Source organism: Bradyrhizobium sp. ma5, assembly GCF_042258955.1.
Lineage (GTDB): Bacteria > Pseudomonadota > Alphaproteobacteria > Rhizobiales > Xanthobacteraceae > Bradyrhizobium.
In genome coordinates this window covers 1,127,844-1,577,797 of record NZ_CP170156.1, presented here as the reverse complement: position 1 = coordinate 1,577,797, position 449,954 = coordinate 1,127,844, and the positions used below count along the sequence as shown (strand labels likewise).

Here is a 449,954-nt window from a genome sequence, read left to right as displayed (position 1 = left end):
CCGGCGCGGAAGGCGCGAGCCATTGCAGTTGCTCGGCGGTCGTTTCTATCTGCGCCCATCGCGTGCGTGTGGGTAACGCATCCTGCAGCGCCTTCGACCCGTCCCAGGCGTTGATCTGCAAGGCCTCCTGTCGTTCGATTCGATCGGTCATGCTGCGTCTATCACCCCAAAAGCGTTGGGCCGGAATTCCAAGGGGACCGCGGGGGCGGCATCGAGCAACATCAGGATATTTTGGCGGATCTCGGCCGGCGTCGTCGGCGGCAGCGTGCGCAATGCCTCGGCGACAGTGTCAACGCGCTGTTTCATTAAGGGATCGATCGGCTGCACCAGCTTGACCACCAGCGGCGCGCCGCGCTCGTAGAGCAACGGTAGCGTCCAGCGACCAAACGCGTCGGGCGGCGCGACCATGTACTTGTTGTGCACGCGACGCCGCGCCTCGATGACCGCCGAGGCGCAGTCGAGCAAAACGAGTGAATTCGGAGTGGCGCGTCCGAGTGCGGCCCACATTACTGCAAACAGTTTCTCATAGAAGGCCGCGGAAAAGGTCGAGGCGTCTGTGTCGGAAATGGGCTCGGCCATGCCGATGGTGACCGGGGAGCCACGCTTGGTGAGGATGCGGGCCATCGAATGCAGCCGCTCCACCACCTTGCCGCCCGAACAGCAGTTCAGGACGGTCAGCCAGGTTGTCTTCGTCAGCATCAGGATCTGGTTGAGGCGCTCCAGCGACACTACGACCGATCCCGACTTCGCGGCGATGTCGGTGTCGTTGATGTTCGCGAACTCTAGGTTCTGGACTCCCACGGTCACGAAGCCGTGGCAAAAGAAATGCAGGATCTCGACCGGCTTCTCCACTAAGAGCCGGTCCATCGCTTGGACATCGCCCGGGATCGGCGCCACCTTGATCCCGGCGGGCCATCCGGCGGCGGGCGGCTCTAGCAGTTCCTGGTCGCCCAGATAGATTGTGCACTCGACTTCGAGGCCCGCCGCGCGGGCCGCCGCAACCTGGGCAGAGATGCTGGCGTACTCGTTCGCGGCGGAGATGCCGGCCGGCGACAGGAACGCGGCCATGCGAATCAGGCCCGCAAATGTCCGTGCGTCCGAAGCATTGTCATTCATCGAGGCAAGCCGGCTGACCGCGCATTGATGCGCGAGAAACTGGCGAGGCGCCAAGGCGCATAGGGTTTCCCAGCGATATCGCTCGCCCGGTATGCTGATGAAGAACTTCAGCAGCGCATTCGCCGGCGCGCCGAATATCTGGGTCAGCTCGGCGTTGATCGCGGGATGATTGGCAAGCTCGGAGTGGATCTTCGTTCCATAGGCCTCAACATTCGCGACGGTGTCCAGCGGTGGCAGCGGATCGAGCGTGAGCGGCTGCCACGTCAGCGCATCTGGATATTCGAAATCCTGGTTGTCTACCCGGCAGCGGAACAGGCGCGCGGCGAGGCCGCCACCTGTCCATTCAGTGATTTCGACAAGCGCGTCGCGCATCAATATCTCCGGCCTGCGACCGTCATTGCGACCGCTTCAGATAGTCTCCGACGATGTTCTGGATATCGGAAAGCGTTTTCTGCACAGTCTGACTCTGCGCGGCCGCCTCGACCTGGTCGAGCGCGGCGGTAGGCTTGCTGAACAGGACGTCGGTCGATACGCGTCGAAGCTGATCGAGCGAAGCGCTTTCGACATAGCGCTGCGCTGCGGAAGCCCAATCTGGCGCCTGTTTGAGATCGAGCCCGATAGCTGGAATGTAGACGCCTGCCTTCGCCCGCGCCCGGTCCACCCAAGACGCCTGCCTCGCGAGCTCTGGAGATTCCGCGGGCAGCACGCTCGAGGCGATTGCGGGATGGAAACCGGCATGAGCGGCGACGCTCTCCGGCTGACAGTACAAAAAGCCATTAGCGAGCTTTGGCGGATGCGCCGGCTCCGGCGAAAACAGAAAGCGAAAGGTTTCGCGCAGGTCGTGCGCGCAGTCCGGCCTCGCGAGATGGAACAATACCGAGCCGGGCCTGCTCTGCGCCAGAGTGTCGGCGACGAAAGCCATAGCCCCGTCATCGATGTCGCCCGCCGGCGGTGAAAACATCGCGGTCCAGGCGCCCACCCTCGCTAGGGCCGCCCCGACGTCGGCGATTTCGATGGCCGCCAGCGTCTGCGCCTCGGTATCGTGCGGCGAGCGGCTGAGCAGTAGCACCGCTGAACTCTCCGTCGCTCTCGTCCTGCACACGAAGTGTACCGCGTCGAGACTTCGTCCTTCGAGCGCCGCGCAGATCCAGTCGAACCAGGGCGAGACAAAGTTGGACCGTTCGGCTGCGGCTCGGGTGCTCTCGTTTGCAGTGTGGACATTGACGCGCTTGTCGAGCTTGACGCTCGGATTTGCCAGCACCTTGGCACAGGGGGCGCTGGCAAAGACGTGGATCCGGGTCTGGACCCGCGGCGAGCCGGCGAGCAGCTCGGAGACAATGAGTTTGAGCTGGTCTACAGCGCTGTCCGGCGCGATCGACGGCGGCGGGTCGAACAGGATCGCTGCTTCCAGAACGTCTGTGTTCTCGCGCGGGCGCGCCAGGAAATCAGGAAGCCTGAACACAGGACGAACAAGCAGCTCGCTCAGCACCCGCTCCCAAGGCAAGATTCCCAGGAAGCCATAGGGGCGCACTAGATCGAGCCAGAGCGGCAGCTGCACGGCCGGGTCCATTAGCGAGACACCTGCTTTCAGTCCTTCCTGAAGCTGAAGTGGTAGGCTCAGCACGCTCATATCGTGCGCCTGATCTGGACTTAGGTGCTCGGAAACCCCGATTTCGTTGAGTGCGAGCCGCCAGGTTCGCCTGCCCTGCTCACTGATTTTACCGTAGCCGGCGAGGTCGAACATGACGTTCGCCTTGTCCTCCCCGAACGTCAGCATCGTACGCAGGACGATCAGGTCGGGATTGCTCTTCGCGAACGGATTGGGAATCGCTCTCAGGAAATCCGATAGGGTGGTCTGCAAAGGCATCGTCATGTCTCACGGCAAGGCCATCAAGGCACGGAGCGTCCAGGCGGTGAACTCGGTGGCGACGCCACCATGTGAGCCGATCCTATTAGGGACGGAGCCGTCGAGCCCAATGAGGCGCGCGCCCGCCAGATCAAGCGCCTCGCCGGGGCCGGGAATCGTATTGACAAGACGCTGGTCCGCGCCGCGAGGCCCGTAACCACCCAAAGCCGCATAGGCGTTCGGCGGATTGCCGGCCGCGGTCTCTCCGGCCGCGATCTGCAGCTCGCCGAGGTCCTCGCGGCGCAAGAGCGCCAGATGATAGATTTCGTGCAGCGGGATGTCGTGGTTGCTGTAGGTGGTGACGATCGGGTTGACGACTCGATCCAGCACGCTGCGATAGCCGCCTGGCCCTTCCCGGCCCGGCACGGTGGCCGCGAAGCTCAAATACGACACCGCCGGCTGCAGTAGCAGCAGTGAGCGTGCCGGGCTGCCGTTCGCCGGCTGCGCAGCGAGCGCCGACAACATTACCTTAGCTCCGAAGGAATGACCGACCATGTGGAGAGGGCCATGCGTCGACTGCTTGATGTCTTGCAGCAGCGCCGCCACGCCGTTGGATCCGACCGTGCCGGCGCGGTCCTTCATGATGTAGAGCGATGCCAGACGGACGGCCCAGCGCGGGTCCAGATAGCTGAGGATGCCGGCAGCTCCGAGGCCGGGTCTGGCCGCCCCGTCCGCCGTACCGAAATCGTCGAGATTGTCTCTGTTCGGTGCCCCGCCGCGCGCGGCCTGCATCGCGTTCATTGCCGCGACAATTTTGTCCTCGGACGCTGTTGCCTCGTCGGGGCCGACGCTGTCCGCCTTGACCGCCGGCACTAACATGCTGGCCAACTCCTTGGCCTCTGCTTGCGTCAACCGGGCCGCATCGATGAGCTGATAGAAGCGGTTCCAGTCGGTTGATGACGGTAGGATGTCGAGTAGCTCCTCAGCGACGCGTTCCGTCTCCGGATCCTGTCCGCGCGGTCCGGCCGCAGCCATCTGCGGCCCGCTGTCGGACGGCAGCCATATGCTCGGCCAGGTGACGCCGACGAAAATTGGCGCCGGCCCCGGCGGAAGGGGATTGGTCTGCAGCACTTCCTGCAAGCGGCTCAAAAAAGTTCGGTACAGGTCGACGGCGTCAGCGAAATCGTTGTTCCAGCCGTGGGAGAAGAACAGAACCGGAGAAGTCGGCGTCGCAGCCAGTGCCGCGAGCAACGCTGCTCGGGTGCCAGGCGAAGTGCATACGCCGTTCTTGTCGAAGCGCACCAGCCAGGTTTCAAGGTCGATGCCGTCGAGCGGATAGGGACCTGCCGGGCGAACTTCTGGCATGGGATTCCCCCAATGATTTTGACGAAAGGCGCGTAACTTAAAATTGAACCTTAGAACGAAAACACCTGCTTGTCGAGCATGAGACTGCGTAGCCACCGATCTCTACCTATTGCGCCCCGAAGTGCATTGGCATCCGGTATCGCCTTCAGATAGGCTTTCGTTCGAAAGCTGGAGATATCCATGGTCGATCTGGGCGGTCCCAATTTCGACAGCACATCGCGAGCCATCTTGCGCGAGGCGCGAATTTCGGGCGTGCGCCTGACCGATCTCGCCGCGCGTTTACTCTCGGAGACGGCCCGATGCCTCAAGTACAAAAATTCCCATGCCGACGAACTATCTTCCACATCGTACGTACTAACGGCTTTCATTTACGACCAAAACACCCAGGAGAGGTCCGAGGAGCTGGAGGACCTCAGATACGTCCTAGAATCAGCCGGACTTGAAAAGTCGGACTTGGAGCAAATGTCTGACGACTTCTTTTCCGAACCACCGGCAGTGCCTGCAGTTAACATTGAGGAGTACAATCTCAAGGCCGCGATCGGAGCAACGTTGGGGCCCGGGTTGAGGCAAGCGTTGCGAACTTGGAAGGTCGAAGAGCCGTTATCTGTGCCAGCGCTGGTGCAATCGCTCCTTGAGGACCAAGGCAGCGGGATTTCGGAGAGGGTCAAGAAAATTCTTGATATGCGGCGTGCCTCGATCGCATCCGAGGAGGCGGCAGCGCCTGTCGTGCTGGGCGCACGGCCCACCATCACGTCCAGGTCGAATGCGGATCCGACCTCGCAGCGTCGGCACGTTAGAATCGTCCGCGAGGCAACGCTCGACGAACTAGGCCTCAATGCAATCGACTACGCGAAGGCGCTTGCGACTATCCTTCGCGTTTCGGAAGGCGAATTCAGTTTTGCGCTTTTCGGCGCTTGGGGAAGCGGCAAGACCACACTGCTGAGATTGCTGAAGCCGCTATTGGAGAGCCCGGCGGAGTACCGGAACAACGTGAAAGTACCCAAGGCGGAAACCTACCCGGATCTTCGGTACAGGGTCGTCGTTCACAACGCCTGGAAATATCGAGCTCCGCCCGAATCTTGGGTCTACCTGTACAAGAGCCTAGCGACCGCCGTCACGACTTCCGCCGGTCCTCTGGAGCGCTGGGCGCTGGCTCTGCGAGTTGCTACCGATCGGAATGGGTCCATCGCGGTCCTGGCTTCGCTGGTCCTGCTCGCGCTTTCTCTTATTCCGATCCAGGCAAAGCTGCAATTGCTCTCGCTTTTGGCTTCTGCCGTCGGGCTTTCCACCCTCATCTATGCAGCTTCAATCTGGATGGGGGCAAGCAACAAAGTCAGGCAACTATTCCATCGCAATCTCAACCTTGTCGGGCGCGACGAAAATCTTGGAATGCTTGCCCTGATCGGTGACGACGTTCGTTTTCTCATGAAGGGTTGGACGAAGGACCGAGGTCCGTCGTGGTCTTGGCGCGATCCGATCATACCCGTCGCGTGCATCGCGGCCATCTCAATCATTTGGGCGATAGTTCTCTTGCAACGGTCCTCGTTCGACCTTGCAACATTCGCGCGTTGGATCGGCGTGTCCTGGAAAGAGGCTGCTTCGGGTCCATCGGTCGTCGATGCGACGCACTGGCTGATCCTGGTAATTTGGACGGGCCTCGCGCTGCTTCTGGTGATCTTGCCGAAATTCGCTCGAGAACGCAGGCCGGACAAAGTACTCCTCGTTGTAGATGATTTGGACCGATGTTCACCGACCGAAATGCTGAGTGTCATCGAGAATGTTCGTCTCCTTTTGGATGACGATGAAATCAACAGAAGATTGCAGGTGCTTATGCTGGTAGACGAACATGTTCTCAACCACGCTATTGCACTTCGCTACGAGACGATGATCGAAGATCGTGCTAAGAGATTGAATGACGCCGCGAAAAGTGAGGCGATGAACGGCATCGTTCAGGAGCAGATCGAGAAGTTGTTCGCATGCCATCTTCGAATGTCGCGTCTTTCCGACGATGACGTGGTGGAGCTCGTCACGAAACTAGCCGGGCACGAGAACGAGAAGCTCAAGAAGGAAGAGGCGGTGGCATTGGAAAGGCAGCGAAGGGACGCGGAGGGCGATCTGCACAAAGCAGCGGAATTAGTGGCGTCCCTGCAGGAGCAGTACGAGGAGGTCGCCGCCGGAAAACCGCTTCGCCGCGTAGATGAAGAAGGTCCTTCCCGCCACCAGTGGCCGGCAGCGGATAGAATGCGGATGGGCGACCATACGCCCAAGGGAATCGAAGAGAAGCGGCAGGCGAATGTTCAAAACGAACGCATCGATGCAGCAAATCGCGCAACCGCCTCCATGACCAGGGAGGAACGACTTGCAGGTCGGAAAGATGTCGTCGAAGCTCTCGATGGCGCCCGGTCTAACGAAGCGGCGCGCCGACAAGCCCTCGAAGCCCTCCCGCCGATTCCAACCCAGCTTTTTCCTAAACCCACGGAAACTCCCTTCGAGACTGGCGACGTGAGATTCTCGGACGACGAAATCGAAAAGCTTCGTGTCTTCATGCCGCATTATTTCCGAACCGCAAGGCGGCGTCCCAGCCCCCGATCGATTAAGGCGCTCCTGTTCAAATTGCAGCTTGCTCGTTTGCTCATGCAGCTGCGCTATCCGGATCTTGAGAACGAAGAGGCGAGGATGGAGGAGCTGCTGAAGGCATTCCAGAAGGAGGCAACCAACCCTCCGAAGGAGAATGAAAGCCTCCACACGCTGATCGTCCGGCAAGTTCTCTGAGCCAGCCCCTCTGGTCACTCACTGCCCTCGAGCCTGAAGGGCCGAGGCCGGTTTTATGCTCGATGCGTCGAAAACCTCGCTTGCCGAGCCACCCGGGAAAGTCGAACTGGGTCGCGTGTTGGCCGTCCAGATGGATTCGGACCTCCCGGACCGGCTCCGTCCGTAGCAGATGCATGGCTTAGGCCAACATGACAGCGCCTCCGTAGAAGTGCCGGTGCGGCTCGTCCCCCGGCGCTCCCGCCGTCGGCGGGCGTTCTACGAGAACTTATTGATCTAAGATCAAGGCTTTTCCCAGCGGGTCTTGGCGGCTTTTTGGGCGATTTCTTTCCGTCTTCGGGCGGATAATCCCGCCGCCCTGGCCTTGCCGCCCATGCGACCCAGCGCCACCGCGGCGGCGTTCTTGCCGTCCTCCGTGGTGATATCCTCGATCTCGCCGGTGGCGATCTTGGCGATCATGATGGCGTTGCCGATGGCATCGGCGGGGCGCTTCTCGCCCTTAGGTCCTCGTGGCACTAGCTCTCCAAGCAGTACTTACAGCAGCCCACGTCTTCGAACCGGTAGTGGCGTGCCATGAAGTCTTCCGCCTCATTCCGGCTGTTGAACGGCCCGTCCCAACCGGTCGCTCCAGAGCCGTTTTTGTCCTGATTTTCCTGCCCCTGACCGTCCCGGCAGTGTTTGCAACTGTGATAGTGGACGCGTGCCCGTTTCATCGGCGTTGCATGAAAAACATAAAAGGTCATCGGCGCGGGGTTCCATTGCCTTCGATTTGCCGTGCTTATCGGTAAGCAGAGCGGAATATGTAAGGGAGCGCGAGGACCATGGCAAACGATAAGCCTACGAGTCTGAGGATGGGCTTTGGTTACACCCAAGCCCGCGCTGCTGGCGCGCCGTTCGTGGCTCCTCTGACCACAAATCAAATGAACTGGCACCTAAAGGAAAAAGCCGCAGAGAAGGAATTGCGCGAACTTAGCGATAGCTTCCCGGATATTGGTCTTTCTTTGAAGATCATTATCAAGACCTTCGCGGCAAAGCATTCCGTGCAGGACATACTATACGCGGCAAAATGCGTTGTTGCCGATCAGTCTAGCACTGGGTTTGTGGTTACTGGGGCTGATGGGAAAGTCTACGTATCCAATACGGTACATTCTATTTTTATGGATTCTTTAGTTATCGAGCATGAAGGGCGCCCCTTCACCCTGTACCGGCTCTACATCGCAGATATCGCGGTGAAGCCAGCCTAGCAACTACAAGCGTGAGCAAAACGGGATCGAGCCCCCGGCACATCAAAGCGCCGGAGAATTTCCTGATGGAAGGTATCTACGAAGGGTACCAGCAGAACAATCGCCCCAAGTCCCAGAAGAGAGTCGCAATCTGACGCTCAACCCATGGCCGGCGGATTGCCCGGACTGACCGGTGGCCTAACTAGCTGCCGGTCCCCTTCACCCCATCATCATCGATCAGTCAGCCGGCCCTCACAAGCCGCGAATGTCACCGGCTGGATCGAAACCACAGAGCACGTGATGACATCCCGCCGACGAACCGAATTCGCCGCCTTCGTTCTCGACCTTCTGGATTTCATCGAGGAGAAAATTCAGGAGGCCTTGGACGACGAGACGTCAAGGGCCGCCGCAGTCGGCGAGGCCGCCGGCGCGGTACCTGTACTGCGCGATCGACTCCGCGAGAACGACGTCGTGAGTACCAACTTTATCCTCGTGCTCGGCAACATCATCGAGCAGCGCTGGGCGCCGGAGTGGTGGGACGGCTTCGCCAAGATGGACCGGCAGGAATTCGAAACCGCCGCCCGGGATCTGGTCGGGCCGCAGGGTCGGTTGGCCATCTTGCGTGGGCTGGTGCCGCAGGAAGAAGTCTAGGCGGCTTCTCGCCGAGAGAGGGCGACTCGGATATGCGTCGCAGCAGCGACCTCTCGGACAACTTGAACAAGTTTACCGGCAAGATCGAGCGCGCGGCGTTCATCAGCAACGGACCCGGAGGTTTGCAGCATGTAGCGATCGGTGGAGCAAGCGGCGGTCCCGGATCATCTGGTGGTCTTGGCGGGGGCAGCTACGTCGGCGGCGTCCCCAACCTGGTGAAGAGCACGCCCGGCGCGGCGCTGCCCGACTTCGGAGTCGGCCGCAGCGGCAGCATCATGCGGACCAGTCGTGAACGTGTTGGCGCTTTCACGGGCGCGGATAAGGTCCCGTCGATCGGCGGCTCTCTCGATACGGCCACGGGTCAGGGTCTCAGCGGCAACAGATACCTCGCCGCTCGACGTGCGAGGTTCCAGAGGGAGATAGACAGCGATCCGACCCTCAGGATGCATCTCGCGGCGATACAAGCCACCGAGGGCGCCAGCGGAGGCGGTACTATCGAGAGCCTGATGAACCGCGCCGACATGGAGGGCAAGACGCTCCGCCAGATGATCGGCATGGATGCCAACGGCGTTCCACATCTCGGCACCAAGGGTTATCTGAAGGGCAAACCAGATAGCTTCTAGGGCCCATCCGGCGGGGTGAAATCTACGGAGCGATCCGCAGGCTGCAGAGCAACCCGAAGGAGTCCTCCAAGTACGATGCCTACACCAACCGCGCTCTTGCGGGCAGCCACGTCATCGGTGGCTACACCGACCAGGGCTTGCCTACCGATCCCAACGGGTCTAGCCGAACCGGCATCCCCGGTTTCAAGATCAGTCCGAAGGACGGAAACGAGTTCACGGATTGGGTTGGTCCCGGCGGTAGACGCAAGTCGATCGACTACCGCCATTTCATTGAGCAGGGCATCGGCGGCAGCAGCGCCGCGCCGATTGCAAACGTCCCGGCGCCAACAGAGATGATCCAGAGCGTTCCTTCTCCGACGGCTGTCAATCCTGGAGCAGGTGCGGGGGACGTGCGCTCAGTCCCGGGGAACGTGGCAATTCACATCAACGGCAGCAGTCACGATCCCGAAGCATTGGCAACGCTAGTGCAGCGCCGGATTGACGAGTCGATGAACTGGCGCACTCACGACACCGCGAGTGAGTACGCCTGATCGCTGTCGGATAGATCATCACTGCTGGGACGGATGTACTCCTGGCAGTGATGGTCACATTTGCTGCAATGCAAACCGGTCGGCGAAACTGCAAATGGACTTGCAAACGCGGCTTCATCACAATGTTGCCGATCACTTCACACGCAAGGAGGATTTTACATGAGCCAACCCCGTCGCGGCTACAGCATCACGAACGAGAATGGCCGGCATGTCGCCCGGTCAACCGATGGCGACGACCTCGCAATCCATTCAGTCTACCTGCCCCGCGTGCTGGACGCTGTGGACGCATTCTGGAAGGTGCTTAACAATATCCGATCGCTCAGAGACCTCGATCAATCGACCATCGATAGCATGCCCGCGCCGCGCTGGCTGAGGGACTGGATTATCCATCCGACCAGCCACGTCGATCTTGATGCCGCCTATGCTCAGGGTGCTTGCTAATGCACCTCACTGAGGAATCTGGACGCTCCTGCCGGCGCTCGAAAAGCTGGGAGGAGACGATGCTGGAGCCGTCACCTTCGCTCGTGCCGCTGCTGACAATCTCCGGCATCTAGTTGCAACCGGTGTGTTCGGTGCCCTGACCGGTCCGGCGCTTGCGCTGATGCAGTCAATTGCGGCCGATCAGACAATGCGGCCAGCCCACCGCCCTTCTGGGATAGCCGCCCGAATTGCTGCACGGGTAGCGAGGGGTTCGCCCTGGAATAACAGACTAGTCACCGCCGCGGCCGGCGCGGGCCGTTTTCCGCTCCACGCGGATCGGCGATCATGACAAACGCCTCGCGATCGAGTAGTGTGGGAGCAATTATTCGCATCCGCTTCAGACGCCCGTCTGGGGCGGTTTCCTTTATCAGTTTCCGGTTGGTGAGCAGGGGCAATGGTTCAAAATCGATGGGGCGCCGTACGAGAGATCTGCATCGTCGCGCTTGTGCTGGCTGGCGCGGCAACTTTGCCGGATCTCGCTCAGGCCGGTGAAATGGCAAACGACTCGCAGCAAAAGTGCCTTGAGCTGACACGGATAGCTGCTGACTCGTTGCGCCTCACACCTGCAGACGAAGAGTTCTGCGAGCGATTTGGACGAGTTGTCGAGAGCTACAACACTGAAAGAGGCATCCCGAAGGACGACTCTCCATCGCGGCCGTCTAAAATGTCTCACACCGAAATCGTCGCACTGATCACCAGGTTTATCAGCCAGAATCCCAAGTATGTGAACGAACCGCTCGCCGCCAAGACGATGTATGCCATTTCGGCGTTGGCCAGCGGGCAAATGAGGTAACGGCGGCGGTTGCCGCTATGGGGGATGGGGGGACCATGAAGCGACACAGGACGACGATTGGCACGCTGATCGACCACGACAAAGCGTGCGCATACGATCGCATCAAGATGCTCTACGTGAACCGCTGGCTCGAACGACGCCCTTGCCTGAAGTGGGCCATCGAGACCTGGATCGACAAGCCCTGGCGCCGGTAGCGAGGGCTTCGCCCTGAAGATCACCGGGACCGCCCGGGTCAGAACCGGGCATGGCCGGCGGGCGCTACGCGCGGATCAACACCATTCTCCAGTTGCGCGCCGTCCGCCGGAATGGCATCCAGATTTGCTTTCGGAGGGGGGACGAGATGCTCAGGGATTCTCTCAAGTGGGGGCTCGCGGGGGGCGTCGTTTTGTACATCATGACGACCATTCTCGCCTTCACAGGGTGGCGATACAGAATACCATCTGACGACAACCTCCTGTTCCTGATGAGGACGGGCAGCCTGGCGTCCAGCATGGCTATTGCTATCTGGCTGGTTCTCACGGGCAAAAGGTCTTCAACCGGATGACCATCAAGCGCGCCGAGCGCTCCGTGCGCTAATGACCCGGTGGCCGCCGGAACGGGATCACTTCGCCGTCTGCTGCCCTGATCACCGCCCGCGCCAGCGCCATCAGGTCGAAGCCGAGATCTGCGATCTGGTCGGCGACGCCCTGGCGGTCCATCTCGTGGACGATCGCCTCAGCAACCTTCATCAGTCGTGCCATCTCCGCCGTCGTGTCGCCCATCGTGCCGTGTCCTCGGTGAGACCGAGATCATATCCACGGCGGGCGTGGGTAGCGAGCGCTCCACGCTGATCTTCCAATCCCCATCTGCGCCAGTCCGCCTCGGGGATCGAGACCTGCAGCTCGTTGCCGGCGAAGTCGAGCACGTGTCAAACAGGTCGATCCGGCGCAGCCCCTTCGCCTCGCGCTCGGCCATGATCCGCTGGCCGGGAATCTGACCAAGGACAGGGTTGAGCCGCAACATGGTGCGGAGTTCACTCAAGCGTCTGGCTGATGCCGGCTATTTCTTGGTGATCGAACCTTCTCCGGCGGAGTTACGGGGAGCACGCGCGTCGATATTGGCCGCAATTCGAGGGATAGCGGCAATTACGCGAGCCATGGCGATCACCGTCACGTCGCCATGGTCTTCGCCGGCCGTTCGCGGCACGTGACCTTGGATGGCGTCAACGACACGGTGATCGAGCCCTAGGTTTCGGGCGATCGTCTTGAGGCGATGCCGCCAGCCATGGTTAGGCTGGACACGATCATCTGTCACCACACCTCTGACGAACGCCACGACACGTTCGTAAGCGCCCTTTGCGAACAGCGGGCCATCGCCAGAGGTCTCAACGAACATTAAGAACCCCATATCAATCAGGTGCTGATGCACGGGGACCAGCCGGAACAGTCCTGACTTGATGCTGCCCGCAGCCGGGTTGAAATCGAAAATATGGCGTCCAGACTCCCTGCGAACATCTTCCTTTCGAAGCTGCAACGCCTCGCCAATCCTACAACCGGAGTAGGCGGCGATGATCGGACCCCATTTCTTGGCCGCAGCGGTCCGTGCGTCCTCTTTCGGCTTCCGGGCGTATGCGAGGCAGGCTTCAAATATCGCCTTGGCCTCGTCTTCCGTGAAGCCTTTTGATCGCGTGCGGATTTTCTTCTCCGCCTTGATCTTGATGACGTCGGCCGGATTCCTTGCCAGCTTCTTGTTGTCAACAGCCCAGCCGAACACTGATCGAATGCCTGGGAGATCACCATCCCGCAAGGATTTGACGGTCACTACCTTGAGTCGAGCATTCTTGAACGCGAGCATGTCCTGGTCGGTTACGCGGCCGGCGTCGACTTGACCAAGATGCTTGATCAGCCTATCCACAGCCCCCGGTAGGTATCATGAGTCTTTCGTGAACGGCCGGTGGCCTTGGCTTCCTGCCACCAGAGGTCAAACAGCCCGCTGATCGTATGCTTCGGTTTAGCTTTTGTTACGCTCTCGATAGCTGGAAAGCGAAGCGCCTTCATATCGGGCGTGTAGTGTCCCTCTGCATTGCGGCGGAGCTGCCAGCCAGCATCTAGCGCAGCGGTGCCAACAAGATGGAGGAACCGGCGACGGTCACCCTGAGCAAGATGGATGCGCTGTCGGATCAGTACCCAATCGGCGATCAACCCAAACCGGTCCTCCAGGCTATCGAACTGTCCGGGCGGTAGGGCATTCACAGCCGCGGTCAGATCGCCCTCACCAAACACCTCCATCGCGGTCGCCGCCTCATTCGGCATGAGCACAGCGGGCGGCGGGGACTGTATGCGGCCTTCAAGTGCCGCGCGATGCAGCGCCTTGTGATAGCTCCACGGTCCAGGCTCACCGGGACTGTCGGAATGGATTTCGTCGTAAATCCGGTACGCCTCGCCAGATAGCGCGACCAGCGCCTTGTGAAAGAGACGGGCTCAGCTTCTGTCAGTTCGAACAGCCGCCGAAGATGATCCAATGCGTTTGCCTGCCGCGCCTCCGCAAGGAGCCGATCATCCGTTTCGAGGCTGAAAGAAATATCGTTTCCGATCTTCACCACCTTGATGAAGGGCCGCTCGGTGCCAAGGCTGAGCAGCACGCGCTTGCCGCGTAGCTGCGCGATGACTTTGGCAGGGACGCGAACGTGGAACTGGGGAATGCTGGATCGAGTGCGGGTGGACATTGAGAAGTTCAAGGAAACCATGGTTCTGTGTGGCACTCTTGTGTGCCACTCAGGACCGAATTTCCAATAAAATCAATGCATCCAATAGGATAGGTGGTGCTGCCAGACAGGATTGAACTGTGACCGAGAGCACGTTCCTTACTGAATATATTGAGGTTTTCGCCTCGCCAATGGTGCGTGAGTGGCGAGAGCAGATGTCTACGGATGAAATCCGCTTAGATTGCTACGCCGAGGCCGCAGTGAATTCCCGCCAGCCCTTCTCTCGCAGTCGGCAGGCGTCGCACTCTGTGCATCCGTATCCCCAAGGTTGCCGCCTCCCTCTCACGCCTTCGTAGCAACTATGCGTCTCTTCCCTGATGAGTTCTAGTAAGGCGCTGCCGCCAAGGGCACTGGACAGCCTCCAGACCCCGGCCTTGTCTAGCTCCATCAAGGGGCATTGTATTGACCATGAAAAGCCTGTCGCTTCGTTCAGCGCTGCTTCTATGGCGTTCATAGCCTTACGCCGACAATCGGGATAACCCGAGTATTCGGTCTCGCTGACGCCACAAGCGAGCGTCTCAATGCCCCTCCGAAACGCCACACTTGCGCTCAAAGACATCATTATGAGGTTTCGCCCGGGAATATATTTTTTCCGAAGGAGCATCTCACTTCGGGAAACGTCAAACGACGCGATATTCCCTGCGATCTGACCGGCAAGGTCAAGTGCAACCACATGGTCTGGCCCGAGCCGAGTGGCTATCTCGGGGAATTCATCAGCTAAGCGAGCTCGAAAAATAGCTCGCTGCTTCATCTCTACAGCGTGCTTTTGGCCATAATCAAAGCCGATCGTTTCGACCCTCTCATAGTTCTCGAGAGCCCATGCGAGAACCGTCGCGGAATCCTGGCCGCCCGAAAAAAGGACCAGTGCCGCTGAGTTGCTCAATGCTGCTCCCATTGTCGACGTCGAATCCAATCACACGCAGAATCGATATCCCTAAATATCTTACGGAGTGCGCAATCGATCATAGGGTTATCGCCGACAGGAAGCAGAGACCGAACGTCCGTTTTTAGGCCAAGGCAAATCTTACCGCGACTGTAAGCGTAACCCAGCTCGAAGCACGCTCCTTCATCGATCACCCGTCCGTCCATGACGATCATGAGGATATCACATCTATCGATGGCGCGAATGTCCGCAGAAAAAATCGAGCTTTTAGCCTCTTCCACAGACATTCCGCTCGCGACGAGATCGACAAGTAGGGAGCCATCTTCCTGGGGCAGATAAACGTCCGCAAACCCCATCAAGCTATCGCGCAGCAGAGCATTCCACTGGCGCTCTTGAGGAGAAAACAGCGGACCAGCGAGATAGATATTAGGTCGATTAGAAATCAAAGCGCCCCATCCCCGTCAATAATCTCCCCGAGGCGTTCTGCAAACAGAAACTCTTTGTAGTCGTCGTCCAGTAGGATTTTTCTGGCAATCGCCTTGGCGACCTCGCTAGTCGTGAGGTGGCTTGTATCGAGTACCCGATCATCTTGAATTCGGTAGATTTGCCTATCCCCTTCAATTCTTTGCGACGCATTATACAAATCAGATAAATCAAAAACTGACCCGCCGTAAGCCGGATAGTGGCGGGCTATTGTCGGCCGCCGGTGCCTTGGTCGGTTTGTGGAGCCATCATTTCGATCTCAATTCGGAAGGTTACGAAGACCATTAGTGATGGGGGGACCGGCGAAGCCGCGCGCGTCTCTGATGGCGTCGAGGAATTCATCAGTCAGAGTAGGCACCATCATGGAAGCGAAGGAATAGATCCAGCTTGTCGCGATCGTGCAAGCTGGAGACATGATGCAGGAAGGCAATGTTGGCATCGTGCGAAGTGGAAATGAGATCGCGAAGCAGCTCCGAATTCTTCAGGCTGGTGCCGCTCAAGTCCGCTCGGTCCGCAGCCACCTCGTCCCGTGGTGTCTCGGTGAAGTAGCTATGCATCTTGCCCAGCACTCCCACGACGACGTCTGCGAGCTGGATGCCGGGCTCGGTTTTGGAGTCCGCAAAGCGAAAATGCGTGACCGGCGCGCCGCCGCTGGTGAGGGGTGTCTTCAGAAAGTGGTCCTGAATGGTTTGCTCCATATCCAGGATATGAGTGGCATGTTTGAATATGGCAATGCGGCCCATGTAAAAGGTGCTGAAATCGTCAATCAGCATGTTGGGCGGATAGCCTTCAATGAATTCGAGACCATCGAGCCCTCGCCCCATCTGAAGCACACCCTTCAGCATTGTCCTATTGCAATCCGGCAGCACAGCGCTGTTGTGCTCCAATAAGGCAATGAGTTCATTCAGGAACGGCCTACGGCTTTCTAGGGCCAAGCCAGGATAGCCGTAGCGATGGAATAAGCCGATCGTGGCCGGAAGATCACTTCTCAGCACCTCGGCTAGGTCGCTCTTCAGCGCCGCATGGAACCCGAACAGCTCGGGATTTTCGAGCAAAATCGAATCAACAATGTCGACGATCGACCAATAGAGCGGGTCGAGATCATGATAGTGGATCATCAGGCCGTTTTCGGTGATCCAGCGCAAGAACGTGGTCAGCTTGGTAGATCGCAACAGGTCCAGAAAGTCGCCTTTTGCGACATGCTCAAGTTTAATTTCGCTGGCCGTCTTCTGAACGCGCATGACGGCCCGCAGCGGCCCGATGTCTATCGGGCGCGGCGCACCTTCATGCACCACGCCGCCCAAGACGAAGACCTTTAACTCGGCGACGTTCAGGGCCTGAGCGGCGATATGCAGCTTGCGGATATTGTTGGTTTCATCGTGATAGAATGTATAGCTCTTGTCGGCCTTGGTGAGCCCCTACATTCGTATTTAAGAGTCTCTAAACTCATCGATATCAACCAAAAAGCATCCTCCCTGAGCGTCAGCCACTTCCGAATATATAGAACGACCGGACTTGGGCGAGCGCTCTCGCTACGGACGGCCAAAGGGAGCGAGGAGCGTTCAGTCGACTAGCCAGCAGTCCATATTGGCGGCGGCATCAAACTTCCTCAACAGGCGGTCAAGAAGCGACTGTTGTCGCGTCGGTAAATCTGGACCTTTCCTCCAACCAGCGAGTGGCTTTCCATAAGGGCTCCCCCTGTAAAAACCTCGGATGGCGTTCGACACCTCGGTCAGCGATCCGGGTTCGACCGCAACCTGTTTGGTGAATGCCGACCACTGATCCTTCTTGCCGGCATCCTCCGTGAAGGCGGTCGTCAGGCCGTCAGGACGCTTAGTTGGAATCTCGGTCTTGCGGCGCTCGAACGTCGCCTTGATAGCTCGAGCTAGCGCGTCGCCTTCGAACTTGTAGGAGCGGATCAACAGCCAAACGTCGTAGAAGTCCTTCAGGCGACTATTTGCGAGACCAAGCGAGACCATTGCCTGGAATTTCTCCGCCACAACGGTTTCACGGGCGTAGGAGCGGAGCTTGGGGGGTGGAAAATCCAACAGCACCGGCAGATCGATTTCCTGAACGCCGGGCTCGACGGCGTCGCCGAACACGACATCGATCACTGCGCGTAAGCGAGCACGGTCGTGTCATCAAAATGAGCGCCCGAGGAAATCCGCCTTCAAAGTGGTGTTGCCCCCTTAAATCGCGCGTCCATTAGTTCGACATGTTGGTGTCAAGGAGCGCCAGAAGTGAGCGCACCACTACTAGTCGCCGACGTCCGATCGTTGTCGTGACGATACGCCCACTTCCTATCAACTCGTAAAGTTTCGTGCGTCCCAAGCCGGTCACTTCGCATGCATCGTCAATCGTGCAGGTGAGCCGCTGGGCGAATGGCATCGTGCTCGGTTCTGTGGCATTCGGAGCGGATAGACTGACGTGTGACTGTTGTCCGCCAGTTTTCTCTCGTCGATTGTATCTCACGTGGCCCACCTATGCGCAGCTCGACAGGACCAGAGTTGTTTGCACGACGAGCAACGTCAATGCGAACATCCGAGGGCGCTCGCGTACGACAGCGCACGTCAGCGGCGGTTTGAATATTTTCGGACACCAAAGGCGACGAGGAAATTTTTCGCGAAAGCGCCAGCCACAATGAGGCATCGCGCCGAGGCTAGCCTGCGAAAGTCGTCAGTGAATTCGTCAAGCGTTCGCCGCTGTTCACCGGTGTCTTATTCAACCATTATTCAACGAACGCGGCTGATGGCTACCTAAGTGCCTGAGTTTGCTGGCGCTCCCTAGGGGAATCGAACCCCTGTTTCAGCCTTGAGAGGGTAAAGTTGATCCGCTTGATGATTCATCGTGAGGAGAGTCCTGCGTTGGAGACCTTACCCGGCTCGTCTGCATGAGCACGCGTTACTGCACCAGTTTCGCACCGGAAACGACCCAGCCGAAGCGCAACGAACGCGATCAGATTCAAACAAAAAGTCCACAAAATCAACGAAGCCAGTCGCCATCCCGCCGCTCATAACGGTCTGGCTGCAGGCTTGTGCCTCCGATGGCGCAGCATGTTGGTGACGCAATCGCGGGCAGAATAGGACTCTCGCACCAGATATCATCTTCTGAGAGTCTGTCCGTATTGTTCCTTATCATATCCAATTCTACGATCGGCGCTTAAGCGCCCTGCCGTCTCTGACCAGTGCGCGTCATCTTGCCGAGATGAAGCGCGCGAGGACCAGAGAAGTACACAGTCGTGGACCACAGTCCGCGACCTCAGCGCAAATCGATCCTGCTCTGATTAAGTTTGTTGAAGCACTTGCAATCGCCGACGCTAGACGCGATCATCTTTTCGATAGCGAGCGTCTGATGAAGAATTATCTCGATGCCGCCGGCGACAAGCGCATCAGCAGTGGTATTCGAGATGAAACCCGCAGCGATCTATGCTCGGTTCTCGACCGAGCTTCAAAACGAAAAATCGACTGAAGATCAGAATGCCCTGTGCCGAGCCTATGCGGCTCGTCATCAGCTCGATGTCGTTGCTACCTTTGAAGACAAAGCGCGTTCTGGAGCCTCGGTATTCGGTCGCGATGGTTTGATGCAGCTTATGGATGCTGCGCGCCAACAACGTTTCACCGTTGTCATTGTCGAAGCGTTGGATCGGCTTTCACGTGACATGGAGGATCTAGCCGGCATCCACAAAAGGTTGTCTTTCCAGGGGATCGAGATCCAAGCCGTCCACGATGGCACTGCGGACTCAATCTTGATTGGGATCCGCGGCCTCGTCGGACAGATGCAGCGCGAGGACGGCGCGAAGAAGGTCCGCCGCGGCATGGCCGGCGTGATACGCGACGGTCGACATGCGGGAGGGCGTGCTTACGGATATCGAGCGGTGCCCGGCAAACCCGGCCAGCTCGAAATCGTCCAAGACGAAGCTGCGATCGTTCGACGGATTTTTGCGGCATATGCCGCGGGACGGCCCCCGCGAGAGATCGCGCATGATCTCAATCGGGAAAACATCCATCCACCGCGGGGGCGGCGATGGAATGCGTCGACGATCAACGGCAACGCCAAGCGCGGGACGGGGCTCATCTTCAATGAGCTCTATGCTGGCCGTATTGTTTGGAACAAGGTCCGGATGGTGAAGGATCCCGATACAGGCAAACGATTGTCTCGCCCAAACCCTCGTGAGGAGTGGCAGAGCATTGATGTGCCCCAACTGCGGATCGTCGAACAATCCGTTTGGGAGCAGGCGCACGCTTTGAAGACTGAGAAGGGGCATTTGGCCAGCCACATGAAGCGACGGGCGCCGCATCTCCTGTCGGGTCTTCTTCGGTGCGGTTGTTGTGGATCTGGCCTGTCAGTTCACGACCGCGACAAGACTGGAAAGACCAGGATTCGTTGCTCAGCTGTGCGCGAGAGTGGCAATTGCTCGAATCGCAGGATCATCTACCTGCGCGACATCGAAAGACTTGTGCTCGGCGGGATGGTCGAGGAGTTGAAGGACCCACGGCTAATCGAGACTTACGTCCGCAACTACAACAGTGAGCGAGAGCGGCTAGCGGGGAACGCGTCCGCTGAACGCATGCGGCTAGAGGCGAAACGTGACCGGATCGAAGGCGAGCGTCAGCGTAATATTGATCTCGTGATCAGGTACGTGATTTCCGAGGAGGACGCCAAGCAACGGATCGCAGAGCTGAAAGAGGAGCGGTTGCGCGTCGAGGCGGAACTGGCTGCCCTCGAGGAGGCGCCTATCCCCATCTCACTGCATCCAGCAACGCTGGACCGCTACATCGAGACCGTAATTGCGCTGGCCGACACAATAGCAAGCCACGCAAGCGCGGAGGACGACCGTGGTCCGTTGGTCGCCGACTTCAGGACGCTGGTGCACAGCGTCATCGTTCACCCGAAAGGCCCTTGGCAAGGCTTCGAGGTCGAGGTGAAGGGAAAGCTACCCGCACTGGTCGGCGGAGGGGTCTTTCCGGAGGCCCACTACAATAGTGGGGGATACATGGTAGCGGGAGAGGGACTCGAACCCCCGACCCCAGGATTATGATTCCCGTGCTCTAACCAGCTGAGCTACCCCGCCACAGGCTCGCGATCGGCGGCATGGAGCCGCGGGTGCGAACGCGCGGCATATAAAGAGTGGCATGCTCGCCTGTCAAGCAAACCCGGACAGGACCGCAACTTATTGCACACAGGGGCTATTTTGGCCTCACCGAGGGGTCGCCACCGGGGCTGCCGGGCGGAGGAATCACCGGCGTGTTGCCGCCTTGCGGGGTCGGCGCACGCATTTCGGGGTCGACGCCGGCCGGCGGACACAGCACGCCGTCGGATCTGGCGAGCTTGTCGCCCAAAGCTTGCCCGGTGGTGGTTCCTTCCGGAACCGCGACGCCCGGACGCGAAGGCTGCTGCGGTGCGCAATTGGCTGCGGCGCGAGACGGCGCCGGCGGCGCGGTCTGTGCCGGCGGCGTGGCTGATGTCGGGGGCGCCTGCGCCGCGGCAACGACGGGCGCCATGATCAGGGCACAGGACAAAGCGAGCGTTCGATTGATCCTCATGACGAGAAAACCGCGACGACGCGCCGATGTTCCCGGCAAAATCGCAGCAAGCCCTACGATTTGCGGAAACGGATCAGCGAGAAATGCCCCATCGGCGGCATCGGCCGGCGTTCCGCGAGACTGACGCCGCCATGCTTGGCGGCCCAATTGGTCAGCCGCTCCCACGGAAATTCCGGACGCCAGCCGAGCCGCCGCGCCAGCGGCGCGAAGGCGAGCTCGAAGACGCGGCGCGGGCCGCTCTCGGCGCCGATGTGATTGACCAGGATCAGCTCGCCGCCGGGCTTCAGCACGCGGATGAAATCGTCGAGCGTGGCTTCGGGATCCGGGACCGCGGTGATGACATATTGCGCGACCACCGCGTCAAAAAATGAATCCGGGAATGCGAGGTTCTTGGCGTCCATCACTGCCAGCGTCTCGACATTGCTGAGGCCCAGCGCATGCACGCGCCTGAGCGCCCGCCGCAACATCGGCTCGGAAATATCGACGCCGCAGAGTTTCGTGGTGCGCGCATAGTCCGACAACGACAATCCGGTGCCGACACCGACGTCGAGCACGCGTCCGCCGATCCGGTCGGCTTCCGCGATCGTCGACTGACGGCCCTGATCGAACACCTTGCCGAACACCAGATCGTAGATCGGTGCCCAGCGGCCATACGCCTTTTCGACCCCCTCGCGGTCGATGTCCCCAGCCATTCCCCTGCCCCGATGTTTCTTCTGTCTAGCCGCGAACCGCTTCCGCGAGCGGCGCCATCGCATCCTGCGTCGCGGCCCGCACGACGCGGCTCGCGCTCGCACTTCTGATGAAGCCGCCGCCAAGCACACGCGCCTGCCCGGAGGCTGCATCATAGAACACGCAGGCCTGGCCGGGCGATACGCCCTCCTCGCCGGCGACGAGCTCGACCTCATAGCCGCCATCGACGGCGCGCAACCATGCCGGCTGCGGCGCGCGCGTCGAACGCACGCGGACATAGATCTCGATACCCTCGCCGATCACGCGGTCCAGCGCGCCGTCGCCGATCCAGTTGACGTCGCGCAGCGCGATGCGATCCACCCGCAGCGCCTCGCGAGGCCCGACCACGACCCGGCGCGTCGCCGCATCGAGCTTGACCACATAGAGCGGATGGCTTGATGCGATGCCGAGGCCCTTGCGCTGGCCGACGGTGAAATGAACGATGCCCTGGTGCTGGCCGATGACATTGCCGGCGAGATCGACGATGTCGCCCGGCGCGATCGCATTCGGCTTCAGCCGACCGATGATGTCGGTGTAGCGGCCGGTCGGCACGAAGCAGATGTCCTGGCTGTCCTGCTTGTCGGCAACCTCGAGGTCGAAGCGCCGCGCCAGCTCGCGGGTCTGCGGCTTGGTCATGTCGCCGAGCGGGAAGCGCAGGAAGTCGAGTTGCTCGCGCGTGGTCGCGAACAGGAAATAGCTCTGGTCGCGATCGGCATCCGCCGCGCAAATGAGCGAGCGCGATCCGTCGGCAAGCCGGCGCGAGGCGACATAATGACCGGTGGCGAGCGCCTGCGCGCCGAGCTCGCGCGCGGTCGAGAGCAGATCGCGGAACTTGACCGAGCGGTTGCACTCGATGCACGGCACCGGCGTCTCGCCGAGCGCGTAGCTGTCGGCGAAATTGTCGATCACGGATTGCTTGAAGCGGCTTTCGTAGTCGAGCACGTAATGCGGGATACCGATCCGCTCCGCGACATTGCGCGCATCGTGGATGTCGCGGCCGGCGCAACAGGCGCCCTTGCGATGGGTCGCGGCGCCATGGTCGTAGAGCTGCAGCGTGATCCCGACCACGTCATAGCCCTGCGACTTCAACAGCGCAGCCGTCACCGACGAATCGACGCCGCCGGACATGGCAACGACGATCCGTGTGTCTTCAGGGCGGCCTTCAATATCCAGACTGTTGAGCATCTCTAAGCGGTCATTGGTCACTGTCGTGGCGCGCTTATGCGCTCCGCGACGAAATTGGAAAAAGCCTTTGTCCAGAGAGCCTTAGAACGCGTCCAAGGCCGGTTCGGTCGGTTCGGGACGCGTCGGAGGCCACCTTTAATATAGGCCGTATTCCGGCGAGGCAATCCGGCGGAATCCGTGGCTTGCCGTGCGCGGACGGCAAATCTTGCCGCCGGGCAAAAAGGAGGCCTGTCGGGAACCTGTCCCGGACCGCGATAGCCGCAGCTAACCGACTGAAACAGCTTAGTATTTTATCCACCCGATGGTTGGCCCGCTCCTTGCTGACAAAAGGCCGGAAGTCTCATTTGCGAGGGTTGGCAGTGGTCAGCGTTACGTCGGAAGCATTGGCAAGCCGGTCTTTTCAGGGCCCGACGACACGGTCGGCGCGGCCCGATCCCGCTTCGCAGGCGGGGAACGACGGCTTTGCCGCGCTGGTCGACAGCAATTCCGCGTCCACGAGCGACGACACCAGGTACGACACCCAACCGGCGCCTGCGCGCCGGTCGGACGATTCGACCTCGACGACCGATGCACGCTCCCGCGACACCAGCACGGCCCCCGACCGCACGTCGCGGGATTCGGGCAGCTCGCGCGATGACAGCAAGGTCGACAGCGACGCGCCGCCGAAGACCAAGTCGAAATCGAAATCGGACGACTCGAAGTCGAGCACCGATGCGCAATCCACCGGCGACAAGGCCACGGCGCAAGCCGTGCCGCAACCGGATCCAGCCAATGCGGCAGCGGCCAACGCCGTGGTTGCCGTTCCCGTCGCCGCTGCAGCGGCGACCGACCCGACGGCGACGGCGACCGCGCCATCCGGCCAACCGGCGGCACCACTGGCGATCGCAGCGGCGGCCATCGCGGCAAGCGCGGCGATCGCCGGCACTGGTGCCGCTGCCGGTACCGGTGCGCCGGCCGGCGCCGACACCGCAACGGCGGCGACCACCACGGCGAACGCCGACAAGGTCGCCAAGGCGGCCGGCGTCAAGACCGAGGGACAGGCCATCACGACGGATGCGGCAACGGTTTCGGGCGCAGCGACGGCGACCGGCGATGCGACGCTCGTCGCTGCCGGAACGCCTGCCACGAAGACGACGACGCAGGCCAAGGCGCAGGTGGCCGCAAAGGATGCGACCGCGACGACGCCAACCGGCCAGGACGGCGCGGCCCAAGGCAGCAACGCCACCGCACAGGCCACTCCGACCAACATCGTACCCGCAGCCACGCAGCCGACGGCTGTATCCGGCAAGGCGAAGGCCACCGCAGACGGCGCAGCCGATGCCATCAAGGCCGATGCAAGCGGCGACGGCAACGCCGCGCCGACGCCGACGGCCGGCGGCCATGCGGCTGCGCAGGCCCAGCTCACCACGCCCGATGCCAGCGCGCAGGCGGCGAATGCACTCCAGCCGCAACTGCCGACCGGCCAGACGACGCCGTCGGCAACCGCGCAATTGACCGTGACCAACGCCGCGCAGACCGCCGCCGTGCCACTGAACGGGCTTGCGATGCAGATCGCTGCCTCCGCCAAGAGCGGCAAGAGCCGCTTCGAGATCCGGCTCGACCCCGCCGAGCTCGGCCGCATCGATGTCCGCATCGATGTCGATCGCAACGGCCAGGTGACCTCGCATCTCACCGTCGAACGGCCGGAAACGCTGTCGATGCTGCGCCAGGACGCCAACCAGCTACAGCGCGCACTCGACAATGCCGGCTTGTCGACCGGCAATGGCGGATTGCAGTTCAGCCTGCGCGATCAGTCGCAGTCGGGCCAGAACAACAACGGCCAGTCCAATCCGAATGCCCAGCGTTTGATCGTCGCCGAAGAGGACAACGCTCCCGCCGCAGCGGCAGGCCGCTCCTACGGCCGCGCAACCGGCGCCCTCGGCGGCGTCGATATCAGAGTGTAAGGAGTTCACCATGGCAGTCGATGCAACCATGCCGACGCCCGTCGTCTCAGCACCGGGCACCGGCAACGGAACGAGTTCTGGAAGCAGCAGCACCAGCACCAGCGGTGCGTCGACGACGACGGCGGGCATCGCAGACAATTTCCAGACCTTCCTGACGCTACTCACGACCCAGTTGAAGAACCAGAACCCGCTCGACCCGCTCGACACCAACCAGTTCACCCAGCAGCTCGTGCAGTTCGCCGGCGTCGAGCAGCAGCTGAAATCCAACGATCAGCTCAAGCAGCTGATCGCGATCGAGAAGAGCGCCCAATCGACCCAGGCGCTGGTCTATGTCGGCAACACGGTGGCCGTCGACGGCAGCAAGACGCAGTTCAACAAATCCGCGACCTGGAATCTGGTATCCCCGCAAGCCACCAGCGCCACCATCACGATCACGAGCTCGACCGGCCAGACCGCCTATTCCGGCAATTTCAACCTGAAGCAGGGCAACGCCAGCTTCGTCTGGGATGGCAAGGGCACGGACGGCACGCAATGGCCGGCCGGCACCTACACGCTGACCGCCACCGGCAAGGATTCCACCGGCAAGGACCTCGCGATCTCGACCGAGATTCAGGGCGTGGTCGACTCCGTCGACCTCACCGCCTCCCCGCCGCTGCTCTCGATCGGCGGCCAGACCTACACCACCGACAAGATCAAGCGCGTGGTGCGCGGCGCGACGAGCTCAAGCTAACTCAGGGCTTCGCGGCATCCTGCCGATCCGGCGTTCAGCTTCGCGGGAATCGCGCAGACGCTTCTGCGCGTCACGAGCAGCCGCTTACACCTGTCCTCCCCGCGAAAGCAGGGACCATCCTCTGCGGCTCGTGTCGTTGGCGGGACTCGGCATATCAGCAACGCGCAACATCGACCTTCGGTGGTTACGGGTCCCTGCTCCCGTGCGCAATTGCGCACTAGACAGGGACGACACCGAATTTGCAGACCGGCCTGCCAGTCATACAGCCGCGTTCTCGCGAGGGGGCTTGCCCGTCGGGCAATCAGTGCCGGGACCGATGCTTACCAAGCGACATTAGCAGACATAAACAGCAATAAATCGCTGCGCGTCAGCTTCCTGTAAGCAAGCGGGCATTATCTTCAAGTTCGGCGCTTGAACGCCGATTCCGCCCTGAAACTCCGCAACTGCCAAGCTTCGCGCTTTGACCGCCGGCAAGAGTTAGCCAGTGACCCCGACACGCCCGACCCCGCCAGACCCCGCCCAGACCACGCCACGGCATGCGGTGACACCCCACCCGAAGCTTGCCGAGACAATGACCGAGAATGCGCGCCTCAGGACCATCGCCATCACGGTCATGCTCGAGATCGCAGTGCTTCGGGAACGGCTGCCGCCGACTGCCGGCGAGTAACAACGCGGCCCGAGAGGAGTGACAAGCGAGGCTGTCTCGCCCAACTCACGCCCCCCGAACGTCCGTCATGGCTGACAGGTCTGGCCTGTGCCGGCCACGCAACCGGCGCGGCCCGCTCCATGCGCATGCCGCATCAATAGATCCGGACGTGATTGGCCTCGAACGTCACCGGAAAGTTGTTGCGATTCTGCAAGGTCAGGATGAGCACGACGCCGACACCGCCGCGGTGATCCCAGTACACGGCCCGGTCGGTTTCGTGCAGGGGCTCCATCGAGGTCTGGTTCTTCTCGAAGTGCGGCGCGATCGATACGTCGAAAAACTCGTTCGACGCTTTCGAATCCTTGCCCCACCAGAACGTGAACGGCTGGCTCGAATTGGCGGCGATGGTATAGGTGCCTTGCTTATGGTCGATATTGGCCATGATGTCGGGGTCCTTCGTTTTGCATTCGTCGCTCCGATGCGACGCCCCGACAATGATACGTGACGCGCGCACACGCCGTGATCTAGCTCACTCTGCTTTGCAACCGACGCAACCGCGCCAGCGGCGTCCGTGGGCGCCAGCAAAGGATGGCTTGCAAAGAGCGTCCTGGCTGAGCGACACTTCCGGTTCCAGATATTGCCGACCTCAATATTCGCGCGCAATGAGTTGGTCGAATGAAGCGAGTTCCGAGCGATCGACGCCCCATCCATCACTCGCCGGTGTTCTGGATCGGCATCGCCTTGTGCCTGGCAGCGATCGCGATCTACCTTTGGTCCGACGACCTGTCCTGGCGGCCCACACCGCGCCCGCGGTGAAGAACCGACCGTCGATGGCCCTACGATCTCTTCAAGAGGTCCCTTTAATGGGCATTGCACACGTGCCGATCACGTTAGCACGGCTCAGCTGGCCACCTTTCGGGCAAGCCGAACGCCGCGCGGAGAATCGCCGAAACGAATTCGGAACGAGCGATTGAAATGCGAAACATCCGAGAAACCAACCTCCAGCGCGATATCGGAAATCCGCTGACTGCCGCCGTGAGACCCGGTTAGCAATTCGAGCGCGCGCTGGAGACGCAATTCATTCAGGCGCTCGGTGAACGACGCTCCCGATGACGCCATCAGGCGCTGTAGATAGCGGGGCGAGATGCCCTGACAACGGGCGACCGTTTGAACGCTGAGCCCAGGCTCCTGAAAGTGTAGGGTGATGTAGTCGAGGGCTGCATTGTGCCGCGCAGCCATGACGGCGCTCGCGCTGCTCTCGCCCAGGGCAGGGCACTCGTCGATCGCGAGTGCGACGAGATCGTGGATGTGGGTCACGATCGTATGGCGAAGTTTTGGGGCGGTCAGTGCTCTCGCCTTGAGAACCGACTTCAGATAGGCCGCGAATAGCCGGAATGCTTCCTTTCGGCGCCCGATCGGCTGCATGACCAGGCTCTCGACACCCGATACGCGCTGCTCAAGCTCCGCGCGCGGCACCGCCAGACCAAGTTGCAATCCATCAACATAGGTGACGCTGGCCGCTTCAGAATGCAGGATTGCGATCGCATCACCCGCGCGAAGCTCGACGTCATGGCCGCGCTGCGACAGCCGACTTCTGCCGGGGGAGCAGAAGATGACGCCGATGGAATCATCGCCATCGGCGAGGCTCGCTCGCGAGCGCTCAAAGCGCATCGACGTGCCCTTTAGCGCGAGTATGCGCAGACCCTGAATCGTCCGTAGCGACGCATCGGCCTGGATCGGAGTGTTCGACAGCGGCTCGATGTCGGCGTGCACGACGCATCGCCCAAAGTGCTCGCGCCATAGAGGGAGACGAATACGCTCCGGAAGGTCGCGCGTCGAAAATCGATACGATGCAAAATCGGCTGCGTCCGTAGGCATGGGGACCTCCAGCCTTCACAGAGCATCAGGATGAAATGCTGCGGCACACCATTTTCATGTCTGCATTTTGCAATTCACGCACCGGCGTTCTCTCGATCCGTGCGCGCAAGTCCAAGAAGCCATGCTATCGATCTGCTAGTCTGATTTGCCTGTGATCGATGCTGATGTGAACTGGTTCACGTACCGGTCAGAATATTACGTTTATACTGATCGCGAAAGTCGCGGCCTTTATTTCTCCCTTAGGAGGAGACGGTCGCGATGGCTCTATCTGTAATTGCCGCCATCGGATTCATTGGACATCCCTGGCGACGCGCAAGCGTAGAGCAGTTGATGCCCCTGTTCGCAATTGATCCGGTTTACGGAGCCGCGGGCAGGTCATTTTTGAAAGATTGCTGATACCGATCTTATTTCGCTGCTTTAGCCAAATCGCTAAGCAGAATTTGTCGGACATAAAGTGCCTGCGGCACTGCTGGCTTTTGGCCGCCGGTTGAAATGGTCGAAATCTGTCACGTGGGAAGTCAACCTCAGTGATCAGGAAGGCGTTCGATCATGTCCACCATATTCGACATGCTTTATCACGAGTACTGTCGTGCCCGCCTCGCCGAAATGCGAAAGCAGCTTTCGATACCGCTCGTCGGCGAAGTCCTGCAGGCGCCGCCGGAAGACGGCGATCGTTCCGGGCCCCGTGACTGCGGCTGGCGGGCAAAAGCGCCGCCAACCCTCGGGTAGCTGGAGCGTACAATCCCATGGCTTGGCCGGAGGCTGATCCGGCACGCGCATGCCCTGGAGCATCAAAAGCGTCCCGTGGACCTGTGCCCGACGGAGAGCCGTGCGCGCGCCAGACAGATCGACAAATGCATGATCGAACCCACACCTCGAAGCGATTGATCGGCGAAACTCCGCCGGAATTCAGATCGACGGATCGCGACCCGCGCATCGACGTCTGCCGCGGGATCGCGTTATGGTGGATATTTCTCGACCACATTCCAAACAACGTCGGAAGCTGGCTGACGCTGCGCAACTACGGCTTCTGCGATGCGGCCGAGATTTTCATGTTCATCTCGGGCGTGACTTGCGCGCTGGCCTACGGCAGAGCCCGTCAACGTGACGGCTGGAGGGGCATGATCGGCCGTTCGCTGCGACGGGGATGGAACATCTACGTCGCGTTCCTCCTGCTTGTGCTTGCTTGCGCCGTGCTCGTCTACGTCGCAGGCGGCGATCTTGCCGACGAGAGCAATACAACGGTTCTGTTCGAGCGCCCGGGCGCGACGCTCGCTCACGCCGCAATCCTGCAATTCCGCCCTGTCAATACCGATGTCTTGCCGGTCTTTGTGATCTGTCACGTCTTGTTCGCACCGTTGTTGTGGCTGCTGCTGCGCGCACCAAACGTGACGCTTGGCGTTTCGCTGCTGCTTTATGCGCTGGCGCATGTCTTCGGCTGGCGTGTTCCTGCCTGGCCTGACGGCTTCTGGTTCTTCAATCCGCTGGCATGGCAGTTTCTGGTCGTGTTGGGCGCATGGTACGTCGTCGAGGGGAAGACGATCCGGGAATGGATGACGTCGCGCCCTGCGCTGATCCTTTCCGCTCTCTTTCTGGTGATGAGCCTCGTCCTCGCGCTCGGCCAGGACCTCAAGGTGCTGCCGCAGGCCGTGACGGATCTGCTCTTTCCATTGGACAAATCGAATCTGAGCCCATTGCGGCTACTGCATTTCCTGGCTCTTGCGATCGTGACGTCATGGCTCGTTCCCGCCGGTTGGCGAGGACTATCGACGCCGATCCTGCGCAGCGCGCGGTGCTGTGGCGAGAATTCGCTGCCGATCTATTGTCTTGGCGTTCTGCTGGCGCTCGTTAGCCAGCTTGATCCGCTCGACATTTCGAACCGGCTTTCGATGCAGATCGCGGTCAGTCTCGGAGGCGTCTTGATGATGATCGCCGCCGCGGCGCTCCTGAACGCGCTCAGCACCAAGCGCAAGCCTGCGGTGCGCGCGGTCGATCGGGACATTTCCGCCGCCGTTGCAAATCCCAAAGTTGAGGATCGCGCACGCAGGACCGTTCTCGATCCGCAGCTGAGAGCCGTCGCTGCTCCGTCGACGTATCGCCCTTGATCAAAATTTGAATCGCGCCGGATATCGGCCATTTGCCACGTTCGACAGGGCAGTGCCCCCCGGAGACTCGTCGTCTGGCGGCTCCGGATCGAGCGGACAAGAGCGCACGCAAAGCGATCCCGGGAACGTCTCCACCTTCCCGGGGAGTTTCGTTATCGATGCGGGGAGGAGCCGCCCCTCACTCCGATCGTCCCGCGGCGTCGAGGATCAGCCGTGCAATCGGATCGGGCTGCGAGATCAGCGCGAGATGGCTGGCCTTCACCTCGATCGTGGTGGCACCCATCCGCTTGGCCATGAAGCGTTCGAGATCCGGATTGATGGTGCGGTCCTCGGTCGAGACGGCGTAGTAGCTCGGCTTGCTGCGCCAGGCCGCGTGGCTGGTTCTGCCGGCCAGCAGTTGCTTGTGGAACGGCTGCTGCACGGCATAGAGCACCTTTGCTTTCGCTTCCGGGATGTCACCGGCGAAGTCGCGCAGGAACGCGGCTTCGCTCAGCCGGCCCTCATCGCCATCGAACACGATGCCGGCGCTCGCGGGCGGCGTCGGATAGGTTTTGGCCAGCGCGGTGTAGTCCTCATCCGCATCGGGTGCGCGCGCGGCGATATAGACCAGCGCCGAAACATTCGGATGCATGCCGGCCTCGGTGACGATCATGCCTGAGAACGAATGGCCGACCAGAAGGGTCGGGCCATCCTGACGATCGAGCACCCGCTGCGCCGAGGCGACCGCTTCCGGCAGCGTGGTGAGCGGATTTTGCACGGACGTCACATTGAGCCCTGCGGCCTGCAGGCGCGGAATGATTTCCGACCAGCACGAACCGTCCGCGAACAGGCCGTGCACCAGCACGACGTTGCGCGCCTTCACCGGCGGCGTGGTTGCGGCGATGCCGCGCGAGGACACCAGCGAAGCTGCCGCGCCGGCAAGCAAGGCAGTCGAGAAGATGCGTCTGTTCATCATCATGATAAAGGCTCGGATCGAGTGATTGAGGAAACGCGCACCTGCGGTGAGCGGACAATCTCTTCTACGCACACAAAGGCGATTGGTTACGCGCGACGTCGCTGGGGAGATCAAGGATAGTTGAACAGGTGGGAAGCTTGACCAATGTTCACCTCGCGTGAGGTCGACGACACAGCGGGAAAACGCCCGACCGAAGGTCGGCTTCTGTTCCCAGCGGGGCTGGATCAGCCGCAGATGCGGCTTGCCAGGCGGCCAGATGGGAGGGGTTAAGACCGGTATCACACCGCTCCCAAGCGCCCAATCCGCCACCCTGTTCCCGGCCGTTCCAACGAGAATCGTATTGAAGCCTTGGGCTTAGGCAAATTTTAAACCGGTGGGCGTAGGTTACCTATCGCGAGTTCAGTGGTTGAGAGTTTGTGAGTACGCCATGACAGAACCCCATCGCCCGAGGGTGAAATACGTCATCGGGCCTGACGGCAGCCCGTTAACGATTGCGGACCTGCCGGCCCCCGGTACCAAGCGGTGGGTCATCCGCCGCAAGGCCGAAGTCGTCGCTGCGGTCCGCGGCGGCCTGCTCTCCCTTGAGGAGGCCTGCAGCCGCTACACGTTGACCGTCGATGAATTCCTTTCCTGGCAGTTCTCGATCGACCAGCATGGTCTGGCCGGACTGCGGACTACACGTATCCAGCAGTACCGGCAGTAAGTTTCGCCAAAATAGTGGTATTTAACGAAAACCGGCCTCGCTTTGCGAAGCCGGTTTTTTTCATGTCCGCGTTTTTGCCGCGGTTCTTAACCTTCGTTAACCATATGGAAACCATACCCTAGGCAATATTTGCCCAGTCGGACCCGCTTGGGCCGAATCCCTGGGGGCCGTTGGTGCAAAGTCTGGTTGCTTTCTTCAGAGGTCTAGGTGCGGCCCGCCTCGCGGCTATGGTTGCGGTCACCGCGGCCCTGATCGGTTTCTTCGCCTTCGTCATCATGCGCGTCACCACGCCCCAGATGACCACCCTGTTCACCGACCTGTCGACCGAGGATTCCTCGGCCATTATCAAGGAGCTGGAGCGCCAGGCGATCCCGTTCGAGCTGCGCAGCGACGGCGCCGCGATCATGGTGCCGAAGGACAAGGTGACGCGGCTCCGGATGAAGCTCGCCGAGGGCGGCATGCCCAAGGGCGGCGGCGTCGGCTACGAGATCTTCGACAAGTCGGATGCGCTCGGCACCACGAGCTTCGTCCAGAACATCAATCATCTGCGCGCGCTGGAGGGTGAGCTGGCCCGCACCATCCGCGCCATCGACCGCGTCCAGGCCGCGCGCGTCCACCTCGTGCTGCCGGAAAAGCCGCTGTTCTCGCGCGAGACGCCGGAACCATCAGCCTCGATCGTGCTCAGGGTGCGCGGCGCGCTGGAGCCGCAGCAGATCCGCGCGATCCGCCATGTTGTCGCCTCCGCCGTCAACGGGCTGAAGCCGCAGCGGGTCTCGATCGTCGACGAGGCCGGCCAGCTGCTCGCCGACGGCGCCCAATCCGATGCCGATGCCGCGGTCGGCGACGAGCGCCGCGCCGCCTTCGAGAAGCGGATGCGCAAGCAGGTCGAGGACATCGTCTCCTCGGTGGTCGGCGCCGGGCGCGCCCGCGTCCAGCTCTCCGCCGACTTCGACTACAACAAAATCACCCAGACCTCGGACAAGTTCGACCCCGAAGGTCGCGTGCTGCGCTCGACCCAGACCCGCGAGGAATCGAGCGCCACCGCCGACAATTCCGGCCAGGTCACCGTCAACAACGAACTGCCGGGTAACCAGAACCAGGACAACGCGGTCCGCGCCCGCGACCAGAGCAAGAAGAGCGAGGAAACCAACAATTACGAGATTTCCCGCACCACCAAGACCGAGGTGACCGAGGCCGGCCGCGTCAATCGCATCTCGGTCGCGGTGCTGGTCGACGGCGCCTACGCCAAGAACGAAAAAGGCGAGATGGTCTACCAGGACCGCTCCAAGGAGCAGCTCGACCGCATCGCCGCCCTGGTCCGTTCCGCGATCGGGTTCGACCAGAAGCGCGGCGACCAGGTCGAGGTCGTCAACCTGCGCTTCGCCGAGCCGCCGACCGCGCAGCCAATCGCCGAGCCGACCGGCCTGCTCGGCATGCTGCAGTTCACCAAGGATGACGTGATGTATGTCATCGAGCTCGGCGTCATGATGATGCTCGGCCTCGTCGTGCTGTTCATGGTGGTGCGCCCGCTGGTCAAGCGCATCGTGGCGGCCGACGTGATCCCGGCGCTGGCCGGCGGTGCGGGCCTGCCCGCGCTGGCCGAAGCCCATGCCGAGAGCGCCGGTGCATCCAGCCAGGCGCTGATCCCGAGCGGCAGCGGCGCGGCGCAGTTGATCGACGTCGCCCAGATCCAGGGCCAGGTCCACGCCCAGGCCGTGCACCGGGTCGGCGAACTCGCCGAACGCAATCCGAACGAGACCGTCTCCATCGTGCGTCAATGGCTGAGCGAGCCGGTGGAGAACTGACATGGCCGCCGTACCCCAGACCACCAACGCCAACGACATCGCCACCGTCCTCTCGACGCTGGCGAGCCGGCAGAGCGGCCGCGCCAAGGGCAAGCCGCTGCCCGGTCCGAAGCGCGCCGCGATCCTGATGCTCGCGCTCGGCGAGCAATATGGCGGCAAGATCTGGTCGATGCTCGACGACGAGGAGGTCCGCGAGCTGTCGGTCCACATGTCGACGCTCGGCACCGTCGAGGCCGACGTGGTCGAGGACCTGATGCTGGAATTCGTCTCGCGGATGTCGGCCTCCGGCGCGCTGATGGGCAATTTCGACGCCACCGAACGGCTGCTGCAGCAATATCTGCCGGCCGAGCGCGTCACCGGCATCATGGACGAGATCCGCGGCCCCGCCGGGCGCAACATGTGGGAGAAGCTCTCCAACGTGCAGGAAGAGGTGCTCGCCAACTACCTCAAGAACGAATACCCGCAGACCATCGCCGTGGTGCTGTCGAAACTGAAGCCGGAGCACGCCGCGCGCGTGCTGGCGATCCTGCCCGAGGACATCGCGCTCGACGTGGTCGGTCGCATGCTGCGGATGGAGGCGGTGCAGAAGGAAGTGATCGAGCGCGTCGAGCAGACGCTGCGCACCGAGTTCATGTCGAACCTGTCGCAGACCCGCCGCCGCGACGCCCATGAGGTGATGGCCGAGATCTTCAACAATTTCGACCGCCAGACGGAGACCCGCTTCATCACCTCGCTGGAAGAGGAAAACCGCGAATCCGCCGAGCGCATCAAGGCGCTGATGTTTACCTTCGACGACCTGATCAAGCTCGATTCCGCCTCGGCCCAGACGCTGATGCGCAACATCGACAAGGACAAGCTCGGCGTCGCGCTGAAGAGCGCCAACGAGGAGGTGCGCAGCTTCTTCCTCGGCAACATGTCCTCGCGCGCCGGCAAAATGCTGATGGACGACATGGCCGCGATGGGCCCGGTGCGCCTGCGCGACGTCGACGAGGCCCAGGCGCTCTTGGTCAATCTCGCCAAGGACCTCGCCGCCCGCGGCGAGATCACCCTGACCAAGAACCGCGCCGACGACGAGCTGGTGTACTGATGGCCGCACCCGCGAAATTCCTGTTCGACACCGACTTCTCGGCACCGGACCGTTCGCACGAGCGCGCCCCGACCCCGGCCGAGGTCGCGCAGAAGGTCGCCGACGCCGAGGCGCGGGCCTATCGCGCCGGCTACGAGGCCGCGCTGCGCGAGGCCAAGGTCGAGAGCGACCGCCGCGCGGCGCAAGCGCTGGAAGAGATCGGGACCGCGATCAAGGGCATCGCCGCCCGTTTTGGCGGCATCGAGACCCGGATGGAGACCGAGGCCGTCGACGTCGCGGTCGCGGTCGCCCGCAAGCTCTGCTCCGAACTGGTTGCACGCGAGCCGCTCGGCGAGATCACCGCGCTGGTCTCCGACTGCTTCTCGCATCTGGTGGCGACGCCGCATCTCGTGGTCCGTATCAATGACGCGCTCTACGAGGCGGCGCACGACAATATCGAGCGGATGGCCGCACATTCCGGCTTCCAGGGCCGGCTGGTGATCCTGGCCGAGCCCACGATTGCGACCGGCGACTGCCGGATCGAATGGGCCGACGGCGGCGTGGTGCTGGAACGCGCCGCGATCGAAGGCAAGATCAACGAACTCGTCGGGCGCTATCTGGCGTCCCGCGGCCAGACCGGCTGAAGGATTGAGGGCTGAACCATGAGCGACACCGACACCCACGTCCCGCTTCCCGATCTCAACGCCGCCGACGCGCCCGGGATCGACGACATCGGCTACAACGAGGACGAAAATGCCGCGCGCATCGCCGCCGATCTCGAGGCCGTGTTCGACGTGCCGGTGCAGGTCTCGGCGGTGCTCGGCCGCTCCAAGATGGACGTCGGCGACCTGCTGAAGCTCGGACCGGGCACCGTGCTCGAACTCGATCGCCGCGTCGGCGAGGCGATCGACATCTACGTCAACAATCGCCTGGTGGCGCGTGGTGAAGTGGTGCTGGTGGAAGACAAGCTCGGCGTGACCATGACCGAAATCATCAAGGCAGAACGCTCGTAACAATTTGACGGTAGCGCGCGGAACCTGCGCGACCAGACGAACAGGAGATCATCATGCGGCTTCTCATCGTTGGCACCCTGAAGGGCCAGCTCACGACCGCGACCAAGATCGCGATGGACAACGGCGCCTCGGTGACCCACGCCGAGGCCGCCGAGCAGGCGATGAACGTGCTGCGCAGCGGCAAGGGCGCCGACCTCCTGCTGGTCGATGTCGGCCTCGACATCCGCGACCTCGTGATGCGGCTCGAGGCCGAACACATCCACGTGCCGATCGTCGCCTGCGGCATCTCCAACGATGCCCGCGCCGCGGTCGCCGCGATCCACGCCGGCGCCAAGGAATACATCCCGCTGCCGCCCGACCCCGAGCTGATCGCAGCGGTGCTCGCCGCGGTCGCCAACGACGCACGCGATCTGATCTATCGCGACGAGGCGATGGGCCGGGTGATCAAGCTCGCGCAGCAGATCGCGGGCTCCGACGCTTCCGTGATGATCACCGGCGAGTCCGGCACCGGCAAGGAAGTGCTGGCGCGCTATGTCCATTCCCGCTCGGCCCGCGCCAAGCGGCCGTTCATCTCGATCAACTGCGCGGCGATCCCGGAGCACCTCCTGGAATCCGAACTGTTCGGCCATGAGAAAGGCGCCTTCACCGGCGCAGTGGCGCGCCGCATCGGCAAGTTCGAGGAAGCGACCGGCGGCACGCTGCTGCTCGATGAAATCTCAGAGATGGATGTCCGCCTGCAGTCCAAGCTGCTGCGCGCGATCCAGGAGCGCGTGATCGACCGCGTCGGCGGCACCAAGCCGGTCCCCGTCGACATCCGCATCATCGCGACCTCGAACCGCAATCTGTCGGAGGCGGTGCGCGAAGGCTCTTTCCGCGAGGACCTGCTGTTCCGCCTCAACGTCGTCAACCTGAAGATCCCGCCGCTGCGCGATCGTCCGGCCGACATCCTCGAGCTGGCGCAGCATTTCGCCAAGAAATATGCCGAAGCCAACGGCGTGGCGGTCCGTCCGATCTCTGCCGACGCCCGCCGCGTCCTGACCGCGAACCGCTGGCAGGGCAACGTCCGCGAGCTCGAGAACACCATCCATCGCTCGGTCCTGATGGCGCAGGGCGACGAGATCGGTGCGGACGCGATCCTGACCCCCGACGGCGACCGCCTCGACCTCGCCAAGACCGCGCCCGCGGTCGCGCACGCCACGCTGGCCGCGGAGCAGGTCACCCGCGCGCTGGTCGGCCGCACCGTTGCCGACGTCGAACGCGATTTGATCCTGGAAACGCTGAAGCACTGCCTCGGCAACCGCACCCATGCCGCCAACATCCTCGGCATCTCGATCCGCACGCTGCGCAACAAGCTGAACGAATATGCCGACGGCGGCATTCCGATCACCCCGGCCGGCAATGGCGCGCCCGATTATCAGCGCATGGCAAGCGCCGGCTGAGAAAGAGGAGCGGCGGACCAAACCCGCCGCGACTGCCGCGCCTCACGAATAGTTGGGCGCATCGGGCTTGCGAAAGATCCGGATCGGATCGCCGGGTGTGATGTCGCGGCCGGTGAAGGTCACATACGCATAGAGCGCGAGATAAGCGACGGCGATTGCGCCGACGAGATAGAACAGCCAGGCTCCCACGCGCTTCATCGAACCGTCACGTCTGCGAAACATCCGCGGCTTTTAGTGCGCTTGCCGCCAAAGCGCCACGGCCAACATGCCGCGCCAGCCCCCTTGCCGTTCCCCTTGCCATTGATCCCTTGAGTCTTGCGGGCAGTTCCCGCATTCAATCCCCTATTGTGCTTTTGCATTTCAACAACTGGAGAGTGATATGGCCCTCTACGTGCAGACCAGCGGCACCCTGTCCACCAACTCCGCTTCCTTTACACCGATCAAAGGCCTCGCGATAACGCTCCCCGAGGGTGTCGGCGTTACCGCCATCATCATCCTGAACGTCCCGTTCCCGTACGCCACGGGCAACGATACGCCCGGCGGGAGCTTCGGGATCACCGTCAACGGTGTGATTCCGGGGTCGTCGCGGGCTTCACCTACAACGAGCCGGTCCCGCAAGCCAGCGGCCGTGTCCCGACGACACTGGTGGCCGGCATCCCGCTCAGCAATGCCCCTCAAACCATTCAGGCCGTCTGGTCCAGCGTCCGCGGCAGCAACGTGATCATTGACACGCCCGCGACCTTGACCGCGATCATGAGCTAGAGCTGCGGTTCTGATTGAATCAGAACCGAAGCTCTAGATTCTTGTTTTGACGCGTTTTCTTCACGCGAACCGGTATCCACTTCGCTCGAAAGCGCTCTAACGCACGCCCCGGGCATGGACGTGACGTGACGGCAGGCTGACCTCGGCCAGCCTGGCGGCGTCTTCGTCGCGGTCGATCGCGACATATTCGCCGTGCCAATACGCCAGCGCGGCGGTGCGCTCCGATGCGATCACATCGAGCACGCGACCGATGACGATCGCGTGCGAATGCCGCTCGATGACCTCCTCGACCTCACAGTCGATCGCAGCCAGCGCTCCGACCAGCAACGGCACGCCCGAGGCGCGCGTCGTCCATTCGGCACCCGTGAACCGGTCGGCGCCCTTCAGGCCGCCCTTTCCGGTAAAGCGCTCGGCGATGTCGAGCTGATCCGCGGTCAGGATGTTGACGCCGAACACGCCATGGCGCGCGATCAGCGGCCATGACGAGGCGGCGCGGTTGATGCTGACGATCAGCGACGGCGGCTCGACCGACAGCGACGACACCGAGGTCACCGTCATTCCCGAGATTTCCTTGCCCCGGCCGGCCGTGATGACGCTGACGCCGCCGGTGAGATGGCGCATCGCGCCACGGAATTCATCGGCCGCCACCGCGGGCTCGATCGAAACATTGCGGACGATGGAATTCATGGCGACCTCACAGACCGGACGTGTCTTCGCTGCCCTCGAGCAGGTGCTTCAGGATCTCGCCTTCCAGCGCGGCGAGTTCGGCCGAACCGCGCCGGCGCGGCCGCGGCAGGTCGATCGTGACATCCTCGGCGATCCGGCCGTCCTCGATGACCAGCACGCGGTCGGCGAGCGCGACCGCCTCGGCAACATCGTGCGTCACCAGGATTGCGGTAAAGCCCTGGTCGCGCCAGACGCGCTCCAGCAATTGCTGCATCGAAATGCGGGTCAGCGCATCGAGCGCACCGAGCGGCTCGTCGAACGCCAGCACGCGCGGCTGGCTGACCAGCGCCCGCGCCAGGGCCACGCGCTGCTTCTGGCCGCCTGACAGCACCGCCGGCCATTGGTCGCGCTTGTCGCCGAGACCGACCTCGACCAGCGCGCGCTCGGCGCGCGCCTGTGCATCCGCCGACGAGCGCTCGCGCCCCAGACCGACCTCGACATTGGACAGCACCCGCGCCCAGGGCAGCAGGCGCGGCTCCTGGAACATGACGCGGACGTCCTGCGCCCGGGGTTGTTCACCGAAGGCGATGCTTCCCGCCGTCGGCGCATCAAGGCCGGCGACCAGGCGCAGCAGCGTGCTCTTGCCGCAGCCGCTGCGGCCGACGATCGCGACGAACTGGCCGGCCGGGATGTGCAGGTCGATGCCGCGCAGCACCTCATTGTCGCCGAACGCCTTGCGCAAGCCGCGGATGGTCAGCGACAGGCCGCGGGCCGCCCCTTCCGCCACGCGCCGCAAATGCCGCGCCTTCACGACGATGTCGGCGTGGTCGACCGGTTCGGCGTCGACCGGCTCGAAACGAAGCGCTTCTTGCATTCTCATTCTCACTTCTTCTGGAAGGCGGGGTGCCACGACAGGGTCAGCCGCTCCAGCGCCCGCGAGGCGCTGTCGGCGAGCTTGCCGAGCAAGGCGTAGATCAGGATCGAGAGCACGACGACGTCGATCAGCATGAACTCGCGCGCTTGCATCGCCATGTAGCCGAGGCCCGACGAGGCCGCGATGGTCTCGGCGACGATCAGCGTCAGCCACATGATGCCGAGCGCAAAGCGCAGCCCGACGAAGATCGAGGGCAGCGCGCCCGGGAAGATCACCCGGCGGAACAGTTCGCCGTCGGTCATGCCGTAGATGCGGCCCATCTCGATCAGCTGCGGATCGACGGTGCGGATGCCGTGCAGCGTGTTGAGATAGATCGGGAAGAACACACCGAGCGCGACCAGGAACAGCTTTGCCGACTCGTCGATGCCGAACCACAGGATGACGAGCGGGATCAGCGCCAGATGCGGGATGTTGCGCACCATCTGCAGCGTGGTGTCGGTGAGCTTCGCCGAGAGTTGCGACAGCCCATTGGCGAGCCCGAACGCGAAGCCGATGCCGCCACCGATCACAAAGCCGATCGAGGCGCGCCAGAAGCTGACCCAGATGTTGCGGACCAGTTCGCCGGACAGCAATAGCTTCCACCCGGCCAGCGCGACATCTGTCGGCGCCGGCAGCACCCGCGAGGGTACGAAGCCAGTGACGCAGGCAAGCTGCCAGACCAGCACGATCGCAAGCGGCACGATCCACGGGATCAGGCCGTCGACCTTCGGTAGCTTGGGCGCGCCGAGGCGCGGGAGACTGTCGATGAGACTCATGATTGCGATGCCTGCTTCTGCGGACGGTAGTCGTTGCCGATGGTCTCGCCGAACGGCCCGGTGTTGACGCGGATCGGCGTCACGTTGCCGGGCTGCGCCAGCGACAGCAGCGGGAACACCAGCTCGGCGAACCGATAGGCTTCCTCAAGATGCGGATAGCCCGACATGATGAAGGTATCGACGCCGACGTCCTGATACTCCTTGATCCGCGCGGCGACGGTCTGGGGATCGCCGACCAGTGCGGTGCCGGCCCCGCCGCGCACCAGGCCGACGCCGGCCCAGAGGTTCGGGCTGATCTCGAGCTTGTCGCGCCGTCCGCCATGCAGCTGCGCCATGCGCTGCTGGCCGACCGAATCCATCCGCGCGAAGATCTTCTGCGCGGCAACGATGGTGTCGTCGGTGACATACTGGATCAATTCGTCGGCGGCGCACCACGCCTCCGCGTTGGTCTCGCGCACGATCACATGCAGGCGGATACCGAACGACAGCTTGCGGCCGCGTTGCGCGGCAACGGCCTTCACCTTGGCGATCTTCTCGGCAACCTGCGCCGGCGGCTCACCCCAGGTCAGATATTTGTCGACGGTGTCGACCGCAACGTCGATGCCGGCATCCGACGAGCCGCCGAAATACAGCGGCGGGCGCGGCGACTGCACCGGATTGAACAACAGGCGGCCGTCCTCGATCCGGATATGCTTGCCTTCGACATTGACCGTCTTGCCAGCCAGCAGATCGCTATAGACGTTGAGGAACTCGCGCGTCACCGCGTAGCGTTCGTCGTGGTCGAGGAAGATGCCGTCGCCCTTGTTCTCGATCGGATCGCCGCCGGTGACGACGTTGATCAAGAGACGACCGTTCGACAGCCGGTCCAAGGTCGCGGTCATGCGGGCGGCAACGCTCGGCGATTGCAGGCCGGGCCTGACCGCCACCAGATAACGCAGGCGCTCGGTCCAGGGCGCGACGGCTGAGGCCACCACCCAGGAGTCTTCGCAGCTCCGCCCGGTCGGCAGCAGCACGCCGTAATAGCCGAGCTGGTCGGCGGCCTGCGCGATCTGGCGCAGATAGTTGAAATTCACCTCGCGGCCGCCGATCGCCGTGCCGAGATAGCGGCTGTCGCCGTGGGTCGGCAGGAACCAGAGGATGTTGGCGTTGGTTGGGGTGCTCACGTGCCCGGTCTCCATGCGACGTCGGAAATCTTGATTTGTTTGGGGATCAGGCCGAGCGCGAAGAACGTGTCGGCGACCTGTTGCTGATCCGCGATCACGGTATCGGTGACCGGCTTGATGCCGTAGGCCTGCCGCTTCAGCGCGACCTCGACCACCGGCACCGACAGGCCGATGCTCGGCGCGAGCTGTTCGGCGACGGCGTGGATATCGCCCTTGGCCCAGTCGTCGACTTCACTGAGCTGCGCCAGCACGAGCTCGACGATCTTCGGATCGGTCTGCAGGAACTTCTTCGAGGCGAAGTAGAACTGATAGTTGGCGACGACGCCGGTGCCGTCGGCGACGGTGCGTGCGCCGGTCGCAGCCTCCGCCGCGGCCTGGAACGGATCCCAGATCACCCAGGCATCGACCGCGCCGCGCTCGAACGCCGCGCGGGCATCGGCCGGCACCAGGAACACCGGCTCGATCTCGGAATATTTGACGTCGGCTTTCTCCAGCGCCTTCACCAGCAGATAGTGGACATTGGAGCCCTTGTTCAGCGCGACCTTCTTGCCCCTGAGATCGGCGACCGACTTGATCGGGCTGTCCTTCGGCACCAGGATCGCCTCGCCTTTCGGCGCCGGCGGCTCATAGGCGACATACTGGATCGGCGCGCCGGCGGCCTGCGCGAAGATCGGCGGCGCTTCGCCGGTGTTGCCGAAATCGATCGCGCCGACATTGAGCGCTTCGAGCAGCGGCGGCCCCGACGGAAACTCGGTCCACACCACCTTGGCGCCGACAGATTTCAGCTTCTCCTCGAGCGAGCCCTTGCTCTTCAGCAGCACCAGTTTGCCGTACTTCTGATAGCCGATGCGGACGACCTTCTCCTGGCCGTAGGAGGCGCCGACGGTCGCCGCGACGATGCTGACCGACAGCACCGCGCGGGCAACCCAGCGTCGAAACAAACGCGTCATGGGAATATCCTCTGCATTGAATTGACCAAGCGCGCGCCGATCAGGTCTGGGTATTGCGCCAGACGATGTCGCGGATCGCGATCTGCTTCGGGATCAGGCCGAGCTTGAAGAAGCGGTCGGCGACGCCCTGCTGGGTCGCAATGATGTCGTCGGTCACGGGGCCGACCGAGAATCCGGCCCGCCTCGCCGCGATGGTCTGGATATCGAGCGGGACGCCGGTGACGGCGGCCAGCGATTTCGCGACCTCGTCAGGGTGCGCCTGCGCCCATGCCGCGGTCGATGTCGTGACATCGACGATCTGCTGCAGCAGGGCGCCGTGCCTGTTCGCGAAGTCGCGGTTGGCGATGTAGAACGAGTTGGTCTTGGTGATGTCGCGCGTTTTGACCAGAATGCGGCCGTTCTGCTTGGTCTCGGCGATCGCGAAATACGGATCCCAGATCGCCCAGGCATCGATGCCGCCATTGGCAAAGGCCGGGCCTGCGTCCGGCGGCGTCAGATAGACCGGCGTGATGTCCTCATAGGTCAGCCCGGCCTTCTCCAGCGTCTGGATCACGACGTTGTGCGCGCTGGATCCCTTGGTGAAGCCGACACGCTTGCCTTTGAGGTCGGCGATGGCCGTGATTGCCGAATTCTGCGGCACCAGGATGCCGGAGCCATTGATGATGGGTTGCGCGGCGGCATAGACGATGGCCGCACCCGCGGCCTGCGCGAAGATCGGCGGCGAGTCGCCGACCGCGCCGTAATCGACGCTGCCGACATTCATCGCCTCCATCATCGGCGGACCCGATGAGAACTCGACCCATTTCACGCTCACGCCCTGCGGCTTGAAATGATTTTCCAAGGCCTCACGCTGGCGCGTGATAACGAGCACGCCGTTCTTCTGGTAGCCGATACGAATTTCCTTCGCGTCCGTCTGGGCCTGCGCGTTTCGTGACAGCGCGGCAGTGGCGGCTGCGACGAACGACAGCTGGAGGAACTCACGACGCTTCATTCCAAAACTCTCCTGACGATCAAGCGCGTTTCTCAACACGCGATCATGCGATGCCAGGATGATGGGGCGCGCGAATGAAGCTGTCGAGCGCCGCAAAAAAATAGCGATGCCTGCACTTCGGTGCAGGCATCGCGCGTGCCGTTTCGTTCAAGGCGCAGGTCGCGCGTAGCGAATTATTTTCTTCACGCGATCGCGAGGTCGCTGCACATCAATTCATCAGCCTGCGGCTGCGGTCTTCGGGGCGACATTGACCGCGAGTTTACCATAGCGGTCCGAGAACGCCTGGGTGTCGATCTCCTCGAGCTGGATCGAGCCGTCAAGCACGCCCTTCTTCCAGGCATCGTGCTCGGGATCGTGCTGGAACTCGGGCATCACCTCTTTCCCGAAGAGCTCCAGCGACTCGCAGATGTGCTCATGGGTGTTCTTGCCGGCTTGGTTGAGCAGGATCACCTGGTCGATATGCGAGGCGCGGAAGCGCCGCAGCTTCTTGCGCAAGGTTTCCGGCGAGCCGATCAGGCCGCCGCGCAATGCGGCCTCCTGCGCCTCCGGATTCTCGCGCTTCCACTTGTTGTACTCGTCCCACATGTTGACGGTGCCGGGCGCCGGGCGCTGCCGGTTCTGCGCCTGGCCGTAATAGCGCAGCGCGAACTGGAAGAAGGTCGCGCCGTCGGCTCGCTTGCGCGCCTCTTCATCGGTCTCGGCGCACATGAAGAACGAGACCAGCGCCATGTTGGGATTGATCTCGTAATCGGCGAGCTTCTTCAGCCGCTTGGTGATCGCGTTGTAATAGGCGTGCACCCAGGCATGCGCCGCCTCGGCGCTGACGAACTGAAAGCCGAGCGCGCCAAATCCGTTCTGCCCGGCGCGTTCGATCGTCGGCAGTTGCGAGCAGGCCATCCAGAGCGGCGGATGCGGCTTCTGCACCGGCTTCGGTACGACATTGCGCAGCGGGATGTCGAAATACTTGCCGTGATGTTCGGTGCCGACCTTGGTGAACATCGGGAAGATCGCTTGCACCGCCTCCTCGAACACCTCGCGCTTGGTCTCCATATCGCGGCCGAACGGCGTCAGCTCGGTGATCGATGCGCTCTCGCCCATCCCGAACTCGCAGCGGCCGTTGGACAGCAGATCGAGCACCGCGACCCGCTCGGCGACGCGCGCGGGATGATTGGTAGTGAGCTGGAAGATGCCGTGGCCGAGCCGGATGTTTTTGGTGCGCTGGCTCGCGGCGGCAAGGAAGGATTCCGGCGCCGGCGAGTGCGAATACTCCTCGAGGAAATGATGCTCGACGACCCAGGCGTAGTCGTAGGCGAGCCGGTCGGCGGTCTCCAATTGTGTCAGCGCGTTCTGGTAGAGCCTAAGCTCGTCGCCGTCGTTCCAGGGGCGCGGCAGTTGCAGCTCGTAAAAGATGCCGAATTTCATGGCGTCACTCCCAAGGTCGCATCCCCGACCGCTTGTTGTTTTCGGCCAGTCTAGTGGCGGGGCAGACCGAGTCCAGCCTCGGGCGCGAAACCCCAATTCCGCGCGGCGGGAGACGGCTTGCTTGGGACGCATGAATGTTTAGCTTGTGCGGGTGTGAGTCGCGGCGCTATCGGTCGCGCGCTCATTCTTCCGAAAGCAACATGACCACCTTTACGCCGCACCAGGACTCCGCGCTGAAAGCCGTTGCCGACTGGCTGAAAGCCAAGCCGGGCAAGAACGGGACGCCGCCGGTGTTCCGCCTGTTCGGCTATGCCGGAACCGGCAAGACCACGCTCGCCCAGCACATCGCCGAAGGCGTCGACGGCGAGGTGAAATTCGCGGCCTTCACCGGCAAGGCGGCGCTGGTGATGCGCAACAAGGGCTGCGACAGCGCCTCCACGATCCATTCCCTGATCTACCGCGCCCGCGAGTCCGGCGTCGAGCAGCCGAGTTTCGAGCTGTGGGACGACGCGCCGGCATCAAAAGCCAAGCTGATCGTGATCGACGAATGTTCGATGGTCGACGCCGAGCTCGGCCGCGATCTGATGTCGTTCGACTGCCCGCTGCTGGTGCTCGGCGATCCCGCGCAATTGCCGCCGATCCAGGGCGGCGGCTTCTTCACCGACGCCGAGCCGGACGCGATGCTGACCGAGGTGCACCGCCAGGCGCAGGACGATCCGATCGTGCGGATGTCGATGGATATCCGCGAGGGCCGCGAGCTCGAGATCGGCCGCCATGGCGAGAGCGAGGTGGTGTCGCGCAAGGAGCTCGATCCGGACCGCGTGATGCGCGCCGACCAGGTGCTGGTCGGCCGCAACAACACCCGCCGCGCCTACAACATGCGGATGCGGCAGCGGCTGAACATCGAAGATCCTCTCCCCGTCGCCGGCGACAAGCTGGTCTGCCTGCGCAACAACCGCAAGAAGGCGCTGTTCAACGGCGGCCTGTGGCGGGTCAAGGCGCGCGCGCAGTCGAAGTCCAAGATCATCACCATGCGCGTGATGCCGGACGAGGATTTCGGTCACAAGGTCACCAAGGTGTCGGTGCGCGGCGAATGCTTCGACGGCGGCATCGAGGGCATTCCGTGGGAGCAGCGCAAGCCCTATGACGAGTTCGACTACGGATACATACTGACCGTCCACAAGTCGCAGGGTTCGCAATGGGACGACGTCGTGCTGTTCGACGAGAGCTTTGCGTTCCAGGACTCGCGCGCGAGGTGGCTGTATACGGGCATCACGCGGGCCGCGAAGCGGCTCAGCATCGTGGTGTAGAGGTCCCGCGCGCTCCATAGACCCGTCATCCCCGCGCAAAGGCTTCGCCTTTGTCGCTGGAGGTGCGAGCCGAGCCTCGAAGGATGCACGGCCAACAGTCGGGCCGTGCATCCTTCGAGACGCCGCTCCGCGGCTCCTCAGGATGACGGGCGCAAGGCACCTACCCCCTTGAATGACCGGCATTTCCCTCACGAAACCGTGTGTCCGGCGCCGTAACAAAACGCCCCCTCGCCCGTATTTTGAAGTGTCGGAGCAGCCCGGCCCGATTGCCAATGCCGGCTCCCGCTCTAGACTGGCCCCCAATTGCGATCCCACGAGGAACCCATGCCCAGCTCCCTCAGCCGCCTCTCGCTTTGCGCCGCCGCGATCGGCGCGCTGGCTGTTGCCGCTTTTGCCGTTGCGCCCTCGCTTGCCGCCGAGGACGCCGTGGTCATTCCGCCGCCGGCCGCGAGCGCGCCGGAAACCGGCGTCAAGACCGCGGTGCTCGCCGGCGGCTGCTTCTGGGGTGTGCAGGGCGTGTTCCAGCACACCGCCGGCGTCGTCAGCGCGGTGTCCGGCTACTCCGGCGGCAGCAAGGCCAATGCCGATTACGAGAAGGTCTCGACCGGCAGCACCGGCCACGCCGAGTCCGTCGAAATCAAGTACGACCCGCAGAAGATCTCCTACGGCAAGATCCTGCAGATCTTCTTCTCGGTCGTGCATGACCCGACCCAGCTGAACCGACAGGGCCCCGACTCCGGCACGCAGTATCGCTCGGCGATCTTCACGACCAGCGACGAGCAGAAGAAGGTGGCGGATGCCTATATCGCCCAGCTCAACGCGGCCAAGGTCTACAAGAAGCCGATCGTCACCAAGGTCGGCGCGCTGGAGGCGTTCTATCCGGCGGAGGGCTACCACCAGGACTATCTGACGCTGCACCCGAGCCAGCCCTATATTGCGTATAACGACATCCCGAAGGTCGAGAACCTGAAGAAGATCTTCGCGGAGAACTACATCGAGAAGCCGACGCTGGTGAGCGGCACCAAGGCCACCAACTGAGGCGACGCTTCCCGTCATTGCGAGCGAAGCGAAGCAATCCATGTCGCGGCAAGCGGAAAGATGGATTGCTTCGTCGCTTTGCTCCTCGCAATGACGATCAAACCAAGGAGGTTGAATGTCCGATACCAAAATCGACGGCAAGGTCCGCAAGAGCGAGGCCGAGTGGCGCAAGGAATTGACGCCGATGCAGTACGCCGTGCTGCGGGAAAAGGCGACCGAGCGGCCGTTCACCGGCGAATATGAGCATGATCCCCGCAAGGGCACTTATGTCTGCGCCGGCTGCGGCCAGACACTGTTCGAATCCGACCAGAAGTTCGATTCCGGCTGCGGCTGGCCGAGCTTCTCCAAGCCCGCGGCCGAGAGCCATGTCGACGAGGAGCACGATGTGAGCCACGGCATGGTCCGCACCGAGGTGCTGTGCTCGAAATGCGACGGCCATCTCGGCCATGTCTTCAACGACGGCCCCGGCCCCACCGGCCTGCGCTACTGCATCAACTCGGCAGCGCTGAAGCTGGACGAGAAGAAGTAACGGCGGCCAACTCCGCTCGTCATGCGCGGGCTCGACCCGCGCATCCATCGGAAGAGAGAGCGCTTCTCCGTGATGGATTGCTGGGTCGAGCCCGGCAATGACGACGGCGGGTCTGGCAAATATCTGACCTCATATCGAACAATTTCTCCGCCCCGCGCGACCAAGAACCGGTCGCGCGGGGTTTTGTTTTGCCCGGCCGTCCGTCCGCGCGCGTAAACACAAGGAAATTTTGATGTCACGGATTCCAGCAAAGCTTTTGTTTGGTCTCGGTCTTGCCAGTCTCATCATCGGCAGCGCCGTGAGCCTGCCGGCGTTCGCCGCCGACAAGATCTCGCTGTTCAAGGTCATCACTTCCAAGGACGAAATCGTCATCGGCCTGACGGACGCCGACCTCGCCCAGGTCGAAGGCCAGAATGCCGGCGGCATCGCCAAGATGCTGGTCGCCAAGGGCTCGATGAGCGTCTGGCAATACGCGGTGCACAAATCCGCTTCCGGCGAACTCGAACAGGCGCCGCTGCACAAGATCGGCCTGATCGCCAGCGACTCGCTGCGGGTCGAGCCTATCCGACCCCCCTGAAGGTGCTCCCGATCGACGAGAGCAAGAAATAGCCGCCCCGGCGCCCGACAACATCCTCGTGATCGGCCGGCAGCCTTAACGACTCGCGCCCCGGAATGTGCTTTGCTCCGAATTCGCGGGGCCGTCGGCGTCTCGCCGAGCGGCTGCCGCCTCTTCTGAGGAGGGCGCCATGTCGCTCGGACTGATCCTCATCATCCTCCTGCTGGTTATCCTGCTGGGCGGCTATAGCGGCCGTATCCGCGGCTATGGCTATGGTCTCGGCCACTCCGGAATGGGACTTTTCGGGGTGATTTTGATCGTGGTCGCGATCTTGGCCTGGCTCGACAAGATTTAATGGCCATAAGCCATTGAAAAAAATGGAGTTAATTTGATTGACCGCGTGCTATGCGCGGATTCAGGATGTGCCCTGCCGGGGGCGCTTCTGGGGTCGCATTTTTGTCAAAGAGGCCTATATTAGGGATCGAAATGACATGTACGGCGCGCCGCCGATTATAGGCCGCCGTCCCCCAAAATCCCTTTCGCCGCTCTATGCCAAGAACACAAGAGGTCGTCGACCATGCGTCCCCTGCGTCCGTTCAACTATAACACGTCCGCCGAACTGTTCCCTGCCGCGATCCGCAAGAAGAAGCGCGCCGGCTTCGCCTACCGCCGTTTCGGCACTGCTGCCGAGGCCGTGCAGTTCGCGATGGAGCAGCTGCCGGCGGATTCGCTGAACGGCGCCTATCTCCAGGTCGAGGAAGCCCGTTTCGACCAGAACGGCATCCGTTCGCTGTATGAGAGCGAAGGCTTCCCGCTGCCGCGCCGTCCGCGCGCTGAGCCGGTCCAGACCGACGCCGACGCCGCATAACCATTCTGCTCGTCTCACAACGAAAAGCCCTCGGACCGATCCGGGGGCTTTTGTTTTGGGAAGCTACGTTAAAGCCTCGGCTGCTTGTCGAGCCAGCGCCGCAGCATCCGCACATTGCGCATATTGGCGCGGAACATAACGTCGAAGGCATCGCCCGCCACCGGCACCATGCCGACCACGCCGTCGACGGCGACATTGGCGAGCATCCGCGCGGTGATGTGCCAGGGCGCGCCCAACAGACGGGCCTCGCGCACCAGCCAAAGCGAGATCGCGGTGGTGATGAGATCGCCGATCACCGGGATCAGGCCAATCAACCCGTCGATGCCGTAGCGGACATTGGTGCCCGGCACGACGAAGGCGACGTCGAGCAGCTTTGCGATCATCTCCAGCCGCGCGAGCCGCTCCTCGCGCGTCAGATTGCCGAACGGGTTGGCGGTGGAGTTGCGGAAGTCGAAGCTGAAGCGTTCCGGAAAGGCTCCCTGAAAACCTTGGAACTGCGGATGCAGCGGGCCATCGCCGAGCTCGCGCCCGTCCTGATCAATGACCTTGCCGCGCGCCTGCGCCCCGCCGAAAGGCGGCCGCGATCGCGTGGCGTGGGGGGAGAAAATGTCGTCTTCGGGCATGGCCATCACATGGTAACGCAGGCAGGTGGTTCAAGTTGCGTCACATTACCACTGTGTCACATTCAAGGCCGTTACATTCAAGGCTGCCACGCGCAAGGCCGCATCACGTGCCGCGCGCCGCCGACGGCGTCAGGCCGAAGCGGCGGCGGAAGCAACCGTTGAAGTAGGACAGATCGTTGAACCCGCAATCGAACGCGATGTCGCTGATCCGCCGCTCGCTGTCATGGACCAGCAATTCGGCAGCCTTGGTCAGCCGCAATTCGGTCAGCCGCATGGTGAAGCTCGCGCCCGCCTCATAGAGCAGCTCGTTGACATAGCGCTCCGACAGGCCGGTCGCGGCGGCGAGCTTGTGCGCGGAGAAATCCGGCTCGGTGAATCGCTTGGCGAGGATCATCAGCAGCGACTTCAGCCGGACCGCGCGAAGTCCGCGGCGTTGCGCTGCGGCTGCAAGATCGCCGCGGGCGCCGAGGCCGAGGGCTGCGAGATCCAACAGATGCGCCGCGATGGCGAAGCCGGCCTCATCGACGGCATCGGGCGATTGCAGTAGCAGGTCGCTATAGTCCATCGCCAGCGACAGCGCGCCGCCCGGCGCGAGCTCGCGGCCGACCAGGTCATCGACCCCGGCGACCATCGATCGCAACGTCGCCATCGGCAGGTGGACGTTGGTGAAGCGCTTGTGGTGGGCGCCGTCGGCGGTGAAGAACGGCTCGTCGAGCTTGAGCAGCACCATCGCGCCCGGCCGCATCTGGAATTCGCGCCCGCGATGGGTGACGGTCGAGGCGCGGTCGCCGGTGTTGCGCGCCAGGCAATAACGGTCGTCATTGGTCGCCAGCACCTGGCGCCGCTCGCGCCGCACGGTGGTGAAGCTGCCGTTGCAACGGCCGAGCAGAGTGGTGCCGATATGGATCGAGTTCATCGTCGCGCGAAACGGCACCGCCGGTGACGGGTCGAGCTCGCCGGTGTTGGAGAAATGCTCGAACAATTCGGCGAAGAACATGTAGCGCTGCCGCTCGTCGAGACCCGGCGGCAGCATGTCGGTCGACAGCCTTTTCTTGATGACGGACATCGGAAGGACGGGACCAAGGTGCAGGCCTGCAATCTGGCTACCACGAGATGAACGGCAGATGAAGTAACCGGCCCTGTGCACAGCGCCGGACAGTCCAAGTCCGGAATCCTCCGGCGCCTCCCAGTCCAAGACGCGCGCGCCTTCGGGGGCTTACCGATGGCGCCGGCTCGCAGCCGGGAAAGACCACTCAAAAGTGAGCCACCGCACACAAGCGGGCCAGCCAGAGGAGACCATGAGATGAAGACTTCCGCGATCCGCAATGTGTTGCTCGGGGTTGCGATCACCACCGGCGTGGGGATCGGCTACGCGATCGGCGCCCAGCCGCACGTGGACGAAAGCCTTGCGATGCTGCAATCGGCGCGCGCCGAGCTCACCAGGGCGACGCCGAACAAAGGCGGCCACCGTGAGCGTGCGCTCGGCCTGATCGATCAGGCGATGGGCGAGGTGCGTGCCGGCATCGCGTTTGCGGGCGGCGGCTAGCGCACGAATTGGAGAAGCGCAGCGAATTTTTGAAGAGATCAACGAATGACTTTTGACATCAGCAGAGGACGACACTCATGACCAGATTGATTGCGGCCGCCTTCCTTCTCGCCTCGCTCGGCAGCGCCGGCGCCATGCCGCTCGCGCCGGTGACGACCAACCCGAATTCCGATGTCATCGCGGTCGCTGGCGGCTGTGGCGGCGGCTGGCATCGCGGTCCCTATGGCGGCTGCCGCCGCAACTACGCGCGGCCGTGGATGCATGCCTGTCCGCGCGGCTGGTATCTCGGCCCGGGCGGCCGCTGCCGCGCCAACGGCACCTGAGCATTTCAGCATCCAGGCTTTTGCATCACGCCGGCGGCGGACGGAAACGTCCGCCGCCTTTGCTTTCGATCCACTTCGCTCGACAACGCTCTAGAAGACGCCCTTGTTCATGGTTCTGAGCCGCTGGGCCAGCGTCCTCATCACCCTCAGCGCAAAATGCGGCGTCTGGCTGACGAGGAAGAGAAACTGCTTTTCCGAGACCGGGACGAGCTCGACATCGGTGAGCGCCGTGGCGGTCGCACTCCTCGGCTCGTTGTCGATCAATGCCATTTCGCCAAAGATCGTGTCGGCCGGCAGGTCCGTTATGGTCTTGTTGCCGACCTGAATGCGCACATAGCCGCTCTTGATCACGAACAGCTCGTTGGCCTGCTCGCCCTCGCGAAAGATAATGCCGCCGGCCCGGACCAGGCGCGTTTCGATATCGTTGCCTGTCAGAAGGCTGAAGCTTGCATCTGCCACTCGAAATTCCTTTCCCCGAACCCGGATGCAGATAGCATGCATCCGGTTGTCTTGCTGCTCCGGCTAAAATAGATGCGCGAAAACGAAGTAGAGAATGCCAGAGATCAGCATCGCTACCGGCAGAGTCAGAACCCAGGCCATCGCGATGTTGCGGATTGTCGACCATTGCAGGCCGGACCCGTTTGCGGTCATGGTCCCTGCGATGCCGGACGACAGCACATGCGTCGTCGACACCGGCAAGCCGTATCCGTCTGCCGCGGCGATGGTCGCCGCTGCTGTGATCTCGGCGCAGGCACCCTGCGCATAGGTCAGATGGGTCTTGCCGATCTTCTCACCCACCGTCACGACGATTCGCTTCCAGCCAACCATCGTGCCGAGCCCGAGCGCGATGGCCACCGCGATCTTCACCCAGGACGGAATGAATTTGGTCGCGGCATCCAGCGAACCCTTGTAGCGATTGAGCGTCGCGACATCGGCATCGCTCAGTCCGCTGTCGCTGCTCTTCATGAGCGAGCGCAACGCCTCAGACACCAGATACATGTCGTTACGCGTGTTGCCGACGGTCTCGGCCGGGAATTTTGCCAGCGAACCGTACTGCACGACCTGGTCGCTGATTTCGCCGACGAGAACGGCGAGTGACGGATAGGTATCGTCGGTGAGTTGCCGAAGCGCGATGTAGTTCGTCACCGCCGGACGCGGATTGCCCGTCACCTTGCGATCGGCGCCCCTGCTCTCGATCACCTTGCTCGCCGCCGCCGAATTCGCGGTGAATGCCGCGATCTGGCTCGCAGGCATCGCGCGGTTGAGGGCGTAAGCGGTTGGGACTACGCCGATCAGGATGAGCATGATGAGGCCCATGCCTTTCTGACCGTCGTTCGATCCGTGAAAGAAGCTGACCAGGGTGCAGGTCAGGATCAGGATGCCGCGAATCCACCATGGCGGCGGCTGATCGCCTTTCGGCTCGCCGAACAGCGCCGGCGTTGCGCGCAGCAGTGCGGTTTTCAGCCCGTAGAGCAGGATGGCAGCGAGCGCAAATCCGAACAGCGGTGACAGCAGCAGCGCCTTGCCGGTGTTGACGGCCTGCGACCAATCTACGCCGGAGGTCCCCTCCCGTCCGTGCATCAGGGCGTTCGCGATCCCCACGCCCATGATCGATCCGATCAAGGTGTGCGAACTCGAGGCGGGCAACCCAAAATACCAGGTACCCACGTTCCAGATGATGGCGGCGATCAGCAGCGCAAACACCATGGCGAAACCGGCGCTGCTGCCGACCTGAAGGATCAATTCGACCGGCAACAACGAGACGATGCCGAAGGCGACGGCGCCACTGGAGAGCAGGACGCCGATCAGGTTGAAGAGGCCCGACCAGACCACGGCAATGTGGGCCGGCATCGAGCGCGTGTAGATCACGGTCGCGACGGCGTTCGCCGTGTCGTGAAAGCCGTTGACGAATTCGAAGCCGAGCGAGATCAGCAGCGCCACGAACAGCAGCAGGAACGCCGCGTAAGAGGTCTTGCCCGCGCCCGTCGCACCAACGTCCGCGTAGATGCTGTAGGCCACGAACAGCAGCGCGGCGCCGATCACGCCGAGATAGATGATGCCGGTAAGAGGATGAAAACCCTTCTCGAGATCGGGGCCGCGGCGCCGCGCGGGCTCAATCGAACCAGGTAACGCTACATCGCTCATATGATCGCCCTCACGGCCGCGGGAGGACAAAAGCGGCCATGTGACATTGGGACTACGCTTACATGACGTCCGTGTGACAGTTCCATGAAAGACGCTGCGCGCCACTTGCGGCGGGCGCCTAATATATTGACAAGATTACTCTAATCGCGCGAGCGGCTGGTCGCCGTGCGTTAGACACGACTTCCTGTCCGGCTACGATGCGCGCATTGCGCCGACCGGTTAGAAATCGCCGATCGCGTCAAAGCCGATAACTTCTGCTTTCCAAAAAGCAATGAGCACACGCGCTAATGCTGGGATGCCGGCGTCGCCGGCACGTGCTGCTCTTCGGCATATTTGTGCGCCAGCCAGGACGTGATCACGCCCGGGATGAAGCCGACCAGCCCGTACAGGATGAACTGCACGGCGCCGCTTTCGGAGCCGTGCGAGGCGTAGGTCAGCGCCGCGCCGACGAACGCCACGAGACCCACGATCAGCATCCGCACTGTCGGCGTGATCCGCCGCATGTGCATCAGGATGTCGTCGATCGCGCCGAACATCAGCGACGGCACGATGCCGAACAGATAATTGTATTGCAGCGACTTCACGAACACGACGAGCAGCTTCGCCACTTCGCCGCCATTGGTCTCGGTCCAGTAGCCGGACTGATAGGTGGTCATGAGCAGCAGCAGGAAGCCGCCGATGAACGGCCCGATGGCTGCGAAGATCAGATAGCGTTTCATGGCGTGCCCCTGCCCGACATCAGGGCGAGTGTAACGCAGTCACGCGACGGTTCTAGGGAAAATCGAAAGCGCCCCGCAATGTTCCGGGATCATCGCGTCGATGCGCTGCAACAGCCAGACTTCGCTTCGCTGCGATACGGAATCGCCCGGACGCAGCCGGGCGATGAGATCGTGCGAACCGAGGTGAGCGCTGAAGCCTTTACTCACCCCACGCCGCGAAGGCGTCGTTGAAGGCGCGCTCGCCGGGGGCGCCCTTTTCGATCGCGATGATGGCGCGGCGCTGGTTGGTGTAGACCAGCGGCACGTCGAACCAGGAGCGCTCCTTCAAGAGCTGCAGATTGCGCGAACGGTCAGCGTCGACATTGGAGAGGCCGACCAGGAAGAAGCCGTCGGTGACCTTGACCGCGAGCCCGGCCAGCGGCGTGCCGCGGGCCTGCTCGTTGGACTTCATCAGGATGCCCGGCACGTTGCCGACGCCGCCATTGGCGAAGTCCTGCGGCAGGATGAAGGTCAATTCCGCGGTATGGCTTGCCGGCAGCGATGAATCGGTGTTGCGGCGGAACGACATCGTCATCTTGAACTTGCGATCGGGGATGTCGATGTCGGCGCGCACGGCGATGTCGGGCTTCTGGTTGCCCGATCCCTTGACCTGCTCGGTGCGCCAGACCACCGAACCGACATATTGCTTGCCCTTCGGATCCGACGGGTCCTCGTCATAGAGCACCACGCGCTGCGCCACCGGCGCGACCGGCTCGCCCGACGACGACGGCTGGCCGACGCGGTCGGTGATCTTCTTGCTCGAAGGCGTCGCCGCGGCATCCTTCGGCGCCTCGACGGGGGCGGAGGTTTTGAACAGGCTGCTGACATAGGTCAGGGCCGGCTTGCCCCAGACCAGGCCGGCGCCGGCCAGGATCAGCAGGACGCCGATCACGAACACGGTCTTGAACGGGAACCTCGAACCGACACGCGGCGGCTTCGGCTCGCGCTCGGCATTGCTGACCCGCGCGCGTGGCGGCGGCGCCTGGGGCGGCTGCGGGGTGTAGCGCTCCGCCTCCTCGATCGCCTCGTCGTAGGAATACGGCGCCTCGGGATCGCCGCCGCGGTTTTCGAGGCTCGGCTCGAGCCGGTCGAATTCCGGCGAGGGCGACGGCACGTTGGCGTAGGTCTTGCGCGCGTTGCGGCTGGCTTGCGCTGCGGCCCGCCCGAGGTCGTCGGCGTCGGCGGTGATGTCGCGGAAGCCGCGCACGCCCGGGGCCGCCGGCGGCGTCGGGGGCGGCGCGCCTTCGGGGCCACGGCGCGGCGGCGTCGGCCGGCCCTGCGGCGCCTGGGTGTCCGCGCCGGCAGCAGCCTGCGGGTTCTGCGGCCGCGGCGAGGCCGGCGGCGCATCGGGACGCAAATTGCGCGGCGGTCGGGGATCGGCCGACGACCGCGGGCGCGCAGCATTGTCGGCGGGATTGGCCTCGGGCGGCCTTGAATTTGCCTCCGGCGGCCTTGGATTGGCGCGGCGCTGCGGGTCGCTGCTGCGGACAGCCCCGCCGCCCGGGCGCGAGGCCTCGCGGGCGCGCTGCGCGGCCTCGGACTCGACCTTGCGCACCGCCTCTTCGAGCGACAGCCGCTCGCGGGTGATCTCGGATTCGGAGAGCGGCGGCTGCACGCCGCGGAGTTGCTGAATCAACGCCGTCCGCGCCCGCGCATACAGCGCACGGCGGGCTTCGCCGGGGGCGGTCGGGTCCAATCCGGCGATGGCACGGGCGATCAGCGGGTAGTAGTCAGCCATTTCCACACAATTGGTGGGATATAGGTAATATCCCGTTAAGCCTCGAACGGATTCTGTACCAGAATAGTATCTTCACGTTCCGGGCTGGTGGAAAGCAGGGTGACCGGGCACCCCACCAGCTCCTCGACCCGGCGGACATACTTGATGGCCTGGGCCGGCAAGTCCGCCCAGGACCGCGCGTTGGCGGTCGGCTGCTTCCAGCCCTCGATGATCTCATAGATCGGCTCGATGCGGGCCTGTGCGCCCTCGCCCGCCGGCAGATGGTCGATCTCCTTGCCGTCGAGCTTGTAGCCGATGCAGACCTTGATGCTGTCGAATCCGTCGAGAATGTCGAGCTTGGTCAGCGCCAACCCGGCAATTCCGCAGGTCCGGACGGTCTGCCGCACCAGCATCGCGTCGAACCAGCCGACCCGGCGCTTGCGCCCGGTGTTGACGCCGAATTCCTTGCCGCGGCGGCCGATTTCCTCGCCGATCTCGTCGTTCAGCTCGGTCGGGAACGGACCCTGGCCGACCCGGGTGGTGTAGGCCTTGCAGATGCCCAGCACATAGCCGACCGCGCCCGGACCCATGCCGGTGCCGGTCGCGGCCTGCGCCGCCACCGTGTTGGACGACGTCACATAGGGATAGGTGCCGTGGTCGACGTCGAGCAGCGCGCCCTGCGCGCCCTCGAACAGGATGCGCTTGCCCTCGCGGCGCTTGAGGTCGAGCAGCCGCCACACCGTCTCGGCATAGGGCAGCAGCTTCGGCGCCAGCGCGGTCAGCTCGGTCAGGATGCGCTTGCCGTCGATCTCCTCCAGATTGTTGCCGCGGCGCAGCGCATTGTGGTGCGCCAGCAGGCGTTCGATCTTGTGCGGCAGGGTATCGAGATCGGCGAGATCCATCAGGCGGATGGCGCGGCGGCCGACCTTGTCCTCATAGGCCGGGCCGATGCCGCGGCGGGTGGTGCCGATCGAGGTGACGGCGTTGGAGGATTCGCGCAGCGAGTCGAGTTCGCGATGCAGCGGCAGGATCAGCGTGACGTTCTCGGCGATCCGCAGATTGTCCGGTCCGACCGCAACGCCCTGCCCCTTCAGTTTGGCGACCTCGTCGAGGAAAGCCTGCGGGTCGAATACCACGCCGTTGCCGATCACCGCGAGCTTGTTCGGGCGCAGCACGCCGGAGGGCAGCAGCGCCAGCTTGTAGGTCTCGCCATTGATCACGAGCGTATGGCCGGCATTGTGGCCGCCCTGGAAGCGCACGACGATGTCGGCCTGTTCCGACAGCCAGTCGACGATCTTGCCCTTCCCTTCGTCACCCCATTGGGCGCCGACGACGACAACATTGGCCATTGCGAAGATGTTCCCTTCAGGTGTTTCAGAGACCATGATCGCGGCGAAAACGCGTCCGCCCACAGCGACCATGCATGATATGCCCAGCCCAAATCGCGGCGCCCGGCCGCGCACACGCAAGGCGCCTACCGGATAAAGGAAGCGGGTCGGCTGCGCAAGCAAGAAGGGGGTCGTTTGCGCCTTTTAGACGAGCTACAACCCTTTGATATCCCCCAAAATTCCATGCCGTGCCCGGCCGCGGCGGGCTGACGGGAATTTAATGTTGGGGTGGGCTTGGGCTGGCCTCGGGCTGTCCTTACGGCCGATTGATCGCCGGGCCCATTGCGGCGATCATTCGGCCGTATCAACCGGCCCGGATCATGCCCAATTCGACCCAAGCGACGATGGCGCTGCGCAAGCTAGGCATTGCCTTCAAGCTCCACACCTATGTGTACGATTCCAGCGCCGAGAGCATCGGGCTGCAGGCGGCGGAGGCGCTCGGCGTCGACCCGAACCGCATGCTCAAGACGCTGATGGCGGAGGTCGACGGCAAGCCGGTCTGCGCCGTGGTGCCGTCCGACTGCGAGGTCAGCATGAAGAAGCTTGCCGCAGCCCTCGGCGGCAAGTCGGCGAAGATGATGCGCCCGACCGATGCCGAGCGGCTGACCGGCTACCACGTCGGCGGCATCAGCCCGTTCGGCCAGAAAAAGAAAGTGCCGACCGCGATCGACGAGACCGCGCTCACCCATGTCACCGTATTCGTCAATGGCGGCCAGCGCGGCCTGCAGATCGAGATCGATCCGAACGACGCCGCGCTCGCCGCCGGCGCCACGATGAAGGCGCTGGTGGCGACGCAGGACTAGAGCTTCGGTTCTGATAGAATCAGAACCGAAGCTCCAGACTCTGGTTTTGACGCGTTTGCGCGATCAATGCGAGGGCTTGTCCCGGTTGAACTCCGCGCCGACGTAGTCGGACAGGCCGGACAATTCCTCCGCCGAAATATCGTTGACGTTGAGCCTGAGCTGCATGATCGCGAGGTCGAGCAGATGGGCGGCGAAGGTCGCGCCGGAGGCCGTCACGATGCTGCGCTGCTCGATCAAGACAGCGATGACGTCGCGCAGACTGCGCATTTGCACTTGATCCATGGCCCTCTGCCCGATGCCGGCCGTCGTGATGTGTGTTGTCATTGGGATACCGATTGTAATGAGCTGATGGACGCAGCGTTGGCGGATGAAATGTAGGGCAGCCGCTCGGTTTCCTCGCCGAGATGCAGGATGCGCGATGGCAGCTCGCGGACTTCGATGCCGATCGTCATCGGCGGCGGAATCAGCGTCACCGAGGCTTTCGGCCAGGGCGCCGGATTCGGGCTGACGGCGGTGAAGCGATAGGCGGCTGCGATCTCGAGCGCGAGCAATTGCAATTCGAGCATCGCAACCCCCATCCCGGCGCAGGCGCGCGGGCCGGCGCCGAACGGGATGTAGGCGTCGGTGTTGTAGCGCCGCGTCATCAGGAAGCGGTCGGGATCGGGGAATTGCCTGGGATCGCGCTGCAATTGCCAGGGGCAGATCAGCAGCGAGGTGCCGACCTTGAGCTCGCGCCCGCCGATCGTCACCGGCTGCATCACCTCGCGCGAGAACCACCAGGCGCTCGGATAGAGCCGGCAGACCTCCTTGACCAACGTCGCGCTCAGATTGGCGCGCTTCACGGCGTCAAGCCGCAGTTCGCCGTCGTCGCCAAGGCACTCCGCCGCCTCGTCGGCAATGTCGTCCATCAGGGCAGGATCGGCGGCCATCTGGTAGAACATCCACGCCGCAGTCGAACCCGTGGTGTGATGGCCGGCCAGCAGCAGTGTCAGGATCTCGTCCTCAAGATCGCGATCGCTGAGGCCGAGCGCCTCGAGATCCCGCAGCGCGCTGCTTGAACCCGCCTTGCTGCGCAGGCGTTGCACCACCGTCGACATGGCAAGCTTCGCGCAGACCCGATTCTGCCGGCGCCGGTACCAAGCCACCGGACCGAATGGCAAGGCGCGGAACATCTCCTCGGCCAGATCGTCCTCGATCACGCCGACGGCCTGAACCAGCGCTTCCTCGTCGCCGGACGACATCAGCTGGGAGCCGAAGATCGCGACGCAGATGGTCCGCAACGCCAGCATCGCGGTGACATGGTGCGGATCGAACGATCCGAGCCGCGCCAGACTGGCGCCGACCGCGCGGATCTCGGCGCACATATGCGGAAGGAATTTCTCGACGCTGCCCTTGGCCATGTGCTTCTGCAGCACCGCGCGGCGCCGCTTGTGCTCCTCGCCGCTCAACATCAGCGAGCTGCGGCCGAGCACCGGCGTCAGCTTCTTGATCAGCTTGCCCTTTCCGATGTCGGTCTCCGGCGCCTTGAGGATCGGGCGCAGCAGATCGGGATCGTTCACCAGAAAGACCGGCGCAGGACCGAGCCGCAGGGGCACGAGGCCTCGCTCGGCCTCGTTGCCGCGCGTCAGCAGCAGACGCAGCGGATCACGCTGGAATGCTCGAACGTCCGAGAACATGTGAGGCATCGTGAATCTCCAATTGCCGTCCAAGGTCGAGGAATTTGGTCAGGCCGGGATTGTCGGCGAGACCAAGCGGGATTTCTCCGGCGAGCGCCGTCAGCGGGCGGCCCATGCGATCGTTGCCGATCACCTGCGGCGGGCCGTAGCGGCGGGTGCGGATCTCCATGCGGGTGAGGAAACGCTCGTAGGAAAGGTCGGCGAGCGCCACGAGCGCCGCCGCCCCGCGCAGCTCGGCGAAGCGGAACATCAGCGCGTAGTTGACGCGTGCCGTCCGCGACCTCGCGACACCAGGCAGCACGCCGAAACGGCTGATCTCCCAGGCGTCGCGGCGGCTCGGAAAGCGGCGCACCGCAAGCTGCGGGAACACCGCCTTGGTCAGATACGGATAGTCGGTGCGGATCGCCCGGAAGCCGCCGACCAGATCGACACCCGAGAACAACAGGCAGTGCTCGGTGTACCAGCAGTCGAACTGATCGCGTTCGACGTCGCCGGTCGTGTTCAGAAGCCAGCCGCAATGGTCGACGAACAGCCGCTTGCGCAGCCGCAACATCGCCCCGACATGCGCCGGATCAAGCTCTTCCCGGGTGATGAGGGCATGATATCCGTCCAATGAATGCGGCATTATCCTTTCCTCCAAATGCGGAACATCTGGAACGAAAGGGGTTAACTGTGGTACCCCCGGAAACCGGGGGTTTTAGTCAATGGGCCTGGTAGACGCGATTGCAACCATCGAGGCGTCGGATACCATCGACGAGCTCAGCTCGTCATTGCACCGTGTCATCCAGAACTACGGCTTCTCGGGCTTCGCCTTTGTCGATGCCGGTCGGCCCGACCTTGATCTGCCCTATCACATCGGCACCTTTCCCGACGCCTGGAAGCGGGCGTATGTGCAGAACGAGTTCGTCCATGCCGATCCGGCGCTGGCGCGGTCGCGACGCACCAACACGCCGTTCAGCTGGAGCAGCCTGAAGCTGCCGGAGCGAAGCGGACACAAGCGGGCACCCGAGGCCAAGACGATGGATGCCGCGCGCGAGTTCGGATTCAAGGACGGCTTCGTGGTGCCGTTCCATTATCGCGACCGGCTCGGCGCCGTGCATTCGAGCTCGACGGTGTTCTTCTGGGAAGACCAGCCGCGCGACTTCGACAAGCTGTTCATCTGCCACCGCCATGAACTGCATCTGTTGATGATCTACTGGGTGCAGCGGGCGATGGACATCGTCAACCGCGACCAGCGCAACGCGCCGACCATCCTGAAGCCCGCCGACGCCGCCGAGACCATCAAGCTCACGGCACGGGAGAAGGAAGTGATCGCCTGGGCGGCGCGCGGCAAGACCGTGGCCGACACCGCGCAAATTCTCGGCATTTCGCCGGAGACGGTCGAAGGCTTCATCAAGCATGCGCTGCGCAAGCTCGAGGCCTCCAACAAGACGCACGGGGTGGCGAAGAGCATCGCGCTCGGGATCATCGACCTGTGAGCGACAACGCCGCGAACTGTGGCGAGGTCACACATCCGGGTTGGATTTGCCTCAACGATCGCCCTCAGATTGCATTCGCGTACGATCTTGATATTAAGGCTGCATAATTAACTGCGGCCCGATGACAGGGATCTCAGGCCATGGGTGCGTATTGCAGTGCCCGCCCGGCACGACTGCCTGGCTATCGTGAAAACACGGATCGTCCTGCAGGTCGCCGGGACCGATTGTCGATCCGGATTATCCGTAGAAGTCCCGTCGCGACGAACCGCTGTTCGATTTGCTACCAATCATCGTCGCGGACATGTTGTCGACGGACGTAGCTGGAGATCGCCCAGGCGCACCATGAGCACATCGCAGGACGACCAGATCGATCAACTGGTGCAGGCGCGCTGGCGCGCAATCGGCCTGTCGCAGGCAGATCTCGCCGAGATCCTGTGCGCGGGCGCCTCCCTGCAAAAGAACGGCGTGGACGGCACCGTCAAGATCGATACCGGTCGCCTCGCGACCGTCGCCGAGATGCTCGGGGTCGCCGCCGATATCCTCAATCGCCGGCCCGCCACCCCGGCGCAGACACACGGCGGCCAGGCGTCGGAATCGCTGCAATCCCTGCTCGAGCTGCGCATGCTGCGGGTGTTCCGCGACGTCAAGGACCCCGACACCAAGCGGATCCTGATCGAGCTCGCCGAGCAGATCGTCAAGCGCCAGACCACGCCGCCGGAGACCGGCTAGAGCCTTGTCGCGGATCGGCGTGCGCTGCCGCTGCGGAGCGACCCGGCAAAGCGCCACCGCGCTTTCCGTAAGGGGCCTTCGCGCATGGTCGCGATGCGTCCATCCCCATTGATAGAACGGCGGAATCCGTGTCTGTGACGGACGCCGGGGCGATCCGTACCGGCCCGGCGACGGGCGGGCGGGCCGCGGCGTCGTGAACCCGGGCCTTCCGCATGTCTGCCACCGATTCCACCACAACGCCTGCGTCCGGCTCCTGGATCGCCAACCAGCCGTATCTATTGCTGTGCATCACCGCGATGTGCTGGGCTGGCAATGCGATCGTCGGCCGGCTCGCCGCCGGCCATATTCCGCCGGTGACGCTGTCGTTCCTGCGCTGGTTCGTGGCGTTCCTGATCATCCTGCCGTTTGCCTGGAAACACCTCGCCAGCGACTGGCCCGCGATCCGCAAGAATCTCGGCATCATGCTGCTGCTGTCGATGACCGGCATCAGCGCCTTCAACACGCTGCAATACTGGGCGCTCGAGCACACCCAGGCGCTCAACACGCTGCTGCTGCAATCCTCCGTGCCGCTGATGGTCGCGCTGTGGTCGCTGATCCTGCTCGGCGCGCGGCTCACGCTGGCGCAGCTCTGCGGCGTCTTGCTGTCGCTCGCCGGCGTGCTGGTGATCCTGCTGCACGGCGATCTCACGACGCTGTCGAAGATCGAGTTCAACAAGGGCGACCTGATCTTCATTGCCGCGCTGGTGATCTTCGCGCTGTACTCGGTGCTGACCCTGAAGCGGCCCAGGATCCACGGGCTGTCAGTCGCGGCCTTCACCTTCGGCTGCGGCGCGCTGTTCCTGGTCCCGTTCCTGATCTGGGAACTCGGCGCGCGTCCGGTGATGCAGCTCACGACCGGCAATCTGCTCTCGCTGTTCTATGTCGCGGTGTTCCCCTCGACGGTGGCCTATCTGTGCTTCAACCGCGGTGTGCAGCTGATCGGCGCTAACCGCGCCGCGCCGTTCTTCCACATGGTTCCGGTGTTCGGGACCATCATGTCGATCGTGTTCATCGGCGAGCATCCGCAGGCCTTCCATTTCATCGGCTTCGCGCTGGTGTTGGCCGGGGTGTTCGCGGCGTCGCGGCGGCAGTCGGCCTGATCTCGCCCGCCGGAGGCGCGGTGACTAGCGGCGGCAAATCCGCTATCTCTTGAGGTCTGCTTCGCGGACAGGTCCCAAACGCATGGCGCGCGCCAGCAATCTCGTGATCGGCACCCTGACGCTCGCCCTGATCGCCGGCTCGCTCGGCGGCTGGCTGGGCTATCAGCGCTATGCCGGCATCAAGCGGATGGTGCCGTTCCGCGTCGTGTTCGAGGGCTCGGCCTCCGGCCTGCGCCGCGGCGCCAGCGTCAACTTCGCCGGCGTGCGGATCGGCGAGGTGGTCTCGATCAGGCTCGACCGTCACCGCGTGGTGGCGATGACGCGGATCGAGGGCAACGCCCCGATCAAGAAGGACACCCAGGCCGGTCTCGAATTCCAGGGCCTGACCGGGATCGCCGCGATCTCCTTCACCGGCGGCACCGACGAAGCCCCGCCGCCGCCGCTCGGCGCCGACGGCATTCCCGAGCTGACCGCCGACCCCGAAGGCACCATGGGCATCCAGGAGAAGCTGCGGGTCGCGCTGCGCAATGTCGATCGCGTCATCACCGAGAACCAGGCCGACATCAAGGACTCGCTGCTCGGGCTCGAGAACTTCACCAACTCGCTGTCGGGCAATGGCGAATTGATCGCGGGCTTCATCGATGCCGCCGACGACGGCATCAGCACTGTCGACGCCAAGCTGACCTCGGCCGACAAGTTCCTGAAGAGCTTCGGCAGCGACAAATATGGCGGCGAGCTGCTGCCGACCGTGATCTCGCTGCGCGAGTTGATCCAGAGTTTCGACAAGAAATCCGGCGCCATGATCGCCGAGACCCGCAAGACGCTCAGCGACGTCAGCCAGTCCGTCAACCAGTTCAACGAGAAGATTGTCGGGCGCGGCGGCAGGCGCTAGCCTCGCGCTCCAACCAAGAACCAAGAACGACGGAAACGCCCAACGTGCACGACCGGACCGCAGCGCTCTCCCCGCCTCCCGCAACCGTCAACCGCGCGGCAAGCGCCGTGCCCCGGCATTTGCGGCGCTATCTCACGCTCGACGATTTCGAGCCGCAAGCGCGGCGGCTGTTGCCGAAATTCCTCTACGGCTACATCTCCGGCGGCGCCGAGACCGACGCGGCGCGGTCAGACAATCGCCGGGCATTCGACGAATACGGTTTCGTGCCGCGCGTGCTGAAGGACGTCTCCGGCCGCGACCAGACCACGACGCTGTTCGGCAAGAGCTACGCCTCGCCGTTCGGGATTCCGCCGATGGGCTCATCCGCGCTGTGCGCCTATCGCGGCGACATCGTGCTGGCGCGCGCCGCGGCTGCGGCCAATGTCCCGATGATCCTCTCGGCCTCCTCGCTGATTACGCTGGAGGACGTCCGCGCCGCCAATCAGCAGGCCTGGTACCAGGCCTATCTCGCCGGGCTTCCCGAGCGCATCGAACCGCTGGTCGATCGCGTCGCGGCGGCCGGCTACGACACCTTCGTCGTTACCGCCGACGTGCCGGTGCCGCCCAACCGCGAGAACAACATCCGCAACGGCTTCCAGGTGCCGCTCGAGATCACGCCCCGGGTGTTCTGGGACACCATCACCCATCCGGACTGGCTGCTGAACACCTGGGCGCGCACCGTGTTCAATCACGGCATGCCGCATTTCGAGAACATGGACGCCAAGCGGGGGCCGCCGGTGTTGTCCAAGAACTTGATGCGCAACATCGGCAGCCGCGATCAGCTCGCCTGGAAACATGTCGAGCTGATCCGCAAGCGCTGGCCCGGCAAGCTCGTGGTCAAGGGTCTGATCTCGCCGGAGGACGCGCGGCTGGCGCGCGAGCACGGCTGCGACGGCGTGATGGTTTCCAACCATGGCGGCCGCCAGCTCGACTACACCGTCTCCGCGCTGCGCACACTGCCGGAGATCGCGGCGCAGAAGGGCGATATGACCGTGATGGTGGACGGCGGCATCCGCCGCGGCACCGACGTGATCAAGGCGCTCGCGCTCGGTGCCGATTTCGTCTGGATCGGCCGTCCGTTCCTCTATGGCGCCGTGGTCGCGGGCGAAGCTGGCGTAGCGCGCGCGATCTCGCTGCTGCACGCCGAGATCGACCGCGACCTCGCGCTGCTCGGCATCCGCAGCATCAAAGAGATCACCCCGGACCTGGTGCGGAAATACTGAGCTCAGGCGTAGCGCGCCGCGCCCATGCAGAGCGCGGTGATCGCGAGCAGCCCGGCTGCGATGCGCTGGGCGACCGCCAACTGCGAGCGTGCAGCTGACGTATCGGTCGCGCCATTACGCAGTTGCCTGACCGCACCGCCGCCGACGATGATCTGCACGGCAACGGCTGCCAGCGCTGCGATCGCGCCACCCGCCAGGATCTGCTCCGACAATGCGAACGAACCTTCATGGACCAGGCGCCACAGCGTGGTGCCGGTGACGATCGCAACCGTCGCCGCGCCGATTTGCGGGACCAGCAGCTTTTCGCCTCCGAGGCCGCCGGTGCGCGCCAAAGTGAAGCTGGAGCCGGCCCAAAACACCGATGACAGGACGTGAAGGGACAGGGCTATGATGAGGACGGTCTGCATGATCTCGCTCCAAAGGGCATTGAGAATTAGATATACATAATGTATAGTCAATCCGACGAAAGCAAGGCCAACCGATGCCGCCGCGCAGCTATGTGAGCCCCGCGCGCAGCGCCGCCGCCGCCGAGACCCGCGAGCGCGTGATCGAGGCCGCCTCGCGCACGCTGCGCGAAGGCGAGAGCATTGCGCGCTTCTCGCTGGATACGGTGGCGAAGGCCGCCGGCGTGACGCGGCTGACCGTCTACAACCAGTTCGGCTCGCGGCGCGGGCTGCTGGAAGCCGTGTTCGACGAGATCGCGCGTCATGGCGGGCTGCATCAGCTCGCCGACGCCATGGCGATGGCCGATCCGCGCGCCGCGCTCGACCGCATGGTCGAGATCTTCTGCGGCTTCTGGAGCCGCGATTCCGCGGTCGGCCGCCTGCACGACGCGATGGCGACCGATCCCGAATTCGCCGAGGCCCTGCGCGAGCGCAACGAGCGCCGCCGCCGCGGCGTCACCGCATTGATCGACCGCATCGCGGGCAAGGGCGCATCGCCGCAGGCCCGCAAGGATGCCGTCGACCTGATCTTCGCACTGACGAGCTATCCGACCTTCGCCTCGCTGAGCGCGGGACGATCAAGGGATGAGGTCTGCCGCGTGGTCCAGGCGGCCTGCCGCTCAGCCCTCGCGCCGCTAATCAACCCGTCATCCTGAGGAGCCGCGAAGCGGCGTCTCGAAGGATGAATCGGCCACAGTCGGGCCGTCGACCCTTCGAGGGCCGCTGAAGAAGCGGCCACCTCAGGGTGACGGTGATAGACTTGAAGGCGAGGCCTCGGGAAAAGTTCGCGCTCCCCCTCACCCAACCCTGAACTTGCTGTAGGCCTCGCGCGTCGCGACGATGACGTGCTCCTCGCAGCCGTTGCGGCGATGCGGGTCGCAGCGGGTCTCGTAGTCGGTCGAGCTCATCATGTCGAGGAAATCAGCGACGCTCGGGTAATAGACCAGCGCGAGGTAATCCCAGCGCTGGCCGGCCGGCTCGCCCAGCGCGACCGTCTCGGCGCTGCCGGTCCAGAGCAGCGTGCCGCCGCGCGCCTTGATCATGGGGACGGTGAGCGCGCTGTAGCGCAGATAGGCATCCCAGCCCGAGCCGTCGCCGTCGAGCGACCGCTGGCGAAACCGCATCAGATTGACCATCACGACCGGAGCCTCTTGATCCAGCTCGCTCAAGCCTTTGACGTTCAGAAGATCGACGCCCATCCACCAGCTCCCGTCCCGCGCCGGGTCGGTCCGGCCGCAACGATTATGTCACATCGCGGGACTACCCTGAAATGCTGGCAGGCCGTAAGCTCACCGCCCGATCTCGGAGGTCAATGCCGTGATGACCCTTCCCGAACTTGCGGCCGACGCGCTCGGCAAATTCCTCGGCGAATACATGCAGCGCCGCTTCGGCTCTTCGCAGACCCAGCTGGTGGAGATGGTGCCCTCGATCGCACGGATCGCGATCGAATGCATCGGCAACAGCGACGCGCTCTATCACAATGTCGAGCACACCATGCTGGTGACCCTGGCCGGCCACGCCATCCTGCGCGGCCGCGCGCTGCACTCACACATGAGCGCCGAGGATTATGCGCATGTCATCGTCGCCTGCCTCACCCATGACATCGGCTATGTGCGCGGGCTGTTCGATGCCGACGACCACAACGGCTATCTGGTCGCTGCCGACGGCCGCAAGGTGATCCTGCCGCGCGGCTCGTCGGATGCGGCGCTGATGTCCTATCACGTCGACCGCTCGAAGATCTTCGTGATGGAGCGGCTCAAGGGCGTCGCGCTCCTCGACAAGGAGCGCATCGCGCGCGCCATCGAGGGCACCCGCTTTCCGCAGAGCGCGCCTGACGGCAATGAGGAGTTCGGCGAGGAAGCCATTCTGCTGCGGGCCGCCGACCTGATCGGCCAACTCGGCGATCCCCACTACATCCGCAAGGCCAACGCGCTGTACCTCGAATTCGAGGAGGCCGGGCTGAACCGCCAGCTCGGTTACGATTCGCCGGCCGATCTCGTCGACCTCTATCCGCGCTTCTACTGGGACAGCGTCGCGCCGCACGTGCAGAAGGCGATCCGCCACCTCAACATCACCTCCAGCGGACGGCAATGGATCGCCAATCTCTACGGCAACGTATTTCGCGCCGAGCGCGACATCTCGCTGTCGGGACCGCAGAAATAGGTTGAAGGCCGCGCAGGGCCGCAAGCAAGAAACTATCCCCGTCACCCTGAGAGGATGTGAGGCTATATCCTCGTCCACCGCTGTCATCGCCCGGCTTGACCGGGCGATCCAGTACGCCGCGACGTCTCGGCTCGAGCACCGCGGTCTCTGGGATACTGGATCACCCGCATGCGCGGGTGATGACACTGAGTAAGCTGGGCAATCACCCCGTCACCCTGAGGAGCGCGGTGCGTGACGTCGAGTTCGGCCACGCATGGCTCCAATCCGCTCTTTCGTCTTGTGGCGGCGGCGGATTCGGGCACAACATCCGCCAGATAATGACCGCCTTGCCCGCCCCTGCCACAACTCCGCGATATCAGCCGCTGCATTGGCTCAACAACCAGCCCTATCTGCTGCTCAGCCTGACGTCGTTGTTCTGGGCTGCCAATATCGTGCTGGCGCGGCATGTCGGCAGCCATGTGCCGCCGGTCACACTGACCACGATCCGCTGGTTCGGCGTGTTCCTGATCCTGCTGCCGTTCGCCTGGCCGCATTTGAAGGAGGACTGGCCGAAGCTGCGCAGGGCGCTGCCGCTGATGCTGCTGTTGTCCGCGGTCGGTTTCGCGTTCAACAACGCGATCTCCTACTGGGCGATGCAATATACCGAGGCGTTGAACGCGCTGCTGATCCAGTCGGCGGGGCCGCTGTTCGTGGCGCTGTGGTCGCTGATCCTGTTCGGCGTGCGGCTGACGCCGGCGCAGCTTGCCGGCATCGCGATCTCGCTGGCGGGCGTGCTGACCATCATCCTGCGCGGCGACTTCTCGGCACTCGCCAGCATCAGCTTCAACCGCGGTGACATCATGTTCGGCGCCTCGCTGGTGTCGTTCGGGCTGTATTCGGCGCTGATCCCGCGGCGGCCGAAAATCCATCAGCTCTCGCTGATCTCCTTCACCACCTGCTGCGGAGCGCTGATGCTGTTGCCGGTGGCTATCTGGGAATTCGCCAACGGTGTGACGCTGAAGCTCGACGTTCTGACTTTCGCAACGCTGGGCTACACGCTGATCTTCCCGTCCACGCTCGCCTATCTGTTCTTCAACCGCGGTGTCGCGCTGATCGGCCCGAACCGCGCCGCGCCGTTCTTCCATCTGGTGCCGGTGTTCGGCTCGGCGATGGCGATCCTGCTGCTCGGCGAGACGCTCGCGCCGTTTCATCTGATCGGCTACGCGCTGGTGCTCGCCGGCGTTATCATCGCCTCACGGCAGGGCTCGGCCAAAGGCTCGGCGAAGCCTGGCTGACGCTGAGGATATCGCTAGCCCACCTTGCGCAAGCCGGCGGATTTGCGGGGCGCATGCGGCTTTGCCGCCAGCGCGTCCGTGATGAATTCGATAAACCGCCTCACCTTGGCCGGCACGTGGTTACGCGAGGCGTAATAGACGTAGAGCGGAAAGCGCTCATCGGGCCAGTCCGGAAACAGCTCGACCAGCGCGCCGCTCCTTAAGTGATCGTCGAGGCCGAGATCGATCACCTGCGCAATGCCGAAGCCGGCCAGGCAGGCACCGAGCTTGGTTCCTGAATCGGTCACGGTGAGCCGCCCGTTGACCGCGACCGGCACGACCTCGCCGCCGCGCCAAAACTCCCAATCGAAGGGACGCCCGGTCGCCGCGTCGATTGCCTGGATGCACTGATGGTTGCGGCTCGCCAGCTCGCGCGGATCAAGCGGCCGGCCGTGTCGTTCGAGATAGATCGGCGAGGCCACGGTGAGCACGCGCGGCGCGAGGACGCGGCGCGCAATCAGCGCCGACGGCACGGGGTCGCCGAAACGGACCGCCAGGTCAAAACCGTCGCTGACCAGATCCGCGATCCGGTCGCGGGTCTCGATACGCAGCTCCATGCCGGGATTCTGTTGCAGGAACTCGCTCAGTTTCGGTGACAGCACCATGCGGGAGAACAGCGGATCGACATTGACCCGCAGCCGGCCGCGCACCGCATCGCGCGATTTCGCTGTCTCCGCCGCCGCCTCGCCGATCCCGGCCAGATGCCCGGCAACCCGCTCGCAGAGTGCACGTCCTTCCTCGGTGAGCTCGACGGCGCGGCTGGTGCGGTGAACCAGCCTGGCATCGAGGCGCGCCTCGAGCTTGGCGATTGCCTTGCTGACGCCGGATTGCGTCATGCCGAGCCGTTCGGCGGCCCGGCCGAAACTGCGCGCATCCGCCACCGCCGCGAGGACCACCAGGCCGCCAACCAGTCGACCGTCAACTTCGTCCATGCCGATGCCTCTCAGTCATCCAAGAGATGACCGCCCAGTCGTAGCACTCCGTCACCATATCGGCCACTGTCGGCGCAGATCACCGGTTCGATCCGGTGAGGCCACCCCACATCAGCCGCTACGGAGATTTGCAATGAGCGACATCCAGGCCATCGCATCCGCGATCGATGGATATTTCGACCTGATGTATGACGTCGACGACAGCCGGTTCCGCGACGTCTTCTCCGATGCCTGCATCGTGCACGGCATCCGGGACGGCAAGCACACGGTGCGGTCGGCCGCTGAATTCCGCGACTTCATCCGCAGCCGTCCCTCGCCGGCGTCGATGAAGTCGCCGCGCGAGGAGGCCATCATCAGCATCGACCAGACCGCGTCTGATCTCGTCATCGCCAAGGTGCGCGTCAGGGCCGGCCAAACCGGCTTCATCGACCATCTCGTGTTTCATCGGATCGACGGCAGGTGGCTCATCACCACCAAGGCGTTTCACGTCGCGCAGGTCTTCCCGGCGGGATCATAGCGTCCCCACGACCAGCTTTTCGGAATATTAGAAATGTGACACTGATTTGCCCGACGTGTCAAGTTGGCCGGTCGCACGCCGGCCGTCACCGGCTACTTTGCATGGGGTTGTTTTCGATATTTTTGGCGGCGCGCCCCTGCGAAGCCTGTCAATTCCGTCACAGTCGTGGAATGCGCAGGGTGAGTTGCGCTTCGCTAGCTAACCCACCCTACGCGATCCGTTACGCCGCACGTACCTTCTGCAGGAACTCGTCGACCGCGTTACGCAGCATGCCCGATTGTGTGTCGAGCTCGCGGGCATTCGACAGCACGTCGCCCGCCGCGGTGCCGGTGGCGGCGGCCGCGGTGGTCACGCCGCCGATGTGGGCGGAGATCTCGCTCGAGCCGGCTGCGACCTGCTGAATGTTGCGCGCGATTTCGCGTGTCGCATCGCCTTGCTGGTCGATCGCGGTCGAGATCGAGGCCGTGATCTCGCTCATCTGCGCGATGGTCGCGGTGATGCCGCCGATCGAGGTCACCGCTTCGCCGGTCGAAGCCTGCATCGCGGCGACCTGCGCCGAGATCTCCTCGGTCGCCTTCGCGGTCTGGTTGGCCAGCGCCTTCACCTCAGAGGCGACCACCGCGAAGCCGCGGCCGGATTCGCCGGCGCGCGCCGCCTCGATGGTGGCGTTGAGCGCGAGCAGATTGGTTTGCGCGGCGATCGAGTGGATCAGCTTGACCACCTCGCCGATCTTCTCGGCGCCAGTGGAGAGCGCCTGCACGGTCGCATTGGTGCGCTCGGCATCGGCCACCGCCTGGCTTGCGACCTCGCTGGAACGCGCCACCTGCCGCGAGATTTCCGCAACCGAGCTCGAGAGCTCCTCGGCCGCCGCGGCGACGGTGCCGACATTGTTGGAGGCAGAATCGGAGGCAGCACCCACGGTTGCAGCCCGCGCGCTGGCGTCGCTGGCGGTTGCGGTCATTGACTGCGCCGTGGTCTGCATGCCGGCGGCGGCGGAGGCCACCGTGCGGACGATGCCGTTCACGCTGCGCTCGAAATCACTGGCAAGGCCCTGCATCGCGCTGCGCCGTTCGGCGGTGGCGCGCGCCTGCGTCTCGGCCTCGGCCTGCTCGAGGCCGCGGATACGGATCGCATTGTCCTTGAAGATCTGCACGGTCGCCGCCATGCCGCCGACCTCGTCGCCGCGGCCGACGCCGGGGATGTCGCCGTCGAGCTTGCCGTCGGCGATGTCGCGCATGCGGGAGCCCAACAGGTTGAGCGGCCGGGAGATGCTGCGCCCGATCAGCCAGGCGACCGAACTCGAGATGATTCCGATGCCGAGGATCGCGAGCCCGAGCAACCAGGCAATGGGACGCATCTTGGCGTCGATATCGTCGAGATAGGCGCCGGTGCCGAGATACATGTCGAAACCGGGCACTGCGACCGCGTAACCAAGCTTTCGGATCGGTGTCTTCTGACCCGGCTTCACATATTCATAGAACAGCAGAATGTCGCCCTTGGCCTTCACGCCGTCCATCAGCTCCTGCGAGAGCTTGCGGCCATTGGTCACGACGTCCATCCGATTGGTGCCAACCTGCTTCGGATCGGGTGCCAGCACCGTGATGCCGTTGTAGTCCGTGCCGAACAAATAGCCCGAGCCATTATCGTAGGTCATCGCGTTGCCGCGCTTACCCAACTCGGCCAGCGCCGCTTCCTTGGTCATCTTTCCGGCGTCGACTTCCTTCTTCAGGCTCGCTGCCATGTTCTTCGCCATCTCGACCATGGCCTTGGCCTGGTCGATGCGAGCATTTGTCATCTCACGCTGCATCAGCTGACCGGCGAGGATGCCGGCCGTGCACAGACCGAGGAGGGTCACCCCCACCAGAATGCCGAGCTTGGGGGTGATCTTCAGATTTGACAGCTTCACGGGGATCTCCAGACGAGGCGGGCAACGCGACGCGATTGGCGGATTGATTCCGCTCACCGTAATGTGAGACCCTTTACCTGATGGTTACGGAGGTTCCCCGTAGAAGCCCGGAGAATCGGGCCGCGGACCAACCGGCAATTGTGGAGAGACCGGCGCCGCTCGCGTAGAAGTAGGGACAGCGGTGATCCAGGCCGCGCTCCGGGAATCAAGAACATCAAGAAGCAGACCAGCAAGAAGCAAGAACAGAAGACCTCAATCGGGAGCAGACAATGTCGAAATTCAGGGTGGTGACGCCGAAGGGCGCGAGCTTCACGGTCGCCGGCGGCGGCTACGATTATGAGCGGGAGGCGCTCGATCCGATCGGCGCCGAAATCGTCGAGGCACCGGCCAACGAGGCCGAATTCATCGCCGCCGCCCGCACCGCGGACGCGATCTACGCCAAGGGCATGCCGATCACCAAGGCGGTGATCGATGCGCTCGAGAACTGCAAGGTGATCACGCTCGGCAGCGTCGGCGTCGATTCGGTCGACGTCAAGGCCGCGACCGCCCGCGGCATCCCGGTCACCAACATCCCCGACACCTTCATCGAGGAAGTTGCCGACCACGCCATGATGCTGCTGCTCGCAGGCTTCCGCCGCCTGATCGAGCAGGACAAGATGGTGCGCTCAGGCCGCTGGGCCGAGGGCCGCCCGGCGCTCTTGAAGATTCCGCGGCTGATGGGCCAGACGCTCGGCTTCATCTCGTTCGGCCGCGTCGCCCGCGCGGTGGCCAAGCGCGCCGCTCCGTTCGGCCTCAGAATGGTGGCCTACGATCCCTTCATCCAGGAAACGCTGATGTACGACCACGGCGTGATTCCCTCGACGCTGTCGGAGGTGCTGTCGCAATCGGATTTCGTCTCGATGCACGCGCCGGCGCGGCCCGAAGTGCATCACATGCTGACCGAGAAGCATTTTCGTCAGATGAAAAAGTCGGCCATCTTCATCAACACCGGCCGCGGCGCCACCGTCGATGAGGAATCGCTGATCAAGGCATTGCAGGAGGGCTGGATCGCCCACGCCGCGCTCGACGTGCTGGAGAAGGAGCCGCCGTCCCACAACAATCCGATGCTCGGGATGGACAATGTTACCTTGACCGCTCATGTCGCCTCGGCATCGGCACGTTTTGACGAGGCGCGCAAGCGTCGGGTGGGCTACGAATTGTCACTAGTGCTGCAAGGCATGTGGCCGGTAAGCTGCGTCAACCCGTCGGTGCTGCAAGACACCGCGCTGCGCCGCTGGCAACCCGTCAGCATGGATCGCGGTCCGAACAGCTGAGGCGGGCGACGCGCTTCGCGCGAAGGTTCGTTTCACCGACGATACGAGCCCTTCGCACGATGGACGTCGTGACAACCTTCACCGGCGGCCAACGCCGGGAAGGAACAATAGAGGCAGGGAGTGCAAACGACATGAAGTACGAGGTCACGCGTCGCGACGCGCTGGCGCTGGGAGCTTCCGCGGCGGCACTGGCAATCACCGGCGCTTCGGCGCAGGAAGCGTCGAAGGTGAAGGCTGCCGACGTGGCGGCGCCGTCGCTGCCGATCGAAAAGGGCGCGACCTTGCGCATGCTGCGGCCGGTGCGCTTCGTGCAGGCCGACGAAGACGTGTTCCGCGCCAATGCCAAGAAGTTCACCGACAAGACCGGCGTCGAGGTCAAGGTCGACTTCGTCGGCTGGGAAGACATCAATCAGCAGACCGCGGTGACCTCGAACTCCGGGGCCGGCCCCGACATCATCATCGGCTTCGGCGACGCGCCGCACATCTATATCGACAAGCTGATCGAACTGACCGACGTCGCCGATTATCTCGACAAACGCTACGGCGGATGGCTGACGCTGGCGCGCCGCTACGGCATGCGCTCGAAGTCGAAGAGCTGGATCGGCCTGCCGTTCGGCGCCTCGGGCGGCCCGCTGGTCTACCGCAAGTCGCTGGTCAACGCAGCCGGCTTCGACAAGGTGCCGGAAGACCACGCCGGCATTCTCGAACTCTGCAAGAAGCTGAAGGCGGCCGGCAAGCCGGCGGGCTTCGCGCTCGGCAACGCCGTCGGCGACGGCAACGGCTTCGCCAACTGGCTGTTGTGGTCGCACAACGCAGCGCTGCTCGATGAGGAAGGCAATATCATCGTCAACAGCAAGGAGACCATCGCGGCGCTGAAATATTTGAAGGAGCTCTATCCGACCTTCATCGCCGGCACGCCGTCCTGGAACGACGTCTCCAACAACCGCGCCTACTCGTCGCAGGAAATCGGCCTGACCGCCAACGGCGTCTCGCTGTACTTCTCGCTGAAGAACGATCCCGCGACCAAGGCGGTCGCCGACGACACCGAGCATCAGCTCCTGCCCAGGGGATTGGCATCGACTTCGCCGATGTCGGGCCTGACTCTGAATGCGATGGCGTTCAAGCACAGCCCGTATCCCAATGCAGCCAAGGCGTTCCTGCAATTCATGCTGGAGAAGGAGCAGTACGAGCCGTGGCTCAACGCCAACTCCGGCTACTGGTCGCAGCCGCTTGCGGCCTACGCGGACGCTGCGGTGTGGTCGGGCGATCCCAAGGTCGCGATCTTCAAGGACACGATGAAGAGCCCCTATTACAACGGCTACAAGGGGCCGATCTCGACCGCGACCGGCGCCGTCACCGCCGACTATGTGCTGGTGCAGATGTGCGCCTCGGTGGCGACCGACGCGGCAACGCCGGAAGCCGCGGCCGCGGAAGCCGAGCAGCGCGCCAAGCGGTACTTCCGGCGGCAGGGCCGGTAACGGCGGTCATTGAACCGTGGATCTGGACCAACCGTCATTGCGAGCGAAGCGAAGCAATCCATGGTAACACGAGGGAACGGATTGCTTCGTCGCTTCGCTCCTCGCAATGACGGCAGCTGACGAGCATTCAATGTCTGTAACAACACTCCCTTCACGGGCACGAGTGCTGCGCCAGCCGGGCCGGCTCGTGCGGCTGTTCGACTACAAGCCGTTCCTGATCGTGATGTGCCTGGCGCCCGCGATCGGCCTGCTGCTGGTGTTCCTCACCTATCCGCTCGGCCTCGGCATCTGGCTCGCCTTCACCGACACCACGATCGGCCAGCGCGGCATCTATATCGGGCTCGAGAATTTCCAGTATCTGCTCAAGGATCCCTTGTGGTGGAACGCGGTGTTCTACTCGATCTTCTATACCGCGGTCGCAACCTTCGGAAAGTTCGCGCTCGGCTTCTGGCTGGCGCTACTGCTCAACAACCATTTCCCGTTCAAGAGCCTGATCCGCGCCATCGTGCTGCTGCCGTGGATCGTGCCGACGGTGCTCTCCGCACTGGCGTTCTGGTGGATCTACGATCCGCAGTTCTCGATCATCTCCTATCTGCTGGTCGACGTGCTGCACCTGCGCGACAGCAATGTCGACTTCCTCGGCTCGCCCTGGCCGGCGCGGTTCTCGCTGATCGCGGCCAACATCTGGCGCGGCATCCCGTTCGTCGCGATCTCGCTACTGGCCGGGCTGCAGACCATCTCGCCCTCGCTCTATGAGGCGGCGATGCTCGATGGCGCCACCTCCTGGCAGCGCTTCCGCTACATCACCTTCCCGATGATGATGCCGATCCTGGCTATCGTGATGACGTTCTCGATCATCTTCACCTTCACCGATTTCCAGCTGGTCTACGCCATCACCCGCGGCGGCCCGGTCAACTCGACCCATCTGCTCGCGACGCTGGCGTTCCAGCGCGGCATCGCCGGCGGCGAGCTCGGCGAAGGTGCTGCGATTGCGGTCTCGATGATCCCGTTCCTGGTGTTCGCGACGTTGTTCAGCTACTTCGGCCTCGCGCGGCGCAAATGGCAGCAGGGAGAAGCCAATGACTGACGTCGCAGCCTCCAACGTCGCGCGCGCCGCACCGGACACGATGTCGTGGGACTCCGGCGCCCGGCGCGTGGTGATGATCTATCTGCCGCTCGCCTGCTTCATCCTGATCCTGCTGTTCCCGTTCTACTGGATGGCGATCACCTCGTTCAAACCGAACGCGGAGCTCCTGAACTACAAGCAGCACAATCCGTTCTGGATCACCTCGCCGACGCTGGCGCATGTCAAGCACCTGTTGTTTGACACCTCGTATCCGCGCTGGCTGAAGACCACCATGCTGGTCGCGATCGGCTCGACCTTCCTGTCGCTGTTTGCCTCGACGCTTGCCGCCTACGCGATCGAGCGGCTGCGCTTCCGCGGCAGCCCCTATGTCGGGCTCGGCATCTACCTCGCCTATCTGGTGCCGCCGTCGATCCTGTTCATTCCGCTCGCCACGGTGATCGTGCAGTTCGGCCTGTTCGATTCACCGCTGGCGCTGATCCTGGTCTATCCGACCTTCCTGGTTCCGTTCTGCACCTGGCTCCTGATCGGCTATTTCAAGTCGATCCCCTACGAGCTCGAGGAATGCGCGCTGGTCGACGGCGCGACGCGGTTGCAGATCCTGTGGCGGATCACGTTGCCGCTTGCGGTGCCGGGCCTGATCTCGGCCGGCATCTTCTCCTTCACGCTGTCGTGGAACGAGTTCATCTACGCGCTCGCCTTCATCCAGAGCGGCGCCAACAAGACCGTGCCGGTCGCGATCCTGACCGAGCTCATCACCGGCGACGTCTACCAGTGGGGCGCGCTGATGGCCGGCTCCCTGCTCGGCTCGCTACCGGTCGCGCTGTTCTACTCACTGTTCGTCGACTACTACGTGTCGTCGCTGACGGGCGCGGTGAAGGAGTAGCGGGGGCATCGGTCGAAGCGAACTCAGTCTGTCACCGTCATCCTGAGGTGCGAGCGGAGCAAGCCTCGAAGGATGAACGGCCACCAGCCGGGCCGTGCATCCTTCGAGACGCGCTGCGCGCTCCTCAGCATGACGGGATAGCGAGATCGCCCGTCAAGAGTATCGGACGCTACCTTGGCACGAACGCAACCGGCACACTGAAGCCCATCGAGCCCTGCGTGACCTCGGATGGAAACGCCGGAAACGGCTGGGCCTGGCGCACCATCGCCAGCGCCCGCGCGTCGAAGGTCGGATTGCCGGAGGAGCCGCCGAGATGGCTCGACAGCACCTGCCCGCCGCGGCCGAGCGTGAACACCAGGCGGACCACGCCGCGCTGGCCGTTGCCCCCGGCCGGATAGGAGTGGAAGCGCAGCAAATGCGCGCGAACGCGTGCGTTGTAGGCCGCGATCGCCGACGCGGCTGCGCCGGCGCTGATCGCGGATGCCGCGGGCGCCTGACGCTCGGCGCGGCTCGGCGCGCTGGTGCGCGGTGCCGGCGTCGCCTCGGACGGCTTCTTTGCCTCCCGGCGGACCACCTTGGGCTTGATGGGTTCGGGCTTCCGCTCCGGAACGACCTCCGTGGGTTCGGGCTTCGGCGGCGTAACCTGCTGCTTCTGCTCCGGCGGCGCTGCCACATCGGGCTTCTCCTGCAGCGGCGTCGGGGCGATCTCCTCCTTCACCGCCTGCGCGGCGGCAGGCACCGGCGGCGAGGCGTCAGCCTCCTGCATCGCCGGGCCCGGCGGCAGCTCGGTCTCCGAGATCGCCGGCGAGGACGTGATCGGCGTCAGGTCGACCAGCACCGCAGGCACGGCAACGCCCGGCGGTGGCGCCGAGACCCAGGTGATGCCGAGCGCAATCAGCGCCGCATGCGCGGCAAGGATCGCGGCCGCCGACAGGCCCCACCTCAGCCTGAGATCGTCGCCCGTACTATGGAGCACGTACGCATTCATGAAATCAGCTGCGCCCGTCGAGGCCGACCAGCGCGATCTTGAGATAGCCCGCGTTGCGCAACAGGTTCATCACCTCCATCAGGTCGCCATAGCTGACCGCCTTGTCGGCACGCAGGAAGATGCGCTCGTCCTTCTTGCCCTGCGTGGCGCCATCGAGTGTCGCGGTCAGCGCGTCGCGCGCGATCACGTCCTCGCCGACCGCGACCGAAAGGTCGGGCTTCACCGTGACGAATACCGGCTTGTCCGGCCGCGGCTGCGGCTCGGCGGTCGAGGCCGGCAGATCGACGCCGAGGTCGACGGTCGCAAGCGGCGCCGCCACCATGAAGATGATCAGCAGCACCAGCATCACGTCGATGAACGGCGTGACGTTGATTTCATGCGCCTCGACCAGGTCGTCGTCGCCGCGACGTCGGCCGCCGAATGCACCGCCCGAGCCGAGCTTCGCACCCATCGCCTACTCCGCAGCGCGCGCCAGCCGGAACAGGCTGCGATCGCCCTCGCGGCTGACGACCAGCATCACCATGACGGAGGCGTCGCCGAGCAGCGCGCGGTAGGCTGCGATCGAACGCGTCAGGTGATTGTAGATCACGACCGCCGGGATCGCCGCGACGAGGCCCAGCGCGGTCGCCAGCAGCGCCTCGGCAATGCCGGGCGCGACCACGGCGAGATTGGTGGTGTGGGCCTCGGAGATGCCGATGAAGGCATTCATGATACCCCACACCGTGCCGAACAGGCCGACGAAGGGCGCGGTGGCGCCGATGGTGGCGAGCACGCCGGTGCCGCGCGCGATCTGCCGCGACATCGCCGCCTCCACCCGCTCCAGCCGCAGCGCGATGCGCTCCTTGAAGCCGTCGTCGAACATGCCGCCGGAAAGCGCCGCCTCGCGCGAGGCCGACTGCACGATCTGCGCCACGGCATCGCTGCCGTCGCGGCTGGCCTGCTCGACCTCGGCGAGCTGCGTGTCGCGCTCCAGCAGCCCGATCCGCTGCCGCGCAAGCGTCGTCTTGCGGCGGATCTCGACGGTCTTGGCGAGCCAGACCGTCCAGGTGACGAGCGAGGCGAAGGCGAGCCCAATCATCACCGCCTTCACGACGATGTCGGCGCTCTCGAACATGCCCCAGGGCGAGAGATTGTGCGGCAGCAGCGCAGCGTCGGCTGCCGCAAGGCCCGCGCCCGGCAGCATGCCGAACATGGCGCCCGCCAACATCCCGATGCGTCGCCCAAGCCTGCGATGCGACATGGTCGCCTCCCGTCCTTCGTCGGTCTCAGCCTGCTTTCGGTGCGATGCGGTCCGCCAGCGCGTGGAAGCGCGCCAACTGATCGCCGCGCAGCGCGCGCGTCTCGTCGCGGCCGACGAACACCTTGAACATGATGCCGCCGTCGAGATTGATGAAGGCGATGAAGGCCGACACCTTGCCCATGAATGGTCGCTCAACGAACGCGATCGCCGCACAACGCTCGTGCCTGAGGTGGCCGTGCAAGCCCTTCGGCTGCATCAGGTTGAAATAGCCGCGGCCCACCTCGCCTTTCGGAATGGCGCCGGTGAACTCGAAAATCGCGTCATCGGTGTGCACGATCAGCGTCACCTCGCCCCATTCCGCGATGTCCTGCATCGCGGCGGCGAACTCGCCCGCCCCGATCCGCACCATGCCGTCGGGCAACGCCTCGAGCACCGCACGCGGCGTCATCTTGCGTTCGCGCGCGACGTCCTCGATCACAGCGCCGGGATTGTCGGCCATGTAGGCCTTCAACCCGGCAAGCTCCGCGTTCTGCACGGCCGCCTCCGTCACGCCGGGCTCTTGGCGCGCTCGGTGATCAGCACCTCAAAACCTTCGAACCTGGGATGGCCGAGATAGAGGCTGCCGCCGGTCTCGTTGCCGGCGCGGGAATGGGCGCGGCGGAACGCATCGGACTTGGTCCAGTCCTCGAACGCCGCCTTGCTGGCCCACACGGTGTGGGTCGCATAGAGCGTGTGGTCCTCGGCCTCGGGACCCTTCACGAGGTGAAACTCGATGAATCCCGGCAGATCGCCGAGATAGGATTCGCGGGTCTTCCAGACGGTCTCGAACGCCTGTTCCTTGCCCTTGATCACCTGAAACCGGTTCATTGCGATGAACATGAAAGCCTTCTCCTGTTTGACGGCGGATGCCCGCGGGCGATCCTGCCGGTTGATCTCGTTGATATCATGAACGCGCCAAAGCCGCGCTGGGGGCACCAGCGCGGCCGGAGCAACCTGGATGGAATGATCGGCTCGTCGCGTTACGCTCCACCTAGGTGAATCTTCAGCCCGGCCTTGTACACGGTGCCTGGACCGGGGCTCGAGAACAGCACGTCGTTCTGCGTCGTGCCGTCGCTCGAGGAGCCCGGGATCGCATAGGGCCGGTAGTACTGGTTCAAGAGATTGTCGACCGACGCCGTGAAGGTGATGTCCTTGGTGGCGTTCCAGGTCAGATAGAGGTTGACCAGCTCGTAGCCGGTCGAGGGCAGATAGCCCGCCGGCAAATCGTTGTTGGCGCCGAACGAGGACCATTGCGCGGCAATGATCAGCGTGCGATCGAGCAGGCGGACGCCGCCCGTCGTCGTCACCTTGCGCGGCGTGATGGTGGCGAGCCCGACATTGGTCGCGGTGTTCCGGCCGCGCATCAGATGGCCGGCGACGCCGACGAACCAGTCGCCCGCGTCATACATCGTCTCGAGCTCAAAGCCCTCGATACGGGCATGGGCTATGTTCTGGTACTGGTAGAACTGGCTGAAGCGTCCGAACGGCGTCGTGGTCGGCGTCGACGCGACGAGGTCGATATAGCCGTCGACGTCGTTGTGGAACACGTTGATCTTGCCGCGGAATGAATCATTCGCGGTGAAGATGCCGTCATACTTCAGATTGATGCCGGCTTCCTTGTTCTTACCGACCTCGGGCCGCAGCGCCGCATTCGGCAGAAAGCAGAACAGGCCGCTGGTGCCGTCGGGGCAGTTGAACAGGGCCGGCCCGCCGCCGGTGGCATGGCCGCCCGAGATCAGGGTCTCGGTGATCGACGGTGCGCGATAGCCTTCGGCATAGCTCACATAGGGCGTGAAGCCGGCCACCGGCGTGACGCCGACCGTGATTTTCGGCGAGAGCCGGTCGCCGCTGGTCCTGGTGCTGAGCGAGGTGAGCTCGTAGTGATCGTAGCGAACGGCGCTGACGAGCTCGAGCCAGGTCGAATAGTTCTGCTTCAGCTGCACGAAGCCGCCGGACACCGTGCGCTGGCCGCCGGGTGTCGTGATGTTGGAATTGCCGCGCGAGTCGAAGGTCTCGACATCATCGCGGAACGCGTCGAAGCCGTAGGTCACGGCGTTGCGCCAGTCGCCGAAATTGAAGCGCGAGGTGTTGTTGACGTCGAGGCCGACGGTGTCGAGCGAATAGCCGCGCTTGTCGCCGACGCAGCCGGAGATGTTGTTGCCGGGATTGGCGAGCGTACAGACGCCGCCGCCTGACGTGATGCGGTTGTTGTAGGTCTTGACCTGGTCGTTGTCGGTGCGGTTGCCATAGACCGAGATGTTCCAGTCGAACAGCTTGTCGTCGGGCTTGGAATATCGCCAGCTCAGCGTACCCGTGTAGTTCCTCGCATCGGAGGCATAGACCGAGGAACCCGCGATCGCGGCCAGCGGCGCCGCAGTCGTGGTCGGGCCGCGGTTCGGCTGACCGATATTATACTGGTAGTCCTGGAAGACGCCGCCGATCTTGAACTCGTGGCCTTCGGCCGGGCGGATTGTCACCTTCATCAGGCCGGCCGCGATATCGTTGCCGGTGTTGCCGATCTCGGTGCCCGCGCCGTCCTTGTAGTTGCTCTGGGTGCGGTAGACCGCGCCGCCGAACACATCGACGTTCGGATCGGCACGCACGCCGCCGAACACAGAGCCCATGCCGCGGTCCTTGTTGCTGCCGTAGGACCCCGACATGTCGACGCCCCAGCGTTCGCCGGGACGCACCACGTCGTCGATATCCTTGGTGCGGAACGAGACCACGCCGCCGATCGCGCCGGAGCCGTAGATATTCGCGGTCGGGCCGCGCACCACGTCGACGCCGCCGATCAATTCGGGATCGAGGAAGAAGGAGCCGTTGGCGTTGTGGCCGGTACGCTGATAGTTCTGCCGCGCGCCGTCGACCACGACCGCGACGCGGCCGAAGTCCTGCAGGCCGCGGATGTTGACGACGGTCGCCGGATCGTCGCCACGTTCCTGAAACGAGACACCGGGCACGTTATAGAAGATGTCGGACACCCGGTTCGGCTGCAGGCCCTGAATCTTCTCCAGCGTGACGGAACTGACCGGCGCCAGCGCGTCGATCGCGCGCTCTTCGGTCTTGGATGCGACGGCCGTGATGGTGTCGAGCGATTGCACCGGCACCGCGCCGATCTGCGCGCGCGCATTCATCGCAGATGACGCCGCCGCCTGCGGGTTGGCCGCAGGCTTCGGCTTGCGCTGGGCCTGCTTCGGCCGCTCGGTCGCGGGACGCGCAGCCGACGCATCGGCGGTTTGCGCCAAACCGCTTGCCGGCAGCGCTGCCGAAAATGAAAACACCGACGCACCCAACATCAAGGCGCGCGAAATCCTAGCCCCGTCAGCCATTCTAGCCCCAGCCCGATCATCGCTTTTCTGGTTTGGCTGGCGTGCGCTCCACCGAGAGGCTTGCTGGCTACGTTGCGATGCAAGCCACAGGCTCGCATCGTGTGATGATTGGTTACGAGCCGGCAACAAAACGGTCAAGAATGCGGCGGCGCTGTTTACATCGATTGTAAAGTGCGGCCGTTGGAATGCGCCTTCGCCCGCTTATACAAGCAAGCATCATTTGAAGATTTCGAAGGCGCAGCACCACGAGCATGTCGGCAACTTCCGGAGACAAGATCGGCGCGGCGGGAAAGCAGGCCGTATCAGCGCCTGACGCGGCCAAAACGCTCGTCATGCACGGGAATCGCCTCGACAGCCGCGACCTGTTCTCGGCCGAGCGCGAGATCATCATCGTGCATGGCGAAGAGCATTACCGCTTGCGGCTGACCTCGCAGAACAAGCTGATCCTGACCAAATGACCGCCCCGATGACAATTTGTCGCACGCTCGCTTTGCTCGCGCTCTCCTGTCTGCTGCCGATCGGCGCAGCCTCGGCCGAGGGCATCAGCGTGCACGACGCGCGCGACCGCGACGTCGTGATCGACGATCCCACGCGGATCGTCTCGATCGGCGGTGCGATCACCGAGATCCTCTATGCGCTCGGCTTCGAGGACCGCATCGCCGGCGTCGATGCGACCAGTCTCTACCCGCCGTCTGCGCTGCGCGAGAAGCCCGACGTCGGCTACATGCGCCAGCTGTCGCCGGAGGGCGTGCTCGGCCTGCATCCGTCGCTGGTGCTCGCGGTGCAGGGCTCCGGGCCGAAGGAGACCATGGACGTGCTGGAGGCGGCGAAGGTGCCGCTGGTGCTGGTGCCCGAGGCGTTCTCGGAAGCCGGGCTGGTCGAGAAGATCAAACTTGTGGGCCATGCCATGGGCGCCGATCCGCGCGCCGCTTGCCTCGCCAGCGCGGTGGAGAGCGATCTCGCACAACTGCGCACGCTGCGCGCCAAAGTGACGAAACCGGTGCGCGTGATGTTCGTAATGTCGCTCCTGAACGGCCGGGCGTTGGCCGCGGGCCACAAGACCGCCGCGGACGAGATCATCCAGCTCGCCGGCGGCGTCAACGCGATCGACGGTTACGACGGCTACAAGCCGGTCAACGACGAGGCCATCGTGGCCGCCAAACCCGATGTCGTGCTGTCGATCGATCGCGGCAAGGACTCGCTGACGTCGGAGGCCGTGTTCACCCATCCGGCTTTCGCACTGACTCCGGTTGCGGCCAACAAGGCCTTCATCGCGATGGAGGGGCTTTATCTGCTCGGCTTCGGACCCCGCACCGCGGCCGCGGCACGCGACCTCTCGGTCAGGCTCTATCCGGCGCTGGCGCCGGAGGCCGCAACCTTCAAGCCGGCGGCGCTGACCGCGAACTGCCGACAATGAGCGTGCTGGCCGAACGCTCCGCGCGTGCGAAACAACGGCGCGCCGGCATGTCGCTACGGCCGGCGGCGACACTCACCCTGCTCTGCCTGCTTGCGGCGCTCGCGGGGGCCGCCCTGGTCGCCCTGACGGTCGGGGCCGCGGGTATCCCAGTGGCACGGCTTCCCGCCGCGCTCGGGCTATGGGCCGACGGCGCGGCCAACCCGCTGCTCGCGCGCGACCAGCTCGTGGTGTGGTCGATCCGGATCCCGCGGATCGCAGCGGCTGCGATGGTGGGCGCTCTGCTCGCCGTCTCCGGTGCCATCATGCAGGGCCTGTTCCGCAACCCCCTCGCCGATCCCGCGCTGGTCGGCGTCTCCTCCGGCGGCGCGTTTGCCGCCACAGTGGCGATCGTGTTCACCGACGGCCATCTCGGCGAGAGCCTGCGCTTCCTGCAGCATCAGCTGCTGCCCATCGCGGCCTTCGCCGGGTCGCTGATCACGACCATCGTGCTCTATGGCATTGCGAGCCGTGGCGGCCGGACCTCGATCGCGATCTTCCTGCTCGCCGGGCTTGCGATTGCCGCGATCGCCAATGCCGGCATCGGGCTCCTGGTCTTCGTCGCCGACGACCGCCAGCTGCGCGACATCACCTTCTGGATGCTGGGTTCGCTGAGCGGCGCGACCTGGACCAAGCTCACGGCGCTTGCCCCCGTGCTGGCCGCGGCTCTGATCGCCTGCCTCTCGATCGCGCGCGGGCTCGACGTGCTGGTGCTTGGCGAAGCCGAGGCGTTCCACAGCGGCGTCGACGTCGAACGGCTGAAGCGCATTTCGATCGTCCTAGTGTCAGCGATGACCGGGGTCGCGGTTTCGGTCTGCGGTGTGGTCGGCTTCGTCGGCATCGTGGTGCCGCATCTGCTGCGGCTTGTGATCGGACCCGGGCATCGCCGGCTGCTGCCGGCTTCCGCATTGCTCGGCGCCATCCTGCTGGTCGGCGCCGACACCGTGGCACGCACCATCGTGGCTCCCGCCGAGATGCCGATCGGCATCCTGACCGCGGCGATCGGGGCGCCGTTCTTCCTCGCCATGCTGCTGCGCCAGCGTTCCCTGGTGTCACTGTGAGTGTGCTACTGGAGGCGCAGTCGGTATCGATGACGGTCGGCTGTGCCACGCTGGTCGATGCGGTCTCGCTGCAGATCGGCGCCGGCGAGATAATCGCGATCGTCGGTCCCAACGGCGCCGGCAAATCTACGTTGCTCCGGATGCTGTCGGGCGATCTCCGTCCGTCGCGCGGAACGATCCGGCTCCGCCAGCGCGATCTCAACGCCTACGGTCCGCGCGCGCTGGCGCAGCACCGCGCGATGCTGTCGCAACACGTCAACGTCAGCTTCCCGTTCACGGTCGAGGAAATCGTCAGCATGGGCGCCGGCGAAAGCCCGCGCGCGGTGACGCGTGCACTGGTGACTGCCGCGCTGGACGAGGTTGGGCTCGCGCATTTCCGTTTCAGGCAATTGCCGACACTATCTGGCGGCGAGCAGCAACGCGCGCATTTCGCCCGCGTGCTGGTACAGCTCGCCTGCGGCGAGGCGCTGCACGGGCCGGGGCTGTTGCTGCTCGACGAGCCGACCTCGAGCCTCGATCTGCGGCATCAGATCGACCTGGTCGAGACCGCCCGGCGGCGCGCCGCGCGCGGCACCGCCGTGATCGCGATCCTGCATGATCTCAACCTCGCGATGCGGTTCGCCGACCGCATCCTGCTGCTGCATCGCGGCCGGCTTGCCGTCGACGGCGACCGCGCCGCGGCGATGCAGGTCGACACGCTGAGGCAGATCTTCGAGATCGACGCCACGATCGACTACACCGGAGGTGGCGTGCCGTTCCTGCTACCGCAGACGATGCGGCCGGCGGCCAAGGCGACGTAACGCCGCAAGGCTTATCCCGTCGCAACACCGCGGATTCACAAAACTGTCAGCCGGCTGTAACAGGCGGCTCGGAGAACACCGCATCGTTTGTCCTTTGGGAGATCAACCATGCGCCTGTCACTGCTCTGTTCCGTCGCCTCGATCCTGCTCGCCACATCGGCGTTCGCGCAGAGCGAGGGCGAATTCCCGGCGACGCTGGCAGGGCACGCCGTGATGCCGGCGGAGAGCTTCATCGACGCCCCCACTGACGCACCGGCCGATCTGAAGACATCGGGCAAATACACCACCGGCAAGCGCGTCGACGCCATCGGCACCGTGATGGGCAAATCCTACGAGCGGCCGACCGGCGTGTCGCTGCCGTTCAAGGGCCAGCCGCTGCAGGGCCATTCCGGCATCAAGGCGATGCCCGACGGCTCGTTCTGGGTGATCACCGACAACGGCATGGGTGCCCGCTACAACTCGGCGGACTCGATGCTGTACCTGAACCGCCACAAGATGGATTGGGCCGGCGGCAAGATCGAACGCCAGGAGACCGTGTTCCTGCACGACCCCGACAAGAAGGTGCCGTTCCGCATCGTGCATGAGGACACCGCCAAGCGCTACCTCACCGGCGCCGACTTCGACACCGAAGGCTTCCAGATCATCAACGACATTTTCTGGATCGGCGACGAGTTCGGGCCGTATATCCTCAAGGCCGACAAGACCGGCAAGATCCTCGCGGTGTTCGAGACGGTCGCCGACGGCAAGCCGGTGCGCTCGCCGGATCACTGGGCCGTGCAGTCGCCTGGCGCGCCCGGCGCCACCTACACCAACGTCAATCTGCGCCGCTCCAAGGGCTATGAGGGCTTTGCGTCCTCCAAGGACGACAAGTTCCTCTACGGCCTGCTCGAAGGGCCGCTGTGGGATGCCGACAAGAAGGACTGGGAGAAGGTCGACGGCAAGGAAGCCTCGCGCATCCTCGAATTCGACGTCGCGGCGGAGAAGTTCACCGGGCGCTACTGGCAATATGTGTTCGAGCAGAACGGCAACGCGATCGGCGACTTCAACATGATCGATCCGACCCAGGGCCTCGTGATCGAGCGCGACAATGGCGAAGGCACCGCCGACAAGGCCTGCCCGCAAGGCACCCGCGGCGAGAACTGCTTCCCTGACCTCGCCAAGTTCAAGCGCGTCTACAAGATCGAGCTGTCGGACGCCAATGTCGGCAATCGCCTATATCGACCTGATGAAGATCCGCGATCCGAACAAGAAGGCCCGCAAGCCGCTCAACGACGGCGTCTACACCTTCCCGTTCTTCACCATCGAGAACGTCGATCGGGTCGACGAGACCCACATCATCGTCGGCAACGACAACAACCTGCCGTTCTCCTCGAGCCGCGATCCGAACAAGGCCGATGACGACGAGTTCGTGCTGCTCGAAGTCGGTGACTTCCTGAAAGCGAAGTGAGCGGTTGCGCTTGCTGTCAACAACAGCGTCGTCGCCCGGCTTGACCGGGCGACGCAGTATTCCAGAGGCGTTCGAGTTCAACGGACAAGCCGCGGCGTACTGGATGCCCCGCTCAAGGCGGGGCATGACAGCGAATTTGCGGAGGCCAGCCCATTCCAAAGGTTGTTCTGCAATTGCCCTTCTACCGAAGCGGTCAATGATGATAGCCTCGGCGGATACGTGAATCGCCTGGGGCAAATCATGCGAGAAAAATCCAGCCTGACCTACATCGAGGCGTTGATCGCCGCGGGCTTCGTTGCGTATTTGAGCTGGGACCAGAGCTGGGGCCTTCCGCCTGGACTGGCCGCATTGCTTCTCGGCGCGATCGTCTACTTTGCCTACCTGTGCTTGATGCGACGCTTGGTGAGGTTCCATCAAAACAGCTATGAGGTCGTGGCGACGATCCTGGCCGCTGTGTGGGGCGTCCTGGCTTACCTGGTCATGGGCGCGCTGCAGGCGGGGTTCGCCAACCAAATACCCGCCATGTTGCTGATGCATCTGTGGCCCTGGATCGCGGCGCTGGCCGCTTTCATCGGAGCACTCACCAGCAAAGTGCGCTTCATGGACGATGTTCGCGAATATGTCGTCGGCCGCCGCGCGCGCTGGGACAATCAGCAATGGCTGGAGGAGGACGCGCGCTTCTAGCCCGCATTCGCAAAAGCCATCATTCCTTCCTGGTCCGGTAATCCCCGAACGTGGTGTCGCGCTGGTCGAGCTGGGCTTTGACGCTGGCGCCGTCGCGGCGGAAGCCGGCCATGTAGGCCTTGCTCGCCTCGGTGGTGAAGGCCAGCGCCTGGATCTCGGTGCCGGCGCGCATCGCGGCGCGGGCGCCCATGATCTCCATCGCGCGATGCACTGAGCGCTTGTTGAGCTGCTGCAGCTCGACCGGCACCTTTGCCGCGCGCTCGGCGAAATCCAGCGTCTTCGCCTCCAGCTCGGCGAGCGGGAACGAGCGGGTCGCATAGCCCCACTCGGCGGCCTCGCGGCCGGACATCGCGTCGCCCGTCAGCATCAATTCCATGGCGCGGCGCATGCCGACCAGCCAGGGGTGATACTGCATATCGGGCGGGCTCATCAGCCGCACCGGCGGATAGCCGATCTGGGCATCGTCGGCGACATAGACCACGTCGCAGGCGGTCGCGAGCTCGGTGCCGCCGGCGAGGCAATAACCGTGCACCTGCGCGATCACGGGCTTGGCGAGATCCCAGATCGAGAACCAGCCTTCGACGACATGGCGCGACCACTGGCCGGGGCCGGATGCCGAATGATAGGGCTGGTCGACGCGGTTGTCGGCGGAGAGATCATAGCCTGCCGAGAAGCACGGACCCGCGCCGCGCAGGATCGAGATCGAAATGTCGGGATCGCGATCGGCCTGCTCCAGCACCTCGAAGATCTCGCCGCGCAGCCGGTTGTTCAGCGCGTTGCGCTTCTCGGGCCGATTCAGTGTGATGCGACGGACGCGCGGTCGCGGATCATCGACGATGATGTGCTGGTAGCTCATGGATCCTCCCGATCTCAGGCTTTTTTGCCGTTGGCAAAATGTTGCCCGAGATCGGGAGGGATGTCATCGGCTACCGGTGCAGATCAGCCCGCCGGCACCATCACGATGCCCTTGTCCTTCGGCCAGCGCATCCGCCATGCGAAATTGATGTCACGGACTTCGCCGGCCTTGGCCTCGAACGCCCACTCCAGCACCCCGCGCTTGTCGCGCAGATTGGTTGTGGTTGCCGGCGTCGACGACGGCAGCATCTCGACCACGATATCGTCGTTCTCGCTGACCGGAAGCTGATCCTGGATCGCGACCTTGATCGGGAAGTCGTGGCCGTTGCGCACCGTGGTCTTGAAGGCGCGCTCGTCGGTCTTCGACGTGGTCACGATCAGGCCGGCGGAGCCTTCGTTGCGCTTCACCACCGCGCGCTCGATCTTGACCTTGTCGTCGGCGCCAAAGCCGAGCCGCACGGTCTCGTCCTTGGCGGCGGTGGCCATCCGGCTGCGGCCGACAAAGATGCCGTCGCGGTAGATTGCGACCAGCCCCGGCAGCAGCGGCGCGTCGTCGGCCTGCACGAAGCTCGCCTCCAGGAACGCGGTCGGATCGATCACCGGGACGGCGCGGATGGCGAGATCGGGAGTGATCATGGCCGTCGAGATGCGCAGGCTCTTGGCACCCTCATTGGCGGTGACGCTGACGCGGCCGGGAATCTTGAAGGTGGCCTGGAAGGCGCCGACGTCGGCGATGGCCTCTTGTTCCGCAATGACCGCCCCTGCACCAAAGTGGAATTCCCTGACTGCGTCGGCCGCTGGTGCGGGCGCCGAAGCCGCGCGCTGTTGCACGCTGTCAAGCACTTTGCCGGCGGCCAGCGGTCGCGGCGGTAACGGATATCGCACGAGCAATGAATTGAGATCGGGCGCGTTGCCGCCGCGCGCGACGCGGACGGTGGAGACGACGAGCGCGACGTTCGACCAGTCCTCGCCGGTGCTCTGGGTGATCTCGGCGCGGCGCACCAGCTCGATCGCCGGCTTGCGGTCCTTGGTCCCGGTATCGAGACGGGCGTCGTAGAGCGGCGTCCAGCGCGCGTTGCGCACCGCATAGGTCACCCGCAGCGTCGCGCGGGTGGCAGCGGCGGAGGCCAGCTCGATCCGCACCTCGAGCTTGCTCGGCGGCTTGGCGGCGCGCTCCGCTTCAAGCCGCACGATCTCGCGATCGATGTCGCGCTGCTTGCGCGCGGCGTCGCGGATCGCATTGTCGGCGGTCGCGACCTCGTCGCCGACCGCCGAGAACGCGGCGCGCCACTCGCTGACCGGACGCGCCTCGCCCTTCTCGCCGATCCCGACCGGCGCGGCCTCGGCGAAATGTTCGGCGAATTTGCGCCGCGCCTCGGCCGAGGTGATCATGCCTTGCAGATCCTCGCGCTGGTCTCGCAGCGCCTCGATCCGCTTGTCGATCTCGGGCAGGTTGGCCGGCGACACCGGGCGCGGATGCCACGCGTCGATGGCCCCGATCGTGAGCTTGGCGCCAGCCTCGCCTTCCACCCGCAGCGAGCCCGTGTCGAGCGCCATCGGGAAATCCTTGGCGATGAGGGTGTTGTCGCCGGCGGGCAGATCCAGCGTGATGACGCGGGTGACGCTCGCGCCGTCGGGATAGACGGTCACGGCATCGACCTGCGACGCCGCATCGAGATTGGCCGCCTGCACCGGCCCGGCAACCAGCGCACCCGCCAGCACCAGGCTGGTGGTCACAAGACAATTCGCAATCCTTCGCATGACATCCCTCCGGAAAAAACGCCGCATGGCGCGCGAGACGAACGGCGCGCCGGGCTCGAAGGCGCGCCGTTTCTCGTGGTGAGACGCAGCGAGGAAGGGACTGGTTCGATTGAGGTTTCCCTGCGGCACGACAATGGCAGCGGCACGGCCGCTGGATGGCGCGGCGATGACTTTCAGGCGTCAGCGATCCGCCCGGCGCCGGATGAACAGAACATTCGGCACGAAGCCGGCAACGGTGATGGCGATCATGATCCACCAACCGTGCTGAAACGCCGCGATCCGCTCAGTCATCGTGGTCGGCGTTGCCAGGATCGCGACAAAGATCGCGACACCGATCGCCAGCGCCGCCTGCCGAACCATGTTGATGACGCCGGAGCCGGTGGCAAACGACGAAGGCGGCAGCGAACCGGCGCCGACGCCCATCAGGGTCGGAAAGGTCAGCCCGACGCCGATACCGGTGAACATCATGCCGACCACAAAGGCGGGCATGTTGGGGTCGGCCCCAAGCAGCGTTGCCCAGATCGTGAGTCCGCCCGCAAACGATGCGATCCCGGCGGACACAACGGCCGCGGCGCCAAATCGCGCAATCAGGCGTCGGGCAAACAACAGCGAGGTGAACGGGACAAGCAGCGGACCCGGCGCGATCGCAAGGCCGGTCTTCAGCGCCGACCAGCCCCACACGGTTTGCTCCCACAACGCCACCGACAGCAGCATGGCGCCGAAGGCCGCCGAGTATGGCGCCATGACGAACGTCGCCCCGGTGAACGGGCGCACCTTGAACAACGCAGGATCGACGAAGGGGTTCTTCGAGTTGAGGCAGTGCCACGCAAAGGCAGCGAGCGACACTGCCGCGATGGCGAAGCCAAGTACGGTGCCGCGCGAGTTCCAGCCCCAGTCATTTGCCTTCACGATCGCAAGGGTCAGCGCACCGATACCGCAGGTGACCAGCAGCGCCGCCCATGAACTCGGACGCGGCACGTCATGGCCGGGCACTTCCGGCAGTTTCAGCCAGCCGACGATGAGCGCGACCACACCGATCGGGACATTGACGATGAAGATCCAACGCCAGTCGAAGGTGACGAGCACGCCGCCGGCAAGCGGCCCGAGCGCGGCCGCAAGGCCGCCGATCGCCGTCCAGGTCCGCACCGCCCCGGCGCGCTGGTCGGGTGGAAACGACGCCAGCAGCAGGCCGATCGAGGTCGGCGTCATCAACGCCGCACCGGCGGCCTGCGCGATGCGGGCGGCGACCAGCAATTCGACGTCAGGCGCAAGCGCGCAAGCCGCCGACGCGGCCGTGAACAGCGCAACGCCGAGCAGGAAGCTCAGATTGCGGCTGTGGCGTTCGGCGAGCCGACCGAAAAACACCAGCAGCGCCGCATAGACGATCGCGTAGGCGTTGAGGATCCAGGACAGATCCTCGAGCGGAGCACCGCGAAACTCCTGCGCGATGTTCGGCAGCCCGACATTGACGATGAAGAGGTCGAGATTGGCAAGGCAGATGCCCACCGAGACGATCGCAAGCACCTGGCGCGGTGTTGCGACGCGGGATCGTCGCCGCGCGTCAGTTCCGATCGCCAGCCCGATCGTCTCCGCCTCGACCTCAGACATCACATCCTCCAGGTACGTGCATATGCATCTATTGCAGATAGGTGCATATGCATGTATATGTCAAGCCCAGTTTGGAGGCAGCGATGGCGAAGATGGAACCCAGCCGGTGCAATCTCACGGCGTTGCGCAAGGCGACGCGGCGCGTGTCGCAGCTCTACGATCAGGTCCTGGCGACATCCGGCCTGCGCGGCACGCAACGCGCCATTCTGGTCCACATCAGACGTTCGGGCGCGCCGACGATGGGCGAACTGGCCGCCGCGCTGGTGCTCGACCGCACCGCGCTCAACCACAACCTCAAGCCGCTGGAGCGCGACGGCCTTTTGACCATCACCGTCGACAAGAATGACCGGCGCAGCCGCCTGGTGCGGCTGACCAAACGCGGCGAAGCCCAGCTTGATGAGTCACAGGCCGCCTGGCGTGAGGCGCAGGAGCGCTTCGAGGCCGCCTTCGGCGCGAAACAAGCGGCCGATCTCAGGCAGACGCTCGAACTGATTTCCACGCTCGAGTTCGGCGAACACGCGGCGGATTTGCCGGCAACATAACCGGCTTCAAACGGAAGCGGCCCGGCGTTACCGCCGGGCCGCTGGTTCTGACACGATCAGGATCGATCGCGCTTAGCTGTAGATCTCGAACAGGCCTGCGCCGCCCTGACCACCACCGATGCACATGGTCACGACGCCCCACTTGGCCTTGCGGCGGCGGCCTTCCTGCAGGAGGTGGCCGGTGAGCCGGGCACCGGTCATGCCGAAGGGATGGCCGATCGCGATCGAGCCGCCGTTGACGTTATACTTCTCGGGATCGATGCCGAGTTGGTCGCGCGAATAGAGGCACTGGCTGGCGAAGGCTTCGTTGAGCTCCCAGAGATCGATGTCCTCGACCTTCAGGCCGTGGCGCTTCAAGAGCTTCGGCACGGCGAACACCGGACCGATGCCCATCTCGTCGGGCTCGCAGCCGGCCGAGGCCCAGGCGACGAAGCGGCCGAGCGGGTTGAGGCCGCGCTTCTCGGCGTCCTTGGCTTCCATCAGCACCACGGCAGCGGCGCCGTCGGACAGCTGGCTGGCATTGCCGGCGGTGACGAACTTGCCCGGGCCCTTGACCGGCTCGAGCTTGGCAAGGCCTTCCAGCGTGGTTTCGGGGCGATTGCACTCGTCGCGATCGACCACGTAGTCGACGATCGACTCGGCCTTGGTCGCCTTGTCGACCACCTTCATCTTGGTCTTCATCGGGACGATTTCGTCCTTGAACTTGTTGGCCTGCTGCGCGGCTGCCATGCGGCGCTGCGACTCCAGCGAATACTCGTCCTGGTATTCGCGGCTGAGCTTGTAGCGCTCGGCGACGATGTCGGCGGTATCGATCATCGCCATGAAGATGGCGGGCGCGGTCTTCAGCAGGTCGGGATCGATCGATTCCTTCGGCGAGCCGCCGCCCGGAATCGAGATGCTCTCGACGCCGCCGGCGACGATGCAATCGGAGCCGTCGGAACGGATCGAGTTCGCAGCCATCGCAATGGTCTGCAGGCCCGACGAACAGAAACGGTTCACCGAGACGCCCGCGGTCGACTTCGGCAGGCCGGCGAGCAGCGCGGCCTGACGACCGATGTTCGGCGCGCCATGCGCGCAATTGCCGAGATAGCAATCCTCGACATAATCCTTGTCGACGCCGGCGCGCTCGACCGCGTGCTTGATGGCGTGCCCGGCCAATGACATCGGCGGGGTGATGTTGAATCCGCCACGGCCGGACTTCGCCAGGCCGGTGCGCGCGTAGGAAACGATTACGGCTTCACGCATTGTTTTCTCCCTCTGAGATCGCCGGATAGTGGCGCGTCTTGACGCCTTCGTACACATTTTTCATCGGGCGCAACAGCTATACCAGGCGCCCCGGAACGGCAAACGCCGCCTCCGGGACCGGAGGCGGCGTCATGTTCCGCAGATCGGAATTTGGATGTGCTTGAGCGGTATCTTCCCGCGTCATGCCGGCCCGTCCCGGGCGATGACGAGAGCCGCTCAAACAACGTTTAAAACGTCAGCGCCTTGGCCTGCTTCACCTGCGGCAGCGACTGCACCTTGGCGAGCAGATCCGCCGGCACCGCACCGTCGACCTCGACCAGCGCGATGGCGTCGCCGCCCTGCTTGACGCGGCCGAGATGGAAGGTCGCGATATTGATTTTCGCGTCACCCAAGAGGCTCGCGAACGCGCCGATGAAGCCCGGCTTGTCCTCGTTGGTCACGTAGATCATCGACTTGCCGAACTCGGCGTCGACGCGAATGCCCTTGATGTCGACGAGACGCGGCTTGCCGTCGGCATAGACTGTGCCGGACACCGAACGCTCCTGGCGCTCGGTGGTGACGGTGACGGTGATCAGGCTCTCATAGTCGCTCTGCGCGGCACGAACGACCTCGTCCACCACCATGCCGCGCTCCTTGGCGACGACAGGCGCCGACACCACGTTGACCTCGCCCAGCATCGGCCGCAGCAGGCCGGACAGCACCGCCGAGGTGATCGCCTTGATCTTCATCTCGGCGACGTGGCCCTCGTAGGTGATCGTGGTCTTGAGGATGCCGCTCTCGGTGAGCTGGCCGGCGAACGAGCCGAGCTTCTCGGCGAGCTCGATGAACGGCTTCAGCTTCGGCGCCTCTTCCGCCGTGATCGAGGGGAAGTTGACCGCGTTGGAGATCGCGCCCGACAGCAGATAGTCCGACATCTGCTCGGCGACCTGCAGCGCGACGTTCTCCTGCGCCTCGGTGGTGGAGGCGCCGAGATGCGGGGTGCAGATCACATTGGGATGGCCGAACAGCACGTTCGAGGTCGCCGGCTCCTCGACGAACACGTCGAAGGCGGCGCCCGCGACATGCTTGGAATTCAGCGCATCGACCAGCGCCTGCTCGTCGACCAGGCCGCCGCGGGCGCAGTTGATGATGCGCACACCCTTCTTCATCTTGGCGATCGCGGCCGCGTCGATGACGTTGCGGGTCTTCTCGGTCAGCGGCGTGTGCAGCGTGATGAAATCGGCGCGCTTGAGCAAGTCGTCGAGCTCGACTTTCTCGACGCCGATGTCCTTGGCGCGTTCCGGCGACAGGAACGGATCGAACGCGATCACCTTCATGCGCAGGCCGAGCGCGCGGTCAGCGACGATCGAGCCGATATTGCCGCAACCGATCACCCCGAGTGTCTTGGCGGTGATCTCGACACCCATGAAGCGGTTCTTCTCCCACTTGCCGGCCTGGGTCGAGGCGTCGGCCTGCGGGATTTCGCGCGCCAGCGCCAGCATCAGGGTGATGGCGTGCTCGGCGGTCGTGATCGAATTGCCGAACGGCGTGTTCATCACGATGATGCCCTTGGCGGTCGCCGCCGGAATCTCGACATTGTCGACGCCGATGCCGGCGCGGCCGATCACCTTGAGCTTGGTCGCCTTCTCGATGATCTTGGCGGTCGCCTTGGTGGCCGAGCGGATCGCAAGGCCATCATAGTTGCCGATGATCTCGGCGAGCTTTTCCTTGTCCTTGCCGAGATTGGGCTGGAAGTCGACCTCGACGCCGCGATCCTTGAAGATCTGCACGGCAGCGGGAGACAGCGCGTCGGAAATCAGAACTTTGGGTTTTGTCATGTGACTGTTCCTCTGCCCTGCAGCGGGCGGGTCTCTTGGACCGATGTGGTGAAGTCTCAGATCACTTCTCCCTCTCCCCGTTCTTACGGCGAGAGGGTTGGGGTGAGGGGCAGCCACGGGCAACGAACAAGCCGAGAAGGCCCCTCACCCGGACTGCACGGAACGATGCCGCGCATCGCCCGGAGAAATCCGACCTCTCTCCGTACGAACGGGGAGAAGTGACAAGCGAAAGCTTATGCCGCCTTCGGCAGCGCTGCCTTGGTCTCGGCGAAGGCCCAGTCGATCCACTGCGTCAGCAACTCGACGTCCTTGGCCTCGACGGTGGCGCCGCACCAGATCCGCAGGCCTGCCGGCGCATCGCGGTAATACGCGAAGTCGAAGCCGGCGTTCTCCTTCTCCACCAGCGCGACCAGCTTCTTGCAGAAGTCGGCCTGGGCATCTGATGGAAGCGAGGTGATCGCGGGATCGGTGAACTTCAGGCACACCGAGGTGTTGGAGCGGATCGCGGGATCCTTGGCCAGGAAGTCGATCCAGGGCGTCCGCGCCTTCCAGTCAGCGAGCGCCTTGGTGTTGGCGTCGGCGCGCCCGATCAGCGCCTTCAGGCCGCCGATCGACTTCGCCCAGTTCAGCGCGTCGAGATAGTCCTCGACACAGAGCATCGAAGGCGTGTTGATGGTCTCGCCTTCGAAGATGCCCTGGTTGAGCTTGCCGCCCTTGGTGAGGCGGAAAATCTTCGGCAGCGGCCAGGCCGGCTTGTAGGTCTCGAGCCGTTCCACTGCGCGTGGGCTGAGGATCAGCATGCCGTGCGCCGCTTCGCCGCCGAGCGCCTTCTGCCAGGAGAAGGTGACGACATCGAGCTTGGCGAAATCGAGCGGCTGCGCGAAGGCAGCCGAGGTCGCGTCGCAAATCGTGAGGCCTTCACGGGTTGCGCTGATCCAGTCGGCGTTCGGCACGCGCACGCCGGAGGTGGTGCCGTTCCAGGTGAAGACGACGTCGGACGCAGGGTCGACCTTGGCGAGATCGGGAATTTCACCGTAAGCCGCATTCAGCTTGGTGACGTCCTTCAGCTTCAATTCCTTGACGATGTCGCTGACCCAGCCCTCGCCGAAGGATTCCCAGGCGAGCGTGGTGACGGGCCGCGCACCGAGCAACGACCACAGCGCCATCTCGACCGCGCCGGTGTCCGACGCCGGCACGATGCCGATCTTGTAGTCCGCAGGCACCTCAAGCACTTCGCGCGTCAATTCGATCGCGAGCTTGAGCTTGGCCTTGCCGACCTTCGCACGATGCGAGCGGCCGAGGGCGGCGTCCTTGAGATTGTTGGGGTTCCAGCCGGGGCGCTTGGCGCAGGGGCCGGAGGAGAAATGCGGCACGTTGGGCCGCGAAGCGGGCTTCGCTGCAGTCATAATCTACCCTTCCAGATAGCTGCCTCTCGGTGGGGAGAGGTTTCCCGCCGTCCGAAATAGTGGAAGGGCCCCAAAACGTCAAGGAAGTTCGGACTTTTCCGGGGCAATCGGGGGATCACGGCTGATTGATGGGGCGTCCTCGACCTGCTGCATCGTCTCCTGATCGAGCAAATCTGCCGCGAGAGTCATGATCTTAACTGCCCTGCGCCGGCTCGATACTTTCAAAATGCTCTTATCGCCGGCCTGCACGATGTACTCGTTGCCGACCCGCACGATCGAATAATCCGACATTCCAATCCCCAGTCGCCGCCGCCCCGTGGGAGACGCCCGACATACCGGACTCGTTCCGCCCCGTAAATTCACGGAGACCGGCTTAGTTTATTGGCTGTTAACCGGATAGCGCAGCAGCGGCTACCGCAGGCATTGTCCTGTATGCGGCACAACTTCTTGCGTGCACGTCAAAAGCGGAGCGTCATGCCCATATGGCTGCGCGCGAATCCGAGCCGCTCATAGAAGCGCTGCGCATCGACGCGCGTGTGATGCGTCAGCAACTCGACGAGCATGCAACCTTGCGCACGCGCCTCCGCGACCGCCCACTGCACGAGCTGCTCGCCGATACCGCGGCTGCGGCAGTGTGTTGCGACACGGACGTCCTCGAGCAGGCCGCGCGAAGAGCCCTGCGAGCTGATGCCTGGCAGAACCGCAAGCTGCAGGCATCCGACAACGGCGCCCTCCCCATCGACGGCGACGACGAGTTGCAGGTTCGGATCACGCTCGACCCGCGCAAAGGCATCGTAATAGCTTTGCGGCAGCGGATCCGCGATCCGCTCGCGCGCACTGCCGAGCGGATCGTCCGCCAGCATGCCGACGATGGCCGCGACATCCTCGCGGCGGGCGCGGCGGATCGCGATCGATGAAGCTTCACGCATGGCGGCATTCACTCGGGATCAGCGGACCGGCGGCAGCGCGAGCACGTGCTCGGCATCGGCGATCCAGCGGCGAATCACGGGGTAACGCGCGAGCGCGAGACCGCCATCCTCTGCGACGCGCGTATAGGCAAGCAGCGAGACGTCGGCGAGCGAGAACGCATCGCCGACCAGGAATTTCGTACCGGCAAGATGCCGCTCCAGCTGATCGAGCGCCCCATGGCCGCGCTTGATGAGGTTCGGATCGATCTCCGACACGGCCTTGCCGAGATACACGGTCTGAAAGCGGCAGACGGCGACGTAGGGCTCATGGCTGTTCTGCTCCCAGAACATCCAGGCGTCCATCTGCGCCGCGCGATAGGGATCGCCGGGGATCAGATCGCTGCCGCGCGCGAGGTAGCGGATGATGGCGTTGGATTGCGCGAGCGTGCGGCCGTCATCCAGTTCGACCGTCGGCACCTGGCCCCAACTGTTCAGCTTGAGGAATTCCGCGGTGCGGCTGCCGCCCTTCATGGTGTCGATCTCGACCCATGTGTACGGCAGCGCCAGCTTGTCGCACACCCATTTCACCTTCAGGCAATTGCCTGAATTGGCGTCGCCGTGGATTTTCATCTGAGGTCGCTCCGCTTGCGGAGCAACATCCGATCAGCCGCACATTGCAGTGTCAAGCGAGGCGGCGTGCGTCAGAACTTGTAGCCGATGGCGGCGCGCACGCTGTTCTGCGTGACCGACGTGTTCTTGACCGGTGCGAACTTGACGTATTCCCACTCGCCGCGCACGAAGACACAGTTCCACAACATGTATTCCAGGCCGAGACCAGCAGTCCAGCCGGCAACGTAGGCGTCCGTTTTCGCATCTGTCGCGGTTTGTGAAAACTGCGGCAGTGCAAAGGTGGTCGAACTTCCGTCAGCAAAGTTGATCGTTCGGTTCACGGAGCTGGTGACTGTGCGCGAAACATCCATTCGGCCGACTGCGAGGCCGCCGAAGGCGTAAGGCAGGAAGTCACCGGTCGCCCAACCCGCGCGGCCGCGGAATGTCATCTCGTCCTTGAGTTTCAGCGACGCGCTTCCATTCAACGTCACGCCGTCGGCGGCAGTGGCGCCGACTGGCAGGACCAGGGTCGGCTGAGCGACTTGAATCGGACCCAGACTTCCGGAGGTCGTTGTCGTCAGTCCGGACCAATAGGTATAGTTTGCTTCGACACCGACCACGACGTCGTCAAACTGATAGTTGCGTCCGACGAATGCGCCGAAGCCCGAGCTTTGCGCATTGACCCGACCCAGCAGATTGAATTGGGACGTCGGCGCCTGCAGCGTGGTGTTGCGGAAGATGGAATTGGTCAGGGAAGCAACGCTGCCCCCGAAGTCGGTGTTGATCCATGTCTGGCTGACCTGGCCGCCGGCATACCAGCCGTCCCAGTTTCTGGTCGGCGCGCTGGAAGCGGGAAGACTGCCGCGAAGGAAATCAGGCATGTCGGCCGCCTGCGCGCCGGTCACCGCCCCGAACATCATCGCCACCAGCAAGAACCTACGCATTGCAACGCTCCATCCCACTCACCGAATGCGCGTTGATCATCGCCTGTTAACCTTAACCAATCGTTGTCGCCGGCAGCTTTCGACCACTCAAGTTGCAGAAGCTCGCGACATGACACGGCAAAGAAAAACGGCGCGGGATGATCCCGCGCCGTTTCAATCGTTAACCGTGAAGGCTCGAAATTAACCCTCAGATCAGCCCTTGCGGATCAGCGGGGGCGGCGGCGGCGGGGGCAGCACGTCGCAGCACGGCAAGGCGAAGCGCACGCCGAGCTTCACATCCTGCGAAGTCATGTCGCGGTACTGGAAGCTCGAGGGACCGGTCGGCGTGCCGTCGAAAAAGTGACCCTGGCCGTGGCCGGCGGTGCCCATGTCGAGGTAGCGATAGGCCAGTTCAACCGTGAAGTTGTTGGTGACCCTGTAGGCGACACCGGCATGCAGCGCCCAGGCGAAGTTGGTCTTGGTGGCGCCGTCGGCGACGAAGGAACTGGTCACGCCGGACCCGGTCGGGAACGTCGCGACGTCGGAGAAGGCCGAGGTCTTGATCACCGCAGCACCGACACCGGCACCGATGAACGGGGTCAAGCAACCCCAGGTGCCGAGATCGGCGTAGATGTTCGCGAGGCCGACCCAGCTCTGGACGCCGCCGTGGTAGGTGTCACCCAGCGAACTCGGCCCGGGGAACGTGAAGAAGTCGGTGCCGTTGAAGCTCACCTTCGAGCGATACTCACCGGTGATGTCGGCGCGGAACCAGCTGTTGAACTGATAGCCGACGCCGACGCCGAACAGCATGCCGCTGTCGAAGCCGGTGCCGAACTGGTTGAACGTGGTGCCGGCCGGCAGCGTGTCGTAGGCATTGGCGTGCAGCTTGGCCTGGGTGTTGGTCATGCCGATGTCGCCGCGCAGATACCAGCCGCCGAAATCCTGGACCGGCGGAGGAGCATACGCCATCGGGGGCGGCGGCATGATCGGCATGTCGGCAGCGAACGCCGCCGAGGACAACAGGGATGCCGCTCCGGCGGCGATCAGGGTCTTTACGCTACGCATTGGCTTCGTCCTTTTGGCCCAAGTGAGGCGACACGAAAGGCCCCACGTCTGAAACTCACGGGCGGACGATGGCAGCAAATGTTTAAGCGGCACTTAACCCTAATTTTTAAGGTTGATTTTCTCTCACCTTTTGCTGCGGCTGTTGCGTATGGGTCCATAAGAGCGCGTGTGCGGCGTCGAAAGATGGCGATCTCGCCACAGTTGCTAATGAAGCGTTGACGCACGCGCGCGGTTTGCAGCGCACGTAAGCGCTGAGCGTTAGCGAATGCTTAATGAAGGGCGGCGCCCTCGCCGCGGACGTTCAGCGAACGGCCTTCGGCATCTTCGGCAGGAACACCGCGAGCAGGCCGATCGCCGGCAGGAATGAGCACAGCTGATAGACAAAGGCGATCGAGGTGTGGTCCGCAAGCTGGCCAAGCACCGCGGCGCCGAGACCGCCGATGCCGAACGCGACGCCGAAGAACACGCCGGAGATCATGCCGAAGCGATGCGGCATCAATTCCTGCGCGAACACGATGATCGCCGACGTCGCCGACGAGATGATCAGGCCGATCACGACCGTCAGCACGGCGCTTGCGAACAGGCCGGCATAGGGCAGCGCCAGCGTGAACGGCAGCGCGCCGAGGATCGAGAACCAGATCACGTATTTGCGGCCGAAGCGGTCGCCGAGCGGTCCGCCGATGAACGCGCCGGCGGCGTTCGCCGCGAGGAAGATGAACAGATAAAGCTGCGCCGCCTGCGTCGAGACGCCGAACCGGTCCATCAGATAGAAGATGTAATAGCTCGACAGGCTCGAGACATAGAGCTGCTTGGAGAACAGCAGCGCGACCAGCACGATGAGCGCGGTCATCACGCGCCGCCGATCCGGATGGTCCGGATGTCGCTCGATGGTCACCGCCTTCTTGCCTGCGATCTGCGGCTTGTACCAAACGCCGATGCGCCAGAGGATCACGATGGCAAGGAACGCGATCGAGGAGAACCAGGCGATCGAGGGCTGACCGAACGGCACCACGATCAAGGCGGCGAGTACCGGTCCCATCGAGGTGCCGAAACTTCCGCCGAGCTGGAACACCGATTGCGCGAAACCGTAACGCCCGCCCGAAGCCAGCCGCGCGATGCGCGAGGATTCCGGGTGGAACACCGCGGAGCCAAGACCGACCAGCGACGCCGCGATCAGGATCATTCCATAGGAGTGCGCGACGCTGAGCAACAGCAGCCCGAAGAAGGTGAAGCCCATGCCCGTCGCAAGCGAGAACGGCTGCGCCTTCTTGTCGGTGAAATGCCCGACCAGCGGCTGCAGCAGCGACGCGGTGAACTGGAACGCCAGCGTGATCATGCCGATCTGCGCGAAGTCGAGCGCGTAATTGTCCTTCAGGATCGGATAGACCGAGGCGATCAGCGACTGCATCGTGTCATTGAGGAAATGCGAGAAGCTGATGCCGGCAAGCACGACATAGGCCGGCCCCGCAGCGGCGGCCGCTTTCGCGGCCTGCGCGACGGTCAACTCCGGCACCGGCACCGGTTCGCCCAGTGCCTGCTCGCTTACGACGGGCTTGTTCAATGCAGCATTCCCGGCAAGATTCGCAAAACTACCTCCGTGTCGTACGACGCGGAGGTGAAACGGACCAGTTGCGCTGGACGATGGCAGCGATGCGTGATGTGGCCGACGCGCGAACTCTCTCGCCGTCATCCTGAGGAGCGGCCTCTTGGGCCGCGTCTCGAAGGATGAATCGGCCACCAGCCGGGCCGTGCACCCTTCGAGACGCGCGCAAGAGCGCGCTCCTCCAGCGACAAAGGCGAAGCCTTTGCGCGAGGGGATGACGGGTCACTGGCTGATGCGGCCGGAAGGGCTTACGCCGCCGCGGCGTGGCCGAGTGCGCTGACGATGTTGTCGACGACCTCTTCCACCAGGATGCGATCGTCACCCTCGCCCATCACGCGGATCACCGGCTCGGTGCCGGAGGGGCGGATCAGCAAACGGCCATGGCCGTTGAGGCGCTTCTCGCCGTCGGTGATCGCGGACTTGACCTCGGCGTCGTCGAGCGGCTTGCCGCTGCGATACCGCACGTTCTTCAGGATCTGCGGCAAAGGATCGAAACGCCGGCAGATCTCCGACACCGGGCGGCGCAGCTTCTGCACCACGGCCAGCACCTGCAACGCAGCGACGAAGCCGTCGCCGGTGGTCGAATAGTCCGACATGATGATATGGCCGGACGGCTCGCCGCCGAGATTGTAGCCGCCGCTCAGCATCTGCTCGAGCACATAGCGGTCGCCGACCGGGGTGCGGACCATCGAAAGCCCGAGGCCCTGCAGGAAGCGCTCCAGTCCGAGATTGGACATCACGGTCGTGACGATGCCGGGCTTGGCGAGACGCCCCTCTTCCTTCCAGCTCTGCGCGATCACCGCGAGCAGCTGGTCGCCGTCGACGATGTGACCGCGCTCGTCGACCAGGATGACGCGATCGGCGTCGCCATCGAGCGCGATGCCGATGTCGGCGCGCATCTCGCGCACCTTCCGCGACAGCGCCTCCGGCGAGGTCGAGCCGCATTCCTTGTTGATGTTGAAGCCGTCGGGTTCGACCCCGATCGGCACCACATCGGCGCCGAGTTCCCACAGCGCTTCCGGCACCACCTTGTAGGCGGCGCCATTGGCGCAATCGACCACCACGCGCAGGCCGTCGAGCGAGAGGTCGCGCGGCAGGGTGCGCTTGGCGAATTCGATGTAGCGGTCATGGACGCCGTCGATGCGGCGGGCGCGGCCGAGGCTCGCACTCTGCGCCAGGCGGCGGTCAAGCGATTCGTCGAGCAGCTGCTCGATCTGCTTCTCGACATCGTCGGAGAGCTTGAAGCCCTGCGGGCCGAACAGCTTGATGCCGTTGTCCTCGAAGAGATTATGCGACGCCGAGATCATGACGCCGAGATCGGCGCGCATCGACTTGGTCAGCATCGCGATCGCCGGCGTTGGCATCGGACCGACCAGCAGCACGTCCATGCCGACCGAGGTGAAGCCTGCGACCATGGCGTATTCGATCATGTAGCCGGACAGCCGCGTGTCCTTGCCGATCACGACGCGATGGCGATGGTCGCCACGCTGAAACACCAACCCTGCGGCCTGCCCCACCTTGAGCGCGAGCTCCGGCGTGATCAGCCCATTGGCGCGGCCCCGAATTCCATCGGTCCCGAAATATTTGCGGCTCATGATACCCCCAACACGGACCTCTCGAACCACCCGGCGAGAGAGTCCTGAACGCCTACCAGTGTAGCGTGCATCGGCCTTATAGACTGCCAGGCGCTAAAACGACTTCAAAAAATATGATGAATCATTACCGTGGCCGAACCGCGTTTTTCAGCATTAACGCGCTGAAAAATATAACATTATCGCCCTTCAGGCAATCCCCGGGAACGAGCGCTGTCCCCTACCTCTTGCCGCCTCGCTTGACGTGCTGGTCGCCCTTGCTGGGGGCCGGCTGGGTGACATTGACCGGGTCGGAACCGGGAAACGTCTCCTCCAGGCCCTCTTCCAGGGCCTCGTCGAGCCGGCGCTTTTCGGCATTGTCGTCTGGCTTCGGCTTGGAGCCTGATTGCGTCATCGTGCTCTCCTGTCCGTCTTCAGATTTGGCGGGCCTTCCAACCATGCTAGATGACGGCAAGACCGAACACCCGCAAGACGTCTGCATCGAACTTGCGACCGAGAAGAAGGGCCGGGAACGTCCATGAAGCACATTACCTGCATTGAAGATCTGCGCCAGCTGCACAAGCGCAGGGTGCCGAAGGCGTTTTTCGATTATGCGGACCGCGGCTCCTACACCGAGGATACGCTGCGCGCCAACTCCGAGGACCTGCAGCAGATCAAGTTCCGCCAGCGCATCCTGGTCGATGTGTCCAAGCGCAGCCTGGCGACCACGATCCTGGGTGAGCCCTCGGCGATGCCGCTGATCCTGGCGCCGGTCGGCCTGCTTGGCATGCAGCATGGTGACGGCGAGATCCACGCCTGCCGCGCGGCGCAGGCGGCCGGCATCCCGTTCACCCAGAGCACGATGTCGATCTGCTCGATCGAGGATATCGCGGCCGCCGTCGACAAGCCGTTCTGGTTCCAGCTCTACGTCATGAAGGACCGCGGCTTCATCAAGTCGCTGATAGAGCGCGCGATCGCGGCGAAATGCTCGGCGCTGGTGCTGACCGTCGACCTGCAAGTGATCGGCCAGCGCCACCAGGACATCAAGAACGGCATGACCGTGCCGCCGGAATGGTCGCTATCGAAACTGATCGACTTCGCGAGCAAGCCGTCATGGGTCGCCGGCGTGTTGCGCGGCAAGCGCCGCAGCTTCGGCAACATCGTCGGTCACGTCAAAGGCACCGAGGATCTGACCAAGCTGTCGGAATGGACCGCCTCGCAGTTCGATACCACGCTGAACTGGAAGGACATCGACTGGATCCGCAGCATCTGGCCGGGCAAGCTGATCCTTAAAGGGATTCTTGATGTCGAGGACGCCGAGCTCGCCGCCAAGACCGGCGCGCAGGCAATCGTGGTGTCCAACCATGGCGGCCGCCAGCTCGACGGCGCTCCGTCCTCGATCGAGGTGCTGCCGGAGATCGTCGACGAGGTCGGCTCGAAGCTCGAGATCATGTTCGACGGCGGCATCCGCACCGGCATGGACATCATGCGCGCGCTCGCGCTCGGCGCGAAGTCCTGCATGATCGGCCGCGCCTATGCCTACGGCCTCGGCGCCGGCGGCGAGGCCGGCGTCGCCAAGGCGCTCGACATCCTGGGCAAGGAGCTCACCACCACGATGGGGCTGTGCGGCGTCAACACCATCGCCGAGATCGACGACAAGGTGCTGGCCGTTTAGGGCGCAGCCACGTACTCCCTCGTCGTCCCGGGCAAGCGAAGCGCGACCTATCGTAGCCCGTCATTCCGGGATGGTCCGAAGGACCAGACCCGGAATCTCGAGATCCCCCGATGCGCAATTGCGCATCTGAGGTTCGATGCTTCGCATCGCCCCGGGATGACGCTTCGCGTCACATCGGCGGCGCGATGCCGTCGCGGCCGACATTGACGCGGTTGGCTTCCAGCGTGCCGTCGTCCTTCTTCACCGCGCCGAAGATGATGATCTTGGCGCCCGGCTTCAGCTCCGACTTGTCGCCGGAGACGAAGGTGACGACCGGGGTGTCCGGCGGCACCACGACCTTCTTCTCACCGTCCTTGTACTTCACCAGGATATTCTGGCCGTCGGTGCCCTTCACGGTCTCAGCGACGGTGGCGTTGGTCATGGTCGAGTTGGCGCGCAGATCCCAGGGTCGGAAGCCTTCGGCGGCGCCGCGCTGGTTTTCCGGGAAGATGTGAACCGCGATCGCCTTCTGGGTTCCGTCCGGCTCGGGCATCGCGGTGACGCCGATATAGGAACCGGCCTTGATCTCAGACAGATCGGTCTTGGCGACGCCGAACACCGCGACGTTGTCGGTGGTACGCACCTTCATGTCGGCGCCGTCGCGCGACTTGATCGACAGCATCGCGCCGTCGACTGCCTCGATGGTGCCGCGGATGCGGACCATCGGCGGCTGCTGGGCGGATGCGGCCGAAGTGAAGGCAACGAGAAGCAATGCGGCGAACAGCGTCGATTTCGGCATGGTGTTCCTCATGGGTTTGGCTGGCGAATCAGGGAACACCGGGGAGTTGCAGGTATTCCGTGTGGCTACCTCCCCTTCGCGGGAAAGTGGCGCGCACGACAACTACGGGCCGGATGAGGATGCCGTTACTGCGGTAACGGACAGGTGATATGCTTGAGCGCTCCACGGCCCGTGGCCCGAATAGTCTTCGTCGTCCCGGGCAAGCGAAGCGCGACCCATAACCACGACCCTGCGAGATTCGGCACGCTGTGGCCCCGGCTCTTCTCAACAAATATGAACGGTGGTTATGGGCCCCGGCTCCCGTGCGCAATTGCGCACTAGGCCGGGACGACACGTTGAGAGGCTGCCGTTCGCCTCACATCGGTGGTGTGAGCCCGTCGCGGCCGACGCTGACGCGGTCGGTCTCAAGCGAACCGTCGGGCAGCTTCTTCATGAAGGCGATGACCTTGGCGCCGGCCTTCAGGTCCGCCTTGTCGCCGGGAACATAGGTCACGACGGGGGTCTCGGGCGTGACCTGCACCTTCTTCTCGCCGTCCTTGTACTTGACCAGCAACGTATGACCATCATTGCCGACGACGGATTCCGCGACGGTGGCGTTGGTCATGCTGCTGTTCGGCTTCAGATCATACGGCCGAGAACCTTCGCCGGTGCCGCGCATGTTTTCGGGGAAGACATGCACCTCGACCGCCTTCGGCACGCCGTCGGGCCCCGGCACCGTGGTCGTACCGATGAAGGAACCGACCTTGATGTCGGCCAGGCCGATCTTGGTGAGGCCGAGCACCACCATATTGCCCGCCATGTGCAGCTTGACGTCCTCGCCGCTGCGCGACTTCACCGCGAGCGTATCGCCATCGACGCTCTCGACGGTTCCACGCACGCGCGTCGGCGTCGGCGGCTGCTGCGCAAGCGCGTAGAGCGTGGATGCCGTCACCATCGCAAGCGCAATGAACGGACGAATGAAATGGGAACGGCTGGCAGGCATGGGGATCTCCGGGAGGGAACGCGGGGGACTAACACGAGACACCGTTCCGGAGACGCTATTCCAGGCCTCAAGTCTTTGTGAGATCGGCTTCGACAAGCGCGCGCAATTCGGCCGTGACGTGCGGGCGCTGCCCGAACCACAATTCGAAACCGCGCACCGCCTGGTGTAGCAGCATGCCGAGCCCGTCCGCGGTCTTCAGGCCACGCGCCTCGGCTGCGGCGAGCAACGGCGTCACCAGCGGCACATAGACAATATCGGAAACAACCGCATTTTGCGGCAGCAACCGCACATCGACCTCGAGCGCGGGCTGGCCATGCTGGCCGAGCGACGTGGCGTTCACCAGCAGCCCTGCGCGCGGCAGCAGCTCGCCGACCGTGTCCCACGTCGCGGGATGAACGCGTGCGCCGAACTGGTCGGCCAGCGCACGGGCTCGGTCGATGGTGCGGTTGACCACATGCACGCGCGCAATCCCGCGCTCGATCAGCCCGAACACCACCGCACGCGACGCGCCGCCGGCGCCCAGCACCAGCACGTCCTCCGTCTTGTCCCAGCCAGGCGCGCAGGCGTCGAGATTGTTGATGAAGCCTTCGACATCGGTGTTGGTCGAGCGCAGCTCGCCATCGGCGAACCACAGCGTGTTGGCGGCGCCGACGGCGCGGGCGCGCGCATCCGGCGTCGACAGCGCCAGCGCATGCTCCTTGTGCGGAATGGTGACGTTGGCCCCGACGAAGCCGCGCAGCGACAGGCGGAACAGGAAATCCTTGAAATCCTCCGGCGGCACCGCCTCGATCACGTAGCCGCCCTCGATGCCGAGCGTGCGAAGCCAGTAATGATGGATCAGTGGCGAGCGGGAATGCGCCGCCGGCCAGCCGATCAGGCACGCGGCGCGGGTTTTGCCTTGAGCGCTGCCTTGGGTGTTACCGTGAGTGTCGCCTTGGGATGTCATGGCTGTGACATTGGCCAAGGCAGGCGCGCTGTCAATCCGCCCGCTTCGCGGTTGCGGCAACCAGCGCGCTAAGGGCGAACGCGGTGGCCGCGGCAAACCAGATCGCACCGAGATTGATCCAGCGGTAGGCCAATGCGCCGCCGAGCGCGCCCGCAACCAGCGCCGCCCACAGCAATACGTTGGGCAGCCAGGCCCAGGGCGCACCACCGGTCAGCGCGGCGGCGATCAGCTGCCCCGCCTTGACCAGCGCGCCCGTGACATAGGTCAGCCCAAGCCCGGCCCCGCCTTCGAGCTGGAACACGGCGTTCTCGAGCCCCATCGCCAGCACGATGGCGGCGACCGCCGCATTCGGCAGGCCGTACCCATAGGCCAAGGCCGCCGATGTCAGCAGCAGTGCCTCGACCAGCAGGATCAGCGGCTGGCGATGCGCGATGCGGCTGAGCACGACCAGGCTGCCGGCCGCAGCACCGGCGACGAACAGCACGATCAGCTCGAGGGCTTCCAGGGCATGCTGCCAGTGCCCCTCCGCCAAGGTCACGCCGAGCCGCGTCGAGTTGCCGCTCATGAAAGACACGAACAGCCCACCGAGATGCAGATAGCCGATGCCGTCGACATAGCCGGCCAGCGCGCTGAGCGCGCAGGCCAGCGCCAGGTTACGGCGGGATTCAAGCATGATGTCGTTGCGTCCCCATCAGGGACACAAGCTAGCGGCCTCCGGCCATCCTGCCAACGATCACGCCCGCGCGGGGCGTGATCGCAGCAGCAGTCTCACGCCGCGTCGCGATGCGCGGCGATGATCTGGTCGGCGGCGCGGCCGGTCACTTCGGCCATGCGATCGAACTGGCGGGTGAAGGTGCCAGCGCCGGCGGTGGCGGAGCGCAGCTCGACGATGAGGTCGCCGATCTCGGATTCCGGCATCGTGGCGCGGACGCAGTCCCAGCCGCTCCAGCCCTCGCGGGTGTCGAAGCCGAGGATCTGGCCGCGCCGCGCCGACAGGATCGCGTTGACCTTGGCGGTCGCCTCGGTCGGGCAGACGATCTCCACCATATGGATCGGCTCCAGCAGCACCGGCTGGCACTGCGGCAGCGCCTCGCTGACGCCGGCCCGCGCCGCGGTACGGAACGCCAGGTCGGAGGAGTCGACGCTGTGATAGGAGCCGTCGGTCAGCGTGACGTCGACATCGATCACGGGGAAGCCGAGCGGCCCGCGGACCAGCGCATCGACCACGCCCTCCTCCACCGCGCCGATATAGTTGCGCGGCACCGCGCCGCCGACCACCTTCTCGTGGAATTCGAAGCCAGATCCGCGCGGCTTCGGCTTGATGTCGAGCACGACGTCGCCGAACTGACCGTGGCCGCCGGACTGCTTCTTGTGCCGTCCGCGCTGGGTCACCGCCTTGCGAATGGTCTCCTGATAGCCGATCGCCGGCGGATGCGATTTGACGTTGACGCCGTAGCGGTCCTTCAGCCGCTCCTGCGCGACGCGCAGATGCATCTCGCCCTGCCCCCACAGCACGGTGTCGTGGGTGCGCGGGTTCTGGATCATCGTCAGCGACGGATCCTCCTCGTTCAGCCGCAGCAGCGCCTGGCCGAGCTTGACGTCGTCCTTGCGGTCGGTCGCGGCGATCGAGATCGACAGCACCGCCGCGACGGGCTCGACCTTGACCAGCGAGGCCGGAGCCGTCTTGCCGCTCGACACCGTATCGCCGGTCTTGATCGCATCGAGCTTGCCGAGCGCGACCGCGTCGCCGGCCTCCGCCTGCGGCCGCTTGCTGTCATGCGTGCCCGAGACCGCGAGGATGCCGGAGACGCGTCCGCTCTCGCCGCTTGAGGATTGCAGCGTCGCGCCGTCGTCGAGCCGGCCTGCGAGCATGCGCGCCAGCGACAGCTTGCCGCCGTGCTGCAGATGCACGGTCTTGAACACATAGGCCAGCGCATCCTTCTGGTCCTTGATGCCGAGCCGCTTGGCAGTCTCGGTGACGCCGGGCGCCTCGTGGCGCAGCGCCTTCAACAGGCGGAGCACACCATTCTCGCGGCTCGCCGCACCAAGCAGCACCGGACAGATCAGCCCTTCGCGCAGTTCGCGCGCGAGATCGTCGAACACGGCATCGCGCGGCGGCTGGATATCCTCCAGCAATTGCTCCATCAGCGCATCGTCGTGATCGGCGAGCTTCTCCAGCATCGAGAAGCGCGCTTCCTTCTCGCGATCAAGATTGCCGCCCTCGAGCGCCATCACCTCCGACGGCTTGTGCTCGCGATAGACGAAGGCGCGCTCCAGCGCGAGATCGACGAAGCCTTCGATCAGATCGCCGTTCCAGATCGGGATCTGGCGCAGCACCAGCGGTACGCGTGACGCCGGCTGCAGCGTCGCAAGCGTCTCGCGGACGCGCTTGTTGGCGCGGTCGATCTTGTTCAGGAACAGAAAACGGGGAATCCCGAGCTCCTCGAGCTCGCGCAGGATGATCTGCAGCTGCGGCAGCTTCTTCTCGTCAGCCTCGCAGACCACGACCGCGGCATCGACCGCCGGCAACGCGGCACGCATGTCGTGCGCGAACTCGATCGAGCCGGGACAATCGATAAAGGTGTAGCTGTCCCCCATAAAGGTGGTGGTCGCGGCGGTCAGGCCTACGCCCATCTTGTGTTGACGTGCCTCGGGGCTGGCATCGCCGACGGAGGTTCCGGCATCGACGCTGCCGGCTGTCTTGATGGCGCCAGTGCGCGCCAGGATCGCTTCCAGAAGTGTGGTTTTACCGCTTTGGAAAGGGCCCACCAATGCGATGCACCGTGGACCTCGGGGACTTCTGACGTCTTGTCCCATTGCCGCCTCCTCGTGTTGGAGCTCGGCCCATGATTGGGTCGGCGACCGTTTATGCTCTGCCTGCGTTTGACATTTGGCAAGCGGGAAAACGTCGCTGCGGTGCGGCGTCGCGGGAGTTTGCGCTGGCGGAGTTGCGCGTCGTGGTTCGCCGGACGCGTGCGTCCGATGCGTCAGTTCCTTAACGGCGTGATCTCGCGCCAGCGTTGCGCGATGTCGAGTAGGCGCTGCACGGCAGGCGACACATCTTCCTCGCGCCACGCAATCGTGAGCGGAGCCGTCACAACAGGCGCGGCAAGCGAAACGTACGCCACGCCGCGACCGGTCTGCGCGCGCGCCGCGGCTTCAGGCACGAGCGACACGCCGACACCGGCGGCGACCAGGCCGATCGCGGTTTGCAGATGCAAAACTTCCTGCGCGAGCCGCGGCGTGAAGCCGGCGGCCTGGCATGCCGCGACGATCAGGCCGGTGACCGAAGGCTCCGGCTGCGCCGGATACAGCACGAAAGCATCGTCGGACAGTTCGGCGAGCGCAATGTCGCCGCGCGCCGCGAGGGGATGCGCGCGCGGCAGCGCCGCGACATAGGGCTCATCGAGGATCAGGCGCTGCGCGAGACCCGCTTCGGGCAACAGCGCCGGGCGTGCGAAGCCGACGTCGATCCGGCGCCGCCGCAGCGCCTCGGCAATCTCCGCCGCCAGCATCTCGTCGAGCACGAGTTCGACGTCGGGACAGGCATCGCGATAGGCGCCGATGATATCGGGCAGGCCGGCAAACATGGCGGAGCCGACGAATCCGATCGCGAGCCTGCCGGCCTGGCCGCGCCCGACACGCCGCGTGTCGGCAACCGCGCTCTCGAAATTGGTGAGCAGCACGCGTGCGCGCGCCAGAAACAGCTCGCCGGCCTCGGTAAGCCTGATCGGACGGCTATTCCGCTGCAGCAGCGTGATGCCGAGCTCGTCCTCGAGCTGACGGATCTGCTGGCTGAGCGGCGGCTGCGCGATGTGCAGCCGCTCGGCCGCACGGGTGAAATTCAATTCCTCGCCGAGCGCCACGAAATATCTGAGGTGTCGCAATTCCATGCCGGCGATATAGCACGGCGGCCGGCGCTTGCAGCCATACGCAATAGCTCTGCTAGCGTATCGAACGAGTATTGGACCGGACGCGCGAACGCGGACAGCCTGCGGCAAACCACAGGAGGTCGCCATGACGGCACTGGAAAAAGCCTTCGCGGATGCAGCCGCGGCCGGCATCACGCAGCAGAAGATCGAGATCGGCGGCCTGTCCGTCAACGTCGCGCGCTTCGGCAAAGGCCCGCCGCTGCTGCTGCTTCACGGCTGGCCGGAGTTCTGGCTGGTGTGGCGTCCGCTGATGCTGCGGCTCGGCGACAGTTTTGAACTGATCGCGCCGGACCTACGCGGCTGCGGCGACACCGGCAAGCCGGCGCCGGGACCTGACCCGTCCGCCACTGCGGATCGGCATGCGCTGGATATGTTCGCGCTCATGGACGCGCTCGGTCATATCAGCTTCGGCGTGATCGGCGGCGATCTCGGTGCCTATGTCATGCAGGCGATGTCGCATCGTCAGCCGCGGCGGCTGCGAGGGACGCTCTATCTTTGCACACCCTATCCGGGCCTCGGCCAGCGCTACGGCGAGCCCCGGCCACCTGATCGAGGTCTGGTATCAATACTTCCAGCAGCTGCCATGGGCCGCGCAACTGGTCGGAAGCTCGCGCGAGTCATGCCGGCTCTACTTCCGCCATTTCCTCGACCATTGGTCGGGCGACGATCCCGCCGTGTTCGGCGACCTGTTAGAGGCCTATGTCGACAACTTCATGAAGCCGGGCAACATCCAGGGCGGCTTCGACTGGTATCTCTCGTCCGCGCTCAATCGCCGGCTCTGGCTGGAAGGCAGACTGCCGACGCAGCCGCGCATCGAAATCCCCTCGCGCTTTCTCTGGGGCCGCCGTGATCCGTTGATCGCGCCGGAATGGTCGGACCGGCTGGGGGATTACTGGCGCGAACCTTCGATCAGGTTCGTCGACACCGGGCATTATGTTCACGCCGAGGCGCCCGGGATCGTTGCCGAAGAAGCCCGCGGCTTCTTCGGCGGATTGCGGACCGGTGCACGAGCGCTTTAACGGCCGGGACGCAGCTCCAGGCTCTCAAGGCCGGCGGCGATGTTGACGCCGACCTGGCCCTGCACGCTGAGCGGCTGCAGGGCGATCGTGTTGTCGGAGCCACCGACCAGCACGTTGCCGCCGACGCCGACGCCGAGCGTCGCACTGCCCTGCGCGCCGGCGTAGTTGCCGGAGAGCGCACCCGGCCCGAGCCGCTCCACCGGTGCGTAGACGCCCCAGGCCAGCGCCGATTCCTGGGTGATGCCGAGATCGATGCCGACCTTCTGGATGGTCGCGATGTAGCGATCCTCAGGCAGGCCGTTGGCGCGCAGCACGCAACCGAGATGGGTCACGGAGCCGACGATGAAGCCGACACTCGCGCCACCGCGACATTCCAGGACGCCGACCTGAACGCGCTGGCTCGGCTGTTGGGCGTTGGCGCCAACGATTGCGGTCAGCGTGGCGATGGCGGCACCGGCAAGGAGAGTGAAGCGACGCATGGTGGAGAGTCTCCGGCTGAAGGGCATGACGCGAGCAGAGAACAGAACGGCGCCGTGTCTACGGCGCCTTGCGCATCCTATGCCACAACATCGGATGTACAGCCAGAATTTGCGGTGCTCGACCACCAATTGTTACGGGATGTGGCGGTGTTGCTAGGTCTTTCGGGCCTGCCGATCCTGGTCGGGCGACCGACAGCAGACGACAAAAAAAGAGGCCCGCTTTCGCGGGCCTCTTTGATCGAACACCGACCAGCTTAGTGGTGGTGATGATGACGGTGGTGACGATGATGACGGCGCGGACCCGCGGTGCGGACCGGCTCGAGATCGATCCCGGCGATGCCGGCCGCAACGTTGAGGCCGGTCTGGCCCTGAACGCTAATCGGCTGCAGCGCGTAGGCGTTGTTCGGGCCGCCGAACAGGAAGTTACCGCCGGCACCGAGGCCGACCGAAGCGTTGACGCCGACGCCGCCGTAGCTGCCGGCGAGCGCACCGCGCGGAACTACCGTGGTCGGCGCGCTGACGGCCCAAGCGAGCTGGGTCGTCGCGGTGACGCCGAGGTCGACGCCGATCCGCTTCACAGTCGCAACATAAGGCTCGGGACGGCGGCCGCCGCTCTGGAACACGCACTCAAGGCGGGCAACAGAGCCGACGACGAAGCCGACGTTCTCGCCGCCCTGGCATTGCAGAACCCCGGCCTGAACCTGCTGGGGTGCCGCGTTGGCGGTGGCGAACGGCGCCAGCAACGCAAGCGCTGCAAGGGTGAGAGTCGAAAGTCGCATTATCTGTCTCCGCAAGGTGAACTGAACTGAATTTGTGCGGCGGACAGAATGCAAGGGTCGTGTCCAAAACAAGGCAGTTCGCAAAGAGGCCGTAAAAACTTCCAGAGAGTGGCATCGATGTTCGCACACACACGCGTGAGATGCGCGTGATGTGATTTGACTCACCAATTTTACCGCCGCGCGATCTCGGCACACAAACAGAAACGCTCCCGCACCAGGTGCGGGAGCGTTTCTTGGTTTCTTAGTTCAGAACCAATTACCGCAGATTACCGCAGAAGCGCTGGATGCGCTTGCAGGCATCCTCGAGATCCGAGGTCTTGGTGGCGTAGGAGATGCGGAACGCCGGTCCGAGACCGAACGCCGACCCCTGCACGACCGCGACACCTTCGCTCTCGAGCAGCTCGGTGACGAACGCCTCGTCGTTGTCGATCACCTTGCCCGACGGCCCCTTCTTGCCGATCGTGCCGGCGCAAGACGGATAGACGTAGAACGCGCCTTCCGGCCGCGGGCACTCGATGCCGTTCGCCTGGTTGAGCATCGACACCACGAGGTCGCGGCGTTCCTTGAACACCTTGTTGTTCGCGGCGATGAAGTCCTGCGGACCGTTGAGCGCCTCGACCGACGCCCACTGCGCGATCGACGACGGGTTCGAGGTCGACTGCGACTGGATCGTCGCCATCGCCTTGATCAGCTGCGCCGGGCCGCCGGCATAGCCGATGCGCCAGCCGGTCATGCAGTAGGCCTTCGACACGCCGTTCACGGTCAGCGTGCGCTCGTACAGGCTCGGCTCGACCTGCGCCGCCGTGGTGAAGACGAAGTCGTCATAGACGAGGTGCTCGTACATGTCGTCGGTCATCACCCAGACATGCGGATGCTTGACCAGCACGTCGGTGATCGCCTTGAGCTCGCTCCTGGTATAGGCCGAGCCCGTCGGGTTCGACGGCGAGCACAGGATCACCCATTTGGTCTTCGGCGTGATCGCCTTCTCGAGATCTTCCGGGCGCAGCTTGAAGCCGGTCGAGGCCGGGCAAACCACCGGCACCGACTCGCCGCCGGCGAGCGCGACCATCTCGGGATAGCTGACCCAGTACGGCGCCGGGATGATTACCTCGTCGCCGGGATTGATGGTCGCCATCAGCGCATTGTAGAGCACCTGCTTGCCGCCGGTGCCGACGATGATCTGGTTCGGCTTGTAGCTCAGGCCGTTCTCGCGCGAGAACTTGTTGATGATGGCTTCCTTGAGCTCCGGAATGCCGCCGACATCAGTGTACTTGGTCTTGCCGGCCTCGATCGCGTGGATCGCAGCCAGCTTGATGTTGGCGGGCGTGTCGAAGTCAGGCTCGCCGGCGCCGAGGCCGATGACGTTGCGGCCCGCGGCTTTCAGCGCGCGTGCTTTGTCCGTGACCGCGATCGTCGCGGACGGCTTCACACGGTCGAGCGCAGCGGACAGGAAGGCCATTATCATCTCCTGGCAAACGTCGTGAGCCGTTGGGCCACGACTTGATTTGAATGGGATCGCGGCACCCTAGGCCTGTCGCCGCTGCATCGCAAGAAGCTTGGCGGCAAAGCACGAAAACTTTCCGGCATGGCTCGCAACATGCGCAATTTTCCGCAAGTTCCGGCCCCAAATGACTCATATCCGGCAAGCGCCGCTGTGGCCGCTCCAGCCTTGCCGGCGAGGCCTGCGGTCGCGTGCGCCAGCGCGAATTGCTCCGAGTACAATTGCCGCGCGGCCCATGCCTGATGGTGCCGACGGCTGGCGGTCCGTTGCAGCCACCGGTGGGCATATCGCGCGATCGGGATGGCGCGTTAACGTTTGTAAGTTGCCGCGGGCCGGCCACGGTACTGCGACATCGATGGCACCGACCGACACCGTGCACAGCGTCGCGCAGCCGTGATCCGAGTTGCTCTGCCGTGTTGATGGAATCGTTCTGCACGCGTGCAGTGCGGTAGACGTTTCGACTTTTTCCACGTTCCAGGGCTTGCGACGCACCCCTGTCGGCATCATTGTTTAGCGGCGTTGCGGTGTGACAGGCCGCGCAACTTCCAAGCGTACCGTCTCTTGCAGCCCGACTTCCTGATCGAGTGAACCACGACGCAATGTACAAGCTCTATTCGATGCAGCGCTCCGGCAACAGCTACAAGGTCCGGCTGGCGCTTGCGGTGCTGAACACGCCATACGAGGCGATCGAGATCGACATCCTGCGCGGCGAGAGCCGCACCCCGGACTTCCTGGCCAAGAATCCGAGCGGCCAGGTGCCGTTGCTCGAGGTCGCCGACGGCCGCCATCTCGCCGAGTCCAATGCGATCCTGTGGTATGTCGCGATCGGGACGCCGCTGGCGCCGGAGTCGCGGATCGAGCGCGCCGAGGCGCTGCAATGGATGTTCTTCGAGCAGCACGCGCTGGAGCCGAATATCGGCGCCGCCTATTTCTGGCTGTCGCTGGTCAAGGGCGGGCGCGACCTGCAGACGCACGCGCTGGAGGACTGGATGGAGCGCGGCTACGCGGCGCTCCAGGTGATGGAAAATCACCTCAAGGGCCACGCCTTTTTCGCGGCCGAACAATTCACGGTCGCCGACATTGCCCTCTACGGCTACACCCACGTCGCCGACCGCTGCGACTTCGACCTGGCGACCTTCCCGTCGATCCGCGCCTGGCTGAAACGGGTCGAGCAGACCCCCGGATTTGTCTCGATGGATTGGCAGCCTGGTGCCGGGGCCGAGCCCCAGGCCCGCCTTGTGGCAGGCGTTTGAATTCCGGGAATAGCGGGGAAACTGCCCAAATAACGGGCAAAACCCTCGTCGAGACCGCATTTTCGCCGTTTTCGAGGGGCCTCGCCGCCGCAATGTTGCCGGTGACGCTGGGCAGATTCGCTCGGATGTCGCGAGTGATTCGCTCGCGGCCTGAGGGATTTCGACCATGAAACGGTGGTCCGGCACGGCAGGCTTCCATGGCCGCCCTGCCCCAGTGGCATCATCCCGCCTGACGAACGCGATCGCCGCGTCGCTTGCGCTTGGCGCACTGACGCTGTGCCTCGTCGTCGCCGTGACGGTGCTGGCGAGCAACATCGGCATGGCGACATCGATCCCGGCGTAACCCAGCGATTTCCTTTTGGCACCTGATCCGCGGCAAGGCGCGGGAGAGACAGCGGCGCGACATGATGAAGACCCCCGTGGGACTTGTGACTGTGACGCTGTCGGCGGCGATCCTGCTTGCGGCTTCACTCCTGATCGTGACCGGTACGCAGGGCGAGGACCGCGGGCACCCCGCGCATGTCACGACGCCTGCCGCCAAACCGGCGCCGCACCACTAAAGCGTTTTCGAGCGAAGTGGACACCGGTTCGCGTGAAGAAAACGCGTCAAAAATAGATTCTAGCGCAAGCGCGCTAGCTCCATTTGTGGAAGATGAAGAACGCGCCGGCGGCGATGAAGGCAAAACCGAGCGCGTGATTCCAACCCAGCGGTTCCTTCAGATACAACACCGAGAAGCCGGCGAACACGACCAGCGTGATCACCTCCTGCATGGTCTTGAGCTGCGCCGCGCTGTAGACCTCGCTGCCCCAGCGATTGGCCGGCACCGCCAGCCAGTATTCGAAGAAGGCGATGCCCCAGCTCACCATGATGACGATCGGGAGCGAATGATCCTTGTACTTGAGATGGCCGTACCAGGCGAAGGTCATGAAGACGTTCGACGCAAACAGCATCAGGATCGGCAGCAGCGAAGGCGAAATGGCGGGCATCGATGTCCTCTTCAAGTAAAGCACGCGGTAACCCGCAGGCCCGGAACCGGGTTCCATCCCGATCTGCATATCATTTGATTTGAAAGCAGCGAAAGCTGGTTCGGCCTCCGCAAGGCCCACTTAACGGTCGGGGCGGAAATTCCGGCGCCATTGCGGAGCTGTCGTCAAAATACCGCTTTATCGTTCGTTTGACAGATAGCGAGAACGCGCATGCGGCTTGATTGGCGTGCAATTTCAGGTCCGGCCCTGACGGCGATCACGGCGCTCGCCGCCTTCCTGATCGATCGCCTCCTTGTCCCCGTCCCCAATCCGGCGCCGCTGTTCGTCTGCATCGTGGCGCTCGCCAGCTCGATCAGCGGCATCGCCTCCGGGCTCGTCTCCGCTGCGATCGCGGTGGCCGCCTCGGCGCTGTTCTTCCTCGACCATCGCGCACTGCCCGGTTATGACGCGGCCGATGTCGCGCGGATGCTGATGCTGGCCGCGACCGCGGCCGGCACCGCCCTGATCACCGGAATGCTGCGGCAGAAATGGATCGACGCGTTTGCCGCGGACCAGCAGAATCACGCCACCTCGGCGCGGCTCGCCGCCGCGCTCGACCAGGTCGACATCGGCATCGTGCTGCTTGACGCCGACACCCGCGCCGAATTCATCAACCGCGCCTTCCGCGAATATTTCGCGCTCTCCGATGCGCAGGCCGACAGCAAGCCGCCGTTCGTCGCGCTGATGTATCATGGCCGCGATACCGGCGCCTACGAATTGCCGGAAGACGAGCTGAGCGCGTTCATCGCCGAGCGCATCGCGATGATGCGCTCGGGCGATTCCACGCCGATCAACCTCAATCTCGCCGACGGCCAGGTGCTACGCTTCAGTTGCACGGCGCTGCCCGACGGCGGCCGAATGCTGAGCTATACCCCGGTGACCGACCTCGTGCGGCACACCGACGATCCGGCGAAGGCCGACGAATATCGCGCGCAGCGCGCCGGGCGCGAACGCCATCTGGCGCGGCTGCTGCGCGCCGCCGAGTGAGGCGCGACCACGTCGGCAATTGATCCCACGCGAGAGCGACGTTAGAACCGTCGCGAGCGATGCGCAGACATCGTGCAACGCGGGATCATCCAAGGTTCGCTCATGTCCGACGACGTCACCATCCGCTTCGTCACGCGCGACGATTACGCCCAATGGCTTCCGCTATGGGACGGCTACAACGCCTTCTATGAACGTTCAGGACCGACCGCGCTCGCGCCCGAGATCACCGCGATGACGTGGCAGCGCTTCTTCGACGCCTACGAGCCGATGCATGCGCTGGTCGCCGACGCCGGCGGCAAGCTGCTCGGGCTGACGCACTATCTGTTACACCGCTCGACCACGGCGATCGCGCCAACGTGCTATTTGCAGGATCTCTTCACGAGTGAGGCCGCGCGCGGCAAGGGCGTCGGCCGCGCCTTGATCAACGGCGTCTACGCACAGGCGAAACTCGTTGGATCGCCGCGCGTCTACTGGCAGACGCATGAGACCAATCGCACCGCGATGCAGCTATATGACAAGGTCGCGGACAAGCCCGGCTTCGTCATCTATCGCAAGATCATCTGAGCGCGCCTGCGCGGCCTGTGGATGGCATGGAGATGTCACCGGCGCGTTACAAAGCCCGGCTAGGCTTCCGCGTGCGTAAGATCAGGCCCCCCGTCTCAGATCTCGCGCCCCGAGCGGTCCCCGTCAGTCGCCGCGTCTGACCGGGACCGCTTTTTTTCGACATTGCCATGCGTGATAGGTGCCTTGCGCGATCGGCGGCAGGGCCGCACCTTGCCGCCCCTTGGCATGCTTGTCACAATGCACCGCATCCCTCGCCTATCCCACAGGATTGTCTCATGGAAATTCGTAATCTCGGCGGCTCCGGCCTGCGCGTGTCCGCGGTCGGCATCGGCTGCAACAATTTCGGCCAGCGCACCGATCTGGAAACCTCGCGCAAGGTGATCCACAAGGCGATCGATCTCGGCATCACCCTGTTCGACACCGCGGACATCTATGCGGGGATGGGTGGCTCGGAGACGGTGCTCGGCACGGTGCTGGGCGATCGCCGCAAGGACATCGTGCTCGCCACCAAATTCTCCAAGCCGATGGCGACCGACGGCACCAAGCAGGGCGCCTCGCGGCGCTACATCATGTCCGCGGTCGAAGCGAGCCTCACCCGCCTGAAGACCGACTACATCGATCTCTACCAGCAGCACGATTATGATCCGCTGACCCCGATCGACGAGACGCTGCGCGCGCTCGACGATCTCGTGCGCCAAGGCAAGGTGCGCTACATCGGCAACTCGAACTTCCCGGCATGGCGGATCGCGGAGGCGGAATACGTCGCGCGCGAGCTGAACGTGAGCCGCTTCGTGTCTTGCCAGGACGAATACAGCCTCGCGGTGCGCGGCATCGAGAAGGACCTCTTGCCGGCGGCTCAAGCATACAATCTCGGCCTGCTGCCGTTCTTCCCGCTCGCGAGTGGACTTCTGACCGGGAAATATCAGCGCGGCACTGCTGCGCCCGCCGACACCCGCTTCGCCAAGGCGCCGGCCTTGAAGGACCGTTACGTCACGCCGCGCAACGAGGACATCGTCGAAAAGCTGCAGGCCTTCGCGCAGGAGCGTGGCCACACCATGCTCGAACTCGCCTTCTCCTGGCTCGCCGCCCGCCCGCAAGTCGCAAGCGTCATCGCCGGCGCGACGCGTCCCGAGCAGATCGAGCAGAATGTGAAGGCGATCGGCTGGAAGCTGAGTGCGGAGGAGATGGCAGAGATCGACCGAATTACGAAGGGGTAATTACTTGCGTCGTCCCGGCCTAGTACGCAATTGCGCACGGGGGCCGGGACCCATAACCACAAATGAGCGTGGTTGCGCTGCGCTGTGGCCCCAGCGTGTTCCGACAATCGAGTTCGGTGGCAATGGGTCCCGGCCTTCGCCGGGACGACACCGTGGTTGTGGTGAGCGCTAAGCCACCAGCCCCTTCATCGGCTTCACCGGGGCGCTGTCCGGGAACACGGCATCGGCCAGCACGCGCTCGCCGAGGCCGAACTGGTCGTGCAGCACGCCCTTGATCACGGCGCGCAGGTCAGTGGTCGGGGCGAGGTCGCGAGCCTGGTAGAGATTGGCCGGCTTGAGGCCCGGCCAGTCGGTGATCATGCGGCCGCCATTCACCGCGCCACCGGCAAGCAACGCGATGGTGCCGGTGCCGTGGTCGGTGCCCTCGGTGCCGTTGATGCGCGCGGTGCGGCCGAACTCGGTGGCGACCACGATCACGGTGTCGCGCCAGCGCGCACCGAGGCCGCTCTGAAATTCCGCCAGCGCGCTGTCGAGGCCGCCGAGCAGCTGCGCGAGGCGGCCGACCGGGCCACCTTCATTGGCATGGGTATCCCAACCGTCGAAGGCGAGCGCACCGATCCGCGGGCCGTCGTCAGCCGCCATCAGCTTGGCGGCACCGCGCGCCACCAGCCGCATCGCCGCGACGCCGCCACCGCCAGGCTGCGGCTTCATCTCGTTGCCCTGCGCCTGCTTCTCGAGCTGCAAGCCCTGGGTCAGCGCGCTTGCCAGCGTCGGATCGCGGTGCTGATAGAGATCGAGCAGCCGCATCGCGGTGTCGTCGGCGGCCTGCGGCAGCGCAGTCGGCGCCCAGCCGACGGTCGGCGCTGCGCCGCGCAACACCAGCGGCGTGGTCGGACCGACCGCGAGCGCGCTCGTCACCCGCTCGCCCTTTGGCAATGCTTCGAGTGCGCGATTGAGCCAGCCGGATTGCACCCGGCCGGGACCGGGGAAGCCGCTCTCCAGCACGTCCTGGCCGTCGAAATGCGAGCGATCGCGATAGGAGGTCGCAACGGCATGAACCACCGCCGCCTGCTTGGCGCGATACATCCGGGCGAATTCCGGCATCGCCGGATGCAGGCCGAAGAACGGATCGAGCATCACCGCCGCGTTCGGTCCATCGGCCCTCAGCGCGATCGCGCCGTGCAGGCCGGCATAATCGGGGTCGCCGATCGGGGCTACGGTGGCAAGGCCATCGAGGGCACCGCGCAGGATGATGGTGATGAAGCGCGGATCGCGGCCATCGGCGGCGCGCGCGAATTTCGGCAAATAGGCCCAGGCGGCAAACGAGGCGCCACCGAGCAGAAGCGCGCGCCGCGATGTCGCCTGCAGCATCAGGCTCTCGGAGCAATCCATGATCATCTCCTCTGGAATTCCGGCGACATCAGCAGCAGCGCCAGCGCCTGCTGCCGCGATTCCGCGCGCTCGATGGTGCGCCGCGTCTCGACCGAAGCGGCATCTGCCGCGATCAACTCGAGCAGGTCGCGCGGGTCGAACCGGTCGGCGAGCTGGGAGCCAAGCTGCGCCGAGATGTCGAGCCTGAGCTTGATGCCCTCAGGCGCCGCCCAGGCTGCAGCGGTATCCGGGAAACCGTTCGGCCCGGCCGGCGACCACAGCGGCTGGCCGAGCACATTGAGACCGTTAAGATAGCGGCCGGGATCTTCGGGATTACGCGCCAGCAGACGGCCGGAGGCGAGCAGGAATTCATAAGGTGAGCGCATCTTCGTCAGCGGCGCCTGCCACGCCTCGTTCGACTGAACGAGCGCGGTGGCCAGCGCCCTGAGATCACCGTCGGTTTTGGTGAAGGTGTCCTGCAGCTTCGCCACCAGCGCGGGCGGCGGATCGTCGGCAACGAAATGGCGGGCGAATTTGGTCGCAATGAACTTTGCGGTCGAGGGATGCCGCGCGATATCCGATAGCACCGCCTCGCCCTGCGCGAGGCCGGCCTGCGCATAGGTCTTGCCCAGCACCTGCTGCGGCCCGGGCTGATGCGCATTGGAATTGAACACGAAGCTGCCGGGCGCACCTAACTGGCCCTTGCGGCCGGCAAAGGTCCAGCCGGTGATGACGCGCGCCAGCGCCGTCACGTCGTCCTGGGTGTAGCCGCCGCCGACGCCGAGCGTATGCAGCTCCATGATCTCGCGCGCGAGGTTTTCGTTGAGGCCGCGGTTGCGGTTGATGCCAGCGCGCGACTCCGGACCCAGCGATTGCTGGTTGTCGAGGAAGAACAGCATCGCCGGATGCTGCTCGACGGTCTTCAGTATGTCTGAGAAACGACCAAGCACGTGCGGGCGGATCGCCTCGCGCTCGAACGAGCCGGCCCACATCCGCGCCAGCGCGCCCTTGTTGGCCGAGATGCAGAAGTGATTGGACCAGAACACCACCAGCCGCTCGACGAAACCGCAATCGGCGACCACGCCGCGCTGCAGCCGCGCCAGCGCCTCGGCGCGGAACGTCTTCTGGATGATGTTGAGCGGCTGCGCCGGCGGCTTGGGCGGACCGGCCACCGTCTGCATCGTCGGAGGCTGCATCGCCGCATTGGCGCTGTCGGCGAGCTGCGGCTGCATCGCCGGATCCTTCCCGGCGATTTCCTTGGCGGCAGTCGACAGCGACAGATTGCGCCGCTGCGGCTGCTTCGCGTCGGATCCCTGCGCCGGCGTCTCGCTCGCGCCTTGCTGCGCGACTTTCGCGGCGTTGCGCGCCTGCTGGATCTCGAACTGATAGTCGAACACCTGCTTGCCGAGCTCCGGGGTCGAGAGCAGGCCCGGCACTTCGAGCAGCGCGCCGTTCGGACGCGCCAGCTCCGTCAGCACGAAACCGCGCGGATCGGAGGCCGCGTTGGTGAAGTCGCCGGCCGCCCCGCCGCGGGCGCCGAATCCAAACCGGTTGAGGGCAATCAGCGCGGCTTGCGAATCACGGGCCATCAGAATTCCCTTAAACGATTCCCTTGACCGTCTATCCCGGCTATATCTGTTGCCCGGCATCATAGCGCGGCCCGGGATGAACCCGAGATTAATTCGCGCATTAAATCGCGGTTAGAATGGACCTCTCTTCACACGATCGTTCCGAACAAGCCTCACCGCGCCGGCTTGCCTGCACGGCCTGCGGCAGCGAATTTTCCTGCTCGCTCACGGGATCGTGCTGGTGTTCCGACGAAAGCTTCCGTCTGCCGATGCCGGCCGATGGCGGCGACTGCCTGTGCCCCGCCTGCTTGCGGAAACTGGCGGAACAGCAGATAGCGGTGAGCGCCACGTGAACGCACTCTGGACCGTCGACGCCGTCCTGCTCGACATGGACGGCACACTGCTCGACACCGAGAAGGTCTACTTCGACAGCCTGGTCGCAGCGCTCAACGCATGCGGCTACACCGACGGCGTCATCACGCTGTGCCATTCCATGGTCGGCCTCCCCGGCCCGGTCTGCGAGGCGATGCTGCGCGATCATTACGGCGCGGCGTTTCCGCTCGCCGAGGTCAATCAAGCATTCCTCGAACATCGCGATGAAATGATGCGCGCGGGCCTGCCGCTCAAATCAGGCACGCTTGCGCTGCTCGATGCCCTCGCCGCCTCGGAACGTCCGATGGCGATCGTCACCTCGTCGTCGCGCCGCTCCGCCGAACGCAATCTCACGCTCGCCGGAATCCGCGACCGCTTCGACACGCTGCTGACGCTCGACGACGTGACCCACGGCAAGCCGGACCCCGAGCTCTATCTAAAGGCGGCCGCGCAGCTTGGCGTGACGCCGCCGGCCTGCATCGCGGTGGAAGATTCCAACCACGGCGTCACGGCCGCCCACACCGCCGGCGCGATCACGCTGATGGTGCCCGACATGGCGCCGCCGACCGACGCGACGCGCGCGAAATGCGCAGCCGTGCTGCCGGACCTCAACGCGGTGCTGGCACTGCTGCAGGCGCGCGGCGCGCTTTAGCCGTCATTGCGAGCGAAGCGAAGCAATCCATCGTCCCGCATATGCGGAGCGATCGTGAGTGTGCATCTTGGCCTCAATTGCGTTACGGTTCAGATGCAGCGGGATAACCTTCGACTTTCGACTACGCCTTGTATGCGAGCGACATTTTCGATGATCAAGCGCGGCCTGTCAGTCTTCGATCCGCCTAACGACCTGCTCGACACCTCTGGGGTGACACCCAAGCTGGGTGAAGGCGAGCACGTTCTCTGGGTTGGCACGCCGGGATGGCTCAGCAGCTTCTTCTGCACAGCCTCATTTGTAACGGCGGGCGCTCTCGTTTTGGCGCTTATCGCCTACCACGGGATTTACTCACTAACGCCAGAACAATATGCCATTGATGGGCTCGTCAGGAAGCGGTGGATAGTTGTCGAAGCATTAGTCTTTTTTGCTTTCATACCTCAACTGATAGCGCTGCGCATGGGCGGAGCTTTTGTTTACGTTCTCACAACAAAGCGAATGATGGTCAGAGTAGACCAGACAAGGTTACTCGTCAGATTATTCAGGTACTTCAAAAGCGTCGTAGATGCGGATGGCTTCGCCGCATATGATTTGAGATACCTCAACGGTACCCGCGTCTATGCCGGCTTGTGGAGCTACGGAAATGTGAGCGTCCGGTACACCGTCGGCTCATTAGGCGAAGTCAGGGGCGACCTAAGCACATATGAGTCCAAACCATTCTTCTTTCGTGACCGCCGGTACGTAAAGGTATTCTACCGCAAGCTTGCCTGCTTTCATTTGGCCGAGACGTTTTGCAACGTGTACTTCGGGATCAAGGATGTGGGCAGGCTTGGTGATGTTCTGAATGATCAATGCGCGGCTCGTCTTGGGCGCTTCGCTCCCCGGTAACTTCAGCGAGACCGAACGTCAAACGACGAAAAGCGCGGTAGCCAATCCTAACTCCGTCTACGCCCCGACTTCCCCATCGCCGTCTCGATCAGCATGCGGGCAGCCTCACCGGCGGTTTCCATGTAGCTGGCGTCGCGATGCAGCAGCACCACGGCGAATGAGCCGTCCAGCAGCAGCAGGATCTGCCGCGCCAGCTTCAGCGGATCGGCGATCCCCTGCTCCGCGAAGGTCGCGCGCAGCCAGTCTTCGAACTTCTTCTTGTGCGCGGCGCCGATCCGGATCGCGGGATGGCCGGGCATGTTGGCAAGCTCGGCCGAGGTGCGCAGGAAACCGCAGCCTTTCCATTTCGGATGCCGCGCCGAGCGTGCGAGATTCCGGAAGATCGCCTCGACCTTCAGCGGCACACCGCCCTCGGCCTCCGCGAACCATTTTCGAAACAGCGCGAGATTGGGCTGGTCCCGCTCGGCAAGATAGGCAGCGACGAGGTCGTCCTTGCTCTTGAAGTGATAATACAGCGTACGCTTGGTGAGGCCGGCCTTGGCGGCGACCTCGTCGACGCTGACGCGGCGGATGCCTTCACTGTAAAACAGCGAATTCGCCGCCTGGACGATGCGCTCGCGGGTGGGCTCGGAGGGTCTGGGCATCCGTCGTATGTATACTCGCCAGTGAATATACACAAATTCCGGGAGCTTCTAGGGTCGGTCCCGCGAAACACCCATGCCGGAGACTGCACCATGTCCGCCCCCATCCTGCTCGCGATCGACGACGGGATCGCCCTGGTCACCCTGAACCGCCCCGCGCAGCTCAACGCGCTCAATTACCAGCTGATCGATCAGCTGATGGCGGCGCTCGACCGTATCGAGGGCGACGCCGGCGTGCGCGCCGTGATCCTGACCGGCGCCGGCGAACGCGCGTTCTCGGCGGGCGCCGACATCAAGGAGTTTTCCGAGAGCGTCAAACAGGGCGCCGCGGTCGCCGTGCGCGACTTCGTCCGCCGCGGTCAGGCCATGACCGCGCGGCTGGAGGCGTTCAAGAAGCCGGTCATTGCCGCAGTCAACGGGCTCGCCTTCGGCGGCGGCTGCGAGATCACGGAGGCGGTGCATCTCGCCATCGCCAGCGACCGTGCGCTGTTTGCAAAACCCGAGATCAAGCTCGGCATGCCCCCGACCTTCGGCGGCACACAGCGGCTGCCGCGGCTGGCGGGGCGCAAGCGCGCCCTAGAGCTGCTGCTATCAGGCGATCCGTTCCCGCCCGAGCACGCGCGCGAGATCGGCCTCGTCAACCGGCTCGTGCCGCACGATCAGTTGCTGACCGCCGCGCGCGAACTCGCCGGCCGCATCACCAGGCATTCGCCTGATGCGGTCGCCGGCACCATCACCGCGGTGACGCGCGGGCTCAACATGCCGATTGCCGAGGGCCTGCTGGTCGAGAGCGAGCAGTTCGGCGCGCTGGTGCCGAGCCACGATCTCGCCGAGGGGCTCGTGGCGTGGAAGGAGCGGCGACCGGCGAAGTATCTCGGGGCGTGAAAACCCGCTAGCGCTACATTCGTCATTGCGAGCCACCCGGTCGGCGCGAAGCGCCGCCGGATGACAGGCTCCGCGAAGCAATCCATCGACCCGCATGCGCGGAAAGATGGATTGCTTCGTCGCTTCGCTCCTCGCAATGACGGCGAGACTGCGCCCTACCGCACCACCGCCGCGGTCTGTCCGAACAGCAGCTTGCGCTCTTCCTCGGTGCGGATCGCGGGCTGGCCGAAATTCGGGTTGACCTCCTTCGCCTTGGCATAGGCGCGCTCGGTCGCCGGGCGTTTTCCGATCGTCTCCAGCCAGCGCTTCAGATGCGGGAAGTCGTCGATCTCCTGGCCCTGGTTCTTGTAGGGCACCACCCAGGGATAGCTCGCCATGTCGGCGATCGAATAGTCGCCGGCGATGAATTCGCGGTCGGCGAGCCGCTTGTTGAGCACGCCGTAGAGCCGGTTGGTCTCGTTGACATAGCGGTCGATCGCGTAAGGCAACTTCTCGACCGCGTAATTGCGGAAGTGATGGTTCTGCCCGGCCATCGGCCCGAGCCCGCCCATCTGCCAGAACGTCCACTGAATCGCGTCATAGCGGCCGTAGAGATCCGCAGGCAGGAATTTTCCGGTCTTCTCGGCGAGATAGAGCAGGATCGCACCGGATTCGAACAGAGAGATCGGCTTGCCACCGCCCTTCGGCGCGTGATCGACGATCGCTGGAATGCGGTTGTTAGGCGCGACCTGCAGGAAATCCGGCTTGAACTGATCGCCCTTGCCGATATTCACCGGGAAAACCTTGTATTCCAATCCGGTCTCTTCGAGGAACATCGTGATCTTGTGGCCGTTTGGCGTGGACCAATAGTGGAGATCGATCATGGGCGTGATCCTGCATTTCCAGGGATTGCTGACGCATCGGCGAGAAAGATGCGAATGCATGGAGTTGGGCGCATAACCGCACCCAAGTCAATGGCGGCGCATTGCGCCGCGCGCGAATGTGATCTGCAAACGACGCAAGCGCCCGATTGAGCTGCGTCCCGATAGCACCTAGGCTCCGTACCGTTCGCATCGAATAATTTTCGAAACTTGGGGGATAATAATGACACGGGATTTGGCACGACGTGATTTCCTGAAAGGCTCGGCGGCGATCGCCGGTGCCGCCGCCGCGGGCGCATTCTCCTGCGTCGAGATCGCGAGCGCCGCGCCGATCGAGGTGCCAACCGTCGACAAGCTGTCGATCCGCGTGCTGGTCGATTCCAGCTTCGACGCCTTCTTCAAGCCGAAACAGGCTAACGGCGTCTCGATCGCGCCGGCAGTGCGCGGCGCCGATTTCCGCAAATCGCTGCACAATGAATGGGGACTGTCGCTGTGGCTGGAATCGGAGGCCGCCGGCAGCCGGCGCAGCCTGATGCTCGACTACGGCTACACGCCCGAGGTGCTGCTCAACAACATGGAGCTGGTCGGCGTCGATCCCGCCAAGCTCGACGCGCTGATCGTGAGCCATGGGCACTACGACCATTTCGGCGGCCTCAACGGCTTCCTCGACAAATTCCGCGACAGACTGCCGGCTGACGTGAAACTCTATGCCGGCGGCGAGGACAATTTCTGCCACCGCGTCAGCGCGACGCCGACCAAGGGCCAGTTCGCCGATTTCGGCACGCTCGACCGCCGCCAGCTCGCCGCACAGCGCGTCACCACGGTGCTGTGCGAGACCCCGACCGTGATCGCGGGCCACGCGTTCACGACCGGCAAGATCACCCGCCGCAGCATCGAGCGTGTGCTGCCGCAGACCTGGGTCGAGTTCGGCATGAAGGACGGGCTCGGCTGCAACGCCAGCCACTATCTGCCGGCCGAGATGGAAGGCAAGATCGTGCCCGACGAGCACATCCACGAGCACGCGACCTGCTTCAATTTGAAGGATTTCGGCCTGGTCGTGATCTCGTCCTGTGGCCATGTCGGCATCGTCAATTCGGTCAAGCAGGCGCAGGAAGTCTCCGGCATCCAGAAGGTGCACGCGATCGTCGGCGGCTTCCATCTCGGACCGGCGCCGAAGGACTACCTCACCGAGGTCGTCGCCGAGATCAAGAAGCTCGACCCCGACGTGCTGATCCCGATGCATTGCTCCGGGCTCAACTTCGTGCAGGAGGCGACCGCGCAGATGGGCGACAAGGTGCTGGTCACGACAACCGGCAGCCGCCTCTCCTTCGGCATATGAACCGACCGATCCTGCGCGTTATTGCATGCGCCGGCGCCGGCTTGTGGCTGGCGCTGGCGTCCGCGCTGGCCGGCGATGCACCACAGCAAGCGACGCGTTCGGCCACCGAGATCATGGACATCCTGATGTGGAATCGGGAGCCGGTCGGCGGGCCGTTCGCGCTGACCGATCAGGCCGGCCGTGACCGCACCGACAGCGAGTTCCGCGGCAAGCTGATGCTGGTCTATTTCGGCTTCACCTATTGCCCCGACGTCTGCCCCACCGATCTGCAGGCGATCGCGCTCGCGCTCGACAAGCTCGGCCCCGACGGCGATCAGGTGCAACCAATCTTCATCACGGTCGATCCCGAGCGCGACACCGCAGCCCACCTCGCCGAGTACGTGCCGCTGTTTCACCCGCGGCTGATCGGGCTGACCGGCAGCGATGATGCGATCCGCAAGGTGGCGGATGCCTACAAGGTCTACTATGCCCGCGTGCCGCTGAAGGATGCCGGCGACTACACCGTCGATCACACCGCCTACATCTATCTGATGGACCGCGACGGCAATTACCTCGGCTTCTTCCCGCCGGGCACCTCGGCCGACCGCATGGTCGAGATCATCCGGCCACGGCTCGCCGGGCCGGCGCGCTAGTGCCGCAACGGGACTGCGCCCCCTCTCGCGATTGCGGGGAGGGTCGGCGTGGGGGTGTCGCCGCGAGTCGGAATCTTGATGTGGAAGCACCCCCACCCGCCGCGCTACGCGCGTCGGCCTCCCCCGCAAGCGGGCGAGGCAAAGAAAGACGGCCTCAATGCAGCCGCCCATGCGCGCGCAAAAAGGTCTCGCCGGTTTCCGTCACCATCACCCGCATGCCCTCGACCGAGGGACGGCGCGCGACATAGCCGCGATCGACCGCGTCTTCCCAGATCGTCAGCCGCGGACATGAGGTGCGCCAGACCTCGAGCACCTCGGCATAGGGCCGCGGCTCGCGCGCGACCCATTCCACGAGATCGAGCACCAAGGCGTCCGTGGTCTCAGTCATTTGGTCCTCGCCGGGGGTCAGCAGGGATTCAAAATCGTCTCCGGTATTTCTGCGCCGCTTGGCCTCCGCCGGCAAACTGAGTTATCTTGCCCTTGCATCAGTTTTCCTGAGGGTTCATGCGGCGGCTACTCTTTCTCAACGGCATCAAGGCATTCGAGGCGGCGGCGCGGACCGGCAGCTTCGCGGCCGCCGGCCAAGAGCTCAACGTCTCGGCCGCCGCGATCAGCCGGATGGTGCATCTCCTGGAAGAGCGGCTCGGCGTCGCACTGTTCGAGCGCAAGGCCAACCGCCTCGTCACCACGCAGGCAGGCCGCGCCTATCAGGGCGGGCTGACGCCGATCTTCGACGCGCTGGCGAGCCTCACCGCGCAGGTCACGGCCTCCGCGAGCGCGCGCGTGCTGACCGTCGGCGTCGGCCCGACGTTTGCGCTGAAATGGATGATCCCGCACCTCGCCGAGTTCCGCAAAGCGGAGCCCGACATCGAGGTGCGGATCACCACCGGCGGCATGGCGGTGCCGTTCGCCGACGACTGGAGCTGCGGCATCCAGCTCGGCGACGGCCAGTGGCCGGGCCTCGTTGCCGAGCCGCTGTTCGCCGCCGACCTGATGCCGGTGTGCACCGCGCGGCTCGCCAACGCCCTGAAGCGTCCCGCCGACCTCAAGGGACCGAGCCTGATCCGCGTCGCCCATTCGCCCGACGACTGGCCGTCCTGGCTGAAGGCCGCGGGCGTGCCGCGCCTGACGGCGCGCGGGCCGGAGTTCCAGTTCTACGGCCAGGCGCTGCAGGCAGCGAGCGATGGGCTCGGGATCGCGATGGGCATCCGGCCCTATATCGACGACGATCTCGCCGCCGGCCGGCTGGTCGCGCCGTTTGCGCTCAGCGTGCCGAAGGGCATGCGCTGGTACCTGGTCTATCGCGGCTTCCACGCCGAGCAGCGCGATTTCGCCGCGTTCCGGCGCTGGATCATCCGTGCCGCCGCGGAACCCGCCGCGCGCCGCAAGGGAGCGCGCAATGCGTGAGGAGACCATCGACACGCTGGTGATCGGCGGCGGCCAGGCCGGGCTCACCATGAGCCACCGGCTGAAGCAGTGCGGCATCGCCCATCTGGTGCTGGAGCGGCGGCGGATCGCCGAGCGTTGGCGCAGCGAACGCTGGGACGGCCTGATGTTCCAGTTTCCGAACTGGTCGGTGCGGCTGCCGGAGTTTGCGTTTCCGCACAGCGATCCCGACGGCTTCTCGGACACCGCATCGATCATCGCCTTCATCGAGGCCTACGCCGCCTTCGTCGCGCCGCCGATCCGCTGCGGCGTCGAGGTGACGAAGCTGCGCCGCGACGCCGATGGCTTCCTCGCCGAGATTGCCGACGGCAACATCGCCGCCCGCAACGTCGTCGTCGCCACCGGCCCGTATCAGCGGCCGCTGCAGCCCGACGTGCTGCGCGAGCAGCCCGGCCTGTTTCAGGTTCACGCCAGCGACTACAAAAATCCCGCGCAATTGCCTGATGGGGCGGTGCTGGTGATCGGCGCCGGCGCCTCGGGCGCGCAGATCACCGACGAGCTGGTGCGCGCCGGCCGCAATGTCTTCCTTTCGGTCGGACGCCACAACCGCCTGCCGCGCCGCTATCGCGGCCGCGACCTGTTCTGGTGGCTGGCCGAGATGGGCGTCGACGAGACGCCGGTCGAGCAGCGTGGCCCGTCCCGCCTGCTGCCGGTGATCTCGGGCGCCCATGGCGGCCACACCATCGATTTCCGCCGCTTCGCCGCTGACGGTGTGACGCTGCTCGGCCGCGTGGCGGCAGCGCGCGACGGCGTGCTCGAGATCGCGCCCGATCTCGCCGCCAACATTGCCAATGGCGATGCCTACTACGCGACATTCCTCGGGATCGTCGACGACTTCGTCGCGGCCCGCGGCCTCGATCAGCCCGACGATCCCTTGGCGCGGATCCGCCTGCCCGATCCGCCCCGCCTCACTGCGCCGCTTGATACCATCGACCTGCGCACCGAACGGATCAGCAGCGTGATCTGGGCCACCGGCTACGGCCTCGATCTGAACTGGATCGACATACCGGTGCTGGACGGCAATGGAGCACCACGACACCGCCACGGCGTCTCCGACGTGCCGGGCCTGTATTTTCTCGGCCTGCAATGGCTGTCGAAGATGAAATCCTCGTTCCTGTCAGGCGTCGGCGACGACGCGGCCGTGCTCGCCGATCACATCGCCGCCCGCGCCTAGCGGGTTGGTGCGGTTCACCTCAAGAAACCGTGTCAAAACAAAAAGCTGGAACTCCTCTGCTCCACGGAAATAAACCGCGCGACTTGTGATCTGGTTCACATAGGGCGCCTTTGCGCCCGTGCTTCCTATGAGAAGGGACATCCCGAGGTCGCGATGATTTACAGCGGTTTTGAGATCAAGTCGTTCGAGATGGGGAAGGGGCAATGGCACGCCAGGATTCAACGGGTCGATCAAAGGCCGGTCGTCATCGATGGCATGCCGTTTCCGATGCTCGACATCGGCTTTGCGTGGTCCGATCCGGATGCGGCGATCGACGACGCGAAGCGGACTATCGACCGGTTCCCACAACGGTATGGCATGACAATTCCGTCGGCGTGACCGGCAACGTCGTGGTCGCAGTCGTCCCGCAATGCGAGCCGGATCCGGTCTGGCCGGCGCAGGTCAGGACCAGCTGCCCGGAATGTGCCGCCCAACTCTCGCTGCTGCGCGTGATTCCCGGCCGCGCCGCCGAATACTGGACCACGCGCTGCGACGGCTGCGGCGGCATCCATCTCGACATCGTCGACCTGCCGCGGGCCTGAAATCCGCGAAAGCGCCGCCTGCTGACACCCTGCTGTCAGCAGCATCTCCTGCGCACCGATCCAGCCGCCGATTGCCCTTTTCTCGCCGCCGGACTCGTCCCATATTCCGGCCATGGCGAAGACACCGAACACTCCGAAAAAGCCCGGCAAATCCCCCAAATCCAAGGCACACCGGCCCGAAGTCCAACCGATCGGACCGGCGTTGGCCGAGCTGCTCAATCCCGCGATCAATCGCGGCGATGCCGGCATGGGTTCGGGCACCGGCTTGCAGCCGCCGCCGGACAATTCCTGGGACCGCCGCGCCGGCGGCGAGGCCGCCGCGCATCGCGCGCGGGCGTCGACGCGGGAGACCAGCGAGGACGTCGCCAGGCGCGACGCGTCCGGTCTCGAGGAAGCCCCGCAGGCCAACTACGGCACTTCGGCCACCATCCCGATGCTCGATCCGGAACTGGCGCGGCAGCTCGGCCTGCCGACCGCCGAGGACGATGACGAGGCGCTCGCCCGTCCGCCGCGCAGCAAGATGGAGGCGCTCGGCGTCAAGGCCACCGCCGACGCGCTGGAGAACCTGATCCGCGACGGCCGCCCGGAATTCCGCAGGGATGACGGCTCGATGCGGGTGTGGACCCCGCACCGGCCACCGCGCCCCGAGAAATCCGAAGGCGGCGTGCGGTTCGAGATCAAGTCGTCCTACGAGCCCAGGGGCGACCAGCCGACCGCGATCGCCGAGCTTGTCGAAGGCATCGCGCGCAACGATCGCACCCAGGTGCTGCTCGGCGTCACCGGCTCGGGCAAGACCTACACCATGGCCAAGGTGATCGAGGCGACGCAACGCCCGGCGCTGATCCTGGCGCCGAACAAGACGCTGGCCGCGCAGCTCTATGGCGAGTTCAAGAGCTTCTTCCCCGACAACGCCGTCGAGTATTTCGTCAGCTATTACGACTACTACCAGCCGGAAGCCTACGTCCCGCGCACCGACACCTATATCGAGAAGGATTCCTCGATCAACGAGCAGATCGACCGCATGCGCCACTCGGCGACGCGCGCGCTGCTCGAGCGCGACGACGTCATCATCGTCGCCTCGGTGTCGTGCATCTACGGTATCGGCTCGGTCGAGACCTATACCGCGATGACCTTCGCGCTGAAGAAGGGCGAGCGCATCGACCAGCGGCAGCTCATCGCCGACCTGGTCGCGCTGCAATACAAGCGCACCCAGGCCGATTTCACCCGCGGCACCTTCCGGGTCCGTGGCGACGTCATCGACATCTTCCCGGCGCACTATGAAGACCGCGCCTGGCGCGTGAACCTGTTCGGCGACACCATCGAGACCATCGAGGAGTTCGATCCGCTCACCGGCCACAAGCAGGACGAGCTCGAATTCATCAAGATGTACGCCAATTCGCACTATGTGACGCCGCGCCCGACCTTGGTGCAGGCGATCAAGTCGATCAAATCAGAATTGAAGATGCGGCTCGACCAGCTGAACGACCAGGGCCGCCTCTTGGAGGCGCAGCGGCTGGAGCAGCGCACCACCTTCGATCTCGAGATGATGGAAGCGACCGGAAGCTGCGCCGGCATCGAGAACTATTCGCGCTACCTCACCGGCCGCCGCCCCGGCGAGCCGCCGCCGACGCTGTTCGAATACGTGCCCGACAACGCGCTGGTGTTCGCCGACGAAAGCCACGTCACCGTGCCGCAGATCGGCGGCATGTTCCGCGGCGACTTCCGCCGCAAGGCAACGCTCGCCGAATACGGCTTCCGCCTGCCCTCCTGCATGGACAACCGCCCGCTCCGCTTCGAGGAATGGGACATGATGCGGCCGCAGTCGGTCGCGGTGTCGGCGACGCCGAGCGGCTGGGAGCTGAACGAGTCCGGCGGCGTGTTCGTCGAGCAGGTGATCCGCCCGACCGGCCTGATCGATCCGCCCGTCAATATTCGCCCCGCCCGCACCCAGGTCGACGACCTCGTCGGCGAGGTCCGCGCCACCGCGCAGGCCGGCTACCGCTCGCTGATCACGGTGCTGACCAAGCGCATGGCGGAGGACCTCACCGAATACCTGCATGAGCAGGGCATCCGCGTCCGCTACATGCACTCCGACATCGACACCATCGAGCGCATCGAGATCATCAGGGATCTCCGCCTCGGCGCGTTCGACGCGCTGGTTGGCATCAACCTGTTGCGCGAGGGCCTCGACATTCCCGAATGCGCGCTGGTCGCAATCCTCGATGCCGACAAGGAAGGTTTTCTGCGCAGCGAGACCTCGCTGATCCAGACCATCGGCCGTGCCGCGCGCAACGTCGACGGCAAGGTGATCCTCTATGCCGATCAGATGACCGGCTCGATGGAGCGCGCCATCGCCGAGACCAACCGCCGCCGCGAGAAGCAGGTCGAGTACAACGAGGCCCACGGCATTACGCCGGAGAGCGTCAAGAAGTCGATCGGCGACATCCTCAACTCGGTCTACGAGCGCGATCACGTGCTGGTCGAGATCGGCGACGGCGGCATGGCCGACGACGTGATCTCGATCGGGCACAATTTCGAAGCCGTCTTGAGCGACCTCGAAACGCGGATGCGCGAAGCCGCGGCAAATCTGAACTTCGAGGAAGCGGCGCGGCTGCGCGACGAGGTTAAGCGCCTGCGCGCCACCGAGATGGCCGTGGTCGACGATCCGACCGCCAAGCAGCGCAACGTGCAGAAGCAGGCCGGCGCCTATGCCGGCACCAGGAAATACGGCGATGCCGCCAACCTGCCGGTCGCCGCGCTGAAGAACAAGATCGCACAGACCTCGCTCAAGGCGAGCCGCGGCGGCAAGTCCGGCTCACGGGTGCACAAGCCAGATCTCGACGAGATGCACGGCCCGGAATCGCTGCCCTTCCGCCCGGACGGCGCGCTGCCGGCCAAACCGTTCGGCACCACCAGCCGCATCATCCAGCCGACCGACTCGCGGCAGTCGGGGCCGGAGTTCGGGCCGAGCCCGCGGAGCAGCGGTGGTGCTCCGGGCAAGCGCGGTCGGTGGAAGAAAAGGTAGACCATGACGCGCGCCGAGCTTCTCGCCTTCCTGCGGATGCATCGGCTTGCAGTGGTCAGCACGGTCCACGACGGCGCGCCGCAAGCCGCCGTCGTCGGCATCGCGGTCAGCGATGGGCTCGAGATCATCTTCGACACGCTGACCACCTCGCGCAAGTACCAGAACCTCCGCACCGATCCCCGCGCCGCGTTGGTGGTCGGATGGGACGCAGAGCAAACCGCGCAACTCGAGGGCGTCGCCGACTTTCCGACCGGCGCGGAGTTGGCCGCCTGCAAGCAGGTGTACTTCGCGGCGTGGCCCGACGGCCCGGAGCGCGAGGCATGGCCGAACATCGGCTATGTCCGCGTGCGGCCGACCTGGGTACGGTTCAGCGATTTTGGCGAGGCGCCGGCGCGGGTTGAGGAGATGCAGCTTGGTTGATCAGCCTATCGCATGACCGGCGAGCGCTATGGCTGGACGAAGAACACCACATAGAGCGCGAGGCCGATCGCCAGAAACGACGCCGCAACGGCAAACCAGTTGTACTTGATGCCGCGCGCGAAAATTGCGTTCTTCGCAAACCACAGGACAAGACCGATAAAGATCGCTGCGAAGATCTTGCCCCAGAACAACTTCAGAAGGTGTAGATCCGCGAATGACATCCTCGCCCCGGACGATGGCTTTCGCTGAAGCCGCAGGCTACTGCCGATACAGGTTGTTATCACGACAGGGGTTGTCATGGAAACGGAGGCCGCCGCAACGGCGCCAGATCACGCGACGTCGAATGCCGGATGATATCGCACGTCCCCCTTCGGCGGCTCGCCCTTCAGCACCAGCCGCTGAAAGTACGGGCTCGGCGTGCCGCCATAGGTCAGCGTGGGATCGCTGACGAAGCCGAAGCGGCTGTAGTAGGCGGGATCGCCGAGCAGGACGCAGCCGTCGGCATTCAGTGCCGCGAGGCGGGCAAGGCCCTCGCGGATCAGCACGCCGCCGATGCCCTGGCGTTGCAGGCCGGGCGCGACCGAGACCGGGCCGAGGCCGTACCAGCGGCCGGTCGCGCCGTCGATCTGAACCGGCGAGAACGCGACGTGACCGACGATGCGCCCGTCATCCGATGTCGCCAGCAGCGAGATGGTCAGCGCGCCGGCCTCGCGCAGCGCCGCAACGATGCGGGCTTCGGTGCCGCTGCTGTGCGGCGCTGTCGCGAATGCCGCCGCCGTGATCCGGCTGATCGCGGCGGCATCTTCATCGCGTTCGTCCCTGATCTGCATGCGCGCAGATAAGGCCGATCAACAGCGAAGCGCAAGCTTAGCCGACGCTGACGACCGCGACCGCCAGCAGCGACATCATGATCATCGTGGTCATGAGTTGCAGCGAGACGCCCGGCTGGCTCCGCCATTGTGCGATCTTCCCGGAGAACGACAGACTCGCGTCGAAGAACATCGGTGCGTGGATGTGCACGAAGCGCTTCGGGAATTTCACGGCAAGCCACGGCGTGATCGCGGCGTAGACCAGCGACGCCATCACGACGTAGATCGCGGCGCCATAGCGTTCGCCGACGATTTCCGGGGCGCCGAACATTTTCAGCATCAGCACGGCGGCGGCGAAGGTCGGCAGGCCCTGGAGGATGGCGGTGAGCGCAAAGCCTTCGAGCCGGTTCTGCGCGGAAGATTTCGGTGCAGCGATGGCGTTCATGGCGGCGATCCCTTCTCAATCGGGTGATCCGATGCCGCCACGCTAGCCGCGCGCCCTCGCTTGCGGCGTGATGCAGGTCACGGGGAAAGCGGGATCGCGGCGCGGCTACCCGTTATCTGGCCATGCGGTTGCAAGTTGATGGATTTCGCTGCGCTCTACCCATCCTACATGTCCGTTTGACATGTGCAGCGGAACTTCACCCACGTCGTCCCGGGCAAGCGCAGCGCGACCCGGGACCCATAACCACAAATGGCAATTGTTGCGCGACGCTGGGGCCACAGCCTCCTCAACAACGCAACCCTGTGGTTATGGGTCCCTGCTTTCGCAGGGACGACGGCGGAGTTTGCTGCGCGATCCGGAATTCTACCCCGACCGCCTGTTGCTGGTGTTCTGGATCAGGTTGCCGTGCGCGGCCTGCTCGCGGATGTTGTGCTTCTCGTCGTCGCGGTGGCCCTTGGTGGTGTCAAGGGGAACGCCGGGCGCGCTGCCGGGGCCCTTGTGGCTTTGGTTGGCGTCGGGAACGGGCTGGATGGTCTTGTTCATTGGCTTCGTCATCATCGTCTCCGTTGCGCAAGGAGACAACGCCGCCCGTGCGGGCGGCGTTCCGGAGATCTCGCAACTCGCCTTACAGCTTGTCCTGCTGCGCGGGCTGCGCCTGCTGCTGCTGGCGCTGGCGTTCCTGCTCCTTGGCGTGATGGCGGCCGTAGAGGCATCCGGCGGCCGCGCCGAGCATGCCGTGATGGCCGGCATAATGACCGGCGACACCGCCGACGACCGCGCCCTTGATGCAGCCCTTGGCGTCGGCGGGCGAGGTGGCGGCAATCGCGCTGACGGCAATGGCAAACGCGAGAAGAATGGATTTCATGATACGGCTCCAATGGAATTCTCAAGGCAGTAACGACCGAGCCGCCCCGCCGGTTCCCGCCGCTTCGCCGCAGAAATTCGCTGCGCGCCTGTCACGATCATGCTCTAAATGCCGCCGCATTGCGGACAGCGTCTTGAAGATCATGCGGACATCACACGTTGCTCTCCTCTCGGCCTTCATCCCGGCCCTTCTCGCGCCGGCACTCGGCGCGGCGATGCTGATCATACCGAGCCCGGCCCGCGCAGCGGACAACGACCGCGCGCTGGTCGCGACGTTCTGCGCCACCGCCAACATCAAGGGATCGACCTGCACGCGGGCGAAATCCTATCCCGACGGCCGTGCCTGCGACGTCAAGCTGACCCAGGAGCGCTACGCCGGCCGCTTCCTCGCCGCCGGCAATGCGCTGCTCGCCGTCAACTATGAAAGCGAATGCGAGCCGCACGCGACCGATTTCGGCGGTGTGGCGCTGTTCGAGCAGAACGGCACGGCCCATCGCTTCATCCGCTTCCTGCCCGGCGCGCAGGGCCACGACTGCATCGTCCTGGCCAAGGACGAGCAGCAGGACCTGCTGATCTGCACGGTCGGCCACATGGGCCAGGGCATTCTCGAAAGCGCGGTAGCGCGGATGCAGTTTAGCAAAAAATCCGGCAAGCGGATCGAGATCGCGCCCGACTTCCTGCTCAGGGCCGAGGATGCGGTCAACGCCTACGGCTCCAACGTCGTGATGTGCAACGAGGGCCCGAAATATTTCGGCCTCTCCAACCTCGCCGCCGGCCCGCGCCGCAACACTGTCGCGGTCGATGTCGATTATGCCGACGACGAGACCATCCGCACCGCCTGCGGCGAAGGCTTTCCGAAGCCGAAAGAGCTTTACCACGACCTCGCACCCGGCGAGGCCTTCGTGCCGCCGGGCTCCGAGAAGACGAAGCGGTTCACGATCGATCTTCTGACCGGCAACGCTGCGCCAGCGGAATAGGGGCCGCGCCGACGGAGTAAAGGCCGCGCCAACGAATGAGATGGCGCCGTGCGCATTTTGCGCCGCAATGCACGTTCCGGTTGTCGAACCTAATCGCGTCTCGTGCGTCAAAACATATGTTTGAGAGTGAAACGCTTCGGTTCACAATGCGGGCCAGGGCCAGTCAGAGGCGAGTCGGACTGAACCGGCGGAGTCGATCATGGGCGAGGATTTGAACCGGCAGCGCGTCTTGAACTTCCTCGACGTCTATTATGCCGGCGGCATCGAGGGCGCGCTCGATCGTTGCAGCGACGACGTCGCGTTTCTCGCCAACGCCCCGATCGACATTCTTCCGCATATGGGCCAGCACCGCGGCAAGGCCGCGCTGCGCCAGATGTGGACCACGATCCACGAGCGCTATTCCGACATGCGCTACGAGGCGCCGACGGTGGTGGCCGAAGGCGACAAGGTCGCGGCGCAGCTGCGGGTGTTCTTCCGCAAGCGCAACAACCGGCGCGTGGTGCAGTTCGATGTCGCGGTGTTCTACACGCTGCGCGACGGCAAGATCACCGAGATCCGCGAGATCATCGACACCTTCGACCTCGTCCAGCAGGTGCTGGAGCGCGACGTCGCGGCGGCGCTGACCGGGCAGAACGCGGAATAGCTCCCGGAAAGCCGGGCAACGCATGGCGACGCCCCCCGCCCCGCAAATTCGTCCCCGCCGACGTTGAACCTCGCAGGCCCGGCGCTGACCTATCACTGGGCTTGTTGCGGTCGGGGCTGAAATCACCATGAAAGTCGCATTGCTCGCTGTGCTTGGCCTTGCGCTGGGCGCCCTTGGCGGCGCCGCTCTCGGCATCGGAGCCGGGCTCACCTGGATCGGACTGGCCAAAACCTCAGGTCTCGACAGCGGAACGCTGGTGTTTTTCACCTTCATGCCGCTCGGCGCCGCGATCGGCGGCATCGGCGGCGCGCTGTTGTTCGCGGTGGTGGCGATCCACGACGCCGAGATCGTGATCGAACGGCAGCCGCTGCGGCAGCGCGACCGCTGAATTGCGGTGACCGGAGCGTTTTCGAGCGAAGCTTGCCCCGCACTTGATGCGGGGTGGACACGGGTTCGCGTGAAGAAAACCCGGTTCCGATCCCATCGGAGCCGGAACCGGGTTTTGCGGGCAGGCGGTCACATTCCGGTTAGGACCAGCGCAATTGTGCATTGCAAAAAAGTCATTTGCGTTTTGGCCGGGCCGCACTATTTCAGGCCGTAATAGTGACGTGCAGCAACCTGGCAGGGCGTCGGCCCTGATCGCCTGCCATTCGTTTGCTTTGAAAATCCAGTTTCAGGACGAGACCAAAATGACAGAGCACAGCCTCTGGCGTTTTTCGCGCGCATTGCATCGCGCGATCAACGAACGCCAGCTTGCAGACATCGAGCCGTTGCTCGATGACGAGGTCGAATGGGCCATCTACGGGCCGATCGACCTGTTTTCCTTTTTCGGCTCGCGCCGCGGCAAGGCCGCCGTGCTCGAGGTGATCAGGCAGATCGGCGAGAACCTGCGGGTTCACCGCTTCGATCGGGAGTCCATCATGCTGGGCGCGGATTCCGCGGCCTCGATGCTGCGCTATTCGCTGACGGCATTGGACTCCAACAAGCCGATCTCGCTCAGGATCGCGCATTTCGCGCAGTTCAAGTCCGGCAGGCTCACGAGCTTCCGCGTGCTGGTCGACAGTTTCGACCTGGTCGAGCAGACGGTCGGTTACCCGATCCATCTGCCGCGCATCGCGGTCTGACGGATCCCCGATTTCACGCCTTCGTCATGTCCGGGCTCGAGCGCGAAGCGCGTCTTCGCGTGTTCGGCGCTCCGGGCGGGACGCGGCCGGTTTTACCAGCCCCGAACCGGCCGCGCGGGGAGCCTTGCGCACGCGCGCGCTTGTCCCGGACATGACGATCACTTAGCCGATCACTTAGGCGATCACGCGGCTCTCACTTGCCTGAAGCGCTGCGTTGCCACAATTTCGCACCAAGAAAACCGCATGTTGCGGCGCTGGAATCTGCGGGCTGGGAATGACTTCTACATCACGATTTGGCTGGGCAAGGCTGCCGGTGCTGGCGGCCGGCTTCAGCGTGGCGATAGCGTTTTCGGCCACGGCGCAGACCTCACCATGGCTGGTCGCTCCCGCCGCCCAAGAGATAGCGAAAGACGCCCCCACTGACGATGCGGAGCCTGCGGCCGATGAGGCGCCGCCGGCGGCCGACGCCAATGACGCCGACATCCTGAAGGACATCGACCAGAGCAAGCTCGACTGGAGCCAGCTCGACACCGACTCCACCAGCCTGCCCACGCTGGCGCCGAAGAGTGCGGCCAAACGCAGCAGCGTCGCCGGCAACGATCCGTCCTGGTCGACCAACAACAACGCCAACGGCTCGTCGGCAGTGTCGGTCAAGCAGTCGGTTTCGCCGTTCCTCGACACCCGCATCGGCGCCGACATGACGGTCGCCAAGCAGGGCACGATGACGACGTCGGAGCAATTGTCGGAGCGGCTCGCCAATGGCGGCAGCCTGCCGCAATCCGGCGGCTCGGCCTGGGCTTCGGTGTCGGCACCAGGCGTGGCTTCGATCTGGGACAAGACCTCGGTCGAGGCGCGGGTCGATCCGGGCGCCGACCAGAGCAAGATCGGCACCTCGCTGAGCAAATCGGTGCCGCTGTCGGAGCAGTATTCGCTGACGCTGCAGAGCGGCTACAACCTGATCCAGCAAGGCTTCGTTCCGGTGCCCGGCATCATTGGCAATCCGTCGCGCAGCTACGATACCGATCAGTCGGCACGCCTGTCCGTGACCGACTCCGGCACCAGCATCACTGCCGGCCAGACGCTGTCGACCTCCGATGACAGGTGGCTGCGCCGGGTCGGCGCCGAGCAGAAGCTGTTCGACGGCGTCACCGTCTCCGGCTCGGTCGGCGAGACCGCCCAGGGCACGATCAACAAGAGCATCGGCGCCGGCTACAAGCGCTCATGGTGAACGATCTGTTAGCCCTGTCGCGCTAATGATCAGGCATTGCCCCAACTTGGCCCAGATGCGGTCAAATTCGGCGGCACTGATAGGTCCGTAACTTCATCAATTCGTCGTGCGGGGGACAAGCCGCGCTTCGCTATTGCGAACCAGGGGAAAGCCGATGAACGCCACCAACCGTACCGAGGAAGCCGAAGCCGAAACGACTTCCGAGGTCGATTCCAACCTTGCTGCGGTCTCGGAAGTCGAAGCCGGTATCCGCGACTTCGTGCGCAACGACATCGCCTATCTGCGCCGCCCGGTGGCGAGCCCGGAGACCGCGCCGACCGACACCAATACCGATGCCACCGTCAGCAACGTCAACTCGCTGATCCAGCGCGTCGCCGGCACCTCGCTCGCCGAGATCGAGAAGCTGATCGGCGAGCTCGAGAGCCTGCGCGATCTGCTGCATGCCGAGGGCCAGCGCGTCCAGCGCGAGATCTCCGGCTATGCCCAGCTCAGCCAGGCCGCGATGAAGTCGACGCGGATGATCGCCGACAACGTCTCGCAGTGGAAGCGCGCCGCCGACGGCCTGCGCAACAGCTGATCCCGATCAGTTTTCCAGACTGATGGCCGCCGCCTCCCGAACGGGGGCGGCGGCTTCGTTTTGCGCGGGCCGATTGGGCGCAGAACGATTCGTTATTCAGCGCGGTGTAGACTGCGCGGCGTCAATTCTTGCAGAAGCCGATTTGAACTCGGGATGCCGAGCCCGCGTCCAATCCGGAATTCGCATCCGGACCGCGCCTGGGTGCGGCATCCATTTGGAGAGAATTCATGCAGAGCGTCCGGCCGGACAACGCCGCCGATCCTATACCGCTGCGTCAGCCGCAGCAGGGCATCGGCACGATCATGATCCGGTTCATCGGCATCCTGGCAGCCGCGACCGTCGTGATGGTGCTGATCTGGAATCGTTAAGTGTCGGGATCGGGAGAAGTGTGACGCAGCCTGCCGAGGGGTCACATTGAAAAGCGCGGATGCGCGCTACCTGGCGCTCCCTCGAGCGCCGACGTCACAGACGGTCGATCAGCGGTCGATGCTCGCGGTGGTCTCGAAGGAATAATTGCCGTCGGCGAAGCCCTTCACGACCATTCCGGTGGCCACCATCACGACAACAGTCACCGTCGCAAAGATAATGCCGACGAGTTTCAGCGCGCTGCGATCTGCCATAGTAGTCCCCAGCTGTTCGGCCCAAGTGCCCGCTCAAGTGCTCGTGCCCCCGGCCATAAGGCAGGGACAAAGGTTCAAAATGCGTTAGCAAAAAATGAGTTCCGCGCAACGCACAACTACGTCGGCAGCAGAAGTAGCTGCCGACCATGGCGTCCGTGCAACATCAGAGGCGCGCGGGCAACATCAGGAACCGGGATTCCGGCGCGGCACAAAGGCGGTCGCGAGGAACGAGAACACCACCTCATTGCGCTGATTGACGCCGGTGTTGCGGGCTTGAATGATGCCCCATTCCGGCCGCTTCTCGGAGGTGCGCTTGGTCTCGACCTGGTTGGTGAAGCTGATGGTGTCGCCAGCCAGCACCGGGCGGATCCAGCGCAGCTCGCGGAAGCCTGGCGAGGGTCCCCAGACCGCAACCGTCTCGCCACGCGCGGCGGCTTCGGCGGCGAGCCGTTTGCCGTCGGCGACCAGCAGCTTCATGCAGACGCTGGCGACGTGCCAGCCCGACGCGGCGAGCCCGCCGAACAGCGACTTGCGCCCCTCCTCCTCGTCGAGATGGAAGCGCTGCGGATCGAACTGCGCGGCAAAGCGCTTGATGTCCTCGGCGGTGAAGGTGAATGAGCCGAACGCGCGCTGGGCGCCGATTTCCATGTCTTCAAAAAAGCGCATGATCTCTCCTATGCGCTCGCAGTGTCACGGCGGCCGATCATGATCGGCGCCTCCATCTCGCACAGCATCTCGCCGCGCGCGTTGCGGATCGTGCTCTTGAAGGTGACGATGCCGGTCTCGGGGCGGCTCTTCGAGACGCGCGCCTCGACGACATCGACATCCAGCGTCAAATCGTCGCCCGGACGCAGCGGCGCCACCCAGCGCATCTCGTTGACCCCGGGCGCGCCCAGCGAGGCGGTGCGGCCGATGAAGCCGTCGAACATCATCCGCATCATCAGCGAGCCGAGATGCCAGCCCGAGCCCGACAGGCCGCGGAGCATGGATTTCTTCGCCGCCTCCTCGTCGAGATGCATCGGCTGCGGGTCGAATTCGGCGGCAAAGGCCAGGATCTCCTCGCGCGAAACATGGCGCGGGCCGAACGTGCCGAAACGGCCGGGCTTGAAGTCTTCGAAGGTCAGCGTGGTCATTGGGTGAGGATATGCTGGAGGGAAGCCCGATTGTGGCCGTTATTTGCAGCAATCACAACCAGCCCACTCGCATAGCTCGCCCCTGGACTGCCGGCGCCCGGTCCCGGGCCTGGCTTTGGCGAGACTGATTGGGCTTCTGCGGTATCGATCCCTCTGGGTGCGGAGGCGCTTTGGCGCCGCCCCGAACCATTGGCCCGGCGAGACGCCTCGTTCTGACGGACGCCTGCTGCGCGGGCTCCCGCGACGAAGTGATCACGCCGGGGGTGACGCAGTAGGATGCACGCGACGCGAATCATATTTCGGCTGGCCGGGAGAACCATGATGTTCGATTTCCAGGATCTGTTTCAGTGGGACCGCTTCATCACGCCCACGATCATCAAGACGTTCTACTGGCTGGTGATCGCGGTCATCGTGCTGTTCGGGATCTCCGGCATCCTGTGGAGCCTCACCGCGATGGCGATCAGCCCGTTCGTAGGCTTCATCCAGCTGCTCGCGTCGATCGCCAGCGTCTTCGTCGGCATCGTGTTCTCGCGCATCGCCGCGGAGTTCATCCTGATCGTATTCCGGATCAACGAGCATCTCGGCGCGATCCGCGATCGCGACGGAAGCATGCACTGAAGCCGTCGGCCTCCGGCCGGATGCGGCCCGCCGCCCCGGCTGTGGTTAATCCGAAGTAGCACCGCTGCGAAAATGCCAGCGAAATTCCGGGCGGGATCTTAAAACCGCTCGCGTATCAGTCTCCGCATTGCGCTTAAGATCAACGCGGGGGCGTCGTGAATTCGAGGAACGGTTTTTTTGCCGTGAGGCCGGGTGCCGAGCCGGGCTTCACGACCGAGGATATTCTATGGGCTGTCGGCATCTGGTCGGTGATCCTGACCCTGGCGCCGGTGATCGCATTCTATCTGCTGATGGTGGCGTAACGCCATCCATCGCGTCATCGCCAAAGTCAGCGAGGCAATCTGCGATTGCCTCGTCGCTTCAGCACACAAAAAACGCGCGACTGCCGCGCGTTTCTTTCCAGTTCGAACCAAGGCGGCGTTGTTACGCCGCCTGCTTGTGCATCGCGCCGGACGCCGACGCCGTGCCGCGGATCGCCTTGATCGAGCGTTCGATCGCGGCCCACAGCCGGTTGATCTCGGCAGCAGCGCGGCCTTCAGCATAATATTCGCGGGCGCCTTCACCCTGGCCGAGCGCCATCAGAAGGTCGGCGCGGTTGGTGATCTGGCCGCTCCACACCGGTGCGCGGAATTTCGCCAGCGCCTCACGCGCGATCGCGACGATGCGGCTTTCGGCGCCGTCACGCTGCGCGGGCGCGCCGTTGATTACGACGGCGTAGGGCTTGCGCATCGAGCGGCAGGTCTGAATCGTTTCCTGCACCGCGTTGACGTCGAACACGCCGGGCCGCGCCGGAATGATCACCATCGTGGCGTTCTTGATGGAGTCGTCGACCACCGCCGACAGATTCGGCGGCGTGTCGATGAACACCCACTCGATGCCGTCGCGCTTGGCTTGAGCAATGATCCCGCTGACCGAGTTCACCGCCGTCTTGATCGCCGGCTCGTTGGTGCCGCGTAATTTATGCCAGAGCGTCAGCGAGCCCTGAGGATCGGCATCGATCAGCAGACAGGGCTTCGTTGCCTTGTGCACTTGCGCGGCGAGGTGAGCAGCCAGGGTACTTTTCCCCGAGCCCCCCTTACGCGAAGCGAAAACAATCACGTTCATACGTTGGCCTCCAGATTGACCCCAGGAGGCGAAAATGAATCAGCACGCTGATTCGCGAAAGAAGAAACTTCTTGCAATCCGCAAAGCGGCCAAGATTACCGGTGCATTCTGCTTTTTGAGTCACACTCAACTTATGACACAACCGAAAATGGAAGCGCTAAGCGTTTGATAAGACTCAGGCCTAGCGCTTTTCGGCAGTTTTGGCGCGCTGCCGCGCGATCCATTTGCGCTCGATCCAGCCGAGCAATTGCGCCGTCGGTTTCTGCAAGAACGGGACATCCTGCGCGAACAAAAGGAGTCCGAGCGGCAGCATCCAGAGTCCGAGTATCGGCAGGAAGCTGAAGATACCGCCGATGATCAGGAGGATCGCGAGCGGAATCCGCACATAGCGCGACGACGGCTTGCGCAGCCACGCGACGAAGCGCGCCGGCCTTTCCGGAAGCTTGGCTTCGAACCAGGCGAAGTGCCGATCGATCTCTTGCTTGTCGTATTCGCTCACGCGCCTCACTCCATCCGTTCCGTCGCGAAACGGATTTGGCAGACAACACCAACAGCAGAGATGATGCTGCGTGACAGCGTCACAAGGCGTCAGTCTGTCGCGCATGACGGTCTTGAAATTGCCGCTGAGCATTCCACCGCGAAGCCACACCAGTTCGCGCCAAGACAAAGCACCGGGCTCGCGCCTCTCGCGTGCGCGCGATGGGAATCAAATCAATGGCGGACGTCAGTGGGTCGACTTCTTCGCCTTGTGCGACTTGGAGACCTTCCGCTTCGCAGCGACCGGCCGCCGCTCGACACGCTCGCTCGCCTCACGCGGCTCGGGACCCGCGCGGAAGAACGCGCGGCAGGCCGGCGACAGCTGCGCCCTGTTCCTGATCATGCAGGCCGTGATGCGATCGACATCGGGAATCTCGGGACCACAGAGCCGGAACGCATCCGGCGTACAGGCCTGCTGCTGGTCGGGCGTGTAGGCCTCGCCCCGGCCCGGCAGCAGCACAGCTCCAAAGACAACCGAGAGCATCAACGCAAACGAAAATCTCCTTGAACCGGCGGTCCCCATGCGTCCCCCCAAGGTGGCACTAAGGTGTCGTTAAGGCGTCGTTTCGGGGAGTGTGGGTGATGGCACGAGGAAGTGCAAGCGGGCGAGATGACACGCCATCGGCGATCAAGGGAGACGGCAAGCGATCTTGCGGTGGCCTCGAGCTTGCGAAGTCGCGGTGGGTGATGGTGTGGATGGTACAGTTGGGTGGGCTCGAACCACCGACCTCCTGTTCCACAGGCAAAAAAAGAGCTCCGCCGGTATTACGATATTCCCGCCGTTTGCGCGAAAATGCCATTATTATCAATAGGTAAGACCGAAGCGCCTCGCCTTATCTGCGCTCCAATTGGCGCTATGGTGGTAGCTACGTGGTAGCTACAGAGGCGACGGATGGCGGTCTCGAGTATAACGATTCGCGCAGTCCAAGCGCTCAAGCCAGGCGAAGCTATTTGGGACGCAGACCACCGCCAAGCGGTGCGAGGTTTTGGCGTTCGGCGTCAACGTGACCAAGCGACCTACGTCCTCAAGTACCGAGTGTTCGGCCGGCAGCGCTTCGTCACCATCGGTCCTCATGGCGCCCCCTGGACACCCGAGCTCGCACGTAGGGAAGCCAAGCGGCTTTTGGGTCTGGTTGCCGATGGCAAAGACCCGGCGGACGAGAAAGCCAAGGCCCGCATGCAGGCGGCCGACACCCTCCGGGTGATCGCGGATCAATATCTCCGGAACGCCAAGCAAAGGCTGAGGCCCACGACCTACTCGGGAATAGAGCGGTACCTGTTGGTCATTTGGAAACCTTTGCATCCTGTCTCGGTCTTCCAGATCACCCGTCGTCACATCTCGGCTCGTATCGCTGACATCGCATCACGTCATGGAAAGGTCTCAGCGGCCCGCGCCCGTACCGCGCTGTCCTCAATGTTCAACTGGGCAATCCGCGAGGGGCTCGACATTGCCGCCAACCCGGTTCTCGGCACCAATCGACCCGCGCAGCCGGGAAGCCGGGAAGCCGGGAACGGGTCCTCACCGAGACGGAGCTGTCAGCCGTCTGGCGGGCCAGTGGCGATGACGATTACGGACGCATTGTGCGTCTGTTGCTCCTCACAGCCCAACGCCGTGACGAGGTGGGCAGTATGCAATGGGCCGAACTCGATACTATTTCGGGGCTCTGGACCCTGCCAGGTGCCCGAACCAAGAACCATCGCGAGCACTTGCTGCCATTGGTTCCCGCCGCCTTGGCCCTCCCGCCCCGCCGAAACGGCCGAGACTTCCTCTTGGCGACGGGCCCCGACGCAGCAGTGACCCGCATCGTGGGTTCTCCGGCTGGTCAAAGTCGAAGGCCGCGCTTGATGAGCGCATCGCCGAGGCCCTCGGCGAACCCCTGCCCCATTGGACGGTTCACGATCTCCGGAGATCGGCGTCCACGGTAATGGCCGACCGGCTTGGCGTGTTGCCACACATCGTGGAGGCGATCTTAAACCACGTCAGCGGCCACCGGGCCGGCGTTGCCGGTGTATATAACCGCGCTCGGTACGCCGCCGAGTTGCGCGAGGCGCTTGAACGCTGGGCACAACACGTTACGGCCTTGCCAGGACATGTTGGCGCTGTGAAAGCGAGCGCCGGCTTCTCTCATCCTGGTGCCTCCCAAAGGGCCGTTGGAGTCCTTTCCTAATTCGTGTAACTGGCCTGCGGCAGTCGGGGGTTCGAGCCACCAAGATGTACGATATTTTCTCCGGGCGTCCGCCAAAACCTGGATCCCATCGAGTTGTATGTTCAAATCGGGATAGGAGCCGCGGGGTTCGAGTCGTGGTCCGCTACATCGCAAGACCCACTATCCTCGAAGCCCTTTCTTCTTACTAACGGGCAGCCTACCCCTCGAGATCGCCTCCTGATAGCGCGGCAAAGGCCGCCTTTCGCCCGCAATTCCTCGCCGCCCAAAATGCGCGCACGAATACCTGCAGATCCCCCATCTCAAAGGCGTGGCCTTGGGCCGGCGAGAGGGTCGGAACCAGTTTGCCACCGGCTTGGGAGTTCGCGTCGCGAGATTTGCGTTGTGGAATATGCGAAGAAATTCGGCTCGGATCGGCTGATGCCGTCGGATTCCTGCTCCACCCAATTCAAACGCTCTCTTTACAATGCGCGGACAAGCTCTACCTACCGCCGGCTGAGCAGGATGTTCCGCTGCTGCAGATCCTTGATCCTCTCGGGCGCAAAGTCGAGTTGGCCAAGAACCTCTTCATTGTGCTCGCCCTGATAGGCCGGCAGACCGGGCGACGGCAGTTCCGAGCGGCTGAAGATCCAGGGGTTGCCCGGCATGCGGACCAGCCCGCCGGCGCGGTCATCGACCTCGATCACGGCGTTCCACTCTTTGGCCCACTCCGTCTCCACGAACTCGTTGACCGTACGCACGCGCCCAACCGCGAGCCCGGCTTCACTGACCTGCGCCTGCAACTGTTCGAGGTTCTCGAACGTGGTGATCCAGGCGCGGATTTCCGCGAGCAGCGGCGCGAGGTTCTGCCGGCGCAGGCTGGCGGTGGCGTAACGCGGATCCGCCAGCAGATCGCTTCGACGCATCATGGCGCAGTAGCGCGTGAACATCGGCGAATAGATCGGGCTCGCGGCGATCGTCAGCCGGGTGCCGTCGGACATCTCGAAGATGTGCGACTCGTTCGCCGACAGAGCTATCGGCTCGCCGTCGGTATCGATCCCCGACATCATCGCGCCGGCGCGCTCGTTGACTGACAGCATCGTCGCGGCCATCGACACGTCGATGTGTTGCCCCTCGCCGGTGCGGTTGCGATGCTGAAGCGCGGCGAGCACGGCGATCACGCCCTGCAGCCCGGTATAGACATCGGCGTGGCTGCAGGAATCGCCGCGCGGCTCGGTCAGCGCCTCGCCGAAGTGATCCTGCACGATCGAGGTCAGGCCGGTCTCGGCCTGCACCGTTGGCGCAAAGGCCGGACGATTGCGCCACGAGGTCGACTGCCCGTAACCGCTCAGCGAGACGTAGATGATGCCGGGGTTGAAGGCGCGCACGTCATCATAGCTAAAGGCGAATCGCGCCAAGGTACCGGGACGGAAATTCTCGACAATGATGTCGGCATCTTTACACAGACGAGCGACGATCTCGCGTCCCTCCACGTAGTTCAGGTCGATACTGAGGTTCCGCTTGCCGGCGTTCTGCTGCACGAAGTAGAGACCCATGCCGCCGACGTAAGGCAATCCGGCGCGGCCGATATCGCCGGACGGCGGCTCGATCTTCGTGACGTCTGCGCCGAGGTCGCGCAGCGCCTTGGTGCAGTGCGGACCGGCCAGCACTCGGGTGAAGTCGACCACCCGCAATCCTTGAAGAGGCGCAGCCGACATTGTCAGTCTCCCTCGAAGACGGCCGTGGCCGGGCCCGACGCGAAGAAGGCATCGGCGCCGCGCTGGCGATCCTTGGCCTTCCAGATCATGTCGTTGATCTCGACCTGCCGTGCGTCCGCAGCCGCGACGCCGCCGCGCGCCTGCAGATTGGCCTGCATCTTGACGCCCGCGAGGACCTTGGTCGGACCGGCGGCAAGCTGCCGGGCCATGGTCATCGATGATGCCGCCAGCTCCGCTTCCGGGACGACGAGGTTGATGATGCCCCAGCGTTCGAACGCCTCGGGCGTGTGACGGCGGCCGAGCATCGCGATCTCCTTGGCGCGCGCGATGCCGGCGCGTTGCGCGATGCGCTGGGTGCCACCGAGCAACGGCAGCAATCCGACAGCGACCTCGACCTGGCCGAGGAACGCGGTGTTCGCCGCGATGATCATGTCGCAGGTCAACGCGAGCTCGAGACCGCCGCCCAGCACACCGCCGTTGACGGCTGCAACCGTCGGAACCGGCACGTCCTCCAGACTGCGCCAGACTTTTTCAAGACCGGCCTGATCAGTGTGCAGCTTGGTGCCGGTTCCCCACGACGCCATCTCCGCGCCGGCGCAGAAGTGCCGCATCGCACTGCGCAACAGGATGGCACGGCAGCCGGCCGCGACCACTGCGTGGTAAGCGCCGACCACATCGTTGATGAGCTGGTCGTCGAGCAAATTGTGCGGCGGCTTCGCCAGCGTGACCACGCCGACCTTGCCGTCCATCTCGTAATTTACTGTCGCCATCGGGGTTCCCTCGTTCGATCCAAAAGGCCCGCGCCGCGGTCGACGCGGCATCACGACGGGCGGACGTTTCCTCACTGCGGGCGGCCTTGGCGCAGGTCCCGCTGTTCTGATGTTTTGAATGTTGCGCGTCATAACAAGCGTGACAACGTCAAGCTCTGCCAATTATGATGTCGAAAATTGCCAATCGGCCGGAAGAGCCGTTCGCTGGCTTGTCAATCTGTGCCAGCCGGACGTAGAGGAACCGCCATGAAGTCGATCAAGATCGTGATGCCGATCTCGAGCGATCCCGATGCGCCGACGCAGAGCCTGCTGGGCCTGGCCGCACTGGCCGCCGAGCTTGCGGCGCAGGGCGTGTCGGTTCGGGAGTTGTTTGCACGGACCGGTCTCGACGCTTCCCAGCTCGAGGATCCCCATGCGCGCATCTCGCACCGGCAACGGCTGGCGATCTACCGCAACGCGATGCGGCTGGCGAAGCGATCCGACATTGGGCTGCTCGCGGGCGCTCGGCAGCGCATCAGTGATTACGGAATCTACGGCTATGCGCTGGTGTCGAGCCGGACATTCGGCGAAGCGCTGATGTTCTCGCTCGATCACATCACGATGGCCGGACCGGCGGTGCGGCAGATCAGCTTCCGGATCGAGCACGGAACAACCGCGATCCTGCGCAGCCACGGGCTCGATCCGCTCGGCGAGCTGTTGCCATTTGCCGCGGAATTCTGGCGCAGCTCGATGACCGCGGTGTTCAGCCGCATCCTCGAGTCACCCTTCCCCAGCAAACGGATGATCTTTCCGTTCCCGGCCCCCGTGCACTGGCGCAACTATGAGCGGATGTTCAACTGCCCGATCGACTTCGGTGCCGACCGCATGGAATGGCATTTCGACGCCAAGGTACTCGATCTGCCTTGCCCCAATGCCAACCCGATCACCGCGAAGATCTGCCAGCAGCTCTGCGACGTCGTTATGACCGAACGGCCCGGCGAATCCGAACTGGTCAGGCGGATCAGAGCTGCATGCCTCAACAGTCCCAACCGATTTGCCGGCGCGCCGGAGATCGCATCGCAGCTCGGGCTGTCGTTGCGAACCTTCCACCGCAGACTGGCGGAGGATGGGCAATCGTTCCAGTCGATCGTCGACGGGATGCGGCGATCGATTGCGACGGAGCTGCTGGAGAATACGCATCTGGCAATCGACCAGGTCGCCGAGCGTGTCGGCTTTGCCGACGCGACGAGCTTCCGCAAGGCGTTCAAGAAATGGACCAACCGCTCGCCGTCGGATTTCCGCCACCCTACAGTGCAGCGGCCAGCAGCATCGCCAGACGCGTGACCTGCAGCAGCGACAACCCGACTGCCAGCGTCAGAAGCTGTCCGAAACGGACGTCCTCCGGGTCGACCGCCGCGCCCTGCAGATGCGCGTAGATGAGCGGCGACTGAAACTCCATATCGGCCTCCCGCCAATCAGGTATGGTCGCTTCCAGCAATCGCGGCATGCGCCGGCGCGATCCTGCCGACGCATGATCCGAACCCGATGCTCGCAAAACCCTCCCGGCTGCAGCGGCCGCGGAAGGTGACTTCGTCGCCATCCTCGAGAAAGCCGCGGCTCTCGCCGTTTAGAAGCACGGCCGGCCGTGCTCCTGCGGCGGTGAACTCGAGCATGCTCGAGAGCTGCGCCGGACTAGGTCCCGAGATGGTGCCGGTGCCGATCAGGTCGCCCGGCTGCAGATTGCAGCCGTTGATGCTGTGGTGCGCGACCATCTGCGCCGGCGTCCAGTACAGGTGCTTGGCGTTGGATGTGAGAATCGCCGCAGCGGGCTGGCTCGCGGCGCGCATCTGCGCGGTCGAGAGCAGGACCTCGAGCTGAATGTCCAGGCCGCCGTGCGATTGATCGGCCGTGTCGAACAGGTAATCGAGCGGCCGCGGATCGCCATCCGGGCGCGCCAGCGCCGCGACGCGGAACGGCGCCAACGCGTCCGACGTGACGACCCAGGGTGACACCGAGGTCGCAAAGCTCTTGCTGAGGAACGGCCCAAGCGGGAACATTTCCCAGCGCTGGATGTCGCGCGCCGACCAGTCGTTCAGCAGCGAATAGCCGACGATCTGCTGCGATGCCTCGGAGATCGGGACCGGATTGCCGAGGCGATTGCCGGCAGCGACGTAGAGACCCATCTCGAGCTCGAAATCCAGCCGTTCGCACGGGCCAAAGCTCGGAGCGCCGCCAATCGCCGCCGGCGGATGCTGCCCGAGCGGCCGCCGCACGATCCCGCGCCCGACCTGCACCGACGACGCCCGGCCGTGATAGGCGATGGGGACCCATTTGTAGTTGGCGGGAAGCGGATTTTCCGGAGTAAGGAGCGCGCCCGCCGCCCTCGCGTGATAGATGCCGGCGTAGAAGTCCGTGTAGTTCGATACCCGTGTCGGCAGATGCGGCGTTGCATCCGCGATCGGCGTCAGGAGCTCGGACGCGCGGCATCTGGTGTCATTGGCCGCGCTGCCCTGGCCGAGCAGATCGGCGGTGAGGCGGCGCAGCTCCCGTAGCGCCATGGGTCCGAGCGCGAACAACGCATTGAGCGTATCCTGCTGCAGCGCCTGGCGGATCGGCGCCGTAAGACGCTCATCCGAACCGAGCGCCCGCTTCAGGTCAAGGACGAGATCCCCGATGGCAGTACCGATCCGCGGCTGCGGATCGGCCGCGGTGCCGAAGACACCGAGCGGTAGATTCTGGATCGGGAAATCGGTCGCGATGCCGTTTGCCGTTTCGACGAAACTCTTCCGCGCCGGGTCGTGGGTCTCATCGAGTTGAACTGCGTTGGTCATGCCCGGCTCCTCGATGTCACGAGGCCGCGGCGGCGAGAGCTGGTCGCTCGCTGGCCAAAGCTGTTCCGATCTCTGACTGGATGAACTGCGCAGCAAACGCTTCGCGTTCGCACGATGCGCGTTCGCTCCGGTCCGTCACCGAGAACAGCCAGACCAATAGGAAGGCCAGAGGCATCGAAAACAGCGCGGGATTGTCGTACGGGAACAACGCCGTTGAAAAGCCGAAGACGGCGACCCAGACCGTCTTGCTGAGCACGACGAGGACGACTGATGCGACGAGGCCAGCGAGGCCGCCGGCAACGGCGCCGCGCGTGGTGGTGCCACGCCAGAACATCGCCATTGCCAGCACTGGAAAGTTGCAGCTCGCGGCCACCGACAATGCAAGCCCCGCCATGAAAGCCACGTTCTGGTTCTCGAAAGCATAGGCCAGCAGAACCGCAACGACGCCGATGGCGACAGCCGATATCTTCGAGACCAGCAGCTCGCGCACTTCCGATGCCTTGCCGCCGGCTAGCACCTGGCCGTAGATGTCATGACTGACAGCCGAGGCGCCGGCGAGCGTCAGGCCGGCCACGACGGCGAGAATGGTCGCAAATGCGACCGCCGAGATAAATCCGAGCAGCAGCGGTCCACCCATCGCGTGGGCGAGATGGATCGACGCCATGTTCGGGCCGCCGATCAGATCGGCGATCTTGTTGAACTGTCCGGACGCCGCAACGTTGAAATAGCTGGGATCGGTCATCAGGATTGCAGCGGCGGCAAAGCCCAGCACCGGAATGATCCAGCAGAAATAGGCGACGCAGGCCGTCGCATAGAATACGGATTTGCGGGCCGCCGCGGCGTCCTTCACCGTGAAGAACCGCATCAGGATGTGCGGCAGGCCGGCGGTGCCGAACACGAGCGCGAGGCCAAGCGAGATGGCGGACACCGGTTCGGCAAACAGGCCGCCGGGCACGAGAATGGCGGCGCCTTTGGGATGGACCTGGCTTGCGGCCGCGAGCAGCCGTCCGAGGCTGAAGTCGAAATGCCACAACGCGGCCAGAGCGAGCAGTGTTCCGCCACACAGCAGCAACACGGCCTTGGTGATCTGCACCCATGTCGTGGCCTGCATGCCCCCAACGATCACGTAGAGGATCATCAGCACGCCGACGCCGAGCACGGCGAAGATGTAGTTCATGCCGAACAGCAGCTGAATCACCTTGCCCGCACCGATCAGCTGCGCGATCAGGTAGAACAGGACGACGACGAGACTTCCGGTCGCGGCGACCAGCCGAACCGGCGTCCGCTGCAGGCGAAACGCGGCCGCATCGGCAAAGGTGTAGCTACCGAGGTTGCGCATTCGCTCCGACATCAGGAACAGCACGATCGGCCATCCCGTGAGAAACCCGAGTGCGTAGATGAAGCCGTCGAAGCCGTTGGCGTAGACCAGCGCGGATATGCCGAGAAAGGCCGCCGCCGACAGGAAATCGCCGGCGGTCGCCAAACCGTTCTGCACCGGGGTGATCGCGTGTCCGGCGGTATAGAAGCCTGCTTTCGATCCTGTGCTGCCGGCCGAGCGCCAGGTGATGACGAGCGTGACGGCGACGATCATGAGGAACATCCCGATCGCGATCCAGTCGGGCCCCCGCACCCCCGTCGCCGTCGTCCCCTGGGCCATGGCCGTGAATGGAAACGCGACGCAAAGCGCGATCAACAGCGACCTGACGATCATCGGCCGAACTCCTGATTGACGAGGCGCGTAAGTTCGTCGAAGCGCGCGTTCGACCGTTGAACATAGAAGCCCGTGAACGCGATGATTGCGGCGACCATGAGAAGCGCGATCGCGAAGCCAACCGGCATCGCACTCCCGGCGAAGCTGGCGCCGAGCGCGGCTTTCGCCGTGGAAATCAGCGCGATGAAACCGAAGAACATGAGCAGAGTCAGGATCGACAACCCCCATCGCAACCGCGCGCGTCCCGAGACCAGTTCCCTGAACGCGGCATCGGCGAGGATTTTTCGCGTGCGGTCGGGCGACAGTTGCAGCATCCGGTTCCTCCTCGGAGACATTTGCTGATCGCCGTGCCCATCTGCGTGCGTTGCGCCGCAGAAATTCAGGGCTCGGGGTGTCTCCTCTCCTAGGCTCCGAGCATCGGAATCCGGAGTGCATCCGACAAGGTGATATCCTGCCAAAGTCCGGGTGATTTTATGCCATGCCGTGGTGCGCCGCGATCGCGGCCCGATCGCCTGTCTCGAACGCAGAAATCAGCCAGCCGCCGGCAACGGCCGAAGGTCCAAGACCGGCCATGCTGGGTTGATTTTGAATTTGCGCGAGACACTTCAATTCCCCGTAAGAAAATCCTTCAGGACCGCAGCGCGTCGATGGCGTGGGCAATGGGCTGTCGAATAGCGCTGGGTCTGACGGAGGGCTTTCTTCCCGGCGATTTCTGGTGGGGTATTGGGATATGGTCAGCCAAAAAGAGAGTTCAAGAAGCCTTGCTCGCGCTGGCTTCCTCTCTCCTCGACACCAAAGACGCGAAAACTCGAGCACAATCGCGACGACACCCGAGAGACAAGTAAACCGTTACGTCGAGAGCTTTTGTTCCTCCTGCGACCACGTTGACGCTTCTCTTCGACGCCGAACGTTGATCGCGCGGCGCGCCTTCCGCATATCCTTATGGAAGAAGTCGGCCTTTGGCCGATGCGGCCAGGCGCCCGGGTTAGACGCGATTGCCACTCACCCCACCGCCTCCTCACCCAGCGCATGTTTGCAGGACTTACGTTGGCTAACCGGCCATCGCACCGCAAAATCGGCCCGAGACTCAATCTTTAACGAAGTGCATACCTTCGGTCGGTACTGCATTGAAGCTTATATTGCCCGTTTGATTTCGGATTTTTCCATGGACGATTCCCCGGCGTTGCTGCATGAGCTCGAGGACTCGATTTCGCAGGGCACTCCGGACAGTCGCGAAAGAGCCTTATGGCATGCAACCGATCTGTTGATCGCCGGCCGCTATTCGGACGATCAAATTTGGCTATTCGGAGCCATCATAGAGCGTCTCGCAAGCGAGATTGAAATCAAGGCACGAGCCCAGCTCGCGGACCGATTAGCTCGAGTCGAAAGCGCTCCAGTCAATGTCGTCAACAAGCTGGCGTCAGACAAGTCGATAGCTGTAGCAGGCCAAATTCTCCGTCATTCGAATCGCCTCGACGTACGTGCGCTGGTGACAAGCGCGAGCACGCAAAGCCAGGACCACCTTTTGGCTATTTCCAAGCGCGCGACGCTTTGTGAAGCCGTCACCGATGTTCTCGTGACACGAGGGAATCGAGAGGTTGTTCATTCCGTTGCTGCAAATAGCGGGGCGCTATTTTCTGAATCAGGATTTCTGGCATTACTCAAGCGCTCTGAGGGCGATTACATTCTAGCTGAGACCCTTGGTCAACGAACCGACATTCCGCGGCACGTCTTCCAGCAGTTGATTGCAAAGGCTTCAGGCGAGGTCAAACAAAAGCTTGGTAGCGAACGTCCGGAGCTAGCTGACCAAATCAAAACCTCAGTCACCGATGTCACCGGCTCGATACACGCAACATTTGGACCTGCATCTGCGCAGTATTTCGCCGCAAAGAAGGCCGTCTCATCATTACATCGCCAGGGAAACTTAAGTGAGACACAGATCTGCGCTTACGCGCAGCAACAAAAGCGCGACGAGGCTGCAATCGCTCTGTCGCTCTTGTGCTCGATGCCGGTAAACGTCGCCGAACGCGCCATACACGACCAAACAGGAGAAATGGTACTCATTCTTGCAAGCGCGCTCGATTTCTCGTGGGATACCGCCATGGCATTGCTGTTTCTCGGCGCTCCGGAGGGACGGATTGCTGCAAGCAGGTTGGACGATCTCAAGATCGCGTTTTCTCGGCTCAAGCCGGAGACCTCTCGGACCGTACTTCAGTTATACCAGTCGCGCAGGCAGGCCGCCACTCAGACCGGCGTCACGCCCCGCCTACGCTGACAAGCTGCGCTCGCTTGCCGAGATTCAGGCCTTCAAAAGCCGACCTCGAAACGGGAGGATCGGCGTGCAGCTTTCTCGTCTAGCATCGAAGGGATGTGCTCGGCGCACAACATCGGCCCACCGCACCTCTCGTTAGGTGTCTCTCCTCGCTAGCTCACCTTTCGACGTAGAAGATATTCAAACGTGCCAGCGATGTTAGCTAACAGCTTGCCGTGACGGTGCCGCGACCGAAGATACGAACTTAGAACCAGTAGTCCCGCGGCCTTTAGATCCGCCAGGCTGCGACTACCGTTTCGAGCACATAGAATAAGACCGTCGGCAATTTGCTTTCTCAGCTCGTCGCTATCTTTGTCGGCAGGGATCTTCTTGCAAACGAAGTCAAGCGCCGCGGTCATGTTCGCAATAGTGTTCTGATCAAATTCGGTAAGCATGCTTCTCTCGAAATCCAAAGCTAGAACCGAAGCAAGTTTCGCGCCAGCGACCGTGCATCTTGTTCGAAGAGCTATGTCTGCACAGCGGAATATGTCGCTGGAGAGGATTGATGCCCGAAGGCAAATCTTAATGTCGTTAGCTAGAAAGACACCCTGATTTTAGTGCTGCGAAACATCCACTGCGATCTCAACCGCAGCTGGGACCTGCGGTTCAAGCGCAAAAAGCAATCAACCCGATTTGCGCAATTCACGTTGCGCTTTGAACGCAGCCTTGAACACCTCGAGGCCGGCAGAGGTCAATCCACTCTCTGAGATGAGGCCCAGCCGCGTAAGGTTGATCGTTTCGATCACGCTGTCGCTGTGTGTGGATCCGCCACCGAACAATCTAATGACAATACGCTGTTCCCTGCGCGTTAGCCCATTCCAGAGTGTTAGATCGTGCATCTCAATGCCCCATGCGAATCACTGCATGACACTGAGCAATTTGCCGGATACTGAGAGGCAAAATCGTGGCTGGCAAGGAATAGACCAGGGAAAACACAAACTTTGGGCCGTTGAAGCCAACCTGCGGGTTCATCCATTGCGAGCATAGCACGACTAACCAAGCGTCTCAGCACGACCAACCAAGCGTCTCGATCGAAGACCAACGGTTGAGCCTGAAAACGATTGTCCCCGCGCGTGGCGCACCAAGGGCCGGACCCATGGGAACGCACATAGTGACGGTGGCGTAGCCGAACACGATGTCGGTGGCTTCGGCTGCCCTGATCCGGTGGATAGTGTCAGATGCACCGGTCTTCGACTTGTTTAACCCACGGAGTGGTTGCGAGGGCAATGTCGCTAGCGGAACCAGCCAAAACCGGATGGCCAACGCTCCCGTTTGAATCCACCACAAGGCATCGTCGTAGCTGACAGCATCTCGCCCCGGGACGCGCGAGCACTGAGCCTCTCGCCGGCGTGGAAAGATTTCCGGCGGTCACCGTTCGCGTACGCGTTGCTATGGAATAACGCGGCCAATGAGCTACGCGCAACGGGGAGATTGCAGCAAGCCGATCAGAACCAACCAACGTCGCAACCACGATGAGCAAGCGGGAGCGGTTCAAGGAACTCACAATCAGACGCCACTAGCTTGATCGGGAACCCATCTGACGCTTAATCCTGACTACCATCGAGAGGAACGGCAATTCGACAGAGCAGTCCCCCAGGATCAAACTGCACGCTCACCTCTCCATCAAGATCATGAGCCAGTGTCCGTTCAAGCAGGGTGGATCCAAAGCCTCGGCGCGTCGGCCGTGAGACGGCGGGGCCGCCGCTTTCCCGCCAAACAATGCGAAGCTGTGGCCGTGCATCACTCGTCCAGTTCCATTCAACTCGGACAAGCCCCGCCTCGTTGGAGAGTGCTCCGTACTTCGTTGCATTTGTACGTAGCTCGTGCAACGCCATCGCAATCGAAACTGCTTGTTTAGGGGTCAGCAGAACCCTTGGTCCATCGAGCGATATCCGATCCGCATTTACTCCCCTGGCATCGAGTGTCGCTTCCGTGAGATCGGCCAACGAAGCGTTTTCCCAGTTCGCTTTCGTAAGCAAATCATGCGCGCGCCCAAGCGCAATCAGCCTCCCCTCGAATGCATGCCGGGCTTCGACCGGATCAGCGTTATTTCTGAATGTCTGGTGTGCGATGGCCTGAACAATCGCAAGCGTGTTCTTGACGCGGTGGTTAAGCTCGTCCACCAGTAGCTCGCGCGCTCTCTCCGCCTCATCGCGCTCGGTAACATCGACGTTTGCTCCAATCATCCCAACGAATTCGCCCGAGGCCGAGAACCGTGGATGAGCGCTCGTATCGAGTATGCGATAGTGGCCGCTCGCATCAAGGTAACGCGCCTTCAGAGCGAACCCGCTACGTTCTTCGAGAGCAAGGGAAACTCTGCCGACCACGTTGGGACGATCCTCTGGGTGCAGTGTATTGCTCCAATCAAATCCTTGCGCTTCCTGGTCGGAAACATGCCAGAATTCTCGCAGCATCTGGTTGAGATGGACACACCTTCCATCGGAATCGCTCATCCAGATCATCACCGGCGCGCTGTCGAGCATAAGTCGAAATCGCTCCTCGGACGCGCGAAGCTCAATTTCGGCTTGCTTTTCTGAGGTGATGTCGTGTGCCACGCCGATAAAGCCGACATGCTGACCGCGTTCATCGTACCTGGGCTGAGAAACCGCCTTGATCCATCTCCAATCCGTACCAGCTCGCAGGATTCTGATTTCGATCGCGAACCGGTTCCTAGATAAGACAGGGTTCGCCGGCACAAGTGTTCTAAGCTGCTCAGCCTTCAGGATCCGCGCAGCATCTTCTGGGTGCACCCGAGAGCGCCAATCGAATCTCAACGCCTCCTCGTAGGTTAACTCAAAGAATTCCGTATACGCCTGATTGACGAATGAGCGTTCGCCATCGAGTTTGGTGACCCACATCGGAATCGGAGCGCTGTTGGCTATGGTTCGAAACCGCTCCTCGCTCTCTCGCAGAGCCTGTTCTGCAAATTTAGCGTCAGTCACGTCGAAATGCGCGCCGATCAAGCGGAGCGGTCGACCGGTCGCGTCACGGTCGATTTGAGCCGCGACGCGGACCCAGCGTGTCTGGCCGTCGCTGGGCCGGACGATGCGATACTCGGCCGAGTAATCCGAGGCCCGACCAGCCAGTGCTTCGAGAAATTGGCCTTCGGCGCGAGTTCGATCCGCGGGATGAATTCGCGCCACCCAATCCTGGTGCGACTCGTTCGTCGCCGTCGGCGGCAAGCCGTGGATCTTCAAATATTCGGGCGACCTACGATTCTGAAAGCCATCTCGGAGGTCAACCTCAACGCCACCGACGCCGGCGATCCGGTGGATGAGCGCCAGCTCCGCTTCGCGCGCTTGCAATTGCCGGAGCAGTCGATGGGCGTCTGGTCCGGCGTCCTGTTTCAAAGCACTCAATTATGTGTCTCTGGTCAAATGATTTTACAGGGTAACCGGTTGGCGACATAAAACCTAACAGAACGCCGCGCGGGATCGCTAGTTCCTAGGCGCGACTGGCGCCATGATGAAAAGCCCGCCAGGCGGCCGCCTCCGGACGCACCGACGCTGGATGGGCCCCCACCACCGACCATCCCCGTTATGAAGAATGGCGGCTTGCGACGTTGCTGCTCCTCCCATCCGGTAAGTGACACTCGGGCTGCGCCCAAAGGCCGATTGGTGCGCCAGGGAAGGGATGGTGCGGCGATCCGTTCAGATATAACCCAACGACAGCCTCGGTAGATTGTTCGCGCGAGGGGAACTCGAGCGAGTAAGAGTTTGCAGTAGCTTCGCCTCCGGCTCGCGAAGGGAAAGCTCAGCATAGTGGTGAGCGGCCTCACGGCCGAAGCCAACGGCGAGGTAAGTTACGCCTCCCATTGCACGGTCCGCAACCGGTCTCCCCTGAGTGTACAATTTGTCCAGCGCCTCAAGTTGCCGATGCGCGACGCGATGGCGCAGGACTGCCTAATCACTACGCTTGGCACTGTGGCAAGCCTCAGTTACCGTCCTATTTTCGCCTGACCGTAAGTCAAGGCTACAACTTGCGAGGACAACATGATCGAGCTCACGATCAATGGGACCAAGCACCAAGTCGACGTGGTCCCCGAGATGCCTTTGCTGTGGGTACTGCGCGACGAACTCGGGATCACAAGCCCCAAGTACGGCTGCGGAGTTGCGCAATGCGGCGCTTGCACCGTCCAGATTGACGGAATGGCGGTCCGATCCTGTCAGGCGCATATTGGCGAGATTGCAGGCAAGTCGGTCGTCACCCTCGAAGGGTTGGAAAAGCGAGACCAACACCCAGTTCTGCAGGCTTGGATCGAACATCAGGTTCCACAGTGCGGCTACTGTCAGACCGGCCAGATCATGCAGGCCATCTCGCTTCTCGATCTGATCACCGAGCCGACTGACGAGGATATCAACGAGGTGATGTCCGGCAATCTATGCCGTTGCGGAACTTATCCGCGCATTCGGGCGGCAATCCACGCGGCAGCCGCGAAGAAGATGGCGGAGAAGTGAGATGGGCCGCCAGAATCTTTCGCGCCGCGCATTCGTTTTCGGCTCGGCTGCCGTAGCCGGCGGCGTAGCTTTCGGCTCCTACGCCGCAGCCGCGCAAACCGCGACTGCCAGCGACAATCCATTGACTGCCGATCTCGGGCCGAACTCCGTAACCTTCAATCCTTGGGTCGAAATTAGCCCGGAGAAAATCACGCTTATCGCGCAACACGCCGACATCGGCCAAGGCGTTGGCTCAGTGCAGCCGATCATGATCGCCGAAGAGATGGACCTCGATCCCGGCCAGTTCGAGATCCGGTTCGCCGGCCCCAGTCCCGCCTACTTCAACACGGGTTTTGCAGACGAGTTCGCGCCGTTCGTGGCCGCGGACCAAAGCCCGGCCGCCGAAGAGGCGCGCGCTGCCACGCTCGAGTATCTCAGAAAAACCGGTCTGCAAATGACTGGCGGCTCGAGTACGATTCCGGACACTTACCAAAAGCTGCGGGTCGCCGGCGCGGTCGCGCGCGAGACACTGAAGGCCGCCGCAGCCAAGCGTGCGGGTGTTGCCATCGCCGACCTTCGGACCCAATCCGGCCATGTCGTCCTGCCGGACGGAAAGAAGATTGCCTATCTCGAACTCGCGGCAGATGCCGCGAAGATAGCGCCCGTGCTCGATGCAAAGCCGCGCGATCCGTCACAATGGCGGTTGCTGGGCAAGCCCATGACACGTCTCGATGTTCGCTCGAAGGTTATGGGCGAACTAAAGTTCGGCATCGATATGAGGATGGACGGCATGCTTTATGCCTCCGTCAAGCTGAACCCCAACAAGGGGCAGCCGCTGAAATCATATGACGCAAGCAAGGCGCGCACGATGCCGGGGGTCAAGAAGATCCTCGAAATCAGGAACGGCATTGCGGTGGTTGCCACCAACAGCTGGTATGCGATGAAGGCGGTCGCCGCGATCGATTGCGAATGGGCGCCCTCGGCATACCCCTCCGAGCAGGCCGACCATTGGAAAGTGCTGGAAACGTCGTTCAAGCCCGAATTCCTCGGCAAGGAGTGGCGCAAGATCGGCGATATTGAGGCCGGGCTGAAGACCGGCACGCCCGTCGAGGCCGAATATCGCGCACCCTATCTGGCGCATCAACCGCTTGAGCCTCTCAACGGAATCGGACACGTCACCGACAAGGGGATGGAGATCTGGGTCGGTCATCAGAGCCCGCAATTCGTGCAGAATATCGCGGCGGCTGCGATCGGCCTGAAGCCGAAACAGGTCACCTTCCACAATCAATGGACGGGCGGAAGCTTCGGGCACCGTCTCGAGTATGAGAACGTTCGCGTCCTAGCGGAGATCGCAAACCAGATGCGCGGCACGCCGATCAAACTCGTCTTCTCGCGCGAGGAGGATTTTCTCCAGGACATTCCGCGGCAGATTGCAATCGCCAGGCACAGGGGCAGCGTTGACAACGGCAAGATTGTTGCCGTCGATCTGCAACTGGCCTCGACGACTCCGCTCAAGGGACTGCTCGAGCGCTCGGGCATCCCATCGAAGGATCCCGACGGGCAGTTGGCCGCGGGTCTGTGGAACGTATATTACGACATCCCCAACTTCCGTGGCACGAGCTATGAGGCGCAAGGATTGTCGCCGAGCACCACATGGCGATCGGTCGGTGCTTCAACAGCGGGCTTCTTCACCGAGAGCTTCATCGACGAGCTGATCCACGCCGCGGGCCTCGATCCCATGAAGGCGCGCATCGCGATGTGCAATGTGCCGACCTACCGGAAGGTGCTGGAGACGGTCGCGGAGATGTCGGAATGGAAGGGACCGCTCGGGAACGGCCGAGGCCGCGGCGTCGCGTTTGTCGAGGCTTTCGGCACGCCGACTGCGGAAGTAGTCGAAGTGACGAAGACGGACAGGGGCATCAGGATCGACAAGGTCTGGGTCGCCGTCGATGTCGGCAAGGTCGTCGATCCCGTCAATTTCGAGAATCAGGTGCAAGGCGGCGTTATCTGGGGGCTCGGCCACGCAATCAATTGCGAGCTCACGTACGCGAAGGGCGCAGTGCAGCAGACCAATTACAATCACCACGAAGCGATGCGGATTTACCAATGTCCTGTAATCGAAGTGCGCGGACTTGAGAACGATCCTAAAGTGAGGGGCGTCGGAGAGCCGCCGGTTCCGCCGGCCGCTCCTGCGCTCGCGAACGCGATCTTCGCAGCGACCGGGCAGCGCATCCGCGAAATGCCCTTCAACAAGTTCATCGATTTCGTGTGAGGCGGGCCATGAAGAGGTCTCTGATCATGCTCGCTCTTGCCGCTTCGACAACTGCCGTCCTGACCGGGATTGTTGCGGCCAAGGACGAAGCCAACAAGGATGTCTTGCCGCCTGGCAGCGTCAGCCGCACCGAAGGGTTGGAGGCCTGGAAACGCATTGAGGCTGTTGTGACACATCCGCGATGTGCGAATTGTCACGTCGATGCCAAGGCCATTCCGATCTGGACGCCAGCAGGTGAATCCAAGCCTCGCGTCCATGGCATGAACATCCACGGGGGCGACAGTCGCATCGGCGCCGAGAAGATCGCCTGCTCGACCTGTCACATGACATCGACGCAGGCTAACGAGCCGGCACCGTCGCCGCCACGTGCCGGCATCGACTGGCAACTCGCACCCGTCGAATTCATCTGGTTCGGCAAGAGTGGCGCCGAGATTTGCGCGCAACTAAAGGACCCCAAGCGCAACGGCGGTCGCGACGCCGTTGGTTTGCTCGAGCATCTCAGGCACGATGCATCGCTGAACGGCTTCATCCCGCGCGGATGGGCGCCTGGGGCGGGTCGTACGACGCCGCCGGGGACGTTTGAGGATCACGTCAAGGATGTGGCCATGTGGGGCGCAGCCGGACAACCGTGCCCGGATTGACCTCTATCGTCGTCATCGGATTGTGGGCCTTGGCGCGGGTCCGTTCGACTGCCGGACCTTGAGTCTCGAGCCCCCAAGGAATCGGCCGCCCACTTGGGCATCCTGTTCGCATTCTCGAAAGCAAAATTGAACATCGAACGGACCTCTACGACATCGCAGACCCATCATGGCGTCCCATCCCAACGTGGAGACGAAATGCCAGGGGCTCTGGCTCATCCCGAATTTGCAGGCGGCTTCTGAACGGTTTTGAGCAACTGTTGCGCGGCCTCGGCGTTCGTCGCGCAACGCTCGAGCCAGCGAGCCACGAGAAAATCCACCCGCGCGGCAAATCGCAGCTGGGCCGCCGCCAACACAAGCCTCGCGTCCAACCTTGGATCGGATAGTTTCTTGAGGTCGTTGCGGGCGTTCATCTTGCCCTCCTGCCGTTTCGGCGGAGGGAGTAGCCCGGCGCCGACGATTACACTCTTGCTTTGCGGATCAGCTTCGCTTCGAGCTGAAAATTCACGCTCCGTGTCATCACGGACACGCACGACCAATCGGCCCGCTGAATAAGCGGCCGGACGCGGGCGGCAGTCTCTGCAATGTGCGTGTGTGCGTTGCGCATGACGGTCCTAAAGAGTGCAGGCAATTTCACCTACGACGAACGTGGTGATGTAAGCGCAGAGAAAATCCGGCGCGTCAAATGTTTTCAGTTCACGAGGCGTGTAATTTGTTGCAGCTCGCAACTTTCGGAACGCCAACGCGGCTGGTCGGGTTCGGAAATTTCAGGCAATGGAGGCTCCGATAGCGACAACTGCGGCCAATGTTATTGCGTAAGCATTCCTGACTGAATTGCCGCAAATTGCTGCGTCTCGTCATCTGAAAATAAACACCGCTTCGCAGCAATGACGCCCCGGCTATCGGCTCCCGACCCTTCATAAGCGATTCAGATATCAATCGGTTTCGAAGGAGCAGCTGCTGTCCCGTTGAGAGCGCGGCGCAAAATCCGATCGGTTCGGAAAAAATCCCTGAGTGAGAGTAGGACCGGTCCGCGGCGCGAGGAGTTCGAGAGGATTTCACCACCCCCACCCCTTGCGGATGTCAGTGCCAGACGCCGCACGTCGCCAATGACTGCTGCTTCTCGCGCTGCTTGTTGCTGTCGTGACAGGCCTTGCAGCGCATCCGGAGGTTGCTCTCGTCCCAGAACAGCGTCTCGTTGCCGCGATGTGGCCTGATGTGGTCACACACCAAGACCGACATATCACCCTCGATCTTGCCGCACCCCTTGCGCTGGCAGGTGTAGAGATCGCGAAGGAAGATGCGCAAGCACAGCGTCCGCCAGCGAGCTATCTTGTACCAGGCCTTGCAGGGAGTGTGAGCAAGCGCTGCAAAAGCCAGATCGATCGCAGCGTCCATTACGGAGCATGGACAGCCATTTCTGGCGTGCGTAGTCTTGGGCGGCTACAACCCGGAGGGCGGACTGTGGCGCTAAAGATATTCGTCAGCTACCGCCGCGAAGACACGTCCGGACAGACTGGTCGAATGGGTGATCGGCTCGCAGCCGAATTCGGCCGGGACAACTTGTGCCTCGACGTCGACAATATTCCCTTAGGGGTAAATTTCGCTAAATTTTTAAGTTCCGAAGTATCCAGCTGTGACGTCTTGCTTGCGGTAATCGGTCCCAGATGGCTTGAACTTCGAGACGATGAGGGCCGGAGACGAATAGACGATCCCAATGACTTTGTGCGAATTGAGATCGGTGCTGCCCTAAAGCGCGATATTCCGGTTATTCCAATTTTGATCGACGGAACCAGAATCGCAAAAGCCGAGACCCTACCGGCAGACCTTCAGGAGTTATCGCTCAGGCACGGGTTGGAGCTTCGGCATTCGACCTTCCACCCCGATTTGAACAGACTCGTTAGAGAATTGAGGGCTTTGGCAACTTCGACTTTCGAGATGGAAGCGTCACCAACGGAAATCGTCGTCGAGCAGGACCCTCCTTCCGCAGTTGCTCCACACGCCGAACCTGATGACCGGCAGCGCGACGAGGACGCAGCCTTCTACATCGAAGCCACCACTACTCCGAACTCAATTCCTGATCGGCGGCTTCCATCATTGCCGACCTCTGATCTCGCCATAGTCAACGAGAGTAAGTATCGGCCTGGGCGCTGGGCGACTGTAGCCATTTGGACGATTGTATCGGCGGCCAACTTCGCCTGCCAAGGAAGCCTCATTGCATTCATCATCCATTCGTCTCCAGCGATAGATTTACCGTTGGGCGACCTGAGATCGACCGTGAGGCTGCTCCTGCTACTACTGCTCGTCGCCATCTTTGTGCTCTTGGTTGTATCAGCACAATGGGTAAGCGCGCAGGCTTCGGCGGTCAGGGTAGCTTGGAATAGCTTCTTTTCGTCGCTTGTCGCCGTTTATGCCACTTGGTGGGCAGTCTTGTTTTTCGACGTGCACGAACTGGCGGTCTACTGGGTCGCAGCGGGCCTCTACCTCGTGACCATACTCCTAAATTGGTTTCTGCGAGAGGTGGCGAGTACGCTATTCGAGAGCTAGGGAGGAGCAACCACACAACGACAAACCCGACGAAAGGCCGGGCATTGTCGGGGCACGCTGCGCGCAGCCACCTGAATCAGGCTCTGCGCTTTTAGCCGAGCTGCCGCGAACGCACCGCACCGCAAATTAGACGATCAACTCGATCTGCGTCTCAGTCGAACCGCTTACCTTGACGACGCGCTTTCCGTCCTCGACGTAGACAGTGAGTCGCCCATTTGAGTCAATTCGCTCGATCAGCGCACGGAAGCCCGCGAACAGACCATCGATGATAGCGATGAGTTGATTAATCGTCAGCCGCGCGCGCTTGCGCTGCGAAGGCGGCAAACCCTCGCAAATTGCGGTGTCCCACAACAGCCGCACTTCCTCCGGCTTAGGCCAACAGCGCAACGTGCGATCTGCAGAAGGTCGGCGGCGGCCACAACGACGGCACACGGAAGCCCTGCTTCGCCTTCCTCAAACGAAAATTCGGATTTAATGCCGGAACATCGTGGATGGACGCTCGGATCGTGGGGCTCGAGGATCGCACTTGGCATGCGCAGACATTAACTGCAAGTAGCGAGCTCGCTCCATGCCTGTGCCATTGGATCGAAAACGGCAGGGTTTTTCCGCACGGTGACTGACCATACTGGCATCGTGAACGTCGGGTCTAGGTTCAAGACACGTTCGGCGGCCGATTTCGCCTCTTCGATTCGACCAAGCCGGATTAGGGCGATCGTCTGAAGGACGTGCGGCACGCTGAATGAAGGATTGGCTTCGACTGCGCGAGCCGCTGCCTTCAGAGCTTCATCAAACCGATTGGCATAAAGCGCAGTCACCGCGATCGCCATATGAGCAATCAGTGTATCGAAAGGACTTACTTCGAGGGCGTGTTGCGCCAGTTCAAGCGCACTTTGGCGGTCGCCCATGAACGCGTGCGCGAATGCACCGTTCCCCAAGGCAACGACATTTGAAGGACTGATCGACAGGGCCCGGCGAAACACCTCGAACGCGTCACTGAAGTCAGGGTCAGCGAACCAGATCACCAGACCGGCAGCACCGAGCGCGGTCGCGTCATCACTTCTCGTCGCAGCGCGAGCATAGCGGACGGCGGTGGCACGATCGGCCTCGCTCAGTCCACCGCGGCTGAATCTGATCTGAAAGCATCGCGCCAGCTGTGCCTGAGCAGCCGAATAATCGGGCTCCAGCTCCAATGCCTTCTGCAAAAGCGGAATAGCTTCCCCAGCGCCCGTCGGCATGGTCGTGCGCATCGATGAGATCGCCCGCAAGACAAGATCATAAGCATCGAGACTGTTGGGACGCTCCCGTCGGACGCGGCTGATTTCGACCTTGCGCAGATTCGGTTCAAGTGCCCCGATCAGGCTCATCGCAATGGCGTCCTGAACTTCGAAAATATCGTCAAACCGGCGATCGTACCGTTCGGCCCACAATGCGACACCCGTGTCGGACTCGACCAGCCTCGCCGTGATCCTTATGCGATTGTCGGTCTTACGCACGCTCCCCTGCACGAGATAGCGGCACCCCAGCTTCCGCCCAACACTCGCCAGGTCGCCGGAACCGGCTTCGAACAGCAAGCTCGACGTGCTGCCGACCACCGATAGACCAGTGATACGGGACAGTCCCGTGATGATGTCCTCAACGATACCGTCGGCGAAGTAGTCCTGGCTGGAATCCCCACTGAGATTGGCGAACCGCAGCACGGCGACCGTGGTCCCGCGCGCCGGGATGTCTCCGGAGCCCAAATACGCCAGCATGTCTGGACCATTCTTGACTCCCACGAGGCGATAGCCTCGTCCCGGAACGGTAACGACGTAGCTCTGACCGTCACTTCCGAGTTCAAGTGCCTTGCGCAAGGCGGACACGTGCACCTGGATCACGTTCTCCTCCACCACGCGGCCCGTCCAGATTGTTTCCATCAGGCGATCCTTGCTCACGACCTCGCCTGGCAACGAAGCCAATTCGCAGAGGATATCGAGCGCCCGGCTTGGGAGCTTGACGGGCTGTCCCGAAAAGGTCAGCCGCCGCTCGACAAGATCCAGCACAAACTTTCCAAATCGAACAGTGTCTCGATCCGGTTTCGGATTGACCGCCATGCCTGTTCAGAACTCTTCAGACCCTGAAACAAGGACCTTAAGGGTATCGCTCCGTAGTGTCCATTGAGCCCGACAAACCGCCGTGCCGGCAATCGGGACGAGGAGGTTCCGTCATGCGGACCACGCATTTGGCTTTGGGACTGCTCACAACAATCGCTCTGTCGTTTACCGCGTTTCCGGGCAACGCCCAGTCGTGGCCAACCCAACTCGTGAAGATCATCACGCCATTTCCGCCTGGCAGCGGTGGCGACGTCACGGCGCGTCCGTTCGCCGAAAAGCTCGCGGAGCGGTGGGGAAAGCCCGTCATCGTCGAAAATCGTCCAGGCGCCGACGGCATCATCGCCGCGACCGCGGTGCTCAACTCGAACGATGGTCATACTCTCCTCTATACGAACGGGGGACCGCTCACGAGCAACCTGTTCGCGCACGCGGGCAGCCTTCCGTACAATCCTGATGATCTGCTGCCGGTTGCGGCTGCCGCTGAAGTCTACGTAGCAATAGGGGTGCCTACTTCCCTGGCGACAAGCTCGTTGTCCGAATTTGTGGCTCAGGCACGCCTCAAGCGGGGGCAGTTCAATTGGAGCGGAACTCCGGGCAGTCTGGACTATCTCGTGCCGGGGTTTTTGAAGAACGCCGGCATCGATCTCCCGCGTGTCCCATACCGAGAGGTGAGCATGGCGATGCAGGACCTCTCGCAGGATCTACTCCAATTTTATGCTGCTGCCCTCGCGACCCAGTTGCCGATGGCGCAAACCGGCAAGATCAAGATAATCGCGATCACGAATAGTCAACGATCACCCTTCTTGCCCGACGTTCCCACGGCGCGCGAGTCGGGTTTTCCGGAGCTCGAGTATGAAGCGTTCCTCGGCTTTTTCGCGCCCCGCGGGATGGCGGCGGAACTACGTGAACGCATTGGTGTCGACCTGCAAGCGATCGGCGCGGACGCTGACTTGGCGGGACGCTTCAATGCAATCGGCATGCGGGTACGCGTGACCTCTCCGGCAGAACTGCAAAAGATTGTCATGAACGAGCGCGCGGCGCTCGCCCGTTACACCCCGGCGGCGCCGCGATAAGGACGCGCAAGGCCCCGAGACAGGAGAAGTATCCCCATGACCTGCGAGCATCCGCGCACCGATCGGCTTTTGGAGATCGGCAGCGCCTATCGACAGGCGAAAGTTCTATTGAGCGCGGTCGAACTCGGAGTTTTTTCGGAACTCGCAGTCGGCCCGCTCGATGCGAGCGGGCTCGCCAGCCGCATTCAGGTCCACGGCCGCGCGGCTCGCGACTTCTTCGATGTACTCGTCGCGACTGGTCTTCTGACGCGAGACGACGAAGGGCGATATCGCAATACCGAGGAGAGCGATCTCTATCTAGACCGAGCGAAGCCGACTTATCTCGGCGCCAGCTTCGATCAGTACAACCGCCGCGAATACGCTTTATGGGGATCGCTGACGAAGTCGCTGCAGACCGGCAACCCGGCGGCAGAAACGCACGGCCAGGATCACTTCGGGTCTTTGTACAATGACGCAGTGAGATTCCGGACCTTCGTTAGCGCGATGACGTCCGGCAGCTTGCTCGCCGCTCAAGGTATCGCTCACCAGTTCCCCTGGGAGAATTATCAGACACTTTGCGACGTAGGCACCGCTCAAGGTTGCCTACCGGTCCAGGTTGCTTTGGCACATCCTCACGTCCGCGCGATCGGGTTCGATCTCCCGATGCTGTGCACGGCGTTCGAGGAGTACGCGGTCGAACGCAACGTCGCTGATAGGGTGAGTTTCGCGGGAGGCGATTTCTTCAAGGATCCGTTGCCTCAGGCCGATGTCATCGTCTTGGGTCGCGTCCTCCACAATTGGGACCTTGAAGCCAAGAAGATGTTGCTGGAGAAGGCGTGTCGATCGGTTCGGATAGGTGGGGCTGTCATCGTCTATGATATGCTGATCGATGACGACCGGCGCACTAGCACAACTGGCTTGCTCTCCTCTCTCAACATGCTCCTTTGGACGGCGGGTGGGTTTGGATATACGGCAACGGATTGCACCGGTTGGATGCGTTCGGCCGGGTTCACAAAGACGATGGTTCGGCACCTTCCAGGTGGTAACTCCATGATCATCGGCGAAAAATAGGCGGCGCCATATCTTCAGGTGCGGACTCAGGATCATTTTGACTGATCCAGTTGGATGGTCCCTGTCCGCTGCGCTCCAAAAGCAGCAGTAACGGAGGGAATTGGACGCGTTGTGTTTGGTCGGATGCATGTGATTCAAGCTGTCAAGCTGGAGCTTCGAATCATGCGCTATGAACTTGCCGATTTTGAATGGGCCGCCCTCAAGCCGATGTTGCCCAACAAGCCACGTGGCGTTCCTCGGGTGAACGATCGCCGTGTCCTAAACGGCATCTTTTGGGTCTTGAGATCGGGAGCACCCTGGCGCGATCTGCCTGAGGCGTTCGGCCCGTACACCACTTGCTATAACCGCTTCGTTCGCTGGCGGAGGGCTGGGGTCTGGAGCCGTATCATAGACGCACTTGCCGCTGCTCATGATGCCGCTGTCCAAATGATCGACACCTCGATTGTCCGCGTGCATCAGCATGGAGCCTGCATCATGCAAAACCAGCGCCAATCGATGGGGCGGTCACGCGGCGGCTTGACGAGCAAAATTCATGCGGTGGTCGATAGCAATGGTCTGCCGGTACGGCTGGCGTTGAGTCCCGGCGAGGCCCACGACGTTCGACTTGCGAGAAAACTGCTGGCTCGTCTGAAGTCCGGATCAATGCTGCTTGCCGACCGTGGCTATGACGCCGACTGGATCAGAGCGCTTGCCATGAAGAAGGGCGCGTGGGCTAACATCCCGCCGAAAAGCAATCGCAGTGATCCTATCTGCTTCAGTCCCTATCTCTACCGGGCTCGTAACCGGGTCGAGCGGTTCTTCAACAGGATCAAACAATGTCGCCGGGTGGCGACGCGCTACGACAGGCTGTCCGCCAACTACCTTGCCTTCGTTCAACTCGCGTCAATCCGGCTATGGCTGCGCCTTAGTGAGTCCGCGTCCTAGCAGTCATGGGCTGAATGCGTCGTCTAAGGCTGGAAAGGCCGGAAAAAGAGGTGTCTGAGTTGCTATTGAACGGCCGCGAACAAATCCCAAGACCCCGGCAGTCCCTTCAGATCAAACGAGCCCCGGTCCATAAACCTTAATCCGGCACCAGCAACCAAGTCGGTAACGACGCGCGACACAAATACTTCGTTCTCGCCTGATTGGCTCATAATCCGGGCAGCGACGTGAACCGCGATCCCACCTACGTCGTCGCCACGCATCTCGACCTCACCCGTGTGCAGCCCCGCACGTAAGGGTAAGCCAATCTGCTGTGCGGCTTCACCGAGCGCCAAAGCACAACGAACACCGCGTCCGGGGCCATCGAACATGGCCAAAATTCCATCGCCTGTGTTCTTTACCATCTTTCCTCGATGCTTCTCGACGACTTGAGCCGACAAGCGATCATGAGCATCCAGAAGAGCGCGCCAACGGCGATCCCCGAGCTCTATCGCTCGTGTCGTGGAGTTGACTATGTCGGTAAACAATACGGTTGCTAGGACGCGGTCAACGTCATCCGAAATGTCAGGTCGGTGCCCCGTGACAAACTCTTCGATGTCGTCCATCACCTCTTCGCATCCCGGAGTCAGTAGAAGACCGTGCGGAAGATTGTCGTATTCGATGTACTTTGCTCCTACGATCGCACGCGCCAGCTTCCGTCCCTCAGCGACGGGAACAACAGCATCTATCTTGCTGTGAAGCAGAAGAGTTGGCACCCGCACACTTTCCAAAATAGGTTCGACATCTATACGTCGATTCATCACCATAGCTGCTTTGAACGCACCGGGACTACAACTCATCCGCTCGAATCTCCCTAGGGCAGCGAGCTGCTCTTTTGTACCCTCCGTTATCCCGACGACGCGTTTCATCATTTGCCCCGAGCCCCAGCCGGCAACTATCTGGTCCGCAATTGCCTCAAACTGAGCTTCAGGGACGGAGTAACCGGCTCGAATGAACCCGCCCGCTAGAACCAAGTGCGAAACACGGTCTGGATAAGTCGCGGAAAACAGAAGGCTCATGGCGCTACCCTCTGAGAAACCCAACAGAGCTGTTTTGCGGGACCCCACCGCATCCAGCACCGCACGGATGTCGTCTACGCGCTCTTCTAGAGACGGTACCCCCAGTACTCGGTCGGACAGGCCCACGCCACGCTTATCGAAAGTTATGATCCGAGCAAAGCGAGCTAGCCGGAGCACGTTGTCGATTACGCCCGGCAGCTCGAAGATGAGCTCAATATGCGAGATCGCGCCAGGGATGATCATAAGATCGATCGGTCCGTCGCCAATGACGTGGTACGCAATGCTTATGTCGCCGCTGCGCGCGTATTGAGTTTGCGGCATAACAAAATGGGCCATATCCGGCTCCAACGTGCTGGGCGTTCTACACAGAATGAAGTCTCAAGAAAAAATTAGAGTTTCACCACCAAAAACCTACCATATTAGCCGCGCTGCGTCTTCGTGGTTATCGGCAATGCCACCTATTCGATCATCTCATTGGCGCTGATGAGCAACGTCTAGGGCAGCGTCACACCAATCTTCTTCGTCGCCGTGGTGGCCGCTTCATTCGATCATAGGCCGTGATGCTCAACCAGCCCAATGACGGTTGGCGGGCAGCGCAGCAACGGCGGTTGAGGGCCAGAACCAAGCCCCGTGCAACCGCCTCGGCACCACAGCCGTCACCAGTGGAAATGGAAGAGCGATGGAAGCAGGCTCGTCCAATTGCAGCGAAGATACGCATGGAACGGGTCCCGGTTGAAGCGTCCCAAGCCGACGAGCCGGCGGATGCCGCGAGCGCTCGACCAAGGGCCAAAACCGAACTTGCTGAAGTTCATTTCGCCCGCTCTAACACGAACTCCAGTGTGATGCCGGCCGGCGTCCGCGGATTTGTGAACTTCAATTCGTCGTCGGTGACGGACGTCACGATCCGCCGCTGATTTGGTGCTCCAACTAAGTTGGGGAATGAACTTGTCTCGATACTGACGTGGATTGTCTTTGCACTCTCGTCGACTGTGTACGTTCCGGTATAAGCGACGACACCTGACGCGATAGCCATTGCCTCCTCTGGAGAGGGGCGCGCAGAATCGCCCGACGCATATTTGGGCGCATCAGAGCGCACCGTGATAAAATGGAAGCGGCCTTCGGCAGTATAGGTGACGGCCCCTTGCAGCTTCGGACGCTCCACAGCGCTACCATCTTCGCGCGTGGCCTTGCTGGACTTGTAAATCCAGGTGCCTATCAACTGGTCCTTGAGAGACTTTGCCTGAGAAGAGCTCTTGTTCGGAAAGACGACAACTGAAATTAATGCAGCCGCAGAAAGCCCGAGTGCATAACGCCTGTTCATGGGACGCCCCTGCTTTGCCATGGAGCAAGCTTACTGGGCGATACGATTATCAGCAATGGGGGAGGACTACGTCCGCTTTGGGTCAAAAGCTGACGTCTATCCGCGCCGGCCTCAGGTCTGCTTGGGCCAGAAGCGGACATTAGAGTGCGACTTCCGCCACTAGCGAGCGCAATCATCGGGTACCGCGGCACCCGCAAACCTGTCGGAGGTCCAGTTTACCGCGGCCATCGTGCTCGCCTGCGCGGCGCGGCCGTGGCCGATATTGGGCAAGATCATCAGTTTGACCTTGCTGCCGGCGCCACAGAGCTTGCTCATGTAATCGCGCGTCACGTTGGGTTTGATGATCTGGTCGGTGGTTCCCTGCGCTAGGAACACTGGAATTTCGGACGGCAAGACGCCGGCCGAGTTCTTTTCCAGAAGCGATCGCCACGGCTCGATATCTGCGGGCTGGTCGACGCTGAGGAATTGCTGGTTGAGCGCCTGCCCGATTCTCTGACGCGCGGACAGATCGAATGGCCCCTCGATGCAGACGCGCGCAAGCCGATCGAGCGTGGGCAGCGCGCGTGGATCGACGGTTTTGGCGAGGGATGCATCAAACACGCGATGCCAGGACCACAGCGTCATCGCCATGATGTTGTTGCCGCCGCTGGTCCCGATATCGTCCTTCATCAGAGCGGCTAGGTCGGTCGCAGGCGCTGCCGCGGCGACGCCCAACAGCTCAAACTCCGGCGCATAAGACTTGACAATCATACCGGTGAAAAGCGCGGCTTGGCCGCCTTGCGAATGACCCCACACAGTAAAACGCTTGCCGCCTCCGGCACCAGGCATGCCGGATGCCGCCCGCACGATGTCGATCACGGCGCGCGCCTCGCTGTCGCCGACCAGATAAGGATGCGTCTCGGGCGTTCCGAGACCGGGGTAGTCAGTTGCCGCAACGACATAGCCGCGTTCGACGAAGGAGCGCAGTCCCTGGATTTGCTGGAACAGAAAGATCGCGAGCGACGGCGCACAGCGCGGCGTCACGCCGGAGGTCGGGTGCGCCCAGGCAACGATCGGACGACCGCCAGGCGGCGAATCGCCTTGCGGCACGACAATGACGCCGGAAACAAAGATTGGCTCGCCGTTCAATCCGGTCGAGCGGTAAAGCGTCCGATACGCGGCAGCTTCCAGCGGCGCACCGTCGATCCGTTCCTGTCGAACGATCGTACCTGGCTGCCCCGCGAGCGACGATCGTTGCGCGTTGTAGAACGGCGTCTGCGCAGGCGCCGGGCCCAGATGACCGGACAGTAGAAACAACAATCCTGCGGCGGCTTGACGGGCTCCAACTTTCAGAACACTCGGGTACATGGCTCAGAGCCCATACAGGATTTTCAGATCGCCGCTGGCGCGCAGCGCAATCACGATACCTTCGGCCGGCAGATATACCTTTTCAAGCTTCGCCGAGGTCAGATGTCCTTCCATCCGGAAGCCGTCTTTCAGGGGGCGCGTCAGTTTCTCGTTCGCGGCATTCAACAGGTTCTGATAAGCGACGCCGTAATCGACGGTCGTCTTGTCGCGCAATTGCGCCACCAGGGGGGTGATCAGCGCGTTGAGTTGATCGTTGCTGCTCGTGACCGCGAGGTCGGATAGCCCGGCCGAATGGCCATCGTCTGCGACCGCAATCCCGCCGGACAAATAGACCCACTGGCCCGCGCTCGCATCGCTGTCCGACGGTTTGCCGAGCCGCAGGCCGATCACGAGCTTGCCTGACGACGGATAAACCTCGACCTCGCGAACCAGCATTTCGGCGAGCGGAGGTGCGGCGGCCAGCGCATCGGAAATCTTCCGCTTGAGGACATCGTACCCAATATTGATCGGGAGAATGACGTCGAACGCTCCGGGCTCGCCGACGTCGCGGCCGAGCGGCGGCAATGGCGGTGCTATGACTACCGGCGGTTGCTGTGCGACCAGCGTCCGCGCCGAGCCTGCGAGCTCCAGCGTTCCGCGAAGCGCCCTGGAATCGGCGCGAACGCCAGCGAAAGCCGCGCTTTCCAGCGTTAATTGTAACCAGATTGGTGGATTGTCGCGAAGCTGGACAGGCTCGAACGCGCGACCCCAAGCCGCGGCCGCCTTGCCTTGCAGATCAAGGCGGCGGCTCGCCGCCAGCGCGCGCGACCTCACCTTGGCGAGTTGGGTGCGAATTCGCGGCTCGGCATATTTGGCCACTGGAATATCGCGGCCAAGGACGCGGAGCACGGGCGGCTCGTTCCATCGAAAGCCGTCGCTGAAATGCAAATCAAGTGACCAGTCCTTGTTGAGTTGCGGACGAGCCTCGACCTCGATCGTCGCACTGGCCTCGGTCTCGCCGTGGATGCGCGCGGTGAAGCGATTGGCGCCCTGCCCTTCCAGCGCGCCATAGATCGGTACCGAGCCGTAGACGCGTTCGCCGCGGCCATAGAGCGAGACCGGTCCCGATCGCTCGACAAAGCCATAGATGTCGCAATTCGCTCTAATGCGAGCGAACAGCACGCGCCGATTGACGCAAGTCACCTTCTCGTCGATCGTGGCGAGCCGGCGCGGAATGTCTTGCGTGATCGTGGACGCGAGCGCCGGCAGACCGAGCTCGATGCTCGCCGAAATCCGCGACTCCGTGGTGAGGGGCGCGACTGTGTCCGGCGCCAGCGGCGGCTTTTCGTCGGCATGAGCAGCCGAGATCAAAATGGCGAAACCGAAAACCGACAGCGCGGCGAAGGCTAGACGCCGCATCACTGATAGTTTGACGAAGTCAACCATGCGTCTGCTTTGCTCAGATTCCAACAAGCGCCACGATGACCATAACAACAAAAGGTCAGGGCGCGCCATGAGCTGAGGACTCCAATTGACCTCAAGGTGCTGCGCGTATTTACTTATTGAGGGGGTGGTCGTCTTCCGCGTTGCGCTCTTGACTGATGAAGTCGCGCACACGGCAAAGCTCGAACCCCCGGCAGTTTAATCGGCTCGCCTACTTCGTGATCAGGTGGTTTGTCGGTGCGACCGTCGAGGTTGGCGCAGCGTTTGAAATCGCGAATGTTAACCAGACGTTCCAACCCTCCGGCCGGTTCTCAGCGGCAAACTCCTTGTATCCCTTCAAATTGAGATAGCCCTGTTTGTCTCCGATTGGAAACAGATAGCCGATTTGCGGTCCAGCACCGAAAACGCGTGACCTAAAGCCGCCAAGGAACGGCGCGGCACCATAGTCGTCGGTAATCTGCTGGTACGCATATCCAACCAAACCGACGAATAGCTGCTTGGACAAGAAGTGCGAGGCGCCCCAGTCGAAGTGGAAGTCGACACCGTTTTGATAGTTGGTTGTTGTATTCTTGAAATTGAAGGTAAAGCCGCCAACTCCGGAGAACTCCCAACCCGTCGCTGGGTTGAGGTAGGTGTAGCCGGCGCCCATATCGATGGCGCCGTGCCCGATGCCGATGTTCGACAGTCGCGCGGAGTCATAGTCCCCGACGGGAATATCGCCGAACCCATAGACCATCCAGTTGTGGACCCCTTGGTTCCATTTCAGGGTGACCTGCGGATAGAGATCGCCTACCCCGGTGAACGAGTCAGCCAAAACCCCTTCGCGCGTGGCGACGACGGGACCGACCTGCGCTGTCAGCGTGCCGGCAATGCTCGTGGAAAGCCGGCCCACTACGCCAGTTACACCGACCGCGAGCTGTCCACCCAGGACCGGAGACGCGAAAGTGTAGGTTGGCGCAAGAAAGAGTAGATCCCCGCGGGCGCTCAAATTGGCGTTGAGATTGACGTTGGCTGACGCTGGTACCTGGCCAATCTGGATCTGCCGCGCAGCTGCGACATTGCCCGATGCATCGACGCTGGTGTGGTACGCGACCATTCCCAATGACCACCCAGGCACGGCCGGCGCTGCGGCCAAACTTCCGAACTGTCCCGGAAGCCAGAGGGAGACACCACTCTCGTCAGCCAGCGACGTGTGGGAGCGACATACAAGTGCGATCGCGGCGACAAGTGCGACTCGACAAACATTTGATGACCCGGCTCTCATTTTCGCCTCCCGCGAACCGATTTATGCGAAGCAGATCAGATACGTAGCTCAAAGTCTGTATCCGTCACGCAACAGGTAGAGAATCTCACTCGAACAATTGACGTCGTAAGAGGTGTTTGACGGCTCCATCCCGCCGCCAGTTTCTCAAGACAGAGTGAGCGTCCGACGTCCAATGGTGAATGTGCAGAAACTCCTTGATGCTCACGCCGGGGTCTCTCGACCTCATGGAGCGCCAGCATCTGCCGCGCCATTCGAAGTCTCTCCCAGAAGCTCGTAAACTCTTGTCTCTGCCGCCATTCCCTTTGCCACGACCGTGTCGACGAACCGGCAGCGGAAGCTCTGCTTGACGCGCACGTAGACGCTCTCGCTGACGAGAATTTGAGTGTCGTATTGCTTGTTGAGCCCTTCGAGTCGGGCCGCGAGATTAACGACGTTCCCGAGCGCGGTGTAGTTCATGCGCTCCGACGAGCCGAGATTTCCGACGACGGCTTCGCCAACGTGAATGCCGAACCGCGTGAAGAAGGATGGCAGCCCTTCCGCTTCGAATTGCAGGTTGACCGCTTCATTCGCGGCTTTTGCCTGCAAGGCGGCGCGGCAAGCGCGCTCGCAGTGATCGCTTTGCGGGTTCGGCGCGTTCCAGAATGCCATCACGGCATCGCCGATGAATTTGTCAACAGTGCCGCCCTGACGCAGGATGACGTCAGTCAGAGCGGTGAAATAACGAGACGTCTGCTGCATCAGCCGATCGGGATCGGCTTTCTCCGCTATCGTCGTGAATCCCCGCACGTCGGTGAACAGCGCCGTGATTTCCTGGCGCGTCCCGCCGAGCTCGGTCGAGATCGAATTGTCGAGCACGCCGCTCACGATCGCGCGCGGCGCGAGCCTGGAGAACAGCCAGATCGCCCTTTGCGATTTGTGAATTGTTCGCGCCAGAATATCCAGCTCCTTGATCACCGAGCCGATCGCCTGTTTGGGCGGCGGCGCCATCGTTTGCAACCGCGCAGCCTCGCCCGTGATATCGCGGATCGTCGTCGACATGCGCGTTCCGAATATCCAGGCCGCGGGAATGAACAGGAGGCAGGCCAGCAGTGCGATTATCCTGGCTTTTCGGTCGAGCTCCCGGATACCGGAGGCGAATTCGTCCTCGGGAGCAATCAGAAGCACGTTCGCCGAGAGGTTCGGCCCGAGCGCAATGGTTTCAAGACGCGCGAAATACTCCCTGCCGTCCTTCCAGGATAGCTTGTGCCTGTAGGGGCTGCTCTTGTCCCAATCGGCCACGACGCGTCCTTCGATCGTATCGTGAAGATCACTTGTACTGGGAAGTCTTGGACCTGCCGCATCCGTCGACGTACGCGCGAACAGCGCCGCGTAGTTGGGGTGGATAATCAACGCGCCCTGGTCGTCAAAAATCAGCAGATAGCCATACTTGCCGAACTTCATGATTGGCGCCGATCTGCTGTAGCTGTCGAGCTTGAGATCCAGCCCGACGACACCATGCGCCTTCCCGTCAAACGGCACGCTGAAGGTGAGCATAGGGACGCCGAGGTTGAATGAGAGATAAGGCTCAGACGTGATCAAATGGCCTGCCTTGCGGGCGTTCATGTACCAGTCGCGCTCGCGTGCATCGTAGCCTCGCGACGAAATCTCAATCTGCTCTATGCGGTTACCGTCCTTGTCCAGAAACACGCGCGTCGTCGGCATCTCCTCGCCGCCAGCCCATTGCGTGATTGTCGTGGCGTAGACCGCGTCGACCGGACCGCCGACGCGCTCGCGCTGGACCCCTCTCAACCCATCCAATCGCTGCACCTGAAGCCAATAGCCGTTGTCGTAGCCGACATAGATGCTGTCCAGTGCAGGCCATTGCGACAGATTTCCCCTGATGAGCGCCGCCGTCGGGCTTGCGTCGCCAGGGTCGGACGAATCCATGATGGCCGGGGTGAAAGCCAGCGAACGAGCCAAGCGCGACAGCATTTCGACCTGGAGCTGAAGCGAGGAGACCGTGCTGCGGCTCGTCGTGTCCATGGTCGATGTCGCTGCATTCTCGGTGACGAGCTCGAGTGTCAGAACCTGGACGACAATCAGCAACGCGGCCAAAAGGCCGATCATGAACATGACGCAAGCCGTCAGGGTGAGGCGAAAACTCATCAACCACCCAACCGTCTGTCGCTCGAGACTATTGCACGTGCTCCGTCAACGCCGCCTTGGACGGCAGGTGCACTCGAACTGCACGCCGCTTGTCTTGCTTCCTCGGGAGGACGATGCGGTGAGACGCTGATGTCTCGCTGCACCGATCTTCATCAGTGCATCACCAATCACTTCTCGTTCTTGAAAAGCACGTCGATGGCCTGGATGACCTTGAGCTCAGGGTGCGCCTTGCAATAGACGATCACCTGGTGCTCGCCGGATTTTGCCCGCGTGACGTGGGCAAAATGCTTCTGCGCCAGGCCGTTGTACCAGCCGCTGTACCATGCTGCGAGATAGTCGGCGTCTTCCTGATAGGTGTTGGCGAGCTGCGCACAGGTCAGAGCCTGAACGTCGATGAATCCTTTCGAATCCATGTAGCTAGAGAGCGGGACCTGCGCCTGAGTGGGAGCGAACGAGATGGTCAGTGCGACAACAGCGAGCCCGATCTCGCACGCAAACATTTTGAGTTTCATGGGACCAGTTTTGTTCGTCGTCATTTCTTCATCCTCCCTTTCTCATCGTTGAAGCCGTTACCCCGATTATTTCTGCGACGGCTCGGCCGCTGCGCTTCCCGGTGCGGGCGAACGGATCGCCTCGTAGGCGACGTAATATTTGTAGATCTTGCCGACGTACTGGACCGTCTCCTGCCCGACAATCGCCGCGGCGCCATTCTCGACATTGCCAAACCATATGGTCGCGTCGAAGCCGTGCTTGCTCGCATAGTCCCGGAAGCGCTTGAGATTGCCCGGGCCGGCATTGTAGGCGGCCAGCGCCATCAACACGCGCTCACGCGGGTCGACGACCGCGGGATCGACATAGGTGTTGGCGAGGTAGCGCAGGTATTTTGAGCCCACGTGTATGTTAGTGTCGGCACTGGCTGCGATACCGGTGATCTCGATCGGCTTCTCCTTTGCAGTACTGGGCTTGATCTGCATGATGCCCGTCGCGCCCGAGGCATTGTGGCAGGCCTGGTCGAGCTCAGACTCCTGGTAGCCCTGGGCCGCAAGCAGGACCGGATCGATGAAATACTGTCCGCCGTATTTTTCGAACGACGCGCGCGGCGCCCTGAACTTCTCCGCCTCGTTATGCGCAAGCGCGTTCTTCAGCGGCTTTGCCGTCCTAAAATAGCTAGCGCGTAGATCATTGCCGAACTCGGTTCCTATCTTGTGTGTGCGGACGAACTCGGCCAGCTCCTTCTTGAATCCCGGACTGTTCTTTCGGATCGCCCAGGCGATGTCGCCGCCTTCGTTGATGGCGATGTCGTCGCGCACCGTCAGCCCCTTTAAGAGGCCCGCCCACGCCTGCGCCTTGAAACGGTCGACGACGGCCCAAGGCAACAGGCCGACGCTGACCATCTCCAGCAAATCCTCGTCCTCGAGATTCCTGTCGGCCGGCTTTATGATGATGGGGTCCAGTCCCTTGACCTTCCGGTCCGCATTGAGTGCCGTCAGGTGCTCGAAATAGCTGCTCGATTGCCGGACCTGAATCGTCTTTCCACCGAGATCGTTCGGCGAGCCAACGCTCGGCGCGGCGGAGCCCGTCACGAGCACCTCGCGAATACCGGAGGCCCAGGGATCGGCGAAGTCCACCAGCTTGCTCCGCTCCGGTGTAGCCGTGAGCAAGCCCGCGGCGACATCGCCCTTTCCTGCAACGAGGTCGCTCAGCAATCTGTCACGCGGCGTCGGAACAAAGCCGACATAGAACCTCTGCCTTTTCTTGCCATAGCGCTTGTTCAACCAGTTCTCGAACTCGGCGCCTAGCTCGGCCTCGAAGCCGAGTTGCTCACCTTTGTCGATGAAGAACGACGTCCTGTCGGTCGGCACGAGAATTCGCACAAGTTTGCGCTTCTGCATGCCATCGAAGTCGCCCTGCCAGGCCTTCAGCGCGGGGAGCGCAAGAACCTGCGGTTCGGCGTCGGCTGAACAGTTTGCAAGCAGTAACGCGCCGAGCACGAGAAGCTGCCCCGCCGCCAGATTGCGAAGCTTTAAACAGTTTGAATATGCGAACATCGTCATTACCCAATTGTCGCTTCATCAAGAGTGGAAAAGTTGGTCGTCGGTGTCGTGAGCACCGCTTAGCTAATTTCCCCCCGCCGTCATGACGTAAAGAACAGATAGTTCAGCCAACTGTTGGCGCGCAGGACTGCCATCCTGATCACACCGGCGATTTGCACGTCGCCACTGAACACAGCCGCGCTTCCCTGCGTACCCGCGGGCAATCTCAAATCATCGCTGTCATCCAGCTTGATGCGGACGGCGAAACGCGCGTTGTGAGGAGTGTCGGTCCCCGGGAACAAGCCGGTTGCAGTGAGCTGGCCCTCGGATGCGAGATCGATCGTAGTCAGCACTTTGCCGGGAAACACCCGCCCCGGGTACATCGGAAACACTACCTCGGCGTAAGCCCCCGGCTTGATAGCAAGATAGGGCCCTTGCATGAACGTCGCGACGACCACGCCGCGGTTGCCCCCGTCGCGGTTACAGACAAAAGGCATGACGGATGCCGCGGCGCTGACGACCGTGCCCGGTAGAAGCTGCAGGTTTGTCACATAGCCGTCGCAGGGCGCGCGGACGGTTGCTTCGTCCAGATTGTATTTTGCCTGGTCGAGCTGCTGCCGCGCCTGCGCGACGGTGGTGTTCTCGTCTCCAATGTTCGATTCGTAGGCAAGCCGCGCTTTGGTCTCGACCGCTTTCGCCCCCGTGACCGCCTCTTGGGCGGACTCGAGGTTACGCTGATATTTGTCGAGCGCGGCCTGCGCGATGTCGCCTTTGGTGAACAGCACGTTCTGGCGATCGAAGTCGGCTTGAGCCAGACTCAACTGCGCCCCGGCACGTTCAACGCCTGCCGTCGCCTGGTCCAGCGCCGCCTTCAACTGCGGGACAGACTGCGTGGCAGCCGCGACGGCAGCCTCCAGGCGGTTGACCTCGAACTGAAAGGGCCTTGGGTCGATCGTGAACAGCACGTCGCCCTTCGTCAGCGGCGTGTTGGCCTGCGCTACGACAGTCTGAACCCGACCCGGCACGGTGATGTGCGGCGTGATCTGCACCACCCGCTGGAACACCCGCGCGTCGGTCGAGGACGGATGATCATTGTTCATCGACAGGATGATGTAGAAAGCAAACAGCGGTCCGACCGCGGCCAGAATGATTGCGATAGGTAAAGTCAGCGGAATCAGCCTGAGCTTCGCGAAGACGAGCCAGATCAGCGCCGCGTAACTTCCGAAAATGGCCGGCATCATGGCTTGACGCCTCCGCCGTCCGAGCCTGCAATTTTGGTTTCGAGTGCTGCAATTTGCGCATTCAACGCGGCGATCTCAGCCTCGATCGTGCCGGCCGGAGCGCCTCCGGATGCAGCAGGAGTGATCGGTGCGTTGAGCTGACGATAGAGGTAGATCACAACGATCGAGCTCGCGATGGCCCAGAGCATGTCAGCCCCCTGCCCGCTGCTGCTGCGGAAGTCTGCCTTCGATTGCCGCGAGCCGCCGCCGAGCGTCCTGAAGCTGGGCGATCAATGCCGTGTCATTGGCTCCCGCCGCAGCACCGCCGGTCAATGGCTTCCCCGGCGCGAGATAAGCCCAGATCAGCGCCAACGGCCACAACACCAATGTGATGATGCCCATCCAGCCACAGATGTTGATGGCCTCGGCCTGCGGATGATTGCGTGAGCGCGCGATCGCCCCGGGAAGCCCCCCGAGGCGGTAAATCACATAGGCCAGCACGACTGGCATGATGCAAAGCACGATAAGCGTCAGCCAATGCAGAAATGACCCGAACGCCTGAAGCTTGAAGTCCATTCTATCGACCTCTCGCCAAGTTAGGTGAAGCTTCACCCCCAAGCGGGCCGTGGCCCCCCTGGAACGTACGATCGAACGACATCTAGTAGCCGTCTACTCCTGTGCACCGACGAACATCGTCTGCATCTCGTGCAGCTTCGCTTCGTCTTCCGGTTTCAAACTTTGCGGGCCGAGTTCGATATCGACGCGTTTGATCTTGCCGGTGAACGGGAAGCGAGCGGTGTAAGCGTCGGATACCGGAGCGCCCGTATCTGAGCCGACACCAAACGTATCGATGCCGAAGCGACCTGCCACCGTGTTGGGGATCCGGCCTCGGCCGACCTCCTTGCCGTTGATTCCGATCACGGCCTCACCTCCCTTGCCGAGACCACCACCGTCCTAGGCAAACTCGAGGGCGACCGTGGACTCGCCGGCCGGTGCTGCGCCCCTAGCGCCGACGACCACCACCATGAAAACCGCCGCCACCACGGCCACCTCCGTGGAATCCGCCGCCTCCACGACCGCCCCCGTGAAAGCCGCCGGCTCGCATGCCGCCGCCACCGCGCATCGCGGCCGGGCGGCCACCACCGCCAACACGACCGCTGACGCGTGAGTGCGTCACGCTTCTGTGCGAGATCGCGGCGCGATTGCCGGCGCCGGTGCGGGCGCGGGTGACGCTTCGACTGCTGGTGCGGCGGGAGACGCTGGCGCCGCGATTGCCGGCGCGCTGCGAGACTGCGCTCTTGGCCCGGCCTGCGCCGGCGTTCGAAAACTTGCCGCCGCCGGGACCGCCGGTGCGATTGCGCAGGGCTTCGCGCGCGGCCGGCGTGTTGCCGCTGCCGAAGCGCCGCGCCACGCCGCTATCGCGATAGGCGACGCCGCCGCGATGGGCGGGATTGTGGGCCCAGGTGTTGGTTCTGATGTTGGTGCGGTTGAAGCTGTTATAGCGATTGACGTTGACGTAGACGTTGCGGTTCCACCAGTTGCAGCCACCCCAGATGGCAGCCCCGACGGCAACGCCCGTTGCAAAGCCGATCACGCCTGCGGCGGCGTAACCGGGCGGAGACCAGTAGAACGGCTGGTAGGCGGGGTAATCCCACGCGCCGTAGACGACACCGGGATCGTAGACGGGCACATAGTAAGTGTCCGGATCGACCGGTTCGATCGAGATCGCCTGCGACATCCCAGATGGCGCCGAAACGCCCGCCGGCGGCGCGCTCTTGGTCACCTTCTGTTGCGGCGTCGACTTGAGATTGCCGGCGGCGTCGGCGCGCTGGCGCAGCTTCTGCACCGCGCTCATCACATCCTGCTCCTGCCCCAGGAAGGCATCGCCGAGCTGCTGCACCCATTCGAGCTTGTCGTTCATCATCTGCAGCACTTGTGGCACCGAGGTCAGCGCCTTGACGCTCGGATCCCAGGATTGCTTCTGCATGGCGTCTTCGAGCGCCTTGCCGGTGAGGCTCTTGTTGTCCTGCGACCAGCGCGCGGCCTCAACGACTTCCAGCGGATAGGTCGAGGCCATCAGGATCTGCGACAGCAACGCATCCGGATAGAGCGCTATGGGTGCCACCAGTTGCTCGATCTGTCCGTCCGGGAGCTTGGCAGCTGCCGGCGCTGCGGCCTGAACCGGCGCGGGCTGCTGATCCGTCGGCGCCTGCGCATGCGCGCGAGCGAGGATTATAAGGCCGACTGCCAGAGCACTCAGAAAATTGAACGTGCGCAGTTTGGATGTACGTTTCTTCATTTTTGCTTCCCTGTAGCTCTTACAACCAATGTCTCCGGCTTACTGGAAGGCAAATATCCGCTTCCAATCGTCCTTCATGCTGACAACGGTCCAGCCATTGGCGCTCGCGGCGTCGAGGCCCTTGTCGAGCTTGCCGAAGGGCGACTTGCGGTCGTACGCGTATTCGCGCTCAGCATCCGTGTGATGCACGATCAGGCCGAAGCGGCGGTCGCGCGCGGCCGTGGTCCATTGCAGCATCTGGAAATCGCCGTCGGAATTGCCAAAGGCCGCGATCGGACGCCGGCCGATATGCGAGTTGATGCCGACGGGTTTTCCGGGACCGTCATCGACCAGATCGATCGTCGGCAGGCGCACCAGGACCGGGCCGTCCTTGTCGATCTTGAACTGCGTCTTGATGCTCGATCCGACGACCTGCTCGGGTGGAATGCCGTAGACACGTTCGCTCCACGGCCGCATGAACTCGATGCCGCCGCCCGAAACGATGAACGTCTTGAATCCGCTGGCTCGGAGATATGCGAGCACTTCCAGCATCGGCTGGTAGACGAGATCGGTGTAGGGCCGGTTGAACTTCGGATGACGCGCCGTCTTGATCCAGTCGCTGGCGATCCGCTCGAACTCGGATGTTGTCATACCGGCGTGGGTCGCCATGACGAGCTCAACCAGGCCCTTCTCGCCGGCCTTGGCAAGCGTTGCGATGTCCTTGTCGAGAACGGCTTTGAAGGGTTGCTTCTGCTTCCATTCCGGATGCTTGGGAGCAAGCGCTTTTACCCGGTCCAGCGCAAACGCGAGTTGCACATACATCGGCTGTTCGCACCAGAGCGTGCCGTCATTGTCGAAAGTAGCAATGCGCTCAGACCCGGGAATGAAATCCGGTCCTCCCTCTCGCGTCACTGCGGAAACGAAATCCAGAATCGATTTCTTGGACTGGCCCTCGTTCCACGACGGAAGAGGATCGCTCTGTGCCAACGCTAAACGACTGGCGAGAGGTATGGATGCGGCGGAAACCAGCAAACCCGCGAGGATTGATCGACGATCGACAATGGTCTTCTTCATAGGTTTCTTGCCTGCACAATGAGATAAAACGGCCCCGAGATCGTCGGGGCCGTTCCATTTGCATTGGGGTTAGTTGCCCGACGGTATGCCGATGCTGAAGCCGTCCTTTGCGAGTTGATCTCTCACGTACTGGAACCGCTGGTACTGCGTCAGAGTAATCGGTCCTGAATAACTCTCGCTCTGAAGCTTGCGCGGCGGATATTTCATATAAGTCTGCACTAGCTCCTTGGTGGCGGCGTTGATCGTGACCAAGGTCCAGGTATGTTCCGTGTAGTTGTTCATGAATATGTCATAACGTTCCTGAGGGTCCTGCCAAAGATCAAAGACCTGCGGAACAGTCGCGACATAGGACTCCGGTCCCTTCCAGCCAAGGTTGCTGTCAACAGCGAGACCGCCGGTCTTGGTGCCATCGTCGCCCCGCAAATTGAACACCGCCTTGTAGTTGCCGACCCGAACAGCGCCCGGTGTCAGCTCGTTCTCCGTAAAGTAGAACCAGCTCTTGCGATCGGACTTACCGGTGCCGAACAGGACGGGAGACATATCGTAGCTGTCGAAGATGATCGGTTTGCCCTCGCGGTCGTTCTCCGGAAGCTTTACGCCAGCGAGTTTTGCGAAGGTCGCCATGTAGTCGAGGCCGCCGACAATGTCGGAATTCCTCGTGCCGGCCTTGATACCCGGACCCCATGCGATTGACGGGACGCGGTTGCCGCCCTCGCGGACGGTGCCCTTGGTACCGCGGAACGGCGTGTACCCGGCATCCGGATAGACGTCCTGCCAAGCCCCATTGTCGGTGGTCCAGAACACATAAGTGTTCTTGTCGAGACCGAGGGACCGCACCTTGTCCATGATCCGGCCGATCCGCGTGTCGTTCTCCACGACCGAGTCGCCGAACTTACTCTTGGACATCGACTTTCCCTGAAACTCGGGCGCCGGCATGTTGGGCTGATGCACCTTCATGAAATTGATACTCATGAAGAAGGGGCCCGATGATTTGTTACGATCCAGATATTCGAGCGAAGCCTTCTCGACATAGTCGTCGAAGAAGGGAATGCCGACCACGCCCTTGTCCGGCGTGTTGACGTACTGACCGTTGATCTTAAAATCTTCCTTCGCCGGCTGCCCGGCATTCCCGGAAAGCGACCCCTTCGTAACCTTCTCGAACATCGCCCTGAGTTCGGGATCCATATCTGGAAACCAGGTCGGGTCGGCGTAAGTGTAGGCGTTGAGATGATAGAGTCCGCAATACTTCATCTCGTCATAGCCCTGGGCATTGGGTATCGCATAGTCGGCCTCACCGAGATGCCATTTGCCGGCAAAGAACGTCTTGTAGCCCCCGGTCTTCAGAACCGATCCGAGCGTCCATTCGGCCGCAGGAAGACCGCCGCCCTGTCCCTGAAACGCCACTGTCGTCATGCCGCTGCGATTTGGAATTCGTCCGGTCTGCACCGCGGCACGTCCCGGCGTGCAGCTTGGTTGCGCATAGAAGGACATGAATTGCATGCCTTCGGACGCGAGACGATCGATGCTCGGCGTCGGCATGCCGCGATTTTCGCCGCCACCATAGACACCGGCGTCACCATAACCAAAGTCATCCGACAGGATCAGGATGATATTCGGCTTGTCTCCGCTCGCACCGGCGGGCCGCGCGGGCAGTTGCGCTTGCGCTTGAGCAGTCTGGACAGGCGCCATTGCCCCAAAGGCGGCAATGGTGGCGAGTGAACTCGAAGCCGCAAGCAGTTTGCGGCGGCTGAGGTCTTCGGTCGTCTTCTTGTCAGTCATCACTTTCTCCCTGGACGTGTGACGCAGCGAAAACCGAGGTGGCTGGTCGACGTGTCGATCGGCTCGGCATGGCGCGCAGCCGGCCGGTACCGCCGACAATAGTTTGGCGCGCAGAGATGCGAGCCTCCCTTGATCACCTTGCGCGGGATCCGGCTGAGCGGCAGCGCCGGATCGTGACTTTCATGCTCGACGCCACCCCGCGGGTTCTGCGGAATGCAACAGGCCTTCTTTGCGTCGGCGGAATGCTTCGGCGCCCACCAATCGCTGGTCCACTCCCAGACATTGCCGATCATGTCGAACACGCCGTAGCTGTTCGGCGGATAGGTCGTGACAGGCGAGGTCCGCGCATGGCCGTCCTCGCACCGGTTCTCGAACGGAAAGTGACCTTGCCACGTATTGGCTTGATGCACGCCGCCCGGTACGAATTCATCGCCCCAGGCATATTCAGCGCCGTCGAGGCCGCCGCGCGCGGCAAACTCCCACTCTGCTTCCGTCGGCAAATCCTTGCCGGCCCATAGCGCATAGGCGAGTGCGTCGGCATGGGTGACATGCACGACGGGGTGCTCGTCCAGCGACTTGATGTTGCTTTTCGGGCCATAGGGATGGCGCCAGTTCGCACCTTTGAGCAGCGTCCACCACTGGCTGTAGTCGCGCAGATCGACGGGATGGTCCGGCGGCGTGAAGGTGAGCGACCCCGCGTAGATCATGTGCGGCAGGGCATCCGGATAGTCCTTCGGGTCCGGAGCGACCTCCGCGAAGGTGACGTAACCGGTGGCGCGCACGAACGCCTTGAATTGTCGGTTCGTCACCGGCGTGCGGTCGATCCAGAACCCGTCGACGCTCACCCTGTGCGACGGAGCTTCCTCCGGATAATGCCGATCCGATCCCATCCGAAACGTGCCGCCGGGAACGAAAATGCTGCCGGAGGCGAGAGTTTCGTCTACGTTCGCGACCGTTCTCTGCGCGATATTCACGAACTTTGCCTCCACTTCCTCGTTCTGGCGATCTCATGCGCCAGGGCTTGGATGAGTTTGTTGTCGTGGACTGCCGGCGGAACTTGGATCACGGTCGACCTACCGACCCAGGGTTTTCCTGCCGACTATGGCCCGTTCAAATGCGCCAAGACCTCTTCCTCCAATTCGCCAACCAGACGTTCATAATCGGCGGCCCTTGGGCCGGCTTCAGGATCGTTCTGCCTGGCAGCCTGTTGCCAGCGCCGCAGCGCTTTCATCGCCTCGTCATAATCCGCACACACCGCTCGAAACTGCGCGTCGCGATTGAAGCAGCGGCGAATGTCCAGTTCGCGCCGCGGGAAGCGTGCCACTATCGAGCGAATTACCTCCATGGCATGTCCATGGCTTGAATTCGTATCTCATCGCCCGAGTAGCATCGTTTTAGGAGCGGCCTCGTCAAGGTACGAACATGTTCGCACTCCGCGCTACCTGCACCTGACACGGTGCGCGACGAATGCCGCGAACAAGCGCCGGCACGACGCACAGCCGCGCTACACCTGGTGGTCTCCATTCGTGTTCGCGCGCGAATACGTAACGACTACTCCCGGCAAGCGCGCACACCAGGGCCAACCATGTGAATGATCTGGCTGGGTTGCGATCTCACCTCGAGATCTGTCTGGACTGGATCGTCGTTTTCAAGCTCGGACCTCGTTCAAGCGGAAGCCCGGTGCGGGTCACAAACGATGGCCTGCGAACTCCGTGTCGAAAGGCCGCAGGATGGCTCGACTTCGCAAAATTCGCATCAAACCTGCGAGAATCCGATATGCAGTTTGTGCCAACAACGCCAGCACGCTGAACAAAAATGCCGACGCGCAGAGAATTTTGGAAGAAGGATGGGTGTTGCAGCATTGTCTCGCGCCCGCTGATGCAACAGCAACACATCATCAGCAACACATCCCTCGGATAACGGAACTCGCTTACGCGTTGCAATCGCGGCCCGGAGCACTTACCCTCTTTGACGTAGTTGTGAGCTCGTTGGCTCGATGCGTAATCCGTCTCTCTCGTCTGCGCAGGGGAAGCCTTCTGCCGGTTCAGTCGGTCGGGAAGAAGGCAGTGTGTTGCCGGTGGACGTGTCCGCCGAGCTGGAGCGCATCCTCTCGAACCCGCGGTTCCAGGCAAGTGAACGACGTCGCGCATTTCTTCGCTTCATTGTCGATGAGACGCTTGCGGGCCGGGGCGAGAGATTGAAAGGCTACACAATTGCGTTAGCCGTGTTTCGTCGCGACGGCTCTTTTGATCCGCAGGCCGACCCCGTCGTCCGTCTTGAAGCCCGGCGACTGCGCCGCGATCTCGACAGCTACTATATGGACGCGGGCCGGGACGATCCGGTACGGATCTCGATTCCAAAGGGCTCGTATGTTCCCAATTTCGAATGGCACCACGCCCTAGGTGCCGCCGCGGCGCCCCGCGAGACGATCTTAGATATTCAGGGTCAACCGACGGCGGCTGCCGCGAAGACGACTTCCGCGATCGGCAAGCTCCGCTTGCGCCGCAATGCGCTGATCGCTGCGATCCTGGCGACCGTCCTGGCAACATCGATATGGCTCGGAACAAGGCCGCCGCCTGCCACGCCACCGCGCGAGCCGGCGGTCTTGGTCTTGCCGTTCGAGGCGCTGAGCTCGGGGGAGAATGCTCGCTATTTTGCCACCGGCATCGGTCAGGAGCTGATCGGAAATCTGTTTCGCTTCGCGGGCTTTCGGCTCTACATGTCGCAAGCGGGATCGGGCCAGCCATCAAGCGAAGAGTCTCTGCAACTCGGTCGCGGCCTTGGTCTTTCTTATATCGTCAAGGGAAGCGTACAAACGAGTGCTGAAGAAGTACGGGTCATCACAACCGTCCTGAACGCAACGAGCGGCGAGATCGTCTGGGCGCGGACGCTTGCCCGTTCGTTCGATCCTCGCTCTCTCGCCGACGCCCAGCGCGAGCTCGCAAACGAGATCGCAATCGCCGTCGGCCAGTCTTATGGCGTGGTCAAGAACGATGTCAGCAGCACGCCGCCGCAAAACATGGACAGCTATGCCTGCGTGCTGCGCGCGTTCGGCTACCGGCGCACCTTCGCGCGTGCGGGTTTCGATCCGGTTCTGCAATGCCTCGAGCAAACCGTACGGCGCGATCCGGAGTATAGTGATGCCTGGGCCATGCTCGGGTGGTTACATGCCGACGCAGGCCGCCTGGGCTATTTTGGCGACGGCACCGAGCAAAGCGAATACGCGAAGGCTCTCGCTGCGGCGGACCGCGCGGTGAACCTTCAACCGAACAACTCGCTTGCAGTCAAGGCGCTGGCCGCGGTCTATCATTTCACAGGACGATACGCCGAGAGTGATCGCCTCAGCCGTCAAGCGATCGATCTCAACCCGAACGATCCTGACGTGTTCGCTCAGTTCGGCTGGCGGCTTGCCATCCGCGGCAATTTCGCGGAAGGAGTTCCGATGCTCCAGCGCGCGATCAGGCGGACCATCAATCCTCCAGGCTGGTACTTTCATATGATCGCGATCGACCATCTCTTCAGGCGAGAGTATGAGGAGATGCTCAGCGTCGGCGAGAAGGCTGCTTTGCGCGATTCCGGCTTCAGCCAATTGTTGATTGCGGTGGCGAACGGCGAACTGGGGCATCGCGACGCCACGCAGGCCGCGCTGGAGAAGATGTTGCAATACAAACCACTGGCGGACGATCCCGCTGGCTTCTTGCGCCGCAACGGCGCCGCCGATCAGGTTGTTGACGCTCTGATGGCAGGCTTACACAAGGCCCAAACTCTCGTCGCGAACTGACGTTCCCCGCCGCGACCGGCTGCTCAGCCTGGCACTTGGCAACGGGCGCCAACCGATGGCCCGAGACCGATCTTCTGGCCGTTGGAGCTTTGCGGCTGGCGCGCAATTGCGCGACGCGCTCGGCACATGCATTTCAGCTCTCGGAGGCCACGCCGCCCCACGTTTCTCACTTGCCGCATTTGCGCGTGGAATAGACCGCCCGCAGGGCGGCGTTCCATAGGTTTGCGGTAACCATGGCGGCGTCGCTCGGTAGGCGGCCTTGCGTCTGAGGTCCGCGCGAATGCAAGGGCCGATCTGTCTTGATCGGCATTTCGCTCTCGCGCCCCTCTTCTACCAATTGATGCGCAGTCCGGCCTTTCCGCTATACGAGAACCCGCCACCGTCGAACCGGCTCTGATAGGAAGCGTTGGCATAAAGCGACGTGGTCGACGTGATCTGTCCGCTGATGCCGGCATTGATCTCGCCCCACAGGCCGCCCAGGCTGGCCTGGAATGGAACGAAGCCGGTGTCCGACGAGAACAACGTTTTCGGGTTGCCAAGGAACTCGTTCCACAGGCTCGGACGGATCCAGGCCGTCAGGGTGCGCGGACTGTCATCGACCGCCCATGTTCGACCAAATCGGGCACCTATCCGGGTTGCGAGCGAATCCACGTCCGCAAAGCGGATTTGCGCCGCGATGTCACTCGCGTCGTTGATGTGGATGTTCTGATACACCAGTTGCGCCTGCGGCTCGATGAATAAGCCGCCGGCGAACTTGAAAGGATATCCGCCCTCCACCGACGCAGCACCACCCTGAGCACCGGTCTTCAGCGCCGGAATGCCGCGGTCTGCGCTGCTCCTGATGTCGTAGAACGTGCCTTGCAGAACCGAATCGATGTACCAGCCGGTCGGCCCGAAATGCGTCCAGTAGCCACCGAGCGTATAGGCGGCGAAGGTGTCGTCGCCCTGGCTGCCATCAAAATGGGTGACCCGCCCGCGCGCGCCGCCGATCGCGAAATACGCCCCCGCCTGGTCGCGCGAACCGTCGGGACTGTCGTGTCGATAGACATCCATGCCCGCCTGCAACGCCAGGAAATCGTAGCTGAAGTGCGGCCCGGCTTCGCCCCCCAACACGCCGAAGCTGTCGCCCTGGTGCACGCCGTTGACCCCGAGCACGCGACCCCATCCGACCCTGGCGTTCTCGGGATTGGCGCGGAAGCGTTCGTCCTCCTCTTCGCCCACGCGTTCATGCAACGTGTCGAGCAGGCTGCGTCCGTACAACAGCGTCATCGACGGAATAGCTGAGTAGAGCGAGGTCTCCTCTCGGTAGTCGGGGATATCGCCGCCACCACCACCACCGCCGCCTCCTCCGCCACCGCCGCCTCCACCCCCGCCGCCACCGCCTCCGCCACCGCCTCCGCCTCCGCCTCCGCCTCCGCCGCAAATGCGCAAGTCAGGATGTCTACTGCAATCAAGGATACCGCCACCGCCGCAAATGCGCAGGTTCGGAGTTGCTGCGCAATCTAAGGTCGACCGCAGATACCAGGCCTGCGGGTTGCTCGCGTCAACGCTGGAACGAAACAGCGTGTATTGATAAGGGCCGGCCATCACCGACCCGGACAGAGTAAAGGCGCCCGACGTTGTCGTCGCGCCATTGATCGCATCGACCACCAGGATTCCGTTGCCGGTGGTGAGGGCACCGCCACCGGTCGTGTTCGCGATCTTCAGAGACGTGTTACCGGCTGCCGTGCCGCCATTGATGACGAGCTTGTCGGAGGGCGAGCCGTCCGTGCCAAGATACGTATTGAGCCCGACCGTGCCGCCCTGGCCGACGTAGTTTGCTGCCGTCAACGTCTTGTAACTCAACAACTGCGTCGGATCGCCGACGGGCGATGTGAACTGGATCAGGCTCGACGCGTTGACCAGATTGGTGACGTTGGAGTTGCCGGTCATGGTCCAGAGCGAATTGTTTTTCAACGCGACGCTTGAGGTGCTGCCGGAGTCGGTGAGCGCAATCCCCTGCAAGGTCGAACTGTCCGCAACAAGGTTGAGCGTGGAGCCGCCGCTGACGTTCAGCCATTGATTGTTGTTCACGACGGCAGTCACGCCGGTCAGGCTTACGCTGCTGGTGCCGCCGGGCGCGGCGATCGACGCACCATGCGGACTGGTCATGGTGACGCCGGACAGCGTCGCAGCACCGCCGCTCATGTTGAGCGCGTTGGCATCGGCTCCATGGGCAGTCAGTGAGCCACCCGTCATATTCAGCGTACCGCCGCTCGTCACGCCCGCCGCGTGGGTGCCTGCGCCGGATGTGGTGACCGTCGTGTTGCCGTCGAGCGTGACGCTGCCCGAATTGTCGGCCTGCACGCCGCGGCCCCCGCTGGTGTTCGGAACGCTTACCGTCACGCCGCTCGCCGTGAGCGTGCTTCCGGCACCGCTCGCCTGCAGGCCAATTTCTCCCCCACCACTGCCCGTCGCGGCGACACTGCCTCCCGTCAACGTGATCGCGCCACCGTCAAGTGCCTTGGCGCCGACATCTCCGCCGCCGCCGGCGACCGTGACCGCAACACCGGTCGCCGTGATCGTGCTCCCTGCAGATTGCGCCAGCAGACCGGTCTCTCCGCCGCCATTGCCCTCAACGGAGACGGTTCCCCCGTTGAGCGTGACGGTCCCGCTCGTGTCCGCGCGCGCGCCGACATCGTTTCCACCGCCACCGGGCATCGAAACGGTCGTATTGGTCGCGTTGACCTTGCTGCCGGCACCGGTCGCCCACAGACCCGTGTTGCCGCCGCCACCCACGCCATAGGTGATCGAGCTGTTCTGCATGGCGATCAAGCCGCCATTGGACGCCTTCGCGGCCACATTGTTTCCGGCGCCGTTAAGACTTACCGCAAGTTCCGACGCATTGATCAGGCTACCTGATCCATCGGCAAGCATCGCAATTCCACCACCTCCCAAAGCGGGGTTGATTGCCGATCCCGACTGAAAGACAATCGTGCCGCCGCCTTGCGCGGACGCAGCCGTACTCCAGTTGCCGTTGATGCTGGATCCCGAGTTGAAGACGATAGAGCCTAATGTATCGGCCAGCGCGCCGATGCTGCCGCCATTGTTGGGATTGATGGTGACGTTGTTAGTGAATATCTCAGTGGTGTCATTGCTTGCGTGAACGCCGGGTGTCCCCGTGAGCGTTGTACCGGACGCAATTGTACAAATCCCCATCGTGAGCGTGACGGTGGAACCGGCTGCCACGGTGCAAGTTTGAGCCATCGCCGTGTCGACCATGGTGCCCGATGCGATCAACGCAAGCGCGGCCAGCCGGAACCGGTTCCGGCTGGCCGCGGCACAAGGTCTCGGTTTTTCCCTGAAGAGTTGGACCAATGATTGCAAGGCGGCGCGTGTTGACGCCTGTTGCTTGCAATTGCGCACGCGAGGTCCAGGGAGAATCGAACCGGTTGAGCACTTCATTTGCCCTGCCTTCCAAAGCCTGTCGTTTTCAACAACATCAAATTGAAAAGAAAGCCCGGTCGCGGCGCAAAAAAGCAGGAACGGCTACAATTTAAGATCGCAAATTATCATCCGACTATCAGGGCGAAGATCAACCCGAATGTGGCGATCAGGAATGCACGTTGCTGTTTGTCAGCAGTTGATGCTTTCACATCACACAACCTATGCAGTTTGTGCCAAATGTCGTTCTCTCGTGCACGCACGTGCGACACATCTTGGCGTGGGTCGTCGTGTCGTTATGCGATGAGGCAACCTTTCATCAAATTGCATTCTCGCTTCTCTCTTCGGGGTCGTGGGGCGAATGGGGTTCCCTTCACCTCGTTTGACATTGATCGCGGCAGCCTTGGTCTGCGCGACTCCTTGCCGCATGCATGCGCGCCTTTGCGGAAGTCGACACTCCAATCGATTAGCAAGTCACGTCGATTTGATACTGCGCACGAGATGCACAGGAACCACTTCCGGAGGTTGCATTTGGTTAGATGCGAGAAAAAAGGGGAACTTGCAGTCCTGGCATTCAGTCAGGCCAAGGCGCCCAAACGTGACAAGCAACCCAAATCCAGGGAGCAAGCCATGACGAGTCTAAGAGTTCTTGGCGCGGCTGTGATAGCGGCATCCGCAGTTTCGACCCCCGCATCGGCGCAAGCGGTCTTCTCCAACCCGGCCGCCTGTGCATCTCAATTTGCCAGTGCCAACTGCCTCAATAGAGGAGCCGGCAGCCCGTACGACAGCACGAGGGGCTATTATCATCGGCGAACCGCCTATCGCGAACCCGTAGGACCAGTGGGAGCCGCCGCCGGCGTGGCCGGCGCTGCTGTCGGAACAGCCGCAGCGATCGCGACCGCTCCCTTCAGCGGCTGGCGCAATTCCTACGCCGCATATGGCTCCTACGATCAACCCGGTGCCTACGGCGACTACTATGCGTGGAACGGCGACTGGAACACCTACGCGTCGCACAATGGCATCGTCTGCAGGCCTGGTACCATTTTCAAGGGGGCCGACGGACTCCCACATCTCTGCCAATAGACAAACTGCCAGCACGCTAATCTTCGCAGGCGGTCGCAAGGACCGCCTGCTCGTTGTCCTGTTCCAGTTCGCTCCTCGCGGCTGGGACGCTCTGGGGGCATGGAGGGACGAACGTCACTCGGCGGCACCGTACCGATCGGCACATCCGGCCCTGCTGTTCCGCGAGCATCCTCGCTATGAGACTCCGCTCTATGTTTCTTCTCTATGTTTCGTCGATGCTTTGGACCAGCTTCGCGGAACCGCAGGAGATCGCCAGAGCGCGAAGAGAATCTCGCCGATCTTCTGGCGGCTGGGCTCCTTCGGAGCGTCGGTATCGCTGGGGGCGTGGGCCGCGAGGCGATGGCAGCTGTTGCTGCCGACCCTGACCGAGGCTGACTTCCAGGCGTGGCGGGACCAGCGCCGCTGAACAGCGCGCAAGCAGGCGATGTGGGAGCGCGGCGAAAAACTGCCTTCTCAAAACCACTGCAGTTGACGATCTCTGAAACCCCGCCGCAACGCGCTTGGCAGGCAGTCACGATCGCTGTATCGGCGACCCCGCCGCCGGAAGATCAGCGCGATCTCGTTCGACGCGTCGTTCGTAGTGGGCCGCCAGCTGCAACAGCCGCAGCTTGATGAGGGGATCGGCCTGTTCAGCTAGCGCACGAACAGTCCGCGCTCTTTCCTTGCAAAACTCGTCGTCCATAGCGTCCCGCCAAAATCACCGCGGGATACTGCCGGTCAAACTGTCGGGCTGACTGTGACGTAGATTACATTGCTGTCGCGCTTTCCCCGCAATTCACCGCGTCGTGATGGTCGGCTCGGTAACGAATGCAACGCCAATCCATGCGCCTTTTCGCCAAACGACGTTGCACGCGCAGGTCTTGCTAGGCGGAACGATAAGCGTGAATTGGTCAGGAAGGGGCGACGGCGGATCATCCACTTTCAGCGCCGCGCCGTTCTCTGTGATGTTGCCAACAACACAAGACAGTGACAGATCACCAACCCTGATCAACGCATTGTCCAGCGATGGATTACGCACAGACTTTCGTCTGTCAGGAAGACCTATCATCTCCGAACCCATCAATAACTAATGCAAATTAGACCTATGCTGCGCGAGAAGGATTGCGTTTCTGCTAACGATCGTAGTGCTGGGCTAAAGCTGGCGAGGCGGCTTCACGCCGTCTGGCGATTTGATCGGCCTTTGCCGCGACGACGCCGCGTTCGTTGACGACGGTTTCGAGGAGGGTCAGACAGCTTCGGCGCATCTGTCGCCTCCGGCGCGGCGGCTTCGGTGGCTGGCAGATCGTCCACTGACCGAAGTGGCGACCTTCGAACTGCGACGGCGGTTTCGAGCGCGGCGAGGAATAGCCGCCCCTGCTCCGTGATCTCCCAACCCGCGTCATCGCGCACCACGAACTTGGCCAAGAAGATGTTCAGGTCCGGCGCATGCTCCGCCAACCGCTTCATGCGATCGGTCCAGTCCTTGCCGCTATTCATCAGGATCGCAACAGCCTGCCGCAGGTCGGCAACGGAGGCTCGCCCGGCGGACTGGCCGGCCAGCACTTTCAAGACGGTCAGTTGGAAGGACACTTCCACGTCTCCAGTCTAGCCGGCCGTGGAGTATGCGTGAGATTGGTTAACCGCCGGTCAAGCCCGGTCAGGTTGTCGAGGCAAAAACTGCAGCGGGAGCGGACCGGACCCCTGTGTGATCTAAAGCAACGCTGCCAATGACCGCTACAACCCCTCACCGCAACTGCTCTCGCTCTTTGACCGGGTCAGTTGAGTGGTGAAAGCGTCGAAGGCAGCACCTTGTTGCCCTGCGGCGCGCGTCAGCTTCCGCGTTCGCAACGTGACCAATACCCTCTACGCGGCATGGTCCGATCCGGGTTATCCGGACCAAGTCTACCTCGGCGCACCGCGAACCTTCGAACTGGCTGCCTCGGCGAGGTGGTGAGTTCGGCAACCCACGTCGTCCTTGGGCTTACTTGCGGATCGACGGCTTCGTTGCCGCATTCTCAGGCAATGCTGGCGAGATCGCGGAGGAGACCCATGTGCTCCGGCCGATCGGCCGGTTCTCCGTCACGAGATCATTGTACCCTTGAGGTTCAAGTAGCGTTGGTAGCCTCCGAACAGGTTCGGGAACAGAAATCTAACTTGCGGGTCGATGCCGACCGTCATTCCTCTGAGGCCTCCGAGGACCGCGCCTGCACCAGGCCGCGAGCATGTCGGGGTCTTCCTAATAGGTGCCGGCCAGCTGTCCGCAGGTCAGCGCCTGCACATCGACAAAACGGCTGGCGTCCGCGTAAGGCCGATAGCGGCGTCCGCGCATTCGCCGGTGACAGCATGAGAGCGCCGGCTACGAGTGCGGAGCCGCGCTCGTTTTAAGTCTTCATCATTTTATCCTCAGGCTTGAATTAGCTTGCAGATGCGCGGACGGCACGAAGTGCCGCCCGCCTCGCGTCGTGACGGGCGCGACAAAATCGGCAATCGCCGTCTTCGCCGCATCGTCGTTCCGGCCTCTGCGCTTTACTGCGGCTTCATGCGCTCGAGCTCGTTGAGTCGCTTCAAGGCGGCCTGTTGCCGGAGGAGGCCGTAATTGATGCCGGCCGCGTTGAGCGAGCTGCCTTCCTGGTAGGGGAACTGGTCGAAATCGGCGAAGAATTCCTTGACCTTTCCCTGCACGGGCACGATCAGCCACATGTTCTGGGCGAGGAATTTCATCGCCTCGCCGCCCTCCTCCAGTCCGCGCTCGTAAGGGTCCATGCGCAGGTTGGTGATCAGGGACCATGCCGTCACCTCACGTGTGCCGGTTGCGATGTTTCCCTTCGATGAGGCAAAGCTCAGCTTCCAGTCGTTCCACCGGATGGCATTGAGATTGCCGCCCTGGTCGAAGTAGTAGATCGCATCGCGCGGCGGAGTGGTCGTCTCTCCCTTGAACAGCGGCATGAAGTTGTAGCCGTCGAGATGAACCTTGAAGGTCTTGCCGTTGGCGCCTGCGAAACCGGTCTTCATCTTCTCCTTGATGTCCGGGATTCCGGCGGCGGCGCAGAGCGTCGGGAACCAGTCGATCAGCGAGATGATCTCGTTGTATTGCGTGCCCGGCTTCACGACGCCCGGCCAGCGCACCATCATCGGGATGCGCATGCCGCCTTCCCACGTCGTTCCCTTTTCGCCGTGGAACGGCGTCATGGCACCATCGGGCCACAACGCGATTTCCGCACCGTTGTCCGTCGTGTAGACGACGATGGTATTATCGGCGATGCCGAGATCGTCAAGCTGCTTGAGCAGTTCGCCGACCATGCCATCGTGCTCGACCATGCCATCGGCGTGGATGCCTTTGCCGGTCTTGCCGAGCGACGCCGGCTTCAGATGGGTGAAGACGTGCATGCGGGTCGAGTTGAACCAGCAGAAGAACGGCCGATCCGCCTTCGCCTGGCGGCCGATGAAGTCCTTGGCGGCTCCCAGAAACTCCTCGTCAACGGTCGGCATGCGCGCGGTGTTCAGCGGACCGGTGTCTTCGATCTTGCCGTCCGCCGTTGCCTTGATGACGCCGCGCGGGCCATATTGCTTCCGGAAGTTCGGATCCTTCGGATAGAAGTAGCCCTCCGGCTCCTCTTCGGCGTTGAGATGGTAGAGGTTGCCGAAGAATTCGTCGAAGCCGTGCTTGGTCGGCAGATGCTCGTCACGATCGCCGAGATGGTTCTTGCCGAACTGACCGGTGGCATAGCCCTGCGTCTTCAGCGCATCGGCAATCGTCGGCATCCAGTCCTGGATGCCGTGGGGATCGCCCGGCATGCCGATCGTGAGCAATCCGGTGCGGAACGGCTCCTCGCCGAGAATGAAGGAGGCGCGGCCGGCCGTGCAGCTTTGCTGGCCGTAGGCATCCGTGAAGATGGCCCCCTCACTCGCAATGCGGTCAATATTGGGCGTGCGATATCCCATCATGCCCATGGTGTAGGCGCTGATCTGCGGGATGCCGATGTCATCGCCGAAGATGACGAGGATATTCGGCTTGCGACCACCGGACGGGGCCGCGGCTGGCGCTGCAGCCGGAGCGGCTTTCTGGGCCTGTGCGGCCGCCTGCGACGTCAGCGTCGCCGCCGCCACGAGCGATGATGCGCCGAGCAACAGGGCTCGACGACCTATGTCTGAGTTCTCACTGCGTGTCGGATCGACGACGCCGTTGTTCAGCTTCTTCGTCTCAATGCTCATTCGTCACTCCTTGCTACTGGTTTCTGACGACTACGGCTCTTGCGTTCTGCTTGGTCAGTCTCGGTCTTGCTCACTCATCTGGCAGGTTTTCTTCCTGCATAGGCCGAAGCGGTCGCAGCCCCGGCCGGGTTCAGATTCATGGGTGAATACGCATTCTCGCCGCGCCTCCCGCGCCGTCGCAGATTGCGGCGCACCGCAGCCACGTGATGCAGGAATTGACGGGACGACCAGGGCTGCGGGTCGTGCTGCCTTGCGAACAGCGCGGTCTCGATCGCGCCGATCTCGCGATCCAGAGCAGGATCGCGTGCCATGGCCTTGAAGGCGGCAATGCTGCCCGCGGGCGCCGGCGTTTCGAGATGCGGCAACCAGTCCAGCAGTGCGAAATACGTGCTGCGCGCGTCGTGACGGCGGGCCCCCCGGCGCAGCCTGTGAAAGAAGAAGGCCTCGGACCGACGATAGGCTTCCCGCCGCCGGCGAACAGAATCCGCGATGGTTCGGGCGACGCCGGGCGCAAGCCAACCGAAAGCGGCGACGCCGGCGGCACCGAGCAGCAGAAGCCGCCAGTGATCGACCACGAGGTCGACGAGGCCATCCCAGCTCCAACGCGGCCCCGGTCGGCCGGCAGGTGTCCTGCTCCCGGCCACCGGATTGGCGGCGACCTCGAAGCGGACCGCATCGAGGTGAATCCGCTCGACCTTGCCGCTGCCGACGTTCCACCAGCCGAACTCGATTGCGGGCAGCGAATAGTCGCCGGCACTCTCCAGCATATATGTCGCGGAATCGACGCGGGTCGAGGTCATGACGTCGGAGCGCCCGTCCACCCTGTCGTCGAGCGTCGGCTGCGCCGGATAAAGTCTCAAGCCCTGGACGGCGGCGAACGTCTGCGGAGGCAGCAGCATCGCAGGCGCGCCTTCGGCTTTGATGGTCACCGTGCGTGTGACGGCATCGCCCGCCTTGAGCTGATCCGATGAACGCTTGATCGCCTGCTCGACGGTCAGCTTGGTTGCCGACAGGAACGGCTGAAGCGCAGCCGCCACATCCGGGATGAAAGCCTCGAAGGACATGCGCGGCAGCGCGACCTCCACTTCCCGCGTGGCCGGCGGCTCCGCAGCGTATCTGATCCTGACCTTCTGGTCCGCGATCGCGTACGATCCTGGCTCCTGCGGGTAGACGGCGAATTCGAAGCGCACGCCGGCATAGGAGACGCCGTTCCGCTGTTCGCTGGTATTGACGCTTTGCAATTGCCGCGTCACCGCGTTGCGTATCTGGAAGCCGGGAAGCTCCGGGGGGGCGGTCATGTAGTTCGGCGCCAGCACATCGACGCGCAACGTGGTCGCCTGTCCGACCACGACCCGCGGCGGGTCGACCGTCACCTGCACGATCGGCTCCGTCGTGGCTTGCTGCGCCAGGGTCGCAACGGGCGCGAGCAGATCGAGTATCAAGGCCCCGATGGCGAGCAAATGCCTCATGGCTTCGCCCCCGCCGGCTGCGTGGTGTCCTGGATCGCAAATTTCAACTTGAGGAAATCGGCCGGCGTGGTCTGGACCTGACGCATCCAGGCTTCGGCCGCGCCGGCGGTGGTCAGATCCTGCGGGCTCACCTGGATTTTCTTGCCGCCCTTCTGATTGGGATCGACCCGCGTCTCGTCGGCCTTCAGGTCCGGCGGCGCGCTGTCATCCTGCTCCTGCTTCCTTCGCTTCGCTTCCTTCGCCTCCAGCGCCGCCACCACGATGGCGCGGTTGGTCTTCGCGGCGACATCCCCGGGCGCGACCTTCAGGACCTCGTCGTAAGCGGCGATCGCCTTCTCATAAGCGTGGTTCTGCGCCTGGGCGTTGCCCAGCGCGAAGCGCCCCGGGAGCGTGTCGACGCGCGCGAATTCCTCGGCGGCGGCAAGGAAGTCGAAGGCACGATAGGCGGCGATGCCGCGCCACATCGGGTCGGAGAAGCGCTTGGCCGCGGTCGCGTAGTCGCCGCGGTCGAAGGCGATGCGTCCCTGCTGGTCCGGTGTCAGCCAGACATCGGCAAAGCTGCGCGGCTCCTCCGCCCTCGCCGACGTTACATGCGACAGGCAGACGAACGCGACCACCCAAGCTACCGTCGTGCCACGCCGGAACCAGAGCAGGCTCAGCAACGCAATCGGCAGAAGCAGCCAAAAGCCTTCGTCGCGCCATTGCGTGCCGAACGCATCGCCCTGAGCGGCCTGATAGCGCGTCTCGATCCGGCGCTCGAGCGCCGCGATGTCGGAGTCGTCGATGCTGACCTGGACGACATCCGAACGCAGTGCGAGCCCTCCGCCCGCGCGCTCCGGCGCGACGCTCAACTTCACCAGGTTATTCCGTCCGGCGGCCTGACGGACCGCGCCCTCCTCCTCTGCGGGGTCGCCGGCCACGACGAGGATCGTCCCGGGCACTGCCTCGGTCGCCAGCGCCTCCGCCGCAGGCCTCACGGCCGCCGCCGTGTTGTTGCCGGCCGACGGCATCAGGCCCGGAGCAAGTACCGCCAGGAAGGGTTCGATCACCGCGCGATCGTCGGTCAGCGGCATTACCAGATGTGCCGTGCCAGCATAAGCGATCAGTCCAGTTCGCGCGCCGGCGCGTGCGGCGAGCAAATCCCGAATCTTCTGCTTGGCGCGCTCGAGCCGCGTCGGCGCGACGTCGGTCTCGCCCATCGAGGCATCGAGCGACAGCGCGATCATCAGCGGCGCCTTGTCTTCGACGAAGGGGGGCAACTCGCGCCGCCAGGTCGGCCCCGACAACGCAATGATGCCCAGCGACATCGCCGCAGCGACCAGATAGAGCGGACTGACGCCGCGTCCCGCACCCGGCTGCACGATGAGATGGTTGAGCAGATGCGGCGCGATCACCCCGCCCCATTGCGCTTGCGGACTCGACCGCCAACGCACCCACGCGAACACGGAAGCCACCGGAATCAGCGCGAGCAGCCACAACGGCCGCAGCAGGTGAAACGGGATGGCGGCGGCATCATGCATGACCGGGCATCCGCCTCCAGCCCAACCCGCCTTCCAGCGACAGGCCGAGCCACAGCAGCAGCGACAGCATCACGGCGGCGCCGAGCGGCCACTGGAACAGCGGCAGCTTTGGCCGCCATGACAGCGAATCGAGCTTCGCCGGAGCGAGACGGTCGATGTCCGCGTAGATCGCCTGCAACTGCGCACCGTCCTCGGCGCGGAAGAAGTGGCCGCCCGTCGTCGCGGCGACCGACCGCAGGACACCGAGATCGACGCGGTTCTCGCCGCTCGCGGCGGGGTCGCCGACGCCGATCGTATGGATGACGACATCGTTCTGACGCGCGATGTCGGCAGCGTGCTCCGGCGGAACGCGGCTCGCGGTATCATTGCCATCGGTGAGCAGGACCAGAAGCTTTTCCCGTGCCTTGCTGGCCTCGAATGTCTTGATCGCAAGCCCGATGGTGTCACCGATCGCGGTCTGCTGGCCGGCCATGCCGACCTCGGTCTGCGCCAGCAGCGTGGTCGCGGTTTGCAGATCCTGCGTGAACGGGACCTGCAGGTAGGGCCTGGTGCCGAACAGCATCAGCGCAACGCGGTCACCGTGCCGGCGCGCGATGAAATCCGTGACTACGCGCTTGACACCGTCGAGCCGTGTCAGCGTCGCGCCATCGGCGCCGCGGAAATCGCGCTGGTCCATCGAGCCGGATATATCGATCGCAAGCATCAGATCTCGCGCGGACACCTCGCGGGTGACGGGGTCGCCGACCCATTGCGGACGCGCCAGCGCCAACACGACGAGCGCCCAGATCAACGCGGCTGTGACCATCTGGATGCGCCGCCGCTGCAGCACGACCGCGCCGCGCTGCGGCGTCTGCCCCGTGGCAGCCGCGAGGCGGTCAAAGAACGGCACCATAACGGAGGCCTGTCGTGCCCGATACGGCGGCAGCAGCCACCACGCCAGAATCGGCAGCGGCAGGATCACAAGCATCCAGGGCCATGCGAGCTCAAACATGATGCCCCCTGATCCAGCGCCGCACGAGATCCTGCAACGATCGCAACTCGTCGGCATCAGCCGTCGTCCGCCCATAGGATGCGTTTGCGAGCAACCGGCCCGCGCCTTCAGAGAATTCATGACCGCCGTAGCTGCGGTCGAGGAAGGCAAGCCATGGCGCGCCCACTAGCGGCGCGATGGTTTCGCGCGGAAAGGCATCCAGCGCGGTTCGCCGGACCAGCAGCGCAAGACTCGCCGCCATTCCGTCCTGCACAGCGCTGGGCATTTGCTGCAACCGGTCAAGCTCCGCGAGCGCTGCACGCCGGTAACGGTTGGCGCGGAAGCGATGTAGCAGGCGCCACGCCGCGACGACGATGCCCGCGGCAACCAGCAGGATCGCGATCCTTGAAGCCCACGTCGCTGGAAGCAGGCTCACGGGCTGTGGCAGCGGGATATCGATCAGGCCCGCCACGGGATCGGCGATGATGGATTGGGTCTCAGCCAAGGGCGGCCTCCGTCGTCGCGCGACCACTACCGCGCCCGTGCCGTGCCGGTAATCCGCCGAGCAGACGCCTGACCTGCGGCACCGTTTCCTCGGCCGCGCTGAGCGGCAGCACCGGGATGCCGAGCTCGTGCGTCCATGCGAAAACGCCCTGCAGCCGCTCCTGCGACGCCTGCGCGATGCTCCTACGGACATGCTCGCGGCCGACCTCGAGCTGGATTTGCAGCTCACCGTCGGTCACGGTCATCCGGCTCGAGGCCGGCAGGTCGCTTTGCAGGGGATCGTGGATCAGCACCGCAACCACGTTGTTATGCCGCGCGAGCGCCCCGATCGTGCGACGCGTCGCGGTGTCGGCGCCGTCGAAATCGCTGATGATGATCACCGTGGCGTCGTGCATGGTGCGCCGCACGGCATGCTCGAGCGCCCGGTTGAGCATGGGGGACGCCGTGGCGATGCCGCGGCCGACCCCGAGCGCCTGATTCTGCGTGACGATGGTGGACAGTATCTGCAACACCGTCGCGCGACTGCGCCGCGCCGCCAGTTCGACGACATCGCTGTCATTGAACACGATCGCACCGATGCGGTCGCCGACGCCGAGCACGCGCCAGGCGCCGATCGCGGCGGCCTCGGCCGCGGTCACCGATTTCATGGCGTGCCGGCTGCCGAAGAACATCGACAGCCGCTGATCGACCACCAGCAGGGCCTGACGGTCGCGCTCCTCGTTGAAGATCCGCACGTGCGGCTTCTGCAGCCGCGCGGTAACCTTCCAGTCGATCCCGCGGACGTCGTCGCCGGGGCGATAATCCCTGATCTCCTCGAAGTTCAGCCCACGGCCGCGCATGCGCGAGGCAAACCGGCCCGACAACAGACTGTGCACCGGCTGACGCGGCAGGAACGAGACCCTGCGGTCCCTGTATTCGAGCGCGATCAGACTGTCGAGATTGACATAGACACCTGGCATGTTGGTCGATGTCTCGGTCATCGCCGACCTCACGCAGCAGCGACAAGTTCGGTGATCTTGTCGATCACCTGATCGGGGCTGACGCCCTGCGATATGGCCTCATAACTCAGGATCAGCCGATGCCGCAGGCAGTCGTGCACGACGGCACGCACGTGGTCAGGTGTGACGAAGTCCTGCTCGTCGAGCCACGCCCGCGCCCGGGCGCAGCGGTCGATGGCAAGGCTGCCGCGCGGGCTGGCGCCGATCTGGATCCACTTGCCCAGGGGGTCGCCGTAGCGGGTGGGAAACCGCGTCGCGTAGATCAGGTCGACGATGTATTTCTGCGCGAGGTCGGAGACGAAAATGCCGTCGATCTCGCCGCGCGCGTCGAGGATCGCCTGCTGCGGCACGGCCGGCGGTTCGCCGGCTGCGGCTCCGGGTTTGCGCGCATTTTCGGACCGATTGAGCTTGATGATCTCGCCTTCCGTCGCCTCGTCGGGATAGGTGATCACGACATGCATCAGGAAGCGGTCGAGCTGCGCTTCCGGCAGCGGATAGGTGCCCTCTTGCTCGATCGGGTTCTCGGTCGCGAGCACCATGAACAGATCGGGCATCTTGTAGGTCTTGCCCGCGACCGTGACCTGGCGCTCCTCCATCGCTTCGAGCAGCGCCGACTGCACCTTGGCCGGCGCGCGGTTGATCTCGTCCGCCAGCACAAGGTTGGCGAAGATCGGTCCCTTCTGAAACTGGAACTGACCGCCCTTCTCGGTCTGCAGGTAGATTTCTGCACCGGTCACGTCGGACGGCAACAGGTCCGGCGTGAACTGCACGCGGGACAGGTCCGCGGCGAGATTCTTCGCCAGCATCTTTACCGCGCGCGTCTTGGCAAGCCCCGGCAGACTTTCGATCAGGAGATTGCCGTTGGCGAGCAGCCCGATCAGCATGCTCTCGACCAGGTGTTCCTGCCCGAGCACCGATTTTCCGATGCGCGCCTTGAGGTCGAGTACGGCGTCGCGGGCCGCCGATTTCTTTTGGCTGCCTTGCTCCGCCACGGCCTTCAACTCACTCAATCGAGAATCCGACATGTTACCTGAACCTGAAAATGGTCCGGCCGCCGAGGCGCGGCGGCCGGATCCGCACGTTGCTCGCGCTATTTTGCACCCGGTTGCTTGTCCAGCGTCTTCATCAGCGCATCGACCATCTGGTCGATGCTGAAGCTCGCCGAACGCTGGCTCGGCGGATACTCCTTGAACGTCTGAAGGAACGGAGCGACCCGCCAGACGCCGTACTGAATGAGGTACGCGTTCTTGGCCAACCAGTCGTAGTATTGGTCGGAGACCACATCGGCGCGTTCGAAGGGGTCCATGCGCAGGTTGAACACCTTCGGTGCGCGCAGGCAGGTGAACGGATTCGCCCAGACGACGAATCCGCCGGGCTCACGCTGCTCGCAGAACACGATCTTCCAGTCGTTATAGCGGTACGCGACGACCTGGCCGTCGTCGTTGAAGTAGTAGAAGTCGTTACGCGCGGACTTCGGCTGTTGGCCGGTCAGATATGGCAGCTGGTTATAGCCGTCGAGGTGCACCTTGAACGACTTGCCGCCGATATCGCTGCCCTTCAGTAGCTTGTCCTTGACATCGGACTCGCCCGCCGCAGCGAGCAACGTCGGGAACCAATCCAGGCCCGACATCATTTCGTTGGACACCTCGCCGGCCTTGACGTGGCCAGGCCAACGGACCATCGCCGGCACCCGGAATGCGCCTTCCCAGTTGGTATCCTTTTCGCTGCGGAATGGCGTCGTGGCCGCGTCCGGCCAGGACCACTGGTTCGGACCGTTGTCGGTCGTGTAGACGACAATGGTGTTGTTGGCGATCCCGAGTTCGTCCAGTGCCTTCAGGAGCTTTCCAACATCGCCGTCGTGCTCGATCATGCCGTCGGCATATTCGTTGCCCGGCATGCCGCTCTGCCCTTGCATGGATGCGCGGACGTGTGTGAACGCATGCATGCGCGTGGTGTTCATCCAAGTGAAGAACGGCTTGTTCGCCTTCGCCTGACGTTGCATGAAATCGATGGCTGCAGCCGTGGTCTCATCGTCGACGGTCTCCATCCGCTTCCGGTTCAGCGGGCCCGTATCTTCGATCTTTCCGTCGGCGGACGCTTTCAAAACGCCGCGCGGTGTGTTGCTTTTTGTGAACGCTGCGTCGTTCTTTGGATAATACGGCCGCTCCGGCTCTTCCTCGGCATTGAGGTGATAGAGATTGCCGAAGAACTCGTCGAAGCCGTGCTTGGTCGGCAAATATTCGTCGCGGTCGCCGAGATGGTTCTTGCCGAACTGACCGGTTGCGTAACCGAGCGGCTTCAGCGCCTGTGCGATCGTGATGTCGCGATCCTGCAGGCCGACAGTCGCGCCGGGGATGCCGACCTTGCAGAGGCCGGTGCGCAGGCAAGCCTGCCCGGTGATGAAGGTGGACCGGCCGGCCGTGCAGCTGTTCTCGGCGTAGTAGTCCGTGAACATCATCCCTTCATTGGCGATGCGATCGATATTCGGCGTCTTGTACCCCACCACGCCGCGCGTATAGGCGCTGATGTTGGACTGGCCGATGTCGTCGCCGAAGATCACCAGGATGTTCGGCTTCGCCGCATTCGGCTGCTGCGCGAGCGCGGGCGACCTGGCCAATGGCGACAGGCTTGTCGCGACCAACGCTGCCGCGAACAAGCTGCGAAGTAACGAACCGCGACTGTTATCGTTGAGCTTGGCCGCCCCACTGTTCTTCAATTTGGCTTCATCGTCACTCATTCGTCGCTCCCTACTCCTTACAAAGGCTCTTGCGCTGGGAAAGGCTCTTGCGCCGGCTGAGACCTCCAGGGCCGCACCACGCACCTGAACCCGACATGGCTGGTCGAGGTATCGACCGGCTCGGCATGACGCGCGGCGGGGCGATAACGGCGGCAGTAATTCGGCGCGCAGAGGTGCGAGCCGCCCTTCAGGACCTTGCGCGGAATCCTGATCGCGGGCTGGCAGGAATCGTAACTCGCGTCCTCGCGGCCGCCGCGCGGGTTTTGCGGGATGCAGCAGGGTTTTGCCGCGTCGGCCTCGTGGCGGGCCGACCACCAGTCGGCGGTCCACTCCCAGACATTGCCGATCATGTCGTGGACGCCGTAACCGTTCGGCGGGAATGCGGTCACCGGCGAGGTTCGGTCAAACCCGTCCTCGCAGAGATTCTGCAGCGGGAAATTGCCCTGCCAGATGTTGGCCATGTGCTTGCCGCCGGGCGTCAGCGCATTGCCCCAGGCATATTCCTCGGCGTCGAGGCCGCCACGTGCCGCGAACTCCCACTCGGCTTCGGTCGCAAGCTCCTTGCCGGCCCATTTGGCGTAGGCGAGCGCATCGGCATAGGCGACGTGGACGACCGGATGGCCGCCGAGCACGTTGATGTTGCTGCGCGGGCCGTAGGGGCGGCGCCAGTTCGCGCCCTTCATCAGGGTCCACCATTGGCTCCAGTCGCGCAAGGTGGTGACCCGGCGCGGCGGGTGAAACACCAGCGAGCCGGCGTAAAGCATATGCGGTAGCGCACCCGGATATTGCGCGGGATCGGGCGGCCGCTCGGCGACCGTGATGTGCCCGGTCTCCCGCACGAACTCGCGGAACTGCGCGTTGGTCACCGGCGTGCGGTCGATCCAGAAGCCATCCACCGACGCTCGATGCGCCGGCGCCTCCTCGGGATAATGCTGGTCCGAGCCCATGCGGAACGTGCCGCCGGGAACCCAGACCATGTCGTCAGTCTGGACGCAGTGGTCACACTCTCGTTCAGTGGAGGCAATCTCTACCCGGGACATGGCGATGCACCTCCTTGCGCATTACCGTGAGCAGTAGTCCCAGAAGCCCTGTGTTCGCGACGGGTCGGTGTAGTACCAGCACATGCCGGGCGCCGGCGCGGCGCCGGCCCAGGCGGCTGCTGTCGCTGCCGTCACCATGCCGATTGCTGCTCCGGCCGCAATAGCTCCGCCCCTCGGCCATCCATACCAGCCGGGCCTGGCCCATCCGCCGCCGCCTCTCGCGACGGTCCTGCCGCCAACGGCCACGTTCCCGCGTGGGCCTACCACGGCGGTACGGCCGCGATACGCCCCGCCTCGCGGCCCGACCACGGCGCCGCCGCGATGAACGACGGCGCCGCCCCTGGGGCCGACATGGGCTCGTCCTCCACGCGCCATCGCACGGACATGAACAATATCTTCGTGCTGTGCATCGGCTTGCGTGGCGACTGGCGCAGGACTGATCGGCGCAGCGATGCTGGTGACCGGCAACGTAAGAATCGAAACCAAAGCGACAAGTTGACTGCCGCGACGCGCAACGCCAGTGAGAGATTTCATTCGCTTTCCTCCTTGGGTCTATTTGACGATTGGCTTGAAGAACCGGCACAGGACCTCGCCGTGTGCCGGGCGCCGGCAAATTCCAAACCTGTCCTCCTCGGTAGGAGGGGCGCAGCTGGCCGGTTTCCTTGATGATGTTGGTGGGCGCGATCAGGGTCACGGTGTCTGCGGAGGTCGTGGTGCCGAGACCCGCACCCCCCTGCCCCTTCGAATCAGGATTCAACAGGTTGCCATGCATGTAGGAGCTGCCGCGCCGGCTCATCGCGGTGCCGGCCATGACGTTCTCCGCCACCGCGGCTTCCAGAAACCCGTGCTGCGCATAGATCTTGACCTTGCTGGCCTTGACGTCCTCCTCGCTCGTGACGCCGCGGACGCCGCCGTAGTGATCGACATGGCTGTGGGTGGTCGCGTTGTTGCAATCGTTGTTGTCGCTGAAAGGGAGCTGGCTGAGCAAAGCCGAGTTTGCCTGTTTAGTCGCACTCGTCGCGTCCTTCCGCTGGTGCTGCCCCTGTGCTACTGTAGCGTGCATATCGAGAGCTAGAGGAATGGCGTCACGCTCATGTTCATCTCCAGTTCGGCTTCCAAAACGATGGCGATATTCGCAGGGGCGGTGGCGCTGCAGAGGCGGCATCGGATAAAATGTCGCAGTATGTGGCACTGCAGCCTTTAGCAGCCGCGAACGACGATTGTCGCGACGGAGGCCTGCGGCTCTTGTTGGCGTCCAGCCGTTCTACTGTGTCGTATGCACGCCAACGTGGGCCAGTGGCCGCCCTACCCCAGAGAAAAAGACCGCCAGGAGGCGGTCCTCTCGAGTAGGAACCCAGACTACAACTATGGACGGATACCGTTCTTCTGCGCGCAGGAACGATAGGTAGAATAGCCCGCGCTATTGGCAGCTGCAGTCGCTCCGCTACTCATATTGGCCGACTGTGCCTGCGCAGCTGCGTTCGCCTGTTTAAAACATTCAGCACGGATAGCGTCGACATTTTTCTTCGGCGCAGCATCGGCAGGCAATGCGCAGCAAAGCAATGCCGCAAATAGGCCCAAAGCGCTAAATAACCTCGCATTTAACATGTGATCTCCCTGTCTTGCCGGCTCGTCTCAGCGATGCTTGAACAGCATGCTCCATGACGGGAAGCATTCAAGGTACGAACATGTTCGTACCCCCTTTCCGGCTACCGCTGGTCATTGTTTGGTGAAAATCCATCGGACACATTGCAAGGCACCTAATTGAAAATCGTTAGGAGGCGGCGAAGACGATCCGAATGTGTCCTATGGATGAGCCGACTTTAGCGCGCACTGACGTCAAGTCCGCAACGCAGCGTTTTAGTACAAACCCAGCTTTGACCTAACAATCGAGTTGGCAGGCTTGCGCTGGGCGATGACGGCTAGGCTATAGCAATGACTTGTTCTTTGGCCAAAGTTCTCCTTCCGTCGCCCTCCCCTCCCGCAAGAGGTGAACACGGTCTGGAGCCACGACTTCCAATCGCTTTGCCCGGGCGCCGCTATAGGCGGCCAGTCTCCTCCCCGCGGGGATCGTCCCTGCTACGGGGGTGTGAGTAGCCTCGGTATATCGAGCGCGTATCGTGATCTGCACTCGGGGCCGGAATCTCTGGCATACGCCTTCATTGTGCGTTCCGTCAGGGCAAGAGCCCGCGATATTGCCGGTGTCCTATGTGTCAGAACCGGCTTTCTGGCCCGAGGTTGAGCGATCGGGCGCGCTGCGATTTTCATCAGTGGTGCTCATTGGCACCGGCGGCTGGGACAAGATCAGGGAGAAGACCCGCCGCACTACCGCGCGGGTCTCCGCGAAGGCTTGGCGCGCCTCCCTGTAGTCGTCGCTATCTGACGCGTGATCGATCATCGCCTGGGCTAGCGATCCGTCACCTCCCATGACCGCCTCGTTGAGAATGTATTTTGCGCCCGCAATCGATAGCGGCGCCTTTGACGAGATCTGGGCCGCCAAACCGTATGCATCGCGGAGCGGATCGTCGGAGACCCGGTCTACAAGTCCCATATGCAGCGCCGCTCGAGCATCAATCCGTTCTGCCGCGAAAAGAATGCGCTTCGCACTGGTGATCCCGACGAGTGAGAGAAGCCGTCGGGTACTCCGAACGCCGTACACGATGGAGAGATTGGCCGCCGGAATCCCCAACTTGGCCGTCGGCTTGGCGAAGCGGAAATCGCACGCCATCGACAGATGGCACCCTCCTCCGAGGCAGTACCCGGCAATCACTCCGATGACGGGCTGCGGCACACCGGCAATCGCATCCGAACAGGCGTCGACGGCCACTTCATATGCCGTGCTGGCGGTCGCATCCTCCCGGACGGCGCCGAACTCGACGATGTCGGCGCCGACGCTGAAGTCTTCGCCTGCTCCGGTCAGGATGACCGCGCGAACGTCCTTGTCTTGGCCTAGCTCCCCGAAGGTCTTGGCCATGCCTTTCCACATGCTGAGCGTCATGGCGTTGCGAGCACTTGGCCGGGCGGTCGCGACGCCATCGGTCATCGAAAGGTTGATATCTGTCATCTTTACCTCAACCTCGACTGTTCGGCGGGCTGCCGGAGGTGTGCTTGCGTATCTCGACTTCGACGCTCTCGCGCAGACCATCGAAGTTCCGGGCCACGAGTTCCCTCGCTGCGGCATCGACGGCAACGGGATGGCATCTATGTCGGCCGAACTCATGGCGTCGACCTGGTCTACGCCGGCAAGGTCGACCACGGCTTCGATAAGGCCTCGGGTGCCGATCTCCGGAAGGCCTGCCCCCGCTGATCCGCAAGACGCAGCCGTACACCAAACGGATCAAGCACCAGGCGATCTGGGGCGAGCCGAGGTGTTGGCCGAGATCGAGCGCCGCGCGAAATCTGCCGAGGGCAAGGTGCGGCATCCGTTTTTTCGTGGCGTGCGGGAGGATCTGTGAACGAGAGCCGCTGCATCGTTCCGGCCCGACCGAAGTCTGCAGCGCCTACCTGGATCACCACGGCTCTGGCGCCTCCGGAAGAAAGGCCGGTCGCGCCGATGTGGAACATCGCCCCGGATTTCGGATTTATCGTACTTCACGTAGAGGAGGGTTCCATGCCCCGCGGCGATAAATCGAGTTACACCGGCAAGCAAAGGAGGATGGCTCGGCACATCGAGGAAGGCTACGAGCAGCGCGGATTGACGGAAAGCGAAGCGGAGAGGCGCGCCTGGGCTACCGTCAACAAGACGACTCACGGCGGCAAGAAGAGCGGCTCGGGCAGAGGCAAGGCCGAAGATCATTCTCCAGAGCGGAAGGGTGGCCGCCTCGGCGCGAAAGCGGCTGCCAGCAGGCCGGCGGCGGCGCGTTCGGCATCGGCGAAGAAGGCCGCACGGACTCGCAAGAGACGCGCCGGCTGAACGACAACATGGATCCCGCGCTACTCCGATGTTTAGGCGGACCGGCCCGAATCCACGTTCTTAGGTGTTTTTTGCGTCATCTTGGCAGGATCAGGCTTACGCGCACTCCGCGCGGCCCGAGTTCCTCGCGCTGAATGTCGTCTCCGGAAAATTCGGGCTCACAGCCGTTGATTCGAACAGGCACGCGATCCTTCCATCGTTTAAATCTTTGGAGCGACCCGTCTTGCATTTTAAGCGGCCAAAGACGGATCACGGTCGGCAAGCCGGGAATGGAAGAACAGATCCGCTCAGAAGAACGGGGACCAGGCGCTGCCAAACGATCAAGCAGACGCGGATAGACGGGCCGCAAGATAACGAGCCGTGCGGCTTCGCGGTTCGCTCGATACCTGTGCTGGCGTTCCCGCAGCCACGATGCGGCCGCCCTCATCGCCCGCGCCGGGACCAATATCGATGATCCAATCGCTCGCAGCCGCCACGGTCATGTCGTGCTCGACTACGACGGCCGTGTTCCCGGCTTCGACGAGACCGTGTAGTTGCTTCATCAGTTTCGCTACATCCGATGGATGCAGACCGGTCGTGGGCTCGTCCAGCACGTAGAGAGCATGCCCGCGCTGAGCTCTTTGCAGCTCCGTGGCGAGCTTGACGCGCTGGGCCTCGCCTCCGGACAGTTCGGTAGCCGACTGCCCCAATCGGATGTATCCGAGACCGACCTCCCGAAGTACACCCAGTGATCGACGCAGCGGTTGGTCGTCTGCAAAAAAATCGAACGCATCGTCTACGGTCATTGCAAGTACGTCGGCAATGGACCGATCCCGGATCCTGATCTCGAGCGTCTTGGCGTTGTAGCGCGCGCCTTTACAGGTGGGACAGGGCGCGTACACGCTCGGAAGGAACAGCAGCTCGACGGACACAAACCCCTCACCCTCGCAAGTTTCGCAACGTCCCTTGGCAACATTAAAGGAAAACCTGCCGGCATCGTACCGCCGTGCGCGCGCCTGCTTGGTTGCGGCGAAAAGCTTGCGGACGTGATCAAGTAAGCCGGTATAGGTCGCCAAGTTCGATCGTGGCGTCCGACCGATCGGCTTCTGGTCCACGACGACCAAACGCTTGATGACGTCGAGCCCTTCCACGATTTCACCGCCCAGGGTCTTGACCGCCGCCTCTAGCGCATCACCATCGTACGCATTTTCAACTCGTTGCCCCAGTTCGTCCCCGACGGCATCGACGAGAAACTGGCTGATCAGGCTCGACTTGCCCGAGCCTGAAATCCCCGTGACGCTCGTGAATACGCCTAACGGAATCTCGGCATCCAGTCGCTGGAGATTGTTGCGCGTGACGCCTCGGAGCTTGAGCCAGCCTTGAGCGGTTCGAGGATTCTTTTCGGCTTGGTCGTTCGCATCGAACAGGAATGGTCGTGTTCGGGACGCCTCCACGTCCGCGAGGCCGGCCAACGGACCGCTGTACATGATATGCCCTCCGCGGGTGCCGGCGTCGGGACCAACGTCGACGATCCAATCGGCGTGCCGCACCACGTCCAGTTCGTGCTCGACCACGAACAGCGAGTTGCCGGAAGACTTCAGGCGGTCCAGGGCGCGCAGTAGCGCCTCCGTGTCCGCCGGATGGAGCCCGGCCGAAGGCTCGTCAAGGACGTAGACGACGCCGAACAAGCTAGAGCGCACCTGCGTCGCCAGCCGGAGCCGTTGGAGCTCTCCTGGCGACAGCGTCGGCGTACTGCGATCGGGCGTCAGATAACCGAGACCGAGGTCGAGCAGCACATCGAGGCGAGCGGACATGTCTTCGGTGATGCGCTGCACGACGAGCGCCTTTTCGGGATGATCGGCAGATACTTTCTTTTGGCTCAGATGACGATCGATCAAGGATCGAAGCCGCTTCAGCGGCAAACGCGAGATGTCCGCGATGTCCATTCCGGCGAAAGTAACCGAAAGCGGCTCGGGCTTGAGACGCTTTCCCTTGCAGACCGGACAGTCGGAGCTCGAAAGAAATTGAGCGACCCTACGCTTCATCATAGCACTTTGCGTGGTCGCATACGTGTGAAGAACGTATCTGCGCGCCCCGGTGAAGGTGCCCTGATAGCTGGGTTCCTCTTTCCGCTTTAGCGCCCGCCTGGTCTCGGCCGGACTGTACCCCGCGTAGACCGGAACCGTCGGCTGCTGTTCAGTGAACAGGATCCAGTCCCTATCCCTCTTGGAAAGCTCCCGCCAAGGTTTGTCCACGTCGTATCCGAGGGTCACCAGGATGTCCCTGAGGTTCTGACCCTGCCAAGCGCTCGGCCAGGCCGCTACCGCCCTCTCCCGGATGGTTAGCGTGTCGTCCGGCACCAGTGAACGTTCATCGACGGAATGGACGCGTCCGATGCCATGGCAGGTCGGACAGGCGCCTTCCGGCGTGTTCGGAGAGAACGATTCGGCGTAAAGCAGAGGCTGATTTTTCGGGTAATCACCAGCGCGCGAATAAAGCATCCGCAACAGATTGGATAACGTGGTGACGCTTCCGACTGACGATCTGGTGGTTGGCGAACCTCGTTGCTGCTGAAGGGCCACCGCAGGGGGCAGCCCGTCGATCGAATCCACTTCGGGAACAGCCATCTGGTGGAACAGCCGCCGGGCATAAGGCGAGACGGACTCGAGATAACGGCGCTGAGCCTCCGCATAGAGCGTTCCGAAGGCGAGCGAAGACTTGCCGGATCCGGAGACTCCCGTAAACACGACCAGCGCGTTTCGGGGAATGTCCAGCGACACGTCCTTGAGATTATGCTCGCGGGCACCCCGCACCCGGACGAAGCCGCTATCGACTTCAAATTCCGCATTGCTGGAGCCCTCCGCCCGTGCGTCCATCAAACTCCTTTCGCGAGCGTCGTGATCTCGCCTCAAATAGAACCTTACGACCTGACGCCAGTTCCGTCGGGAGGAGGCTGTCGAACGCATGCGAGGTGGCCAGAGGTGATCGGGGACGGTTCCTCAAATATAAGAGAGGCAGAAATGGGGGTGGTCGTCTTGCTGCCGATCCCAATAGCAGCGCGGCTCGCTCGAGCGACCCAATGCCCCCGCGATCGACGGGAACAAATCGCCACTTCGAACGCTTGGCTCGACATCATCGGGTGAAGGATAGAAATGGCCAAGCTGCAAGATGAGAGAATTGTGGAGACCGCCGTGGAAGCACGTGGAGCCGAGCGTGGCCCGACGGTGCGCAACGTACTGGTCGTCAGCCTTTGCCTTGTGGTCGTAGCTTTTGCGGTAGTTTATTTTATCTATTTCCGGCACTAACGGCACCGTTCTCGCTTCAGTTTGCCGAGCTTATGGTGCAAGGCGGAGGAAGATACGAGGCGCTGCGGCGTTAACTTCATATCGCAGCCTGGTCAGGACGATGGTTCCCGAAACCCTCCAGACAGCGGAATAACAAGCGCCATCTCGGCATCTATTACTCCATCGACGTTTCCGGATCGATCGAGACGGACGACGAGATCCAGCAGCCGAGAATAATCGCCAGATGGCCGATACCCGGGCAAGTGGCGTGATCCGTTTGTCTGACCGACATCCTAGCCATCTAAGACTGGTTGTGCGCTTTATTCCGAATCGTTACCCTGCCCGTATGGGCATTTTTAGCAGAAAGCAGGGAACTTTGGTTCCCATCCACGAAGACAACGCGCACACCAAGGATTGGCTGGTTTTGCTAGAGGCGGCCACCATCGTCGGTCATGAACGCGACAAGCTTCGGGTCGCCCTCACAACGCAGGACAGGAAGCTCGTTACCAAGCGACGGCTCTTCCGTAAGCCGGAGCACTTCCTCGTTCTGGACGGGTACGATCCGCGGATACATGCGCTCTATTTCTGTCCGCAGCTATTTAAGAATGAGAACGGTAGCCTCGTCCCTTTGACCGGCCCCGAAATCGGGCAGTTGATGGCTCACGCCCTCGAGGGCGGAGCGATCGAGAAGGCGCCATGGTACGAGCCCGCCGACGGCGTTCCTCAGGATCCGGTGATCAAAACCGCTCCCGGAATGGAATTTGACAGCCTGGTCGTGGATGCCCCCAGCCCGAAAGGCAGCAAACCCGCCGCCCTTCGTGCGGTTGCGGCTCCTGAAGACCGTCAATTGACTTCGGCGACGGAGTGCACTTCGTCTAGTAAGATGTGATCATTCTGAAATTTTCGGCCGGAGTCTTTCCTCAGTTGACGACCTGCTCGTAGCTCACCTTCGCCCCTTCGACGAGGTTACTGAAGCCGGCCTGCTCCACCGCGGAAATGTGGACGAACACGTCCTTGCCGCCGCCATCCGGCTGAATGAAGCCATAGCCCTTTATCGGATTAAACCACTTCACCGCACCCATCGCCACGCGTCGTCACTCTCCTCGCTAATCGATCGCAAAATCTAACTATGGACGATCGATTCCAGCGGCCCGAGAGCGGGTAGAAATCAAACTAGAACACCAAACGTCAGGGCAGAGATCTGTTTAGCGTCAAACGCTCGCGAAGTAGCCGGTGGACTGAACCAATCCTAATGTTCACTTTGTAACTTAGCGCACCCGTGCACCGGTAGGAACGATCGAAACCGAGCTAAGTTACCAACAATCCCAATTTCGAAGGAGACCAACGATGGATTGGAATCGGGTCGAAGGTAATTGGAAGCAGATGAAGGGTAAGGTCAAGGAGCAGTGGGGCAAGCTGACCGATGACGATCTTGACGTCATAGCCGGCAAGCAGGACCAACTCGAGGGTCGATTGCAGGAGCGTTACGGTTACGCGAAAGATCAAGCGCAGAAGGAAGTGAACGACTGGTACGGTCGTCAGAAGTGGTAATCCTCAAAGGGCTCTGCGTAAGGCAGGGCCCTTCGCTTTTAGATCTAAGATTATCGCGGAGCATTTGATGTCGGGGCCAACCGAAGAAGAAATTCGCACGAGAGCCTCTCAACTTTGGCAGGAGGCCGGCGCACCGGAAGGTCTGGCGGACACGTTCTGGCATCAAGCTGAGAACGAGTTGCTCAGGCAAGTTTCCGACCTTGGTCAACCACCACCGGGTATGACGGACAATCTGCTAATTTAGCCTGGCCAAAGCCCCGCAATTGCCCTCGCCTTATTCTGAGGCGCACATCCTTAAAAGACTGGGCTTTTGCCAAACCCGACAGTTTGGCAGAGTGAGCCGGTTGCCAAGCCGCCAGCAGGATGGCACGCTGTGGTCTTTGATTTAACCTATGCTAATTTTGATCACCTATGTCATCTGGCAAGCTGGTTAGTGGCGTTGGGCAAGGCCGGTACGGTTACATGGCTAGCTGGCTATGTGCTGCATTTTTGATGTTCCTGGCTTGCTGTGCAGTTATTCAGACGGCGAACGCAACATCCCTTACAGAGGGTCAGAGCCAGCAAGCGATTGCATCGGAGCTGGGGGGTCAGGCGGACGGCAGCGCAGTGCTCCCTACCAGCGACCACGCCTCACTCGATCCCATGTCAACCACATCGAGCAAGGCGCCGTCTAATCCTCTAGTAACCAGTCCGTCCACGGCAGTTCCGGGCGGCATCGACACTGTCCTGGTTCTCGATGAATGCTTTGTTGTAGAGGCATGCATCGATCGCTTCCTTGAAGCACTCTACGTGCGAGCGCCCAAGATCGACTGGATCGTTGCGTACGAAAGGAAGAATGTAACGATCAAGCGGAAGGGCAAGCTGGTCACAATCACTCGCAATATTTCAAAGCGAGTTGAAAGTGATTTCGGGTGGAAGGATCCCAAAGCAGCAGAAAAAGCTGGCGTGCCTTTGATGGACTACGTAATCGGCGGAATGGATCGAGCGTTTAAGCTCAAGCTATTCTATATTCTCAATGCAGCAGAACAGGCCGGATTAGCGCCTGGGATCACGAGCGGATTCCGAGACGACTATCGCCAATCGATTGCAAGCGGACTGAAGGCTGAGAATGACAAGTCATATCACGGTGGTAGCTCGCGTGGCGGCTATAGTCATGGGCTCGCAGCAGATGTGATTAGCGTGAATGGTCGCACCAAGGAGGAGCGTGTCATCGAGAGCCAGAGACTATGGAAATGGATCGACGAGCACGGAAAGCAGTTCGGAGTGGGCCGACCATATCTGAGCATGGACCCACCGCATCTCGCACCGATCGATGGTCAGGAATACGCATCCCACCGTACGGGATCCAAGCACGCTAAGCTTAGCGGCAAGCGGCACACACGAGTTGCAGCATCTTCGACCCTGACCGGGGCGCGGGCAAAGTCGAAGAAAGTATCGAAACGCGCGATGACTAGGATCGGCTCGCGCGCCTAGCTGGCTCGGGCGTTCACCCAATGGAAAGACGTGAGGAGCATCGAGGCCGATCGTTTCGGTGAGCTCTTAGCAGCCGAGGTTGGTGTGGGCTGGCGGCGTCGATCAGGCTATACTCGCGCTGCGAATAGCGCCTCGCTTCAGGCGCGACGCCCTTCGCGAGGTGCCGTGAGATCAGCTACCAGTGGCGGTTGTAAGCGGATAGCGACCTGACCTGCATTGCCACCTGCTCCCGCCGAAAACCGATGGCGAATGTTTAGTTCGGCTCGTTGAGGTGCTCGGTCGGCCGGATCTCGTTATTGCCGTCAGTCGTGGGACGCAGCGCGCTCACGGCGCAGTCTCGGCTTAGCTCCGCTAGCAAATAAGCAACCAGATCGGCGCACGCTCCCAACGGGACGGGACCGGTTTGGGGACGTCTTACGGTCATCGTTTGGGAGGAGCCGGCGCCCTGCCCCATAGCTTGCCGGCTCCTCTTTCTTAATCTTGTGTGGGTCGGGCAACGGTCAATTGCCCTCGCATTTGCTAAGCCTACAGCCCACCGGGAATTCAGGGCCCAGCGCTGGAAAATCATTATGCCGCCGGGACAACGTGTTTTGAGCCCGGCGGCGTACTTTTTCGCAATCGCCTCGTCAGGTCTGATCGCGCACCGGGGAGATCGCCATTCATCCGCAAGTGTCTGCAGCATATCCACAGTGGTTGAAGAGGATGTGAAATGGCGCTGCCCAATGACTTGCTGCGCACAACCACGCAGGCAAGAAACCGCCGGCCTGAATCGGCGGGCGCTCCCAGAATTGTGGCAAAAAGCACATTGAAGGCCGTCCGCACTGGATGGGCGGCAGCCCGGGGTCGCCATTCGATTAGGAAGCTTGTCAAATGAGGTAACCCGGGAGGGGTCCATTTCCCGCTCCCGCTTTTCGGTACAGTGGACAGCGATCACGTCCGGAACGAGAGGTGAATATGGCTCTCCGGATCGATGATTGCAGAGGCCCTGACGCGCTAGCCCCCGTTGGGGCCTTTGCCATTTATGCAGTGCTGCCAAACGCACAAACGCCGCCCGCTTAAAATACACGCGGAGCGGCGTTAGCTTCTAGCCCCAGGAAGGATGTGCAAAATCCTGATGGGCGTAAGTCTGCACGAAAACGCACAAAAGTTTAATACCTCCAAAGAGGTAAGTTTGGCGCGCGTCGGCAACGCAGCTCGACCACTCGCAGCGGGAAACTAGGGTCACTGTTGCACGCAGGCTATAGCGGGAGCATCTGGGAGGGCGCAGCATCGAAGCTGCCGACCTCCAAGAGATAAAATCGGCGTTTCAAGTGAAGGCCTCAGCACCCGGCCCCTAGGCCCCAGAGTGAACGACCTGCAGGAGCTGCAAGAAATGGCGGCAAGGCTAAAGCGACCGCTCGCAAGCTTCCGCAGGGGAAAGGTTTTGACGATCTACTTCGAGATATCGCGAATTTTCGTGCGCAGCTCATCGCTCGGTTTCCAAGCACACGCGTCAAGGCGGCGAAGTAGGCCGATATGATCAAGACCGCGATGAGATGGCTGGAATTACCGCACTGGCTCATCATCGTAGGAGTCGCGCTAGTATTGATCGGCCTAATTGGCCCTGCAATCAGCCGCAAGCGTCGGACCAATATCCAAGACCAACCAGCCACCGAGCGAAGTCCCGAGCCGCGTCGCCAATTGTCACCGCTCCCGCATCTTCTTGATTCCCAGCGGCGAGCGAGCCGGCGTAGAACGCCAGCAGAGCCGCCGGGCGATTGAGGTCGGAAGATGCAATCGGTGCGACAACAAAAATAGTTCTGCCCGATAACGATGTTTAGCAAGAACTAATCCAAATAGTAGCGTGGTCGGTCCCTTAGTAAGCGTTCAGGGGAACCGCTATGATTGCTTTTCTGGCCAAGCTGGAACGATTTGAGGATCTCGCTACGGAGTGCGACTTGATCGCTGGCCGGCAGGCGGATGGAAGCAAGCGGGAGCTCTACCTGCGCCTGGGGGCGCACTACCGCCAGCTGGCCTGCGACATGCGCAGTGTCATTGCGACCGTCGATGCCGCCGCATGATGGCGTTTAATTCCACGCCTGGACCAATCCTTCGTTGACCAAGGCGGTGACGGCCGCGGTTGCTAGCTGACGATCTCAGTGACGTAAGAACGTCGGCTCTCCGGAGTGAACCGGAAGTCCCAAGTTCGGTCGCGATCGACGCTTTTGACCGAAGTGGACATCTATGATTGGGCAACTTTAGCCATTAACTCAACCAGAAAGCTTTTTCTGTCATCACGTCGGGGCTTTCCCTAACCTCGCTCATGGAGCGGGCTCGAGCATTCGAGGCGATTGTTGTCCACAGTGGGGATCGCGCCACACCGCGAGGGCGGGAATCGCCGTAACGTTCGTGCGTGTTTGTCCCACTTGAACCCATTTGCCGGTTCAGATGCGTGGGCGGCTGACGCTGATCGAGCATTTTGCAAGGCGATTGTAACGCATCGCGACTTCAAGAGCAGCTGACACTTCCAAAACCAATGGCGCGGCCGGCGTGGATCTATTTCGAGCTGAGAAGATCGCTACTGTCCAGGACCGATCACATCATGACTGCCGCTTTTGCGGAGCTACGCTCACTCTTGTCAGAACAATCATGGAATCTGAGAGCGGAATTGTCATTCATACGTTTGAATGCGAGCAGTGTGGAGACCGTACTTGGACCGAGTAGGGATCTAGGAATCGCTTAGCGCAACTAGCACAGCACCTTCGAGATGAAAAACATCGGCTCAGGTCCACAACGATTAGACTGCGAGTTCGCCCCGCGGCGACCGCCACGCTTCTTCCAAGTCCGAACTATCGAGCCACTATATGCGTTCGACGACGTCGATTATCGAGCTGGTTTTCGGCTCTTCAATCCCGGCATCAACATCGCCCGACCGCTGGCACTCACATGCCAGCGGAGATCGGCGGCAGCTGACGCTGCGCCTGGTCTAACCATGCCGTTCCAGCGCAAAAAGCCGGCGGCAGATCGGTATCAAGGCCCTGTTTCCGGGCTTCATTGCGCCCGCGTTGGCTTCGCCGATCGACAGGGTGCCCAGCGGCGAATGCTGGGCAATTCGATGGCTATCGCGTCCAGATCCACCTCGCCCATGAAGAGGTGAAGATCTACGCCCGCCGCGGCCACGACTGGTCGAAGCGCTTCAAGAAAATCGCCAACGACGCCTGGCACATTTCCGCAGCGTCAGCGATCAACGATGGCAAGCTTGTTGTGCCTTCACCGAGCGGCGTGCGGTGTCCAAGGTTCGGGACAGCGTCTATCCGACCGGCACCCGCAGCCGCGACTGAGGATGTCACATCTCAGATCGATAGATTGGCAGAAGCGAATGAGATCTCGCGGTTAGAGGCAACACGCCGGCTGGTTGAGATCGGGCTTGAACTCTAAAAAGCAATAATCACAATGTCGGCCGTTCAAGTTAGGAGGGAGAATGTCCAGCACAGCTTTCTCATTGATCGGTTTCATCTCGTGGACGCTTTTTCTGTTGGTGCTAATGGAGACCATCCGGACTTGCCTGGTGGTCACCGGCAGGGTTCAGGCAAATGGCTTCACCCCCGACAACGCAAATTTGTCGCCATTCATGCGACGCCTTGCGCGCGCTCATGCGAACTGCATCGAAGGGCTGCCTGTTTTTGGAGGGCTATTAGCTTTTGCAATCTTGCTGGATAAAGAGACGATCACTGACGCGCTGGCGCTTTGGTTTCTCGCGGCACGGCTCGCGCAATCGATTATCCATCTTGTCTCGACCAGTTCGATCGCCGTAAGTCTTCGATTTTCTGCATTCGCCGCGCAAATGGCGATCGGAGTCTATTGGGCTTGGAGGTTGGCGTTTTAGAGACGTCTTGCGTCCGGCGGTCCGCAGGGCAAGGCTTGGGCAAACTGCATGGGATCGTTAGATCGTCGGCCGGACATAGGGGGCGCGGTCTATGACCGGCGCTCTCGACCCACCAGACCCGGGCATAGCCGGACATCGGCCCATAACTGTGATATTGAACATCCGGTTTTCCCCGAGCCAGGGGGGGTGACTTGAGCAGCGAGCACGTAGAGCGGCGATTGGCGGCTATTCTGGCGGCAGATGTCGTGGGCTCTTGCCGTTTAATGGGGATCGACGAAGAAGGTACGCTGGCGCAACTGAAAGCTCTCCGGCAGGCGCTTTCGATCCCAAAATCGCTCAGTATCACGGGCGAATCGTCAAGAACACTGGGGACGGCGCTCTCGTTGAATTCGCCAGCGTGGTCGATGCCGTGCGCTGTGCCAACGAGGTCCAACGCGGCGTGGCAGAACAAAATGCCGATGTGCCGCAAGACAAACGGATTGAATTTCGCATCGGCATTCACCTCGGTGATATTGTCATCGAAGACGATGATATTTTTGGTGATGGTGTCAATATTGCCGTGCGTCTGGAAGGGATCGCGGAGCCGGGTGGAATTTGCATTTCCGACGATGCTCACCGGCAGGTTCGTGGCAAGGTTGATAGCATCTTGGAGGATATGGGTACTCAAACTCTCAAGAATATTGCCGAACCGATGCGGGCTTGGCGCGTGCGCATCGGCCACGGCTCTTCGCCGGCAACAAAAACGCCGGCCGAGACTGTGCAGTCCCTCGCGCTGCCCGACAAGCCTTCCATCGCCGTTCTCCCATTCCAAAACATTTCTGGAGAATCCGAACAGGAGTATTTTGCCGACGGCATGGTCGACGACATCATTACCGCGCTGTCGCGCTTCAAGTCGCTGTTCGTCATTGCGCGGAACTCATCTTTTTCTTACAAGCGAAAATCACCCGATATACGAGAAGTGGGCCGAGCTCTCGGTGTAAGGTACGTTCTCGAAGGCAGTGTGCGTAAGGCCGGCAGCCGACTACGCATCACCGGTCAACTGATCGACGCAGTGACTGGCGCGCACGTTTGGGCGGATCGCTTCGACGGTGCCATCGAAGATGTATTTGAATTGCAGGATCAGGTCACGGAGAGAGTCGTTGCGGCCCTTGCGCCACGTCTGGAGCAGTCCGACATCGACCGTTCCAGGCGCAAAGCTGCTGGAAATCTCGGCGCCTACGACTGCTACCTTCGAAGTCTCGCCTATCTGCAGCACGTATCAAAGCAGGGCCTTGAAGAAGCGATGCCGCTTCTAAGGCACGCCATCGAGCTTGATCCGGGACTTGCCCCCGCTTATGGCCTGCTTCTGCAAGGTCACGCCCAACGGAAGGCCTTTGGCCTGGTATTAAATCCCGACGAGGAGAACGCGGAAGTCGCCCACTTGGTCAATATCGTCTTGCGAATTGGCCAGGACGACGCGGCCGCTCTCAGTAACACGGGCTGGGCTGTGGCCCACGTCCTGCGCGATCTTACTCATGCGAAGTCCCTGGTTGATTGGGCCCTAGCACTAAATCCGAACTTGGCGCAGGCCTGGGCTAACAGCGGCTGGATCAATCTGTGGTCTGGCAACCCGGCGGTCGCGGTGGAGCACTTGGCTCGGGCGATGCGCCACGACCCGCTGCAGGGAGACCGTCTTGCCACTATCCGGTCGGCCATGGCGCATGCCCTCTTCTTCCTCGACAAATACGATGAGGCGATGCCTTGGGCCGAAAGAACACTTCGGGAAAATCCCAATGCACATCCGAGTCTACGTATTTTTGCTGCGAGCGCTGCCTTCGCAAACATGACGGATCTCGCTCGGAAAACAGGGACGCGATTGCTATCGGCGGACCCGGAGTTTCGCCTTTCGCGTCTCGCGTCCTATCTCGGCCCCTACCAGAAGCCGGAATTTATCGAAAAGTATACTGAGGGCCTCCGCCTCGCGGGACTACCTGAGTGAGCACGACCGCTTGGCTGAGATCCTCCGAGCTTCAACCGCCAAATTAGAAACAAATCGACATCAATTTTGTTGTAGCAGATCAACGGCGCGCGGATCAGGCCCCGTTGACTGAGAGACGCTGCGCGCTCCCGCCTGCTGTACGGACGCGTTTGATGTGTGAGAGATGCGCTAAGATTGACGAACGGATTGCGCATTTCCGTTCGCTCCGGATGCTGATCACAGATCAGAAGACCTTGGACGGCATTGCTCGGCTGATTGAGCAGCATCAAACCGAAAAACGGACGCTCCATCCGGGCCCGCAAGAGTAATGCCGTAGTTAGCGTAAGGGCCCGAAACTCAATGCGGCAAACGGTCCATGCCTTTTTTGATACTGGGCCCCGCTATAGGAACAATGCAACTTACGGGTCAATGACCGCAATCGCGCAGAAACTCGAAGAGATCGAAGACCAGCCGACCAAAACTGTCGCTGCGGCAAGCGCGTAGGATTTGGTCCCCTAGTTCAGCTCTTACCTGGACCAATATCCGTTCCGAACAAATTCTCAAGACAAAATCGCCAAGGTGCGGCACGCGGGCGGCCGGGCGCCAACAGTTTTTCCCTCTTTGTGTCAGCCCGTGAAGTCGTTAAATCAGCGATGCGATCATCATGGCGGCTATCAGAATCGCTGGTCCGCATGCGACCGCCAGCCAAAGTTCCGCATCGGGAAACATTTCGCAATCTTCATGCATGGACGTCCCTCCCCATCCGCCTGCTCGAAAGAAACAGCCCCAGCGTGGGGTCGAACTGGGGCCGTTTTCAGTTGGTCATCATCCGCACCGGCCGATGCCCTATGGCACCGGACACATGTTTAACCCTGCGCGGATCCTGCTCGTTCCTAATAGGAGCGGCCCCAGCGAGGCATCAGCTGGGGCCGCTCCTTATTTCCATTCTCACGCCGAACCGCCGCTGTTCGAAAATAGACGGCCCCTCTGGGCTGTATCCTGATCTTAATGAAACGCCCTACCCAGTCCTGAAAGGATCGTATCGGCGGGTGGTTCCAGAAATCACCTATGTGAATCAAACGTAAATAAACTGCCGCTTTTTCCCGAGCGTGAGTGCCCCGGAGCGAGTGTCCGAATTAGGCCCGCGGCCTAACGTGTCTTTAGACGCTCCCGCACCACGTTTGCCCCAGTCCGGCCAGTTTCTTCCAGCCGCTCAAGAGCTTCGGCACCGATGTCATCAACTTCAGCCCGAAGCGTGTCGGAGGCCTCGCGCACGCTTTTGGCTACCGCTTCTGCCCGAGCATTCAGATCCTCTTTGACACTGTCGCTGAGCTCTCCGGCCCATTTGTTTTCGAATTCCGACCCAATGAACGCGCCGGCAACCGCGGCTCCAACCGCCAAACCTATCGCGCCGATTAGAAGGGGTTGTCTGTCGAGCAGCGCTGAGAAGGACGACTGAACCTGTGCGATCGTCTCCTTTCCAGGCAGCGCATCGCCGAGCTTGCCCAGATTTTCCTGCGCATAGCTGACGCCTTCATCCACCCCCCGCTTGACCGCACCCGCGGCGCTCGACATGGCATCCGAAGCCGTGGTTTTAGCATCGGGTACGGCGTCGCCCAGATGTTGTGACGATCCATTTTCCGTTTCCGGAGCGGTTGGCGGACTGCTCGTGAATTTTGGCGTGCTCGGCCGCAGATTGGGTCCAATATCGGCGAGCGGTGGCGTTGCCCTACTGACCGATTTTGCCACGTTCTTCAGCGTCTCGTTGCCCAACAAGAGCCATACCGCACCTCCGCCGATCAGCGCGGCGGCAAGGGGGTTTTCCCGAGCCGCGTCCCTCAGATTGTCCAGAAAACCTGATTGCGAGCCGCTCATCTCACCATTTCCTTCACACTGATCTTGTCCTTCTCCAGCTGACGCATCGTTTCGCGGGGCGCCAAACTGCGGGCGTCTAGGCGGTGCATGCCGACGGCGAACAACACTCCGGCAACTGCTCCCGCAACGATGGCTGAGACAAAGTATGAACTCGGCTGCGACCAGCCGGCCGAGATCAAGGCTGCTGACAGCGCAAAAAGCGCCATCACGAGCGCGGGAATGACTAGAAGGGCGCCCGCGGCGAAAAAGCCTGCAGCACTGCCGATCTGCTGCACCTTCTCGCCCGCCTCGGCCTTGGCCAGATCAATCTCATTCTGGAAGAGCTTGGCGAACTGCGACAGCGCCTCGCCAAGGAGGGTCGAAATCGCCCGAAGATCCGATTGAGTATTCATGATGCATCCTCGCCGCCCGAGGAGGATGTCTGGCTTCCTGACGCCTTGAAGAAGCGCATTGCGGCGAAGCCAGCGAGCACCGACAATCCGAGAAAGGCAGCCGGCTGCCGTTTCGCGAAGTCGGATGCCCCGCCCACGAGATCACGAAAAGTTCCATTGCGGATCTTCTCGGCAGCGTCTTCGACGTAGTCAGCCGCGGAACTGATGCCGCGCGCGGCAAACGGCGCATCGCTTTCGAAAGCATGGCCGGCTTGCCGAATGTTTCCGGCTAGCCTGGTTACGAAATCTGCCCCGGAGCGCTGTTGCTCCTCGGCCTTGTCCTGGAAGCGATCCGCGGCCCCTTCCGCCACGTCTCGTGCCGCGTCAGCCGCCTCCTTGAACTTGTCGCGCGCGGCCTCGGTGGATGCCCGCAGCGCATCGCCCGCGCGTTGTTTGACGTCAGCGCCCGCTTCGGCGATTTGGTCCTTCAGAGTGTCCGAGGAGGTCGAGTTCTGTGCTTGAGAAGAAGCGGCTTGTCGATCAAATTCGCTCATGACGATTTCTCTTCGGTTCGAGAGGGATTGAATGCCGCATTCACCATGTCGTCGGCTGCTTCCTTCAGTTTTTCGGACAAATCCCGGGACATTCGGCTGGCGTGTTTGCCGAGATCCGCATCTGATACGCTCTTGGCAGCGGCATCGGCAGCCGACAGTACCGCGTCCTTAGCCGTCTCGAATCCCGACTGAGCTGCCTTGCCCGCCGCACGTTTAACACCATCACTCGCCTCGCCGATTGCAGAAGCTTCAGCCCTTGTGCTGGGAAGAGAGGCCGCAATAATCGCTCCGATCGCGACCCCCACACCGGCGATCAAGGCTGCGTGGTCGTAAAAGACCTGACGCGCGGCTTCCGGCGTGGCGGTCGCCGTTTCACGCGCGGTAGATCGGGTTCGATCGATACTATCTTTTGCCGCGTCCGCGGCGGTATCGATGCCGGCCTTCACTCGATCGACGGTCTGGGTTACCCGGTCTTTCAAGCCGCCAGCAAGCCCGGTCGCCGTGGCTTGGGCTTCGCTCGCCAGATCGGCGGCCTTTCGCCCGGTTGCGGATATCCCGTCCGCCATATCTTTTCCGAAGGATTGAGCGCGTTCGGCGGCCTCACCTCCAATTTCCTTTGCCTTCTCTATCGTGGGCGCCGCCACCTCAGTGGCGCGGCTGCGAACGCTCTTCGACGTCAAGGCAAGGCCGGCACCGATCATCAAAAGGGGAAGTGGAAAGACCCGCGCCAGCCTCAAGACAGGCACCGCAACCGCAGTCCCCGCGGCGATAGCCTGCATTGGGTTTTCCATGACTTGCTGCTTCACCGAGTCGAGCCATCCTTGAGCCTTTCGGCCGACGAACTCAGAGACTTCTGACTTAATCCCTTGCGGAGAGACCTTGTGACGTAGGTCTTCTGCGGTGTCGGTGATTTGCTCTCTCAACCGGTCGACGGTCGTCGCGAGCTCCGCGCGGCTCCGCTCGGACTCGCGCTTTAATTCCTCAACGGATTGTGTCATCGCTATCACCGATTTATCGTTATTGTTCTAAAGCGAACTCACGCTTTATTGAATCGTTCCTGCGGGAGGCGCCAGTTTGCCGCCGGCACCTAACATCGCCTTGGTCGGTCGGCGAACCGGGCGGAATAGCAGATACATCAAATGATCCGCGCAACGCGCCGATAGCGCCGGCACCGCCCGTCCGAGACGATACTGATAAGCGGCCAACACTGAAGAGAAGCGCTGCGACGAAGCTGACTGACAGCTCGCCTGATGATGGGCGCAAAGGTTTGCAATGCGGCGTCAGTAAGGAGACGACGGCGTCCGGCGGCAGGGATATTAGCGGAGGACGAGCACGGCTTCCGAATGACTAGCGCCTACGACTAGTTCGTCTGCGGCATTGGAAATGATCACGCTGACGCGAGTTGTGGAGATGGGGCAACCTTTAGGAGGAAGCTCATGAGAACGTGTACCATTGCGCTGCTCATTGCGGGCATTGCGGCAGCCGATCTGATGACGGCTGAACGAGCTATCGCCCAGAACCAGCAAAGTGAGGCCGACAAGGGCGTGAAGACGCGTAATTCCGGTGAGTCGGGGTACGTAGGAGACCAGAATAATCCTGGAGCTGCTGCAACGCCTCCAGGACGTCCGGCTGCAGCAACCGGAGCCAGCAACGCTCCCAGCGCGCAAAGTTCCGGCACCGGAATATCCGGCGCGCCAGGAAACAAGAACGGACCTGCGCCGGGCCAAAACACGGTAGGGTCGAGTCCTCAGAACGAGCACGTACAGCAGCAGGATTCGTCGAACGTACAAGGCTTGCCCGGCAACAAGAGCGGACCGCCTGCGAAGCGCTAACGGCTGCAACTTAGCTGTTACAAAAGCCGAAGCCGCCCCGTCACTCGACTGGGGCGGCTTTCCTGTCGCTACGCGCCTTAGACCGCTTGAGCATTCACCGCCGTGACCGCGATCTTGCTGAGGGTTTCGTCCGTCTTCTTTTCCTCAGCCAACGTCTGGTCAATCAGCTTGACCGCATCCTTGTGGCCTAGCTGATCTGCCCAAGTCTTCAAGGTCCCGTAGCGGGAAATCTCGTAATGCTCCACTGTTTGCGCCGCCGCGAGGAGACCAGGGTCAAGTGCCGGACTGTCGGCGTACTCGTCCATGATCCTCTCGCGTCATCCTTTGCCGGAGATAACCTGTAAATAAGCAGATCGATGAACGGTGCCGACGCGCCTATCAACTCTGGGAATAGGCCGGGACAGCGGAAGGACGTGACGAAGAATACTGGCATCTGGCCGAGCATACGAAAATAAGGCCTCACTTTTGCGGCCCCCGACAATCTGTGACCAACGAACGAAGCAATCCAGCGCCGTGGGAACGGCTGAGACACAAGCTCGGGTAATCGTTGAGAAACATGCGTGAAATTCCGTTGCTGGGTCGTCACCGGCGGCGGCGTTTCTGAGAGGTATAAGGCCGTATCAGATGCGGTTAGCTAGCAGGCGGAAATACGACGGACCTCGGCGGGAGCTTGGCGCTTTGACCTTAGGAAGTTAGCCAGCGCGGCGCAACGTCGTCGCTGCGATCGAGAACGTGTCGAAGCGGCCCGGCATCGCCGCTTATCTGCTGCAAATCCAACGTGCACCCAGAGATTTTAAGGGCGCTGCTCCGCAAGCGGCTCCGCCACCCGAAGATTGCCGCTTAGTCTGCGCGTACCAGTCGGCGTATGGACTACTCTTGACCGCATGCCGGTTAAAGTCCGGCGCGCCATCATCCCACCAGATCGGCCCCCGCTCCCCCAAACCCCGCTTCGCTTCGTCAATTTGGCGGCGCGCGACGGTCTCGGCCTCCGGGCTTTCGGATGCTTTGGCCGCCTTCACTGCGCGGCGCCCATCCATCAGTTGCTTCACTAGCCGTGATTTCTCGTCGGGAGTGAGCCCTGGATTACTCATCCGCCAAAGCTTTCCGCGCACGACGAAGTAGCGGCCGTCCGGAGTCACGGGATGTTTGAGGCCTGCCATCAGATGAAGGGCTTTCCTCCAGTCACTGCGACAGTCGTGCCAGAGGTGCAACTCGACAGCGGATCGGCGAGCATAACGTAGGCGGTCGCCAGTTCCGCTGGCTGCCCAGCGCGCTTCATTGGCACTTGCTTGCCGAAGTTCTTCACGGCCTCCTCTGGCATGGTGGACGGAATAAGCGGCGTCCAGATCGGTCCCGGAGCCACGGCGTTCACGCGGATGTCCTTCTCCGCCAGCATCTGGGCAAGGCCCCCGGTGAAATTCTGGATGGCACCCTTGGTCGTGGCATAGGCCAGTAGGGTCGGATTGGGCATGTCGGCGTTCACTGAAGCAGTGTTGATGATCGCGCTGCCCGGCTTCATGTTCGGCACGGCAGCCTTTGCGAGGAAAAACATGGCGTAGATGTTCAGGTCGAACGTCAGCCGCCATTCCTCGTCGCTGATACCGCTCAGATCCTTGAAGGTCGCCTGATGCGCGGCATTGTTGACAAGGATATCGACGCCGCCGAGTTCGCGGACCGCCCGGTCGACGATCCTCCTGCAGTGGTCCGCGGACCGGATGTCGCCGTCGACCAGAACGACCTTGCGCCCCTCAGCTTCGACAAATGCCGCGACCTCCTTGGCATCTTCGTGTTCGTCGAGGTAGGCGATGAGGAGGTCCGCGCCCTCGCGAGCGAAGGCGATGGCGACCGCGCGTCCGATGCCGCTGTCGCCGCCGGTGACGATGGCGCGCTTTCCTTGAAGCCGTCCCGAGCCCTTGTAACTGCTCTCGCCGTGGTCCGGCCGCGGATCCATCTTCGCGGTCGAGCCGGGCATCGACTGTCGCTGGGTGGGATATGGCGGCTTGGGATAGTTGGGCATGGTCTCATCTCACCTCATGCGCACGGCGTTGGCGCCGGCAGATTTGAGCACGTCCGTCACCTGTGCTTCTCACCATGGAAGTCGGCAGAAGTCTTCAGGATTGCTGTCCACTCCAACTACGGCATGGATCGCGCCTCGTCGCCGGCCTGCGCGGTGCTGAGGGTGTTCTCCATCCCGGCTCCATTGGGATGCGGCCGCCGACAACCGACCGAAGGCGCGACAGTTCCTATGGCAGCAGCGCGTCCCGACCTGCCTTCCGAACCGGTTTGAGTAGACCGCCATCACGACGTCATGCGCGTCGTCCGCGGAACCGCACAGGGCGACCGATGACGAGAGTGACGCACAAGCCCCAGTACCGACGGAAACGCTCTTCTTCGTGGCCCGCGTAACCTTGCCGGCCACTTAGGAACGCTTCCTATTCATCGTCGTTTGCCGTGCGACCATTCCATAACAGGAGACATCCATGGGATTTTTCACCAAAGACATCAAGACACTGAATGACCTCTTCGTGCACACCCTGCGGGATATCTATTACGCCGAGCAGCAGATTGCGAAGAACCTGCCGGACATGATCGACAAGGCCAGCGACCAATCCCTGAAGAACGGCTTCGAGACCCACCTCGCTGAGACCAAGAATCAAATCACCCGGCTGGAGAAGGTCTTCAAGATGCACGGTGCCGAGGCCAAGGGCGTGAACTGCCCCGCCATCGACGGCATCCTGGAGGAAGCGAGCGACGTAGCCGGCGACGTCGACGACAAGACGGTCCTCGACGCGGCTCTCATAGCGGCAGCGCAAGCCGTCGAGCACTACGAGATCACGCGTTATGGCTCGCTGATCGCCTGGGCGAAGAAGCTCGGACGCGACGACTGCGGCTCCGTCCTCCAGGAAAACCTCGACGAGGAGAAGGCGACAGACAAGAAGCTCAACGAAATGGCCATCAACAGTGTGAACCAGCGCGCCGCATGATGCTCGCCGATCCGAACGCCGGCGGCATGAAGAAAGCAGCCGGCGGGTGCGCATCGCCCGGCGACCAGAGCGATTTTAGACGGTGATGGGTGAATTCACATCATACGTGGGCGGAATTGCCGCCTTTCTGGCGTCGCTGTCGTTCATCCCAGGTGCAGAGAGCCTGGCCGCGCGGATCGACGGGTGATCTCTCGCTAAGCATGCTCGCAGCGCTTACACTCGGTCTCTCGCTGGGGATTGTGTACGGTTTGCTGCGCCAAGACTGGGGATCGTTGTCTGCGCGAACGTGATCGGGGCAGGCTCGGTCGCCGTCGTGTTGGGCTGCAAAATCCGCGACTTGTAGAGATCGCGCTGACGATATGCCGTTATTCTTGGAGGAGGCCTTCGCTCGAGTCTCAAACCTCCGCAGCCTGCCGGTTAGACGACCGTCGTGATGTCGCTCTCGGGCCGATCCGAAAAGTGCCAATTGCAACCCTTGCCCGCTTTGCAGCGGTTCGCGCGCCAGTACGACCTGTGGCGTTGTGAGCCCAAAGCACCCTGCCGCTGCGCTGCAATGCCTTCGGGTCACCAGACCTACGAAAGCGGCAAAGCGATTTCGCAGGCTAGTCCTTGGTCGCGCCAATCAAAACGTACGTCGCCTTTGAGTTGACCGATCATATTCTCCAGAATACGTGTGCCGAACCCACGGTGTCTGGGGGGCGTGGCGGCCGGACCACCAAACTCGCTCCAGCGCAAACTGAGCCTTCTTCCGTTTGCCGCCAGAGACCATAAGATTTCGACCCGGCCACTCGGCGCCGATAGTGAGCCGTATTTTGCCGCGTTCGTCGCCAGTTCGTGCAAGGAGATTGCAACCGTCTGGGCCGTACTTGGCTCCAGCATAACGGCAGGGCCCTCAATTCGCACCCGCGCATCTTTCTCCCCGTTGTAAGCCAGAAGTTCCTGCGTAGCGAGGCGGTGAAGCTTGGCTCCTGCCCATCGGGATTCCACGAACAGCGTGTGGACCTTTGCGAGGGCATCGATTCGCCCTTCAATCAATTTTTTCAAATCCTCCGACGTATCGGATTGAGAAAGGCGCACCGTCGCCAGCACGGTGGACAAGATGTTCTTTGTTCGATGTTCGGCCTCTCGCGCCAGATTGACGATTTGCGCCTCGCTTAGTTTGCGCTCCGTTATGTCCTGGAAGCAGTTGACGGCGCCGACAACGTTGCCGCCGTTATCCTTGATTGGTTCGATATCAACAAGTGCGATGCCCCGCGAGCCGTCAGGTCGCTCGATGTGCACTTCCTACAGGCGCACGGAAACGCCGGTGTGAAGGACGTCTGCCATCGGGCATTGATGGTGTGGAAGCAAACTGCCGTCGGGGCGAAACATGCGATACGAGCCACAATACCGTATCGGGATCGCGTAGTTTAGGCGAGCGGCCCCAGAGTTCGGCAGCGCGGCCGTTGTAACGAAGAACAAGACCGTCGCGGTCACAAACATAAACGGCAAATGGCAGCTGTTCGAACAACCGCCCCGGCAATGGGAAACCCTGTTCCCCATCCCGCGCATCAAGAACGACGCCGACAGCGTTCGCTATCGCACTCCCGTTGCTGGTGGCTCTCCCGGGTTTGCGCTGGGAGATGCGTGGCTCGTCGGAAGGTACGTTGCTCATTGTGCTCGAGGCCCCAGCGGCGATGTTATTTCGATCTCGCAGTTTGTGGAGTGAGCGCGCGCTTCATCGACGCATACACCCTCAATTGTGCTGCATTGCGAAGCGCATTTTGTTTCGCCTCTCCTTCAGGCAATTGCTTCGCCTCACTGGTGCGCGCATCTGCCTGCCCATCCAGATGGTCGGCCGTCAAAAATGTAACCTTCGTCCTGTTACGGCTTTTGAGGTTCATGTCGATGATCCCGAATTTCCCTCAAACCAGTCGAGCGGTTCGGGTTGGGACGGGCCCGATACAATCTGCATTGACGGACGTGGCCGCAGCTTTTGCAGCGCAGCGTCCAATGCTCCTGCCCCGGTCGCGAAGGCATAATGCGCCGCACCACGGTGGCGCCCGCACAGCGCTGGCATCGTGGGTTCGACTGGAACGGGGTGGCGATGGAGCTGTTTGGTCGGCCAATTTGATCTCCCATGAGATTGCCAAAATCTAGTTCGGGGATTTGAGCTGGCCGCTGAGCCACCCCTGGCCTTCGCCGCTCAGTGGGTTCGCTGACACGCAAGGTTTGCTGGGCACGATCACACTTTGCGCACTCGAACGTGCGGAGTTGGCAACCACCTGGGTCAGGCGCAATGAGGATCAGCACCGTGCAGGTCTGGCAGTGATGACAGCGCGGGCGCTCGATGGCGCTCAGCGGCGTACCGGTTGGCAAAGTGCGAATACCGAGCATGCGGGCGCCCTTCTGGATCGGCGGGCGCCCACCACATTGCCGGACACCAGCCAGCCATTGGGCGATTTTCTCCCGTTGGAAACTGGTCCGCTGGTCAATATTGACCAACACGCACATTTTTTAATAATTAGGTTTCGCTCGTCCAATGGAGGGACTTGTGAAGTCCGTAAAGCGACTGTTCGATCCTAAAGCTTTCTTGCCAAACTCGGGACCGGCAAGACGATATTGAAGTACCGTAAAGGCCGGATCATCTACGCCCAAGGCGAAGAGGCCGATAAGGTTTTTCACATCCAATCGGGCAAGGTCAAGGTGACGTGACCAGGCACCTGCTGTCGCCAGGAAACACCACCGGCGCTGGCCCGGTGCTCAGGAAATTTTCTCATAAAAATTACCGCCAATTCCCGAAGATGCCTGCCGCTTTTTCCCAGATTACTCCGGCTGGCAGGCCGTGAGCCTTTTGTCGCACTTCACACCGACGCTCAACCTCGATTAGCCTCCCACAATTGCGCACCTTTCTTGAGCGGTTATCGCTCAGCATTTTGTAAATCAAGCATTTGCCATCGTTCGCGCTGGCGGAGAGCTATCGTGACACCGACTGAATTCAAGAACGCTCTGAGGAAACTTAGACTATCAGTTCGTGCGGCCGCGCCGCTTTTGGGGATCAGCCTAAGACAGGCTCAGCGATATTCTCGCGGCGAAGCCGGTCAAAGTGTATCCGCGCCTGTCGCAAACTTGCTCAATGCGTGGATAGCGAACATTACGAATCTCAAGCAAACGCACGCTCAGCTTTCCGGAATGCTGGATGCGATCGATAGGCGCAGCCTCCGAATCCGCGGCGGTCGAAAAGACGAGACGTCGGTGTGGAAAGAACAGCTAACTATCTGGATCCAGGAAACAGAACATCTTCTGCGCAATCGACCGCCGGGGCTGCCTTCGCAAAATGGATTTGTGAGCATCGGCGACTGCCCGGGCTCCGACCCAGGCTGGGCAGGCCATGCTTCATTGGTGACCGCGAACGACCGGAAAAATAGCTGACCGCGGGCGTCTTCAGGCAACGATGATATAAACCAAGGCGGCTGCCACAAGCGCCGCCCAGACCAATGATATGCGGAAGTACAGCAAGTCGCGGTCCATGCTGGCGACGCTATGTCGTTCAGCTGACACGGACCTTTCATCCAACCGAGAGACCTCGAAATTTCGAGTGGCTAATTTGAAGAGTGGCCAACGGCCTGGGTGATTGCCGGTACATGTGATGGAAATGTCGCCTATCGGACATCAGCATAGGCGTATGCTGCCTTACATGCCCGATGCCGTACAATGGAAGAACCTCGCCGCTCAATACCGCGAAGAAGCAGCACGTCTACCGCCCGGGCCTAAGTGCGATGAATACCTAAAAAAGGCCGAGAACTTGGATCGGTCGGCCGATAACACCCCTCCCGCGTCGTCAGCTGGGGCCACTCGTTAGTTTTTGCCAGCCTTCTATGCTCCAAGGTGGAACTTTTTTTTGCCGCTGTGTTCACCAGTGAACAGAACCAAAGGCATTATAGAGTTTTAGTATCTCATCACCGCACCGCCCGCGGCTTCCATCGGTGATGAGACCGCCCCGATTGCGTTCCCGCCCAAACACAGGGAGCAGCGGCGTGCAGCAGCGTCGTCACTTCAAGCAAACACATTCACTAGAACAATGTCTAGCAGACGAGGCGGAACGACTCCGCCAACAGGCTGCCGAGCTCGCGCCTGGGCCTGATCGGGAAGCTGTTTTGAAGAAAGCCCGACAAGCTGAAACCGGCTCGCACATGAGCGAGTGGCTGCGGTCCTCCGAGCTTCAACCGCCGAAGTAGATCCGAGGAACTTTTGGCTTCGTCGCGCTTGATCTCTCCGGCAGGATCGTCAGCGGAGAGGAGAGCCATGAAGGGACGACGACGCCGGATTAAGCAGACCTGCCCTCTTGAAGAACGCCTTACCGAAGAAGCCAGAGACCTACGAGAGCGCGCCAGAAGCCTTGCTCCCGGTCCCGAGCGGGACAGTCTGTTGCGTCGCGCACGCCACGACGAGGCCGCTGCGTATTTGACCGAGTGGCTCATGTCGACCGGTCCGCGGGCTCCAATCTAGAAGGTGGCCCGATGCGCACCAGTCGTCACCATCACCCAATTGATGGAATCGAGGCCGCTTTTGTTTGCGCGGCGGCGGTATCGTTTCTGGCGCTGATCGCCAGCGTGGCTTGCTTATGACAGGATGCGATGGACCCCGCAGCAAAACTCGGCATGAAACGAGCGATTACGATCCGCATTGAAACTGAGTTATTGGCACGTGCGCGTGAAGTCGCAGAACGAGAAAACAGGACCCTGCCCAATTTCATTGAGACGGTTCTGAAGGAGCGCCTCAAGGCCGACGAACGGCCGCCGGCCAAGAAACGACGGCGGTTCGATCCTGACTTTCGATCCGCGAGCAAGCCGGAATAGAAAATCACCGCATTATTCCGAACCTCTGGCACTAACTGCACTGGAAATGTCGAAATACCCAGTCCTAGAATGATGCGGAAAGATCAGCTAGGAGTTGTGGCGTGCGCGGAGAGTTTTACTACCGGGTAGCTGTTGTCACGCTTGGACTGGCACCCATCGCTCTCGCCGTCTTCGCGAATAGTCGATTCCTTGGCTCTGGTTTTTTGCAGTGAGCTTTCCTACCCCACGCTAACCGCAGGAAACCGGGGCACCGGCCCCAGCACCGGCCCCCTTGGCCCCCAGGGGTGCTGGGGCCGCCGCGGCCTCATAGGGTCAGCGGCATTTTTGGGCGTCGCGAGAATGGGCCAGCGCATCGATTTTTGTTGACTCGTCGCAGTCAGCCAAGCCAAATTTTGTACGAGAACTTGCCTTGCCTGGTATCACGCGCCGTGAGCCACTACCGCATTTATCGTCTGGACCTTGAGGGTCATGTAATGGCCTCGCCCGTCATCGTTGAACGCGAGACGGATGACGAAGCGGTCGCCGATGCACGGCAGTATCTCGAAACTCGCGCGCTAGAGGTTTGGCTTGGCGCTCGCCGGGTTGCCAGATTGGACCCGGCGCGGCCCAGCCCTTCGACGCTAGGACATTCACCTCGGCCTTGAGCGCCACTTCGTATTCCCGTCCAGATTTTCGCGGACGGCCGGCGAGCAGTCAATTCGGCGCGTACTCCGCCGAAATCACGAGCTTGAAGAGAATTTTCGCCTTTGCGTCTGTGACTTCCAGACTCCAGTCGTGCCCTGGCTTCAGCGTACCGTCGAGATCTTTCAGCGTCTCTCCCGCGATCGCGGTGGCTTCTTTCCAGGCAGCGTGGCGATCCGGAAGCTCCTCCCCAACGTCGTCACGGCTGGGGCTGTCATGGTAGACATGAAAGAAATACAGCGGCATTTGATATCCTCTTCTTTCCCCTATTGGCGGCCACGAGCCAGGCTCGCCCCCAATATACTTGTACGGAAAACGACTAAGGCGAACGTCCGCGCATCTGCCGCGTTCCTAACGACCAGCTGGACCGGGAACGAATTTGTCGGCGTTTGTTTGAATCCGATTCTGTTGCGTGGAGTTGATTCATGCGTGGGTCAAATTGGACACCGTCGATCGTTCCCAGCGACGATCAGACCGTTTACCTCGTCGCCGACGACTTTGGTCCCATCGGTCGCGCCTGGCGAGAAGCGGACCTTGAGGCTGCGGACCTCGAGACCGTCATCCAGGAGATGCTCGCCGGCGAGTACTCAAATCCCATCCAGGTGGCTGCTTTCAACACATCGGAGCGCTGGTCAGACGATGTCTCGGAGGACATCGCGCGGGAGATCCAACGCCGCTGCGATCTGCAGCTGACCGACGTTCCGTCCCACTTACAGGCCTTCGTCGATCGCCATGCCAGCGGAGATCGGCGGCAGCTGACGCTGCGTCTGGTCTAACCATGCCGTTCCAGCGCAAAAAGCCGGCGGCGATCGGCATCAAGGCGCTGTTTCCGGGCTTTATTGCGCCGGCATTGGCTTCGCCGATCGACAGGGTGCCCAACGGCGAACGCTGGGTACACGAGATCAAATTCGATGGCTATCGCGTCCAGGTCCACCTCGCCCATAAAGAGGTGAAGATCTACACCCGCCGCGGCCACGACTGGTCGAAGCGCTTCAAGAAAATCGCCAACGACGCCTGGCACATTTCGGCAGCGTCAGCGATCATCGATGGCGAAGTTGTGGTACCCTCAGCAAGTGGCGCTACAGACTGCTCGGTTTTGCAGAACGAACTTTGCGGCAGTTCGACCAAGATCGTGTTGGTCGCCTTCGATCTTCTGTTGCTCAACGGGCGCGACCTGCGCCGCTGTTCGGACGAAAGGCTGCCCTGAAGAACCTTGTCGCAGGCACAAACATCCAGTTCAGCGAGAGCTTCGAAGTCGACGGCGCGGAGATGTTCGCCCACGCCTGCAAGTTGAGCCTCGAAGGCGTCGTGTCGAAGGTCAGGGACAGCGTGTATCCGACTGGCGCGCGCAGCCGCGACCGGGTCAAGAACACCTGCGCGCAGAGCGAGACGCTGACGATCGCAGGTTTTGCGCTCGACGGCAACAAATGGGACGGCATCTACGTCGGCTGCTGCAAAGCGATGACCTGATCTACGCCGGCAGGGTCGACCAGGCCTCGGCGGCCGATCTCCGGAAGCGCCTGACGCCGCTCATCCGCAAGACACAGCCCTACACGAAGCGCGTCGCGCACAAGGCGATCTGGGTCGAGCCGGAGTACTGGCCGAGATCGAGTACCGCGCCAAATCCGCGGACGGAAAAGTGCGGCACCCGTTCTTTCGCGGCGCGCGCGAGGACCTCTGACCACCGCTGCATCACCTGTGGGTCTGTGAGAAGCTGAAAGACCATTTTTCCCTCTCCGGAACATAAGGATATTGCCGCGGTTAACCGTTGTGGAGGCTCTTTTGAGATTGAAACGAACGATCGAAGGTCTGAGGCCCTATCCATCCCTGCTCCTGCTGGCGGTGCCGACCGCCACCGTTGAGCCGTTGAAGCTCGCTGCGGTAGCTGTAGCCGGAAAAGGCCACTGGATCGCCGGCACGGCGATGATTGTCGCCTGCTACGCGTTCAGTCTCCTGGTCGTCGAGCAGCTTTTCGTGATCGTGAAGCCGAAACTTCTGACGATTCCCTGGTTCGCCAAGCTCTGGGAAGGGTTCGTCTTCGTCCGAACGCGCGCATGGCGGATTCTTAAAACTTCGATCGGTCTTCACAATTGTCGACCGCCGATTGCGGCGTCCTCATGGGAACGCGAACCTTCGGCCCCCAAGCCTTGCCCCCAAGTCCGCGCGGAGATGAATCGCAAGTCCGCACTGCCAAAACGCCTGCAGCCAATGCTGGCGACTCTGACCGACCCGTTCGACCAGCCCGATTGGGTGTTCGAGCACAAGTATGACGGCCTCCGCATGGTTTCGGAGATCTGCGGCCGGAGGTCGTGTTCTACATCCGCAATGGCAACATCATCAGGGGTTCCTATAGCGAGGTCTCGAGGGCTGTCAAAGCCGTGAAGCACGCACGAGCAGCTGTCGTGACGATACTTTCTGAAAACGCTTCCGGAGCTTGGAAAGCCAATTTTTCCGTTCTTAATGCTCTCCGAATACGCCCTTTCCCGGGAAAGGAAAACACGAATAACCGTGCCAATTGGTGCAGTGCCCAAACCGCGTGCTAGCCAATGTTCGAGTCCGGCGCCGATGTCTGCTCCTCCTGATTAGGAGAACCGGACGCTGCGGGGTTTCAACTGCCGGATCGCCTTCGCGGCCTTTTGAAGGAACACTTTCGCAGATTCCAGCTCTTGACCGACCGCCAGCCCCGACACAAAGGCGCGGGCGCGCCGATTCTTTCGAGGCGCTCTGAGCGCGGTATGCGTCGCCATGGCGCGATGCGCGACGAAGTCGTTCAGGGCGCCTAGAGCGCCCTGCGCCTCCTTCAGCTTGTCTGACAGGTCATCGAGCGAGCTCTGCGCGCTGTCCGAATAAAGGCTACGAAAAAAATCGACCGCGTAGCGTACCTTCTTGATTTTAATTCGAAGCTTGTGTCGTTGTGGCGGAGCTAGCTCCTCTAGGCTTCGCGCCTCGTTGCGGAGTTTCTTCAGGCGGCGGAGCATGATTTCTTCAGCGAATTCCTTGGTTAATGCGTTTGCGATCTTTTGGGATCGAGATTTTTTCGCTTCAAGCCATTCGAGGACATCGATAGGAAGCCGACGGTACCGAGACGTGGCAAGCGCATGCCTCGCGCGTTCGAAGGCCGCGCCGCGGCGCCTAGCGAACTGTCTCTCGATCGCGCGCACGCCCCGTTTGGGCGCGTCTGCGGCTTCCAACGGTTCGATTTTCTCCGTCAAGAACACGTCAATCTCGCGGGCGGCGGCGAGCTCTCCGGTCAGCCACTTCAACTCGGCCTTAATGCGTTCGACGCCGGCAATCGGCAGGATTGCGCCGAATAGAGAGATCGCGGCCCGCAAACGCCGCAAGCCAACCCGCATTTGGTGGATTCCTTCGGCATCGAGCTCCCGCACCGCTCCGGCGTTGGACGTAAAATGCCGTAGCGCTGAAAAGGCGATAACGTCGAACGACTCGTTCACGGTCATGTTCTTTGTCAGAACGATTTCCTCGGCGCGGACGGCGGCACTCTCATTATTATCGATCACCGCATAGCCGCGTGCGGACTTTGATCTCAGATCGAGTTCGGCTCCCGTTTTCCGTTCGAACGTTCGGGCCAAGCGAATGAGATCCGAGGTCCGTCCCTGCTTCAATTCAAGTTCGAATTCCGAGATGGGGCGCCTGTGCCGGCCCGCCACGATGGTACTGCTGTCGACGGCCAGTTTGACTTCGCTTGCTCCGATGCGCAGGACGCGGGTCGTTCGGTCGACTGAAGTTCGGAAGACCGGTCCGAGCTTTCGCTTCAGCTTCTTCGCCATTCCAGCCAGCGGCGTCTGCTTCAAGTCGCCGAGGCTCGGTGAGGCCCCTGTCACATTTGCTTCCCACTCACCCCGTGCGAAGCCGCCAACAGCGGAAGATTTTACGGTTTGACAAAACTCACCGTCGGATTCTCTCACACGGATGGTTAGGCCGCGTCGGCGTAACCGCTGCTTGGGGGTGTCGTAGTAAACGGAGACAAGCTTGCGGACTGTACCGATATTCGACCGGGCCCCTCGAATGCGCATATCGGCGACTGATCCGATTTTCGCCTCGGCGATCTGGAATTTCAGTTCGGGTTCGATCGGCATTTAGTTGATCCCGGCCTTATTCAGCTTGAGACATAATGTCCTTGGGCGCGTTTCCGTTGCAGATCGACTTCGACCATTGCTTGTCGGTTGGGCCTCCGTTTTGCAGATGCTGCGCTGCACGACAACGTCACTCCGACCAGCATCGAATTGGTCTACTGCAACTCTCGATCTGAGGAAGCGTTATCTGCCCACCGCTCGCCTCCTTGCGACCGCTCCTCGGCAATGAAATATCGCTGGTTGCGAACCGTTCTTGCATTTTGGACAGCGGTAGGCTTGACAGTTGGACCGGCCCCGCCGACCCGATCATCCCTGCCGCTCTCAAGTCGCGGTCGTTCACGGCGTCGCGAACCAGCCCGGCCCCGCGACCGGTTTGTTGGCGCGCGCCGAGATGGCGAGCTGCACCTCGCCACGAGAATGCCGGCTTGAGGGATGATTCAGGTCACAGTTGGGTGTCGCGTTCGGCCTCGGGAGCCGCAAGGCAAGTGCTCGGTATCTTAGCCGACATGGCACTAGGCAGCCCGGCTCGCGACGCGAGTTGGAACAAACCCCTATAATCCGCGATTGGCACTGCAGGTATAAGCTTCCGGACATTGAGCGTTGGCCATCATCCTAGTCGTAACAATCGGCGCCTTCTGCAGAGCCACCGCGGTTGGCGGCTTGATGGAATCGGCTTTGGGGCCATCGCCGTCCAATAGAAAAGACGCCGGCGCCGATCCGGCTCTTAGGCGCACCTCTGCAATCGATCGATTTCGGGCTGCTAGACGCAACGCTCTAGGGGCCGCAAGAGGAACGACATGAACGACGGTGCTGCCGGAGACGGCGCCGCGCCTGTTGCCTCGACTGAAGCAAAGGCTTCGGATCCCGTGCGCGCCGCGCTCGTGCTCGGGGCGTTAGGGGTCGTATTTGGCGACATCGGTACGAGCCCCATCTACGCATTTCGCGAGTCCATTAAGGCTTCCGGCACTTCGGGGAATATGAACGTCATCTTTGGCGTGTTGTCGCTGGTGTTTTGGGCGGTCATCCTCGTGGTAGCGGTTAAATACGTCTTGATCGTCATGCGCGCGGACAACGACGGCGAAGGGGGCACAATGGCGCTGCTGTCGCTTGTGCTGCCCAAATTGCGCAATATGCGAAGGGCCCTTTTGACTATCGGGCTCGTGGGCGCATCACTGTTTTTTGGTGACGCAATGATCACCCCGGCCATCTCAGTCCTAAGCGCCGTCGAGGGCGTGGAAATCGTTACCCCGCTCCTCAAGCCGTATGTCGTTCCGCTGGCGGCCACCATCCTGGTCGGGCTATTCCTAATCCAAAGCCGTGGCAGCGCCAGCGTCGGACGCTTCTTCGGCCCGGTCATGGCGCTTTGGTTCTTTGTCCTCGGCGCCGCAGGCGGATGGAACCTGATCAAACATCCTCAGGTTCTGGCAGCCTTGAATCCGAGCTATGCCATCTCTTTTCTCGTTCACGCGGGTGGCTGGATCGCCTTCACTGTGCTCGGTTCTGTCTTTCTCGCCCTCACCGGCGGCGAGGCTCTCTACGCAGATATGGGACACTTTGGCCGCAAGTCGATCCGCCTAGATTGGTTCGCTTTCGTCATGCCAGCGCTGGTGCTCAATTACTTCGGGCAAGGCGCGCTCGTGCTTTCCAATCCCGACACGTCGATCAATCCATTCTTTCTGATGTTTCCGACCTCACTGACCGTTCCGATCGTCGTCCTGACGACATGTGCGACCGTGATCGCGAGCCAAGCAGTTATTTCGGGCGCGTTCGCGCTTGTTCAACAAGCAATCCAGTTAGGAGCGCTGCCGCGGCTAGACGTCAGGCAGACTTCTGACGAGGCCGTCGGGCAGGTGTATGTGCCTCAGGTGAATTGGCTACTTGCTATCGCCGTGCTGGGCCTCGTTTTCGGATTTCGGAGCTCGGAGGCTCTTGCCAATGCTTATGGGATCGCTGTCGCCGGCGATATGCTGGTGACGACTGTTTTGGTTACGACGGCCGCCCTGGTCGTATGGCGGTGGCCCCTGCTACTCATCGGGCCGATCGCGGCATTTTTCTTTATGCTTGACGCAACGTTCGTGGTGTCGAACGCCCACAAAATTCCGCAGGGCGGCTGGTTTCCACTGTTAGTCGGAAGCGCCGCACTGACGCTCATGCTAAGCTGGCGGCGTAGCCGCGAGGTTGCCCTAGCGCGGCGCGAGGCCGACGCGATTCCCCTCCAAGCTTTTATCGAAGAATTGTCAGGTCCGCACCCGCCGGTGCGGGTCCCGGGTACAGCGATCTATTTCACTACGCGGAAGGATGTCGTGCCGGCCGCACTTTCGCTGAATCTGAAACACAACAGCGTCGTGCATCAAAATTTGATGTTCTTGAAGATCACGACCGCGCGTGTTCCCAAAGTAACCGATTCAGATCGAATTTCCGCCACCGAGCTCGCACCTGGGCTAGAGCAAGTCGAGATGAGATTTGGGTTCGCCCAAAAGCCAGATGTCCCTGCAGCCCTCGCCGCACATTCTCGAGAACTCGGACCGAGCGTGGCCCAAGCATCGTTCTTCTTGGGCAGGGAAGTCCCAGTACCGTCTCTTCACCCTGATGTACCCCTTTGGCAGGAGACGCTTTACGCTTTCATGACGCGTAACGCAGTGCGCGCCCCCGATTACTTTCTGATTCCGCCCGCGAGGGTCGTGGAGCTAGGCACCAAGGTGGAGATGTAAAGGCGCTCTCTATGCCTCTCTTGAATCGCGCTAGACAGGAGCGAGCATGCTCCCGTAAGTCCCCCGTAAACGCCTGTTCCCCATCAACGACACGACGGCTTCCAGCATCGTGGCCCCAAATCATTTTCGCCTGCAGCGAAGCATGCGCGCAACCCCGAGGCCGTCATTTCAAACTCCCAACAGTGGGGGGCAAGAGTGACTTCTAGGAGCAAATAGAGACTACTGGCGTTGCCCCTTGTTCCCGACCTGTCAGCCCACCACCAAATTTTCGGCCGATGTTTTCCGCGATTGTCCCGCTTTGTAGCTGACTTTCGCACCCTCAGTTAGGCTACTCAATGACAATGGCATGTACGTGAAGAATATGTCCCTTTGACCCTATGGCCACTGCGGTTGATTGGCTCGACGCCTACCGCGCTGGCGATGTTGAAACCATCCTCGACATGTTTGCCGATGACGCAGTGATCTGCTGTGATTGCGGCGGCACGAAAGTCTGGGTCGGAAGGCGCTTCACGCCTATTGGATTGATCGCCTGAGGCGTGACCCGGCTTTCGAGATGGACGACCTCCAGCCTTCCAGCAACGAAATCAGAATCTCCTATTTTACGGGCTCCGGTCTGGTCAATGCGGTTCTAACGCTTAATGGAGTTGGGCAAATCAGGAAGCTTAGCTGCGGCCCCTCAAACTGCGGAGAAGGGTAAAAACGAGCAGGGCTGTACCGGCGTGTTAAGACAAAGCGTGCGGCAATAGGAACTTCGTTAGATTGCCGCTGTTCTTGCGAGAGGAGGCGCCGGCATGAGCAATCTGACCATCAAGGAACAACCGGATCGCCTTCATATCGACATGCACCAGGCCGTTGAGGTCAAACTCTGGGCGCGCGCCCTCGGCGTATCCAAGGAAGAGCTTCGAAAGGCCATTGATAAGGTCGGCAATTCAGCGGTTTCCGTGCGTAAAGAACTCGGAATCGATTGGAGCGACGGCGATGAATCGCGAGACGGAGAAACTGGCCAGCGGCGCACTACTCGAGAAGGCTAAACAGTACGAAGCAGAGATCCCCGCCGATCCGACCTACGCGACCGAGCACGGGGCTACTTCGTAGTCCGGGACAAGGACCGCGGGACTTGCGAAGGAGACGCGCTTCACATTCACGATGCCGTCGGAGTAGCTCAGCTTCCGAATTCATCCGGCGTGCGGATGCTCCAAAAAGAAACGCAGCATTTCCTTCGTGGCATCCGGCCCCTCTCCGTCCGTATAAGATCCGGCGGGGCTCCCTCCCGACCAGGCGTGGCTGGCGCCATGGATGTTCCAGTGCTCCAGGATCTCGCGCTGACCGTCGAGGTAGGTCGTTCGCGTATATCCATGACCTCCCGGAATTTGCCCGCGATGCACTTTCTTGTGCGTCTTGGTCGCTCCGATAGCCTGTTCGACGACCTGGACGCCATTGTCGGGATGCACGGTGGCGTCGCGATCGCCGTGAAAAACAATGGTCGGGATCACCGGGCCGGTCGACGCAGGGCGACCGCCCTTGCCTCCTTGCCGCATAACGGTGAAGGCCGACGGCATATCGGTAGCGGCTCCATAAGCGAGGCCGGAATGGATCCCGACCGCCGCGTATAGATCGCTATAGGTGGCTCCCATGATTGCTGCGGCGGCGCCTCCGGCCGAGAGGCCGGCAACGAAGATACAATTTGGATCGATCGAGTAGTCACGCATGACTTGGCGAGTGATACCCGCGATCAGCGAGGGCTCGCCTTCGTCGCGGCGCTGGTCGGCAGCGCGAAACCAGTTCCAGCACTTGGACTGATTGGCGGCGCAAGGCTGTGCTGGATAGACGACCAGGCAGTTCTGTTCTTCCGCGATGAAGTTCATTTTGGTGCCAGCCGCAAAATCGTCTGGCGACTGCGTGCAGCCGTGCAGCATGACGACCAGCGGGTGGGGCTGACCTCGTTGGTAGCCGCTGGGGATGAACAGCTTGTAGGATCGACTTCCAGCGTTGTTGCTGTACTTGCCGTCGATGAACTTCGTTCTTTCCGGCATGATGTCGGCCTTCGAAGCAGGCGCGTGCTTGGCACCCCGCAGGCCGAGCCAGGTGCCGTCCTTGGCCTGATCGAACAGGGGCCGGTGCCGATGTGCCGTGGTATCCGGAGCTTTGAGGTCGGCCCCGCCGATGCGGTTAGAGTTGAGGTCGATGGCGGGCGGAACGCCGCCCGGAAGACCGACGATCTGCGGGACGAGAGATGCCGCAGCGGGCGCGTGCTCTCCTCGGAGCATGCGCTGGAGCAGCGCCGTGGCTTCGGTCAGTTGCCCCGCTCGGGTCAACCGCGTGGCTTCTCGCAGCGTTTCTTGATTAAACATCGTGTTCACCTTGTTCTGTCGGCGAGAGCGGCCTTGACCGCGGGGGTGGCATGGAGGGCGCCGAGCACCGAGACCGAGCCGATGGTGGCGCGGGCGAGATCGGCCGTGACGTCCTGCGCGATGCTGGCAAGGCCGAGCACATTGATGTGCAGCATCTCGCCGGCTTGCCGCGCTGCTTCGAGGTCCGCGCGCGTGTAATTTCGAAGGCCGAGATCCAGGCCTTTACGGATGGTAGATTGTTTGACCACGTCGGCGTGACGCTCGAGCTGATTGCGGATCGCCGTCCGAATGAAATCCGTGCGGTTCGAATAGAACCCGTCCTTCACCATCAGATCGATGTGGCCTAGGTCAACGAAGCCGAGATTGATGGTGATCTTTTCACTTTCCGGAGGCTTCGGCCTCAGTTCCTGGACATCCGAGGGCATCACTCAGCCTTCCATATACCATCTGTATGGATGGTATATGGAAGGCGAAATCCGCCGAACAAGGGGTGTGTGACGAGAAAGACACTTCTGTAGTCGTCCCCACACCGTGACCTACGATTTGAATTTCGCGCTCTCTACGACGCCGCCTTCAGGACGCGGTCGCTCGAGCTGGTTCGCGACCTTCGCGACGACGCTCGCGCCGTTCGCGCCTTCGTTTCGCGCGCTCAACGAGCGGCGGTAGCGGCGGTACGGCTGCATCGACTGTCTCGGGCGGTACGGTCTCGATCGGCGGGTCGATGCCGGCGCGCGCCTCCATGATCTCGAGCACGGCCCGCCCCCGAGCAGTGATTTTCCAGCCACCGCTTTCGCGATCGACCAGACCTTGCGAAAACATGTCGAGGTCCGGCACTCGTGCAGCCAGCCGCTTGGTCCGGTCGGCCCAGTCCCGACCGCTCGTCGCCAGTGTCGCCATGTCGCGTTTGATGTCGTCCATCACGGCGAATCCGCCCGGATAGGACACTAAGATCTTCAACACTGTGATCTGGAAGTTCACCCGCCGCGTCTCGCTTTCAGCGACACATGGTCGGCAGCCCGGAGAGGGCCTCGCATCCCACCTGGCTGAGGCCAGCGGGCGAGACCTCGCCGCGGGTCGCTGCTTCCAAGATTTTTGAAGCGACGTGCGTGCGCGCTCCGGTTTCGCGTGCCAAAACGCTCTCGCAAACTTCGTCCAGGACCGCGCGCAAAAGCGCGCTGGTAGCGGGGTCGAACATTGAATGCCCCCACGGGAAAGCCGCATAGTAAACGACCAAATGAAAATCGCAAAGATCGCCTTAGCGACCGCATTCATAGTTGGCTCAGTTGCGACGACATCCGCACAAGACGGCGGCGGAGACTCCCCGGCTGCGACCTCGGGTCAGGGCGCGTCCAGCAGTCCGAGCGCGGCAAATCCAGGCGCGACGCAGAATGATCCGAAGAGAGGGAAGGCACGGCAGGCAAGAGCAACAGCACCATCTCCAAGGACGGCGCGCAAGGAGCACACGAAGAAGTAAGCACGCGTTGGATCGTTCGTCGGACTTGCTCCGCGCAACTCGGCCCCAGCATGGCCTTCTCGCTGGGTTCTCTTTGCATCTGATACGGTTACGTTTCGACCTGCAAATGCCGACGAGACTATTCTGACGGCAGAGAAGGGAATCACCATCTCCCGCTCGACTCCGTTTTGAGGGACAACATAAGACATGAAGAAGGCAATGAGGGTTCACCCTAAAAGGCGGGTCGGCCCGCTACGAGCGAGGATCCTCTAAAGGGGTTTCGCGCATCGCCTGAAATGCGCGCAACCGTCGCCAACTGGGCTGAATATCAACCGGGCATGCCGTCTCTGTCCGAAGCCGGCTGGTCGAACTCGGTTTGACCATACCGACCAAGCCCCTGACTGAGCACGGAGGCCAGCAAGGCCGTGAAGACCCAAAGCAACGCGCCCGCGAACTGGCCGTATCGACACGGTGACCGGCCCCGCGGCCAGCCCTGACGATCAGGCCAGTCGTCAGCGCAGGCTCATTAAAGGGCCTGAGGAATTTCAGACGGTGCGGCGCGATCGAAAGCGGAAATGAGCGATGTAATGCAATCGGCAAGCCAGGAACACGAGATCCCTTCAGGCTATCCCGTCACACCGAAGAGCCGTTCAGGGAATCCCGCTACCGCCAGCCGAGAAGGCGAGCCATGGGACGCGCGGCGAGCGCTGCAGCCTCGATTTCACCACCGCCGGTGACGATGTGCCACTAGCGCGAGTCGCAGCATCAAGCGAGAATCGCCGCCCTCTTGTTGAAATTGATTAGGCGTCAGTGCTTTCGCTTCACGACAAATATCGCCCGTCCGGCGTCACTGGATGCCTTATGCTGGTCATGACTCGGGGCGTGCGGGGCGCGTAGCGGGCAGGCAAGCGCCGAAGGATCGTTTCGCCGCGCTGTGCCTACCCGGCGGGAAGTACCGTATTCAGCCGCGGCCTGGCAAAATGGTTTCGAGTACTTGCCGTGCAGCCCCCCTGATGACGCCGGTCTCGTTCGGATCGCCCTTCGCGAGGGCGGTTGCGAAATTCTTTGCTTGCTGCAAGGTGATGTGCGGCGGAAGCGGCGGAACTTCCGGATCGGTCTTGACTTCAAGAACGACCGGAACGTCGCTCGCAAGCGCCTGCTGCCAAGCAGACTCAAGGAGGTCGGGGCCGTCAACGTAGATACCGCGAAGTCCGATCAACTCGGCAAAGCGGGAGTAAGATACATTGGGCACTTGCTGTGAGGCGTTGAATTTGGGATCGCCATTGATGACGCGCTGTTCCCACGTCACCTGATTTAGATCTTCATTGTTGAACACGCAGACGATCCATCGGTGATCGGACCAATCTCGCCAATATTTCGCAACCGTGATGAGTTCGGCCATATTGTTCATTTGCATCGCGCCATCTCCGACAAGGGCGATGACGGGACGGTCGGGCTGCGCATATTTGGCAGCAATCGCGTAAGGCACTGCGGCACCCATTGAGGCGAGACCGCCGGAGAGAGAGGCCTTCATGCCGTCGCGGATTTTTACGTCGCGAGCAAACCAGTTTGCGCAGGATCCGGAATCGCTGGTAATGATCGCACGATCCGGCAAAAGCGGCGACATATCCCACGCGACACGCTGCGGGTTGACAGGTTTGGCCGGCTGCTTCGCCCGCTCTTCGAGCGTTTTCCACCAGGCCCGAACATTATCTTCGATTATCTGTCGCCAGGTTCCGGCTGGCTTCTGCTGAAGATGAGGCAGAAGTGCCTGCAGCGTCTCCTTGGCGTCGCCGACGAGACCGACTTCCATCGGGAAACGCATGGAAAGCATGCTTGCATCGATGTCGATCTGGACGCCGCGCGCCCTTCCCTCCTTTGGCAAAAACTCCGAATAAGGAAAGGCTGATCCGACCATCAAAAGCGTATCGCACTCCATCATCATCTTGTAGCTGGGCTCAGTGCCGAGTAGACCGATCGAGCCAGTCACCCAGGGAAGATTATCCGGCAACGCCGCCTTGCCGAGAAGCGCCTTGGCACACCCGGCAGAAAGTCTATCGGCGACGGCGATGATCTCCTCGCTGGCACCGAGCGCGCCAGCGCCCACCAGCAGCGCAACTTTTTCGCCGGAGTTCAGGATCTCAGCCGCACGGGCGAGATCGGCATCATGCGGTGTGACCTTGGGCGCGGAATATCCAATACCTGATCGCAACGTGCCATGGGCGCGTGGCGGATCTTCAAAGACCTCATCTTGCAGATCGTTAGGCAAAATAATGGCGGTGACCGTCCGCCTCGACAAAGCGATCCGGACGGCACGATCGACCAAATGACGCACCTGCCCTGGCATTGAGGCCTGCACGACGTAAGCGCTCGCCACATCCTTGAACATCGAGACAAGGTCGAGTTCTTGCTGATACTGTCCGCCGAGCGCATTGCGCGCCTGCTGGCCGACGATGGCCAGCACCGGCTGATGATCCATCAGCGCGTCGTAAAGGCCTGTCGTAAGATGCGACGCTCCGGGACCAGAGGTCGCGATGCAAACGCCGAGGCGGCCGGAAAATTTGGCATAGGCCGACGCCATGAAAGCTGCCATTTCCTCGTGCCGCGCCTGGACAAAATCAATTTTGCCGTTGCATCGGTTAAGCGCACCGAAAACGCCGTTTATGCCGTCGCCAGGATAGCCGAACATGTGGCGTACACCCCAGTCATGGAGGCGCTGCACAACGAAATCACCGACCGTCTGCGACATGGCGTATCTCGGGGCTTGAGAGCTTTGAGAAGAACCGCCGATTTCACCACCTGTTCCACGGGCCGGCTCTGCTACGCTCAGGGACTGGAACAAGCGGGCTTTTCGAGGCGTTGATTGCAGCCATTTTGGGGGGACCTTCGTGTAGCGACAAGGGTCAAGTTTTCTCACATGGCCGAGATCGTTGGTGACGCCCGGCGGCCGCTGTTTCATTCCCCTCGGAGAAAGCCGAAGCTGAGCGCTATCCGTCGTCAGGCCAGTCGTTACAACAGCCAGACGATCCACTCGATGCGGAGTCATTGCAGAGAACCAGTACGCGTTAGTTGGACACCGGCTTCTTGCTGAAACTCGTCGTCCCGCCCTTCGGGCTGGCAAGCGTAGATCCGGATTTTCTGGCATGGCTAGCTTTCTTGTATACGGTTTCCGAAAGCTGCGCGGCAGATAGAGGTCGAGGTGCGGCGGCGGCGAGACCGGCCGCAGCGGCGACTTGGAAGAAGTCGCGGCGGTCCCAGCCGAGGGTTTTCTTTCCGCTCGATCGACCGTCCCCTCTCCTCAACCTCCCGCTTCGTCAGAGGTTTCAATTCGAGCTTTCATGCACTTGGCCGCCCGCAAGCCCGCGGAGGGCGCTGGCCGCATTTTTCGGCGCGCGTACCAGCTCCCAACCGAGACAACCAGCCAGGCGAATGAAGCACTGGTAAAGGCGGCCAGGCTGCTGCGCTCGACGACTAGGGAGAATACGACCGCAAAGGATAGCATCCCGAGGGCTCCAAGCGCGGCGCCGGCCGAATCCAACGCCGCCGCCTCCCGCCCGCGTCGCCTTCCGTCGAGGCCAGCTTCTCGCTTGCGGCGGATTTCGTGCTTCTCGACCAGGGTTGCGCTGGCGCAGAAGATGGCCGGGAGGGCGAGGAAAAGACCGCCGACAGCTGGGCCAAAGGCATGGCTGATCATGCCGGTAAAGATAGTCGCGGCGCCCCCGAGTATGAAGCGAACCGCATATTCATACCAACGGCTTTCCTTCAGGGACGATGGCGAAAGGCGGAGGGGGTTCATGTCTGGCCGACGGTAAGAGGCAGCAGGCTGAACGCAACGATCAGCCAAATGACAAATGACAGTACCGCCGCCGATGCGGCCCTCAGCCGCGCGCGAATGAGTAGTTGGCAGACGAAGACGCTGTAGACGGCGAGCGCGATCGCGCCGGCTGTCATCGCCGAGCTTTGCTGACCCGCATAGGCGGCTCCATGTTGGTAAATGGCGATACCAAGTGTAGCCAGCGCTACGGAGGGTGCAGCGCCGAAAAGACCGGCAAAACTTTTGGGACGCAGAATGTCTCCCAGCATCGAAAACGCCGACACTACGACGCCGCCGATCAGAAAGCGCAGGACATATTCGGTCATTCCGCCTTCTCCGAGAGTTGCGATCGCGGATCGTGAATCCGGTGGAACGGGTCCGTGCACGAACATCCGACCCTTGGAATGGCTTTAAGGGCGAAAGGACAGACCTTGAATCCCTGGGCATTCCCCTTGCCCTGCAGCCATAAGGCGGCCCTGCGTTCGGTGCATTCCTTCAGATCCTCAAGTGTCGGCAAGAGTATTGTCCTCTTGAGAAGGACGCGGATAACCGGTCCACAGTCGAAGGAGTCGTTCAAGCATGGCTCCGAGCGCGAATCCCGCTACGACGTCGGTCACCCAATGCGCAAGGATCACTACGCGCGTCAGGGACAGCCCAATCGCCAACGCCCGGACTGCCCGGCGGGGTCCAGCGGGCAATGTGCCGGCGGCCGAGGCCAGCGCTCCCATATGTAACGCGTGGCCTGAGGGAAAAGCGTCCTCGCGTTTTCCCGAAAAGGAGATGCCGTGGATGTGGCCTAGCACAGTCGTGCGGTCCGGCCGGGTCTGGTCGAACAGGCGTTTCATTCCGTGCGGCAACAGTGCGGCCGCAACCGCTACCAGCAAAGCATGATTGCCGGCGCGTCTGAGCCACTCTTCCCGGCCGCGGGAAGCGAGCCAGCCGGCTCCTGCCAGAACGAGGAGGATCTTCTCGTCTGCGCCCCAGGTCAAAGCGCGGGCGACCTCTTCCGGTGCAGGCGCCGTATCCCTGGCAATTTCACGTGCCGCTACGACATCAACCTTGGTGGGGCGGATGGTGACCGGGAAATGGGGTCCACGGCCTGATTGGATGCGGCGTACTCTACTCATGGGCTTGGCCAAATTGAGTCATGGAACCGACCAACGCGCCAATCGTCGCCGGGTTCATCTCTCTGTCATAATCTCGGTCGTGGGCGCCAAGGGATTGTCTTTTCGCGTTGGGGTGACCAAATGGTTCGCGGCAACCGAAATCGCAGCGAAACCAAGGTAGCGATTGCCTTTAGACCACGCTGACACTTTTCGCAGGTGCTGGCATCGGCCTGAGCTACCGGGGTTCGATCCGCTACTTTCTTGGCTCTTACTCCTGATGAACCTCGCAGTCCCGTAACGTCCTGGGTGACGTGATCCCGATGTTTTCTCCGGCGCTGCGGGCCGATCCCGCACCTGGCTGTTTACGCAGTTGAAACAGCCGAGTGCTGGGAGATCATCCTGGACGCTCCGCGCCGGGCAGCATTGCTAGCCCTGTCTCGTCAGCCGTGCCGCTTCTACGCCGGGAGGAAAATGCGGCAAATCGATCCGCCCGTGGGGTACGTGATGCTGGAGGCTGAGGGGACACGTTGAGTGACCCTGATAGCCACGGTTCAGAATTGCAACTCGCTGTCGCGGCCAGGTCGATTTGCAGCGGATGGTACCCCGACCGCCGTAATCTCCATGCCCGGTACGCTGATCTTTGACCAGCGGGATGCGGCCTATCGACGGACCGTGCTCGGAGACAATCCCGCGCCAGCGGCCGTGCAGATGAGCTAGGATCGTTATCTAAACCTCCAGGAACGTTTTGTTGGCAAGCATAGCTTCGGTGGCTCTGGAAAAACTGCGGACGTCTACAGGAAGTTTGATGTTACCGTTGATGCCGTTGTGCGCACAGCCCGCGATGGTGTGGGGAATGTGCTCGGGACATAACCCGACATCAAGGTCTACATGACAGGGCTATGAGCACTGCCGGCTTCAATAAGTATGCCGACCGAGATCACGGTCGCAACCACCGAGACATGCCGAACAAGAACGCATACCGTCCGACTCGGGTGGGGGCAGCAATCCGAATAATCCCCTCTCGAGTTCGCAGTAAGGCAAGCGCACCGCTCCTCACGAGTCGAGCTATCGTTGCATCTGCATGATCTGATCCATCGGCATCATATTCTCATTTAGATTTGCCATGATCCAGAGCGAGCCGCCGATCACGAGCACGACGATCAACACGCCAAAGGCCAGCGCCATTACATTGTTGGTGTTGTCGGGGCCGGTCGTGATGTGCAGGAAAAATACCAGATGCACGCCCATCTGGGCGATCGCGAGAACGATGATCGCAAGCGGAATGCTCGGCTGCCAGACCAGGTCGGTGCCGGCAATGAAGAACGAAGTGGCGGTCAGAACGACAGCAAGCCCGAGACCGACGACATAGCCGAGGATGCGGGTACGGACGCGGCCTTCGCCTTGATCGCCGGGCGCGACGTCGGTTGCATGCGGTTCAAGCGAATGATCGCTCATTTGCCGGCCCCGATCAGATAAATCACCGAGAAGACTGCTACCCAAATGATGTCAAGCGCGTGCCAGAACAACGCAAAGCACATGACGCGGCGCAAGATGTCGGCCCGGAATCCCTTAGCTATCACCTGCGCCATCATCGTCAGCAGCCACAGCACGCCCGCCGAGACGTGCAGGCCGTGACACCCGACAAGGGTAAAGAATGCAGTGAGGAAGGCGCTACGGGTAGGCCCAGCGCCGCGGTCGACAAGTCCTATGAATTCCCGCAGCTCGAGCGAGAGGAATGCCAGGCCGAGCGCACAGGTCAGCGCCATCGCTAATTGAAACAGAATCGGCTCGCGCTCGTCGGCGGCAATGCTGGCCAATCCGCAGGTAAAGCTCGATAACAGCAAGCATCCGGTCTCGGCGGCGACCGAGCGCAAATCGAACAGCTCGGCACCCTTCGGGCCATCGGCAGTCTGTCCCGACAGCACCGCGTAGGTTGCGAAGAAGCAGGCGAACATCACCATGTCGCTGAGCAGGAATATCCAGAAGCCGTAACCGGTGACGATCCGCTTCGATGCCGGTCCGGAATGCACGGCTCTGGAGGCATCCAGGCGCCGCAGACGATGTGGATCTTCCTGCGCAATCGCTGCTATCGCCATCAGCCCACTCCTCTCATCGAGGCCAGCCGCTCGGCTAGAATGGCCTGGTCGATCCGCGCGACATCGGCGGCCGCAATGACGTACTCGTCGTGGTCGCGCCAGGCGAACACCACAAAGGTTGCAAACGCGCCGATCGCGCCGACGACCACCAACCACCAGATGTGCCAGATCAACGCGAAGCCCATCACGGTCGCGAAGAACGCACAGATGAACCCGGTCGGCGAATTCCTCGGCATCTCGATGTCCCGGTAGTCGGGCATCGTGTCACTGTCCTGCCATTTCGCTCGCTGCTTCATCAGCCAATAAGCATCCTCCCCGCTGACGTCGGGCATGACTGCAAAATTGAACACCGGTGGCGGCGATGCCGTTGCCCATTCGAGCGACCTACCATCCCAGGGATCGCCGGTGTGGTCGCGTAAGGTGACACGGTGCCGGATGCTGACTACGAGCTGTGCGATCTGGCACGCGATTCCCATTAAAATGATGAGCGCGCCCACCGAAGCAACCAGCAGCCACGGACGCCATTCCGGCACGTCGTAATGTTGCATCCGCCGCGTCATGCCGAGCAGACCGAGGACATATAGAGGCATGAACGCGACATAGAATCCGATCAGCCAGAACCAGAATGCGGCTTTGCCTAGTCCTTCGTGCAACCGAAAGCCGAACGCCTTGGGAAACCAGTAAGTGTAACCGGCGAACGCGCCAAACAGCACGCCGCCGATGATGACATTGTGGAAGTGCGCCACCAGGAAGAGACTGTTGTGCAGCAGGAAGTCGGCGGGCGGCACTGCGACCAAGACGCCCGTCAGGCCGCCGATCAGGAACGTCACCATGAAGCCGATCGACCACAGCATCGGTGTCGCGAACCTGATGCGCCCGCCATACATTGTGAAAAGCCAGTTGTAGATCTTCACGCCGGTCGGCACCGCGATGATCATGCTGGCGATGCCGAAGATCGCATTGACGTTTGGACCCGCGCCCATCGTGAAGAAATGGTGCAGCCATACCATGAACGAGATAACGCAGATCGCCATGGTCGCGACTACCATCGACCGGTAGCCGAATAGCGGCTTGCCGGAAAACGTCGAGACGACCTCGGAGAATATCCCGAATGCGGGCAGCACGAGGATGTAGACCTCGGGATGTCCCCAGGCCCAGATCAGGTTCATGAACATCATGACATTGCCACCGGCTTCATTGGTGAAGAAGTGAAAGCCGAGATAGCGGTCGAGGATCAGCATCGCCAGCGTCGCAGTCAGGATCGGAAATGCCGCGACGATCAAGAGATTTGATGCCAGGGCAGTCCAGCAGAACATCGGCATACGCAGATAGGTCATACCTTTGGTACGCAACTTGAGCACCGTCGTGACCAGGTTGATTCCGGCCACCAGCGTTCCGACGCCCGATATCTGCAGCGACCACAAATAATAGTCGACGCCCACACCCGGCGAATATGTCATCTCTGACAGCGGCGGATAGGGCAGCCATCCGGTCCGAGCGAACTCGCCGATCACAAGCGAAATGTTAACCAGCAGCGCGCCGGTTGCGGTCAGCCAGAAGCCGACCGAGTTGAGCGTCGGAAACGCGACGTCGCGCACGCCGAGCTGAAGCGGTACGACCAGGTTCATGAGCCCGATCACGAACGGCATCGCGACGAAGAAGATCATGATCGTGCCGTGTGCCGAAAAGATCTGGTTGTAGTGCTCGGGAGGGAGATAGCCCTGCGACTGCAGGGCAACTGCCTGCTGACCACGCATCATCAACGCGTCCGCGAAGCCCCGCAACAGCATCACCACGGCGAGCAGCGTGTACATCACGCCGATCCGTTTGTGATCGACGCTCGTGATCCATTCATGCCAGAGATAAGGCAGACGGCCTGAGAGAACGACCCAGGTCAACACGCCGAGAATGACGAGTGCCACCACGCCGGAGGCTGCCATGGGGATCGGCTGATCGATCGGGATCGCAGACCAGCTCAGCTTACCGAACATCAACGGCTCCGTGGCGAGACTTCAGCCTCCCGGTCCAGCGATGGACCGGGCGCGGCCGGAATATGCTGGGTCGCCACCGCCTGGAACAGTAAGGGGTCTTCCAGCCGATAGGTGGTCCTTGCATCGCCGACCGATTGGCGTGCGAGCTTGGCGTAGCTGTCGATGTTGAGCAGTTGATTGCTTGCGGCCCCCCGCTTCGCCCAGTCAGCGAACGCCAACTGCGAAACCACGTTGACGTCGAACAGCATGCCGGGAAAGCCGTCGCCGCTAAAATGCGCCGAGAGTCCCCGATAGACACCTTCGTTGTCCGCCCGTAACTGGAGGCGGGTCACCATGCCATTCATGGTATAGATCATGCTGCCAAGCTGCGGGATGAAGAACGCGTTCATTACACTCGATGACGTCAGCTCGAATTGCAGCGGCGCGCCGACCGGCACCGTTACAGTGTTCACGCTCGCGATCCGCTGATCGGGATAGATGAACAACCATTTCCAATCGAGCGAAACGACCTGGATCTTGAGCGGCTGTCCGGTGCCCGCCACAGGACGGGCTGGATCCAGTTGATGTGCGCCGATCCAGGCGACGCCGCCGAGTAGGATGATGGTGAGCGCGGGGATGGCCCAGACAACCAGCTCGATCCGGCCGGAATATGCCCAGTCCGGCCGATACTGCGCTTTTGGATTTGAGCCCCGGTACCACCAGGCAACTCCGAGAATGGCCACGATCGTCGGCAGCACGATCGCAAGCATGATGGTGACCGAATCCACCAGGATCGTCCGCTCCGCCGCAGCAACCGGGCCTTGGGGATCAAGAATGTTCATGGATGTGCTGAAGTCACCTGGAGCCGGGTCCAGCCCCTAAACGCCGTCGGAAACGATCGGTTCCCGCTATTTAGCGAATGCTTGAGGGCAGCCTCGGCTACGGTTCGTGCCGGCACGCTGACATGAACTTCATAACCCTGCCCGATCGCGAGCGGCGCGGCGACGGCTGCGGACTCGAGCCGCCTCCTTCGTGACATGTTCGCCGTATAAGATTGCGGTCGTGCAACACGCCCCGTTCGTCACGAACGGGGATCACCCGATATTGCGCCGGTCCCATAGCTCTCTCCTACATAGCGCTGAGCGCCGGCCCTACGCACAAACGCACCTCATTGCTGCATCAACGCGTGCGTTTGCTGATCTCCAGCCCCCGTCACGCGCCACACCGTGTTGCCGACATCGTCAGCAATTAACAGAGCGCCGGATTTGTCAATCGCCAGTCCAACTGGGCGGCCGCGCGATTTCGCGTCTTTGCTCAGGAAGCCTGTGACGACATCCTGCGCCGGCCCATTCGGTTGGCCGTCGGCGAAGGGCACGAACACCACCTTGTAGCCATTGAGCTGCGGCCGATTCCAGCTGCCATGCTCGCCAATGAACGCGCCGCCACGATAGGACGGCGGCAGCGCATTGCCGTTGTAGAAAGCAAGGCCGAGCGGCGCGACATGCGAACTCAGGGCGTAGTCAGGCGCGATCGCCTTCGCCACAAGATCGGGGCGCTGCGGTTGCACTCGCGGATCGACATGCTGGCCATAGTAGCTGTAAGGCCAGCCGTAGAACGCGCCGTCCTTCACCGAAGTCAGATAGTCCGGGACGAGATTAGGACCGATCTCGTCGCGCTCGTTTACGACGGCCCAGAGCGCGCGGCTCTGCGGTTCGAAGGAGAGTCCGTTTGGGTTACGCAATCCGCTTGCGAAGATCCGCCACCGACCGGTGGCGCGCTCGACCTCCCAGATTGCGGCGCGGTTCTTCTCCGCCTCAATGCCGTTTTCGGTAATGTTGCTGTTGGAGCCGACGCCGACATAAAGCAGCTTGCCGTCAGGGCTCGCAACAATGCTTTTGGTCCAGTGATGATCAATCGGACCGCCGGGCAGTGGCGTCAAGGTTTCGCCCGGTGATGTGATCTTGGTATCGCCGGTATGGTAGGTGTAGCGGACGATTGCATCGGTGTTGGCGACATAGAGGTCCTCGCCGACCAAGGCGACGCCGAACGGCGAGTTGAGATGATCGAGGAACACACTTTGCGCCTCGGGGTTGCCGTCGCCGTTCGCGTCACGCAGCAGCGTGATCCGGTTGCTCTCCCCGGTGTCGCCCCCGGACGTCGCCCAGGACTCCACCCATTTCATGATGAAGTCTTTTGGACGCTTGATCGGCTCTGTGCCCGGCGCCTTGGATTCGACGACCAAAACGTCATTATTCGGGAGTACATAGAGCGACCGCGGATGCTGCAGGCCGGTCGCGAGCGCGTTGATCTGCAGGCCGTCGGTGACCGCAGGCTTCTCCCCCTGCTGCCAGCCCGCGGCCGGCGCGATGTGCATCGGCGGAATCAAATACTGCTCCTGCCCCGGTAGATCTGGGTGCGCTCCAATTTGAGTCTTGGGATCAGGTGCGGCCTCGTTGCACCCCGCAAGGCAGAGCAATGCCGAAAGGATGATCGTAAGCCGGAGTTCGCGCCTCGTGACGAGCTTGCTGATCACGCGTATCAATCCACAACTCCTACGCGACGCCGGTAAACCATCTCTCCGCCCAACCAAGCCGTGACCAGCATCACGAGCACGGTTAGCCCCGACAACACCAGCCCTTCGGGTATCACCGAGGTCCAGGCATCGCGGCTGTGAACGAACGAATTAGCGAGCGCGAGCAGCATAACAACGATATTCCCAATCATGTGCCACCAGGCTGCCGCGATCTGGCGGATGCGGCGGCGACCAATGAAATCTATCAACCCGGCGATTGCCGCGAGGCCGCCCATCAGGAGGCCTGCAAACAACAGCCAGGCCGAGAAATCCGCCCACATCATCTCCGTCGTTCGCCAATAGGCGATGTCGGTGAGTAGCGCGCCGATGAAGCATACGATCGGAAACGGCACCAGCATCGGATGAATCGGATGCAAAGCAATGCGCGCCGTCGCGTCCACGCGCGTGTTGGTGTTGGCTGTTGTGACTTCTGGCATTCGGCGCCTCCGGGATGAGGCTTCAACGGTTCGCTTGAAACGGGGTTCCTAAGCTACTCATCGATGGAAAACGTGGTCAAGCGGGCGTTACACCGGATGGCCACGCTGGCGACTGTCCTGCTTTGGATTCCGTCTCCCTTGATACAATCGAACCGACACGAAGTCGTTCCCATTCACTGCCGCCCGGGCCGTTGCTAGTTAGAACGTCACGACGGTCCGCATGCCAAGCACACGGCATCCTTAGGGACACCCCTCGTGTCGTCCCGATCGGGCTGGTCGCGCCGCCTCCCTGGATGGCGGGGGACCTGAACGTACGGTGCCCGAGCGGGCCTCGTACTGACAGACCGCTGTGAGGAGCGTCTCGGACGTTATGACCGGCCAGAACAGCCCGTGGATCGATGTTGGCGGACGAGAAGACCACCGGCCCGCAAGGGCGGAGCATAAGCGTTTCGCGGGCGGCCAGCTCTTATGGCCGGGCAAGCCTTTCTCATTCGATGAATCATTTTATCGGACGTGCAAATTTTGAGAATTAGAAAGTGTTTCGGTCGGCCGCCGCCCGTTCTTGCTCCCCGCCGCGCCGCACCCAGTCCCGAAGTTTTGCGCGCTTGATTTATCAGTATGCCCTAGCGGGATAGAGGCGGCGCGGGCCCGTTTTGCTTCCCTGACATAGTCAGACTCTCGTAGTTTCTTGTCCTGATACCTTGTCCGCCGCGCTTTCCTGTTCTGAGCGATGACGGTTTGAGTGATCGGCTTGACGCAGGAGGCCCCCTCCGACACACAACGTGCCAACCTGCGTACCTTCCCGACCAACGCCATCCGTTCAGGCCCAAGGTATGCTTTAGGAACAACTCCGGGATGACCGCTTTTTTTACTGAAGCTTATTCGGAGGAACGTTTGATGAGAGCAGCGAAAGTCATTTTGGCGGCCGCCTTTGTCTTTGGATCGATTGCGGCTGCATCCGCGCAGGGTGGAGGCGGCGGCGGCAATTCCCCCGCAGCAAAGAGCGGTCAAGGCGCTACCAGCAGCCCAGGATCCGCTAATCCGGGCGCGACCCTGAACGACACCAAAGAGCGGGGCGGATCCGGCAAGATGACCTCAAGCCGGTCCCACAAGCACCGCAAGCACCATCGGACGATGTGAAACGATGCCCGCCGGTCCGCTCGGCGGGCATTCCCTTGGTATAGGCCAGCTCACGATCCGTCGAGTTGCATGGGAGATGGAGACGCGGACGAAGAAGCTTCATCAGACGCAGGACTGGGACGCGGACTCATCAAGACGCAGCCACAGCCTGATTGACGCGAGCTGAACGAAGGCAAATAGTTGGCGGCCAGCTTATCGTAGCGCGTCGCCACGAAGCAGATCGGATCGCTGCAGTTGCTTTTCGGCGGGATGTTGGCGCGCCCTTCTTCATGGCAAGCTCCCTGATCGAGTCGGCGTCATCCACGGTGGCAAGCAGCATTGACCCGGATTTAAGTCGAGAGAGCAGTAGGTTTCCGGCAAGTCGAACGTGGCCCTTTGAGACATGCGGCAACGTCTTTCCGGAAGATCCAGAAGGTGAGACGACCAACGACCTCTACGCGTTCCTCACGACGGAGCCGAACGCCGAGGTCGGCGCCATCCACCCGAAGGTATTCAAAAGCACACATGATGGATCATCAACTCCTTCACTCCAGATTCGCATAACCTATTTTGGCTCGGGGTCCTTCAGACCCTTTGCCGGATTGTCGAGGTGACCGGTGCGAGCCAACTCAATCGCTGCGCCTAGAGCCCGCGCGACGTTCAGAACTTTGTCCTGGAAGGCCTTGTCATCGTCAAACGCACGATGTGACGTCGCGTAAGGCTTCATATACCCAATATAGCCATCGGCCTCGGCTATGCCGCCCGCGGAGATTAACTCCAAATCGGTCAGCCAGTCGACTAGCACGCGTCGGACGGTCTCCGCACCGACACTGTCGCCATGTGCGACGACACCGAAATATCGCCCTTTCAAATGTTTGGGATATGGCCACCCTTGCAGCTCAAGTTCTTTAGCTTCCCTCGCTGTCTTGCCGTGAGTCGAAGTTGGATCCGGATTGCCACCGTCTGCGCAAACCAGGCGATCGATCATGGCCTTGAGGCCGGTCGGTGTCTGGTACCAATTGACGGGCGTGATGATCATGACGCCGTGGGCGGCAACCCACAGCGGATAGATCTCGTTCATCCAATCGTCAGTCTGCCCCAACGAATAATTGGGGTAGCAACTGCAGGGCCAGTGGCACAGCGCCATAGAGGTTGAGACGCAAGACTTGCATGGATGAATATTCCTGCCGTACTCTGCGGTAAGCCGGGAGAGATCAAGGATATCAACATCGTAGCCCATTTCATGAAAGCAGGGCTCTACAAGCTCGACCATACGCCAGCTCTTCGACACCTCCCCCGGACAAGTATGCTCGTTGCGCGACGAGCCGTTGATGAGGAGGATACGAGGTTTCAGCTTTGGATCGTCATGTTGGCGCTGGGCCTCTTCCAGGGCACGCTTCGTATCGATCCAATCACTCGCAAGGTCGTAATTGGGATCAGCATAACCCGGACCTGCCTTTCGCGTATTCGGGGATTTGCGCGAGTGCGCATAGGCATCCCAGCCAGCACCGACCAACGCGTCAATTTCGTTCTGCAGCGGCTCAAATGCCGGATCCGAAAGCCGCGCGCGATAGCGCCGTTCGAAACTGGCGCGATCAATCCTGGTGGGCGGCATACCCTTGCGTACATCAGCAGACAATTCTCATCTCCAATGTGTAAGGAAGCTATTGGTCACGGCGCGACGCTCGCACTTCGGCATCACGATGGATTGCGATGGCCTCGGGCTCCTTTTCATCAAGCGTACTAAGTTCGGATCGCGCCTTTTCATCGGTGCGTAAGAGCTCATCGAGCTTCGCGTGAATGGCGAGCGTATCGCGGCGGCTGGATCGCTGGATGAAAAGCGTCATCATCCAGACCGCCAACGTCGCAATAGCGTTGAAGTCGAACGTGCGGCGCTCAAAGACAGTCCATACAACCGCATAAAGCACGACGACCGCGAAGGCCGCCGGGTGCGCGGTAGCTTGGCCGACTCTGGTCGTCCAGTGCGTGACAGGCTTCACGGCATGCGGGCTTGTCATATTAGCGGCCTCCGCGACTTAACGGCGCGTCAACGGGCGTAGTTCCCTTTCCGGAGCCTTGGGAAACGGTAAGTTTTCGCATGCTAGAGAGCGTCGAGGGCACCAAAGGCCCAGACGCCTCAAGCGCCGAGGCGGGAAACTTCGGCAGGCAAGGCCAGGGCCAAGCGTCCTGGCAATGCTAATTGCGGGTCTCGGACTTGCCGCGGTAACGATGGTCGTTATTTGGAGACGATCTTTTTCCACCCCTAGGCCGCAGCGCTGCGGCGCCCTTCAACTCGGGTTGCAACGACTTGCCGGACGCCCCGAACGAACCGGCTAGGCATGGCACGGTGCCACCCTCGAAGGAAACTAACCCGCGAAAGAAGTCGAAAAGGCTCTCACCTGCAAGGACGGCGGCAGCGAAACGATCGGCAAAAGCAGCGGGCCATCCCTCTCCTAGTCTGGTCGATCATATGCGCGCGGCAGCTAAGAAGCGGGCTCAAAAAAGAGGTCAGTGATCGGGTCGATCTCGTGACTTCGCTCTAGATCCTCTCTTGTTCCTGAGCGGATATGTACGCAGCGCAATGCACCTATTTCGATACATGGGAACGCTGCCTAGCACGTCCGCATTGTTCTTATTGTTTTGGTGAGGTGGCGTGCCATGCGTGCGTTTCCGAAGATTGTTACACTAGCGGCTGTATCGATCTCGGCGGCCACCTTCGCTTATCCTGCTGCAGCGCAAACGTTCGACGAGAGATGGTCTATCATCCCGAAGGCGCACGCGGACCCCGCTCCCGCGGCACCTGATCAGTCGAAGGAATATCAAAAAAAACAGCCAATAAACGCTGAAAAGGTACGGGACGGTGCGGAAGATAGCCCCCCCACGCAGACCCCCAGCCGCACCTTCTCTGGCAAGGCATCGTTTTACTCGTATCGGACGGGGAAGACAGCGAGCGGCATTGCATTCGACCGCGAGCTGCCAACAGCCGCACATCGCAGCCTTCCGTTCGGCACGAAAGTTCGCGTAACTGATCTTGCGACGGATAAATCAGTTGTCGTCCGCATCACCGACCGCGGACCAAACATCAGGGGTCGCGTGCTCGACCTTTCGCGCGGCGCCGCGCGCAGCCTGGGAATTATGGATCGTGGCGTTGTCGAAGTTCGCGGCGAGGTCCTTTAGCCTGCCCTGCGCGAATGGATCGCACGATGGACAAATGGGTGGACGACGCCATAGCCGACATCGTCACCAAGCTTCACAGATCAAAGATCCTTGCTCCGCGCATCTCGCCCTATCGGCCGTACCCGCGCGCGGACTGGGGCGACTGCCGAGGATTTCACGATGTGACTTTGGGCGAGTTGCCAGGTTTCGGCGATGAAATCCGGCGACGCGTATGTCAGCCCGGATCCGATCGCTTACGGTTCGCACCGAGCGCTTCTTTCGCCACGGGCCGCGTTCCTTTTCGGGAACGGCGCAGCCCCGCGCGACGATTAAAAGACCGTTTCTTTCGTTCACATAGACATCAAACATCAGACTCTCCCGGACCGTCGAGTATAGGGGGACCGGTCGAATGCGTGGTGACGTAAACGTCACAAACGTGGGAGATAGCTACGCGGCGTGGTTCGCCTAAGTTTATGCATGTCCCGCCGCGCCACGGCTTCAGGCGCTCCGAGGGTCGTCTTCCCGCGCTTTGCTGTGCGAAACAGCCGCATGGCGACGAACTTGCGGGTTCGTGTCTCCGCCGTTCGGGAGAGCACGACAGGTTGTCGTCGAGCACAACGTGCAAATTTCCGGACGTCCTTGAGGAGAGTCAAAACATGGCCGTTCAGCAAACGATGACTATAATCTCGCCAGATAGGGATCGGCGAAGGACGAAGTTTTGCTCATTCGCGGCCGATTGCGCTGACAAGTGCTGGCTTGGCCCGGGAGCAGCCCTTGTTTTCCCGGTATCCCCGTTTTTTGATACCTTGAGCGTTAAGCTCAAATGGATTCACCGGCCGGCAGCTAAACACCGCCCTGACACGACCATGCACTGGATAGCCGGAGCTGCGCTTCAGACTAACTGTCGGGACTCCGCTGAGGTGGGCTGGCGGCAACGAGCTGTGAAGTTCAGAAATTCAGCGTCCGCTCGGCGATGGCGTTCACGGCGAAACTGGACTTGCACGGCAGCGCTCGAAACTCGTGGCAGCCCTTGCTACCTGTGTCGCTGGTCGGAATATCCATTCGCTCCAGATCGTTAGAATCGCTGCCATGATAACCGGCCCGACGAACAATCCGATCAGACCGAACCCAGCCAGAACGCCGAAGAACCGCTACGCATCAAGGCATACAAGGCCAGCAGCGAGAAGAACAATAGGAACAGCCGATGTATCAGTTGACCGCCAAAAGTCGTAAGGAGGTCGGACACGTGGTCGGCATTCAGCGTCTTCAACTTGCGTGGCGGCCTTCGGATCGGAAAGACCGGCGCGGCACCACCACTCCATGCTTTCGGCAGCGATGGGCAGGCGCGCGACCCAGTCCGGCACCTCTGTCCCGCCCTCACGCGCTCTTTTCAGCCAACCCATGAGCGTGTCGCTCTGCTGGGCTATCGCATAGGCGGCGAGCAAGATCGGCGTGACCAAAACTAGCGCGACGAGCACCGTGAAGGCGAACGCCGATTTGACGGGCCATGAACCGCGTCGAGATTTCAAGTACAGGGGCCATAGCGCGAGGGCCATGCGCACCGGGTTTCGCGCGTCCTGCGGCAAGTTGCCGGCAAGAGACCGTGCTAAGCCATTCGCATCGGGTTCGCGTCGCTATTCTTCATCCCCCGGCCGGCCGAACAGGATTCTGAATTTGCACGTCGTGGTGGAAAGTGAATATCGACATTTCTGAGAGAACCGCCTGACCGAACTCTAACTTAGGTTCAGTTCGCGGAAAGCACGTGCGACTAACTTTTTTCGAGCATTTGCCCGCATTTTCATCAACTTAGATTAGGAACCTGGAGCCCGTGACCGATTTATTGCCTGCACCAATGCAACGAGGCATGACCATGGAAATCCAAGCCGGCTACGACATAGCTTTCAACTGCCTTCAAGACGTGCCCATGATGCTCATGCTTACCGTCCACCCGTCGCGGCACGGTGACTTGTTGACCAGACACGAGATCAGCTTCTCTCCCAGCGTTGCGCATCGCGACTATCACGATGTGTTCGGTAATATATGTACCCGTTTGATCGCGCCGACTGGACTGATTGAGATCCGCAACCGCTTCATCGTCTCCGATAGCGGACGACCGGATGAAGTCGTGCCTGGCGCTCGGCAATTCGAGATCGAACAACTTCCAGACGACGCATTGGTGCACCTGCTTGGCAGCCGCTACTGTGATTCCGAGAAGCTGGGCGATCTCGCCTGGGCGCAGTTCGGCGGCATCACCGGCGGTTGGCAACGGGTCCAAGCCATCTGTGACTATGTCCATAACCGGCTAGAGTTCGGCTATCAATATGCTCGTTGCGACCGGACAGCGGCGGAAGGCCATGACGAACAACGAGGCGTATGTCGAGATTTCGCTCATCTGGCGATCACACTTTGTCGCTGCATGAACATTCCCGCGCGATATTGCACGGGGTATCTTGGGGACATTGGCGTTCCGCGAGACCCTGCCCCTATGGACTTCAGCGCTTGGTTTGAGGCCTATCTTGGCGGCCGCTGGTACACGTTTGATGCTCGACACAATCATCCGCGCATCGGTCGTATAGTCGTTGCTCGAGGTCGTGATGCTGCTGATGTCGCTATCTCCACAGCATTTGGCCCCGCCCAATTAGCAAAATTCTCTGTCATCACTAAAGAATGTTCAACGCCACAAGGAGAGCGAACTCGCAAAGGTGATTTCACTGAACGCGAGATAGCGCTTGCCTGATTTCGGACAAACTGCTTTCGGTCCACTCGGCCATCCTCATATAGCAACTGCAGAATGATTGCGCCGGGTGTCACCGCGTATTCCCACGCGAAATGTCCGCCTTGAAATTCGAAACGAGACATCCGCGCTGCGCGTTGCTTTGTTAGCCAGGCCAGCGACGAAAAGGCCGCGCGGGAGGTCCCGTGCAAAGCGCTCGCGGAAACCCACTGCGGAGGTTCATCGTGCTAGTTCTTTGTGGAGGAGCGCGGCTCGGTCAGACCAGCTTCGCGCCAATTAGCAGTTGCCCAATCTGGCCGTCCGAGGGCGTCCTCGATCACACGCCGCAAGTGGCCAACGCGTCGCTGGATCGGGGTGGCTGGACAAGCGGGCGATCAACAGAGCGGACGGTCAGCTCCGGTCAAAGGTTCTCGCAGGAACTACTGCGCAACTCCTTTATTGGACCACATCCCATACAGAACGGAGTACTATGATGGATCGCGAACATGTGAAGGGCGCAGCTGACAAGGCAAAGGGCGCCATCAAGGAAGGTGCCGGCAAGCTCACTGGCGACAAGGACTTGGAAACCGAAGGCAAGATCGATAAAGCCAAGGGCTCTATCCACAATGCCGCGGGAGACGTGAAGGATGCAGCGCGGAACGCTGCTGACGCCGTTAAGAAATGAGCGGTAGGGATGACCAAGAATCGGCCGCCTTCGGGCGGCCTTTTCTTTGCCAGACGCTCTGGCCGAGCGGCCGCATGACGAATCCCCTCCGCCGGCATGTTCGCTTGGCTTCCAATGCAAGCGGCAAAGCGATCTCGCAGGCTAGCCGCTACTCGCGCCAATCAAAACCCACCTCGCCCTTGAGCTGGCCACTCATGTTTTCCAGAATGCGTGTGCCGAACCCGCGGTGTCTGAGCGGCGCGGCGCGCGGGACCACCCGAGCCGATACAGCGCAAGCTCCGTCGCGTCCCAGGAACGATAAGATTTCGACGCGGCCACTATAGCGACGACAGACATTTCGATGGCGAGCCGGTGCCCGAGCCGCTCGCGGAGTGCGGCATCGCGTAGCTCAGGACTGGCGGCAGACGCGCCCAGCGGGCCGACTGGCGGCGGCGCCCACCCGCGGCGGTCGGAATTGTCGCCACGGCCAAGCAGCGTCGACCGATACGACCCTTACCCGCGCTCACGCGATCCGGCGCCTGGTAGCGCTGAACTGAAAGCGGAAGCGATAAGGCACTGACGCCAATGCAAGCTAGTTGGCACGAGATCCTCCAATCGGGAAGATCGTGAGCTTCAGCAGGCCGATGTAGTGCTGGCATCCGAGGCAGAAGACGAGCACGATCTAGTAGCCGGTGTTTCGATCGACGGGGCCGGGGTACAATACTGGAAGAAATGGGCGCTTTCGGCGCGCCAGGGCACGCACCAATAATCGCGCCAAAAGCGCGGAGAGAAGCCGGTAGGGGTCGCTGCTCCTACCAGGTATCATAGGTCAAATCAGGTATGTGGCGACACGGCTGCATGCAATTGAAAAGGCCCCCGCTGGTACGGGGGCCCATGCAAATTAATCACGCTCTTTGATGATCGTCTTTTCGCGCGGTTCGTCGTGTTCCTTCTTGATGACGGTCGTGCGATCGGCTGGCTCACGCTCCTTGATGACTGTGGTGCGGTCACGGTCGCGATCGATGTGGGATTCCCCCGTCGTCACGCCAGCGCCAACGGGTCCAACATGGACACCAACTTCATCAGCGAAAGCGGGGGTGGCGAGGGCAACAACGGCAGCAACGGCCAAAGCATATTTCATCTGGTAGCCTCCAGTTGTTCAATGCTGAGAAAATGCTCCGGACTGCCGAAGGTTCCGCTGAGCCCAATAAGGCGGGGGCGCCTTGTGGACCGTGATTAAGACCTCTGGCATCACGCCAGTTTCTTCTCGATCGGTGTAAACGGCGATAACGATCATTGCTTCTCCGCGGGCTCGCTGGCGCTGAGCGCTACGCCTGCGGCGTCATACCCGGCTGGGCGGGGGCGAAGTCATCAATTTTGCGAGAGCCGTCTCCGGCTAGGCTATCGTTTGCACGCGCGGCGTTCATTCCGAGCTTGTGCTGGAGCTGAGCAAGTTCCTCGCTCGTCTGCGCTCCTCCATGCGGGTCGGAAGAGGTAAACCATGTGGGCCCGATCGTATACGGAGTGAATCGAGCGCCTCAGTGCGACCACGATGCGGTTTGCACTCGCTCGCGCACCGACCATCGCTTTCAGTTGTTCGGTCTCTTCAGCAGTCCACCTTCGATAGCCCATCGTGTTAACCGTTCGTGGCCAGGTGCGTTTCCCACCGCGCTGCTGCTTTCTAGTTCAGATAACCTATGTGAATCCGTCGTAATGTTGCGATGTGTTCGCAGCATCGACATTCCCGTTGTCGCTTATCTAATCTCCTGGACACGACCTAAAGAAGCACACTCGTCGTCATCGTTGCGCGGTCTCTATCTGAGCACAGCGCGGGTTTCGTCAAGCAGGAGGATCCCGGGATCAATTGTCTTCATTGCTGCAAACGTCCAGCTGACTGTCGTCGAAGATTTTTTCAGCTAAACAAGACGAAACTGCTGTCGATCCCTCTCTTCGCTTGGGGTTATGGATACTGGCGAAGAATGATGGATTGTTTGAAGTTCACTGCGGCATCGCGGAAGTCTCGCCAAATACTCTTTAAAGCTCGGGAGCGGATCGGGAATCTGATGTCGAGGGCTTCAATCCCAATTCCGTTGCGCGGGCGCGAGCCGGTGCAGGCAGGCGGCGCCTTCACGGTCAATATCCTCCGATGCCGAGTCACGGAATACGCGCTGCCCTCGCGGACGCGAGCGGTCGCGTCGCTGCCGGGCCTTCCCGACCTTCGGATGAAAAATGGTCTTGAAGGGCCTTCGCCGTCCGGCGGTGGCTAAAGCTTGGAACCATCGGCTACGTCATGCGCTGAATATGCAATTCATCAACCTAAGTGTATTTGGGGTCAAGACCATGAAGATCGCGCAAATCGCACCACTTGCGGAGAGCTGCCCCCCACGGCTCTACGGGGGCACCGAGCGAATCGTCTCGTACTTGACGGAAGAACTGGTGCGCCAAGGACACCAAGTTACGCTGTTCGCGAGCGGAGATTCAATTACGTCGGCCGAACTGGTGCCGTGCTCGAAGATGGCTTTGCGTCTCGATCACTCGGTTAAGGACATGACGCCCCATCACGTCGTGATGCTGGATCAGGTCGCAAGGCGGGCCGACGAGTTCGACGTTCTTCATTTTCACATCGACCATCTGCATTATCCCTTGATGCGTCCTTATTTTGATCGGATCGTGACAACGCTGCATGGGCGGCTCGATCTTCCCGACCTAATGCCGTTCTACTCGGCCTTCCCTGAGCCTCCGGTTGTGTCGATTTCAGATGCCCAACGATCTCCTATGCCACCAGTCAACTGGCTTGGGACGATCCTACACGGATTGCCTGCCGACCTCCTGCCATTCCGAAAGGATTCTTCAGGCGATTATCTTGCATTTCTCGGCCGCATTTCTCCAGAAAAGGGACCTGACAGAGCGATCGAGATTGCGGCACAAGCCGGACTGTCGCTTAAGATAGCGGCTAAGATCGATGACGCCGATCAACGCTATTGGGAGCAGATCATCGCGCCGATGATTGCCGCCCATCCAAATGTCGAGTTCATCGGCGAGATCAACGAGTTCCAAAAAGCCGACTTCCTCGGCAACGCGCGCGCGTTACTCTTTCCGATTTGCTGGCCAGAACCGTTCGGTCTTGTCATGATCGAAGCCATGGCTTGCGGCACGCCTGTAATCGCGCTTGCGCACGGGTCCGTGCCGGAAGTCATCGATCACGGCCAAAGCGGCTTTGTCGTCAATTCGATCGACGAAGCCGTCGCGGCCGCAAGATCAGTTGGCATGTTAGAACGGCAGGCGATCCGAAAGCGGTTTGAGCACCGTTTCACAGCAGAGCAGATGGCGAGAAATTACTTGGCCGCTTATCATCGGCTGCCAGCCTTACGGCAAAGGCAGTCCTTAATTGCAATCCCGGCAAATAAAGGCGCGATTCGGATGCCGATGGCTTACGCTGGCGTGGAAGCAAGCGCGGCGAGCGCGGGCTAATGCTTTCTGCCGAACGCGCCTGCCTGATCCCATTGACCTGCTTGAGCGAATTTATTTATCAAATTCGAAGCAGTTGTCGGATCTGAGCCGCGCGGGCGGGGTCGGCATCATGGGCGCGTGGCAAATTTCCTCGTGCCGCGTCTGGACAAAATTCGATTTTGCCATCGCCACGGTTAAGCGCACCGAAAACGCCCTTTTTGCGTTCGCCAGGACAGCCGAACATGTGCCGTACACCCCCGTCATGGAGGCGCTTGACAACAAACTCTCCGACCGTCTGCGACATGGCGTATCATATCTCGGGGCCTGAGAACTTTGAGAAAGAACCGCCGATTTCACCACCTGTTCCAAGGGGCGGTCGGCCACGCTCAGCGATAGGAACAAGCCGGCTTTTCGAGGCGTTAATTGCAGCCATTTTGGGTGGGCCTTCGTGTAACGACAAAGGTCAAGTTCTCAAGAGCCTAACGGTGGCAGCATCTTTGCACACCGTCCGAAGGAGGCTGCACGTGAAATTTTTAGTCATCGCCTGGATCATCGTACAATCAGCCTATTCCAGCCCCGTATTGGCTCAAGCGACATCCGGCGGTGGAGCTGCGACTGGCGGCTCCCTGGGCTCGAGCGCAGCATCGCCGGGCACTAATTCGGCTGGCACGGCAGCCCCTTCTGGTCGATCCGCGAACGGCGCCGGCGTCGCCACGGGGACCGGGGATCCGGCGACCGACAGACAAGACAGGCAGGTCGACAAGAAGGTCAAAAGCATCTGCAAGGGTTGTTAGCCGTTTGCTAGAAAGATTGTCGATGCTGAAAGCTCTCGCGTTCAACTGTTCGCTGAAGTCGTCTAGCGCTGATGATACGTCGTCAACAGAAAAGCTGCTTTCTCAGCTGATCTCCGAGTTACGCCGCTTTGACGTCGAGACCGAAATCATCCGGGCGGTCGATCATGACATAAAGCCCGGCACAGATCATGACATGGGCGACGGAGACGCGTGGCCCGCTTTGCGAGCCAAGCTCATGGAATCCGATCTTGTTGTGATGGCAACTCCGATTTGGCTGGGTCAGCCCTCGAGTGTTGCGAAACGCGTTTTGGAAAGGATCGACGCATTTATTGAAGATCTAGACGAGAAGAACCGTATGATGACTTTCGGGAAAGTCGGACTAGTCGCGGTCGTTGGCAATGAAGACGGCGCCCATCATGTCGCTGCTGAAATTTATCAAGCGATGAATGACCTCGGCTTTTCTTTGGCGCCGACCTCGGTTACCTATTGGGTCGGCGAAGCCATGACCGGCAAAGAATACAACGAGTTTCGGGAGCCCCCGGAAAAAGTTGCTCTGGCATCTGCCATGGCAGCTGCTAACGCCGCCCATTTGGCAAAATTGCTGAAAGCGAACCCGTTCCCAGGATACGTCAAGTAATATGCCGACATGGTTCAGTTAAAGATCGAGATGTAGGTTATCGACTCCGCAGGCCTGCCACTGCAGATCGAAGCTGACCGCTGCGCTTGAACCGCCGAAACTCCCTCAGAGCCGGCAGCGGCTCTTCTATGCACCGCGATCTTCCCTTCTCGTCATGCGCTTCGCTCGGCTGCCGGAGCTTCGCGAGATTCCTCGCAACAAACTTCGACAAAACGAGACTGATCCGGTTTCGCTGTCGAGCGTGCCGGTCGCCCTTATGCTGGCTCTCGTGTGCAGACCGCCGACCAGACTCTCGAATCCTTACAGCCGTCCAACGAAGAACTCTTGCGGCAAGAAGACCGGGACTGTTTCGCGGAAACCGTTCTTGAGCCGGCTCCCCTTCCCCGCTTCTTACGGTACAGCATCGGGAGTTCTTAGTCGGAACCACGGCCGACCGGCCAAACATGGCGCAAGCGACGATCCTGCCTATATTCCATTGAATATCCCCCGCAGCACTCCCTTGAAGAAGCCCTTGGTCATTTTTCTGTTTCTCGTTTTTGCGCCGATCGCCGCGTCGGCGGCCCGCTATTTGTGGGTCGGCGACGGCCGCGGCAACTGGCAGACGGCCGACAGGTCGAGTGCCGGCCTGCTGCCGTCGGCGACAACTCATCCGGGAGCCGTGATCCGGGTCTTCGCTGCGCGGACCGCCCGATGGCGCAGCATCTTCGCGGTCCATACTTGGATCGTCGTGAAGGAAAAGGGCGCGACGACCTATAGCCGCTACGACTACACGGCCTGGGGCGAGCCGATCCGCACGAACGGATTCGCTCCGGACGGACGATGGTTCGGTGCCCTGCCCCAGACGATTGTAGCGGTCGACGGCGAGGCGGCCGAGCCGCTCATCCCGAAAATCCGTTATGTGATCGAGAACTACAAGTTCAAGGCATACGGTGACTACAGCGCCTGGCCGGGTCCCAACTCGAACACCTTCGTGCAGGCTGCGCTGGACGCCGTCCCGGAGCTTCGGGCGATCCTGCCGCCGACCGCCATCGGCAAGGACTTCCCATATGACGGCCGCTGGGTCGGCGTCACGCCGTCGAGCACGGGTGTTTTCGTTACGTTCGCGGGATACGTCGGACTAACGATCGGCTGGATCGAAGGCTTCGAACTTAACCTCTTCGGTGCCGTCCTCGGCTTCGATATCCGGCGCCCCGCGCTCAAGCTACCTGGCATCGGACGTTTCGGCGTCGCGGCCGGCCTTTGAGTGGCGCCGCAAGGGCCGTCTCGTTGGCAGGAGACGGTCGTCTGTCGATATCCGACTTGTTCCGCGGGACCATCTGCACCGTTCAAGCGATCTTGACGCGTCTATGCCGACGAGCATTCGCCGGCTCTCTAGGGATTGCGAAATTTGTCAAGACCGGCGAATCGTTCGAGTCTGACGGGACGATTGTCGGCGGCCGAAATGTAGATCGCTTCCATCAGCTTGTGATCCTGTAACCCCTCCTCGCCGGGAGTGCGCGGGCGGCGGCCGGTGATGAAGCACCCGGCCATGTGATCGATTTCGGTGGCAAACTGGTTGGTCTCCCCCATAACTCGCTCTTCGGTGAGCTCGACATCCTCGCGATCCGGAGACCGACGGATGACCTTGAGACGTAGCCCCTTGTAGGCGAATGCGGGCTCCAGTTGCACGACGGCCCTCTCGAAGTAAAGCCTCGCCGGGCGTGCTTCGTGCACACCATAGGAGCAAGCCATACGCGCGACGACGCCGGACGGAAAGCGCATCTGCCAGGCGACGTTTTCCTCGACGTCCTTGAAGCGCGCGTCGCCCGGCGTGCTCCACGACCAAGCAAAAATATCCTCGGGCTCTTCGCCGGTCACGAAGCGCGCGAAACTCAGGCAGTAGATGCCGATGTCCGGCAGCGCACCTCCGCCCGCCAGTGTCCGGTTGTGGCGCCACTGCATGGCGGTGTCCTGCACCTGTCCGTTGTGCGCCTCGATGAGCTTAAGGGCGCCGAACTCGCCCGAGCGCACCATCCGCGTCACTTCGGCGTTGTGCGGCTCGTACTGGCATCGGTACGCGATCATCAGGGGCACGCCGGCCTTCTTGCAGGCGTCGATCATCTCCTGCGCTTCCGCCGAATTTGCCGCCATCAGCTTCTCGCAGAGCACCTGCTTCCCGGCGGCCGCGGCCCGTTTCACCTGCTCGACATGCAGGCCGTTCGGCGTGACGACGTAGACCACCTGCACGTCGTCCCGTGCCGCCAGCCCCTTCCAGTCGTCGTATGCAAAGACCGCTTCTGAAGGAATGCCATATTGCTCTGCGACGCGTCTGCCCTTCGAAAGATCGCCCGTCATCAGAGCGGTGAGCTTGGCAAGCTTGCACGTTCCGAACGCCGGAATGATCTCCTCGAGACTCAACCGCCCTAGACCTACGACCGCAAAACCGACACGTTTGTTCGGGGCAAGCGGCGGCGCTTTGGGTAGCGCCCGTTTCTCGCTCGCCGCGACGAACGGCGGTCTTTCTTCGGGCTCCGCCTGCCCCGGAATGCGCATATCGGGCATGGACTACTCGGTGAAACTTCTCGACAGGGTTGTTTGTAGGGCCGTCCTTGAGTTCGCGCTCGGCTTCGTGCCAAAACTCGTTGTCTCGTCCTTCGGGCTTTCCAACGATCTCCCGAAGTTGGTGCGCTCGAGTGCGTATCTGATCTTCCGTAGGGTTATTCTTCCGTAGGGTTAGGCACAGCGTCCTCGCCGATTCAAAACGAGCGGCGCGACCACACGGGCATTATGCCGCATGGCCACGCTGGCGACTGTCCCGCTCCGGATTCCGTCTCCGGGGTTTAAAAGGAAAAAAGCGCGGATTCGTTCCTGGCCTCGCGCCAACGTCGCCCTCGGCCGCAAGATCCGCGATTTTCGGTGACGGCGGCACGACCCTAATAGCAGACGTTAGCGGCAGACCGAGCCTCATCTTCTGGCGGTGGAGATAGTCAAAATAAACTTTGTTGGCCCGGCTCGATCCAAGAGCTGTCGCTGCTCCTTCGCACGTCTCTCGGCGCGAGGAACAATGTTCACCGGCCCCGATTGTCGCGCTATCCAAACCATGAACGTGGAGAGTGTGATGGCAGACAAGGATTTGAACGCATTATTCCTCGATACGCTGAAGGACATCTATTACGCGGAGAAGCAGATCTACAAGTCGCTTCCCAAGATGGCGAAGGCTGCAAACTCCGACCAGCTACGAGCGGCGTTCGAAAAACATCATGACGAAACCGAAGGGCAGATCGAGCGCCTGGAACAAATATTCGAACTGCTCGGCAAGCCCGCGCGTGGCAAGAAGTGCGACGCCATCGAAGGCATCCTCGATGAGGGCACCGAGATCATGGACGAGTACAAGAACGAACCGGCGCTCGATGCCGGCCTGCTGGCCGCGGCGCAGGCCGTCGAGCACTACGAAATCTCGCGTTACGGCACGCTGAAGACGTGGGCATCGAAGCTGGGCATGAAGGATGCGGTCAAGCTGCTCGACCAGACGTTGGGCGAGGAGAAGAAGACCGACGATGCCCTGACCAAACTTGCCGACACGGCCGTCAACGCCGAAGCCGCCTGAAAGGATAGACGATGAAACTTTCGCTTGCCATCATTGCCCTTGGCGCCATCTTCCTGTCGACCACCGCGTTCGCCCAATCCACCGGCGAGAAGACCGGCGTCAACTCCATGCTCGGCATCGCGCCCAAGACCGAGGACTTTATCAAGGAAGCCGCGATGAGCGACATGCTCGAAATCGAGGCCGCCAAGATCGCGCAGCAGAAGGGCAACCCCACCGAGAAGACCTTCGCCGAGCAGATGATCACCGATCACACCAAGACGAGCTCGGAGCTTAAGAGCATGGTTTCCGGCGAGATGAACTCGGCCATTCCGACCGCTCTCGACGATTCCTCGCAGAAGAAGCTCGACAAGCTGAAGGATTCCAAGCCCGAGGACTTCGCATCGGAATACGATCCGATGCAGGTTAGCGCACACAAGGACGCGACATCCCTTTTCGAGCGCTACGCCAAGGGCGGCGACGATCCGAAACTGAAGGATTGGGCAGGCAAAACGCTGCCTGCGCTGCAGCATCATCTCGAGATGGCGCAGGAAATGGACAGAAACCGAAAGTAACATCGGAAGCTGCCCAACGGGCGGCTTCTTGTTCTTTGATCGACAAACCTCCTATGAGCAGCTGCGCGCGGCGGCCTCCGAATCACGGTTGCCCGGTCCCGCCGGCCGCACCGTAAACCGCTCCGGTCGTGAAGCTTGCGTCACTTGCCGCCAATTGCACATAGATCGAAGCAAGTTCGGCCGGCTGACCTGGGCGCCCCATGCTGCTCATGCTGCCGAATTTCTCCAGCTTTTCCATGCTGGCGCCGCCGGAAACCTGCAAGGGCGTCCAGATCGGACCCGGCGCCACGCCGCAGACGCGGATGCCCTTGGGCGCCAGTTGTTTTGCCAGCGACTTGACGTAGTTCATTGTCGCCGCCTTCGTCTGTGCGTAGTCGTACAGATCGGGAGAGGGATCGTAAGCCTGTTCTGACGTTGTCCCGATGATGACGGACCCTGGCTCCAAATGCGGAAGCGCCGCCTTGATGATCCAGAACGGCGCATAGATATTGGTCTTCATGGTCCAGTCGAACTGTTCGGTCGTGATGTCGAGAATGGAGTCATGAGCCTGCTGGTGGCCTGCATTGCTGACGAGGATGTCAAGGCCGCCGAGCCCTTGTATGGCATCACTAACGAGCTTGTTGCAGAATGCCTCATCGCGAAGGTCGCCAGGTAGAGCCACGGCGTTGCGGCCGGCATCCTTCACGAGCTTGATTACTTCTTGCGCGTCCGGCTCTTCTTCCGGATAATAGTTGATGGCGACGTCGGCGCCCTCACGCGCGTAGGCGATCGCGGCCGCGCGGCCCATGCCGCTGTCTCCGCCGGTGATGAGGGCCTTGCGGCCTGCCAGTCGCCCGCTGCCCTTATAGCTTGTTTCGCCGTGGTCGGGCTTGGGATCCATCTTACCGGCAAGCCCGGGCCATGGCTGAGATTGGCGCTTGAACGGCGGCTTCGGATATTTGCTGATTGGATCTTGCATTTTTTGAACCGGTTGCGGAGCGGATAAAGATGATTGCGAAAATTCTCCGACCATCTGACGACGCGAGACGTGGTATTTTCGGGGCATCAGGAAGCAAGCCTTGAGGCCGATTCGAGGTCGATCAGCGCGATGCCGATGTCGGGCTTTTTCTTCCGGCGCAGATGCGCCGGAGTATCGATCATGATCACTTCGAGGGTAGGCCTTACCGTGCCCGCCAAGAGATGCCCGCCTCGCGTCGTGCCATCGGACAAGCCAAGCACGACGTGAACGTGCAGGCTCGCCTTGCCATCGTCGCCAATGGCGATATCGCCGATGGCGCTCAAGACTTCGCACTGCTCTCCAACTTCGATTTTCTTGTATGTCTGCTTGCCGAAGTCGAACCAACCGATGGTCGCCTTCTCAAAAGCACCGATGGCGGTCAGCGAAGCTGCTGTGATGCGCATTTCGTTCGCGAAATTTGTGAGCGCGGCGAAGGCTTCCTCGCCCGGGTCGAGAATGAGGACGCGGCTTTCCGATCCCGCGTTGTTTGCTATTTTCTGGCTTTTCATGGGTCACGCCGCGCTGCGCTGGCTGTGACGGCCTTCCTTGACCTCTTCGATGATCTTGTCGCTGAAGGCTTCAAGGTCACCCGGATTGCGGGATGTGATCACTCCCTGGTCGACAACGACTGCCGAGTCCTCCCACTTGGCGCCGGCGTTCGAAACATCGGTCTTGATCGACTTGAACGATGTCATCCTGCGGCCTTTGGCGATACCCGTTTCGATCAGAAGCCATGGAGCGTGGCAGACAGCAGCAACGACTTTCTTCGCGTCGAAGATATCCTTGATGAACTTGAGTGCCTTGGGTTCGACGCGCAACAGGTCGGGGTTGATCTGCCCGCCCGGCAGCACGATAGCGTCGTAATCGCTGGCCGAGACCTCGTCGAGCGTCTTGTCGACCTTGACGGTGCGGCCCCAATCCTTCTTGTCCCAGCCCTTGATTTCGCCGGCGGCCATCGACACGACGTGGACGGTCGCGCCCGCTTCCGTCAATCGGTCCCGCGGCACCTCGAGCTCCGCCTGCTCGAAGCCGTTGGTTGCCAAGATCGCGATGTTCTTTCCCGTGATGTCCATATTTCGGATCCTTTCCGTTCTGTTGCTCGGACAAGCACATATCATTCACATCGTTCCTACGCGGACCCATGACCACGATGAAAATATCTTGGTGCCGGGCGTGCAGGCCGGCGCCTTTGAGACATCGGTAATTCCGAGCTCGTAGAATTAAGAATTCGTCCGCAGCAGAAGGCGCGGCTCCGCACAGCCCAGCGACGCTTCTGGGGCGATCAGATCGCGAAACATCGCGACCAAGTATCGGATCGCGTAGTTGCTTGTGTCGCTTTGTTTCCGGGCCTTGACTTCATCGGCGCGGGGTCGCTGACGTCGCTAGGCGGAAATCGAGGCACAAAGTTGAGATCGTCGTCTTGCTGCCGGAAAGCTCTGCAGTAGCCCGCTCGCCGGGCCAACGCTTCATCCGGAGACGCGCACGATCCGACACAATCAGTCGATCGCCATTTGGAACAAATGGGTTTCGAAAGATTGGGATCCGAAAACGTTTCGAAAGACGGAAAATGGCTAAAGTACAGAATGGAAAGATCGTGGAGACCGCCGTAGAAGCCCGTGGGGCCGAACGCGGCCCGACGGTTCGCGATGTTTTGATGGTCAGTCTTTGCCTCGCCGTCGCAGCCTTCGCGGTTCTCTATCTCATCTATTTCCGACATTGAGGCGTCTGGCACCCGGCGGCTTTGAGGCGTCAAAATTGCTTCCGCTTGCCCGACGTCTGGACCCTACCTTACATAAGAGACGGGCAAATTCGTAGGACGCTAAGGCCACCCCTAGGCAACGTCGCCAAGGATTGAGGCCGCGAAATATTTTCGTCGGCCGCCCAGATGAGAACACCACCAGTCACCGCGGCGTTTAATGCCAGACCTGCAAAGCCTAGTGGAGGGCCACAGCCATTTCGCGGCCGTCGCAAGCCTGTTCGTAAGTGAAGTAGTACGATGTGCCATCGTATGTGACGTGGTTGCTCATCGGCCTATTGGCGATCCTACCGCCCTCCGTGCGTCGATCGGATGGCGATGTCGATCGCCAGCCATCTGCTTCGCGAGTTCGGCAAGTGCTTTTCTGAGCATGTGCTTCTCCGTCGATATGGGGGAAACGACCAGGCTCGCTTCGTGTTCCCCTAGTCTTAGCGAACGTCGGGCGAGGAACCTTTTCGAAAACGGCTAAAGCGCAATGACCAGAGCTTTTCGCCTATTCCGTTCGCAATTGAAGAGAGCCAGCGTGGGCGCGCTTCCTGATGAGCCCGGTCCGGTCGACCCGAAGAACCAACCGCGTCGGCAGGCGTTTTCGAACAGCCCGCTCTGGCGGAATCTGCGCCTTTCGGTTCAGGTGGCGACCAAACTCAATAGAAGCCACCTTATCCCCGGCGAGGTCACATTTCTCCTGCCCTGCCTGAGCCGCATCGAGCGCGATGTCCAGGCCAGCGGTCCGCAAACCGTCACGATGGAGGACTCGACCAGCGTGATCCATCCATCCCTCGGCGACGTCGAACCGAGCAGCAAGGACCTTCTATCCGAGGCCGCGATCGTTACCGGAATGGCCAATGCGACGCTGAAGGCGAATCCGAAGCTCGACTGGGCGGCCTGGACGGCCGATTACGCTCGGGTTCGCGACGCCATTGCCGAAACCTACCCGCAATGGTTCTCGGACTTCAACGCCAAGCTCAAAAAGCCCGGCGGCTTCTATCGGGCCAACAAGGCGCGTGAACGCGACTTTTCGGATACCAAAACCGGTCGTGCGATCTTCGTCCCGCCCAAGCATCTGTCGGCGACCGGCTTCGCCGACGAGCCCGGTTTGCTGCGCCTCATGACGCTGCGCTCGAACGATCAGTTCAACACGACGATCTATGGCTATGAAGACCGGCTTCGAGACGTCAGCGGCACGCGAGACATCGTTTTCATTCATCCCGCCGACATCACCCAGTTCGGTCTCGTCGACGGCGAGGTCATCGGTCTCTCTACCGAAGCAGACGACGGGATCCGACGCGAAAAGCTCGGGCTCAAGGTATTTGCCTACGACGTCCCTCGGGGCTGCATCGGCGCATACTATCCGGAATGCAACGTACTGGTCCCGCTGTCGCATCACGCCGTCGAGAGCAAGGTGCCCGCGGCGAAGTCCGTACCCGTCCGGATCGTCCGAGGATGACGGTGGCGGTTCAGACTCGGTTCCGATGCTTGGCGCTGCGCCCAGATCGCCGAGCAACCTTTCGATAAACGGTGCGTTTGCGTCTGAGCGGGACTTTCGGAGTTTCTGATGACGAGCGCGTCGCGGGTCAAGGAGCACATGGACGTCATCTCCTCCGACCGGAAGGTGGTCGGAAAGGTCGATCCTCTCGCCGGTCCCGACAGGATCAAGCTTACGAAGCAAAGCTCACCCAACGCTGAGCAACATCATTTTCATCCCCATGGACTGGATCGATCATGTCGATCAGCATGTGCACCTGAACAAGACCGGTGCCGACGTCACGGCGGACTGGGATCACGAAGGAAGAGGCTAAACTTATCGCGGCTCGTTCCGAAGGGACCGGGCTTTTCTATCGTTCGTCGGACGGCGCAGGTGTGCCCGACCGGCAAATAACGGCGGAGGCCGCCAATGACCGATGTGAAGGATAAATCCGTATCGGGCTTCAACAGACGTGCGTTCATCGGCGGAGCTGCCGGTGTGGCGACACTGCCCCTGGTGGCAAGAGCGGCAGGCACGGGCGAGAGTCCGGCGACAGCGCAGGATCCCACCCTACCGGTAAACGTGACGCTGCAGGTCAACGACACGGCGAAATCCCTCAACATCGATGCCCGGACTACACTGCTAGACGCTCTTCGCGAGCACATCGGTCTGACCGGAAGCAAGAAGGGTTGCGACCACGGCCAATGTGGGGCCTGCACCGTCTTGGTCGAGGGGAGGCGTGTGCTCTCTTGTTTGATGTTGGCGCTTACCGCTCAAGACCAGCCGATCGTCACCATCGAAGGACTGTCTCAGGGTGACAAGCTGCAGCCGATGCAGCAGGCCTTCATCGATCAGGATGCGTTCCAGTGCGGGTACTGCACGCCGGGTCAAATCGTCTCGGCAGTCGCCTGCGTCAAGGAAGGGCACGCAACGAACGACGACGACGTCCGCGAATATATGAGCGGCAACATCTGCCGGTGCGCCGCCTACCCCAACATCGTCGCAGCGGTCCGACAGGCAGCGCCTGCGATGTCCGACGAACAGAAAGGCTGAGTGGATGCGACCGATCAGCTATCGAAGAGCGACCGACGCGCAGTCCGCCGTGCAGGCCCTCGCCTCCGCCGCGGAGACGAATAATCCGCTCACGGACGCCTCCATACAACCACTCGCTGGCGGTACCACGCTCCTCGACCTGATGAAGCTCGACGTGATGCGGCCTGCCGTCATCGTCGATATAAACCCGCTCACGAAATCCTGGTCCGCAATCAACCTCGACGGCCGCAAGTTGAAGCTTGGGTCGCTGGCGCGCATGTCAGACGTCGCGGCTAACCCGGATATCCAACGCCACTACCCCGTCATCGCCGATAGCCTCAAACTTGCTGCCAGCCCGCAGTTGCGGAACATGGCGTCGCTCGGGGGAAACGTTCTGCAGCGAACCCGCTGCACCTACTTCCGCGATGTCAGCTACGAGCAATGCAACAAACGGAGCCCCGGATCCGGTTGCGCCGCTATGGATGGCTTCAACAGAGCTCATGCGGTGCTCGGCGCGAGCGATCAATGCATCGCGACCTATCCAGGCGATTTCGCCCAGGCCTTGATCGCGCTGGATGCCACCGTGGAGATCACGGGAAAGTCCGGCGTACGCAATATTTCCTTCGCCGACCTGCATAAGGCGCCCGGCAGTTCGCCGCAGATCGAAACCGCATTGATGCCCGGCGAATTGATTTCGGCCTTCTCGATCGAAGGTCGTTGGCCGCGCTCGACCTACCTCAAGGTCCGCGACCGTCAGTCCTACGAATTCGCTCTCTCGTCGGTCGCGATCGCGCTCGACCTGCAGGACGGGACGGTACGGGACGCCAGGGTCGCGCTCGGCGGCGTGGCCACGATTCCGTGGCGGGCGCGCGAGGCCGAAGCCCTGCTCAAAGGACAGAAGCTCGACGACGCCGTCGCCTCCGAGGTTGCTGAGGCGGCCTTCGAGGGGGCAATCGGTCGTAAGCACAATGAATTCAAGATTGCGCTCGGTAAGCGCGTCGTATCACGAGCGCTACATCAGGCCGCCGCGATGGAGATCTGAGATGTCGATTGCCGCACCCGAGCCGAAGGCCAACATGGGGCAGCCCATTCCGCGCTACGACGCCGTCGCCAAGGTGACCGGCAAGGCGCAGTACGGCGCCGACGTCGCGCTAATAAATCCCGTTTATGCCTATCTCGTCACCAGTTCGATCGCCAAGGGTCGTATCGACGGATTCGACCTGACGGCTGCAAAGCAGGTGCGCGGCGTCGTCGATATCGTGACCCACGAGAACGCCGAAAAGCTGAAGGAAGCGAAGCTTTTCAGCAACGGCGGCTATACCTCAAGTACGATCCAGCCCCTGAACTCGGCTGATATCACGCAAGCAGGCCAGATCGTCGCCGTCGTGCTTGCGGAGACCTTCGAAGCTGCCCGCCAGGCCGCCTATGCGATCAAGGTAAACTATACCGCTGCCATTCCGACTACGACATTCGGATCGTCCGGGACGACATCGGCACCCGCGAAGGGTCAGTTGGCTCAATTCAAGGAGGACCCAAAGGTCGGCGATTTCGCGAAGGCGTTCGACGCCGCCGAGGTCAAGATCACCGCCGAGTACGAAACGCCTCCCCAGCACCACAATCCGATGGAATTGTTCGCGACCAGTTGCGCCTGGAACGGTGACAGCCTGATCATCTACGAACCAACCCAGTACGTGCATGGCCTGAGGAACGGCGTCGCCGAACAACTCGGTATCGATGCCGACAAGGTTCGCGTCATCAACTCCTACGTGGGCGGCGCCTTCGGCTCGAAGGGATCGATGACGCCGCGTACGGCCATCATCGCATCGATCGCCCGGCGCCTCGGTCGCCCGGTCAAGCTGGTCGCAACCCGCGACCAGGGCTTTACCATCGCCACCTTCCGCGCCGAAACGCGCCATCAGATCAAGCTCGGCGCAACCCGTGACGGCAAATTGACATCGCTTCGCCACGAGGGTTGGGAAATCTCTTCCCGTCAGGACCCGTACGCCGTCGGCGGCACCAAAACCACCACGCGCATGTACGCTTGCCCCAACGTCGATAGCCTCGTTTCGATCGTACGGGCCGACCGCAATACCCCGGGGTTTATGCGGGCTCCGCCCGAGGTGCCCTACATGTTTGCGTTGGAAAGCGCCATGGACGAGCTTGCCCAGGAGCTCAAGATGGATCCGATCGAGCTTCGACGGGTCAACGATACCATGAAGGAGCCCATCAAAGGGCACCCATACACGTCCAGATCGCTGATGGCCTGCTTCGACGAAGGCGCCAAGGCGTTCGGATGGTCGCAACGAAACCCCGAACCGAAATCCATGACCGACGGAGACTGGCTCGTCGGCTACGGTTGCGCCACCAGTTGCTATCCGACCCAGATGGCGCCAGCCGCGGCGCGGGTCCGCCTTCAGCGCGACGGTCGGGTGCGCGTCCAGATCGCCGGCCACGAGATCGGCAATGGCGCCTACACCGTGATCGCCCAGGCCGCCTCCGAAAGGCTGGGTGTGCCGGTCGAGAAGATCTCGGTCTTCATCGGCGACAGCGATCTGCCGCCGGCACCGGTAGCCGGTGGTTCGAACTCTACCGCCAGCACCTGCTCGACCGTGATGATGGTCTGCGATCAGATCCGGCGGAAACTTCTCAAGGCGACGATGCCGAACGAGGGCCTGATCGACAAGGCCAAGGAAACCGTCGGCGTGGGACAGACACCGGTCACCCAGGCTGCGAAAAGCGATCGTCCTATCGACTACGAGCCCGCATTTGACGCTCTTGGCGTCAGCGTCATCGAGGAATACGGAGAGTGGAAGCCGGACGGCGCGCCCATGGATGCATTCCGCGCCATGAACAAGGGCCAGATGAGGATGGTCGGCGGTCCGGAGATGTCGGACAAGATCGCTTACGCTTTCGGCGCAGAGTTCGTCGAGGTGCGCATCAATCAATGGACGAAAGAGATACGCGTAGCAAGACTGCTGGGCGCCTTTGCGGCCGGTCGGATCATGAACCCTCGCACTGCGCGAAGTCAGTTGATGGGTGGCCTGATCTGGGGCATGTCGTCTGCGCTTCACGAAGCAACCGAAATGGACGAACGCTACGCCCGCTACGTCAACGACAATCTCGCCGACTATTTATTGCCTGTAAATGCGGATGTACCGAGCGTCGAGGTGATCATGCTTCCCGAACAGGACGATCACATCAACCCCGCGGGCGTGAAGGGCATCGGCGAACTTGGGAATGTCGGGACCAACGCCGCGGTCTGCAATGCAATCTTTCACGCGACGGGACAACGGCTTCGGAAACTGCCCGTAAGACTGGAAAATTTGAATGTTTGAAATCGCGAGGTCTCAGGCGGCCGAGTTGTATGGACCCCCCAGCCGGTTTGCCCGACGTCAAGCAAGCCGTGAGCCAATCGCACCGCAACTCGAGCAGCGATGTTCGTGTATCCGGATCTGCCCCCGTGAAGACATACGTGCAGCTGATCGCTGTCAGATTTACTTCTGTAAGGAGGGCAGGGCGACGGCATCCTTAGACTCGGACGGCAGCAAAAGTTGTAACTATTTTTGCGACCGCCGGTATCGTTCCAGCAATCGCTCACCCTTAGCCGCAATCCGACGCGCGGCCGCAACGGTCTTCGGCACAGGCTCGCCCCAGGCGTGGGCCGACAATGCATGGCGTGTCGGACGTCCGCGGGCGTCGACGAGCGGCGGCAGCTTCTTGCGGCCGTAGAACCTCACGGCCCAGCTTCCCTTGCGGCGCATCTCCCGGGGCGTCATTTCCGACGCTCTCTTCGTTACGCCGGGCTTGAGATGGGATCCTTGCTTCTTCGCGAAGGCTTTGCGGCCGGCCGCAGTCAGGCCGCCCTTGGGATCCTTTTCGCTTGCTTTGGTGGACCGCTTTCGGACAGGCCGCTCGGACTTCTTGCGAATAGACCGTTTGCTCTTGCTTCCGCTGCTCTTTTTCGCCGACGCCTTCATTTTTCTAGCCATGCGCATATTGTCCACGAGGTTCGGATATCGGCGCCCGGCCCGACGTGCGCGTGCCTTCGCCGCGGATTTCTTCGCGGACGATAGATGGATTGGCTTCCTGCCCGCCCGCTTTCGCGGATTCGGACGTTTCCAGGGTGCTAGCCGGGTGGACGTTCTTGACATCTCCTATAACGTCGGACGGCCACCGAGGTTGCTTCGGAGCCGGCCAGCAACGTCCTGATAGCCGGCCGTTTGCCCAGTCCTAATCCAAAGGCTCGCGTCGAGCGCTCGGGATGCTTTTGATCGGGGCAACCGCTTGGACGACCTTGCCGGCGCCGATCAGCTGTTGCCGTTCTGTCGGCAATTTCCGCCTCGATCGGAAGAATTCGGCTGGGAGCGCAGCACACCTCCGTCCCGAGGGAACCTCTCCTCTCCACGCGTCGTTGCTCATGAGGAGAACTCAATGGTCGACTTCCAGAGCACCCGCCGCGAAGAATTCCGTATGAGCGGCTGGAATATCGCTGCCGCCCTCGGCTTGCTCGCGGTCGCTTTCCTGATCGAACATGTTGCGGCCCCGGGCGGCGACGATGCTTCGCCGACACTGCCCAAAGAAAGGCGGGACGCCACGGCAGCCGCTTTGGCCATGGAAAGCGACGATCGCGGCAGGCACGCGACATCGCCCACCGAAATTCCCGCCAAGGGTTGGAAGGACATCCTGCTTCGCGTTTACGGCAACATCGACAACCATCGGATCCTGTCGCTGGCCGCCGGCATGACGTATTACAGCATTCTCGCGATTTTTCCTGCGCTTGCTGCTCTCGTCGCGATCTATGGCTTCTTTTCTGATCCCGGCAGCATCGCCAAGCATCTCGACGACATATCCAGCTTTGTGCCTGGCGGTGCCATCGAGATCGCGCGCGAGCAACTCACGCGCGTCGCGACGACGGGGGACCGAACGCTCGGATTTACCTTCGCAATCGGGCTTCTGGTTTCGCTGTGGAGCGCCAACGCCGCGATGAAGTGCTTGTTCGATACCCTCAACATCGTCTACGGCGAACAGGAGAAGCGCGGCTTCGTAAAGCTCAATGCAATATCGCTCTCGTTTACCCTTGCTACCATTTCGTTCGTCCTGATTGTTCTCGGCGCCGTCGTGGCCGTGCCCGTCATACTCAACTACGTGTGGCTCTCGAACATCACGGAGTTCGTGATCCGCTGGGCAAGGTGGCCCGCCCTGTTCGTCGGCGTGGCGCTCGGCTTGGCTTGCGTCTATCGTTTCGGACCCAGTCGAGAGGCCCCGCGCTGGCGCTGGCTCACATGGGGCAGCGTAGTTGCGACGCTGTTGTGGCTCATCGCCTCGGCTCTATTCTCGTTCTATGCGGCGCACTTCGGCACCTTCAACCAGACCTATGGGTCACTCGGCGCAGCGATAGGCTTCATGACGTGGCTTTGGATCTCGGCCATCGTGATCCTGCTAGGAGCAGAACTCAACGCCGAGATGGAGCACCAGACGGCACGCGACACGACGACCGGCACCCCGAAACCAATGGGAGCCCGAGGCGCGGAAATGGCCGATACCGTCGGCACGGCTCGCGCCTGAAGGCGGCCCAACACAGTGCTCTCAAAACGTTGCGCTTCGCTCATGTTATCGCGGAACGCGTGCGGAACCAGGAACCGGACGGCACACTGGCAGAGAAAGCTTCTTCGGACCGAGACAAAGGCGAATATGTATTCAGCCGACGAACGATATATGCGCGAAGCCTACAAAGTCGCTATCGAAAATGGCACCGATCCGGCCCTATCTCCGATCGGCTGCGTGATCGTTAGAAATGGAAAGATCCTCAGCGCTCGCCGCAACAGGGTGGCCGAACACCACGACGCCGTTGCGCACGCGGAGATCGAGGCCATACGGGCTGCCGGTGCCTCGTCCGAAAACGGCGAACTCCGCGGCGCCACCCTTTACACCACCCTCCAACCCTGCGGCATGTGCACAATGGCTTCCATCTGGTCCAAGGTGAGGAGGTTAGTGTACGGCGCCGGCCGACTGGACGTGCACCAAATGTATTTTGAAGCCCGCCACGTCGATACCCTCGCTTTTGTCGCCAAGGCCTACAGAGATGATCTTGTCATCGAAGGCGGCCTTCTCCGTGACGAATGCGCCGCTCTCTACTATCGCCCTTGGGACAATGTTCCGACAGATAAACAAGGGAATCTATGACGGTCTTGGGATCGATACCCACAACAGTGCGGTAGGCCAGCGCATGGTTGGGTTCACAAGGCAATGCCATGGCGACGGCGTACCAAGGGCGCCGTTCGCCCGCTACATTGAGACTTGTCGGTCCGACAGCTCGGATCGATTTAGGCAAGTAGACAGTCAGCCCGGCGAACAGTAGATCGCACGGGGTCGACGATCGTTTCTTGCAAAGCGCGCGGTCTCGAACGCCCCAAATGCCTCTGATTTTCGTTGATGTTCATATTCTTCAACTGCCGAACAGCAGCTTCATTTGCGCCTTCGTTCGATCACGATTTCTCCGAGCTGATGACCTTCGAAATTAACGACCGCAATCTTCTGGCCAATTAAACTGGAGTCTTTTGAGGCGATCTGGTCGGCAATATCGGCCGCCCTCGAAAACGCATCTCGGTCATCGCTGCAATCTGAGCCGTAAGGATCGACAACTCGGCGGCCATCTTTGTTGCCGATCAGAACCGGAATGAAGAACTCCATCAACATCGGCCAAAGGCCTAGGTGACCGGTTATGACGGGGAGAAAGGCTTCCACGCTTCCGGCCACGATATGCGTGAACTGCGCTGCCGAGATCAGGGAAGTTATCAGGACGATGACGTGGAACTGGGCAGCTTTAGCACTCGGCAGGAGCCAGACCATCATCGCCATCAGAAAGCCCGCTGAGATCGCTCGAAAGACCGTTTCCGACAGAGACTGATCCACGATATGGCCGGCGACGGCCATCATTCCAGACCTCAGTTCGGGCGACAGTACCGGCTTCAGCGCAAAGAAGGCCGCGGCAGCGAGGGTGCCGGCCATGTTGGCCGCTAGCACGACGCCCCACATCAAAGCCTTAGTCGACTCGCCGGCCGCGCGTTCCGAGTCCGGGCCGCGGCTCTACACGTCCAACGCAGACCCCCGCTTCCAACGATTGCGCCGGTTGATGGAAGACGAATGGACGCCGGAACTCACCACGGTGCTGGATCTCGCGCGAGGCGACCTGCCGGCGATCTGGGACGCCGATTTCATGCTCGGCCCCGTCCAGGCCGACGGGAGCGACAGCTACGTGCTCGGTGAGATCAATGTAAGCTCGGTGCATCCCTATCCGGGCGAGGCGCCGGTCGAGATCGCCAGGCGTGTTGCCCTGCAGGGGCCATCGGGAGTCGGGAAAACCTTGCTGCTCCGCTCCATCGCGGACCTCGATCCCAATGAAGGAACCGTCAAGCTGGACGGAACGCTCAGGGAAGCGGTGCCCGCCCCCGCCTGGCGAAGACAAGTGACCTACCTCGCCGCCGAGCCCGGCTGGTGGTCCGGCATCGTGCAGGAGCACTTCACCGCCTGGGATGATGCTCTGCCGCTGGTCACGCGCCTGGGATTGCCGGACGACTGCGGACCGTGGTCGATTCAAAGACTGTCGACCGGCGAGAGACAGCGATTGGGGCTTGTGCGGGCGCTCATGCTGCAATCGAGAGTGCTTCTGCTGGACGATCCGACCTCGGCCCTCGACTCGGTCCGCTGCGGCCGTGGAAGCCCTGATTGCCGAGCGCGTCTTGAATGGAACAAGCGTCCTTTGGAGTACCCACGACGACGCCCAAGCCCGCCGCATCGGGTCAAGGATCTTTGCGATGAGGCCCGACGGCGACATCGCGGAAAGCCGACCGTGACTTACATCCAGCTTTCGTACGGCGATCTGGTCCTGCCCGCGCTTCTTGTCGTCATGGACGGCGTCCTCTCGCTTGTTCTCCGCCTCAAGTTTGAGAAGCAACTGGCCATTGCGACCATGCGCATGGTGGTCCAGCTCGTCCTCGTCGGATACGTGCTGACGTTCCTGTTTGCCACGGTATCACCGCTCTGGACCGCTGTGGCCGCCCTGATCATGGTCCTCTTCGCATCGCGGGAGATCGTTGCGCGACAGAAGCGGCGCCTCCCGGGCGTTTGGAAGTACGGCCTAGGCGCGGCATGCACGCTGCTCGCCGCCGGTACGGTCACAATTGTTCTTGCTCCTGACGGAGCTACATCCCGATCCTTGGTATCATCCGGGCTATGCGCTTCCATTGCTCGGCATGATGCTGGGCAACACCATGACCGGGATAAGCCTGGGCTTGGACGGGCTGACGAGTAGCCTGGTGCGGGAACGGGCCGCCATAGAAGCTTGTCTCGCACCAGGCGGCACCCGGTATCAGGCCCTGCTGCCGGTCATACGGGACGCGTTGAGAAGCGGCTTCATGCCGATCATGAATAGCATGGCGGCGATCGGCCTTGTCTCCTTGCCTGGAATGATGACCGGCCAAATCCTTGCCGGGGTCGAACCTGTCGATGCGGTAAAGTATCAACTGCTGATCATGTTCCTGATCGCCGGCGGGACAGGACTTGGAACGCTGGCCACCGTGCTGGGGGGCGCTTTCCTGCTGACTGATCGTCGACATCGACTACGCCTCGATCGGATTCCCGCTGAAAGGTCTCTTTGAGCGCGGCAGTCTGCCCGAAATCTTACTGCTCGACACATTCCCCGCGCGGTGCAAGTCGAATGTTCGACGGATGGCCATATCGGCCGTTCCGGAAACCGCATTCCCTGTACCTACCGACGAGAGGCAAGGGTTGGACCCGGAGTCTTTGCTTGATCGGCGGGGCCGCTCTGCAGCGCCGCTCGTCGCTCCGCGACGGCATGATCGAACAGTTCAAGGACCAGTCCGAACGCGGCCAGGTCTTCTCCTTCGATCGCTCCATCGTCGTAGCACTTTAGGGTTTCGCCAATGATCGCGTCCACTTCCTGTTGCGATAGCAGAAGGTCCTGTTCGGACCCGGCATCGCGAAGCTCCGAGACCACGGCGAGAATCCGGTTGCGATGGCTGGTGGTGTCGTCCCGGTCGTCCCGGTTCAGATAGCGACGCAGCCACGCGGCGGCCGAACCGATCCCGGAAAGAAGAAGCAACGCAAACCAGAAATAGTCGCTGTACTTGTCCAGAAAGGTCCGCTCTGTCCCGTTGATGACAGCCGCGGCCCCCCGATGCACGGAAGGCTCCGCTTCCTTCTCCGTGTCGGGTTTGATGATGTGCGCAGCGCCGGCGACGCGTCGCGTGATCGTGTCGCGGACCGCAAAAAGCTGGCGATAGAAGGCCGCCGCTTTGGCCTCCGACAGCCCCCGCCTGGCGACAATGAGGTGGCTGACGCTGATGGTGTCGACCTTGTCCTCCGGCCAGGCCGGATTTGCGTTGAAGACGCTGCCCGGGATTTCTTCGGCTTCGTAGCGCGGGTGCCTCAAGGCGATGGCCTCGGATGCATCGACCGGAAGAAACTTCGGGGCCCCCCGCGATCGCGAGGTCGCGGCGATTGCGTCGGCCGTGATTCTGCTGTCGAGCGGACCGACCGTGAGATAGGCGTCGAGAGTGGTGTCCTGCGCGAGCTTTTCGACCTGGTCGGTCCCGAATTGGACCGTCGCAACCTTATCGGGCTCCACGCCCGAGCCGATCAGAACGGTGCGCAGAAGCGCTAAATTGGCCCCAGTCCTTCCGATAATGCCGACCTTGTGGCCTGCCAGATCGGCGATCTCTGAGATCTTTCCAGTTGCCTTCTTCGGGGAGTCCTTGCCCGGTCGTCCGGAGTGCGTCCAAAGGACGACGTAGTTCTTCCGCAGGACGGCCAACGTCTGCGCATCCGACGGCATGCTCAGGTCGCCTCGACCGACCGCGAGGTCGGCCTTGCCGGCGCCCAGCAAAGCAAGGGATTCGGCCGCGCCTTCGGTCGTGATCGGCGATAACCTGACCGACCTGCTCTCCTCGCCGAAGGCCTCGGCCATCGCCTCCACAACCTGTTGGTCGTCGCTGCCGGCGGGGCCGACCGCGATCCGAAGGGTCTCCGGCTGCAGGATATAGTAGAGAGCGGCGGCGGCGGCCGCGAAGACGATGAAACCCAACGCGAGCACCACCAGCAGCCTTCGTTGGCGTCCATCGTGCGCGATTTGGGCAGGGTCAGACGGGGGCATCGGCAGAACCTCCGTCACCAAACGAGTGGCTCAGGGATCGGTTCACGCGCTGCTTTTATTTTCCTGCCGAGCTTCCCTCATTGCATCGATTGAAGCTGCCTTTTGTGGATTGGATTGGCGGCGGGCGGGGCACAAACCGAGATTTCCACGCCTGGATCGGAGAGCGAGCGCTTAGCTCGCATTCGCCCTCCGCGATGGTCCAGTTACTTCTTTTCCGGCACCCAGGTGGTGCTGGCCCGATCGTACTTGAAGCCCGGGGCGCCCTTCAGGTCGTCCTTGGTTTCGTCGAGAGTCAGCCACCACTTGTCGTTCTTCTTGGCGGTCTTGACGGCGTTGAACGGCACGATGACGTCCTTCTCGCCCGCGCCGAGGAACCCGCCGACCCCGATGACGAGTCCCGTGATCTCGCCCGATTTGTCGACGAGGACGTCGTCGATGTCGCCGATCTTGCTCTCCTTCGGATCGTACACGGCCTGCTTGTAGTAGTTCGTCACCGTCCAGCTTTCCGTCGGCGCCGCGGTCAGCACGGTGGTGGCAGCGAAGGCCCCGGTTGCCGTCGTCGCGGCCAGCAGAAATCCGATTGCAAGATTCTTCTTCATATCCGAACTCCTCATTCCGTAATGGTTTCGACCAACGGGATAAAATGGCAAATGTTCCGATGCTGGAACGCGCTGAGCGCCGTGCAGCAAGGCGTGAAGGTTGCGAAGCGAGCGCTGTCAATTGCACCGTCAGTGCAGGTCGATCTCGACCGCCACCTTCGGGGCGGGTCGCCGAACGGGCGGCCCGTCCCGACGTCAATCCGGCGCCCGCCGAGTGTTGAATCCTTCCCTGCGAGCGACCGTCCATTCCCATCATCCGATACTTCGTTTTCGTCGGCGCCTGCTGCTGGCGTTGCTCTTCGCGGCCAACCGATACCTGCCGGCTCCCGTCGAACGCGCGGCGGCCGACCCGGACAGAGCCATCATCCGGATCGCCTCGACGAGAAGACTTCCCGACAAGATCGTCTTCGATACGCGTCCGCGGTCCGACCTTCCAGCCGTCGCGCAGGCCGATCCGGTGGCTGAACGGCCGCAGCAGTATGCGCGAGAAGCTATGGCGGCCGCGCCCGCAGCGCCTGTTCCGGCGTCCAAGAAAGATCAGCCGACACGCGGCTCCGCAGCGCCCCGTCCGCACTCCAAGCGCGCGGCTAAACCGTCAAAAATGAAACCCGAGCGGCAGCTCGCCTTCGACCGGCACGACCCGTTCTCAGTCCAATGGTGGTAGAAAGGCCGCGCCTTCCGAAGCGCGGCCCCCTTTGCCTTGTATCGACCTTTGTCACCAGTAGTGACGATGCCAGCGATGCCGGACCAAAGGATAGGATCCGCCATAGTAGGCGTAGGCGGGCCGCACGACGCGCCGATAGCGGTAGCCGTAGGAGACAGGGGCGCTGTAGTAGGTGCTGGTGTAGCCGCCGCCCCAGTGATAGGGTTCGTTGTACCCGTACTCGTAGGCGTACGGGCCGCCGTAGTAGCCGGCGCCGTAGTAGCCAGGGCCGCCGTAATATCCGTAGCCGGGGCCCCAGCCATACGCGGAGGACGCGAGCCCGCCGATCACGGCACCTGCGACCAGGCCGCCGGCGATGCCCGGGCCCCAGCCACCACCCCGCCAGCGAGCTTCGGCGGGAGACGTCGTGGCCACCGAAGCCAGACCCAGGGCGCCGACCATGAGCGCCGACATTGCAATCTTCTTCATCGGAATTCCTTTCTCATTGCGTGCCCCGGCCGTTAACGGGAAAAATAAGCAATGGTTGCTGCTGCGGCGGCATTCGGCAAAGCAGGACACGGCGTGAACTTCCAGGTCACGGTGCTCAAGATCCTCGTTAGCTATCCCGACGGATTCGCCGTCATGGCGGATCTAAAGCGGGACATGGCCATCCTGGCCACCAGCGGCCGCGAGTGGGCGGACAGGACTCGGCGCGTTGCCGCCCGCGTCCCCGATCTCGACCTTTTCTCGCAGGGACTCGTCGAGCGCTTGAACGGCGGATGGCGGATCACCGATAAGGGACGCGTTGTTCTCGACTTGATGGAAGCAAAGCCTGTCGAGCCGCAAGCGGAGCTAGGCGCTCCCGCCGAAATCCCCGCCTCCGAGAAGGCCACTCCAAGGCTCCTCGCCTCGATGAAGGTCGCCCGAAGCAGGCGCCTGCAACGGCGCCGGGCGGCACGTGAGAAAGCAAGGACGAAGGCTTGAACACTTCCCGCGCACCGATCGGGAAAAACCGAAAACTTTCGCCCGCGCGTGGAGTTTGCGTCGAAAGAATGCAGCGGCCGGAGCGCAAAGATGTTCGACGATATCGTATTGAAGACGGCCGCGGAAACCGCATGGACGGTGTACCGGTCGCGGCACCCCGGCATCGACGCGCGAGATGACCGGCGTTGCCTGCTGCAGCGTCATCTGCCGAGGAGATGGGAAGAGCGGCGAAGCGATACCGAAGAACTCGCGAGCTTCGGAATAGCGTACCTTGACCGGCTTCCTAGAGAGGAATGCTGACGCGGCTCAAGATGTTCCTTGTTCGGGTGGCTCGCGGAAGCACCAGGCCCTACTGGACTTTGCTCGCGATCTCCTGTCTCGCCTCCGCCGCGATCGTCATGGCGCTGCGCTTCGTGGTCGAGGGCTGAAAAACAGACGCGTCCATCCAAAGAAAAGGGCCCGCCGGCCTTTTCCCGGACGAGCCGCTCTAGGTTCAGTGCATGTGTACCAGGAAGTATCCGGCGCCGCCGACGAAGATGACTGCGGGGACGGCCCACAACAAGATGACGGGCATGACGTTCTCCTCCATTCCTCTATCGGAAGGACCTGGCGGCCCTTCGGTTACTGTTCGGTGCAGACCTTCGTGGTCTTCACGGCGGATTCCGCCTCGACCTTGGTCTTGTACATGCCGTCGCCGACGACCGTGGTAGTGGTCGTGGTCGGCTTGTTATCGACGACCGTGCACTTCTTCGTGGTCGCGTCGCGCACGATGTAGAACTCCGCGGCGCTTGCGGCCTGGGTGCCAAGGGCGAAAGCGGCAAGAGCGCCGCACACGATCAGTTTCTTCATTGTCCTCTCCTCCAGTAGCGTTTCAACTATCACGCAAACGAGAGCACAGGCTGGAAGTTCCTCTTTTTCCCAATTTCCGATGCGGCTGCAGGGAGGCCTTATCGCAACGGCTTTCGGGATAACCACATTGCAAGAGAGCGAAAGGGATTGCCACTAATTCCCGATTGGAACTGAAGGTGGCATTGCATGTTGATGGGCACCATGTTTCAGGAGGATCAGATGAACAAACGTCTTTTGTTGGCGACCACCGCCTTCGTCGCGATCGCGACCGCTGCTTTCGCTCAGTCATCGCCGAGCACTTCGACCACCGCCCCGTCGGCGCAGCGTCAGCAGGATTCCACGTCGACGTCCACGCAGCCTTCGACAACGAGCTCGCCGTCGGCTTCGACCACCAGCCCGTCGACGTCGAGCACCGCGCCCAGCAATTCCGCGCAGACCTCGAATCCTTCGTCGACAAATTCGGCCCAGACGCAGCCGCCTTCGTCCACGAGCCAGAGCGCAGCTGACCAGGCGCCCAACTCGGGCAACAACACCAGCACCTCGCAGGCCCCGGCATCCTCGAATTCGCCGAGCCAGGCGCAGACCAACACGACCACTCCGCAGTCGAACCAGGCCCAGACCAGCCAGCCTTCCGGCAACTCGACCCAGTCGGCCAACTCGCCGGCGTCGGGCAGCAACCAGGCGCAGCAGAACCAGACCGGTTCGAACTCCACGAACGCCGCGCAGCGGACCGACGACAGGCAGAACAATGCCGACCGGTCCTCGACCAACGTGAACGCGTCCGTCAACATCAACGATCAGCAGCGCACCCGCGTCAGCCAGTCGATCGCGCGTCTCGACGTGAGGCCGCTTACCAGCGTGAATTTCTCGGTGTCCGTCGGCACGGTCGTTCCGCGCGACGTCCGCCTGCAGCAGCTGCCGCCCGACGTGGTCGAGAGCGTTCCGCAGTACCGCGGTTACGATTTCGTGCTCGTGAAGGACGAGATCGTCATCGTTGAACCCTCCAGCTATAAGATCGTCGCCACGCTGCCGTATTCCGGCAGGTCGACGGCATCCGCTCCCACCCGCAGCGAGGAGCGCAAGACGACCTTCAGCGATCGCGACCGCGAGGTGATCCGGAAGCACGCGAAGGCGCGTCCGGTCGAGCGCGAAAAGCACGTGACCACCGGTAGTACCGTCCGCACCGAAATCCGGACCGGCGAGCGCGTGCCGGAGGGCGTCGAAGTCGAGACCTTCCCCGAGGAAGTGTATCGCGACGCCCCGACGCTGCGCGAGTATCGGTACATCAATCGCGATAGCCATACCTACATCGTCGAGCCGCGCGAACGCCGCATCATCGAAGAGATCGATTGATCTCGCTACGCTGACTCCGATGGCCCCCGGTTGTTGCGACCACGATTGAGGGCCGTTGCAGCGGCAGCCCAAGCAACGGTTTTGGCTTCGGCGCTGAAACTGGCGAGCAAGGCAAGGGCCGCTTTCCGAGCGGCCCTTTCATCGACAATCTAGGATGAACCGATATGTCCACTCTCGCGAGGCTGACGGCACAGAAAGAACAATTGCTGGCGCGGCTCGCGGCCGATCCAGCCACGAATGAGCGCGCCGAAATCCAGGCTCTGCTCGCCAAGATCGAAACGGCTCTCAAGCTGCTGGAGCCGCAAGGCGCTTCTCTGCCGGACAGGGGCTGACGAGACCCATTAGGCATATTTTTAAGATGCGATTGGTTGCCGGCTTGACAGCGGTCTGCCTGCTTCTCGCCAATTTCGGTGCCGCCGAGGCACGTTCCTATCGGAGCGGCGCCTTCGACGGTACGTAGCACCTGATCTTCAAGACGCGATCCGGATCCTGCGACCCGAGCTACGATTTCAACGTCAACGTCTCGAATGGCAACATTTCTCATCCGAACCTCGTCAGGTTTCGGGGCCGCGTATCGAGAAGCGGCGCGGTGCGGGCATCCGTGACGGTTCGGGACAAGCATGCCGCGGGTACTGGCAGGCTGGCGGATCGGGCACTTGGAGCGGATATTCGGGCACCGCCAAGTGCACCGGCACCTGGAGGGCGACCAAGGGCTAGAAAGCTTCAGAATTATGGAAAAGGGTGCACGCGTCCCGCTCGATAGAAGACTGGGGAATCTGGTCAGCCCCGACTGGCAGACGGCGGCCGAGATTCAAAGAATTTCCGGCGGGAGGCCGGGCTGATCGAGCGGGAGACCCTGGACATAGGCATCGGTGCGCGGCGCAAGGGTGGAGGAACGCAGGCGCAAATCCTCGAAGCCGTAGCGATCGGTTTCAGCTCCGTAGGCGGCGCTGTACCCTTGTGACGCTTTTGATTGCTCGACAACGGCCCGGATTTTCGCGAGGCCATAGCCGCCGCCGTGGAAGGACCGAAAGCCGCACTCAGGAATCTCCTGAAACGGCAGCTGTCCGTAGGTGTGATGTACTCACGGAGATCGTCCGCGGACAACCCAGGCCGTCGCGGCGTAGGAACGAGGTCCGTCAGGATCGCCGTCCAGATAGGCCAATCGCACGGCTTCCTGCAACCTAGCTTGTGTGTCTTCGTCGAGGGTCTGGACGAATTCCGCAATCGGGCCCTCCGCCCCTGCGACAGGCGTCCAGAAATCCGCGAAGGATACGAAATCCATTCGTATCGTCCGCATGTCCTGAGCGACGTCGATCAGGCCGGCGTTCGTCCAAGCTTCCTCAAGCTCTCCCGGCCTGCTGAGACGTCGCGTATATGCGCGGGCCCGCTCGCGCTGTCCCTCCGGTGCGACTACGGCCGCTGCGTCGAGAATCATCCGGAATGCGACGAAGCCTCCGCGGGTGTCCCATGTGGCCGCGGCGACAACGCCGCCAGGCCGAGTCACGCGACGCATTTCGCGAACCGCCAAGTCGATGTCAGGCGCGAACTGCAGCGCCAACAGCGATAGCGAATGAGCGAACGACCCGTCCGGGAAAGGAAGAGCGCAGGCGGTCCCGACTTCGAAGCGGACACGATGATCACGCTTCGTCCGGATCGCGTGAGCTATGTAGGCCGGCGACAGGTCGATGCCGCGGACCTGCCCGATATTCGGCTTGCCCGCCAAATGCGCGCAAAGGCTGCCGGTGCCGCAGCCCACGTCGAGTATCGCATCGCCTCGCTCGATACCGGCGAAATCCACAAGCAAGGGAGCTAGGCGTCGGCTCCATCGGCCCATCTGGAGTTCGTAGCCGTCGCCATCGGTGGCAAGAAATTTGGGTTTTGCGTTCACTTGCGCTCCGAACCTACTGCGGCTTCAGGCCGGCCGCGCGAACCAGTTCGGCATCGGTCCCAAACTGCCTGGCAACGACCGTGGCAAAGTGACCGGGCGAGGTGTCCATCGGCTCGACGCCGAGCGCAGCCAGTTTCTCTCTAACTTTCGGCGCCGCAAGGGCTTTGCGCGTTTCTTGGGCGAGCCGCTCGACCACGGGTGTCGGCGTCTTCGACGGAAGAAAAACGCCTATCCAAAAGGAATACTCCGCGTTGGCAAAACCGGCCTCCGCGAGTGTGGGCACGTTGGGAAGCGCTTCAAGGCGCTGCGGCGTGTTGACGGCCAATGCGGAAAGCTTGCCATCCTGGGCGAAAGGAAGCGCGACCGCGATCGGCGCGAGGAAATAGTCGATGCGGCCGGCGAGCATCTCGCCCAGGATCTCCGGCGCCGACTTGAAGGGAATGTGCACCGCCTCGATGCCGGCGCTCGCGTTAGATCTGACCGCGCTGAGATGGGTAGCGGTGCCGGTTCCGGCGGAAGCGAAGTTGAGCAATCCGGGTCGGTCCTTGGCCGCTCGGACGAGATCAGCCACCGAATTTAATCCTTTGACCTTCGAGGCCAAAAGCACGCTCGGCACCGTCCCGAGCGGCACGATAGCCAGCAGATCGCGAACGGGGTCGTAGTCGAGACGAGGGTAGAGCGACGGGGCGATCGTGTGCGCCGACGAATTCACCAAGACTGTGTAGCCGTCGGCCTCCGCCTTGGCCACGGCGGCGCTGCCGGTCGTGGCTCCCGCGCCCGGCCGGTTCTCGACGATCACGGGCTGTCGCAACTGATCCGAGACCTGTTCGAACACGATGCGAGGGACGATGTCCGTGGTGGTCCCGGCTCCGAACGGTACGATCACGTGTAGCGGCCTGGATGGCCAGTTTTCGGCGGCGACCGCTCCGCAGCACCAACTCAACGCGAAGGCGGCCGAAAGCAGAAAGTAGCGTGTCATGGTCGGGCTCCTCAAGAAGCTCGGAGAGCATCATAATCAAGCGCTCGAGTGTCCAATGCATAGTTGGTCTAGCGTTCGATGCCTCCACGGCATAGGCTGCGGCCATGGACCTCAGACATGCGCGAACCTTCGTTACCGTTTCCGACCTCGGGACCGTCTCCAAAGCAGCGAAGCGGCTCCGGATCGCCCAACCTGCTTTGTCCAGGCAGATCGCGAGCCTCGAACAGGAGTTCGGCCTGAAGCTGTTCGACCGTACGCGCGGCCGCCTTCTGCTGACTGGCGAAGGCGAGCAGCTGCTCGTCGACTGCCGCGCCCTTCTGAATCAAGCGCATGCGCTTGGAGAAAAGGCGCTACTACTGCGCCGCGGAGACAGCGGCAACTTGAAGATCGCGGCTTCGCCCCAATTCATCGAAGGCGTTATTTCGCCGTTCTGGCATCAATACTCCCGCCGCTTTCCCGACGTACAGCTGTCGCTGACCGAAGTGCTGGGCTGGGCTCAGCTGGGACCGATGCTGGATAGCGGCGAAGTCCATTTGGGCCAGAATCTGCTCAGCGCCATTAGGGCCGACGATGAAAGATATGCAAACCAGCCTCTCGAGACGGTAGGCCAGCTGGCGGCGTTTCACTCGAAGCATCCGCTTGGAAAAGCCAGGAGCGTGGAGATCGCACGGCTTGCCGCGCACCCATTGCTGCTTCTCGACGGAAATTTCGTCTTCCGAAGGACGTTCGATGCGGCCTGCCAGTTGGCCGGCATCAAGCTGGACGTTAAGTTCGAGAGCCGGACCCCGCACACGCTACTGGCTTTGGCCGAAGACAGACACGGCGTCGCGGTGATCCCTTCGGTGACTAGGGTCCGGGGATACGGCTTGCACGTCGCCAGCGTGACCCATCAAGGCAGGCCGCTGCGCGAACCGCTTGCCATCTTCTGGCAGAAACAACGCTCGCTGCCGCGCTACACGGTAGGTTTTTGCGAGATGCTGGCCCAGTACATGCGACAGTCGTCCCGGTGAAGTTCTTGCAAATCGGATTGCGTGTGACCATTCGCGATATTTAAGATGGGTCCCAGCATCGGGCTCGCATAGCTTGGGCGAACCTTTTTGGACAAGGAGGCTCGGATGGATCGACGAACCTTCCTCGCTTCTTCGTGGGGATTTTGGGTACCGTTTCTTCCGCGAGGGCAAACCAGTCCTCGCTGCGCTCCCGACTGATCGGGACTTGGTCGCTTACGGAAGCAGTGACCGTGAAGGGGAGCGAGACTGTTCCCTGGTTCGGCAGGCATCCTGCCTATCATCGGTATCCTGATCTACGGCGAGAACGGTCGGATGAGTGTACAGATCGCAGGTGCACCGGCGGGTTCGATTTCTCGCGCCGATTTCAATAAGCTCGCCACCGCTAATCGTGCCGCCTGGCTCGATGAATATTACGCCTACTACGGCAAGTTCGAGTTGGACGAAGTCGCACGCGTCGTCACGCACAACATCATTTGTTCTCTACTCCCGTACGAAACGGCTACCGCTCTGAGGCGCGATGTCTCTATCGACGGTGACACGTTGTTGCTATTGACCCCTCCGCGCGACGACGGCGGCAAAACGACATTCAACCGGCTCGCTTGGAAGAAGGCTACCTGAACCTGAACGGCCTTTCTTTGGAGAGTCAGGTTCGGATTTAGCAGACTCAAATTCGGCGATGCCGGACGCCGACACGTCGGCGCGGTCATTTCGCGCGTGTCCAAACAACGTCGACGACCTCCTCGCTCGGGGGCGGATGGTAAGCGTGAGCCGATCTCCTGTGATCACCACAAAGCGCTTCTGGTCCGTGCCGTTCCAATTCGGGAACGCTACCTGCAACATGAATCGAGATGCTGTGGTCCGCCTCGTTTACCGAGTATCTCCCGAAGTAGGTCTGGGTCCCGTTCGCCGTGGCCGTGTTTTCGTCGGCAGTGCCCTGCCAGAGCGCACTACTGGTATTTTTCGCGCGATCCGACCGCATGACCGCGATTACGTACCGCCCGCCCGCGTCGAAGACGGCCATGCCCGCCGGGCTCGCTCCGAACTGCTGCAACGTGGTGCCGTCGCTCTTCTTCTGCTCCCAAGAGACCGCCATCCATGTTCCGACGAGTTCGTCCTTCAGGGATGATTGCTGACCGCAGGCTCCGTTCGTTTGCACGGATAGCCCAACAGCAGCGGCGAAGCACGTGCCAAAGACGCTACGGTGTTTCATGGGTGTCCTCCATATCGGCATTGGAAGATGCCGCTTTCGGCTGCCCCGGCCAGGCTAACTCGATTGCAATCGGCGTCTTGGACTGGAGGGAACAACGGGTTGGACCAAAGTGTCCTGGCTTGGTAACATCCTGGTCGGCCGCATGTCGGCCTTTAGGAGAGGATGGCTGGTGGTGACAGGCTATTCCGTCGTTCGCTTCTCAAGCTGCGCCCTTCCGATGGTAAGACGCGCCGAGGCGATAGAGGCGTTGCACGAACGCGGTCTGCTGGAGATCAAGCTCACGGGCAATGGCGCTGCCTCGCCACACGTCGACTTCGCCAATCGGAGCATGCCCGGGCTCGGCATCCTGACGGGCAGGTTTGCCGGCGTCCGCCGGCACGGAGCTCCGGAAGACGGGGACTTCCTTTATCTGTGCATGACTCTGAGCGGGACGAGCCTCGCAAGCTGGCGAGACAAAGAACTAGTTCTGAGCGACGGCGATGCGGTTTTGATGACGAGCGAGGAGCACGATTGGACAATTACCTCGTCCTCATCCGTCGACATCGCCGGGATACGGTTGCCGCGGTCCGCAGTTGCGCCATTCGTTTCCGACCTTGGAGACGCAGTGATGCGCCGGATACCGCGGGACACGGACGGACTGCGGCTCTTGAGAAAATACCTAAAGGTCGCGGCCGACGACGAAGGGCTGGAAACGCCCGCCCCGCAGCGCCTAGTCGCCAACCACTTATACGATCTCATCGCTTTGGCGCTTACGGCGAACAGCGAGGGAGCAGCGCCTGGCGAAAGTCGGACCGCGGGCGCCTCGCGGCTGGCGGCCATCAAGGCCGACATCGTCGCCGGTCTGCAGCACAATACACTGAACGCCACGGCGGTTGCGGCCCGCAACGGCATAACCGTGCGCTACCTGCACAAGCTGTTTCAAAACGAGGGCATCACATTTTCCGAATTTGTCGTCTGCCAACGCCTGGAACGCGCGCTCGGAGTCCTGAGAAACCCGCTCCATTCGCGTCGCACGATCAGCGCAATCGCATTCGACCTCGGGTTCAACGACCTGTCGTATTTCAACCGAGCATTTCGGCGACGCTACAAGGCGACTCCCACCGACATCAGGAACCAAGGACCAACGCGGTAACGATACCGGTCAAGCCTAACATTTTCCGAGCGGCAGATCGATGTCTATCCTCAGCGCAACCGCTCAACCCGGTACGGGGCCGGCGGCGGATCCACGTATCGGCGTGACGTCCGGAGCACTCGATCCGCCGGCCGATCTTGCACGCCGCCGCTCCGTGACAAACTGCCTCAGCCAGCCGAGAGGATCGGCCGTCCGCGGATGCTATGCGTCGTGAAGGATACGATCGAGATCCTGAGATTGGTTGGCCTGGTCCTGCATTGCTTTCTCCCGTTCGGAGGGAAGCGTCTCAGGGATTGAGCACAAGACGAGAGACGGGCTTTTTCGGATGGTCCACGGGCGGCTGTCCCATGACGGCCCAGATCGCGATGCCGATCGCGACGGCCGACAACACGGTCGACGTGATCGGATAGCTCCTCATATTGCCCAAGGCTCAGTGCAACACTTCGAGCTTCCGCATCTCTTGCAGGCGGGCCAGGCAATAATCGCGATAAAGATCTTCGATGAATGTCCACATGACCAAATCCTCATCCGTCCAATGTCAACAGCGTGATCCCGTTCGGTTTCAAGAATGTGTCGCGAGCCCGAGAAATGGTTTCGCCGTTCGGCTGGCCGGCGGCAGGCTTTGGAAAAACTACCGCCGCTATCGACCTTCCCCCGAAACCTCGAGCTACTGGATTATCCGGGCGGCGCGCTGCTGCACCCCGGGCGGGACCGTTAGGCCCAGGCGACGCGCGGCGCGCATGTCCAGGACAAGGTCCGGGCAACGCAGGGTCTCGATCGGTAACTCCACTGCGGCACGGCCCTCGAGGAGCTGGCTGGCTTTCCTCGCCATGCGGTGAGCGGCTTGCCCCAGCGAGGTTCCGTAGCTTAGAAGGCCGCCGGTGCCGGCCTGCTCCAGCGCAAACAAGGCCGGCAAGTTCTGCGACAAGGCACGCTCCGCGATCTGGGCGGCATGAACGCCGATGATCGGGTTCTCCAGTGCCACGAGAGCCTGCGTGCCATCTTCCCGCATTCTGGCGAAGGCCGTGTGAAGGTCGGGTTCAGGCCCAACGACGCGCACGTCGATTGCGTGCATACCTGCTTTCTGCGCGGCGCTCATACTGGCGTTGCGAAGGCAGTCGGAGACGGCTGCGTCGGACAAAAGCGCGATCCTCGCAAGGTCGGGCCGGATCTCGCGGAGCAGCGCGATCTGGGCCGCGGCGTGGCCATCGTCGAAGGTCGTAACGCCTGTCATGTTCGCCAAAGGATCGCCCGAAGGATCGGCGAGTTCGTCTCCGGCCGGCTGTACGACCACCGAATAGACAATCGGAATCGCGGTTTTTGCGGCTCTCGCTGCGCGGGCGGTCACTGCGCCGACCGCTGCAATCAGATCGACACCGAGCCGCACCATGTCCTGCGCGTATCCGGCGAGTTTCGTCGAGTCCCCGAAGGCGATCCGTTTATGAAATACGACGTTTTCGCCCTCGACCAAGCCGTGCTCGCGCATGCCTTCCTTGAACCGCGCGACCGGTGGAGCACCACCTGCCGCGATGATGCCGACGACTGACACATGATCACGCATTACGACTATCCCCGCTGACCGAGTCAGCTTGCCTTGATGCCCGCCTCGCGGATGACCTTGGACCATCTGGCACCTTCGGAGCGAAACAGCGTCGCGGAGTCCTCCGGAGTGGTGCCGACTACCGTGAAACCGAGCGCCACCACTTTCTCCTTGATGTCCGGTTGAGCCATGGCGCGATTGATCTCGCGGTTGAGCAGCGTGACGATCTCCTTGGGGGTCCTGGCCGGAACGACGAACGCAAACCAACCCTCGCCTTGAATCTCCGGATACCCGGCTTCGGCGGTGTCCGGCACCTCGGATAGCGCCGGCGATCGCATCTTGCTGGTGACGGCAAGCGCGCGAAGCTTTCCTTCCTGGATTTGAGGCACCGCGGGCGGTAGCGACGTGAACGCGATCGGAGTATGCCCCGCCAACGTCGAGGCGACCGCCTGGCCCGCGCTGTTGAAAGGAACGTGCACAAGGTCGAGCCCCAGTGACAATCGAAACAATTCGCCGATGAGATGCGGCGGCGTGCCGGTGCCTGGCGACGCGAAGCTGTATTTCGTGCCACCCGATCTGATGAGGGTGACCAGTTCGCTCAAATTTCTGGCCGCCAGCGAAGGATGGATTGTCACCACAGTCGGCGAACTCACCGCCACCGTCACCGGATCGAAATCCTTGTAGGGATCGTACGGTACCTTGTCGTACATCGCCGGATTGATGACGATGTTCGGCGGCACGACGAGAACGGTGTAGCCATCGGCCATGGCCCTGGCGCCCTGACCCATTCCGATGTTGCCCCCGGCGCCTCCGATATTGTCGACATAGAACTGGCTTCCGAGTTGCTCGGAAAGCTTCTGAGCGGCAAGGCGGGCGAGGATGTCGGCTGGACCAGCGGGCGCGTATGGCACCAGCAGTCGCACCGGCCGGGCCGGGTAGCCCTGGGCGGAAGCGGGTGACGGCAGCGCTGCTGCAACCGAAGCCGCCGTCAGCATCAGGAATTCGCGCCGCAAAAGCTCCATGTGAGACCTCCGCCGAGAGGATTAGAAGATACCACCCGGCGCGACCGTGCGGTATTATATGCGATCTGGATAATCCATATCATGGGAGATATGCCGTGGAATTGCGCCACCTTCGTCACTTCGTAGCTGTCGCAGAGGAAGGACACATCACGCGCGCCGCCGAGCGGCTCGGCATGCAGCAGCCGCCGCTGAGCCAGCGTATCAAGGCGATCGAGGACGAGCTCGATGTGCAGCTGTTTCGCCGCAGACCGCGCGGGGTCGAGCTGACCGAGGCAGGACGCGTCTTTCTCGATCGCGCGCGGGCGACCCTCGCGCACTATGACGGCGCATTCGAAGCCACGCGCAGCGCCGCGCGTGGCGAGCAAGGGCGCCTCTGCATCGGCGTGCTGCCGACGACGCTCTTTCACCCCTTCGTGCCGCTTGTCATCCGGGCGTTCCGGACGGCCTACCCTCAGGTGTCGGTGACGCTGGACGAGTGTATGCGCGCGGAAGCGATCGATGGCTTGCGCAACCAGCAGCTGGACATCGCCTTTCTCCGTAGCGCGATAGATGAACAGGAGGGCCTCCTCGCTTATCCGCTGCTCAACGAGCCAATGGTCGCGGCATTGCCGAGCGATCATCCCCTCGCGCGAAGCGGGCGCGGCGCCCAGTCGCTTTCCCTGAAGGACCTGGCTGACGAGCCATTCATTCTCTATGCGCGCAAACTCGGCCCGTCGTTCTATGAGGCGACCATGGCAGCCTGCATCAGGGCAGGATTCACTCCTCGCCTTGGTCAGGAAGCCCCGCGCATCACTTCGGCACTCAGCCTAGTGGCAGTGGGCCTCGGTGTATCGCTCGTGCCGGCGTCGATGCAGAACATGACGATGAATGGCGTCGCGTACCGCAGGCTCAAAGGCGCGGTTCAGCCGAAGGCCGTGCTGATGATCGGCTTGCGGCGGGGGGATGCCTCTCCTGTTGTCCGCAACTACGTGAGCCTTGTTCGGAAGACCGCGAAGACATTTCGCCCGACCGAGGACCAGGCGAAGTAGTCCAATTTCCGGGGGGGCGCTGCTGCAGACACCGTCAGACGGGTCATCCGGAAACCTAGAGGGAGCAGCGGACGTGCTATACCGATCGTCCAACCGCTGGAGGGGACGATGTCCGATCTTTCCCATTGGCAGCTCGACGGCAGCGCGCCCGAGCTCTACGAACGCTATCTCGTTCCGGCGATCACCGCCAAGTGGGCGGCCGATCTCGTCGAACGAGCCGCGCTCCGTCCCGAGGACAAGGTCCTCGATGTCGCTTGCGGCACGGGGATCGTGGCCCGGCTCGCCAGCCAGCGGACCGGGTCTGGTGGCGTCACCGGCGTTGATCTAAACTCGGGCATGCTGGCCGTCGCGCGCAAGGTTTCCAGCGCAGAGGGGCAATCGAATTCATCGAGGGCAGCGCGCTGGACCTGCCTTTCGCGTCGGGGGCATTCGAGGTCGTGCTCTGCCAGTTGGGGCTGCAGTTCTTCCCCGACCGAAGGAAGGCTCTGCGCGAGATGCGCCGGGTGCTGTCGCCGGGCGGGCGGGTTGCCGTGAGCGTCTACAGCCCGATCGAGAAAACGCCCGGTGCCCACGCCTTCGTGGAGGCGCTCGACCGCGTGCTCGGCAGCGAAGCGTCAAAAATCAAGCGCGGCGAGCACTCGTTCCGCACCCCGCGGGAGTTGGAAGAACTTCTGAGCGACGCTGGCTTCGCAGGTGTGAAGGTCAACACCGTCGTCCAGCGGATCGCTTTCCCATCCGTACTCGACTACGTGCGCTTCCAGCTTCTCGCCACGCCAATGGTGGCGCTGTTGGCCGATCGTCCGGATTCCGAGCGTCTAGCGGTGATCGGCGAGGTCGCATCGGAGGTCACGGATCTGTCCGAAGCAGCGATGCTGGAAGGCGGCACGTTCTCCTTTCCGCAGGAGGCCTACGTCGGGACGGCTTCTGCGGCCTCCCATTGATGGCGATCGGGCGCCGGGTTACCTTTCCTGAAATTCTGCGTGAAGCAAGGACGTCCCATGAACAGACGTAGTGCAATCGGTCTTTGCGCGAAGTTTTTGATTTTGGCTGCAGTGTTGCCGCACAGTGGTTTCGCGCACGGGACGTCTCTGAGAGACCAGTTGGTGGGTACCTGGAATTACGTATCCAGCACCGCGACCCGGGAAGATGGCACCGCGGTAGAAAGACCCAAACTGCAAGGTGCGGTCACCTACACCGCCGACGGTCATTTTCATTTCATTACCGTCCGCTCCGACGCTCCAAAATATGCGTCGGGCGATTCCGCTCGTCCATCCTCCGAAGAGGCGATGGCGATTGCGTCGGGTACCGTCGCCTACACCGGCACGTACACGGTTGACGAGAGCACAAAGACGATCCACGTCAACATCGAAACGAGTTCTTTTCCGAATTTGGTCGGAGCGCCAAATCAACGACGGATTGTGCAATCGATCACCGCTGAGGAATTGAGGTTCACGAATCCGCGCACGCCGGCCGGCATCACGCTGGAGCTCGTGTTCACGCGGGCGAAATGACGTCCGTCGCCTACGGCTCCAGCAGCCCGCGAACAGCCGCCTGGAGTTCGTCGATCTTGAATGGCTTCCGCAGCAGGCGGGAGCGTTCGCCTCGTGCTGAACTCACGGCAGCGGTCTCCGAGTAACCGCTCGCGAAGATCACCGGCAGGTCCGGCAGCCGCTGCCGCAGGCGCCGGGCGACCTCGGCGCCGTTCATTCCGGGCATCGCGAAATCGAGTATGGCCACCTCCGGAGAAACTGTCTCCACCGCCTCGATGGCCGCGGGCCCGTTCTCGCAGATGATCGGCCGATAGCCCAGGTTTTCCAGCGAGTCCTTGAGGAAGGCGCGGACGTCCGGATCGTCGTCGACGACGAGAACGCTTGCCTTGCCGAGCTCATGGTCGTCGGGAGCAGCGGCATCTTCGACTTTAGACGGCGCTGCATCAGTCCGGCGAAGGAGCAGCCTGATCGTCGTCCCGCGCCCCGGCGTGCTTTCGATTTCGGCGCCCCCTCCGGACTGCTTCAAGGTGCCGTAGACCTGGCTGAGGCCGAGGCCTGTGCCCTTGCCGGTTTCCTTGGTCGTGAAGAACGGCTCGAAAGCGTGCTCCAGAATCTCGGGCGGCATTCCGTAACCGGTGTCCGTCACGGCGAGCTCGACGTAGTCGCCGGCCGCGAGATTGGCATCGCCACGGGCGCTGCGGATGCGCGTCGAGATCGTCAGATCGCCGCCGTCGGGCATCGCGTCCCGCGCGTTCAGGGCGACGTTGAGGACGGCCATCTCGAGCTGCACGCGATCCCCTTCGGCGTACATGCCCTCCGTCTCCAGATCCGTCCGGATCCGGATGTTCGGCCCGAGGCTGGGTTTGAGCATTTCCACGAAGCCCGCCACGGCCGCCGTGACGTCGATCGGCGCGATCTCGAGCTTCTGGATCCGTGAGAAGGCGAGCAACTGGCCGGCGAGCCGGGCGCCGCGCTCGGCGGCCTTCAGGCCGGCTTCGGCCCAGCGCGTGACATGGTCCGCCTTCGGCTTACGGCGGATGAGATCGAGGTTTCCGGTGATGCCCTGCAGCAGGTTGTTGAAGTCGTGGGCGATGCCGCCCGTCAGCTGCCCGACCGCCTCCATCTTCTGCGCCTGGCGAAGCTCCGCGTGCGCCTGTTCGAGCTCGCGGGTGCGGTCGGCGATGCGCTGCTCGAGAGTCCTATTGAGCTCGCGAAGGTTCGCTTCGCTCTCCTTGAGGGCAGCCTGCGCGCGGACGCGCTCGGTCGTCTCCGAGACGATGCACAGCACCCCGCCGACGCTACCGTCCTCCTGGGGGACGGCTGAATAGGAGATGTCGAAGTACACGGTTTCGCCGTAGCCGCTGCGCTCGATGTAGAAGGGCCGGTCCTTGGCCGAGAAGGTCTCGCCGGTCTCGCGGACGCCCCGCAGCAGGGGCTCGAGGTCGTCCCAGAGCTCCGACCAGTTTTCCTTGGCCGGCCGCCCCAGGGCCCGAGGGTGCTTGTCGCCGATCGTCGGTGCGTAGGCGTCGTTGTAGAGCGCTACGAACTCCGGCCCCCAGAACAGCACGATCTGGGCCGCTCCCCGCAGCATCAGGCCGACCGTGGTCTTCAGGCTCGTCGGCCAGGTCGCCGGCACACCCAGGGGAGACGTCGTCCAGTCGCGACGGGCCGCGAGCTCGCCGAGATCTCTCGCGACGGTCGTGACGCGCTTGGGTAAAGTGCCGTCCACTGAGGGACCCCTTGGCAATATGCACGACCGATGAAAGTCGCCCGACCGGCAATGACCGGGAAGAACGGCCTACGGCCATCCGGGTTCCCCAGCGACAGGATTCTTGGCCCCCGGCGTGCTGCTGGATGGAACGGCACGTCAATCGGCAAACTTCTACCGGGAGACATCCGGAAAGCGGTGAGCTATGCGCGATCAAAGGGAGAAGCCATGAAAAGAGAAATTTCGACCGCGATGCTGGTCTTGGCCGCATCCGCCTGCGGGGCGTCGGCGGATGCCGTGCGCTGGACGAAGTATTCCATCCCTGAGACGGGCACTGTCGTCGATTTCCCGGCATCGATCTTCACGGAGCAAGGCGAGAAGCCGGATGGCTACGGGCAGCGGTTCAGGACTCCCGACGGCCGAGCGGACATCACGATCCAGTCCGCCCCGAACGCGGCGAACGATTCTCCGGCCGCCTTTCTGGCGAAGAAGGGCCCTCCGGCGAGGATCCAATACAAGCGGGTGACGTCGCGCTTCTTCGCGGTGTCCAGCTACAAGGGCGACAAGGTCTGGTACGATCGCTGCAACTTCTCCGGCCGCCTGGTCCACTGTATCCTCATCAACTATCCGGCAAGCGAGGAGCGCGACTGGGACGGCATCGTGACGCGCATCAGCATGTCGCTGCACGGCGACTAGCGGGTCGCGGAGCACGCTCCCGCAGCTTGGTAGATGGCAAGAAGCTCCATGATTGGCTAGTGTTCGGCGTTCTTGCCGCAGGAGCGAGCATGCCAGCACAAAGTCCCGCCGTCGAACTGATGAAGCTGATCGCCGGCTTTCAGGTATCTCAAGCCATATCGGCAATGGCCGAATTAGGCATCGCCGACGTGATGAAGAATGAAGTGCTGGCGAGCGACGATATCGCCCGAGCGGTCGAATGCGACCCGCCGTCTCTGTACCGCTTGCTGCATGCGCTGGCGTCGGCCGGCCTGCTGGAAGAACAGGCCGAACAGCGCTTCCGGCTGACGCCGATCGGAGAGTGTCTGCGATCGGACTCCCCGGAATCACGGACGGCGTGGGCACGTTACGTCGGCAGACCTTACGTCCGGAGGTCGTGGGAAAGCCTCGCCGATTGCGTGAGACGGGGAAAGAGCGCGTTCGAACTCTCTCACCAAGCGATTCTGTGGGCATGGCGCGGAGAGCGGCCAGAGGAGACCGCAATCTTTGACGCAGCGATGAGCGAGTTGTCCCGCTCCGGAGGCGCGGCCATCGCGTCCGCCCATGACTTTTCGGCATACAAGACGATCGTCGATATCGGGGGCGGACAAGGGGGCCCTGCTCGCCGCCATTCTTTCGCACCATCCCGCCGCTCGCGGCATCCTATTCGATCTTCCGCATGTCGTCGCCAAGGCGCCGGAGCGTCTGTCGGCTGCGAAGGTTGACGACCGCTGCGGAATCGTCGGCGGAGATGTGTTCGAGAGCGTCCCTGTGGGCGGGGACGCTTATGTCATCAAGTCCGTCCTGATGGACGAGAGCGACGACAGCGTGGTTTCGATCCTTCGTCGTTGCCGCTCCGTCATGCTGGCGTTGCAGTTCGTTCCAACTCCAGAGTTAGCTATCCGCGAAATGCGCCGCGTCACGCGTCCGGGGGGCGTAGTCGCCGCGGCGACATGGGACACGCGGGGAGGATTCGTTGCCTATCGTATGATCGTGGACGCCGCGGCACCCCTGGACGGTAAAGGTCGCGAATTCAGGGCGCGCTCCTACAGAGGGCCGATGAGCCGCCCCGGCGAGCTAGTACGCGCGTGGAACGAGCAAGGTCTGCGAGACGTGACCGAGGACATGCTGACCATTCGGATGGAATATAGCTGCTTCGAGGAATTTTGGGCGCCGTGCGAAGGGGACGATGGACCGATAGCGGCATACGTGGGAACGCTCGACTTGGGCGCCAAAGCACGGCTCCGAGCTGTAGTCCGGTCAGCCTATCTGATGGGGAAGCCGACGGTTTCCGTTCGTTCGCCGCGACGGCGTGGGCCGTCAGAGGTATCGTTCCTTAGAAATTACCATTCATTGCAGCGTGTTGGTCGTCTCTGGCGCAGAGCCGCGACCGGCCTCCCAGTCTCAACAAGGCCGCGACTCGATCAGATTAAAGCGGCCGGCGCGGAGAATGGCGAAGGGACGGAAGCCATTCTCGGTCAGGAGCCGATGATATTCCCTTTCGGTCCGTTCTCGTCCACCCAGACCGCGCAGCATGTTTAAATCGCTCATCGCGCACGACCTGCCCGCGTCATCAGTACCGGGCAATTCCGGCATCGCGCGTTCGACCAATAGCAGTCTGCCTTTTTGGGGAAGTGCTTTGCGGCAGTTTCGCAAAATGATGCGGCTGCGCTCGTCATCCCAGTCGTGAATAATGCTCTTCAAGATGATCGCATCGGCTGCCGCAGGCACCGCGTGAAAGAAATCGCCTGCAACGAAGTCGACGCGGTGGGAGATTCCCAGTTGCCCGAAGTGCTGGTTGGCGGCGTCGGCGCACCTCGGCAGATCGAAAACCGTTCCTTTGATATTCGAGTATTCTCTCGCCACGGCGCCCATGAGTTCCCCGGAGCCGCCTCCGACATCCATCAAGTGGGAGATCGTGCCAAAGTCGTAGGCCTGCAGCAGATCGTGCGTGACCAGCCGTGTCAGGTCTGTCATCGCTTCATTGAATATCCGCACATGCTCTGGCGTGCGCGCCATTAGGTCGAAATTATCGTTGACGTCCAGGAGTTGGGCAGCCGTCTTCCCCGACATGATCGAATCCAGAAGACCATCCCACCTCCTGACCAGCATGGAGCCTTCAAAGATGACCCAGTTCTTGAACGATCGTTCAGCAGTGCCGTCGAGCCCGGCCCCCAGTTCGTTTAGCAAGTAGCGGCCTTCGCCGACGCGAGAGCAAATGCCGATGGTCGAGAGAGCGACGAGCAAGCGGGCCAGGGCGTCCCGGTCCGCGTGGGTTCGACCCGCGAGTTCTTCGACCGTTCGCGGTCCGTCGCGCAGCAATTCGGCAAGGCCCAGCCTGGCAGCGACATAGATCACAGCCGTCACACGGTGCGATTGAACAAGGTCCAACAAATGTTCGGGGGGATTGGTGGTCATGTGCCGCCCTAGTCTTCGATCGGGAAGCCTGATGCCCTCACGATCGGCCCCCAGCGCTCTAAGTCGGCGCGCTGGATATGTTTAAGTTCGTCCGAAGTCGTTCCTGTCGGCTCACAGCCCATGGCATGAATCTTTGCGCGCATTTCAGAATCGCTCCCGATTGCAATGATCTCCTTTCCCAGGTGCTCAACGAACTGACGCGAGGAATGGGCAGGCGCATAGAATGCGAACCACCCGGCCGCGTCGATATCGATCCCGCTCTCCTTGAGAGTCGCGGTCTGGGGCAGGAAGGAAGATCGCGCAGCGGCTGCGGTGGCGATGATGCGTATGCCACCGCTCCCATGTTGCTCCAGGAGTTCGGAAAGAAACGCCATATACATCGGGACCCTGCCGGCCAGCACATCCGGGAGGGCAGCGGGAGTACCCTTGTAGGCCGTGTGGCGTAGGTTCAGGCCTGTGATCCGGCCAAACTCGCCGCAGATGAAATGAGGTGCCGTACCTGCTCCCGGCGAGCCGTACACCGCTTGTTCGGGATTGGCCTTCATCCAGTCGATGAGTTCGTGCACTGAATGGATGGGCAGCTTCGCGCTGACCGCCAGAGCCAGATCGACCATCATCACCTGCGAAAGTGGCACAAAGTCGCGCTCTGCATCATATCCCAGGCTCCTGAAGAGATGCGGCTGAAGTGTGAATTGCGAAGCGGAAGCAAACAGCACTACCTCCTCTCCCGGTGCGGCATTCTTGACCGTCTGAGCGCCGATGCGCCCGCCAGCGCCAGCAAGGTTCTCCACAATCGCCACCTTGCCGAGCCTGGTATGAAGCTGCTCGGCAAACAGCCGGGCGATCGAATCTCCCGACCCGCCAGGCGCGAATGGAAACACGATCTTCAGCGGCCGGTCGGCAGCAATAACAGGTAGCGGAAGAGCCAGAGCCGAAAGCCCGGCCAGCATGGCGCGACGCGAGTAGAGCTGCATGGCGTTCTCCATGTGCTTGGGACAGCAACGCAATGATCCGGCCGGCCTCCATCTCGCTATCCTGAGGCAACATCGCTATAACCAGAAATCGCAATGTCCTATCGGGCTATAACGTGGGGTGATGCAGATGGAGTGGCATGATCGCATCGGCCGCCGGCTGCGGCTAAAGGATCTCCATACGCTCCAGACGGTCGCAGAGGTCGGCAGCATGGCCAAAGCGTCTCACCGTCTTGGATTGTCGCAGCCTGCGATCTCCAAGGCCATCACCGACATGGAGCACGCCGTCGGGGCTGCGCTGCTGGATCGCACTTCGCGCGGAGTTGAACTCACTGAGTGCGGACGCCTTCTTGTCGATCGGACGCGGGTCGTTTTCGACGAAATAAAGCTAGGTGTTACCGACATTGTGCAAAGGTCAGATCCGGCGCAAGGGCTCGTTGCGATCGGTACAACCGAGCCGGTTACAGCCATCGTTACAGAAATCATCGGACATCTCGTCCGCCGATATCCAGGTATCAGGTATCATATCATGATAGGTGATCGGGATGCGCTGGAGCATGCTCTGCGCCAGAGAATGCTTGATCTGGCCATAACGCGCTGGGCGCCGTTGCCGGTCGCCGATGATTTGTCCGCGGAGGTGCTGTTTAAATCCTCCCTTGCGGTGATGGCGGAGCGACGGCATCCGCTGCTGCGATCGACGAAGAAGTTGAAGCTCGCAGACCTTATGCAAGAGCAATGGACGCTCTCGCCGCCCGATTCCTTTTTGGGGCGTACCGGCGTCGAGCTATTTCGGCGACATAACCTGCCGCTTCCGCCAACGACCGTCACCACGATTTCAATCTACATGCGGTTGAATCTGTTGGCGAGCAGCCGGTTTATAACCCTATTGCCCATGCAGATACTCAGAATGCGATCGAGTAGCGCATGGCTGCGCGCGCTGAACGTCGATCTTGGCGATACCTCCGCCCCGATAGCCTCAATCACCTTGAAGGGACGGCGGGCCGGAGGTGCCGTCAAGTTATTCCAAGAGGCCAGCCGGGAGGTCTGTAAGGCGTTGGTTGGAGTGAGCTGATTGGTCCGAGCAGACTGTTGATAAGCGGACCTGACAAGTTTATGAGTTCGAGTTTATAAGTACGCGCCCTACATCGGCTCGATGAGAACGCGCTTGCCATGCGCCTTCGTCGCGAGACTGTCGAGCATCCGTTCGGCACGATGAAGGCACGCATTTGCTGCGGCTTGGACGCTGACTTTCAGGGATAGCCGTGCGCCTGCCGCGCATCGTGGAGATGATCGCTCACACGTTGCAATATCAGCAGCGTAGAAAGCATGAACCAGGCCCGGCCGTTCAGTATTTGCTACACAATCAGATCGTGAGCCGCATGAAGATCGACGTGCCAGGAGTGGTCATGGTGCGTACTTGAAATATCGATCCCGTCAGCATCCCGATCTGGCGGCCCCTCGGGCGCAATAGCATGCTGACCATCTCCATGAGCTTTTCCATTTCCGAGGGTATTATCGGCGCCAATTTTAAAATGAAAGGAATTGTCAAGTTTAGTGGCGATCGCTGATGTGGCCCGCTCTGCCTTGTCGGAAGAAGGCCCGCCCTCGTTCTTTAATCCCGAATGTGCGTCGTTGGCAGAATTTTCGGGCGTCATTGGCATATCGTGTTGCGGTTTGCCACTATTGAAATCACCTGCCTGTGGATGCTGTCCGTGTTGCTTGCCGGCCGCGGAGCGATCTTCGAATTTCTGAAAATCGCCGTGCGCCGGTCCGTGATTGGAATCTACCGGGATCTCATTCTTAGCGTGCCCCTTGGCGGCTGCGGATGTGTGGCCGGATTCATGCGCGGCTTTCTGCGATTGATCGTGATTCAAACTGTCTGCAGCGGCCTCATTCTTGGCGTGCCCCTTGGCGGCTCCGGAGGTATGGTCGGACTCATGCACGGCTTTCTGCGAATGACCGTGATTTAAACTTTCTCCAGCGGCCTCGTTCTTGGCGTGCCCCTTGACAGCGCCGGAGGTGTGGTCGGCCTCATGCAGGGCTTTCTGCGATTGACCGTGATTTAAATCGTCTCCCGGGGCCTCAAGCTTCGCGGCTTCCGAGTTGTTGTCGGGAGCGCGCAAATCGGATTGCGAGCGACCCTGATCTAACACGATTTCCCGGCCTGTCTGCGTGGCGTCACGTTCCGCGGCTTCGTGCGCCGCTACCGCAATAAAATCAATAGCCCCGGAACCTAGATGAATAGCGTTTTCTCGGCCACTGCCGCCATCTTCCACATGGGCGTTGCCGACATAAAGCTCGCTGTGGTCTGTGGCGGTTATATCGCCTTGGGCGAACTCGAATGCAAACGCCTCACCGTACACCGCCATACTGCCAAAATTTGCGAAGCCAGGAAGCACGGATGCCGGTCCGTTGACGACGCTTTCGGTAGATGAATTTACGATGCCATCGCCGAAATCGAACGCCTGCACGGCATGGTTGGCACCATCGAGCTCGTAGATCAAGGCGGCGAAAGCCGCAACCATGAAGTTGCTGTAGCTGCTCGAACTCGGCCTCGGCGCGTTGAGTGCTGCTTGTGCAAATACGCTCGCAGCAATCTCGGCCACGGGGTCGACGAGCTTGCCAGTCGGCGATGAGGTCCCAGTTGCGGCGCCGGCGCGGTCCTTGCTCGCGCTTCTGGCTGGGGTGCCACCTGATACTGCTTGCTTGCGGCCGATTTTAAAGGTTACGATCTCCGCGCGGCCGTCTTCGGACATGACCGTGAAACTTTCGGTTGCGGCATGACCGGGCGAATCGTCCAACGCTGCCAGGAGCGCAGCTGCCAAGATACTCATCGCGCCATAACGGCGCGACAGCGCCAGCGCGGCGAGCTCCGTCCGGTTGTTAATTCCGAGCTTCTGTCGCGCGTGGTCGATGTGAATCCTGACGATCTCTAGAGAGACACCCAGGACCCGAGCAATTTCACTGTCCGACAAACCTTCGGCGACGAGATCCATGATCGTCCGCTCGTTGACGGTCAAAACCGCCTGAACGTTATCGCCGAACGATTCGATTCCATTAGCTTCGTTACCAACCCTCGCCAGGTCTGACCCCGTCTTTTCTAGCCTTAGGGACTGCACCAGCGCCTCTGGTTTGACGTTCATCGGAATCGCGCTGCAAACACCGGTCGCAAGCGCACTGGCAAGATCGCCGCAGGCGACGGCAGCAGTGAAAAACACCAGTCGGGAGGAGAGACCTTCGACGTCCGCGATGGCAAGGATGTCGGAGGCGGTTACATCGGTGAATCCGTCCTCCAGCAACACCACATCTGGGGTCACACTGCGTATGGCCGCAAGACAACTTGCTCCATCAAGACAGCATGCAACTACTTCGAAATCGGGCTGGGCTCCCAGAAGCGACGCAAAACCCTGGAGAACAATAGGACGCCGATCTGCTATCACAAGTCGAACGCGACGCATGGGCTTCTTTCGCTCGGCCTCGCACAAAGCATGACAAGCAAATTAAGTCCGCTCGACAGATTGCGTTCCTAATTGTGATGGATTCTTACGGACGGTTTGACGATGAGGTCATTCAGTTAGTGACGGCTCCAGATGGATTGCCTCTTAGCCGTCCGTCAGAGGTTACCGCTCCGCGGAGATGCAACTTGAGGCGATCTCTGTAAGCCCACATTTGCGATCAGGGATGGAAGCGAGTTTCGTAGAATGCCTATTGCGCTTATGGCCGAAAAAATGGGCCCAACCCGTCTATTCAGCGGTGCAAATCGATCTCGACTGCAATCCTGACGAGATCGGAGTGATTCTTCGCGCCGAGCTTCGACTTCAGCACGGAGGTCGTGTTGGCAACGGTTTTATATGAAATGCCGAGTTCGGACGCGACTTCTGAGATGCGGTCGCCGCGACCCAAAAGCCTCAGGATCTCGAGTTCGCGTGGGCTCATCTGTGTCAAGGGACTGGCCTTGACCGCCGCTCCTGCGAAGGTCGTCGTCTCCGCCAGACGCGGTGAGACGAAGCGCTCACCGGCTGCAACCTTCCGAATGGCCTTGGCCAAAAGCCGGGGATCATCACTTTTTGAAACATATCCTTGAATGCCCATCTCAATAGCGCGCACCACAAACGCCGGATCTTCGCTCACGCTGAGCATGACTATTTTGGCGGCCGGATCATCCCTGCGGATTCGCCGGGCCAACTCGAAGCCGGTAACGTCTGGAAGCCTCGCGTCAACCACGGTGACATCGGGATGCTTCTGCAAGTACGTACGATGGCCGTCCTTTGCATCGGAAGCCTCCAGGATCTCAACGGAGGGGTCCGACTTGAACAAGGCTCGGCAGCCGATCACGACAACGGGATGGTCGTCGACGATCAGTACCCGCATGTCGATCTGGTCTGTATTAGCACGTTGTTACTGCCTCAACTGTGGAGAACGTCGCGAACACTGTAATGTTTAAGTATCTGAACGGACTTCTGGCGAGCCGACCGAAGAAGCCGCAAATTGCAGAAGATCTGGAATGCTCGTTCCTTTCGGCCGAGCTCGCATCCGACGCGCTCGGCAACATTGCAGAAAACGCCCCCGACCGGCGTGTCGCTTTCGAGCGGACCGGTTGGAAGGCTCTCCGGGGCATCCCGGGACAGAAAAGTATCCATGCGGCACAGGAAGAGTATTTTGGCTGGTTACATCGGTTCTGTCGCGAATCTGTTGCTCTCCACCGCGGCCATCGGGCTTATGCTGTCGTCCGGTCGAAAAACGACCGGGGCGAACGTTCTGAAAGTCGAGATGTTCCATTCGGGAAATTGTGGCAGTTGCCTCTTAATGTGAGGAAGGCTCCCATGTCCCCGGCATAGCTCAAGGTCTCTGTTTTCGATCGGAACTCTCTATGAAAGCGACCACTGTACCTTTCGCCACGCGTGCAGCGACCCGCTCCGCATCCCAGTTCGTCAAGCGGACGCATCCATGGGATTCCGCCTTCGAGACCTTGCCCGGCGTCGGTGTGCCGTGGATCCCGTATCCTTCGGCGGAAAGGTTGATCCACATTGTGCCCACCGGATTGTTTGGACCTGGCTTGATGGTGAAAGGTTTTCGGGAGCGGACGCCTTTGAAATGATAGTCCGGATTGTACCGGTAGGTCGGGTTCTTATCGATCTCGGTGACCTTCAAGGTCCCGGTCGGCGAGGGCTTCTCTTCGCTTCCGACCGTTGCCGGATAGAAGCCGATCAGCGCATTCGACCTGTCGAATAGCTTCACCGTCTGACGGCTTTTGTCGACTTCGACCCTGTCCGCTTTCGAGGACGTTTCGGCACCTTCAGCGCCGACATCTACCACGACAATGGTCTCTCCGACGCGGTCGAAGCGGTGTCCAGGATTAAGCGCCGACAGCAGTTCTTCGCTCATGTGGAATTTCTCGGCCAATGCTTCTCGCGGGCTGGCGAAGCCAAGATTGGGCAGGTCCTTCATTTCTTCCATCTTTGATGGGAGTTTGTTCAAAAACGGCTCGGCGATATCCGGCTGCGTGATGGTGTAATTTGCCGTGACCCGCCGATCGTCGGCGCGGAGTGCGTTCCAGAGGTCAACAGTCGGAATGTTCGAGCTTGGCAGCTGGCGCGCTTCCGCGAAGGCCCTCAGCGCCTTCTTGGCGTTTTCGCCGAACCTTCCGTCGATTTCGCCAGGCGAAAATTTGGCCCGGTCGAGCAGCACCTGCAGGCGGACCCCCGCCGGCGTCGGCCTTGTGTTCGATAAGGTCTTGTTCGTCGGTTCGGCAGCATCGATGGCGGCGGCCCCTATCTCGGCACTCCACGCCGGATTGGCGAGGGCCACCAGCAACAGTACGACCTGCCTTGCTTTTTTGAACCACATGGCGGTCTCCTTTCAAGTCGCCGATGGCTGCGGATCTGCGCGAAAGCCGGCTTCCTTGGCGCTCGATGCGGCGATCAAAGAGCGGTATGCGCGTTCATAATCCCGCGCCATTCGGCCGGCCGAGAACCGCGCTTCGAAGCGGGCGCGCACCGTGCGCCGGTCCAGGCGGCCAAGCTCACCAACCGCCTTTACCGCCTGGTCCTCGTTTTCGACGATGAAACCCGTCACGCCGTCCTCGACGACTTCGGGCACAGATCCGGATCGGTAGGCGATCACGGGAGTTCCGCAGGCCATCGCCTCGATCATGACGAGACCGAAAGGCTCTGGCCAATCGATCGGAAACAGGAGGGCCGCGGCGTCGGCGAGGAACGGCTGCTTTTTGGCGTCGTTCACTTCTCCCACAAGTTGGACCGCGCGGCCGTCGATGTGCGGTTCGAGGCTCTTTTTGAAGTATCCGGTCTCGCCACGTGGGATCTTGGCGGCAATCCGCAGCGGGCGCCCGGCCGCCCGCGCGATCCGGATCGCATCCTCAGGGCCTTTCTCCTTGGTGAGGCGGCCGAGGAAGGCGAGATAGGATCCAGGGTTGAAAGACGGCTTGAACAGGTTGGACGGTAGGCCATGCCTAATGGTGGCAATCCAGTTCGCTTCTGGGAGCGGCACGCGTTGATTGTCCGATATCGAGACGAAACCGGCCTCCGGAAACCGCTTTACGACGTCGACCAGGCCCGGAAGGTCCAGCCGCCCATGCATCGTTGTCAGAAAGGGGACACCGAGACGGCTAAGCAGCGGAAGCGGAAGCCAATCGATATGCGCGTGGATCACGTCGAAATCTCTCGCATGCTTGGCGATGGCTTCCAGCAGCACCGCGCAAGCCGCGTTGGGATCGACGCCCTGACGCCCCAGGCGGAGAGCGCGCGGCCATACCGGATGGAGCTGGCCTCTCGTCCTGGAATCGCCGCTCGCAAAGAGCGTAACGTCGTGTCCGAGCTCGACCAGTTCGTCCACCAACCAGGCCGCGACCCGCTCGGTGCCTCCGTAGAGCTTGGGAGGAACGCTCTCGGCAAGGGGGGCCAGCTGAGCTATGCGCATGAATGCCCCTAAAACAGAAACAACGATCGGAGCAGCAGCACGATGGCAATCGATGCGAGTTCGGAAATTGCCAGGAGCGTCCACTCTGGTCGGGCGGTGCCCTCAACAATTCGCCTAGCGAAAGTCTCCATGAGCCTCAACATTCGTTCTCTGGGAGACGGTCGAGGTACGCAAGGCCGAACCCGGTGAGTTCGTCGACCTCGTTCACGCCCGCTTCCCACCTCCCTTTCAGATGACGTTCCAACAAACAACGACGGCTATCAGCGGCATCGATGTCGCGATGGCTCGCTCGATAAAGCGACCAAACCGTATCCACGGCTTTTCTCAGCGGGATGTCGTCGACCATGTTCCGGCTCCGTCAAACTGGTCGACGGCAACGCTTGCCACGGCCAAGGTTTCCACTTTTTCCCGAAAAACTAGTGGGCGAGAAGAGATTGCGTAGAAGCCAGGTTCGGTGGTGGCAGTCGCCCTCGTCGCCGAAGCTTAAGGATGACGCGCGGCTCAGAAGCTGCGATCGCTCCAGTTGAGGGGACGTCTCTCGAAGAAGAATGCGTCCTGGACCGCTCAAAGATTGGCTGCCGTTGCCAGGAAACTTCAATCGAGTTCGACGTTCTCCCTCCGAAGCCCCTTCTTGCCGCGTAGGACGATACGATCGTGCGAGTATTGATCGTCGATGATCATCGAGTGGTCATATGGGGCTGCCGATCCCTGTTTGCTGCGGACGCTTCCATCCAAATCTCGGAGACGTCCGACGCAAACACGGGCAATCTTGCGTTTTGCAGGAAGCATCCCGAGGTGACCGTGATCGACACTGGTCTTCCCGATCGATCCGGACTCGAACTGGCGCAGCGGATATTCAAGAAGGATTCTGCTGCCAGGCTTGTCATCCTAGGCACGAACTACGCCTCCCTTTCGTGGCCGGCGCCGTCGAGGCGGGCATGCTAGGATGTGTCTCAAAAGCGAGCACCCTCAGCTGTTGGCGGATGCCATGCGGCCGCGGGAGAGCGCTTCATCTCTTCTTTTGGGAGCAGACCGTTGCTTTCCTGATTTCGGTCCCGGTGGCCTCGATGAGCGCCCGAGAGCTCAAGATTCTGCATCTTTTCGAGCGAGGTCGCCGGATCGCGAAAGTCGCATCAGAACTTGGCATTTCCTACAAGACGGCGGCCAATTCGACGTCCAAGCTCAAACCAAACTCGGCGTCAGAAATCACTCGGATCTCGTTCGGATCGCCGTAGAAATCGACCTTCACGGATCGTGAAGAGCGGGCGGACTTCTCGGGTCGGTGCTACCATTGAATTTCCTTGAATTGCAGTCCACGCTGCAGTAATTCGTCTGCAGCAGCTGCGCTCTCGTCTTGGCCGCCTCTCCGACCAGGCGATACCTGCCAACCATCGCCCTATCGGCCTCGACCTGATGGCGTATGCTTTCGTACAGTCGTAGTACGCTCTGGTCGCTCAGATGCTCGAAGTTCGCTGACGAAGTGGCTGCGGGTGGATTTTGCGCGCCGGTCGCTCGAATATCGGAAAGTGCCTGGTTAAGCGGTTTCTTCTGATCCATGCTTCTTCGCTTTTTTCCAAAAGCCCGTGACCGAGGCGCACGCGGCGCGGCGCCTCGGTCACGGTCCGTCAACGATAGCGATGCGGGTTGCCGCGGCCCCTGAACCAGCCGTAATGATGACCGCGTCCGCTATGCCAGCCATGGTGCCCGTGGCCGTGGCCGCCACCGCGGACTTGGATTACGCTTCGTCCTGCGGGCGATGATGGCGCCATTCCCAACCTTGCCGACGCTGGCCCCGCAAACGTCACCATCGCACTCAGCACAACAGCCGCAGTCATTTCGATTGCTTTCATATTTCTCTCCTCAGTTCGTTTCGCCTGTCCCGATCACAACGACGTCGATGCGGGGCCGGGTTCGCCCGCCTTCCACGTTCGTTTCATTCACCATGCGCCGAAAAATCCGCGATCTTCTGCAACCAATCTGCGCTCGGGCTCCTTCCGGATTCGGCGTTGCCTGCATACCAAACGGGTTGCTCTCAGCGATCAACAACGTTGACAAAGCCGTGGTGAAGGCACGACAGCCTGAGAGCGGCCTTAACTGCAGACGCGTCTGCTACCTCGAGTGGGCCTAAGTCGCGTCATTCGATTGCGGGCCTGTGAAGCACCTGATCACCTCGATCGACGGGTCCGCATTAGGGCTGAAGAAGGAACAGGAGATGTTGCCGCTCTTGCTCACGCTGGCGCTGGTTGTCGCACAACATCTCAAACCGGGCTTTGGCGGCGGTTGTGTCCTGACTTTGTCGCTTCAGTTCAACGAGATGCGCCTCGCATTCGGCCAACTGACGCTCTCCTTCAACTACCTGACGTTCGATTTCCCTCAATTGATCTAAAATGCCTTCTCTATACATCGCGGTTCACGCTGCCACGGGAGCTCCCCGAAACGATATACATTTAGCAGATCGAAAGTTCCCGACGACCATTGCAGGCACGCGGACCGCTCCAGGGCTGGTCTCAAGTAGCTTCTACCAGACCCATTCGGCATAGTCGCAGAAGATACAGCTCGAGTGCTAGGCACCGCCCTATTGATCACGCGGCTTACCTGTGGTCTTCGGGCGAGATTTAAGGAGGGTCGGCAGCGGAGGCATCTTCGAATGAGGCTCCGGGCTTTGCTCCGGATCGATTGCAGATTCCGTCGAATTCTTCCTGCGAACCGCAAGTCCAATGCAGCCAACGCTCACTACCGATGCTCCCGCGAGCATCAGCCACTGCGGCAATTGCTATGATGGCAGAACGTCCTTGGTCATCAGATGCGTCTACCGTTTTCGCGCAATTCACTCCAGGAGCTCATATGCGAACGCGCCACGCCTTCCGGGTCGTTTTCCTCGAACAATTCTTTGACCTCGCTCAACCGCAGCTTGGTGCCGGCCCGCCTGTGCACCAACAATACATGCCTGGTGCCGACCGCTATTCGGTCGCGTCGGATGTCATCCTGCTCGGCGTGATAGGCCTTCATGTCGGCCGTGAACTGGCGCGCGACTTCCGGCGGAATCTCGATCGGCTTTCGCTTGATGGACACCATCTAAAGATGGCCTGGCGGCCGCTCCCCGAGATTGGGCGGGTCCGTCGCTCCGTGGGCTGGAGCGCCGATCCCTCATCGCGCGATATGCATGGTCGGGATGTGGGGTTGGTCTGCCAATCCGCACGATTGGGCAAATCGTAAATCGACAAATGCCCGCGCGGCAATTGCCATTCCGAATTAGCCAGTGGATATAGGGCGAAGGCCAAGTCCTGGCGCAAAGGTGGTAGCGCGCCGCAGCAACTGCGAAGCCTGATGGGTGACACTCGGCAAAGAGGCGTAACGTCATGGGAGGAGAATGGCCGCTACAGCCTCCGAAGCCACGTTAGCCCCAGCTCAGCCCCCGAGCGATCCAGGGCACGACACGCGTCGGGGATGGGACAAGACGATGCACGAACTCAAATCTTACGTGGCTTTCGCCGTCGATACCGCTGGCGTCGCGCGCGCGACCTACGAGCTTCTTTGCATCGATGACGAGGAGGCATAGCAGCGAGCCGAACGTTATCTGAACGCGCATGACATTATCGAGCTTTGGGGCGACTACACACGCATTGCTCGTCTCAAGCGTAGCTGATGACAGGGCGCTTAGAGCCGGTACCGAGCTGGAGTGAAATGAGTTTATTGGGCGCGTCGCTGGTGGGCCAGCCAGGACTATGAAGTCAGTTACGTAAATCCAGGGTCGGTCTGGTGAATCCAAATCGAGGTGGCCCCAGCAACCCTTGGAGGCCCTGGGGGCGATTGCTGAGGCCACATGGCCAGTCCCGCGTCGGTCGAGATTGGTCAACCTGATCGCACACCGGATCCGGATAAGAGACAAGCGCGATCCTTAATTCTGCGCCACGATGCCAGGAACAGTGGCAATATTACCACTTGGCCCCTGCGCCCGGATTCACCTGCGATATGTCCGTCGCGTGACACAGGAAGTTTAGCGCTTGCGGGGGAGCTGATGAGCGGGCGTGCGGCGGCGATCTTATTACGTTCATTTGAGATCGGGTCCAAGAGGCCGCCGTCCTGCGTCAGCGGCCTCCTCGCTTTGCTTCATTGAATTGCAAAGGAGAGCGCCAACGCCATTCCCAGTTCACTCTTCTCCAGGGACTCAACCCGAGTAACTCGCGCCCCTCATGAGTTCATCGAGCACCCGATGCGGACTCATCAATCCCGCCAATGTTGGGAACGCGGGCCAAATTCTTCCGTTGATAATTTGAACATTGGAGAATTGCCATGGAGGACGACTACTTTCGCGATGCGGAGATTTGGTTAGCTGCTGCGGTCGGCTGCGGGCCGTCACTTCTCATCGCCGCCTTGATGATCGCATCGCTGATCCAGCCGCAGTTCCCCGGCTGATTAGGAAGCGCGGTCCGGTTTATCGCTCTCCCCTGGCCACCATAGCGACAGCGGGTTCATGGCGGACTTCTTGGTTGTCCGGCACACCACCCGACGGCTGCGCTTTCACCTGCCGAAAAAATCTGCCATGACGACCGAGGGCGCGCCGGCAATGCAGGATAAGGCAGCGATTGCCCATACTGAGCGGTTCATTGAAATGCCCAACGCAGTCCAGACGGGCAGGAAGGCCAGGTCTTGGTCGAAGTCCGTTTTTATGGTGAAGAAAGACCGGACGAGTGTCACCCTTGCTGAATTAGGCGTTTCAGCAAGGCTTCGTAGGCCTTCTCCGCCTCAGCGAATGTCTTGAACGGCGATCCGCCCACCCTCATGGCGGGCCTGCGCAAATCAAGGGAACTCCATGAGGCAACAACGCCGGGTGGCCCATGGAGACCAAGACCAATGCGGCTCTCGTTGCTGATCACGAACGAATAGCTTTGAGCGCTCGCGCTCCAGATCTCGATATCGGCTGTCGCGCGGCGGAAGTGCAGGGCCATTTCGCCCTCCACCGAGAAGTCCCTCTGCGCTTATCCAGAGGGACGCTTAACATGCTTTTGTGCGGTTGGCCGTTTCAGTCTCCCGCGCCAGCCGTTCTGCCTTTAGGCGCTCTCGATTATCGTGGAGCGCTTTCTGCGCTTTGGCGTAATCGCTCAAAGTTTCCTTCGCTTCGGCCTGCCTGAATATTTTGCGGGCTTCGCGTTCCGCTGCCGTGGGGGCCCGCCGTTCTCGGTCACTGATCATTGTTGACCTCCGTTTTGGGCTTGACCATTAACGCGCAGAGCTCACTTTCGATCCTATCCGAATAAGGAGCGCCGAACTTTAAGGCTGGTTTCGGTCGCGACGCACCTTCTGGATACCTCAGGCCTTTTGATAAGCTTCCGCTTGGGGCTGCTTGATCCGCCGCGCTGCCATTCCGGGTCGTCCTGTGCCCTCGTCGATTGCCACTCCTGCCAACTCGCGTGCGGTGGGCCCGTTGCGGTGCCGCCGACCTACTTTGGCGACGGTAACCCAGGCGACGTCAGCCACTCTGTCATGTTAGCGGCGGTTTCGTCGAAACGAGCCCTACCGAGCAGATATTCTCTCTAGGGACCTGGGGGAAGTTGCTTCGCCCTGTTCGCGCAGCTCTCTGGCTTCGTCGGCCAGTCGCACCTCACGTGGGGTACAGCTGTTTCACTCGTCTTCGTTTCATATTCCCACTCGGCTTGGTGTCCTGCCCGAGCTCTAACCTGCCTGCCGAAGCGCTGTTCAGAAAGCGAAGCCGCCAAAACGCCGGTGAACTAACCTATGTTGTGAGCGGATGTTGAAACAGGCGTTTTGGTGATAGTCATCGTCATCGTGGCCCTTGAGCCGACAAACGTCAGTCAACACGCGACCAGTGCCGCTCACATGAAGCTATCGAGGTTCGGGTTACGCCTCCAAGCGCCAAAAGCCCCAGCTCCCCACGTGTTTATTCCTCCCGTGTTGCCGCCGGTAGGGTCCGCCAAGCGGCTGAACGCTCTGCCGGTTCATCAACTTGCCCCAGTCGTGGGCCTGTCGTCGGTACCGTCGCTCCTCCGTCGAGCCAATATGGCAGGCTGCTTTGAACAGCTCAGGCCGATCTCGTTTTGCTCGAAGACAGATTGGCGAGACATTTTGCTGCCTAAGCGCGGCCTTCAGCACCGCACCGCTGGGCGCTCTGAACCGACCATGCAGGAACTTCTCTGGATAGGCTAGGTTACACGTGCGTCACACAGAGGAGGACACCCATGAAGACCCTAATTATCGGATCTATCGCCGCCGCGGCGGTGATCACTGCGGCGCATGCCGCCGAGACCATGTCGACAGCGCCGGCCGAGAGCTGGACCGTGACGAACTACTATAAGCAGTCGGTCTACGATCCGAAGGAAAGCAAGATCGGCGACGTTGACGATGTGCTCGTTGACAAATCCGGGAAGGTTAATGGCCTCGTGATCGGCGTCGGCGGGTTTCTCGGAGCGGGCGAGAAGGACGTCATCGTTCCTTTTACCGCGGTAAAGACCACCAAGAAGGACAACAAGTGGTGGCTCACCCTTAATGAGACGAAGGACGGCTTGAAGTCGGCGCCCGGATTCAAGTACGACAAGGCAAGCACGACCTGGGTCCCCGACAGCAAGTAGTCAGCCTGAGATCGTAGAGCGAAGTGTGATCGAGCATCCCGCTCGATCGATTTCGCTCACTGCCTGTCGATTGCCCTGGTTGATCAGCGTGCCGAGCCTCGTGGATACCGGAGCATCAATCGATCGCGGTATCCCCGCCGCCTCTGACCGAACGCCGCACGGGGATTGATGCCGCAAGTCACGTTCCTTCCAGATGCTGACGCGAGGCACTGTGCGCGCGTCTGGTACATGCAGTCGCCGGGATATCCGACACGTCCTCCCTGAACACACCACGGAGAATCTTGAGCGCTGGCAGGAGAAATCTGTGCCAAGCGCCGTCCTAGTCGCCCGGTAGTCGCTTCCGCCTGCCCCGGCGGAACCCTTCCGTGCGCAATCGCGTGGGGTTGATCCTTGGGGCGGTCCAATCGCGTACCGCCCTATTTTCATGTGTGCTAACTTAGCTGGGTAGCAAAATGGTAGGCAGTTCATGACTGACGATCAGGTCAATCTTGTCGTTCAGCACCTTTGCGAGCAATTGCACTTGGCGCTCCGACTGAAGGACAGCGAGGCACATCCACCCAACGCGAAGGATATTGGATTCGAGCCTGCCTCTGTAAGAACTGTGTTGCTGACCGGGTTGCGCTCGGCAGGCGTCACGATCCACCACGAGACAGCCGGGGCGAACGAAGAGCCGCCGTGGTCCTAGTCGCAAAACGCGGGACAGAAGCCCGGCACCCAGCGAGGTACTGCGCTCTATCCGGCGATCTGACGGCTGTCCTTGCGCAGCCTGCCGGCAAGTTCTGTAAGTGACAGCCTATGAAGTCGTTGTCGCTGGGCTTGATCGCGAGAGACTCGGCTGCGTTCATTCCTCACAAATGAACTTTTCCGACCGGCCACATCGACCACGTCGGAAGGTCAGAAGGTTGGGCCCGCCTCTCTCCAGACGCGAGCACCATGAGCTGGCCGCAGAACGGACATGGAGGGTCCTGTGTCTAGCGGATAGAGCAGAAAGTCTGGACATATCTGGCTCCGATCACGTTGGCACGACTGGTGGCGTTTCTGGATACTGGTTGAGCTCTATTTCAACAACATGCGGCGACGGACTTTGAAGGCGATAAAATCTAAACTCCTGCTCCTGAAGCGGACATCGAAACGTGACCGCGGCGTGATCCGGCAGTCGGCTCAACTCGGCCTTCAATTCGCCGACGGTGATGATCGGCGGCTCGGCAGTTTGGCTGGGTATCTCGTTCATTTGGGCGCTCCGGTTACCCGCCCTCGACAAGCCTACCGCTCAAACCCTACTTTCGTTCCCCAGCAAAAGCGAAGAGCGCGCCGGCTGACACCGGCGCGCTGCCTCGGGGAACAGATCTGAACGCCTCACCGCCCGAACAGACCGTCCCGGGTGGCCCACCCGGCCGGGCCGTGACTGCGCTCTTCGCTGGCCCTGTTCGCAATCGCCAAAAGTGCCCTGTGACCAACAGGAGCGTTCGCCTGCGTCGTCCCAGAGCATACGATGCAACCTGTGGCCCCGCATCAAGCGCGCCAGGTCCATTTTTGTAAGGTCCCCGATGGCATATCTTTTCATGCCGCATGCGCATAATGCACCCGCCGTCATCTGCTCGTTCGTCCGTCAGACACCCGAGACCGAAGCTGCCTTCAAGTTGCCTTCCGTCTCCGTGTCGACCTTAAAACCCCTTGCGGATAAATCACGACCCAGGGTCTCGGGAAGCAGAAGTGAGGAGAGAATGAAGATAGTCGCAGCGGGAAGGGCCACGGCGACCATCCCGTTCAGCAGGCTTCCGCCTAGATGCCCGGCCGCGAGCGGTACAATCACGGGGGCTATGCTGCCAAGCCCTCGACCTCCCATATAGAATGTAGACACCGCCGTCGCACGCAGGTTGACCGGATAGAGTTCGGAAATCCAGACGCCGGTCACACCCAGCGCCACGTTGCCAATGCCGAAACAGATGTAGAGCCAGAACATCGGCCATTCGGCCTTCGATCCGGCGTAGAGCTGACTGCCCCAGACGGCCATACCAACCAGAGACCCGACCCAAAACAGCGCGGGCACGAGAGCTCCGAAGCGGCGGCCAGCTCTGTCGTTGAAAAAACCGTTCGCGAGGTAGCAAATGCCGCTGACTACGGAGAGCAGGACGGCCGTCGTACGGACGACATCACCCGGCGTATGCATATCACGCAGCAGCAGCGTCGGAATAAAAGACACGACGCTGTAGTAGCAGAGCATATAGCTCATCAACCATACGAAGCCGATGACGGTTTGCCGTGCCAGCCCGTTCCGGAAGAGATCAGCGAGCGGAAGTGTGCGAGCTTCTGCCGTGGCCCGGCTGGCCTTGCGTTGCGCCTCATACTCTAGCCAGATCTTGGATTCAGGCATGAAGAAGCGAATAAAGATGATCAGCAGAATGGGCACGCCGCCACTCAGCAAGCCGATGCGCCAGCTCCACTCGTCACTGAACGTTGCAATCAGCCAGATGCCAACGATTGAAGCCGTGGACGACGCGATCACGGCGCAACCTTGGAGCGCGGCCGCCCCCAAACCTCGGCTGCCTTTTTTCCAGGCCTCGTTGAAGAGCACCATGCCAACGCCGTACTCGCCGCCGAGACCGATACCGGTGATCAGGCGCAGCGCGGCAAGAGACCAGTAATTCCATGCGAACGCCGAAACGATCGCGGCGACGGAAAACAGTGCGATTGTGAGCTGAAGCGAGGTCTTTCGGCCAAATCGATCACCGATAACGCCGAATAGCGCTCCACCGATGGCCGATCCGAACAATGTAAGCGCTTGCAGCGAGCCGACCTCGGTGAGCGATAGCGACATCGATCGCTGGATCGCAGGCAAGAGGAACGGGAATATCAGAACGTCATAGAAGTCGAGTATGTAGCCCAGCATCGCCGATATCATGATCGAATACCGTTGCCCCGGGGTGTAGTCTTCCGAACTCGAGGTGGCTGCCGACATGTGACGCGTTCCTGTTGGAGGATTGAGATCGATAGACGTGCCGAGACGCTTGCTGCCTCTTTGAGGGTCGAACGGCGCTTCGGCATTTATTGGGGGTCACAAGCGCGATCCGGTATCATTCGGAGCGCATTCGCGACTCAGGACTTGCGCGCGTGATGCGGAGCCTAGCGGCCCGGTGCCTTCAACGCCGAATAAGCAAAATCGCCCTTGTCGAGGATGTGGATATCGTCGAGCCAGAGGCTGCAGCCGCGAAGCGGAATGTCCAAATGACACGGCGTGTCATTCGTACCGCCGAGCTCCGTGTTCGGACCCGTCGAGAACAGGACGTTCCCGTAGAAGGAGAGCGCATTCATGATGTGCTCCGACGAGAGTTCCTGGGAAGCGGCGATGTGGTGCCAGGTGGCACGCTCGTTCGCCCCCCAGCCGATATGCGAGATCGCCCAGCCGCGCGTATCGCCGAAGCTGTCGATATAATTCTTGATGAGCAACGCATCGGTGCCTTCGCCCTTGAGGTCGACGATGTAGCCTTCCTTGATGGTCAGCGTGACCGGCGACTGGATGTAACGTTTAAACGCGCAGAGGATGTCACCGGGCATCAGCACCACGGTGCCGTTGACCTCGCCGTCGGTCGCCTGAGTAAAGGCAAAACCTGACGGGAAGTGATCCCAGCGCCCGGGCTCATCCGTGTATCCGTATTCGGAAATGACTGGGTATTGCTTCAGGCCATAGATGACATCCGTTCCGCCCGGCGACGTGATCCGCATTTTGCCGGCCGACTGCAGCAGGGTTCGCGAGAGCTCTGTTCGCCGGCGCAGATCTTCGGTCGGGAACATCTTCTTGAGGATGTGGAACGGCTCCATCACACGCAGGATGCGCGTGCCTGCCTCCTGAATTTCGAGCTGCTCACGGGAGAACAGCAACCCCAGAAGATCGATCACCATATCCACGCGCTTGAGTGTATCGATCGCCGGCTGGTTGCCCGCGAGCGCATGCCGGCCCTGCAAGCCCGCGACCTTGCCCTGGCCGTACTTGGGTACGTTGAGATGAAAGGTCGTTGCGCTCAGGCTTTGCGCAGCAAGCATGAAAGCCTGGGCGTATTCCTGCTGATCCTCGCCGCCGCTCAGGACCGCGACGACTTCGCCCTTCTTTACCTTGCAGAGTGTCAGCTCGGCCTTGAACAGCTCGAGCATTTCAACATCAACGATTTGCCGGGACATCTTTATTGATCTCCTGTTTGCCGAACGTAGAAACGCCGTCGCCGAACCGATCGCGCGGTCGCGCCAGAAGCTCTTCGACGATCGAAAGAAAGCCTTCGGTATCGTCGATCTGCATTTGGTGCCCCGCATTCTCCAGCGTCCTGATCGCAAGTGACGGCAGCAATCTGCGAATTTCTGCTTCATCTTCGGGCCGAATGACCCCTCCCCGCCCCGCAACGATTAATGCGGTCGGAACGCTAAGGTGGGCGAGGTCGCGATGAATGTCATCGTGATGAAAGCCCCTGTGACCTTCGATGAGCGCGCGCTCGTCGCAAGTATGCATCCACTCCGCCCTGGTGCGGATGTGCTGCTCAGGCCACCGAGGAGCGGAAGGGCTGCGCAGAGCTGCGTCGATCTCGCCAAGCTTTGCGCTATGAAGCAGTTTGAGGAGGGGTTCGATCGGAATCGGGTAGGCCCGGCGTCCCGGACCAGAGACCGGTGGATCGATCAATATCAGCTGTTCAACAGATGATGACCGCCAACGTGCAGCACGTACTCCGATACGGCCGCCCATTGAGTGGCCCATCAGTGTGTACGGACCAAGTCCGAGCGCTTCAGCGAACGAGACGAGATCGGATGCGCACGCGTCGAGAGAGTAATTGAGATGCGGGCCACTTTCGGACAGGCCGCGACCGCGGACATCGAGCACGTATACGTCGTGTCCGATGCACAATCGCTCCGCGATGAAAGCCCATTGCGCCGCGGTGGTCGATATGCCCGGCACAATCACGATAGCAGGTCCTGTTCCGCCGAAACGCAGATAGTGCTGACGGATGCCGTTGGCACGCACATGTGCCCCATACAGAAGTCCGGAGGCTGGGGCGCGGCTCATGTCGGCCAGTCCTCTTTGCGGAAGTCCGACAGCGGACGAAGGCGCTCGATTGCGACTTCCGTCGGCACCACATCTGCGTATTTGCTGGCGATATCGAACAGGTTGACGGCGTGCGACGTGGGCGAGCGGTCATAGACGGCATCGCTTGGCACGATTGATTTGAAGTTCAGCGCGCACGCATCTACGACCGAGGCCCGCACGCAGCCGCTGGTCGTGCAGCCCGCCACCACAAGCGAGTCGACGGCAGCCCCGATCAGATACGTCGCAAGCGGAGTACCGAAGAATGCGCTTGCCTGCGTCTTCGGCAGCAGCAACTCGCCGGGCTCCGGAGCCACCTCACGGACGAACTCATAGCCCTCGGGCGGGATCCGCATGATACCGGGGATCTTCGCGGAGAACGCGCCCTGGTCCTGGCCCACCTTCCGCGCGACATGCGGGAAAACGACCGGCCACCTCTTCTCGCGAAACAGCCGCACCAATTCGGCGATGTGTGCAACGGCATGCCAACCAGCCTCGCCGCAGCTGGTGGGGTATTGCTTGATCGCTTCGCGGATCGGCATCGGCCGGTCGCCGACCGAACGATACTGCACGTCGATGACCAGCAACGCCGGTCGTTTGCCGAATCCCGCTGCGCCACCCAGCCCGGCGAGAGCATAGGTCTCGCGCTCATCGGGGGGTATCACAGCGTCCCAAGGTTGCCTGTTGCCAGTCACTGTTGTGCTCCAGCCGTCATACTCGCGGGGATGTCAGTGAAGCGGCACGGTGGTCGCGTCGTACCGGTAAATCCAATCGTATCGCGCAGCCGACGCCTCCGGCGCCCACTGAGTCCTGATGTAATCACTCGCCGTCTCCGGCGTGCTCAGCTCTTGGCTATGGAAGATCGGCAGCATGCTGGCCGCGGACTTCGTGACCACCGTGGTACGATCGAGCCGTAGGCTCTGATAGGTCTTGAATGCTACCGGGAGGTCATCGGGTTGCTCCTCGAAACAACGCGCGAGAACGGATGCGTCCTCCAGGGCCATGTTCACACCCTGCCCGAGGTATGGGAGCATCGAATGGCAAGCGTCGCCGAGCAGGGTGATACGTCCCTTTGACCACGTATCCAGCGAGGGCCGCACGAACAGGCCCCACTTGTTCAGCGTATCCACGTTCTTGATCAGATCGATGATGTCCGGATGCCAACCCTCGAAGTCCTTCAGGCACTCCTCGGCCGAGCCCTTCTCCGACCAGGATTCGAGCAGCCAGTCGTCATGGTCGACCTGGCCCGAAAAGGTCATCATGACCGTGTTCTGCCAGCGGACCGGATAGGCCGTGACATGCGCGGTGGGCCCAATCCATGTTGCCACCTCGGGTTCGCGTTGATGCGGCGCAAGGCGGCCGACCGGCACAAGGCCGCGCCACGCGATAGCCTTCGTGTACTGGCTCTCGATGTTGCCGATGAGGCCAAGGCGGACCTTCGAATGAGCACCGTCGGCGCCGATAAGCGCGCGACCTTCGACTTCGGAGCCGTCGGCGAGCTTGGCCTGAACCCTTTCGTCGTCCTGACTGAACCCGACAACGCGAGCGTTCAAGTGGATGGCGCCCGGCTTCAGCTCGCGCACGCCGTCAACAAGGATCCTCAGCAAGTGAGCGCGTAGCAACAAATAAGGTTGGTTGCGCGCCGCGTCGGAGCTGCGATCGTAGAGGGGCCACCGGTCTCCGGTATTCCAGAGCCGGATCGAGCGTCGCTCTGCGGCAATGCAGTTCTGCTCTACCTGCTCGGTGAGGCCGAGATCCCTGAGAACACGCACTCCGTTCATGGAGACCCAGAGACCAGCTCCCACCTCGCGTAGCTCGGGCGCTTGCTCGAACACGTCGCAATCGATGCCGCGACGAAGCAACGACAGCGCCATCGCCAAGCCACCAATGCCCGCGCCGGCAATGATGACGCTCGATTTACTGACCCGTTCAATACTCATGACATCTCCAACGATAAGTACGCTGTCTCGCGATCGGTTAAGCGGCATCTTCGGAGACTTGCCGGGCGGCAAGGCTCCTTACGGCTTCGAAAATCTTGGTGTATCCCGTGCAACGGCATAGGTTGCCGTGCAGGTAGTGACGGATTTCTTCATCGGTGGGGTGCGGCGTCGCCTTCAGCAGCGCTGTGACCGCCATAATGAAGCCAGGCGTGCAGAAGCCACACTGAAGGCCGCCGTGAAGCACGAACGCCTTCTGAATCCGTGACAGGCCATCGGGCGGCGTCACGCCCTCAATGGTCGTGACTTCCCGCCGATCAACATCGACGGCGAGTGTGGTGCAACTCGAGATCGGTTCACCGTCGAGCAGAACGGTGCACGCGCCACATACTTCCATGTCGCAGGAACGCTTGGTTCCCTTCAGACCAAGGCGATCCCGGATCAGATCGATCAACAGCGTATGGGTCGGGACCTCGATCGCGGTCACCCGGCCGTTCAACGAGAATGAAATGTGCAGCACATGTATCATGTCATGCGCTCCCGCCTGCCGCGATGGCCTCTTCGGCGTTTCGCAGCAACAAGACACCCGCAAGGTGGCGCTTATAGTCGGCGCCGCCATGCCTATCCTCATTGACTTCAAGCTCATCCAGTGCCGTCGGGAGCACCGCCTCGATAGCCGGGCGAACCTCGGCGACGGATATGCCCTGGAGGGCTTCTTCAACTGCCTTCAAGGGCTGAGGTCGCGAGCCGAGCGCTCCGACCCGCACGCGGGCGCTTCTGATCCTCCTTCCGTTGGCGTCCAGCGACCAGGCCATGGCGACGTTCACCGAGGGCCTCTCACCGTGCTTGAACCGCCGATAGGTCACGGGCCCAGAGGGGCGCGGAAACACCACGCGCGTCAGCAACTCGTCGGGCTCCCGCACCGTTTCCAGCTCGCTCCGGATAAAATCGTCGGCGTGGACCAAGCGGGTGCCGCTCGGACCTTGAAGCACCAGCCGCGCATCCAACGCCCCAAGCATCGTTGGCGGATCCGCATGCGGCTCGCCGAAGCACAGATTGCCGCCGATTGTTCCGACGCTGCGGACCCGGACGTTCGCCACTTCGGCACAGAGCGAGGCCAGCGCCGGCACATGTTCGCGAATGACGGGATCGCCCGCGATCTTTGCGTGCGTGCAGCGCGAGCCGATTTCCAGCTCGTTCGCGTCGTTCAGGACGATGCGATCGAGGCCGGGGATTCCCTTGATGTCGATAAGCCGCTCGGTATGGATGACGCGCATCTTCATCGCCAGCAGCAATTCGGTGCCGCCGGAATAAAACATGCCGTCGCCCTCCTGCCCGACCGCCCTGATGGCGTCGGCGATGGTGGATGCCCTCTCAAATTCGAAAGGAGTCGGCAGCATGATCAGGCCGCGCCTAGCAGGTTTTTGAGTCGCGTCTCGAATTCCTCGAAATTCTGGTCAACGCGGCGTCTGATGATCCCGAGTCCCATGGTCGCCAGGCGCCCCTGGATGTCGACCTTCGCGTCGACGGCCAGCTTGGATCCCGAGTCTTCCGGAATCACGCTGACGTCGAGGATGACCGCGAGCCTGGTCCCGGTGATTTTGTCGCGGCCCGTGGCACGAGTGCGGACGTGAGACGGCTCCGTCATCGACTCGACAAGGATCTCGGCCGGCACTTCGAGCTTGAAAGGCCCGATCTTCTGCTTGACCGTCGCCTTGTAGGATTCCAGCCGCGCGATCTCTTCGACGTCCTCGCATCCGGGGATGCAGGACGAGATGCTGGGCACGTCAATCAACGTCTTCCAGAGATCCTCTGGCGTCGCCGGCACCAGCATCGACATATTGAATTCCATGAACTCACTTCCTCTTCTGCAAGGCGCGCCACACCTTTTCAGGCGTCATCGGGAGACTGGTAATTCGGATGCCGTAGGCCGAGAACAGCGCATTGGCGATTGCCGGCGCGACGGGCAGGATCGCTCCTTCGCCCATTCCTTTCGCGCCGCCCGGACCCGGCCCGTCGCCATTCTCGACCAGGATGGTGTCGAACACCGGCGGCACGTCCGAAATGCGCGGGATCGTGTAGTCGATCGGCGTCGCGTTGACGGGCTGACCGTCCTCGAATTCCAGCTGTTCATAGAGCGCGTGTCCGAAGCCCATGGCGGCGGCGCCCTCGTCCTGCCCTTCGGCGGCGACGCGATTGATCACGCGCCCGACGTCGGCGGCGCTCGCGTAACGGGGCACGTGAATCTCGCCGGTGTCCTCATCGACGACGATTTCCGCGAGGCCAGCGGACGTTTCCCAGAACAGCGGTGACTCGGCCAGCGCGCCCTTCTTCGAGCGCGGTGTGATCGCGCCACGCCCGACGACCTCCCCGGAATCGACGCCCAGCGTGCGGTGGAAAATCTGATGGAAGGTCAGAACCTCCGACCCGGTAGAGACGCCCCCCTCGACCAGCGACAAGCCTTCCTTGGACAGCTCCCAGACATCCGCGACCATGTCGAAGATCTGATCGGCGGCATCGAGCGCCGCGTTCTCGACAGACAGGCCGACCACGACGGTCGATCGGCTCGCGCCCGTGCCCCAGTCGTATGGGGCGACGGCCGTATCTGCGCGCAAGGTGCTGACTGCGGAAAGCGGCTGCTTCAGCGTCTGCGCTGCGATCCGGGCCATGGTTGCATGCGCGCCCTGGCCGACTTCGATGCTTGAGACCGAAACCAGGATCGATCCATCGATCTTGAGACGGACGATCGCGTTGGCGATCGGCGTGTTCGCCGGATCGGTCGCGGCGACCGCCATTCCGCGAGACCGCCGGTTGGATACCTGCACTTCTGATGCGAACGACTGGGTCACGCGGCCTATCAGCTCACTCATGTCCATGTCGAGCGGCCGCAAATCGGGGCGGATGCGTTCACCGCGGGGCGCCAGGTTCAGCAACCGAAACTCCGCTGGATCCATGCCGATCGCGGCCGCCACATTGTCCATGTGCGATTCTTTGGCCCAAACAGCTTGCGGTCCACCGATGGAACGGAAGGCAGCGCCGGGAACGGTGTTGGTATAGACGGCCGTGGCCTCGAGCCGCAGGTTCGGCACCGCATAGGGGCCGATGATGCGATTGGCTGATTTGGTGGCGACAGCCGCACCGGTGTCGGAATAGGCGCCGCCATCGAGTAGCAGTTTGGCGCTCTTGGCGAGTATTCGCCCCTTTGCGTCCACAGCCGTGCGAATCTCGATCTCGGCCCCGAGCCTTCGGCAGGTCAGCATCGAATCGGAAATGGATTGGGCCACGCGGACAGCGCGCTGCACCTTCCACGAGGCTGCCGCCACCAGCGGCTCGATCTTCACCGACGCCTTGCCGCCGAAGCCGCCGCCGACGAAAGGGACGATCACACGGACCTTAGCCAACTGCAGACCGAACAGACGCGACAGCACCTTTTGAACCGCGGTCGGCGTCTGCGCACCGGCCCAGACCGTGAGGGAATCGCCCTTGAAGTCCGCGATGACGGCGTGCGGCTCCATCGAAAAGTGAGAGATGGCCGGAAACGTGAAGTGATCCTCGTGAACGTAGGCAGCGGCCGCCTCGGCGGCGTCGACGTCGCCGACATTGCTGCGGTAGGTGTGGAAGATGTTGCTGCCTTGCGTCGGCTTGGCTCCACCCTTGAAATAGAAGTCCTGAAGATTTTCGTGGTGTTCGTGGATCAGCGGCGCGTCTTCCGCCATGGCCTCCTGGATGGTCGTAGCGCGCGGAAGCTCATCGTATTGGACATCAACTAGTTCTGCGGCGTTTTCCGCGATCTCGATGGTTTCAGCGATCACCACGGCGACGGGTTCGCCTATATATCGCACGCGGTCGGTGGCAATGATCGGCCGGTCCTTGAGCACAACGCCCCAGCACCCGAACGAGACAACATCCTCACCGATCAGCACGTCCACGACACCGTCCATTAAACGGGCGGCGCCCGTTTCGATCGAAACGATGCGGGCATGAACGGCCGGCGAGCGAACCACAAATCCGTGCAGCATCCCCGGGACCATCAGGTCGGCAATGTATTCGGCGCGCCCGGTGACTTTCTCGATCAGGTCTGGTCGAACGGAGCTCATTTGGTCAGTTGCCGACATTCGTGAAGCCGATGGTGCCTTGGTGCCCCGCTGAGGCGATCTGAGGACACTACGGCATTCATCACTTGTATGCAAGTGCTGCACTTGTACACATGATCTATGATGCACCGCACCGCGAATGAGGGGAGCCCGTCCAACAGCTCGCGGCCGAATGTTGAGCGCCGCACGGCTTCAGTCCTTAAAGCTGTAGATGTCCGCCACCCGGACGACCGAGGAGCCGGGAAACGGGCAGCTCGTGCCGGATCACAACACGGCGGTGGGACGATAAAGTCGGTCTCCGGCCAACAAAGATGGATTCCTGAGTTCAACGAATGTAGACCAATGATCGGCGCCGAGGACTTCGGAGTCGATCAGCCAAAGCTCTCTCGGCGAGATGCGGCAACCGCAAGGGAACGAAAGTCGTGCAAACGAAAACGAAGCGGCGCTCGGTGGAAAAGAAAAAAGAAGCTGCACAGTCATACAGGCTGGATGACGCACCGGGCTTCTTGCTGCGCGTCGCGCTCCGTACTCACACAGCCATCTTTGCCGCGAAGATGATTGAAGAATTGACGGCGCCTCAATTCTCAACGCTGGCGAAATTGAGGCAGGTCGGACCTTGTTCGCAAAACCATTTGGGACGCCTGATACACTACGACTCAGCTACCATTACCGGCGTTATTAACCGTCTCAAATTACGCGGCCTTATAACGAGTTCCGAGGATCCTTTGGATCCGCGACGGCGGGAGGTCGATTTGACCGACAAGGGCAGACGGGTGGCGGACGCCGCAATCGAAACGGTCGGTGAGATTTCAAGCGAGACGTTCGCTCCCTTGACCCGGGCAGAATTTCGAACACTTACCGAAATCCTCAAGAAGATCATACGCCGCTGAGCCCGTTCCCGTCCGGGGTCGAGGATTTGCGCCTGATCCGGCACGCGATGCCGCTCCGAAAAAAATCGGCGGCCCATAGGCCGCCGATTGGATCGCAGAACTCAGCAACTAGCCCGCAGGCCCCGCGACCTCCAGGATTGGGCCGAACAGCTCCCAGCGTTCGCCGTTGAACCGCATCATCTGCAACCGTTTGTGGAGACGGTAGTCGGTCGACGAGGTGTCGATCGTGATCCCGGGCAGCGCGAGGTCGCCCGTGACATTCTTGAGCGAGGCCGCCTGCTTCATGACGTTCTCGCGCGTCAGGTCGTCGCCGCACTGCTGCAGCACGTGGACCAGAAGCTGTGCCGCGCTGTAGGCATAGGTGTTGAAGTTCGAGCTCTTGTCCCCGCCCGGATCGTACTTCTCCATGAAAGCCAGATAGCGCTTTATGCCCGGATCGTCCTTCCATTGCGGATCGAGCGGCTCCTTGCCGTAATTGGTGCTGATGAGACCCTTGGCGTTTTCAAGCCCGGCCGGTTTCAGGACGCTGCCGACCGAGCTAGCCTTCATGTCGACGATCTGGACCGGATGCCACCCGATCTCAGCGGTCTTCTTGATTGCCTGCGCCGTCTGCTTCGGGGTGGCAGCGATGAAGAACAGGTCGGCGCCGGCATCCTTGATCCTGAGGACTTGCGAGTCGACGGCCGGATCGGTCACCTCGTAGGCAGCTTCCGCGACCACCATCTTGGCGGCCTTGTCTCCGAGCCCCACCTTGATGCCGTTCAGATAATCCTTGCCGAAGTCGTCATTCTGATAAAGCACGCCGATCCTGGCGTCCGGATGCTCCTTCAGGATGTACTGGCCGTAGATGCGCCCCTCGACGAAGTTGTTAGGGTCATAGCCCATGGTCCACGGAAAGTCTTTCGGATCGGAGAACCTCGAGGCGCTGGCGGCCGCGAACAGCTGTGGCACCTTCCTGGAATTGAGATATTTCTGCACGGCTGCGTTCGAAGGCGTGCCGAGGATCTGGAAAGTCAGGAGCACCTCGTCGCTCTCAATGAGCTTGCGCACCTGCTCCACCGCCTTCGGCGGCGAATAGGCGTCGTCATACTGAATCAGGTTGATCTTGCGGCCGTTGATGCCGCCCTGATCATTGATCATCTTGAAATAGGCGGCCTCTGTCTTGCCGATCGAGGCATAGGCCGATGCCGGCCCCGAGAATGGCATGGTCTGACCGACCTTGATCTCCGCATCGCTGGCGCCGGGGTCGTATTTTTTCTGAGCTTTCGCCGGTGAGACCGACAGCGCAATCGTTAGCACCATTGCGATGGCCAGGTGCAAAAGCTCATTCCTCATTCCCATTTCTTTTCCGATGCAATTCTTCATGCAATGTCTCCTCTCGTGCATCAAAGGATTCGACATTCATCGCTCCGCGAAGCGTTTCCGCTTCTCTGCAAATGCGGCCACAGCTTCGCGTCGCTCTGGCGACGTGAAAGTCAGCGCCTCCAGTGCGACAGACGTATCGAGCAGCAGATGCGCATACTGCTTGATGATCTTGTTGACGCTGTATTTGGTCCAGATGATTGACTTCTGCGGGCCGCCGGCGAGCATCTCGGCATACTCGATGGCTGCGTCCTTGACGTCCCGGTCAGAAATGACTTCGTTGATCATCCCCATGGACGCCGCCTTCTCCGCGGAAATGAACTCGCCCGTCATGAGATAGTGTTTCGCTCGCACCGGTCCCATCAGCAGCGGCCAGATCACGGCACCACCATCTCCGGCCACCACGCCGGCCGTCACATGGGTATCGGCAAATCGCGCGGTCGGACTTGCGAAGATGACGTCGCAGAACAATGCAAGTGTTGCGCCTAGACCGACAGCAACGCCGTTGACGGCGCCGATAATTGGCACCTCAACCTCAAGCATATTGCGGATGAGGTGGCGTCCGCCCCTCGTCGGCGACGGACCCTTGCCCTTGCCGAGCCCCGTGTCGAGCGACTTCTGATCGCCCCCCGAGCAGAAGCCGCGGCCCGCACCGGTCAGAACGATCGCACGGACGGACTCGTCCTTGTCGAGATCCACAAAGACCTGCTCCAGTTCCTCGTGCATTTCCCAGTTGATCGCGTTCAGAATCTCCGGCCGGTTCATCGTCACAACGGCGACGGCGCTGTCGCGCTTCTCGATGATAAGATACTTGTAGTCATGCTGTGTCATTGATCTTTTCCTTTTGCTTCCCTGTCGGTTTACTTCTGCGGCCGCAGCCTTCCGAACTCGCTGCGGTGGAAGATGAGGGGCTGCCCGCGGCTACGGACGACGACGGCATGGAGTTGGAGCAGCACGATGATGTGATCGCCCGCCTCCAACTCCTCGCGGACAGTGCAGTCATACTGGGCGATCCCCTCAGTGAGCATCACCGCACCGCTGTCGGTGATCTCGAAGGCAACGCCGGTGAATCGCTCCTGGGACGGACCAGCGAGCTGGCGGCATAATGCGCCATGGTCCTCGGCGAGCACGGTGACGCCGAGCTGCTTGGCTCGGCGCAGCTCGGGCCACGTGGTCGAGCCTTTTGCGACAGCGAATGACACCAGTGGGGGTTCGAGAGAGACCGAGGTGAACGAAGAGGCCGCGAGACCCATCAGCCTCCCGTCGACCTGCGCCGCCACCGCCACCACACCGGTCGGGAATGCGCCGAAAGCGTCGCGCAGCATCCTGCTATCCATCTGCTCGCTCATGGATGGCATGCGACTCACGCTCCGTGCACGGTGGCGTACTCGACGACGAGATCGGTCACGGCGTCCAATGCGGCGTGGCCGATCGCCGTCGAACTCCCTTTGGGGTCGCCGAGGACACCGTTGGGCGAGACCGCGTCGATGCCGTCGACGAACGCCCGATGCAGAAATTCCTCGTCGACCGTGCCCAGGTATCCCGGCGCCGCCCGGTCGGCCCGAACGCTTTCGGGGTGCAGGACGAGCATCACCGAGGTCTCCGCCACGTCTGCGTGACCACCGACGTGGCTTCCCAGACCAGCGACCGACTGCGCGGACCTCCGCCACGCGTCCAGAATCGCGGCACTGTCTCTATAGACGATGACCTGAAGCGTCGGCGTGAGCGCCGCAGCCAGCCGCGGCTCGAAGTCGCGCATGATCGGATAGTTGCCGATATGACCGGAGAAGAGGACGACGCGGGTGAACCCGTGCGCAGCCAGGCTGCTGCAGTAATCCATACAGATCGCCTCCAAGGTGGAGGGACGCACCGAGAGGGTACCGGCGAAGCCGAGATGGTGGGGCGAGTACCCCACCCTGACCGTGGGCAGGACCAGTGCAGTGCCTAGCTTGTTGGCGATGCGAAGCGCGAGGGCGTCGGCGTGATCGCTGTCCACTGACAGCGGGAGATGAGGTCCGTGCTGTTCGATCGCGCCCAGCGGAAGGATCGCCGTACGGGCGCCGCCAGCGATCGCCTCAACGATCTCGGCGCTGGTCAGATACTCCATTCGCAGCTCCCTCGGTCGCCTGGGATACTTCATCTCATGTCCCTCCTCAGCCCTGGAGCCGCGCCTGGCCAGCGAACTCGTCGCGCTCCGCGGCGCTGTACATCTCGTCGACGAGCGCGCTGAACGAGGTGAGCACCGCAGCTCGACGGATCGTGCCCTTGGACGTGAGCTCACCCGCGCCGGGCGAGAGCGCACGTGCCGCGATACGGAAGTCCTTGAGCTGAAGGGGACGCGCGAGTTCGGCGTTGAGTTGCTCGATCCAGGATCGCAGGCCCTCATGCAGCGCATCCCTGTCGAGCCTGCCGCCCTTCTCGGTCGGCCAAATAAGGACGGTGAGGTAATTGCGGCCATCACCGACAACCACGGCCTCCTCGACAAGGGGACCTGCCTTGAGGCGCACCTCAATGGGCTGCGGGCTAATGGTCTTGCCGCCACTGGTGACGATGATGTCCTTGGCCCGACCGATGAGCTTGACCTCTCCGGAGGCGTCGACCTGGACGAGGTCGCCAGTGCGGTACCACTCCCCATCCATCACTGCCGCGGACGCCTCCGGGTCTTTCCAGTAGCCGCGGAACAGCAGGGGCCCCTTCACCATCAGCTCGCCCTCGCTGCTGATCTTGATCGCGAATCGCGGGTCCGGCATCGCCTTGCCGACGGATCCCGGAGGTGGGAAGGCGCGGTCCCACTGCGCGAGGATCCAACCGCAGGTCTCGGTGGTGCCGTAGAGCTCGCGCAAATCCAAGCCCCACATTTGCCACAAGGCATGCACCTCGGGGGTCATCGCTCCCGACGCGGTCCAAGCGACGTCGACCCGATCCACGCCCAAATTCGCGCGCAGGGGTAGGAACACCTGCTCCTGGGCCTTGTCGTAGCGTGCTTGCAGTTCGGCAGGCACGATGTCGCCGCGCCGGCGCGCGGCGGCGACCTCTCGAGCCACCGCCATCGCGTCCTCGTAGGACTTCTGGAAGGATGCCGGCGAAGCTTTGATCGCCGAGAGTGCGCCGCTGAGCAGCTTCTCATGAAGCCGCGGCGGCCAAACGATCCCGGTAGGACGTACGCCGCGGAGGGCCTCGGAGCTCTGGTCCAAGCGGCAGAAGGTCACCACCGCCCGGGTCATGATCGGCGCGAAAACGCCGGACAAGGCCGGAGAGACGTGTGACAGGCCCAGGAAACTGACCGAGTCTCGGCGGCTCTTGGTCAGCTCGGGGTTGAGAACGACCGAGCCGAGTATCGAGTACTGCAGGGTGCGGTGGGTATGGATGACCCCCTTGGGGGCTCCGGTGGACCCGGAGGTGTAGAACAAGGCCGCGGTTTGATCGATGCCCCCACCGTCGAGGAGGAAGTCGAACAGAGCCGGGTTGGTTTCGTCGAGGGCTTGGCCGGCCTCGCGCAGGTCGGCCCAAGTCTTGCTGGCGACCGTCTCGGGCAGCCCCGACGGAGCGCCGTCGAAGCTGATCACGGCCCGCAGCGCGGGAAGCTCCGGAGCGACCGCGGCAACCTTTGCCACGTCGGCATCGTCCCCGACGACCATGACGACAGCTTCGCTGTGCCCGGCGAGCTGCCTTACCTCCACGGCGGCGCTCGTGGGGTAGACGCCCACCGGGATCGCCCCGACGGAGAGGATGCCGAGCGCCGTTATCACCCACTCGCCCCGGCCTGGCGCCATGATGGCGACCCTGTCCCCGCGTGTGACGCCGAGGGCGGCCAGGCCGAGCGCCACCTCGCGCACGGCCGAGGCATACTGCGCCCACGTGGTCGGGATCGCGCGCGTACCGTCCCATTGACAGAACGCGACCTCCTCGGGTTCGATCTCGGCTCGGTCCTGCACCATCTGGGCGAAGGTTCGCTCGACGGCCTCGAAGTTGGCGACGCCGCTGTCGACGACGCCGCTCAGCACTGGCACCTGCTGTGTGCGGGCGGCGGCTGCGGGGGCGGGATTTGTGACCATTGTCATCGCTCCGGTTCGTGAAGCAGACCTGCCGGGCCTGCGTTCGGTGTGGTGTTCAGCGCTGGCGGCCTTCCGTCGGAAGGTCGCGACAACACACGGCCCTGCCTCCATCCTTCACGGAGGCTCCGGGCCACGGGGTCATTGAACCAGGAGGCAGCCTTGGCGAGCGTCATTTCGGCTCGCTGTTGATTCTCAATTTCGTCGTAGTCGTTCACGGCATGCTTGAGCGCCGCGTAGAGGACAGGCGCGCGTCGTCCGGCCTCGCGGGCTCGGCCGAGCGCTTCCGCCACCAATCGGTCCGGCTCGACGATGGCGTCGACGAGACCCAACCGCGCCGCCTGGTCAGCGCCGATGAGCTCACCGCTCAGCAGCAGGTCACGCGCGGCCCGCATCCCGATCAGTCGGACGAGCCGCTGGATGCCTTTATCCGCAGGCAGAAGGCCATGTCTGATCTCTGGAAATCCGAACCTGGCGTGAGGCACGGCAAGCACAGCGTCTGCAAAGAGCGCATATTCCACGCCGCCGCCGACGCAGTCGCCGTTGACGGCGGCGATCAGCGGACCCGGGTATCGTTCCATCGCAACCAGCAGGTTGTGGAACGCCCGCATCCGGTCCGCGATCGGGTCAGCGGCGAGGCCATCCGCCTCCTTGATGTCGCCGCCGACGCAGAAGAACCGCTTTCCGGCGCCGGTGATCACCAGCGGCGGCGGATCGCTCTCGCCACGATCCCTGAACAGCGCCGTCATAGCGAGCAGCAGCGGACGGTTCAACGCATTGGCCGGCCTCCTGTCGAGCGTTGCGACCACGACACCGTCGTGGTCGACCGTCAGCAGCCCGGTAGCCGCCTCGCTCTCGTTTGGCGTGGATGGAGGCGTCATCTGATGCATCGCTCCTCTAGTTGCTCGAGCGTGTGATCATGACCGAACGGTCCTCATCGCGGGCCGAAGGAAGCGCGAGGGTCGCTTTCACGGAAGGCCTGCCGGCCTCCGCGAAGATGTCGTCGTGGGGCAAGTTAGTCATCGGGTCTCTCCCACCATGGCGGCGCCGACGGCCTTGTCGGCTTTCTTGGGACCAGTCTCGTCGGTCTTTCCGGCGGCGCGCTGGTGGGCCTCGACCTCGGCGTAGTGGGCAGGGCGAGCGGTTCGAATGTCGGCAAGGATCTCCTCTGCCCTGCGCACCACCGACCTGGGGTTCTTGAAAGCAGGGATAACGTAATTGCCGAAGAGCTCGATGGACTTCATCAACTCCCGGTGCGGGAGACCGTCGACGCGCATCGCGATCGCGTCGATGCCTATGTCGACGAACCGCTGAACCTGGGCGATGCAGGTCTTGGGATCTCCGACGATGAAGCTGGCCGACTCATCGAACAGGTAGCGTTGGTTTCTGAAGTCGACATTCTTGATCTTTCCGAGGCTCGCATAGTCGCTGGACAGCTTCGAGAGCCGCTCGTAGGCGTCGATGGACAGAGCGACGCTCTCGGCCAGAGTGGCCGCCCACCGCTCCGCCTCCTCACTCGTCTCAGCGCAGTGCATTCCGCCGGACACGACCGCTACCTTCTGCGCCTGCACCGGGTACACATGCTCGGCGCTCGCCAGCTCCTTGTCGTAGAGGTCGGCCATCCTCTGCACGGAGCCGAATCCGCTATAGCCGCCACCCATCATGGCGCCGATGCCCATCCGGGCCGCAGCAGTGACCGACTCCGGGCTTCCGGTCGCCATCAGGATCGGCGGATAGGGCTGCTGAAGGTGCTTGGGAACCAGGCTGCGCGGCGGGATCTTGTAGTGCTCTCCGACGAAGGAGAAGACGTCGTTCGCGAGGGCTCGGCGAATGACCTCGATGCCTTCGATTTGCTGGCCCCGCGTCTCGTCGGGGGAAACCTCGAAGGCGCGCAGTGCGAGGGTGGTGTTGCCGCGTCCGACGCCAAGCGCGACGCGGCCGTTGGACAGGATATCCTCGGTCGCCAGCCGCTCCGCAACGCGCAGCGCGTGGTTGATCTTCTTGGGCAGCGGCGTGATCAGGTGGATGAATTGGATCCTGCTGGTCAGCGCCATCAAGTACGGAAAAATCACTTCGGGGGCTGAGGTCGAGGCCGTGCCAATCGCGACGTGTTGTTCCGAGCACCCGAACGCATCGAAGCCCACTTTTTCCGCCAGCAGAACCTCGTCAATGAGCTCGCGGTAGCGCTGCGCGTGGGTATGTCCCGGTGGGGTCTCCCCCTCGCTAAAGAAGACAAACCGCATGCGTCGCGCCTCCATTGAGTCCAAGATGTTAATCTGTACTAACATTGAACTCAGTGAATCGCCTTGTCAACAGCCTTCAGTCAGCCGGGCCCTTGAATAGAATATTTCTAGATTTCCTGCAAAAATATGAAATTCTGCAAGGAAAAGCGCATACAACAAGGTGCCGAGGCCCTTACCCGAGACCAGGCGACGTCGCAAAAAAGTTAGGCATGATTTACATTCCGGTGAAACGAGATGTTTACGTGATCCGTTCATTCAGCTTGGGACAGACGACACGGGCGCGAGGGATGGCAAGGTGCTTCGTGTGCGCTGCGTGGTACGGTTCGTCCCGATGAGCATCCAGCCATTGCCGATCAAGCGGGCATACAGCAGCGGGCGGCGCGCACAGTTGATCGCGGTCGCCGCCGAGCTCTTCCTGCAGCACTCCTACGACGCGGTCACTGTCGAGATGATCGCTGCACGCGCGGGCATCACCGGCCCCGGACTTTATCGCCACTTTCAGAACAAGCAGGCACTTCTGATCGCGGTTCTGGAGGAGCCGACGCAGATCGTGCACGGGATCGCAAAGCGGATCGCGGAAACGACGACGGAACCTAAGGCGGCCATCGTGGCGATGGTCGAGTCGCACATCCGGTTGATTCTCAAGGGACCACCCAGCACGCTCATCTTCACAAAGAACGAGCACGCTCTTCCTGAACACGACCACAGAAGGATCCGGCGCGAGATGGCGTTGTACGCCGAAGAGTGGGTTTCCGTCGTAATGCCGCTTCGGCCCGACCTGTCCGAACCGGAGGCGCGACTGCTAACGCAGGGCGTGTTCTCCATGCTCAACACGGCGGCGACACTCAAGAAGGGCCTAGACGAGGCGTCAATCGTCTCCATCATGCGGCAGGCTGCGCTACACGCGCTGCTCGGCCGCGGCGACCTCTAACCTACGTCTGGCCTGCCTGCGCAAACCCTATCAATGAGACGGTCCTCGCGTCCGCAAAATTCCGCCTATCGCCATTGCTGCACATGAGAGATCCGAATGTGATGGGCGAGCCCCGTGCGACCCAGGGTGTGATTAGTTCCCTTCGGCGTAGCTGCGGAGACGTGTGGTGCTTGACGTTAGCAGGCTTTCCGTCAGCCCGACGGGCAAGGCACCCTCAACCGCCGCACCGCGACGACGCTGCGGTGGGTCGCCTACAAGGCTAATGCGCATACTGATCTGGGAGAGAACATATGCATCGGGTATTCCAAGAATTCATTGATGCAATAGTCGGCGCCGAAGATGCCGCAGGCTTCTCCAACGCGCTGGCGAAAACAGCATCCGCTTTGGACCTATCGTGTTTCGCTTATCTCGCTCTCAAGAGCGAAGAAAACAAGCATCCCCAACTCATCTCGACTTATCCATCGCGGTGGACGGCCCATTATCTACACAACAAGTATCAAATCATCGACCCCGTCATTAGAGAAGCGCTTCAGAACCCAGAGCCCTTTCGATGGGGAGTCGATTTTCGATCACAAACCAGTTCGATGGCGCAGCGACAACTATTCGACGAAGCCGCGCAATTCGGAATCCGGTCTGGCTTCACGGTTCCCATTCACGATAGGCATGGCCCAATCTCTGCATTGACTTTCGCCACCGACGAGCGCCGGCCACAGTTCGAGAAGTGCATTGATTCGTACGCGCGTGTTCTTCAGCTCATGGCAATGTATTTTCATGCTCACCTTCGTCGCAAGCTCGGGAACGAACATGGTCTCGACGGAATTCGACTGTCGCGCCGCGAAGTAGAATGTTTGGAGTGGGCGGCTCAAGGAAAGAGCTCTTGGGAAATCGGCTGCATTCTCGGTATCTCGCGCAACACAGTTGCGTACTACCTCGAGAAGGCGAAGGAAAAGCTGGGCGTTCGCACGATCGCGCAGGCGGTGACGCATCTAGCCGCTGCTAGCAAAAGAAAGCAGAATTAGGACGCACGCCCCCTACAACCACAGGTAATGACTCACATCAACAATCTCGCTTCAAAGGAGTGATGATCACCTTTGGAGGGATTATGATTCAACTGATCACGCCACCTTCGTATGGGGAGTTTTCCGGCACTCTCGTTGAAATGCATCGGTTGAGGCATCGTGTCTTCAAGCTGCGCATGGCATGGGAAGTCCAGATCAGCGGCGACATGGAGATCGACGAATTCGATGCGCTGTATCCTGACTATCTAATCCAGATAGATGAAAACGGCCAAGTGCAAGGTTCCGTTCGCCTGCTTCCAACTCTTGGCCCGACCATGCTTCGCGACACCTTTCCAACGCTCCTTGAAGGCCGACCCACGCCATCAACTCCTCTCGTCTGGGAAAGTAGTAGATTTGCAATCGATGTTGCTGCCGATGCGCCAAAAGGAGATCACGGTATCACTCGCGCTGCTTACGAGCTATTTACGGGAATGATCGAGTTCGGGCTTTCAAGGCAGCTCACGGATATCGTTACCGTCACGGACGTCCGAATGGAGAGAATCCTCCGACGAGCTGGCTGGCCGCTGCGACGTATTGGCATTCCTTCCACAATTGGCAACACGTTAGCCGTGGCGGGTTACCTTCAGGTCTCTCGCGATACTCTGGTCAGCCTTCGTAAGGCCGGCGGTCTCTCGGCACCGGTCCTTTGGACGCCAGTAATCTCCGCGGCCGTCTAGAACGATCTATGCCAACAAGCAATATGCACGTCCCGCCTTAAGCGGGACGCCGTGTCTTGCGGTTTGCCTACTGGCTATGAACATGACAGAGAACAATCGACGAAACGCGGCGAGCGCCGTTAACCTGCAACAGCTTCGATTCGCCGTGGTTGCCTGCGACTACGGCAGCTTTCGACGAGCCGCTGAAGTGCTTTCGATCAAGCACACTGCCCTGAGCCGATCCATCGGTCAGCTTGAATATCTAGTTGGGACTTCGCTGTTCGAGCGCTCCAGCGGGGGAATCAAGCCCACTGTCGCTGGCCAAGCGGTTTTGCGAATTGCGCGGCTGATCCTGGAACAGGTCGACACTCTCGTTGACACTGGGAGGTCCGGTGGTCGCGGCGATGCTGGCCATCTTGTCATTGGCTTCTACACGTCGGTGTCCACCGGAAATTTGCGAACAACGATAGGTGAATTTAAGAAGCTGCTCCCGCAGATCGAATTGGCAACGATGGAACGCTCTCGCTTTCATCTGATGACCGCGCTCCGTAACGGGACCGTCGATGTCGTCATTAGCCCTGGACGTCTGGTTTCAAAGGATGTCAACTCACGGCTGCTCTGGAGCGAACGCATCTTGATCTCGTTGCGTCAGGATCACTGGTTGGCGGCACGCGAGATCATTTATTGGGCCGATTTGCGTAACGAAAAGATACTTCTAAGCAAGATTGATCCTGGACGAGAGCTCGAGGATCTCTTGATTTCGAAGCTCGTGTTATCTGACGACCGGCCCGCGGTAGAGCGCCATGACGTAAGCCGCGGCATTATCAAAAATCTGACGAACATGGGCATGGGGCTCACTCTGGTGATGGAATCGGATATCGGCGCAAGTTTCGCTGGCCTGGTGTACCGGGAATTGCACGATGGAACGGGGCCAAGCCAGGTGGACTTCTACGCGCATTGGCGCGGCGACAATGGGAATCCGGCTCTGAAGCGTTTCCTCAGCCTGTTGGCGGAACGCTATCCCTCACCTCCCACAGCTCTCAGGCTGTGACCGGCTCGCCTCGCCTTTGCAAATCCACGGTCCGTGGCCATGAAGCGCGCCAACATAGGCGCGATCAGCCTCGCCGGATCGATGGACTGCCCACTTTCGCGTGCCAAAACCTCTGCATATGCGACTAGATCTCGATGAACTGAAGCTGAAAGCTCAGTGGTGACCTTGACCGGCTTATCGTCGGGCAACGCTCCTATTTTAAGCTTGGGCATGGCATTACCCTCCGTATGGCGCGAGTATGAGGTCGCGGTTGACAAGAACGCGAACCGGGAAACCAGGTCGTATGGTCAAAGTAGGTTGAATATTGAGGCTACGCCGAACCACCTGCTGTCCAGTTTGGTTCAATGAGTCGGAGGCGCCATGCCGCAACGCCTGAATGATGGCGCTGTCGTTGCTATTTGTGTCGGATCCTGCACCTAGTTCCGTCCCGACAGCCAAGAACGTCGACAGCGCAGCCGCCTTGAATAACTCACCCCAGTGATTGTCGACCTGGTCTTCGAGACCCGCATAGCCGGCGGTGTCAGCGCCAGACTGCCGCTCAAGAACGATGGAATGTCCATTCGGCATGATCAGCCTCGTCCAAACAAGGAGGACGCGGGATTGGCCAAAAGCGACCTGGCTGTCGTAGATGCCGATCAGACGCGCTCCCTGAGGCACAAGCAGATAGCGGCCAGTTGGCGTGTCAAAAACATTCTCGGTCACCTGCGCTGTGATTTGGCCTGGAAGGTCCGATCGGATCCCGGTGATCAGGGCCCCCGGAATGACCGTCCCGGCCTGTACGATATACGGTGAAGCCGGCCTGGAGATTCGGTCAGGGCTCACCGTGCGACGATCCACAGCAGCATTCACGAAGGCAAGCTTCCCGTCCTGACCGTTCTGCACAAATCCGTCGGCGGCGGTGCTCGTTGCGCTCGGTGACCCGACACGGTCGCCTACAGCTGCCGCAGCGGCGGGCGGACGCACCTCTCCTCCATTGGTCGCAGCGAACAAATGGCTGATCCGGGCTGCTTCGGTCTCTTGGTCTCGGCGCTGCTGTTCCGAGTCAGCGCCGATCGTCGACGACTGGCCTTGGGAAGCAAGGATTGGTCGACCGAGGTCACCAGGGAGCGGCGGACCTAGCTGCGGTACCGCCTGACGTGGAATGCCAGTGTAGTCCTTCGGCAGCGTCGCTATGCCGTCGGCAACATTGTGGTGGTCGGTGCTGTAAAGCTCATCGGTCGCCTGATTTCGGGCACGATTGCTCTGCAACGACCACAACATAGCTCCGCCGATGACGAGCAAGGCAACCGCGCTTCCTCCCGCGAGAACCTTCCGCGACAACCGTGTCACGCGCGGATGGTCCGCTCTTAGCCGGAAACTTCTGGACGCATCGTCCTGCGTTTGCGGAGGAATCGCCTCTTCGCGGTCATTTCCGTTCTGCGTGTTCATTACGACGGCCTCCCGTCGGTCCTGACAACTCTGACCTTCTGCTGGTGCTCACCCCCGAGCCGCAGTTCCGCGGCAGCAAACAGTCGATCCACAATCAACACATTGCCGTAGGCGCGATAGTTGACCAGTTGCGTCTTGCCATCGGGGCCGATGACGAAGAGCGGAGGCATCTCGCCTTGGACAATCCCTTGTGGAAATTCGACGTAGACCTTACGGCCGTCGTCATATGCGGCAAGCGGCCGCCAGGGTGGGCTGTCTCCTTCGATCGCATAACGAAAGACACGCTGGGCTGGATCGGGAAGGACGGGTCTGAGAGTGGCCGATCGCGATCGTTCGCGAACGGTTTCGGGATAGTACCAGGCGACGGATGGCATGTAGGGCCGCTCGCGGGAGCGGAGCTCGATCAGATAAGTGCGCTGGTCTGTATTGACGACAAGGTTGGTTTCGATCGACGCGCGGGTCGGCTTCACCAGGATATGGACGCGTCGCGTGTCACCACTTCCGCTCTCGGTATCGCCTACGACCCAGCGCACTGTGTCTCCAGCCGCGATTGGCCCCGATCCTGTTAGTTGCTCTCCCTCCTCGAGCGCAATGTCCGTGATCTGACCGGGGGCCGCGTAAACCTGGTAGAGCGCTCCCGGACTGTAAGCGTAGATATGAGCCGCGTTGAAATATCCCCGCTTACGCGGTTCGACGCGCGCCGCGCTGTTTGCGGCTTCAACCCGGCTTACAGGTTCGGCCTCTTCCTTCACCCCCGACTTGCCGCCGAGCACTGGTTTCCAAAGCGGAGGAACGTGAAGCGATTTCGATCTGTCGTCGACGGGCACTGGAGGCGCCGTCAGCGCTGGCACTTCAGCGTCATAGCTGATCTCCGGTGGAATATAGGTCGCGCAACCTCCGAGGGCCGACGTAGAAAACACCAGAGCGGACAAGATCGCTCGCTTCGAGGTTACGAACCCGGCGTTGAGCTTGCTGTGCCGAATAGAAGGCTTTGCATAAGCGTTTGACGTCGTCTTGGTCACTGACCCAGCTCCTTCGACCAGTTGATGGCGCGGACGTAGACGCCAAGAGGATTTTTGCGCAGGCGTTCGGCATCGCGCGGCATCTCGATGACGACCGTGAGTATCGCGGTCCAACGTTCGGTCGAGCTCAACGAGCCGTTGTCGTAAATGCGCTGATTCCACGCGACCCGAAAGCTGTCGGGTGAGGCACGGATGACGCTCGAGACCTCGACGGAAATCTGCGTTTTGCCCAGCTTGGCAAAGGGATCGTTGTTGCGCGCGAAGTCGTTGAGGGCGACCGCGCCGCGATCGGTCGCAAAGTCATAGGCCCGAAGCCAATTCTGGCGCAGCACGATGCCATCGGCGGGAAGGCCTCTGACATCCTCGATAAAGCGCGCCAAGTGATAGGCGATCTGCGCATCAGTGGGTTGATAGTCGACGCTGGCCGGAGCGACCCTTTGAGCCTGGCCGAGACGATCGACCTCGACCACCCAAGGCGTGATCGACCCCTGCGCAGATTGCCAGACAAGTCCGCTTGCAAGACCTGCCGACAGCATGAGGCAGCCGAACGCCATGAAGCGCCAGTTTTTAGCCTGCACGCGGGCGGATCCAATGCGTTCGTCCCAGACCTGTGCCGCCTTTTGATAAGGCGTAATCGGCCCGGGCATGCGCCCGTAATGAACGGAAGATCGTTTGAACATCGATGTTGCCCCAGTGGATCGAGTGATCGGTGTGAAGTCGTGCGGCTTTATGGTTTGAGCCGTCGCCGCCTGCGGCGGGTGGCTAAGGCGACGCTCGGCTGCGTTTCAGCGCTCTCCTTCGGACAAATCGACGGAGGAACCGCTGCCGCCATGATCGCCGGAGCGGACCGCGTGGCCGGCGGTCGCCGCGCCATGTTGGATGGTCTGGGCACGTTTCATGCGCCGCGCCCAATCAGGCTGCCCGTCCGCGGAAGCGCTCGCAGCCGGTTCATTCCCCTGGCCGTTGCTGGTGAATGCGGCGACCGCCCGACGTAGCGGACTCATGGCGGCCGAGCTACCGGCTTCGGCGACGCCGGCAAGACCACCGCTTCGATAAGCTGCGGTTGCTCCACTTAAGACAGAGCTCCCACCGCGCGCAGCACCGGCTATGGCTCCGCCGGCGAGGCCGGCACCACCAGCAGCAAGGCCCGCGCCCGCTGCAGCGACGCCGCCAGCGGCAAGACCCGTTCCGATCGCAGCGCCAGCGCCGAGTTGCGGTCCGCCGGACACCAGGCCATTTGCGATTCCGGGACCGAAGATACCGAGGCCCAACAACGAGAGCGCCGCAAGTACCAACGTCATCGCGTCCTCGATGGTCGGCTGTGCGCCGCCGAAGCCTGAGGTGAACTGCGAGAACAGGGTCGAGCCGATGCCGACAATCACGGCCAGGACCAGAACCTTGATTCCGGACGATATGACGTTGCCCAGCACGCGCTCGGCTGCGAAGGCGGTCTTGCCAAACAAGCCGAAGGGAATGAGCACGAAGCCGGCGAGTGTCGTTAGCTTGAACTCGATCAGGGTGACGAAGAGCTGGATCGCCAAGATGAAGAAGGCGAGCAGAACAACAACCCACGCGAATAAGAGAACGACGATCTGGACGAAATTCTCGAAGAAGCTGATGTAGCCCATCAAGCTGGAGATCGAGTCGAGCAGCGGTCGACCAGCATCGAGCCCGACTTGCGCGATCTTTCCCGGTCGCAGGAAATCTGCCGAGGAGAGGCTAGCGCCAGATGCTTTCAGCCCAAGACCGGCAAAGCTCTCGAAGACGATGCGTGCGAGGCCGTTCCAGTTGCCGATGAGGTAGGCAAAGACGCCAACGAACAGCGTCTTCTTGACGAGGCGCGCGATGAGGTCCTCGTCCGTTCCCCAACTCCAGAACAATGCGGCGAGCGTAATGTCGATCGCAGCCAGGGTTGTTGCGAGATATCCGACATCGCCACCTAATAGCCCAAAGCCATTATCGATGTAGCGGGTAAACGTCTCCAGAAACTGATCGATAATGCCGGTACCGGTCATGGCCTGCTCGCTTCAGGTAGCGCCACGGATGGATACCCTTGCGGCATCCGGCTCTCGTCCTTTGGCGTGGGCGTCAGACTGGAGGCCAGATCGGGACGCCGAGACGCGGCGCCACCGCCAAAGAAGCGACGCCGGCTTTCGGCCCAAACTTTCTGGCAATATTGATAACCTGCCGCATCCTCCGAAGTGACGGTACGGCAGCGGGCTAGATCGGAACTGTCGACGTCCGAGGTCTGCTCCGCCTTTGGCGGCGCAGATGTCTCCTCTCCGCCACGGAGCTGGATCGCACAGGCTGCGACGACCAACATCCCGGCGGATACGAGCAGTGACAACGCCTTGAATGGCCCTGTATCGGTCATCAGTGAAACATCTGCACGTTGGAGGATTGATAGCCCTGTGCCGGCGTCAGAAACCGCCTGAGTTGCTCTCGGCCCTGGTCTTGCGCCGCAGCGCGCTGTGCCGCTTCAAGGCCTTGCGCCCTGCCCTGTGCCGCCACGGCGGCGGTAAGATCCGCGAGTTGCTGCGCTTGAAGCGCAAGGATCTGGTTGCCGGCCTGGGTTGCCTGCAGCGCGCCGCTGGCACCTTGACTGGATGTGACAAGTGCCGATGTCTGGATGCGGTTGGTGTCGAGATTGCTGACGACTCCGGCCTGGACCCGGAGCGAGTCTTGCAACGCTGCGACAGAATTTTGCCACCGCGATTGAGCGTTGCTGGTCAGCACTTGGCTCGACTGGCTGCCCGTAGCTGGCGCATAGCTGGTCGAGAACGCGCGATCGATCTGCTGGACGTCGTAGGCGATCCGCTGAGCCTGGGCCAGCAATTGCTGGGTCCGTTGGATCGATGCTTGCAATTGCTGCAAGGACGAGTACGGCAGGTTTGCCAGATTCCTGGCCTGATTGATCAGCATCTGCGCCTCGTTTTGCAACGAGGTGATCTGATTGTTGATCTGCTGCAGCTCGCGCGCGGCGGTCAGGACGTTCTGGACGTAATTACTGGGATCGAAGACGATCAGCGCCCGTGCGGGCACCGGGACGCCAAGCAACAGCGCGAAGGCGGCCGTGGTCGCCAATAGGCCAAGAGGTCTCATAACGATTTCTCCAGATTGACGAGATTGGGGATCAGATCTGTCGCCCAGGCGACGCCACGATGCTGGAGCCAGGCAGGCACGAAGCCGTCGGGTCCATGTTCGGCGATGAGTTGCGTGATGGCGGCCTGGTCTGTCTTGGAAGAGGCCGCGGTAAATGCGAGCGAAACCTCACCAAGGCCAAGTTCGAACATCCGATTGCCCCGACGCGACTGGCAATAGTAGTCGCGCTTTGGCGTTGCTCGGCTCAGAAGCTCGATTTGACGGTCATTAAGGCCGAAGCGGCGGTAGATGGCAGTGATCTGCGGTTCGATCGCCCGTTCGTTCGGCAGCAACAAGCGCGTTGGGCAGCTTTCGATGATAGCCGGCGCAATCGCTGAGCCATCAATGTCCGAAAGCGACTGTGTGGCGAAGATGACGGACGCGTTCTTCTTCCGAAGCGTCTTCAGCCATTCCCGGAGCTGCCCCGCAAAATCCTCGTCATCGAGGGCAAGCCAACCCTCGTCGACAATCAGGAGTGTCGGCCGACCATCGAGACGATCACCAATACGATGGAAGAGGTACGCCAGCACGGCCGGCGCCGCACCCGTTCCGATCAAGCCTTCGGTCTCAAACGCCTGGACCGACGCCTCGCCGAGACGTTCGAATTCGGCATCAAGCAAGCGCCCGGACGGACCGCCGAGGCAATATGGTTGCAAAGCGCGTTTCAGAGAGTTCGATTGGAGCAGGACTGACAGGCCCGTGAGGGTGCGCTCCTCCCTCGGCGCCGAAGCGAGAGATGTCAGCGCCGACCACAGATGATCCTTGACCTCCGGGGTGATCTCGACCTTTTCCCGTGCCAGGATCGCGCCGATCCATTCCGTCGCCCATCCGCGCTCGGATGGATCATCAATCCAGGCCAGCGGCTGCAGGGCGACGGGTTGTTCACCTCCGTCAGACAATGCGCCGCCGAGATCGTGCCAATCACCGCCCATGGCGAGGGCGGCCGCGCGAATCGAACCACCGAAATCGAACGCAAAGACCTGAGAGTTCGGGTAACGCTGGAACTGTAGCGCCATCAGCGCGAGCAGCACTGACTTGCCCGCGCCTGTCGGCCCCACCACAAGGGTATGACCGACGTCGCCGACGTGGAGTGAGAATCGGAACGGCGTTGATCCCTCGGTCTTGCCGAACAAAAGCGGCGGACCCTTGAAGTGCAGATCCCTCGCCTCGCCCGCCCACACGGCCGACATCGGAATCAAATGAGCGAGGTTGAGGGTCGAGACCGGCGGCTGCCGCACGTTGGCATAGACATGTCCCGGCAGGCTACCGAGCCAGGCTTCAACGGCGTTCACCGTCTCGATCATGCAGGTGAAATCTCGCCCCTGGATGACCTTCTCGACCAGCCTCAGCTTTTCATCGGCAGCACTGGGATCGCGATCCCAGACGGTAATAGTTGCCGTGACAAAGGCTTGTCCGATCTGATCGGAACCCAGCTCCTGCAACGCCGCGTCGGCATCAAGCGCTTTGTTGTGTGCGTCGGTATCGAGTAGCGTCGACGCCTCATTCGTCATGACCTCTTTGAGGATGGCGCCGATGGATTTTCGCTTGGCAAACCACTGCCGACGAATCTTGGTCAGCAGCTTGATGGCATCGGTCTTGTCGAGCATGATCGCTCGGGTCGACCAACGATAAGAGAATGGCAGGCGATTCAGATCATCCAGAATTCCCGGGGTCGTCGCGCCCGGAAAGCCGACAATCGTCAGAACTCGCAGGTTGGCTGCCCCCAGCATCGGCTCAAGCCCGCCAGTCAGCGGCTGGTCCGCCAACAGCGCATCGATGTACATAGGAATTTCGGGCACTCGAACGCGATGACGCTTGGTCGAAATCGTCGAGTGCAGGTAGGTCAGCGTGTCCTGATCATCGAGCCAGGCGCATTCGGGCATGAACCCTTCGACGAGCTGGAGCACGCGGTTTGTTTGATCGACAAATCCGCGGAGTACCTCACGAGCGTCTGCTCCCACGGCCCGATCGCGTCCCTCATAGAGCAGTCGCTCTGCCTTCGCCGCCCCCTCCTCCGGCGGCAAATAGAGGAAGGTCAGGAAATAGCTCGACTCATAGTGGGCGCCTGCCTCCTCGAATTGCGCTCTGCGCTCGGCGTCGACCAGTGCAGACGCGACGTCCGGAAAGGTGTTCGGCGGGTAAACACCTGTAAAATGACGCTGCGCCTCAACGAACACGGCCCAGCCGGATCCGAGACGACGCAAAGCGTTGTTCAGACGGCCGGCGACGGCGACAAGTTCAGCCGGCACTGCGCTGTCGAGGTCGGGGCCCCTGAATTTCGCAGTCCGCTGAAACGAACCATCCTTGTTCAGAATGATCCCCTCATCGACCAGCGCTGCCCAAGGCAGGAAGTCGGCGAGGCGAGCATTGGAATGGCGATATTCGGCAAGGTTCATCATGACTGAGCTCAAGCGTTGAGGTGACCGGGAATGCGCAAATGTCGGCGCACCACGTCGACGAAGGCAGGATCGCGCTTGACGGCCCAGACGGCGGCCATGTGACCGATGAACCAGAGAACGAGACCCGCGATCCACAGCCGCAGTCCAAGTCCAAGAGCGGCTGCCAACGTGCCGTTGATGATCGCGACCGATCGCGGCGCGCCAGCCATCAGGATCGGCTCGGTGAGTGCGCGATGCACGGGCACAACAAAGCCTGCGACTGGCTCATCCATCAGATCACCACGCCGCCGCCGAAAGAGAAGAACGACAGGAAGAAGCTCGAGGCTGCGAACGCGATCGACAGTCCGAACACGATCTGGATCAGCCGCCGGAAACCACCCGATGAATCGCCGAACGCGAGCGTGAGCCCAGTCACGACGATAATGATGACGGCCATGATCTTTGCGACCGGACCTTCAACCGATTGCAGGATCTGATTGAGTGGCTGCTCCCACGGCATGTTCGAGCCAGCCGCCCGTGCCGGCGCGGCCGTCAGGAGAATGGTGCCAAAAGCTCCCAGTGAGGCGGCTTCTCGAAGAAAGCGAAATTGCGGACGCATATAGGTCTCCTGCTGGTGAAAGGCTATAATCGCCAGTGGCTCCAAGCCCCGTGACGAGGGCGAGCTCGGCAAGGCGACGATCGGCACCGCGTCCCGTGAGCAGAGCGACGAGGTTGATGGTCTCGGCGATCAGTGCGCGCGGAACAGTTATGACGGCTTCCTGGATGAGTTGCTCGAGTCGCCGTAACGCACCGAGCGCGGTGCCGGCATGGATGGTGCCGATGCCGCCGGGGTGACCTGTGCCCCAGGCCTTCAGCAGGTCGAGTGCTTCGGCGCCCCGGACTTCACCGATCGGGATACGGTCAGGACGCAGTCGAAGCGAGGACCGAACAAGGTCAGAGAGCGTGGCTACGCCGTCCTTGGTCCGTAGCGCAACGAGATTGGGCGCCTTGCATTGGAGTTCGCGTGTGTCTTCAATCAGCACGACCCGATCGGAGGTCTTTGCCACCTCGGCCAGCAGCGCGTTCGTCAACGTGGTCTTGCCCGTCGACGTACCGCCAGCGACCAGGATGTTCTTGCGATCGGCGACCGCAGCCCTTAAGGCGCTGGCCTGATCTGATGTCATGGTTCCCGCGACGACATAGTCGTCGAGTGTGAACACCGCGACCGCGGGCTTGCGGATGGCGAAGGCAGGAGCTGCAACGACTGGAGGTAACAAACCTTCGAAGCGCTCGCCGGTCCCAGGTAGTTCGGCAGAAACGCGCGGTGAGCCAGCATGCACCTCCGCGCCTACATGGTGCGCCACCAGACGAATGATGCGCTCGCCGTCGGCCGCGGACAACGTTTCGCCGGTATCAATGAGACCACTCGACAGCCGATCAATCCACAAACGTCCATCCGGATTGAGCATGACCTCAATGATTGCGTCGTCTTCCAGGTAACCCGCAATCGCCGTACCGAGCGCGCTACGCAGCATTCGCGCACCGCGCGAATACGCCTCCGATTGAAGTATTACCACGGCCGCCCCCACCGAATGAGGACGTCTAAAGGGCGCCCTCAGATGGGGATCATCAAGAAAGCCACCGACCGAGCTAACGCAACGATCGCTTTCAGCGATCGTAGACCAGCGTAGAAAAAGGAAAGACTAGGTACGGATATTGAACATGTGCTCGAACGTTGCGGATCGCTGCTCACCACTCCGCATCGCCGTCCGCTGGGACTAGTACGACCGCTTGCTCGTACGAAGTGACCGGCTCGACTACGTCGGAGACGTTAGCCGGCGCAAAGAAGGGTATTGAACCTTTCCTCCAGGTAAAGGAGCGGAGGCATGACAGCGCAAACCAAACGAACGCCGCTATCTGTGCTGCTACGTTGAGACCGAACGCGACTTGATAAGCCAGGATGGCCCGATGGCCATCTACCGTGGACCACTGGTCCAGAACCAGGCCCGTCCCATATTGGGCGAGAAATGCACAACCGAAGTGCAGCACGTTCAACGCACCGTTGGCACGCCCGGCAAGCTCTGGCGGAAAGTAATCCGCTATGACCGTAAAACTGACCACTGTCGCAGTTCCGACAATTGCTACAACGGACCACGGCAAAAGGGATGGCAAAGGCGCGCGCAGGATCAAGGCAAGCTCGGCGACCATGAACAGCACTGCGACAATCGCTAATATCGTTTCGGCTCCCACTCCTCTTCGCCTTAGATGATGAACCGTGGTACCGAATATCCAGGCACCGCCGCAGAGTGCCGTCGACATCGTGAACAGCTGTCCGACAAGGCCAGCACGATCAAATCCCTCTACGTCCGTCAGCCACGGCGATGCCCATAATCCCTGCAGAGACCAGGCGGATCCCACACAAGTCGCTGACAACGGGGCAACGCGCCAGAAACGCCTGTCGCCAAAAACGGACCTAAGGGTGGCGGGGTTTGATGCGGTTGGTGGGATGATGGCTCGTTCAGGAACAGCGAGATAGATGAGCACCGCCGTCGCGCCGGTCGCGGCCGCAAGGATTTCAAAGAGCTGTCGCCAGCCCATCCAGGCGAGCAGGTGTTCAGCGGGAGCAGTCGCGGTCACCGCGCCGAGCGACCCCAACATGATCATGTAGCCATTCAGCAAGGCCACTCGTTCCCTCGGAAACCAGAGAACGATGGATTTCAACCCGGCCGTCAGCGCAGCCGCAACTCCAAGGCCGATCATTGCTCGCGAAATCAAAAGGGACGGTAATCCCGTCGACGTCGCGAATAGGCCGGCACCCGCGGCGGCGACCAAGAGCAACGCACTTTGGACGCGACGCGGGCCAAAGCGGTCCAGCAATATACCGATAGGGATCTGAGCCGCCGCGAACGCCAGGAAATAGACTGACGTGAGCAACCCGAGGTCGGCAGTCCCGAGCCCGGCATCCGAGACGAGACGGCCGGAGATCAAAGCGTTGATCGTTCGAAACAGATATGAAAGATAGTATGCGGCAGTGAATGGAAGAAAAACGCGCGCGACGAGACGCCATGCCACTGAAGTTTGCATGCTGGGCCCTTTTGCTCCTCAGCTCATTCGAGCCGATAGCGTGTCCAGCTTTTTGTCGGCTTGGCTAAATTTCTACGGTCGTGGACTGGCGTAGAAAAAGAAAGACCCGCGAACAGCGTGTCTCGTCATTCAATCAGGTTTCGTTGCCAGGTTCCTGACGGACGATATCTTCCGGAATCTCTCGTAGAAAGCTCTGCCCCTTTTGCAAGCGGCGCCCGAGCGCCTCGATAAATCCTTCAAAGCGTTCCCGGCCCTTGAGCTGCGCGGCCGCCTGTGCGTCGTTTGGCAGCGGTGGCGTGATGGTCAGCCAGAAGCGGATGAATAGGGCTAGGGTTTCGGCCGTCAGGCCGACGTCACGCTCGAGCCTCTGCATCTGGCGCGATAGACGGTCCAGGCGACGGGTGAACGCCGCCTCCCGCCTGTCCACCCCGTCTGGTGACAGAAAGGACGCAACCGCCGCTTCCACGATCGCAGACCTGGAAAGATTCTTACGATCGGCAATATCCGTGATCTGCTTCAGAAGCTCCGGCGGAAAGTACACATTCATCCGGTCGCGCATGTCGGCTCACAGCTCCATACCGTCATTCGGGTCCATGGCAACCTGACGGGCGACGCCACGCATCTGCTGACGGAGAAGTCGAGATTGGCGTACTGCATCCTCGTCGTCGTCAAGAACAACGGCAAATTCCTCTGCCGGCGTTGAATCGGCCGTCTCCTTCACAATCGCAACGTGATCGGGGAGCTCGGGCTCGCGACGAAGCCCGCTGTTCGCCGTGTCTTCCTCTGCCTGCTCCGCCCTGCTTGTTGGAAGCGCTGCCGGCGTGAGGATTCCAAGCGTCGACCATCCGTCCGCCCGCAATGAGCGGCCGGAGGCCGCAGGATCTGGCGGCGGCAAGACGCGTTCGGAGAACCGCCGATCCTCGTAGTAGCGCACCTTCTTGGCGCGGATCGGGGGCGTCCCTGCCACCATGACGATTTCCTCCCACGGCGGGAGTTGCATGACCTCACCAGGGGTCAGGAGCGGCCTCGCGGTTTCCTGCCGCGAGACCATGAGGTGCCCCAGCCAGGGATTCAACCTGTGACCGGCATAGTTCTTCATCGCCCGCATCTCGGTCGCCGTACCCAGCGCGTCTGAGACCCGCTTGGCGGTCCGCTCATCGTTGGTCGCGAAACTGACGCGGACGTGGCAATTGTCGAGGACCGCGTTGTTGGGCCCGTAGGCCTTCTCGATCTGATTGAGCGATTGCGCGATCAGGAAACTCTTGATCCCATAGCCCGCCATGAATGCGAGCGCAGACTCGAAGAAATCGAGACGCCCAAGTGCCGGGAACTCATCGAGCATCATGAGAACTCGGTGTCGGCGGTCGCTGGCGTGCAAGTCCTCGGTCAGCCGCCGGCCAATCTGGTTCAACACGAGGCGGATCAGGGGCTTTGTCCGCGAGATATCGGAGGGCGGAACCACAAGGTACAGCGTCGTCGGGCGGATATCGGCAGTTAAGTCGGCGATCCGCCAGTCACACCGGCGGGTCACCTTCGCTACCACGGGATCGCGGTAGAGCCCGAGGAACGACATCGCCGTGGACAGGACACCGGAACGTTCATTGTCCGATTTGTTGAGCAGCTCGCGCGCGGTCGAGGCGACGACAGGATGCGCTCCCTGCTCGCCGAGATGCGGCGTGGTCATCATGGCCTTCAAGGTCGCCTCGATCGGCCGCCTCGGGTCGGACAGAAAAGAGGCGACGCCGGCTAGGGTCTTGTTCACCTCGGCATAGAGGACGTGGAGGATGGCACCAACCAGGAGCGAATGACTGGTCTTCTCCCAATGGTTCCGCTTGTCCAGCGAGCCCTCGGGGTCGACCAGAACGTCGGCGACATTCTGGACGTCGCGGACCTCCCACTCCCCGCGTCGGACCTCGAGCAGTGGATTATACGCTGAGGACTTTGGGTTGGTCGGATCAAACAACAGGACGCGCCCATGACAGGAGCGAAAACCGGCAGTCAGTTGCCAGTTCTCGCCCTTGATGTCGTGAACGATGGCCGAGCCTGGCCAAGTCAGCAGCGAGGGAACGACGAGACCAACACCTTTGCCGGACCGGGTGGGAGCAAAACACAACACATGTTCTGGTCCATCATGGCGAAGGTAGTCCTCCTCGAGCTTGCCTAGCACCACGCCATCTTGACCGAGAAGACCGGCTGCTCTCACCTCTTCCAGACCGGCCCAGCGCGCCGAGCCATAGGTCTCGACATTCTTGGCCTCGCGGGCTCGTCAGACCGACATGCCGATCGCCGCCGCGATCGAAACGAAGGTCCCCGACGCCGCAATGAAGGCTCCCTCGACGAACACCCGAGGTGCATAGGCATCGTAGACGAACCACCACCAGAAGAAGATCGGCGGATAGTAGATCTTCCAATCCCACAGCTCGAACCAGGGGTGCCCGAGCTCCGGCTGGTAGGCGAGCCGCCAGGCGGTCCACTGGGTTGCTCCCCAAATGGCAAGCAAAACGATTAGCCCGACAACGATCACCTGGCCCCAGAGGATCTTGGTTCCGGACATCCCGAAAGTCCTTCCGCAACTGAATTGGCGAGATGCTAGAGGCCCAGGTCGCGCTTGCGGCCAAAGCCCCATTCGATGCCGCCGCCATCCCTCGCGACGCCGGTGACGTGTTGGCCGAACTTCTTCTCGAGCTCACGCGACCACGGGACGAGCTGGAAACCGAGCCCATTGTCGATCATCGCGAAACGCCCCGACGCGAGTGTCAACCGCTGGCGATACGTGCCTGTCACGTGCTCCCCGGACGCTGACTTCACGTGAGGCAGGCCGGTGTCGGCCGAGACCTTTGCTCCCACCTCGTCCAGTTCGCGTCGACGCAGTGTGTTCAGAAGGTCGCGTTGCAGGATGATGCGCTGGCCCTGCCGCCGCGCCAGTCCTTCCTCAACCAGACGCTCGGCGCGAGCTTCCATGGCTTCGCGAGTCTCGCGGCCGAATCCTCCCATGGCGAGCGGCATCGGATCGCGTTCGACCAGGCGGTGGTCGAGCCAGGTCGCGCCTTTCGCGGTGACCTGCTCTCCAAGATCCATATCGGAACGGGGCGCGAGCATCACGCTGGGACGCGGATCACCGGCTTGACCAAAGCGTCTTACTTCGACGATGCCGCCGACCGGCGGCGCATGTTCGAAGGCTTCGATCCCGCGGAAGCGGAGGTGGTGCGCACGCCCGTCTGTTCCGTCGATCACGGCAAAAGCCTCGCCGGTCAGTTCGTCGTACAGCCCCCGACCGACTAGCCGCCCGACGATCTGGGACGCTGGCGGCCCACCTTCGATGACGTAGTCGGCAACACCGCGCGATTCCCCGCGCTCGGTGAAGGCGCGGTGCATGGTCTTGATGATGTCACCGCGCATGCCGAGGTCGCGCAGATTACGCTCGGCCTCGAGCCCAACCATCCACTCCCCTGGCGCAACGGGCGCGGCAAGGCCCATTTTCTCCAGGTGCTGAAGGCGGCCGATCATCAGGCGCCGGATCTCTGGGTCGGAGCTGCCAGGAGTTTCTGGGCGTAAATCGATGTAGCCGGTTTCGTCGGCTCCAAGTCGGATCTCTTGATCGAGTCGCGTCCATCGCCCCGCCGTGACTTCGCGCTGCAACGAATTGCGGATCTCATGCTCTGGCTTTGGACCCAGTTCGATGCCGACCAGTTCCTCAGCGCGTGAGCGCAGGCCATGGCTGATGTAGTCGCGGGAGATCACGAGATCGGCTCCGTCCTCGTCGACTCCTCGAATGAGAAGATGGACGTGAGGGTTGTCCGTGTTCCAGTGATCCACGGCCACCCAATCGAGCCGCGTACCGAGATCGGTCTCGATCTGCTTGGCCAGGTCGCGGGTGAATGCCTTGAGATCGGTCATGTCGCCAGCGTCCTCGGGCGAGACGATGAACCGGAAATGATGCCGGTCGCCCTCGCACCGCTCCGTGAAGGCCGCGCCGTCGGCACGGTCACCGCCGGCATCAAACATCTCGGCCATCTCGCCGCTTCGAGTCACCCCATCGCGCTTCAGATATGAGAGGTGGGCGGTCAATGGTGCCGAGCGGAAAGCTCGCCCTTTGTGGCGGACAATGCGTGCTTTCACCACGACCCGCCGCGTCGGGCTGAACAATCGGGCGCGGCTAAAGGACAACCGGCCACGACCAAACGTCGAGCGCCCATAGGCCGCAGAACGCTTGCCAACCGCAGCCTGACCCGAGGTATGTCCGGCTTTCTTCGCGGCACGTAGCACCTGGTTGATGAAGCTCTTCGGCTTAGGCGCGCGAGTGCTGCGGATGCGTCCGGGCCGAATGCGCAGATCGCTGTCGCGCGCAATCATGGCCGGGCCCCCAAGCGGTCGGAAGCGCCTACAGTGCCGAATACTCCGTTGATAACTCTGATCAAAAGATATGGCGCGGCACGCGCCACGACCGACCGGCACGCCAGAACCCAAGCCATGCCAATGGCTTGCGGTTCGACCGGCGAGCCCCTTTTATCTCGCCTTCCTAATCGGGCGTGCAAAGTCAATCCACGTCTACGCTTTTCTGCGACTTTCTGCACTTCAATCATCACGCACTCCTTGCAACAACAACGCACACACCTCACCAAAGCCGCGATCGCGGTTTGCATTCTCCAGGCGGGGTCCATGCGTTCCTCCGCGTTCAGCACTATGGCCGTCGCATGCTCTTCATCAGGTTCGTAAACAGGGCTGTCCAAGCAGTCGGGCGCTCTCATCACGTTGGACGGAAGCAGGCAAGAAATAGCGGACATTCCCCGTTTCGCGGCCCCGCCAGGGGACGCTCACCGCGCGCGCGGATCTCTAGTCGTTACTCCTTCTCTCCATGCTGGCTGCAACACCAGCACCAATCTTTTGGACCCCCGCTGCAACTACTGCGCAGGTCTCAAACGAAGTCGCCGCGTGACCTTGGCACCAAAGCCGACATGGAAATCGGTCTCATTGACCCACATTCTGTGCAGGATGCCCGCGAGCTTGCGCGCGACCGCGACGATCGCGCACAGCATGCTCGACCGTTTGGCGATCCGCAGGCCCCAGGCCCGCAACGCGGACCATTTCCTGACCCGCAGCAGCAGGCTTGCGGCTGCCTCGCAGAGCGCCTCGCGAACCGCGACATCGCCCTGCTTGGTAATTCGACCTTCATAGTCGATGGACGTTCCAGACTGGTGTCGTCTTGGCGTCAGGCCAAAATGCGCGCCAACCGTTCGAGATCGCGCAAAACGGAGAGGGTCATCAACACCAACCTTGAACGAGAGAGCCGCAACGGGACCGACGCCGGGTACGGTCATTAGTCGACGACAGATCGCATCATGCTGGACCACCTGCAGGAGCACCTTATGCAATCGTTCGTAGCCCTCGAAGATCGCTCGCCGCACGTCCAACATGGACTCAATCATCATGGAAAATACCGGATCGCTGTGCTCGATGAGCTCGCGGACCCGCGCTTCGTATTCCCCGCGGCCGACCGCTCCAACCATCAGACCGTACGCCCTCAACGTGCCACGAATGTGGTTCTCAAGGTCGATCAGCTTGCGCTTGAGGAGCTTCCTGTTGGCCAGCAGCGAGCGCATCTTCTGCATCTCGATGTTCTTGACATGGACGGCGCGGTACCAGCCCAGCCGCATCATCTGCTTGATGCCGCGCGCATCGTTGCGGTCGGTCTTGTTGCGCATCGTTGACAGAGAAACGCGCAGGTGGCGCGCTTCCACGACAATCATCGGAAGTCCAGCCGGCTGCAATTCGCGATACAACCAGATGCCTAGCGATGACGCCTCGACCCCCACTCTATCGAGGCGATCCGCGTAGCCTTCTACAGCGGAGCGGATCGCCTCTGGCTCCGTGCTGACCTTGACTTCGCGAACCGTGAGACCCTCGCTATCGACGATGCAAACGCTGGTTTCTTCAAGGCCGACGTCCAGTCCAACGTACAATTTCATCGGAGCTCTCCCTTGTTGCAACGACCTTCCAAGTCGTTGCACCAGGCTCCGGATTCGGCCACGACCGTCTTATCCCCGTGCACCGGTATCTCGAAGCCCGATTTGAAGAGCCGTCCTGCTGTCGTGCCTCCCCACTGCCCTCGCCTTTTCGCCCATGCTTCTCCACAGCACGCCAATTCATGCGAGCTTGCGCATCCAGTCATCGCGAGCCTCCCGCATCAGATCGCGCAACGAACAACCCTGCTGCCTGCGGCACAATGGCCGAGATGTCGTGAACGGACGCAACCGTCGGGACCCGGTTCAGCGGGGGCACAGGCTGCAGCCGGGCAGCGGCCGTTGAGCTTTCAGACCGCACAAAGAAGAGCGCTCCCGCCGATGCCCGCAGACCCGCGACCGCACTTGAAGCTGCAATGTCGCTGCCGATGATCGGCACGAGCTTCTGCAAATAGGCCAGGGTCTCAGCGGGCAATGGACGGCCGGCGAGATGCTCTTCGTAGCGAGCAGGTCCCGCGTTGTAGGCCGCAAGAAAGTCCGGCGAGCCGTAACGGTCGTGCAGCTCACGAAGGTACGCAGTGCCTGCAAGAATGTTGTCGTGGGGATCGTATGGATCGTTGCCGAGGCCGTACCGCAGACGTAGCTCTGCCCACGTCTCTGGCATGATCTGCATCAGCCCCATGGCGCCTTTCGGTGACCTGGCGCGCGCGTCTCCGGCGCTTTCGACGTCTATAACTGCGCGTATCCAGCGCACCGGCACGCCGAAGCGGCGTGAGGCTTGTCCGACGAAATCCACAAATAGATCGCTAGTTGCATACCTTGCCGTAGGGTCCGCGGGTCGCCTCTCGGCGCCAGCAGCAGCGTGACTCACGGCCAGCGCAACGAACAACGGCACGACAGCGCGCAGGCTCCTCTCGAACACACGCAAGGATATCGCGGTGCTCGCAACCGTCCAGGGTGAAGCTGCTTCGCGCCGGCCTTTCGGCCGCCCTGGACCGCCGCTGCGCGCGACGGCCGCGCAATCGTTGGTCGGGACGGAGGAATGGTGCAGCACTACGTCCAACAGAGGAATAACAGATAGGATATTCAACGCGCGCACAGTCAATCCTCCCAGGTCCACACTGGGAGCGCACGGCCGATGACGGACGACGCCGGCAAGAACCCGAAATAGCGGCCATCCAGCGAGTTGGTTGACTGCCAGTTCATGACGAAGAGCTCGCCCTCGCCGACGACACGGCAGCCCTGCCATTTCGGGAGCGGTCGGCCGCAGGCATCGCGATCTCGCGCCTCGCCCATTTCGATCGCGTCGACGGAAACTGTGAGTCCGCTTCTGCAGACGGTCTGCCCGGGAAGCGCCAGCACGCGTTTGAGCATCGGCAGCCCGGCCGGCAGATAGCCGTTCAGGTCGAGGAAGGTCGCGAGCGGCTCCGGTGGCTGTACGGCGAGGAGTTCGGTAACGAATAGTCTGTCCGCCGGCTGCACACGGTAGAGCCCGATCGGTATGCTCGCGGACGCATTCCAGATGTAGGCCGGCGTAATCTCCAGAACGATTGGCGCGACAAGAGCCGCGACACCGCCGAGCATCGCGGTCAGCGTCTTGAACCGGCTGGTCATCGCATGACCCTCTGCCGGTGAAGCCACGCTTGGTGGCGCGCTTTCGTGTAAGGACGCGGGTTTTCGTTGACTGACAGACGATTATGGATGTGATGCCAATGATCAGGAGCGACGTCAGCGGGATCGACGCCGAGCGCTTCGATGGCGTCGACCATTTGCAGCACCCGTTCGACCTTCGGCCAACCGGAGAGCCGCAACAAAATCTCTCCGCCGGGCTTCACATACGGCACGGTCGAGCAGCGCTGTCCCGGTGCGACCGCACGCAAGATGTCAATCCGCGAGATGATCGTGCCAAAGTCGTTGGAGGTCCAACGGACGAAGGCAAAGATGCTGCCTGGCGCGAATGACAGGACGCGCCGGTGGCGATCGATCTTCTTCTCCTCAGCGAGGCGCCCGAACCGAATGCGGTTTTCAATCCGTTTCTCGAGCCACAACACTTCAACGTCGGTGAGCTCGCTCATGCTGCCGCTCCCTGAAGCTGGGATCGGGAGCCGTGAGCTTTGCGGTCGGTGAAGTGCGTGTGCGGCTTCTGAAGGCAAGCAGGACGGACGGCCCGCCGTTGCCACTCGCCCCTAATGCGGCTAGCGGTCTGGTCCGTTAGAAGAAATCCGAAGGATTTCTGGTTAGTAAAGTTAGAGGGGCCGGAAAGCGCAGAAAAACAAGCTTTTAAGCTCGATTTCGGTCCCCGATAGCACGAGGATTGGGTCCCCGATAGCACGAGGGTTGCGGTCCCCGATAGCACGAGCTGATTCACAGGTTGTCCTCCGAATTCGGAATGAGACCGCGCCGGCGCATTCGTGCCGTTAAGGGATCGGCAGGCGCAGGCGCGAAGTTCAGACGCTCGGTACCGTTCGGATCGCGCGTGAGCACGAGCTGATAGCCGGGCAATGTCTGACGCTGGACCATCTGACGTACGTCGTACGTGAAGTGCTTGAGCGGTGAGAGGATGCCGGACTTGGCATGGAGGTGCAAAAGATCAAAACTCCAGCCACTGTCCTGCCGACCGCCGTGCTTGCGGACAAGGCGATAAAGCCAGCGCTCAAGTCCGCCCGTCAGATGGAAATAGGCGCGGTCGATCGTGAGCACGAGTGCGTCATCGATTACGCCGGCATAGAACCAGTCCGGCAGGATCAATTCGAGTCCAAATGGACGGCCATTTGCATCGGCCGTCTCCTTCCACTCGTTGATCCAGGAGAAGCGATGCCGTCGCCGTTCTGACGGCTGGCGAATCGACGTCATCACCGTCGTTGACTGAAGTCTGTCGAGACCCGCCTTCAGCCGGTCGTAGTCGCGCGCGCTGGTGCCGCGGCCGACAAACGTCAAAATCTCGTACGGCGTTGCAGCCATCAAGCGTGACGTTTTCAAACCCGCGTCACGTGCTTCGACGATCTGGGACGCAGCCCAGATCAGAACGTCTGCATCCCAGATGGTCGCCATGCCGTGTTCCGGCACAGCTTCGACACGAATTGTGATCGCACCCGCACGGAAATCGATCGGCACGATGCGCTTTGTTTTTGCGAGCGAGAAGAACGGATAAGCCATCAGATCTTGCGCGTCGCGGGGCGCAAGTTCGCCCGGGAGCGCCCGAAAGAGCTCAAGCTGATCGCGCTCGGAATGGTGTTTGCGCCGCATGTTCACTGCTCTCGCGCGGCGATCAACGACGTTCCTGGCCCGCATACGGGCGTAGCACCGGGTGCTTCTTGGCCGGCAGCACGGTCCCCTTCCCAGGGTCGGATGTCGACGTCTTGGCGCCGAGGTCGGCCCACGCTTTCAGATCGTCCACGGCGTAGACAACACGGCCGCCGATCTTCCGATACGTCGGCCCGGTGCCGTACGTGCGGTGCTTCTCCAGCGTGCGCCCCGAGAGGCCAAGATAACGCGCGGCCTCCGGTGTACGCAGGAAGCGCGGGGGTAGACCGGCCATTGAATCGGGCATTTGAGAACTCCATGGTGACACCGCACCGCGAATGGCAGCGCCAGCGAATGTGCGGTCATCATGGAGAAGCGCGATGTCGGAGGGGGATGCCGAATATTGGGGGGCCGATTTTCGGCACCCCTAGCGGACGGCGCTACTCGTCTCTGCGCTCAAGCCGCAGAAGTTTGCGGTAACCACCGCGCATCAACGCGAGGCCACCTTGCACCAAGCGGATCGTTCGATTGCGCAGGTCGTGCGTCTTCCAGGCGCGATCGGGAATGCGGTTCTTGCCGAATAGCGCTTCGGCGATGATGCGATAGCTGCCGCCGGCGCTATGCGCGTCGAACGCGCGGATCGCGGCGCTCAGGCGCTCTCGCCGCTGCTTGGATAATGTGTGAAATGCAGGACCTGGCATGCGTCCATTCATCGCGCGCCACAGCCGTCGGGCTGCATACGCACGTGCGTCGAAATCGCTATCAAACGGCAATTCGGCTGCGTATGGAGCTCCGAGCACCGGCGGCTCCTTGGACCAGACACGGTGGTCTACCGCGCCGATGCGCAGCACGGCATGCCAGCCATCGACAGCGCGGCGAACCTCGCCGGCTGCAAGGTCGAGCAGCGCTTTAGATGGCAAACTGCCATCAACGGGCGAGGCGAGCTTGACCGGAACGACCGCCGTTAGAACCTCGGGCGCCCAAAAGATCGTCTGCTCGTCGAACGACCTCTGCGGGTCATGGGCGAAAGCAGATACCCCATTTCCTCCTGAATTCGTCAGTCACTTCGCCGTTCGGACTATTGGCAATCATCACCTCGTACTCACGCCGATAGTCGGCGCTGCGGCGGAGACATTCCCAGGCGATATCGGTGACTTCCGCTTCTTGTAGGCTCTTGTAGGAAGCCGGCGACCGCCAGTCGAACTCAGGCATTGCTTCAGCCCCATTGCACGCTGCTAACAACGATTGCGGCGCAATAGGTATGAACGAGGCGGTTGTAGGAAGCCCCTAGTTTGGCACCACGTGGTGCACCGGAATGACCACCGGCCAGCGAAAGAAAATAGTTCTGCCTGCAAGTCGCCAGTCGGCGATATTCTTCTATTTCAACCCGGTGCCACGCAATAGGCGGCCCTGTTCAGTCACCCATTTGGCGCGCGCAAGATGACTCTGATATGCGCTCCGCGCGCGGTCCCGCTCTCGCTCGGGGTCCATATGCAAGACCACTCGAGCCACTTCGCGCCAGTCCGCCCCGTCACCCTCGGCCTGCAGAAGGCGCATGTACGTTACGACATGCTGTTCGTCATAGACCGTGAGCGCCGGCTCGCTCGGCGCGACATCCGCGACGTCAGGATCTAGTTGCGGCTTTGTCATAAGCATCCCAGAAGGCAGCGACTGATTCTAATCTCCCTGGTTGGCCGAGATCGTCCTCACGTCTCATTTAAGCCTTATTGCGGACTAGCCGACCAGCAGGCAGATCCAAATACATACTATAGGAGATAAACCTCATAGTATGTAAAGACGCAATTTGCGCCGATGGACATGCGCAAGTTGGTCGGTCGGAACTTCGCAAAACTGCGGAAGCAAAAGCGCTTCACGCAGGAGAAATTCGCCGAAGTGTCCGGATTCACCCAACAGTATATTAGTGACCTAGAGCGTGGTCGTCGCAATCCAACTGTCGTCACTCTATTCGAACTCGCCAGCACGTTAGGCGTCAGTCATGTCGATCTAGTCCTCCCAGATGATGAGGCACGAGACGAACGACCAAAACCAGCCAAACGGCGGTGATTGAGCTGCAACCGCACACTATGTCGCTTCCGGACAGCCTCTACGGCGTTCGCGACGGGCACAAAAGCAGTATAACGCCCGAAAGTGGGACAAACGAGCTACGCTGTGACTTATTAAGCGGCTGGCCGTTTAATGTCCGCTCACCCCCTTACAGCGGCTAGAAAGCGGACGTCTCCTGAGGTCTCTGAAGGCCAAGAGGAGACGTTGCGGACCGATAACCGCAACACCGAGATAGGTTAGCGTTGCCCACTAACGAACTGAATTTCTACTTCGATTTCCACGGGCCCTCCCTTGTCTCCGAGACTACGCTGCCTCTTTTTGCGGACGCTGTCGCGGACTTCCAGGGGTAGCGTTAGAAAGGCTTGCCCGGTCGATGCGCCGCCTCGCTCGAAAGGGCCGAAGTAGGCATCAAACGAAGGCAAGGTGAATTGGTGCGCCCCCCTAGATATTTCGATGTTTCGAAACCCAGCCTGTTCTGCCAAATGCCGCAGTCGGCTTGCGTCACCCAACGAAAACGTCCTTTCAGTCGCCTCTCTGATCGCGGGCAAGTGTTGGGCTATGACGGCATTGATCCGGCCATTGTAGGACCGTTCGGGGACTGTGAGGACGGACGCCGCAGCACGTCCGCCGGGGAGAAGGACACGCAAAAAACTCCGCTAACCCCCGCGCAGGATCAGGAAAGAACATAAGTCCGAGACTACAAGTCAGGGCATCGAAACTTCCATCTTCAAACGAGAGGGCTTGGCCGTCTTCAACTGCGAAGGTCACGTTTGATACGGAATTTAGATTCCGCTTTGCTTGTTCGACCATGGCTTCCGACAGATCAGCAGCAACGACTTGTCCTGTCGGCCCGACGGCGCGCGAGCATGCTGCCGCCGCAAGTCCAGTACCTGTCGCGACGTCTAAGATATCTTCATGCCGGGCCGAACCGCTGCGGCGCTCAAGAGAAACCGCAGAAAGTGTGTCGAGACGTGCAGCAAACGCGCGGTCATATTCAGAGGCTGCTTCGTCGTTGTACGCGAGTTCTCTTGCCATTTTCAGCCTCAACTTTCGTTCGCCAGTTAACTGGGATCATTGCTTGCAACATCGGCCAGAGCAAGAAGGGTACGACCGAATTGTCCGAGTTGGGTCACAAGCGTCGGTTTGGCGCTCAGTTGCAACCTTCCGATCTCCCTATGAACCGCCATTTGGATACACCGCCTCAACGGAAGCGTTGGGCCAGAAGCAGAAGTTATTGGACGAATGAAAAAGGCTGCCCGCTGAGGCGGCCTTACTTCTTCATTGGCCTATAGGGTAGCGGCACTGAGGTGCATGTACCCACTGACGATACCCGGCAAGGCACATCATAGTGCAACCTACCGTTGGGCGTCGTGGAGTTAGGATTGATATGCTTCGCCTTTGGAGCTGGCTCTGTGGCTGCGTCGATCTGATCTTGCGCGATAGCATTAGATGAGAGGGCGACAAGCGCGGTCGCGGCGAGCAACGCGGTCCTCATGAGGGGCCTCCGATTTGCCAACCAGAACAAATTAGAAGACTAGTACAGCACAGACTAGGAACGACCAGCAAGTCCGGCATGGATCAAAAGCATCGGTGGACGCCAAGTTGGATCGGCGTCCAGTTTGCCCTGACAGCCGACATGACACGCGCTCGATTGGCCTTCGGCTAAGGGCGCCAGAAGCAGAAGTCAACTACTCGATCACCGCGTCGGCACAAGCGCGCAATGTGGGGCGGAAGCTGCAAGATACGCCTGCCAGCCAACTGTCAGGATTACGCCTGCGCCAATCGCGGGCAAGCCGAGATCGGGCCCGCGTTAATTTCGGCTTTTCTGATCCCGATCAAAGCAAATTGCTTTGCCGCTGCCCTTCTCGATCCAGGTAAAAGAGCAAGAACCATCCCTGCGAGCCAAAGGTCGACGCCTCGCTGGTCTACAACATCGGGGGGCGCTGACGTGATCGAATAGGCTGAAAGCGTCTCACGGAATGGAAATCAAGACCATCCTGGGGCACCGAATGGCGACGCAATGAACTTTAGTGCCAAGTGATCTCGCCAGACTTTCGAGGTTCTGCGGACTGACGTATATCAGTCCATGTCGCGGGGCATCGATATCGGCGATCAAGAGCAGGGAAATCGAGACGACGAGCGGCAACACGAGCGCAAGTTTACCAGTCGTTTGCATCCGGCAGCCAAACAGCACGTTGCAGCACAGCGCAATGGCCGCCAGGAGATACCAGGCGGCTATTGGAATCCGATTCCAGTAAGCCGCCTGGGTGTAGCCCTGGGAACTGACAACATTGTTCATACCGGCGAGCACCAGGACAGCAACAGGCGTCGGCTGTGCTGCAGCGGGTCCACGGACCGTAGCCCAGAGATCGGCCTCCAATTGACCGACCCGTTCGTCTATGCGCGTTCGCCGCGCGTCATCTGTATTGGAGTAAAACAGGACGCGTTGATTGGTGTAGTAACTTAGAAGCTTAAGCACGCTTGCAGCGTCTGCCGATGGCAGAGGATCGGCGCGCAAGTACTCGGTTCCGATCGCGTTGGCTTCTGCTTCCTCGAAATTCTTGCGCTGATCGTAGCGATTGGTGGCCATCGAAAAGCTGAAACCAATAATCAAGGCAAGCAACGTCAGAGAAGCCGCAAGAATGAGGCTCAGATCGTCCTTGTGTTCCTCGGTCATGCTGACGTTGCGCCTGCGTAACCAGGCGCCCGCCGCTGAAGCGAGCGACAGCGATACAAAGGCGACCGCGAATACCACCACAGGATAATGCGTCAGATTTTCCATAAGCGGCCGGCCTCCCGTCGACGTGGCAGTTAGCTTGTCCTATCGTGCGATGCTGGAACTGACGCTGTGCCAGACCCGATCCTTGAGGACAATCAGCGCCGGCGGCGGTAACGTCGGTGGTGGCTCCATTCTCTTGACGCCGTCGACGACAAGATTCGCGACACCGATTTCGCCGTCCGTGTAATATGGATCGCCCTCGCCATTCCGGGCGAACAGGGTCGGTCCTATTCCGGAAATCTGGAAGAATGCCTCGACCAAGTAGGCTGTGCGCAAGTCGCGCATCAGCAGATCGCGCTCGGCATCGATGTTCGCTCCGATGTGATGGGTGACTTGCCCTGTGTCATGGCTCAAGCCGACCCCGCGATCGAATGTTAGCGAACCCAGCCAGACCGGACGGCCAGTTGTACCCTTTTCCAGCACTTGCCACAGGCGGGCGTGGTGTCGCCGATCGGCGCTCTTGCCGTCCGGCTTCTCGAACGCAAGCTGTTCCTTTTTCCCATCATAATAGAGCGGGCTGACAGGCGCGTCATGGTACGGCCGGTCAAGTATGACGCTGCCAACGATGTCGGTGCTCGTGCGCAACGTGACGGGGGTCCGCGGGAAACCATTCGGCCGCATGCATTGTGCGCGTGATGTCTTGCTTGTCGCCAACCAGTCCCACGTTAAGCGCATCGCCAGGAATGCCGTCGGCGGTGCGTGTCACCATCGGCAAGTTCGCAAGGCCGGGCTCGTGTTCATGGTGCGTCCAGAGTACAGGCGCCACAACGTAGGTCAGCAGCAAATAGGCGATTGCTGCGGCCCCGAAAATGATGAGCCGACGCCGGAGCCGGCCTCTCGCGGGCTGCTTCATTCCACTGTTTCCTGGTACTTGCGCTAAACGCAGAATCAGCCCAGCTCATCGAGCAACGTCTTCGCCTGCTGGAGATCAGGCGTTTCGAAGCCCTCCCGAAACCATTCGTAGACGCCAGCCAGCAATTCACGGGCCTTGCCGCGATCGCCTCGATCGCGCCAAAGCCGCGCCAGGCTCATGGCTGCCCGAAGCTCCCAGGATTTCGCCTGCTGTTCCCGCGCAACTGCGAGCGCCCGCTCGAAATTCGTTTCCGCTTTGCTGATATCCTGCGCCGGCGCAAGCAACGCGATTTCCCCGGCGATGCGATGGACCTCGGGTTCGCACCATGTTTCTCCGGTCTTTTCAATCGCCGCCAAAGCTTCGGCCATGTGTCGCCGGGCCTCGTCGAACCGGCCTAGTTCGGCATGGGCCCTCGCCAAATATGATAAATAGAACGGCATCCACAGAGTCGATCCTGTCGGCCGAAATGCCGCAATTCCGGAGGTGATCATTTGGACTGCGTCTACCGCTTCGCCGCTCAAGACTAATAAACTTCCTCGGTTCATCATTCCCCACGCCTTCCAGAACGAAGTGCCTTTTTCGTCTGCCAAAGCGAAAAGTTCATCGGCCTGCGTCGTTGCTAAGATGGAATCCCGGCTCCAGAGATGGGTCCACCCTGCGTGGGTCAGCGCATACATCAACGTAGCAGCGTCGCCGATTTCGCGTGCAGCCTCGAGCGCACGGCCCGTATCTGCGAGAGCTGCCTCGGGATAGCCAAGCAACCACAGAGCGTACGGCCGATAAGACAAGATTGCCACCCCGACGTCCTGACCGAATTGCGCTGCCAGCGGACGATGATCGGCGGGATCATAAAGCGCGATTGCTTGATCGTAGTGGGCCAGGCCTTCCGCAATCTTCCCCGTACACATCAAGGAAGTGCCCATAAGGCGATGCCCGATCATGAGCGGAACGGTCTCCCCTTGCCTTCCTGCGAATGACAGGAACTCCGCCGCAAGCCGGAGCATCACATCGCCATCGAACGCGACGTAGTTCGCGACCCAGAAGCCGTAGAGGACCGAGAACAAAAGGAGCGAATCTTCAGGAGGCTCGTCAGCTTGTTCGATCAGCATACGTGCCTGCTTCGCAGCGGCCTTGGTTTCCGGCGCGGCATACCCCTTGACATGGATGAGCGGGGTTATGAGCGCAACCTGGAGCTTGATCTGCTCGCGACGCAGCGCGGGAGTGGCGGGCAAAGCAGCAATCTGGCCGAGAGCACGCGTGAGCTGCTCAACGGCTTCGACCAGCGATGACCGCCCCAGCGATCGCTGTCCCGCCTTTCCCCACAGACTTGCGGCCTTCTCGATCAGCCCAGCTTCGGTGCAGTGGCGTGCCAATAGCTCCGGCTGACGCTCCACGATGTCGGCAAATCTGCCTTCGAGAGCCGCGACAATCCTCTTGTGCAACGCGCGGCGGTGTTCGCGCAACAGAGTACTGTAAGCGGCGTCCTGCACCAAAGCGTGCTTGAAGAGGTAGTGCGCGTGGGGCGGCACGCCCTGACGGAACAACAAGCCGGCACTGATGAGCCGATGCAGGGCATTATCAAGGTCTGCCTGCGGCTTGCGGGCCACAGCTTCGATGAGCGCATGCGAGAATTCGCGGCCGATCGCCGATCCAATTTGCGCAAGCTCCTTGGCCGGTCCAAGCCGGTCGAGACGCGCCATCAACGAGGCGTGAAGCGTGGCAGGAATCTCGAGTTTCGGTGACGGGATCGCAGCCGTTGTTCGTCGCGCGTCTTCCTCGTTCTCCGCCTCTAGTATCGCCTTGGTTATTTCCTCGATGAACAATGGAATGCCATCGGTGCGATCGATTAGGTCTTCGCGGACATCCGGCGAAAGAAATTTGTTGCCGACAATTCGGTCAATGATGGCATCGATGTCGCGCCGACCGAGCCGATTGATGGTGACGGCCGTCATGTGTGGAAGGCCAATCCAGGGCGGCTGGAATTCCGGCCGGAAGGTAATGACGAGCAGAACACGAAGCGCCTCGATTCGATCCACGATGCGGCCAATCAGCTCGAGACTGGTCGGATCAGTCCAGTGAGCATCTTCGAGGATCATCAATACCGGCGTGGATCGCGAGAGCGCTTCGATTTGATTGAAAAGCGCCTCGAGGGTCTTTTGTCGACGCTGCTGCGGATCAAAGGTCAGCGCCGGGTAACGGCCGTCATTCGAAAGCGACAGCATCTCGGCCAACAATGCTGATTCGATTGGTGAAGTCGCGCTCCGCACAAGCAACTTATCGAGCCTATCAAGCTTCGTCCTAATGGAGTCGTCGTGCTTCAGTCCAGCCGCGCGCTCAAAGTGACCGATAACCGGTGATAGCGCGCTGTTCGTGCGTTGCGGCGAACAGAAGCAGCGTAGCCGTGCATGCGGTTCCTTGCTGACTTCTTCCAGCAACGCTGCGGTCAGGCGGGATTTGCCGATGCCGGCCTCACCGCAGACCAACACGATTTGACCTTCTCCATCCTTTGCTCTCGACCAGCGCCGCAGCAATAATTGCGATTCCTCGTCCCTTCCGACAAGCGACGTGAGGTCGCTGCGGTGAAATGCTTCGAACCGACCTTCCACGGACGTTGGTCGAACTGCCGCCCAGATCTGCACGGCGCCGCCGATGCCTCTCAATTCCTGAAGACCAAGATCCCTCAGTTCGAAGAGATTGCCGAGAAGCTGTCTCGTCGTGTCCGCAATCACCACCGTATCCGGCTCGGCAAAACCTTGCAGCCGAGCGGCAAGGTTCGGCGTCTCGCCAACAATGCCACGTTCCTGCGCTAGCCCGGATCCCACGAGATCACCGACCACAACCAGACCCGTGGCAATGCCTACGCGGGTCTGCAACCGCGTGTCGGTCTTCAATTTCGCGACTTCCGAGACTAGCTCCAATCCCGACTGTACAGCCCTTTCGGCATCATCCTCGTGAGCTTCGGGATAACCAAAATAGACCAGCACGCCGTCGCCCATATATTTTGCGACGAAGCCGCCGAAGCGCTGGACGGCTTCGGCCACGCATTTCTGGTACGCCGTGATCAGATTGCGCAGGTCTTCCGGGTCCATGCGGGTCGATAGTGCGGTTGAGCCCACCAAGTCACTAAAGAGCACAGTGATTTGCCGTCGCTCGCCACTGTCGGTGGGTGAGCCGTCCACGGCCATCGCTGCGGCCGTGTGACTCTCCGACTCCTTTGGAAGCGCAGAGATGGCAGCGAGCAGCTTGATCCGCGCTCCGAGCGGAAGGCCGAGTTCGCGGAGATGATCTTGTGTCAGATGCGGCAGTACCGACTCGTCGATCCCATTGTCGCGAAACGCAGCCTCGAAGCGTTCCAGACTCTGGCTCCGTAGCAAGGTCCTGAGGTCCATAAAAAGGGTCCAACTGCTCACTCTTGCGAGGCCATACTGGACCCAAATTTGCCGCTGGATCACCGGTCTTTGCTATGCAGAATCGGCGAATTCTTGGTTGCCACGCCTTTCATGCTGCGGCCCGTCGATCCAAGCACAAATTGAAGTCAGAGGTGCCGCAGCAGATTCATGATCGCGGGCTACCGTTTGGCAGGTACGGATTCCGTGCGACCGCGAAGACTGCACCGCGCATGCGATGGCGATCGGCCTCGGTTTGCAGACCTTCCTTGAGGTGCAGGAGTCGACAGGAGGACAGCCCTACCCTCTTGCGCGCCGTGCTTGGGAAGAGATTCACAAGAGCCTGCCTGGAGGACAGAACGGTCATTGTGCTGAACAAGCGCACAATGTTGCGGCGCATGGCCACAACGACGTCACACTCCGATCATTGACCAAAAGTTGCATCTTAGTACAATAGTTATTTCTATTGCGTCGCTGCTAGGACAGCCCAATCGTGGCTCCGGTACAGCTTCTGGCTCGGGGGAGACAGAAATGGCTCACATTCGGACGCTAAAAATTGACGATCCGGCTGTTTGCCGCAACGCATTCGTACATTCTGATTTTGAAGCCTTTCCCAAGGAAAAGGGCAAATTTCTCTTCGAGCTTATGCAAATCGGCATGGATCGCCTCTGGATGTCACGCTACAGCCTGTGCTTGCCGCAAGTAAACATCGCTTCCATCAAGCCTGAACGCACTGCGATTGGCTTTCTGACCGACCCCCATTGCTCGGTTCGCTATTGCGGAGCGGAGATCCATCCTGGTGACATCATCATCAATAGGAGCAGCGAGGCGCACCAACAGACAGAGACAGGTCTCCACGCCGGAGTAATGTCGCTTCCGGTCGATGAGGTCAACACGGCGATCGAGACGATCATTGGGGCCGATTTCATGCAACGGCTCGCGAAGCCTTTCATCCGGCCCGGCCCTGCCCTGATGTCGCGCCTGTTGAGGCTGCACAAGGCAGTTGCGCAGCTGGCCCATGACACTCCGGAGGTATTGGAATTGCCGGAAGTCTCCCGCGCATTGGAACAACAATTGATTCATTTGATGGTGCGATGTCTCGCGGAGGGCGCTGGGGTTGAGGCAACGAGCGGCGCCCGGCGTCACGGTGAGATCATTGCGAAGTTCGAGGATTATCTGGCGGAACATCCCGATCAGCCGCTTTACCTCGCAGAAATCTGCGTCGCCATCGGTGTTGCGGAGCGCACGCTTCGCGCTGCGTGTGAGGAACATCTGGGCATGGGGCCGATCCGCTATCTCACCTTGCGGCGAATGCATCTGGTGCATCGGGCCCTTCGCAGTGCCGACCCCAGCAAGACGAACGTCACGCGCGTCGTCACCGACCACGGCTTCTGGGAGCTCGGACGTTTCTCAGTCTCTTACCGGGCCCTATTTGGGGAGACACCATCAGCGACGTTGAGGCGTCCTGAGCCGACCGCAATCGACCTCAATCGTCCATCGGCGCTGCCTGCCGCTGAAGTTCTCGCTTTTTGCTGAGGTCGCGGCCTCGCTGAGGCCTCCTTTGCCAGTGGTCGGAGCTGATCGGCCGCCTAAATAGCCGTAACCTGGCTCGGCGGCTGCGCAGCGGAATTGCCGAAGATGCATAGCGCGTCAAATAAATCCCTCTCAATGTCCGGCTAGAGACAGCCCGTGCAGTCCACGGACCTCTCCTTTGAACGTCCGACTTTGCAAGGTGAATGGCTTCTAACCAACCAAGCGAGATGGTTGGCGGTTAGCAGGCCCATAACGAGGATAGGCTTTTGAAGCGCACAGGTTGGGCCGGACTGCTCAGCGTTGGCCTGTCTGCGACAGCGGCGGCGGCAGACGCGTCTTCGATGGATGTGACATTTGGCGTTCTGGATGCAGTCACCTTCATGGTCTTTGCAGTGCTCATCTTCGTGGGCGTAGCCATCGTTGCCAGCCTTGGCCAATTGCCCGGTCGGCTGGCGCGAAAATGGGAGCACCCGTATGCCGCGGCCGTAAGCGTAGCCGGCTGGATCGGCATCGCGACGGGCGGTTTGCTTTGGCCGCTTGCGCTGATCTGGGCATTTGCTGCTCCGTCGCGAACTTCATCTTCGATCAACGAACGCCAAAAAACCCGCGACGCCGGGGAGCCAGACTCCATGGCCTTAGCGGCGTCAACGGCTGGCGGCTCCGCCGGTGGGAAGAGTCGGCCATGATTGCAATTCTGACCATCACCTACACCGCTGTTGTCGTGGCGCTGTTCAAGATTTTACGTCTGAGGCCAAGGGCAAATCTCATCGCTGGTCTGATTGTTACCGGCGTTATGATGATCGGCGCCGTGGTGGTGGCTTGGATGCAATCGGCTCCGATTACGGAGAAAATGGTCACGAGCCAATATGTTGTTCAGCTGGTCCCCTATGTGAAAGGACAGGTCAGGAAAGTATACGCCAAGGCGAACCAGCCAATGAAGACGGGCGATTTGCTTATCGAGATCGATCCAGCACCATACCAATACGCCGTCGATCAGCTGGAAGCGCAGCTCAAGGTATCACAGGCCAACATCGAGCAGGCCAAAGCCTCCGAAATGAACGCGCGAGCAAATCTTGCCAGGGCAAAGGCCGCTGATCAGCTCGCGAAAACACAGGAGCAGATGACTCTGAACGTTGCGCGCAACGACCCAGCGGCGGTTAGCAAGCTTGCGGTGGACCAAGCCACGCAGCAGCGTCAGGAGGCGGACGCTGCTGTCGACCAAGCCGAGGCGGCAGTTCTGCATGCTGCTTCCGTCGTTGCGGCCACGGAGAGCGCCGTTCCGGGCGTTGAAGCGCAATTGGGTGAGGCGCGATTTAATTTGACGCAGTGCAGCGTAACCGCGCCTGCGGACGGCTATGTGGTGAATTGGCAGGTCCAGGTCGGGACTATGGTCGCGCCTGCTCCGATGGCTGCATTTGGGACCTTCATCGACACTTCCAGCATCCAGGTGCTGGCGCTGTTTCCTCAGAATTACCTTACGAATGTCCGCAGGGGCGACGACGTCGAACTGGTGCTTGACCCGTATCCGGGCAGACTGTTCACGGGGAAGGTTGACACCGTGATCTCGGCCTCGGGAGGAGGCCAATTGGCGCCCAGCGGAGATATTCCGTCAGCTGCCAGATCAACCGGAACTTATGCTGTCAAGATTCTCTTCGACGATGAAGAGGTCGCGCGGAAGCTATCGATCGGGTCAGGGGGATCGGCGGCGATCTATACAAGCGTTGGCAAGTCCATGCACATCATCTCCAAGGTGACCATCCGCATGAAGAAATGGCTCTTGTTCGTCCTTCCATCTGTGGAGAGAGCTGGCGCGTAATGAGAGCGCGCCACCAGCATTTGATGTGAAGGATGTCACGCTTGGCCGATCCAGTGCAAAATCATCAATTCGTCCAAGCTTGGAAACATCAGTGTCGCCGAGACGAAGAAGCGACGCTCTAGAAGGACCATGCAGAGCTCTTTCCGTGTCCGTTGAAGAAGCTGCACAAAAATTCAAGCGTCATCTGCATTTGGCCAATCTTGCTCACTCTGTCTCTTGTTTTGAGGTCCTGTTGGGAGGGGCGGCCTGCCGTCTGAACAATCTGCCGTAGTAGCCCTACGCGAACCCATGTAGCGAACTCTGCCGAAGATGCATAGCGTAGGAAGACAGATCGCGCTCAATATCCGGCGGAGCATCCGGGAGGACCGCCTATGAAACCTGCGGCGCTGGCGCGTATCGCGCTCATGTCAACAACATTCACGCTGCTTCCTGCGGCAGTACAAGTTGCCACGACCGCCTTTGCACAAAGCGACCCTGTCATCTACCTCAACCAGGCATGGTCGCAGGACGATCGGGATTGGTACTATCATTTCTCGCAGGGGTCGGCCGTTCTCTCCTACGACATTTTTCTGCACCTGGAGGTGGCCGGCGGCCAGGAGTTATTCCGGTCTGACGCCAATAGCGAGCGCTATGGACTGATCAGCCAGCCCCCGGGTTCACCATATAATCCCGACGGTTTGCCAATCGGCATCGGCAAGACGACCGTCGCGACTCCGATCGGCGACTGGCCAGTCGGCGACTACGCCGGCCCGACCTGCGCGTTCTGTCACGAGACGCAACTAAACTACAAAGGCAAGCACGTAAGGATCGATGGCGCGCCTGCCAATATGTTGGATCTGCAAGCCTATGTTCAGGCTCTCAATGCTGCGCTGCGCGCCACTTTGACCGACGCAGCCAAATTCGATCGGCTCGCGACACGGCTTGGAGCGACAAGCCCCGAAGCCAAAGTCACGTTGCGCGAGCGGCTCGAGCGCCAGGCCGCTTTGACGTACGATTATGCCACACGAAGCACCGCATCTCCCTGGCCCTGGGGGCCGGCGCGAATTGATGCTCTCACCCTGATCAACACCAGAATGACTGCCACCCTACCCGGCATCCCGGAGAACACGTCAACGCCGGTCGCGCCTGCCAAGCCTCCCTTCCTGTGGAACGCGCCACAGGGATTGTGGACGCAGTGGTCGGGAGTGGTGCAGGATCCGTTGGCTCGCAATCTGGGCGAGACAATGGGCGTCTACATGCCCATAAACCTGCGCGCCAAAACTCCCGCAGATGGGCTGTTCGAGTCGAATGCGCACATTCCGGAGCTTATCCGCGTTGAGCACCAGCTGGAACGGCTTGCGCCGCCAAGCTGGCCCGAAGACGTGTTCGGGAAGATTGACCGAGAAAAAGCCAAGTCCGGCAAGGCTCTGTTTGTCGAGCACTGCGCAAGTTGCCACAACGCATGGCCCTACCGGTGGACTGAACCAAACAAATACGGCAAGCGCTTCGTCGTCGTAGGCCTCACGCCGCAGTCATATGTCGGCACCGATCCCACGCAGGCCTTGGCGATCCGGCCATTCGCGGTCACAGGTCCGCTCAACAATATTTTGCCACCCGAGCTGCGCGGAAAGGACGCCGTTCCCATGGCAGCGTTCAAAGAAAGTATAGGGCACGCGATAATCGGGAGGGCCGTCGAAAAACTGAAAATGACCCCGGCCGAATTCCTGGATGCGAACGGATATCGGGAGCTTCCCCCGCCGCCCGCACCCGATCGGGTTTATAAGGCGGCGCCGCGCGACGGCGTATGGGCTACTGCGCCATTCCTGCACAACGGAGGAGTGCCCAACCTGTACGAGATGCTGGTTCCGGCAAGCGAACGTTCGAAGAAATTCTGCGTCGGCCGCGAGTTCGACCCGATCAAGGTAGGGTTGGACGTAACCTGTGGGCCCGGTACATTCGTCCTGGATACGAGCCTGCTGGGCAACTCGAATGCGGGTCACTCGTTCCAGGATGGGCCGCGTGGCAACGGGGTTATTGGCCCACTACTGACCGACGAGCAGCGATGGGCGCTCGTCGAATATTTGAAGTCTATTCCGGAGGAGCCTGGTCGCGTCACGCCGTTCGGCGGTCCGCCGGAAACGCCTTGATCTCAGGTCATGATCGAGGGCACGGCCGGTTCGGCAAATGCCCTCGATCTAAGCCTTGAGCGCGGCGACAAGGGATCATGCCATGTCCGACCACATCGATGGGCCAAGACAGATCGGCGACCCGTCTGCCGACCTCACGGATCTGTTCGCTTTCACCACCTCGGAAAATCCTGCGCGCATGGTGATAGCAGCATGTGTTTTCCCATCCGCCGGCACAACTGCGATGTTCTCCAACGCTGTCGACTACGCGTTCGCGATACGTCGGGTGAGCGTGGCCGGCCTGGGAGACGCCGCGAAGTTTGAACCGGGAGAAGAGGAAATTCGCCTCAGCTGCCGTTTCGACAATCTCAAACGCAGCACTGCCGCGGCCGACCCGGTCCAAGGCGGAATGTGCATTCTTCCTGACGGTCGAACCCTTCCCATCGTCGTCAATGACGAAAAAGGCACGTCAACGCCGGACGGTGTCTTTCGCGTATTCGCAGGATTGCGTTCAGACCCGTTTTACCTGGCGTGGCTGGTTCCGGGCGTAAGGAAGGGACCCAATCTGCTCTTGCACGACAACGTACTTAGCATCGTCATCGAGTTCGATGCCACCCGCGTGCTTGATCCAGGCAGAGGCTCACTGTTCGGCGTTATCGCCGAAACGGTACCCCTAAGACCAGATGTTATCGGGCAGAAGCCACCGCGGATCGATTGGGTTGGCAGGCCTGAGCAGACTAACATCCGTCTCGGCAACAGCGAGGCCGGACCGATTGATCTGCGCGACCTCTGGAATCAACAGACACCGTTTGCAATTGCTACCGACCTCAAGCCGGTGTTCCGTGAGCGCCTGAAGGCGAGTTTAGCGAATTGGGACATGCGCGACGGCGTAGCGGACTGGACGCCCACCGCTCTAGCCGCCAACGTGAATGTCTTCCTCGACGATTTCCTGTTGTTCGATATTGCCAAGCCGATCACCGATACCAGCCACCTTGAAATCGAAAAGAGCGCCATTGGCGGACGAGCTCATCAGACCGGCGGCGGACGCGCAGTCAATGCAAACGTCATCGACATTCTGATGACGTGGTTGATCAACAGGGACCGCGAGTTCATCCGGGGTGGGGCAACCGCGGCAACGAAACCGGGCACGAATACCTTTCCGTACCTGGCGGCACCAAATGCCGAGTTGCAGGCGGTCGCTTACAGCGTCGATCTTGCAGCACCGCCGGACGCGGTCTGGGCATTGATTGGAGGGTTTGATCCCGGCTGGCATCCGCTGGTCGCGAAGGTGGAGATGAAGGGATCGGGAGTCGGACAGTTGCGCACGATCGAAACGATCGACGGCAAGCAGATCATCGAGCGCCTGGATGAGGTCGATCCATCCGCTAGGTTCTATCGCTATACGAGCCTCAGCGGCATTCCGGCTTCAAACTACACCGGGATGCTCGGGATCAAGCCCAAAGGCGACGGCAGCGTTGTCGAATGGCGTTCGCAATTTCTGCCGGATAACCAGCCGGATATCGTCGTGAAGGCAATTGTCTCCGCGCTGCTCAAGACGGGGCTTGATAGCCTAAAGCAACGATTTGGAGGCGCAAAGTGACGACAGTTGAGGGACTCGATTGCACCGTCATGCCGACCACCGGTGGTGAAATCGCTATTATCAATCTGGAAAGCGCGCGGAGGCGATCTTGGAGCAAGTTCTTCGAAAATCCGACGCGCGATGAAGCTGCCGAGACAGTGATCGAACACGAGCAACTCACCCTGCAGCTCGTCGGTGACGTCTTTGCTCTTGATCGGGTCGACCTGTTGCTGGCCCAGCTCGTCCAATGCAACGCGGCTTCAGCCCGAGCAATGTTGATCAGGGCGCAGGCCGCATCGATGGCGCATCGCTTTTCGGAGGCCAGAGAATATCTTGTCCAGGCAGAGATCGGAGGCGCGCCGACAGCGGACGTTGATCGCCTGCGACTGAACATCGATCAGGCGTGCGGATCGCGTCTCGACAGCTTGCTCGATGCGCGGCGCAGGGTTGCAAACGAAAACCACGCTCTGGAGGATCTTGTCGCCCTTGGGTCTCTGCTAGCCGATCTTCGCGATTTCGCCGCCGCTGACCGGGTTTACAAAGAGGCACTGCGGGCCTACCAGGACGTGTCGCCCTTTCCTGTTGCCAGGATTTGGTTTCTCCTCGGCGTTCTTTGGGGCGAACTAGCGCGGGAACCCGATTTTTATGCGGCTACCCAGTGCTATCGGCGGGCGATCGCGGTCCTGCCGATGTACACCAAAGCCCGTGTGCATTTGGCCGAGATTTATGCCTCGGCCCGCAGTCTGGACGAGGCGGAAGCACTACTTCGACCCATTGTTACCATTGGCGATCCGGAGGTCGATTGGCGTCTTGCCGACATCTTGGCCGCTCAACGCAAGTTTGAGGAATCCGAAACGCGCATGAATGCCGCCCGCTCCGGATTTGACTCGCTTCTCGAACGTCATCTGCTCGCCTTCGCGGACCATGGCGCTGAGTTCTATGCGGGGAGCGGAAACGATTGGCGCAGGGCACTTCAGTTGGCACAGATCAATGCCGACAATCGACCGACGCTGCGTGCGCTTGAACAAGTCCGCAATATTGCGACTTCTGCCCGCAATATGGCAGCTGCCCTCCAGCTTCCGTCCGCGGCCGCCACTCGATAAGGCCAGCTTCAACATTTTCGTTGTCCGCACTGCAAAGATTTCGATTGAAAACTCTGAAAGGGGAAGCGGCATGGTGATCGATCGCAGGGCATTTGTCGCAGGCGCGACTTCGATCGCTCTTGTGCCAGTGCTTGATCTACTGCCTGTGCAATATTTAACCACTGAACCGCTCTCAGGTCAGTTCGCTTTGATGATCGACGGATGGAACGTGCCGGACGAAAGCGGCGCCGCCGACGCAATTTGGATTACGATCGGTCATTCGTGGCGAACGGCTTGGCGATGATTTTGACGACCGACGCTTACTGCCGGTTCTGGCCCCAAACAGATTCGCTCCCGCATTTTGCCAAGGCCCGTTGACCGGAAGTCGCTTGCGCTCTTCCAAAAATGACGCGAATGACCCGCGGCGGTCAAAGGAGTACCATGACCTAATCATGCCGAATGTGCATAGCGTGTCACGCCAACGGCGACGCAATCTGCGCTGAACTGCCTTAGCCAAGGGAGGACATCATGGGTTGGTTTGATCGTCTATTTGGAAGAGGCCCCGAGCCGGCTAACATACTTGTCAGATTCAAAGGGAAGGTCACGCGGGCTCAGACTGATCCTGATCTTCTCAAGATTGCCAAAGATCGAAAGGGTCGCATTTCACGGAGCGCTGTGCGCGATGAATATAATCGGCTGCTCTTGGAGAAGTATGCCCACGATAAGGCATGATTTAACCCTCCCTGTAAGGCTGCCATGTGGCACTAATTATGAAGATTCAGCGTGACTTCTGCTTCCTCCACGAAGTGACAAGGGTCGCCATCAGTTGAGACCCACACAATTAAGTCAGTGGCATTGACTGATCGCTGACCACGGAAGCGTAGGAGGGCCCCGCGATCGACGTCAGGTCACGAAAGGTATTCACTATCTGTGCAGAGGCACGGCGCCTCAAATACAAAGTGGGCGCGTTCGTTGATTCACGGAGTAACGAAATGTCTTTCGTTGCGCGACTATTGGCGGCGTTTTCAACCGCCCTCATTCTGTTCGCCGCCACTGTAAGCAACGCAATCGGCCAGAAAAAATACGATACCGGCGCATCCGATACCGAGATCAAAATCGGCAACATCATGCCGTACAGCGGGCCATTATCGGCCTACGGCGTCATCGGCATGACCGAGGCCGCATACTTTCGCAAGATCAACACTGAAGGCGGCATCAACGGCCGCAAGATCAACTTTATTTCCTACGACGACAGCTTTAGCCCGCCGAAAACAGTCGAGCAGGCGCGCAAGCTGTTGGAAAGTGACGAGGTGCTGTTGATCTTTCAGTCGATGGGAACGCTGACTAACGCAGCGATCCAGAAGTACCTGAACACCAGGAAGGTACCACAGCTTTTTGTCTCGTCGGGCGCGGTGAGATGGAATGACCCGCAGAATTTCCCATGGACCATGGGCTGGCAGCCCAATTTTCGAGACGAAGCACGGATCTACGCAAAGTATATTCTGAAGGAGAATCCGGACGCCAGGATTGGAATCCTCTACCAGTATGACGACCTTGGCAGAGACTACCTCAAAGGCCTGAAGGATGGGCTGGGCGAAAAGGCTGCAACGCTCATTGTCGCTGAAGAATCCTATGACGTGAGCGAGCCAACAATCGACTCGCACGTCGTCAGGCTCTGGTCCCTGAAAGCCGATGTATTCCTTGATATCACCACGCCAAAATTCGCGGCGCAAGCCATCAAGAAGGCCGCGGAGATCGGGTGGAAGCCACTGCATATCCTTAGCAATGTCTCTAGTTCGGTTGGCGTCGTCATGAAGCCAGCGGGAAACGAGGCGTCGCAGGGGATCATCTCCTCGACCTACGTCAAGGATCCGACTGACCCGCAGTGGAAGGATGATCCCGGCCTCAAGGCCTGGAGTGAATTTTTGGATGGGTACTATCGGGATGCTAACCGCGCGGACCCTGGAGTCGTTTACGGCTACTCGGTTGCTCAGACCCTGGTGCACGTTTTGAAGGCCTGCGGCGACGATCTCACGCGCGACAATGTCATGAAGCATGCGGCCAACATCAGGGATCTCGAGCTCGATGGCCTACTGCCGGGCATCAAGGTCAATACGTCGGCGACCGACTTTGCTCCCATTTCCCAGCTACAGATGATGAGATTCAAAGGCGATACTTGGGAGAGGTTCGGCGACATCATCGACAGTGACGGCCGGGACTAGGGTCGCAGTTCGCCACGCCAGATCGCCGGTCGGCATGTGGGTTAGGATTATCGGCCCAAAGCCTGTGCTGACTAGCCGAATTCGCGTAGTGCAGAATTTTGACCGCGCTCAGACTCCTGCTTCGCATTGGCGTGGGTGGAGGGACCCTGAGCCCCTCTTCGCGTGTGTGCGGGGCCTTTGTAAGCACCCCACTACCCCCTTAGCTTCAGCACGAGACGGCTCGCCTCCGGCCATCGGGTCCCCGCCCAGCCGGGCCGGTCGTAAGGGGCGGATGTGCCTCGCCGTTGCCGGAGTTTGAAGCTCAACTGCATCTGCCATCCACCATCGAAGTTCCGAAACCGCATAGTCGAAAATCGCCAACTGCCTGATGCTGCAGCCTTGGTGAGACCAAAGCGCTTCAAACAGGTCGCAAGACGTGTCCGCCGGCTCGACAGGGCGGGAATATGGCAGATGGCAGTACACAAACCTTTACGGATCCGGACGGCTACGCGGCCGCCATCGGCGACGCCCGCCTCAACCTGACGATGACGGGTGCAGGAGCTTTCAGGGCTGAGATCACCTCGCTGCAGCTGCAACATCTGAAACTCTATCGATGTTGTGAAAGTCTTCCGCGCATCGGCTATCTCTCCCTTTCCCCCAAACTGACTTTCCTGTCGTTTCCCATCAACGCGATGTCCGCTACATTCAGTGGATCGTCCGTTCAAATCGGCGACATCATTTTTCACGGCCCGGGCGAGCGTGTGCATCAACGGTTCAACGGTGGATGCCAATGGGGTCTGATCGCGCTGCCGGCACAGCACTTCGCTGACTGCAGCGAAGCACTGCTCGGAAGATCGTTCGTGTCACCCGGGATCAGCAAGGTCGTTCGTCCTCCTCGAACGGAAAAGGCCAGATTTCAGCACCTGTTCAGGCAGGCCTGTCATCTCGCGGAAGCCCGAAGGAAAATAGCCGAACTGCCAGAGGTTGCGAGAGCGCTGGAACAGGACATGCTTCATGCGATCGTTCATTGCCTCGCAGGAGGCGTCCCGGGCGAGGCACTCAAGGCCAGAAACCATCACGCCGCTGTCATGGTTCGTTTCGAGGAAGCGCTGAGCAAACTTGCTGATGGCCGGCCCAACATGTCCAGGCTTTGCGCCGAGGTCGGCGTGGCCGAGCGAACTCTACGGATGTGTTGCGCCGAATTTCTTGGCATGAGCCCTACGCGCTACGTTCTGCTGCAACGCCTGAACAAAGCCCGTGCCGCGCTACAGCGAGCTAACCCTTCGACAACGAGCGTTGCGGAGATCGCCCGGGACCATCAATTCCTGGAGCTCGGCCGCTTTGCGGTGACCTATCGCGTCACCTTTGGTGAATCGCCCTCCGTCACGCTGCAGCGGGATACTCGAACCTGACCGGAATCTGCCGAAATTGCATAGCGTCCGATCAGCCATTCGCCCGCTCACGTCAGGCTTCAAACTGGTCTAGACCATCAGGAGCACTAAGATCGGACTTGTGACTGCATTGATGCTGCACCCGCGGCGCAAACTTCGCTGCCCAAATCTCCGCCCCCTTGCGATATCCCCGCAGCAATGGTTAGCGCTCGAGCCGCGTCCGCTTTGCCTCAGGAAGACAGCTTCAAGGCCAATCCAACCATACGTCGGCTTCGGGTCAAAATGCGAAGAACTCAGAGTGAGCAAAGTCAGTCCGCTCTACTCCACCAAGCGGATCTAAATGAAAGGTGTCGCCACTTCGCTGATGGGCCATTTCCGGACGTTCTCATTTTGATGTCCAGATTACCTCAGTAGCCCCAAGTTGGACGGTTGATGTACAAGATGAATGTCGGGAGAGAACGAGCCATTCTCGGCGGCGAGCGTTCTGCGCCGACGACTGGCATAATGAAACCGCCGGAGGCAGTATGGTCGACACCACACTTTCCACCGCTTATCGCGAATACGTCGACTGTCTGAACAGGCAGGATTGGGCCGAGTTGGAGCAATTCGTTCATGTCGAAGTGCACCACAATGGCGAACGGATTGGACTACGTGGTTATCGCGAAATGCTGGAGAGAGATTTTCGCGAAATTCCGGACCTTCATTTCGATATTCAACTCCTAGTGTGCGATCCACCGCGCATCGCGAGCAGGCTCGGATTTAACTGCACGCCACGCGGAAATTTCCTCGGTCTTGCCGTTAATGGGCGGAGGATCTCCTTCGCCGAGAACGTCTTCTATGAGTTCGACGAGCGGAGAATAAAAGCGGTGTGGTCGATCATCGACAAGGTAGCGATCGAGAGACAATTAGGCCGGAGCAACGATCCCCGTTAGGGTTCGTGGTCGGCTTCGGGTCAAACTGAGAAGTCCGGGCGCTCAGCGGGCAGGTCGCCTTTACCCCCAGATCCAGACAAACCGCTGCATCAGACTAACTGACGCGATGGGCCCCAACACCGGAAGTCACTCTATTCGATCACTTTGTCGGCGCGCGTCGTGAGGAAGGTCCGGGTCGATCTGCTGGGCCGGTTACGCGCGCCGGGCTTCAGCAGAGATTCAGGTGGTTGGATGTTGGATGCCACCACCCAAATATCGCAACACCGCAACATCCGACCTAGCCAAATACCTGAACGCTCATTAATATCCAGTACCGAACCGGCGCGGTGTCTCTGTGAGCAACCCGAATCGACGGGTCCATAAACGCCGCCAGGATCGTGTCGATGGCATCAGAACTGAAGGACGTGATTTTTCGCTCGGCCAGGCCATCCCGCAGGGTGCGGTAGCAAACGACGCACAGATAGACCGAGACGATGCGAGCGACGACTTCATAGAGGAAAACTGCATTCAAACATCCGCGTATCAAATACTGATCCGATCCCGGCCGTATGCGTGGCCATCGGCAGGGTCCCGGCGGTTATTGCATCAACACTACCTGGGGTTTGGTGTGGCTAGGATTTGTATTGGTTCAATTGAGGAAATGATCACGGCGACGGAATTTGGGAGCCCAAGGCTCTCCACTTCGTGACCACGCAAATCACGCCTAACGACCGTTCAGGGTCACAATGCGAAGAACTCAGATTGAGAAAATCTGGTCCGCTCTGTCGCGATGAGCGGACCTCCGACAGACAGAGCGCAGTTTCGCGGATGGGCCAGGCAGCTGCGAAATGGCGTTACCTGCCGGTAGGCTTTAAGCCCCGTCCGATCTGTTCGGACGGGGCTTGATTGAGCGTCTTACTCGCCGTTCTTGCGCGGCCGCGACCAGAGGAGCGTGTAGCCTTCGCCGCCTTCATCATCGAACAGGTTCGCGTAGATCGGTGCGTTGAAGGAGGGATCGTCGAGCTTGAGCGAGAGGTAGTCGCGGCCCTCCTCGGAGCGCTTCGACCAAGCGGCCCCGATCTCGGCCCGGCCCACGTAGATGCGGTGGCTGGGGGCGTTGTCGTTGGAGCGGTTCGTCTCGGCGACGATGCGGACGCCCTTGGCTTGCAGGCTCAGGGTGACGATCTCGCCCTGGAAATCGTTGCCGACCTTCTTGAAGGAACCGATGTTAGCCATGTCACTTCTCCTGTTGTGTTTCGAGCCCGCGACCACCGCGGCCTCGATGGCGATCTAGGGCCGAGGACGATCGGCGACGCACCCGCTCGGGCCGGAGCGCAGCGGAGGACGTCGTTGTGGCGACTTTCTTGTCTCGCGAGGAATGGGCGAAGCCCAGGGGAAGAAAGTCGCATCAACGGCGTTGCGGCTCAGACGATCGAGGCGAAGCCGGTCTTCGGCCAGATCAAGCCATCAACGAGGCCACGTGCGTCCGCGTGCTGAACCACAATCTCTGGAGAAGCGTGGCTATCTCGGTTTCGACGAACAAGAGGTCGAAACGATTCAGCGGGGAAAGAGAAACAATCTCCTGCAAAGGGCGGCATCGTCTCCCAAGAACCGATCGAGGTAACATCGCTCTGCCGTGGCTGCGTGGGCCAGACCGAATGCCGGCAAGCTTGATCGAGGAGTTCCGAAGAGGACTGCCTCACTCGTGCTCAGGTTTCGATCATCCCCGTTCATCGCGCTGATGTACGCGCACCTGTTCAACGATGAACACAGGAAACGGTCATCCCTCGGGCCATGCGGCCGTAAGAACTGGTTAGGACGAAATCTCCACCACCCCGCCCGGCTCGATCGGACGAGTCTCCGCCAGAATCATCAGGCGCGTCCATGACGTGACGCCAATGCAAACCACCCCTAGGCAAGCGAAGACCTCACGCCAAACCATTGAAAGCACTCCGATTTGGGACAGGGCGAACACCACGTGATAGCCGGCGACGGCGGCGGGAACAGCGAATGCCGTCGCGATCGCGATGCGCAAGGCCAAGGACCGAGTAATAGCGACGGCGACTTGGCCGAGGACGAGCGTCAGCGCACCGCCGGCCGTTGCGATAAGCAGCGTGCCAATGATGCCGGCACCGCTCTGTAACGCCATCATCCCAATAGTGAGTGCGACGAAAAACGGCAGGGCATACACTGCCAGCGCGAAAATCGCCCAGCAGAACAGGCCGATGCCGAGTGTGTTGAGAACTAGCCCAATAGCGAGCATGGTGGTGGCTCCATGTGCATAGATGTACCAATTGCGCCTTCCACCACCACCACGGCGCAACTCTGGATATGAGACTGAAAGGAGGCGGAGTTGCGGCGTGAGCAATTCCGCCTCGAAGGCTTGGAGTCGAGAAGACGGCGCTCACGCGCCGCCGAACCTCCAGACGGGGATGCCGAGCCGCTTCGCCTTGTCGGCGAGGTTGTCCTGGATGCCCGTGCCCGGGAAGTGCATAACGCCGATCGGCAGCAGTTCGAGCATGGCATCGTTGCGCTTGAACGGTGCTGCCTTAGCATGTCTCGTCCAGTCGGGCGGCGTAAGCCAGACGGCAGCAGCATGGCTGAGAGGTGATTGGCCGAGAGAGCAGCGGTCATGGGCAGGGTCGGCAGTACATAACGCAGCGACAGCATGGTCTCGATCCCCTCGCCCGCAGCGAGCACGTGGTCCACCACGCCGAAGCGAACGGCGTTACCAAGCAGGTCGCCCATGGCCCGTCGTGGCGTGTCGATCGGTGCCTTGCCGAGCCGCACGCGATCAAAGCCGTGTGGATCTAGCCAGGTGCGATGCACGCCGGTAATCCGTCCCTCGAGGTCCGTGACAGAGCCTATCATCGCCGGCCAGGTTTCAGTCGGCAAATGCTCGTCCGGTCGGTAGTAGCAACGTGGGTGGAAGCGCAGGCTACCACCATGGTGGATTTGGCTTATTCCACGACGTTGCAAATACGTTTCCACCAACGTCCCTTTGATCGGACCGGATATCGCAAATAGTCGACGGGCGGCTTCTTGCGATCCGGCCGGCACGACTGGACGAACGGGTCTCGGGAGTAATTGCTCCTCAGAATGCGGCAGCTTCAGAAAGCGCCTCGCCTCCTCGGCGACCTCGCGGAAGTCTCGCAAGGCAAGGCTTTCGCGGATGATGTCGAGGAGATCGCCATACTCCCCGGTCGCGGCATCGGTCCATTTGCCGGCGCGGCCCTTCGACGATTCCTGGAGCCGCACAAATAATGAGCGGCCCGGGGTGTTGTGGACGTCGCCAACCACCCAGTACCGCCCCGCCCGCTTACCATTGGGGAGATAGTGTCGGCACACCGCCTCGGCCTCGCGCGCGAGGCGGCGTGCCAGCTCGGAGACATCGCCGGACATCACACGGCCTCCCGCTCACTGACGCCCGTAACCGGATAGGTGTCGAGCACCCTCAACAGGACCTCGACGCCGCTTGCGTCCGTGGGTACGAACATGCGCAGCTTCCAGGAGATGATTTCCCCAAAGAGGCCGTAGGCGCGGAGACGATCGCGCATCGCGTCGTTGAATCCCGACAATTCGATGCGGTAGGCGCCCATCACCCGGACACGGCGAAGTTGGAGCCCCTCCGCGAGCTCGAGGACGGTCCGTCCCTCCCTGAGCGCGGCAAAGGCAGCGTCCGCTGTCAGCGAAGGCGCGTCCACCGCAAGGATATTTGCGACCCAGATGGCCGAGACCCTGCGGCCGATGATACGTTCGCCTGCATCGGTCTGGAGCCGATAGACACGGGTCGATTCGTTCGGCAGCCGCTTCCAGATCGGGAGCAGCAGGCCCGCCACGACGTGGATCGTGCTTTCCGTCAACTCGGGCACCTCGGCAAGCTCCGCCAGCCAGGTCGAGGAAAAGCGTTCACGATCCGCTTCGTCCCAATAACTTTCGGCCATGGTGGTCAAGGGGACCGTGTGCTGATCCATCGGCCGGATCAGACGGACGCGCCGCTCGATCTCGCCGTCATCGAGCATGACGCTCGCCGCGGGGACCTGCACGGCGGCTCGTCCCGAGCGCTCATTGACGAGCAGGACGGCCTGACGATCGGAAAGACGAGCAAGAGCGTCATCCAGACTCACCGGATGATTGCGCTGGCGCTGGGCGACCGTGAGCAGCCGGGTCTCGGCGCCGGTCCCCGGATGGTCATAGATCGTCCGCCGGTCGGTGACGACAAAGCTCTCGGCACGGAGGGTTTCCAACCCCACGTCGTAGGTGCCGGATGCAACCGCGCCTTCGATCCGAGCGGTCAAGAGCTGCTCGAAGGCGGTGAACAGCACATTCTGTAGGTCGATGGTGAGCGCCAATAACCTGTTCAGAAAGGTCGTGATCGGCGGCAGGTCATCCCTGAGTCCATTGGCATCCATGAGCTTCAGACCGGTCGCATCCTCGAACCTCCCAAGCGAGCAGCCGCCGACCTTGCCTCGCGCGAGCACCGTGTAGAGCTGACGCAACGCGTCACGTCCGTACTGGCTTTCGAGATTGTCCTCAGGCCGGAACAGACCCTGTCCTCCGGTCTGACGTTGGCCGCGCGTAATGGCTCCCAACGTATCGAGCCGGCGGGCAATGGTGCTGAGAAAGCGCTTTTCGGCCTTAACGTCTGTCGCAATCGGACGAAACAAGGGTGGCTGCGCTTGATTGGTCCGGTTTGTGCGGCCGAGGCCCTGGATCGCGGCATCGGCCTTCCAGCCGGGCTCGAGCAGGTAGTGGACCCGCAAACGGCGATTCCGGGCCGACAGTTCGGCGTGGTAGCTCCTCCCCGTGCCCCCGGCGTCGGAGAACACGAGGATGCGCTTGACGTCGTCCATGAAAGCCGAGGTCTCGGCGAGGTTGGCTGAACCGGCTCGATTTTCGACCACCAGCCGGTCGCCCTTGCGAACGATGCGGCGCGAGCGGCCCGTCACCTCGGCGACCAGCTCGGTGCCGAAGCGCTGGATGACCTGATCCAGTGCCCCAGGTACCGGCGGTAGTGATGCAAGCTTCTCGATGAGGCGGTCGCGTCGTGCGACGGCTTCCCGGCTCTCGACCGGCTGGCCGTCGCGATAGACAGGCCGGGAGCAGAGGTTGCCCTCCGAGTCGGTGAAGGGCTCATGGAGCTGGACCGGAAAGGAGTGGGCCAGATAATCGAGGACATACTCGCGCGGCGTGATGTCAACCTGTAGGTCGCCCCACTCTTCAGTCGGGATCTCGGCGAGCCGGCGCTCCATCAGCGTTTCGCCCGTCGACACGATCTGGATAACAGCGGCGTGACCAGCATCAAGGTCGCGCTCGATCGATCGGATGAGGGACGGGGTCTTCATCGAAGTCAGGACGTGGCCGAAGAAGCGCTGCTTCGCGCTTTCAAAAGCGGAGCGTGCCGCAGACTTGGCTTGCCCGTTCAGCGTTCCGGTCTCGCCAGTGATGTTGGCGGCTCGCATCGCCGCATCGAGATTATTATGGATGACGCTGAACGCACCGGCATAGGCATCGTAGATGCGAACCTGCTCCGGCGTCAGCTGGTGCTCCACGAGGTCGTACTCGACGCCTTCGTACGACAATGAGCGCGCAGCGTAGAGACCGAGCGCCTTGAGGTCGCGCGCCAGCACCTCCATGGCCGCGACGCCGCCCTCCTCGATCGCTTCGACGAACTCGGCGCGTGTGGCGAAGGGGAAGTCGGCGCCGCCCCAAAGGCCGAGGCGTTGGGCATAAGCGAGATTGTGCACCGTGGTGGCGCCCGTCGCCGAGACATAAACCACGCGCGCATTCGGCAGCGCGTGCTGGAGCCTCAAGCCAGCACGCCCCTGCTGAGAGGCTGCCTGGTCACCACGCTCGCCCTTGCCCCCGACCGCATTCTGCATGGCGTGGCTCTCGTCGAAAACGACCAATCCGTCGAAGTCGGAGCCCAACCATTCAACGATCTGCCCGACACGCGAAAGCTTCTCGCCACGCTCGTCGGTGCGTAGCGTGGCATAGGTGGCAAAAAGGATACCTTCCGAAAGCCGGATCGGGGTGCCCTGGCGAAACCGGGATAGAGGCGTAACGAGCAGTCGCTCCATACCGAGCGCGGACCAGTCGCGCTGGGCATCTTCGATCAGCTTGTCGGATTTGCTGACCCAGATCGCGCGGCGGCGGCCCTTGAGCCAATTGTCGAGCAGGATCCCTGCGACCTGCCGCCCCTTGCCAGCGCCAGTGCCATCGCCCAAGAACCAGCCGCGACGAAAGCGGACGACATTCTCTGCGTCATCGCGCGCGGCAGCTACAACATCAAACGTCGCGTCGATCGTCCAGGAGCCCGCGAGAAATTCGGAATGCGCCTCGCCGGCATAAATGACGCTCTCGATCTGGGCGTCCGACAGAACTCCATCTGCCACCAGGGTCGAAGGCAGGTGCGGACGGTAGGACGGCTTCGGCGGCGCAACGGACGCCATCAACGCGGATTGCACAAGCTTGGTCGGATGTGCGCACGATCCGGGAATACGGATCGACTGCAATCCGTACTCCTCATAGAGCGCGTCGGTTAGCCGGGCGCCTTCCGGCGGCGACCATTCGACCGTCTCGTACGTTAGTTCGACGCCATTTGGCGCTGCACTTTCCGAAGTGGACGACAGACGTGATGCGGAAGCGCCCGCTGATCGAGACATTGCACGCCGCCTGACGACGTCGGCAACGACCGGCGCGGCGAGGGGCAGCCTCGGAGGCACATACTGGGTTACCCAATTGAGCAAGGTGGCGACATCGCCGGCCATGCCTTGCGAGTCGAGAAAAGCCTTCGGATTGGGAGCGGGTAGCTTGTCGATAACGAGCAGCCTCGTGTCCGTCTGAGTGCCGTGCTTGGCGTAGACGGCGCCGTCGATCGCGGCAGAAAACACGACCCGTCCGCGCTCCTGGAGGCGAACGAAGGCCTCTAGCCACGCCGGGTTATCCGGCGCAAGGCCCGCGCCAGCGATGGCGACGAGGCGTCCACCGTTGCAGAGACGCGCGAGCGCCGAAGCGATGTGTCGGAAGGCAGCGTCCGCCATTCGTCGATCGACATTCGCCACTGCGGAGAACGGCGGATTCATCAGAACGATGCTCGGTACAAACCTCGTGTCGAGATGATCATCGATCTGCGCAGCGTCGAACCGCGTAACCTCAATGTTGGCAAACAAATGGTCTAGCAACGCCGCTCGGCTATCGGCCAACTCGTTCAACATCAGAGAACCACCGGCGAGTTCGGCAAGGATGGCGAGCAAGCCGGTCCCCGCGGATGGCTCCAGAACGCGGTCGGCAGGCGTAATGCCGGCCGCGGCGCATGCGGTCAGCCCAAGCGGGATCGGCGTCGAGTATTGCTGGAGCGCCTGACTGTCCTCGGAACGCCGCGTATGGGTCGGCAGACAGCTCGCGATTCTCGCGAGCATTGGCAGCATGGCAGCCGTCGAGCCAGCCTTGGCGCGCATAGCCGGACCGAACTTGCGCAGGAAGAGAACGGTTGCCGCCTCGCAAACGTCATAGGCGGTCTTCCAATTCCAGGCTCCGGTTGCGTCCGAGGCAGCGAATGCAGCCTCCATGGCGCCACGCAGGACGGCGGCATCGATGCGACGTCCGCGTTCGAGATCAGTCAAGATCTGTCGGGCGGCCTTGAGGGCGGCAGAGGTGAGAGTGGCAGCGGCATGCATCGAGAGCGGCGCGGCGGCAGCGCCGCCGGCGAGAGATTCGGTCATGGCAGGATTTCTCGGGAGAGCGGGAACGGGTCGAACCATCAGGCGCTCTCCTTTGACCCGACGGCTCAAACCCTTCCCGGCCCGGCTCTCCCTCTCAGCGCTCACTCAATAAACATGGGGACCGGCGCTACTCACCGGTCCCCAAGCAACTGCAGGACAGCCTCAGCCGTCCCGCCACATGATGTCACTCAGCCGCATCGAGTTGTCGCGGATCATCATCGCTGACGTTTTCCGAATCCTCCTCGTCGGCGAGGAATTTGGGCAGCGAGCCCGCTTCGCCCTCCTGTGCCACTGGCGCCGCATCGGGATCGACGAGGCGCAGCAGCTCCGGCAGCCAGCCCGAGCCATCGAGTAGACGCTCGGCCTCCTTTGCCATCTCAGCCTTCCTCAGATGGTCGATCAGTTGTGCCGAAGACTCGCCCTTGGCTTCCCGCACCGCCTCCAGAATTCGCGGCTTGGTGACCCGGCCGAGATAGTTGTCGACGGTCGGTCGCCAGCCAACCTGCACCATGTCGAGCCCGACCGCGCGCGCAAGCACATCAGCCTGGTCGAGACGCGTGCGGACACCGTGAGCTGAGACACGGCTCTGATTGTAGCGGTTGGCCGGCTCGTAGACGGCGTTGACCGCAAATGATGCACAGTGGGAGAACAATGATGCCTGTGCACCACCATCAAGAGCCGTGAGCGCATCCCAGAGATCGTTTTCGTTCTTCGGCAACCGTGCCTTCCAGGACTCATGCCGCGCCTCGACAGCCTTCGCAGACGCGCTTTCCCTCAGCCCGGGAGCTTGGGCAGGAAAGGTCGGTGTACGAAGGCCGATCTCCAGACAGCTCCCGGACGATGCGAACCGATAAAAGGCCGTCAGCACGAAGTTATGCAACACCGCCTGAAACGCGGTCGCAGGATTTTCTGCCAGCGCATCCCGCAATGCCAGCGTACGATGCGCCGTCAGCTCGGTGATCAGCCGATCCGGCAGAGGTTTGGCCCTGTTTTCATCATCCTCTTCGGCGTCAGGAGCGCCACCTGCGACTGCGATGATCGTGCGCTGAACTGAAGTGCCAGGCTCCTGCCCTTCAGTCGACGACGCGTCGGCGTTCTGCCCGACATCAGGATCAGTTTCCTGCACATCGTCCTCCGGCCGGACGTAACCCCGGTCCACGGAGAGGCGTCCTTCGGAATCGATGCTGATGAAGACACCAGCTCGGGCGATCTCGGTCGGTTCGTAAAGCATCGGCCGGTCTTCAAATGCCGCCAGTGCCGACTCGATTTCGCCGAGACGCTGATCGACCTCTTCGGGCAATTCGTCGGCATCCTGGTAGTCGGTTTCCAGCCTGGCCTGCTCGGCGTTTAGCGCATCGATGGTGGCCTGCTCCTCAGGCGAGAGATCGACAGGTCTGCCTTCGATTTCTCGTAGACCTTGAGTGTGACCGTAGGAGAAGTCTACGGCGACTGAGATCCACTTCCAGCCTTCGGCAGCAATCGTCTCAGCTTCGGCTTTGAGCTTTTCGGTTACGAGGCGGTCGAGCAACACGACGTCCTGAAGCCAGCCGCCATCGTCGTGCTCGAACAAATCCCGCAGAACGCCGCCACCCGCGTGCTGATATTTATCGACGCCCACAAACTGCGCCCGGCGATCGGACCCGCGCACGGTGTTCTCAGTGAGCAGCCGGCGGATCTGGTAAGGCTCGTCATAACCGGAACGGCTGACGTTCTCCCAGACTTGCTCCTGGCGGGCGTGATCGGCTGAGACCGAGAACGCCATGAGCTGCTCGAGCGTCATGCCGTCTTCGGCGTAGACCTCATGCAGCTTCGGCGACACCGACGCCAGCCGCAACCGCTGCTTCACGATCGCAGGGTTCACGAAGTGCCGGGCGGCGATGTCTTCCTCGGTCATGCCGAGATCGCGGAGAGTCTGGAAGGCCCGAAACTGATCGAGCGGGTGCAGACCGACCCGCTCATCGTTCTCCGCCACCGAATCGTCCGCGGCAATGCCCCCTTCACGCACAACGCACGGCACCGCCTGTGTCTTTGACATGCGTTTCTGTTTCACCAGAAGCTCGAGGGCACGATAGCGCCGGCCGCCCGCCGGCACCTCGAACATGCCGGTCTCGTTGTCATCTGCATCAACGACGGCCCTGACACTTAGACTTTGCAGAAGCGTACGCTGCGCGATGCTCTCGGCTAGCTGTTCGATCGAGACACCGGCCTTGACGCGGCGAACGTTCGACTGGCTGAGCACGAGCTTGTTGAACGGAATATCCCGGGAAGGCGACAGCGTGATCTTTTGTACTGCTTTCGTCATTTTGGCTCTCCACGACGGGCGGCCGTGAGACTCTCTCTCGGCTTCCAACCCGTCGCGAACAGCCTCCCCTCCTCTCACTCTCGCGCGGCCACGAGGCCAAGCATCACGCCGCCTCGTGATCGGCGACAACCGAATCCAGCGACGCGGGCTCAATGGACCCGGGAACGAAGCCGAGCAAATAGTCCGCGGCCTTGCTCGCCTGCGATGCGGCACGCACGATGGCGCGATTGTCTTCGCGCAGGACGTCAAGCCAGGAGCCGATATAGTCGGCATGGCGCACGGTCGGCACGATCCCGAGCGTCGCGCAGCTGAACGCGGAACTTAACTCAGCGACCAGTTCTTCGAAGGCATATTTCTTCGTACCGAAGGATCCGCTCTGGTCGCGATTGAGGCGCGAGGGATGCCCGGTCGCATGACCGAGTTCATGCAACGCGGTGCGGTGCCAATTGATGGGTTCGAAATAGGCCTGTGGCGGCGGGACCTGAACATAGTCTTCGGCTGTGGCATAGAATGCGCGATCCCCGCCGATCCGAAATGGAATTCCGCTGGCCTTGATCAGGGCGTCGACCGTGGGTTCGATGAGGCCAGCCGGCGGTGGCGGCGCAGCGGTGGCAATGCCGTCGGGCAGATCTTCGCACTGATCGGTGTTGAAAACGGTAAATCGTTTGAGGAATGGAATTGCTTGCGCGTCTTCGCCGGTCTCAGCGGCGCGTCGCTTTTCGTCATTCGGGACGAAACGATCCGCGTAGACAACAGTGGTGCCGCGCTCCCCCTTGCGAACGTGGCCGCCAAACGAGAGCGCCTGACGGAAGGTGAGCCAACTTTGACCAGTGAATCCGCGTTCGATAACGGCGCCCCAGAGGATGAGGATGTTAACGCCACTGTATTGCCGGTTGGTCGATGCATTTTTCGGCATCGCCAGCGGCGCTTTCGCCGCGGCCGTACCCCAGGGCTGAACCCAGGGGATGCGTCCGGCCTCAAGCTCGGCGATGATCTTGTCGGTGATTTCGTTATAGAGGTTCGCGCGGTCCTGGCCGGCGCGCGCGCGAATAATAGGGTTTGACATCGCGGGTCTCCGCGACGGGCGCCGCGAGCCTCTCTCGCAGCTTGTAACCCGTCATGGAAAACCCAGCCCGCACTCTTACTCTCGGCTCTCAGCACCATCTACCTGGGACCGCAGGCCCGATCAGGCGTGCGCCAGGGGCGCATCGCCTCAACGGAAAATGGCACCCGGAGAGCGTGAGCATAGCGACCCGAAGGGACACGCGGGTCCGAGTGCAGCGACGAGACCGGTTCAATAGCGGCACCCGGGAACGGGGCAGTGATAGCGATCGCCGCAGGCGAGCCCCTTTCCCGAGTGCCCCCGGCGAGGAGCACCAAAGCTCTAGCGCGAGGGATCGAAGCCGCAAGGCCGAGACGCTTCGCGGCTCGGTTCACGAGAGCCCGGTGCGGCTCTGGCCGCACGCGCCCAGCTAGTCTTTGCGTCTTTGCTCGAACTGAGGACCACAGTTCAGCAATTTGCTTGTTGCGGTGGCGCTTCGGGATCATGCCGGATCCCCATTCTTACGCACCTTTAGCTTGAAGTGCGGCACCGTCGTGCTGCGCCACCATGCCAATGCGTCCCCGCATTCCGTGCAAGGCTTGCCGTCATCGTCGATTGAAAGTGATTGGGTGAGCGTCACCGCGTACATCGCACCGCAGTGCGGACACGCGTAGTCCTCTCCCGATTCCCATGGCTGCGTCATGGCCGGAAATATGCGCCGCCGCCCGTCAACATGGCAGTGGCGGAATACGCTACTATCAAATCGCCACCCCCTTTCTGAGCCTGCACATCCGATCGGTCAGAAACGACAGCCGAGGGTGGCGTCATCGGACACGCCCACCCGCTACCATTCCCTAGTGTTTCTCGACAAAGCCCAGCCTGGTGATAGGAGGGGAACGAATGGCGGACGCAACGATTCGTCCTGTCAGGAGCTATTCCTATGCTGATGACACGTGAACGAAGACCGGCGATACGGACGATGCGCGGATGGGCGATTGGGGTGCTCCAGGAAGCTGGCGCCATCCGCGAGTGCGAGGAGCACGGTTGGATGCAGGATCGCGCCGATCCGCATGCAAGGGAGCGGGCCTTCGATATCGCCCGCGTAGACCCGCCCGCAGGCGTCTCCCCTGATGCAGCGGCGGCCGAGGTTCGCGACGTGCTGAACTCGATCGGTGATACCTGCCCAGAATGCCCTCCTAATGAAGAGGATCCGCGCCGAGCATGACGAACACTAACCCCGCGCGCGCCGCAGCGTAGCTTCCAATCGCTCCCTCTCCCTATCCCAGCGGGCTTGTTCGGCTTGCGATCTCTTCTCGAGAGCCTCGACCTCGGCCTGGATGGTGGCGGCCCGCTTCGCGTGCTCTTGCTCAGCCTTGTCCAGCGCAGCCTGCGCCTTGTCGACCGCCTGCTGACGGCGTTCACGGTCCTTCTGCCTGGCAGTCTCTTCCTTCGCCTGTTCAAGCTGGCGCCGCTTCTGCTCCTTTTCGAAGGCGAGAGCGGCCTTTCGCTCCGCAGCCTTGTCGACGGGGCGAGAGGAAGGCTTCTTCGCCTCATGACCTTTCGACTTGCGGGCGGCTTTCGTTGGTCCGCCGCCTCCAAGATCGGTGGGCAGCTCGGCATGTTCGCTGAAAGGTCGGTCTGTTCCGACTGGGCGCCTAAGAACGACGCCGGGCTTTGCCATGGCCGGCCCGATAACGTCCGGATCGTCGCTTTCCTTGGCCGCGCCCTGGTGGAAGAGATTGCTGTCTGCGCCCCACGCTTCCAGAGCCGCTTTCATTGAGGGAGCGGCAATCGCCAGATCGAAGAAGCCGAGCGAGGTCTGGTAGGTCTTCAGTTTTCTCGCCATGAGACGCTTTCCCGCACCGACCTCCTACGCTGCCATTCGATCAGCCGTGCTGTCTAGCTCGGGAGCAGAGAACGTCCAAGGCGGGCGAACAGAGCGGCCGGCCCGGGAAATATCTCGACGCATCCGGCATGTCGGAGCGAGCTTCCCGTGAACCCACCGCAAGGATACGTTAAGCCGACTTCCGCTGCGGTTTGGCCGCCGGCTTCCTTGCCACGGCCTCCTTGGCCGGTTTCTTGCCGGCGATCGGCATCAGCATTTCTTTCTGACCGCTTGCGGCCTTGCGCGGCTTTTTGGCCGGTTTGGAGTTTTTTACCGCCTTATCGCCGCCAACGCTCTTGCGCAGCGCGTCCATCAGATCGACGACGTTCTCGCCACGCGGCCGCTCCTTCGCGGTAATCGGTTTGCCTTCGCGCTTCTTGTTGATGAGGTCGATCAGGGCGGTTTCGTACTGGTCTTCGAACTTGTCCGGCTCGAAGTGGCCCGCCTTCTGGTTGACGATGTGCTTGGCGAGATCGAGCATGTCCTTGGTCACTTTGACATCCTGGATATCGTCGAAATATACGTCCGCAGAACGGACCTCGTAAGGATAGCGCAGCAGCATCCCCATCAGGCCCTTGTCCATGGGCTCGAGGGCGATGATGTGCTCACGGTTGGTCAGCACCACCCGTCCGATGGCGACCTTGTTCATCTCACGGATCGTTTCGCGGACGACGGCGAAGGCGTCGTGACCCACCTTTCCGTCCGGCACCAGGTAGTAGGGGCGGATCAGATACCTCGGGTCGATCTCGCTGCGGTCGACGAACTCGTCGATCTCGATGGTGCGCGTCGATTCCAGCGCGACGTTTTCGAGCTCCTCCTTGGTCACCTCGATGAAGGTGTCGGTGTCGACCTTGTAGCCCTTGACGATGTCCTCGTTGGCGACCTCTTCGCCGGTGTCGGCATCGACCTTGGCGTACTTGATGCGATGGCCGGTCTTCCGGTTGAGCTGATTGAACGAGACCTTTTCGGAATCCGACGTGGCCGGATAGAGCGCTACCGGACAGGTGACGAGCGAAAGACGCAGGAAGCCTTTCCAGTTAGCGCGGGGGGCCATGACGGGGGAACTCCAATACTGATGTCGGATTCAAGACGAACGGCCCGGCTTGGTTCCGACACCGGCCTCGTCTCCACAGGACGATTTTTCTCGTACCCGGGCTTGAGCGGACTCGACTTTTGTTCACTTTATGTTCTAATTTGGAATGACCGACCGACCCGCGAGCTGGCGCATGCCGACCCCGAAGCAGATGGAAAAACTGGCCGCTGACGCCGCGCGCAGGCCGGCTCCCTCCGCCGCGGCTCCAGATGCGCCACTCCCGGCCGAATACTGGGAATCGGTCCTCAAAGACCCGCGCGCCGGCACGACAAGTGCCCAAATGCGGCAGCGTCGTCTTTCGGAAATTCAACGCCACGTCCTGCGCATCTCCTGCCGCCGATGCGAGCGAACCGTGGAAATCCAGACCGCCGATGCAGTCCGATTATATGGCGGCAACGCGGTCTGGAAGGACGTCGCGCAGCGGCTGCTCGACAACACCTGCCAGCAGCGTACTGGGAGGCACGAAGAAGACGGGTGCTGGCCGGCGTTCGAGACGCCGTAGCCCGCTCTGGATTTGCCGGTCCGATCTCTTTGCGCCTGGATGTCCGGATGGCCCCGAAATATCACCCTACGCCTCTGTCGGGCGGCGACCGAAAGGCTCTGGCGAAAGAGCTCGGCAAGGCGCGGGCAATGGCCAACATCCTGGCTACCCGATCGGCGGAGACGCGAGCGAAGGGGGAAGCGCTCGTCCAGCAGGCCGACAAGCTGCTATGCGAGAGTTGGAACGAACGCATGTGGTCAGACGGAGAACCGATTGATCCGTCCCCGACGATCGACCAAGCGGTGAATGGCGGCTTCCCTTGGCTGGAGATCCAGTGCGCGCGCTGCAAGACGCCGAGCGACGTTGACCTCGCGGCGATGAAGCATCCGCCGACCACCTTCGTGCACGATCTCGCCAGCCGGCTGCGCTGCCGCAAATGCGCCAAGGCGGGCCGGCGTCCTTCCGCGACTCTGTTACAACTGGCTTGGCAGCCGCGCCACCCTCGGACCGAAGCCTGACCGATGTGCAATCTCTACTCGATCACGACCAACCAAGCCGCAATCAGCGCGTTGTTCCGCGTCGTGAACCGATACGTCGGCAATCTAGCGCCGATGCCCGGGGTTTTTCCCGATTACAAGGCACCGATCGTGCGAAATGGGGCGGAGGGCCGCGAACTCACCACGGCGCGCTGGGGAATGCCGTCGTCGTCAAAAGCGCTGATGGACGCCACCAAGAAACGAGCCGAGAAGCTGCAGGCCAAGGGTAAGATCGTCGATTTCAAGGAACTGCTGCGGATGGAGCCAAACGGCGGCACGACGAACATCCGCAACGTGAAGAGCAAGCACTGGACGAGATGGCTGGGACCCGAAAACCGCTGCCTGGTACCGTTCAACTCCTTCAGCGAGTTCAACAAGGCCGAGGGCGGTGATGTCTGGTTCGCGCTCGATGAGTCCCGTCCCCTCGCCTGCTTCGCCGGCATCTGGACCAACTGGACGTCCGTCCGGAAGGTCAAGGAAGGCGAGACCACCAACGACATCTACGCGTTCCTCACGACAGAGCCGAACGCCGAGGTCGGCGCTATCCACCCCAAGGCGATGCCGGTGATCCTGACGACGCCAGACGAAGTCGAGACCTGGATGACGGCCCCTCTGGACGAGGCATTGAAGCTGCAGCGGCCACTGCCGGACGAGGCACTTCGGATCGTCGCCCGCGGCGTCAAGGAAGATGCGGTCGGGCTAGCGACGTGACCATCGAGGACGAGGATGACCAGGCGGCTTCCCCGAACCGCCAACGCAAGATCATCCACATCGACATGGACGCCTTCTATGCATCCGTCGAGCAACGGGACAATCCAGATCTCCGTGGCAAGCCGGTCGCCGTCGGCGGGTTCCGGGAGCGCGGCGTCGTGGCGGCGGCCAGCTACGAAGCGCGCAAGTTCGGCGTCAGGTCGGCCATGCCGTCTGTCACGGCAAAACGACAATGCCCCGATCTGATCTTCGTGAAGCCGCGTTTCGAAGTGTACAGGGCAATCTCCCAGCAAATACGCGAGATCTTTGCCGAGCACTCCCCAATCATCGAGCCGCTGTCGCTGGACGAGGCCTATCTGGACGTCACGGAAAATCTGCGGCGCATTCCGCTTGCCCGGGACGTTGCGTTGGCGATCCGTGCGAAGATCAAGGAGGTAACGGGCCTCAACGCTTCGGCCGGCATCTCCTACAACAAGTTTCTGGCAAAGCTGGCCTCAGACCACCGCAAGCCGAACGGCCAGTACGTCATCACGCCTGAGATGGGCCCGGCGTTCGTCGAGGCGCTTCCGGTCCGAAAATTCCACGGCATTGGGCCAGCGACCAGCGCCAAGATGAATGCGCTGGGCCTGAACACCGGCCTCGACATGCGCAACCAGTCACTCGAATTCATGCAGGCCAATTTCGGGAAGGCCGGAAGCTACTACTACTGGATCTCGCGGGGCGTCGACAACCGCGAGGTCCGCGCCGACCGGATCCGCAAATCCATCGGCGCCGAAAACACGTTCTCCACCGACCTGACCGACTTCGACGCCATGGTCGTCGAGCTCACCCCACTCATCGACAAGGTCTGGCGATACTGCGAAGGCGCCGGCAACCGGGGTCGCACGGTAACGCTGAAGGTGAAGTTCAACGACTTCGAGATCATCACGCGCAGCAGATCTGTGCCCGTCTCGGTTTCGAGCCGTACCGACCTGGAGCGCCTATCGATCGCTTTGCTGCAGAACGAGATGCCGGTCCCCAAGCCGGTCCGGCTTCTGGGCGTCTCGCTATCGGCGCTGCAGCATGTCGACGATGCGGAGCCACAGTTAGCGCTGCCGATGTAATTGCGTCACCGCTCGATCGAATGATTTCGGCAAGAGACCATTGACGCCGACATGGGATCTAGCTCCTGCTCACCTTCGAGGACACGCCGCACCATGGTATGAAGGCTTATTGAGGCCTTGGGCCGCCCTTTGAGAAAGCCAGATTGATCAGGCTGAAATGGTGTAGCGACCGGAAGGCCATCCGCCCTCTTCGCCGCGGATGCTCCGCCGTTTCGCACCATCTCAACCTGCGGTATAATCCCGCTTTTAAAGATTGAGAATCATGCGCCCCCTTTTTGATGCGGACGCCCTGCCCGAAGGCACACCACCCGAATGGGCTTATGCAGTAAATGCTGGGCACGCCAAGCTCACGGTCCGTAAGGTCGATGTCATCACCTATGATGAGCCGACCCATCTTCGTTACTGCTGCCGTTGGGTTAGCATGTACCTACAGGCGCATATACGACGGGGACTTTCTCTCCTTGAAAGCGGCGTCCGAGAAATCGACAATGGACGCCCTCTGGTCGCAGCATTGTGCTCGCGCGCCCTATTGGAAGATTCCGCCGCGCTATAGGGTTTCAACCAGGAAATCCTCCCGCTCTTGGAGCGCCGAGACACGGACGGTATCGATGCCTTGGTGTTTCCCAAGGTATTCGCCACTCGGCGGCCCTCAGACATCCAAGAACACGGCGATGAATTCAAGGCTCGCAATATCTTGACCGCGATCGACAAGATGACCGTGGAGCATCCCAACATCCGCCGTACTTACGACGATCTGTCTGAAATCTGCCACCCGAACTCGCTGGGCGTATTCTCGCATTTTGCCGATACCTTTGACGACAAGCGCGCTTTGTTCGACGACGGCCAAGATATGACCGAGGCTGCCTACACTGCCTTCTATTCTGCGGCCTCATGTTTGTGGCTGAGGACGCAATCATCGGCAAGATCGAAACCGCTATCGGCGAAATCCTAAGACCCTGACATGTCATTTATTCGAGAACTCAAGCGCAAGCTACGCTTCAAGCTCATTAAGCTCGAAGAGGCGAAGTTCAACGCTTACGTTCGAGCGTTCAAAGTCATCCGTGACAAGATGTTGGCTGATGACCCTCCCCGTATGAAAGCTGAGTTCGATGTCGAGGACGCTAAGATAAACGCCAAGATCGCTGAAGACTACGAGCTGGCGTTTTTCACCGAGGTCGGTAAAGCTCTATCGGCTTGGGCTTCCTTAGAACAAATCATCGTAATCATCGCCTCGAAGCTCATGTCCAGCTCTATCGAAAAGGCCGGCGTGGTGATGTACTCGATCATCAACTTCGGTACGTGGCTCAGCATCGTCTCGGAATTGTTCCCACACGACGAGTTATGCAGTGAGCTAAAGCCCAAGTGGGACAAACTTACCAGCAGGCTCCGCGCATTGAAGGATACTCGTGATCGGCTCGCGCATCACAGGGCGTTTAAGGGCGACGTCCCAGCCGCATACTTCAAGATCACATCCATCGCTCCCAGCCCCTTCGATGTTCGTGCAAAATCTCTGAAGTACAAACCTCTTCAACTGCTCGAAATAAAGGAATTCGTGAGTGCCGTTATCGCTATGATGGAAGATTTAAGAGCGCTGACAATTGAAATGGAGGCTATTCACGACGCCCACGATGAGCACATGGACAAAGAAATAGCCCAGCTTATCGGGCAAGAGACCTATGACAAGGCGCTAGCAATCAAGAAGGCAGCGCTTGCTTCAGCTAAGCTAGAGTGACTATCGGAATCCGACTTTGGCTGGAAGCTGCCGCCAAGCCTGATCAACCAAGCGTCCATCTCCAGGACTGAGCCGAAGAGGCTGAAGGCTGGTAGCATGTCAGGGTGCGGATGCCGGATCGGCGCAATGCCTTCATCTCCGATTTTCTCGAGCGCCTTCTGGCGGGCTTCCTTAAAGAGGCGAAGGTCAGGAAGGTCCGCGTCGTACAGGGTAAGGAGAAGCGCGCCTAAGCTTTCGCGCCTTGTCGAACCGGTGATGGCCATTCTTGGTAATGCTTGAAGTGCTGTTGGATGAATAAGTCTTCTTTCTCTTTCACTTATCCAATCTTGGACGACGATGATGAATCGTCAGTCGCTCGAGACAACCAGATCCTCAGTGATGAGAAGGTCGGCATCGTACTCAGATCTGCGCGCGCAATCGACGAAAAGCAAGATTTCGATGGCGGCCTATATAGGCTCGTCGTGTGCCTGGCCGCCACGGGAGCGCGATATGCGCAGGTCAGGCGAATGCGCGTCGGTGACGCGCAACGCGCGCAACAGCGCCTGATGGTGCCGGGGTCCTACAAGGGACGTGGCGGAAATGGCGGTTCGATTCCGGTCCCAGTAGGCGACGATGTGATTGAAGCGCTATTGCCCGCGATCGTCGGACGGCCGAGTGACGCCCTCTTATTCGAACGGTAGATCTATGAACAGGAGCCGGGCACGATTGAGTGGAAAAGGGCCGGACGTGGCCCATGGAAAAGGGCTGAGCTCACACGTCCTTGGCAGGCCCTCCGCGACCACGCGAAGATGCCCGAGGTTATCCCTTATGCATTGCGACACTCCAGCATTGTGCGCGGCCTTCGGAAAGGCCTGCCTATTCAGCAGGTCGCCAAGGCACACAACACTTCCGTCAAAATGATTGAGCGCCACTACGCAAAATACATCGCGACAGCGCTTGAAGATCCCGCCCGCGCGGCCGTCATACCCTTGGTGCCGCGGAGCCGAGAAAACGTCGTGCCGATGGAAAAAAGAGCGTAGCCCTCGTCCCGCGACTGAGCAACGATGCGGCGAAGCAATCGTTCAACGCGGCCCTGGCTCGCTCGCGAATTTTCCACCAGAACAGTTGGGCGGGACACCAACGGCGGACAAATGATCGGGCAAGCATGCGTTGCAATACGTACCGACCGTTGGCAGCTGTGCCCTAGCGGTCGTCTCCAACTCCCTCCAGTTTGGAGCGATGGAGAGAGAATCTCCTTTCCAATTCCTTGATTTTGGCGCGACCTTTCAAACGCCTGGAGTTTATACGGAGATAGAGAGAGAGAACAAATATAGGGCTTGCGAAAACAATCACGAGGCTTGGATAGGAAACATCAAACAGCATGGCGTATTTTGAGTATGCAAACCAGCCCGCGAATACCATTAGCGCTTCGGCCATAAAAACTACCAAGACGAAACTGGCAAGACCTCGGCTTAGCAGCACAAACGCAAGAACTACCGCTGTCAGAAGGGTAATAAGAACTTCGGCTGGTAGCGCAAACGACGGCCGCCACAGCAGGCGTTGTGTGAGAATGTTTAGCAGAACCTGCCTATACATATCCACGCCATGGACGTCACCAGCAGAAGTCCTTACGCGCTGCGAAAGGCCATCCGCAGTAACTCCGATCAGTATGATCCGGCCGGCAATATCTTTCGTATTGATTTGCCCCGCCAGCAACTTCTCGACAGACAAGAATGATTGAGGGTCACTGACATGAAAGCGCGGGTAAACTGCTCCATTCGCGTCTGTGAGAATGTGAAGTCCCCTTAGCCCGATCCAGTTAATGCCGGCACGATCGCTGCTTATTGTTGCAGCCGGAGACGCACTAACGACACGCAGAAGTTCCAGTTCCAGTGAAGGTATTGTTATCGATTGGCCGTCTCTCCAAGCGAGAGGAAGACGCCTTACGACCCCGTCCGAATCGGTGCGAACGCCGGTATGACCAACACCGTCGGCTGCATTTTCGAGTGCTTCCAAGTTCCTCAAGAATCCTGGCGACGAATAGAGATGCCGTCGACCATCTTCGCCCAACAACACCAAGCCCGACAATTTCGGTGGTCTATTACTTTCACTAGAAATCGGTATCGTGGCTAGTACTACCCGGCTGCGTTTGATCGCCAGAGCAAAGGTTTCGTCGCTCATCGTACCTACTGAATGGGACCGGTCCGGCGCCAGCGGTCCCAACTGCAACTCAGGCGACATTCGATCGGATTCTGTGAATAAGACAGTGAATCCAATCGCAAGAGCACCGCTGTTTGTGAGAGCGGCTACTACGTCACTCCAGACCGTTCGGGGCCACGGCCATTCCCCGATCCGCGCTAGCGATGCGTTATCTACTGCCAAAACTTGTGCGAGGTTGCTCTCGACGGGCTGTGTGTCCAGCCACTGATACGAATCAAAGACGTAGCGTCGGGCCGCCTGAACAAACGAGGGATCAACGACCCGTATCAAGACTATCGCGGCTATGCATATGCACGCCGCAACGCCATATATGCACTTGGACAGCAACGTCAGCTGCGGAAGCGATGTTGCCTCGTCTAGGGAACTTTCAAGATGCTCACGCCGCGCGAGTTCTTCACGGGTCCTTTTGCGTTCAACAGCTTCCCTATCTGTGCACGCATCAAGGTAGTCGCGCTCAGAAGTGTCCAGCTTCGAATCCAGATCGGATTGTTGAAGCAACTGTTTTGTGTCCGCCAACCGTCGTGCCCGATGAGCAAGCCAATCTTCGCTTTTTCCATTAATGACCCAGTCGCGACACGCTCGCTTAACGGTCTCGAACGCCGAAAGAGCCGCGGAGTCCTCCACCAACCAGCTCTGTAGCGCCGCCCATTGACGAAGAAGAGCCTCATGCGCCGGCTCAATCGTCCGCTCACCAGTGTCTCCAGCCACATCAGTTGACAACAATCGTTGCTCAATCAAAAGATCGATCAATGCGCGCGATTCTTCGGGGATTTCCGATATTCGCGCTTTCTGACGTCTGGGGGATCCGGTGTCCGGATCGATACTGGCCAGCCACGGAACCAATCCGCGGCGCAGGAGTGCAAGCTGCAGTTCACGATTGCTTGGTATTTTTGGATCGGCTTGTGCTGCGCTTAAGGCGCGCTCAACGGCAGCCTCAATCGACCCCCTAATGCGGCCGAGCGCGACATAGTTATCGAACATAAGCCGACCGCTGCCGCCGAACTCAAGATAGAGACGCTCGAGCGTGAAGGCCAAGAGTGGCAGCGCGTCTCGACCACTGCCGTCTTCAATATCTGAGAGCAGCGCCTGCGTTAGCGCCGGATCCACGAGCAAAGGCCGATCAGCGTCTCTCATCCTCGCCGCCGGACCTTCGATGACTGATTGATACGCACCGCGTGGCATAGGTACGAGGCTTAGAGTTTGCTGCGTAACCCCGCCCAACGCATCAGCCATCTGTAGCTGCTCATACGCATCGGAACGGATTGTGATGATTACCAGTACGGCCGGGTCATCATCAGCTAGAAGCTGCTGCACAATTTTGAGAAGCGCAGCTCCCTCAGCGGCTCCCTCGCCCAGAAACAGCTCTTCCCCTTGGTCGATCGCCAACACGAGTGTTGGATCATGGACGGCGGCATCATCGCCAATGAACGCAGTCCGGGTTTCGGCAAGCATCGAGGAAAATGTTGAACGAAGACCCTCAACTCCGCTATCGATTATTTCGCTCGATTGCGATGTAGCGAGCCCCTGCCTCTTGACCGCCCTATCAATGGCGCTGTGTAACCCAGTCTCACCACTGATAGCATTTCGCCCGGGCCGAATCACAGGAAGGACTAAGTAGGCTCGATCATCGCGCGCCAGTCGCGGCAACAGACCGGCTCGCAAAAATGAAGACTTTCCAGCTCCCGAGGCGCCCAAGATCACCAATAGTCTAGGGGCCGCGCCCTCCCTCATCCCGCGGATTCGGTCAAGCGCCGCGACCATCGGTGCGTCCCGCCCAAAAAACGTGCCTGCGTCCTCCGCCTCCAATGAACTTAATCCGCGATATGGTGGTCGCTGCGGGTCACTCTCGGGTGGCCAGGCAAAAAAGCGAGCATCCAATCCGGCCTTTTCGAGCCCGATGCGCAGGCGCATTAGGCCTTCCTGTGAAAACGCAATGGAGACTTCGTCGTGCGTGCCGGGAACGACGGATCTGAGCGTCGCACGATCTTTGCCGGCAGCAAGTGGCACGAGTTGCCACGTCCCCGTCAGTGCGGCCGGAAGTTCTGAGACAGGGATATCTTCGATCAGGAGTCCGAAGAGCCGTTTATTCAGTCGACTGGCGATGCTGAATTCTTTCAAGCACCAGTCGGAAGCCAACCATGCCCGGGACACCAAAAACAGTACCGCTTCGCAACGTAACGCGGCCTTGTTCAAAGCTCGCTCCCAGCGGTCTCCAGCCGCGATCCCTCTCCTTGGGTCAATATCCAGGAAGACATCATCCCAGCCGTGCGCTAACAACCAATCCTTCAGTGCGACGGCACTGGCATTGTCTATGCTCGAATGGCTCATGAATATTCGAGACATACTTTGCAGCCTAAAGTAGTCCAATCGCGCCTGTGACGACTTGCCTTGTGTTTAGCAATGGTGCGGCCCATCGGCGCAATATCGGGCCAATCCTCAAAGCCAGCTCGAAGAATCCGTTAATCGCAATTTTTTGGCGCCAAAGCAGCGGGCACCAGAGTAATTTCAAGAGAGACTAGTCTAACAGCCTCTTGACGTGCAATAGCGGCAATCTACAGCTTGCGCGGAACCTCCGCATTTGTTGCCTTGGAGGACAGTCAAGGCCAATACCGGTCGACATACGACGAGCGCACAGTGGATCCGCGGCGGCACACCCAGAGAAAGCGCGTTCATGCGCCGCATACAGTCGCCAGCCGTGAACTAAAGAACGACCGACGTGGATCGGGGCTGCGATCATGCCGCGCTGAGAGTGGGGTTCGTACCGCCGATCGACGTCTGTGTCTTGCCGTTGAGCGAAGCGGCAAGGCTCGAGATGGCCTTGCCGATGTTGGAAGCCTGCGCTGTGTCGTTCTGGACCAGGGCCTGATAGAGCTGACCGGAGAGGCCGGCGGCGCTTTGGCCGGCGCTGACGAGGCTCGAACCCGAGCTGAACAGTTGCGTGGCGACCTGGCTGATCATGCCCGAGCGCTGGTTGTCGATGCCGGCCAGCGTCGCGGACAGTGCCGTGTTCTTTGTCGGATCGGTCGGCAAGCCCTGCTGCGCCGCGTTGGAGATCGCGCGCGTCTTGGCGTCCTGGATCGCCTGATCCACCTGCTCATGTAGGCGTCGGGAAGCGTGCCGCTGGTCAAATACTGTTGCAACGCCTCACCTTGCTGAACCATCTGTGTGCTGTTCGCGGTTGCCTGCGATGCGTCGGCCTGCAGAGCTTTCTGGTTGGAAGTCTGCTTCTGCCCCTCGAGGATGTTGTAGCCGAGCCCGGCGACGGGTATCTGGAGAAATCGAGGACCCGGCGAAGAACAGCCCGAACGGATTGCCGCTACCGTCCGCCGTCCCTGCGACAACTCGATCAAGCACTACCGCCTGCAGAAGTTAAACGTGCTCGGGAGCTGCTCGACGAACAAATATATCCCGGACGTCGCGCGAGCTGAAGGAGATTGAAAATGGAGGCGAGAGCAGCGCACGTGCTGGGGTCTGGCTCGAAGAGCTGCGATGGATGGAAATGTAATGAACACAGTCGCATTCGCTTCGTGCCTCGGGCTGAAGGCCGACACGCGCGGCTGGCCCTACACTTTTCTACGTCTCACATGGGTCCTCGACGCCACAAGATCCGCAGAGGAGAATGCTGACTCGTGGTGCATCCTCTCTGCCACCTATGGTCTAATTGATCGGATCACTGAGCCATACGACAAGACCCACAACGACAGGGACTTGCTGGGCGACGGCGATGGGCCAACCTAGCCACCAAACAACTGGATCTGCCCGAGTCGGCGGCGACACAGCTATCGTTCTCGCCGGCCTCAACTAGCGACGCAACCTGGACATAGCACTTCTCAGCCGGTCGTCGAGGCGAGGTGCCTATGGCAAGACTGATGCTCGGCCAGCTACTCGGCTGGGTATCCAAAAGGAATGTATGAAGATATGCGGCTGAAGACTTTCGTTTGTGCTGTTGCCTTGACTCACTTGACCAGTTCCAGTGCCTTCGCCCTACCGCCCTCCGATACGCCGAACCTCGACCGATCCCGCGCCAGGGCCGAACAGTTCTTCAAAAATCTCGGCCTCCACGAGGCGGTCATCCACGACATCTACATCGCGGGCTACTTCTACGCGGTGAACAACGCCTGCGGGGACATCACGACGACGCAGGCCGCGGCCAACATCTCCGATGCGAACTATGGAACGTTTGCTCGGCCGATGGGCATGTCCCGAAAGGACTGGGACATCTACGTTGACCTCATGCAGAAACAGTTGACTTCCACGCTCGTCACATTCGCGAGCGAGCGGACCGTCTTCTGCGAAGAGTACATCGGGAAGAAGAAGTGATGACCATATTCACTATGCTGCGGCCGCCGTGCCTGGCCGCGCTCCTCATCACCGGCGGCCTTGGCAGCGCAGCCCAAATGAAGCAGATGCCGATCGATTTCGTCGGCGAGTGGTGCTCTCCGAGTAAGGATGGCAACTCGACAGAGTGGTCTCTTCCGAGCTGGGCGCTGGGGGACGAAGGTGACGGAAAATGCACGGACATCCTGAGCGTCGAGAAGTGGGGCTTCTATGGCTTCAACAACGAGACGTGCATCCCAGCCGAGATCACGACGAAGTCAGACACCGCGCCTTCGGGCACGGCCTATATGGCGACGATCAAGGCCAACTGCACCAAGGATCAGCAGCAACCTCCCGGAACGGTCAAGGTGTTCGAGTTCCAGCGCTACAAGGGTCACCTCACAATCAAGACCAAGTAAGATCCACTCGAGCCGTGACGTTTGGCGGTCGTGATTTCAGCGACAAAGATCCAGGTGATGGGTGCTGTCCAGTCGTCAGAATGTTCGCGTGCGTCATCGAGGCGAGATATCAGGCGCCACCCGTTTGCCCGCGCGTGGGTTGACGATCGCGGCGTGGCGGTATCCCCTCCCCCGCTGACTGGGACAGCCGGTCCTAGGGCTGTCGTGAAAACGAACTGGTAGCCCGGACCCACAGCATCAGGAATAGCGGATAGCCAAGCCATCCATTTTCTAGAGCCATAGGTGATGGGCTGAGCGATTAACTGTGAAATGCTGGCGATCAGAGACGCGCGACTGCGCTTGCCAGCTGACGGCCGGATTATCGAAAAAAGACCCGGCGCTGGTTCGAGATTCGGATATCATAAACGTCATTGCTGCGGTCCCAACAAGTTCTCTCCGCCTAATCGACGCGCAGCGTGCGAGCCAGGATTTGGATCTTTGTGACCTCTCCGGCTCTATCTGAAGCTAAGCTCTCTGAGCTCGATTAGGCATCGGCACGTAAACTGAACAGACGCTGGCTAACGCCTCACATCGGTTAGCCAGTCAATCTAGCTAACTCGATGTAACAACTGAATTTATCTTGACGGATGGCGCTCCCTAGGGGAATCGAACCCCTGTTTCAGCCTTGAGAGGGATCAGTGTCATCAACCGTAATAGTTGAGTTCGATTGACCGGCAGGTCCGGGACGACACCGGTGCGCGTTAGCCCTTTCCCTTCGCATCTGACCGCAACTTGTACTTGTAGGCCCGTCTACGCGGTATCTGGACGACGTGCGATGCACTTGAAATTCGGTCGCGCTCTAACCCGCGCAATCCAACAGCGCTGTCGTGGTAGCTACCTGGTAGCTACAACAATCAGCCAGCCTTCGATGCCTTCTGTAAACACTTGATTTGTTTGGTACAGTTGGGTGGGCTCGAACCACCGACCTCCTGTTCCACAGACAGGCGCTCTAACCAACTGAGCTACAACTGCATCCTGACGCACGGCCCCGCAAAAAGGGGGGCGGCGATTTCGGCGGAAACTAGGTGCAACGCCCGCCTTTGGCAAGGCCGTAACGCGCTGATTTCCGCTCTTATCTCGGGCCACTCCACGGCCCCCGTCCAGCAAAAAGGCCCGGACCGCATCGGCCCGGGCCTTCCGCTATCTCATGCAGGCTGCGATCAGGCGGCCGGCTGCTGGTAGAACTTCGAGGCGCTGGCCTTGATCGGCTCGGCGGTCTCGCTGGCGACCTTCTGGCCGAGTTCGGCCAATTCCTTGGCCTGCGCGGTGTAGGTCTCGAACTGCTTGCGGGTGTGCGAGGTCCACAGCTCGACCGCTTCGGTCGGCGACTTCACGCTGAACAGCTCCTGGGCGAAGTCGAGCGACGAGGTGGTGTTGGCCTTGAAGAACTCGATCAGCTTGGCCGAATACGCGGTGGCGCCCTTGTTCATCGAGGTAAACACGGCCTCGACGGTCGAATTGTGGGTCTCGGCAGCGTCCTTGAACTTGGCGTAGCTGTCGCGGGCCTGCAGCACGCCCTTTTCGGCGAACGCGCGCATCTGCTCGGGAACCTCGAACGGGATGATCGAGGCGGAGAACGGATCGGACGGGTTGGTCATACGTGTAATCCTTCGCAACGGGTGAGTAGATGTGACCATTGCGGACGTCCCGGAGACACAAGGGCCGGGAACGTTGAATGGATCACGCTGCCTTGATTCACGGGAGTGCCCTTCGTCGGGCGCGCCTAATAAACACCCATATCATGTCAATTTTGTGCAACGCAACGTAAGATCGCGTGCGACGCCACATTTTTTATGCGGCGGAATATGGGATTACCGCGCCCGACCAGGGTTGGCTCTGCCACACTCCGTCAGCTCTTCGTCAACTCTTGGGCTTGACCGCATCCATCGCGGCACGGCTGACCGCCTGGCCCATTTCGCTGGCCTGCTCGGCGAGCGAGCGCATCTGGCCCTGCACATACTCGCTGTGCAGCCGCATGACCTCGGTGAGGTCCTTGGCCTTGAGCAGCGACTGGGCGTAGTCCAGCGACGACTGCACGTTCTTCTCGGCGTAGGACAGCGCCTTGGTAGAAAGCTCCTTGGCGCCGGCGCGCATCGTGGCATTGCGCTCCTCGAACTTGCCGGCGGTGTCCCGCGCATTGGTCACGAATTGGTCGAAAGCCTTGCGCGCCTGATCGAAGCTCGCCTCCGCCATCGACCGCATGTCCTTGGGGATCTCGAATTTGGGGATCTCGAACTGGTCACGCCCGTTGTCGCTCATGGTCGCTCTCCCTCGCTTGGTGATCGGCCCTCGGGTTGGCCCTGCGGGCCCGGGTTAGGATACAAGGTAGAATGGACGGCGGAACATATCGCGGCACTGCAATCGCAGGTGTGACGCGGCGCCGCCCTGGCTCCGCAACACGCTGTCGCAGCCGCCTCTCTGCCTGACAACGCCAAACGGCTGTGGATCGTTCAGCCAAGTTAACGTTATCCCGGCTTAAGCCGGGACACCCTGGCCGCAGACATGGACCTGCCGCCCCCCAGTTGCGATACTAACCTTCTGTTAAGGCTGTCGTCCTGCGGCCGCCGGCGCTCCGGCCAAGCTAAGGAAGAAGCCAAACCATGCGGTCAAATCTTGCGTGATGAGTGACGCGGAATTCCAGATCCAGGCGCTCGGCGACGTGCGGCTGGCCGACCATGCGTCGGGCGCCTTGCCGGCATGGCTGTGGTCGGCCGACGGCGCGCGGATTCTGTGGGCCAATCCGGTCGGCGCGCAGGTATTCGGTGCCGCCAATGGTGCCGAGCTGGCGAAGCGGGCCTTCGGCCCGGCCGATCCGCATCGCCGTCAGGTCGCGCGGCTCGGTCCCAGCCTCGACGCAGGCGGCGCAGTGCGGCTGGAGCGGCTGCGCGGCTTCGGCGCGGCGCCCGGCATGCTCGCGACCTGCGGCTGCAGGCGCATCGAGCTATCCGACGCCAGCCACGGCATCCTGATGACCGCGCTCAATGCGTCTGGCCGCACCATGCCGCTCAACGAGCGCTTGCTGCGGCTGGTGCAGGGCTTGCCGCGTCCGGCGGCCGCCTTCAACGGCGACGGACTTTTGGTCGCAACCAACGAGGCAGCGCGTCCGCTGCCCGGCCTGCACGATCTCACTGAAGCCGGCCTCGATGCCGCGCGCGACGAAGCGCTGGCGCAGGGCCGCGCGGCGGCGAGCGTTGCGATCGGCCGCGTCGTGCTGCAGCGGATCGGCCACGGTGCCGACCGCGCGCTGATCGCACTGATCAAGCCGGCGGCGCATCTCGCCGCCAAACCGGCAGCGCCGATCGTGGTTGAGCCGGTTCGGCCGGAGACGGCTGCACCGGAAGCACCGGCAGCGGCAGCAGCGCCGCAACAGGCCGCGACAGTCGAGCAGCCACTAGCGCCTGCCGCTGTCGAACTGCCAACCGCGCATGAAGAAACCGCTACGCCGGTCAGCGAAGCGCCGGCCACCTTCACGCTGTTCGATGCGCTGGATCCGCCCGCGGAAGAACAAGCCGCAGCCGAGCCGATCGCTAACGCGACTGAATCCGAACCTGCGGACGCTACCGCATCTCCCGCGTCGGAAGAGACGCACGTCGAGACCGCACCCGTCGCGCCTGTCGCATTCGACACGACGCCCGACGAAACCCCCGCCGTCGAGGAGCCATTATCGGAAGCGCTCATCGAAGTGCCCGCTGAAACACAGGTCGAAGCGCCTGCGCACCTTGCTCCACTGCTCGCGTCGGCAGAACTGACACTTGCAGAGCAAGCACCGGCCGAGACCACGCCTCTCGACACCACGCCTGACGAAACCGCCGCGGTCGAGGAGCCGCTATCGGAAGCGCTGATCGAGGTGTCCGCTGCGACACAGGTCGAAGCGCCTGCAGCTGAACCTACTCCCGATTTCGAAGAGACCGCACACGCGCCCGCTTCGGAAACATCGGCGCCACCCGCCGAGCCCGTGCCCTCGCCTTATGCGATCGCGGATGCGCCGGCTCCGCCGCCTGCCGCCGAGCCACAGCCCGCGATGCTGGCGCCGGTGACGCCGCCATCCTGGCTCGACGAGCCGTTGCCGATGCGGCGGCATCCGCTGCGCTTCATGTGGCAGATGGACCATGAGGCCCGTTTCTCGCTCGGCTCCGACGAATTCACCCGCCTGATCGGGCTGCACACCGCGGCAGGCTTCGGGCGTCTCTGGAGCGACATCGCCGAGAGCTTTGGCCTCGATCCCGAGGGCCGCGTCCTCAAGGCGTTCGCCAGCCGCGACACCTGGAGCGGCATCACGCTGCACTGGCCGGTCGACGGCGGTGGCCGGCTGCCGGTCGAGTTGTCCGGCCTGCCGGTGTTTGACCGCAATCGGAATTTCGCCGGCTACCGCGGCTTTGGTGTGTGTCGCGACCTCGACGGGCTTGCGCGACTCGCCGCTTTGCGCCGCTATGAGTTCTTCAGCGGCGCGATCGCGCCGCGATCGCTGTCGGCCGATGTCGCGCCGGCGCCGCGCACCGCCGCGCCGCCCGGGCCCGCCGCACCGCATGATGTTGCTCCGCCGCCCGACCCGACCGCAGCACCACCCGAGGAATTGACCGAACCGAGCGCAGCAGAGACTTCACACCAAGCCGATCCGGATCACGCCGTGGAAACGCCGCAAGAAACGACAGGAGGAACGCAGGAGGGAGCGCACGACGTGCGCCACGACCCGCCGCAGAATGTGCTGCCGTTCCGCCTTGCCGGCGATACGCGGCCGCCGTCGTTGACGCCGGTCGAGAACAACGCCTTCAACGAGCTCGCGCGTCAATTGTCTGCGCGGCTCGAAAGCGAGGCCGGCCTCACCGCGACGACGAACGAGCGCGCCGCCACGGAGACGGTTGCCGAAGCGCCACCCGCCAGCGAACCGGAGGCGGAGGCGTCGCCGCTGCAAGAAGCGATCGCGCAGCTCGATACGCCAGCCGACACGCCAAAGGCCGGTTGGCTCGTCGCGACGGAGCCTGCACCGCGCGGAGAGTCCCGGCGCGACCGCGCACTGCTCGATTTGCTGCCGGTCGGCATCCTGATCTACAGGCTCGACCGCCTGCTCTATGCTAACCACACCTTCCTCGCCCGCATGGGCTATGACAGCCTGCACGCACTGGAAGCCGCCGGCGGGCTCGACGCGCTCTATGTCGAACCCGGCGTCTCGCAGGCGAGCAGCACGTCGGGCACCGGCACGCCGGTGACGATCTCCGCGAACCAGAACGCAGACGACGGCGCGCAGTCAGTGTCCGCCGAGGCGCGGCTGCACACCATCACCTGGGACGACGATTCCGCGCTGGCGCTGATCTTCTCGCGCACGCTGGACGAAGACGCCGCGGTCGCGGCCGCGCTGTCCGATCCTGCGCCCGATCCGGAGCCTGTTGCTGCCGTGGAGCCGGTGCTTGCGCCGCTACCGCCGCAGGCCGGCCACGCCGACGCCGAGGAGCTCGGCGCGATCCTCGACACCGCGGCCGAAGGCATCATCATGTTCGATGCCGAGGGCAACATCCATTCCTGCAACCGCAGCGCGGAAGCGCTGTTCGGCTATGACGGCGACGAGTTTATCACGCATAATCTCGCCGACCTGTTCGCGCCGGAGAGCCAGCACGGCATCTTCGACTATCTCACCAGCGTGAAATCGGCCGGCGTCGCCAGCCTGCTCGACCACGGCCGCGAGACGCTCGGCCGCGTCCGCCAGGGCGGCATCATTCCGCTGTCGGTGACGATGGGCCGCACCCGCGCCGACGGCCCGAATTTCTTCGCCGTGTTCCGCGATCTCTCCCAGACCAGGAAGAGCGAGGGCGAACTGCGCGAGGCGCGGCGGCTCACTGAGCGCGCCGCCAACGGCAAATCCGACATGCTGGCGCGGATCAGCCACGAGCTGCGCACGCCGCTCAATGCCATCATCGGTTTTGCCGAGGTGATGATATCAGAGCGCTTCGGCGCGCTCGGCAACGAGCGCTATGTCGAATATATGAAGGACATCCGCGCCTCCGGCGAGCGGGTGATCGCCATCGTCAACGACCTGCTCGATCTGTCGCGGATCGAGACCGGCAAGCTCGACCTCGCCTTCGCCAGCCAGAACCTCAACGAGATGGTCGAGAGCTGCGTCGCCGTGATGCAGCCGCAGGCCAACCGCGAGCGCATCATCATCCGCACCTCGCTCGCGCACACGCTGCCGCCGGTGATCGCCGACGCCCGCGCACTGCGCCAGATCACGCTGAACCTGATCGGCAACTCGATCCATCTCGCCAATGCCGGCGGCCAGGTGATCGTCTCGACCGCGCTGTCGGATTTCGGCGAGGTGATGCTGCGCGTGCGCGACACCGGCCAGAGCCTCAACGACAACGAGGTCGCCGCCGCGCTGGAGCCGTTCCGCGCACCGACCCCGTCAGATCATGCCGGCTCCGGCGGCGTCAGCCTGTCGCTGACCAAGGCGTTGGTCGAAGCCAACCGCGCCAAATTCCAGATCAAGACCGGCGGCCGCACCGGCACGCTAATCGAGATCGTGTTCTCGCATGCTGCGGCGAGGGCGTGAGCGGCGGCGTGCAGCTGGTGTTTTTTAGCGTGCGTGTGATGTTTATCGTCTCCCGCCGGTAGCGTGAGGAACGCAATAGCGGAAGGGTTCCCTCTCCCCTTGTGGGAGAGGGTTAGGGAGAGGGGTGCCACGCGGCACGCTCTCTCCATTCAATCCAGCAACGCCACACGATCGAGATTGCGAAAGCGAGCCTCACCTTAATCATCTCGCTCGGGGCCACCCCTTTCCCCACTCTCTCCCACAAGGGGAGAGGGAGCCTGGCCAGCGTACCTACCTCACTGCGGGAATCTGTCGCGCTTAGCCCCGTGCGGCACGGCATAAATCTTGCTGCAATTCCGCTTGTTTGAAATTCATTATCTTGCGAACCCAGCCCGCTTTCCGGGCATCTGGATCTGGCGGATGCGCTGCCTCGTCGTCGCCGACTTGCATTATTCATTGCCGCAGTTCGACTGGCTGCTGGCGGCCGCGCCGCAATTCGATCTCGTGATCTTCGCCGGCGACGCGCTCAACCTCGGCTCGGCGGTGGATTTCCGCGCCCAGATCGTCGTCGTCACGAAATACCTCGCGCGGCTCGCCGGCCTCACGCGCGTGATCTTCTGCTCGGGCAATCATGACCTCGACGAGCGCAACGCGGAGGGCGAGAAGGTTGCGCGATGGGTCGCCGCCGTCAGGGAATTCGGCGTCGCCTGCGACGGCGACAACCTGACGATCGGCGACACGCTGTTCACGGTGTGCCCGTGGTGGGACGGCCCGATGGTCAAGGCCCGGATCGACGACCAGCTGCGCAAGGCCGCCGCCATCCCGCACCGCCGCTGGGTCTGGGTGCATCACGCCCCGCCGGCGGATTCGCCGATCAGCTGGGGCGGCAAGCGCTTCTTCGGCGACGTCGAGCTGCTGCACTGGATCGAGCGCCACCGTCCGACGACGGTGATCTCGGGCCATGTGCACCAATCGCCGTTCATCCCGAACGGCTCCTGGTTCGACCGGATCGGGACCACCTGGGTGTTCAATACCGGGCTGCAGCCGGGCCGGCCGCCGGTCTACATCGTGCTCGATCTCACCCAGGAGAAAGCCTTCTGGCTCGCGGCCGGCGACGCGCAGATCGTCGATCTCAACGCGCCCCTGCACCGGCCGGCAACGCCGCTCAGCGAGGCGCCGGACTGGCTCACATCCTTGGATCGGATTGCCGATCCGAGCCTGGCGCGACCTGCATCGGCGGCAGGTTGATCATGCTCTGCAGCACCTCGCTGACCATCGCCAGATGGCTGCCGTGATCGGCATATTGATGCATCAGATCGGCCAGATAGGTCGTGGCGACGTGCAGCCGTTGCGCCAGCAGCTGTGCGATCAGCAGCGCCACCGCAGGCTGCTCCCGCAGGAACGACGCCGCATCGTCGAATTCATAGAGGACGCAATCGGATGCCGCGCGCACCTTCGCGCTGTGCGGCCTGTCGAGCAGAACGCTCATCTCGCCGAACACCGCGCCGGGCTCGTCGATCACCGCGACCACACTGTCGCCCTTCACGACCTCGACTTTGCCCTCGAGCAGCACGAACAGATGACCTGTCTGGCCGCCCTCCTCGATGAAATCCGTGCCGGCCGGCAGGCTGCGCCTGTTGCCGCCGGTGCAGTGATCAAGGATCGCCCGCATGCTGTTTCACCTCCGTCTGCTGTCAGACTAGGCGGAGATGCGGTCGAGGTGAACGGGATTAGCCGGGCGGTCTGCCCAAATTGTCGGCATGCCGGCGAGGGATGAGCGTGCGTGCTGGGAGCGTCAAAGATGGTCTCACGTCACTCTCCTCCGCTTTCAGTTAGGGACGCACCGGCGGAGGGGTTCCCTCCCCCCTTGTGGGGGAGGGCTAGGGAGAGGGGTACCACACGGCACGCGCTCTCCATTTGCAGAACGGCGGGATCGAGATTGCGAGAGCGAGGCTTTCCTCGTTTATCGCACCCGGGGCACCCTTCTCCCCAACCCTCTCCCACAAGGGAAGAGGGAGCCTGAGAGGTGTGCTCACCGTACAGGCGAGAAAGACGCGACGTCGTATCGCCCCTACTGCTTGATCTCCACCGTCTGGCGCTTGCCGGCGGCGATCGAGAACGGCTTCTCCGCCTTCTGGCCGTCGGCATAGGTGGCGACCGCGACGTAGTCGCCGGCGCTGAGCGCGACGTTATAGGTCGCATCATAGCTCACCGAGACGCGCTTGCGCTCGTCGTTGATGTCGCGCTCGGCGCCGTAGATGTCGATCTCCTGGGCGCCGTCGGCCTTGATCCCGACCACGCCGGCGTTGAGGTTGACGGTAATCCGGGTCGGCGCGCCGGACTTCACCTCCGCGCGCGCCGTGCCCTTGGCCTCGCCGACCGTCACCATCACCTCGTAGCTGCCGCCCGGCAGATCGAACTTCGATTCGGCGTCGTATTCCTGCGCAACCTTCTCGCCCTCGTCACCGTCGGCCTTCGCCGGCTGGTGCACGGCAACCACGAGGTCCTTCTCGACCTTGGGGCCGCCCTCGGCGTAGGTGGTGGTGACAATCAGCTTGCCGACGTCGAGGGTGAGCTGGACGTTGCTGGTGTCACCCGCGGCGACCGCGAACGGCTTGCTGGTCTTCGACTGCCCCTTGGTCAGGGTCAGCGTATAATTGCCCGCGGCGAGCACGAAGCGCGGCACCGCGTCGTATTCCTGCGCGACCAGTCTGCCGCCCTTGTCGGAAACCTGCCAGACCACGTCGTCGACCTTGCCGGCCCCACCCGCAACCGAGCCCTCGCTGGTGACGTAGCCGGCATCGAGGATGACGTCGAGCGTCGTCGGCTTGCCGTTCTCGACCTTGAGCGGAAACTCGCGCTTGAGCTGCCGGTAGCTCACTTCCACGATGTAGTCGCCGGGCGCGATGTTGTCGGCGAACGGCGCACCGTAGAAGGTGTTGACGTGCTCGCCCTTCTCGCCTCCGGCGCGCTTGTAGACGCCCCAGTTGACGTCCTCGTCGCTGATCGGATCGAGCCCTTCGGCAAGCCGCGCCACGCCGCGGAGGTTCTTGCCGAGATAGGGATCGGCGGCCGCCGGCTTCGGCGGCGCCTCGCTCGCGACCTTGGTGCCTTGCGTCGCCGCCACCGCCTTGGTCAGTGCCCCGGTCAGGCTCGCGGCGTTGCCGGCATCGAGATAGACGCCGCCGGTCGTGCGCGCGATGCATTGCAGCTGGCTCTTCACCGCGGGATCGGCGACGTCGAGGCCGATGACATGGGCGGTGAAGCCGATGCCGGCCTTCTTCAGCTCGGCCGCGGCCGCGCACGGATCCGGCGCGCAGGTCTCGATCCCGTCGGAGACCAGGATCACGTTGGCCTTGTTCTCGGTCGAGTGCAGCGCCTCGGCGGCAGCACGCAGCGAATCCGAGATCGGCGTCTTGCCCTTCGGGTTGATGCCGTCGATCGCGGCCTTGATCCTGGCCGGATCGAACTTGCTGACCGGCACCATCAGCTCGATGTCCTTGCAGTCCCCCTTCGAGCGATGGCCATAGACCATCACGCCGAGACGATCGGCGGGATTCCATTTCGACAGGATCGCATCGACCGCCTGTCGCGCAGCGGAGATCTTGCTCTGCCCGTCGACCAGGCCCCACATCGAGCCGGATGCATCGAGCACGAGGATGGTGTCGGTCCCCTGCCCTTGCGCCTGCGCCTGGGCGCCATGAAGTGACAGCAACGCCAGGCCAAGCGACAGCAGGCCGGCAACGAACGAGCGGCAAAAAACCTTAATCACGGATCGATCCTCGATGATGGAGACAATCGGAGGGCAAAGACGGCTGCGACGGCGCGGCAGATCGTGAGACCATTCGCACCTTGCCACAGCCGCGCCTTCCTTCGATCCCGATTTTGTTTTTTGTTGGCCGGATTGCCGGCACGATACAATTGCGACGCGCACGCGACGAAACGCAAAATGTCTTTGATTGGCGTCACTTGCGTTTGAACCTTTAGACTATTGCGACAGGCGTTTGGACTGACGCGACAAGCCAATCGCGAATAAATTGCTTCCAGAGTTGCGCGCATCGCGACGGACGGCGTGAGCGTCATCACGGATGACGCTGCTTTGCACGCTGCCGTGCACTACTCCCACATGTCTGGCGCGACGCGCCCGGCGAAGCCGCAATCGATGACCCGATCCTGCCGATCACGGTCGACGATCAGTCGGAGCAGGTCCGGGCGCGAATAGTGGCCGCCGATATCGCACAGCGCCTTGGCCGCGAGAACAACCTCCCGCGATCCGTCGGCGATCAGGATGGTCTCGCCTTGCGCAGGCCCCGCGATGACCTCGCCGCGTGGATCGATGATCACGCTGTCGCCGCTGTACTCGATCGTCGACAGTTCGCGATAGCGTTCGGGCGTCGCCTCGTGCGACCGCATGCCGCCCGCGGCGATGACGTAGCAACCCGCTTGGGACGCGAACGCGCGTGACAGCAAAAGCTGTCGCGGCCACAGCGGCGTGGGAGACGGCGGCGCCACGGCGGGCTCTCGTCCCGGCCACGCGGCGACGTGGATCTGCGTTCCCTGCGCGGCCAGCGCATAGCCGGGCAACATGGTGTTGTGCTCCCAGCAATTGAGCCCGCTGATCCTGCCATACGGCCGCTCATGAACGCGCAGGCCGACCGCGTCGCCATCGGCCCACACCGAACGCTCGTTGAAGGTCGGCTTGAGCTTGCGGTGACGGCCGAGAATCCGCCCCTCGCGGCCAATGAACAGAAGCGTGCAGTAGACCGTGCCCTTCGTTGTCGCGTCGCGCTCGGCAACGCCGATCACGACATCGATCCCGGCGCCCTCTGCCGCATCGCAGAGCCGGTCGGTGGCGGGCGACGGAATCTCGACGGCGCTATCGAGATATTCCGCCATGGCGCGAAAGGTGCTTGGCCCGGTCGGTGCATGGCAGAAGAACGGATAGCCCGGCAGCCAGGTCTCGCCGAACGCGGCGATCGTTGCGCCCATGGCTCCGGCCTCCTGGATCAGGCGACAGGCCTTCTCCACCGACGCCTCGCGATCGAACGGCACCGCGGCGGCCTGGATCGCCGCGAGCCTGAAATGCGTATCGATTGTCATGGCCGGTGCCGCTTCACGCGACGCCCTTGCGGGCAGCATCGAGCGCGCCCGCAAGCAGCTCGAGCGCCTTGACGCGCCGTCGACGCGCAAGGCGTTCTTCGCCGACCTTGCGTTCATGCTCGCCGGCGATGAAGGCCTGGATGTCCGGCAGCAGACGAATGACGCCGCGGCTGCCCCACTGGCCATCCGGTATCTCGGTCGGAAACACCCAGACCTGCGGCGCCACATCCTCGTACGAACCGCCGGCGGCGCGCACCACGGCATCGGTCACGTCCTTCACCAGGGCCGCGCGTGAGGCTTCGGTGTACTGCCCCTCGGGCACCGTCGGGACGATGCGATAGCGCGGCGACGGCGACAGCTCGCCCGCCACGTAGACCGCGGCCGGCCGATGCAGGAACACGACGGTGACGCCTTGCGCCACCTTGTTCGCTGGGTCGAATCCCTCGTGACCGATCAGGATATCGCCGAGCTCCTTGATCAGCCGCGCTTCCGCCGCCGGCTTCAGAGCTCCTTCGGGAATTGTGACGTCGATCATCGGCATTGAGAGACCTCCTGTTGTTGCCGGCATGAGGTCTATGCGCGAGGTGCTTCCCGCAGCAGTGGCAGTATCGCCATTCTCAGGGCAAATTCGGACACGGCCTCGTCAGCCGGTAGTCGCCATGCGCGCGGTGACACGCTCAAACCGGCGCTGGTATTCGCGGGGCGAAAGCCCGGTCTCGCGCTTGAACAGGCGGCGAAAGGTCGACAGGTCGTTGTAGCCGACGCGCGCACTGACCGCGTCGAGCTTCAGCCGCCTGGATTCGATCAAACGCTTGGCCACGTCGACGCGCAGCGCCTGCAGATATTGCAGCGGGGCCTCACCGACCGCCAGCTTGAAGCGGCGATTCAACGTGCGCTCGCTGACCGAAAGGTCGCGGGCTAGCCTCGCGAGGCTGAAGCCCCGTTGCAGCGACTTCTCCATCAGGCTTTGCGCCCGCGCCACCAGCGCGTCGGAATGCTCGGTATCATGCGTGCGGCTGGCATAGGGCGCCTGCGAGACGCGACTGCCGTCGATCAGCATCAGCTTGCCGGTCTCGGCGGCCAGATCGGCGCCGGCGAACTTCTCGACCAGCCGAAGCGCAAGATTGAGCGAGGTGGTCACCGCGCCCGAGCAGACGATCCGGTTCTGCTCGGTGAGGATCTCGGCGACGCGCAGATCCACCGCCGGATAGCGCATCGCAAATGTCCGTCCCTTCGCCCAATGGGTGGTCGCGACCCGGCCGTCGAGCAGGCCGGCTTCGGCGAGGATGAAGCTGCCGGTGCAATAGGATGCCAGCACGGTACCGCGCTCATGTTGCCGCCGCAGCGCTACGAGCAGCGGCTCGACCGTCTCGAGCCGGGCGAAGAAGCGCTCGATATCGCCGACGAACGGCCCGGGGATCACCACCGCATCCGCCGCAGACCGCGCGCTGATCGCTCCATCGACGCCGATGATTTGGCCGGACGCGGTCTGCACCGGCCGGCCATCGAGTGACTCGACGCGCCAGCGCAACTGGGACGGCTTGCCATTGTGACGCTGCGGCCGCTTCGCCGCCACCGAATTGGCGGCCGTGAACACGTCGACAATGCCCGCAACGCCCGAAGCGAGGATGCCGTCATAGACCCAAATCCGGATGAGTGGCACGGCCGTGTCCGATCTTGCACAAGATGGGGCAATTCTGCCATTGCGCGCGAGGCCCGGCAAGCGGCCGGCAGCGGCCACCGTTAGCACCGCGCTATGTGATTGCCCGACGCGTAACTCATGTCGCGAGAATGCGAAGCTCCGTCCCCACTCACCTGTCATCGCCCGGCTCGACCGGGCGATCCAGTACGCCGCAGCCTCTCGGCTCAATCGCTAGCGTCTCTGGAATACTGGATCGCCCGGTCAAGCCGGGCGACGACACCGAGATGAAGTACGCAATGACGGTGCGTCGCATCGCGCGAGATCGATCCTCAGCGTCGTCCTGGCGAAAGCCAGGAGCCATTACCCCGGATCTCAATTGTTGCGCGACGCTGGGGCCGCAGCCCTCTTCAACAACGCAACGCGGTGGTTATGGGTCCTGGCTTTCGCCAGGACGACGGCGATGGTTGTGACCGCGTGGTACGTACCCCTCGCCGCCGCCTCACATCCCGCGCGCAAATCGGCGAAAGCCCGGCGCGCCGGTCAGGGCTTCGAAGGCCGCATCGCGTTTCTCCTCGGCGAAGGCAAAGCCGGCCTTGGTGTAGCAGCGCTCGGCCGCGTCGTTGCCGATCACGAACGAGATCGATGCCCGCGAATAGCGCGCAGCCTTGCCGTCGGCGAGCGCCCGGGCGATCAGGGCCTGCACCAGACCGCCGCCGCGATAGGATCCCAGGTTTGCGACGTGCTCGATCAGCCAGTCGCCCTCGCCGCCCTGAACCGAGCAATTGCGGGCATAGCCGCCGCGCGCGATGATGCCGTCGGCATCCGCGCCGGTCTCGGCCGCGACCTCTTCGATCGCCGCGCGTGCGGCGACCACCGTTCCGGATGCGGGCATGGCGCACAGCGCGGCGGCCGGCACACCGTCGACCTCAGCGATCAGGAAATGGGCGACATGGTACCATGAGCGCACCCGCGCCACGGCAAGCCGCGTCATGAACGCCAAGCATTCCCCCTCCGGCCGGTCGAGCGCGATGTCGAACCAGCCGCGCGGCAACGGGCCGCGCTGCGCGGCCAGCACGATGCGGGCGATGAAGCCGGCGTCGTCGGATCGTGCGGGACGGATCGAGGATCGTCCCGCACCAAGCATCTCAGGTGTTCTTCAGCGCGACGCGGAATTCCGCCTCGGTCTTGGCCTTGACCTCGTCGAGCGTGACGCCGTCGGCGAGCTCGATCAGCGCCATGCCGTCCTTGCCGTGCTTGTCGATGGTGAACACCGCCAGATCCGTGACGACCATGTCGACCACGCGCTCGCCGGTCAGCGGCAGGTTGCACTGCTTGAGCAGCTTCGCGCCGTCCTTGGCGGAATGCTCCATCACGACCACGACGCGCTTGACGCCGGCGACGAGGTCCATGGCGCCGCCCATGCCCTTCACCATCTTGCCGGGGATCATCCAGTTGGCGAGATCGCCGTTCTGCGCCACCTGCATGGCGCCGAGGATCGACAGATCGATATGGCCGCCGCGCACCATGCCGAAGGAATCGGCCGAGGAGAAATAGCTGGTCGAGGGCAGCTCGCTCACGGTCTGCTTGCCGGCGTTGATGAGATCGGCGTCAACCTCGTCCTCATAGGGGAACGGGCCCATGCCGAGCATGCCGTTCTCGCTCTGCAGGTTCACGTCGACGCCGTCGGGGATGTAGTTCGAGACCAGCGTCGGGATGCCGATGCCGAGATTGACGTAATAGCCGTCGCGCAATTCCTTGGCGGCGCGGGCGGCCATCTGTTCACGGGTCCAGGCCATGAGGCTCTCCTGAAGAATTACTTATTGGTTGCGCATGATCTTGCCGGAAAATCGGTACCCGGTTTTCCGGATCATGCGTTAAGCGGCGGGACGAGGGCGGGTGTTGCGGAACTCGATCCGCTTCTTGCCGGTCCCAACCTCGATGATGCGTTTGACGAAGATGCCGGGGGTGTGGATGTGGTCCGGGTCGATCTCGCCGGCCGGCACCAGATGCTCGACCTCGGCGACGGTGACCTTCGCGGCGGTCGCCATCATCGGGTTAAAGTTGCGCGCGGTCTTGCGGTAGACCAGGTTGCCGGCGGTGTCGCCCTTCCAGGCGTGGACGATGGCGACGTCGGCGAACAGGCCGCGTTCCATGATGTACTTCTCGCCGTCGAATTCCTTCACTTCCTTGCCTTCGGCGATCAGCGTGCCGACGCCGGTCTTGGTGTAGAAGGCCGGGATGCCGGCGCCGCCGGCGCGGATGCGCTCGGCCAGCGTGCCCTGCGGGTTGAACTCGAGCTCGAGCTCGCCGGCGAGATATTGCTGCGCGAACAGCTTGTTCTCGCCGACATAGGACGAGATCATCTTCTTGATCTGGCGCGTCTCCAGGAGCCGGCTGAGGCCGATGCCGTCGACGCCGGCATTGTTGGAGACGACGGTGAGTCCCTTGACGCCGGATTCGCGAATCGCGTCCGACAGGGTCTCGGCGATGCCGCAGAGGCCGAAGCCGCCCGACATGATCATCATGCCGTCCTTGAGGAGACCATCGAGTGCCGATTTGGCGTCGGGATAAACCTTGTTCATGCAATGAATACCTGATGGAGGGCGCGGAACGGCTCTGTCCAACGGATTATTAGGCGAAATCTTCGCAATGCGTCAATCACGGCCCCGTGCGGCGGCGGGCGGCGGCCTGCGACATCAACATGGCCTTGAAAGCGACAAGAAAACCCTTCAAGTTGCGTGGGTTGGCACCGGCTTCCATTGCGCAGCCGGCAGTGTTCGACGGCGACCCGACAAAACTCAACCCGACCCGGATATGTCATTGACGATGGCCCAAGGAATTAAGCGCCTGGGGATGCCGATCGCGGCGCTTTTCGGCCTGGCGCTGGTCGGGCTGGTCGGAACGTCGTGGTTCCTCAACCGGGACGCGCTGCGGAGCGCGGTGGAAGCGCAGATTCGCGGCGTGACCGGGCTTGAGCTCGTCGTCAACGGCCCGATCGACGTTTCGGTGTTTCCCGGCAGCTATGTCTCCTTCCATAATGTCGGGCTGAAGGGCGCCGATACCATCGGTCCTGCCCTGCAGGTCGATGTGCTGACCGCCAATCTGCGTCTGCTGCCGCTGTTGCTACGGCGGTTCGAGATTGCCGACGTCATGATGCTCCGTCCGCATATCCGTGTGGTCCGCGACAGCGACGGCGAGAGCAACTGGACCCCGTTCGTCGAGACCATCGCCAAGACGATGACGCCCGGCGCCGAGAATCAAGTGTCGTTCTCCGAGATACGGATCCAGGACGGCGAGCTGAATTACGAGGATGGCACCAACAATATCTCCGAGCAGCTCGGCGATATCGACCTGTCGCTGGCCTGGCCCTCGATCTCGCGCTCCTTTGCCGCAACCGGCCAGTTCGACTGGCGCGGCGAACGCGTCGATGGCTCGATCAGCGCCAGCGATTTCGTCGCGCTGCTGTCGGGCGACCGTTCCGGCCTCAAGGCACGGCTGGCCAGCGCGCCGCTGAAGGTTGCGTTCGACGGAACCGTCGCCAACCGCACCAGCCTGATGATGGAAGGCACGGCCACCATGGACTCACCGTCGCTGCGCAACGCGCTGCGCTGGATGGGACAGGCGCCGCCAGGCGGCGGTGGCGGCTTCGGCCGCTTTGCGCTTAAGGCCCGCGCCAATGTGGTCGGCGGCTCGGTTGCGCTCACCAATGTCAATGTCGAACTCGACGGCAACGTCGCCGAGGGCGTGATGACCTACGCCAACAACGGCCGGCAGACGCTGCAGGCGACGCTTGCCGCCGGCAATCTCGATTTCACGCCCTACATCTCGACGTTCCGCCTGCTGGCCAGCGGCCAGCGCGACTGGAACAGGCAGCTGTTCGACCTCTCCTCGCTGTCGTCGACCGATCTCGACATGCGCCTGTCGGCCGCCAAGGTGACGGTCGGCCCGTCCAAACTCGGCCGCACCGCGTTCGGCGCCAATCTGCGCGGCGGCGCGCTCGCGCTCAGCGTCGGCGAGGCGCAGATGTATGGCGGCATCGCCAAGGGCTCGTTCGCGATCGCGCGCTCGGATGCGGTCGCCGACGTCAGGGCGCAATTCCAGTTCACCGATGTCGATCTGCAGGCCTGCGCCAGCGAATTGTTCGGCATCACGAAATTGTCCGGCCGCGGCAACCTCAACGTCTCGCTGACGGCATCCGGCTCGAGCCCGTTCGGGCTCGCGTCGTCGCTGGACGGCACCGCGACGCTGAACGGGCACGACGGCGCGATCGCAGGCTTCAATGTCGAGCAATTGCTGCGGCGGCTGGAGAAGCGGCCGCTGTCCGGCGGCGGCAATTTCCGCTCCGGCTCGACGCCCTATGACAATCTCAGCGTCTCGGTGAAATTCGCCGACGGCGTCGCGACCGCCGACGACATCCATGTCGTGAGCCCCGCAGCCAAGATCGCGCTGACCGGCACCGCCTCGGTGCCGTCGCGCGAATACGACCTCAAGGGCGTCGCCAGCCTGACCTCGGCGGCAGCCGGCGGCACCGCGTTCGATCTGCCCTTCGTGATTCAAGGCCCGTGGGACGATCCGCTGATCTTCCCCGATCCGGAAAGCTTGATCCGCCGCTCGCCGGCATCCGCCCCGCTGCTCGACGCGGTGAAGGATCGCAAGACCCGCGACGCGGTGCGCTCAGTGATCGAGCGCTTCACCGGCGGCGCCGCACGGCCCGATGCCGCGGCCGGCGCGCCCGGCAACGCTCCGGCCACGGCGGCCGAGAATGCCAAATCGAACTGACCAAGGTCGAACTGGCCAAGGTTCGAACTGATCGATCCATTCACTTTCCGCATCAATGCAGCGGGACTGATCCACGTTCTCCCGCGAGCCCCCTACAGAAGTCGTCGATGCGGCATCTTTATCGGGTCCCGGGCATGCGCTAGTGTTTTCCCTAACCGGTTAAAAAAACCGGCCTCATGAGGGGAGAAGAACGTGAGATCCAAGGTTATCGGTGCGCTATCAATTGCGGTCGCTGCGGTCGGCCTGTTCGCCGCAACTGCACCCGCTCTGGCCCAGGGCAAGACGATCACCGTCTGGTGGGGCAAGGGATTCTACAAGTCCGAAGACGACGCGCTGCTCGATACGATCAAGAAATTCGAAGCCAAGACCGGCATCAAGGTCGAACTGTCGCAATACGCGATCCAGGACATGATTCCGAAGACGGTCGCCGCGCTCGATTCCGGCACCGTTCCCGACGTCGCCTATTCCGACACCTACGATGTGCAGGCCCAGGGTAAGTGGGCCTTCGAGGGCAAGCTCGAAGACCTCTCCGACATCATGCTGCCGATGAAGGACGCCTTCGCGCCGAACACGCTGGAAGCGGCCCTGCTCTACAATGACGTCACCAAGAAGAAGTCCTACTACGGCTTCCCGCTGAAGCAGCAGAGCATGCACGTCCAGATCTGGGGCGACATGCTGGAGAAGGCCGGCTTCAAGGCCGCCGACATCCCGACCAAGTGGGAGGATTACTGGACGTTCTGGTGCGACAAGGTGCAGCCGGGGATCCGCAAGGCGACCGGCCAGCGCATCTACGGCGTCGGCCAGCCGATGGGTGTGGAATCCACCGACTCGTTCCAGTCGTTCTACACCTTCATGGACGCCTACCACGTCAAGCTGGTCGACGATGACGGCAAGCTCCTGGTTGACGATCCCAAGGTGCGCGACGGCCTGATCCACGCGCTGAAGGATTACACCGACACCTACATCAAGGGCTGCACCCCGCCTTCCTCGACGACCTGGAAGGACCCGGACAACAACGTCGCCTTCCACAACAAGACGATCGTGATGACCCACAATTTCACGATCTCGATCGCGGCGAAGTGGTTCGAGGATTCCACCAACCCGGCGCTGACCGACGCGCAGCGCGCCGCCGGCAAGCAGGCCTATGAGCAGGACATCATCACGGCGTCCTTCCCGAAGGCGCCGGATGGCTCGACGATCCGCTACCGCTCCGACGTCAAGACCGGGCTGATCTTCGCCAACGCCAAGAACAAGGCGGAAGGCAAGCAGTTCATCGCGTTCCTGATGCAGGAAGACAATGTGCGGCCCTATATCGAAGGTGCGCTCGGCCGTTGGTTCCCGGTGACCAAGGCCAGCCAGGCCAGCCCGTTCTGGCAGGCCGACCGGCATCGCAAGGCAGTCTGGAATCAGTTCACCGGCGGCACCGCGCCGTTCGACTTTACCAAGAACTGGAAGTTCACCATCCTGAACAACGAGAACGTCTGGGCCAAGGCCATGAACCGCGTCGTCAGCGAGAAGGTGCCGGTGGACAAGGCCGTCGACGAACTGATCGCCCGCATCAAGCAGGTCGCGGGGTAACGTAAAGGATGTCGGCTGGCGCCAAAACTGCTTCCGCGTCGTCCCGGCGAAAGCCGGGACCCATACGCCGCGGCAGCAGTTCTGGAGTATGCTGGTCGACGACTTTCGCGCAACGACCGGGACTTGTGGTTATGAGTCCCGGCCTTCGCCGGGACGACGACGTAGGCGGCATCTTCTTCCTAGAGTAACCGAATGGCGATCACGCTCTCCGCATCCGATGCCCCCTCGCCGCCACTGTCGGCGCGGCTGACGCCGCCGCAGGTCTGGGGCATCGCGCTGCTGGTGCCCTACCTGCTCGTCTTTCTCGCCTTCGTGGTCTATCCGGTCGGCTACGGCCTGTGGCTGGCGCGCCATCCGTCGAGCTATGTCGCGCTGTACAACGACCCGATCTTCGCGCGCGCCGCCGTCAACACGCTGATCTTCCTGGTCATCGGCATCAACATCAAGATGCTGATCGCGCTGTTCCTGTCCGGCTTCTTCGCCCAGCAGCGGCCCTGGATCAGATGGCTGTCTGTCATCTTCATCCTGCCCTGGGCGGTGCCGTCGATCCCGACCATTCTCTCCGTGCGCTTCATGCTCAATCCCGAATGGGGCGTGGTCAACCAGCTGATCTTCAAGTTCACCGGCGACGACGGCCCGAACTGGCTGAACGATCCCGCGGTCGCGCTCGCGATGGCGATCGGCGTGCACATCTGGAAGTCGCTGCCGTTCTGGACGCTGATCCTGCTGACCGGACGGCTCGCCATCCCGCACGATCTGTACGAGGCGTCCGACGTCGACGGCGCCAATTGGTGGCAGAAATTCCGCTACATCACCTGGCCGTCGATGCAGACGCTTTACATCACCTGCACGCTGCTCTCGATGATCTGGACGCTGGGCGACTTCAACAGCGTCTATCTGCTCACCGGCGGCGGGCCTGCCGACCTCACCCACGTGCTGTCGACCCTTGGCATCCGCTATCTCAGGCTCGACCAGCTGTCGCTCGCGATGGCCTCGATCGTCTGCGCGATGCCGTTCGTGCTGCCGCTGGTCTATTACATGATGAAACGGTTGTCGCGATGAAGCTGCCCACCCTCCGCGAAGTCGGCACCGAGGCCAAGCTGCTGCTGATCGGCATTCCGGTCTTCATCTGGACCATGATCCCGATCTACCACATGTTCGTGTTCGCGATCTCGCCGAAGGAGGACGCGTTCACCGGCAAGCTGTGGCCGACGCATCCGACGCTGCATAATTTCTCGATCGTGTTCCACCAGCAGCATTACTTCCTGCGCGACTTCTGGATCCAGTTCTGGAATTCGGCTGTGATCGCGCTCGCCGTCGGCGCGCTGACGCTATTCGTCGCCACCGCCGCCGCGTTCTCGATCTCGCGGCTGCGCGTTCCGGGTGGCCGCGCTGTGATGAACCTTGCGCTGTTCACCTACTTCATCCCGGCGGCATTCCTCGCCGTGCCGATGTACCGCACCATGGGCACCTATGGCCTGCTCAACAATCACTGGTCGTTGATCCTGGCGATGGTGACGATCGCCGCGCCCTACGCGATCTGGGTGCTGAAGCAGGCCTCCGACAAGCTGCCGGTCGAGCTCGACGAGGCCGCGACGATGGACGGCGCCACCACGCTGCAGCTGTTCCGCCTGGTCTATGTGCCGCTGATGATGCCCTCGCTGGTCGCGGTCGGCACCTATGCGATCCTGCTCGCCTGGAACGAATATCTCTACGCGTTCCTGCTGCTGTCGAAGGACACCGACATCACGCTGCCGGTCGCGCTCGGCAACTTCCTCGCCGCCGACGATTCGCCGTGGGAGCTGTTGATGACCACCGGCTTCATCTACGCGCTGCCACCGGCCGCGGTCTATTACGCCTTCAAGCGCTACATGGTCGGCGGGCTGACTGCGGGCGCCGTCAAATCGTAACGCGCCTCACAGCGGCGCGGCGCTTTCGCCGCGCGCGCTCGACAGTTTTGAGGCGAACGAGGCGATCACGATGATCACAGCGATCAGCGCGATTACCAGCGTGCAGATCGCGTTGATCTCGGGCTTCACGCCGAGCCGCACTTCCGAATAGATCCGGATCGGCAGCGTCGCCGAGCCGGGACCGGTGGTGAAGCTCGCGATCACGACGTCGTCGAGTGACAGCGTGAAGGCCAGCATCCAGCCGGCGACGATCGCCGGCACGATCAGCGGCAGCGTCACCAGCAGGAACGCGCGCACCGGATCGCAGCCGAGGTCCATCGCGGCCTCCTCCAGGCTGCGGTCGAGCGTGGCCAGACGCGACTGCACCACAACGGTGACGAAGCACATCGTCAGCGTGGTGTGGGCGATCGTCACCGTCCAGAAGCCGCGCTCGGCACTTAGCGCCACGAACAGCAGCAGCAGCGACAGGCCGGAGATCACCTCCGGCATCACCAGCGGCGAATACAGCATGCCGGAGAACAGCGCCCGTCCCCGGAACCGCTCACCCCGCGCCAGCCCGACCGCCGCCAGCGTGCCCAGCAATGTCGCCAGCGTCGCCGACACCGCGGCGACCGACAGGCTCATCCACGCCGCCTCCAGCATGGCGCGGTCGTTGAAGAATTCGTGGTACCAGCGCAGCGACCAGCCGCCCCACACCGTCACCAGCCGCGAGGCGTTGAACGAATAGATCACGAGGATGACGATCGGCAGATAGAGGAATGCCAGCCCAAGCGCCAGCGACGTCATGTTGAAGCGTGTGAGCTTGGTGACGGTGCCGGCCATCAGCGATTACTCTCGAGCTGACGCCGCTGCAGGCGATCATAAAGCACGAGCGGCGGCACCAGCAGCAGCAACAATGCGACCGCCGCAGCTGACGCCACCGGCCAGTCCTTGTTGGTGAAGAACTCGAGCCAAAGCGTCTGCCCGATCATCAGCGAATTGGAGCCCGCGAGCAGATCGGGGATCACGAACTCGCCGACAACAGGGATGAAGCAAAGCAGCGCGCCGGCGCCGACGCCCGGCAGCGACAGCGGGAATGTCACCAGCCAGAACGCCTGCAGCGGCGAGGCGCCGAGATCGCCCGCGGCCTCCAGCAGCGACGCATCCATCTTCGAGAGCGTCGCATAGAGCGGCAGGATCATGAACGGCAGATAGGAGTAGACGATGCCAAGATACATCGCGCTGTTGGTCGACAGCCAGACCACCGGCGCGGACACGATGTGCAGCGCCAGCAGGATCTGGTTGAGCAGGCCGTCGTGCTGCAAAATGTTGATCCAGGCATAGATGCGGATCAGAAACGAGGTCCAGAACGGCACGATGACCAGCATCATCGCCACGCCCTGCCAGCGCTGCGGCAGCCGCGCCATGCCGTAGGCGATGGGATAGCCGATCAGCAGCAGGATCACGGTCGAGGTCACCGCAACGACGAGGCTGCGCAGATAGGACAGGATGTACAGATTGTCCTGCAGCAGCAGGCGGAAATTGTCGAACGACAGTTGCGCAAACGCAGCCGCCAGCGCCGCGCGGCCTTCGGTGAAATCGAACACCGGCGTATAGGGCGGCTGCGCGATCGCGGTCTGCGACAGGCTGATCTTCAGCACGAAGCCGAACGGCACCAGGAAGAACAGCACCATCCAGAGATAGGGCGCGATCGCGGCAAGCCGCGCCGGCCGCGCGAAGATGCGGCGCGCGCTCATTGCTCGAGCACCAGGCAGTCGTCGGCGGTGAACCACGCCACCACGCGCTGGCCGGCGAGATAGGCGTCGACATCGAGCCGCGCAGTGTTGGCCATCGACGAGCGCACCACCGCGCCGGATTCCAGCCTCACCCGGTAGCTCGTGACGCCGCCAAGATAATTGACGTCGGCGACCACGCCCTCCAGCCGGTTGATCGTCTGCGATCCGCCCGCGTCCGAGGCCGGTGCGCGGCGCGACAACTTCACCTTCTCGGGGCGGATCGCGACGCTGACCACCTCCTTGGTCACCGGCGGCCACAACTCGCTGACCGCGAGCCTGCCTGCCTCCGCGGTCGAGACCGTCAACCGTCCATTCTCGCGGGCGGCGACCTGGCCGTTGAACAGGTTGATGTCGCCGACGAACTCGGCAATCCAGCGCGAGGCCGGCGCCTCGTAAAGATTGCGCGGGGTCGCGACCTGGACCAGACGGCCGGCGTCCATCACCCCGATCCGGCCGGCCATCGTCATCGCCTCCTCCTGATCGTGGGTGACGATGATGAAGGTCATGCCGAGCCGGCGCTGCAGCTCCATCAGCTCGCCTTGCGTGCTCTCGCGCAGCTTCTTGTCGAGCGCGGCGAGCGGCTCGTCGAGCAGCAGCACCTGCGGGCGGCGCGCCAGCGAGCGCGCCAGCGCCACGCGCTGCCGCTGTCCGCCGGAGAGCTGGTCGGGCTTGCGCTTCTCGAGCCCCTCGAGCTTGACGAGCGCCACCATCTCCGCGACGCGGGTCGCGATGTCACGGCGCGCCATGCCGGCGCGCCTGAGGCCGAAGGCGATGTTGTCGCGCACCGACAGATGCGGGAACAGCGCATAGTTCTGGAACATCATGTTGACGGGCCGCTCGTGCGGCAGCACCTGGGCGATGTCGCTGCCGCCGAGCAGGATGCGGCCTGCGTCCGGGGTCTCGAAGCCGGCGAGCATGCGGAGCAGCGTGGTCTTGCCGCAGCCGCTCGGGCCGAGCAGCGCGAAGAACTCGCCGGCGCGAATGTCGAGCGAAAGCTGGTCGACCGCGCGGAAATTGCCGAACGACTTGGCGACGCCCTCGATCCGCAGCAGCGGCATGTCCGAGACGGCCGGTTCAGGCAACGGCTTTGCCGCCTCCGCACTCGCTTCGCCCGATGTCACGTCCGCCAGCCCCGATTCCCCTTAAGCTCCGATTGTGACGGCAAACTAGCGGCGGATCGCCACCGGCTCAACCGCCTCACGAACATCTCCCGCAATATTGTCGGCTTCCGCGCCTCTGCTGGGGCGGGCTCCTAAATGCGTTGCGTCGGCTTTGAGGTTCAAACCGGAAGGCACTTGTTCGGCCTGAAACGTACCGCCTTTGACTCAGAGCTGTCATTGTGCCGCCGGTAGAAGAGGATAGGCTTAGCGCCGAAACGAGGTCGGTTGTGGGCCGCATATCCGCTGCCGCATCACGAACTAGATCGGCGGGGCCATGGCAATGAAAAAAGATACGGGAACACCGCAGGTAAAAAGTGTCGAGCTTCTGGTAGCGATGACCGGCAAGGCGAGTCCCGCGAAAGCAGCCGACGGCGACAAGCCAGTATTTGCCTATATCGAGAGCCTTCCTGAACCGCAGAAGAGCATCGCCAAACATGTCGATGCCTTGGCCTCCAGGATATTGCCGGACCTCAAACGCGCGGTGAAATGGGGAATGGCTTACTATGGCGTTCCCGATGGGTGGTGCTTCACTTCCGGCGCATTCGTCGGTCACCTGAAGCTGATGTTCATCCGAGGTAACGAACTGCAACCAGAACCCCCTGTGACACCGATCGGAATGGGTAAGGCCACCCGCGGCGTCGAATTGACCGCCATGGACGAGCTCGACGAAGACCAGGTGCTTTCGTGGATGGCTCAGGCCGCCGAGAAGCCGTTCGTCGGGGGGAAGAAGAAGAAATAGGCCTCCTGGCGGCTGCCGCTTCTGGCAGTAAACTGACAGTCTACATGACCATCGGGAAGGTCGGCTCTTCGAGGGTAATCGGAAGTCCCCGGTTCGGCAGCCATAGGCGGCTTTTGACCCAAAACCGACATGCGGTGGTCACCCATCGCCGCCTCGTCAACACCTCACGCTCATGTGTCCAGAGAAGCCCTGCACCTCTATTGAATTACATTCGTAATGTGATATTACGATCGTAATTACACTCCAGTCGATGTTTGACGGCGTCGAATGCTGCAAACAGCTCTTTGCGAGGACTTCATGAACGACACCACCGCCACTCTAAGCCATCGCGCGCCGCAAGAAGTCATGGATCTCCCCTCGCTAGGGCTCGCAGCCGCTGCAGCCGCCATTCGTAAGGGCGAGATCACGTCGGAGGCCTACACTTCGGCACTTCTGCTTCGCGCCCGAACGCTTGCCGAACTAAACACCTTCATCACAATCGATGAGGCCGTCGTGTTGACGGCTGCGAGAGACGCAGACAAAGCACGTGCGGCCGGATCGACAGTTCCGCTACTGGGCGTGCCGCTCGGGGTGAAAGATAGTTATTTGACAAAAGGACTACCGACGAGCCTCGGGCTCGATAGCCTCGCTCACTTCGTACCGCACAGGGATGCCGACGCTGTCCGTGCCATCAAGGATGCAGGCGCGTTCGTTTTCGGCAAAAATAACCTAGTCGAGATGTCCTATGGCTTGACCGGTCACAACGCACGTTACGGCCAGGTCAAGAACCCGCACGCACGAGGTCGCGTGTCGGGCGGCTCCTCGAGCGGCTCCGCCGCATCGGTAGCCGCCGGCCTCGTTCCCGCCTCCCTGGGCGGTGACACCGTTGGCTCGATCCGGGTACCCGCATCGTTCTGTGGCGTCGTGGGGTTCAAGCCAACCACCGGACGGTGGCCGCGCAACGGCGTTGCTCCGATCTCTCACACGCTCGACACCACGGGCGCATTCGCTCGAAGCGTCGAGGACTGCGTATTGCTGGATCACGTTGTGACTGGCGAACAGGCTGCGGAAATTTCCGACGGCCATGATCTAAAGGGAGTCCGACTCGCCTTCGCGCCTCGGCAGTTCCTGCAACTTGTGGATTCGGAAGTCGAAACCCGCTTCCTCGAAGTGGTTCGACGGCTGCAGGATGCTGGCGCCGAAATCGTCGAGGTCGACCTTGGCAATGATTTCAACGTCCTCGTCCAAACCGCGACATGGGGCATCTTCGCCCATGAAACGATGGGCGCGATTTCGGAGTTCCTTCGCCGCCACGACATTCCTACCACGTTCGAGGCCATTTACGATGGGCTCAAGCCCCAACTTCGGCAGGCGTGGGGACACATCGTGCTACCGGGCGGCGCAGGCGCCACCTCCGTAGAGGCCTATCAGTCGGCGCTCAACGTGAGCCGGCCTGAAATCCAGCGCCGCCTCGACACGACGTTCGTCGCTCGTGGGGCGCAGGC

438 protein-coding genes, 3 tRNA genes and 17 pseudogenes (2 of these 458 cut by a window edge) are annotated in these 449,954 nt (G+C 61.9%); 190 read left to right on the top strand and 268 right to left on the bottom strand.

The genetic code is table 11. The annotated features are described in order from the left end of the window. The 4 genes in view from ACE103_RS07425 to ACE103_RS07410 are tightly spaced (at most 22 nt apart) and all read right to left on the bottom strand, a layout consistent with a single transcriptional unit that may run on beyond the window. Window positions 1–151: the 5' end (the start) of a hypothetical protein gene (locus tag ACE103_RS07425; protein WP_375778890.1), read on the bottom strand. It extends 1,256 nt beyond the left edge of the window; the window shows 151 of its 1,407 coding nt (coding positions 1–151); it begins with the start codon at window positions 149–151; the stop codon falls past the left edge of the window. Then, window positions 148–1,488: a CHAT domain-containing protein gene (locus ACE103_RS07420; RefSeq protein WP_375778889.1), complete on the bottom strand. Its 1,341-nt coding sequence runs from the start codon at window positions 1,486–1,488 to the stop codon at window positions 148–150. The genes ACE103_RS07425 and ACE103_RS07420 overlap by 4 nt, the downstream gene beginning before the upstream one ends. 22 nt (window positions 1,489–1,510) lie before the next feature. After that, window positions 1,511–2,983: a hypothetical protein gene (locus tag ACE103_RS07415; protein ID WP_375778888.1), complete on the bottom strand. Its 1,473-nt coding sequence runs from the start codon at window positions 2,981–2,983 to the stop codon at window positions 1,511–1,513. Window positions 2,984–2,992: 9 nt separating this feature from the next. After that, window positions 2,993–4,327, bottom strand: a complete 1,335-nt coding sequence (locus ACE103_RS07410; protein ID WP_375778887.1) for a hypothetical protein — start codon at window positions 4,325–4,327, stop codon at window positions 2,993–2,995. Between the two features lie 180 nt (window positions 4,328–4,507). Here ACE103_RS07410 and ACE103_RS07405 point away from each other — a divergent pair, with 180 nt between their 5' ends. Continuing rightward, a complete protein-coding gene (locus ACE103_RS07405) occupies window positions 4,508–7,099 on the top strand; it encodes a P-loop NTPase fold protein (RefSeq protein WP_375778886.1) in 2,592 nt (863 codons plus the stop codon). A gap of 279 nt (window positions 7,100–7,378) precedes the next feature. Here the strand turns inward: ACE103_RS07405 and ACE103_RS07400 are convergent, their stop codons facing one another. Further along, window positions 7,379–7,555: an RNA-binding protein gene (locus ACE103_RS07400; protein WP_375778885.1), complete on the bottom strand. Its 177-nt coding sequence runs from the start codon at window positions 7,553–7,555 to the stop codon at window positions 7,379–7,381. Window positions 7,556–7,611: 56 nt separating this feature from the next. Further along, entirely contained in the window at window positions 7,612–7,839 is a 228-nt protein-coding gene (locus ACE103_RS07395; protein ID WP_375778884.1) for a hypothetical protein, read from the bottom strand. Between the two features lie 78 nt (window positions 7,840–7,917). On the opposite strand from ACE103_RS07395, the gene ACE103_RS07390 reads away from it, so the two are divergent. From ACE103_RS07390 to ACE103_RS07360, 7 genes are all read left to right on the top strand, one after another. Continuing rightward, entirely contained in the window at window positions 7,918–8,340 is a 423-nt protein-coding gene (locus ACE103_RS07390; protein ID WP_375778883.1) for a hypothetical protein, read from the top strand. 279 nt (window positions 8,341–8,619) lie between these two features. After that, window positions 8,620–8,970 carry a hypothetical protein gene (locus ACE103_RS07385; RefSeq protein ID WP_375778882.1) on the top strand — a complete coding sequence of 117 codons (351 nt, stop codon included), beginning with the start codon at window positions 8,620–8,622 and terminating at the stop codon, window positions 8,968–8,970. Between the two features lie 32 nt (window positions 8,971–9,002). Continuing rightward, on the top strand, window positions 9,003–9,593 hold the full coding sequence (locus ACE103_RS07380; RefSeq protein ID WP_375778881.1) for a hypothetical protein: 591 nt from the start codon (window positions 9,003–9,005) through the stop codon (window positions 9,591–9,593). 137 nt (window positions 9,594–9,730) lie between these two features. Next, the gene (locus tag ACE103_RS07375) at window positions 9,731–10,123 is read left to right on the top strand and encodes a hypothetical protein (RefSeq protein WP_375778880.1); all 393 of its coding nucleotides are present in this window, start codon (window positions 9,731–9,733) and stop codon (window positions 10,121–10,123) included. A 159-nt stretch (window positions 10,124–10,282) separates the two neighbouring features. Next, window positions 10,283–10,564 (top strand): hypothetical protein, encoded by a 282-nt coding sequence (locus ACE103_RS07370; protein WP_375778879.1) that lies wholly within the window; start codon window positions 10,283–10,285, stop codon window positions 10,562–10,564. A gap of 433 nt (window positions 10,565–10,997) precedes the next feature. Then, on the top strand, window positions 10,998–11,396 hold the full coding sequence (locus ACE103_RS07365; protein ID WP_375778878.1) for a hypothetical protein: 399 nt from the start codon (window positions 10,998–11,000) through the stop codon (window positions 11,394–11,396). A 35-nt stretch (window positions 11,397–11,431) separates the two neighbouring features. Then, window positions 11,432–11,590, top strand: a complete 159-nt coding sequence (locus tag ACE103_RS07360; protein WP_375778877.1) for a hypothetical protein — start codon at window positions 11,432–11,434, stop codon at window positions 11,588–11,590. A 378-nt stretch (window positions 11,591–11,968) separates the two neighbouring features. On the opposite strand, the gene ACE103_RS07355 is transcribed toward ACE103_RS07360, so the two are convergent. From ACE103_RS07355 to ACE103_RS07320, 8 genes are all read right to left on the bottom strand, one after another. Further along, on the bottom strand, window positions 11,969–12,157 hold the full coding sequence (locus ACE103_RS07355) for a hypothetical protein (RefSeq protein ID WP_375778876.1): 189 nt from the start codon (window positions 12,155–12,157) through the stop codon (window positions 11,969–11,971). A gap of 277 nt (window positions 12,158–12,434) precedes the next feature. After that, window positions 12,435–13,229, bottom strand: coding sequence for a hypothetical protein (locus ACE103_RS07350; RefSeq protein ID WP_375778875.1), 795 nt, complete (start codon window positions 13,227–13,229; stop codon window positions 12,435–12,437). Window positions 13,230–13,276: 47 nt separating this feature from the next. Continuing rightward, complete coding sequence (locus ACE103_RS07345) at window positions 13,277–13,663, bottom strand: hypothetical protein (protein ID WP_375778874.1); 387 nt, start codon at window positions 13,661–13,663, stop codon at window positions 13,277–13,279. Window positions 13,664–14,323: 660 nt separating this feature from the next. Next, complete coding sequence (gene queC / locus ACE103_RS07340) at window positions 14,324–15,034, bottom strand: 7-cyano-7-deazaguanine synthase QueC (protein ID WP_375778873.1); 711 nt, start codon at window positions 15,032–15,034, stop codon at window positions 14,324–14,326. Beyond that, complete coding sequence (locus ACE103_RS07335; protein WP_375778872.1) at window positions 15,019–15,468, bottom strand: nucleoside 2-deoxyribosyltransferase; 450 nt, start codon at window positions 15,466–15,468, stop codon at window positions 15,019–15,021. Before ACE103_RS07335 ends, queC begins: the two co-directional genes overlap by 16 nt. Window positions 15,469–15,846: 378 nt before the next feature. Continuing rightward, entirely contained in the window at window positions 15,847–16,800 is a 954-nt protein-coding gene (locus tag ACE103_RS07330) for a DUF3800 domain-containing protein (RefSeq protein WP_375781035.1), read from the bottom strand. A gap of 267 nt (window positions 16,801–17,067) precedes the next feature. Further along, window positions 17,068–17,619, bottom strand: coding sequence for a nucleotidyl transferase AbiEii/AbiGii toxin family protein (locus tag ACE103_RS07325; RefSeq protein WP_375778871.1), 552 nt, complete (start codon window positions 17,617–17,619; stop codon window positions 17,068–17,070). A gap of 91 nt (window positions 17,620–17,710) precedes the next feature. Next, window positions 17,711–17,893: a helix-turn-helix domain-containing protein gene (locus tag ACE103_RS07320; RefSeq protein ID WP_375778870.1), complete on the bottom strand. Its 183-nt coding sequence runs from the start codon at window positions 17,891–17,893 to the stop codon at window positions 17,711–17,713. A gap of 1,033 nt (window positions 17,894–18,926) precedes the next feature. On the opposite strand from ACE103_RS07320, the gene ACE103_RS07315 reads away from it, so the two are divergent. Beyond that, a complete protein-coding gene (locus ACE103_RS07315; RefSeq protein ID WP_375781034.1) occupies window positions 18,927–20,543 on the top strand; it encodes a recombinase family protein in 1,617 nt (538 codons plus the stop codon). Here the strand turns inward: ACE103_RS07315 and ACE103_RS07310 are convergent. The 5 genes from ACE103_RS07310 to ACE103_RS07290 form a co-directional block, all read right to left on the bottom strand. Next, window positions 20,500–20,576, bottom strand: a tRNA-Met gene (locus ACE103_RS07310). The two genes, ACE103_RS07315 and ACE103_RS07310, sit on opposite strands and share 44 nt — an antisense overlap. 115 nt (window positions 20,577–20,691) lie before the next feature. Then, complete coding sequence (locus tag ACE103_RS07305) at window positions 20,692–21,048, bottom strand: hypothetical protein (RefSeq protein WP_223969648.1); 357 nt, start codon at window positions 21,046–21,048, stop codon at window positions 20,692–20,694. Between the two features lie 53 nt (window positions 21,049–21,101). Continuing rightward, window positions 21,102–21,740 carry a class I SAM-dependent methyltransferase gene (locus ACE103_RS07300; RefSeq protein ID WP_375778869.1) on the bottom strand — a complete coding sequence of 213 codons (639 nt, stop codon included), beginning with the start codon at window positions 21,738–21,740 and terminating at the stop codon, window positions 21,102–21,104. A 25-nt stretch (window positions 21,741–21,765) separates the two neighbouring features. Then, entirely contained in the window at window positions 21,766–22,962 is a 1,197-nt protein-coding gene (gene mnmA, locus ACE103_RS07295; RefSeq protein WP_375778868.1) for a tRNA 2-thiouridine(34) synthase MnmA, read from the bottom strand. A 400-nt stretch (window positions 22,963–23,362) separates the two neighbouring features. Continuing rightward, the gene (locus ACE103_RS07290) at window positions 23,363–23,671 is read right to left on the bottom strand and encodes a hypothetical protein (RefSeq protein WP_375778867.1); all 309 of its coding nucleotides are present in this window, start codon (window positions 23,669–23,671) and stop codon (window positions 23,363–23,365) included. Window positions 23,672–23,711: 40 nt separating this feature from the next. Between ACE103_RS07290 and ACE103_RS07285 the strand changes: the two genes are divergently transcribed. From ACE103_RS07285 to ACE103_RS07275, 3 genes are all read left to right on the top strand, one after another. Further along, complete coding sequence (locus tag ACE103_RS07285) at window positions 23,712–24,905, top strand: flagellar hook-length control protein FliK (protein WP_375778866.1); 1,194 nt, start codon at window positions 23,712–23,714, stop codon at window positions 24,903–24,905. Window positions 24,906–24,915: 10 nt separating this feature from the next. Then, window positions 24,916–25,635: a flagellar hook assembly protein FlgD gene (locus ACE103_RS07280; RefSeq protein ID WP_375778865.1), complete on the top strand. Its 720-nt coding sequence runs from the start codon at window positions 24,916–24,918 to the stop codon at window positions 25,633–25,635. 484 nt (window positions 25,636–26,119) lie between these two features. Next, window positions 26,120–26,302, top strand: coding sequence for a hypothetical protein (locus tag ACE103_RS07275; RefSeq protein WP_375778864.1), 183 nt, complete (start codon window positions 26,120–26,122; stop codon window positions 26,300–26,302). A gap of 133 nt (window positions 26,303–26,435) precedes the next feature. Here ACE103_RS07275 and ACE103_RS07270 read toward each other — a convergent pair whose 3' ends face one another. Together ACE103_RS07270 and ACE103_RS07265 are read right to left on the bottom strand one after the other, a co-directional pair. Next, window positions 26,436–26,723 carry a hypothetical protein gene (locus tag ACE103_RS07270; protein WP_375778863.1) on the bottom strand — a complete coding sequence of 96 codons (288 nt, stop codon included), beginning with the start codon at window positions 26,721–26,723 and terminating at the stop codon, window positions 26,436–26,438. A 458-nt stretch (window positions 26,724–27,181) separates the two neighbouring features. Next, window positions 27,182–28,159 (bottom strand): AraC family transcriptional regulator, encoded by a 978-nt coding sequence (locus tag ACE103_RS07265; RefSeq protein ID WP_375778862.1) that lies wholly within the window; start codon window positions 28,157–28,159, stop codon window positions 27,182–27,184. A 549-nt stretch (window positions 28,160–28,708) separates the two neighbouring features. Between ACE103_RS07265 and ACE103_RS07260 the strand changes: the two genes are divergently transcribed. Both ACE103_RS07260 and ACE103_RS07255 read left to right on the top strand, forming a co-directional pair. Continuing rightward, entirely contained in the window at window positions 28,709–28,888 is a 180-nt protein-coding gene (locus tag ACE103_RS07260) for a hypothetical protein (RefSeq protein ID WP_375778861.1), read from the top strand. Between the two features lie 17 nt (window positions 28,889–28,905). Continuing rightward, the gene (locus ACE103_RS07255) at window positions 28,906–30,264 is read left to right on the top strand and encodes an OpgC domain-containing protein (protein ID WP_375778860.1); all 1,359 of its coding nucleotides are present in this window, start codon (window positions 28,906–28,908) and stop codon (window positions 30,262–30,264) included. Window positions 30,265–30,442: 178 nt separating this feature from the next. Here the strand turns inward: ACE103_RS07255 and ACE103_RS07250 are convergent, their stop codons facing one another. Next, complete coding sequence (locus ACE103_RS07250; RefSeq protein ID WP_375778859.1) at window positions 30,443–31,222, bottom strand: alpha/beta fold hydrolase; 780 nt, start codon at window positions 31,220–31,222, stop codon at window positions 30,443–30,445. 424 nt (window positions 31,223–31,646) lie between these two features. Here ACE103_RS07250 and ACE103_RS07245 point away from each other — a divergent pair, with 424 nt between their 5' ends. The 6 genes from ACE103_RS07245 to ACE103_RS07220 all read left to right on the top strand — a co-directional run bounded on the left by ACE103_RS07245 (window position 31,647) and on the right by ACE103_RS07220 (window position 37,245). After that, window positions 31,647–31,922 (top strand): DUF1153 domain-containing protein, encoded by a 276-nt coding sequence (locus ACE103_RS07245; RefSeq protein WP_002714638.1) that lies wholly within the window; start codon window positions 31,647–31,649, stop codon window positions 31,920–31,922. A 227-nt stretch (window positions 31,923–32,149) separates the two neighbouring features. Continuing rightward, a complete protein-coding gene (fliF, locus tag ACE103_RS07240) occupies window positions 32,150–33,727 on the top strand; it encodes a flagellar basal-body MS-ring/collar protein FliF (protein ID WP_374708006.1) in 1,578 nt (525 codons plus the stop codon). A gap of 1 nt (window position 33,728) precedes the next feature. Further along, window positions 33,729–34,814 carry a flagellar motor switch protein FliG gene (gene fliG, locus ACE103_RS07235; protein WP_223969659.1) on the top strand — a complete coding sequence of 362 codons (1,086 nt, stop codon included), beginning with the start codon at window positions 33,729–33,731 and terminating at the stop codon, window positions 34,812–34,814. Beyond that, window positions 34,814–35,437 carry a FliH/SctL family protein gene (locus ACE103_RS07230; RefSeq protein WP_375778858.1) on the top strand — a complete coding sequence of 208 codons (624 nt, stop codon included), beginning with the start codon at window positions 34,814–34,816 and terminating at the stop codon, window positions 35,435–35,437. The genes fliG and ACE103_RS07230 overlap by 1 nt, the downstream gene beginning before the upstream one ends. Window positions 35,438–35,455: 18 nt before the next feature. Continuing rightward, complete coding sequence (gene fliN / locus ACE103_RS07225) at window positions 35,456–35,806, top strand: flagellar motor switch protein FliN (protein WP_021076999.1); 351 nt, start codon at window positions 35,456–35,458, stop codon at window positions 35,804–35,806. A gap of 53 nt (window positions 35,807–35,859) precedes the next feature. Beyond that, window positions 35,860–37,245 (top strand): sigma-54-dependent Fis family transcriptional regulator, encoded by a 1,386-nt coding sequence (locus ACE103_RS07220; RefSeq protein WP_223969662.1) that lies wholly within the window; start codon window positions 35,860–35,862, stop codon window positions 37,243–37,245. Between the two features lie 42 nt (window positions 37,246–37,287). On the opposite strand, the gene ACE103_RS07215 is transcribed toward ACE103_RS07220, so the two are convergent. Beyond that, on the bottom strand, window positions 37,288–37,443 hold the full coding sequence (locus ACE103_RS07215; protein ID WP_171947754.1) for a hypothetical protein: 156 nt from the start codon (window positions 37,441–37,443) through the stop codon (window positions 37,288–37,290). Between the two features lie 181 nt (window positions 37,444–37,624). Here ACE103_RS07215 and ACE103_RS07210 point away from each other — a divergent pair. After that, a pseudogene (locus ACE103_RS07210) lies at window positions 37,625–37,747 on the top strand (hypothetical protein); the annotation flags it as partial. Between the two features lie 137 nt (window positions 37,748–37,884). After that, window positions 37,885–38,007: pseudogene (locus tag ACE103_RS07205) on the top strand (hypothetical protein); the annotation flags it as partial. Window positions 38,008–38,103: 96 nt separating this feature from the next. Here the strand turns inward: ACE103_RS07205 and ACE103_RS07200 are convergent. From ACE103_RS07200 to ACE103_RS07170, 7 genes are all read right to left on the bottom strand, one after another. After that, window positions 38,104–38,694, bottom strand: coding sequence for a flavin reductase family protein (locus ACE103_RS07200; protein WP_375778857.1), 591 nt, complete (start codon window positions 38,692–38,694; stop codon window positions 38,104–38,106). A 7-nt stretch (window positions 38,695–38,701) separates the two neighbouring features. Further along, complete coding sequence (locus ACE103_RS07195) at window positions 38,702–39,547, bottom strand: ATP-binding cassette domain-containing protein (RefSeq protein ID WP_375781033.1); 846 nt, start codon at window positions 39,545–39,547, stop codon at window positions 38,702–38,704. 8 nt (window positions 39,548–39,555) lie between these two features. Beyond that, window positions 39,556–40,362 (bottom strand): ABC transporter permease subunit, encoded by an 807-nt coding sequence (locus ACE103_RS07190; RefSeq protein ID WP_375778856.1) that lies wholly within the window; start codon window positions 40,360–40,362, stop codon window positions 39,556–39,558. After that, complete coding sequence (gene ssuD, locus ACE103_RS07185) at window positions 40,359–41,540, bottom strand: FMNH2-dependent alkanesulfonate monooxygenase (RefSeq protein WP_375778855.1); 1,182 nt, start codon at window positions 41,538–41,540, stop codon at window positions 40,359–40,361. Before ssuD ends, ACE103_RS07190 begins: the two co-directional genes overlap by 4 nt. Continuing rightward, complete coding sequence (locus ACE103_RS07180) at window positions 41,522–42,475, bottom strand: sulfonate ABC transporter substrate-binding protein (protein ID WP_375778854.1); 954 nt, start codon at window positions 42,473–42,475, stop codon at window positions 41,522–41,524. Before ACE103_RS07180 ends, ssuD begins: the two co-directional genes overlap by 19 nt. 40 nt (window positions 42,476–42,515) lie before the next feature. Further along, complete coding sequence (locus tag ACE103_RS07175; protein WP_375778853.1) at window positions 42,516–43,466, bottom strand: sulfonate ABC transporter substrate-binding protein; 951 nt, start codon at window positions 43,464–43,466, stop codon at window positions 42,516–42,518. Between the two features lie 216 nt (window positions 43,467–43,682). Next, complete coding sequence (locus tag ACE103_RS07170) at window positions 43,683–44,888, bottom strand: LLM class flavin-dependent oxidoreductase (protein WP_375778852.1); 1,206 nt, start codon at window positions 44,886–44,888, stop codon at window positions 43,683–43,685. Between the two features lie 200 nt (window positions 44,889–45,088). Between ACE103_RS07170 and ACE103_RS07165 the strand changes: the two genes are divergently transcribed. From ACE103_RS07165 to ACE103_RS07140, 6 genes are all read left to right on the top strand, one after another. Then, window positions 45,089–46,198, top strand: a complete 1,110-nt coding sequence (locus ACE103_RS07165) for an ATP-dependent RecD-like DNA helicase (protein ID WP_223969670.1) — start codon at window positions 45,089–45,091, stop codon at window positions 46,196–46,198. A 324-nt stretch (window positions 46,199–46,522) separates the two neighbouring features. Beyond that, window positions 46,523–47,236, top strand: a complete 714-nt coding sequence (msrA, locus tag ACE103_RS07160) for a peptide-methionine (S)-S-oxide reductase MsrA (RefSeq protein WP_375778851.1) — start codon at window positions 46,523–46,525, stop codon at window positions 47,234–47,236. A 115-nt stretch (window positions 47,237–47,351) separates the two neighbouring features. Beyond that, entirely contained in the window at window positions 47,352–47,765 is a 414-nt protein-coding gene (gene msrB / locus ACE103_RS07155) for a peptide-methionine (R)-S-oxide reductase MsrB (RefSeq protein ID WP_375778850.1), read from the top strand. A 232-nt stretch (window positions 47,766–47,997) separates the two neighbouring features. Next, window positions 47,998–48,342, top strand: a complete 345-nt coding sequence (locus ACE103_RS07150) for a hypothetical protein (protein WP_375778849.1) — start codon at window positions 47,998–48,000, stop codon at window positions 48,340–48,342. Window positions 48,343–48,511: 169 nt separating this feature from the next. After that, window positions 48,512–48,676: a DUF3309 family protein gene (locus tag ACE103_RS07145; RefSeq protein ID WP_074131060.1), complete on the top strand. Its 165-nt coding sequence runs from the start codon at window positions 48,512–48,514 to the stop codon at window positions 48,674–48,676. A gap of 222 nt (window positions 48,677–48,898) precedes the next feature. Next, a complete protein-coding gene (locus ACE103_RS07140) occupies window positions 48,899–49,189 on the top strand; it encodes a hypothetical protein (RefSeq protein WP_223969674.1) in 291 nt (96 codons plus the stop codon). 68 nt (window positions 49,190–49,257) lie between these two features. On the opposite strand, the gene ACE103_RS07135 is transcribed toward ACE103_RS07140, so the two are convergent. Beyond that, window positions 49,258–49,818, bottom strand: a complete 561-nt coding sequence (locus tag ACE103_RS07135) for a DUF4112 domain-containing protein (protein ID WP_375778848.1) — start codon at window positions 49,816–49,818, stop codon at window positions 49,258–49,260. A 97-nt stretch (window positions 49,819–49,915) separates the two neighbouring features. Next, window positions 49,916–50,878: a helix-turn-helix domain-containing protein gene (locus ACE103_RS07130; RefSeq protein WP_375778847.1), complete on the bottom strand. Its 963-nt coding sequence runs from the start codon at window positions 50,876–50,878 to the stop codon at window positions 49,916–49,918. A 237-nt stretch (window positions 50,879–51,115) separates the two neighbouring features. Here ACE103_RS07130 and ACE103_RS07125 point away from each other — a divergent pair, with 237 nt between their 5' ends. After that, window positions 51,116–51,358: a hypothetical protein gene (locus ACE103_RS07125; RefSeq protein WP_375778846.1), complete on the top strand. Its 243-nt coding sequence runs from the start codon at window positions 51,116–51,118 to the stop codon at window positions 51,356–51,358. A 77-nt stretch (window positions 51,359–51,435) separates the two neighbouring features. Further along, window positions 51,436–51,681, top strand: coding sequence for a GCG_CRPN prefix-to-repeats domain-containing protein (locus ACE103_RS07120; RefSeq protein WP_375778845.1), 246 nt, complete (start codon window positions 51,436–51,438; stop codon window positions 51,679–51,681). A gap of 90 nt (window positions 51,682–51,771) precedes the next feature. Here the strand turns inward: ACE103_RS07120 and ACE103_RS07115 are convergent, their stop codons facing one another. The 6 genes from ACE103_RS07115 to ACE103_RS07090 all read right to left on the bottom strand — a co-directional run bounded on the left by ACE103_RS07115 (window position 51,772) and on the right by ACE103_RS07090 (window position 57,650). Beyond that, window positions 51,772–52,182 carry a Crp/Fnr family transcriptional regulator gene (locus ACE103_RS07115; protein ID WP_375778844.1) on the bottom strand — a complete coding sequence of 137 codons (411 nt, stop codon included), beginning with the start codon at window positions 52,180–52,182 and terminating at the stop codon, window positions 51,772–51,774. A 21-nt stretch (window positions 52,183–52,203) separates the two neighbouring features. Continuing rightward, window positions 52,204–53,826 carry an inorganic phosphate transporter gene (locus ACE103_RS07110; RefSeq protein ID WP_375781032.1) on the bottom strand — a complete coding sequence of 541 codons (1,623 nt, stop codon included), beginning with the start codon at window positions 53,824–53,826 and terminating at the stop codon, window positions 52,204–52,206. A gap of 284 nt (window positions 53,827–54,110) precedes the next feature. Next, window positions 54,111–54,545 carry a DUF5413 family protein gene (locus tag ACE103_RS07105; RefSeq protein WP_223969681.1) on the bottom strand — a complete coding sequence of 145 codons (435 nt, stop codon included), beginning with the start codon at window positions 54,543–54,545 and terminating at the stop codon, window positions 54,111–54,113. A gap of 39 nt (window positions 54,546–54,584) precedes the next feature. Continuing rightward, entirely contained in the window at window positions 54,585–54,752 is a 168-nt protein-coding gene (locus tag ACE103_RS07100) for a hypothetical protein (protein WP_223969682.1), read from the bottom strand. After that, a complete protein-coding gene (locus ACE103_RS07095; protein ID WP_375778843.1) occupies window positions 54,745–56,322 on the bottom strand; it encodes a hypothetical protein in 1,578 nt (525 codons plus the stop codon). The genes ACE103_RS07100 and ACE103_RS07095 overlap by 8 nt, the downstream gene beginning before the upstream one ends. A gap of 35 nt (window positions 56,323–56,357) precedes the next feature. Beyond that, window positions 56,358–57,650: an adenylosuccinate synthase gene (locus ACE103_RS07090; RefSeq protein WP_375778842.1), complete on the bottom strand. Its 1,293-nt coding sequence runs from the start codon at window positions 57,648–57,650 to the stop codon at window positions 56,358–56,360. A gap of 359 nt (window positions 57,651–58,009) precedes the next feature. Between ACE103_RS07090 and ybaK the strand changes: the two genes are divergently transcribed. After that, window positions 58,010–58,492, top strand: coding sequence for a Cys-tRNA(Pro) deacylase (gene ybaK, locus ACE103_RS07085; protein WP_375778841.1), 483 nt, complete (start codon window positions 58,010–58,012; stop codon window positions 58,490–58,492). A 63-nt stretch (window positions 58,493–58,555) separates the two neighbouring features. Here ybaK and ACE103_RS07080 read toward each other — a convergent pair whose 3' ends face one another. The 3 genes from ACE103_RS07080 to ACE103_RS07070 are packed head-to-tail and all read right to left on the bottom strand — an operon-like array spanning window position 58,556 to window position 60,793. Then, window positions 58,556–58,774: a hypothetical protein gene (locus ACE103_RS07080; RefSeq protein WP_223969686.1), complete on the bottom strand. Its 219-nt coding sequence runs from the start codon at window positions 58,772–58,774 to the stop codon at window positions 58,556–58,558. Window positions 58,775–58,812: 38 nt separating this feature from the next. Further along, entirely contained in the window at window positions 58,813–60,177 is a 1,365-nt protein-coding gene (locus tag ACE103_RS07075) for a cytochrome P450 (protein ID WP_375778840.1), read from the bottom strand. Beyond that, a complete protein-coding gene (locus ACE103_RS07070) occupies window positions 60,137–60,793 on the bottom strand; it encodes an acyl-homoserine-lactone synthase (protein WP_375778839.1) in 657 nt (218 codons plus the stop codon). Before ACE103_RS07070 ends, ACE103_RS07075 begins: the two co-directional genes overlap by 41 nt. Window positions 60,794–60,872: 79 nt before the next feature. On the opposite strand from ACE103_RS07070, the gene ACE103_RS07065 reads away from it, so the two are divergent. The 5 genes from ACE103_RS07065 to ACE103_RS07045 all read left to right on the top strand — a co-directional run bounded on the left by ACE103_RS07065 (window position 60,873) and on the right by ACE103_RS07045 (window position 65,668). After that, window positions 60,873–61,646: an autoinducer binding domain-containing protein gene (locus ACE103_RS07065; RefSeq protein WP_375778838.1), complete on the top strand. Its 774-nt coding sequence runs from the start codon at window positions 60,873–60,875 to the stop codon at window positions 61,644–61,646. A gap of 342 nt (window positions 61,647–61,988) precedes the next feature. Then, window positions 61,989–62,375, top strand: a complete 387-nt coding sequence (locus ACE103_RS07060; RefSeq protein ID WP_223969690.1) for a hypothetical protein — start codon at window positions 61,989–61,991, stop codon at window positions 62,373–62,375. A 212-nt stretch (window positions 62,376–62,587) separates the two neighbouring features. Continuing rightward, complete coding sequence (locus ACE103_RS07055; protein ID WP_375778837.1) at window positions 62,588–63,514, top strand: DMT family transporter; 927 nt, start codon at window positions 62,588–62,590, stop codon at window positions 63,512–63,514. A gap of 82 nt (window positions 63,515–63,596) precedes the next feature. Beyond that, complete coding sequence (locus ACE103_RS07050; protein ID WP_223969692.1) at window positions 63,597–64,406, top strand: MlaD family protein; 810 nt, start codon at window positions 63,597–63,599, stop codon at window positions 64,404–64,406. A 107-nt stretch (window positions 64,407–64,513) separates the two neighbouring features. Further along, complete coding sequence (locus tag ACE103_RS07045) at window positions 64,514–65,668, top strand: alpha-hydroxy acid oxidase (protein ID WP_375781031.1); 1,155 nt, start codon at window positions 64,514–64,516, stop codon at window positions 65,666–65,668. A gap of 2 nt (window positions 65,669–65,670) precedes the next feature. On the opposite strand, the gene ACE103_RS07040 is transcribed toward ACE103_RS07045, so the two are convergent. Then, complete coding sequence (locus tag ACE103_RS07040) at window positions 65,671–66,075, bottom strand: hypothetical protein (protein WP_223969693.1); 405 nt, start codon at window positions 66,073–66,075, stop codon at window positions 65,671–65,673. A gap of 74 nt (window positions 66,076–66,149) precedes the next feature. On the opposite strand from ACE103_RS07040, the gene ACE103_RS07035 reads away from it, so the two are divergent. Continuing rightward, window positions 66,150–66,767 carry a TetR/AcrR family transcriptional regulator gene (locus ACE103_RS07035; protein ID WP_375778836.1) on the top strand — a complete coding sequence of 206 codons (618 nt, stop codon included), beginning with the start codon at window positions 66,150–66,152 and terminating at the stop codon, window positions 66,765–66,767. A 141-nt stretch (window positions 66,768–66,908) separates the two neighbouring features. On the opposite strand, the gene ACE103_RS07030 is transcribed toward ACE103_RS07035, so the two are convergent. Further along, window positions 66,909–67,310, bottom strand: coding sequence for a DUF1330 domain-containing protein (locus tag ACE103_RS07030; protein WP_375778835.1), 402 nt, complete (start codon window positions 67,308–67,310; stop codon window positions 66,909–66,911). Between the two features lie 118 nt (window positions 67,311–67,428). Here ACE103_RS07030 and ACE103_RS07025 point away from each other — a divergent pair, with 118 nt between their 5' ends. Together ACE103_RS07025 and ACE103_RS07020 are read left to right on the top strand one after the other, a co-directional pair. Then, window positions 67,429–68,274, top strand: a complete 846-nt coding sequence (locus ACE103_RS07025) for a metal-dependent phosphohydrolase (RefSeq protein WP_223969696.1) — start codon at window positions 67,429–67,431, stop codon at window positions 68,272–68,274. 317 nt (window positions 68,275–68,591) lie between these two features. After that, window positions 68,592–69,548 (top strand): DMT family transporter, encoded by a 957-nt coding sequence (locus tag ACE103_RS07020; RefSeq protein WP_375778834.1) that lies wholly within the window; start codon window positions 68,592–68,594, stop codon window positions 69,546–69,548. A 14-nt stretch (window positions 69,549–69,562) separates the two neighbouring features. Here ACE103_RS07020 and ACE103_RS07015 read toward each other — a convergent pair whose 3' ends face one another. Beyond that, window positions 69,563–70,519, bottom strand: a complete 957-nt coding sequence (locus tag ACE103_RS07015) for a LysR family transcriptional regulator (protein ID WP_375778833.1) — start codon at window positions 70,517–70,519, stop codon at window positions 69,563–69,565. A 133-nt stretch (window positions 70,520–70,652) separates the two neighbouring features. Between ACE103_RS07015 and ACE103_RS07010 the strand changes: the two genes are divergently transcribed. Further along, window positions 70,653–71,036 (top strand): nuclear transport factor 2 family protein, encoded by a 384-nt coding sequence (locus tag ACE103_RS07010; protein WP_375778832.1) that lies wholly within the window; start codon window positions 70,653–70,655, stop codon window positions 71,034–71,036. A 220-nt stretch (window positions 71,037–71,256) separates the two neighbouring features. Here the strand turns inward: ACE103_RS07010 and ACE103_RS07005 are convergent, their stop codons facing one another. After that, entirely contained in the window at window positions 71,257–72,942 is a 1,686-nt protein-coding gene (locus ACE103_RS07005; protein ID WP_375778831.1) for a methyl-accepting chemotaxis protein, read from the bottom strand. A gap of 269 nt (window positions 72,943–73,211) precedes the next feature. Between ACE103_RS07005 and ACE103_RS07000 the strand changes: the two genes are divergently transcribed. The 4 genes from ACE103_RS07000 (at window position 73,212) to ACE103_RS06985 (ending at window position 77,703) form a co-directional block, all read left to right on the top strand. Then, window positions 73,212–74,255, top strand: coding sequence for a C-terminal binding protein (locus ACE103_RS07000; RefSeq protein WP_212316156.1), 1,044 nt, complete (start codon window positions 73,212–73,214; stop codon window positions 74,253–74,255). Between the two features lie 131 nt (window positions 74,256–74,386). Continuing rightward, window positions 74,387–75,733 (top strand): ABC transporter substrate-binding protein, encoded by a 1,347-nt coding sequence (locus ACE103_RS06995; protein WP_375778830.1) that lies wholly within the window; start codon window positions 74,387–74,389, stop codon window positions 75,731–75,733. Window positions 75,734–75,863: 130 nt separating this feature from the next. Continuing rightward, entirely contained in the window at window positions 75,864–76,820 is a 957-nt protein-coding gene (locus ACE103_RS06990; protein WP_223969703.1) for a carbohydrate ABC transporter permease, read from the top strand. A 40-nt stretch (window positions 76,821–76,860) separates the two neighbouring features. After that, on the top strand, window positions 76,861–77,703 hold the full coding sequence (locus ACE103_RS06985) for a carbohydrate ABC transporter permease (RefSeq protein WP_375781030.1): 843 nt from the start codon (window positions 76,861–76,863) through the stop codon (window positions 77,701–77,703). 169 nt (window positions 77,704–77,872) lie between these two features. On the opposite strand, the gene ACE103_RS06980 is transcribed toward ACE103_RS06985, so the two are convergent. From ACE103_RS06980 to ACE103_RS06955, 6 genes are all read right to left on the bottom strand, one after another. Then, on the bottom strand, window positions 77,873–78,691 hold the full coding sequence (locus ACE103_RS06980) for a TonB family protein (RefSeq protein ID WP_375778829.1): 819 nt from the start codon (window positions 78,689–78,691) through the stop codon (window positions 77,873–77,875). A 4-nt stretch (window positions 78,692–78,695) separates the two neighbouring features. After that, window positions 78,696–79,142: a TonB system transport protein ExbD gene (gene exbD / locus ACE103_RS06975; RefSeq protein WP_375778828.1), complete on the bottom strand. Its 447-nt coding sequence runs from the start codon at window positions 79,140–79,142 to the stop codon at window positions 78,696–78,698. A 3-nt stretch (window positions 79,143–79,145) separates the two neighbouring features. Then, a complete protein-coding gene (gene exbB / locus ACE103_RS06970) occupies window positions 79,146–79,898 on the bottom strand; it encodes a tonB-system energizer ExbB (protein ID WP_375781029.1) in 753 nt (250 codons plus the stop codon). Between the two features lie 58 nt (window positions 79,899–79,956). After that, window positions 79,957–80,430, bottom strand: a complete 474-nt coding sequence (gene hutX / locus ACE103_RS06965) for a heme utilization cystosolic carrier protein HutX (protein WP_375781028.1) — start codon at window positions 80,428–80,430, stop codon at window positions 79,957–79,959. Between the two features lie 47 nt (window positions 80,431–80,477). Next, window positions 80,478–80,810, bottom strand: coding sequence for an antibiotic biosynthesis monooxygenase (locus ACE103_RS06960; protein WP_097673166.1), 333 nt, complete (start codon window positions 80,808–80,810; stop codon window positions 80,478–80,480). A 140-nt stretch (window positions 80,811–80,950) separates the two neighbouring features. Further along, on the bottom strand, window positions 80,951–83,299 hold the full coding sequence (locus tag ACE103_RS06955) for a TonB-dependent hemoglobin/transferrin/lactoferrin family receptor (protein ID WP_375778827.1): 2,349 nt from the start codon (window positions 83,297–83,299) through the stop codon (window positions 80,951–80,953). A 251-nt stretch (window positions 83,300–83,550) separates the two neighbouring features. Here ACE103_RS06955 and ACE103_RS06950 point away from each other — a divergent pair, with 251 nt between their 5' ends. The 6 genes and pseudogenes from ACE103_RS06950 to ACE103_RS06925 all read left to right on the top strand — a co-directional run bounded on the left by ACE103_RS06950 (window position 83,551) and on the right by ACE103_RS06925 (window position 88,744). Beyond that, window positions 83,551–83,757 carry a hemin uptake protein HemP gene (locus ACE103_RS06950; protein ID WP_375778826.1) on the top strand — a complete coding sequence of 69 codons (207 nt, stop codon included), beginning with the start codon at window positions 83,551–83,553 and terminating at the stop codon, window positions 83,755–83,757. Between the two features lie 8 nt (window positions 83,758–83,765). Further along, window positions 83,766–84,716, top strand: coding sequence for a hemin ABC transporter substrate-binding protein (locus tag ACE103_RS06945; protein ID WP_375778825.1), 951 nt, complete (start codon window positions 83,766–83,768; stop codon window positions 84,714–84,716). Next, entirely contained in the window at window positions 84,713–85,813 is a 1,101-nt protein-coding gene (locus ACE103_RS06940) for a FecCD family ABC transporter permease (protein WP_375778824.1), read from the top strand. The genes ACE103_RS06945 and ACE103_RS06940 overlap by 4 nt, the downstream gene beginning before the upstream one ends. Beyond that, window positions 85,810–86,613 (top strand): heme ABC transporter ATP-binding protein, encoded by an 804-nt coding sequence (locus tag ACE103_RS06935; RefSeq protein WP_375778823.1) that lies wholly within the window; start codon window positions 85,810–85,812, stop codon window positions 86,611–86,613. The genes ACE103_RS06940 and ACE103_RS06935 overlap by 4 nt, the downstream gene beginning before the upstream one ends. 108 nt (window positions 86,614–86,721) lie before the next feature. Continuing rightward, a pseudogene (locus tag ACE103_RS06930) lies at window positions 86,722–88,060 on the top strand (esterase-like activity of phytase family protein). Between the two features lie 240 nt (window positions 88,061–88,300). Next, window positions 88,301–88,744 (top strand): hypothetical protein, encoded by a 444-nt coding sequence (locus ACE103_RS06925; RefSeq protein WP_375778822.1) that lies wholly within the window; start codon window positions 88,301–88,303, stop codon window positions 88,742–88,744. A 19-nt stretch (window positions 88,745–88,763) separates the two neighbouring features. Here ACE103_RS06925 and ACE103_RS06920 read toward each other — a convergent pair whose 3' ends face one another. The 3 genes from ACE103_RS06920 to ACE103_RS06910 all read right to left on the bottom strand — a co-directional run bounded on the left by ACE103_RS06920 (window position 88,764) and on the right by ACE103_RS06910 (window position 92,968). Continuing rightward, on the bottom strand, window positions 88,764–89,600 hold the full coding sequence (locus ACE103_RS06920) for an enoyl-CoA hydratase-related protein (RefSeq protein WP_375778821.1): 837 nt from the start codon (window positions 89,598–89,600) through the stop codon (window positions 88,764–88,766). 83 nt (window positions 89,601–89,683) lie between these two features. Next, on the bottom strand, window positions 89,684–91,360 hold the full coding sequence (locus tag ACE103_RS06915; protein WP_375778820.1) for a mucoidy inhibitor MuiA family protein: 1,677 nt from the start codon (window positions 91,358–91,360) through the stop codon (window positions 89,684–89,686). A gap of 180 nt (window positions 91,361–91,540) precedes the next feature. After that, the gene (locus tag ACE103_RS06910) at window positions 91,541–92,968 is read right to left on the bottom strand and encodes an MFS transporter (RefSeq protein WP_375778819.1); all 1,428 of its coding nucleotides are present in this window, start codon (window positions 92,966–92,968) and stop codon (window positions 91,541–91,543) included. A gap of 83 nt (window positions 92,969–93,051) precedes the next feature. Between ACE103_RS06910 and ACE103_RS06905 the strand changes: the two genes are divergently transcribed. Next, window positions 93,052–93,510 (top strand): MarR family winged helix-turn-helix transcriptional regulator, encoded by a 459-nt coding sequence (locus ACE103_RS06905; protein ID WP_375778818.1) that lies wholly within the window; start codon window positions 93,052–93,054, stop codon window positions 93,508–93,510. Between the two features lie 72 nt (window positions 93,511–93,582). On the opposite strand, the gene ACE103_RS06900 is transcribed toward ACE103_RS06905, so the two are convergent. The 11 genes from ACE103_RS06900 to ACE103_RS06850 form a co-directional block, all read right to left on the bottom strand. Next, a complete protein-coding gene (locus tag ACE103_RS06900; RefSeq protein WP_375778817.1) occupies window positions 93,583–94,755 on the bottom strand; it encodes a thiolase family protein in 1,173 nt (390 codons plus the stop codon). Window positions 94,756–94,982: 227 nt separating this feature from the next. Beyond that, on the bottom strand, window positions 94,983–96,572 hold the full coding sequence (serA, locus tag ACE103_RS06895; protein ID WP_375778816.1) for a phosphoglycerate dehydrogenase: 1,590 nt from the start codon (window positions 96,570–96,572) through the stop codon (window positions 94,983–94,985). 233 nt (window positions 96,573–96,805) lie between these two features. Beyond that, entirely contained in the window at window positions 96,806–97,978 is a 1,173-nt protein-coding gene (locus ACE103_RS06890) for a phosphoserine transaminase (protein ID WP_342713181.1), read from the bottom strand. A 78-nt stretch (window positions 97,979–98,056) separates the two neighbouring features. Beyond that, the gene (locus ACE103_RS06885; protein ID WP_223969720.1) at window positions 98,057–98,269 is read right to left on the bottom strand and encodes a hypothetical protein; all 213 of its coding nucleotides are present in this window, start codon (window positions 98,267–98,269) and stop codon (window positions 98,057–98,059) included. 167 nt (window positions 98,270–98,436) lie between these two features. Continuing rightward, entirely contained in the window at window positions 98,437–98,907 is a 471-nt protein-coding gene (locus tag ACE103_RS06880) for a GNAT family N-acetyltransferase (RefSeq protein WP_375778815.1), read from the bottom strand. A gap of 18 nt (window positions 98,908–98,925) precedes the next feature. After that, the gene (locus ACE103_RS06875) at window positions 98,926–99,516 is read right to left on the bottom strand and encodes a glutathione S-transferase family protein (protein WP_375778814.1); all 591 of its coding nucleotides are present in this window, start codon (window positions 99,514–99,516) and stop codon (window positions 98,926–98,928) included. 71 nt (window positions 99,517–99,587) lie between these two features. Then, a complete protein-coding gene (locus ACE103_RS06870; protein ID WP_223969723.1) occupies window positions 99,588–100,439 on the bottom strand; it encodes an outer membrane protein in 852 nt (283 codons plus the stop codon). A gap of 192 nt (window positions 100,440–100,631) precedes the next feature. Then, window positions 100,632–101,483, bottom strand: coding sequence for an outer membrane protein (locus tag ACE103_RS06865; RefSeq protein ID WP_223969724.1), 852 nt, complete (start codon window positions 101,481–101,483; stop codon window positions 100,632–100,634). 301 nt (window positions 101,484–101,784) lie between these two features. After that, window positions 101,785–103,044 carry an MFS transporter gene (locus tag ACE103_RS06860; protein ID WP_375778813.1) on the bottom strand — a complete coding sequence of 420 codons (1,260 nt, stop codon included), beginning with the start codon at window positions 103,042–103,044 and terminating at the stop codon, window positions 101,785–101,787. A 290-nt stretch (window positions 103,045–103,334) separates the two neighbouring features. Further along, entirely contained in the window at window positions 103,335–104,681 is a 1,347-nt protein-coding gene (glmM, locus tag ACE103_RS06855; RefSeq protein WP_223969726.1) for a phosphoglucosamine mutase, read from the bottom strand. Between the two features lie 217 nt (window positions 104,682–104,898). Continuing rightward, window positions 104,899–105,072 (bottom strand): hypothetical protein, encoded by a 174-nt coding sequence (locus tag ACE103_RS06850; RefSeq protein WP_173640907.1) that lies wholly within the window; start codon window positions 105,070–105,072, stop codon window positions 104,899–104,901. A gap of 123 nt (window positions 105,073–105,195) precedes the next feature. On the opposite strand from ACE103_RS06850, the gene ACE103_RS06845 reads away from it, so the two are divergent. Next, complete coding sequence (locus ACE103_RS06845) at window positions 105,196–106,332, top strand: L-lactate dehydrogenase (protein ID WP_375778812.1); 1,137 nt, start codon at window positions 105,196–105,198, stop codon at window positions 106,330–106,332. 169 nt (window positions 106,333–106,501) lie between these two features. Here the strand turns inward: ACE103_RS06845 and ACE103_RS06840 are convergent, their stop codons facing one another. The 7 genes from ACE103_RS06840 to ACE103_RS06810 form a co-directional block, all read right to left on the bottom strand. Continuing rightward, window positions 106,502–107,110, bottom strand: a complete 609-nt coding sequence (locus ACE103_RS06840; RefSeq protein WP_223969728.1) for a hypothetical protein — start codon at window positions 107,108–107,110, stop codon at window positions 106,502–106,504. A 355-nt stretch (window positions 107,111–107,465) separates the two neighbouring features. Beyond that, on the bottom strand, window positions 107,466–108,044 hold the full coding sequence (locus ACE103_RS06835) for a hypothetical protein (protein WP_375781027.1): 579 nt from the start codon (window positions 108,042–108,044) through the stop codon (window positions 107,466–107,468). 115 nt (window positions 108,045–108,159) lie between these two features. Next, on the bottom strand, window positions 108,160–109,038 hold the full coding sequence (locus ACE103_RS06830; protein ID WP_375778811.1) for a shikimate dehydrogenase: 879 nt from the start codon (window positions 109,036–109,038) through the stop codon (window positions 108,160–108,162). 31 nt (window positions 109,039–109,069) lie between these two features. Continuing rightward, entirely contained in the window at window positions 109,070–109,711 is a 642-nt protein-coding gene (locus tag ACE103_RS06825; RefSeq protein WP_375778810.1) for a YoaK family protein, read from the bottom strand. 95 nt (window positions 109,712–109,806) lie between these two features. After that, the gene (locus tag ACE103_RS06820) at window positions 109,807–111,855 is read right to left on the bottom strand and encodes an elongation factor G (RefSeq protein ID WP_375778809.1); all 2,049 of its coding nucleotides are present in this window, start codon (window positions 111,853–111,855) and stop codon (window positions 109,807–109,809) included. Between the two features lie 170 nt (window positions 111,856–112,025). Next, the gene (locus ACE103_RS06815) at window positions 112,026–112,931 is read right to left on the bottom strand and encodes a LysR substrate-binding domain-containing protein (RefSeq protein ID WP_375778808.1); all 906 of its coding nucleotides are present in this window, start codon (window positions 112,929–112,931) and stop codon (window positions 112,026–112,028) included. A gap of 52 nt (window positions 112,932–112,983) precedes the next feature. Beyond that, on the bottom strand, window positions 112,984–113,184 hold the full coding sequence (locus ACE103_RS06810; protein WP_375781319.1) for a hypothetical protein: 201 nt from the start codon (window positions 113,182–113,184) through the stop codon (window positions 112,984–112,986). A 36-nt stretch (window positions 113,185–113,220) separates the two neighbouring features. Between ACE103_RS06810 and ACE103_RS06805 the strand changes: the two genes are divergently transcribed. Next, the gene (locus ACE103_RS06805; RefSeq protein WP_375781026.1) at window positions 113,221–113,820 is read left to right on the top strand and encodes an alpha/beta fold hydrolase; all 600 of its coding nucleotides are present in this window, start codon (window positions 113,221–113,223) and stop codon (window positions 113,818–113,820) included. A 165-nt stretch (window positions 113,821–113,985) separates the two neighbouring features. Here ACE103_RS06805 and ACE103_RS06800 read toward each other — a convergent pair whose 3' ends face one another. From ACE103_RS06800 to ACE103_RS06790, 3 genes are all read right to left on the bottom strand, one after another. Further along, complete coding sequence (locus tag ACE103_RS06800) at window positions 113,986–114,468, bottom strand: DUF992 domain-containing protein (RefSeq protein ID WP_092117416.1); 483 nt, start codon at window positions 114,466–114,468, stop codon at window positions 113,986–113,988. Between the two features lie 254 nt (window positions 114,469–114,722). Continuing rightward, window positions 114,723–115,247 (bottom strand): DUF992 domain-containing protein, encoded by a 525-nt coding sequence (locus ACE103_RS06795; protein WP_223969737.1) that lies wholly within the window; start codon window positions 115,245–115,247, stop codon window positions 114,723–114,725. A 256-nt stretch (window positions 115,248–115,503) separates the two neighbouring features. Continuing rightward, complete coding sequence (locus ACE103_RS06790) at window positions 115,504–116,706, bottom strand: pyridoxal phosphate-dependent aminotransferase (RefSeq protein WP_375778807.1); 1,203 nt, start codon at window positions 116,704–116,706, stop codon at window positions 115,504–115,506. A gap of 641 nt (window positions 116,707–117,347) precedes the next feature. Between ACE103_RS06790 and ACE103_RS06785 the strand changes: the two genes are divergently transcribed. From ACE103_RS06785 to ACE103_RS06775, 3 genes are all read left to right on the top strand, one after another. Beyond that, window positions 117,348–118,001 (top strand): glutathione S-transferase family protein, encoded by a 654-nt coding sequence (locus ACE103_RS06785; RefSeq protein WP_223969739.1) that lies wholly within the window; start codon window positions 117,348–117,350, stop codon window positions 117,999–118,001. A 166-nt stretch (window positions 118,002–118,167) separates the two neighbouring features. After that, window positions 118,168–118,344: a hypothetical protein gene (locus ACE103_RS06780; protein ID WP_223969740.1), complete on the top strand. Its 177-nt coding sequence runs from the start codon at window positions 118,168–118,170 to the stop codon at window positions 118,342–118,344. A gap of 61 nt (window positions 118,345–118,405) precedes the next feature. Continuing rightward, window positions 118,406–118,561, top strand: a complete 156-nt coding sequence (locus ACE103_RS06775; RefSeq protein WP_375778806.1) for a hypothetical protein — start codon at window positions 118,406–118,408, stop codon at window positions 118,559–118,561. A gap of 73 nt (window positions 118,562–118,634) precedes the next feature. On the opposite strand, the gene ACE103_RS06770 is transcribed toward ACE103_RS06775, so the two are convergent. Then, on the bottom strand, window positions 118,635–118,988 hold the full coding sequence (locus tag ACE103_RS06770; protein WP_207835159.1) for a DMT family protein: 354 nt from the start codon (window positions 118,986–118,988) through the stop codon (window positions 118,635–118,637). A gap of 210 nt (window positions 118,989–119,198) precedes the next feature. Between ACE103_RS06770 and ACE103_RS06765 the strand changes: the two genes are divergently transcribed. The 3 genes from ACE103_RS06765 (at window position 119,199) to ACE103_RS06755 (ending at window position 121,795) form a co-directional block, all read left to right on the top strand. After that, window positions 119,199–120,014 carry a PAS-domain containing protein gene (locus ACE103_RS06765; RefSeq protein ID WP_375778805.1) on the top strand — a complete coding sequence of 272 codons (816 nt, stop codon included), beginning with the start codon at window positions 119,199–119,201 and terminating at the stop codon, window positions 120,012–120,014. A gap of 102 nt (window positions 120,015–120,116) precedes the next feature. Next, the gene (locus ACE103_RS06760) at window positions 120,117–120,578 is read left to right on the top strand and encodes a GNAT family N-acetyltransferase (RefSeq protein WP_375778804.1); all 462 of its coding nucleotides are present in this window, start codon (window positions 120,117–120,119) and stop codon (window positions 120,576–120,578) included. Between the two features lie 275 nt (window positions 120,579–120,853). Further along, complete coding sequence (locus tag ACE103_RS06755) at window positions 120,854–121,795, top strand: aldo/keto reductase (RefSeq protein ID WP_375778803.1); 942 nt, start codon at window positions 120,854–120,856, stop codon at window positions 121,793–121,795. A gap of 168 nt (window positions 121,796–121,963) precedes the next feature. Here ACE103_RS06755 and ACE103_RS06750 read toward each other — a convergent pair whose 3' ends face one another. Both ACE103_RS06750 and ACE103_RS06745 read right to left on the bottom strand, forming a co-directional pair. Then, on the bottom strand, window positions 121,964–123,193 hold the full coding sequence (locus ACE103_RS06750; protein WP_375778802.1) for a DUF1501 domain-containing protein: 1,230 nt from the start codon (window positions 123,191–123,193) through the stop codon (window positions 121,964–121,966). Then, complete coding sequence (locus ACE103_RS06745; protein WP_375778801.1) at window positions 123,190–124,755, bottom strand: DUF1800 domain-containing protein; 1,566 nt, start codon at window positions 124,753–124,755, stop codon at window positions 123,190–123,192. Before ACE103_RS06745 ends, ACE103_RS06750 begins: the two co-directional genes overlap by 4 nt. 328 nt (window positions 124,756–125,083) lie before the next feature. On the opposite strand from ACE103_RS06745, the gene ACE103_RS06740 reads away from it, so the two are divergent. Then, complete coding sequence (locus ACE103_RS06740) at window positions 125,084–125,758, top strand: HAD family hydrolase (protein ID WP_375778800.1); 675 nt, start codon at window positions 125,084–125,086, stop codon at window positions 125,756–125,758. 150 nt (window positions 125,759–125,908) lie between these two features. Beyond that, entirely contained in the window at window positions 125,909–126,643 is a 735-nt protein-coding gene (locus tag ACE103_RS06735; protein ID WP_375778799.1) for a hypothetical protein, read from the top strand. A 47-nt stretch (window positions 126,644–126,690) separates the two neighbouring features. On the opposite strand, the gene ACE103_RS06730 is transcribed toward ACE103_RS06735, so the two are convergent. Further along, entirely contained in the window at window positions 126,691–127,287 is a 597-nt protein-coding gene (locus ACE103_RS06730) for a TetR/AcrR family transcriptional regulator (RefSeq protein WP_375778798.1), read from the bottom strand. Between the two features lie 90 nt (window positions 127,288–127,377). On the opposite strand from ACE103_RS06730, the gene ACE103_RS06725 reads away from it, so the two are divergent. Beyond that, the gene (locus tag ACE103_RS06725) at window positions 127,378–128,169 is read left to right on the top strand and encodes a crotonase/enoyl-CoA hydratase family protein (protein WP_375778797.1); all 792 of its coding nucleotides are present in this window, start codon (window positions 127,378–127,380) and stop codon (window positions 128,167–128,169) included. Window positions 128,170–128,324: 155 nt separating this feature from the next. On the opposite strand, the gene ACE103_RS06720 is transcribed toward ACE103_RS06725, so the two are convergent. Further along, entirely contained in the window at window positions 128,325–129,032 is a 708-nt protein-coding gene (locus tag ACE103_RS06720; protein WP_176533494.1) for a glutathione S-transferase N-terminal domain-containing protein, read from the bottom strand. Window positions 129,033–129,252: 220 nt separating this feature from the next. On the opposite strand from ACE103_RS06720, the gene ACE103_RS06715 reads away from it, so the two are divergent. Next, on the top strand, window positions 129,253–130,368 hold the full coding sequence (locus ACE103_RS06715) for an MBL fold metallo-hydrolase (RefSeq protein WP_375778796.1): 1,116 nt from the start codon (window positions 129,253–129,255) through the stop codon (window positions 130,366–130,368). Then, window positions 130,365–131,000, top strand: a complete 636-nt coding sequence (locus ACE103_RS06710; protein WP_375778795.1) for an SCO family protein — start codon at window positions 130,365–130,367, stop codon at window positions 130,998–131,000. The genes ACE103_RS06715 and ACE103_RS06710 overlap by 4 nt, the downstream gene beginning before the upstream one ends. A gap of 154 nt (window positions 131,001–131,154) precedes the next feature. On the opposite strand, the gene ACE103_RS06705 is transcribed toward ACE103_RS06710, so the two are convergent. Continuing rightward, complete coding sequence (locus ACE103_RS06705) at window positions 131,155–131,388, bottom strand: hypothetical protein (protein ID WP_092117453.1); 234 nt, start codon at window positions 131,386–131,388, stop codon at window positions 131,155–131,157. A 116-nt stretch (window positions 131,389–131,504) separates the two neighbouring features. Between ACE103_RS06705 and ACE103_RS06700 the strand changes: the two genes are divergently transcribed. Both ACE103_RS06700 and ACE103_RS06695 read left to right on the top strand, forming a co-directional pair. Beyond that, on the top strand, window positions 131,505–132,407 hold the full coding sequence (locus ACE103_RS06700; protein WP_375778794.1) for a LysR substrate-binding domain-containing protein: 903 nt from the start codon (window positions 131,505–131,507) through the stop codon (window positions 132,405–132,407). Next, on the top strand, window positions 132,400–133,620 hold the full coding sequence (locus ACE103_RS06695; protein ID WP_375778793.1) for an NAD(P)-binding domain-containing protein: 1,221 nt from the start codon (window positions 132,400–132,402) through the stop codon (window positions 133,618–133,620). The genes ACE103_RS06700 and ACE103_RS06695 overlap by 8 nt, the downstream gene beginning before the upstream one ends. On the opposite strand, the gene ACE103_RS06690 is transcribed toward ACE103_RS06695, so the two are convergent. Further along, complete coding sequence (locus tag ACE103_RS06690) at window positions 133,564–133,968, bottom strand: hypothetical protein (protein WP_375778792.1); 405 nt, start codon at window positions 133,966–133,968, stop codon at window positions 133,564–133,566. The genes ACE103_RS06695 and ACE103_RS06690 overlap by 57 nt on opposite strands. Before the next feature lie 26 nt (window positions 133,969–133,994). Between ACE103_RS06690 and ACE103_RS06685 the strand changes: the two genes are divergently transcribed. The 3 genes from ACE103_RS06685 to ACE103_RS06675 all read left to right on the top strand — a co-directional run bounded on the left by ACE103_RS06685 (window position 133,995) and on the right by ACE103_RS06675 (window position 137,646). Beyond that, window positions 133,995–134,201 carry a zf-TFIIB domain-containing protein gene (locus ACE103_RS06685; RefSeq protein ID WP_375778791.1) on the top strand — a complete coding sequence of 69 codons (207 nt, stop codon included), beginning with the start codon at window positions 133,995–133,997 and terminating at the stop codon, window positions 134,199–134,201. Window positions 134,202–134,313: 112 nt separating this feature from the next. Beyond that, on the top strand, window positions 134,314–137,226 hold the full coding sequence (gene uvrB, locus ACE103_RS06680; RefSeq protein ID WP_375778790.1) for an excinuclease ABC subunit UvrB: 2,913 nt from the start codon (window positions 134,314–134,316) through the stop codon (window positions 137,224–137,226). A 3-nt stretch (window positions 137,227–137,229) separates the two neighbouring features. Beyond that, window positions 137,230–137,646, top strand: a complete 417-nt coding sequence (locus tag ACE103_RS06675; RefSeq protein ID WP_223969759.1) for a pyridoxamine 5'-phosphate oxidase family protein — start codon at window positions 137,230–137,232, stop codon at window positions 137,644–137,646. A gap of 26 nt (window positions 137,647–137,672) precedes the next feature. Here ACE103_RS06675 and ACE103_RS06670 read toward each other — a convergent pair whose 3' ends face one another. The 5 genes from ACE103_RS06670 to ACE103_RS06650 all read right to left on the bottom strand — a co-directional run bounded on the left by ACE103_RS06670 (window position 137,673) and on the right by ACE103_RS06650 (window position 139,765). After that, window positions 137,673–137,867 (bottom strand): hypothetical protein, encoded by a 195-nt coding sequence (locus tag ACE103_RS06670; RefSeq protein WP_375778789.1) that lies wholly within the window; start codon window positions 137,865–137,867, stop codon window positions 137,673–137,675. A 108-nt stretch (window positions 137,868–137,975) separates the two neighbouring features. Continuing rightward, entirely contained in the window at window positions 137,976–138,476 is a 501-nt protein-coding gene (locus ACE103_RS06665) for a GNAT family N-acetyltransferase (RefSeq protein WP_375778788.1), read from the bottom strand. A 37-nt stretch (window positions 138,477–138,513) separates the two neighbouring features. Then, entirely contained in the window at window positions 138,514–138,900 is a 387-nt protein-coding gene (locus tag ACE103_RS06660) for a hypothetical protein (protein ID WP_375778787.1), read from the bottom strand. A gap of 363 nt (window positions 138,901–139,263) precedes the next feature. After that, a complete protein-coding gene (locus tag ACE103_RS06655; RefSeq protein ID WP_375778786.1) occupies window positions 139,264–139,455 on the bottom strand; it encodes a hypothetical protein in 192 nt (63 codons plus the stop codon). Window positions 139,456–139,525: 70 nt separating this feature from the next. Next, entirely contained in the window at window positions 139,526–139,765 is a 240-nt protein-coding gene (locus ACE103_RS06650; RefSeq protein ID WP_375778785.1) for a hypothetical protein, read from the bottom strand. A gap of 142 nt (window positions 139,766–139,907) precedes the next feature. Here ACE103_RS06650 and ACE103_RS06645 point away from each other — a divergent pair, with 142 nt between their 5' ends. The 7 genes from ACE103_RS06645 to ACE103_RS06615 all read left to right on the top strand — a co-directional run bounded on the left by ACE103_RS06645 (window position 139,908) and on the right by ACE103_RS06615 (window position 144,681). Further along, complete coding sequence (locus tag ACE103_RS06645; RefSeq protein WP_375778784.1) at window positions 139,908–140,741, top strand: hypothetical protein; 834 nt, start codon at window positions 139,908–139,910, stop codon at window positions 140,739–140,741. A gap of 199 nt (window positions 140,742–140,940) precedes the next feature. Further along, window positions 140,941–141,384 carry a nuclear transport factor 2 family protein gene (locus tag ACE103_RS06640; protein WP_223969767.1) on the top strand — a complete coding sequence of 148 codons (444 nt, stop codon included), beginning with the start codon at window positions 140,941–140,943 and terminating at the stop codon, window positions 141,382–141,384. Between the two features lie 127 nt (window positions 141,385–141,511). Continuing rightward, entirely contained in the window at window positions 141,512–141,772 is a 261-nt protein-coding gene (locus ACE103_RS06635; RefSeq protein ID WP_298378539.1) for a hypothetical protein, read from the top strand. Window positions 141,773–142,073: 301 nt separating this feature from the next. After that, window positions 142,074–142,508 carry a nuclear transport factor 2 family protein gene (locus ACE103_RS06630; protein WP_223969769.1) on the top strand — a complete coding sequence of 145 codons (435 nt, stop codon included), beginning with the start codon at window positions 142,074–142,076 and terminating at the stop codon, window positions 142,506–142,508. Between the two features lie 274 nt (window positions 142,509–142,782). Beyond that, on the top strand, window positions 142,783–143,736 hold the full coding sequence (locus ACE103_RS06625) for a hypothetical protein (RefSeq protein WP_375778783.1): 954 nt from the start codon (window positions 142,783–142,785) through the stop codon (window positions 143,734–143,736). Between the two features lie 154 nt (window positions 143,737–143,890). Next, window positions 143,891–144,313 (top strand): hypothetical protein, encoded by a 423-nt coding sequence (locus ACE103_RS06620; protein ID WP_223969771.1) that lies wholly within the window; start codon window positions 143,891–143,893, stop codon window positions 144,311–144,313. A 227-nt stretch (window positions 144,314–144,540) separates the two neighbouring features. After that, window positions 144,541–144,681, top strand: a complete 141-nt coding sequence (locus tag ACE103_RS06615) for a hypothetical protein (RefSeq protein WP_167350365.1) — start codon at window positions 144,541–144,543, stop codon at window positions 144,679–144,681. Between the two features lie 108 nt (window positions 144,682–144,789). On the opposite strand, the gene ACE103_RS06610 is transcribed toward ACE103_RS06615, so the two are convergent. From ACE103_RS06610 to ACE103_RS06600, 3 genes are all read right to left on the bottom strand, one after another. Beyond that, window positions 144,790–144,933: a hypothetical protein gene (locus ACE103_RS06610; protein ID WP_223969772.1), complete on the bottom strand. Its 144-nt coding sequence runs from the start codon at window positions 144,931–144,933 to the stop codon at window positions 144,790–144,792. Between the two features lie 183 nt (window positions 144,934–145,116). After that, window positions 145,117–145,599: a MaoC family dehydratase gene (locus tag ACE103_RS06605; protein ID WP_097673100.1), complete on the bottom strand. Its 483-nt coding sequence runs from the start codon at window positions 145,597–145,599 to the stop codon at window positions 145,117–145,119. 8 nt (window positions 145,600–145,607) lie between these two features. After that, window positions 145,608–146,066 carry a MaoC family dehydratase gene (locus ACE103_RS06600; RefSeq protein WP_212316264.1) on the bottom strand — a complete coding sequence of 153 codons (459 nt, stop codon included), beginning with the start codon at window positions 146,064–146,066 and terminating at the stop codon, window positions 145,608–145,610. A 321-nt stretch (window positions 146,067–146,387) separates the two neighbouring features. Here ACE103_RS06600 and ACE103_RS06595 point away from each other — a divergent pair, with 321 nt between their 5' ends. Together ACE103_RS06595 and ACE103_RS06590 are read left to right on the top strand one after the other, a co-directional pair. Beyond that, complete coding sequence (locus tag ACE103_RS06595) at window positions 146,388–146,684, top strand: DUF4282 domain-containing protein (RefSeq protein WP_050404422.1); 297 nt, start codon at window positions 146,388–146,390, stop codon at window positions 146,682–146,684. A gap of 155 nt (window positions 146,685–146,839) precedes the next feature. Next, the gene (locus ACE103_RS06590; protein WP_375778782.1) at window positions 146,840–146,986 is read left to right on the top strand and encodes a hypothetical protein; all 147 of its coding nucleotides are present in this window, start codon (window positions 146,840–146,842) and stop codon (window positions 146,984–146,986) included. A 121-nt stretch (window positions 146,987–147,107) separates the two neighbouring features. Here ACE103_RS06590 and ACE103_RS06585 read toward each other — a convergent pair whose 3' ends face one another. The 3 genes from ACE103_RS06585 to ACE103_RS06575 all read right to left on the bottom strand — a co-directional run bounded on the left by ACE103_RS06585 (window position 147,108) and on the right by ACE103_RS06575 (window position 148,809). Beyond that, window positions 147,108–147,788, bottom strand: a complete 681-nt coding sequence (locus ACE103_RS06585; RefSeq protein WP_021081815.1) for a ParA family protein — start codon at window positions 147,786–147,788, stop codon at window positions 147,108–147,110. 181 nt (window positions 147,789–147,969) lie between these two features. Then, window positions 147,970–148,296, bottom strand: a complete 327-nt coding sequence (locus tag ACE103_RS06580) for a hypothetical protein (protein WP_374708001.1) — start codon at window positions 148,294–148,296, stop codon at window positions 147,970–147,972. 216 nt (window positions 148,297–148,512) lie between these two features. Then, the gene (locus tag ACE103_RS06575) at window positions 148,513–148,809 is read right to left on the bottom strand and encodes a hypothetical protein (RefSeq protein WP_375781025.1); all 297 of its coding nucleotides are present in this window, start codon (window positions 148,807–148,809) and stop codon (window positions 148,513–148,515) included. 408 nt (window positions 148,810–149,217) lie between these two features. On the opposite strand from ACE103_RS06575, the gene ACE103_RS06570 reads away from it, so the two are divergent. Next, a complete protein-coding gene (locus ACE103_RS06570; protein ID WP_375778781.1) occupies window positions 149,218–150,123 on the top strand; it encodes an integrase arm-type DNA-binding domain-containing protein in 906 nt (301 codons plus the stop codon). 852 nt (window positions 150,124–150,975) lie between these two features. Here the strand turns inward: ACE103_RS06570 and ACE103_RS06565 are convergent. After that, window positions 150,976–152,187, bottom strand: a complete 1,212-nt coding sequence (locus tag ACE103_RS06565; protein WP_375778780.1) for a CaiB/BaiF CoA transferase family protein — start codon at window positions 152,185–152,187, stop codon at window positions 150,976–150,978. Between the two features lie 2 nt (window positions 152,188–152,189). Continuing rightward, window positions 152,190–152,957: an enoyl-CoA hydratase/isomerase family protein gene (locus ACE103_RS06560; RefSeq protein WP_375778779.1), complete on the bottom strand. Its 768-nt coding sequence runs from the start codon at window positions 152,955–152,957 to the stop codon at window positions 152,190–152,192. Between the two features lie 246 nt (window positions 152,958–153,203). Between ACE103_RS06560 and ACE103_RS06555 the strand changes: the two genes are divergently transcribed. Then, complete coding sequence (locus ACE103_RS06555) at window positions 153,204–154,280, top strand: AraC family transcriptional regulator (protein ID WP_375778778.1); 1,077 nt, start codon at window positions 153,204–153,206, stop codon at window positions 154,278–154,280. Here ACE103_RS06555 and ACE103_RS06550 read toward each other — a convergent pair. Genes ACE103_RS06550 through ACE103_RS06535 form a run of 4 tightly spaced genes read right to left on the bottom strand, consistent with a single transcriptional unit; the run spans window position 154,243 to window position 157,792 of the window. Further along, window positions 154,243–154,395, bottom strand: a complete 153-nt coding sequence (locus ACE103_RS06550) for a hypothetical protein (RefSeq protein WP_223969780.1) — start codon at window positions 154,393–154,395, stop codon at window positions 154,243–154,245. The genes ACE103_RS06555 and ACE103_RS06550 overlap by 38 nt on opposite strands. 16 nt (window positions 154,396–154,411) lie before the next feature. Further along, window positions 154,412–155,767, bottom strand: coding sequence for a fumarylacetoacetase (gene fahA, locus ACE103_RS06545; protein ID WP_375778777.1), 1,356 nt, complete (start codon window positions 155,765–155,767; stop codon window positions 154,412–154,414). A gap of 16 nt (window positions 155,768–155,783) precedes the next feature. Continuing rightward, the gene (gene actP, locus ACE103_RS06540; RefSeq protein WP_375778776.1) at window positions 155,784–157,478 is read right to left on the bottom strand and encodes a cation/acetate symporter ActP; all 1,695 of its coding nucleotides are present in this window, start codon (window positions 157,476–157,478) and stop codon (window positions 155,784–155,786) included. Continuing rightward, window positions 157,475–157,792, bottom strand: coding sequence for a DUF485 domain-containing protein (locus tag ACE103_RS06535; protein ID WP_375778775.1), 318 nt, complete (start codon window positions 157,790–157,792; stop codon window positions 157,475–157,477). Before ACE103_RS06535 ends, actP begins: the two co-directional genes overlap by 4 nt. Window positions 157,793–158,643: 851 nt before the next feature. Between ACE103_RS06535 and ACE103_RS06530 the strand changes: the two genes are divergently transcribed. Beyond that, complete coding sequence (locus ACE103_RS06530) at window positions 158,644–159,753, top strand: DUF2336 domain-containing protein (RefSeq protein ID WP_375778774.1); 1,110 nt, start codon at window positions 158,644–158,646, stop codon at window positions 159,751–159,753. Between the two features lie 149 nt (window positions 159,754–159,902). Here the strand turns inward: ACE103_RS06530 and ACE103_RS06525 are convergent, their stop codons facing one another. Both ACE103_RS06525 and ACE103_RS06520 read right to left on the bottom strand, forming a co-directional pair. Further along, window positions 159,903–160,184: a hypothetical protein gene (locus tag ACE103_RS06525; protein ID WP_375778773.1), complete on the bottom strand. Its 282-nt coding sequence runs from the start codon at window positions 160,182–160,184 to the stop codon at window positions 159,903–159,905. A 1,149-nt stretch (window positions 160,185–161,333) separates the two neighbouring features. After that, window positions 161,334–163,148 carry a PAS domain S-box protein gene (locus ACE103_RS06520; protein WP_375778772.1) on the bottom strand — a complete coding sequence of 605 codons (1,815 nt, stop codon included), beginning with the start codon at window positions 163,146–163,148 and terminating at the stop codon, window positions 161,334–161,336. A gap of 633 nt (window positions 163,149–163,781) precedes the next feature. Here ACE103_RS06520 and ACE103_RS06515 point away from each other — a divergent pair. The 3 genes from ACE103_RS06515 to ACE103_RS06505 are packed head-to-tail and all read left to right on the top strand — an operon-like array spanning window position 163,782 to window position 167,138. Next, window positions 163,782–164,246, top strand: coding sequence for a (2Fe-2S)-binding protein (locus ACE103_RS06515; RefSeq protein WP_375778771.1), 465 nt, complete (start codon window positions 163,782–163,784; stop codon window positions 164,244–164,246). Between the two features lies 1 nt (window position 164,247). Then, window positions 164,248–166,497, top strand: a complete 2,250-nt coding sequence (locus tag ACE103_RS06510) for a xanthine dehydrogenase family protein molybdopterin-binding subunit (RefSeq protein ID WP_375778770.1) — start codon at window positions 164,248–164,250, stop codon at window positions 166,495–166,497. A gap of 26 nt (window positions 166,498–166,523) precedes the next feature. Next, a complete protein-coding gene (locus ACE103_RS06505) occupies window positions 166,524–167,138 on the top strand; it encodes a hypothetical protein (protein WP_375778769.1) in 615 nt (204 codons plus the stop codon). 212 nt (window positions 167,139–167,350) lie between these two features. Here the strand turns inward: ACE103_RS06505 and ACE103_RS06500 are convergent, their stop codons facing one another. Then, window positions 167,351–167,548 (bottom strand): hypothetical protein, encoded by a 198-nt coding sequence (locus ACE103_RS06500; protein WP_375778768.1) that lies wholly within the window; start codon window positions 167,546–167,548, stop codon window positions 167,351–167,353. A 670-nt stretch (window positions 167,549–168,218) separates the two neighbouring features. Then, entirely contained in the window at window positions 168,219–168,443 is a 225-nt protein-coding gene (locus tag ACE103_RS06495) for an HNH endonuclease (protein WP_375778767.1), read from the bottom strand. A 216-nt stretch (window positions 168,444–168,659) separates the two neighbouring features. On the opposite strand from ACE103_RS06495, the gene ACE103_RS06490 reads away from it, so the two are divergent. Further along, on the top strand, window positions 168,660–169,682 hold the full coding sequence (locus ACE103_RS06490) for a hypothetical protein (RefSeq protein ID WP_375778766.1): 1,023 nt from the start codon (window positions 168,660–168,662) through the stop codon (window positions 169,680–169,682). A 126-nt stretch (window positions 169,683–169,808) separates the two neighbouring features. On the opposite strand, the gene ACE103_RS06485 is transcribed toward ACE103_RS06490, so the two are convergent. Both ACE103_RS06485 and ACE103_RS06480 read right to left on the bottom strand, forming a co-directional pair. Then, window positions 169,809–170,033, bottom strand: a complete 225-nt coding sequence (locus ACE103_RS06485; RefSeq protein ID WP_375778765.1) for a hypothetical protein — start codon at window positions 170,031–170,033, stop codon at window positions 169,809–169,811. Window positions 170,034–170,224: 191 nt separating this feature from the next. Further along, window positions 170,225–171,772, bottom strand: a complete 1,548-nt coding sequence (locus ACE103_RS06480) for a winged helix-turn-helix domain-containing protein (RefSeq protein WP_375778764.1) — start codon at window positions 171,770–171,772, stop codon at window positions 170,225–170,227. A gap of 113 nt (window positions 171,773–171,885) precedes the next feature. On the opposite strand from ACE103_RS06480, the gene ACE103_RS06475 reads away from it, so the two are divergent. From ACE103_RS06475 to ACE103_RS06465, 3 genes are all read left to right on the top strand, one after another. After that, the gene (locus ACE103_RS06475) at window positions 171,886–172,845 is read left to right on the top strand and encodes a Bug family tripartite tricarboxylate transporter substrate binding protein (protein ID WP_375778763.1); all 960 of its coding nucleotides are present in this window, start codon (window positions 171,886–171,888) and stop codon (window positions 172,843–172,845) included. Window positions 172,846–172,881: 36 nt separating this feature from the next. Continuing rightward, window positions 172,882–173,895 carry a methyltransferase gene (locus tag ACE103_RS06470; protein ID WP_375778762.1) on the top strand — a complete coding sequence of 338 codons (1,014 nt, stop codon included), beginning with the start codon at window positions 172,882–172,884 and terminating at the stop codon, window positions 173,893–173,895. A gap of 162 nt (window positions 173,896–174,057) precedes the next feature. Continuing rightward, the gene (locus tag ACE103_RS06465) at window positions 174,058–174,819 is read left to right on the top strand and encodes an IS5 family transposase (protein ID WP_375778761.1); all 762 of its coding nucleotides are present in this window, start codon (window positions 174,058–174,060) and stop codon (window positions 174,817–174,819) included. 62 nt (window positions 174,820–174,881) lie between these two features. On the opposite strand, the gene ACE103_RS06460 is transcribed toward ACE103_RS06465, so the two are convergent. The 17 genes from ACE103_RS06460 to ACE103_RS06380 form a co-directional block, all read right to left on the bottom strand. Next, the gene (locus ACE103_RS06460) at window positions 174,882–176,210 is read right to left on the bottom strand and encodes an adenylate/guanylate cyclase domain-containing protein (RefSeq protein ID WP_375778760.1); all 1,329 of its coding nucleotides are present in this window, start codon (window positions 176,208–176,210) and stop codon (window positions 174,882–174,884) included. A gap of 472 nt (window positions 176,211–176,682) precedes the next feature. Further along, entirely contained in the window at window positions 176,683–177,195 is a 513-nt protein-coding gene (locus ACE103_RS06455) for a lipocalin-like domain-containing protein (RefSeq protein ID WP_375778759.1), read from the bottom strand. Between the two features lie 159 nt (window positions 177,196–177,354). Further along, window positions 177,355–178,542, bottom strand: a complete 1,188-nt coding sequence (locus ACE103_RS06450) for an alpha/beta fold hydrolase (RefSeq protein ID WP_375778758.1) — start codon at window positions 178,540–178,542, stop codon at window positions 177,355–177,357. 3 nt (window positions 178,543–178,545) lie between these two features. Continuing rightward, window positions 178,546–179,967 (bottom strand): DUF4403 family protein, encoded by a 1,422-nt coding sequence (locus ACE103_RS06445; protein ID WP_375778757.1) that lies wholly within the window; start codon window positions 179,965–179,967, stop codon window positions 178,546–178,548. A 208-nt stretch (window positions 179,968–180,175) separates the two neighbouring features. Further along, window positions 180,176–181,060: a transporter gene (locus tag ACE103_RS06440; protein ID WP_375778756.1), complete on the bottom strand. Its 885-nt coding sequence runs from the start codon at window positions 181,058–181,060 to the stop codon at window positions 180,176–180,178. 390 nt (window positions 181,061–181,450) lie between these two features. Next, a complete protein-coding gene (locus tag ACE103_RS06435; protein WP_375778755.1) occupies window positions 181,451–183,373 on the bottom strand; it encodes an adenylate/guanylate cyclase domain-containing protein in 1,923 nt (640 codons plus the stop codon). A 167-nt stretch (window positions 183,374–183,540) separates the two neighbouring features. Beyond that, the gene (locus ACE103_RS06430) at window positions 183,541–183,909 is read right to left on the bottom strand and encodes an HdeA/HdeB family chaperone (RefSeq protein WP_375778754.1); all 369 of its coding nucleotides are present in this window, start codon (window positions 183,907–183,909) and stop codon (window positions 183,541–183,543) included. A gap of 42 nt (window positions 183,910–183,951) precedes the next feature. Continuing rightward, the gene (locus tag ACE103_RS06425) at window positions 183,952–185,421 is read right to left on the bottom strand and encodes a transglycosylase SLT domain-containing protein (protein ID WP_375778753.1); all 1,470 of its coding nucleotides are present in this window, start codon (window positions 185,419–185,421) and stop codon (window positions 183,952–183,954) included. 86 nt (window positions 185,422–185,507) lie between these two features. Then, the gene (locus ACE103_RS06420; protein WP_375778752.1) at window positions 185,508–186,647 is read right to left on the bottom strand and encodes an HlyD family secretion protein; all 1,140 of its coding nucleotides are present in this window, start codon (window positions 186,645–186,647) and stop codon (window positions 185,508–185,510) included. Then, window positions 186,644–186,835, bottom strand: a complete 192-nt coding sequence (locus ACE103_RS06415; protein WP_375778751.1) for an ABC transporter C-terminal domain-containing protein — start codon at window positions 186,833–186,835, stop codon at window positions 186,644–186,646. The genes ACE103_RS06420 and ACE103_RS06415 overlap by 4 nt, the downstream gene beginning before the upstream one ends. Window position 186,836: 1 nt before the next feature. Beyond that, window positions 186,837–187,202, bottom strand: a complete 366-nt coding sequence (locus ACE103_RS06410; protein ID WP_375778750.1) for a DUF3302 domain-containing protein — start codon at window positions 187,200–187,202, stop codon at window positions 186,837–186,839. Between the two features lie 93 nt (window positions 187,203–187,295). Further along, entirely contained in the window at window positions 187,296–187,547 is a 252-nt protein-coding gene (locus tag ACE103_RS06405) for a hypothetical protein (RefSeq protein WP_375778749.1), read from the bottom strand. An 82-nt stretch (window positions 187,548–187,629) separates the two neighbouring features. Beyond that, a complete protein-coding gene (locus ACE103_RS06400) occupies window positions 187,630–188,925 on the bottom strand; it encodes a DUF3300 domain-containing protein (RefSeq protein WP_375778748.1) in 1,296 nt (431 codons plus the stop codon). Window positions 188,926–188,964: 39 nt separating this feature from the next. Continuing rightward, entirely contained in the window at window positions 188,965–189,978 is a 1,014-nt protein-coding gene (locus tag ACE103_RS06395; RefSeq protein WP_375778747.1) for an HAD family hydrolase, read from the bottom strand. A gap of 69 nt (window positions 189,979–190,047) precedes the next feature. Beyond that, on the bottom strand, window positions 190,048–191,757 hold the full coding sequence (locus ACE103_RS06390; RefSeq protein WP_375778746.1) for an arylsulfatase: 1,710 nt from the start codon (window positions 191,755–191,757) through the stop codon (window positions 190,048–190,050). Then, complete coding sequence (locus ACE103_RS06385; protein WP_375781024.1) at window positions 191,757–192,647, bottom strand: formylglycine-generating enzyme family protein; 891 nt, start codon at window positions 192,645–192,647, stop codon at window positions 191,757–191,759. The genes ACE103_RS06390 and ACE103_RS06385 overlap by 1 nt, the downstream gene beginning before the upstream one ends. Window positions 192,648–192,856: 209 nt before the next feature. Beyond that, entirely contained in the window at window positions 192,857–193,102 is a 246-nt protein-coding gene (locus ACE103_RS06380) for a hypothetical protein (RefSeq protein WP_223968512.1), read from the bottom strand. A 726-nt stretch (window positions 193,103–193,828) separates the two neighbouring features. On the opposite strand from ACE103_RS06380, the gene ACE103_RS06375 reads away from it, so the two are divergent. Next, on the top strand, window positions 193,829–195,538 hold the full coding sequence (locus tag ACE103_RS06375) for a hypothetical protein (protein WP_375778745.1): 1,710 nt from the start codon (window positions 193,829–193,831) through the stop codon (window positions 195,536–195,538). A gap of 330 nt (window positions 195,539–195,868) precedes the next feature. Here ACE103_RS06375 and ACE103_RS06370 read toward each other — a convergent pair whose 3' ends face one another. The 12 genes from ACE103_RS06370 to ACE103_RS06315 all read right to left on the bottom strand — a co-directional run bounded on the left by ACE103_RS06370 (window position 195,869) and on the right by ACE103_RS06315 (window position 213,410). Then, the gene (locus ACE103_RS06370; protein ID WP_375778744.1) at window positions 195,869–198,982 is read right to left on the bottom strand and encodes an autotransporter outer membrane beta-barrel domain-containing protein; all 3,114 of its coding nucleotides are present in this window, start codon (window positions 198,980–198,982) and stop codon (window positions 195,869–195,871) included. 1,837 nt (window positions 198,983–200,819) lie between these two features. Beyond that, window positions 200,820–201,092: a PilZ domain-containing protein gene (locus ACE103_RS06365; protein WP_375781023.1), complete on the bottom strand. Its 273-nt coding sequence runs from the start codon at window positions 201,090–201,092 to the stop codon at window positions 200,820–200,822. A 104-nt stretch (window positions 201,093–201,196) separates the two neighbouring features. Continuing rightward, window positions 201,197–201,613 (bottom strand): hypothetical protein, encoded by a 417-nt coding sequence (locus tag ACE103_RS06360; RefSeq protein WP_375778743.1) that lies wholly within the window; start codon window positions 201,611–201,613, stop codon window positions 201,197–201,199. 936 nt (window positions 201,614–202,549) lie between these two features. After that, a complete protein-coding gene (locus tag ACE103_RS06355) occupies window positions 202,550–204,235 on the bottom strand; it encodes an arylsulfatase (RefSeq protein WP_375778742.1) in 1,686 nt (561 codons plus the stop codon). Between the two features lie 74 nt (window positions 204,236–204,309). After that, the gene (locus tag ACE103_RS06350; protein WP_375778741.1) at window positions 204,310–205,704 is read right to left on the bottom strand and encodes a BatD family protein; all 1,395 of its coding nucleotides are present in this window, start codon (window positions 205,702–205,704) and stop codon (window positions 204,310–204,312) included. Next, a complete protein-coding gene (locus ACE103_RS06345) occupies window positions 205,701–207,224 on the bottom strand; it encodes a VWA domain-containing protein (protein WP_375778740.1) in 1,524 nt (507 codons plus the stop codon). Before ACE103_RS06345 ends, ACE103_RS06350 begins: the two co-directional genes overlap by 4 nt. After that, window positions 207,217–208,215 (bottom strand): VWA domain-containing protein, encoded by a 999-nt coding sequence (locus ACE103_RS06340; RefSeq protein ID WP_375778739.1) that lies wholly within the window; start codon window positions 208,213–208,215, stop codon window positions 207,217–207,219. Before ACE103_RS06340 ends, ACE103_RS06345 begins: the two co-directional genes overlap by 8 nt. Continuing rightward, window positions 208,208–208,666: a DUF4381 domain-containing protein gene (locus tag ACE103_RS06335; RefSeq protein ID WP_375778738.1), complete on the bottom strand. Its 459-nt coding sequence runs from the start codon at window positions 208,664–208,666 to the stop codon at window positions 208,208–208,210. The genes ACE103_RS06340 and ACE103_RS06335 overlap by 8 nt, the downstream gene beginning before the upstream one ends. Before the next feature lie 25 nt (window positions 208,667–208,691). Then, window positions 208,692–209,678, bottom strand: coding sequence for a DUF58 domain-containing protein (locus ACE103_RS06330; RefSeq protein WP_375778737.1), 987 nt, complete (start codon window positions 209,676–209,678; stop codon window positions 208,692–208,694). Between the two features lie 8 nt (window positions 209,679–209,686). After that, complete coding sequence (locus ACE103_RS06325; protein WP_375781022.1) at window positions 209,687–210,697, bottom strand: AAA family ATPase; 1,011 nt, start codon at window positions 210,695–210,697, stop codon at window positions 209,687–209,689. An 89-nt stretch (window positions 210,698–210,786) separates the two neighbouring features. Further along, window positions 210,787–212,433 (bottom strand): arylsulfatase, encoded by a 1,647-nt coding sequence (locus ACE103_RS06320; RefSeq protein ID WP_375778736.1) that lies wholly within the window; start codon window positions 212,431–212,433, stop codon window positions 210,787–210,789. A gap of 17 nt (window positions 212,434–212,450) precedes the next feature. Then, window positions 212,451–213,410, bottom strand: a complete 960-nt coding sequence (locus ACE103_RS06315; protein ID WP_375778735.1) for a formylglycine-generating enzyme family protein — start codon at window positions 213,408–213,410, stop codon at window positions 212,451–212,453. 384 nt (window positions 213,411–213,794) lie between these two features. Between ACE103_RS06315 and ACE103_RS06310 the strand changes: the two genes are divergently transcribed. After that, the gene (locus tag ACE103_RS06310; RefSeq protein ID WP_375778734.1) at window positions 213,795–214,139 is read left to right on the top strand and encodes a hypothetical protein; all 345 of its coding nucleotides are present in this window, start codon (window positions 213,795–213,797) and stop codon (window positions 214,137–214,139) included. Window positions 214,140–214,838: 699 nt separating this feature from the next. Here the strand turns inward: ACE103_RS06310 and ACE103_RS06305 are convergent. Next, the gene (locus tag ACE103_RS06305; protein WP_375778733.1) at window positions 214,839–215,081 is read right to left on the bottom strand and encodes a hypothetical protein; all 243 of its coding nucleotides are present in this window, start codon (window positions 215,079–215,081) and stop codon (window positions 214,839–214,841) included. Between the two features lie 598 nt (window positions 215,082–215,679). Further along, window positions 215,680–216,537, bottom strand: a complete 858-nt coding sequence (locus ACE103_RS06300; protein ID WP_375781021.1) for an enoyl-CoA hydratase/isomerase family protein — start codon at window positions 216,535–216,537, stop codon at window positions 215,680–215,682. 129 nt (window positions 216,538–216,666) lie between these two features. Between ACE103_RS06300 and ACE103_RS06295 the strand changes: the two are divergent. Both ACE103_RS06295 and ACE103_RS06290 read left to right on the top strand, forming a co-directional pair. After that, window positions 216,667–216,928, top strand: a pseudogene (locus tag ACE103_RS06295) (DNA ligase); the annotation flags it as partial. Window positions 216,929–217,083: 155 nt separating this feature from the next. Further along, window positions 217,084–217,386 carry a plasmid stabilization protein gene (locus tag ACE103_RS06290; RefSeq protein ID WP_375781020.1) on the top strand — a complete coding sequence of 101 codons (303 nt, stop codon included), beginning with the start codon at window positions 217,084–217,086 and terminating at the stop codon, window positions 217,384–217,386. Window positions 217,387–217,706: 320 nt separating this feature from the next. Here ACE103_RS06290 and ACE103_RS06285 read toward each other — a convergent pair whose 3' ends face one another. Further along, a complete protein-coding gene (locus ACE103_RS06285) occupies window positions 217,707–220,241 on the bottom strand; it encodes an excinuclease ABC subunit A (protein WP_375778732.1) in 2,535 nt (844 codons plus the stop codon). Window positions 220,242–220,517: 276 nt separating this feature from the next. Between ACE103_RS06285 and ACE103_RS06280 the strand changes: the two genes are divergently transcribed. Beyond that, window positions 220,518–220,670 (top strand): hypothetical protein, encoded by a 153-nt coding sequence (locus tag ACE103_RS06280; protein WP_375778731.1) that lies wholly within the window; start codon window positions 220,518–220,520, stop codon window positions 220,668–220,670. Between the two features lie 223 nt (window positions 220,671–220,893). Beyond that, the gene (locus ACE103_RS06275) at window positions 220,894–221,538 is read left to right on the top strand and encodes a hypothetical protein (RefSeq protein WP_375778730.1); all 645 of its coding nucleotides are present in this window, start codon (window positions 220,894–220,896) and stop codon (window positions 221,536–221,538) included. A gap of 31 nt (window positions 221,539–221,569) precedes the next feature. Here ACE103_RS06275 and ACE103_RS06270 read toward each other — a convergent pair whose 3' ends face one another. Further along, the gene (locus tag ACE103_RS06270; protein ID WP_375778729.1) at window positions 221,570–221,737 is read right to left on the bottom strand and encodes a cold-shock protein; all 168 of its coding nucleotides are present in this window, start codon (window positions 221,735–221,737) and stop codon (window positions 221,570–221,572) included. 259 nt (window positions 221,738–221,996) lie between these two features. Between ACE103_RS06270 and ACE103_RS06265 the strand changes: the two genes are divergently transcribed. From ACE103_RS06265 to ACE103_RS06235, 7 genes are all read left to right on the top strand, one after another. After that, window positions 221,997–222,200 (top strand): CsbD family protein, encoded by a 204-nt coding sequence (locus ACE103_RS06265; RefSeq protein ID WP_223970368.1) that lies wholly within the window; start codon window positions 221,997–221,999, stop codon window positions 222,198–222,200. Between the two features lie 67 nt (window positions 222,201–222,267). Continuing rightward, on the top strand, window positions 222,268–222,444 hold the full coding sequence (locus tag ACE103_RS06260) for a DUF2934 domain-containing protein (RefSeq protein WP_375778728.1): 177 nt from the start codon (window positions 222,268–222,270) through the stop codon (window positions 222,442–222,444). A gap of 218 nt (window positions 222,445–222,662) precedes the next feature. Beyond that, window positions 222,663–223,673 (top strand): D-alanyl-D-alanine carboxypeptidase family protein, encoded by a 1,011-nt coding sequence (locus ACE103_RS06255; RefSeq protein WP_375778727.1) that lies wholly within the window; start codon window positions 222,663–222,665, stop codon window positions 223,671–223,673. Window positions 223,674–225,553: 1,880 nt separating this feature from the next. Then, window positions 225,554–225,733: a hypothetical protein gene (locus ACE103_RS06250; RefSeq protein WP_223970370.1), complete on the top strand. Its 180-nt coding sequence runs from the start codon at window positions 225,554–225,556 to the stop codon at window positions 225,731–225,733. A gap of 1,072 nt (window positions 225,734–226,805) precedes the next feature. Next, window positions 226,806–227,090, top strand: coding sequence for a hypothetical protein (locus ACE103_RS06245; RefSeq protein WP_375778726.1), 285 nt, complete (start codon window positions 226,806–226,808; stop codon window positions 227,088–227,090). Window positions 227,091–227,133: 43 nt separating this feature from the next. Next, complete coding sequence (locus ACE103_RS06240) at window positions 227,134–227,538, top strand: MAPEG family protein (RefSeq protein ID WP_375778725.1); 405 nt, start codon at window positions 227,134–227,136, stop codon at window positions 227,536–227,538. 253 nt (window positions 227,539–227,791) lie between these two features. After that, complete coding sequence (locus ACE103_RS06235; protein ID WP_375778724.1) at window positions 227,792–229,516, top strand: adenylate/guanylate cyclase domain-containing protein; 1,725 nt, start codon at window positions 227,792–227,794, stop codon at window positions 229,514–229,516. A 1,128-nt stretch (window positions 229,517–230,644) separates the two neighbouring features. Here the strand turns inward: ACE103_RS06235 and ACE103_RS06230 are convergent. From ACE103_RS06230 to ACE103_RS06215, 4 genes are read right to left on the bottom strand one after another with little or no spacing between them, the layout of a single operon-like run. Beyond that, entirely contained in the window at window positions 230,645–231,370 is a 726-nt protein-coding gene (locus ACE103_RS06230) for a hypothetical protein (protein WP_375778723.1), read from the bottom strand. Next, window positions 231,367–231,762 (bottom strand): phage holin family protein, encoded by a 396-nt coding sequence (locus ACE103_RS06225; protein ID WP_375778722.1) that lies wholly within the window; start codon window positions 231,760–231,762, stop codon window positions 231,367–231,369. Before ACE103_RS06225 ends, ACE103_RS06230 begins: the two co-directional genes overlap by 4 nt. After that, window positions 231,759–232,295, bottom strand: a complete 537-nt coding sequence (locus ACE103_RS06220; protein WP_375778721.1) for a hypothetical protein — start codon at window positions 232,293–232,295, stop codon at window positions 231,759–231,761. Before ACE103_RS06220 ends, ACE103_RS06225 begins: the two co-directional genes overlap by 4 nt. Next, on the bottom strand, window positions 232,292–233,293 hold the full coding sequence (locus tag ACE103_RS06215) for a DUF3618 domain-containing protein (protein WP_375778720.1): 1,002 nt from the start codon (window positions 233,291–233,293) through the stop codon (window positions 232,292–232,294). Before ACE103_RS06215 ends, ACE103_RS06220 begins: the two co-directional genes overlap by 4 nt. Before the next feature lie 546 nt (window positions 233,294–233,839). On the opposite strand from ACE103_RS06215, the gene ACE103_RS06210 reads away from it, so the two are divergent. Further along, window positions 233,840–234,127 carry a hypothetical protein gene (locus ACE103_RS06210; protein WP_375781019.1) on the top strand — a complete coding sequence of 96 codons (288 nt, stop codon included), beginning with the start codon at window positions 233,840–233,842 and terminating at the stop codon, window positions 234,125–234,127. 77 nt (window positions 234,128–234,204) lie between these two features. Here ACE103_RS06210 and ACE103_RS06205 read toward each other — a convergent pair. Both ACE103_RS06205 and ACE103_RS06200 read right to left on the bottom strand, forming a co-directional pair. Beyond that, a pseudogene (locus ACE103_RS06205) lies at window positions 234,205–234,441 on the bottom strand (ferritin-like domain-containing protein); the annotation flags it as partial. 845 nt (window positions 234,442–235,286) lie between these two features. Beyond that, window positions 235,287–236,144: an SDR family oxidoreductase gene (locus tag ACE103_RS06200; RefSeq protein WP_375778719.1), complete on the bottom strand. Its 858-nt coding sequence runs from the start codon at window positions 236,142–236,144 to the stop codon at window positions 235,287–235,289. Between the two features lie 463 nt (window positions 236,145–236,607). Between ACE103_RS06200 and ACE103_RS06195 the strand changes: the two genes are divergently transcribed. Beyond that, the gene (locus ACE103_RS06195) at window positions 236,608–237,111 is read left to right on the top strand and encodes a ferritin-like domain-containing protein (RefSeq protein ID WP_375778718.1); all 504 of its coding nucleotides are present in this window, start codon (window positions 236,608–236,610) and stop codon (window positions 237,109–237,111) included. Window positions 237,112–237,684: 573 nt separating this feature from the next. Here the strand turns inward: ACE103_RS06195 and ACE103_RS06190 are convergent. Genes ACE103_RS06190 through ACE103_RS06180 form a run of 3 tightly spaced genes read right to left on the bottom strand, consistent with a single transcriptional unit; the run spans window position 237,685 to window position 238,994 of the window. After that, on the bottom strand, window positions 237,685–238,392 hold the full coding sequence (locus tag ACE103_RS06190) for an HWE histidine kinase domain-containing protein (RefSeq protein WP_375778717.1): 708 nt from the start codon (window positions 238,390–238,392) through the stop codon (window positions 237,685–237,687). Continuing rightward, the gene (locus ACE103_RS06185; protein ID WP_375778716.1) at window positions 238,373–238,765 is read right to left on the bottom strand and encodes a PAS domain-containing protein; all 393 of its coding nucleotides are present in this window, start codon (window positions 238,763–238,765) and stop codon (window positions 238,373–238,375) included. The genes ACE103_RS06190 and ACE103_RS06185 overlap by 20 nt, the downstream gene beginning before the upstream one ends. Window positions 238,766–238,790: 25 nt before the next feature. Beyond that, entirely contained in the window at window positions 238,791–238,994 is a 204-nt protein-coding gene (locus tag ACE103_RS06180) for a hypothetical protein (RefSeq protein ID WP_375778715.1), read from the bottom strand. A 1,078-nt stretch (window positions 238,995–240,072) separates the two neighbouring features. Between ACE103_RS06180 and ACE103_RS06175 the strand changes: the two genes are divergently transcribed. Together ACE103_RS06175 and ACE103_RS06170 are read left to right on the top strand one after the other, a co-directional pair. Further along, on the top strand, window positions 240,073–240,522 hold the full coding sequence (locus tag ACE103_RS06175; protein ID WP_375778714.1) for a hypothetical protein: 450 nt from the start codon (window positions 240,073–240,075) through the stop codon (window positions 240,520–240,522). A gap of 1,205 nt (window positions 240,523–241,727) precedes the next feature. After that, entirely contained in the window at window positions 241,728–241,949 is a 222-nt protein-coding gene (locus tag ACE103_RS06170) for a hypothetical protein (protein WP_375778713.1), read from the top strand. Window positions 241,950–242,642: 693 nt separating this feature from the next. On the opposite strand, the gene ACE103_RS06165 is transcribed toward ACE103_RS06170, so the two are convergent. Next, the gene (locus ACE103_RS06165) at window positions 242,643–242,876 is read right to left on the bottom strand and encodes a DUF6894 family protein (RefSeq protein WP_375778712.1); all 234 of its coding nucleotides are present in this window, start codon (window positions 242,874–242,876) and stop codon (window positions 242,643–242,645) included. 179 nt (window positions 242,877–243,055) lie between these two features. Here ACE103_RS06165 and ACE103_RS06160 point away from each other — a divergent pair, with 179 nt between their 5' ends. The 3 genes and pseudogenes from ACE103_RS06160 to ACE103_RS06150 all read left to right on the top strand — a co-directional run. Beyond that, window positions 243,056–243,406, top strand: coding sequence for a hypothetical protein (locus tag ACE103_RS06160; protein ID WP_375778711.1), 351 nt, complete (start codon window positions 243,056–243,058; stop codon window positions 243,404–243,406). Between the two features lie 2 nt (window positions 243,407–243,408). Further along, window positions 243,409–244,311, top strand: a pseudogene (locus tag ACE103_RS06155) (DNA ligase). Between the two features lie 488 nt (window positions 244,312–244,799). After that, a pseudogene (locus tag ACE103_RS06150) lies at window positions 244,800–245,014 on the top strand (DNA ligase); the annotation flags it as partial. Between the two features lie 198 nt (window positions 245,015–245,212). On the opposite strand, the gene ACE103_RS06145 reads toward ACE103_RS06150, so the two are convergent. Beyond that, window positions 245,213–246,727, bottom strand: coding sequence for a CHAD domain-containing protein (locus ACE103_RS06145; RefSeq protein ID WP_375778710.1), 1,515 nt, complete (start codon window positions 246,725–246,727; stop codon window positions 245,213–245,215). A 794-nt stretch (window positions 246,728–247,521) separates the two neighbouring features. Between ACE103_RS06145 and ACE103_RS06140 the strand changes: the two genes are divergently transcribed. From ACE103_RS06140 to ACE103_RS06130, 3 genes are all read left to right on the top strand, one after another. Next, window positions 247,522–249,435 carry a potassium transporter Kup gene (locus ACE103_RS06140; protein WP_375778709.1) on the top strand — a complete coding sequence of 638 codons (1,914 nt, stop codon included), beginning with the start codon at window positions 247,522–247,524 and terminating at the stop codon, window positions 249,433–249,435. Between the two features lie 377 nt (window positions 249,436–249,812). Beyond that, a complete protein-coding gene (locus ACE103_RS06135; RefSeq protein ID WP_375778708.1) occupies window positions 249,813–249,968 on the top strand; it encodes a nuclear transport factor 2 family protein in 156 nt (51 codons plus the stop codon). Between the two features lie 258 nt (window positions 249,969–250,226). Next, window positions 250,227–250,466 carry a DUF3606 domain-containing protein gene (locus ACE103_RS06130; protein WP_375778707.1) on the top strand — a complete coding sequence of 80 codons (240 nt, stop codon included), beginning with the start codon at window positions 250,227–250,229 and terminating at the stop codon, window positions 250,464–250,466. A gap of 144 nt (window positions 250,467–250,610) precedes the next feature. Here ACE103_RS06130 and ACE103_RS06125 read toward each other — a convergent pair whose 3' ends face one another. From ACE103_RS06125 to ACE103_RS06060, 14 genes are all read right to left on the bottom strand, one after another. Further along, on the bottom strand, window positions 250,611–251,786 hold the full coding sequence (locus ACE103_RS06125) for a PHB depolymerase family esterase (RefSeq protein ID WP_375778706.1): 1,176 nt from the start codon (window positions 251,784–251,786) through the stop codon (window positions 250,611–250,613). A gap of 5 nt (window positions 251,787–251,791) precedes the next feature. Beyond that, entirely contained in the window at window positions 251,792–252,211 is a 420-nt protein-coding gene (locus ACE103_RS06120) for a CopG family transcriptional regulator (RefSeq protein ID WP_375778705.1), read from the bottom strand. A gap of 148 nt (window positions 252,212–252,359) precedes the next feature. Then, the gene (locus ACE103_RS06115; RefSeq protein WP_375778704.1) at window positions 252,360–252,764 is read right to left on the bottom strand and encodes a hypothetical protein; all 405 of its coding nucleotides are present in this window, start codon (window positions 252,762–252,764) and stop codon (window positions 252,360–252,362) included. A gap of 16 nt (window positions 252,765–252,780) precedes the next feature. Beyond that, complete coding sequence (locus ACE103_RS06110; RefSeq protein ID WP_375778703.1) at window positions 252,781–252,981, bottom strand: hypothetical protein; 201 nt, start codon at window positions 252,979–252,981, stop codon at window positions 252,781–252,783. Between the two features lie 1,219 nt (window positions 252,982–254,200). Further along, on the bottom strand, window positions 254,201–255,988 hold the full coding sequence (locus tag ACE103_RS06105) for a thiamine pyrophosphate-requiring protein (RefSeq protein ID WP_375778702.1): 1,788 nt from the start codon (window positions 255,986–255,988) through the stop codon (window positions 254,201–254,203). A gap of 549 nt (window positions 255,989–256,537) precedes the next feature. Next, window positions 256,538–257,035, bottom strand: a complete 498-nt coding sequence (locus ACE103_RS06100; RefSeq protein WP_375778701.1) for a hypothetical protein — start codon at window positions 257,033–257,035, stop codon at window positions 256,538–256,540. Continuing rightward, a complete protein-coding gene (locus ACE103_RS06095) occupies window positions 257,032–257,379 on the bottom strand; it encodes a DUF3147 family protein (protein ID WP_223970406.1) in 348 nt (115 codons plus the stop codon). The genes ACE103_RS06100 and ACE103_RS06095 overlap by 4 nt, the downstream gene beginning before the upstream one ends. 177 nt (window positions 257,380–257,556) lie before the next feature. After that, window positions 257,557–258,180 carry a phosphatase PAP2 family protein gene (locus ACE103_RS06090; RefSeq protein ID WP_375778700.1) on the bottom strand — a complete coding sequence of 208 codons (624 nt, stop codon included), beginning with the start codon at window positions 258,178–258,180 and terminating at the stop codon, window positions 257,557–257,559. Between the two features lie 1,044 nt (window positions 258,181–259,224). Continuing rightward, entirely contained in the window at window positions 259,225–259,614 is a 390-nt protein-coding gene (gene cyoD / locus ACE103_RS06085; RefSeq protein WP_375778699.1) for a cytochrome o ubiquinol oxidase subunit IV, read from the bottom strand. Continuing rightward, window positions 259,611–260,255: a cytochrome (ubi)quinol oxidase subunit III gene (locus tag ACE103_RS06080; protein WP_223970411.1), complete on the bottom strand. Its 645-nt coding sequence runs from the start codon at window positions 260,253–260,255 to the stop codon at window positions 259,611–259,613. The genes cyoD and ACE103_RS06080 overlap by 4 nt, the downstream gene beginning before the upstream one ends. Further along, window positions 260,255–262,246, bottom strand: a complete 1,992-nt coding sequence (gene cyoB / locus ACE103_RS06075; protein WP_375778698.1) for a cytochrome o ubiquinol oxidase subunit I — start codon at window positions 262,244–262,246, stop codon at window positions 260,255–260,257. The genes ACE103_RS06080 and cyoB overlap by 1 nt, the downstream gene beginning before the upstream one ends. Continuing rightward, complete coding sequence (gene cyoA, locus ACE103_RS06070) at window positions 262,246–263,067, bottom strand: ubiquinol oxidase subunit II (protein ID WP_375778697.1); 822 nt, start codon at window positions 263,065–263,067, stop codon at window positions 262,246–262,248. The genes cyoB and cyoA overlap by 1 nt, the downstream gene beginning before the upstream one ends. 326 nt (window positions 263,068–263,393) lie before the next feature. Next, window positions 263,394–264,716, bottom strand: a complete 1,323-nt coding sequence (locus tag ACE103_RS06065; RefSeq protein ID WP_375781018.1) for a PQQ-dependent sugar dehydrogenase — start codon at window positions 264,714–264,716, stop codon at window positions 263,394–263,396. 47 nt (window positions 264,717–264,763) lie between these two features. Continuing rightward, the gene (locus ACE103_RS06060) at window positions 264,764–265,234 is read right to left on the bottom strand and encodes a DUF2231 domain-containing protein (RefSeq protein ID WP_375778696.1); all 471 of its coding nucleotides are present in this window, start codon (window positions 265,232–265,234) and stop codon (window positions 264,764–264,766) included. 855 nt (window positions 265,235–266,089) lie between these two features. Between ACE103_RS06060 and ACE103_RS06055 the strand changes: the two genes are divergently transcribed. Next, complete coding sequence (locus ACE103_RS06055) at window positions 266,090–266,374, top strand: hypothetical protein (protein ID WP_375778695.1); 285 nt, start codon at window positions 266,090–266,092, stop codon at window positions 266,372–266,374. A 102-nt stretch (window positions 266,375–266,476) separates the two neighbouring features. Here ACE103_RS06055 and ACE103_RS06050 read toward each other — a convergent pair. Next, window positions 266,477–266,741 (bottom strand): annotated as a pseudogene (locus ACE103_RS06050) (IS5/IS1182 family transposase); the annotation flags it as partial. Between the two features lie 43 nt (window positions 266,742–266,784). Here ACE103_RS06050 and ACE103_RS06045 point away from each other — a divergent pair. Beyond that, window positions 266,785–266,862 (top strand): annotated as a pseudogene (locus ACE103_RS06045) (SOS response-associated peptidase); the annotation flags it as partial. A 56-nt stretch (window positions 266,863–266,918) separates the two neighbouring features. On the opposite strand, the gene ACE103_RS06040 reads toward ACE103_RS06045, so the two are convergent. Together ACE103_RS06040 and ACE103_RS06035 are read right to left on the bottom strand one after the other, a co-directional pair. Then, complete coding sequence (locus ACE103_RS06040; protein ID WP_375781017.1) at window positions 266,919–267,968, bottom strand: flavodoxin family protein; 1,050 nt, start codon at window positions 267,966–267,968, stop codon at window positions 266,919–266,921. Between the two features lie 49 nt (window positions 267,969–268,017). Next, window positions 268,018–268,371: a low affinity iron permease family protein gene (locus ACE103_RS06035; protein ID WP_223970422.1), complete on the bottom strand. Its 354-nt coding sequence runs from the start codon at window positions 268,369–268,371 to the stop codon at window positions 268,018–268,020. A gap of 640 nt (window positions 268,372–269,011) precedes the next feature. Here ACE103_RS06035 and ACE103_RS06030 point away from each other — a divergent pair. Next, a complete protein-coding gene (locus tag ACE103_RS06030) occupies window positions 269,012–269,530 on the top strand; it encodes a septal ring lytic transglycosylase RlpA family protein (RefSeq protein WP_375778694.1) in 519 nt (172 codons plus the stop codon). Window positions 269,531–270,660: 1,130 nt separating this feature from the next. Here the strand turns inward: ACE103_RS06030 and ACE103_RS06025 are convergent. Beyond that, a complete protein-coding gene (locus ACE103_RS06025) occupies window positions 270,661–271,038 on the bottom strand; it encodes a hypothetical protein (RefSeq protein ID WP_375778693.1) in 378 nt (125 codons plus the stop codon). 341 nt (window positions 271,039–271,379) lie between these two features. Between ACE103_RS06025 and ACE103_RS06020 the strand changes: the two genes are divergently transcribed. After that, entirely contained in the window at window positions 271,380–272,246 is an 867-nt protein-coding gene (locus tag ACE103_RS06020; RefSeq protein ID WP_223970632.1) for a transglutaminase family protein, read from the top strand. A 469-nt stretch (window positions 272,247–272,715) separates the two neighbouring features. Then, window positions 272,716–272,907, top strand: coding sequence for a CsbD family protein (locus ACE103_RS06015; protein WP_375778692.1), 192 nt, complete (start codon window positions 272,716–272,718; stop codon window positions 272,905–272,907). An 880-nt stretch (window positions 272,908–273,787) separates the two neighbouring features. On the opposite strand, the gene ACE103_RS06010 is transcribed toward ACE103_RS06015, so the two are convergent. After that, window positions 273,788–274,027 carry a hypothetical protein gene (locus tag ACE103_RS06010; RefSeq protein ID WP_223970426.1) on the bottom strand — a complete coding sequence of 80 codons (240 nt, stop codon included), beginning with the start codon at window positions 274,025–274,027 and terminating at the stop codon, window positions 273,788–273,790. Between the two features lie 1,199 nt (window positions 274,028–275,226). On the opposite strand from ACE103_RS06010, the gene ACE103_RS06005 reads away from it, so the two are divergent. The 4 genes from ACE103_RS06005 (at window position 275,227) to ACE103_RS05990 (ending at window position 279,010) form a co-directional block, all read left to right on the top strand. Then, complete coding sequence (locus ACE103_RS06005; protein ID WP_223970634.1) at window positions 275,227–276,357, top strand: glycosyltransferase family 4 protein; 1,131 nt, start codon at window positions 275,227–275,229, stop codon at window positions 276,355–276,357. 73 nt (window positions 276,358–276,430) lie between these two features. Beyond that, window positions 276,431–276,664, top strand: coding sequence for a hypothetical protein (locus ACE103_RS06000; RefSeq protein WP_223970427.1), 234 nt, complete (start codon window positions 276,431–276,433; stop codon window positions 276,662–276,664). Window positions 276,665–277,152: 488 nt separating this feature from the next. Further along, entirely contained in the window at window positions 277,153–277,767 is a 615-nt protein-coding gene (locus ACE103_RS05995; protein ID WP_223970428.1) for a flavodoxin family protein, read from the top strand. A gap of 511 nt (window positions 277,768–278,278) precedes the next feature. Beyond that, complete coding sequence (locus ACE103_RS05990; RefSeq protein WP_375778691.1) at window positions 278,279–279,010, top strand: DUF3750 domain-containing protein; 732 nt, start codon at window positions 278,279–278,281, stop codon at window positions 279,008–279,010. A 128-nt stretch (window positions 279,011–279,138) separates the two neighbouring features. Here ACE103_RS05990 and ACE103_RS05985 read toward each other — a convergent pair whose 3' ends face one another. Beyond that, window positions 279,139–280,308, bottom strand: coding sequence for a Gfo/Idh/MocA family protein (locus tag ACE103_RS05985; RefSeq protein WP_375778690.1), 1,170 nt, complete (start codon window positions 280,306–280,308; stop codon window positions 279,139–279,141). Between the two features lie 556 nt (window positions 280,309–280,864). On the opposite strand from ACE103_RS05985, the gene ACE103_RS05980 reads away from it, so the two are divergent. Together ACE103_RS05980 and ACE103_RS05975 are read left to right on the top strand one after the other, a co-directional pair. Beyond that, a complete protein-coding gene (locus tag ACE103_RS05980; RefSeq protein ID WP_223970636.1) occupies window positions 280,865–281,353 on the top strand; it encodes a ferritin-like domain-containing protein in 489 nt (162 codons plus the stop codon). 11 nt (window positions 281,354–281,364) lie between these two features. Beyond that, entirely contained in the window at window positions 281,365–281,904 is a 540-nt protein-coding gene (locus ACE103_RS05975) for a DUF4142 domain-containing protein (RefSeq protein WP_375778689.1), read from the top strand. A gap of 82 nt (window positions 281,905–281,986) precedes the next feature. Here ACE103_RS05975 and ACE103_RS05970 read toward each other — a convergent pair whose 3' ends face one another. The 3 genes from ACE103_RS05970 to ACE103_RS05960 form a co-directional block, all read right to left on the bottom strand. Next, window positions 281,987–282,862 (bottom strand): SDR family oxidoreductase, encoded by an 876-nt coding sequence (locus ACE103_RS05970; RefSeq protein ID WP_375781016.1) that lies wholly within the window; start codon window positions 282,860–282,862, stop codon window positions 281,987–281,989. 86 nt (window positions 282,863–282,948) lie between these two features. Continuing rightward, complete coding sequence (locus tag ACE103_RS05965; protein WP_375778688.1) at window positions 282,949–283,410, bottom strand: PPC domain-containing DNA-binding protein; 462 nt, start codon at window positions 283,408–283,410, stop codon at window positions 282,949–282,951. 3 nt (window positions 283,411–283,413) lie between these two features. Then, entirely contained in the window at window positions 283,414–283,974 is a 561-nt protein-coding gene (locus ACE103_RS05960; protein WP_223970433.1) for a type 1 glutamine amidotransferase domain-containing protein, read from the bottom strand. 494 nt (window positions 283,975–284,468) lie between these two features. Between ACE103_RS05960 and ACE103_RS05955 the strand changes: the two genes are divergently transcribed. The 6 genes and pseudogenes from ACE103_RS05955 to ACE103_RS05930 all read left to right on the top strand — a co-directional run bounded on the left by ACE103_RS05955 (window position 284,469) and on the right by ACE103_RS05930 (window position 290,489). Then, window positions 284,469–284,621 carry a hypothetical protein gene (locus ACE103_RS05955; protein WP_375778687.1) on the top strand — a complete coding sequence of 51 codons (153 nt, stop codon included), beginning with the start codon at window positions 284,469–284,471 and terminating at the stop codon, window positions 284,619–284,621. A gap of 559 nt (window positions 284,622–285,180) precedes the next feature. Next, window positions 285,181–286,104: a molybdopterin dinucleotide binding domain-containing protein gene (locus tag ACE103_RS05950; RefSeq protein ID WP_375778686.1), complete on the top strand. Its 924-nt coding sequence runs from the start codon at window positions 285,181–285,183 to the stop codon at window positions 286,102–286,104. A 108-nt stretch (window positions 286,105–286,212) separates the two neighbouring features. Beyond that, window positions 286,213–286,456: pseudogene (locus ACE103_RS05945) on the top strand (DUF2171 domain-containing protein). Window positions 286,457–286,551: 95 nt separating this feature from the next. Continuing rightward, the gene (locus ACE103_RS05940) at window positions 286,552–287,175 is read left to right on the top strand and encodes a (2Fe-2S)-binding protein (protein WP_375778685.1); all 624 of its coding nucleotides are present in this window, start codon (window positions 286,552–286,554) and stop codon (window positions 287,173–287,175) included. A gap of 4 nt (window positions 287,176–287,179) precedes the next feature. Next, window positions 287,180–288,196, top strand: coding sequence for an FAD binding domain-containing protein (locus ACE103_RS05935; RefSeq protein ID WP_375778684.1), 1,017 nt, complete (start codon window positions 287,180–287,182; stop codon window positions 288,194–288,196). 1 nt (window position 288,197) lies between these two features. Further along, complete coding sequence (locus ACE103_RS05930) at window positions 288,198–290,489, top strand: xanthine dehydrogenase family protein molybdopterin-binding subunit (protein ID WP_375778683.1); 2,292 nt, start codon at window positions 288,198–288,200, stop codon at window positions 290,487–290,489. Window positions 290,490–290,711: 222 nt separating this feature from the next. Here ACE103_RS05930 and ACE103_RS05925 read toward each other — a convergent pair whose 3' ends face one another. Beyond that, window positions 290,712–291,131, bottom strand: coding sequence for a DUF6321 domain-containing protein (locus ACE103_RS05925; RefSeq protein WP_375778682.1), 420 nt, complete (start codon window positions 291,129–291,131; stop codon window positions 290,712–290,714). Window positions 291,132–291,585: 454 nt separating this feature from the next. Between ACE103_RS05925 and ACE103_RS05920 the strand changes: the two genes are divergently transcribed. Both ACE103_RS05920 and ACE103_RS05915 read left to right on the top strand, forming a co-directional pair. Further along, window positions 291,586–292,719: a YihY/virulence factor BrkB family protein gene (locus tag ACE103_RS05920; protein ID WP_375778681.1), complete on the top strand. Its 1,134-nt coding sequence runs from the start codon at window positions 291,586–291,588 to the stop codon at window positions 292,717–292,719. Window positions 292,720–292,869: 150 nt separating this feature from the next. Beyond that, window positions 292,870–293,337, top strand: coding sequence for a nucleoside deaminase (locus tag ACE103_RS05915; protein WP_375778680.1), 468 nt, complete (start codon window positions 292,870–292,872; stop codon window positions 293,335–293,337). A 282-nt stretch (window positions 293,338–293,619) separates the two neighbouring features. Here the strand turns inward: ACE103_RS05915 and ACE103_RS05910 are convergent, their stop codons facing one another. Beyond that, window positions 293,620–294,162: a formate/nitrite transporter family protein gene (locus ACE103_RS05910; protein ID WP_375778679.1), complete on the bottom strand. Its 543-nt coding sequence runs from the start codon at window positions 294,160–294,162 to the stop codon at window positions 293,620–293,622. On the opposite strand from ACE103_RS05910, the pseudogene ACE103_RS05905 reads away from it, so the two are divergent. The 3 pseudogenes from ACE103_RS05905 to ACE103_RS05895 form a co-directional block, all read left to right on the top strand. Continuing rightward, a pseudogene (locus ACE103_RS05905) lies at window positions 294,161–294,379 on the top strand (hypothetical protein); the annotation flags it as partial. The gene ACE103_RS05910 and the pseudogene ACE103_RS05905 overlap by 2 nt on opposite strands. A 42-nt stretch (window positions 294,380–294,421) precedes the next feature. Further along, window positions 294,422–295,007: pseudogene (locus ACE103_RS05900) on the top strand (ATP-binding cassette domain-containing protein). Next, a pseudogene (locus tag ACE103_RS05895) lies at window positions 295,004–295,811 on the top strand (ABC transporter permease). The pseudogenes ACE103_RS05900 and ACE103_RS05895 overlap by 4 nt, the downstream one beginning before the upstream one ends. 110 nt (window positions 295,812–295,921) lie before the next feature. On the opposite strand, the gene ACE103_RS05890 reads toward ACE103_RS05895, so the two are convergent. Continuing rightward, window positions 295,922–297,325, bottom strand: coding sequence for a TAXI family TRAP transporter solute-binding subunit (locus tag ACE103_RS05890; RefSeq protein WP_375778678.1), 1,404 nt, complete (start codon window positions 297,323–297,325; stop codon window positions 295,922–295,924). 203 nt (window positions 297,326–297,528) lie between these two features. After that, on the bottom strand, window positions 297,529–297,924 hold the full coding sequence (locus tag ACE103_RS05885; protein ID WP_375778677.1) for a PRC-barrel domain-containing protein: 396 nt from the start codon (window positions 297,922–297,924) through the stop codon (window positions 297,529–297,531). A 214-nt stretch (window positions 297,925–298,138) separates the two neighbouring features. On the opposite strand from ACE103_RS05885, the gene ACE103_RS05880 reads away from it, so the two are divergent. Next, entirely contained in the window at window positions 298,139–298,588 is a 450-nt protein-coding gene (locus ACE103_RS05880) for a hypothetical protein (protein WP_375778676.1), read from the top strand. A 51-nt stretch (window positions 298,589–298,639) separates the two neighbouring features. Here ACE103_RS05880 and ACE103_RS05875 read toward each other — a convergent pair whose 3' ends face one another. Further along, window positions 298,640–299,056 (bottom strand): hypothetical protein, encoded by a 417-nt coding sequence (locus tag ACE103_RS05875; RefSeq protein ID WP_375778675.1) that lies wholly within the window; start codon window positions 299,054–299,056, stop codon window positions 298,640–298,642. A gap of 51 nt (window positions 299,057–299,107) precedes the next feature. Between ACE103_RS05875 and ACE103_RS05870 the strand changes: the two genes are divergently transcribed. From ACE103_RS05870 to ACE103_RS05860, 3 genes are all read left to right on the top strand, one after another. Further along, complete coding sequence (locus tag ACE103_RS05870) at window positions 299,108–299,551, top strand: hypothetical protein (RefSeq protein WP_375778674.1); 444 nt, start codon at window positions 299,108–299,110, stop codon at window positions 299,549–299,551. Window positions 299,552–299,641: 90 nt separating this feature from the next. Then, window positions 299,642–299,851: a hypothetical protein gene (locus ACE103_RS05865; RefSeq protein WP_375778673.1), complete on the top strand. Its 210-nt coding sequence runs from the start codon at window positions 299,642–299,644 to the stop codon at window positions 299,849–299,851. After that, window positions 299,845–299,979, top strand: coding sequence for a hypothetical protein (locus ACE103_RS05860; RefSeq protein ID WP_375778672.1), 135 nt, complete (start codon window positions 299,845–299,847; stop codon window positions 299,977–299,979). Before ACE103_RS05865 ends, ACE103_RS05860 begins: the two co-directional genes overlap by 7 nt. 193 nt (window positions 299,980–300,172) lie before the next feature. Here ACE103_RS05860 and ACE103_RS05855 read toward each other — a convergent pair whose 3' ends face one another. Together ACE103_RS05855 and ACE103_RS05850 are read right to left on the bottom strand one after the other, a co-directional pair. Continuing rightward, the gene (locus ACE103_RS05855; protein ID WP_375778671.1) at window positions 300,173–300,400 is read right to left on the bottom strand and encodes a hypothetical protein; all 228 of its coding nucleotides are present in this window, start codon (window positions 300,398–300,400) and stop codon (window positions 300,173–300,175) included. A 326-nt stretch (window positions 300,401–300,726) separates the two neighbouring features. Next, complete coding sequence (locus ACE103_RS05850) at window positions 300,727–301,191, bottom strand: hypothetical protein (protein ID WP_375778670.1); 465 nt, start codon at window positions 301,189–301,191, stop codon at window positions 300,727–300,729. Between ACE103_RS05850 and ACE103_RS05845 the strand changes: the two genes are divergently transcribed. Further along, on the top strand, window positions 301,172–301,753 hold the full coding sequence (locus ACE103_RS05845) for a DUF1236 domain-containing protein (RefSeq protein ID WP_375778669.1): 582 nt from the start codon (window positions 301,172–301,174) through the stop codon (window positions 301,751–301,753). The two genes, ACE103_RS05850 and ACE103_RS05845, sit on opposite strands and share 20 nt — an antisense overlap. A gap of 164 nt (window positions 301,754–301,917) precedes the next feature. After that, complete coding sequence (locus ACE103_RS05840) at window positions 301,918–302,085, top strand: hypothetical protein (RefSeq protein WP_375778668.1); 168 nt, start codon at window positions 301,918–301,920, stop codon at window positions 302,083–302,085. Window positions 302,086–302,837: 752 nt separating this feature from the next. Here ACE103_RS05840 and ACE103_RS05835 read toward each other — a convergent pair. Continuing rightward, entirely contained in the window at window positions 302,838–303,644 is an 807-nt protein-coding gene (locus ACE103_RS05835) for a class I SAM-dependent methyltransferase (RefSeq protein WP_375778667.1), read from the bottom strand. 13 nt (window positions 303,645–303,657) lie between these two features. Then, window positions 303,658–304,623: a Bug family tripartite tricarboxylate transporter substrate binding protein gene (locus ACE103_RS05830; protein ID WP_375778666.1), complete on the bottom strand. Its 966-nt coding sequence runs from the start codon at window positions 304,621–304,623 to the stop codon at window positions 303,658–303,660. 104 nt (window positions 304,624–304,727) lie between these two features. Between ACE103_RS05830 and ACE103_RS05825 the strand changes: the two genes are divergently transcribed. Continuing rightward, on the top strand, window positions 304,728–305,633 hold the full coding sequence (locus ACE103_RS05825; RefSeq protein WP_375778665.1) for a LysR family transcriptional regulator: 906 nt from the start codon (window positions 304,728–304,730) through the stop codon (window positions 305,631–305,633). A gap of 312 nt (window positions 305,634–305,945) precedes the next feature. Further along, a complete protein-coding gene (locus tag ACE103_RS05820) occupies window positions 305,946–306,251 on the top strand; it encodes a lipocalin-like domain-containing protein (RefSeq protein ID WP_375778664.1) in 306 nt (101 codons plus the stop codon). 85 nt (window positions 306,252–306,336) lie between these two features. On the opposite strand, the gene ACE103_RS05815 is transcribed toward ACE103_RS05820, so the two are convergent. After that, window positions 306,337–306,843, bottom strand: coding sequence for a lipocalin-like domain-containing protein (locus ACE103_RS05815; RefSeq protein WP_375778663.1), 507 nt, complete (start codon window positions 306,841–306,843; stop codon window positions 306,337–306,339). A gap of 172 nt (window positions 306,844–307,015) precedes the next feature. Between ACE103_RS05815 and ACE103_RS05810 the strand changes: the two genes are divergently transcribed. Further along, the gene (locus ACE103_RS05810) at window positions 307,016–307,975 is read left to right on the top strand and encodes a helix-turn-helix domain-containing protein (protein WP_375778662.1); all 960 of its coding nucleotides are present in this window, start codon (window positions 307,016–307,018) and stop codon (window positions 307,973–307,975) included. 667 nt (window positions 307,976–308,642) lie between these two features. On the opposite strand, the gene ACE103_RS05805 is transcribed toward ACE103_RS05810, so the two are convergent. Together ACE103_RS05805 and ACE103_RS05800 are read right to left on the bottom strand one after the other, a co-directional pair. Continuing rightward, window positions 308,643–309,536, bottom strand: a complete 894-nt coding sequence (locus ACE103_RS05805; protein ID WP_375778661.1) for an ABC transporter substrate-binding protein — start codon at window positions 309,534–309,536, stop codon at window positions 308,643–308,645. A gap of 23 nt (window positions 309,537–309,559) precedes the next feature. After that, window positions 309,560–310,510, bottom strand: coding sequence for a tripartite tricarboxylate transporter substrate-binding protein (locus tag ACE103_RS05800; protein WP_375778660.1), 951 nt, complete (start codon window positions 310,508–310,510; stop codon window positions 309,560–309,562). Window positions 310,511–310,632: 122 nt separating this feature from the next. Between ACE103_RS05800 and ACE103_RS05795 the strand changes: the two genes are divergently transcribed. The 3 genes and pseudogenes from ACE103_RS05795 to ACE103_RS05785 all read left to right on the top strand — a co-directional run bounded on the left by ACE103_RS05795 (window position 310,633) and on the right by ACE103_RS05785 (window position 313,076). Further along, window positions 310,633–311,565, top strand: coding sequence for a LysR family transcriptional regulator (locus ACE103_RS05795; RefSeq protein WP_375778659.1), 933 nt, complete (start codon window positions 310,633–310,635; stop codon window positions 311,563–311,565). A gap of 108 nt (window positions 311,566–311,673) precedes the next feature. Then, window positions 311,674–312,506 (top strand): annotated as a pseudogene (locus ACE103_RS05790) (class I SAM-dependent methyltransferase). Between the two features lie 57 nt (window positions 312,507–312,563). Next, window positions 312,564–313,076: a lipocalin-like domain-containing protein gene (locus ACE103_RS05785; protein ID WP_375778658.1), complete on the top strand. Its 513-nt coding sequence runs from the start codon at window positions 312,564–312,566 to the stop codon at window positions 313,074–313,076. Window positions 313,077–313,086: 10 nt separating this feature from the next. On the opposite strand, the gene ACE103_RS05780 is transcribed toward ACE103_RS05785, so the two are convergent. Continuing rightward, a complete protein-coding gene (locus ACE103_RS05780; RefSeq protein ID WP_375778657.1) occupies window positions 313,087–314,784 on the bottom strand; it encodes a response regulator in 1,698 nt (565 codons plus the stop codon). Window positions 314,785–314,991: 207 nt separating this feature from the next. Here ACE103_RS05780 and ACE103_RS05775 point away from each other — a divergent pair, with 207 nt between their 5' ends. From ACE103_RS05775 to ACE103_RS05765, 3 genes and pseudogenes are all read left to right on the top strand, one after another. Beyond that, entirely contained in the window at window positions 314,992–315,459 is a 468-nt protein-coding gene (locus ACE103_RS05775; RefSeq protein ID WP_375778656.1) for a hypothetical protein, read from the top strand. A gap of 89 nt (window positions 315,460–315,548) precedes the next feature. Further along, window positions 315,549–316,202 carry a methyltransferase dimerization domain-containing protein gene (locus ACE103_RS05770; protein ID WP_375778655.1) on the top strand — a complete coding sequence of 218 codons (654 nt, stop codon included), beginning with the start codon at window positions 315,549–315,551 and terminating at the stop codon, window positions 316,200–316,202. After that, a pseudogene (locus ACE103_RS05765) lies at window positions 316,138–316,278 on the top strand (methyltransferase); the annotation flags it as partial. The gene ACE103_RS05770 and the pseudogene ACE103_RS05765, both read left to right, overlap by 65 nt. Window positions 316,279–316,881: 603 nt before the next feature. Here ACE103_RS05765 and ACE103_RS05760 read toward each other — a convergent pair. Together ACE103_RS05760 and ACE103_RS05755 are read right to left on the bottom strand one after the other, a co-directional pair. Beyond that, on the bottom strand, window positions 316,882–317,895 hold the full coding sequence (locus ACE103_RS05760) for a methyltransferase (RefSeq protein ID WP_375778654.1): 1,014 nt from the start codon (window positions 317,893–317,895) through the stop codon (window positions 316,882–316,884). Between the two features lie 8 nt (window positions 317,896–317,903). Further along, window positions 317,904–318,869 (bottom strand): tripartite tricarboxylate transporter substrate-binding protein, encoded by a 966-nt coding sequence (locus tag ACE103_RS05755; protein ID WP_375778653.1) that lies wholly within the window; start codon window positions 318,867–318,869, stop codon window positions 317,904–317,906. 127 nt (window positions 318,870–318,996) lie between these two features. Between ACE103_RS05755 and ACE103_RS05750 the strand changes: the two genes are divergently transcribed. Beyond that, window positions 318,997–319,938, top strand: coding sequence for a LysR family transcriptional regulator (locus ACE103_RS05750; RefSeq protein WP_223970440.1), 942 nt, complete (start codon window positions 318,997–318,999; stop codon window positions 319,936–319,938). 283 nt (window positions 319,939–320,221) lie between these two features. Here the strand turns inward: ACE103_RS05750 and ACE103_RS05745 are convergent, their stop codons facing one another. Further along, window positions 320,222–322,324 (bottom strand): LuxR C-terminal-related transcriptional regulator, encoded by a 2,103-nt coding sequence (locus tag ACE103_RS05745; protein ID WP_375778652.1) that lies wholly within the window; start codon window positions 322,322–322,324, stop codon window positions 320,222–320,224. 289 nt (window positions 322,325–322,613) lie between these two features. Continuing rightward, a complete protein-coding gene (locus tag ACE103_RS05740; protein WP_223970444.1) occupies window positions 322,614–323,237 on the bottom strand; it encodes a response regulator transcription factor in 624 nt (207 codons plus the stop codon). Between the two features lie 65 nt (window positions 323,238–323,302). On the opposite strand from ACE103_RS05740, the gene ACE103_RS05735 reads away from it, so the two are divergent. Continuing rightward, window positions 323,303–323,704: a hypothetical protein gene (locus ACE103_RS05735; RefSeq protein WP_375778651.1), complete on the top strand. Its 402-nt coding sequence runs from the start codon at window positions 323,303–323,305 to the stop codon at window positions 323,702–323,704. 1 nt (window position 323,705) lies between these two features. Here the strand turns inward: ACE103_RS05735 and ACE103_RS05730 are convergent, their stop codons facing one another. The 3 genes from ACE103_RS05730 to ACE103_RS05720 form a co-directional block, all read right to left on the bottom strand. Continuing rightward, window positions 323,706–324,713 (bottom strand): L,D-transpeptidase family protein, encoded by a 1,008-nt coding sequence (locus ACE103_RS05730; protein WP_375778650.1) that lies wholly within the window; start codon window positions 324,711–324,713, stop codon window positions 323,706–323,708. A gap of 12 nt (window positions 324,714–324,725) precedes the next feature. Then, the gene (locus ACE103_RS05725; RefSeq protein ID WP_223970448.1) at window positions 324,726–325,802 is read right to left on the bottom strand and encodes a glycosyltransferase family 4 protein; all 1,077 of its coding nucleotides are present in this window, start codon (window positions 325,800–325,802) and stop codon (window positions 324,726–324,728) included. A gap of 136 nt (window positions 325,803–325,938) precedes the next feature. Next, window positions 325,939–326,148, bottom strand: a complete 210-nt coding sequence (locus ACE103_RS05720; RefSeq protein WP_223970449.1) for a hypothetical protein — start codon at window positions 326,146–326,148, stop codon at window positions 325,939–325,941. 308 nt (window positions 326,149–326,456) lie between these two features. On the opposite strand from ACE103_RS05720, the gene ACE103_RS05715 reads away from it, so the two are divergent. Together ACE103_RS05715 and ACE103_RS05710 are read left to right on the top strand one after the other, a co-directional pair. Further along, on the top strand, window positions 326,457–326,747 hold the full coding sequence (locus ACE103_RS05715; protein WP_223970450.1) for a response regulator: 291 nt from the start codon (window positions 326,457–326,459) through the stop codon (window positions 326,745–326,747). Between the two features lie 1,207 nt (window positions 326,748–327,954). Next, complete coding sequence (locus ACE103_RS05710) at window positions 327,955–328,188, top strand: hypothetical protein (protein ID WP_375778649.1); 234 nt, start codon at window positions 327,955–327,957, stop codon at window positions 328,186–328,188. A gap of 413 nt (window positions 328,189–328,601) precedes the next feature. On the opposite strand, the gene ACE103_RS05705 is transcribed toward ACE103_RS05710, so the two are convergent. After that, on the bottom strand, window positions 328,602–328,877 hold the full coding sequence (locus ACE103_RS05705) for a hypothetical protein (protein ID WP_375778648.1): 276 nt from the start codon (window positions 328,875–328,877) through the stop codon (window positions 328,602–328,604). A gap of 1,218 nt (window positions 328,878–330,095) precedes the next feature. Here ACE103_RS05705 and ACE103_RS05700 point away from each other — a divergent pair. Then, window positions 330,096–330,218: a hypothetical protein gene (locus tag ACE103_RS05700; protein ID WP_263009984.1), complete on the top strand. Its 123-nt coding sequence runs from the start codon at window positions 330,096–330,098 to the stop codon at window positions 330,216–330,218. 278 nt (window positions 330,219–330,496) lie between these two features. Here the strand turns inward: ACE103_RS05700 and ACE103_RS05695 are convergent, their stop codons facing one another. After that, window positions 330,497–330,751 (bottom strand): hypothetical protein, encoded by a 255-nt coding sequence (locus ACE103_RS05695; protein WP_375778647.1) that lies wholly within the window; start codon window positions 330,749–330,751, stop codon window positions 330,497–330,499. Between the two features lie 1,248 nt (window positions 330,752–331,999). Here ACE103_RS05695 and ACE103_RS05690 point away from each other — a divergent pair. After that, entirely contained in the window at window positions 332,000–332,389 is a 390-nt protein-coding gene (locus ACE103_RS05690) for a PRC-barrel domain-containing protein (protein ID WP_223970459.1), read from the top strand. An 83-nt stretch (window positions 332,390–332,472) separates the two neighbouring features. Here the strand turns inward: ACE103_RS05690 and ACE103_RS05685 are convergent, their stop codons facing one another. Beyond that, window positions 332,473–332,700: a DUF3551 domain-containing protein gene (locus tag ACE103_RS05685; RefSeq protein WP_375778646.1), complete on the bottom strand. Its 228-nt coding sequence runs from the start codon at window positions 332,698–332,700 to the stop codon at window positions 332,473–332,475. A 155-nt stretch (window positions 332,701–332,855) separates the two neighbouring features. Between ACE103_RS05685 and ACE103_RS05680 the strand changes: the two genes are divergently transcribed. After that, window positions 332,856–333,074, top strand: a complete 219-nt coding sequence (locus ACE103_RS05680; protein ID WP_375778645.1) for a hypothetical protein — start codon at window positions 332,856–332,858, stop codon at window positions 333,072–333,074. 327 nt (window positions 333,075–333,401) lie between these two features. Here ACE103_RS05680 and ACE103_RS05675 read toward each other — a convergent pair whose 3' ends face one another. From ACE103_RS05675 to ACE103_RS05630, 10 genes are all read right to left on the bottom strand, one after another. Further along, window positions 333,402–333,620 carry a hypothetical protein gene (locus tag ACE103_RS05675; RefSeq protein WP_375778644.1) on the bottom strand — a complete coding sequence of 73 codons (219 nt, stop codon included), beginning with the start codon at window positions 333,618–333,620 and terminating at the stop codon, window positions 333,402–333,404. Between the two features lie 378 nt (window positions 333,621–333,998). Beyond that, window positions 333,999–335,348 (bottom strand): MFS transporter, encoded by a 1,350-nt coding sequence (locus tag ACE103_RS05670; RefSeq protein ID WP_375778643.1) that lies wholly within the window; start codon window positions 335,346–335,348, stop codon window positions 333,999–334,001. A 164-nt stretch (window positions 335,349–335,512) separates the two neighbouring features. Continuing rightward, window positions 335,513–336,565: a leucyl aminopeptidase gene (locus ACE103_RS05665; RefSeq protein WP_375778642.1), complete on the bottom strand. Its 1,053-nt coding sequence runs from the start codon at window positions 336,563–336,565 to the stop codon at window positions 335,513–335,515. Further along, window positions 336,546–337,436: an alpha/beta fold hydrolase gene (locus ACE103_RS05660; protein WP_375778641.1), complete on the bottom strand. Its 891-nt coding sequence runs from the start codon at window positions 337,434–337,436 to the stop codon at window positions 336,546–336,548. The genes ACE103_RS05665 and ACE103_RS05660 overlap by 20 nt, the downstream gene beginning before the upstream one ends. Next, window positions 337,433–338,149, bottom strand: a complete 717-nt coding sequence (locus ACE103_RS05655) for an isochorismatase family protein (protein ID WP_375778640.1) — start codon at window positions 338,147–338,149, stop codon at window positions 337,433–337,435. Before ACE103_RS05655 ends, ACE103_RS05660 begins: the two co-directional genes overlap by 4 nt. A 33-nt stretch (window positions 338,150–338,182) precedes the next feature. Beyond that, window positions 338,183–339,394, bottom strand: a complete 1,212-nt coding sequence (locus ACE103_RS05650; protein ID WP_375778639.1) for an FAD-dependent monooxygenase — start codon at window positions 339,392–339,394, stop codon at window positions 338,183–338,185. Window positions 339,395–339,431: 37 nt separating this feature from the next. Then, a complete protein-coding gene (locus ACE103_RS05645) occupies window positions 339,432–339,920 on the bottom strand; it encodes a (2Fe-2S)-binding protein (RefSeq protein WP_375778638.1) in 489 nt (162 codons plus the stop codon). Between the two features lies 1 nt (window position 339,921). After that, window positions 339,922–340,791 carry an FAD binding domain-containing protein gene (locus ACE103_RS05640; RefSeq protein ID WP_375778637.1) on the bottom strand — a complete coding sequence of 290 codons (870 nt, stop codon included), beginning with the start codon at window positions 340,789–340,791 and terminating at the stop codon, window positions 339,922–339,924. Window positions 340,792–340,793: 2 nt separating this feature from the next. After that, window positions 340,794–341,231 (bottom strand): CoxG family protein, encoded by a 438-nt coding sequence (locus ACE103_RS05635; RefSeq protein ID WP_375778636.1) that lies wholly within the window; start codon window positions 341,229–341,231, stop codon window positions 340,794–340,796. Window positions 341,232–341,247: 16 nt separating this feature from the next. Further along, the gene (locus ACE103_RS05630) at window positions 341,248–343,506 is read right to left on the bottom strand and encodes a xanthine dehydrogenase family protein molybdopterin-binding subunit (protein WP_375778635.1); all 2,259 of its coding nucleotides are present in this window, start codon (window positions 343,504–343,506) and stop codon (window positions 341,248–341,250) included. Between the two features lie 401 nt (window positions 343,507–343,907). On the opposite strand from ACE103_RS05630, the gene ACE103_RS05625 reads away from it, so the two are divergent. Beyond that, window positions 343,908–344,375, top strand: coding sequence for a MarR family winged helix-turn-helix transcriptional regulator (locus tag ACE103_RS05625; protein WP_375778634.1), 468 nt, complete (start codon window positions 343,908–343,910; stop codon window positions 344,373–344,375). Window positions 344,376–344,483: 108 nt separating this feature from the next. Here ACE103_RS05625 and ACE103_RS05620 read toward each other — a convergent pair whose 3' ends face one another. The 7 genes from ACE103_RS05620 to ACE103_RS05590 form a co-directional block, all read right to left on the bottom strand. Further along, window positions 344,484–345,710 carry an ABC transporter substrate-binding protein gene (locus tag ACE103_RS05620; protein WP_375778633.1) on the bottom strand — a complete coding sequence of 409 codons (1,227 nt, stop codon included), beginning with the start codon at window positions 345,708–345,710 and terminating at the stop codon, window positions 344,484–344,486. Window positions 345,711–345,776: 66 nt separating this feature from the next. Then, the gene (locus tag ACE103_RS05615; RefSeq protein WP_375778632.1) at window positions 345,777–346,568 is read right to left on the bottom strand and encodes an enoyl-CoA hydratase/isomerase family protein; all 792 of its coding nucleotides are present in this window, start codon (window positions 346,566–346,568) and stop codon (window positions 345,777–345,779) included. A gap of 29 nt (window positions 346,569–346,597) precedes the next feature. Continuing rightward, a complete protein-coding gene (locus ACE103_RS05610) occupies window positions 346,598–347,086 on the bottom strand; it encodes a flavin reductase family protein (RefSeq protein WP_375778631.1) in 489 nt (162 codons plus the stop codon). A gap of 14 nt (window positions 347,087–347,100) precedes the next feature. Then, the gene (locus tag ACE103_RS05605; RefSeq protein ID WP_375778630.1) at window positions 347,101–347,844 is read right to left on the bottom strand and encodes a creatininase family protein; all 744 of its coding nucleotides are present in this window, start codon (window positions 347,842–347,844) and stop codon (window positions 347,101–347,103) included. A gap of 46 nt (window positions 347,845–347,890) precedes the next feature. Then, a complete protein-coding gene (locus tag ACE103_RS05600) occupies window positions 347,891–349,792 on the bottom strand; it encodes an AMP-dependent synthetase/ligase (protein ID WP_375778629.1) in 1,902 nt (633 codons plus the stop codon). Window positions 349,793–349,794: 2 nt separating this feature from the next. Then, window positions 349,795–350,679 carry an enoyl-CoA hydratase/isomerase family protein gene (locus ACE103_RS05595; RefSeq protein ID WP_375778628.1) on the bottom strand — a complete coding sequence of 295 codons (885 nt, stop codon included), beginning with the start codon at window positions 350,677–350,679 and terminating at the stop codon, window positions 349,795–349,797. A gap of 129 nt (window positions 350,680–350,808) precedes the next feature. Continuing rightward, window positions 350,809–352,032 (bottom strand): LLM class flavin-dependent oxidoreductase, encoded by a 1,224-nt coding sequence (locus ACE103_RS05590; protein ID WP_375778627.1) that lies wholly within the window; start codon window positions 352,030–352,032, stop codon window positions 350,809–350,811. 331 nt (window positions 352,033–352,363) lie between these two features. Between ACE103_RS05590 and ACE103_RS05585 the strand changes: the two genes are divergently transcribed. The 4 genes from ACE103_RS05585 to ACE103_RS05570 all read left to right on the top strand — a co-directional run bounded on the left by ACE103_RS05585 (window position 352,364) and on the right by ACE103_RS05570 (window position 355,728). Beyond that, window positions 352,364–352,963 (top strand): TetR/AcrR family transcriptional regulator, encoded by a 600-nt coding sequence (locus ACE103_RS05585; protein WP_223970494.1) that lies wholly within the window; start codon window positions 352,364–352,366, stop codon window positions 352,961–352,963. Between the two features lie 290 nt (window positions 352,964–353,253). Beyond that, window positions 353,254–353,982 (top strand): LuxR family transcriptional regulator, encoded by a 729-nt coding sequence (locus tag ACE103_RS05580; RefSeq protein ID WP_375778626.1) that lies wholly within the window; start codon window positions 353,254–353,256, stop codon window positions 353,980–353,982. A gap of 83 nt (window positions 353,983–354,065) precedes the next feature. Next, window positions 354,066–354,698 carry an acyl-homoserine-lactone synthase gene (locus ACE103_RS05575; RefSeq protein WP_375778625.1) on the top strand — a complete coding sequence of 211 codons (633 nt, stop codon included), beginning with the start codon at window positions 354,066–354,068 and terminating at the stop codon, window positions 354,696–354,698. A gap of 82 nt (window positions 354,699–354,780) precedes the next feature. Further along, complete coding sequence (locus tag ACE103_RS05570) at window positions 354,781–355,728, top strand: LysR family transcriptional regulator (protein WP_375778624.1); 948 nt, start codon at window positions 354,781–354,783, stop codon at window positions 355,726–355,728. Here ACE103_RS05570 and ACE103_RS05565 read toward each other — a convergent pair. The 24 genes and pseudogenes from ACE103_RS05565 to ACE103_RS05450 form a co-directional block, all read right to left on the bottom strand. Then, on the bottom strand, window positions 355,695–355,940 hold the full coding sequence (locus ACE103_RS05565) for a DUF2274 domain-containing protein (RefSeq protein WP_375778623.1): 246 nt from the start codon (window positions 355,938–355,940) through the stop codon (window positions 355,695–355,697). The genes ACE103_RS05570 and ACE103_RS05565 overlap by 34 nt on opposite strands. A gap of 4 nt (window positions 355,941–355,944) precedes the next feature. Further along, window positions 355,945–357,156 carry a TrbI/VirB10 family protein gene (locus ACE103_RS05560; RefSeq protein WP_375778622.1) on the bottom strand — a complete coding sequence of 404 codons (1,212 nt, stop codon included), beginning with the start codon at window positions 357,154–357,156 and terminating at the stop codon, window positions 355,945–355,947. Continuing rightward, on the bottom strand, window positions 357,156–358,139 hold the full coding sequence (trbG, locus tag ACE103_RS05555; protein ID WP_375781015.1) for a P-type conjugative transfer protein TrbG: 984 nt from the start codon (window positions 358,137–358,139) through the stop codon (window positions 357,156–357,158). The genes ACE103_RS05560 and trbG overlap by 1 nt, the downstream gene beginning before the upstream one ends. Before the next feature lie 35 nt (window positions 358,140–358,174). Further along, entirely contained in the window at window positions 358,175–358,858 is a 684-nt protein-coding gene (gene trbF, locus ACE103_RS05550) for a conjugal transfer protein TrbF (RefSeq protein ID WP_298363120.1), read from the bottom strand. A gap of 105 nt (window positions 358,859–358,963) precedes the next feature. Further along, window positions 358,964–360,193: a P-type conjugative transfer protein TrbL gene (gene trbL, locus ACE103_RS05545; protein WP_375778621.1), complete on the bottom strand. Its 1,230-nt coding sequence runs from the start codon at window positions 360,191–360,193 to the stop codon at window positions 358,964–358,966. Next, window positions 360,190–360,501, bottom strand: coding sequence for a putative entry exclusion protein TrbK-alt (gene trbK-alt, locus ACE103_RS05540; RefSeq protein ID WP_375781014.1), 312 nt, complete (start codon window positions 360,499–360,501; stop codon window positions 360,190–360,192). The genes trbL and trbK-alt overlap by 4 nt, the downstream gene beginning before the upstream one ends. Before the next feature lie 50 nt (window positions 360,502–360,551). Beyond that, complete coding sequence (gene trbJ, locus ACE103_RS05535) at window positions 360,552–361,280, bottom strand: P-type conjugative transfer protein TrbJ (protein ID WP_375778620.1); 729 nt, start codon at window positions 361,278–361,280, stop codon at window positions 360,552–360,554. Then, window positions 361,277–363,718, bottom strand: a complete 2,442-nt coding sequence (gene trbE / locus ACE103_RS05530) for a conjugal transfer protein TrbE (protein ID WP_375778619.1) — start codon at window positions 363,716–363,718, stop codon at window positions 361,277–361,279. The genes trbJ and trbE overlap by 4 nt, the downstream gene beginning before the upstream one ends. 8 nt (window positions 363,719–363,726) lie before the next feature. After that, complete coding sequence (locus ACE103_RS05525; protein ID WP_375778618.1) at window positions 363,727–363,990, bottom strand: VirB3 family type IV secretion system protein; 264 nt, start codon at window positions 363,988–363,990, stop codon at window positions 363,727–363,729. Then, window positions 363,990–364,316, bottom strand: a complete 327-nt coding sequence (locus ACE103_RS05520) for a TrbC/VirB2 family protein (protein ID WP_375778617.1) — start codon at window positions 364,314–364,316, stop codon at window positions 363,990–363,992. Before ACE103_RS05520 ends, ACE103_RS05525 begins: the two co-directional genes overlap by 1 nt. 4 nt (window positions 364,317–364,320) lie before the next feature. Beyond that, window positions 364,321–365,232, bottom strand: a pseudogene (gene trbB, locus ACE103_RS05515) (P-type conjugative transfer ATPase TrbB); the annotation flags it as partial. 214 nt (window positions 365,233–365,446) lie between these two features. Further along, complete coding sequence (locus ACE103_RS05510) at window positions 365,447–366,781, bottom strand: MFS transporter (RefSeq protein ID WP_375778616.1); 1,335 nt, start codon at window positions 366,779–366,781, stop codon at window positions 365,447–365,449. Window positions 366,782–366,914: 133 nt separating this feature from the next. Further along, window positions 366,915–367,340 (bottom strand): CopG family transcriptional regulator, encoded by a 426-nt coding sequence (locus ACE103_RS05505; RefSeq protein ID WP_375778615.1) that lies wholly within the window; start codon window positions 367,338–367,340, stop codon window positions 366,915–366,917. A 6-nt stretch (window positions 367,341–367,346) separates the two neighbouring features. After that, window positions 367,347–369,335, bottom strand: a pseudogene (locus ACE103_RS05500) (conjugal transfer protein TraG). A gap of 35 nt (window positions 369,336–369,370) precedes the next feature. Beyond that, window positions 369,371–371,134, bottom strand: coding sequence for a relaxase/mobilization nuclease domain-containing protein (locus ACE103_RS05495; RefSeq protein WP_375778614.1), 1,764 nt, complete (start codon window positions 371,132–371,134; stop codon window positions 369,371–369,373). 548 nt (window positions 371,135–371,682) lie between these two features. Then, the gene (locus ACE103_RS05490) at window positions 371,683–372,747 is read right to left on the bottom strand and encodes an IS110 family transposase (RefSeq protein ID WP_375778613.1); all 1,065 of its coding nucleotides are present in this window, start codon (window positions 372,745–372,747) and stop codon (window positions 371,683–371,685) included. Between the two features lie 199 nt (window positions 372,748–372,946). Then, window positions 372,947–373,537 (bottom strand): lytic transglycosylase domain-containing protein, encoded by a 591-nt coding sequence (locus ACE103_RS05485; protein WP_375778612.1) that lies wholly within the window; start codon window positions 373,535–373,537, stop codon window positions 372,947–372,949. Window positions 373,538–373,842: 305 nt separating this feature from the next. Then, complete coding sequence (locus ACE103_RS05480; RefSeq protein ID WP_375778611.1) at window positions 373,843–374,355, bottom strand: S26 family signal peptidase; 513 nt, start codon at window positions 374,353–374,355, stop codon at window positions 373,843–373,845. After that, the gene (locus tag ACE103_RS05475) at window positions 374,352–374,816 is read right to left on the bottom strand and encodes a DUF2840 domain-containing protein (protein WP_375778610.1); all 465 of its coding nucleotides are present in this window, start codon (window positions 374,814–374,816) and stop codon (window positions 374,352–374,354) included. The genes ACE103_RS05480 and ACE103_RS05475 overlap by 4 nt, the downstream gene beginning before the upstream one ends. Window positions 374,817–375,105: 289 nt before the next feature. After that, a complete protein-coding gene (locus ACE103_RS05470; RefSeq protein WP_375778609.1) occupies window positions 375,106–375,987 on the bottom strand; it encodes a replication initiator protein A in 882 nt (293 codons plus the stop codon). Window positions 375,988–376,009: 22 nt separating this feature from the next. Continuing rightward, window positions 376,010–376,291 carry an AlpA family transcriptional regulator gene (locus ACE103_RS05465; protein ID WP_247543147.1) on the bottom strand — a complete coding sequence of 94 codons (282 nt, stop codon included), beginning with the start codon at window positions 376,289–376,291 and terminating at the stop codon, window positions 376,010–376,012. A gap of 133 nt (window positions 376,292–376,424) precedes the next feature. Beyond that, a complete protein-coding gene (locus tag ACE103_RS05460) occupies window positions 376,425–376,835 on the bottom strand; it encodes a DUF2285 domain-containing protein (protein ID WP_375778608.1) in 411 nt (136 codons plus the stop codon). Between the two features lie 166 nt (window positions 376,836–377,001). After that, the gene (locus tag ACE103_RS05455; protein ID WP_375778607.1) at window positions 377,002–377,196 is read right to left on the bottom strand and encodes a transcriptional regulator domain-containing protein; all 195 of its coding nucleotides are present in this window, start codon (window positions 377,194–377,196) and stop codon (window positions 377,002–377,004) included. A gap of 165 nt (window positions 377,197–377,361) precedes the next feature. Then, window positions 377,362–377,634 (bottom strand): DUF2285 domain-containing protein, encoded by a 273-nt coding sequence (locus ACE103_RS05450; protein ID WP_375778606.1) that lies wholly within the window; start codon window positions 377,632–377,634, stop codon window positions 377,362–377,364. Between the two features lie 162 nt (window positions 377,635–377,796). Here ACE103_RS05450 and ACE103_RS05445 point away from each other — a divergent pair, with 162 nt between their 5' ends. Beyond that, complete coding sequence (locus tag ACE103_RS05445) at window positions 377,797–378,048, top strand: helix-turn-helix domain-containing protein (protein WP_375778605.1); 252 nt, start codon at window positions 377,797–377,799, stop codon at window positions 378,046–378,048. A 522-nt stretch (window positions 378,049–378,570) separates the two neighbouring features. On the opposite strand, the gene ACE103_RS05440 is transcribed toward ACE103_RS05445, so the two are convergent. From ACE103_RS05440 to ACE103_RS05420, 5 genes are all read right to left on the bottom strand, one after another. Further along, the gene (locus ACE103_RS05440; protein ID WP_375778604.1) at window positions 378,571–379,083 is read right to left on the bottom strand and encodes a methyltransferase domain-containing protein; all 513 of its coding nucleotides are present in this window, start codon (window positions 379,081–379,083) and stop codon (window positions 378,571–378,573) included. A 937-nt stretch (window positions 379,084–380,020) separates the two neighbouring features. Next, complete coding sequence (locus tag ACE103_RS05435) at window positions 380,021–380,830, bottom strand: hypothetical protein (protein WP_375778603.1); 810 nt, start codon at window positions 380,828–380,830, stop codon at window positions 380,021–380,023. A 39-nt stretch (window positions 380,831–380,869) separates the two neighbouring features. Further along, window positions 380,870–381,412 (bottom strand): LssY C-terminal domain-containing protein, encoded by a 543-nt coding sequence (locus ACE103_RS05430; RefSeq protein ID WP_375778602.1) that lies wholly within the window; start codon window positions 381,410–381,412, stop codon window positions 380,870–380,872. Further along, complete coding sequence (locus ACE103_RS05425; protein ID WP_375778601.1) at window positions 381,372–381,680, bottom strand: LssY C-terminal domain-containing protein; 309 nt, start codon at window positions 381,678–381,680, stop codon at window positions 381,372–381,374. The genes ACE103_RS05430 and ACE103_RS05425 overlap by 41 nt, the downstream gene beginning before the upstream one ends. 35 nt (window positions 381,681–381,715) lie before the next feature. Beyond that, entirely contained in the window at window positions 381,716–385,069 is a 3,354-nt protein-coding gene (locus ACE103_RS05420) for an AAA family ATPase (RefSeq protein WP_375778600.1), read from the bottom strand. Window positions 385,070–385,597: 528 nt separating this feature from the next. Between ACE103_RS05420 and ACE103_RS05415 the strand changes: the two genes are divergently transcribed. From ACE103_RS05415 to ACE103_RS05370, 10 genes are all read left to right on the top strand, one after another. After that, window positions 385,598–386,602 (top strand): helix-turn-helix domain-containing protein, encoded by a 1,005-nt coding sequence (locus ACE103_RS05415; RefSeq protein WP_375778599.1) that lies wholly within the window; start codon window positions 385,598–385,600, stop codon window positions 386,600–386,602. A 263-nt stretch (window positions 386,603–386,865) separates the two neighbouring features. Further along, the gene (locus tag ACE103_RS05410) at window positions 386,866–387,285 is read left to right on the top strand and encodes a DUF3302 domain-containing protein (protein WP_375778598.1); all 420 of its coding nucleotides are present in this window, start codon (window positions 386,866–386,868) and stop codon (window positions 387,283–387,285) included. Further along, window positions 387,282–388,415 carry an HlyD family secretion protein gene (locus ACE103_RS05405; RefSeq protein WP_375778597.1) on the top strand — a complete coding sequence of 378 codons (1,134 nt, stop codon included), beginning with the start codon at window positions 387,282–387,284 and terminating at the stop codon, window positions 388,413–388,415. The genes ACE103_RS05410 and ACE103_RS05405 overlap by 4 nt, the downstream gene beginning before the upstream one ends. Before the next feature lie 371 nt (window positions 388,416–388,786). Then, a complete protein-coding gene (locus tag ACE103_RS05400) occupies window positions 388,787–390,541 on the top strand; it encodes a di-heme-cytochrome C peroxidase (RefSeq protein ID WP_375778596.1) in 1,755 nt (584 codons plus the stop codon). Between the two features lie 82 nt (window positions 390,542–390,623). Beyond that, window positions 390,624–392,120 carry a DUF4331 family protein gene (locus tag ACE103_RS05395; RefSeq protein ID WP_375778595.1) on the top strand — a complete coding sequence of 499 codons (1,497 nt, stop codon included), beginning with the start codon at window positions 390,624–390,626 and terminating at the stop codon, window positions 392,118–392,120. Then, window positions 392,117–393,202, top strand: a complete 1,086-nt coding sequence (locus tag ACE103_RS05390) for a hypothetical protein (RefSeq protein ID WP_375778594.1) — start codon at window positions 392,117–392,119, stop codon at window positions 393,200–393,202. Before ACE103_RS05395 ends, ACE103_RS05390 begins: the two co-directional genes overlap by 4 nt. 70 nt (window positions 393,203–393,272) lie before the next feature. Next, complete coding sequence (locus ACE103_RS05385) at window positions 393,273–393,485, top strand: hypothetical protein (RefSeq protein WP_375778593.1); 213 nt, start codon at window positions 393,273–393,275, stop codon at window positions 393,483–393,485. A 688-nt stretch (window positions 393,486–394,173) separates the two neighbouring features. After that, window positions 394,174–395,403: an ABC transporter substrate-binding protein gene (locus ACE103_RS05380; RefSeq protein ID WP_375778592.1), complete on the top strand. Its 1,230-nt coding sequence runs from the start codon at window positions 394,174–394,176 to the stop codon at window positions 395,401–395,403. A gap of 443 nt (window positions 395,404–395,846) precedes the next feature. Continuing rightward, a complete protein-coding gene (locus ACE103_RS05375) occupies window positions 395,847–396,794 on the top strand; it encodes a helix-turn-helix domain-containing protein (RefSeq protein ID WP_375778591.1) in 948 nt (315 codons plus the stop codon). A 503-nt stretch (window positions 396,795–397,297) separates the two neighbouring features. Beyond that, window positions 397,298–397,705, top strand: coding sequence for an ester cyclase (locus ACE103_RS05370; RefSeq protein ID WP_375778590.1), 408 nt, complete (start codon window positions 397,298–397,300; stop codon window positions 397,703–397,705). Between the two features lie 277 nt (window positions 397,706–397,982). Here ACE103_RS05370 and ACE103_RS05365 read toward each other — a convergent pair whose 3' ends face one another. From ACE103_RS05365 to ACE103_RS05335, 7 genes are all read right to left on the bottom strand, one after another. Then, window positions 397,983–398,216, bottom strand: coding sequence for a hypothetical protein (locus tag ACE103_RS05365; protein WP_375778589.1), 234 nt, complete (start codon window positions 398,214–398,216; stop codon window positions 397,983–397,985). Between the two features lie 383 nt (window positions 398,217–398,599). Then, on the bottom strand, window positions 398,600–398,920 hold the full coding sequence (locus tag ACE103_RS05360; protein ID WP_018454792.1) for a DUF736 domain-containing protein: 321 nt from the start codon (window positions 398,918–398,920) through the stop codon (window positions 398,600–398,602). A gap of 577 nt (window positions 398,921–399,497) precedes the next feature. Next, window positions 399,498–399,947 carry a hypothetical protein gene (locus tag ACE103_RS05355; protein WP_375778588.1) on the bottom strand — a complete coding sequence of 150 codons (450 nt, stop codon included), beginning with the start codon at window positions 399,945–399,947 and terminating at the stop codon, window positions 399,498–399,500. Continuing rightward, a complete protein-coding gene (locus ACE103_RS05350; RefSeq protein WP_375778587.1) occupies window positions 399,929–401,086 on the bottom strand; it encodes a DNA primase in 1,158 nt (385 codons plus the stop codon). The genes ACE103_RS05355 and ACE103_RS05350 overlap by 19 nt, the downstream gene beginning before the upstream one ends. Further along, a complete protein-coding gene (locus ACE103_RS05345) occupies window positions 401,086–405,408 on the bottom strand; it encodes a strawberry notch-like NTP hydrolase domain-containing protein (RefSeq protein WP_375778586.1) in 4,323 nt (1,440 codons plus the stop codon). The genes ACE103_RS05350 and ACE103_RS05345 overlap by 1 nt, the downstream gene beginning before the upstream one ends. A 184-nt stretch (window positions 405,409–405,592) precedes the next feature. Beyond that, window positions 405,593–407,710, bottom strand: coding sequence for a ParB/RepB/Spo0J family partition protein (locus tag ACE103_RS05340; protein WP_375778585.1), 2,118 nt, complete (start codon window positions 407,708–407,710; stop codon window positions 405,593–405,595). Between the two features lie 103 nt (window positions 407,711–407,813). Further along, the gene (locus ACE103_RS05335; protein ID WP_375778584.1) at window positions 407,814–408,776 is read right to left on the bottom strand and encodes an ArdC family protein; all 963 of its coding nucleotides are present in this window, start codon (window positions 408,774–408,776) and stop codon (window positions 407,814–407,816) included. 916 nt (window positions 408,777–409,692) lie between these two features. On the opposite strand from ACE103_RS05335, the gene ACE103_RS05330 reads away from it, so the two are divergent. Continuing rightward, on the top strand, window positions 409,693–409,977 hold the full coding sequence (locus ACE103_RS05330) for a hypothetical protein (RefSeq protein ID WP_223970535.1): 285 nt from the start codon (window positions 409,693–409,695) through the stop codon (window positions 409,975–409,977). Window positions 409,978–409,983: 6 nt separating this feature from the next. On the opposite strand, the gene ACE103_RS05325 is transcribed toward ACE103_RS05330, so the two are convergent. Next, window positions 409,984–410,598 (bottom strand): cell envelope biogenesis protein TolA, encoded by a 615-nt coding sequence (locus ACE103_RS05325; protein ID WP_375778583.1) that lies wholly within the window; start codon window positions 410,596–410,598, stop codon window positions 409,984–409,986. Window positions 410,599–410,767: 169 nt separating this feature from the next. Further along, window positions 410,768–411,691: a Ku protein gene (locus ACE103_RS05320; RefSeq protein ID WP_375778582.1), complete on the bottom strand. Its 924-nt coding sequence runs from the start codon at window positions 411,689–411,691 to the stop codon at window positions 410,768–410,770. A gap of 145 nt (window positions 411,692–411,836) precedes the next feature. Between ACE103_RS05320 and ACE103_RS05315 the strand changes: the two genes are divergently transcribed. From ACE103_RS05315 to ACE103_RS05280, 8 genes are all read left to right on the top strand, one after another. Next, on the top strand, window positions 411,837–412,232 hold the full coding sequence (locus tag ACE103_RS05315) for a hypothetical protein (protein WP_375778581.1): 396 nt from the start codon (window positions 411,837–411,839) through the stop codon (window positions 412,230–412,232). A gap of 47 nt (window positions 412,233–412,279) precedes the next feature. Continuing rightward, the gene (locus ACE103_RS05310) at window positions 412,280–412,729 is read left to right on the top strand and encodes a hypothetical protein (protein ID WP_375778580.1); all 450 of its coding nucleotides are present in this window, start codon (window positions 412,280–412,282) and stop codon (window positions 412,727–412,729) included. A gap of 3 nt (window positions 412,730–412,732) precedes the next feature. Further along, complete coding sequence (locus tag ACE103_RS05305) at window positions 412,733–413,458, top strand: SOS response-associated peptidase (RefSeq protein WP_375778579.1); 726 nt, start codon at window positions 412,733–412,735, stop codon at window positions 413,456–413,458. A gap of 65 nt (window positions 413,459–413,523) precedes the next feature. Further along, window positions 413,524–414,561, top strand: a complete 1,038-nt coding sequence (gene dinB / locus ACE103_RS05300; RefSeq protein ID WP_375781013.1) for a DNA polymerase IV — start codon at window positions 413,524–413,526, stop codon at window positions 414,559–414,561. A 580-nt stretch (window positions 414,562–415,141) separates the two neighbouring features. Continuing rightward, entirely contained in the window at window positions 415,142–415,513 is a 372-nt protein-coding gene (locus tag ACE103_RS05295) for a hypothetical protein (RefSeq protein WP_375778578.1), read from the top strand. A 9-nt stretch (window positions 415,514–415,522) separates the two neighbouring features. Continuing rightward, the gene (locus ACE103_RS05290; protein WP_375778577.1) at window positions 415,523–416,293 is read left to right on the top strand and encodes a hypothetical protein; all 771 of its coding nucleotides are present in this window, start codon (window positions 415,523–415,525) and stop codon (window positions 416,291–416,293) included. Between the two features lie 290 nt (window positions 416,294–416,583). Beyond that, the gene (locus ACE103_RS05285) at window positions 416,584–416,973 is read left to right on the top strand and encodes a hypothetical protein (protein WP_375778576.1); all 390 of its coding nucleotides are present in this window, start codon (window positions 416,584–416,586) and stop codon (window positions 416,971–416,973) included. 108 nt (window positions 416,974–417,081) lie between these two features. Beyond that, window positions 417,082–417,312 (top strand): hypothetical protein, encoded by a 231-nt coding sequence (locus tag ACE103_RS05280; protein ID WP_375778575.1) that lies wholly within the window; start codon window positions 417,082–417,084, stop codon window positions 417,310–417,312. A gap of 163 nt (window positions 417,313–417,475) precedes the next feature. On the opposite strand, the gene ACE103_RS05275 is transcribed toward ACE103_RS05280, so the two are convergent. Together ACE103_RS05275 and ACE103_RS05270 are read right to left on the bottom strand one after the other, a co-directional pair. Next, a complete protein-coding gene (locus ACE103_RS05275; protein ID WP_375778574.1) occupies window positions 417,476–420,820 on the bottom strand; it encodes a CHASE2 domain-containing protein in 3,345 nt (1,114 codons plus the stop codon). Window positions 420,821–421,225: 405 nt separating this feature from the next. After that, complete coding sequence (locus ACE103_RS05270; protein WP_375778573.1) at window positions 421,226–421,582, bottom strand: hypothetical protein; 357 nt, start codon at window positions 421,580–421,582, stop codon at window positions 421,226–421,228. An 828-nt stretch (window positions 421,583–422,410) separates the two neighbouring features. Between ACE103_RS05270 and ACE103_RS05265 the strand changes: the two genes are divergently transcribed. Next, on the top strand, window positions 422,411–422,812 hold the full coding sequence (locus tag ACE103_RS05265) for a hypothetical protein (protein WP_375778572.1): 402 nt from the start codon (window positions 422,411–422,413) through the stop codon (window positions 422,810–422,812). Continuing rightward, window positions 422,809–423,228: a hypothetical protein gene (locus ACE103_RS05260; RefSeq protein WP_375778571.1), complete on the top strand. Its 420-nt coding sequence runs from the start codon at window positions 422,809–422,811 to the stop codon at window positions 423,226–423,228. The genes ACE103_RS05265 and ACE103_RS05260 overlap by 4 nt, the downstream gene beginning before the upstream one ends. A 627-nt stretch (window positions 423,229–423,855) precedes the next feature. Here ACE103_RS05260 and ACE103_RS05255 read toward each other — a convergent pair. The 4 genes from ACE103_RS05255 to ACE103_RS05240 form a co-directional block, all read right to left on the bottom strand. Continuing rightward, window positions 423,856–423,940, bottom strand: a tRNA-Glu gene (locus ACE103_RS05255). A 222-nt stretch (window positions 423,941–424,162) separates the two neighbouring features. Then, window positions 424,163–424,239: transfer RNA gene (locus tag ACE103_RS05250), tRNA-His, on the bottom strand. Window positions 424,240–424,427: 188 nt separating this feature from the next. Next, on the bottom strand, window positions 424,428–424,865 hold the full coding sequence (locus ACE103_RS05245) for a phasin (protein WP_223976032.1): 438 nt from the start codon (window positions 424,863–424,865) through the stop codon (window positions 424,428–424,430). Window positions 424,866–425,127: 262 nt separating this feature from the next. Beyond that, on the bottom strand, window positions 425,128–425,526 hold the full coding sequence (locus tag ACE103_RS05240) for a phasin family protein (protein WP_223976029.1): 399 nt from the start codon (window positions 425,524–425,526) through the stop codon (window positions 425,128–425,130). Window positions 425,527–425,887: 361 nt separating this feature from the next. Between ACE103_RS05240 and ACE103_RS05235 the strand changes: the two genes are divergently transcribed. Both ACE103_RS05235 and ACE103_RS05230 read left to right on the top strand, forming a co-directional pair. After that, entirely contained in the window at window positions 425,888–429,808 is a 3,921-nt protein-coding gene (locus ACE103_RS05235) for a histidine kinase dimerization/phospho-acceptor domain-containing protein (RefSeq protein WP_375778570.1), read from the top strand. A 399-nt stretch (window positions 429,809–430,207) separates the two neighbouring features. Next, window positions 430,208–431,035: a metallophosphoesterase gene (locus ACE103_RS05230; protein WP_375778569.1), complete on the top strand. Its 828-nt coding sequence runs from the start codon at window positions 430,208–430,210 to the stop codon at window positions 431,033–431,035. Here the strand turns inward: ACE103_RS05230 and ACE103_RS05225 are convergent. The 9 genes from ACE103_RS05225 to ACE103_RS05185 all read right to left on the bottom strand — a co-directional run bounded on the left by ACE103_RS05225 (window position 430,974) and on the right by ACE103_RS05185 (window position 439,111). Beyond that, the gene (locus ACE103_RS05225; protein WP_375778568.1) at window positions 430,974–431,459 is read right to left on the bottom strand and encodes a Crp/Fnr family transcriptional regulator; all 486 of its coding nucleotides are present in this window, start codon (window positions 431,457–431,459) and stop codon (window positions 430,974–430,976) included. The genes ACE103_RS05230 and ACE103_RS05225 overlap by 62 nt on opposite strands. A gap of 399 nt (window positions 431,460–431,858) precedes the next feature. Continuing rightward, on the bottom strand, window positions 431,859–433,559 hold the full coding sequence (locus tag ACE103_RS05220; protein WP_375778567.1) for a VWA domain-containing protein: 1,701 nt from the start codon (window positions 433,557–433,559) through the stop codon (window positions 431,859–431,861). Beyond that, window positions 433,556–433,873: a hypothetical protein gene (locus ACE103_RS05215; protein WP_375778566.1), complete on the bottom strand. Its 318-nt coding sequence runs from the start codon at window positions 433,871–433,873 to the stop codon at window positions 433,556–433,558. Before ACE103_RS05215 ends, ACE103_RS05220 begins: the two co-directional genes overlap by 4 nt. Before the next feature lie 30 nt (window positions 433,874–433,903). Continuing rightward, complete coding sequence (locus ACE103_RS05210; protein ID WP_375778565.1) at window positions 433,904–434,887, bottom strand: carbon-nitrogen hydrolase family protein; 984 nt, start codon at window positions 434,885–434,887, stop codon at window positions 433,904–433,906. Between the two features lie 13 nt (window positions 434,888–434,900). Next, window positions 434,901–435,428: a 4-oxalocrotonate tautomerase family protein gene (locus tag ACE103_RS05205; protein WP_375778564.1), complete on the bottom strand. Its 528-nt coding sequence runs from the start codon at window positions 435,426–435,428 to the stop codon at window positions 434,901–434,903. A gap of 102 nt (window positions 435,429–435,530) precedes the next feature. After that, entirely contained in the window at window positions 435,531–436,550 is a 1,020-nt protein-coding gene (locus ACE103_RS05200; RefSeq protein WP_375778563.1) for a GlxA family transcriptional regulator, read from the bottom strand. Between the two features lie 478 nt (window positions 436,551–437,028). Beyond that, window positions 437,029–437,673: a GNAT family N-acetyltransferase gene (locus ACE103_RS05195; RefSeq protein WP_375778562.1), complete on the bottom strand. Its 645-nt coding sequence runs from the start codon at window positions 437,671–437,673 to the stop codon at window positions 437,029–437,031. 1 nt (window position 437,674) lies between these two features. Then, window positions 437,675–438,325 (bottom strand): 3-oxoacid CoA-transferase subunit B, encoded by a 651-nt coding sequence (locus tag ACE103_RS05190; protein WP_097677082.1) that lies wholly within the window; start codon window positions 438,323–438,325, stop codon window positions 437,675–437,677. A gap of 78 nt (window positions 438,326–438,403) precedes the next feature. Further along, window positions 438,404–439,111, bottom strand: coding sequence for a CoA transferase subunit A (locus ACE103_RS05185; RefSeq protein WP_028336014.1), 708 nt, complete (start codon window positions 439,109–439,111; stop codon window positions 438,404–438,406). 244 nt (window positions 439,112–439,355) lie between these two features. On the opposite strand from ACE103_RS05185, the gene ACE103_RS05180 reads away from it, so the two are divergent. The 4 genes from ACE103_RS05180 to ACE103_RS05165 all read left to right on the top strand — a co-directional run bounded on the left by ACE103_RS05180 (window position 439,356) and on the right by ACE103_RS05165 (window position 444,796). After that, window positions 439,356–441,308, top strand: a complete 1,953-nt coding sequence (locus ACE103_RS05180) for an AsmA family protein (RefSeq protein ID WP_375778561.1) — start codon at window positions 439,356–439,358, stop codon at window positions 441,306–441,308. 192 nt (window positions 441,309–441,500) lie between these two features. Beyond that, the gene (locus ACE103_RS05175) at window positions 441,501–442,886 is read left to right on the top strand and encodes an ABC transporter substrate-binding protein (RefSeq protein ID WP_223975999.1); all 1,386 of its coding nucleotides are present in this window, start codon (window positions 441,501–441,503) and stop codon (window positions 442,884–442,886) included. Window positions 442,887–443,078: 192 nt separating this feature from the next. Next, a complete protein-coding gene (locus ACE103_RS05170; RefSeq protein ID WP_223975996.1) occupies window positions 443,079–443,948 on the top strand; it encodes a carbohydrate ABC transporter permease in 870 nt (289 codons plus the stop codon). Beyond that, window positions 443,945–444,796 (top strand): carbohydrate ABC transporter permease, encoded by an 852-nt coding sequence (locus ACE103_RS05165; protein WP_176533664.1) that lies wholly within the window; start codon window positions 443,945–443,947, stop codon window positions 444,794–444,796. The genes ACE103_RS05170 and ACE103_RS05165 overlap by 4 nt, the downstream gene beginning before the upstream one ends. Window positions 444,797–444,802: 6 nt before the next feature. Here the strand turns inward: ACE103_RS05165 and ACE103_RS05160 are convergent, their stop codons facing one another. From ACE103_RS05160 to ACE103_RS05150, 3 genes are read right to left on the bottom strand one after another with little or no spacing between them, the layout of a single operon-like run. After that, window positions 444,803–445,618 carry an ABC transporter permease gene (locus tag ACE103_RS05160; protein ID WP_375778560.1) on the bottom strand — a complete coding sequence of 272 codons (816 nt, stop codon included), beginning with the start codon at window positions 445,616–445,618 and terminating at the stop codon, window positions 444,803–444,805. Beyond that, window positions 445,618–446,532 carry an ABC transporter permease gene (locus ACE103_RS05155; protein WP_375778559.1) on the bottom strand — a complete coding sequence of 305 codons (915 nt, stop codon included), beginning with the start codon at window positions 446,530–446,532 and terminating at the stop codon, window positions 445,618–445,620. Before ACE103_RS05155 ends, ACE103_RS05160 begins: the two co-directional genes overlap by 1 nt. Then, a complete protein-coding gene (locus ACE103_RS05150) occupies window positions 446,529–447,629 on the bottom strand; it encodes an ABC transporter ATP-binding protein (RefSeq protein WP_375781012.1) in 1,101 nt (366 codons plus the stop codon). The genes ACE103_RS05155 and ACE103_RS05150 overlap by 4 nt, the downstream gene beginning before the upstream one ends. A 382-nt stretch (window positions 447,630–448,011) precedes the next feature. Here ACE103_RS05150 and ACE103_RS05145 point away from each other — a divergent pair, with 382 nt between their 5' ends. Continuing rightward, complete coding sequence (locus ACE103_RS05145) at window positions 448,012–448,470, top strand: DUF1801 domain-containing protein (RefSeq protein WP_375778558.1); 459 nt, start codon at window positions 448,012–448,014, stop codon at window positions 448,468–448,470. A gap of 297 nt (window positions 448,471–448,767) precedes the next feature. Further along, on the top strand, window positions 448,768–449,954 hold the 5' portion of the coding sequence (locus ACE103_RS05140; RefSeq protein ID WP_375778557.1) for an amidase family protein. The gene runs 277 nt beyond the window's last position; the window shows 1,187 of its 1,464 coding nt (coding positions 1–1,187); its start codon is at window positions 448,768–448,770; the stop codon falls past the right edge of the window.

What these genes read in the sequence shown, in the direction of transcription:
- ACE103_RS07420 (WP_375778889.1), bottom strand. Translation starts at nt 1,488, where the DNA reads ATGCGCGACGCGCTTGTCGAAATCACTGAATGGACAGGTGGCGGCCTC.
- ACE103_RS07415 (WP_375778888.1), bottom strand. Translation starts at nt 2,983, where the DNA reads ATGCCTTTGCAGACCACCCTATCGGATTTCCTGAGAGCGATTCCCAAT.
- ACE103_RS07410 (WP_375778887.1), bottom strand. Translation starts at nt 4,327, where the DNA reads ATGCCAGAAGTTCGCCCGGCAGGTCCCTATCCGCTCGACGGCATCGAC.
- ACE103_RS07405 (WP_375778886.1), top strand. Translation starts at nt 4,508, where the DNA reads ATGGTCGATCTGGGCGGTCCCAATTTCGACAGCACATCGCGAGCCATC.
- ACE103_RS07400 (WP_375778885.1), bottom strand. Translation starts at nt 7,555, where the DNA reads ATGATCGCCAAGATCGCCACCGGCGAGATCGAGGATATCACCACGGAG.
- ACE103_RS07395 (WP_375778884.1), bottom strand. Translation starts at nt 7,839, where the DNA reads ATGACCTTTTATGTTTTTCATGCAACGCCGATGAAACGGGCACGCGTC.
- ACE103_RS07390 (WP_375778883.1), top strand. Translation starts at nt 7,918, where the DNA reads ATGGCAAACGATAAGCCTACGAGTCTGAGGATGGGCTTTGGTTACACC.
- ACE103_RS07385 (WP_375778882.1), top strand. Translation starts at nt 8,620, where the DNA reads ATGACATCCCGCCGACGAACCGAATTCGCCGCCTTCGTTCTCGACCTT.
- ACE103_RS07380 (WP_375778881.1), top strand. Translation starts at nt 9,003, where the DNA reads ATGCGTCGCAGCAGCGACCTCTCGGACAACTTGAACAAGTTTACCGGC.
- ACE103_RS07370 (WP_375778879.1), top strand. Translation starts at nt 10,283, where the DNA reads ATGAGCCAACCCCGTCGCGGCTACAGCATCACGAACGAGAATGGCCGG.
- ACE103_RS07365 (WP_375778878.1), top strand. Translation starts at nt 10,998, where the DNA reads ATGGTTCAAAATCGATGGGGCGCCGTACGAGAGATCTGCATCGTCGCG.
- ACE103_RS07360 (WP_375778877.1), top strand. Translation starts at nt 11,432, where the DNA reads ATGAAGCGACACAGGACGACGATTGGCACGCTGATCGACCACGACAAA.
- ACE103_RS07355 (WP_375778876.1), bottom strand. Translation starts at nt 12,157, where the DNA reads ATGGGCGACACGACGGCGGAGATGGCACGACTGATGAAGGTTGCTGAG.
- ACE103_RS07350 (WP_375778875.1), bottom strand. Translation starts at nt 13,229, where the DNA reads ATGCTCGCGTTCAAGAATGCTCGACTCAAGGTAGTGACCGTCAAATCC.
- ACE103_RS07345 (WP_375778874.1), bottom strand. Translation starts at nt 13,663, where the DNA reads ATGGAGGTGTTTGGTGAGGGCGATCTGACCGCGGCTGTGAATGCCCTA.
- queC (WP_375778873.1), bottom strand. Translation starts at nt 15,034, where the DNA reads ATGGGAGCAGCATTGAGCAACTCAGCGGCACTGGTCCTTTTTTCGGGC.
- ACE103_RS07320 (WP_375778870.1), bottom strand. Translation starts at nt 17,893, where the DNA reads ATGCCATTCGCCCAGCGGCTCACCTGCACGATTGACGATGCATGCGAA.
- ACE103_RS07305 (WP_223969648.1), bottom strand. Translation starts at nt 21,048, where the DNA reads ATGAGGATCAATCGAACGCTCGCTTTGTCCTGTGCCCTGATCATGGCG.
- ACE103_RS07300 (WP_375778869.1), bottom strand. Translation starts at nt 21,740, where the DNA reads ATGGCTGGGGACATCGACCGCGAGGGGGTCGAAAAGGCGTATGGCCGC.
- mnmA (WP_375778868.1), bottom strand. Translation starts at nt 22,962, where the DNA reads ATGCTCAACAGTCTGGATATTGAAGGCCGCCCTGAAGACACACGGATC.
- ACE103_RS07280 (WP_375778865.1), top strand. Translation starts at nt 24,916, where the DNA reads ATGGCAGTCGATGCAACCATGCCGACGCCCGTCGTCTCAGCACCGGGC.
- ACE103_RS07270 (WP_375778863.1), bottom strand. Translation starts at nt 26,723, where the DNA reads ATGGCCAATATCGACCATAAGCAAGGCACCTATACCATCGCCGCCAAT.
- ACE103_RS07265 (WP_375778862.1), bottom strand. Translation starts at nt 28,159, where the DNA reads ATGCCTACGGACGCAGCCGATTTTGCATCGTATCGATTTTCGACGCGC.
- ACE103_RS07260 (WP_375778861.1), top strand. Translation starts at nt 28,709, where the DNA reads ATGTCCACCATATTCGACATGCTTTATCACGAGTACTGTCGTGCCCGC.
- ACE103_RS07255 (WP_375778860.1), top strand. Translation starts at nt 28,906, where the DNA reads ATGGCTTGGCCGGAGGCTGATCCGGCACGCGCATGCCCTGGAGCATCA.
- ACE103_RS07250 (WP_375778859.1), bottom strand. Translation starts at nt 31,222, where the DNA reads ATGATGATGAACAGACGCATCTTCTCGACTGCCTTGCTTGCCGGCGCG.
- ACE103_RS07245 (WP_002714638.1), top strand. Translation starts at nt 31,647, where the DNA reads ATGACAGAACCCCATCGCCCGAGGGTGAAATACGTCATCGGGCCTGAC.
- fliF (WP_374708006.1), top strand. Translation starts at nt 32,150, where the DNA reads ATGGTTGCGGTCACCGCGGCCCTGATCGGTTTCTTCGCCTTCGTCATC.
- fliG (WP_223969659.1), top strand. Translation starts at nt 33,729, where the DNA reads ATGGCCGCCGTACCCCAGACCACCAACGCCAACGACATCGCCACCGTC.
- ACE103_RS07230 (WP_375778858.1), top strand. Translation starts at nt 34,814, where the DNA reads ATGGCCGCACCCGCGAAATTCCTGTTCGACACCGACTTCTCGGCACCG.
- fliN (WP_021076999.1), top strand. Translation starts at nt 35,456, where the DNA reads ATGAGCGACACCGACACCCACGTCCCGCTTCCCGATCTCAACGCCGCC.
- ACE103_RS07220 (WP_223969662.1), top strand. Translation starts at nt 35,860, where the DNA reads ATGCGGCTTCTCATCGTTGGCACCCTGAAGGGCCAGCTCACGACCGCG.
- ACE103_RS07215 (WP_171947754.1), bottom strand. Translation starts at nt 37,443, where the DNA reads ATGAAGCGCGTGGGAGCCTGGCTGTTCTATCTCGTCGGCGCAATCGCC.
- ACE103_RS07200 (WP_375778857.1), bottom strand. Translation starts at nt 38,694, where the DNA reads ATGAATTCCATCGTCCGCAATGTTTCGATCGAGCCCGCGGTGGCGGCC.
- ACE103_RS07195 (WP_375781033.1), bottom strand. Translation starts at nt 39,547, where the DNA reads ATGCAAGAAGCGCTTCGTTTCGAGCCGGTCGACGCCGAACCGGTCGAC.
- ACE103_RS07190 (WP_375778856.1), bottom strand. Translation starts at nt 40,362, where the DNA reads ATGAGTCTCATCGACAGTCTCCCGCGCCTCGGCGCGCCCAAGCTACCG.
- ssuD (WP_375778855.1), bottom strand. Translation starts at nt 41,540, where the DNA reads ATGGAGACCGGGCACGTGAGCACCCCAACCAACGCCAACATCCTCTGG.
- ACE103_RS07180 (WP_375778854.1), bottom strand. Translation starts at nt 42,475, where the DNA reads ATGACGCGTTTGTTTCGACGCTGGGTTGCCCGCGCGGTGCTGTCGGTC.
- ACE103_RS07175 (WP_375778853.1), bottom strand. Translation starts at nt 43,466, where the DNA reads ATGAAGCGTCGTGAGTTCCTCCAGCTGTCGTTCGTCGCAGCCGCCACT.
- ACE103_RS07170 (WP_375778852.1), bottom strand. Translation starts at nt 44,888, where the DNA reads ATGAAATTCGGCATCTTTTACGAGCTGCAACTGCCGCGCCCCTGGAAC.
- ACE103_RS07165 (WP_223969670.1), top strand. Translation starts at nt 45,089, where the DNA reads ATGACCACCTTTACGCCGCACCAGGACTCCGCGCTGAAAGCCGTTGCC.
- msrA (WP_375778851.1), top strand. Translation starts at nt 46,523, where the DNA reads ATGCCCAGCTCCCTCAGCCGCCTCTCGCTTTGCGCCGCCGCGATCGGC.
- msrB (WP_375778850.1), top strand. Translation starts at nt 47,352, where the DNA reads ATGTCCGATACCAAAATCGACGGCAAGGTCCGCAAGAGCGAGGCCGAG.
- ACE103_RS07150 (WP_375778849.1), top strand. Translation starts at nt 47,998, where the DNA reads ATGTCACGGATTCCAGCAAAGCTTTTGTTTGGTCTCGGTCTTGCCAGT.
- ACE103_RS07145 (WP_074131060.1), top strand. Translation starts at nt 48,512, where the DNA reads ATGTCGCTCGGACTGATCCTCATCATCCTCCTGCTGGTTATCCTGCTG.
- ACE103_RS07140 (WP_223969674.1), top strand. Translation starts at nt 48,899, where the DNA reads ATGCGTCCCCTGCGTCCGTTCAACTATAACACGTCCGCCGAACTGTTC.
- ACE103_RS07135 (WP_375778848.1), bottom strand. Translation starts at nt 49,818, where the DNA reads ATGGCCATGCCCGAAGACGACATTTTCTCCCCCCACGCCACGCGATCG.
- ACE103_RS07130 (WP_375778847.1), bottom strand. Translation starts at nt 50,878, where the DNA reads ATGTCCGTCATCAAGAAAAGGCTGTCGACCGACATGCTGCCGCCGGGT.
- ACE103_RS07125 (WP_375778846.1), top strand. Translation starts at nt 51,116, where the DNA reads ATGAAGACTTCCGCGATCCGCAATGTGTTGCTCGGGGTTGCGATCACC.
- ACE103_RS07120 (WP_375778845.1), top strand. Translation starts at nt 51,436, where the DNA reads ATGACCAGATTGATTGCGGCCGCCTTCCTTCTCGCCTCGCTCGGCAGC.
- ACE103_RS07115 (WP_375778844.1), bottom strand. Translation starts at nt 52,182, where the DNA reads ATGCATGCTATCTGCATCCGGGTTCGGGGAAAGGAATTTCGAGTGGCA.
- ACE103_RS07110 (WP_375781032.1), bottom strand. Translation starts at nt 53,826, where the DNA reads ATGAGCGATGTAGCGTTACCTGGTTCGATTGAGCCCGCGCGGCGCCGC.
- ACE103_RS07105 (WP_223969681.1), bottom strand. Translation starts at nt 54,545, where the DNA reads ATGAAACGCTATCTGATCTTCGCAGCCATCGGGCCGTTCATCGGCGGC.
- ACE103_RS07095 (WP_375778843.1), bottom strand. Translation starts at nt 56,322, where the DNA reads ATGGCTGACTACTACCCGCTGATCGCCCGTGCCATCGCCGGATTGGAC.
- ACE103_RS07090 (WP_375778842.1), bottom strand. Translation starts at nt 57,650, where the DNA reads ATGGCCAATGTTGTCGTCGTCGGCGCCCAATGGGGTGACGAAGGGAAG.
- ybaK (WP_375778841.1), top strand. Translation starts at nt 58,010, where the DNA reads ATGCCCAATTCGACCCAAGCGACGATGGCGCTGCGCAAGCTAGGCATT.
- ACE103_RS07080 (WP_223969686.1), bottom strand. Translation starts at nt 58,774, where the DNA reads ATGGATCAAGTGCAAATGCGCAGTCTGCGCGACGTCATCGCTGTCTTG.
- ACE103_RS07075 (WP_375778840.1), bottom strand. Translation starts at nt 60,177, where the DNA reads ATGCCTCACATGTTCTCGGACGTTCGAGCATTCCAGCGTGATCCGCTG.
- ACE103_RS07070 (WP_375778839.1), bottom strand. Translation starts at nt 60,793, where the DNA reads ATGCCGCATTCATTGGACGGATATCATGCCCTCATCACCCGGGAAGAG.
- ACE103_RS07065 (WP_375778838.1), top strand. Translation starts at nt 60,873, where the DNA reads ATGGGCCTGGTAGACGCGATTGCAACCATCGAGGCGTCGGATACCATC.
- ACE103_RS07060 (WP_223969690.1), top strand. Translation starts at nt 61,989, where the DNA reads ATGAGCACATCGCAGGACGACCAGATCGATCAACTGGTGCAGGCGCGC.
- ACE103_RS07055 (WP_375778837.1), top strand. Translation starts at nt 62,588, where the DNA reads ATGTCTGCCACCGATTCCACCACAACGCCTGCGTCCGGCTCCTGGATC.
- ACE103_RS07050 (WP_223969692.1), top strand. Translation starts at nt 63,597, where the DNA reads ATGGCGCGCGCCAGCAATCTCGTGATCGGCACCCTGACGCTCGCCCTG.
- ACE103_RS07040 (WP_223969693.1), bottom strand. Translation starts at nt 66,075, where the DNA reads ATGCAGACCGTCCTCATCATAGCCCTGTCCCTTCACGTCCTGTCATCG.
- ACE103_RS07035 (WP_375778836.1), top strand. Translation starts at nt 66,150, where the DNA reads ATGCCGCCGCGCAGCTATGTGAGCCCCGCGCGCAGCGCCGCCGCCGCC.
- ACE103_RS07030 (WP_375778835.1), bottom strand. Translation starts at nt 67,310, where the DNA reads ATGGGCGTCGATCTTCTGAACGTCAAAGGCTTGAGCGAGCTGGATCAA.
- ACE103_RS07020 (WP_375778834.1), top strand. Translation starts at nt 68,592, where the DNA reads ATGACCGCCTTGCCCGCCCCTGCCACAACTCCGCGATATCAGCCGCTG.
- ACE103_RS07015 (WP_375778833.1), bottom strand. Translation starts at nt 70,519, where the DNA reads ATGGACGAAGTTGACGGTCGACTGGTTGGCGGCCTGGTGGTCCTCGCG.
- ACE103_RS07010 (WP_375778832.1), top strand. Translation starts at nt 70,653, where the DNA reads ATGAGCGACATCCAGGCCATCGCATCCGCGATCGATGGATATTTCGAC.
- ACE103_RS07000 (WP_212316156.1), top strand. Translation starts at nt 73,212, where the DNA reads ATGTCGAAATTCAGGGTGGTGACGCCGAAGGGCGCGAGCTTCACGGTC.
- ACE103_RS06995 (WP_375778830.1), top strand. Translation starts at nt 74,387, where the DNA reads ATGAAGTACGAGGTCACGCGTCGCGACGCGCTGGCGCTGGGAGCTTCC.
- ACE103_RS06990 (WP_223969703.1), top strand. Translation starts at nt 75,864, where the DNA reads ATGTCTGTAACAACACTCCCTTCACGGGCACGAGTGCTGCGCCAGCCG.
- ACE103_RS06985 (WP_375781030.1), top strand. Translation starts at nt 76,861, where the DNA reads ATGTCGTGGGACTCCGGCGCCCGGCGCGTGGTGATGATCTATCTGCCG.
- ACE103_RS06980 (WP_375778829.1), bottom strand. Translation starts at nt 78,691, where the DNA reads ATGAATGCGTACGTGCTCCATAGTACGGGCGACGATCTCAGGCTGAGG.
- exbD (WP_375778828.1), bottom strand. Translation starts at nt 79,142, where the DNA reads ATGGGTGCGAAGCTCGGCTCGGGCGGTGCATTCGGCGGCCGACGTCGC.
- exbB (WP_375781029.1), bottom strand. Translation starts at nt 79,898, where the DNA reads ATGTTGGCGGGCGCCATGTTCGGCATGCTGCCGGGCGCGGGCCTTGCG.
- hutX (WP_375781028.1), bottom strand. Translation starts at nt 80,430, where the DNA reads ATGGCCGACAATCCCGGCGCTGTGATCGAGGACGTCGCGCGCGAACGC.
- ACE103_RS06960 (WP_097673166.1), bottom strand. Translation starts at nt 80,810, where the DNA reads ATGTTCATCGCAATGAACCGGTTTCAGGTGATCAAGGGCAAGGAACAG.
- ACE103_RS06955 (WP_375778827.1), bottom strand. Translation starts at nt 83,299, where the DNA reads ATGGCTGACGGGGCTAGGATTTCGCGCGCCTTGATGTTGGGTGCGTCG.
- ACE103_RS06950 (WP_375778826.1), top strand. Translation starts at nt 83,551, where the DNA reads ATGTCGGCAACTTCCGGAGACAAGATCGGCGCGGCGGGAAAGCAGGCC.
- ACE103_RS06945 (WP_375778825.1), top strand. Translation starts at nt 83,766, where the DNA reads ATGACAATTTGTCGCACGCTCGCTTTGCTCGCGCTCTCCTGTCTGCTG.
- ACE103_RS06940 (WP_375778824.1), top strand. Translation starts at nt 84,713, where the DNA reads ATGAGCGTGCTGGCCGAACGCTCCGCGCGTGCGAAACAACGGCGCGCC.
- ACE103_RS06925 (WP_375778822.1), top strand. Translation starts at nt 88,301, where the DNA reads ATGCGAGAAAAATCCAGCCTGACCTACATCGAGGCGTTGATCGCCGCG.
- ACE103_RS06920 (WP_375778821.1), bottom strand. Translation starts at nt 89,600, where the DNA reads ATGAGCTACCAGCACATCATCGTCGATGATCCGCGACCGCGCGTCCGT.
- ACE103_RS06915 (WP_375778820.1), bottom strand. Translation starts at nt 91,360, where the DNA reads ATGCGAAGGATTGCGAATTGTCTTGTGACCACCAGCCTGGTGCTGGCG.
- ACE103_RS06910 (WP_375778819.1), bottom strand. Translation starts at nt 92,968, where the DNA reads ATGTCTGAGGTCGAGGCGGAGACGATCGGGCTGGCGATCGGAACTGAC.
- ACE103_RS06905 (WP_375778818.1), top strand. Translation starts at nt 93,052, where the DNA reads ATGGCGAAGATGGAACCCAGCCGGTGCAATCTCACGGCGTTGCGCAAG.
- ACE103_RS06900 (WP_375778817.1), bottom strand. Translation starts at nt 94,755, where the DNA reads ATGCGTGAAGCCGTAATCGTTTCCTACGCGCGCACCGGCCTGGCGAAG.
- serA (WP_375778816.1), bottom strand. Translation starts at nt 96,572, where the DNA reads ATGACAAAACCCAAAGTTCTGATTTCCGACGCGCTGTCTCCCGCTGCC.
- ACE103_RS06890 (WP_342713181.1), bottom strand. Translation starts at nt 97,978, where the DNA reads ATGACTGCAGCGAAGCCCGCTTCGCGGCCCAACGTGCCGCATTTCTCC.
- ACE103_RS06885 (WP_223969720.1), bottom strand. Translation starts at nt 98,269, where the DNA reads ATGTCGGATTATTCGATCGTGCGGGTCGGCAACGAGTACATCGTGCAG.
- ACE103_RS06880 (WP_375778815.1), bottom strand. Translation starts at nt 98,907, where the DNA reads ATGCGTGAAGCTTCATCGATCGCGATCCGCCGCGCCCGCCGCGAGGAT.
- ACE103_RS06875 (WP_375778814.1), bottom strand. Translation starts at nt 99,516, where the DNA reads ATGAAAATCCACGGCGACGCCAATTCAGGCAATTGCCTGAAGGTGAAA.
- ACE103_RS06870 (WP_223969723.1), bottom strand. Translation starts at nt 100,439, where the DNA reads ATGCGTAGGTTCTTGCTGGTGGCGATGATGTTCGGGGCGGTGACCGGC.
- ACE103_RS06865 (WP_223969724.1), bottom strand. Translation starts at nt 101,483, where the DNA reads ATGCGTAGCGTAAAGACCCTGATCGCCGCCGGAGCGGCATCCCTGTTG.
- glmM (WP_223969726.1), bottom strand. Translation starts at nt 104,681, where the DNA reads ATGAGCCGCAAATATTTCGGGACCGATGGAATTCGGGGCCGCGCCAAT.
- ACE103_RS06850 (WP_173640907.1), bottom strand. Translation starts at nt 105,072, where the DNA reads ATGACGCAATCAGGCTCCAAGCCGAAGCCAGACGACAATGCCGAAAAG.
- ACE103_RS06845 (WP_375778812.1), top strand. Translation starts at nt 105,196, where the DNA reads ATGAAGCACATTACCTGCATTGAAGATCTGCGCCAGCTGCACAAGCGC.
- ACE103_RS06840 (WP_223969728.1), bottom strand. Translation starts at nt 107,110, where the DNA reads ATGCCGAAATCGACGCTGTTCGCCGCATTGCTTCTCGTTGCCTTCACT.
- ACE103_RS06835 (WP_375781027.1), bottom strand. Translation starts at nt 108,044, where the DNA reads ATGGTGACGGCATCCACGCTCTACGCGCTTGCGCAGCAGCCGCCGACG.
- ACE103_RS06830 (WP_375778811.1), bottom strand. Translation starts at nt 109,038, where the DNA reads ATGACATCCCAAGGCGACACTCACGGTAACACCCAAGGCAGCGCTCAA.
- ACE103_RS06825 (WP_375778810.1), bottom strand. Translation starts at nt 109,711, where the DNA reads ATGCTTGAATCCCGCCGTAACCTGGCGCTGGCCTGCGCGCTCAGCGCG.
- ACE103_RS06820 (WP_375778809.1), bottom strand. Translation starts at nt 111,855, where the DNA reads ATGGGACAAGACGTCAGAAGTCCCCGAGGTCCACGGTGCATCGCATTG.
- ACE103_RS06815 (WP_375778808.1), bottom strand. Translation starts at nt 112,931, where the DNA reads ATGGAATTGCGACACCTCAGATATTTCGTGGCGCTCGGCGAGGAATTG.
- ACE103_RS06805 (WP_375781026.1), top strand. Translation starts at nt 113,221, where the DNA reads ATGCTGCGGCTCGGCGACAGTTTTGAACTGATCGCGCCGGACCTACGC.
- ACE103_RS06800 (WP_092117416.1), bottom strand. Translation starts at nt 114,468, where the DNA reads ATGCGTCGCTTCACTCTCCTTGCCGGTGCCGCCATCGCCACGCTGACC.
- ACE103_RS06795 (WP_223969737.1), bottom strand. Translation starts at nt 115,247, where the DNA reads ATGCGACTTTCGACTCTCACCCTTGCAGCGCTTGCGTTGCTGGCGCCG.
- ACE103_RS06790 (WP_375778807.1), bottom strand. Translation starts at nt 116,706, where the DNA reads ATGGCCTTCCTGTCCGCTGCGCTCGACCGTGTGAAGCCGTCCGCGACG.
- ACE103_RS06785 (WP_223969739.1), top strand. Translation starts at nt 117,348, where the DNA reads ATGTACAAGCTCTATTCGATGCAGCGCTCCGGCAACAGCTACAAGGTC.
- ACE103_RS06780 (WP_223969740.1), top strand. Translation starts at nt 118,168, where the DNA reads ATGAAACGGTGGTCCGGCACGGCAGGCTTCCATGGCCGCCCTGCCCCA.
- ACE103_RS06775 (WP_375778806.1), top strand. Translation starts at nt 118,406, where the DNA reads ATGATGAAGACCCCCGTGGGACTTGTGACTGTGACGCTGTCGGCGGCG.
- ACE103_RS06770 (WP_207835159.1), bottom strand. Translation starts at nt 118,988, where the DNA reads ATGCCCGCCATTTCGCCTTCGCTGCTGCCGATCCTGATGCTGTTTGCG.
- ACE103_RS06765 (WP_375778805.1), top strand. Translation starts at nt 119,199, where the DNA reads ATGCGGCTTGATTGGCGTGCAATTTCAGGTCCGGCCCTGACGGCGATC.
- ACE103_RS06760 (WP_375778804.1), top strand. Translation starts at nt 120,117, where the DNA reads ATGTCCGACGACGTCACCATCCGCTTCGTCACGCGCGACGATTACGCC.
- ACE103_RS06755 (WP_375778803.1), top strand. Translation starts at nt 120,854, where the DNA reads ATGGAAATTCGTAATCTCGGCGGCTCCGGCCTGCGCGTGTCCGCGGTC.
- ACE103_RS06750 (WP_375778802.1), bottom strand. Translation starts at nt 123,193, where the DNA reads ATGATCATGGATTGCTCCGAGAGCCTGATGCTGCAGGCGACATCGCGG.
- ACE103_RS06745 (WP_375778801.1), bottom strand. Translation starts at nt 124,755, where the DNA reads ATGGCCCGTGATTCGCAAGCCGCGCTGATTGCCCTCAACCGGTTTGGA.
- ACE103_RS06735 (WP_375778799.1), top strand. Translation starts at nt 125,909, where the DNA reads ATGATCAAGCGCGGCCTGTCAGTCTTCGATCCGCCTAACGACCTGCTC.
- ACE103_RS06730 (WP_375778798.1), bottom strand. Translation starts at nt 127,287, where the DNA reads ATGCCCAGACCCTCCGAGCCCACCCGCGAGCGCATCGTCCAGGCGGCG.
- ACE103_RS06725 (WP_375778797.1), top strand. Translation starts at nt 127,378, where the DNA reads ATGTCCGCCCCCATCCTGCTCGCGATCGACGACGGGATCGCCCTGGTC.
- ACE103_RS06720 (WP_176533494.1), bottom strand. Translation starts at nt 129,032, where the DNA reads ATGATCGATCTCCACTATTGGTCCACGCCAAACGGCCACAAGATCACG.
- ACE103_RS06715 (WP_375778796.1), top strand. Translation starts at nt 129,253, where the DNA reads ATGACACGGGATTTGGCACGACGTGATTTCCTGAAAGGCTCGGCGGCG.
- ACE103_RS06710 (WP_375778795.1), top strand. Translation starts at nt 130,365, where the DNA reads ATGAACCGACCGATCCTGCGCGTTATTGCATGCGCCGGCGCCGGCTTG.
- ACE103_RS06705 (WP_092117453.1), bottom strand. Translation starts at nt 131,388, where the DNA reads ATGACTGAGACCACGGACGCCTTGGTGCTCGATCTCGTGGAATGGGTC.
- ACE103_RS06700 (WP_375778794.1), top strand. Translation starts at nt 131,505, where the DNA reads ATGCGGCGGCTACTCTTTCTCAACGGCATCAAGGCATTCGAGGCGGCG.
- ACE103_RS06695 (WP_375778793.1), top strand. Translation starts at nt 132,400, where the DNA reads ATGCGTGAGGAGACCATCGACACGCTGGTGATCGGCGGCGGCCAGGCC.
- uvrB (WP_375778790.1), top strand. Translation starts at nt 134,314, where the DNA reads ATGGCGAAGACACCGAACACTCCGAAAAAGCCCGGCAAATCCCCCAAA.
- ACE103_RS06675 (WP_223969759.1), top strand. Translation starts at nt 137,230, where the DNA reads ATGACGCGCGCCGAGCTTCTCGCCTTCCTGCGGATGCATCGGCTTGCA.
- ACE103_RS06670 (WP_375778789.1), bottom strand. Translation starts at nt 137,867, where the DNA reads ATGTCATTCGCGGATCTACACCTTCTGAAGTTGTTCTGGGGCAAGATC.
- ACE103_RS06665 (WP_375778788.1), bottom strand. Translation starts at nt 138,476, where the DNA reads ATGCAGATCAGGGACGAACGCGATGAAGATGCCGCCGCGATCAGCCGG.
- ACE103_RS06660 (WP_375778787.1), bottom strand. Translation starts at nt 138,900, where the DNA reads ATGAACGCCATCGCTGCACCGAAATCTTCCGCGCAGAACCGGCTCGAA.
- ACE103_RS06655 (WP_375778786.1), bottom strand. Translation starts at nt 139,455, where the DNA reads ATGACGAAGCCAATGAACAAGACCATCCAGCCCGTTCCCGACGCCAAC.
- ACE103_RS06650 (WP_375778785.1), bottom strand. Translation starts at nt 139,765, where the DNA reads ATGAAATCCATTCTTCTCGCGTTTGCCATTGCCGTCAGCGCGATTGCC.
- ACE103_RS06645 (WP_375778784.1), top strand. Translation starts at nt 139,908, where the DNA reads ATGCGGACATCACACGTTGCTCTCCTCTCGGCCTTCATCCCGGCCCTT.
- ACE103_RS06640 (WP_223969767.1), top strand. Translation starts at nt 140,941, where the DNA reads ATGGGCGAGGATTTGAACCGGCAGCGCGTCTTGAACTTCCTCGACGTC.
- ACE103_RS06635 (WP_298378539.1), top strand. Translation starts at nt 141,512, where the DNA reads ATGAAAGTCGCATTGCTCGCTGTGCTTGGCCTTGCGCTGGGCGCCCTT.
- ACE103_RS06630 (WP_223969769.1), top strand. Translation starts at nt 142,074, where the DNA reads ATGACAGAGCACAGCCTCTGGCGTTTTTCGCGCGCATTGCATCGCGCG.
- ACE103_RS06625 (WP_375778783.1), top strand. Translation starts at nt 142,783, where the DNA reads ATGACTTCTACATCACGATTTGGCTGGGCAAGGCTGCCGGTGCTGGCG.
- ACE103_RS06620 (WP_223969771.1), top strand. Translation starts at nt 143,891, where the DNA reads ATGAACGCCACCAACCGTACCGAGGAAGCCGAAGCCGAAACGACTTCC.
- ACE103_RS06615 (WP_167350365.1), top strand. Translation starts at nt 144,541, where the DNA reads ATGCAGAGCGTCCGGCCGGACAACGCCGCCGATCCTATACCGCTGCGT.
- ACE103_RS06610 (WP_223969772.1), bottom strand. Translation starts at nt 144,933, where the DNA reads ATGGCAGATCGCAGCGCGCTGAAACTCGTCGGCATTATCTTTGCGACG.
- ACE103_RS06605 (WP_097673100.1), bottom strand. Translation starts at nt 145,599, where the DNA reads ATGCGCTTTTTTGAAGACATGGAAATCGGCGCCCAGCGCGCGTTCGGC.
- ACE103_RS06600 (WP_212316264.1), bottom strand. Translation starts at nt 146,066, where the DNA reads ATGACCACGCTGACCTTCGAAGACTTCAAGCCCGGCCGTTTCGGCACG.
- ACE103_RS06595 (WP_050404422.1), top strand. Translation starts at nt 146,388, where the DNA reads ATGTTCGATTTCCAGGATCTGTTTCAGTGGGACCGCTTCATCACGCCC.
- ACE103_RS06585 (WP_021081815.1), bottom strand. Translation starts at nt 147,788, where the DNA reads ATGAACGTGATTGTTTTCGCTTCGCGTAAGGGGGGCTCGGGGAAAAGT.
- ACE103_RS06575 (WP_375781025.1), bottom strand. Translation starts at nt 148,809, where the DNA reads ATGCTCTCGGTTGTCTTTGGAGCTGTGCTGCTGCCGGGCCGGGGCGAG.
- ACE103_RS06570 (WP_375778781.1), top strand. Translation starts at nt 149,218, where the DNA reads ATGGCGGTCTCGAGTATAACGATTCGCGCAGTCCAAGCGCTCAAGCCA.
- ACE103_RS06565 (WP_375778780.1), bottom strand. Translation starts at nt 152,187, where the DNA reads ATGTCGGCTGCGCCTCTTCAAGGATTGCGGGTGGTCGACTTCACCCGA.
- ACE103_RS06560 (WP_375778779.1), bottom strand. Translation starts at nt 152,957, where the DNA reads ATGGCGACAGTAAATTACGAGATGGACGGCAAGGTCGGCGTGGTCACG.
- ACE103_RS06555 (WP_375778778.1), top strand. Translation starts at nt 153,204, where the DNA reads ATGAAGTCGATCAAGATCGTGATGCCGATCTCGAGCGATCCCGATGCG.
- ACE103_RS06550 (WP_223969780.1), bottom strand. Translation starts at nt 154,395, where the DNA reads ATGGAGTTTCAGTCGCCGCTCATCTACGCGCATCTGCAGGGCGCGGCG.
- fahA (WP_375778777.1), bottom strand. Translation starts at nt 155,767, where the DNA reads ATGACCAACGCAGTTCAACTCGATGAGACCCACGACCCGGCGCGGAAG.
- actP (WP_375778776.1), bottom strand. Translation starts at nt 157,478, where the DNA reads ATGATCGTCAGGTCGCTGTTGATCGCGCTTTGCGTCGCGTTTCCATTC.
- ACE103_RS06535 (WP_375778775.1), bottom strand. Translation starts at nt 157,792, where the DNA reads ATGCTGCAACTGTCGCCCGACCGCACGCGAAAAATCCTCGCCGATGCC.
- ACE103_RS06530 (WP_375778774.1), top strand. Translation starts at nt 158,644, where the DNA reads ATGGACGATTCCCCGGCGTTGCTGCATGAGCTCGAGGACTCGATTTCG.
- ACE103_RS06525 (WP_375778773.1), bottom strand. Translation starts at nt 160,184, where the DNA reads ATGCTTACCGAATTTGATCAGAACACTATTGCGAACATGACCGCGGCG.
- ACE103_RS06515 (WP_375778771.1), top strand. Translation starts at nt 163,782, where the DNA reads ATGATCGAGCTCACGATCAATGGGACCAAGCACCAAGTCGACGTGGTC.
- ACE103_RS06510 (WP_375778770.1), top strand. Translation starts at nt 164,248, where the DNA reads ATGGGCCGCCAGAATCTTTCGCGCCGCGCATTCGTTTTCGGCTCGGCT.
- ACE103_RS06505 (WP_375778769.1), top strand. Translation starts at nt 166,524, where the DNA reads ATGCTCGCTCTTGCCGCTTCGACAACTGCCGTCCTGACCGGGATTGTT.
- ACE103_RS06500 (WP_375778768.1), bottom strand. Translation starts at nt 167,548, where the DNA reads ATGAACGCCCGCAACGACCTCAAGAAACTATCCGATCCAAGGTTGGAC.
- ACE103_RS06490 (WP_375778766.1), top strand. Translation starts at nt 168,660, where the DNA reads ATGGGTGATCGGCTCGCAGCCGAATTCGGCCGGGACAACTTGTGCCTC.
- ACE103_RS06480 (WP_375778764.1), bottom strand. Translation starts at nt 171,772, where the DNA reads ATGGCGGTCAATCCGAAACCGGATCGAGACACTGTTCGATTTGGAAAG.
- ACE103_RS06475 (WP_375778763.1), top strand. Translation starts at nt 171,886, where the DNA reads ATGCGGACCACGCATTTGGCTTTGGGACTGCTCACAACAATCGCTCTG.
- ACE103_RS06470 (WP_375778762.1), top strand. Translation starts at nt 172,882, where the DNA reads ATGACCTGCGAGCATCCGCGCACCGATCGGCTTTTGGAGATCGGCAGC.
- ACE103_RS06465 (WP_375778761.1), top strand. Translation starts at nt 174,058, where the DNA reads ATGCGCTATGAACTTGCCGATTTTGAATGGGCCGCCCTCAAGCCGATG.
- ACE103_RS06460 (WP_375778760.1), bottom strand. Translation starts at nt 176,210, where the DNA reads ATGGCCCATTTTGTTATGCCGCAAACTCAATACGCGCGCAGCGGCGAC.
- ACE103_RS06455 (WP_375778759.1), bottom strand. Translation starts at nt 177,195, where the DNA reads ATGAACAGGCGTTATGCACTCGGGCTTTCTGCGGCTGCATTAATTTCA.
- ACE103_RS06450 (WP_375778758.1), bottom strand. Translation starts at nt 178,542, where the DNA reads ATGTACCCGAGTGTTCTGAAAGTTGGAGCCCGTCAAGCCGCCGCAGGA.
- ACE103_RS06445 (WP_375778757.1), bottom strand. Translation starts at nt 179,967, where the DNA reads ATGGTTGACTTCGTCAAACTATCAGTGATGCGGCGTCTAGCCTTCGCC.
- ACE103_RS06440 (WP_375778756.1), bottom strand. Translation starts at nt 181,060, where the DNA reads ATGGTCGCGTACCACACCAGCGTCGATGCATCGGGCAATGTCGCAGCT.
- ACE103_RS06435 (WP_375778755.1), bottom strand. Translation starts at nt 183,373, where the DNA reads ATGAGTTTTCGCCTCACCCTGACGGCTTGCGTCATGTTCATGATCGGC.
- ACE103_RS06430 (WP_375778754.1), bottom strand. Translation starts at nt 183,909, where the DNA reads ATGACGACGAACAAAACTGGTCCCATGAAACTCAAAATGTTTGCGTGC.
- ACE103_RS06425 (WP_375778753.1), bottom strand. Translation starts at nt 185,421, where the DNA reads ATGTTCGCATATTCAAACTGTTTAAAGCTTCGCAATCTGGCGGCGGGG.
- ACE103_RS06420 (WP_375778752.1), bottom strand. Translation starts at nt 186,647, where the DNA reads ATGATGCCGGCCATTTTCGGAAGTTACGCGGCGCTGATCTGGCTCGTC.
- ACE103_RS06415 (WP_375778751.1), bottom strand. Translation starts at nt 186,835, where the DNA reads ATGCTCTGGGCCATCGCGAGCTCGATCGTTGTGATCTACCTCTATCGT.
- ACE103_RS06410 (WP_375778750.1), bottom strand. Translation starts at nt 187,202, where the DNA reads ATGGACTTCAAGCTTCAGGCGTTCGGGTCATTTCTGCATTGGCTGACG.
- ACE103_RS06400 (WP_375778748.1), bottom strand. Translation starts at nt 188,925, where the DNA reads ATGAAGAAACGTACATCCAAACTGCGCACGTTCAATTTTCTGAGTGCT.
- ACE103_RS06395 (WP_375778747.1), bottom strand. Translation starts at nt 189,978, where the DNA reads ATGAAGAAGACCATTGTCGATCGTCGATCAATCCTCGCGGGTTTGCTG.
- ACE103_RS06390 (WP_375778746.1), bottom strand. Translation starts at nt 191,757, where the DNA reads ATGACTGACAAGAAGACGACCGAAGACCTCAGCCGCCGCAAACTGCTT.
- ACE103_RS06385 (WP_375781024.1), bottom strand. Translation starts at nt 192,647, where the DNA reads ATGGGATCGGATCGGCATTATCCGGAGGAAGCTCCGTCGCACAGGGTG.
- ACE103_RS06380 (WP_223968512.1), bottom strand. Translation starts at nt 193,102, where the DNA reads ATGGAGGTAATTCGCTCGATAGTGGCACGCTTCCCGCGGCGCGAACTG.
- ACE103_RS06370 (WP_375778744.1), bottom strand. Translation starts at nt 198,982, where the DNA reads ATGAAGTGCTCAACCGGTTCGATTCTCCCTGGACCTCGCGTGCGCAAT.
- ACE103_RS06365 (WP_375781023.1), bottom strand. Translation starts at nt 201,092, where the DNA reads ATGATAGGTCTTCCTGACAGACGAAAGTCTGTGCGTAATCCATCGCTG.
- ACE103_RS06355 (WP_375778742.1), bottom strand. Translation starts at nt 204,235, where the DNA reads ATGAGCATTGAGACGAAGAAGCTGAACAACGGCGTCGTCGATCCGACA.
- ACE103_RS06350 (WP_375778741.1), bottom strand. Translation starts at nt 205,704, where the DNA reads ATGAGGCATTTGCTCGCCATCGGGGCCTTGATACTCGATCTGCTCGCG.
- ACE103_RS06345 (WP_375778740.1), bottom strand. Translation starts at nt 207,224, where the DNA reads ATGCATGATGCCGCCGCCATCCCGTTTCACCTGCTGCGGCCGTTGTGG.
- ACE103_RS06340 (WP_375778739.1), bottom strand. Translation starts at nt 208,215, where the DNA reads ATGTTTGAGCTCGCATGGCCCTGGATGCTTGTGATCCTGCCGCTGCCG.
- ACE103_RS06330 (WP_375778737.1), bottom strand. Translation starts at nt 209,678, where the DNA reads ATGACCGAGACATCGACCAACATGCCAGGTGTCTATGTCAATCTCGAC.
- ACE103_RS06320 (WP_375778736.1), bottom strand. Translation starts at nt 212,433, where the DNA reads ATGAGTGACGATGAAGCCAAATTGAAGAACAGTGGGGCGGCCAAGCTC.
- ACE103_RS06315 (WP_375778735.1), bottom strand. Translation starts at nt 213,410, where the DNA reads ATGGTCTGGGTTCCCGGCGGCACGTTCCGCATGGGCTCGGACCAGCAT.
- ACE103_RS06310 (WP_375778734.1), top strand. Translation starts at nt 213,795, where the DNA reads ATGAACGACGGCGCCGCCCCTGGGGCCGACATGGGCTCGTCCTCCACG.
- ACE103_RS06305 (WP_375778733.1), bottom strand. Translation starts at nt 215,081, where the DNA reads ATGTTAAATGCGAGGTTATTTAGCGCTTTGGGCCTATTTGCGGCATTG.
- ACE103_RS06300 (WP_375781021.1), bottom strand. Translation starts at nt 216,537, where the DNA reads ATGACAGATATCAACCTTTCGATGACCGATGGCGTCGCGACCGCCCGG.
- ACE103_RS06290 (WP_375781020.1), top strand. Translation starts at nt 217,084, where the DNA reads ATGCCCCGCGGCGATAAATCGAGTTACACCGGCAAGCAAAGGAGGATG.
- ACE103_RS06285 (WP_375778732.1), bottom strand. Translation starts at nt 220,241, where the DNA reads ATGGACGCACGGGCGGAGGGCTCCAGCAATGCGGAATTTGAAGTCGAT.
- ACE103_RS06280 (WP_375778731.1), top strand. Translation starts at nt 220,518, where the DNA reads ATGGCCAAGCTGCAAGATGAGAGAATTGTGGAGACCGCCGTGGAAGCA.
- ACE103_RS06275 (WP_375778730.1), top strand. Translation starts at nt 220,894, where the DNA reads ATGGCCGATACCCGGGCAAGTGGCGTGATCCGTTTGTCTGACCGACAT.
- ACE103_RS06265 (WP_223970368.1), top strand. Translation starts at nt 221,997, where the DNA reads ATGGATTGGAATCGGGTCGAAGGTAATTGGAAGCAGATGAAGGGTAAG.
- ACE103_RS06260 (WP_375778728.1), top strand. Translation starts at nt 222,268, where the DNA reads ATGTCGGGGCCAACCGAAGAAGAAATTCGCACGAGAGCCTCTCAACTT.
- ACE103_RS06255 (WP_375778727.1), top strand. Translation starts at nt 222,663, where the DNA reads ATGGCTAGCTGGCTATGTGCTGCATTTTTGATGTTCCTGGCTTGCTGT.
- ACE103_RS06250 (WP_223970370.1), top strand. Translation starts at nt 225,554, where the DNA reads ATGATTGCTTTTCTGGCCAAGCTGGAACGATTTGAGGATCTCGCTACG.
- ACE103_RS06240 (WP_375778725.1), top strand. Translation starts at nt 227,134, where the DNA reads ATGTCCAGCACAGCTTTCTCATTGATCGGTTTCATCTCGTGGACGCTT.
- ACE103_RS06230 (WP_375778723.1), bottom strand. Translation starts at nt 231,370, where the DNA reads ATGAGCGGCTCGCAATCAGGTTTTCTGGACAATCTGAGGGACGCGGCT.
- ACE103_RS06225 (WP_375778722.1), bottom strand. Translation starts at nt 231,762, where the DNA reads ATGAATACTCAATCGGATCTTCGGGCGATTTCGACCCTCCTTGGCGAG.
- ACE103_RS06220 (WP_375778721.1), bottom strand. Translation starts at nt 232,295, where the DNA reads ATGAGCGAATTTGATCGACAAGCCGCTTCTTCTCAAGCACAGAACTCG.
- ACE103_RS06215 (WP_375778720.1), bottom strand. Translation starts at nt 233,293, where the DNA reads ATGACACAATCCGTTGAGGAATTAAAGCGCGAGTCCGAGCGGAGCCGC.
- ACE103_RS06200 (WP_375778719.1), bottom strand. Translation starts at nt 236,144, where the DNA reads ATGCCCAACTATCCCAAGCCGCCATATCCCACCCAGCGACAGTCGATG.
- ACE103_RS06195 (WP_375778718.1), top strand. Translation starts at nt 236,608, where the DNA reads ATGGGATTTTTCACCAAAGACATCAAGACACTGAATGACCTCTTCGTG.
- ACE103_RS06185 (WP_375778716.1), bottom strand. Translation starts at nt 238,765, where the DNA reads ATGAGCAACGTACCTTCCGACGAGCCACGCATCTCCCAGCGCAAACCC.
- ACE103_RS06180 (WP_375778715.1), bottom strand. Translation starts at nt 238,994, where the DNA reads ATGAACCTCAAAAGCCGTAACAGGACGAAGGTTACATTTTTGACGGCC.
- ACE103_RS06170 (WP_375778713.1), top strand. Translation starts at nt 241,728, where the DNA reads ATGGACCCCGCAGCAAAACTCGGCATGAAACGAGCGATTACGATCCGC.
- ACE103_RS06165 (WP_375778712.1), bottom strand. Translation starts at nt 242,876, where the DNA reads ATGCCGCTGTATTTCTTTCATGTCTACCATGACAGCCCCAGCCGTGAC.
- ACE103_RS06160 (WP_375778711.1), top strand. Translation starts at nt 243,056, where the DNA reads ATGCGTGGGTCAAATTGGACACCGTCGATCGTTCCCAGCGACGATCAG.
- ACE103_RS06145 (WP_375778710.1), bottom strand. Translation starts at nt 246,727, where the DNA reads ATGCCGATCGAACCCGAACTGAAATTCCAGATCGCCGAGGCGAAAATC.
- ACE103_RS06140 (WP_375778709.1), top strand. Translation starts at nt 247,522, where the DNA reads ATGAACGACGGTGCTGCCGGAGACGGCGCCGCGCCTGTTGCCTCGACT.
- ACE103_RS06135 (WP_375778708.1), top strand. Translation starts at nt 249,813, where the DNA reads ATGGCCACTGCGGTTGATTGGCTCGACGCCTACCGCGCTGGCGATGTT.
- ACE103_RS06130 (WP_375778707.1), top strand. Translation starts at nt 250,227, where the DNA reads ATGAGCAATCTGACCATCAAGGAACAACCGGATCGCCTTCATATCGAC.
- ACE103_RS06125 (WP_375778706.1), bottom strand. Translation starts at nt 251,786, where the DNA reads ATGTTTAATCAAGAAACGCTGCGAGAAGCCACGCGGTTGACCCGAGCG.
- ACE103_RS06120 (WP_375778705.1), bottom strand. Translation starts at nt 252,211, where the DNA reads ATGCCCTCGGATGTCCAGGAACTGAGGCCGAAGCCTCCGGAAAGTGAA.
- ACE103_RS06110 (WP_375778703.1), bottom strand. Translation starts at nt 252,981, where the DNA reads ATGTTCGACCCCGCTACCAGCGCGCTTTTGCGCGCGGTCCTGGACGAA.
- ACE103_RS06105 (WP_375778702.1), bottom strand. Translation starts at nt 255,988, where the DNA reads ATGTCGCAGACGGTCGGTGATTTCGTTGTGCAGCGCCTCCATGACTGG.
- ACE103_RS06100 (WP_375778701.1), bottom strand. Translation starts at nt 257,035, where the DNA reads ATGAACCCCCTCCGCCTTTCGCCATCGTCCCTGAAGGAAAGCCGTTGG.
- ACE103_RS06095 (WP_223970406.1), bottom strand. Translation starts at nt 257,379, where the DNA reads ATGACCGAATATGTCCTGCGCTTTCTGATCGGCGGCGTCGTAGTGTCG.
- ACE103_RS06090 (WP_375778700.1), bottom strand. Translation starts at nt 258,180, where the DNA reads ATGAGTAGAGTACGCCGCATCCAATCAGGCCGTGGACCCCATTTCCCG.
- cyoD (WP_375778699.1), bottom strand. Translation starts at nt 259,614, where the DNA reads ATGAGCGATCATTCGCTTGAACCGCATGCAACCGACGTCGCGCCCGGC.
- ACE103_RS06080 (WP_223970411.1), bottom strand. Translation starts at nt 260,255, where the DNA reads ATGGCGATAGCAGCGATTGCGCAGGAAGATCCACATCGTCTGCGGCGC.
- cyoB (WP_375778698.1), bottom strand. Translation starts at nt 262,246, where the DNA reads ATGTTCGGTAAGCTGAGCTGGTCTGCGATCCCGATCGATCAGCCGATC.
- cyoA (WP_375778697.1), bottom strand. Translation starts at nt 263,067, where the DNA reads ATGAACATTCTTGATCCCCAAGGCCCGGTTGCTGCGGCGGAGCGGACG.
- ACE103_RS06060 (WP_375778696.1), bottom strand. Translation starts at nt 265,234, where the DNA reads ATGCCAGAAGTCACAACAGCCAACACCAACACGCGCGTGGACGCGACG.
- ACE103_RS06055 (WP_375778695.1), top strand. Translation starts at nt 266,090, where the DNA reads ATGACCGCTTTTTTTACTGAAGCTTATTCGGAGGAACGTTTGATGAGA.
- ACE103_RS06040 (WP_375781017.1), bottom strand. Translation starts at nt 267,968, where the DNA reads ATGCCGCCCACCAGGATTGATCGCGCCAGTTTCGAACGGCGCTATCGC.
- ACE103_RS06035 (WP_223970422.1), bottom strand. Translation starts at nt 268,371, where the DNA reads ATGACAAGCCCGCATGCCGTGAAGCCTGTCACGCACTGGACGACCAGA.
- ACE103_RS06030 (WP_375778694.1), top strand. Translation starts at nt 269,012, where the DNA reads ATGCGTGCGTTTCCGAAGATTGTTACACTAGCGGCTGTATCGATCTCG.
- ACE103_RS06020 (WP_223970632.1), top strand. Translation starts at nt 271,380, where the DNA reads ATGGAAATCCAAGCCGGCTACGACATAGCTTTCAACTGCCTTCAAGAC.
- ACE103_RS06015 (WP_375778692.1), top strand. Translation starts at nt 272,716, where the DNA reads ATGGATCGCGAACATGTGAAGGGCGCAGCTGACAAGGCAAAGGGCGCC.
- ACE103_RS06010 (WP_223970426.1), bottom strand. Translation starts at nt 274,027, where the DNA reads ATGAAATATGCTTTGGCCGTTGCTGCCGTTGTTGCCCTCGCCACCCCC.
- ACE103_RS06005 (WP_223970634.1), top strand. Translation starts at nt 275,227, where the DNA reads ATGAAGATCGCGCAAATCGCACCACTTGCGGAGAGCTGCCCCCCACGG.
- ACE103_RS05995 (WP_223970428.1), top strand. Translation starts at nt 277,153, where the DNA reads ATGCTGAAAGCTCTCGCGTTCAACTGTTCGCTGAAGTCGTCTAGCGCT.
- ACE103_RS05985 (WP_375778690.1), bottom strand. Translation starts at nt 280,308, where the DNA reads ATGCCCGATATGCGCATTCCGGGGCAGGCGGAGCCCGAAGAAAGACCG.
- ACE103_RS05980 (WP_223970636.1), top strand. Translation starts at nt 280,865, where the DNA reads ATGGCAGACAAGGATTTGAACGCATTATTCCTCGATACGCTGAAGGAC.
- ACE103_RS05975 (WP_375778689.1), top strand. Translation starts at nt 281,365, where the DNA reads ATGAAACTTTCGCTTGCCATCATTGCCCTTGGCGCCATCTTCCTGTCG.
- ACE103_RS05970 (WP_375781016.1), bottom strand. Translation starts at nt 282,862, where the DNA reads ATGCAAGATCCAATCAGCAAATATCCGAAGCCGCCGTTCAAGCGCCAA.
- ACE103_RS05965 (WP_375778688.1), bottom strand. Translation starts at nt 283,410, where the DNA reads ATGAAAAGCCAGAAAATAGCAAACAACGCGGGATCGGAAAGCCGCGTC.
- ACE103_RS05960 (WP_223970433.1), bottom strand. Translation starts at nt 283,974, where the DNA reads ATGGACATCACGGGAAAGAACATCGCGATCTTGGCAACCAACGGCTTC.
- ACE103_RS05955 (WP_375778687.1), top strand. Translation starts at nt 284,469, where the DNA reads ATGGCTAAAGTACAGAATGGAAAGATCGTGGAGACCGCCGTAGAAGCC.
- ACE103_RS05940 (WP_375778685.1), top strand. Translation starts at nt 286,552, where the DNA reads ATGACCGATGTGAAGGATAAATCCGTATCGGGCTTCAACAGACGTGCG.
- ACE103_RS05935 (WP_375778684.1), top strand. Translation starts at nt 287,180, where the DNA reads ATGCGACCGATCAGCTATCGAAGAGCGACCGACGCGCAGTCCGCCGTG.
- ACE103_RS05930 (WP_375778683.1), top strand. Translation starts at nt 288,198, where the DNA reads ATGTCGATTGCCGCACCCGAGCCGAAGGCCAACATGGGGCAGCCCATT.
- ACE103_RS05925 (WP_375778682.1), bottom strand. Translation starts at nt 291,131, where the DNA reads ATGAAGGCGTCGGCGAAAAAGAGCAGCGGAAGCAAGAGCAAACGGTCT.
- ACE103_RS05920 (WP_375778681.1), top strand. Translation starts at nt 291,586, where the DNA reads ATGGTCGACTTCCAGAGCACCCGCCGCGAAGAATTCCGTATGAGCGGC.
- ACE103_RS05915 (WP_375778680.1), top strand. Translation starts at nt 292,870, where the DNA reads ATGCGCGAAGCCTACAAAGTCGCTATCGAAAATGGCACCGATCCGGCC.
- ACE103_RS05910 (WP_375778679.1), bottom strand. Translation starts at nt 294,162, where the DNA reads ATGGCCGGCACCCTCGCTGCCGCGGCCTTCTTTGCGCTGAAGCCGGTA.
- ACE103_RS05890 (WP_375778678.1), bottom strand. Translation starts at nt 297,325, where the DNA reads ATGCCCCCGTCTGACCCTGCCCAAATCGCGCACGATGGACGCCAACGA.
- ACE103_RS05885 (WP_375778677.1), bottom strand. Translation starts at nt 297,924, where the DNA reads ATGAAGAAGAATCTTGCAATCGGATTTCTGCTGGCCGCGACGACGGCA.
- ACE103_RS05875 (WP_375778675.1), bottom strand. Translation starts at nt 299,056, where the DNA reads ATGAAGAAGATTGCAATGTCGGCGCTCATGGTCGGCGCCCTGGGTCTG.
- ACE103_RS05870 (WP_375778674.1), top strand. Translation starts at nt 299,108, where the DNA reads ATGGTTGCTGCTGCGGCGGCATTCGGCAAAGCAGGACACGGCGTGAAC.
- ACE103_RS05865 (WP_375778673.1), top strand. Translation starts at nt 299,642, where the DNA reads ATGTTCGACGATATCGTATTGAAGACGGCCGCGGAAACCGCATGGACG.
- ACE103_RS05860 (WP_375778672.1), top strand. Translation starts at nt 299,845, where the DNA reads ATGCTGACGCGGCTCAAGATGTTCCTTGTTCGGGTGGCTCGCGGAAGC.
- ACE103_RS05855 (WP_375778671.1), bottom strand. Translation starts at nt 300,400, where the DNA reads ATGAAGAAACTGATCGTGTGCGGCGCTCTTGCCGCTTTCGCCCTTGGC.
- ACE103_RS05850 (WP_375778670.1), bottom strand. Translation starts at nt 301,191, where the DNA reads ATGTTGACGGACGCGTTCACGTTGGTCGAGGACCGGTCGGCATTGTTC.
- ACE103_RS05840 (WP_375778668.1), top strand. Translation starts at nt 301,918, where the DNA reads ATGTCCACTCTCGCGAGGCTGACGGCACAGAAAGAACAATTGCTGGCG.
- ACE103_RS05830 (WP_375778666.1), bottom strand. Translation starts at nt 304,623, where the DNA reads ATGACACGCTACTTTCTGCTTTCGGCCGCCTTCGCGTTGAGTTGGTGC.
- ACE103_RS05825 (WP_375778665.1), top strand. Translation starts at nt 304,728, where the DNA reads ATGGACCTCAGACATGCGCGAACCTTCGTTACCGTTTCCGACCTCGGG.
- ACE103_RS05820 (WP_375778664.1), top strand. Translation starts at nt 305,946, where the DNA reads ATGAGTGTACAGATCGCAGGTGCACCGGCGGGTTCGATTTCTCGCGCC.
- ACE103_RS05815 (WP_375778663.1), bottom strand. Translation starts at nt 306,843, where the DNA reads ATGAAACACCGTAGCGTCTTTGGCACGTGCTTCGCCGCTGCTGTTGGG.
- ACE103_RS05805 (WP_375778661.1), bottom strand. Translation starts at nt 309,536, where the DNA reads ATGCGTGATCATGTGTCAGTCGTCGGCATCATCGCGGCAGGTGGTGCT.
- ACE103_RS05800 (WP_375778660.1), bottom strand. Translation starts at nt 310,510, where the DNA reads ATGCTGACGGCGGCTTCGGTTGCAGCAGCGCTGCCGTCACCCGCTTCC.
- ACE103_RS05785 (WP_375778658.1), top strand. Translation starts at nt 312,564, where the DNA reads ATGAACAGACGTAGTGCAATCGGTCTTTGCGCGAAGTTTTTGATTTTG.
- ACE103_RS05775 (WP_375778656.1), top strand. Translation starts at nt 314,992, where the DNA reads ATGAAAAGAGAAATTTCGACCGCGATGCTGGTCTTGGCCGCATCCGCC.
- ACE103_RS05770 (WP_375778655.1), top strand. Translation starts at nt 315,549, where the DNA reads ATGCCAGCACAAAGTCCCGCCGTCGAACTGATGAAGCTGATCGCCGGC.
- ACE103_RS05760 (WP_375778654.1), bottom strand. Translation starts at nt 317,895, where the DNA reads ATGACCACCAATCCCCCCGAACATTTGTTGGACCTTGTTCAATCGCAC.
- ACE103_RS05755 (WP_375778653.1), bottom strand. Translation starts at nt 318,869, where the DNA reads ATGCAGCTCTACTCGCGTCGCGCCATGCTGGCCGGGCTTTCGGCTCTG.
- ACE103_RS05750 (WP_223970440.1), top strand. Translation starts at nt 318,997, where the DNA reads ATGGAGTGGCATGATCGCATCGGCCGCCGGCTGCGGCTAAAGGATCTC.
- ACE103_RS05745 (WP_375778652.1), bottom strand. Translation starts at nt 322,324, where the DNA reads ATGCGTCGCGTTCGACTTGTGATAGCAGATCGGCGTCCTATTGTTCTC.
- ACE103_RS05740 (WP_223970444.1), bottom strand. Translation starts at nt 323,237, where the DNA reads ATGCGGGTACTGATCGTCGACGACCATCCCGTTGTCGTGATCGGCTGC.
- ACE103_RS05735 (WP_375778651.1), top strand. Translation starts at nt 323,303, where the DNA reads ATGTTTAAGTATCTGAACGGACTTCTGGCGAGCCGACCGAAGAAGCCG.
- ACE103_RS05730 (WP_375778650.1), bottom strand. Translation starts at nt 324,713, where the DNA reads ATGTGGTTCAAAAAAGCAAGGCAGGTCGTACTGTTGCTGGTGGCCCTC.
- ACE103_RS05725 (WP_223970448.1), bottom strand. Translation starts at nt 325,802, where the DNA reads ATGCGCATAGCTCAGCTGGCCCCCCTTGCCGAGAGCGTTCCTCCCAAG.
- ACE103_RS05720 (WP_223970449.1), bottom strand. Translation starts at nt 326,148, where the DNA reads ATGGTCGACGACATCCCGCTGAGAAAAGCCGTGGATACGGTTTGGTCG.
- ACE103_RS05705 (WP_375778648.1), bottom strand. Translation starts at nt 328,877, where the DNA reads ATGGTGTCCATCAAGCGAAAGCCGATCGAGATTCCGCCGGAAGTCGCG.
- ACE103_RS05700 (WP_263009984.1), top strand. Translation starts at nt 330,096, where the DNA reads ATGGAGGACGACTACTTTCGCGATGCGGAGATTTGGTTAGCTGCTGCG.
- ACE103_RS05695 (WP_375778647.1), bottom strand. Translation starts at nt 330,751, where the DNA reads ATGGCCCTGCACTTCCGCCGCGCGACAGCCGATATCGAGATCTGGAGC.
- ACE103_RS05690 (WP_223970459.1), top strand. Translation starts at nt 332,000, where the DNA reads ATGAAGACCCTAATTATCGGATCTATCGCCGCCGCGGCGGTGATCACT.
- ACE103_RS05680 (WP_375778645.1), top strand. Translation starts at nt 332,856, where the DNA reads ATGACTGACGATCAGGTCAATCTTGTCGTTCAGCACCTTTGCGAGCAA.
- ACE103_RS05675 (WP_375778644.1), bottom strand. Translation starts at nt 333,620, where the DNA reads ATGAACGAGATACCCAGCCAAACTGCCGAGCCGCCGATCATCACCGTC.
- ACE103_RS05670 (WP_375778643.1), bottom strand. Translation starts at nt 335,348, where the DNA reads ATGTCGGCAGCCACCTCGAGTTCGGAAGACTACACCCCGGGGCAACGG.
- ACE103_RS05665 (WP_375778642.1), bottom strand. Translation starts at nt 336,565, where the DNA reads ATGTCCCGGCAAATCGTTGATGTTGAAATGCTCGAGCTGTTCAAGGCC.
- ACE103_RS05660 (WP_375778641.1), bottom strand. Translation starts at nt 337,436, where the DNA reads ATGAGCCGCGCCCCAGCCTCCGGACTTCTGTATGGGGCACATGTGCGT.
- ACE103_RS05650 (WP_375778639.1), bottom strand. Translation starts at nt 339,394, where the DNA reads ATGAGTATTGAACGGGTCAGTAAATCGAGCGTCATCATTGCCGGCGCG.
- ACE103_RS05645 (WP_375778638.1), bottom strand. Translation starts at nt 339,920, where the DNA reads ATGATACATGTGCTGCACATTTCATTCTCGTTGAACGGCCGGGTGACC.
- ACE103_RS05640 (WP_375778637.1), bottom strand. Translation starts at nt 340,791, where the DNA reads ATGCTGCCGACTCCTTTCGAATTTGAGAGGGCATCCACCATCGCCGAC.
- ACE103_RS05635 (WP_375778636.1), bottom strand. Translation starts at nt 341,231, where the DNA reads ATGTCGATGCTGGTGCCGGCGACGCCAGAGGATCTCTGGAAGACGTTG.
- ACE103_RS05630 (WP_375778635.1), bottom strand. Translation starts at nt 343,506, where the DNA reads ATGTCGGCAACTGACCAAATGAGCTCCGTTCGACCAGACCTGATCGAG.
- ACE103_RS05620 (WP_375778633.1), bottom strand. Translation starts at nt 345,710, where the DNA reads ATGAGGAATGAGCTTTTGCACCTGGCCATCGCAATGGTGCTAACGATT.
- ACE103_RS05615 (WP_375778632.1), bottom strand. Translation starts at nt 346,568, where the DNA reads ATGACACAGCATGACTACAAGTATCTTATCATCGAGAAGCGCGACAGC.
- ACE103_RS05610 (WP_375778631.1), bottom strand. Translation starts at nt 347,086, where the DNA reads ATGAGCGAGCAGATGGATAGCAGGATGCTGCGCGACGCTTTCGGCGCA.
- ACE103_RS05605 (WP_375778630.1), bottom strand. Translation starts at nt 347,844, where the DNA reads ATGGAGTATCTGACCAGCGCCGAGATCGTTGAGGCGATCGCTGGCGGC.
- ACE103_RS05600 (WP_375778629.1), bottom strand. Translation starts at nt 349,792, where the DNA reads ATGGTCACAAATCCCGCCCCCGCAGCCGCCGCCCGCACACAGCAGGTG.
- ACE103_RS05595 (WP_375778628.1), bottom strand. Translation starts at nt 350,679, where the DNA reads ATGCATCAGATGACGCCTCCATCCACGCCAAACGAGAGCGAGGCGGCT.
- ACE103_RS05590 (WP_375778627.1), bottom strand. Translation starts at nt 352,032, where the DNA reads ATGCGGTTTGTCTTCTTTAGCGAGGGGGAGACCCCACCGGGACATACC.
- ACE103_RS05585 (WP_223970494.1), top strand. Translation starts at nt 352,364, where the DNA reads ATGAGCATCCAGCCATTGCCGATCAAGCGGGCATACAGCAGCGGGCGG.
- ACE103_RS05580 (WP_375778626.1), top strand. Translation starts at nt 353,254, where the DNA reads ATGCATCGGGTATTCCAAGAATTCATTGATGCAATAGTCGGCGCCGAA.
- ACE103_RS05575 (WP_375778625.1), top strand. Translation starts at nt 354,066, where the DNA reads ATGATTCAACTGATCACGCCACCTTCGTATGGGGAGTTTTCCGGCACT.
- ACE103_RS05570 (WP_375778624.1), top strand. Translation starts at nt 354,781, where the DNA reads ATGACAGAGAACAATCGACGAAACGCGGCGAGCGCCGTTAACCTGCAA.
- ACE103_RS05565 (WP_375778623.1), bottom strand. Translation starts at nt 355,940, where the DNA reads ATGCCCAAGCTTAAAATAGGAGCGTTGCCCGACGATAAGCCGGTCAAG.
- ACE103_RS05560 (WP_375778622.1), bottom strand. Translation starts at nt 357,156, where the DNA reads ATGAACACGCAGAACGGAAATGACCGCGAAGAGGCGATTCCTCCGCAA.
- trbF (WP_298363120.1), bottom strand. Translation starts at nt 358,858, where the DNA reads ATGTTCAAACGATCTTCCGTTCATTACGGGCGCATGCCCGGGCCGATT.
- trbL (WP_375778621.1), bottom strand. Translation starts at nt 360,193, where the DNA reads ATGACCGGTACCGGCATTATCGATCAGTTTCTGGAGACGTTTACCCGC.
- trbK-alt (WP_375781014.1), bottom strand. Translation starts at nt 360,501, where the DNA reads ATGTTGGTCGTCGCAGCCTGTGCGATCCAGCTCCGTGGCGGAGAGGAG.
- trbJ (WP_375778620.1), bottom strand. Translation starts at nt 361,280, where the DNA reads ATGAGACCTCTTGGCCTATTGGCGACCACGGCCGCCTTCGCGCTGTTG.
- trbE (WP_375778619.1), bottom strand. Translation starts at nt 363,718, where the DNA reads ATGATGAACCTTGCCGAATATCGCCATTCCAATGCTCGCCTCGCCGAC.
- ACE103_RS05525 (WP_375778618.1), bottom strand. Translation starts at nt 363,990, where the DNA reads ATGGATGAGCCAGTCGCAGGCTTTGTTGTGCCCGTGCATCGCGCACTC.
- ACE103_RS05520 (WP_375778617.1), bottom strand. Translation starts at nt 364,316, where the DNA reads ATGCGTCCGCAATTTCGCTTTCTTCGAGAAGCCGCCTCACTGGGAGCT.
- ACE103_RS05510 (WP_375778616.1), bottom strand. Translation starts at nt 366,781, where the DNA reads ATGCAAACTTCAGTGGCATGGCGTCTCGTCGCGCGCGTTTTTCTTCCA.
- ACE103_RS05505 (WP_375778615.1), bottom strand. Translation starts at nt 367,340, where the DNA reads ATGCGCGACCGGATGAATGTGTACTTTCCGCCGGAGCTTCTGAAGCAG.
- ACE103_RS05495 (WP_375778614.1), bottom strand. Translation starts at nt 371,134, where the DNA reads ATGATTGCGCGCGACAGCGATCTGCGCATTCGGCCCGGACGCATCCGC.
- ACE103_RS05490 (WP_375778613.1), bottom strand. Translation starts at nt 372,747, where the DNA reads ATGAAATTGTACGTTGGACTGGACGTCGGCCTTGAAGAAACCAGCGTT.
- ACE103_RS05480 (WP_375778611.1), bottom strand. Translation starts at nt 374,355, where the DNA reads ATGACCAGCCGGTTCAAGACGCTGACCGCGATGCTCGGCGGTGTCGCG.
- ACE103_RS05475 (WP_375778610.1), bottom strand. Translation starts at nt 374,816, where the DNA reads ATGAGCGAGCTCACCGACGTTGAAGTGTTGTGGCTCGAGAAACGGATT.
- ACE103_RS05470 (WP_375778609.1), bottom strand. Translation starts at nt 375,987, where the DNA reads ATGCGGCGCAAACACCATTCCGAGCGCGATCAGCTTGAGCTCTTTCGG.
- ACE103_RS05465 (WP_247543147.1), bottom strand. Translation starts at nt 376,291, where the DNA reads ATGCCCGATTCAATGGCCGGTCTACCCCCGCGCTTCCTGCGTACACCG.
- ACE103_RS05455 (WP_375778607.1), bottom strand. Translation starts at nt 377,196, where the DNA reads ATGCCTGAGTTCGACTGGCGGTCGCCGGCTTCCTACAAGAGCCTACAA.
- ACE103_RS05450 (WP_375778606.1), bottom strand. Translation starts at nt 377,634, where the DNA reads ATGACAAAGCCGCAACTAGATCCTGACGTCGCGGATGTCGCGCCGAGC.
- ACE103_RS05445 (WP_375778605.1), top strand. Translation starts at nt 377,797, where the DNA reads ATGGACATGCGCAAGTTGGTCGGTCGGAACTTCGCAAAACTGCGGAAG.
- ACE103_RS05440 (WP_375778604.1), bottom strand. Translation starts at nt 379,083, where the DNA reads ATGGCAAGAGAACTCGCGTACAACGACGAAGCAGCCTCTGAATATGAC.
- ACE103_RS05435 (WP_375778603.1), bottom strand. Translation starts at nt 380,830, where the DNA reads ATGGAAAATCTGACGCATTATCCTGTGGTGGTATTCGCGGTCGCCTTT.
- ACE103_RS05425 (WP_375778601.1), bottom strand. Translation starts at nt 381,680, where the DNA reads ATGAAGCAGCCCGCGAGAGGCCGGCTCCGGCGTCGGCTCATCATTTTC.
- ACE103_RS05420 (WP_375778600.1), bottom strand. Translation starts at nt 385,069, where the DNA reads ATGGACCTCAGGACCTTGCTACGGAGCCAGAGTCTGGAACGCTTCGAG.
- ACE103_RS05415 (WP_375778599.1), top strand. Translation starts at nt 385,598, where the DNA reads ATGGCTCACATTCGGACGCTAAAAATTGACGATCCGGCTGTTTGCCGC.
- ACE103_RS05405 (WP_375778597.1), top strand. Translation starts at nt 387,282, where the DNA reads ATGATTGCAATTCTGACCATCACCTACACCGCTGTTGTCGTGGCGCTG.
- ACE103_RS05400 (WP_375778596.1), top strand. Translation starts at nt 388,787, where the DNA reads ATGAAACCTGCGGCGCTGGCGCGTATCGCGCTCATGTCAACAACATTC.
- ACE103_RS05395 (WP_375778595.1), top strand. Translation starts at nt 390,624, where the DNA reads ATGTCCGACCACATCGATGGGCCAAGACAGATCGGCGACCCGTCTGCC.
- ACE103_RS05385 (WP_375778593.1), top strand. Translation starts at nt 393,273, where the DNA reads ATGGTGATCGATCGCAGGGCATTTGTCGCAGGCGCGACTTCGATCGCT.
- ACE103_RS05380 (WP_375778592.1), top strand. Translation starts at nt 394,174, where the DNA reads ATGTCTTTCGTTGCGCGACTATTGGCGGCGTTTTCAACCGCCCTCATT.
- ACE103_RS05375 (WP_375778591.1), top strand. Translation starts at nt 395,847, where the DNA reads ATGGCAGATGGCAGTACACAAACCTTTACGGATCCGGACGGCTACGCG.
- ACE103_RS05370 (WP_375778590.1), top strand. Translation starts at nt 397,298, where the DNA reads ATGGTCGACACCACACTTTCCACCGCTTATCGCGAATACGTCGACTGT.
- ACE103_RS05360 (WP_018454792.1), bottom strand. Translation starts at nt 398,920, where the DNA reads ATGGCTAACATCGGTTCCTTCAAGAAGGTCGGCAACGATTTCCAGGGC.
- ACE103_RS05355 (WP_375778588.1), bottom strand. Translation starts at nt 399,947, where the DNA reads ATGCTCGCTATTGGGCTAGTTCTCAACACACTCGGCATCGGCCTGTTC.
- ACE103_RS05350 (WP_375778587.1), bottom strand. Translation starts at nt 401,086, where the DNA reads ATGTCCGGCGATGTCTCCGAGCTGGCACGCCGCCTCGCGCGCGAGGCC.
- ACE103_RS05345 (WP_375778586.1), bottom strand. Translation starts at nt 405,408, where the DNA reads ATGACCGAATCTCTCGCCGGCGGCGCTGCCGCCGCGCCGCTCTCGATG.
- ACE103_RS05340 (WP_375778585.1), bottom strand. Translation starts at nt 407,710, where the DNA reads ATGACGAAAGCAGTACAAAAGATCACGCTGTCGCCTTCCCGGGATATT.
- ACE103_RS05335 (WP_375778584.1), bottom strand. Translation starts at nt 408,776, where the DNA reads ATGTCAAACCCTATTATTCGCGCGCGCGCCGGCCAGGACCGCGCGAAC.
- ACE103_RS05330 (WP_223970535.1), top strand. Translation starts at nt 409,693, where the DNA reads ATGCTGATGACACGTGAACGAAGACCGGCGATACGGACGATGCGCGGA.
- ACE103_RS05325 (WP_375778583.1), bottom strand. Translation starts at nt 410,598, where the DNA reads ATGGCGAGAAAACTGAAGACCTACCAGACCTCGCTCGGCTTCTTCGAT.
- ACE103_RS05320 (WP_375778582.1), bottom strand. Translation starts at nt 411,691, where the DNA reads ATGGCCCCCCGCGCTAACTGGAAAGGCTTCCTGCGTCTTTCGCTCGTC.
- ACE103_RS05315 (WP_375778581.1), top strand. Translation starts at nt 411,837, where the DNA reads ATGACCGACCGACCCGCGAGCTGGCGCATGCCGACCCCGAAGCAGATG.
- ACE103_RS05310 (WP_375778580.1), top strand. Translation starts at nt 412,280, where the DNA reads ATGGCCCCGAAATATCACCCTACGCCTCTGTCGGGCGGCGACCGAAAG.
- ACE103_RS05305 (WP_375778579.1), top strand. Translation starts at nt 412,733, where the DNA reads ATGTGCAATCTCTACTCGATCACGACCAACCAAGCCGCAATCAGCGCG.
- dinB (WP_375781013.1), top strand. Translation starts at nt 413,524, where the DNA reads ATGGACGCCTTCTATGCATCCGTCGAGCAACGGGACAATCCAGATCTC.
- ACE103_RS05290 (WP_375778577.1), top strand. Translation starts at nt 415,523, where the DNA reads ATGTCATTTATTCGAGAACTCAAGCGCAAGCTACGCTTCAAGCTCATT.
- ACE103_RS05285 (WP_375778576.1), top strand. Translation starts at nt 416,584, where the DNA reads ATGAATAAGTCTTCTTTCTCTTTCACTTATCCAATCTTGGACGACGAT.
- ACE103_RS05280 (WP_375778575.1), top strand. Translation starts at nt 417,082, where the DNA reads ATGCCCGAGGTTATCCCTTATGCATTGCGACACTCCAGCATTGTGCGC.
- ACE103_RS05275 (WP_375778574.1), bottom strand. Translation starts at nt 420,820, where the DNA reads ATGAGCCATTCGAGCATAGACAATGCCAGTGCCGTCGCACTGAAGGAT.
- ACE103_RS05265 (WP_375778572.1), top strand. Translation starts at nt 422,411, where the DNA reads ATGCGGCTGAAGACTTTCGTTTGTGCTGTTGCCTTGACTCACTTGACC.
- ACE103_RS05245 (WP_223976032.1), bottom strand. Translation starts at nt 424,865, where the DNA reads ATGACCAACCCGTCCGATCCGTTCTCCGCCTCGATCATCCCGTTCGAG.
- ACE103_RS05240 (WP_223976029.1), bottom strand. Translation starts at nt 425,526, where the DNA reads ATGAGCGACAACGGGCGTGACCAGTTCGAGATCCCCAAATTCGAGATC.
- ACE103_RS05235 (WP_375778570.1), top strand. Translation starts at nt 425,888, where the DNA reads ATGAGTGACGCGGAATTCCAGATCCAGGCGCTCGGCGACGTGCGGCTG.
- ACE103_RS05230 (WP_375778569.1), top strand. Translation starts at nt 430,208, where the DNA reads ATGCGCTGCCTCGTCGTCGCCGACTTGCATTATTCATTGCCGCAGTTC.
- ACE103_RS05225 (WP_375778568.1), bottom strand. Translation starts at nt 431,459, where the DNA reads ATGCGGGCGATCCTTGATCACTGCACCGGCGGCAACAGGCGCAGCCTG.
- ACE103_RS05210 (WP_375778565.1), bottom strand. Translation starts at nt 434,887, where the DNA reads ATGACAATCGATACGCATTTCAGGCTCGCGGCGATCCAGGCCGCCGCG.
- ACE103_RS05205 (WP_375778564.1), bottom strand. Translation starts at nt 435,428, where the DNA reads ATGCCGATGATCGACGTCACAATTCCCGAAGGAGCTCTGAAGCCGGCG.
- ACE103_RS05195 (WP_375778562.1), bottom strand. Translation starts at nt 437,673, where the DNA reads ATGCTTGGTGCGGGACGATCCTCGATCCGTCCCGCACGATCCGACGAC.
- ACE103_RS05190 (WP_097677082.1), bottom strand. Translation starts at nt 438,325, where the DNA reads ATGGCCTGGACCCGTGAACAGATGGCCGCCCGCGCCGCCAAGGAATTG.
- ACE103_RS05185 (WP_028336014.1), bottom strand. Translation starts at nt 439,111, where the DNA reads ATGAACAAGGTTTATCCCGACGCCAAATCGGCACTCGATGGTCTCCTC.
- ACE103_RS05180 (WP_375778561.1), top strand. Translation starts at nt 439,356, where the DNA reads ATGGCCCAAGGAATTAAGCGCCTGGGGATGCCGATCGCGGCGCTTTTC.
- ACE103_RS05170 (WP_223975996.1), top strand. Translation starts at nt 443,079, where the DNA reads ATGGCGATCACGCTCTCCGCATCCGATGCCCCCTCGCCGCCACTGTCG.
- ACE103_RS05165 (WP_176533664.1), top strand. Translation starts at nt 443,945, where the DNA reads ATGAAGCTGCCCACCCTCCGCGAAGTCGGCACCGAGGCCAAGCTGCTG.
- ACE103_RS05160 (WP_375778560.1), bottom strand. Translation starts at nt 445,618, where the DNA reads ATGGCCGGCACCGTCACCAAGCTCACACGCTTCAACATGACGTCGCTG.
- ACE103_RS05155 (WP_375778559.1), bottom strand. Translation starts at nt 446,532, where the DNA reads ATGAGCGCGCGCCGCATCTTCGCGCGGCCGGCGCGGCTTGCCGCGATC.
- ACE103_RS05150 (WP_375781012.1), bottom strand. Translation starts at nt 447,629, where the DNA reads ATGCCGCTGCTGCGGATCGAGGGCGTCGCCAAGTCGTTCGGCAATTTC.
- ACE103_RS05145 (WP_375778558.1), top strand. Translation starts at nt 448,012, where the DNA reads ATGAAAAAAGATACGGGAACACCGCAGGTAAAAAGTGTCGAGCTTCTG.